This window comes from Micromonospora sp. IBSANI012 (assembly GCF_052814045.1).
The window spans coordinates 275854-723824 of record NZ_CP199933.1; the positions used below are offsets into that span (position 1 = coordinate 275854).

At 72.2% G+C, this 447971-nt stretch carries 424 protein-coding genes, 3 tRNA genes, 7 pseudogenes and 2 riboswitches (2 of these 436 only partly in view); of the genes and pseudogenes, 254 read left to right on the plus strand and 180 right to left on the minus strand.

Annotation, left to right across the window (positions count from 1 at the left end):
- The 3 genes from ACTWM8_RS01405 to ACTWM8_RS01415 all read right to left on the minus strand — a co-directional run.
- On the minus strand, positions 1-1178 hold the 5' portion of the coding sequence (locus ACTWM8_RS01405) for a protein kinase domain-containing protein (protein ID WP_446212195.1). The gene continues 640 nt to the left of window position 1, outside the view; only the first 1178 of its 1818 coding nucleotides appear in the window; its start codon is at positions 1176-1178; its stop codon lies off the left edge, out of view.
- Positions 1179-1283: 105 nt separating this feature from the next.
- Positions 1284-1709, minus strand: a complete 426-nt coding sequence (locus tag ACTWM8_RS01410) for a hypothetical protein (RefSeq protein ID WP_088959423.1) — start codon at positions 1707-1709, stop codon at positions 1284-1286.
- A gap of 114 nt (positions 1710-1823) precedes the next feature.
- Positions 1824-2252 (minus strand): hypothetical protein, encoded by a 429-nt coding sequence (locus ACTWM8_RS01415; protein ID WP_446212196.1) that lies wholly within the window; start codon positions 2250-2252, stop codon positions 1824-1826.
- A gap of 216 nt (positions 2253-2468) precedes the next feature.
- Here ACTWM8_RS01415 and ACTWM8_RS01420 point away from each other — a divergent pair, with 216 nt between their 5' ends.
- From ACTWM8_RS01420 to ACTWM8_RS01430, 3 genes are all read left to right on the plus strand, one after another.
- Entirely contained in the window at positions 2469-3734 is a 1266-nt protein-coding gene (locus tag ACTWM8_RS01420; RefSeq protein WP_446212197.1) for a hypothetical protein, read from the plus strand.
- A gap of 87 nt (positions 3735-3821) precedes the next feature.
- The gene (locus ACTWM8_RS01425; RefSeq protein ID WP_446212198.1) at positions 3822-4073 is read left to right on the plus strand and encodes a hypothetical protein; all 252 of its coding nucleotides are present in this window, start codon (positions 3822-3824) and stop codon (positions 4071-4073) included.
- A 123-nt stretch (positions 4074-4196) separates the two neighbouring features.
- Complete coding sequence (locus ACTWM8_RS01430) at positions 4197-4376, plus strand: hypothetical protein (protein ID WP_446212199.1); 180 nt, start codon at positions 4197-4199, stop codon at positions 4374-4376.
- Between the two features lie 48 nt (positions 4377-4424).
- Here the strand turns inward: ACTWM8_RS01430 and ACTWM8_RS01435 are convergent, their stop codons facing one another.
- Together ACTWM8_RS01435 and ACTWM8_RS01440 are read right to left on the minus strand one after the other, a co-directional pair.
- Entirely contained in the window at positions 4425-4832 is a 408-nt protein-coding gene (locus tag ACTWM8_RS01435; RefSeq protein ID WP_446214438.1) for a hypothetical protein, read from the minus strand.
- A 42-nt stretch (positions 4833-4874) separates the two neighbouring features.
- On the minus strand, positions 4875-5408 hold the full coding sequence (locus ACTWM8_RS01440; protein WP_446212200.1) for a DoxX family protein: 534 nt from the start codon (positions 5406-5408) through the stop codon (positions 4875-4877).
- 81 nt (positions 5409-5489) lie between these two features.
- Between ACTWM8_RS01440 and ACTWM8_RS01445 the strand changes: the two genes are divergently transcribed.
- The 9 genes from ACTWM8_RS01445 to ACTWM8_RS01485 all read left to right on the plus strand — a co-directional run bounded on the left by ACTWM8_RS01445 (position 5490) and on the right by ACTWM8_RS01485 (position 23689).
- Positions 5490-6116 carry a MerR family transcriptional regulator gene (locus ACTWM8_RS01445; RefSeq protein WP_446212201.1) on the plus strand — a complete coding sequence of 209 codons (627 nt, stop codon included), beginning with the start codon at positions 5490-5492 and terminating at the stop codon, positions 6114-6116.
- A 79-nt stretch (positions 6117-6195) separates the two neighbouring features.
- Positions 6196-7161 (plus strand): phosphotransferase enzyme family protein, encoded by a 966-nt coding sequence (locus tag ACTWM8_RS01450; RefSeq protein ID WP_446212202.1) that lies wholly within the window; start codon positions 6196-6198, stop codon positions 7159-7161.
- Between the two features lie 356 nt (positions 7162-7517).
- On the plus strand, positions 7518-8684 hold the full coding sequence (locus ACTWM8_RS01455; RefSeq protein WP_446212203.1) for an MFS transporter: 1167 nt from the start codon (positions 7518-7520) through the stop codon (positions 8682-8684).
- A gap of 1252 nt (positions 8685-9936) precedes the next feature.
- Entirely contained in the window at positions 9937-14307 is a 4371-nt protein-coding gene (locus ACTWM8_RS01460; RefSeq protein ID WP_446212204.1) for a hypothetical protein, read from the plus strand.
- A gap of 304 nt (positions 14308-14611) precedes the next feature.
- On the plus strand, positions 14612-15439 hold the full coding sequence (locus ACTWM8_RS01465; protein ID WP_446212205.1) for a hypothetical protein: 828 nt from the start codon (positions 14612-14614) through the stop codon (positions 15437-15439).
- A gap of 640 nt (positions 15440-16079) precedes the next feature.
- Positions 16080-18482 (plus strand): N-6 DNA methylase, encoded by a 2403-nt coding sequence (locus ACTWM8_RS01470; protein WP_446212206.1) that lies wholly within the window; start codon positions 16080-16082, stop codon positions 18480-18482.
- Entirely contained in the window at positions 18475-19701 is a 1227-nt protein-coding gene (locus tag ACTWM8_RS01475) for a restriction endonuclease subunit S (RefSeq protein WP_446212207.1), read from the plus strand. Before ACTWM8_RS01470 ends, ACTWM8_RS01475 begins: the two co-directional genes overlap by 8 nt.
- Positions 19698-22970, plus strand: coding sequence for a type I restriction endonuclease subunit R (locus ACTWM8_RS01480; protein WP_446212208.1), 3273 nt, complete (start codon positions 19698-19700; stop codon positions 22968-22970). Before ACTWM8_RS01475 ends, ACTWM8_RS01480 begins: the two co-directional genes overlap by 4 nt.
- A gap of 26 nt (positions 22971-22996) precedes the next feature.
- Complete coding sequence (locus ACTWM8_RS01485; RefSeq protein ID WP_446212209.1) at positions 22997-23689, plus strand: M48 family metallopeptidase; 693 nt, start codon at positions 22997-22999, stop codon at positions 23687-23689.
- Positions 23690-24444: 755 nt separating this feature from the next.
- Here ACTWM8_RS01485 and ACTWM8_RS01490 read toward each other — a convergent pair.
- The 4 genes from ACTWM8_RS01490 to ACTWM8_RS01505 form a co-directional block, all read right to left on the minus strand.
- On the minus strand, positions 24445-24843 hold the full coding sequence (locus ACTWM8_RS01490; protein WP_446212210.1) for a CPCC family cysteine-rich protein: 399 nt from the start codon (positions 24841-24843) through the stop codon (positions 24445-24447).
- 387 nt (positions 24844-25230) lie between these two features.
- Positions 25231-25506 (minus strand): hypothetical protein, encoded by a 276-nt coding sequence (locus ACTWM8_RS01495; protein ID WP_446212211.1) that lies wholly within the window; start codon positions 25504-25506, stop codon positions 25231-25233.
- On the minus strand, positions 25445-25633 hold the full coding sequence (locus ACTWM8_RS01500) for an adenylyltransferase/cytidyltransferase family protein (protein WP_446214439.1): 189 nt from the start codon (positions 25631-25633) through the stop codon (positions 25445-25447). Before ACTWM8_RS01500 ends, ACTWM8_RS01495 begins: the two co-directional genes overlap by 62 nt.
- 210 nt (positions 25634-25843) lie before the next feature.
- A complete protein-coding gene (locus ACTWM8_RS01505) occupies positions 25844-26491 on the minus strand; it encodes a hypothetical protein (RefSeq protein ID WP_446212212.1) in 648 nt (215 codons plus the stop codon).
- Positions 26492-27062: 571 nt separating this feature from the next.
- Between ACTWM8_RS01505 and ACTWM8_RS01510 the strand changes: the two genes are divergently transcribed.
- Entirely contained in the window at positions 27063-27332 is a 270-nt protein-coding gene (locus tag ACTWM8_RS01510) for a hypothetical protein (RefSeq protein WP_446212213.1), read from the plus strand.
- A 217-nt stretch (positions 27333-27549) separates the two neighbouring features.
- Here the strand turns inward: ACTWM8_RS01510 and ACTWM8_RS01515 are convergent, their stop codons facing one another.
- On the minus strand, positions 27550-28353 hold the full coding sequence (locus ACTWM8_RS01515; RefSeq protein ID WP_446212214.1) for a protein phosphatase 2C domain-containing protein: 804 nt from the start codon (positions 28351-28353) through the stop codon (positions 27550-27552).
- Positions 28353-29192, minus strand: a complete 840-nt coding sequence (locus ACTWM8_RS01520; RefSeq protein ID WP_446212215.1) for a sigma-70 family RNA polymerase sigma factor — start codon at positions 29190-29192, stop codon at positions 28353-28355. The genes ACTWM8_RS01515 and ACTWM8_RS01520 overlap by 1 nt, the downstream gene beginning before the upstream one ends.
- 226 nt (positions 29193-29418) lie before the next feature.
- Here ACTWM8_RS01520 and ACTWM8_RS01525 point away from each other — a divergent pair, with 226 nt between their 5' ends.
- The 13 genes from ACTWM8_RS01525 to ACTWM8_RS01585 all read left to right on the plus strand — a co-directional run bounded on the left by ACTWM8_RS01525 (position 29419) and on the right by ACTWM8_RS01585 (position 37739).
- Positions 29419-29739: a hypothetical protein gene (locus ACTWM8_RS01525; protein WP_238447608.1), complete on the plus strand. Its 321-nt coding sequence runs from the start codon at positions 29419-29421 to the stop codon at positions 29737-29739.
- A 279-nt stretch (positions 29740-30018) separates the two neighbouring features.
- Positions 30019-30891 carry a hypothetical protein gene (locus ACTWM8_RS01530; protein ID WP_446212216.1) on the plus strand — a complete coding sequence of 291 codons (873 nt, stop codon included), beginning with the start codon at positions 30019-30021 and terminating at the stop codon, positions 30889-30891.
- 86 nt (positions 30892-30977) lie between these two features.
- Positions 30978-31847 (plus strand): FtsK/SpoIIIE domain-containing protein, encoded by an 870-nt coding sequence (locus tag ACTWM8_RS01535; protein ID WP_446212217.1) that lies wholly within the window; start codon positions 30978-30980, stop codon positions 31845-31847.
- Positions 31844-32053: a hypothetical protein gene (locus ACTWM8_RS01540; RefSeq protein WP_446212218.1), complete on the plus strand. Its 210-nt coding sequence runs from the start codon at positions 31844-31846 to the stop codon at positions 32051-32053. The genes ACTWM8_RS01535 and ACTWM8_RS01540 overlap by 4 nt, the downstream gene beginning before the upstream one ends.
- Positions 32054-32140: 87 nt before the next feature.
- Positions 32141-32587 (plus strand): DUF6197 family protein, encoded by a 447-nt coding sequence (locus ACTWM8_RS01545; RefSeq protein WP_446212219.1) that lies wholly within the window; start codon positions 32141-32143, stop codon positions 32585-32587.
- A complete protein-coding gene (locus tag ACTWM8_RS01550) occupies positions 32584-32883 on the plus strand; it encodes a hypothetical protein (protein ID WP_446212220.1) in 300 nt (99 codons plus the stop codon). Before ACTWM8_RS01545 ends, ACTWM8_RS01550 begins: the two co-directional genes overlap by 4 nt.
- On the plus strand, positions 32880-33230 hold the full coding sequence (locus ACTWM8_RS01555) for an RRQRL motif-containing zinc-binding protein (protein WP_446212221.1): 351 nt from the start codon (positions 32880-32882) through the stop codon (positions 33228-33230). Before ACTWM8_RS01550 ends, ACTWM8_RS01555 begins: the two co-directional genes overlap by 4 nt.
- A complete protein-coding gene (locus tag ACTWM8_RS01560; RefSeq protein WP_446212222.1) occupies positions 33227-33523 on the plus strand; it encodes a hypothetical protein in 297 nt (98 codons plus the stop codon). Before ACTWM8_RS01555 ends, ACTWM8_RS01560 begins: the two co-directional genes overlap by 4 nt.
- A complete protein-coding gene (locus ACTWM8_RS01565) occupies positions 33510-34235 on the plus strand; it encodes a hypothetical protein (protein WP_446212223.1) in 726 nt (241 codons plus the stop codon). The genes ACTWM8_RS01560 and ACTWM8_RS01565 overlap by 14 nt, the downstream gene beginning before the upstream one ends.
- Entirely contained in the window at positions 34232-34501 is a 270-nt protein-coding gene (locus tag ACTWM8_RS01570; protein WP_446212224.1) for a hypothetical protein, read from the plus strand. Before ACTWM8_RS01565 ends, ACTWM8_RS01570 begins: the two co-directional genes overlap by 4 nt.
- The gene (locus tag ACTWM8_RS01575) at positions 34501-36288 is read left to right on the plus strand and encodes a replication initiator (protein ID WP_446212225.1); all 1788 of its coding nucleotides are present in this window, start codon (positions 34501-34503) and stop codon (positions 36286-36288) included. Before ACTWM8_RS01570 ends, ACTWM8_RS01575 begins: the two co-directional genes overlap by 1 nt.
- An 18-nt stretch (positions 36289-36306) precedes the next feature.
- Complete coding sequence (locus tag ACTWM8_RS01580) at positions 36307-36513, plus strand: excisionase family DNA-binding protein (RefSeq protein WP_446212226.1); 207 nt, start codon at positions 36307-36309, stop codon at positions 36511-36513.
- Positions 36513-37739, plus strand: coding sequence for a tyrosine-type recombinase/integrase (locus tag ACTWM8_RS01585; protein WP_446212227.1), 1227 nt, complete (start codon positions 36513-36515; stop codon positions 37737-37739). Before ACTWM8_RS01580 ends, ACTWM8_RS01585 begins: the two co-directional genes overlap by 1 nt.
- 85 nt (positions 37740-37824) lie before the next feature.
- Here the strand turns inward: ACTWM8_RS01585 and ACTWM8_RS01590 are convergent.
- Positions 37825-37896, minus strand: a tRNA-Lys gene (locus ACTWM8_RS01590).
- 145 nt (positions 37897-38041) lie between these two features.
- Between ACTWM8_RS01590 and ACTWM8_RS01595 the strand changes: the two genes are divergently transcribed.
- The 3 genes from ACTWM8_RS01595 to ACTWM8_RS01605 all read left to right on the plus strand — a co-directional run bounded on the left by ACTWM8_RS01595 (position 38042) and on the right by ACTWM8_RS01605 (position 40069).
- Positions 38042-38524, plus strand: a complete 483-nt coding sequence (locus ACTWM8_RS01595; RefSeq protein WP_446212228.1) for an anthrone oxygenase family protein — start codon at positions 38042-38044, stop codon at positions 38522-38524.
- A gap of 123 nt (positions 38525-38647) precedes the next feature.
- Positions 38648-38941: a hypothetical protein gene (locus ACTWM8_RS01600; RefSeq protein ID WP_446212229.1), complete on the plus strand. Its 294-nt coding sequence runs from the start codon at positions 38648-38650 to the stop codon at positions 38939-38941.
- A 45-nt stretch (positions 38942-38986) separates the two neighbouring features.
- The gene (locus tag ACTWM8_RS01605) at positions 38987-40069 is read left to right on the plus strand and encodes an NAD-dependent epimerase/dehydratase family protein (RefSeq protein ID WP_446212230.1); all 1083 of its coding nucleotides are present in this window, start codon (positions 38987-38989) and stop codon (positions 40067-40069) included.
- 82 nt (positions 40070-40151) lie between these two features.
- Here ACTWM8_RS01605 and ACTWM8_RS01610 read toward each other — a convergent pair whose 3' ends face one another.
- The 5 genes from ACTWM8_RS01610 to ACTWM8_RS01630 all read right to left on the minus strand — a co-directional run bounded on the left by ACTWM8_RS01610 (position 40152) and on the right by ACTWM8_RS01630 (position 45668).
- Positions 40152-41255, minus strand: coding sequence for an IS30 family transposase (locus ACTWM8_RS01610; RefSeq protein WP_446210420.1), 1104 nt, complete (start codon positions 41253-41255; stop codon positions 40152-40154).
- A 57-nt stretch (positions 41256-41312) separates the two neighbouring features.
- Positions 41313-42509 (minus strand): hypothetical protein, encoded by a 1197-nt coding sequence (locus ACTWM8_RS01615; RefSeq protein ID WP_446212231.1) that lies wholly within the window; start codon positions 42507-42509, stop codon positions 41313-41315.
- A gap of 252 nt (positions 42510-42761) precedes the next feature.
- Complete coding sequence (locus ACTWM8_RS01620; protein WP_446212232.1) at positions 42762-43511, minus strand: ZIP family metal transporter; 750 nt, start codon at positions 43509-43511, stop codon at positions 42762-42764.
- 202 nt (positions 43512-43713) lie between these two features.
- Entirely contained in the window at positions 43714-44898 is a 1185-nt protein-coding gene (locus ACTWM8_RS01625) for a GNAT family N-acetyltransferase (protein WP_446212233.1), read from the minus strand.
- Positions 44899-44948: 50 nt separating this feature from the next.
- Positions 44949-45668 carry a PP2C family protein-serine/threonine phosphatase gene (locus ACTWM8_RS01630; protein WP_446212234.1) on the minus strand — a complete coding sequence of 240 codons (720 nt, stop codon included), beginning with the start codon at positions 45666-45668 and terminating at the stop codon, positions 44949-44951.
- A gap of 63 nt (positions 45669-45731) precedes the next feature.
- Between ACTWM8_RS01630 and ACTWM8_RS01635 the strand changes: the two genes are divergently transcribed.
- Together ACTWM8_RS01635 and ACTWM8_RS01640 are read left to right on the plus strand one after the other, a co-directional pair.
- Complete coding sequence (locus ACTWM8_RS01635; protein ID WP_446212235.1) at positions 45732-46760, plus strand: AAA family ATPase; 1029 nt, start codon at positions 45732-45734, stop codon at positions 46758-46760.
- 310 nt (positions 46761-47070) lie between these two features.
- Positions 47071-48405 carry a benzoate/H(+) symporter BenE family transporter gene (locus ACTWM8_RS01640; RefSeq protein WP_446212236.1) on the plus strand — a complete coding sequence of 445 codons (1335 nt, stop codon included), beginning with the start codon at positions 47071-47073 and terminating at the stop codon, positions 48403-48405.
- On the opposite strand, the gene ACTWM8_RS01645 is transcribed toward ACTWM8_RS01640, so the two are convergent.
- From ACTWM8_RS01645 to ACTWM8_RS01665, 5 genes are all read right to left on the minus strand, one after another.
- On the minus strand, positions 48392-48664 hold the full coding sequence (locus tag ACTWM8_RS01645; protein ID WP_446212237.1) for a hypothetical protein: 273 nt from the start codon (positions 48662-48664) through the stop codon (positions 48392-48394). The two genes, ACTWM8_RS01640 and ACTWM8_RS01645, sit on opposite strands and share 14 nt — an antisense overlap.
- A 282-nt stretch (positions 48665-48946) precedes the next feature.
- A complete protein-coding gene (locus ACTWM8_RS01650) occupies positions 48947-49321 on the minus strand; it encodes a hypothetical protein (RefSeq protein WP_179802673.1) in 375 nt (124 codons plus the stop codon).
- A 29-nt stretch (positions 49322-49350) separates the two neighbouring features.
- Complete coding sequence (locus tag ACTWM8_RS01655) at positions 49351-49608, minus strand: hypothetical protein (RefSeq protein ID WP_088959360.1); 258 nt, start codon at positions 49606-49608, stop codon at positions 49351-49353.
- An 81-nt stretch (positions 49609-49689) separates the two neighbouring features.
- Positions 49690-50163, minus strand: coding sequence for a large conductance mechanosensitive channel protein MscL (gene mscL / locus ACTWM8_RS01660; RefSeq protein WP_446212238.1), 474 nt, complete (start codon positions 50161-50163; stop codon positions 49690-49692).
- 39 nt (positions 50164-50202) lie between these two features.
- Entirely contained in the window at positions 50203-50886 is a 684-nt protein-coding gene (locus ACTWM8_RS01665) for a FadR/GntR family transcriptional regulator (RefSeq protein WP_446212239.1), read from the minus strand.
- A gap of 49 nt (positions 50887-50935) precedes the next feature.
- Between ACTWM8_RS01665 and ACTWM8_RS01670 the strand changes: the two genes are divergently transcribed.
- Entirely contained in the window at positions 50936-52261 is a 1326-nt protein-coding gene (locus ACTWM8_RS01670; protein WP_446212240.1) for an MFS transporter, read from the plus strand.
- Between the two features lie 10 nt (positions 52262-52271).
- Here ACTWM8_RS01670 and ACTWM8_RS01675 read toward each other — a convergent pair whose 3' ends face one another.
- Positions 52272-52628 carry an STAS domain-containing protein gene (locus tag ACTWM8_RS01675; protein ID WP_088976933.1) on the minus strand — a complete coding sequence of 119 codons (357 nt, stop codon included), beginning with the start codon at positions 52626-52628 and terminating at the stop codon, positions 52272-52274.
- A gap of 159 nt (positions 52629-52787) precedes the next feature.
- Here ACTWM8_RS01675 and ACTWM8_RS01680 point away from each other — a divergent pair, with 159 nt between their 5' ends.
- From ACTWM8_RS01680 to ACTWM8_RS01705, 6 genes are read left to right on the plus strand one after another with little or no spacing between them, the layout of a single operon-like run.
- Entirely contained in the window at positions 52788-53648 is an 861-nt protein-coding gene (locus ACTWM8_RS01680) for an STAS domain-containing protein (RefSeq protein WP_446212241.1), read from the plus strand.
- Positions 53648-54070 (plus strand): STAS domain-containing protein, encoded by a 423-nt coding sequence (locus ACTWM8_RS01685; protein ID WP_446212242.1) that lies wholly within the window; start codon positions 53648-53650, stop codon positions 54068-54070. Before ACTWM8_RS01680 ends, ACTWM8_RS01685 begins: the two co-directional genes overlap by 1 nt.
- Entirely contained in the window at positions 54067-54483 is a 417-nt protein-coding gene (locus ACTWM8_RS01690) for an ATP-binding protein (RefSeq protein WP_088959353.1), read from the plus strand. Before ACTWM8_RS01685 ends, ACTWM8_RS01690 begins: the two co-directional genes overlap by 4 nt.
- Complete coding sequence (locus tag ACTWM8_RS01695) at positions 54480-55496, plus strand: SpoIIE family protein phosphatase (RefSeq protein WP_446212243.1); 1017 nt, start codon at positions 54480-54482, stop codon at positions 55494-55496. Before ACTWM8_RS01690 ends, ACTWM8_RS01695 begins: the two co-directional genes overlap by 4 nt.
- A complete protein-coding gene (locus ACTWM8_RS01700) occupies positions 55493-56845 on the plus strand; it encodes a sensor histidine kinase (RefSeq protein ID WP_446212244.1) in 1353 nt (450 codons plus the stop codon). Before ACTWM8_RS01695 ends, ACTWM8_RS01700 begins: the two co-directional genes overlap by 4 nt.
- Before the next feature lie 2 nt (positions 56846-56847).
- Entirely contained in the window at positions 56848-58389 is a 1542-nt protein-coding gene (locus ACTWM8_RS01705) for a SpoIIE family protein phosphatase (protein WP_446212245.1), read from the plus strand.
- 306 nt (positions 58390-58695) lie between these two features.
- Here the strand turns inward: ACTWM8_RS01705 and ACTWM8_RS01710 are convergent, their stop codons facing one another.
- Positions 58696-59511, minus strand: coding sequence for an AraC family transcriptional regulator (locus ACTWM8_RS01710; protein WP_446212246.1), 816 nt, complete (start codon positions 59509-59511; stop codon positions 58696-58698).
- Positions 59512-59542: 31 nt separating this feature from the next.
- Between ACTWM8_RS01710 and ACTWM8_RS01715 the strand changes: the two genes are divergently transcribed.
- From ACTWM8_RS01715 to ACTWM8_RS01740, 6 genes and pseudogenes are all read left to right on the plus strand, one after another.
- Positions 59543-60109, plus strand: coding sequence for a TIGR03086 family metal-binding protein (locus tag ACTWM8_RS01715; protein ID WP_446212247.1), 567 nt, complete (start codon positions 59543-59545; stop codon positions 60107-60109).
- A gap of 52 nt (positions 60110-60161) precedes the next feature.
- A complete protein-coding gene (locus tag ACTWM8_RS01720) occupies positions 60162-60698 on the plus strand; it encodes a PadR family transcriptional regulator (RefSeq protein ID WP_446212248.1) in 537 nt (178 codons plus the stop codon).
- Positions 60695-61363: pseudogene (locus ACTWM8_RS01725) on the plus strand (ABC transporter ATP-binding protein); the annotation flags it as partial. The gene ACTWM8_RS01720 and the pseudogene ACTWM8_RS01725, both read left to right, overlap by 4 nt.
- Before the next feature lie 28 nt (positions 61364-61391).
- Complete coding sequence (locus ACTWM8_RS01730) at positions 61392-62915, plus strand: FtsX-like permease family protein (protein ID WP_446212249.1); 1524 nt, start codon at positions 61392-61394, stop codon at positions 62913-62915.
- A 92-nt stretch (positions 62916-63007) separates the two neighbouring features.
- Positions 63008-63430, plus strand: coding sequence for a hypothetical protein (locus tag ACTWM8_RS01735; RefSeq protein ID WP_446212250.1), 423 nt, complete (start codon positions 63008-63010; stop codon positions 63428-63430).
- Between the two features lie 2 nt (positions 63431-63432).
- The gene (locus ACTWM8_RS01740) at positions 63433-65559 is read left to right on the plus strand and encodes a bifunctional polysaccharide deacetylase/glycosyltransferase family 2 protein (protein WP_446212251.1); all 2127 of its coding nucleotides are present in this window, start codon (positions 63433-63435) and stop codon (positions 65557-65559) included.
- Between the two features lie 25 nt (positions 65560-65584).
- Here ACTWM8_RS01740 and ACTWM8_RS01745 read toward each other — a convergent pair whose 3' ends face one another.
- Complete coding sequence (locus ACTWM8_RS01745; protein ID WP_446212252.1) at positions 65585-65854, minus strand: hypothetical protein; 270 nt, start codon at positions 65852-65854, stop codon at positions 65585-65587.
- Positions 65855-65864: 10 nt separating this feature from the next.
- A complete protein-coding gene (locus tag ACTWM8_RS01750; protein WP_446212253.1) occupies positions 65865-67961 on the minus strand; it encodes a S9 family peptidase in 2097 nt (698 codons plus the stop codon).
- Between the two features lie 92 nt (positions 67962-68053).
- Here ACTWM8_RS01750 and ACTWM8_RS01755 point away from each other — a divergent pair, with 92 nt between their 5' ends.
- A complete protein-coding gene (locus ACTWM8_RS01755) occupies positions 68054-69430 on the plus strand; it encodes an FAD-binding oxidoreductase (RefSeq protein ID WP_446212254.1) in 1377 nt (458 codons plus the stop codon).
- 10 nt (positions 69431-69440) lie between these two features.
- Here ACTWM8_RS01755 and ACTWM8_RS01760 read toward each other — a convergent pair whose 3' ends face one another.
- Positions 69441-69872: a hypothetical protein gene (locus ACTWM8_RS01760; RefSeq protein ID WP_446212255.1), complete on the minus strand. Its 432-nt coding sequence runs from the start codon at positions 69870-69872 to the stop codon at positions 69441-69443.
- A 51-nt stretch (positions 69873-69923) separates the two neighbouring features.
- Positions 69924-71996 (minus strand): SpoIIE family protein phosphatase, encoded by a 2073-nt coding sequence (locus ACTWM8_RS01765; RefSeq protein WP_446212256.1) that lies wholly within the window; start codon positions 71994-71996, stop codon positions 69924-69926.
- Between the two features lie 170 nt (positions 71997-72166).
- Between ACTWM8_RS01765 and ACTWM8_RS01770 the strand changes: the two genes are divergently transcribed.
- Entirely contained in the window at positions 72167-76537 is a 4371-nt protein-coding gene (locus ACTWM8_RS01770; protein WP_446212257.1) for a HAMP domain-containing protein, read from the plus strand.
- Complete coding sequence (locus ACTWM8_RS01775) at positions 76534-77091, plus strand: response regulator (protein WP_446212258.1); 558 nt, start codon at positions 76534-76536, stop codon at positions 77089-77091. Before ACTWM8_RS01770 ends, ACTWM8_RS01775 begins: the two co-directional genes overlap by 4 nt.
- 115 nt (positions 77092-77206) lie before the next feature.
- Here the strand turns inward: ACTWM8_RS01775 and ACTWM8_RS01780 are convergent, their stop codons facing one another.
- The 3 genes from ACTWM8_RS01780 to ACTWM8_RS01790 form a co-directional block, all read right to left on the minus strand.
- Positions 77207-78403, minus strand: coding sequence for an NAD(P)/FAD-dependent oxidoreductase (locus tag ACTWM8_RS01780; protein WP_446212259.1), 1197 nt, complete (start codon positions 78401-78403; stop codon positions 77207-77209).
- Positions 78404-78496: 93 nt separating this feature from the next.
- Complete coding sequence (sigJ, locus tag ACTWM8_RS01785) at positions 78497-79441, minus strand: RNA polymerase sigma factor SigJ (RefSeq protein ID WP_446212260.1); 945 nt, start codon at positions 79439-79441, stop codon at positions 78497-78499.
- Between the two features lie 115 nt (positions 79442-79556).
- Positions 79557-80078, minus strand: a complete 522-nt coding sequence (locus ACTWM8_RS01790) for a GbsR/MarR family transcriptional regulator (protein ID WP_446212261.1) — start codon at positions 80076-80078, stop codon at positions 79557-79559.
- A 92-nt stretch (positions 80079-80170) separates the two neighbouring features.
- Between ACTWM8_RS01790 and ACTWM8_RS01795 the strand changes: the two genes are divergently transcribed.
- Both ACTWM8_RS01795 and ACTWM8_RS01800 read left to right on the plus strand, forming a co-directional pair.
- Positions 80171-81082: an ABC transporter ATP-binding protein gene (locus ACTWM8_RS01795; protein ID WP_446212262.1), complete on the plus strand. Its 912-nt coding sequence runs from the start codon at positions 80171-80173 to the stop codon at positions 81080-81082.
- Positions 81079-82671 carry an ABC transporter permease gene (locus ACTWM8_RS01800; protein WP_446212263.1) on the plus strand — a complete coding sequence of 531 codons (1593 nt, stop codon included), beginning with the start codon at positions 81079-81081 and terminating at the stop codon, positions 82669-82671. Before ACTWM8_RS01795 ends, ACTWM8_RS01800 begins: the two co-directional genes overlap by 4 nt.
- A 55-nt stretch (positions 82672-82726) precedes the next feature.
- On the opposite strand, the gene ACTWM8_RS01805 is transcribed toward ACTWM8_RS01800, so the two are convergent.
- On the minus strand, positions 82727-83059 hold the full coding sequence (locus ACTWM8_RS01805; protein ID WP_154940461.1) for an STAS domain-containing protein: 333 nt from the start codon (positions 83057-83059) through the stop codon (positions 82727-82729).
- A 142-nt stretch (positions 83060-83201) separates the two neighbouring features.
- On the opposite strand from ACTWM8_RS01805, the gene hemL reads away from it, so the two are divergent.
- From hemL to ccsB, 6 genes are read left to right on the plus strand one after another with little or no spacing between them, the layout of a single operon-like run.
- A complete protein-coding gene (hemL, locus tag ACTWM8_RS01810) occupies positions 83202-84539 on the plus strand; it encodes a glutamate-1-semialdehyde 2,1-aminomutase (protein ID WP_446212264.1) in 1338 nt (445 codons plus the stop codon).
- Between the two features lie 5 nt (positions 84540-84544).
- A complete protein-coding gene (locus ACTWM8_RS01815) occupies positions 84545-85192 on the plus strand; it encodes a histidine phosphatase family protein (protein WP_446212265.1) in 648 nt (215 codons plus the stop codon).
- The gene (locus tag ACTWM8_RS01820; RefSeq protein ID WP_446212266.1) at positions 85192-85764 is read left to right on the plus strand and encodes a TlpA family protein disulfide reductase; all 573 of its coding nucleotides are present in this window, start codon (positions 85192-85194) and stop codon (positions 85762-85764) included. The genes ACTWM8_RS01815 and ACTWM8_RS01820 overlap by 1 nt, the downstream gene beginning before the upstream one ends.
- Positions 85764-86621, plus strand: a complete 858-nt coding sequence (locus tag ACTWM8_RS01825; RefSeq protein WP_446212267.1) for a cytochrome c biogenesis CcdA family protein — start codon at positions 85764-85766, stop codon at positions 86619-86621. Before ACTWM8_RS01820 ends, ACTWM8_RS01825 begins: the two co-directional genes overlap by 1 nt.
- Entirely contained in the window at positions 86621-88246 is a 1626-nt protein-coding gene (resB, locus tag ACTWM8_RS01830; protein ID WP_446212268.1) for a cytochrome c biogenesis protein ResB, read from the plus strand. The genes ACTWM8_RS01825 and resB overlap by 1 nt, the downstream gene beginning before the upstream one ends.
- Positions 88246-89223 (plus strand): c-type cytochrome biogenesis protein CcsB, encoded by a 978-nt coding sequence (ccsB, locus tag ACTWM8_RS01835; protein ID WP_446212269.1) that lies wholly within the window; start codon positions 88246-88248, stop codon positions 89221-89223. Before resB ends, ccsB begins: the two co-directional genes overlap by 1 nt.
- A gap of 22 nt (positions 89224-89245) precedes the next feature.
- Here the strand turns inward: ccsB and ACTWM8_RS01840 are convergent, their stop codons facing one another.
- From ACTWM8_RS01840 to ACTWM8_RS01850, 3 genes are read right to left on the minus strand one after another with little or no spacing between them, the layout of a single operon-like run.
- Positions 89246-89803 (minus strand): hypothetical protein, encoded by a 558-nt coding sequence (locus ACTWM8_RS01840; RefSeq protein WP_446212270.1) that lies wholly within the window; start codon positions 89801-89803, stop codon positions 89246-89248.
- Complete coding sequence (locus ACTWM8_RS01845; RefSeq protein WP_446212271.1) at positions 89800-90642, minus strand: ABC transporter permease; 843 nt, start codon at positions 90640-90642, stop codon at positions 89800-89802. The genes ACTWM8_RS01840 and ACTWM8_RS01845 overlap by 4 nt, the downstream gene beginning before the upstream one ends.
- On the minus strand, positions 90639-91784 hold the full coding sequence (locus ACTWM8_RS01850; RefSeq protein WP_446212272.1) for an ABC transporter ATP-binding protein: 1146 nt from the start codon (positions 91782-91784) through the stop codon (positions 90639-90641). Before ACTWM8_RS01850 ends, ACTWM8_RS01845 begins: the two co-directional genes overlap by 4 nt.
- 9 nt (positions 91785-91793) lie before the next feature.
- Here ACTWM8_RS01850 and ACTWM8_RS01855 point away from each other — a divergent pair, with 9 nt between their 5' ends.
- The 3 genes from ACTWM8_RS01855 (at position 91794) to ACTWM8_RS01865 (ending at position 94918) form a co-directional block, all read left to right on the plus strand.
- The gene (locus tag ACTWM8_RS01855; protein ID WP_446212273.1) at positions 91794-92471 is read left to right on the plus strand and encodes a response regulator transcription factor; all 678 of its coding nucleotides are present in this window, start codon (positions 91794-91796) and stop codon (positions 92469-92471) included.
- The gene (locus ACTWM8_RS01860; RefSeq protein ID WP_446212274.1) at positions 92371-93837 is read left to right on the plus strand and encodes an ATP-binding protein; all 1467 of its coding nucleotides are present in this window, start codon (positions 92371-92373) and stop codon (positions 93835-93837) included. The genes ACTWM8_RS01855 and ACTWM8_RS01860 overlap by 101 nt, the downstream gene beginning before the upstream one ends.
- A 304-nt stretch (positions 93838-94141) precedes the next feature.
- Entirely contained in the window at positions 94142-94918 is a 777-nt protein-coding gene (locus tag ACTWM8_RS01865; protein ID WP_446212275.1) for an AfsR/SARP family transcriptional regulator, read from the plus strand.
- A 55-nt stretch (positions 94919-94973) separates the two neighbouring features.
- On the opposite strand, the gene ACTWM8_RS01870 is transcribed toward ACTWM8_RS01865, so the two are convergent.
- The 3 genes from ACTWM8_RS01870 to ACTWM8_RS01880 all read right to left on the minus strand — a co-directional run bounded on the left by ACTWM8_RS01870 (position 94974) and on the right by ACTWM8_RS01880 (position 101928).
- Positions 94974-98171, minus strand: coding sequence for an efflux RND transporter permease subunit (locus ACTWM8_RS01870; protein WP_446212276.1), 3198 nt, complete (start codon positions 98169-98171; stop codon positions 94974-94976).
- A 36-nt stretch (positions 98172-98207) separates the two neighbouring features.
- Positions 98208-98687, minus strand: a complete 480-nt coding sequence (locus ACTWM8_RS01875) for a hypothetical protein (protein ID WP_446212277.1) — start codon at positions 98685-98687, stop codon at positions 98208-98210.
- Between the two features lie 64 nt (positions 98688-98751).
- Positions 98752-101928: an efflux RND transporter permease subunit gene (locus ACTWM8_RS01880; protein WP_446212278.1), complete on the minus strand. Its 3177-nt coding sequence runs from the start codon at positions 101926-101928 to the stop codon at positions 98752-98754.
- Positions 101929-102265: 337 nt separating this feature from the next.
- Here ACTWM8_RS01880 and ACTWM8_RS01885 point away from each other — a divergent pair, with 337 nt between their 5' ends.
- Positions 102266-103753 carry an AAA family ATPase gene (locus tag ACTWM8_RS01885; RefSeq protein WP_446212279.1) on the plus strand — a complete coding sequence of 496 codons (1488 nt, stop codon included), beginning with the start codon at positions 102266-102268 and terminating at the stop codon, positions 103751-103753.
- A 59-nt stretch (positions 103754-103812) separates the two neighbouring features.
- On the opposite strand, the gene ACTWM8_RS01890 is transcribed toward ACTWM8_RS01885, so the two are convergent.
- On the minus strand, positions 103813-104289 hold the full coding sequence (locus ACTWM8_RS01890) for a MarR family winged helix-turn-helix transcriptional regulator (protein ID WP_446212280.1): 477 nt from the start codon (positions 104287-104289) through the stop codon (positions 103813-103815).
- 63 nt (positions 104290-104352) lie between these two features.
- On the opposite strand from ACTWM8_RS01890, the gene ACTWM8_RS01895 reads away from it, so the two are divergent.
- Complete coding sequence (locus tag ACTWM8_RS01895) at positions 104353-104907, plus strand: carboxymuconolactone decarboxylase family protein (protein ID WP_446212281.1); 555 nt, start codon at positions 104353-104355, stop codon at positions 104905-104907.
- 8 nt (positions 104908-104915) lie between these two features.
- Here ACTWM8_RS01895 and ACTWM8_RS01900 read toward each other — a convergent pair whose 3' ends face one another.
- Positions 104916-105788, minus strand: a complete 873-nt coding sequence (locus ACTWM8_RS01900) for an alpha/beta fold hydrolase (protein WP_446212282.1) — start codon at positions 105786-105788, stop codon at positions 104916-104918.
- Between the two features lie 166 nt (positions 105789-105954).
- Here ACTWM8_RS01900 and ACTWM8_RS01905 point away from each other — a divergent pair, with 166 nt between their 5' ends.
- Both ACTWM8_RS01905 and mqnP read left to right on the plus strand, forming a co-directional pair.
- The gene (locus ACTWM8_RS01905; RefSeq protein ID WP_210778277.1) at positions 105955-107415 is read left to right on the plus strand and encodes a menaquinone biosynthesis decarboxylase; all 1461 of its coding nucleotides are present in this window, start codon (positions 105955-105957) and stop codon (positions 107413-107415) included.
- On the plus strand, positions 107415-108326 hold the full coding sequence (mqnP, locus tag ACTWM8_RS01910) for a menaquinone biosynthesis prenyltransferase MqnP (RefSeq protein WP_446212283.1): 912 nt from the start codon (positions 107415-107417) through the stop codon (positions 108324-108326). Before ACTWM8_RS01905 ends, mqnP begins: the two co-directional genes overlap by 1 nt.
- 93 nt (positions 108327-108419) lie before the next feature.
- On the opposite strand, the gene ACTWM8_RS01915 is transcribed toward mqnP, so the two are convergent.
- Positions 108420-109376 (minus strand): terpene synthase family protein, encoded by a 957-nt coding sequence (locus ACTWM8_RS01915; RefSeq protein ID WP_446212284.1) that lies wholly within the window; start codon positions 109374-109376, stop codon positions 108420-108422.
- 162 nt (positions 109377-109538) lie between these two features.
- Between ACTWM8_RS01915 and ACTWM8_RS01920 the strand changes: the two genes are divergently transcribed.
- Positions 109539-110168, plus strand: a complete 630-nt coding sequence (locus ACTWM8_RS01920) for a UbiX family flavin prenyltransferase (protein ID WP_446212285.1) — start codon at positions 109539-109541, stop codon at positions 110166-110168.
- 71 nt (positions 110169-110239) lie between these two features.
- Here the strand turns inward: ACTWM8_RS01920 and ACTWM8_RS01925 are convergent, their stop codons facing one another.
- Entirely contained in the window at positions 110240-110506 is a 267-nt protein-coding gene (locus ACTWM8_RS01925; protein WP_204925734.1) for a BldC family transcriptional regulator, read from the minus strand.
- Positions 110507-110774: 268 nt separating this feature from the next.
- On the opposite strand from ACTWM8_RS01925, the gene ACTWM8_RS01930 reads away from it, so the two are divergent.
- From ACTWM8_RS01930 to ACTWM8_RS01940, 3 genes are read left to right on the plus strand one after another with little or no spacing between them, the layout of a single operon-like run.
- On the plus strand, positions 110775-111233 hold the full coding sequence (locus tag ACTWM8_RS01930) for an Lrp/AsnC family transcriptional regulator (protein ID WP_357606926.1): 459 nt from the start codon (positions 110775-110777) through the stop codon (positions 111231-111233).
- Between the two features lie 46 nt (positions 111234-111279).
- Complete coding sequence (locus tag ACTWM8_RS01935) at positions 111280-112113, plus strand: SDR family NAD(P)-dependent oxidoreductase (RefSeq protein WP_446212286.1); 834 nt, start codon at positions 111280-111282, stop codon at positions 112111-112113.
- Between the two features lie 22 nt (positions 112114-112135).
- Positions 112136-113227 carry a PLP-dependent cysteine synthase family protein gene (locus ACTWM8_RS01940; RefSeq protein ID WP_446212287.1) on the plus strand — a complete coding sequence of 364 codons (1092 nt, stop codon included), beginning with the start codon at positions 112136-112138 and terminating at the stop codon, positions 113225-113227.
- A gap of 10 nt (positions 113228-113237) precedes the next feature.
- Here the strand turns inward: ACTWM8_RS01940 and ACTWM8_RS01945 are convergent, their stop codons facing one another.
- The 4 genes from ACTWM8_RS01945 to ACTWM8_RS01960 form a co-directional block, all read right to left on the minus strand.
- Complete coding sequence (locus ACTWM8_RS01945; RefSeq protein ID WP_441143126.1) at positions 113238-113858, minus strand: putative glycolipid-binding domain-containing protein; 621 nt, start codon at positions 113856-113858, stop codon at positions 113238-113240.
- A 99-nt stretch (positions 113859-113957) separates the two neighbouring features.
- Entirely contained in the window at positions 113958-116006 is a 2049-nt protein-coding gene (locus ACTWM8_RS01950) for a DEAD/DEAH box helicase (RefSeq protein WP_446212288.1), read from the minus strand.
- A 232-nt stretch (positions 116007-116238) separates the two neighbouring features.
- Positions 116239-117708 (minus strand): hypothetical protein, encoded by a 1470-nt coding sequence (locus ACTWM8_RS01955; protein WP_446212289.1) that lies wholly within the window; start codon positions 117706-117708, stop codon positions 116239-116241.
- A gap of 137 nt (positions 117709-117845) precedes the next feature.
- Positions 117846-119411 (minus strand): NlpC/P60 family protein, encoded by a 1566-nt coding sequence (locus ACTWM8_RS01960; protein ID WP_446212290.1) that lies wholly within the window; start codon positions 119409-119411, stop codon positions 117846-117848.
- 240 nt (positions 119412-119651) lie between these two features.
- Here ACTWM8_RS01960 and mqnE point away from each other — a divergent pair, with 240 nt between their 5' ends.
- The 4 genes from mqnE to ACTWM8_RS01980 are packed head-to-tail and all read left to right on the plus strand — an operon-like array spanning position 119652 to position 122124.
- On the plus strand, positions 119652-120821 hold the full coding sequence (gene mqnE / locus ACTWM8_RS01965) for an aminofutalosine synthase MqnE (RefSeq protein WP_446212291.1): 1170 nt from the start codon (positions 119652-119654) through the stop codon (positions 120819-120821).
- Between the two features lie 23 nt (positions 120822-120844).
- Entirely contained in the window at positions 120845-121267 is a 423-nt protein-coding gene (locus tag ACTWM8_RS01970; RefSeq protein WP_238450234.1) for a hypothetical protein, read from the plus strand.
- 43 nt (positions 121268-121310) lie between these two features.
- The gene (locus ACTWM8_RS01975; RefSeq protein WP_446212292.1) at positions 121311-121607 is read left to right on the plus strand and encodes a DUF4229 domain-containing protein; all 297 of its coding nucleotides are present in this window, start codon (positions 121311-121313) and stop codon (positions 121605-121607) included.
- A gap of 49 nt (positions 121608-121656) precedes the next feature.
- Complete coding sequence (locus ACTWM8_RS01980; RefSeq protein WP_446212293.1) at positions 121657-122124, plus strand: hypothetical protein; 468 nt, start codon at positions 121657-121659, stop codon at positions 122122-122124.
- Positions 122125-122200: 76 nt separating this feature from the next.
- On the opposite strand, the gene ACTWM8_RS01985 is transcribed toward ACTWM8_RS01980, so the two are convergent.
- Positions 122201-123541, minus strand: a complete 1341-nt coding sequence (locus tag ACTWM8_RS01985) for a peptidase C39 family protein (protein WP_446212294.1) — start codon at positions 123539-123541, stop codon at positions 122201-122203.
- 204 nt (positions 123542-123745) lie between these two features.
- Here ACTWM8_RS01985 and ACTWM8_RS01990 point away from each other — a divergent pair.
- The 4 genes and pseudogenes from ACTWM8_RS01990 to ACTWM8_RS02005 all read left to right on the plus strand — a co-directional run bounded on the left by ACTWM8_RS01990 (position 123746) and on the right by ACTWM8_RS02005 (position 128831).
- A pseudogene (locus ACTWM8_RS01990) lies at positions 123746-125603 on the plus strand (M14 family metallopeptidase).
- Positions 125604-125711: 108 nt separating this feature from the next.
- A riboswitch (cobalamin riboswitch) is annotated at positions 125712-125775 on the plus strand.
- 110 nt (positions 125776-125885) lie between these two features.
- Positions 125886-126824 (plus strand): ABC transporter substrate-binding protein, encoded by a 939-nt coding sequence (locus tag ACTWM8_RS01995; RefSeq protein WP_446212295.1) that lies wholly within the window; start codon positions 125886-125888, stop codon positions 126822-126824.
- Positions 126825-127029: 205 nt separating this feature from the next.
- Positions 127030-128058, plus strand: a complete 1029-nt coding sequence (locus ACTWM8_RS02000; protein ID WP_211364517.1) for a FecCD family ABC transporter permease — start codon at positions 127030-127032, stop codon at positions 128056-128058.
- Positions 128055-128831, plus strand: a complete 777-nt coding sequence (locus ACTWM8_RS02005) for an ABC transporter ATP-binding protein (protein WP_446212296.1) — start codon at positions 128055-128057, stop codon at positions 128829-128831. Before ACTWM8_RS02000 ends, ACTWM8_RS02005 begins: the two co-directional genes overlap by 4 nt.
- 65 nt (positions 128832-128896) lie before the next feature.
- Here the strand turns inward: ACTWM8_RS02005 and ACTWM8_RS02010 are convergent, their stop codons facing one another.
- The 4 genes from ACTWM8_RS02010 to ACTWM8_RS02025 form a co-directional block, all read right to left on the minus strand.
- Entirely contained in the window at positions 128897-129658 is a 762-nt protein-coding gene (locus ACTWM8_RS02010) for a VOC family protein (protein ID WP_446212297.1), read from the minus strand.
- 96 nt (positions 129659-129754) lie between these two features.
- The gene (locus tag ACTWM8_RS02015) at positions 129755-130492 is read right to left on the minus strand and encodes an ABC transporter permease (RefSeq protein WP_446212298.1); all 738 of its coding nucleotides are present in this window, start codon (positions 130490-130492) and stop codon (positions 129755-129757) included.
- Positions 130493-130503: 11 nt separating this feature from the next.
- Complete coding sequence (locus ACTWM8_RS02020; protein ID WP_446212299.1) at positions 130504-131400, minus strand: ABC transporter ATP-binding protein; 897 nt, start codon at positions 131398-131400, stop codon at positions 130504-130506.
- 98 nt (positions 131401-131498) lie between these two features.
- A complete protein-coding gene (locus tag ACTWM8_RS02025; protein ID WP_446212300.1) occupies positions 131499-133619 on the minus strand; it encodes a HelD family protein in 2121 nt (706 codons plus the stop codon).
- A 447-nt stretch (positions 133620-134066) separates the two neighbouring features.
- On the opposite strand from ACTWM8_RS02025, the gene ACTWM8_RS02030 reads away from it, so the two are divergent.
- From ACTWM8_RS02030 to ACTWM8_RS02040, 3 genes are read left to right on the plus strand one after another with little or no spacing between them, the layout of a single operon-like run.
- Complete coding sequence (locus ACTWM8_RS02030) at positions 134067-134660, plus strand: ArsR/SmtB family transcription factor (protein WP_446212301.1); 594 nt, start codon at positions 134067-134069, stop codon at positions 134658-134660.
- A gap of 32 nt (positions 134661-134692) precedes the next feature.
- Entirely contained in the window at positions 134693-135994 is a 1302-nt protein-coding gene (locus tag ACTWM8_RS02035; protein ID WP_446212302.1) for an MFS transporter, read from the plus strand.
- 33 nt (positions 135995-136027) lie between these two features.
- Positions 136028-136879, plus strand: coding sequence for a menaquinone biosynthetic enzyme MqnA/MqnD family protein (locus tag ACTWM8_RS02040; RefSeq protein WP_446212303.1), 852 nt, complete (start codon positions 136028-136030; stop codon positions 136877-136879).
- 94 nt (positions 136880-136973) lie between these two features.
- Here ACTWM8_RS02040 and ACTWM8_RS02045 read toward each other — a convergent pair whose 3' ends face one another.
- Together ACTWM8_RS02045 and ACTWM8_RS02050 are read right to left on the minus strand one after the other, a co-directional pair.
- The gene (locus ACTWM8_RS02045; protein WP_446212304.1) at positions 136974-137912 is read right to left on the minus strand and encodes a hypothetical protein; all 939 of its coding nucleotides are present in this window, start codon (positions 137910-137912) and stop codon (positions 136974-136976) included.
- Positions 137912-138901 (minus strand): hypothetical protein, encoded by a 990-nt coding sequence (locus ACTWM8_RS02050; protein ID WP_446212305.1) that lies wholly within the window; start codon positions 138899-138901, stop codon positions 137912-137914. Before ACTWM8_RS02050 ends, ACTWM8_RS02045 begins: the two co-directional genes overlap by 1 nt.
- A gap of 369 nt (positions 138902-139270) precedes the next feature.
- Between ACTWM8_RS02050 and paaA the strand changes: the two genes are divergently transcribed.
- From paaA to ACTWM8_RS02185, 27 genes are all read left to right on the plus strand, one after another.
- Positions 139271-140338 (plus strand): 1,2-phenylacetyl-CoA epoxidase subunit PaaA, encoded by a 1068-nt coding sequence (gene paaA / locus ACTWM8_RS02055; protein ID WP_446212306.1) that lies wholly within the window; start codon positions 139271-139273, stop codon positions 140336-140338.
- Positions 140335-140622 carry a 1,2-phenylacetyl-CoA epoxidase subunit PaaB gene (gene paaB / locus ACTWM8_RS02060; RefSeq protein ID WP_088959289.1) on the plus strand — a complete coding sequence of 96 codons (288 nt, stop codon included), beginning with the start codon at positions 140335-140337 and terminating at the stop codon, positions 140620-140622. Before paaA ends, paaB begins: the two co-directional genes overlap by 4 nt.
- Positions 140619-141344 carry a 1,2-phenylacetyl-CoA epoxidase subunit PaaC gene (gene paaC / locus ACTWM8_RS02065; protein ID WP_446212307.1) on the plus strand — a complete coding sequence of 242 codons (726 nt, stop codon included), beginning with the start codon at positions 140619-140621 and terminating at the stop codon, positions 141342-141344. The genes paaB and paaC overlap by 4 nt, the downstream gene beginning before the upstream one ends.
- Positions 141341-141817 (plus strand): 1,2-phenylacetyl-CoA epoxidase subunit PaaD, encoded by a 477-nt coding sequence (gene paaD / locus ACTWM8_RS02070; protein ID WP_238447717.1) that lies wholly within the window; start codon positions 141341-141343, stop codon positions 141815-141817. The genes paaC and paaD overlap by 4 nt, the downstream gene beginning before the upstream one ends.
- Positions 141814-142923, plus strand: a complete 1110-nt coding sequence (gene paaE, locus ACTWM8_RS02075) for a 1,2-phenylacetyl-CoA epoxidase subunit PaaE (RefSeq protein WP_446212308.1) — start codon at positions 141814-141816, stop codon at positions 142921-142923. The genes paaD and paaE overlap by 4 nt, the downstream gene beginning before the upstream one ends.
- 76 nt (positions 142924-142999) lie before the next feature.
- On the plus strand, positions 143000-143926 hold the full coding sequence (locus ACTWM8_RS02080) for a hypothetical protein (protein ID WP_446212309.1): 927 nt from the start codon (positions 143000-143002) through the stop codon (positions 143924-143926).
- 96 nt (positions 143927-144022) lie between these two features.
- Complete coding sequence (mqnC, locus tag ACTWM8_RS02085; protein ID WP_377609752.1) at positions 144023-145213, plus strand: cyclic dehypoxanthinyl futalosine synthase; 1191 nt, start codon at positions 144023-144025, stop codon at positions 145211-145213.
- Positions 145214-145356: 143 nt separating this feature from the next.
- The gene (locus tag ACTWM8_RS02090) at positions 145357-146550 is read left to right on the plus strand and encodes an LPXTG cell wall anchor domain-containing protein (RefSeq protein WP_446212310.1); all 1194 of its coding nucleotides are present in this window, start codon (positions 145357-145359) and stop codon (positions 146548-146550) included.
- Positions 146551-147101: 551 nt separating this feature from the next.
- Positions 147102-148337, plus strand: coding sequence for an LPXTG cell wall anchor domain-containing protein (locus ACTWM8_RS02095; protein ID WP_446212311.1), 1236 nt, complete (start codon positions 147102-147104; stop codon positions 148335-148337).
- A 174-nt stretch (positions 148338-148511) separates the two neighbouring features.
- Positions 148512-149159, plus strand: a complete 648-nt coding sequence (locus ACTWM8_RS02100; protein WP_446214440.1) for a demethylmenaquinone methyltransferase — start codon at positions 148512-148514, stop codon at positions 149157-149159.
- 86 nt (positions 149160-149245) lie between these two features.
- On the plus strand, positions 149246-149470 hold the full coding sequence (locus ACTWM8_RS02105; RefSeq protein ID WP_238447722.1) for a hypothetical protein: 225 nt from the start codon (positions 149246-149248) through the stop codon (positions 149468-149470).
- A gap of 134 nt (positions 149471-149604) precedes the next feature.
- Positions 149605-150882 carry a geranylgeranyl reductase family protein gene (locus ACTWM8_RS02110; protein WP_280840671.1) on the plus strand — a complete coding sequence of 426 codons (1278 nt, stop codon included), beginning with the start codon at positions 149605-149607 and terminating at the stop codon, positions 150880-150882.
- Positions 150883-151015: 133 nt separating this feature from the next.
- Positions 151016-151381 carry an NADH-quinone oxidoreductase subunit A gene (locus ACTWM8_RS02115; RefSeq protein ID WP_088959279.1) on the plus strand — a complete coding sequence of 122 codons (366 nt, stop codon included), beginning with the start codon at positions 151016-151018 and terminating at the stop codon, positions 151379-151381.
- A 14-nt stretch (positions 151382-151395) separates the two neighbouring features.
- The gene (locus ACTWM8_RS02120; RefSeq protein WP_088959278.1) at positions 151396-152073 is read left to right on the plus strand and encodes a NuoB/complex I 20 kDa subunit family protein; all 678 of its coding nucleotides are present in this window, start codon (positions 151396-151398) and stop codon (positions 152071-152073) included.
- On the plus strand, positions 152070-152807 hold the full coding sequence (locus tag ACTWM8_RS02125; RefSeq protein WP_446212312.1) for an NADH-quinone oxidoreductase subunit C: 738 nt from the start codon (positions 152070-152072) through the stop codon (positions 152805-152807). Before ACTWM8_RS02120 ends, ACTWM8_RS02125 begins: the two co-directional genes overlap by 4 nt.
- Positions 152804-154129 carry an NADH-quinone oxidoreductase subunit D gene (locus tag ACTWM8_RS02130; RefSeq protein ID WP_446212313.1) on the plus strand — a complete coding sequence of 442 codons (1326 nt, stop codon included), beginning with the start codon at positions 152804-152806 and terminating at the stop codon, positions 154127-154129. Before ACTWM8_RS02125 ends, ACTWM8_RS02130 begins: the two co-directional genes overlap by 4 nt.
- On the plus strand, positions 154126-155268 hold the full coding sequence (gene nuoE, locus ACTWM8_RS02135) for an NADH-quinone oxidoreductase subunit NuoE (RefSeq protein ID WP_446212314.1): 1143 nt from the start codon (positions 154126-154128) through the stop codon (positions 155266-155268). The genes ACTWM8_RS02130 and nuoE overlap by 4 nt, the downstream gene beginning before the upstream one ends.
- Positions 155265-156581, plus strand: a complete 1317-nt coding sequence (gene nuoF, locus ACTWM8_RS02140; protein WP_446212315.1) for an NADH-quinone oxidoreductase subunit NuoF — start codon at positions 155265-155267, stop codon at positions 156579-156581. Before nuoE ends, nuoF begins: the two co-directional genes overlap by 4 nt.
- On the plus strand, positions 156581-159094 hold the full coding sequence (locus ACTWM8_RS02145) for an NADH-quinone oxidoreductase subunit G (protein WP_446212316.1): 2514 nt from the start codon (positions 156581-156583) through the stop codon (positions 159092-159094). Before nuoF ends, ACTWM8_RS02145 begins: the two co-directional genes overlap by 1 nt.
- Positions 159091-160443, plus strand: a complete 1353-nt coding sequence (nuoH, locus tag ACTWM8_RS02150; protein WP_446212317.1) for an NADH-quinone oxidoreductase subunit NuoH — start codon at positions 159091-159093, stop codon at positions 160441-160443. Before ACTWM8_RS02145 ends, nuoH begins: the two co-directional genes overlap by 4 nt.
- Before the next feature lies 1 nt (position 160444).
- A complete protein-coding gene (gene nuoI / locus ACTWM8_RS02155) occupies positions 160445-161101 on the plus strand; it encodes an NADH-quinone oxidoreductase subunit NuoI (protein WP_446212318.1) in 657 nt (218 codons plus the stop codon).
- A complete protein-coding gene (locus ACTWM8_RS02160; RefSeq protein WP_446212319.1) occupies positions 161098-161868 on the plus strand; it encodes an NADH-quinone oxidoreductase subunit J in 771 nt (256 codons plus the stop codon). Before nuoI ends, ACTWM8_RS02160 begins: the two co-directional genes overlap by 4 nt.
- Positions 161865-162164 (plus strand): NADH-quinone oxidoreductase subunit NuoK, encoded by a 300-nt coding sequence (nuoK, locus tag ACTWM8_RS02165; RefSeq protein ID WP_088959269.1) that lies wholly within the window; start codon positions 161865-161867, stop codon positions 162162-162164. Before ACTWM8_RS02160 ends, nuoK begins: the two co-directional genes overlap by 4 nt.
- A gap of 11 nt (positions 162165-162175) precedes the next feature.
- Entirely contained in the window at positions 162176-164101 is a 1926-nt protein-coding gene (gene nuoL / locus ACTWM8_RS02170) for an NADH-quinone oxidoreductase subunit L (protein WP_446212320.1), read from the plus strand.
- Positions 164102-164165: 64 nt separating this feature from the next.
- Positions 164166-165698: an NADH-quinone oxidoreductase subunit M gene (locus ACTWM8_RS02175; protein ID WP_154940345.1), complete on the plus strand. Its 1533-nt coding sequence runs from the start codon at positions 164166-164168 to the stop codon at positions 165696-165698.
- Complete coding sequence (gene nuoN, locus ACTWM8_RS02180) at positions 165695-167248, plus strand: NADH-quinone oxidoreductase subunit NuoN (RefSeq protein ID WP_446212321.1); 1554 nt, start codon at positions 165695-165697, stop codon at positions 167246-167248. The genes ACTWM8_RS02175 and nuoN overlap by 4 nt, the downstream gene beginning before the upstream one ends.
- A 90-nt stretch (positions 167249-167338) precedes the next feature.
- Positions 167339-168424: a polyprenyl synthetase family protein gene (locus tag ACTWM8_RS02185; RefSeq protein WP_446212322.1), complete on the plus strand. Its 1086-nt coding sequence runs from the start codon at positions 167339-167341 to the stop codon at positions 168422-168424.
- Between the two features lie 51 nt (positions 168425-168475).
- Here ACTWM8_RS02185 and ACTWM8_RS02190 read toward each other — a convergent pair whose 3' ends face one another.
- The gene (locus ACTWM8_RS02190; protein WP_446212323.1) at positions 168476-169660 is read right to left on the minus strand and encodes an MFS transporter; all 1185 of its coding nucleotides are present in this window, start codon (positions 169658-169660) and stop codon (positions 168476-168478) included.
- Between the two features lie 156 nt (positions 169661-169816).
- On the opposite strand from ACTWM8_RS02190, the gene ACTWM8_RS02195 reads away from it, so the two are divergent.
- Positions 169817-170599, plus strand: coding sequence for an IclR family transcriptional regulator (locus tag ACTWM8_RS02195; protein WP_446212324.1), 783 nt, complete (start codon positions 169817-169819; stop codon positions 170597-170599).
- A gap of 212 nt (positions 170600-170811) precedes the next feature.
- On the opposite strand, the gene ACTWM8_RS02200 is transcribed toward ACTWM8_RS02195, so the two are convergent.
- Complete coding sequence (locus tag ACTWM8_RS02200) at positions 170812-172932, minus strand: PhoX family protein (protein WP_446212325.1); 2121 nt, start codon at positions 172930-172932, stop codon at positions 170812-170814.
- A 234-nt stretch (positions 172933-173166) separates the two neighbouring features.
- On the opposite strand from ACTWM8_RS02200, the gene ACTWM8_RS02205 reads away from it, so the two are divergent.
- Together ACTWM8_RS02205 and ACTWM8_RS02210 are read left to right on the plus strand one after the other, a co-directional pair.
- Complete coding sequence (locus tag ACTWM8_RS02205) at positions 173167-173661, plus strand: sigma-70 family RNA polymerase sigma factor (protein WP_088959261.1); 495 nt, start codon at positions 173167-173169, stop codon at positions 173659-173661.
- Positions 173658-174356, plus strand: a complete 699-nt coding sequence (locus ACTWM8_RS02210) for an anti-sigma factor family protein (RefSeq protein WP_446212326.1) — start codon at positions 173658-173660, stop codon at positions 174354-174356. The genes ACTWM8_RS02205 and ACTWM8_RS02210 overlap by 4 nt, the downstream gene beginning before the upstream one ends.
- A gap of 7 nt (positions 174357-174363) precedes the next feature.
- Here the strand turns inward: ACTWM8_RS02210 and rarD are convergent, their stop codons facing one another.
- The 4 genes from rarD to eccE form a co-directional block, all read right to left on the minus strand.
- Positions 174364-175284, minus strand: a complete 921-nt coding sequence (gene rarD / locus ACTWM8_RS02215) for an EamA family transporter RarD (protein ID WP_446212327.1) — start codon at positions 175282-175284, stop codon at positions 174364-174366.
- Complete coding sequence (locus ACTWM8_RS02220; RefSeq protein WP_446212328.1) at positions 175281-175766, minus strand: GNAT family N-acetyltransferase; 486 nt, start codon at positions 175764-175766, stop codon at positions 175281-175283. Before ACTWM8_RS02220 ends, rarD begins: the two co-directional genes overlap by 4 nt.
- Before the next feature lie 112 nt (positions 175767-175878).
- Complete coding sequence (locus ACTWM8_RS02225) at positions 175879-176265, minus strand: phage holin family protein (protein WP_446212329.1); 387 nt, start codon at positions 176263-176265, stop codon at positions 175879-175881.
- Between the two features lie 55 nt (positions 176266-176320).
- Positions 176321-178138 (minus strand): type VII secretion protein EccE, encoded by a 1818-nt coding sequence (gene eccE / locus ACTWM8_RS02230; RefSeq protein ID WP_446212330.1) that lies wholly within the window; start codon positions 178136-178138, stop codon positions 176321-176323.
- Positions 178139-178403: 265 nt separating this feature from the next.
- Here eccE and ACTWM8_RS02235 point away from each other — a divergent pair, with 265 nt between their 5' ends.
- Entirely contained in the window at positions 178404-178721 is a 318-nt protein-coding gene (locus ACTWM8_RS02235) for a WXG100 family type VII secretion target (protein WP_088959256.1), read from the plus strand.
- A 26-nt stretch (positions 178722-178747) separates the two neighbouring features.
- A complete protein-coding gene (locus ACTWM8_RS02240) occupies positions 178748-179041 on the plus strand; it encodes a WXG100 family type VII secretion target (protein ID WP_088959255.1) in 294 nt (97 codons plus the stop codon).
- 67 nt (positions 179042-179108) lie between these two features.
- On the opposite strand, the gene mycP (ACTWM8_RS02245) is transcribed toward ACTWM8_RS02240, so the two are convergent.
- Positions 179109-180332, minus strand: a complete 1224-nt coding sequence (gene mycP, locus ACTWM8_RS02245; RefSeq protein ID WP_446212331.1) for a type VII secretion-associated serine protease mycosin — start codon at positions 180330-180332, stop codon at positions 179109-179111.
- Positions 180333-180473: 141 nt separating this feature from the next.
- Here mycP (ACTWM8_RS02245) and ACTWM8_RS02250 point away from each other — a divergent pair, with 141 nt between their 5' ends.
- Positions 180474-183800, plus strand: a complete 3327-nt coding sequence (locus tag ACTWM8_RS02250) for an SseB family protein (protein ID WP_446212332.1) — start codon at positions 180474-180476, stop codon at positions 183798-183800.
- On the plus strand, positions 183797-184162 hold the full coding sequence (locus ACTWM8_RS02255; protein WP_446212333.1) for a hypothetical protein: 366 nt from the start codon (positions 183797-183799) through the stop codon (positions 184160-184162). The genes ACTWM8_RS02250 and ACTWM8_RS02255 overlap by 4 nt, the downstream gene beginning before the upstream one ends.
- 16 nt (positions 184163-184178) lie before the next feature.
- On the opposite strand, the gene ACTWM8_RS02260 is transcribed toward ACTWM8_RS02255, so the two are convergent.
- From ACTWM8_RS02260 to acs, 6 genes are all read right to left on the minus strand, one after another.
- The gene (locus ACTWM8_RS02260; RefSeq protein WP_446212334.1) at positions 184179-185111 is read right to left on the minus strand and encodes an alpha/beta fold hydrolase; all 933 of its coding nucleotides are present in this window, start codon (positions 185109-185111) and stop codon (positions 184179-184181) included.
- 74 nt (positions 185112-185185) lie between these two features.
- Positions 185186-185599: a hypothetical protein gene (locus ACTWM8_RS02265; protein WP_446212335.1), complete on the minus strand. Its 414-nt coding sequence runs from the start codon at positions 185597-185599 to the stop codon at positions 185186-185188.
- A gap of 217 nt (positions 185600-185816) precedes the next feature.
- Entirely contained in the window at positions 185817-188204 is a 2388-nt protein-coding gene (locus tag ACTWM8_RS02270; RefSeq protein ID WP_446214441.1) for an immune inhibitor A domain-containing protein, read from the minus strand.
- Between the two features lie 320 nt (positions 188205-188524).
- Positions 188525-190828 (minus strand): immune inhibitor A domain-containing protein, encoded by a 2304-nt coding sequence (locus tag ACTWM8_RS02275; protein WP_446212336.1) that lies wholly within the window; start codon positions 190826-190828, stop codon positions 188525-188527.
- 371 nt (positions 190829-191199) lie between these two features.
- Positions 191200-193992 (minus strand): immune inhibitor A domain-containing protein, encoded by a 2793-nt coding sequence (locus ACTWM8_RS02280; protein ID WP_446212337.1) that lies wholly within the window; start codon positions 193990-193992, stop codon positions 191200-191202.
- Between the two features lie 270 nt (positions 193993-194262).
- A complete protein-coding gene (gene acs, locus ACTWM8_RS02285; RefSeq protein ID WP_446212338.1) occupies positions 194263-196227 on the minus strand; it encodes an acetate--CoA ligase in 1965 nt (654 codons plus the stop codon).
- Positions 196228-196674: 447 nt separating this feature from the next.
- Between acs and ACTWM8_RS02290 the strand changes: the two genes are divergently transcribed.
- Positions 196675-197421 (plus strand): oxidoreductase, encoded by a 747-nt coding sequence (locus ACTWM8_RS02290; protein WP_446212339.1) that lies wholly within the window; start codon positions 196675-196677, stop codon positions 197419-197421.
- 130 nt (positions 197422-197551) lie between these two features.
- Here the strand turns inward: ACTWM8_RS02290 and ACTWM8_RS02295 are convergent, their stop codons facing one another.
- The 3 genes from ACTWM8_RS02295 to ACTWM8_RS02305 all read right to left on the minus strand — a co-directional run bounded on the left by ACTWM8_RS02295 (position 197552) and on the right by ACTWM8_RS02305 (position 201176).
- On the minus strand, positions 197552-198355 hold the full coding sequence (locus ACTWM8_RS02295) for an HAD family hydrolase (protein WP_446212340.1): 804 nt from the start codon (positions 198353-198355) through the stop codon (positions 197552-197554).
- Between the two features lie 618 nt (positions 198356-198973).
- The gene (locus ACTWM8_RS02300; RefSeq protein ID WP_446212341.1) at positions 198974-199549 is read right to left on the minus strand and encodes a DinB family protein; all 576 of its coding nucleotides are present in this window, start codon (positions 199547-199549) and stop codon (positions 198974-198976) included.
- 445 nt (positions 199550-199994) lie between these two features.
- A complete protein-coding gene (locus ACTWM8_RS02305; protein ID WP_446212342.1) occupies positions 199995-201176 on the minus strand; it encodes a low temperature requirement protein A in 1182 nt (393 codons plus the stop codon).
- A gap of 201 nt (positions 201177-201377) precedes the next feature.
- Here ACTWM8_RS02305 and ACTWM8_RS02310 point away from each other — a divergent pair, with 201 nt between their 5' ends.
- Entirely contained in the window at positions 201378-201869 is a 492-nt protein-coding gene (locus ACTWM8_RS02310; protein WP_446212343.1) for a hypothetical protein, read from the plus strand.
- 167 nt (positions 201870-202036) lie between these two features.
- On the opposite strand, the gene ACTWM8_RS02315 is transcribed toward ACTWM8_RS02310, so the two are convergent.
- Complete coding sequence (locus tag ACTWM8_RS02315; protein ID WP_446212344.1) at positions 202037-202777, minus strand: SAM-dependent methyltransferase; 741 nt, start codon at positions 202775-202777, stop codon at positions 202037-202039.
- Positions 202778-202889: 112 nt separating this feature from the next.
- Here ACTWM8_RS02315 and ACTWM8_RS02320 point away from each other — a divergent pair, with 112 nt between their 5' ends.
- Positions 202890-203189, plus strand: a complete 300-nt coding sequence (locus ACTWM8_RS02320; protein WP_446212345.1) for a DUF1330 domain-containing protein — start codon at positions 202890-202892, stop codon at positions 203187-203189.
- Between the two features lie 33 nt (positions 203190-203222).
- Here ACTWM8_RS02320 and ACTWM8_RS02325 read toward each other — a convergent pair whose 3' ends face one another.
- On the minus strand, positions 203223-204035 hold the full coding sequence (locus tag ACTWM8_RS02325; protein WP_446212346.1) for a VHL beta domain-containing protein: 813 nt from the start codon (positions 204033-204035) through the stop codon (positions 203223-203225).
- A gap of 451 nt (positions 204036-204486) precedes the next feature.
- Here ACTWM8_RS02325 and ssd point away from each other — a divergent pair, with 451 nt between their 5' ends.
- The 7 genes from ssd (at position 204487) to ACTWM8_RS02360 (ending at position 209672) form a co-directional block, all read left to right on the plus strand.
- A complete protein-coding gene (ssd, locus tag ACTWM8_RS02330; RefSeq protein WP_446214442.1) occupies positions 204487-205542 on the plus strand; it encodes a septum site-determining protein Ssd in 1056 nt (351 codons plus the stop codon).
- Complete coding sequence (locus tag ACTWM8_RS02335) at positions 205539-206744, plus strand: TadA family conjugal transfer-associated ATPase (RefSeq protein WP_446212347.1); 1206 nt, start codon at positions 205539-205541, stop codon at positions 206742-206744. Before ssd ends, ACTWM8_RS02335 begins: the two co-directional genes overlap by 4 nt.
- A complete protein-coding gene (locus tag ACTWM8_RS02340; protein WP_446212348.1) occupies positions 206741-208015 on the plus strand; it encodes a hypothetical protein in 1275 nt (424 codons plus the stop codon). The genes ACTWM8_RS02335 and ACTWM8_RS02340 overlap by 4 nt, the downstream gene beginning before the upstream one ends.
- Positions 208012-208752, plus strand: a complete 741-nt coding sequence (locus tag ACTWM8_RS02345; protein WP_446212349.1) for a type II secretion system F family protein — start codon at positions 208012-208014, stop codon at positions 208750-208752. Before ACTWM8_RS02340 ends, ACTWM8_RS02345 begins: the two co-directional genes overlap by 4 nt.
- A 64-nt stretch (positions 208753-208816) precedes the next feature.
- The gene (locus tag ACTWM8_RS02350) at positions 208817-208945 is read left to right on the plus strand and encodes a DUF4244 domain-containing protein (protein ID WP_208418639.1); all 129 of its coding nucleotides are present in this window, start codon (positions 208817-208819) and stop codon (positions 208943-208945) included.
- The gene (locus ACTWM8_RS02355) at positions 208942-209310 is read left to right on the plus strand and encodes a TadE family type IV pilus minor pilin (RefSeq protein WP_446212350.1); all 369 of its coding nucleotides are present in this window, start codon (positions 208942-208944) and stop codon (positions 209308-209310) included. The genes ACTWM8_RS02350 and ACTWM8_RS02355 overlap by 4 nt, the downstream gene beginning before the upstream one ends.
- A 17-nt stretch (positions 209311-209327) precedes the next feature.
- Positions 209328-209672, plus strand: coding sequence for an Rv3654c family TadE-like protein (locus ACTWM8_RS02360; protein ID WP_446212351.1), 345 nt, complete (start codon positions 209328-209330; stop codon positions 209670-209672).
- A 134-nt stretch (positions 209673-209806) separates the two neighbouring features.
- Here the strand turns inward: ACTWM8_RS02360 and ACTWM8_RS02365 are convergent, their stop codons facing one another.
- From ACTWM8_RS02365 to ACTWM8_RS02375, 3 genes are read right to left on the minus strand one after another with little or no spacing between them, the layout of a single operon-like run.
- Entirely contained in the window at positions 209807-210385 is a 579-nt protein-coding gene (locus tag ACTWM8_RS02365) for a hypothetical protein (protein WP_446212352.1), read from the minus strand.
- 47 nt (positions 210386-210432) lie between these two features.
- On the minus strand, positions 210433-210564 hold the full coding sequence (locus ACTWM8_RS02370) for a hypothetical protein (protein WP_446212353.1): 132 nt from the start codon (positions 210562-210564) through the stop codon (positions 210433-210435).
- A gap of 25 nt (positions 210565-210589) precedes the next feature.
- On the minus strand, positions 210590-213130 hold the full coding sequence (locus tag ACTWM8_RS02375; RefSeq protein ID WP_446212354.1) for a DEAD/DEAH box helicase: 2541 nt from the start codon (positions 213128-213130) through the stop codon (positions 210590-210592).
- A gap of 140 nt (positions 213131-213270) precedes the next feature.
- Here ACTWM8_RS02375 and ACTWM8_RS02380 point away from each other — a divergent pair, with 140 nt between their 5' ends.
- From ACTWM8_RS02380 to topA, 6 genes are all read left to right on the plus strand, one after another.
- On the plus strand, positions 213271-213627 hold the full coding sequence (locus ACTWM8_RS02380; protein ID WP_346537014.1) for an STAS domain-containing protein: 357 nt from the start codon (positions 213271-213273) through the stop codon (positions 213625-213627).
- The gene (locus ACTWM8_RS02385) at positions 213624-214061 is read left to right on the plus strand and encodes an ATP-binding protein (protein WP_088959228.1); all 438 of its coding nucleotides are present in this window, start codon (positions 213624-213626) and stop codon (positions 214059-214061) included. Before ACTWM8_RS02380 ends, ACTWM8_RS02385 begins: the two co-directional genes overlap by 4 nt.
- A gap of 319 nt (positions 214062-214380) precedes the next feature.
- Positions 214381-216732, plus strand: a complete 2352-nt coding sequence (locus ACTWM8_RS02390; RefSeq protein WP_446212355.1) for a sodium-translocating pyrophosphatase — start codon at positions 214381-214383, stop codon at positions 216730-216732.
- 114 nt (positions 216733-216846) lie between these two features.
- Positions 216847-217389: a hypothetical protein gene (locus tag ACTWM8_RS02395; RefSeq protein ID WP_377609847.1), complete on the plus strand. Its 543-nt coding sequence runs from the start codon at positions 216847-216849 to the stop codon at positions 217387-217389.
- The gene (locus ACTWM8_RS02400; protein WP_446212356.1) at positions 217380-217997 is read left to right on the plus strand and encodes a hypothetical protein; all 618 of its coding nucleotides are present in this window, start codon (positions 217380-217382) and stop codon (positions 217995-217997) included. Before ACTWM8_RS02395 ends, ACTWM8_RS02400 begins: the two co-directional genes overlap by 10 nt.
- Positions 217998-218434: 437 nt before the next feature.
- Entirely contained in the window at positions 218435-221260 is a 2826-nt protein-coding gene (gene topA / locus ACTWM8_RS02405) for a type I DNA topoisomerase (protein WP_446212357.1), read from the plus strand.
- Between the two features lie 32 nt (positions 221261-221292).
- On the opposite strand, the gene ACTWM8_RS02410 is transcribed toward topA, so the two are convergent.
- Positions 221293-222597 (minus strand): D-arabinono-1,4-lactone oxidase, encoded by a 1305-nt coding sequence (locus ACTWM8_RS02410; protein ID WP_446212358.1) that lies wholly within the window; start codon positions 222595-222597, stop codon positions 221293-221295.
- Between the two features lie 227 nt (positions 222598-222824).
- Here ACTWM8_RS02410 and ACTWM8_RS02415 point away from each other — a divergent pair, with 227 nt between their 5' ends.
- Positions 222825-223397, plus strand: coding sequence for a TetR family transcriptional regulator (locus tag ACTWM8_RS02415; RefSeq protein WP_088959222.1), 573 nt, complete (start codon positions 222825-222827; stop codon positions 223395-223397).
- A gap of 23 nt (positions 223398-223420) precedes the next feature.
- Here the strand turns inward: ACTWM8_RS02415 and ACTWM8_RS02420 are convergent, their stop codons facing one another.
- Positions 223421-224629 (minus strand): alanine racemase, encoded by a 1209-nt coding sequence (locus ACTWM8_RS02420; RefSeq protein ID WP_446212359.1) that lies wholly within the window; start codon positions 224627-224629, stop codon positions 223421-223423.
- A 324-nt stretch (positions 224630-224953) separates the two neighbouring features.
- Between ACTWM8_RS02420 and tmk the strand changes: the two genes are divergently transcribed.
- From tmk to ACTWM8_RS02450, 6 genes are all read left to right on the plus strand, one after another.
- Positions 224954-227017 (plus strand): dTMP kinase, encoded by a 2064-nt coding sequence (gene tmk, locus ACTWM8_RS02425; RefSeq protein WP_446214443.1) that lies wholly within the window; start codon positions 224954-224956, stop codon positions 227015-227017.
- Positions 227017-228258: a DNA polymerase III subunit delta' gene (locus ACTWM8_RS02430; protein WP_446212360.1), complete on the plus strand. Its 1242-nt coding sequence runs from the start codon at positions 227017-227019 to the stop codon at positions 228256-228258. The genes tmk and ACTWM8_RS02430 overlap by 1 nt, the downstream gene beginning before the upstream one ends.
- A gap of 109 nt (positions 228259-228367) precedes the next feature.
- Positions 228368-228694, plus strand: coding sequence for a YbaB/EbfC family nucleoid-associated protein (locus tag ACTWM8_RS02435; protein WP_446212361.1), 327 nt, complete (start codon positions 228368-228370; stop codon positions 228692-228694).
- A gap of 1 nt (position 228695) precedes the next feature.
- Positions 228696-229001, plus strand: coding sequence for a hypothetical protein (locus ACTWM8_RS02440; RefSeq protein ID WP_446212362.1), 306 nt, complete (start codon positions 228696-228698; stop codon positions 228999-229001).
- A complete protein-coding gene (locus ACTWM8_RS02445; protein WP_446212363.1) occupies positions 229001-229666 on the plus strand; it encodes a hypothetical protein in 666 nt (221 codons plus the stop codon). Before ACTWM8_RS02440 ends, ACTWM8_RS02445 begins: the two co-directional genes overlap by 1 nt.
- Before the next feature lie 258 nt (positions 229667-229924).
- The gene (locus ACTWM8_RS02450) at positions 229925-230764 is read left to right on the plus strand and encodes a PSP1 domain-containing protein (protein WP_446212364.1); all 840 of its coding nucleotides are present in this window, start codon (positions 229925-229927) and stop codon (positions 230762-230764) included.
- Between the two features lie 66 nt (positions 230765-230830).
- Here the strand turns inward: ACTWM8_RS02450 and ACTWM8_RS02455 are convergent, their stop codons facing one another.
- The gene (locus ACTWM8_RS02455; protein WP_446212365.1) at positions 230831-232609 is read right to left on the minus strand and encodes a metallophosphoesterase family protein; all 1779 of its coding nucleotides are present in this window, start codon (positions 232607-232609) and stop codon (positions 230831-230833) included.
- A 132-nt stretch (positions 232610-232741) separates the two neighbouring features.
- On the opposite strand from ACTWM8_RS02455, the gene ACTWM8_RS02460 reads away from it, so the two are divergent.
- Positions 232742-232815, plus strand: a tRNA-Thr gene (locus ACTWM8_RS02460).
- 17 nt (positions 232816-232832) lie between these two features.
- Here ACTWM8_RS02460 and ACTWM8_RS02465 read toward each other — a convergent pair.
- From ACTWM8_RS02465 to ACTWM8_RS02475, 3 genes are all read right to left on the minus strand, one after another.
- Complete coding sequence (locus tag ACTWM8_RS02465; protein WP_446212366.1) at positions 232833-233258, minus strand: tyrosine-type recombinase/integrase; 426 nt, start codon at positions 233256-233258, stop codon at positions 232833-232835.
- Positions 233259-233271: 13 nt separating this feature from the next.
- On the minus strand, positions 233272-234003 hold the full coding sequence (locus ACTWM8_RS02470; RefSeq protein WP_446212367.1) for a class I SAM-dependent methyltransferase: 732 nt from the start codon (positions 234001-234003) through the stop codon (positions 233272-233274).
- Between the two features lie 872 nt (positions 234004-234875).
- Entirely contained in the window at positions 234876-235571 is a 696-nt protein-coding gene (locus tag ACTWM8_RS02475) for a hypothetical protein (RefSeq protein ID WP_446212368.1), read from the minus strand.
- Positions 235572-236381: 810 nt separating this feature from the next.
- Between ACTWM8_RS02475 and ACTWM8_RS02480 the strand changes: the two genes are divergently transcribed.
- Positions 236382-236576 (plus strand): hypothetical protein, encoded by a 195-nt coding sequence (locus ACTWM8_RS02480; RefSeq protein WP_446212369.1) that lies wholly within the window; start codon positions 236382-236384, stop codon positions 236574-236576.
- 23 nt (positions 236577-236599) lie between these two features.
- On the opposite strand, the gene ACTWM8_RS02485 is transcribed toward ACTWM8_RS02480, so the two are convergent.
- On the minus strand, positions 236600-237232 hold the full coding sequence (locus ACTWM8_RS02485; RefSeq protein ID WP_446212370.1) for a hypothetical protein: 633 nt from the start codon (positions 237230-237232) through the stop codon (positions 236600-236602).
- A gap of 559 nt (positions 237233-237791) precedes the next feature.
- Between ACTWM8_RS02485 and ACTWM8_RS02490 the strand changes: the two genes are divergently transcribed.
- On the plus strand, positions 237792-238454 hold the full coding sequence (locus ACTWM8_RS02490) for an HAD family hydrolase (protein WP_446212371.1): 663 nt from the start codon (positions 237792-237794) through the stop codon (positions 238452-238454).
- A 403-nt stretch (positions 238455-238857) separates the two neighbouring features.
- Here ACTWM8_RS02490 and ACTWM8_RS02495 read toward each other — a convergent pair whose 3' ends face one another.
- The 6 genes and pseudogenes from ACTWM8_RS02495 to ACTWM8_RS02520 all read right to left on the minus strand — a co-directional run bounded on the left by ACTWM8_RS02495 (position 238858) and on the right by ACTWM8_RS02520 (position 242871).
- Positions 238858-239187 carry a hypothetical protein gene (locus ACTWM8_RS02495; protein ID WP_446212372.1) on the minus strand — a complete coding sequence of 110 codons (330 nt, stop codon included), beginning with the start codon at positions 239185-239187 and terminating at the stop codon, positions 238858-238860.
- A 287-nt stretch (positions 239188-239474) separates the two neighbouring features.
- A complete protein-coding gene (locus ACTWM8_RS02500; protein ID WP_446212373.1) occupies positions 239475-239708 on the minus strand; it encodes a hypothetical protein in 234 nt (77 codons plus the stop codon).
- Between the two features lie 910 nt (positions 239709-240618).
- On the minus strand, positions 240619-241368 hold the full coding sequence (locus tag ACTWM8_RS02505; RefSeq protein WP_446212374.1) for a DUF6069 family protein: 750 nt from the start codon (positions 241366-241368) through the stop codon (positions 240619-240621).
- A gap of 5 nt (positions 241369-241373) precedes the next feature.
- The gene (locus tag ACTWM8_RS02510; RefSeq protein ID WP_446212375.1) at positions 241374-242387 is read right to left on the minus strand and encodes an RNA polymerase subunit sigma-70; all 1014 of its coding nucleotides are present in this window, start codon (positions 242385-242387) and stop codon (positions 241374-241376) included.
- Positions 242388-242482: 95 nt separating this feature from the next.
- Positions 242483-242692 (minus strand): annotated as a pseudogene (locus tag ACTWM8_RS02515) (transposase family protein); the annotation flags it as partial.
- A gap of 11 nt (positions 242693-242703) precedes the next feature.
- Complete coding sequence (locus ACTWM8_RS02520; RefSeq protein WP_446212376.1) at positions 242704-242871, minus strand: hypothetical protein; 168 nt, start codon at positions 242869-242871, stop codon at positions 242704-242706.
- 330 nt (positions 242872-243201) lie between these two features.
- Between ACTWM8_RS02520 and ACTWM8_RS02525 the strand changes: the two genes are divergently transcribed.
- The 4 genes from ACTWM8_RS02525 to ACTWM8_RS02540 all read left to right on the plus strand — a co-directional run bounded on the left by ACTWM8_RS02525 (position 243202) and on the right by ACTWM8_RS02540 (position 247809).
- A complete protein-coding gene (locus tag ACTWM8_RS02525) occupies positions 243202-243783 on the plus strand; it encodes a helix-turn-helix transcriptional regulator (RefSeq protein ID WP_446212377.1) in 582 nt (193 codons plus the stop codon).
- On the plus strand, positions 243780-244505 hold the full coding sequence (locus tag ACTWM8_RS02530; protein WP_446212378.1) for an ABC transporter ATP-binding protein: 726 nt from the start codon (positions 243780-243782) through the stop codon (positions 244503-244505). Before ACTWM8_RS02525 ends, ACTWM8_RS02530 begins: the two co-directional genes overlap by 4 nt.
- Positions 244502-246958: an ABC transporter permease gene (locus tag ACTWM8_RS02535; RefSeq protein WP_446212379.1), complete on the plus strand. Its 2457-nt coding sequence runs from the start codon at positions 244502-244504 to the stop codon at positions 246956-246958. The genes ACTWM8_RS02530 and ACTWM8_RS02535 overlap by 4 nt, the downstream gene beginning before the upstream one ends.
- Positions 246959-247368: 410 nt before the next feature.
- The gene (locus tag ACTWM8_RS02540) at positions 247369-247809 is read left to right on the plus strand and encodes a VOC family protein (protein ID WP_446214444.1); all 441 of its coding nucleotides are present in this window, start codon (positions 247369-247371) and stop codon (positions 247807-247809) included.
- Positions 247810-247945: 136 nt separating this feature from the next.
- On the opposite strand, the gene ACTWM8_RS02545 is transcribed toward ACTWM8_RS02540, so the two are convergent.
- Entirely contained in the window at positions 247946-249112 is a 1167-nt protein-coding gene (locus ACTWM8_RS02545) for a YCF48-related protein (RefSeq protein WP_446212380.1), read from the minus strand.
- Positions 249113-249355: 243 nt separating this feature from the next.
- On the opposite strand from ACTWM8_RS02545, the gene ACTWM8_RS02550 reads away from it, so the two are divergent.
- On the plus strand, positions 249356-249721 hold the full coding sequence (locus ACTWM8_RS02550) for a phosphotransferase (RefSeq protein ID WP_446212381.1): 366 nt from the start codon (positions 249356-249358) through the stop codon (positions 249719-249721).
- A 132-nt stretch (positions 249722-249853) separates the two neighbouring features.
- Here the strand turns inward: ACTWM8_RS02550 and ACTWM8_RS02555 are convergent, their stop codons facing one another.
- On the minus strand, positions 249854-250402 hold the full coding sequence (locus ACTWM8_RS02555) for a GNAT family N-acetyltransferase (RefSeq protein ID WP_446212382.1): 549 nt from the start codon (positions 250400-250402) through the stop codon (positions 249854-249856).
- Between the two features lie 101 nt (positions 250403-250503).
- Here ACTWM8_RS02555 and ACTWM8_RS02560 point away from each other — a divergent pair, with 101 nt between their 5' ends.
- Positions 250504-251568 (plus strand): suppressor of fused domain protein, encoded by a 1065-nt coding sequence (locus ACTWM8_RS02560; protein WP_446212383.1) that lies wholly within the window; start codon positions 250504-250506, stop codon positions 251566-251568.
- 61 nt (positions 251569-251629) lie between these two features.
- Positions 251630-252190, plus strand: a complete 561-nt coding sequence (locus ACTWM8_RS02565; protein ID WP_446212384.1) for a hypothetical protein — start codon at positions 251630-251632, stop codon at positions 252188-252190.
- A gap of 22 nt (positions 252191-252212) precedes the next feature.
- On the opposite strand, the gene ACTWM8_RS02570 is transcribed toward ACTWM8_RS02565, so the two are convergent.
- Entirely contained in the window at positions 252213-252833 is a 621-nt protein-coding gene (locus tag ACTWM8_RS02570; RefSeq protein WP_446214445.1) for a pyridoxamine 5'-phosphate oxidase family protein, read from the minus strand.
- Positions 252834-252990: 157 nt separating this feature from the next.
- Here ACTWM8_RS02570 and ACTWM8_RS02575 point away from each other — a divergent pair, with 157 nt between their 5' ends.
- The 3 genes from ACTWM8_RS02575 to ACTWM8_RS02585 are packed head-to-tail and all read left to right on the plus strand — an operon-like array spanning position 252991 to position 255174.
- On the plus strand, positions 252991-253497 hold the full coding sequence (locus ACTWM8_RS02575; RefSeq protein WP_088959199.1) for a DUF2231 domain-containing protein: 507 nt from the start codon (positions 252991-252993) through the stop codon (positions 253495-253497).
- Positions 253494-254042, plus strand: a complete 549-nt coding sequence (locus ACTWM8_RS02580; RefSeq protein ID WP_446212385.1) for an Hsp20/alpha crystallin family protein — start codon at positions 253494-253496, stop codon at positions 254040-254042. Before ACTWM8_RS02575 ends, ACTWM8_RS02580 begins: the two co-directional genes overlap by 4 nt.
- 7 nt (positions 254043-254049) lie before the next feature.
- Positions 254050-255174 (plus strand): glycosyltransferase family 9 protein, encoded by a 1125-nt coding sequence (locus ACTWM8_RS02585; protein ID WP_446212386.1) that lies wholly within the window; start codon positions 254050-254052, stop codon positions 255172-255174.
- Positions 255175-255193: 19 nt separating this feature from the next.
- Here ACTWM8_RS02585 and ACTWM8_RS02590 read toward each other — a convergent pair whose 3' ends face one another.
- From ACTWM8_RS02590 to ACTWM8_RS02600, 3 genes are all read right to left on the minus strand, one after another.
- Positions 255194-256072, minus strand: a complete 879-nt coding sequence (locus ACTWM8_RS02590) for a glycosyltransferase (RefSeq protein WP_446212387.1) — start codon at positions 256070-256072, stop codon at positions 255194-255196.
- Positions 256069-257973, minus strand: a complete 1905-nt coding sequence (gene rfaE2 / locus ACTWM8_RS02595; protein WP_446212388.1) for a D-glycero-beta-D-manno-heptose 1-phosphate adenylyltransferase — start codon at positions 257971-257973, stop codon at positions 256069-256071. Before rfaE2 ends, ACTWM8_RS02590 begins: the two co-directional genes overlap by 4 nt.
- Before the next feature lie 142 nt (positions 257974-258115).
- Positions 258116-259432 carry an MFS transporter gene (locus ACTWM8_RS02600; protein WP_446212389.1) on the minus strand — a complete coding sequence of 439 codons (1317 nt, stop codon included), beginning with the start codon at positions 259430-259432 and terminating at the stop codon, positions 258116-258118.
- Positions 259433-259513: 81 nt separating this feature from the next.
- Here ACTWM8_RS02600 and ACTWM8_RS02605 point away from each other — a divergent pair, with 81 nt between their 5' ends.
- Positions 259514-261190 (plus strand): MDR family MFS transporter, encoded by a 1677-nt coding sequence (locus tag ACTWM8_RS02605; protein WP_446212390.1) that lies wholly within the window; start codon positions 259514-259516, stop codon positions 261188-261190.
- Between the two features lie 9 nt (positions 261191-261199).
- On the opposite strand, the gene ACTWM8_RS02610 is transcribed toward ACTWM8_RS02605, so the two are convergent.
- Entirely contained in the window at positions 261200-262090 is an 891-nt protein-coding gene (locus tag ACTWM8_RS02610; protein ID WP_446212391.1) for a LysR family transcriptional regulator, read from the minus strand.
- 84 nt (positions 262091-262174) lie between these two features.
- Between ACTWM8_RS02610 and ACTWM8_RS02615 the strand changes: the two genes are divergently transcribed.
- Positions 262175-263056, plus strand: coding sequence for an EamA family transporter (locus ACTWM8_RS02615; RefSeq protein ID WP_446212392.1), 882 nt, complete (start codon positions 262175-262177; stop codon positions 263054-263056).
- Here the strand turns inward: ACTWM8_RS02615 and ACTWM8_RS02620 are convergent.
- On the minus strand, positions 263049-263540 hold the full coding sequence (locus ACTWM8_RS02620) for an NUDIX domain-containing protein (RefSeq protein WP_446212393.1): 492 nt from the start codon (positions 263538-263540) through the stop codon (positions 263049-263051). The two genes, ACTWM8_RS02615 and ACTWM8_RS02620, sit on opposite strands and share 8 nt — an antisense overlap.
- A gap of 85 nt (positions 263541-263625) precedes the next feature.
- Here ACTWM8_RS02620 and ACTWM8_RS02625 point away from each other — a divergent pair, with 85 nt between their 5' ends.
- Together ACTWM8_RS02625 and ACTWM8_RS02630 are read left to right on the plus strand one after the other, a co-directional pair.
- Entirely contained in the window at positions 263626-265275 is a 1650-nt protein-coding gene (locus ACTWM8_RS02625) for a fatty acid--CoA ligase (protein WP_446212394.1), read from the plus strand.
- Between the two features lie 264 nt (positions 265276-265539).
- Positions 265540-265950 (plus strand): DUF1801 domain-containing protein, encoded by a 411-nt coding sequence (locus ACTWM8_RS02630; protein WP_446212395.1) that lies wholly within the window; start codon positions 265540-265542, stop codon positions 265948-265950.
- A gap of 3 nt (positions 265951-265953) precedes the next feature.
- On the opposite strand, the gene ACTWM8_RS02635 is transcribed toward ACTWM8_RS02630, so the two are convergent.
- Complete coding sequence (locus tag ACTWM8_RS02635) at positions 265954-266967, minus strand: NADPH:quinone reductase (protein WP_446212396.1); 1014 nt, start codon at positions 266965-266967, stop codon at positions 265954-265956.
- 201 nt (positions 266968-267168) lie between these two features.
- On the opposite strand from ACTWM8_RS02635, the gene ACTWM8_RS02640 reads away from it, so the two are divergent.
- From ACTWM8_RS02640 to ACTWM8_RS02660, 5 genes are all read left to right on the plus strand, one after another.
- Entirely contained in the window at positions 267169-270255 is a 3087-nt protein-coding gene (locus ACTWM8_RS02640; protein WP_446212397.1) for an AfsR/SARP family transcriptional regulator, read from the plus strand.
- A gap of 129 nt (positions 270256-270384) precedes the next feature.
- Entirely contained in the window at positions 270385-271764 is a 1380-nt protein-coding gene (locus ACTWM8_RS02645; RefSeq protein WP_446212398.1) for an FG-GAP-like repeat-containing protein, read from the plus strand.
- Positions 271765-271842: 78 nt separating this feature from the next.
- Entirely contained in the window at positions 271843-273255 is a 1413-nt protein-coding gene (locus ACTWM8_RS02650) for an FG-GAP-like repeat-containing protein (RefSeq protein ID WP_446212399.1), read from the plus strand.
- A gap of 71 nt (positions 273256-273326) precedes the next feature.
- Entirely contained in the window at positions 273327-273989 is a 663-nt protein-coding gene (locus ACTWM8_RS02655) for a M15 family metallopeptidase (RefSeq protein ID WP_446212400.1), read from the plus strand.
- Positions 273990-274006: 17 nt separating this feature from the next.
- On the plus strand, positions 274007-274180 hold the full coding sequence (locus ACTWM8_RS02660; protein WP_446212401.1) for a hypothetical protein: 174 nt from the start codon (positions 274007-274009) through the stop codon (positions 274178-274180).
- Positions 274181-274198: 18 nt separating this feature from the next.
- On the opposite strand, the gene ACTWM8_RS02665 is transcribed toward ACTWM8_RS02660, so the two are convergent.
- The 3 genes from ACTWM8_RS02665 to ACTWM8_RS02675 all read right to left on the minus strand — a co-directional run bounded on the left by ACTWM8_RS02665 (position 274199) and on the right by ACTWM8_RS02675 (position 276498).
- Positions 274199-274855, minus strand: a complete 657-nt coding sequence (locus ACTWM8_RS02665; RefSeq protein WP_446212402.1) for an HAD family hydrolase — start codon at positions 274853-274855, stop codon at positions 274199-274201.
- A 36-nt stretch (positions 274856-274891) separates the two neighbouring features.
- On the minus strand, positions 274892-275716 hold the full coding sequence (locus ACTWM8_RS02670) for an SCO6745 family protein (protein ID WP_446214446.1): 825 nt from the start codon (positions 275714-275716) through the stop codon (positions 274892-274894).
- A 143-nt stretch (positions 275717-275859) separates the two neighbouring features.
- Complete coding sequence (locus tag ACTWM8_RS02675; RefSeq protein WP_446212403.1) at positions 275860-276498, minus strand: FKBP-type peptidyl-prolyl cis-trans isomerase; 639 nt, start codon at positions 276496-276498, stop codon at positions 275860-275862.
- 183 nt (positions 276499-276681) lie between these two features.
- On the opposite strand from ACTWM8_RS02675, the gene ACTWM8_RS02680 reads away from it, so the two are divergent.
- Complete coding sequence (locus ACTWM8_RS02680) at positions 276682-277074, plus strand: PPOX class F420-dependent oxidoreductase (RefSeq protein ID WP_446212404.1); 393 nt, start codon at positions 276682-276684, stop codon at positions 277072-277074.
- Between the two features lie 76 nt (positions 277075-277150).
- Here ACTWM8_RS02680 and ACTWM8_RS02685 read toward each other — a convergent pair whose 3' ends face one another.
- Both ACTWM8_RS02685 and ku read right to left on the minus strand, forming a co-directional pair.
- The gene (locus tag ACTWM8_RS02685) at positions 277151-277723 is read right to left on the minus strand and encodes a PASTA domain-containing protein (protein WP_446212405.1); all 573 of its coding nucleotides are present in this window, start codon (positions 277721-277723) and stop codon (positions 277151-277153) included.
- A gap of 111 nt (positions 277724-277834) precedes the next feature.
- Positions 277835-278857: a non-homologous end joining protein Ku gene (ku, locus tag ACTWM8_RS02690; RefSeq protein WP_446212406.1), complete on the minus strand. Its 1023-nt coding sequence runs from the start codon at positions 278855-278857 to the stop codon at positions 277835-277837.
- Between the two features lie 86 nt (positions 278858-278943).
- Between ku and ligD (ACTWM8_RS02695) the strand changes: the two genes are divergently transcribed.
- The 4 genes from ligD (ACTWM8_RS02695) to ACTWM8_RS02710 all read left to right on the plus strand — a co-directional run bounded on the left by ligD (ACTWM8_RS02695) (position 278944) and on the right by ACTWM8_RS02710 (position 282867).
- Positions 278944-279885 carry a non-homologous end-joining DNA ligase gene (gene ligD / locus ACTWM8_RS02695; protein WP_446212407.1) on the plus strand — a complete coding sequence of 314 codons (942 nt, stop codon included), beginning with the start codon at positions 278944-278946 and terminating at the stop codon, positions 279883-279885.
- A complete protein-coding gene (gene ligD / locus ACTWM8_RS02700; RefSeq protein ID WP_446212408.1) occupies positions 279875-280786 on the plus strand; it encodes a non-homologous end-joining DNA ligase in 912 nt (303 codons plus the stop codon). Before ligD (ACTWM8_RS02695) ends, ligD (ACTWM8_RS02700) begins: the two co-directional genes overlap by 11 nt.
- A gap of 143 nt (positions 280787-280929) precedes the next feature.
- Positions 280930-282048: a hypothetical protein gene (locus ACTWM8_RS02705; RefSeq protein ID WP_446212409.1), complete on the plus strand. Its 1119-nt coding sequence runs from the start codon at positions 280930-280932 to the stop codon at positions 282046-282048.
- A gap of 75 nt (positions 282049-282123) precedes the next feature.
- Positions 282124-282867: a TIGR03089 family protein gene (locus tag ACTWM8_RS02710; protein ID WP_446212410.1), complete on the plus strand. Its 744-nt coding sequence runs from the start codon at positions 282124-282126 to the stop codon at positions 282865-282867.
- 28 nt (positions 282868-282895) lie between these two features.
- Here ACTWM8_RS02710 and ACTWM8_RS02715 read toward each other — a convergent pair whose 3' ends face one another.
- Positions 282896-283360, minus strand: a complete 465-nt coding sequence (locus tag ACTWM8_RS02715; RefSeq protein WP_446212411.1) for a hypothetical protein — start codon at positions 283358-283360, stop codon at positions 282896-282898.
- A 385-nt stretch (positions 283361-283745) separates the two neighbouring features.
- Between ACTWM8_RS02715 and ACTWM8_RS02720 the strand changes: the two genes are divergently transcribed.
- On the plus strand, positions 283746-284543 hold the full coding sequence (locus ACTWM8_RS02720; protein ID WP_446212412.1) for a zinc metalloprotease: 798 nt from the start codon (positions 283746-283748) through the stop codon (positions 284541-284543).
- A gap of 99 nt (positions 284544-284642) precedes the next feature.
- On the opposite strand, the gene ACTWM8_RS02725 is transcribed toward ACTWM8_RS02720, so the two are convergent.
- Positions 284643-284909 carry a hypothetical protein gene (locus tag ACTWM8_RS02725; protein WP_446212413.1) on the minus strand — a complete coding sequence of 89 codons (267 nt, stop codon included), beginning with the start codon at positions 284907-284909 and terminating at the stop codon, positions 284643-284645.
- A complete protein-coding gene (locus ACTWM8_RS02730; RefSeq protein WP_377605044.1) occupies positions 284906-285142 on the minus strand; it encodes a DivIVA domain-containing protein in 237 nt (78 codons plus the stop codon). Before ACTWM8_RS02730 ends, ACTWM8_RS02725 begins: the two co-directional genes overlap by 4 nt.
- 418 nt (positions 285143-285560) lie before the next feature.
- Here ACTWM8_RS02730 and ACTWM8_RS02735 point away from each other — a divergent pair, with 418 nt between their 5' ends.
- The 3 genes from ACTWM8_RS02735 to ACTWM8_RS02745 all read left to right on the plus strand — a co-directional run bounded on the left by ACTWM8_RS02735 (position 285561) and on the right by ACTWM8_RS02745 (position 289744).
- Positions 285561-285794: a winged helix-turn-helix domain-containing protein gene (locus tag ACTWM8_RS02735; protein WP_446212414.1), complete on the plus strand. Its 234-nt coding sequence runs from the start codon at positions 285561-285563 to the stop codon at positions 285792-285794.
- Between the two features lie 1581 nt (positions 285795-287375).
- Positions 287376-288392 (plus strand): UPF0158 family protein, encoded by a 1017-nt coding sequence (locus ACTWM8_RS02740; protein WP_446212415.1) that lies wholly within the window; start codon positions 287376-287378, stop codon positions 288390-288392.
- A 5-nt stretch (positions 288393-288397) separates the two neighbouring features.
- Complete coding sequence (locus tag ACTWM8_RS02745) at positions 288398-289744, plus strand: hypothetical protein (RefSeq protein WP_446212416.1); 1347 nt, start codon at positions 288398-288400, stop codon at positions 289742-289744.
- A 228-nt stretch (positions 289745-289972) separates the two neighbouring features.
- On the opposite strand, the pseudogene ACTWM8_RS02750 reads toward ACTWM8_RS02745, so the two are convergent.
- A pseudogene (locus tag ACTWM8_RS02750) lies at positions 289973-290677 on the minus strand (helicase-related protein); the annotation flags it as partial.
- Between the two features lie 103 nt (positions 290678-290780).
- On the opposite strand from ACTWM8_RS02750, the gene ACTWM8_RS02755 reads away from it, so the two are divergent.
- Positions 290781-291752 (plus strand): IS481 family transposase, encoded by a 972-nt coding sequence (locus ACTWM8_RS02755; protein WP_446212417.1) that lies wholly within the window; start codon positions 290781-290783, stop codon positions 291750-291752.
- A gap of 59 nt (positions 291753-291811) precedes the next feature.
- Here the strand turns inward: ACTWM8_RS02755 and ACTWM8_RS02760 are convergent, their stop codons facing one another.
- Complete coding sequence (locus ACTWM8_RS02760; protein ID WP_446212418.1) at positions 291812-292810, minus strand: mechanosensitive ion channel family protein; 999 nt, start codon at positions 292808-292810, stop codon at positions 291812-291814.
- Positions 292811-292934: 124 nt separating this feature from the next.
- Complete coding sequence (locus ACTWM8_RS02765) at positions 292935-294614, minus strand: DNA repair helicase XPB (RefSeq protein ID WP_446212419.1); 1680 nt, start codon at positions 294612-294614, stop codon at positions 292935-292937.
- A gap of 180 nt (positions 294615-294794) precedes the next feature.
- On the opposite strand from ACTWM8_RS02765, the gene ACTWM8_RS02770 reads away from it, so the two are divergent.
- Both ACTWM8_RS02770 and ACTWM8_RS02775 read left to right on the plus strand, forming a co-directional pair.
- Complete coding sequence (locus ACTWM8_RS02770; RefSeq protein ID WP_446212420.1) at positions 294795-295685, plus strand: L,D-transpeptidase family protein; 891 nt, start codon at positions 294795-294797, stop codon at positions 295683-295685.
- Between the two features lie 138 nt (positions 295686-295823).
- Positions 295824-296060 carry a hypothetical protein gene (locus tag ACTWM8_RS02775; RefSeq protein WP_446212421.1) on the plus strand — a complete coding sequence of 79 codons (237 nt, stop codon included), beginning with the start codon at positions 295824-295826 and terminating at the stop codon, positions 296058-296060.
- A gap of 8 nt (positions 296061-296068) precedes the next feature.
- Here ACTWM8_RS02775 and ACTWM8_RS02780 read toward each other — a convergent pair whose 3' ends face one another.
- Positions 296069-298534: a helicase-associated domain-containing protein gene (locus ACTWM8_RS02780; RefSeq protein ID WP_446212422.1), complete on the minus strand. Its 2466-nt coding sequence runs from the start codon at positions 298532-298534 to the stop codon at positions 296069-296071.
- 84 nt (positions 298535-298618) lie between these two features.
- Between ACTWM8_RS02780 and ACTWM8_RS02785 the strand changes: the two genes are divergently transcribed.
- Both ACTWM8_RS02785 and ACTWM8_RS02790 read left to right on the plus strand, forming a co-directional pair.
- A complete protein-coding gene (locus ACTWM8_RS02785) occupies positions 298619-299245 on the plus strand; it encodes an HAD family hydrolase (RefSeq protein ID WP_446212423.1) in 627 nt (208 codons plus the stop codon).
- A gap of 28 nt (positions 299246-299273) precedes the next feature.
- On the plus strand, positions 299274-299660 hold the full coding sequence (locus tag ACTWM8_RS02790) for a cold-shock protein (RefSeq protein WP_088959176.1): 387 nt from the start codon (positions 299274-299276) through the stop codon (positions 299658-299660).
- Here the strand turns inward: ACTWM8_RS02790 and ACTWM8_RS02795 are convergent.
- Positions 299621-300532, minus strand: a complete 912-nt coding sequence (locus ACTWM8_RS02795) for a 1,4-dihydroxy-6-naphthoate synthase (protein ID WP_446212424.1) — start codon at positions 300530-300532, stop codon at positions 299621-299623. The two genes, ACTWM8_RS02790 and ACTWM8_RS02795, sit on opposite strands and share 40 nt — an antisense overlap.
- An 821-nt stretch (positions 300533-301353) precedes the next feature.
- Here ACTWM8_RS02795 and ACTWM8_RS02800 point away from each other — a divergent pair.
- The gene (locus ACTWM8_RS02800) at positions 301354-302298 is read left to right on the plus strand and encodes a GNAT family N-acetyltransferase (protein ID WP_446212425.1); all 945 of its coding nucleotides are present in this window, start codon (positions 301354-301356) and stop codon (positions 302296-302298) included.
- On the opposite strand, the gene ACTWM8_RS02805 is transcribed toward ACTWM8_RS02800, so the two are convergent.
- Together ACTWM8_RS02805 and ACTWM8_RS02810 are read right to left on the minus strand one after the other, a co-directional pair.
- Positions 302270-302920: a futalosine hydrolase gene (locus ACTWM8_RS02805; protein ID WP_446212426.1), complete on the minus strand. Its 651-nt coding sequence runs from the start codon at positions 302918-302920 to the stop codon at positions 302270-302272. The two genes, ACTWM8_RS02800 and ACTWM8_RS02805, sit on opposite strands and share 29 nt — an antisense overlap.
- A gap of 347 nt (positions 302921-303267) precedes the next feature.
- Positions 303268-304731: pseudogene (locus ACTWM8_RS02810) on the minus strand (MFS transporter); the annotation flags it as partial.
- 87 nt (positions 304732-304818) lie between these two features.
- Between ACTWM8_RS02810 and ACTWM8_RS02815 the strand changes: the two are divergent.
- On the plus strand, positions 304819-305658 hold the full coding sequence (locus tag ACTWM8_RS02815; RefSeq protein ID WP_446212427.1) for a DUF3027 domain-containing protein: 840 nt from the start codon (positions 304819-304821) through the stop codon (positions 305656-305658).
- A gap of 3 nt (positions 305659-305661) precedes the next feature.
- Here ACTWM8_RS02815 and ACTWM8_RS02820 read toward each other — a convergent pair whose 3' ends face one another.
- Positions 305662-305874: a DUF2530 domain-containing protein gene (locus ACTWM8_RS02820; protein ID WP_218896793.1), complete on the minus strand. Its 213-nt coding sequence runs from the start codon at positions 305872-305874 to the stop codon at positions 305662-305664.
- Positions 305875-306008: 134 nt separating this feature from the next.
- Between ACTWM8_RS02820 and ACTWM8_RS02825 the strand changes: the two genes are divergently transcribed.
- The 5 genes from ACTWM8_RS02825 (at position 306009) to thpR (ending at position 310613) form a co-directional block, all read left to right on the plus strand.
- Positions 306009-307487, plus strand: a complete 1479-nt coding sequence (locus ACTWM8_RS02825) for an NCS2 family permease (protein WP_446212428.1) — start codon at positions 306009-306011, stop codon at positions 307485-307487.
- A 118-nt stretch (positions 307488-307605) separates the two neighbouring features.
- On the plus strand, positions 307606-308055 hold the full coding sequence (locus tag ACTWM8_RS02830) for a MarR family winged helix-turn-helix transcriptional regulator (protein WP_446212429.1): 450 nt from the start codon (positions 307606-307608) through the stop codon (positions 308053-308055).
- A gap of 70 nt (positions 308056-308125) precedes the next feature.
- A complete protein-coding gene (locus ACTWM8_RS02835; protein WP_446212430.1) occupies positions 308126-309412 on the plus strand; it encodes an MFS transporter in 1287 nt (428 codons plus the stop codon).
- Positions 309413-309522: 110 nt separating this feature from the next.
- Entirely contained in the window at positions 309523-310038 is a 516-nt protein-coding gene (locus tag ACTWM8_RS02840; protein ID WP_446212431.1) for a hypothetical protein, read from the plus strand.
- On the plus strand, positions 310035-310613 hold the full coding sequence (thpR, locus tag ACTWM8_RS02845; protein ID WP_446212432.1) for an RNA 2',3'-cyclic phosphodiesterase: 579 nt from the start codon (positions 310035-310037) through the stop codon (positions 310611-310613). Before ACTWM8_RS02840 ends, thpR begins: the two co-directional genes overlap by 4 nt.
- A 125-nt stretch (positions 310614-310738) precedes the next feature.
- Here thpR and ACTWM8_RS02850 read toward each other — a convergent pair whose 3' ends face one another.
- The 4 genes from ACTWM8_RS02850 to ACTWM8_RS02865 form a co-directional block, all read right to left on the minus strand.
- Positions 310739-311725: an aldo/keto reductase gene (locus tag ACTWM8_RS02850; RefSeq protein ID WP_446212433.1), complete on the minus strand. Its 987-nt coding sequence runs from the start codon at positions 311723-311725 to the stop codon at positions 310739-310741.
- Between the two features lie 57 nt (positions 311726-311782).
- Complete coding sequence (gene sepH, locus ACTWM8_RS02855; protein ID WP_446212434.1) at positions 311783-312862, minus strand: septation protein SepH; 1080 nt, start codon at positions 312860-312862, stop codon at positions 311783-311785.
- 184 nt (positions 312863-313046) lie between these two features.
- Positions 313047-314177, minus strand: coding sequence for a phosphoserine transaminase (gene serC / locus ACTWM8_RS02860; protein ID WP_446212435.1), 1131 nt, complete (start codon positions 314175-314177; stop codon positions 313047-313049).
- Between the two features lie 407 nt (positions 314178-314584).
- Complete coding sequence (locus ACTWM8_RS02865) at positions 314585-315691, minus strand: citrate synthase 2 (protein WP_446212436.1); 1107 nt, start codon at positions 315689-315691, stop codon at positions 314585-314587.
- Between the two features lie 272 nt (positions 315692-315963).
- Here ACTWM8_RS02865 and pdxH point away from each other — a divergent pair, with 272 nt between their 5' ends.
- The 7 genes from pdxH (at position 315964) to ACTWM8_RS02900 (ending at position 322125) form a co-directional block, all read left to right on the plus strand.
- Positions 315964-316593, plus strand: a complete 630-nt coding sequence (gene pdxH, locus ACTWM8_RS02870) for a pyridoxamine 5'-phosphate oxidase (RefSeq protein WP_446214447.1) — start codon at positions 315964-315966, stop codon at positions 316591-316593.
- Positions 316590-317885 (plus strand): MFS transporter, encoded by a 1296-nt coding sequence (locus ACTWM8_RS02875; RefSeq protein ID WP_446212437.1) that lies wholly within the window; start codon positions 316590-316592, stop codon positions 317883-317885. Before pdxH ends, ACTWM8_RS02875 begins: the two co-directional genes overlap by 4 nt.
- A gap of 153 nt (positions 317886-318038) precedes the next feature.
- Complete coding sequence (locus ACTWM8_RS02880; RefSeq protein ID WP_446212438.1) at positions 318039-318968, plus strand: aldose 1-epimerase family protein; 930 nt, start codon at positions 318039-318041, stop codon at positions 318966-318968.
- A gap of 11 nt (positions 318969-318979) precedes the next feature.
- On the plus strand, positions 318980-319582 hold the full coding sequence (locus tag ACTWM8_RS02885) for a nitroreductase family protein (protein WP_334572712.1): 603 nt from the start codon (positions 318980-318982) through the stop codon (positions 319580-319582).
- A gap of 179 nt (positions 319583-319761) precedes the next feature.
- Positions 319762-320067 carry a type II toxin-antitoxin system VapB family antitoxin gene (locus ACTWM8_RS02890; RefSeq protein WP_154940070.1) on the plus strand — a complete coding sequence of 102 codons (306 nt, stop codon included), beginning with the start codon at positions 319762-319764 and terminating at the stop codon, positions 320065-320067.
- Positions 320068-320098: 31 nt separating this feature from the next.
- Complete coding sequence (locus tag ACTWM8_RS02895; RefSeq protein WP_377604989.1) at positions 320099-321262, plus strand: acyl-CoA dehydrogenase family protein; 1164 nt, start codon at positions 320099-320101, stop codon at positions 321260-321262.
- A 98-nt stretch (positions 321263-321360) separates the two neighbouring features.
- Positions 321361-322125 carry a DUF4230 domain-containing protein gene (locus tag ACTWM8_RS02900; RefSeq protein WP_446212439.1) on the plus strand — a complete coding sequence of 255 codons (765 nt, stop codon included), beginning with the start codon at positions 321361-321363 and terminating at the stop codon, positions 322123-322125.
- Positions 322126-322183: 58 nt separating this feature from the next.
- Here ACTWM8_RS02900 and ACTWM8_RS02905 read toward each other — a convergent pair whose 3' ends face one another.
- Positions 322184-322387, minus strand: coding sequence for a PspC domain-containing protein (locus tag ACTWM8_RS02905; RefSeq protein ID WP_154940064.1), 204 nt, complete (start codon positions 322385-322387; stop codon positions 322184-322186).
- A 317-nt stretch (positions 322388-322704) separates the two neighbouring features.
- On the opposite strand from ACTWM8_RS02905, the gene ACTWM8_RS02910 reads away from it, so the two are divergent.
- The 10 genes from ACTWM8_RS02910 (at position 322705) to ACTWM8_RS02955 (ending at position 336292) form a co-directional block, all read left to right on the plus strand.
- Positions 322705-324075, plus strand: a complete 1371-nt coding sequence (locus ACTWM8_RS02910; protein WP_446212440.1) for an L-serine ammonia-lyase — start codon at positions 322705-322707, stop codon at positions 324073-324075.
- A gap of 58 nt (positions 324076-324133) precedes the next feature.
- Positions 324134-324961, plus strand: coding sequence for an ABC transporter permease (locus ACTWM8_RS02915; protein WP_446212441.1), 828 nt, complete (start codon positions 324134-324136; stop codon positions 324959-324961).
- Position 324962: 1 nt separating this feature from the next.
- Complete coding sequence (locus tag ACTWM8_RS02920; RefSeq protein WP_446212442.1) at positions 324963-325706, plus strand: ABC transporter ATP-binding protein; 744 nt, start codon at positions 324963-324965, stop codon at positions 325704-325706.
- Positions 325703-327655 (plus strand): DUF5941 domain-containing protein, encoded by a 1953-nt coding sequence (locus ACTWM8_RS02925; RefSeq protein WP_446212443.1) that lies wholly within the window; start codon positions 325703-325705, stop codon positions 327653-327655. Before ACTWM8_RS02920 ends, ACTWM8_RS02925 begins: the two co-directional genes overlap by 4 nt.
- 18 nt (positions 327656-327673) lie before the next feature.
- Positions 327674-329851: a bifunctional glycosyltransferase/CDP-glycerol:glycerophosphate glycerophosphotransferase gene (locus tag ACTWM8_RS02930; protein WP_446212444.1), complete on the plus strand. Its 2178-nt coding sequence runs from the start codon at positions 327674-327676 to the stop codon at positions 329849-329851.
- An 87-nt stretch (positions 329852-329938) separates the two neighbouring features.
- Entirely contained in the window at positions 329939-331297 is a 1359-nt protein-coding gene (locus ACTWM8_RS02935) for an ABC transporter ATP-binding protein (RefSeq protein WP_446212445.1), read from the plus strand.
- Positions 331298-331394: 97 nt separating this feature from the next.
- Positions 331395-332420, plus strand: a complete 1026-nt coding sequence (locus ACTWM8_RS02940) for a hypothetical protein (RefSeq protein ID WP_446212446.1) — start codon at positions 331395-331397, stop codon at positions 332418-332420.
- A gap of 226 nt (positions 332421-332646) precedes the next feature.
- Positions 332647-333114 (plus strand): DUF4442 domain-containing protein, encoded by a 468-nt coding sequence (locus ACTWM8_RS02945; RefSeq protein WP_446212447.1) that lies wholly within the window; start codon positions 332647-332649, stop codon positions 333112-333114.
- Positions 333115-333173: 59 nt separating this feature from the next.
- A complete protein-coding gene (locus tag ACTWM8_RS02950) occupies positions 333174-333923 on the plus strand; it encodes a beta-phosphoglucomutase family hydrolase (RefSeq protein WP_446212448.1) in 750 nt (249 codons plus the stop codon).
- Positions 333920-336292: a glycoside hydrolase family 65 protein gene (locus ACTWM8_RS02955; protein ID WP_446212449.1), complete on the plus strand. Its 2373-nt coding sequence runs from the start codon at positions 333920-333922 to the stop codon at positions 336290-336292. The genes ACTWM8_RS02950 and ACTWM8_RS02955 overlap by 4 nt, the downstream gene beginning before the upstream one ends.
- Before the next feature lie 96 nt (positions 336293-336388).
- On the opposite strand, the gene ACTWM8_RS02960 is transcribed toward ACTWM8_RS02955, so the two are convergent.
- Positions 336389-336568 carry a hypothetical protein gene (locus ACTWM8_RS02960; RefSeq protein WP_154940044.1) on the minus strand — a complete coding sequence of 60 codons (180 nt, stop codon included), beginning with the start codon at positions 336566-336568 and terminating at the stop codon, positions 336389-336391.
- A 191-nt stretch (positions 336569-336759) separates the two neighbouring features.
- On the opposite strand from ACTWM8_RS02960, the gene ACTWM8_RS02965 reads away from it, so the two are divergent.
- Positions 336760-337419, plus strand: coding sequence for a dienelactone hydrolase family protein (locus ACTWM8_RS02965; protein ID WP_446212450.1), 660 nt, complete (start codon positions 336760-336762; stop codon positions 337417-337419).
- Positions 337420-337628: 209 nt separating this feature from the next.
- On the opposite strand, the gene ACTWM8_RS02970 is transcribed toward ACTWM8_RS02965, so the two are convergent.
- The gene (locus tag ACTWM8_RS02970; protein WP_446212451.1) at positions 337629-338765 is read right to left on the minus strand and encodes an AI-2E family transporter; all 1137 of its coding nucleotides are present in this window, start codon (positions 338763-338765) and stop codon (positions 337629-337631) included.
- Between the two features lie 279 nt (positions 338766-339044).
- On the opposite strand from ACTWM8_RS02970, the gene ACTWM8_RS02975 reads away from it, so the two are divergent.
- The 3 genes from ACTWM8_RS02975 (at position 339045) to ACTWM8_RS02985 (ending at position 340906) form a co-directional block, all read left to right on the plus strand.
- Entirely contained in the window at positions 339045-339215 is a 171-nt protein-coding gene (locus tag ACTWM8_RS02975; RefSeq protein WP_446214448.1) for an antitoxin, read from the plus strand.
- A gap of 190 nt (positions 339216-339405) precedes the next feature.
- The gene (locus ACTWM8_RS02980; protein WP_446212452.1) at positions 339406-340614 is read left to right on the plus strand and encodes a cytochrome P450; all 1209 of its coding nucleotides are present in this window, start codon (positions 339406-339408) and stop codon (positions 340612-340614) included.
- A gap of 43 nt (positions 340615-340657) precedes the next feature.
- Complete coding sequence (locus ACTWM8_RS02985) at positions 340658-340906, plus strand: ferredoxin (protein ID WP_446212453.1); 249 nt, start codon at positions 340658-340660, stop codon at positions 340904-340906.
- 52 nt (positions 340907-340958) lie between these two features.
- Here ACTWM8_RS02985 and ACTWM8_RS02990 read toward each other — a convergent pair whose 3' ends face one another.
- Positions 340959-341861 (minus strand): SMP-30/gluconolactonase/LRE family protein, encoded by a 903-nt coding sequence (locus ACTWM8_RS02990; RefSeq protein ID WP_446212454.1) that lies wholly within the window; start codon positions 341859-341861, stop codon positions 340959-340961.
- A 100-nt stretch (positions 341862-341961) separates the two neighbouring features.
- Here ACTWM8_RS02990 and ACTWM8_RS02995 point away from each other — a divergent pair, with 100 nt between their 5' ends.
- Positions 341962-342423, plus strand: coding sequence for an Lrp/AsnC family transcriptional regulator (locus ACTWM8_RS02995; RefSeq protein ID WP_446212455.1), 462 nt, complete (start codon positions 341962-341964; stop codon positions 342421-342423).
- A gap of 53 nt (positions 342424-342476) precedes the next feature.
- On the opposite strand, the gene ACTWM8_RS03000 is transcribed toward ACTWM8_RS02995, so the two are convergent.
- The 10 genes from ACTWM8_RS03000 to eccB all read right to left on the minus strand — a co-directional run bounded on the left by ACTWM8_RS03000 (position 342477) and on the right by eccB (position 349870).
- A complete protein-coding gene (locus tag ACTWM8_RS03000) occupies positions 342477-342758 on the minus strand; it encodes a hypothetical protein (RefSeq protein WP_446212456.1) in 282 nt (93 codons plus the stop codon).
- A 42-nt stretch (positions 342759-342800) separates the two neighbouring features.
- Complete coding sequence (locus ACTWM8_RS03005) at positions 342801-343073, minus strand: hemerythrin domain-containing protein (protein ID WP_446212457.1); 273 nt, start codon at positions 343071-343073, stop codon at positions 342801-342803.
- 188 nt (positions 343074-343261) lie between these two features.
- Positions 343262-343909: a C39 family peptidase gene (locus ACTWM8_RS03010; protein WP_446212458.1), complete on the minus strand. Its 648-nt coding sequence runs from the start codon at positions 343907-343909 to the stop codon at positions 343262-343264.
- 362 nt (positions 343910-344271) lie between these two features.
- Positions 344272-344691 carry a pyridoxamine 5'-phosphate oxidase family protein gene (locus tag ACTWM8_RS03015; protein ID WP_446212459.1) on the minus strand — a complete coding sequence of 140 codons (420 nt, stop codon included), beginning with the start codon at positions 344689-344691 and terminating at the stop codon, positions 344272-344274.
- A gap of 41 nt (positions 344692-344732) precedes the next feature.
- Positions 344733-345074: a hypothetical protein gene (locus tag ACTWM8_RS03020; protein WP_446212460.1), complete on the minus strand. Its 342-nt coding sequence runs from the start codon at positions 345072-345074 to the stop codon at positions 344733-344735.
- Positions 345075-345161: 87 nt separating this feature from the next.
- Entirely contained in the window at positions 345162-345959 is a 798-nt protein-coding gene (locus tag ACTWM8_RS03025; protein ID WP_446212461.1) for a hypothetical protein, read from the minus strand.
- A gap of 134 nt (positions 345960-346093) precedes the next feature.
- Complete coding sequence (locus ACTWM8_RS03030; RefSeq protein WP_446212462.1) at positions 346094-346441, minus strand: hypothetical protein; 348 nt, start codon at positions 346439-346441, stop codon at positions 346094-346096.
- A 222-nt stretch (positions 346442-346663) separates the two neighbouring features.
- Positions 346664-347938, minus strand: coding sequence for a WXG100 family type VII secretion target (locus tag ACTWM8_RS03035; RefSeq protein ID WP_446212463.1), 1275 nt, complete (start codon positions 347936-347938; stop codon positions 346664-346666).
- Complete coding sequence (locus ACTWM8_RS03040; RefSeq protein WP_446212464.1) at positions 347931-348266, minus strand: hypothetical protein; 336 nt, start codon at positions 348264-348266, stop codon at positions 347931-347933. Before ACTWM8_RS03040 ends, ACTWM8_RS03035 begins: the two co-directional genes overlap by 8 nt.
- A 131-nt stretch (positions 348267-348397) precedes the next feature.
- The gene (gene eccB, locus ACTWM8_RS03045) at positions 348398-349870 is read right to left on the minus strand and encodes a type VII secretion protein EccB (protein WP_446212465.1); all 1473 of its coding nucleotides are present in this window, start codon (positions 349868-349870) and stop codon (positions 348398-348400) included.
- A gap of 163 nt (positions 349871-350033) precedes the next feature.
- On the opposite strand from eccB, the gene ACTWM8_RS03050 reads away from it, so the two are divergent.
- The gene (locus ACTWM8_RS03050) at positions 350034-351215 is read left to right on the plus strand and encodes a type VII secretion protein EccE (RefSeq protein ID WP_446212466.1); all 1182 of its coding nucleotides are present in this window, start codon (positions 350034-350036) and stop codon (positions 351213-351215) included.
- Here ACTWM8_RS03050 and eccD read toward each other — a convergent pair.
- A complete protein-coding gene (gene eccD, locus ACTWM8_RS03055; RefSeq protein WP_446212467.1) occupies positions 351199-352596 on the minus strand; it encodes a type VII secretion integral membrane protein EccD in 1398 nt (465 codons plus the stop codon). The genes ACTWM8_RS03050 and eccD overlap by 17 nt on opposite strands.
- A gap of 169 nt (positions 352597-352765) precedes the next feature.
- Between eccD and eccCa the strand changes: the two genes are divergently transcribed.
- The 6 genes from eccCa to ACTWM8_RS03085 all read left to right on the plus strand — a co-directional run bounded on the left by eccCa (position 352766) and on the right by ACTWM8_RS03085 (position 361060).
- A complete protein-coding gene (gene eccCa, locus ACTWM8_RS03060) occupies positions 352766-356728 on the plus strand; it encodes a type VII secretion protein EccCa (protein ID WP_446212468.1) in 3963 nt (1320 codons plus the stop codon).
- Positions 356729-356985: 257 nt separating this feature from the next.
- Complete coding sequence (locus tag ACTWM8_RS03065; RefSeq protein ID WP_088964212.1) at positions 356986-357294, plus strand: WXG100 family type VII secretion target; 309 nt, start codon at positions 356986-356988, stop codon at positions 357292-357294.
- 28 nt (positions 357295-357322) lie between these two features.
- Positions 357323-357601 (plus strand): WXG100 family type VII secretion target, encoded by a 279-nt coding sequence (locus ACTWM8_RS03070; RefSeq protein WP_088964211.1) that lies wholly within the window; start codon positions 357323-357325, stop codon positions 357599-357601.
- Between the two features lie 111 nt (positions 357602-357712).
- Positions 357713-359158, plus strand: a complete 1446-nt coding sequence (mycP, locus tag ACTWM8_RS03075; RefSeq protein ID WP_446212469.1) for a type VII secretion-associated serine protease mycosin — start codon at positions 357713-357715, stop codon at positions 359156-359158.
- Between the two features lie 34 nt (positions 359159-359192).
- A complete protein-coding gene (locus tag ACTWM8_RS03080) occupies positions 359193-359753 on the plus strand; it encodes a hypothetical protein (protein WP_446212470.1) in 561 nt (186 codons plus the stop codon).
- A 17-nt stretch (positions 359754-359770) separates the two neighbouring features.
- Positions 359771-361060, plus strand: coding sequence for a WXG100 family type VII secretion target (locus ACTWM8_RS03085; protein ID WP_446212471.1), 1290 nt, complete (start codon positions 359771-359773; stop codon positions 361058-361060).
- 74 nt (positions 361061-361134) lie between these two features.
- Here the strand turns inward: ACTWM8_RS03085 and mycP (ACTWM8_RS03090) are convergent, their stop codons facing one another.
- Together mycP (ACTWM8_RS03090) and ACTWM8_RS03095 are read right to left on the minus strand one after the other, a co-directional pair.
- Positions 361135-362373: a type VII secretion-associated serine protease mycosin gene (gene mycP / locus ACTWM8_RS03090; protein WP_446212472.1), complete on the minus strand. Its 1239-nt coding sequence runs from the start codon at positions 362371-362373 to the stop codon at positions 361135-361137.
- Positions 362374-362659: 286 nt separating this feature from the next.
- Positions 362660-362989 (minus strand): helix-turn-helix transcriptional regulator, encoded by a 330-nt coding sequence (locus tag ACTWM8_RS03095; RefSeq protein WP_088964207.1) that lies wholly within the window; start codon positions 362987-362989, stop codon positions 362660-362662.
- 232 nt (positions 362990-363221) lie between these two features.
- Between ACTWM8_RS03095 and ACTWM8_RS03100 the strand changes: the two genes are divergently transcribed.
- Entirely contained in the window at positions 363222-363875 is a 654-nt protein-coding gene (locus tag ACTWM8_RS03100; RefSeq protein ID WP_446212473.1) for a carbonic anhydrase, read from the plus strand.
- A 65-nt stretch (positions 363876-363940) separates the two neighbouring features.
- Here ACTWM8_RS03100 and ACTWM8_RS03105 read toward each other — a convergent pair whose 3' ends face one another.
- Positions 363941-364960 (minus strand): coiled-coil domain-containing protein, encoded by a 1020-nt coding sequence (locus ACTWM8_RS03105; protein WP_446212474.1) that lies wholly within the window; start codon positions 364958-364960, stop codon positions 363941-363943.
- A gap of 4 nt (positions 364961-364964) precedes the next feature.
- Positions 364965-365095, minus strand: a riboswitch (cyclic di-AMP (ydaO/yuaA leader).
- A 166-nt stretch (positions 365096-365261) separates the two neighbouring features.
- Positions 365262-366599, minus strand: coding sequence for a YibE/F family protein (locus ACTWM8_RS03110; protein ID WP_446212475.1), 1338 nt, complete (start codon positions 366597-366599; stop codon positions 365262-365264).
- 318 nt (positions 366600-366917) lie between these two features.
- Between ACTWM8_RS03110 and ACTWM8_RS03115 the strand changes: the two genes are divergently transcribed.
- The 3 genes from ACTWM8_RS03115 to ACTWM8_RS03125 all read left to right on the plus strand — a co-directional run bounded on the left by ACTWM8_RS03115 (position 366918) and on the right by ACTWM8_RS03125 (position 370181).
- Entirely contained in the window at positions 366918-368951 is a 2034-nt protein-coding gene (locus ACTWM8_RS03115) for a heavy metal translocating P-type ATPase (protein ID WP_446212476.1), read from the plus strand.
- 30 nt (positions 368952-368981) lie between these two features.
- A complete protein-coding gene (locus ACTWM8_RS03120) occupies positions 368982-369482 on the plus strand; it encodes a hypothetical protein (protein WP_446212477.1) in 501 nt (166 codons plus the stop codon).
- 69 nt (positions 369483-369551) lie between these two features.
- Complete coding sequence (locus tag ACTWM8_RS03125) at positions 369552-370181, plus strand: DUF305 domain-containing protein (protein WP_446212478.1); 630 nt, start codon at positions 369552-369554, stop codon at positions 370179-370181.
- 69 nt (positions 370182-370250) lie between these two features.
- Here the strand turns inward: ACTWM8_RS03125 and ACTWM8_RS03130 are convergent, their stop codons facing one another.
- Complete coding sequence (locus ACTWM8_RS03130; RefSeq protein ID WP_446212479.1) at positions 370251-370472, minus strand: SHOCT domain-containing protein; 222 nt, start codon at positions 370470-370472, stop codon at positions 370251-370253.
- 152 nt (positions 370473-370624) lie between these two features.
- Positions 370625-370924: a metal-sensitive transcriptional regulator gene (locus ACTWM8_RS03135; RefSeq protein WP_154939970.1), complete on the minus strand. Its 300-nt coding sequence runs from the start codon at positions 370922-370924 to the stop codon at positions 370625-370627.
- A 94-nt stretch (positions 370925-371018) separates the two neighbouring features.
- Here ACTWM8_RS03135 and ACTWM8_RS03140 point away from each other — a divergent pair, with 94 nt between their 5' ends.
- The 5 genes from ACTWM8_RS03140 to ACTWM8_RS03160 all read left to right on the plus strand — a co-directional run bounded on the left by ACTWM8_RS03140 (position 371019) and on the right by ACTWM8_RS03160 (position 375679).
- Positions 371019-371228 carry a heavy-metal-associated domain-containing protein gene (locus tag ACTWM8_RS03140; protein ID WP_377604890.1) on the plus strand — a complete coding sequence of 70 codons (210 nt, stop codon included), beginning with the start codon at positions 371019-371021 and terminating at the stop codon, positions 371226-371228.
- 31 nt (positions 371229-371259) lie between these two features.
- A complete protein-coding gene (locus tag ACTWM8_RS03145; protein ID WP_446212480.1) occupies positions 371260-372258 on the plus strand; it encodes a hypothetical protein in 999 nt (332 codons plus the stop codon).
- Positions 372259-372272: 14 nt separating this feature from the next.
- Entirely contained in the window at positions 372273-374531 is a 2259-nt protein-coding gene (locus ACTWM8_RS03150) for a heavy metal translocating P-type ATPase (protein ID WP_446212481.1), read from the plus strand.
- Between the two features lie 188 nt (positions 374532-374719).
- Positions 374720-374893, plus strand: coding sequence for a CsbD family protein (locus ACTWM8_RS03155; RefSeq protein WP_334572632.1), 174 nt, complete (start codon positions 374720-374722; stop codon positions 374891-374893).
- Positions 374894-375175: 282 nt separating this feature from the next.
- A complete protein-coding gene (locus tag ACTWM8_RS03160) occupies positions 375176-375679 on the plus strand; it encodes a hypothetical protein (RefSeq protein WP_446212482.1) in 504 nt (167 codons plus the stop codon).
- A 75-nt stretch (positions 375680-375754) separates the two neighbouring features.
- Here ACTWM8_RS03160 and ACTWM8_RS03165 read toward each other — a convergent pair whose 3' ends face one another.
- The 4 genes from ACTWM8_RS03165 to ACTWM8_RS03180 all read right to left on the minus strand — a co-directional run bounded on the left by ACTWM8_RS03165 (position 375755) and on the right by ACTWM8_RS03180 (position 379380).
- Positions 375755-376390: a dihydrofolate reductase family protein gene (locus ACTWM8_RS03165; protein WP_446212483.1), complete on the minus strand. Its 636-nt coding sequence runs from the start codon at positions 376388-376390 to the stop codon at positions 375755-375757.
- A 29-nt stretch (positions 376391-376419) separates the two neighbouring features.
- On the minus strand, positions 376420-377664 hold the full coding sequence (locus ACTWM8_RS03170; RefSeq protein WP_446212484.1) for an RNA polymerase sigma factor: 1245 nt from the start codon (positions 377662-377664) through the stop codon (positions 376420-376422).
- On the minus strand, positions 377661-378020 hold the full coding sequence (locus ACTWM8_RS03175) for a YciI family protein (protein ID WP_357998718.1): 360 nt from the start codon (positions 378018-378020) through the stop codon (positions 377661-377663). The genes ACTWM8_RS03170 and ACTWM8_RS03175 overlap by 4 nt, the downstream gene beginning before the upstream one ends.
- Before the next feature lie 118 nt (positions 378021-378138).
- Complete coding sequence (locus ACTWM8_RS03180; protein ID WP_446212485.1) at positions 378139-379380, minus strand: DUF2786 domain-containing protein; 1242 nt, start codon at positions 379378-379380, stop codon at positions 378139-378141.
- A gap of 153 nt (positions 379381-379533) precedes the next feature.
- Between ACTWM8_RS03180 and ACTWM8_RS03185 the strand changes: the two genes are divergently transcribed.
- Both ACTWM8_RS03185 and ACTWM8_RS03190 read left to right on the plus strand, forming a co-directional pair.
- Entirely contained in the window at positions 379534-380403 is an 870-nt protein-coding gene (locus ACTWM8_RS03185) for a DUF3152 domain-containing protein (protein ID WP_446212486.1), read from the plus strand.
- A gap of 212 nt (positions 380404-380615) precedes the next feature.
- Complete coding sequence (locus ACTWM8_RS03190) at positions 380616-380894, plus strand: STAS domain-containing protein (RefSeq protein WP_446212487.1); 279 nt, start codon at positions 380616-380618, stop codon at positions 380892-380894.
- Here ACTWM8_RS03190 and ACTWM8_RS03195 read toward each other — a convergent pair.
- From ACTWM8_RS03195 to ACTWM8_RS03205, 3 genes are all read right to left on the minus strand, one after another.
- A complete protein-coding gene (locus ACTWM8_RS03195; RefSeq protein WP_446212488.1) occupies positions 380848-381603 on the minus strand; it encodes an ANTAR domain-containing protein in 756 nt (251 codons plus the stop codon). The genes ACTWM8_RS03190 and ACTWM8_RS03195 overlap by 47 nt on opposite strands.
- A gap of 145 nt (positions 381604-381748) precedes the next feature.
- Positions 381749-382945 (minus strand): PP2C family protein-serine/threonine phosphatase, encoded by a 1197-nt coding sequence (locus tag ACTWM8_RS03200; RefSeq protein ID WP_446212489.1) that lies wholly within the window; start codon positions 382943-382945, stop codon positions 381749-381751.
- Between the two features lie 71 nt (positions 382946-383016).
- Positions 383017-383445, minus strand: a complete 429-nt coding sequence (locus ACTWM8_RS03205; protein WP_446212490.1) for an ATP-binding protein — start codon at positions 383443-383445, stop codon at positions 383017-383019.
- A 171-nt stretch (positions 383446-383616) separates the two neighbouring features.
- Between ACTWM8_RS03205 and ACTWM8_RS03210 the strand changes: the two genes are divergently transcribed.
- Complete coding sequence (locus ACTWM8_RS03210) at positions 383617-384285, plus strand: DUF1707 SHOCT-like domain-containing protein (RefSeq protein WP_446212491.1); 669 nt, start codon at positions 383617-383619, stop codon at positions 384283-384285.
- Between the two features lie 148 nt (positions 384286-384433).
- Entirely contained in the window at positions 384434-384652 is a 219-nt protein-coding gene (locus tag ACTWM8_RS03215; protein ID WP_088964186.1) for a hypothetical protein, read from the plus strand.
- Between the two features lie 147 nt (positions 384653-384799).
- Here ACTWM8_RS03215 and ACTWM8_RS03220 read toward each other — a convergent pair whose 3' ends face one another.
- From ACTWM8_RS03220 to ACTWM8_RS03235, 4 genes are all read right to left on the minus strand, one after another.
- Positions 384800-385072 (minus strand): hypothetical protein, encoded by a 273-nt coding sequence (locus tag ACTWM8_RS03220; RefSeq protein ID WP_446212492.1) that lies wholly within the window; start codon positions 385070-385072, stop codon positions 384800-384802.
- 129 nt (positions 385073-385201) lie between these two features.
- Positions 385202-386383, minus strand: a complete 1182-nt coding sequence (locus ACTWM8_RS03225) for a low temperature requirement protein A (RefSeq protein ID WP_446212493.1) — start codon at positions 386381-386383, stop codon at positions 385202-385204.
- A 197-nt stretch (positions 386384-386580) separates the two neighbouring features.
- On the minus strand, positions 386581-387129 hold the full coding sequence (locus tag ACTWM8_RS03230) for a DUF5994 family protein (RefSeq protein WP_446212494.1): 549 nt from the start codon (positions 387127-387129) through the stop codon (positions 386581-386583).
- 9 nt (positions 387130-387138) lie between these two features.
- Positions 387139-387564, minus strand: coding sequence for a LapA family protein (locus tag ACTWM8_RS03235; protein ID WP_446212495.1), 426 nt, complete (start codon positions 387562-387564; stop codon positions 387139-387141).
- A gap of 614 nt (positions 387565-388178) precedes the next feature.
- On the opposite strand from ACTWM8_RS03235, the gene ACTWM8_RS03240 reads away from it, so the two are divergent.
- From ACTWM8_RS03240 to ACTWM8_RS03260, 5 genes are all read left to right on the plus strand, one after another.
- Positions 388179-388352, plus strand: a complete 174-nt coding sequence (locus tag ACTWM8_RS03240) for a hypothetical protein (RefSeq protein ID WP_446212496.1) — start codon at positions 388179-388181, stop codon at positions 388350-388352.
- Complete coding sequence (locus ACTWM8_RS03245) at positions 388349-389380, plus strand: glycosyltransferase family 4 protein (protein ID WP_446212497.1); 1032 nt, start codon at positions 388349-388351, stop codon at positions 389378-389380. The genes ACTWM8_RS03240 and ACTWM8_RS03245 overlap by 4 nt, the downstream gene beginning before the upstream one ends.
- A gap of 110 nt (positions 389381-389490) precedes the next feature.
- Positions 389491-390627, plus strand: a complete 1137-nt coding sequence (locus ACTWM8_RS03250; RefSeq protein ID WP_446212498.1) for a glycosyltransferase — start codon at positions 389491-389493, stop codon at positions 390625-390627.
- Positions 390624-391676, plus strand: a complete 1053-nt coding sequence (locus ACTWM8_RS03255; protein ID WP_446212499.1) for a glycosyltransferase — start codon at positions 390624-390626, stop codon at positions 391674-391676. The genes ACTWM8_RS03250 and ACTWM8_RS03255 overlap by 4 nt, the downstream gene beginning before the upstream one ends.
- Positions 391673-393163, plus strand: a complete 1491-nt coding sequence (locus ACTWM8_RS03260) for a glycoside hydrolase family 130 protein (protein ID WP_446212500.1) — start codon at positions 391673-391675, stop codon at positions 393161-393163. The genes ACTWM8_RS03255 and ACTWM8_RS03260 overlap by 4 nt, the downstream gene beginning before the upstream one ends.
- 33 nt (positions 393164-393196) lie before the next feature.
- Here ACTWM8_RS03260 and ACTWM8_RS03265 read toward each other — a convergent pair whose 3' ends face one another.
- Positions 393197-394009 carry a SigB/SigF/SigG family RNA polymerase sigma factor gene (locus ACTWM8_RS03265; RefSeq protein ID WP_446212501.1) on the minus strand — a complete coding sequence of 271 codons (813 nt, stop codon included), beginning with the start codon at positions 394007-394009 and terminating at the stop codon, positions 393197-393199.
- Positions 394010-394346: 337 nt separating this feature from the next.
- Between ACTWM8_RS03265 and ACTWM8_RS03270 the strand changes: the two genes are divergently transcribed.
- Positions 394347-394511, plus strand: a complete 165-nt coding sequence (locus ACTWM8_RS03270) for a hypothetical protein (RefSeq protein ID WP_377604848.1) — start codon at positions 394347-394349, stop codon at positions 394509-394511.
- Positions 394512-394543: 32 nt separating this feature from the next.
- A complete protein-coding gene (locus ACTWM8_RS03275; RefSeq protein ID WP_446214449.1) occupies positions 394544-395590 on the plus strand; it encodes a fatty acid desaturase family protein in 1047 nt (348 codons plus the stop codon).
- Positions 395591-395672: 82 nt separating this feature from the next.
- Here ACTWM8_RS03275 and ACTWM8_RS03280 read toward each other — a convergent pair whose 3' ends face one another.
- From ACTWM8_RS03280 to ACTWM8_RS03295, 4 genes and pseudogenes are all read right to left on the minus strand, one after another.
- Positions 395673-395870: a hypothetical protein gene (locus ACTWM8_RS03280; protein WP_210774918.1), complete on the minus strand. Its 198-nt coding sequence runs from the start codon at positions 395868-395870 to the stop codon at positions 395673-395675.
- 438 nt (positions 395871-396308) lie between these two features.
- A complete protein-coding gene (locus tag ACTWM8_RS03285) occupies positions 396309-396719 on the minus strand; it encodes a hypothetical protein (protein WP_446212502.1) in 411 nt (136 codons plus the stop codon).
- 454 nt (positions 396720-397173) lie between these two features.
- Positions 397174-397650, minus strand: coding sequence for a hypothetical protein (locus tag ACTWM8_RS03290; RefSeq protein ID WP_446212503.1), 477 nt, complete (start codon positions 397648-397650; stop codon positions 397174-397176).
- 408 nt (positions 397651-398058) lie between these two features.
- Positions 398059-398222, minus strand: a pseudogene (locus tag ACTWM8_RS03295) (IS110 family transposase); the annotation flags it as partial.
- A gap of 265 nt (positions 398223-398487) precedes the next feature.
- Here ACTWM8_RS03295 and ACTWM8_RS03300 point away from each other — a divergent pair.
- Together ACTWM8_RS03300 and ACTWM8_RS03305 are read left to right on the plus strand one after the other, a co-directional pair.
- Complete coding sequence (locus ACTWM8_RS03300) at positions 398488-398865, plus strand: SCP2 sterol-binding domain-containing protein (protein ID WP_446212504.1); 378 nt, start codon at positions 398488-398490, stop codon at positions 398863-398865.
- Positions 398862-400895 carry an amylo-alpha-1,6-glucosidase gene (locus ACTWM8_RS03305; RefSeq protein WP_446212505.1) on the plus strand — a complete coding sequence of 678 codons (2034 nt, stop codon included), beginning with the start codon at positions 398862-398864 and terminating at the stop codon, positions 400893-400895. Before ACTWM8_RS03300 ends, ACTWM8_RS03305 begins: the two co-directional genes overlap by 4 nt.
- Positions 400896-401034: 139 nt before the next feature.
- On the opposite strand, the gene ACTWM8_RS03310 is transcribed toward ACTWM8_RS03305, so the two are convergent.
- Positions 401035-401382 (minus strand): nuclear transport factor 2 family protein, encoded by a 348-nt coding sequence (locus tag ACTWM8_RS03310; protein ID WP_446212506.1) that lies wholly within the window; start codon positions 401380-401382, stop codon positions 401035-401037.
- A gap of 490 nt (positions 401383-401872) precedes the next feature.
- Here ACTWM8_RS03310 and ACTWM8_RS03315 point away from each other — a divergent pair, with 490 nt between their 5' ends.
- The 3 genes and pseudogenes from ACTWM8_RS03315 to ACTWM8_RS03325 all read left to right on the plus strand — a co-directional run bounded on the left by ACTWM8_RS03315 (position 401873) and on the right by ACTWM8_RS03325 (position 403401).
- Positions 401873-402676: an L-dopachrome tautomerase-related protein gene (locus tag ACTWM8_RS03315; RefSeq protein ID WP_446212507.1), complete on the plus strand. Its 804-nt coding sequence runs from the start codon at positions 401873-401875 to the stop codon at positions 402674-402676.
- Between the two features lie 58 nt (positions 402677-402734).
- Positions 402735-402932 (plus strand): annotated as a pseudogene (locus tag ACTWM8_RS03320) (hypothetical protein); the annotation flags it as partial.
- Positions 402933-403325: 393 nt separating this feature from the next.
- Positions 403326-403401: transfer RNA gene (locus ACTWM8_RS03325), tRNA-Arg, on the plus strand.
- 345 nt (positions 403402-403746) lie between these two features.
- Here the strand turns inward: ACTWM8_RS03325 and ACTWM8_RS03330 are convergent.
- Positions 403747-404214 carry an SRPBCC family protein gene (locus tag ACTWM8_RS03330; protein ID WP_446212508.1) on the minus strand — a complete coding sequence of 156 codons (468 nt, stop codon included), beginning with the start codon at positions 404212-404214 and terminating at the stop codon, positions 403747-403749.
- Positions 404211-404510: an ArsR/SmtB family transcription factor gene (locus ACTWM8_RS03335; RefSeq protein ID WP_446212509.1), complete on the minus strand. Its 300-nt coding sequence runs from the start codon at positions 404508-404510 to the stop codon at positions 404211-404213. The genes ACTWM8_RS03330 and ACTWM8_RS03335 overlap by 4 nt, the downstream gene beginning before the upstream one ends.
- 196 nt (positions 404511-404706) lie before the next feature.
- On the opposite strand from ACTWM8_RS03335, the gene ACTWM8_RS03340 reads away from it, so the two are divergent.
- On the plus strand, positions 404707-406485 hold the full coding sequence (locus ACTWM8_RS03340; RefSeq protein ID WP_446212510.1) for an adenylyl cyclase: 1779 nt from the start codon (positions 404707-404709) through the stop codon (positions 406483-406485).
- 261 nt (positions 406486-406746) lie between these two features.
- Here the strand turns inward: ACTWM8_RS03340 and ACTWM8_RS03345 are convergent, their stop codons facing one another.
- Positions 406747-407343 (minus strand): ATP-dependent Clp protease proteolytic subunit, encoded by a 597-nt coding sequence (locus ACTWM8_RS03345; protein ID WP_088964893.1) that lies wholly within the window; start codon positions 407341-407343, stop codon positions 406747-406749.
- A 139-nt stretch (positions 407344-407482) separates the two neighbouring features.
- A complete protein-coding gene (locus ACTWM8_RS03350; protein WP_446212511.1) occupies positions 407483-408070 on the minus strand; it encodes a helix-turn-helix domain-containing protein in 588 nt (195 codons plus the stop codon).
- A 154-nt stretch (positions 408071-408224) separates the two neighbouring features.
- On the opposite strand from ACTWM8_RS03350, the gene ACTWM8_RS03355 reads away from it, so the two are divergent.
- Positions 408225-409241 carry a potassium channel family protein gene (locus ACTWM8_RS03355; protein ID WP_446212512.1) on the plus strand — a complete coding sequence of 339 codons (1017 nt, stop codon included), beginning with the start codon at positions 408225-408227 and terminating at the stop codon, positions 409239-409241.
- Positions 409242-409333: 92 nt separating this feature from the next.
- Here the strand turns inward: ACTWM8_RS03355 and ACTWM8_RS03360 are convergent, their stop codons facing one another.
- From ACTWM8_RS03360 to ACTWM8_RS03370, 3 genes are all read right to left on the minus strand, one after another.
- Positions 409334-410368, minus strand: coding sequence for a 2-oxoacid:ferredoxin oxidoreductase subunit beta (locus tag ACTWM8_RS03360; RefSeq protein ID WP_357918402.1), 1035 nt, complete (start codon positions 410366-410368; stop codon positions 409334-409336).
- Positions 410361-412208 (minus strand): 2-oxoacid:acceptor oxidoreductase subunit alpha, encoded by a 1848-nt coding sequence (locus ACTWM8_RS03365; protein WP_154939890.1) that lies wholly within the window; start codon positions 412206-412208, stop codon positions 410361-410363. Before ACTWM8_RS03365 ends, ACTWM8_RS03360 begins: the two co-directional genes overlap by 8 nt.
- A 290-nt stretch (positions 412209-412498) precedes the next feature.
- Complete coding sequence (locus ACTWM8_RS03370) at positions 412499-413941, minus strand: hypothetical protein (protein ID WP_446212513.1); 1443 nt, start codon at positions 413939-413941, stop codon at positions 412499-412501.
- 146 nt (positions 413942-414087) lie between these two features.
- On the opposite strand from ACTWM8_RS03370, the gene ndhC reads away from it, so the two are divergent.
- A complete protein-coding gene (ndhC, locus tag ACTWM8_RS03375) occupies positions 414088-414465 on the plus strand; it encodes an NADH-quinone oxidoreductase subunit A (protein WP_088964137.1) in 378 nt (125 codons plus the stop codon).
- Between the two features lie 12 nt (positions 414466-414477).
- Here ndhC and folP read toward each other — a convergent pair whose 3' ends face one another.
- Positions 414478-415347, minus strand: coding sequence for a dihydropteroate synthase (gene folP / locus ACTWM8_RS03380; RefSeq protein WP_446212514.1), 870 nt, complete (start codon positions 415345-415347; stop codon positions 414478-414480).
- Positions 415348-415502: 155 nt separating this feature from the next.
- On the opposite strand from folP, the gene ACTWM8_RS03385 reads away from it, so the two are divergent.
- From ACTWM8_RS03385 to ACTWM8_RS03400, 4 genes are read left to right on the plus strand one after another with little or no spacing between them, the layout of a single operon-like run.
- On the plus strand, positions 415503-416222 hold the full coding sequence (locus ACTWM8_RS03385; RefSeq protein WP_446212515.1) for a DivIVA domain-containing protein: 720 nt from the start codon (positions 415503-415505) through the stop codon (positions 416220-416222).
- On the plus strand, positions 416219-416716 hold the full coding sequence (locus tag ACTWM8_RS03390; protein WP_446212516.1) for an SRPBCC family protein: 498 nt from the start codon (positions 416219-416221) through the stop codon (positions 416714-416716). Before ACTWM8_RS03385 ends, ACTWM8_RS03390 begins: the two co-directional genes overlap by 4 nt.
- A 42-nt stretch (positions 416717-416758) precedes the next feature.
- Entirely contained in the window at positions 416759-417358 is a 600-nt protein-coding gene (locus ACTWM8_RS03395; protein ID WP_446212517.1) for a DNA-3-methyladenine glycosylase I, read from the plus strand.
- On the plus strand, positions 417355-417936 hold the full coding sequence (locus ACTWM8_RS03400; RefSeq protein WP_446212518.1) for a hypothetical protein: 582 nt from the start codon (positions 417355-417357) through the stop codon (positions 417934-417936). The genes ACTWM8_RS03395 and ACTWM8_RS03400 overlap by 4 nt, the downstream gene beginning before the upstream one ends.
- A gap of 53 nt (positions 417937-417989) precedes the next feature.
- Here the strand turns inward: ACTWM8_RS03400 and ACTWM8_RS03405 are convergent, their stop codons facing one another.
- Together ACTWM8_RS03405 and ACTWM8_RS03410 are read right to left on the minus strand one after the other, a co-directional pair.
- Positions 417990-418781 (minus strand): enoyl-CoA hydratase/isomerase family protein, encoded by a 792-nt coding sequence (locus ACTWM8_RS03405; RefSeq protein ID WP_446212519.1) that lies wholly within the window; start codon positions 418779-418781, stop codon positions 417990-417992.
- 4 nt (positions 418782-418785) lie between these two features.
- Positions 418786-419604, minus strand: coding sequence for a PaaX family transcriptional regulator (locus ACTWM8_RS03410; RefSeq protein ID WP_446212520.1), 819 nt, complete (start codon positions 419602-419604; stop codon positions 418786-418788).
- A 190-nt stretch (positions 419605-419794) separates the two neighbouring features.
- On the opposite strand from ACTWM8_RS03410, the gene ACTWM8_RS03415 reads away from it, so the two are divergent.
- The gene (locus ACTWM8_RS03415) at positions 419795-419962 is read left to right on the plus strand and encodes a DUF3117 domain-containing protein (protein WP_007455245.1); all 168 of its coding nucleotides are present in this window, start codon (positions 419795-419797) and stop codon (positions 419960-419962) included.
- Between the two features lie 144 nt (positions 419963-420106).
- The gene (locus tag ACTWM8_RS03420; protein WP_446212521.1) at positions 420107-421582 is read left to right on the plus strand and encodes a leucyl aminopeptidase family protein; all 1476 of its coding nucleotides are present in this window, start codon (positions 420107-420109) and stop codon (positions 421580-421582) included.
- Between the two features lie 55 nt (positions 421583-421637).
- On the opposite strand, the gene ACTWM8_RS03425 is transcribed toward ACTWM8_RS03420, so the two are convergent.
- The gene (locus tag ACTWM8_RS03425) at positions 421638-422246 is read right to left on the minus strand and encodes an O-methyltransferase (protein ID WP_446214450.1); all 609 of its coding nucleotides are present in this window, start codon (positions 422244-422246) and stop codon (positions 421638-421640) included.
- A gap of 255 nt (positions 422247-422501) precedes the next feature.
- On the opposite strand from ACTWM8_RS03425, the gene ACTWM8_RS03430 reads away from it, so the two are divergent.
- Positions 422502-423839 (plus strand): S1C family serine protease, encoded by a 1338-nt coding sequence (locus ACTWM8_RS03430; protein ID WP_446214451.1) that lies wholly within the window; start codon positions 422502-422504, stop codon positions 423837-423839.
- A 75-nt stretch (positions 423840-423914) separates the two neighbouring features.
- A complete protein-coding gene (locus ACTWM8_RS03435; RefSeq protein ID WP_446212522.1) occupies positions 423915-424337 on the plus strand; it encodes a preprotein translocase subunit TatB in 423 nt (140 codons plus the stop codon).
- A 195-nt stretch (positions 424338-424532) separates the two neighbouring features.
- Here the strand turns inward: ACTWM8_RS03435 and ACTWM8_RS03440 are convergent, their stop codons facing one another.
- The 3 genes from ACTWM8_RS03440 to ACTWM8_RS03450 form a co-directional block, all read right to left on the minus strand.
- Complete coding sequence (locus ACTWM8_RS03440; protein WP_088964126.1) at positions 424533-425681, minus strand: Mrp/NBP35 family ATP-binding protein; 1149 nt, start codon at positions 425679-425681, stop codon at positions 424533-424535.
- A gap of 99 nt (positions 425682-425780) precedes the next feature.
- Entirely contained in the window at positions 425781-426383 is a 603-nt protein-coding gene (locus ACTWM8_RS03445; protein ID WP_154939861.1) for a DUF1003 domain-containing protein, read from the minus strand.
- Positions 426376-427659, minus strand: a complete 1284-nt coding sequence (locus ACTWM8_RS03450; RefSeq protein WP_377604792.1) for a magnesium transporter MgtE N-terminal domain-containing protein — start codon at positions 427657-427659, stop codon at positions 426376-426378. Before ACTWM8_RS03450 ends, ACTWM8_RS03445 begins: the two co-directional genes overlap by 8 nt.
- A gap of 33 nt (positions 427660-427692) precedes the next feature.
- Between ACTWM8_RS03450 and ACTWM8_RS03455 the strand changes: the two genes are divergently transcribed.
- Positions 427693-428562: a PhzF family phenazine biosynthesis protein gene (locus ACTWM8_RS03455; protein ID WP_446212523.1), complete on the plus strand. Its 870-nt coding sequence runs from the start codon at positions 427693-427695 to the stop codon at positions 428560-428562.
- Between the two features lie 89 nt (positions 428563-428651).
- Entirely contained in the window at positions 428652-429116 is a 465-nt protein-coding gene (locus ACTWM8_RS03460) for a hypothetical protein (RefSeq protein WP_446214452.1), read from the plus strand.
- Between the two features lie 16 nt (positions 429117-429132).
- Here the strand turns inward: ACTWM8_RS03460 and ACTWM8_RS03465 are convergent, their stop codons facing one another.
- Complete coding sequence (locus ACTWM8_RS03465; RefSeq protein ID WP_446212524.1) at positions 429133-429831, minus strand: HAD family hydrolase; 699 nt, start codon at positions 429829-429831, stop codon at positions 429133-429135.
- A gap of 97 nt (positions 429832-429928) precedes the next feature.
- Here ACTWM8_RS03465 and ACTWM8_RS03470 point away from each other — a divergent pair, with 97 nt between their 5' ends.
- Both ACTWM8_RS03470 and ACTWM8_RS03475 read left to right on the plus strand, forming a co-directional pair.
- A complete protein-coding gene (locus tag ACTWM8_RS03470; RefSeq protein WP_446212525.1) occupies positions 429929-430894 on the plus strand; it encodes a DMT family transporter in 966 nt (321 codons plus the stop codon).
- Positions 430895-430979: 85 nt separating this feature from the next.
- A complete protein-coding gene (locus ACTWM8_RS03475) occupies positions 430980-433130 on the plus strand; it encodes an APC family permease (RefSeq protein ID WP_446212526.1) in 2151 nt (716 codons plus the stop codon).
- Between the two features lie 21 nt (positions 433131-433151).
- Here the strand turns inward: ACTWM8_RS03475 and ACTWM8_RS03480 are convergent, their stop codons facing one another.
- Complete coding sequence (locus tag ACTWM8_RS03480; RefSeq protein ID WP_446212527.1) at positions 433152-433445, minus strand: hypothetical protein; 294 nt, start codon at positions 433443-433445, stop codon at positions 433152-433154.
- Positions 433442-434266, minus strand: a complete 825-nt coding sequence (locus tag ACTWM8_RS03485) for an SDR family NAD(P)-dependent oxidoreductase (protein WP_446212528.1) — start codon at positions 434264-434266, stop codon at positions 433442-433444. Before ACTWM8_RS03485 ends, ACTWM8_RS03480 begins: the two co-directional genes overlap by 4 nt.
- 131 nt (positions 434267-434397) lie before the next feature.
- Here ACTWM8_RS03485 and ACTWM8_RS03490 point away from each other — a divergent pair, with 131 nt between their 5' ends.
- Complete coding sequence (locus ACTWM8_RS03490; RefSeq protein ID WP_446212529.1) at positions 434398-435354, plus strand: HpcH/HpaI aldolase/citrate lyase family protein; 957 nt, start codon at positions 434398-434400, stop codon at positions 435352-435354.
- A 41-nt stretch (positions 435355-435395) separates the two neighbouring features.
- On the opposite strand, the gene ACTWM8_RS03495 is transcribed toward ACTWM8_RS03490, so the two are convergent.
- Positions 435396-435872: a DUF4190 domain-containing protein gene (locus ACTWM8_RS03495; protein WP_446212530.1), complete on the minus strand. Its 477-nt coding sequence runs from the start codon at positions 435870-435872 to the stop codon at positions 435396-435398.
- A 112-nt stretch (positions 435873-435984) separates the two neighbouring features.
- On the opposite strand from ACTWM8_RS03495, the gene ACTWM8_RS03500 reads away from it, so the two are divergent.
- Complete coding sequence (locus ACTWM8_RS03500; RefSeq protein WP_446212531.1) at positions 435985-436890, plus strand: SDR family NAD(P)-dependent oxidoreductase; 906 nt, start codon at positions 435985-435987, stop codon at positions 436888-436890.
- A gap of 12 nt (positions 436891-436902) precedes the next feature.
- On the opposite strand, the gene ACTWM8_RS03505 is transcribed toward ACTWM8_RS03500, so the two are convergent.
- Positions 436903-437484 carry a DUF4190 domain-containing protein gene (locus tag ACTWM8_RS03505; protein ID WP_446212532.1) on the minus strand — a complete coding sequence of 194 codons (582 nt, stop codon included), beginning with the start codon at positions 437482-437484 and terminating at the stop codon, positions 436903-436905.
- Between the two features lie 180 nt (positions 437485-437664).
- Between ACTWM8_RS03505 and ACTWM8_RS03510 the strand changes: the two genes are divergently transcribed.
- Positions 437665-438861, plus strand: a complete 1197-nt coding sequence (locus tag ACTWM8_RS03510; RefSeq protein WP_088964115.1) for an acyl-CoA dehydrogenase family protein — start codon at positions 437665-437667, stop codon at positions 438859-438861.
- Between the two features lie 12 nt (positions 438862-438873).
- Here the strand turns inward: ACTWM8_RS03510 and ACTWM8_RS03515 are convergent, their stop codons facing one another.
- Positions 438874-439629, minus strand: coding sequence for a hypothetical protein (locus ACTWM8_RS03515; protein WP_446212533.1), 756 nt, complete (start codon positions 439627-439629; stop codon positions 438874-438876).
- 49 nt (positions 439630-439678) lie between these two features.
- Positions 439679-440341 (minus strand): PH domain-containing protein, encoded by a 663-nt coding sequence (locus tag ACTWM8_RS03520; RefSeq protein ID WP_446212534.1) that lies wholly within the window; start codon positions 440339-440341, stop codon positions 439679-439681.
- A gap of 94 nt (positions 440342-440435) precedes the next feature.
- Between ACTWM8_RS03520 and ACTWM8_RS03525 the strand changes: the two genes are divergently transcribed.
- Positions 440436-441050, plus strand: a complete 615-nt coding sequence (locus tag ACTWM8_RS03525) for a TetR/AcrR family transcriptional regulator (protein ID WP_446212535.1) — start codon at positions 440436-440438, stop codon at positions 441048-441050.
- A gap of 10 nt (positions 441051-441060) precedes the next feature.
- On the opposite strand, the gene ACTWM8_RS03530 is transcribed toward ACTWM8_RS03525, so the two are convergent.
- Complete coding sequence (locus tag ACTWM8_RS03530) at positions 441061-441468, minus strand: CoA-binding protein (protein WP_446212536.1); 408 nt, start codon at positions 441466-441468, stop codon at positions 441061-441063.
- A gap of 38 nt (positions 441469-441506) precedes the next feature.
- Positions 441507-443573 carry an intein-containing Rv2578c family radical SAM protein gene (locus tag ACTWM8_RS03535; protein ID WP_446214453.1) on the minus strand — a complete coding sequence of 689 codons (2067 nt, stop codon included), beginning with the start codon at positions 443571-443573 and terminating at the stop codon, positions 441507-441509.
- Between the two features lie 91 nt (positions 443574-443664).
- On the opposite strand from ACTWM8_RS03535, the gene ACTWM8_RS03540 reads away from it, so the two are divergent.
- Positions 443665-444084 (plus strand): thiol-disulfide oxidoreductase DCC family protein, encoded by a 420-nt coding sequence (locus ACTWM8_RS03540; RefSeq protein WP_446212537.1) that lies wholly within the window; start codon positions 443665-443667, stop codon positions 444082-444084.
- Between the two features lie 21 nt (positions 444085-444105).
- Here ACTWM8_RS03540 and ACTWM8_RS03545 read toward each other — a convergent pair whose 3' ends face one another.
- The 3 genes from ACTWM8_RS03545 to trxA form a co-directional block, all read right to left on the minus strand.
- The gene (locus ACTWM8_RS03545; protein WP_446212538.1) at positions 444106-445068 is read right to left on the minus strand and encodes an MFS transporter permease; all 963 of its coding nucleotides are present in this window, start codon (positions 445066-445068) and stop codon (positions 444106-444108) included.
- Positions 445065-445505: a hypothetical protein gene (locus ACTWM8_RS03550; RefSeq protein WP_446212539.1), complete on the minus strand. Its 441-nt coding sequence runs from the start codon at positions 445503-445505 to the stop codon at positions 445065-445067. The genes ACTWM8_RS03545 and ACTWM8_RS03550 overlap by 4 nt, the downstream gene beginning before the upstream one ends.
- 131 nt (positions 445506-445636) lie before the next feature.
- Positions 445637-445999 carry a thioredoxin gene (gene trxA, locus ACTWM8_RS03555; RefSeq protein WP_446212540.1) on the minus strand — a complete coding sequence of 121 codons (363 nt, stop codon included), beginning with the start codon at positions 445997-445999 and terminating at the stop codon, positions 445637-445639.
- A 555-nt stretch (positions 446000-446554) separates the two neighbouring features.
- On the opposite strand from trxA, the gene ACTWM8_RS03560 reads away from it, so the two are divergent.
- The 3 genes from ACTWM8_RS03560 to ACTWM8_RS03570 form a co-directional block, all read left to right on the plus strand.
- A complete protein-coding gene (locus ACTWM8_RS03560; RefSeq protein ID WP_179802973.1) occupies positions 446555-447070 on the plus strand; it encodes a MaoC family dehydratase in 516 nt (171 codons plus the stop codon).
- A 71-nt stretch (positions 447071-447141) separates the two neighbouring features.
- Positions 447142-447651, plus strand: a complete 510-nt coding sequence (locus tag ACTWM8_RS03565; protein ID WP_446212541.1) for a hypothetical protein — start codon at positions 447142-447144, stop codon at positions 447649-447651.
- Between the two features lie 49 nt (positions 447652-447700).
- A protein-coding gene (locus ACTWM8_RS03570; protein ID WP_280839222.1) for a TrmH family RNA methyltransferase crosses the window boundary here: on the plus strand, positions 447701-447971 show its beginning. 353 nt of this gene lie beyond the right edge of the window; 271 of the gene's 624 nt are visible here — the first part of the coding sequence; its start codon is at positions 447701-447703; the stop codon falls past the right edge of the window.

Genomic DNA, 447971 nt, shown 5'->3' on the forward strand with positions numbered 1-447971 from the left:
TGCTCGGGGGACTCGGCGTTGAGTTCCAGCTCGCCGAAGGGCACCTGGGCCGGCAGCTCCACCGGGGCGGGCGTGGGCAGCGCCCGCGACCCGCCGGCGGCCAGCACCGTCGCCAGGGCGACGAGCAGCCCGAGCGAGCGGGTCAGCGCGTGCCGGCGTACCCGCAACGGCCGGCGCGTGACGGTGGCCGACAGCGCGAGGGCGGCCCGGCGGCGGTCGGACAGCGACAGGGGCGTGGCCTCGCCGGCGGGAGGCGGCGGCCACGGCCCGGCGGGGTCGTCACCGCCCGGGCCGCCGAGGACGAACGGGCTCACCGGCAGGCCCGCCGCCACCTGCGCCGCCCGCAGCTCCTCGGCGAACGCGGCGGCCGTGGCGGGTCGCCGCGCCGGATCCTTGGCCAGCGCGCGCTCCAACGCCGCGCACACCCCGTCGGGTACGCCGAACGGGCGCAGGTCCGGCACCGGGTCGACGGCGATCCGGCACAGCAGCGAGTCCACCGACTCCCCGTCGGCGGGCGCGAAGGGCGGGGCGCCGCGGATCCAGTGCAGCACGGTCGAGGCGAGCGCGTAGACGTCGGCGGCCACCGACGGAGGCTCGCCGCGCAGCACCTCCGGCGCGGCGTGCAGCACGCTCGCGGTCACCCGCCCGTCCGCGCCGGTCGGGCGGGCCGAGCGGGGCCGGGCCTGCCCGAAGTCGGCCAGCTTCGGCTCGCCGTACCCGGAGATCAGGATGTTCTCGGGTTTGACGTCGCGGTGCAGCACGCCCGCGCGGTGCGCGGTCTCCAGCGCGCCGGCCACCGCGATGCCGCCGGCGACCGCCTCGCGCCAGTCGCCGGCCGCGCCGTCGCGCAGCCGGTCACCCAGCGAGCCGCCCTCCTCGTACGCCATCAGCAGGTACGGGTTGCCGGCGGCGGTGCGGCCGGCCTGGTGCAGCGTGACGATGTGCGGGTGGTCGGAGAGCCGGCCCAGCATCCGCAGCTCCCGCTCGAAGCGGGCGCGGGACGGGCCGTGCCAGTCGGCGGCGAGCACCTTGACCGCCACCCAGCGGGCGAAGTCGGGCTGCCAGGCCCGGTAGACGACGCCGAAGCCGCCCCGCCCCACCTCGACGGCGTCGGTGCAGCCGTCGACCCCGAGGGCGGTGCCCGGGCCGTGCGTCACCGACTGCTCGCTGTGGACCATCGCCGTTGAATGCTACCGATGGGTCGCCAGCGCGGTGTCGGCCGTTCGCACTGCAGGACACTTCCCGTGGTGGGGCGCCCCGGCGACCGGGACGCCCCGGCCCGGTCAGTAGTCGTTGTAGAACCGGAAGGCCCGGCACTCGCTGTCGTGGCCGTCCTTCCACCGGCAGAACAGGAAGCCGATGTAACGGTTCTCCGGCAGGTTGTAGGCACCACCCTCGCTGGCCTGGTGGGTGGCGCAGTTGCCCTCCCCGCCCCGGCTGAACTCGTACAGCGGCGCCCCGTACGCGTCGTCGAGGCTGACGAACATCTTCACCGCGTACCCGTCGGCGTCCGTGTCGCAGATCTTGAGGATGTCGCCGTGCTCGGTGAAGTACGCCTCACCGCTGTAGTCGAAGATGCCGCCGCCGAACGCGTCGCCGGTGTTCATGACGTGGTACGAGTCGGACGCCATGGCCGGGCTGGGCAGCGCGACGGTGAGCGCGGTGACCGCCGCGGCCACGCCGAGCGCCTTCCGCATGGTGAACTTCATGCCGGTGGTGTTCCTTTCGGGGTCGGTCTCTCGGTGGTTGGCGTCCCGGCTGCGGTCGGAACGCCCGGACGGGCCCGCCGGCTGTCTCCGGCGGGCCGCGTCGTGGATCAGCGGTCAGCAGACGGTGCTGGTCGAACCACCCGTGCTGTTGAGGTAGCCCGTCACGTGGGTGCAGTACGACGCCGTGTTGGCGGGCGCGCCCCACAGCTCGGCGCGGGTGGTGTTGCTCAGCTGGCCCACGCCGTAGTCGCTGCCGCTGTCCGACTCGTTGATCACGTGGACGTAGAGGTCCCAGTTCGAGTGGGTGGCGCGGTACTGCTCCCAGACGTAGATGTAGGCGTAGTTGTAGCCGCAGCCGTAGTACTGCTTGACCGAGGCCGCCTGGACGCCACCGACGGTGAGCACCCGGGTGGTGCCGATCTGGCGGACGCTGGAGCAGCTCGACGGCGTGCTGGCCAGCGCCGGCGACGCGTCGACCAGCGCGACGGCGCCGGCGGCGAGGATCGCGCCCGTGACGGCGAGGGAACGGCGGAGGATCGACATGTCAGCCCTGCTCTCTCTGGTGATCTTTCACCGCTGAGAAAACCAGGGGCCGGGCGCCGCCGACAGGTGACGAAGCGGCGACCATTTCCTCCCCCACGGCGTGTAACGCCCGGACCGTCCACATCGCCTGTTGCTCGGAAGCATCGGTGATCTTGCCTGATTTCGGGCCCCTGCCCGGTGTACGCAGATCACCGTCCCCTTCGGACAGGGAGTTGCATGAACCTCCTCCAACGACGCTCCGGTGCCGCGTTCGCGCTGGTCGCCCTCGCCACCACCGTCGGGTCGGTGGCCGCTGCGAGCCCCGCGTCGGCTGCCGTGGACCGCGCCGACCTCACGGTCGGCCTCAACACCGATCGCTCGCGGATCCCAGTACAGGGCGAGATCGTCATGACAGACGTCACAGTCGCGAACGCGGGGGTCGCGACCGCGAACGGAATCACCGTGACCGTCCAACTGCCCGCCAACGCGTACGTCGGCGGCGAGGGCCCCTTGTCGGACTCGTGGCAGTGCGTGCTCAGCCCCACGATGGTGTGCACCCATCCCGCACTGGCACCTGGCCAGACTGCCGCCCCGATGACCTTCGGAGTCCAGTTCCGGCCGGGCGCCGACGGCCAGGCGGGCGAGATCGTTGCCACCGTCACGTCCACCAGCCGCGAGTCGAGCACCAAGAACAACTCGGCCAAGCAGACGGTCACCTACGACGCGAGCGTGACCTATCCCGACCTCTACGTGTCGAGTGTCGCCCCCCTCAGCTACGAGGTGATCGAGGGGGACTGGGTCAAGTACCCGATGCGGTTCGGCAACCGCGGCACCGCTACCGCCCAGGACGTCCGCGTCCGGGTGGCCGCCCCAGCCGGGCCCTTGGGAGGCGTCGGAAACCAGTCCGACCCGTCCTGGCAGTGCACCACCATCGTCACCGACCAGGAGTGGGAGTGCGTGAACGGACCGCTGGCACCGGGCGAGCAGACCCCGTTGCTCTCGTTCAGCGGCCCGGTGCCGGCGGGCGGGCAGCCGGGTGACCAACTGCCGGTGACCATCGCCGTCTCCACCAGCACCCCCGGGGAGAACCCCCGCGGCAACACGTACGAGGCGGCCTTCGTCTACGCCACGCCGGCGTACCTCACCGGGCGGGTCTGGCTGGACGTGGACGCGGACGGACAGCGCGACCCTGAGGAGGGTGTGGCGCCGACGGGCGAGCTCGGCCTGTCGGTGCAGCCGTACGAGGGCACCACGCGCAGCGTCACGGTGAACGCCGACGGCACGTACCGGCTGGCGCTGCACGAAGGGCAGCACCAGCTGCTGGCGAGCTTGGTTTCGACCACCCACCGGTTCACCACCTCGGACGTGGGTGACGACGCCACCGACTCCGATGTGGTCGTCACCTACGACAGCATCGAGCAGCAGGAGGCCCAGTCCGACCAGGTCTTCCTGGTGCAGGGCGCTGAGACTGTCCTCGACATCGGACTGGTCAGCGTCGGCTGATCCGCGTTCCATCCGAGGCCCTGGCCGGCGCGCTCCGCGCCCGGTCAGGGCCCCGCTCTGCTTGACAACCGAGCCGACACTCGGCCCATGAACGACCGCTACCGGCAGTTGCCGCCCCGGATCGAGCCGCGCTACGAGACCCAGCCGGTGTCGGAGCCACCGCCGCTGCCGGAGGTGGAGGAGACGGTCGGGCTGACGGCGGCGGGGCAGGTCCAGGACATCTCGCGGTTCGCCGAGGGGATGACCCGGTCCGGACCGACGCGAGGCAACGGGGCGCTCCTCGCGGTCCTGATCGTGCTGGCCGTGCTCGTCATCGTTTCGGCTCTCTGGCTCGGCTGAGCGGTGCCGTCGTCCCGGCCGCGGGGCCTGCGCGACACCTCGGTATCAGGATCTGCGACACCAGCTCTACGCACCTCTGACTGCCTCGGCGGGGACAATGGGACTCGACGAGGGAGGTCGGCGATGAGTGAGGACCGAGAAGGCAATGACCGGGCAGCGGACGAGGAGTTCGAGGTCCGGCGACACGACAGGTTCGGCAAGCTGCCGCCCCGGGTCGGGCGCGAGGAGCTGGTCGAGACGACAGACACGGAGCCTTCGCACGAGGAGCCGGAGGAGCCTCCGGTGCGCCGGGAGTGGGGGTAGGAGTGGTAGCCGGAATCCGACTACCCGAACTCTGACACTGGATTCTTGTCAGGCGGTCAGCAGCCCGACGCCGAGGCTGATCACACCCGCAGCCAGGGAGAGCGCGCCGATCCACAGCACCCAGACGAGTCTGTTGGGTCCGGTGGCGTTCTTGCCGGCGGAAGAGGCGAAGAATCCGGCGGGCATCAGGATCGCGGCGACGGGCAATCCCAATCGGGCGATCCACAGCAAGGCGCCGGTGAGGCTCGTGGCGTCCACATAGAGCAGGCCGACCAGGCTGAGGATCACCAGTACGCCGGCATGGCCGTGCCCGGCGCGCGCGAAGGACCTCTGGAAGTCGGTCATCGGCACAGCGCCCCGGGCGATTCGGGTCATGAACCAGCCGCCGACCTGGATGGTGACGATGGTGAGTAGAACCACCCCGGCGATCATGCGGGACTCGGTACTGAGAGCCATGGTCTGCACGGCGAATTCCTTTCCGATCAGCTTGACGAGGGGCTATCGGGCGACGGTCGCTGATCTTGCGACGCCAGAGCGCGGCAGGTGCAGGACGCGTCGGGCCACCGTGCTGTCGGCCGATCGGGCCACCCAGACAGCGATGGCGACGTAGAGGACCTGCTGTGGGATGCGCAGCCACAGCGGAGTCGGCTCATCCCCGTTGAACGGCACGTCGTTGACGGCAGCGTAGACGTTCGCCGGAAGCAGGAGCACGTAGAGCGCGGCAAGGCTGATCCCGGCCGCCCAGCGGGTTGCGGTCAACACCAGGCCCACCGCGCCCAGCAGCTCCAGCACGCCGGTCAGGTAGACCATTGCATCGGCGAACGGCACGACCGGCGGCACCATCCGGACCAGGTCGGCGTGGTTCGGCATCACGGTGACGCTCGGCGGAACGAAATGCGCGGACGCGGTGACGACGAGCATGACCGCCATCGCGTGTGCCGCGCTGGCCGCCCAGGTGGCGAACCGACGCACACCGAGCGCACCCAGTAGGCGGAAGCCCAGCAGGGCCATCACCAGAATCACTTCGAGCATGATCTTCCCTTTGAATGGATAGCGCGGCTATCTGCTTATGGATAGTGCTACTGTCCATCAGTGGAGAGAGGAAGTCAAGGGATGCGCATCGCGGAGCTGAGTCGGCGGTCAGGGGTTGCGGTACCGACGATCAAGTACTACCTACGGGAGGGCCTGCTGCCGCCCGGCGAGCTGACCAGCCCCAACCAGGCCAGCTACGACGAGCACCACCTGAATCGACTTCGCCTGATCCGAGCCATGATCGACCTGGCCCAGGTTCCCGTAGCCCGAGTCAGAGCCGTGCTGGAAGCGCTCGATTCCGACACCCTGTCCCTGCACGAACGGATCGGGGCGGTGCACCGGGCCATCACCCCGAGTCGGCGACTGACCGCAGGCGACAGCGCACGCGCGGCCGCCGCTGTGCAGGTGCAGGAGCTCATCCAACGGCGGGGTTGGGCCGTCGAGCCGGACTCACCTGCGATCGCCACCCTGGTAGAAACCATCAGCGTCCTGCGGTCGCTCGGCCAGGATCACCTGGTCGACCTCCTGGACCCCTACGCGGAGGCGGTTGAACGGTTCACCGAACTGGAGGTCGCTGCGGTCGCCTCCCGGACCGATCCCGATCAGGTCGCCGAGAGCGTGGTGATCGGAACCATCCTCGGCGAGAACCTCGTCGCGTCGCTGCGACTGTTGGCCCAGGAGAACATCTCGTCCCGGCGCCTGAAGTAGGCAGCTGGTCGGACCACGACACGAGGATGGGGGCTGAAACCGCCTTGCCGGCCGGACTGCCGGCTGCAACGCTTCGGCCGTGATCGACAAGCCTGCGGTTGACGAGCGGTTGCTGGCGGCTGAGGTGGCCGCCGCCTGGGCCGTGGACATCGTCAATCTCGTGTTCATGCCGGTCGGGCTCGACGGGCACGCATGGGCGTACCGGGTAGACACGTCCGACGGCGAGCGCTACTTCCTGAAGATGCGCCGCGGCGAGTTCACCCGGGCGGCCGTCCTGCTGCCCGGCTTTCTCCGAGCGCACGGCGTCAGGCAGGTCGTAGCGCCGATCGACCTGCCAGACGGCGGAGCCGAGCGCAGGTTCGGCGACTACCGGCTGCTGCTCTACCCGTTCCATGACGGCGGCAGTCTGTGGGGCCGCGGCCTCACCGACCGCCAGTGGATTGAGTACGGCGAGTTCCTGGGGCAGCTGCATGCGGTCACGCCGAGCGCCGACATCACCGCGGTCCTGCCGGTCGAGACCTACCGGTCGAGCGCGGGCGAGCGGCTGCAAACCCTCGGCGAGCAGGCCGCGGCGAGCGACGCCCCGGGCGCTTTGTGGGACCGGTACGGTGCCGCGCTGCATCGGTTGTCGGAAACGGTCGATGACCTCGCCTCCCGCGTGACGCACGGTCAACACGTCATCTGCCACGCCGACATCCACCCCGGCAACCTGATTGCCGACGGCGACGGTCCACTGCACGTCGTCGACTGGGATGCGCCGATCCTCGCGCCGCGCGAGCGGGACCTGATGTTCGTCTACAGCCAGGACTTCGGCGACCACCCGGTCAACGCGCACCGCGCCGAACTCTTCCGTCGGGGCTATGGGCCGCTGGAACCGGACCAGACCATGCTGAGCTACTACCGCAGCGAACGGCACCTAGACGACGTCGCCGTATTTCTGGGCAGCATCCTCAACTCCGAGGCCAGTCCAGAATCTCGGGCCAACGACCTGCACTGGCTGACCCGCATCGCCGAGACCGTCGCGGACCCCAGCTACGCGGCCTGAGTCGCGCCATGGCGAAAGCTCCGCCGAGAGTGGACGTGCCAGTCCTCTGACCTGACTCGCGGTCCTCGGTCTCTCGCGAGGGGCGGCACCCACACGGCCTCCTACCAACGTAAACAAAGCTAGCACGCGTTGATCATTCTCGGTATCGGGCGAACTTGTGATTACAAGTTCAGGGCAGTCTCGCTAGATTCGCCGAGCTCATCAAAGGGAAGGATGCCAACCCTGTGCAGGCTCTGCAGAATCAACGGACTGGTCAATCTTTCGGACGAGACGCGGTCGACGATGACGGGCGGGAACGGTCGAGGCTGATCCGACGCGGACTGATTCCTGAAACGCGTTCTCAGCAGATTCTCGCGTTGGCAACGTTCGTCAACATGATTGGCAGCGGCGTCTTCATGGTCAGCGCCGCGCTCTTCTTCACTCGCGTCGTCGGGCTCCCGTTGGCTCAGGTTGGCCTGGGACTGGGCATCGCCGCCGGCGTTGGCCTCTTTGCCGGCGTGCCGGTAGGGCATCTGGCTGACCGACGAGGGCCGCGAGAGGTCTACCTGTGGATGCTCGTCATTCAGGGTGTGGCAATGGCGGTGCTGGTACTGGTTCAGTCGTTCTGGCTGGTCCTGGTGGCGCTGTGCATCGGGGAACTTGCCCGTTCAGCGGGCGGAGCGGCGCGTGGCCCGTTGGTTCGCGGAATCGGCGGTGCCCACCTCACCAGATACCGCGCCTACCTACGCTCGGTCGCCAATCTCGCGGGGAGTTGCGCCGCCGTGGTAGCCGGCTTCGCCGTGCAGTTGGACACGCGTCCGGCCTACCTGACCCTGGTGATGGCTAATGCGCTCAGCTTCGTGGCCAGTGCCGCGATCATCGCGACGCTGCCGTCGCTGGCGCCCGTGCCCGCGCCACCAAGGGCCAACCGCTGGGAGGTGCTGAAGGACCGGGGGTATGTCGCCATCGCCGTGCTCGACGGCATCATGTCGATTCACCACCAGGTCCTGCTCTTCGCCCTGCCACTTTGGATCATCGGACACACCACCGCACCCCGGTGGCTGGTTGGCGCAGCAGCACTGGTCAATACCGCTCTGGTGGTACTGCTCCAAGTCCGGGCCAGTCGAGGCGTCGATGACAGCGTCGCCGCCGGGAAAGCCATGCGCCGTTCCGGTGTGGCGTTCTTCGTCGGCATGGCCGCGATGGCCGCAGCGGCAGGACTTCCCTCGTGGCTTGCGCTCGCCGGCATCGTCGTTGGCATCTTCGTGCACACGATCGGTGAACTCTGGCACACGGCCGGCTCGCTGGAACTGCGATTCAGCCTCGCTCCCGCGCACGCCCAAGGTCAGTACATGGGGCTGTTCGGGTTCGGAGCCGGCTTGGCGAACATGGTGGCTCCCACCGTACTGGCACTGTTCTGCATCACCTGGGGAGTGCCTGGTTGGCTTGTGCTCGGCGGGGTGTTCATCCTGGCGGGCCTCGTGACGCCGTACGTGGTGCGGTGGGCCGAGCGGACCCGTCCGAACGCGGAGCAACCCGCCTAGCTGGCCCGGCCATCCCGGCGCGGCGGTGCGAGGGCCGCCGCGCTCGGGACGGCTGCCGGCGTGCTGGACTTCGCTGCCGTACCGGGCCCCCGATCACGGCGAAGGCGACCCGGTCGGGGCCGCTGACCTGCGGGAAAGTGGGCCGCCAGGGACTCGAACCCTGAACCTATGGATTGCCGGCGAGGTGGTCGCCTGCGGCACCGTGCGCAGCTCCCGAGCCCCTACCGCCTGCTCTGAGCCTCCAGCGGTCGGGTCGGTTGCTGTACTTCCTTGCTGTACGCCGCCCCTCCGGTGAGGGCTGACCTCTTCGTCCCGAACGCGGGGGCGCAGCGCCATCAGGTGCCGTCCGTTGCTGTCTAGTGCTGCCGACCACGGCCGCCGCGCTTGCTCCCTGCCAGACGTTGTCGGCCCTTGACGATGCTCTCGCTGCCTCCTCGCTGCCTTCGTTGAGCGTGGGGGGCTGAACCCCATAGACCCGAGGCTTGCAGCGATCGCTTCCAACCGGACCGATCGCCCCGCTGAGCTGCGGGAAGGCTTCCATCGCCCGACATCAGTCGCCGACACTGTTCGATATTGGTTGTGCCGGGTCTTTGCCCGTTGACCTTCACGGTGCTTCTGCCTTACCACCATCACGACCCTTAAGCCGGTGATCGTTCCTCCAGTCTGCGTCTACCAAGATCCGACCGGTACCTGGACTGCTGACGTCCAAGGTGCGGGCTAAGTCCGTCGGCAACAGAGAAATCTTCGTCGTCTTACAGAGTCCGGGCGCGTTAGCCGACCGTACCGGCTCGTTTTGGGCATGCGCGCTTCCGATCAACATGCGGCCGGGGGCCTGTTCCGTCGCTCAGCCGTGTCTGGCTTCGGCACCGCATTTCGTCCGTTTGGAGGTGTGCTGGGTTGTTCAGGCTCGCGACGATAGGCAAATGAGCCGGTCGCTCAAGACTAAGTTCTCGGCAGGGTTGCTCCTAGCCGCGGTGGCCCTTGCTGGGTTTGCACTTTTTCTGCAAGATCAGGGTCTGGAGCGGGCAGACCAGTGGGCTGCTGTGCTCGGGTTTTTCGTGTCGACGCCGCTGGGTTTGGCTGGCGCGGTGCTGGGTTGGTTGGCGTGGAGGCATCCGTCCGGCGGCACCTCGGCGTCGGCTGCCGGTGTGGGCCGTAGTGGCCGAGTGTCTCAACGCAACAGTGACGGGACGAATGTGGCGAACTCTGGTGTGATGCGTGACGTAAACCTGCGTGATGGGGGTCGCTAACGGTGGGAGGTCTGCGCCGATCGGGAGGGATCGAACAGCAGAACACCGGCGGTATCAACTTTGCCAACACCGGGGTAATCGAATCGCTGACGATCGGTGCAGGGTCCATGCCGCTGAATGTGGCCCGGATCGACCCCGCACAGGTGTTCGCCGATGCCGAGGTCTCAGAGTTTGTGGGGCGGGAGTGGCTGACCGCCCAGCTTGATCAGTTTCTGGACAGCCGTCCATGTGGATACGTGTGGGTGGAGGCCGATGCCGGGTTGGGCAAGACCGCATTCGCGGCGTGGCTGGTTCGTACCCGCAACTATGTAGGGCATTTCAGCCGGCAGAGCACCGGTGGTGTAGTAGCGGCGTGGCAAAACCTAGCCGCGCAGTTGATCCTGGCGCAGGGGCTGGAATCGGTGGCACCGGGTGGGATGCTGCCGGGCTGGGCCTTGACAGGGGCTGGGTTCGCCGCGTTGTTGGCCAAGGCCGCACCGGGTGCAGGTGGGCGGCTGGTCGTGGTAGTGGATGGGCTGGATGAAATCGGAGATCCTCTGCCTGGCGGGTTGCCGTTGGAGTTACCGGCGACGCTGCCCCCTGGCGTGTTCGTGGTCGCCACGTACCGGACCGGCTACTCGCGGGGGGAGCCAGCCTGCTCCTCGGCGACGCTACGGATCGCCGCCGATGACCGGCGCAACCGCGACGATCTGGACCAGTATCTAACCCAAGTGGCCACCGATGATGTGTTGATGGCTCGGTTGGCCGAGTCGGGCCTGACCGAAGATGAGTTCTGTGCGGTGTTGGCGGACCGGTGCAGTGGGGTATGGGTCTATCTGAGGTACCTGCTCGCAGAGATCCGCTATGGGCTGCGCCGCCCGAACGAGGTCGACGAGCTGCCTGGGGACCTCTGGGGCTTCTACCGCCGGCAGGTCCACCGCTGGCAGCACCACCAGGAATGGCCGGTGTTGCGGGCCGCGTTGGCGGTCTGGGCTGCGGCGGGTGAGCCGGTGGACACAGCGATGCTCGCCCGGTTCGCTGGCATCGACAATGAGCTAATGGCCCGCCGGTGCGCTGACTTTTGGGTGCGGCCGTTCCTGACGGTTAGCGGGGGTGAGGCGCGGCAGTACTCGATATATCACGCTAGTTTCCGGCAGTTCCTGTCTGGACAGCTAGCCGCACCCCGGGCCGGCGAGCACCCGGACGATTGGCAGGTCATGGCCAGGGAGCTGTCCGCGGCGGTAGTGAGCGCGCACAGCGCGATAGCCGATGCATACCTGGGGCGGTTCGGCGGGCTGGACCGTGGACTAGACAAGCTGGTCGCCGAGCCGGAGCTGGCCGGATGCGACGGCGGGTACGCGTTGCGGCAGTTGGCGCGACACCTGGCGCGCGCGGGTCGCGCTGATGATCTGCATCAGTTGTTGGCATGTGACCGTTCGGCAGGACAGGGCCAGCGGGTCAACCTTTGGTTCGAGGGGCACGACCGGGCCGCTACCGTTGACGGCTACTTGAGGGACGTAGACCAGGCGCGGCTGATGGCAGAGGCGGTCACCGATGGGCAGCAGCGGGTTGGTCAGCGGCTGACCGGTTTCGCGCTGGAGCTGCGGTATGCGCTGGTGACCTCAACTGTTCACACAATGACCAACAACATCAGCCCTGCCTTGCTCTGTGCTCTGGTGGAGAACCAGGTGTGGGATGTCGGCCGAGCACTCGGTCACGCCCGGCGATTCGCCGATGCTGAGATCCGCCAGCAAGCGCTGGCCGCTCTCTCACTTCACCTACCCGCTGACCAGCGACCGGCCGCACTCGCCGAAGCGCTGCGCGCCGTCACCGCCATCGCCGACGAGTACCGACGCGCCAGAGCGTTGGCCGGCCTCGCACCTCACCTGCCCTCCGACCAACTCGCCAAAGCGTTGGGTGCTGCCACCGCCATCGCTGTCGAGTACCAACGCGCCAGAGCGTTGGCCGGCCTCGCACCTCACCTGCCCTCCGACCAACTCGCCAAAGCGTTGGACGCCGCTACTGCCATCACCCGGGAGAACGCTCGTACCAGGGCGTTGGCTGGCCTCGCACCTCACCTGCCCGCCGACCAGCGACCAGCCGTACTCACCGAAGCGCTGCGCGCAGCCACCGCGATCAGTGACGAGCACCAACGGGCCGAGACGCTGACAGCTCTCGCGCCTCACCTGCCCGCCGACCAGCGATCAGCCGTACTTACCGAAGCGCTGCGGGCAGCTACTGCCATCGCCTGGGAAGGTTCCCGTGCCGAGGTGTTGGCTGGCCTCGCGCCTCACCTGCCCGCCGACCAGCGATCAGCCGTACTTACCGAAGCGCTGCGCGCAGCTACTGCCATCACCCGGGAAGGTTCCCGTGCCGAGGTGTTGGCCCGCCTCGCCCCCCACCTGCCCGCGGAAGTGTTGGGTCTGGCCATGGCCATCGCCGACGAGTACTACCGCGCGCGACTGTTGATCGCTCTTGCGCCTCACCTGCCCGCCGACCAGCGACCGGCCGTACTAGCCGAAGCGCTGCGCGCGGCCACCGCCATTGCCGAGGAGACACCGGTAGAGCAACGGCCCGGTGGCCGCACTTGGACGTTGATCCGTCTCGCACCTCATCTGCCCGCCGACCAGCGACCGGCCGTATTCACCGAAGCGCTGCGCGCGGCCACCACCATCACCGACGAACGCTCCCGAGGCTGGGCGCTGACCGGTCTCGCCCCCCACCTGCCCATCGGCCAACTCACCGAGGCGCTGCGCTGTGCGACCGCCATCGGCAACAAGTACTACCGGGCTGAGGCGTTGACTGGTCTCGCTCCCCACCTGCCCGCCGGCCAGCGACCGGCCGTACTAGCCGAAGCGTTGCGCATGAGCACCGCCATCGCCGACGAAAACCCTCGTGTTTGGGCGCTGGTCCGTCTCGCCCCTCACCTGGCCGCCGAGCAGCGATCGGCCGTACTCACCGAAGCGCTGCGCACGGCCACCGCGATCACCGACGAGGGCTCCCGAGCCAAGGCATTGGCCGATCTAGCGCCTTACCTAACCGCCGACCAACTCGCCGAGGCGCTGCACCTTTCCACCGCCATCGCCGACGAGCATGCTCGCGCTTGGGCGCTGGTCCGTCTCGCCCCTCATCTGTCCGTCGGCCGACACGCCGAGGCGCTGCGCGCTGCCATCGCCATCATCGATGAGCGCCTTCGGGCCGAGGCGTTGACCGGTCTCGCCCCTCATCTGTCCGCCGGCCAACTCGCCGAAGCGCTGCTGGCTGCCACCGCCATCACCGGCCAGCGCCCTCGGGCCGAGGCGTTGACCGGTCTCATCCCCCACTTGCCCGCCGACCAGCGACAGGCCGTACTCGCCGAAGCGCTGCGCGCGGCCACCACCATCGCCGGCGAGGCCAACCGCGTGCGGGCGTTGACCGGTCTCGCCCCTCATCTGTCCGCTGACCAACTCACCGAAACGCTGCGGGCCGCTCCCACCATCGCCCACGACTACGGATGCGTCCAGGCGTTGACCGGTCTCGTCCCCCACCTGCCCGCCGAGCAGCGACCGGCCGTACTCACCGAAGCGCTGAGCGCGGCCACCGCGATCGACATCGAGGTGGGCCGCGCCTGGGCGTTGACCGGTCTCGCCCCTCATCTGTCCGCTGACCAGCTCGCCGAAGCGTTGGGCGCCGCCGTCGCCATCACCGACGAGCCCTCTCGGGCCGACGCGTTGACCGGTCTCGCCCCTCATCTGTCCGCCGACCAGCTCGCCGAAGCGTTGGGCGCCGCCATCGCCATCACCGACGAGCGCCCTCGGGCCGACGCGTTGACCGGTCTCGCCCCTCATCTGTCCGCCGACCAGCTCGCCGAAGCGTTGGGCGCTGCCATCGCCATCACCGACGAGCGTCCTCGGGCCGAGGCGTTGACCGGTCTCGCCCCCCACTTGCCCGCCGACCAGCGACCGGCCGTACTGACGCAAGCATTGGACGCGGCCATTGCCATCACCGACGAGGAGCACGGCATGCGGGCGTTGGCCAAGCTCGCCCCCCACCTGCCCGCCGACCAACTCGCCGAAGCGCTGCGCGCGGCCACGACCATTACCGACGAGGACCGCCGCATCCGGGCGTTGACCGAGCTCGCCCCCCACCTGCCCGCCGACCAACTCGCCAACTTGATGCACATCGAACAAGGCCGCGATCCGGCGGTGGCTCTTGCCGTTGTTGCACGAATGCATGCGCTGGCCATACCACTTGCCACTCCATATGGCCTGGCCATCGCTCGGCTGGGAGTCCGACAGCTGCGCCGGTACGGCTGCGTTCAGGTAGCGGCTGACATCGCTTGCCATTCCGCCGATGGACTACTTGCGCGGCAACTCATGGAAGCACAAAACGACATCTGCGCATGGTGGCCATGAGCGGTACGTTTGCCAGCCCTTCATGTCACTAGCCGCCCCGCGATCCGATGCTCCTGTGGACGTCAAGCTCCGCCGGGCAGCCGTCTCGCAGACCCCTCACACGCTTTCGAGGTCTGCGCCGCTCCATCCAGCACCGACCGGTGACGTTCACGTCGCAGGCTGCACCGTGTAGGTGCCTGGCCCTGAACTGCAACGGACGACAGGGAACGAGACCACGACTGAGACCGCCATTCCGGCTGGGATTCCGCCAGCCGGAGCAGTAACCGGGGTGCAAGATCACATCAGGGTTGCGAGGATTGATGGCATGAGCGGCCGCTACGTGAGGATTGGCGACATCCTCAAGTGCCGGGACCAGGTGGACGACCTGGACGTCATCGAACGTGCGGCCTCGTCGCCGGCGCTCCAGGCTGCCCTGGAATGGTCTCGGCCGCCGAACCTGTGGGGCGCCGGAGTTGATCCGCATCTGCTGTTTCGTCTCGCCCGCGACGCGGGCATTCCGTTGGCCTGGGTGCCCCGTCGGGAGATCGTTCGAATGCTCGTGGCCGTACCAACTAGGTCGGCCCTGTCGGAGGTACTCGCCGAGCAGTGCCCGCTTGTGGTCGAGGACTGCGCCGAGGCGGTGAGCGAGTGCGTCGACGAACGTATGCAGGACCAAGTCCCGCTGGCAGAGGCGGCAATTGCGGCATATCGCACGGGACATGTCGAGGCTGCGATGGCACTGGCGGTTAGCCTCGGCGAGCCGCTCGCGGCCTGGGCCTCTACGCCCCGGGTCCGCGTCTATGACTCTCGAGACGAGCGTGACGCGTGGGAACGGCGTCGAGGGAGGAACAAGTACCTCTGGGCGAAGCTGGAGCTTGAGGCCAACCCACTGGACCCCTCGTTCGGGTTCACGGCGCAGTTGGTCATGGCACCAATCCCGCGATTCTTTACGCCCTGGTTCCCCAGGAGTGGCGACTCGCCACCTGACGCTCTCTCGCGGCACGTGGTAGCCCACCAGCCGACTGTTAAGCACTTCACTCCCGAGAACTCTCTTCTCGCGATCATGCTGATGGCGTCACTCCTGCGGCAGCAGCAAGCCTGGTGCGAGGAGCTAGGACCGAGCGACGCAGAGGAAGGGCACTGCTTGCCCTGACAGCCGCATTCCAGTTCCTCTGGCTAGACGAGCAGAGGAGAGTTCTCGCTTACAAGGCGTTCTCGGCACGGTTCGCAACGTCCGCAGACGTCCACCGGGTTCGGCCCCGAGGCGACCCCGTCCGCACTCGTCCGGTCCCGGCCGTGACCGTTGATGTCAAAGACTGATGTCAGGTCGCCAGTGCTTGAGCAACAGGGGGCTGACCGGCCCCGTAGCGTCCACTGCCGTGCACGGGTCCCGTATGAACCCCGTCGGGGAGCCTGGTCATAGTCGCCAGACAGCTGATCGGGTGCAGCCCTCTGCGCTCGCGCACTAGTGACTGCCAGCCCCGACCGCCCGTCTGCCGCCGTCCGTGTTCTTAGCCAGCCTTGTCCAAGACATCTTCACCAGGGGACAGCAGGAGCCGACGGGTACACGGAACCACACAGCCAATTTTGATCCGTCAGCTCATGGCAGAGGTGCTGCTCGGGGTTGCACGGTCGGGAGCGCGGCCAGCCGCTGGCCTATCCTCCAGGGTTGAAGGACGAGCCGGGCCACAGCAATGTGCCCGAGAAGCCACCGGCTCGAAGGATGTGCTGCTCATCAACTTGCAGGAAGATGACGACTTCGACGCGGGGTACCGGCATGAAGAAGGAAGTACGTGGCTAAGTTGACACTGCCGCAGCTAGAGCGGCACCTGTTCGCGGCGGCGGACATCCTCCGGGGAAAGATGGATGCCTCGGAGTTCAAGGAGTACATCTTCGGGATGCTGTTCCTGAAGCGCGCCTCGGACGAGTTCGAGGTGGCGCGGGAGCGGGTCGTCGCCGCTGAGATCGCCGCCGGGCGGACCAGGAGTCAGGCCGAGCTGAGGGCCAACTCGCCGACGTACTACGACGGCGCCTTCTTCGTGCCGCCGTCCGCCCGTTGGGAGCATCTGCGCGACGAGCTGCACCACAACGTCGGCGATGGGCTGAATAAGGCGTTGGGTGCGCTGGAGGAGCACAACCAGGCGCTTGAGGGCGTTGTCCAGCACATCAACTTCACCCGGCAGGTGGGCCAGTCTCGTATACCTGACAAGAAGCTGCGCGATCTCATCGCTCACTTCTCCAAGTACCGGCTATGCAACGAGGACTTCGAGTTCCCAGACCTGCTGGGCGCCGCGTACGAGTACCTCATCCGCGAGTTCGCCGACTCTGCCGGCAAAAAGGGCGGCGAGTTCTACACGCCCCGGATCGTGGTCCGCATGATGGTCCAAATCGTCGAGCCTTGCGAGGGCATGTCGGTCTACGACCCATGCTCGGGTTCGGGCGGCATGCTCATCCTGTCCAAGGACTACGTGGAGGAGCACGGCGGCAACCCGCGCAACCTGCGGCTGGCCGGGCAGGAGAACAACGGCGGCGTGTGGTCCATTTCCAAAATGAACCTGCTGCTGCACGGCATCCCGGACGGGGACATACAGAACGACGACACACTGATCGCACCGATGCATGTCCACGGTGGCCAGCTCGAACGCTTCGACCGGGTGCTGTCCAATCCGCCTTTCTCTCTAAACTATGACAAAGGCAGCATCCAGCGGCCCGAGCGGTTCCGCTGGGGTTGGGCACCGGAGGGCGGCAAGAAGGCTGACCTGATGTTCGTCCAGCACATGGTGTCGGTACTCAAGGCCAATGGCTTGGCAGCCACCGTCATGCCGCACGGCGTGCTGTTTCGAGGCGGCGCGGAGCGCCACATCCGCAGCAAGATGCTCGATGACGACATCATCGAGGCGGTCATCGGGTTACCGCCGAACTTGTTCTACGGCACCGGCATCCCAGCGTGCATCCTTGTGCTTCGAGCGCCCGAGTCCAAGCCGGCAGACCGGCGGGGCAAGGTGCTGTTCATCAACGCCGACGCTGAATTCTCCGTCGGCCGGGCGCAAAACTACCTGCTGCCCGAACACGTCGAGAAGATCGTCTCCGCGTACCGCGAGTTCGCCGACATCCCCGGCTACGCCGCTGTCGTCACCCGCGAGGAATTGGCGGCCAACGACGACAACCTGAACATCCGCCGGTACGCCGACAACACGCCGCCCCTCGAGCGGCAGGACGTGCGCGCGCATCTGCACGGCGGTGTCCCCCGGGCTGAAGTTGAGGCGAAGAAGGGTCTGTTTGCCTCGCACGGCTTCGCTCCCGAGCACGTCTTCATCGACCAGCACACGGCGTACCTGGACTTTGCGGATGGCCTGACCAAGGCGGGCTTAAAGGACCTCGTGGTCGATGATGCGGGAGTACGAACCAGGGAAGCCGAATTGCGTGAAGCTTTGGACGTGTGGTGGGGCGAGCACGTCAAACTGCTGGTGCAGATGCCGGCCACGCGTTCGCTGATGCTGGCGCGTCGAGAGCTGCTGGAGAGCTTCATCACCGCGCTATTGCCAGTGGGATTGCTCGACCGGTTCCAGCTCGCCGGCGTGATCGTTCGGTGGTGGAACACGATCCAGTACGACCTGCGTACGCTCGCTACCCACGGCTTCGGTGGTGTAGTCGATGGGTGGGTCACCACCATCCTCTCCGCGCTAGAGGACAAGGACTCGAAAGCCGACCCGTTCAACCACCGGTTGGTGCCGGCGCTACTGCCGTCCTACGTGGATGACCTGGCTGCCGTCGAGGCCAAGCGCGCCGAGTTGGACGTGCGCGTGAAGGCGGCGACGAGCAGTGGCGAGGATGAAGACGATGCGGAGGACGAAGCCGAGGAGGCCCTGTCGCCGGCCGAGTTGGTAGCGCTGAAGCGCCAATTGGCTGCCGTTAAGCGCGAGCAGAGAAATCTGCTGGGGAGGTTCGCCGCCGAACTCGGTCTAGCGAGGGAAAAGCTAACGGGCGCGAAAGAGCAAAACCTCGTCCTAATGTTGGCGCGCGACGACCTGGCGACACATCTCAACAGCTACGTTATGGCGCGCCGCCAGCAGATCATTGCGGCGTTGGAGAATTGGTGGGACAAGTACTCTGCTCCGGTCCACCAGATTGAACAGCAACATGACGCTGCTTCCGCCAGACTCGCCGCTATGCTCAAGGAACTTGGCTATGACTAACGGCATCGAGGTTCCGCTGCTTCCTCTGGCGGACTTAGCAGACATCGAACGTGGCATTAGCTGGGATGCATCGCAGGAGCGGCGGGTAGCGGAACAAGGAACCCTGCCGGTCCTGCGAATCCCAAATATCAAACGCGACTTGGACACCGAGAACCTTCTCTACCTCCGAGTCGCATCGCGAAGCGCCGTCGAGAGGTTCCTGGTGCCGGCGGGCTCTATTGCGATGGTTGGGTCAAACGGCAACGCTGAGCGAGTTGGAAACGTATCCTTCGTTACAAGCAACCACCAATTCCTACTCGCCAGCTTCCTAATCGGAGTTCGCCCTCGACGTGAGATGGATCCCCGATACCTTTACCACATCCTTGCATCCTCCACGATCCAGGATCGCATTACGCGCAGCGTTCAGGGAAGCACGGGCCTCAAGAATCTGAGCAAGTCCTACCTCCGCAATCTGGCGATGCCCGTCCCACCGCCGAAGGAGCAGCGGAAAATTGCGGATATCCTTGATACGGCGGATGAGGTGATCCGGTCGGCGGAGCGGCTAATCGCCAAGCTTGAGCAGGCAAGGCAGGGTCTACTCTACGACCTTCTCACCTGCGGAATTGGCGAGCATGGACGGGTCCTAGATCCACAAGCCAGTCCCGCGCAGTTCAAGGACTCCATTCTGGGGCCGGTACCGATCGCGTGGTCAGTTGGGCCCTTGGGCTCATTCCTTACCCTCCAGCGAGGATACGACATAACTGTTGCACAGCAACGACCGGGGCAAATCCCGGTAGTGTCATCGTCCGGGATATCCAGCTTCCACGATCGGCCAATGGTCAAGGGTCCCGGTGTCGTTATAGGCAGAAAGGGTAAGTTGGGAGGTTCTTACTACCTTCCCGGCGACTATTGGCCGCATGACACGTCATTATGGGTTAAGGATTTTAAGGGCAATTACCCCAAGTTTATCCACCTATTGCTAAAGTTTATGCGGCTCGAACGGTTTGACGCTGCAACGTCCGTGCCAACTCTCAACCGCAACTTCGTCCACCCCATTACGGTTGCCGTGCCACCGATTTCCGAGCAGCGAGCCATCGTCCGAGCATTGCAGCCTTGGGATGAGCGAGTTCGCCGAGAGATCGCTCGCTTGCGGAAGTCTGAGCTGCTCAAGCACGGCTTGGTGGATGACCTGATGACCGGGCGCGTACGGGTGAATGTCGCGGAGGAGGCTGCGGTGTGAGTGGAGGTCCCGAGTACGCCCAGGTTGAGCTGCCGCTCCTCACGCAGCTCACGGCAATGGGCTGGTCGCATATCGAGGGCTCCAAGTCGGATCCGGGCGCGACGGGCCGCTCGTCCTTCCGCGAGACCATCCTGCAGAGCCGCCTACGGGCGGCGCTTCGGACCATCAACCTGAACCAAAACGGCGAACCATGGCTGGACGACCATCGGCTTTCCCAGGCTGTAGCCAGCCTCACCCGACCCAAGGCATCCAAGCTCATCGAGATCAACGAGGAGCTGACTGAACGACTGCTTCTCGGTAGCACTGTTGATGGTGTGGAGGGCTGGGATCGCGGCCGCGATCGTACCGTCCAGTTCATCGACTGGGAGCGCCCGGAGCGCAACGAGTTCCTGGTCATCAACCAGTTCCGGGTTGATGAACCGGGCGGGCAGCAGCACAAGTACATCGCCCCGGATCTGGTCTTGTTTGTCAATGGCATCCCGCTGGTCGTGGTGGAGGCGAAGGCGCCCGGCATCGTCGAGCCGATGGTCAAGGCGATCGAGCAGTTGCGCCGGTACGCCAACCAGCGCGGCGCGGCCAGTCCCGAGGGCAACGAGCGGCTGTTCCACCTCAACCAGTTCGTTGTCGCGAGCTGCTTCGAACGTGCGATGGTCGGCACCTTCACCTCAGAAGCCGAGCACTTCGCCGAGTGGAAGACCACTGAGCCGACGCCGGAGGCAGACGTCGCGGCAGCGCTGCACGTACCGTCGCTATCCAGCCAACAGCGCTTGGCAGCCGGGATGCTGCACCCGGAGCGGCTGCTCGACCTTGTGCGGCATTTCACGCTGTTCATGCCGGTCGGCTCCCGCACCGTCAAAATTGCCGCACGATATCAGCAATACCGAGCGGTCCGTCGCGCCATCGACCGGCTTTGCATGGGCAAGACCCGCGCGGAAGACGGCGAGCAGGACCGGCGCGGCGGGATCGTCTGGCATACGCAGGGATCGGGCAAGAGCCTCACCATGGTGTTTCTGGTACGCGCTATGCGGACCCACCGGGACTTGGTGCGCTTTAAGGTAGTAGTGGTCACCGACCGCACCGACCTTCAACGGCAACTCAGCGAGACCGCGAACTTGACCGGCGAGACAGTCTACGTCGGAAAGAGTGTGGCTGGCGTCCGGCAGCTGCTCGTAAGGCCGGGCAAGGCGTTAGTTTTCGCGATGATCCAGAAGTACCGCAACCCGCAAGCGCGCAAGCAGGACGCCGAGGCCCTCCAGTCGCTTGGTGTCCTGGACAGGTCCCAAGACATAGTGGTGCTCGTCGACGAGGCGCACCGGTCGCACGGCAGCGCGCTACACGCACACCTGTTGGAGGCGCTGCCCAACTGCGCCAGGATCGGATTCACCGGCACCCCCATCATCATGGGCAAGAAGAAGTTCACCCACGCAATCTTCGGTGACTATCTCGACCAGTACACGATCCTAGAGTCGCAGGAGGATGGGGCAACGGTGCCCATCCTTTACGAGGGCCGTACCGTCCAGGCTGCGGTACGTGATGCCCGTGACCTGGACGAAGTGTTCGACGACATGTTCGTCGAGCGTTCCGCGGATGAGTTGGAGGCTATTAAGAGGCGGTGGGCCACCAAGGGCAACGTGCTGGAGGCGCCGAAGCTGATCCAGGCGAAGGCTCGGAACATGCTGCGCCACTATGTGGATGTCGTGCTGCCTAATGGGTTCAAGGCCCAAGTCGTGGCGAGCACCAGGCGCGCGACCGTCCGGTTTCGCGAAGCGCTGCTGGTCGCCCGTGAGCAGCTGGTCGCCGAATTGGACGACCTCCCCGCACATCTTCGTACCGCAGACGCCGCAGATCGAGCCGACCAGTTCAAGGCCCGGACGGCGCGACTCGTGCGCGCGTGGCCCTACCGGGACCTCATCGCCCGACTGGAGTTCATACCGGTCATCTCCGGTGCCCAGAACGACAAGGAGGAGCTGGCGCGCTGGACCGATAAGGACCGTCAGGAAGCGGTGATCGATCAATTCAAGCTACCTCTATCTACCAAGGAAGCTGACCCCGGACGAGGCAGCCCAGTGGCGTTCCTGATCGTCAAGTCCATGCTGCTAACCGGCTTCGACGCCCCGGTGGAACAGGTGCTCTACCTCGACCGGCACATCAAAGAGGCGGAGCTCCTCCAGGCCATCGCCCGGGTTAATCGCACGGCCGCACGTAAACGGGCCGGGTACGTCGTGGATTACTTCGGCGTAGCCGACAACCTCAAATCCGCCCTCGCCGCATACGCGGAGAAGGACATCGAGGGCGCGCTGAGCAGCGTTGTGGATGAGGTACCGCTGCTGGCCGAGCGGCACCAGCGGGTGCGCAACCTGTTCCTGGAGCGCGGAATCGACCGCTTCGACGCTGAGGCCGACCAGGAGGCGTGTGTGCAGGCACTGGCCGATGAGCGGCTGCGGGCGGCGTTCGAGGCGGCACTCAAGCAATTCACCACAAGCCTGGAGACCGTGCTGCCTCGCCCCGAGGCGCTGCCGCACGTACCGGGCGCCAAGACGTTCGGCGCCATCGCGCTAACTGCACGGCGCCGGTATCGCGACGACCTCGGCTTCGACCCGTCGCTATACGGCGAGAAGGTACGGCGTCTGATCGACGACCACATCGAGGCACTGGGCATCGACCAGAAGATACCGCCGATCTCCATCACTGCGACCGACTTCGACGAGAAGGTCGCGGGCCTTCGTACTGACCGGGCCAAGGCGTCTGAGATGGAGCATGCGATCCGCCACCATCTGCGTGGGCACCTCGAAGAGGATCCCGAGTATTACGGCCAGCTTTCTGAACGGCTCGAAGAGATCATCCAGGAGTTGGGCGACCAGTGGGATCAGCTCGTGCTTGCCCTCGGTGAGCTGCTTCCGCAGGTACGTGCTGGCCGGCAGTCCGAGGAGTCCGGGCTGGATCCGCAGACTGAGGCACCCTTCTACGACATCCTCAAGCGCGAGGCCAGCGACGAGGGCAGGGCACTGACCCCGCCGACCGAGGCTGTTCTCCGCCAAGTGACGATCGACCTGGTGCAACACATCAAGCTGGAGATTCGCCTCGTGGGCTTCTGGCACAACCCCCACGCGCAGAACACGCTGCGCAATCAGATCATCCGTATGCTGGACGATCAACGGATCGACGGCGGCGACCTGTTCGACTTCGATCGGCTACCGCCGCTTGCCGACCGGCTGGTCGAGCTTGCCAAGGCGAATCGGGCGAGACTTGTAACGGCGGGGCCGGTATGACTAGCGCGCTACCCGAACGGATGACTGTGGGCGACCTGGACTTCGCGGTACGAAAGTCGGTATCGCGCCGAACCGTCGGTATCACCGTCGACCGCGACGGCTCGCTGAACCTTCACGCACCGGCCGGTTGCTCGCCAGGCCATCTCGCCTCGTGGGCGAACTCCAAACGGTTTTGGATTTACCGCAAGCTTGCCGAGAAGGACCTGCTGTTGTCGGCCCGCCCCGACAAGGAGTTCGTGACCGGCGAAGGATTCGAGTATCTCGGCCGCCGGTACCGGCTCCTGCTCACTCGCGATTTGGGCGAGGATCATCCGGTCAAGCTGGAGCGGGGGCGGCTGCGCATGGCGCGAGCACTCGCCCAGACTGGTGACCCCGCAGCCGCAATGATCCGCTGGTACCGACACCGCGCCCTTGCCTGGCTGCCATTCCGCATCGAGCCTTGGGCTCGCCGGATGGGCCTCCGGCATGACGAACTCGAAGTGCGCGACCTTGGCTATCGGTGGGGGTCACTTGGCAAGAACAACCGGCTAAATCTGCACTGGGCCGCTCTCCAACTTCCGCCCAGCCTCATCGATTACGTGATCGTCCACGAACTGGCACACATTGATCATCCGCAGCATGTGCCGGCGTTCTGGGCTGTCGTGGAGCGCGCGATGCCTGACTTCGAGCCCCGCAAAACGCAGCTCGCCAAGGCAGGAGCGGCCCTCTGGCTGGGCTAACGGTCTAGCTCGCCGCCAGACATCATGCGAGCTGATCTGTCGAATCATTCTCATGGGCGTTGGCGCGCATGAGTTGACGACCTGGATTCCAACCAGGTCCTGGCCTTCTGCAGAGCAGAGTGATTGCTTGCCATCCCGTATGCCGTCGACCCGTCCTCCTGGAGAGCGGGCCGCCGCCCGGCCCGCCACGTCAAGCGCACCTTGACGGCTGGTTCGGGCGCTGGCGGGTCGGGCGGTGGTCTGCTCGGCTCGCCCGGGTCGATGGCAGGCGGGATGGCCTACCGCAATCACCCACGGACCCGGCACCCGCCGACGACCTTCCGGCCATCCTGGAGCTGTTGCGCCCCCGCCGGAGGCGCAGTAGCCGCAACCCCTCACGCTGCGCCAGCTCGCCGACGCGGCCGGCTTGCGCTCCCCTACGCCGCGCGGGTCCTGCCGCGCGGCCCGGCCGGCTGCCGGCCACCACACCACGTCAACGGTCTACTGTTCTGCGGCGGCCCTCCGGGCTCCCCGCCTTCCGCGCCAGCCGCCGGGCGTCTTGCGTGGCCGGAGCGGAGCGGTAGCGGAGTGCAGGCCGCGCGCCCTGGCGGCGGCGCGTGCGGCCCGTTGCGGGCCGCCTTGAAGACGTACAGAAACTTTGAACAACATCGCCGGCGGCCGGTGTCGGGTCTCAGGACCTCAGTGACAGATCGGTATCAGGACCTGGGTGACACTCCGCGAGAGCGCGGAAGCGACCGGCGTGCGGCCCAATCACGTCAAGTCGTCTCGGGCGCCGATCGGCGGCGTCTGCGCTCTTCCCAACGGGCTTGTCGCTCGGCATAGGCACGCCGCGCATCCGCCAGGCTGACCGGCCGTTCGGCGTAGGCACGCCGGGCATCCGTCAGACTGAGCGAACCGTTGGGGCCGCCTCGCACCGTGTCAGCGTCTTCGTCATCCTGCCCGTCGTCCTCCCAGCCGCAGGCGAAGCAAATCTCGAACTGACCTCGCCCCTCGAGCGTCGGGTGCCGACAGCAGGGACACGCGTACGGTCCGCCAGCCGCTTCAGCCACTACAGATCGCTGGTTCAACGCCTCGACGTACTGCTCAAACCACCTGGTGCAGCTCGCGAGTTCTTCTCCGGACGGCCCCTCCTGCTTACCGGCATGCTCGTCCATCCTCTGCACCTCTCGTTGTCGATCCAGTTCAAGTATCGAGCTCAGCACAGAAAGGCACTACCGCAGGGAGGTGGTACTACCGCGTTCTGTGACACGTACCGTCCGCAACTCTGTCGACACGAACTGCCCGAGGCAGACAAGATCGTCTAGCTGGAGGTGTCACGCACGTCCTGAGACTGATCTGTCACGGAGGTCCTGAGACCGGACATCGCCGGCGGCCGGCTGTCGGGCTCCACTTGATCCGTTACACATCAGCTTCACTTGATGGGTGACAGCCAGCCGGATCTCTCCTGTTCTGCTGTCACAGTGCGTAACCGGCGTGCCGTCCTATCGCCGGGGTAGCGATCCTCGATGCCGGTCAAGACGCGCGGTCAGCGGCAGATCCGGTCATTCATTTCGCGAGGCGGCCGCGTCGAGCACCCGCTGGATCAACTGGGTGGTTGAGATTCCTCCCGTGCGCCGAACGTAAGTGAGTTTCCCGGCTGCTGCGGCGGGCCCGTATACGAACTCGGCTCCCTCGGGCGACAAGTCGTCGCCGTGCACCACGGTGGTGATCCCGTGCTCGGCAAGAAACTCTTCGGTCACTTGGAGCGGGGCGTCCTCAATCACCTCGTCGACGTACCTGCACGACTCGATCACGGCGACACGCTCGGCGAGGGTCATGATGGGACGACGCTTGTAGGAGGCTGCGGGTGTTGTCGGACAGCACGCCGACGACCAGCCAGTCACCATGGCGGCGCGCCTCCCGGAGGAGCGACACGTGGCCCGCGTGGAACAGGTCTCCAACCATGTCGACGTAAACCCGCGATATGGCAGCCGCACCCACGTCTGGGTTCTCCACAACAACTCACCTGCTTCTTCGCCCACACCAGTCGCGGTCGCTCACCGTTCTACCGGACGAGACCGCCGAGGCGCGGACATCGGCATGACCGAGCGCATCGCGGCAGATCCGGTAGCTTGATATCAGCCATTGGCGCCGCTATGTAGCCGTCGGCCTCGGTCACTTTTGGGTGTCACCGGGTTCAAGGGGCGGCTGTTCTGCGGAGATCTCTGGGCGAATTCCATCGCCGTCGAAAACGCCCAGCTTGATGTCCGAGGCCCGATACTCACGGGACGAATAGTATCGGCGGGACCCGCTCCACTCGTCGTAACATAACACCTCAATCCTCAGATAAGCGTCGTCCCCGAGGGCGAAGAGCGTCTCAAGAGCGGTCGATCCGCCGTTCACGACCACTGCTTTTTGCTCCGCAGTGAAGGGAAAGTTGCCGAAGTTCATTCTGTGCAAATCCAACCAGATCACGCGGCGAGCTCCCGGCGCCAACCGGAACAGATGTTTATTGTCAAGTGGAACGTCAAGCATGGTGCGGTTGCTCTTGACGTTCAAGCCCTTGTCGGATCTCGGAATCAGACTGACTCCGAGATAGTGCACGCGTGCCTGTATCGAAACATCAATCACACCTCGCTTGCGTCGTGGGTTGTTAATGCGAAACCTGTATACCGTCTTCCCTGACCCTCGGTGATCCCGCTTGCTAATAAAATCGTGAAATTGAACCGACGGCACTATGATGTGCGACGTAAAGTACCAGAATGCGACGGACAGCAGGAGGCCCCCTGCGAGACCGACCACGGTAGTAACCCACGTTTCCACACACCAGACGGTACAGATCAGCGTCAAGACCTGCTTCAAGCCTCGTATGCAGCGGTTGTCGCACCGGGCTCGTCGAGTGCCATTAGGGTGCAGTCGTCCAGGTGGCACACTCCGCGCGGACGCATGTCCTGGGGAACCGTGTGACCGGATCTGAACCTGGCCGCGTTGGCAGGCTGCACCCACTACCTGACGGCCGCCCAAACCCACGGGGTACCCGTTACTAAGGACGAGCGGCCTACGTCCCCTTTTCGGCAGATCCGTAAAGTAGCCATGTAGGTCACTTCTGCTTGGCTGCGGCGGGTTGGCTCCGGCTGGCGGCCGTTGATAATAGCCGGGCTATGCCGGTGAGGCAGGGGCGGCGTAGTGGCACGGCCCTCCCTGATCACCGCCTACGGATTGTGCTCCCAGACTTTGCGCCCTCCGGGCATCTCGCCGGTGTTGCGCGGGGAGCAGTGCTAGGAGCGGTCAGTGAGCTCTTCCCTGCACGTCGGTAGGCAACTGCGGTGTCCGGTCCCCAGGTGGAGTTTAACTCTGATAGAGCACTTCTGGTGCTTGTTGCTAAGGTGCGGGCATGACCGAAGATCAGAGTGATCCGACCCTTCCCGCTGATGCCGCAAGAATGATGGGACTTGCCAGCCAGATCTTGCTTGCCTACTGGGACGAAGATGGCATGGAAGAAGTCGGTAGGCTGGTCAACTCGCAGCCACACGACGCCATCGAGGCACTCATTCGCTTCGCATCTCTTGCGCACTTCCAGCTTCTCGGCGGGCAGAACGAGGGAATCGCCAAACTAAAGGAGTTTGCGATCCGTGCCGAAATCGAGCTCGGCAACAGTTTTTAAAAAGTCACCGCTCGGCGGCTCACGCTGCGACGATTCCGTCCTTTAACTTGGCGAGATCGAGCACTCAACTCGGCAGAAGCGGATGCCTGGGACACCAGCGTGGTGGACGGCCGGCGTCACGGGCCGTGTCCGGCATGCCAAGGCCGGTGTAACCCGTCAACTGGAGTCACCGTGTAACGGATCAAGCGGAGTGCGACATCGCCGGCGGCCGGCCGCCTCAGTTGGCGTAGACCGCCGTGGCGTCGTCGCTGCCTTTGTTCCGGGGCCACTTGGTGCCGTTCGGGTCGGCTGCCTCGATCGCTCGGACCCGTCGGATCAGCTCGGTCGGGCCGTGCTCGTCCAGGACGTCGAGCACCCCTTGCCAGTCGAGTAGGTCGAACATCGTGACCAGGCGTGCGGCGCCATCGGTCAGCACGGCCAGCCGCCGGACAGCCGTAAGCGGAATCTGTCCGGTGATCGCGTGGGTGACGACGGTGGGTTCTGCTGCGGCTACCCAGAAGCCTCCTGGCTGGTTCCGCAACGCCAGCTCGGCGTGTTTCATCCGCAGGAGTGCTGCCTGCTTCTGGGCGGAGCCGAACGGGTAGCGGTTGGCCTCGGCTCGTTCGGCCTGGGCCGTAGTGTCGACCCGGTCGTCGTTGAAGACCTGGATCCCGTCGGTGGTGTCGACCACCACCGTCGTGTCGCCGAGTACGAGGTACTGCAACGCGTCTTCGGTCAGCCGGATCAGTGCGGTGGTCGCCGACGGCGTAGCGGGATGGTGGAGGTCGCACTCGGGGTGCATCCTCGCCGTGATCCCGATGGCATCGGTCAGCACGTCACCCAGCTTGCGGTCACCCTCGACGGCAAGGCCGGTGATGGTCGATCCCAGCTTCGCCGCGTACCAGGCCACGCCGTGCGCACAGCCGGTATCCGTGCGGGCGGTCGCACCGTCCAGGACGACGATCAGCCCCTGGGCGGCGGCAACCCAGTCCTCGTTGGGCCGTAGCGGGTGACCCGGGTCAGTCGCGGTCGCTACCCGCATCAGGCACCGTCGGGGCGGTACAGCGGTGTCAGCCGCTCGGTCGACAGGATCTTCCGCCGGTCCTTCGGGTCATAGACGCACTTGATGAGCGTCGAGAACCGGCGGTTCTTCAGCTCCTTGTACAGCTCTGCCAGGTTGGTGGCGACGAAATGGGCAGCACCGAGGGTGCCCTGCGCGTGGGTACCCGCCAGGTAGAGGAAGGTGCCCTTGCCGTCGGGTCGGGGAAGCCGTCCCACGTATCCGTAGTCCGCGGTCTCGCCCCGGTCTCGCGGCGACCGGTAGTCCTGGCCCGTCGTCACGTCGTGGATGTACCAGCCATCGTCATCGACGAGGTACCGCAGGTGTGGATCAGCCTCCATGACCTGTGCCAGGAACGGCAGCAGCCGTGGGTTCGTCAGCACGATCAGGTTCGACCGGTTCAGGTGCACATGCCCCGGCGGCGGCACCACCTCGTAACCCGACTCCAAGCCGACAGTGCGGGCCAGCTCGGCCAGCATCTCGTAGGCGGTGAACGACTCGACCGACACCACCTCGCCGGGGTCGTGCCGGTTCGCTTCCTGCTTGCCGCCGATCGCAACGGTCAACTTGCCTGCGCCGAGGAACGAGCGTTCTGGCCGGACGCCTGTTGAGAGCAGTTGCGAGACGCGGGAGCGAGACATGCCGAGCAGCTCGGCGATCCGGCCCTGCGTCATACCTCCGGCAAGCAGCTCTTCGATGGTTTCGCGCCGCACCCGGGACAGTTCAGTGATGGCCACCTGGTACTCGTCGATCAGAGCGCTGACCGTCCGGGCGCGTTCGGCCGGGTCTTGGATGCTCGCCGCGCTGGCGGGGTCAAGCACTGCGGTGTCCTCTCTGTCCAGGGGGCTAACTACAACCTAGTTTGTCGCTTGCCCTTACACCCTCAACTGCTCGGACAGACTCCCTCAACAATCCTGTTTAGGGGGCTTTACAGCCCTGGTTGAGCCTGCTTGACTGTTTTCAAGCCCGCAAACGACCGATGTTGATGGGGCTTAACAGGCGAGCAGTCGTCCACCTGGGACACGCTCACGACACAGGAGGTCAGTTGTGAAGCTGTACATCGCCACGGAGGGCAAGCAGGTCACGGTGTCCAAGGACCCCGAGCCGAAGAACGACCAGAACGGCAACCAGCGGTCGGAGAAGAACACCGGCCGGCCCATGTGGTCCACCCAGGTCTTCGTTCTCGACGAGACCGGCGGTGAGGTCATCACCATCACGACGGCTGGCGAGAAGCCGGGCGTGAAGGTGGGACAGCTCATCGCTGTCGAGCAGTTGGAGGCCATCCCGTGGGCGACCAACGGGCGCAACGGCACCGCGTTCCGCGCCATCTCGCTGAAGCCGCTGGCTGGTAACTCGGCCGCTAAGTAGTCCTTCGCAAGCGTGCTGTGTGAGCCTCTGTGGTGTCTGCGAAGCGGCCTGACGGTCCGCTGACCTGAGATCCAAGGTCCGGGAGTGGTTCCGACTCCTACATTCCCGGCCCGTCACCACCAGCGGTGGTGGCATCCCCGCAAGAGCTGGCGCGGGGTCGGTCCGACTCCTACATCTGCCGACCCCGTGCCCTCCACTCATCCGACCCAACTCGCATTGGGAGGACTCGTTGTGTCCAAGTCTAGCCCTCGCCGCCCCTTCGGGAAGTCCACCGGAACGGTGACGGTCATCGAGGCCAAGGTCCACCGTTCCTCGGCCCGCAACGCCCGGCTGGCGTTCATCCTCACGGCGGTCATCGTCGGCCTCCTGGCGGCCGTGGTGGCCGCTTCCTACATGCACCCCATCCTGGCCCTGTTCCTGGGCGCGGCCATCGGTGTCCCGTCCGGCGGGCTCGCCTGGGTCCTGGTCCGCATCTGGCCGGTCCTTCGGCTGCTGTGGTGGTGGTCCGTCGAGATCGTGCTCACCACCGCCGTCATCACCTTCTGGGTCCAGTTGGCCGACCACACCTCCACGCCCGTCACGCTGGCGGTCGTCGCCCTGGTCGTCGGCGTCCCCGCCGCTGTCCCGGTCTCCCGCCGGGCCGTGGTCGCCTGGACCTGGTGCCTGGTGGTGCGGCATCGGCTGCGCGTGTGCTTCGCGCAGTTCATCATCGCCAACCAGTCCGGCAGCCTCCCGCTGATCCTGTGGGCCAAGCCCACGCCTGTCGGTGAGCGGGTCTGGGTCTACCTCCGACCTGGCCTGTCCCTCGCGGACCTGGAAGGCCGTCTCGACCGCATCGCGGTCGCCTGTCACGCCGCCACCGCCCTGGTGGAGCGGGCCTCGGACGGCAACGCCGCTTATCTGCGGTTCGACATCAAGCGCCGGGAAGTCCTCACCGCGACGGTGGGCTCTCCGCTGGTCGACGTCATCAACCCGGACACGCCCACGGCCGACCGGCCTGCGCCGGTGATCCCGACGGCGCTGGACCTGCCTGACGTCGACGCACCCGTTATCACCCTGCCGGTGCAGAAGAAGCCGGCCACTACCGCCAACGGCACCAAGCCCGCGGCTTCGTCTCCGGCCGCTCAGGACGACGTCTCCGACTGGATCTAACCCACCAATTCACCAGGACGCGGGGAGCCATGGCGGGCTCGTTCGTGTGGCTCTCCGCGCCCACCTGCCGCCCAAGGAGGGCACCCATGACCACCACGGCACCCGCCCCCTCGTCGGGGGTTCCGGTGGGGCCTGGCCTGTCGATGTTCGACCCCATCTTCGTCGGCATCGACGAGTTCGGTCAGGCCGTCTACATCACCCTCGCCTACCGCAACCTCCTCGCCGGCGGCGAACCCGGCGGAGGCAAATCCGGCCTCCTCAACGCCATTGCCGCCCACGCCGCCCTCAGCGTGGACTCCCGGCTCGTCCTGCTCGACGGCAAGCTCGTCGAACTCGGCCAGTGGGAAGACGTGGCTGACGCGTTCATCGGCCCCGACATCGCCGAAGCCCTGACCGTCCTGCGACGGCTCCAGGTCGTGATGAACAACCGCTACGCCTGGCTGCGCGCCCACGGGTGCCGCAAACTCACCGCCCTCGACGGACTCTCGGTCATCACCGTCCTGGTCGACGAAATCGCCTTCTACTCCGCGACGGTTGGCAGCAAGCAGGAGCAGGAAGAGTTCGTCGCTCTCCTGCGCGACCTGGTCGCACGCGGGCGTGCCGCCGGAATCCCCGTGGTCGCCGCAACCCAGCGGCCGTCCTTCGACATCATCCCCACGTCGCTGCGGGACCTGTTCGGCTACCGCGCCGCGTTCCGCTGCACCACACCCAACAGCTCGAACATCGTGCTCGGTCACGGCTGGGCCGAGCAGGGCTACACCGCCACCGACATCCAGCCCACCAACCAGGGCGCGGCCTACCTCATCGCCGAAGGCGGCACCCCCCGCCGCATCAAGGTCGCCTACCTGTCGGACGCCCAAATCGCCGGCATCGCCGACTACGCCGCCTGGATCCGCCGCCCCACCCGCTTATCGGCCCCCGACGCCTCGCGTCTCGACCTGGGGCTGGCGGCATGACCACCCGGGAGCGCACCTACGCCCGCGCCAACCAGCAGCGGGCGGCCCAGTTCATCGAGCTGTGGATCGTCGCCCAGCCGCACGAGATAGCGGCCATGGTCCAGGTCGCCTCGGCCAGCGGCCGACTCGTCTTCGTCTCCCCGCCGACCCCGATGGGTGGCGACGACACCCGCCACCGCCGCTACCTGCGGCTACGCACCACCTGAAACGGCCGACAGGACCAGTCAACGCCTGCCAGCAACCGCTGGTCCTGCCGACCCTCCGCCAACAGCCCTCGAAAGGACGTGGCTGCCATGAAGGCTACCCAAAACCCACCCACCGGAGTCCAGGTCACACCCGCTGACCTGCTGCGGATGGCTGCCCTCTACCTGCGCCGGCACGGCTGGCACCAGGGCACCTACTACTGCACCGACGTCCCCGCCGAGCACCCCACGCCGCCGGCCTGCGCCGTCGGCGCTATCGGCATCGCCTGCGCCGGCCACCGGGTCAACCACTTCTCCGACCTCAACCCCGACGACCGGCACACCTACCTCGACGCCATCGCCGTCCTGGTCGACTACCTCGACGACCACTACCCCATCCACCTGTTCGACGACGACGGCAACTACATCGACGAACACACCTCGCCCTACTCCTGGAACGACGACCCGCTCTGCACCGCCGAGCACGTCATCACCGCCCTGGAAGGCGCGGCAAAGGAATGGGACCGCCTCCACACCCAGGGAGGCGAGAACCGATGAGCAGCGTCAAGCACCCCTTGACGGCATTCGTGCCCCGACAGAAGCGCCGCGACGTCGTCGAGAACGACGAGTTCGCCGCCTTCGCCCGGCGCATCATCCGCGCCCACGGCCGCCGCGTCGCCACCGGCGACGTCGAAGCCCTCCGCGACCTCACCGCCCTCTCGACGGTCATCGACCAAGCCATCACCGACGCCGTCATCGGCCTGCGGGCCTTCGGCTACTCCTGGGCCGAAATCGGCTCCCGCCTCGGCATCACCCGCCAAGCCGCCCAGCAGCGCTGGGGAGACCGGCCATGACCGCCACCTTCTACGACCCGACCGGCACCCGATACGGGATGCCCACCTACCCCTACCGGATGGCCCCCGAGGGCCTGGCCACCCGCCGGCAACTGCGCGCCGCCGGCCTGCGCCCCGCAGGCCACGAACCCGTCGCGCAACTCCTCTGGCGGCGGGGCAAGCGGGTCGCCTACCTCTACCGGGTTTCCCTCGCCGCACCCAAACGGGCCGCCACCCCCGCCCAGCGCGACGCCATCGCCAAGGCCCTTCGCGCCCGCCGCACCTGCCGCGTCTGCGGCCTCGTGCAGCCCTACTACATCCCCCGCCGCTACGGCTGCTGCCTCGACTGCCACGGAGGTGCCCAATGACCACCGCCCTCACGAACCTCGCCGCTCAGGAGCGGATGACCCCGGACGGCTACGTCGTGACCGCCATCGCCGGTGACTTCGCCGGCCGGGGCGCACTGTCCTTCGAACGGTTCCTGTCCGGCTACTACGCCGAATCGCTGCGCATCATCCACGAAGCCCACCTCACCGACTGCACCGCCGCCGACGGCGAGCACTGCGCCACCTGCAACGGCATCCGCGTCGGACTCGCCGGCCTCACCGCCGAAGAACGCATCGTCACCGCCGGGGAGGTGCACACCGATGCCCCGCACTGACCGCACCACCGGCACCCGCATCGAGGGCCTGGTCCTGGTCCTCATCCTCCTGCTCGTCGCCGGCTTCGCCGGAGCCGCTTCGTTCACCCACGTCAAGGACTGGACCCTCGCCAACTCCCCGGCCGGCACGGGAGAGTGGTTCGGCTGGGCCAACGCGGTCATCTCCGAACTCGTCCCCATCGCCTGCCTACTGACCATCCGCCGACGCCGCCGCACCGGCGCACCCATCGGCTACCCGCTGTTCCTGCTCATCGCCGCCGCCGGCCTCTCCCTGGCCGCGCAACTCGCGGTCGCCAAGCCCGGAATCTCCGGCTGGCTGCTCTCGGCCGTGCCGGCCCTGGCGTTCATGGCCCTGGTCAAACTCGTCCTCGCCCCCGCCCCCACCGCGCGGGAGGACACTCCGGCCGCCGAGCCGGCCAAACCGATCCGCGTCCAGGTGGCCGAGCAGGTCACCGCAGAGCCGGCGCCGCCAGCCGCCATCACCCCGGCCCCCGAGCCGACTCCGGCCGCCCAGCCGACTCCCGCCCCGGCTGTGGAGCCGGAGCCCGTCACCGTCCCGACTCACCTGCTGCCCACCGCACGCTTCGCCGCTGTGCAGCACGAACAGGCCACCGGCCAGCCCATCACCGCTGATGAGCTCTCCCACCGGCTGAGCATCGCCCCGGCCGTCGCCGGGCAGCTCCTGACCACCATCGCCGGTGGTGCCCGATGACCATCCACCTCGTCGACATCGAGCAGGTCACCCACACCTGCCCGGCCTTCGCCGACCCGCACCCGTTCGACATCCGCCGCACGCCGGTGCACGTCATTCCCGGCGGGCCCTGCCGGGCACCGGTCACCGTCCGCTGCGGCGCACAGACCGCCCAGATTCCCTGCCATCGGCACGAGCCGACCAAGCGCCAGTGCGGCGCCTGTCGGGTCATCGTCACCGAACGCACCATCACCACCCGCACCCTGACTGAAGAGGTAGCGGCTTGATGGCCTCGACGCTGGACCTCACACCCCGGACTTCGGCCCGGGGTGTGGGCTCGAACGCCGACACCATCCCCCCGGTCTACGCCTACACCGCCGCCGGGTCCGCGTTCGAACGCGCCACCCGCCCCGACTACTTCGGCTGGCTGGAGCACGTTCGCGCCGCCGCCGGCTGCACCCGCCCGATCCGCCTTGCCGGGCAGCTCCTCACCGTCGAGCAGGGCACCGGCCGCGTGCTGGATCAGCGGGACACCGACGCCATGCCCGATGCCACGATCTATACCGCCTGCGGCAACCGCCGTGCCACCGTCTGCCCGTCCTGCGCGCAGACCTACCAACGCGACGCCTACCAGCTCTTGCGCGCTGGCCTCGTCGGCGGCAAGGGTGTGCCCGGGACGGTGGCCCAGCACCCGGCGGTGTTCCCGACCTTCACGGCCCCGTCCTTCGGTCCCGTTCACGTGCGGGTGGTCAAGCGGCACAGCTGCGGCAACCGCAAGCGCTGTGATTGCCGGTCGGAGCCGTGTCACGCCCGCCGCAACGTCGGCGTCTGCGAGCACGGTCGCCCCGCCGTCTGCTGGGCGCGACACGAGCCCGGCGACGTCGTGCTGGGGCAGCCGTTGTGCCTGGACTGCTACGACCACGACCACCAGGTCGTCTGGAACCTCTACTCCGGTGAGCTGTGGCATCGCACCAAGCAAGCCGCGGAACGCCATCTGGCGAAGCTGGCCCGCCGCTGCGGCATTCCCCGCGTCGAGGTGGTCACCGCCTCGGGCAACATCCGCAGGGTTCCGCCGGTCCGGTTGTCGCACGGCAAGGTGGCCGAGTTTCAGGCTCGGGGAGCTGTCCACTTCCACGCCCTGGTGCGCCTCGACGGCGTCGACCCGGACGACCCCGCCTCCGTGGTGCCCCCGCCGGCCGGGTTTACGGTCGGCGACCTGGAAGACGCCCTGCGGCACGCCGCCGAGCAGGTCGCCTTCGCCACCCCTTCCCACCCCGACCGGCCCGAGGGCTGGCCAATCGCCTGGGGCGAGCAGGTCGACATCCGACCCATCAGCCTCACCGGAGACGGGGAGGTCACCGACAGCATGGTCGCCGGATACCTTGCCAAGTACGCCACCAAGAGCACCGAGGTAACCGGGCACCGCTCCGTCAGGCTCGACGCCGACACCATCGGCGACTACGCCGACCCCGACGGCGACCACACCGCCCGCCTCATCGACGCTTGCTGGCGCATCGGCCGACCCACCGGCACACCCGTCCCACTGTCCCAACGACCTCGGGACCACCGGCCCCGGCCCGGCTTCGTCGACCGCTGGGAGTGCCCCGACTGCGGCACCCACACCCGCTACCCCGCCTGCCCGGTCTGCATCGCCGCCCGTCAAGCCACCCTTGACGCCCAACCGACCAGCAGAGCACAGGCCACCAACCCGTACGCCCGGCTACGGCGGTGGGCGCACATGCTCGGCTTCGGCGGCCACTTCCTCACCAAAGCCCGCCGCTACTCGGTCACCTTCCAACTCCTGCGGGACAACCGGGTCGCCTTCCGCCGCCACGAGCACCACGACCAGGCCGCCGAGCACACCGACACCCTCCGGGCCGTCGACCACCTCGACGACGACACCACCCTCATCGTCGGCACCCTCACCTTCGCCGGCGTCGGCTGGCACACCACCGGAGACGCCCTCCTCGCCAACACCGCCGCCGCCCTCGCCCGCGAACGACGAACCACCGGCCGCGAAGAACTAGCCCACGAACTCGGCACCGCCCAGTCAGCCCTTACGCCCGCCGCATGATTCCTGGAGGTCATCACCATGAGCCGCCCCGCCGGCCCGCTCGCCCCGAAGTGGTATTCGCCCGCCGAGGTCGCCGTCTTGCTCGGCTTTGGCCTGTCGAAGGTCAAGATGAAGATTGCCACCGGAGAACTCCGGTCGATCAAGGACGGCAAGTACCGGCGCATCCTGCCCGAGTGGGTCGATGAGTACATCCGCGACCAGGTCGACCGGCAGGAGGTTGCCTGATGCCCGCCCGCGCCCGCGCCCGCGCCAATGGGGAAGGCTCAATCTTCGCCTACCGCAACGGCTTCGCCGCCTACGTCTGGGTCGAGAAGCCGGACGGCAAGCGGGGCCGGAAATGGGTCTATGGCAAGACCCGCGACGAGGTCCACGACAAGTGGATCAAATTGCACGGCCAGGCCAAGGCTGGACCGGTGGCCACCAGGTCGCCGACGGTGGGGGAGTACGCCGTGTACTGGCTGCGGGAGATCGTCAAGCCCAACCTGGCGCCGGGCAGCTACGTTACGTACGAGGTGGCGGTACGGCTGTACCTGGGGCCCGGCCTCGGGAAGAAACGGCTCGACAAGCTGCGGGTCAGCGATGTGCAGACCTGGATCAATGCCGTCGGCCGGACCTGCCAGTGCTGCGCGCAGGGCAAGGACGGCCGGCGCAAGCCGACGCAGCGTCGCTGCTGTGCTCTCGGCCGGTGCTGCCAGGATCTCCCGTCGTCGACCAGCATTGCCCACCTGCGGACCGTGCTGCGAACGATCCTGTCCCAGGCCATCACCGAGGGCCTGATCTCCCGCAACGTCGCCTCGCTGGTGAAGCTGCCCCCGGTCCGGTCCCGCAAGCGGAAGGCGTGGTCGAGTGACGAGGCTCGCCGGTTCCTGGAGTCGGCCCGCGCCGAAGATGACCCGCTCTATGCGGCCTACGTCCTGGTCCTGGTGCTCGGTCTCCGCAAGGGCGAGATGCTGGGGCTGTCGTGGGCTGATGTCGACCTCGACGCCGGTGAGCTGACCATCGACCGGCAGCTCCAGCGGGTCGGCGACCAGCTGCTACACCGAGAGACGAAAACGGTCACCTCGGACGCCACGCTGCCGCTGCCGGACATCTGCACCGTGGCACTCGACCGCCGCCGCGACGCCCAGGCCGCCGCCGCCGAGGCTGCCGGCCCAGCCTGGCAGCCGTCCGACCTCATCTTCACCACCCGCTATGGCCGCCCTGTCGAGCCCCGGAACTTCAACCGGTTCTGGAACCGCCGCTGCGACTCGGCCGGAGTCCGGCGCATCACCGTCCGGGACGCCCGCCGCACCTGTGCCTCACTGCTCGCCGACCTGGACGTGCACCCTCGGGTGGCCATGCAGATCCTTCGGCACGCGCAGTTCGCCATCACGATGGAGATCTACACGGTGGTGTCTTCGGCGGCCACCCGCGACGCGCTCAAGCGACTCGGCAAGGCGCTCGACCGATGAACGGCCTACTGCTGTACTTCGCTGCTGTACTCGCCCTGCTGCTGGCCTCGGCGTCGCCCGTAGGAGCCGCTGACCTGCTGATTTGTGGGCCGCCAGGGACTCGAACCCTGAACCTATGGATTAAAAGTCCACAGCTCTGCCATTGAGCTAGCGGCCCGAGCCCTCAGGCTACCGGACCTTGGCCGGCGAGGCCTTCCGGCTTCCGGCCGCACGCCGGTGCCCCGCGGACCCCAGACGCCCACGCATGTCCCCGAGCCTCTCGACCATGGTCAACACGGCCGCGCCGGGTGAGCCTGGTAAGCATGAGAACGATCTCCCTCGCCGCCGCCACCGGAGTCACCGGGCTCATGGCCGGGCTCTTCTTCGCGTACTCGTGTTCGGTCATGCCGGGCCTGGCCGCGGTCGACGACCGGACCTTCGTCGGGACCATGCAGTCGATCAACCGGCGGATCCTCAACGGGTGGTTCCTGGCGGCCTTCCTCGGCGCGGTGCTGCTGATCGCCCTGGCGGTGGCGCTGCACCTCACCGCCGGCGGCCGGGCGCTGGCCTGGACGGTCGCCGCGCTGGTGCTCTACGGCGCGACGCTGCTGATCACCATGCGGTGCAACGTGCCGCTCAACGACCGGCTGGACGCCGCCGGGCCGGTGGACCGGATCGCCGACCTGGCGGCGGTGCGGGAGAGCTTCGAGGCGACCTGGGTGCGCTGGAACCTGGTCCGCACGGTGGCCAGCGTCGCCGCCTTCGCCTGCCTGGTGGCCGCGCTGGTGTCCCGGCCCGCCGGTTGATCGACTCCGGGTCGGCGAAGTGGCGGTCTCCAAGTGGGTGGGACGGCGCGATGTCGGCGACACGGAGTCGATCAACCGGCCGGGTCTGAAGCGGCGGGAGCGGGGAATCGGGACGGGATGAGGATGAGCAGCACCCCGGCCGTGGCGGCGTCGAGCGAGGAGACCGGGCCGGACGGGGTACGGGTGCCGGGCGGTGAGGTGCACGCCTGGCAGCCCGGCCAGAACTCCACCGCCTGCGGGCTCCAGCTCAGCCGCACCCGGCTGCGCCGCTTCCCGCACGTGCCGTTCGACTACACCTCGACCGACGTGCTCACCGAGGCCGACCCGGTCGGCTTCATCTGCCCGCGCTGCCTGGCCGCCACCCAGGGCCGCCGCAAGCAGGAGAAGAGCTGGGTACGCCAGTCGCCCCGCCCCTGACCGTTGCGGGGGTTGGAGTCCGGTTCAACGGGTACGGCAGCCGGCATGCGGATCGTCATCGTGGGTGCCAGCGGCAACGTGGGGACGGCGCTGCTGCGCCGGCTGCGCCCGGAGCCGGGGCTGGAACTGGTCGGCGTGGCCCGGCGGCTGCCCGGCCCGGACGCCGGTGAGCCGTACGACCGGGTGGAGTGGCACTCCTGCGACATCGGGGCGCCGGGCGCGGACGGGAAGCTCACCGCGCTCTTCGCCGGGGCCGGCGCCGTCGTGCACCTGGCCTGGCAGATCCAGCCCAGCCATGACCAGCGCACGCTCTACCGGACCAACGTCGGCGGCAGCCGCGCGGTGATCGACGGCATCGTCCGGGCCGGCGTTCCCAGCCTGGTGTACGCCTCGTCGGTCGGCACATACGCGCCCGGCCCGAAGGACCACCCGATCAGCGAGCGCTGGCCGGCGACCGGGGTGCCCGGATCGTCGTACAGCCGGGACAAGGCCGAGGTGGAGGCGATGCTCGACCGCCTCGAATCCGAGCACCCGACCGTGCGGGTGGTGCGGCTGCGGCCCGGGCTGATCTTCCAGCGCGACGCGGGCACCGAGATCACCCGGTACTTCCTCGGGCCGCTCGCCCCGGTCCGGCTGCTGCGCTTCGGGCGCATCCCCGTCGTACCCGCGAACCGCCGGCTGCGGATGCAGGCGGTGCACGCGGACGACGTCGCCGACGCGTACGCCAGGGCGGTTCTGGGTGAGGCGCGCGGCGCCTTCAACGTCGCCGCGGACCCGGTGCTGACTCCGGAGCTGGTGGCCCGGCACTTCAAGGGCTGGACGATCCCGGTGGCCGCGCCGGTGCTGCGCGCCGCCGCCGCGCTGAGCTGGCGGTTTCGGCTGCAACCGGTCGACGTCGGCTGGGTGGAGCTGGGCCTGAACGCGCCGCTGATGTCCAGCGAGCGCGCCGAGAGCGAACTCGGCTGGCACCCGAAGGTGGACGCCGTCACCGCCCTGAAGGACCTCTTCGCCGGCATGGCCGCCCGAGCGGGCACCACCGCCCCGCCCATGTCCACCGCCCCCGACCTGCCCGGCCGCCCCGCCGGCCTCCTCAAGGCCCGCACCCCCGGCCACGGCAACCCCTACTGACCGAGTCCTCCCACTCCGCCGCCGTTGATCATGAAGTTGTTGTCCCGACACGCCGGGCGATGTCAAGTGGTGAGTGCAATCGTCAGGGCGTGATGAGTTGAGCGAGACGCTGGGTTGGGGTTGCCCAGCTCAGTGTCTGGCGGGGGCGGGTGTTCAGTTCGTGGGCGACCTCGTCGAGGCCGGCCTGGTCGATGGTGCGGAAGTCGTAGCTGCTTTTGGGGAAGTACTGGCGTAGTAGTCCGTTGGTGTTCTCGTTGGTGCCGCGTTGCCAGGGGCTGTGGGGGTCGCAGAAGTAGACCGGGCAGCCGGTGACGACGGTGAACTGCGGGTGGGTGGCCATTTCCACGCCCTGGTCCCAGGCCAGTGAGCGGCGCAGGTGCGTCGGCATCCTCGTGGTCAGGTCGGTGAGTACGCCGATGACGGCTTCGCTGTCGCGGCCGTTGGGTAGGGCGCCGAGCATCACGTAACGGGTGCTGCGTTCCACCAGGGTCACGATCGCTGAGGCGCCGGCCTTGCCGATGACCAGATCACCTTCCCAGTGCCCGGGCACCGCCCGGTCGGTGGCCTCGGCGGGGCGGGCGCTGATGTGCAGGTCGCCGATCCAGGGCCGCCGGCTACGGGCGGCACCCGCGGTACGTGACTGCGGGCGCCGCGCAGTGCGCCCCGACCGCAGGGCCACCTGCCGGGTCAACTCGGCCCGAAGGTTCCCCCGTGACTGCACGTAGATCGCCTGGTAGATCGTCTCGTGGGACACCTGCAACTCCGGCCGGTCGGCGAACGTGGCCCGCAACCACGCGGCGATCTGCTTCGGAGACCACCTACGAGCCAGTTTCCCCGCCACCACCTGCCGCAGCCGCGTACCCACCGCCAGCTTCGACGTTGTCGCCCGGCGTCGCGCCGCGTCAGTCCGCCGCTGCGCCCACTGCGCCTGATACCCCCACCGATACGGGCGACGAGCCCGCCCGGGCGGCAACGACCGCCCGAGCGGATTCTTCGTTCCATGCCGAGCACTGTTGTTCCGCGCCACCTCCCGCGACACCGTGCACACCGGCACCCCGAGAAGCCCAGCGATCTGCGAGATCGTCCGACCCGAGGCCCACAAATGCTCCAACACCTGCCGATGCCCGAACGTCAACACACCCGGCCTCGCCACCAGCACCTCCAGCCCAACCAAGATCAGTTGCACTGAAGCCTAGAAACCGCCCCGGTGCGGCGGGCAACAACCTCATGATCGACGCGCGGGTCAGCTCAGGCGGGAGGAGGTGATGGTGGGTGGGCGGGCGCCTAGGAAGAAGATGCCGGGGAGGCCCTGGGTCTCGAAGCCGTCGCTGGGGTTGCGGCGCAGGGTCGAGTGCTCAATCCGCATGGTGCCGGTGCGGTTGTTGCTGACGAAGAAGATCGCGCCGCCGCCCTCGTTGGCGTGGTTGTTCTCGATGCGGGTGCCGGCGATGCGCACGGTGAACTCGTTGCCGTCGCAGTAGATGGCACCGCCGCTGCCGCCGCCGGGGGTGCCCGAGCGGGCCGGGTTGGCGCCGCTGCCGACCGCCTTGTTGCCGGTGAAGACGCTGTTCAGCACCGTCCAGGAGACGCCGATGCTGCTCAGCGCCGCCCCGTTGGCGCAGACCCCGCCGGTGAAGGTGCTGTTCACCACGTACACCGGCTTGTTGTCGTACTGGCTGAGCACCCGCAGCGCCGCGCCGCCCAGGTCGGGGCCGGTCCGGTCGCAACGGTTGCCGGTGAAGCGGGAGTTGACCACCTTGACCCGGCCGCCGCGTACGAAGATCGCGCCACCCCCGCCGCCCTCGGCCCGCTCGCCGGTGGAGTTGCCGTCGGCCAAGGTCAGGTTCTGCACGGTGAGCTGCGGGTGGTCCTGGTTCTGGCAGTGCGAGGTGGTCCAGCCCTGTGCGCCGTCGCAGGTGTTCATGTAGAGGATGCGCCGCTCACCACCCCCGGAAAGGGTGACCTTGCCGCCGCCGTCCAGCACGATCCGCGCCCCGACCTTGTTACGGACCTTCGCGGTGGCCTTCATCCGGATCGTCACCGGGTCGGGGCCGCAGTCGAAGGTGATGATCCCGCCCGCCGCGACCGCCCGCACCACCGCGTCCGAGGTGCAGCTCGCCGGGGTGCCCGTGCCCACTGTCCTGGTCGGACGGGAGGTGTCCACCGCCCGCGCCTCGGCCGGGACCGTGGCACCCCCGTTCGGGTTGCCCGCCCGCAGCGGCGAGCCGGCGGTCTTCGACGGCTTCGGGGACGCGCTCTTTCCCGGCCCGCCCAGGCCGCTGCGGTCCGTCGGTCCGCCAGACGGGCTCGCCGTCGGGGCGGTCGCCTCCACGGTGGACCGCGCGACCGGGGCCGCGCCGCCCCCGCTTCCGCCGCAGGCGGGCAGGGTGGCGGTGGCGACACCGAGGGCGAGCAGGCAGACAAGGGATCTCACGCGCACCCGCCGATGCTAGAGGCGCGCGCAGTCCGCGGCGGTTTCTCCGCCGAGGCTTAACCCACCGCTAAACCGCGCTCCGCCGGTTGATCCACGCGCTTTGGCGGGCGGTGAGGCGGCAGGGCGCGGCGGGGTCGTGTGCCGCGTTGCTTCCGGGTTGATCCACGCGCTTTGCGGCGTGTCGCGGTGTCCCCGTCTCGGGAGAGCGCGACACGCCGCAAAAGGACTGGATCAAGCGTGCGAGCGGCCGGCGGGTGGTCAGGCGTGGGAGAGGGCGAAGGCGGTCAGGAAGCCGAGGACCGTGATCAGGCCGACCAGCAGATGGGCGTCCTCGAACGCCTCCGGCACCATGGTGTCGGTGATCATCGCGAGGATGGCGCCGGCGGCGAGCGCGGAGATGGTAGCCAGCACCTCCGGCGGCGCCCCGCCCAGCAGCGCGTAGCCGGCGAGCGCCGCCGCGCCGCTGACCAGCGCGATCGTCGTCCAGAGCAGGAAGACGTACCGCCGGGAGCGGCCGGCCTGGCGCATGCCGGCGGCGCTGGACAGCCCCTCCGGCACGTTGCTCAGGAAGACCGCCACCACCGTGACCAGGCTGACCGGGCCGCCGGCGAGCAGGCTCGCGCCGATCACCACCGACTCGGGTACGCCGTCCAGCAGCGCGCCCACCGCGATCGCCGACCCGGAGCCGGGCTGTTCCTGCTCCGTGGGCTGCTCGTCGCCGGAGCGCTTGCGGTGCCGGGCGCCGCGCCGGGCCAGCAGCAGGTTCGCCCCGGTGTACGCCAGCGCCCCGCCGGCCGCCCCGATCGCGGTCGGCAGCAGCCCGCCCTGTGCGTGCGACTCGGCGATCAGCTCGAAGGAGACGGCGGAGAGCAGCACGCCCGCGCCGAACGCCATGACCGAGGCGATCACCTTGCGGGGCACCCGGGCGAAGAACCCGATGACCGCCCCGATCAGCAGTGCCGAACCGGCCAGCAGACCCCAGGCACCCGCTTGCAACCACTCCGGCATCTGGCGGACGGTACCCGACCCCCCGAACCCGAAAACCGCTTCGCACGAATGTCACCGGCCCCACGAGACGCACCGGACCGACCGACCAGCACGCCCAGACGCGCGCACTTTCTCTGAAAGAGTGGCCTCCGGCCGCGCAATAGGCCCGCTTTCTCTGAATCTGCGCGGATCTTGACGCCCGGCGCGGGCGCGGAGCGGGGGGTTAGAAGTCGGCGAATAGGTAGGGGAGGTGGCGGGGGAAGAGGCGGCGCAGTTCGGCGGCTGCGTCCGGGCCGATCGAACCGAGCCCTCGGACGTCCACCTCGGCCGGGTCCAGGACCCCGTACGCGAGGGCGGAGAGCCCGGCGGCGGTGAGCGTCGCCGACGGCGCGGGGCCGCCGGTGGTCAGCTCCAGGTGGCCGGTGGTGCCGTCGAGCAGGTGGGTGCCGGCCAGCCAGCGGTCGCCGACCAGCTCGACCCGGACCCGGCCCGGGCCGGCGGGGAGGCCGGCGAGCGCGTCCAGCGACAGCAGCCGGGCCATCGGGGCGGGTGAGCCCGGGCGGGAGACCCGCGCCTCGACGTGTACGGCCAGGTCGGTCAGCCAGAGTTCGGGCAGCTCGTCGGCGGGGATGTGGAGGGTGATCCGGTCGACCTGGTCGACGTGCCGGGCGAGGAACTGCAACAGCAGCGCCCGGGCGTACGGGTCGGTGACAAGCAGGTCGTCGCCCTGCAACTCGCCGCCGTGGTCGTCGATACGGTAGGTGAGCGCGCCCATCGTCGTACCGTCGATCCGGGCGGTGACCAGCCAGCGGTCGTCGCGGTCGCGCAGCCCGACGGCGCGGAACTCCGGGAAGATCGCGAAGCCGTGCCGCTCCCGTACGCAGCGTTCGGTGAACGCCCGGTAGCCGGCGTAGCCGGCGCCGATCCGCTCCCAGGTCACCTCGCCGGGCAGTTCGGCCCGGAGCAGCGGATCCAGGTCGGCGGGGGAGAACCGGGCCGTACGCGCGCGGGGCAGCCCGACGTAGCCGAAGCGCTCGTAGAAGCCGGCCCGGAACGGGTACAGCGCGGTCAGCGGGTGCCCCTCGTCGCGCATCTCGTCGAGGAGCTGGTGCAGCAGCGCTCGGACGTGACCCCGCCGACGGGCCAGCGGGTGGGTGGCCACCCCGGCCACGCCGGCCATCGGCAGCACCCGCCCGCGCAGGTTCTGCCGCATGGGGATGGCGCTCGCCGCCGCCTGCGTCTCCCCGCCCTCGTCGACGACGAGCGTCCGGTTGCCCTTGTTGTACGGCAGGTACCGGTGGAACGCCTCCACCCGTTCGCTGCTCAGCGGGGACGCCTCGAAGGCGTACGCCTGGAGCGGGAAGCTGGTGGTCAGGCGTTCCTCGGCGGCCAGGCGACGGATGAGCATCCGTCCATCCCAACCCGGCCGGCGGTCCGCCGCAACCCGATTGGTCCGGTTCAGCCCTCCGTCAGGTCGGAGACGACCACGGTGACGTTGTCCGGCGCGCCGGCCTGGTGGGCGAGCTTGACCAGCTGTTCGCCGCAGAGCTGGCGGTCGCCGTACGTGGTCAGCGCGGCGTGGATCGCGCCGTCCTCCACGTAGTCGGAGAGGCCGTCGCTGCACAGCAGCAGCCGGTCGCCGACGAACATGGTCAGCACCCCGATCGCCGGTGGGGCGTCCGCGCCCTGCACGGCGCGGGTCACCAGGGACCGCTGCGGGTGGTGCCGCGCCTGGTCGGGGGAGAGCGCGCCCTGGTCGACGAGCGCCTGTACGAAGGTGTCGTCCCGGGTGAGCTGGGTCAGTTCGCCGTCGCGCAGCAGGTAGCAGCGGGAGTCGCCGACCTGGGCGAGGACCAGCGTGTCCCCGGCGAGCAGGCCGGCGGTCAGCGTCGTACCCATGCCGTCGCGCGTCGGATCGGCGGAGATGGCGGCGCGGATGCGTTGGTTGGCGGTGGCGACCACGGCGCGCAGCGCCTCGGTGGCCTCGTCGGCGACGGTCGGCGGGACCAGCTCGTCCAGGATGCGGATGACGATCTCGCTCGCCACCTCACCGGCGGGGAGCCCACCCATGCCGTCCGCGACCGCCACCAGGCGGTCACCGGCGAGGGCGGAGTCCTCGTTGTTGGTGCGGACCAGGCCGACGTCGTTGAGGATGGCCGAGCGGAGGATCAGCGTCATGCCACAAGCTTGCCAAGAACACCCTTGATCCGTCTCTACGCACTAGTGCGTAGGGTGGCAGAAATGATGCCGGTGTCCATGGTCGGACGCGCCGGCGAGCGTGCCGAGCTCGACCGGGCGTGGTCCACCGTGGTCGACGCGGGCCGTCCGTCGCCCGCCGTCACGGTGATCACCGGGGCGGCCGGGGTGGGCAAGAGTCTGCTGGTCGCGGCGGCCGTGGAGGGCTTCTCGCCCCGCCCGGCGCTGGTCCTGTCCGGCGCCGCGCGGCTGCACGACCCGGCCCCGTACGACTGGCTGGCGGCGGTGCTCAGCGGCCGCGACACCAGCGGTCTCGATCTGCCGCCGGACGCGCTGGCCTGGCTCGCCCAGCAGCCCACCGCGCCGCGCGAGCGCTACGCCCCCGGCACCCTGCTGCGGCTGGCCGTGCGGACCGTCCGGCGACTGGTCGGCACCGGCCCGGCCGTGCTGGTGGTGGAGGACCTGCACGCCCTCGACCCGGCCAGCCTCAACCTGGTCGGCGAGCTGGCCACCGCCGGTGACCTGCCGGCCCTGCTGGTGGTGGCGAGCCGACCGCCGGCCGACGCGGTCGCGCCGGACCTCGCCGTCCGCGTCCTGTCCCGGCTCTGCGGGGTACGCGGCGCCGTGCGCCAGCACCTCGGCCCGCTCGGGGTGGCCGAGGTGGCCGAGGTGCTGACCCAGGTGTACGACGGCACCCGCCCCACCGATCGGATCGCCACCGCCGTCTGGCGGCGCACCGGCGGCAACCCGTACGCGCTCACCGAGCTGCTCGCCGCGCATGCCGGCCGGGGCCTGGAGGCGTTGGCCGACTGGCCGCTGCCGGAGCACCTGCGGCCGCCGGCGCCCCGCCCGACCGCCCCGCCCGACGCCGAGCTGACCGGCCGGGAGGTGGAGGTGCTCGGCTGCCTGGTCGCCGGGATGTCCAACAAGCAGGCGGCCCGCGCGCTCGGCATCTCGGTGCGCACGGTCACCGTGCACGTGTCGAATCTGCTGCGCAAGACGGGCTCGGCGTCGCGCACGGAGGCGGCGCTGTGGGCGGTGCGGCACCGCGTCCCGTCCCGCCCGCTGGGCTGAGCGGCCCGGTCGCCTGCCCCGCCTTGGTCGGCGTGCCCAGCTCTCCGGCCGTGCGGCTCGCTGGTGGCAGCCGACGCGCTCCCGGCTCGTGCGCGGGCCGGTGGGAGAGGGCGGGCCGGTCGCCGCCGCTACGGTGGCCGCGACGCCGACCGACCAGCCCGGCTCCCCGCTCCCGCCTCGTGGGCGGGCAGCCGCGACGCCGACCGACCAGCCGGGCACCCTGCTCCCGCCTCTTGGGCGGGCCGGGTGGACGGGCGCGGCGTGCTGGTGGGCCGCCGCTAGGGTGGCCGCGACGACGGGGGGTGCGGTGATGGCGGGACGGCTGCAACCGGTGCTGGCCGGCGTGGTGACCGCCCTGGTCGGCTTCGCCAGTTCGTTCACGGTGGTGCTGGCGGGGCTGCGGGCGGTCGGCGCCGACGAGGCCCAGGCCGCCTCCGGGCTGCTCGCGGTCAGCGTCGCGTCCGGGCTCTGCGCCCTCTGGCTGGGGCTGCGGCACCGGATGCCGATCGCGATCGCCTGGTCCACCCCGGGCGCGGCGCTGCTGGTCGCCACCGGCCCGGTCCCCGGCGGCTGGCCCGCGGCGGTCGGCGCGTTCCTGCTCTGCGGGGTGCTCATCGTGGCCGCGGGTCTCTTTCCCGTGCTGGGTCGGGCGGTCGCCGCGATCCCGGGCCCGGTGGCGGCGGCGATGCTGGCCGGGGTGCTGCTGCCGCTCTGCACCGCCCCGGTGCGGGCGCTGGTCGAGGTGCCCCGGCTGGCCGTACCGGTGATCGTCACCTGGCTGGTGCTGCACCGGTTCGCCCGGCGTTGGGCCGTGCCGGCGGCGCTGGTGGTGGCCGCGGTGACGATCGCGCTCACCTCGCCGGCCGGCGGCGTCGGCGGGTTCCGGCCGGTGGTCGAGCTGACCGCGCCGGAGTTCACCGTGCCCGCGCTGGTCGGGCTGGCGCTGCCGCTCTTCCTGGTCACCATGGCCGCCCAGAACGTCCCCGGTACGGCGGTACTGCGCGGCTACGGCTACCAGCCGCCGCTGAACGCGGCGCTGCGGGTGACCGGGTTGGCCAGCGCGCTCGGCGCGCCCCTCGGCGGACACGCGGTGAACCTCGCGGCGATCAGCGCCGCCCTGGCGGCCGGGCCGGACGCCCACCCGGACCCGGAGCGGCGCTGGATCGCCTCGGTCACCGCCGGCCTGGGGCTGGCGCTGCTCGGGCTGGGAGCGGGGGTGGCGACCGCGCTGGTGCTGCTCTCCCCGCCGGTGCTGATCGAGGCGGTGGCCGGGCTGGCGCTGCTCGGCGCGCTGGCCACGGCGGTTGCCGCGGCGGTCGCCGAGCCGGAGAGCCGGGAGGCGGCGGTGGTGACCTTCGTGGTCACCGCCTCCGGGGTGAGCCTGCTCGGGGTGGCCGGCGCGTTCTGGGGCCTGCTCGCCGGCTGGCTGATGCTGCTGCTCTTCCGCCGGCGTGCCGCGTCGCCGCCGGCCGGCCCGGCGGCCCCGGCCACGGTGCCGGCACCCTCCCGCGCGGCAGAGAACGGATCGGGTCAGGTCAGCCGGGCCGGCTCGGCCGACACCGGATCGGGTCAGGTCGGCTCGGCCGAGAGCGGGTCGGATCCGGCCGCGCCGGCCGAGGCTGGCGGCGAGGTCACGAGGCGCTGACCGTCACGTCCACCGCCATCACCCGCAACCGCACGCCGGAGACGTAGCGCTCGACGGTCGTCGCGAACTCCGTCGCCCGGTCCAGGGTGTCGAACAGGACCAGCGCGTGTCCGGTCTCCGCGTCCGCCTGGTCCGGCCCCCACCAGCCCCGGACGAAACCCGGGCTCTGCCGGACCACCTCCGCCATGTGCGCGAACTGTGCCTGCCGCTCATCCGGCCCGCCGCCGGGCATCCGCTGTTCCCCGATGACCATGTACATCGGTCCACACTAGGGCGGCGTGTCCGCGCCCGCGGGCCGCGCATGTCCGGAGCGTGGCGTCCGGGGTCTGCTGGCGTGTCGGGGCGGGCCGCCTCGGGCGCCGAGTGCCTACTGAATTGGCTACCGATCTGATGACGTGGACGACTCACGGGGTGTCGGACGCCGGAGGCCAGCCTTGAGTCGTCCACGTCATCAGGTCTGTAGCGTGTCGACCACACCTGGTCGCGTCAGCCCGAGGAAGCCCGGTCGGTCGTCACGTCCCCACGTCACCGCGAGTGGGCGTCACTCCTCCGGGGGGAGGTCGCCGACGCCGACGCCGAGGCGTACCTGGCCGTCGGTGACGGCGGCGATCTGGTCGGCCAGCACGTAGACCGCGCCGGTGCGGGCCAGCTCGGTGGAGACCTTGAGGTAGCCGGTACGCAGCAGCCGGGCGGCGAGGTCGGCGGGCACGTCCGGCTCCTCCACCGCGGCCGACTCGATCAGCTCGTCGAGGCTGCCGCCCGGGTCGGCGGTCGGCGCCTGCACGGTCACCGCGTTCGGGTCACCCCGCTGCACGAGGTCGACGGTGCCGACCTCGACGCCGGCCGTGTCGATGACCCGCATGCCGGTGGTGACCCGGGAGATGGCCGCCTGCTGCTCGGTGCCCTGCTGCTTCATTCCCGGGCGGTTCCCGGGCCGGCGCGCCGCTAAACGCCGGTGCTCGGCGGGGCCCAGGCGCTCGGCGGGCGCGGGGAGAGCTCCCGCCAGCCGTCGGTCCCCTCCAGCAGGGCCCGGACGGTCTCCTCGGCCTCCTCCGCGCTGCCGTACTCGTAGAACTGGGAGACGCCCTCCGCACCGCCGGCCCGCTGCTCGACGTGCCAGCGGTCGGCGTCCACCCGGAGGAAGACGTCCCGCCGGGCCAGCCGCCCCCATTTGCCGTTCCACCAGTGCTTGCGCTGTTCCATGGCCGGACTCTATCGAACATGTGTACGACACGGGACGGCCCCTGTGGGATTCCCACAGGGGCCGATGTGCATGCCGTCGCGTCAGCGCGGCGCGGGCGGCTCCGTACGCCGACCGAGCACGTCGTCGAGCGCGCCCCGCTGCTGCGCCGGGGTGGTGTGCCCGCCGGCGACCAGGGCGTCCCGGATCTCGGTCAGCAGCTTGATCTCCTCGCTGGGCGCCTTCGGCGGCGGCTCCTCGCCCCGCCGACGCCGCTCGGCGAGCCGGTTCATCGGGAAGACGACCAGGAAGTAGAGCGCCGCCGCGGTGAGCAGGAAGGTGATCAGGGCGTTGACGAAGGCCACCCAGTCGAACGGGATCTCCCGGAAGGTCGGGGTGGACCCGGTGAGGCCGTTCTTGCTGCCCGTGAGCAGCGCGATGAACACCCGGACCAGTGGTTCCAGGAACGACTTGGTCAGCTGCGTGACCACGCCCGTGAACGCGGCACCGATGACGACACCGACCGCCAGGTCGACGACGTTGCCGCGCATGATGAAGTCTTTGAAGCCCTTGAGCATCCGTACTCCTGTGCTGTCCGATTCTGCGTCCGGGACAACCTATGCCCCGGAGGGCGGCTCCAGAAAAGCACCGGCCTCGATCGCCGCGCGGGCCGGATCGCCGTCCCGGATGGCGGCGACGAGTCGACCGTGGTCGACGTACCGCTCGGGCTCCAGCGCGTCCCCCATGGCGTGCGCGACCGTGCTGCGCAGCGCCGTGCCGACCGAGGCGTAGAGCTCGGCGAGCATGCCGTTGTGGGCGGCGGCCACCACCGCCGTGTGTAGCGCCGCGTCGGCCTCCACGAACTCCGCCACCCGGCCCGAGCGCCAGGCGGCCTCGCGGGTGGCGAGCGCCCCGTCGAGCGCCGCCAGGTCTGCCGGGGTACGTCGCAGCGCGGCCAGCCGGGCGGCCTCCACCTCGAAGGCGCGCCGGACCTCGACCACCTCGGCCATCCGGTCGTCGGTGAGCCGGCGGGCCACCACCGGGGCCAGTTCGTCGGTGGAGACCACGTACGTCCCGGAGCCCTGCCGGCACTCCAGCACCCCGGCGTGCACCAGCGCGCGGACCGCCTCGCGAACGGTGTTCCGCCCCACCCCGAGCGCGGCGACCAACTGCGGTTCGGTCGGGATCCGCCCGCCGACCGGCCACTCGCCGCCGAGGATCCGCTCCCGGAGCTGCTCGATCGTCTGGCGTACCCGGTGGCCGCGCGGGGGCACGGCGACGGAATCGACGGTGGGTGTCACCGGTTACACCTGCTGCCGAAATTCATCCCATGATTGTAGGTTAGAGGTCATGACCCCGCCACCCACCCGCACCGAGGCCGAGGCCCCCGCCGCCGACCGGTCCGTCGCCGACCCGGCCGCGCCCACCGCCGACGTGCCGACCGGGCCCGCGCCGGCCGCCGTCGCGCCCCCGGCCGGCCGGCCCTCGGCGGCCCGCGGCGGTGCGCTGGTGCTGGTCGGGATGCTGCTGGTCGCGCTCAACCTCCGCGCTGCGGTGACCAGCCTGGGCGCCCTCCTCGACGAGGTACGCACCGGACTGGCGCTCTCCGGCACGATGGCCGGTTTTGTCACCACCCTGCCGACGATCGCCTTCGCCGGCCTCGGCGCGCTCACCCCGTGGCTGGTCCGCCGATACCCGCCGGCCCGGGTGCTGGTGGTGGCGATGCTCGCCCTCACCGTGGGGCAGGTGCTCCGGGTGGCCACCGACTCCGCGCTGGTCTTCGTGCTCACCAGCGCGCTCGCGCTGGCCGGCATCGCGGTGGCGAACATCCTGCTGCCGATGCTGGTCAAACAGCACTTCCCGCACCGCACCGGGCTGGTCACCGGGGCGTACACGATGGCTCTGACGGTGGGCACGACGGTGGCCGCCGCCTCCGCGGTGCCCGTCGCGCACGCCTTCGGCTCCTGGCGGGCCGGGCTCGGCGTCTGGGCCGGGCTGGCCGCGGTGGCCGTACTCCCGTGGGTGCCGCTGGCGCTGCGGGCCCGCGCCGCCCGGCGGGCCGCGGCCCCGACGGCGGCCCCCGCCCCGCGGGTGCGGATCCGGCCGGAACGCACCCGGCTCGGCTGGGCCATGGCGGTCTACTTCGGCGCGCAGTCGCTCAGCGGGTACGCGATCATGGGCTGGCTGGCCCAGCTCTTCCGCGACGCCGGCTACCGCCCCGAGGCGGCCGGGCTGCTGCTGGCCGGGGTGACCGCGCTCGGGGTACCGGTCGCGCTGGGAATGCCGACCCTGGCCGGCCGGCTGCGGACGCTACGACCGCTGGTGCTGGCGCTGACCGCCTTCTCCACGGCCGCGTACCTCGGTCTGGCCCTGGCGCCGCACGGCCTCGCGCCGCTCTGGGTCCTGCTGCTCGCCCTGGGTCAGGGCGCGTTCCCGCTGATCCTGACCACCATCGGCCTGCGCGCCCGGACCGCCGAGGGCACGGTGGCGCTGTCCGCCTTCGCGCAGAGCACCGGGTACGTGATCGCGGCCCTCGGGCCGCTGCTGGTCGGCATCCTCTACGAGGCGACCGGGGGCTGGACCGCCCCGCTCGGGTTCCTGATCGCCGCGCTGGCCGTGCAGACGACCGCGGGCATGGTGATCGCTCGTCCCCGCTTCATCGAGGACGAGCGCTGAGGGGAACCGGTCAGGAGGAGGCCGGTGTCGGGTCGCCCGCCACGGCCTGCTCGACCGTCGGGTACGTGTGCAGCACCTCCACCAGACCGCTGACCTCGAGGATGCGCAGCACGCCGCGCTGCGGGGCGGCCAGCCGGACCACGCCGCCGGCCTCGTCGCAGCTGTTCTTCGCGCGCACGAAGACCGACAGGCCGGTCGAGTCGCAGAACGACACGTTGGCCAGGTCGAACACGAGACGGCTGCGGCCCTTGTCGAGCAGGTCGGTGATCTGGTCCTGCAGCTGCGGTGCGGTCGCCATGTCGAGCTCGCCCGCGACCGACACGACGACCACGTCGCCGCGCTGTTCCGTGTGCACCGTCAAGGACATTCGGACCTCCTGTTATCGGTGGAACGGTATCCCACGAAGGCCGGAACACGCAGAACGGGAGCGGGATCCGGTGTGCCTGATCATTTCTTTGCCTCGTGGCAAGTACCGCGCCAGCCAGCGGTGATAGAGTCCGGCCGGCCCAGCTCAGAGGAGGTAACCATGGCGATGACCACGGAAGAGGGTGACCGGCTCGCCGGCCTGCTCACGGAGCATGCCGAGCGGATCGTCCAGCGCTGGACGGAGCTGGTCGCGGCCTCGTTGCGTGGCCGGCTCAGCCAGGCGGAACTGCGCCTTCAGGTGCAGGAGCTGCACCGTAGCATGATCAATGCGGGTGCCCAAGGGCTCGCGGACATTTCCTCCGAGCCGGCCGCCGAGCTGCGGGCGGTGCTCGGTGAGCTGTCGCGCAACCGGGCCCGGCAGGGCTTCTCCGCCACCGAGACCGCGGTCAGCATCTACGCGCTCAAGGAGGTGCTGACCGAGCTGGCCGACGCCGCCGACGTCGGGCTGTCGCCGCGCGACGTCCTCGCGTTCAACGGCGTGGTCGACCAGATGGGCCTGTCCACCTTCGAGACGTACGTGCAGGCCCGCGAGGGCCTGATCGCCGACCAGGCCGAGCAGCTGCTCGAACTCTCCACCCCGGTGGTCAAGATCTGGGACGGCGTGGTCGCCGTGCCGCTGGTCGGCACGCTCGACTCGGCCCGCGCCCAGGTGGTGATGGAGCGGCTGCTCCAGACCCTGGTCGACACCGGCTCGCCGTACGCGATCATCGACATCACCGGTGTGCCGGCCGTCGACACGCAGGTCGCCCAGCACATCCTCAAGACGGTGGTGGCCGCCCGGCTGATGGGCGCCGACTGCATCATCTCCGGCATCCGGCCGCAGATCGCCCAGACCATCGTCGCGCTCGGCATCGAGTTCGGGGACATCGCCACCAAGGCCAGCCTCGCCGACGCGCTGCGGCACGTGCTGCGCCTCAGCGGCGTCGAGACGGCTCGCCGCCACCCGCGCCGGGAGGCGTGATGGAGCGGGTGCCGATCCTGAAGATCGGCGACATCCTGCTGGTCTCCATCCAGATCGACATGTCCGACCAGACGGCCGTCGCTCTCCAGGAGGACCTGGCCGAGCGGATCGTGGCCACCGGCTCGCACGGCGTGATCATCGACATCACGGCGCTGGACATCGTCGACTCCTTCGTCGGGCGGATGCTCTCCACCATCGCCTCGATCTCCAAGGTGCTCGACGCCGAGACGGTGGTCGTCGGGATGCGTCCCGCGGTCGCCATCACGCTGGTCGAGCTGGGCCTGTCGTTGCACGGCATCCGGACCGCGCTGAACGTCGAGCGCGGCATGGAGCTGATCGCGGCGAGCCGGACGGACGACGACTTCGGGTTCGACGAGGATCCGGAGGACGTGGAGTCAGGAACGGTGGCGACATCACCATGACCGCGGGCGTCGACCTGGGTCCGAAAGCACAGGCGATCGGCAGCGACGAGGACGTCGTCCGCGTCCGGCAGCTGGTGCGTACTGTCGCGGTGGCCGCCAAGCTTTCCCTGGTCGACCAGACGAAGCTCGTCACCGCGGCCAGCGAGCTGGCCCGCAACACGCTGATCTACGGCGGGGGCGGCGGTGCCGAGGTGACGGTGGTCGAGGACGGCCGGCGCCGGGGCGTACGGGTGGTCTTCGCCGACACCGGCCCCGGCATCCCCGACCTCGACCTGGCGCTGACCGACGGCTACACCACCGGGGGCGGCCTCGGGCTGGGCCTCAGCGGGGCCCGACGCCTGGTCGACGACTTCGACATCCAGACCGTCGTCGGCGAGGGCACCCGGATCACCGTGACCAAGTGGTCCCGGTGAACATCCACGCTGTTCCCGACCCCGGCAGCTGGTTCCGGGTCGAGAACAGCAGCGCCGCCAGCTCGGTGCGGCGGGCCGCCGAACGCCTCGGCGAGCAGCTCGGCCTCGCCCCCAACCGGATCGCCGAACTCGCCATTGTCGCCGCCGAGCTGACCAGCAACCTGGTCAAGCACGCCGAGGAAGGACTGCTGCTGCTGCGGCCGGTCCGCGACGGTGACCACGCCGGCGTGGAGCTGGTCGCGATCGACTCCGGCCCCGGCATGGCGGACCTGACCGTCTCCTCCCGGGACGGCCACTCCACCACCGGCACCCTCGGCATCGGCCTGGGCGCGATCAGCCGCCAGGCCAGCTGGTACGACGCCTGGTCCCGGCCGGGCAAGGGCACCGTCCTCGCCGTGCAGGTGTGGCCGAAGGCCGCGCCGGTGCGCCCCGCCTGGGCGGCCGGGCTGACCCGGCCGATCAGCGGCGAGCAGGTCAGCGGCGACGGGCACGCCGCACGGGTGGCCGAGGGTCGGCACCAGGTGCTGGTCTGCGACGGCCTCGGGCACGGGGCACTGGCGGGCGCGGCCGCCGGCGCCGCACTGGCCGCCTTCCGTACCGCGCCGGCCGCCCCGCCCGCCACCGTGGTGCAGCACCTGCACCGCGCGATGACGCACACCCGGGGCGCGGCCCTGGCCGTGGCCGAGCTGGACCCGTCGGCCGGCGTGCTCCGGTACGCCGGGCTCGGCAACATCAGCGGCGTCGTGCTCGGGGCCGCCGACGAGCGGCGGGGGCTGGTCTCGCTGCCCGGCATCGCCGGTCACCAGCGACCGTCCGTCCGGGAGTACGACTACGCCTTCCCGCCGGAGGCGACCCTGGTCATGCACAGCGACGGCGTGGTCGACCGGTGGCGGATCGGCGACTACCCCGGGCTGACCGGGCGATCCCCGCTGGTGGTCGCCGCGACCCTGCTGCGGGACGCCGGCATCCGCCGCGACGACGCCTGCGTCCTGGCGGCGAGGACACCGTCATGAGCGCCGGCGACCCGCTGCTGCAGATGTCGCTGCGGGTGGAGCAGGACATCTTCCTCGTCCGGCAACGCGGCCGGGAGGTCGCCGCCGCCGTCGGTCTGGAGCACCAGGACCAGGTCCGGCTCGCCACCGCGCTCAGTGAGGTCGCCCGTGACCTGCTGCGTACCGTCGGCGGTGCGGACGTCGCCTTCCACGTGGTGCACGGCCGGGACGGCCGCCGCGCGCTGCGCGTCGACCTCAGCCCGGCCAGCCCCTTGCCCGGCGGCCGGTACGAGCCACAGTCGGGCGCGGTGGCGCGTTTGGTGGACACACTGGGGGTGACCAGCGAGGAGGGGGATACGGTCGTGAGGATGTCCCGACGTGTCCCGGCCGCCGCCCAGGCGCTGACCGAGGCGCGGCTGGCCGAGCTGCGCGCCGAGCTCGGGCACAGCGCGCCCGGCAGTGCCCTGGACGAGCTCGCCACCCAGAACGAGCAGCTCATCGCGGCGCTGGACGAGGTCCGCAGCCAGCGCGATGAGCTGGCGGTGCTCAACGCCGAGCTGGAGGAGACCAACCGGGGCGTGATGGCGCTCTACACCCAGCTCTCCGAGGAGCTGGAGGAGACCAACCGCGGCGTGGTGGCGCTCTACGCCGAGCTGGACGAGAAGTCGGCGCAGCTGCGGGCGGCGAGCGAGTCGAAGAGCCGCTTCCTGGCCAACGTCAGCCACGAGCTGCGCGCCCCGGTGACCGCGATCATCGGGTTGGGACGGCTGCTCACCGACTCCGCCTCCGACCCGCTCACCGCCGAGCAGTCCGAGCAGGTGGAGCTGATCCGAGCCTCGGCGGCCGACCTGCTCTCCCTGGTCAACGCCCTGCTGGATCTGGCCAAGGCGGAGTCCGGGCGGATCGAGCCCGAGTGGGCCGACGTCGACCTGCGGGCGGTATTCGGCCAGCTGCGCGGCACCCTGCGGGCGCTGACCAACCGGTCGGCCGTCGAGCTGGTGGTGGAGGAGCCGCCGGCGCCGGCCGTGCTCCGCTCGGACGAGGTGCTGCTCTCCCAGGTGCTGCGCAACCTGCTGCACAACGCGCTCAAGTTCACCGAGCGCGGCGAGGTACGGATGACCGCGGAGCGGGGCGACGAGCGGTGGCGCCTGTCGGTCTCCGACACCGGCGTCGGCATCCACCCGGGGCTGCACGAACGGATCTTCGAGGAGTTCTACCAGGTGCCGGGGGCCAGCCGGGTCGGCGGCACCGGCCTCGGCCTGCCGTACGCGCGGCGGTTGGTGACCTTGCTCGGTGGCACGCTGGAGCTGACCAGCGAGCCCGGCCGGGGCAGCACCTTCACCGTCGTCCTACCGGCGAGCGGGGCCTGACGATGGTCGGCGACCAGGCGACGGTGCTGGTGGTCGACGACAGTCGCACCAAGCGTTACCTGCTGGTCAGCTGGCTGACCCGGGCCGGCTTCGCGGTCCGTGAGGCGGAGACCGGCACCGAGGCGCTGGAGCGGGTCGGGACGGACCCGATCGACCTGGTGGTGCTCGACGTACGGCTGCCCGACATGAGCGGCTTCGACGTCTGCGAGCGGATCAAGGCGGACCACCCGGCGATGCCGGTGATCCACGTGTCCGCGCACGCGGTCGACGTGGTGGACCGGACGCAGGGGCTGACCCGGGGCGCGGACGCCTACCTGGCCGAGCCGATCGAGCCGGAGGAACTGGTCGCCACCGCCCACGCGGTCCTGCGCTACTACCAGGCGCGGCAGCGCGCGGAGTTCCTCGCCGAGCGACTCACCGGGCTGGCCGACACCACCGTCGCGGTGCACGCCGCCCCGAACTTCGCCCGCCTGCTGGAAACGGCGGCGGCGGGCGCGGCCGACATCTTCAAGAGCCCGGCGGCGGTGATCGCCGAGACCTTCGACGGCGACTGCCTGGCCGGGATCGCCGCCGGGCCGGGCGCGAAGCCGACGATCGTGCCCTGGGTGGTGGACGACACCGGCGTACCGACCGGGGCCACCGTCCGGGTGAACGACCCGGCCGAGTGGGGCCTGGTCTCCTGGCCGGCCGGGGACACGGTGACCGTGGCCGCCGCCCGGCTGCGCGAGGACCGCGCCCCGCTCTACGTGGTGGTGCCGTCCGCGACCCAGACCGCGCGCACGCCGGTGCTGGTGCAGCTCGCCCAGGCGGTCGCGTCGGCGGTGGAGGCGCAGCGGTCGTTCGACGAGGAGCACCGGATCGCCGTCACCCTGCAACGGAGCCTGCTGCCCCGGCGGCTGCCCGAGGTCGCCGGACTGGACCTGGCCGTCCGGTACGAGCCGGCCAGCGCGCAGACCGAGGTGGGCGGCGACTTCTACGAGCTGGTGATGCTCGACGGCCACCTGTTGGTGGCGATCGGTGACGTGGCCGGCCACTCGCTGCACGCCGCCACGGTGATGGCCGAGCTGCGGCACGCCATGCGGGCGTACGCGGTGGAGGGGCACCAGCCCGGGGTGATCCTGGACCGGCTCAACGAGCTGATGCGCACGCTGCTCCGCAACGAGCTGGCCACCCTCTGCATCCTGCTGCTGCACCCGCCCAGCGGTCGGATCCGGCTGGCCAGCGCCGGGCACCTGCCGGCGTTGGTGAGCGTCGACGGCCGGGTGGACTTCGTCCAGCACTCGGCGCCCCTGCTGGGGGTGCGGGCCGAGCGCCCCGACGACCTGGAGTTCGTCCTGCCGGCCGGCGCGACGCTGGTGCTGTACACCGACGGCCTGATCGAGCGTCGGGACGCCACCATCGACGAGGGCCTGGCCGCGCTGGCCGCGTGTGCCGCCCGGGTGGACGACGATCTCGACCGGTTCTGTCACCGCCTGCTGGTCGAGCTGGCCCCGCCGGAGATCCAGGACGACGTCGCCGTGGTGGCCGTCCGTCGCCGCCGCTGACCGCACGGCTCTTTTCCGTCACGCAGGTGTGGCACGCAGAGTGACCTTCGACGGTCCTCACGCAGAGTCACGCAGCTGGATCCGTCCCACCATCCCTTCGCATCCTTTGCTCTGCTGCCTCATCCGCAACACCGCCCCGAGCAGTGAATTTGGGAACCCCCGTCGGTGGTGGGCCTCCTCGAAATGGTGACTCTCCGCTTGTGTTGCGTGGGCGACAGCAGAGCAAAGGATGCGGAGTGGGCCTATGGGGGTGCGGGCCCAGTGACGGTGGGTGAGGTGCGGGTGCCGGGTGGGGGTGCGGTCGGGTCAGCGCAGGGAGCGGACGTAGGCCGTGGGGGAGACGCCGGTGACGGCGGTGAAGTCGCGGACCAGATGGGCCTGGTCGCTGTAACCGAGGTCGGCGGCGAGCGCGGACCAGTCGGGCGGCCCCTCGGCGGCCCGCTCGATCGCCTCCTGGAGCCGGTAGCGGCGGATCACCCACTTCGGACCGACCCCGACGTGGTCCAGGAAGAGGCGCTGCAACCGTCGGGTGGAGATGCCGTGCCGGCGCGCGAGGTCGTCCACCCGTAGCACGCCGCGGTCGGTGCGGATCGCCTCGGCCAGCGCCATCGCCTCGGTCGCCGCCGGGTCCGGCTCCGGCGCCCAGGCGGTCAGGAAGGCGTCCAGCGCGCGGCGGCGCTCGGTGTCCGTACCCGCGCAGTGGCCCTTCTCTGCCCCGGAGCCGGCGGCGGCCCGGGCGGCGTCGGGGACCTCGGCGAGCGGCCGGCGCACGCCGGTCAGCTCGGCCATCGGGCGTCGCCAGAACGGCCGGAAGCCGCCCGGGCGGAACTGGATCCCGCTGACCCGGCCGGTGCCGGTCAGGGTGATCGAGAAGAGCCGTTGCCCGACGCCGGCGATCTCGGCGGTCTCCGGGCCGCCCTCGGACTGCTGAAAGACGACGTTGACCGCCGGGTGCGGCACCAGTTGCTGCGCGAACGGCGCGCTCAGCGCCCAGTCGATCAGCCAGTAGTGCTCGACCCAGGGGCGCAGCACGGGGGCCGGCAGGTGGCGGCGGAACCGCACCTCCCGGCGCAGCCGTTCCGGGTCGAGGATGCCCCGGTTGTCCCCGCGTGGCTGTCGCATTCGTTCAAGACCGCCTTCGTACGCTGGCCCTATGGGAACGAAGACTAGCGATCTGCTGGCCGCCGCCGCACCGCGAACCGTGGCGGTGGTCCGGGCGATCACGGACGATCAGCTGGACCTGCCCACGCCGTGCCCGGACTACACCGTCCGGGACCTGGCCAACCACCTGTACGAGGTGGTGGTCAACTTCCAGACGCTCGCCCGGCGGCGCGAGGTGGACTGGTCGGCGAAGACGGACCACCTGACCGAGGGGTGGCGGGACCGGTTCGCCGACGAGACCGCCCGGCTGGTCGAGGCGTGGGCCGACCCGGCCGCCGAGGAGGGCGCCTCGCCCGGCATGGGGCTGCCCCAGGAGACGGTCGGCCTGATGGGGGTCATCGACCTGGCCGTGCACGGTTGGGACCTGGCCACGGCCACCGGTCAGCCGTATCAGCCGGCGCCCGAGGTCACCGCCGCCGGGCACCGGTTCCTGGACGAGATGGGCCCGATGGGCCGCCAGATGGGCGCCTTCGGTCCGGAGGTGACGACCGGCCCGGACTGCACCGAGCTGGACCGCCTGCTCGGCCGCGCCGGCCGCGACCCGGCCTGGAGCCGCTGAACCGCATCGACGACGCTTGACACCGGCTATTCACTGAGTGAATAGTGACCCGGTGTCCACGTCGCACGTCCTGCTGGGGCTGCTCGCCGCCGGGAACCGGCACGGGTACGAGCTGAAGCGTGCCCACGACGCCCGGCTCCCCCGGGCCAAGCCGCTGGCGTTCGGGCAGGTGTACGCGACCCTTGGCCGGTTGGCGCGCGACGGTCTGGTGGTCGCCACCGGGCAGGAGCGCGAGGCCGGCCCGGACCGGACGTCCTACCAGCTCACCGGCCAGGGCCGCGAGGCGCTGGACCGGTGGCTCGGCACCGTCGAGCCCCCCGCGCCGTACGTCACCAGCACGCTCTTCGCCAAGGTGGTGGTGGCGCTGCTGGTCGCCGACGTGAGCGCCGCCCGCTCGTACCTGGTCGCCCAGGGCCGGGCGCACACCGACCGGCTGCGCGAACTCACCGCCGTGAAGACGGCACCCTCGGCCACCCTCGACGACGTGGTCTCGGCCGACTACGCCATCGCCCACCTCGACGCCGACCTGAGGTGGCTGCGGACCACCCTGGACCGGGTCGCCGACTGGCACCGGGAGGTGCACTCGTGACGCAACTCCAGGCTCGCGGCGTGGTGAAGGCGTACGGGCCGACACCCGCGCTGCGCGGCGTCACCCTCGACGTCGCCGAGGGCGAGATCGTCGCCGTCACCGGCCCCAGCGGCTGCGGCAAGTCGACCCTGCTGCACTGCCTGGCCGGGATCCTCCGCCCGGACGCGGGCCAGGTCATCTGGCGCGGCGAGCGGATCGACACCTGGTCGGAGGCGGACCGGTCCCGGCTGCGGCGCACCGAGTTCGGGGTGCTCTTCCAGTTCGGCCAGCTCGTCGCCGAGCTGACCGCGGCGGAGAACGTCGCCCTCCCGCTGCTTCTCGCCGGCACGGGGCGGCGAGAAGCGCGGGTGGCGGCCCTCGGCTGGCTGGACCGGCTCGGCGTGGCCGAGGTGGCCGACGTCCGGCCCGGCGAGATGTCCGGCGGGCAGCAGCAGCGGTGCGCCACCGCCAGGGCCCTGGTCACCGAGCCCCGGGTGCTCTTCGCCGACGAGCCGACCGGCGCGCTGGACACGCTCAGCGGCGAGCAGGTGCTCACCCAGCTGGTCCGGCTCGCCCGGCAGCAGCGCACCAGCGTCGTGCTGGTCACCCACGAGCCGCGGATCGCCGCGTACGCCGACCGGGAGGTGATGCTCCGCGACGGGGCGGTCGACGCCAGCGGCTCGGGCTCGACCTGCCGTTCGCCGGCGGCGCCCGGTGAGGCCCGCCGTCCTGCTCCGGCTCGCCCTGGCCGGCAACCGCACCGACACCGCCCGGGTGGTGCTGACCGCGCTCAGCGCCGCCCTGGCCACCCTCGCCGGCCTGGCCGCGCTCACCGTGCTAGCCATCCCCACCCCGCACTGCTGCGACGGCCGCAACATCTCCGAGCAGTACGGCAACGCCCTGCTCCGCGAGCCCGGCCTGCGCGGCGGCACCGCGATCGCGCTGCTCCTGCTCACCGTCCCGGTGCTGGCGCTGGCCGGGCAGTGCGCCCGGCTCGGCGCCCCCGCCCGGGACCGGCGGCTCGCCGCCCTGCGCCTGGCCGGCGCCACGCCCGGCCAGGTGACCCGGCTCGCGGTGCTGGAGACCGGCCTGGCCAGCCTCCTCGGGACCCTCCTCGGGCTGGCCGTCCTCCTCGTCGGCCGGCGGCTGCTCGACGAGCCGGACGGGCGGGGGCGGCTCGCACTTCCCACCGACGTGCTCCCGGCCACCGGAGTGATCGTGGCGGTGGTGCTCGGGCTGCCGCTGGCGGCGGCGCTGGTCGGCGCGGTACTGCTGCGCCGGGTCACCGCCACCCCGTTCGGCGTGGTGCGCAAGGTCCGCCGGGAACGCGCGCCCGGGCCGTGGGCCGGCCTGCTGATCGTCGCCGGCCTCGCCGCCTTCGCCGCCCTGGACCCGGTGCTCGACTGGTATCAGGACCACCACCGGGAACCGCCGCTGCTGCTACCGCCGCTGCTGCTGCTCGGGGGTGGGCTCGCCGCGCTGACCGGGGTGGTGGTCGGCACCGGCTGGTTGTCGTACACCTCGGGTCGGCTGCTGCACCGGTACGCCCGGCGACCGGCCGCGCTGCTGGCGTCCCGGCGGTTGACCAGCGACCCGTGGGCCGGCAGCCGTACCTTCGCCGCCCTGCTGGCCGCCGTGATCGTGGGTGCCGGCGCCGCCGGGATGCGGGCCTCGTTCGAGGCCCACGCCGAGATCGAACGGCTCACCGGCCAGGGCCTCGGCGGCAGCGACGGCTTCTACCTGCGCACGGTGGACCTGGTCGACCTGGCGGTGGGCGTGGCCATGGCGATCGCCGCCGGCGGGCTGATCGTCGCCCTGGTCGAGGGGATCGTCGCCCGACGCCGGGCGTACGCGGCGCTGGTCGCCACCGGGGTGCCCCGGGGGACGCTCGCCCGGTCGATCGCCTGGCAGGCGCTGGCGCCGGCGGTGCCGGCGGTGGGGCTCGCGCTCACCGTGGGCCTGCTGCTCAGCCGGGGCGTCGCCGGTCAACCGGTGACCGGTGGCGGCTACTCCACCGAGTTCTGCGACGGCGCCGAGTCGCTCTGCGCGGACCCGGCGACCCGGGCGCAGTACCTGCGGACCGGGTGGGTGCCCGAGGTGACGGTGACGCCCGGCGTACCGCTGGGGCACCTGGCCCTGGTCGGCGCCGGCGCCCTGGTCGCGGTGCTGGTGACGGTCGCGGTCGGCGTGCTCCTGCTCCGGGCCAGCACCGCGGTCGAGGAGCTGCGCACGGCCTGACGGTGTAACACCGGGTACGGCCCCGGCGCTTGTGACTCCGGAAGCCCGCCAGCGGGGTGGAACCGCGGGCGGCGGGGCAGGGAGATCACCAGATGCACAACCAGCCGGGCGGTGCGCCGCCGGTGTTCGTCGACCGGACCGGGAAGCGGCGCCGGCTCATGACGATCGCCGGCACCGCGATGGGGCTCGGCCTGCTCACCAGCATCGGGCTGATCCTGGCCGGGCTCTTCGGCGACAGCACCGTCCCGCTGCCGGGCTGGACCGACCCCCGGGCGCGGCCACCGATCGAAGCGGGCGTGGACACCCCGGAGGAACTGGGTCAGCCGGGCAGCCCGGCGGCCTCCTCGCGACCGTCGCCGGTGACCAGCACCGCCGCGCCGACGCCCACCCGGACGGCCGGCCCGCCCGTCGCCACGACCGCACGCCCAGGGCCCCAGCCGTCCGCCAGCGTGCCCGGCCAGGGCGACGTGCGGCGTACCGGCAAGCCCAGCCGCTCGCCCGGCAAGCCCCACTGACCGTGGCCCGCCACGTAGCCCGCCGCGACCCGCGGGCCCACTGGGTGCTGCTCCTGCTCGGCCTGTTCCTGCTGCTCGCCGCGCTGACCGTCAACGGGCTGGTCACCGGGCTCGCCGGCGGCTCCGGGCCGTCCGCCGCCCCGGACGTGCCCGGGCCGCGGGCGGTCACCGACGGCGGGCCGGTGCTGCGGCTGGACCAGCCCGAACCGGTCAGCCGGCGGATGCCGGACCGCACGGTCGCGCTCACCTTCGACGACGGGCCGGACCCGCGGTGGACGCCCGAGCTGCTCGACGTGCTGCGTCGGCACGGGGCGCACGCCACCTTCTTCGTGGTCGGCTCCCGGGTCAACGCGCACCCCGAGCTGGCCCAGCGGATCCTCGACGAGGGGCACGAGCTCGGCTCGCACACCTACACCCACGCCGACCTCGCCACGGTCTCCGGGTGGCGGGCCGACCTGGAGCTGTCGCTGACCCGCAAGGCGGTCGCCGCGGCCACCGGCCGGGAGGTCACCCTGCTCCGGCCCCCCTTCTCGTCCACCACCCCGTCGCTGACCGCCGCCGGGTACGACGCGCTGCGCGCCGCCGCCGGCAGCGGGCACGTGGCCGTGCTCGCCGACCTGGACGCCAAGGACTGGCAGCGCCCCGGCGTACCGGCGATCGTCCGGGCGGCGACCCCGCAGCCCGGGCGGGGCGCGGTGGTGCTCATGCACGACGGCGGCGGTGACCGCGGCCAGACCGTGGCGGCCGTGGACCAGCTGCTCACCCGGCTGTCGAAGCAGGGCTACCGGTTCACCACCGTCTCCGAGGGCGTCGACGCGCCGCCGTCGACCGTCCCGGCCGGCGTCGGCACCCGGCTGAGCGGCCACGCGCTGCGCTGGACCCAGACCGGGGCTGAGTGGACGGCCACCGCGATGAACGTCCTGCTCGCCGTCGCGCTGGTGCTCGGCGTCGCCCGGCTCGCCGTGCAGGTGACCTGCGCGCAGCTACACGTCCGCCGGGTACGCCGCCCCCGGCACCCACGGCCGCCGGTCACCGCGCCGGTCTCGGTGATCGTGCCCGCGTACAACGAGGCGGCGAACATCGCGGCGACGGTGCGATCGCTGGTGGCCAGCGCGTACCCGGCGCTGGAGGTGATCGTGGTGGACGACGGCTCCAGCGACGGCACCGCCGACATCGTCGAGCGGATGGGCCTGCGCGGGGTGCGGGTCATCCGGCAAGCCAACGGCGGCAAGCCGGCCGCGCTGAACACCGGCATCCGGGCCGCCCGGGCCGACCTGCTGGTGCTGGTCGACGGGGACACCGTCTTCCAGCCGGACACCGTGCACCGGCTGGTGCAGGGCTTCGCCGATCGCACCGTCGGGGCGATCTCCGGCAACACCAAGGTCGCCAACCGGCGTCGGCTGCTGGGCCGCTGGCAGCACCTGGAGTACGTGATCGGCTTCAACCTCGACCGCCGGATGTACGACGTGCTGGAGTGCATGCCGACCATCCCCGGCGCGATCGGCGCGTTCCGCCGCGAGGTGCTGCTCGCCGTCGGCGGCGTCCCCTCGGACACCCTCGCCGAGGACACCGACCTGACCATGCAGGTGCTCCGGGCCGGCTGGCGGGTGGTGTACGAGGAGGCGGCGATCGCCTGGACCGAGGCGCCCTCCTCGCTGCGCCAGCTCTGGCGGCAGCGGTACCGCTGGTGCTACGGCACGATGCAGGCGATGTGGAAGCACCGGCACGCGCTGCGCGAGCCGGGGGCCGGGGGCAAGCTGGGCCGGCGGGGCCTGCCGTACCTGACGGTGTTCCAGATCGTGCTGCCGCTGGCCGCCCCGGCGGTCGACGTGTTCGCCGTCTACGGCCTGCTCTTCCTGCCCTGGTCGACGCTCGTGCTGGCCTGGCTGGGGCTGCTCCTGCTCCAGGGGCTGACCGCCGCGTACGCGCTGCGCCTGGACCGGGAGGGCTTCGGCCCACTGTGGACGTTGCCGTTGCAGCAACTGGTCTACCGGCAGGTGATGTACCTGGTGGTGGTGCAGTCGGCCGTCACCGCGGTGATCGGCAACCGGCTGCGCTGGCAGCGGATGGTCCGTACCGGCGAGGCGGCGGCGCTGGTCGGCGCGGCCCCGCCCGGCCGCTCCCGCTGACCCCACCGCCCGGGGGGCGGTGGGGTCAGCGGGAGTCGAGGAGGCCGGCGGACCAGGAGAGGGCCAGGCCGACCACCGCCGAGCAGCAGCAGATCAGCAGGGTGGCGGCGACCACGCCGACGATCAGCCAGGCCGGCCCGCGCCGGGCCGCGCCCGGTTCCGCCCCCGCTTCCGCCCCCGCTTCCGCCCCCGCTTCCGCTGCCGCGTCCGGTTCCGGTTCCGGTTCCGGTTCCGGCGCCGGTACGTCCGGGCCGGGCGGCTCCTCGTCCGCCCGACCCTCGTCGTGACTGGTCAAGCCGGCGGCCTCAGGCGCGGCCGAGCTTGTCGAGGATCCAGGCGTTGATGAACGCCTCCTCGCGCCAGGAGTCGTACCGGCCGCTCGGGCCGCCGTGCCCGGCACCCATCTCGGTCTTGAGCAGGTAGTCGCCCTGCGGGGCGATCGCCCGCAGCCGGGCGATCCACTTCGCCGGCTCGTGGTAGAGCACCCGGGTGTCGTTGAGGCTGGTCACCGCGAGGATGGCCGGGTAGTCCACGGCCGCCACGTTCTCGTACGGGGTGTACGACTTCATGTACGCGTACACCTCCGGGTCGGCGAGCGGGTTGCCCCACTCCTCCCACTCGGTGACGGTCAGCGGCAGCGACGGGTCGAGGATCGAGGTGAGCGCGTCGACGAAGGGCACCTGCGCCACGATCCCGGCGAACGCGTCGGGGGCCAGGTTGGCGACCGCGCCCATCAGCAGCCCGCCGGCCGAGGCGCCCCGGGCGACCAGCCGGTCGCCGGCCGTCCAGCCGGCCTTGACCAGGTGGCGGGCGCAGGCCACGAAGTCGGTGAAGGTGTTCTTCTTGGCCAGCAGCTTGCCCTCGTCGTACCAGCGCCGGCCCAGTTCACCGCCGCCGCGGATGTGCGCCACGGCGAAGACGACGCCCCGGTCGAGCAGGGAGAGCCGGGCGATCGAGAACCACGGGTCCATGCTGGCCTCGTACGAGCCGTACCCGTAGATCACGCAGGGGGCCGAGCCGTCCTTGGGCGTGCCGGCGCGGCAGACCAGCGAGATCGGCACCCGGGTGCCGTCGTCGGCGAGCGCCCAGTCGCGGTGCTGCTCGTAGTCGGCCGGGTCGTACGCCCGCCCGTCCGGCCCCGGCCGCACCGGCTTGCGCCGGCGCAGCACCATCTGCCGGGTGACGAGGTCGTAGTCGTACACCGAGTCCGGGGTGACCAGGGAGGTGTAGCGCAGCCGGATCTCCCGGGTGCGGTACTCCGGGTTGGCGTCCAGGCCGACGCTGTAGATCGGCTCCGGGAAGTCGATGTCGTGGGCGTCGCCGTCGCCGACCGGGATGACCCGCAGGCCGGTGAGGCCGTTGCTGCGCAGCGAGACGACCAGGTGGTCGGAGAAGGCGTCGACCGACTCCAGCCGGGTGCCGGGGGAGTGCTCGATCAGCGGCACCCAGTCGCCCGGCGTGTCCGCCGAGGTGTACGCCAGCGCGAAGTCCTCCGCGCCGTCGTTGTGCAGGATCAGGAACCGGTGGCCGTGGTGCTCGACCGTGTACTCGATCCCCTGCCGGCGCGGGGCGATCACGGCCGGCTCGCCGGTGGGGTTGGCCGCCGGGACGACCCGGACCTCGCTGGTCACCTTGCTGTGGATGTCGATGAGCACGAAGCGCTCGGAGCGGGTCAGGTCGACGCCGACCCAGAACCGCTCGTCGTCCTCCTGGTGGACCACCACGTCCTCGGCCGACGGGGTGCCGACGGCGTGTCGCCACACCCGGTTGGGCCGCCACGCCTCGTCCACGGTGACGTAGAAGAGCACCGAGGCGTCCGCCGACCAGGCGCTGCCGTAGAAGGTGCCGGGCACCTCGTCGGCGAGCAGTTCGCCGGTGGTCAGGTCCTTGATCCGCAGGGTGAACCGTTCGTCCCCGGCGAAGTCCGTCGAGTACGCCAGCCAGCGCCCGTCGGGGCTGACGTCGAACGCGCCGAGGGCGAAGAAGTCGTGCCCCTCGGCGAGCAGGTTGCCGTCGAGCAGCACCTCCTCGCCGTCGAGCGGGGCGCCGTCCGCGCTGACCGGCGGCACCGTCTCGCCGTCGCGGACCGCCCGGCGGCAGTGCACGCCGTACTGCTGGCCCTCGACGGTGCGGGTGTAGTACCAGTAGCCGTCCTTGCGGCTGGGCACCGACAGGTCGGTCTCCTGGGTGCGCCGGCGGGTCTCCTCGAACAGCTCCGCGCGCAGCCCTTCCAGGTGCGCCGTGCGGGCCTCGGTGTACGCGTTCTCGGCGGTCAGGTGGGCGATCGTCGCCGGATCGTCCTTGGCGGCGAGCCAGGCGTACTCGTCGATGACGATGTCGCCGTGGTGGGTGCGCTCGGCGGGTACCCGGTTCGCGACGGGCGCGGAGGTCTTCTTGGTCACGGGCGTCACGTTACCGGCCGGGCAACGCCCGCGACCCGGCCTCTTCGCCCGACCCGCCGCCAGGTCTTTCGAACATGTGTACGATGACCGGCATGGCGGCAGCAGCACGTTCCACCGGCGCAATGGCGATCACCCGACGGCTCACCGCGATCTGCGGTCCCTCCTTCGCCCGCTTCGCCGGGGCGGCCGACGAGGTCGCCGGGCGGGCCGCCCGCTGGGTGGCGGTGCCCGGCGGCGCCGAGGCCGCCGCCGAGGTGCTGCGGCTGGCCGCCCGGCACGACCTGAGCGTGGTGCCCCGGGGCGCCGGCACGAAGATCGACTGGGGTGCGGCACCGGCGCGGGTCGACGTCATGCTCGACACCGGCCGGCTCGCCGGCCTCGGCCACCAGCCGGTCGGCTCGCCGGTGGCCGAGATCGGCGCCGGCACCCCGCTGCGCGCGGTGCAGTCCATCCTGGAGCGCACCGGCCGGCGGCTGCCGCTGGATCCGTCCTCGCCCGGTGCCACCCTCGGCGGGGTGCTCGCCGCCGACGAGGCCGGCCCGCTGCGCCACCGGTACGGCACCGCCTGCGAGCAACTGGTCGGCCTGCGCTGGCTGGACGCCGACGGCGAGCTGGTCAGCGCGGGCGCGGCCGAGCCGCCGGCCGGGCCGGCGCCGGTCGGGCTCGACGTGGGCCGGCTGCTCTGCGGCTCGCAGGGCGGGCTCGGGGTGCTGGTCTCGGCCACGCTGCGGGTGCAGGCCGTGCCGGCCAGCCGGGTCTGGGTGACCCGGCCGGTGTGGACGCCGCTGGAGGTGCACGACCTGGTGTGCGCGGTGCTCGCCGCCCGCCTCGACCCGGCCGCCGTCGAGCTCGACCTGCCCGCTGCCGGGTCCCGGTCGCACCGGCCGGTGCACCCGTCGCTGGCGGCGGCCCGCGCCAACCACCCCTCGATGGCCGGGCGGCGGGGCGAGCAGTCGGCGGCGCGCGGCGGCGCCGGGACCCTGGCGGTGCTGCTGGAGGGGGGTCCGGCCGACGTCACCGAGCGGGCCGAGCGGCTGGTCGCACTCTTCGAGGGCCAGGCGAGCGTGCTCGACGCGGCTCCGCCGTGGTGGCGGCGCTACCCGTTCGGGCCGGGCGACACCGCGTTGCGCATCGAGGTGCCGATCACCGACCTGCACGCCGCGGTCTACGCGCTGCGGGACGCGGCCGGCGCTCCGGTCCCGGTGCGCGGCTCCGCCGGCCTGGGCGTGGTGCACGCGGCCCTGCCCGGGGGGCTGTCCGGCGACCGGGTCGCCTCGATCCTCGCCGCCGTACGCGGGGTGCTGCTCGCCCGGCGGGGGCGGTGCGTGGTGGTCAACGCGCCCGAGCCCGTCCGGCAGGCCGTCGACGTGTGGGGTGAGGCGGCGGTGATTCCCCGGCTCCGGGCGGCGAAGGACCATCTCGACCCGCACCGGCGGCTCGCCCCGGGCCGCCTGCCCGGCGGGCTCTGAGCGCCGGCGGTCAGTCCAGCCACCAGCGCTGCATGTCGTGCAGCGCCGGGGTGAAGCGCAGCACCGTCAGCGCGAGCGTGGTGAGGGTGGCGGCGAGCAGCAGGGCGCGGGCGCGCGGCGACAGCCGGTCCCGCTCCCGGGCCAGCACCGCTGCGGTGTAGAGGGCCAGCGCCGGCCCGAGCACGACTCCCGTGAGATACAGCAGGGACACGGCCAGGTAGAGCCAGGCGAACGGGTTCGCCCCGCTCATCCCGAACGGCACCATGTCCTTCGGGTCGTACTGGCCGGTGACCATGTCCGCCGGGCCCACCCCGGCACTGGCCATCCGACCCAGGTAGGCCGCCGCCAGCACGACGAGCGCCCCGGCGAGCAGGAGGTGCCCGGCGAGGATGACGCCGACCCGGGGGCGGCGTTCCTCGCTGACACCCACGACATCCGACATGCGGTCACGGTACTCGCATCGACGTACGTGCGATGTCCCTGGCGTTCGGGCTCAGAGGGCGTCGTTGCGGAGCACCAGGATGGCGATGTCGTCCCGGGGCGCCTCCACCGAGAAGTTGATCGCGGTGGCGCGCAGCCGGGCGGCGACCACGTCGGCCGAGTACCCGGCCAGCGGGGCGGCCGCGTCCCGGAGCCGGTCGACGCCGAACAGCTCCCGGCCGCGCCGGCGCTCGGTCACCCCGTCGGTGTAGAAGACCAGCGAGTCGCCAGCTGCGAGGGGGATCTCCGCCGTCGGCGAGGTGATCGTGTCGATCAGCCCCAGCGCGGTGCCGCCGGTGCCGACGAAGGCGGCGCCCCCGGTGCCGCGCAGCAGCACCGGGCGGTCGTGGCCGGCCAGGTGCAGCGAGACGTCGAGCTGCCCGTACCGGCCCGGCCCGACGGCGGCGAGCGCCAGGGTGCAGTAGCGCCCGCCGCCGCGCTCCACCAACGTCTCGTTCAGCCGGGCCAGCACCTCGGGCAGCGGCTTGCCGTCGCCGACCAGCACCCGGATCACGTCCCGCACCAGCCCGGTGACCGCCGCCGCCTGCACGCCCTTGCCGGAGACGTCGCCGATCACCACCAGCCAGCGCCCGTCGGGCAGCGGCAGCACGTCGTAGAAGTCGCCGCCGACCTCGGCGTCGTCGCCGGTCGGGACGTACTCGGCGGCGAAGCCGATCCCCTCGACCACCGGCAGCACCGGCGGGAGCAGCGACTGCTGCAGGGTCTGGGCCACCCGGCGCCGCTCGGCGTGGATCCGGGCGTTCTCGATGGCGAGGGCGGCCCGGCGGGCCACGTCCTCCAGCACGGCGATCTCGTCCGGGTCGTGCCGGTGCCGCAGGTGCCGGCCCACCGCCAGGGTGCCCAGCCGCTGGCCGCGGGCGATCAACGGCACGGCGAAGCCCTCCATCGGGGGGCCCAGCGGCACCTGCGCGGCGCTGCGGGACGCCTCCCGCAGCCGGGCCTGGACCGAGTCCGGGCCGACCTCCTGGAGCACCTTGTGCAGCTGGGGCAGCATCGACTCGTCGGCGTGGCTGGAGGCGGCCAGCCGCAGCCGGCCCCACTCGTCGGTGGTGTGCACGGCGCACCACTGGCCGAGCCGGGGCACCACCAGCTGCGGGATCAGCGCCATGGTCAGCTCGACGTCCAGCGACTGGGCGAGCAGCTCGCTCGCCTCGGCGAGGAAGGTCAGCCACGCCTGCCGGCGGACGTCCGCCCGGCGCAGCCGGTCGTTCTCCAGGTGCAGCGACAGCCGTTCGGCGGCGAGCACGGCGAGCGGTCGCGCGTACGCCGAGGGGGCCGCGTCCAGCTCCAGCTCCCCGGCGTACGGGCGGTGCACCGCTAACGGCACCTGGAGCAGCTCGTTGCCCGGGCGGGGTTGGCGGCCGTACCGGGCCAGCGGCTGGGCGCCCTGCCCGTCGCCCCGGTCCAGCCGGATCACGCCGCCGGCCGCGCCCACCATCTCGGCGACCCGGGTGAGCAGGTCGGCGGCGAAGTCGGGCAGCGGATCGTCGGCGTTCGGGTCGGGGCTGGTCTGGGTCAGTTCGCTCATCGCGGCGGCGCTCGGCGCGGAACTCGCCGCCACGGTGCCCTCCCCGCCGTTCGCGGGGACGTGCTCCAGCGCCACCGGGCCGTCCGGCACGGTGCCGCCGGGGCGGTCCAGCCGGAACCAGACCCCCTTGCCGGTGGGCAGGTACGTCGTCCCCCAGCGGCTGGCGAAGTGGTCGACGAGCAGCAGCCCCCGGCCCCGCTCGGAGACCTCGTCGATGTTCTCGGTGTCGCTGCGGATGCCGACCACCAGCTCGTCCACCGGGCCGGTGGCGAAGTCGGAGACGGTTACGGTGAGCCCGACCGGGTCGGCGACGACCTCGATGTCCAGTTCGGTGCGGGCGTGCTCCACCGCGTTGGTGGAGAGTTCGGTGGTCAGCAGCAGCGCCTCGTTGAGCAGGTCGTCGAGGTCGGCCTCGGCCAGCACCGAGCGGACCAGCGCCCGGGCGGCGGCGGGCGTACGCCGGTCGGCGGGCAGCCGGACGCGCCGGACGTGCTCGTCCTGGCCCCCGTCCGACGCGGGCCCCGTCTCCGCTGACACCCTCGTATCCTCCATCGCTGCCGGCCGGGTGCCAAGCCGGACGGCGCGACACGGACGGCGCCACACCGGGCGCGCGGCGCACTTCGCGTCCGTGGATCGACACCCGCGCGGGCACAATGATGGGATGGCGGCGTGTCGGCAAGCGCCGGTGGCCCCGAGCTGAGCGAGGAATGATGAGCGCGAAACAGTCGGTGACCGCGGATCCGTCCGCGTCCGAGCACGCGGCGCTTCTCGTCGAGCTGGCGGAGGCGCTGCGCCGGGTGCGGGGCGGCGACTTCAAGGTCCGGCTGCCCCGGCGGGCGGGTGCGGCCGGTGAGGTGGCGGACGCCTTCAACGACGTGGTGTCGATCCAGGAGCGGCAGCACCTGGATCTGCGCCGGATCAGCCGGGTCGTCGGACGGGACGGCCGGCTCACCGAACGCCTCGACGAGGAGGGGTTCGACGGTTCCTGGGCGGAGGGGCAGCGGGCGATCAACTCGCTGATCGACGACCTGGGGCGGCCGACCACCGAGATCGCCCGGGTGATCGTGGCGGTGGCCGACGGCGACCTCTCCCAGCACATGGCGCTGGAGATCGACGGTCGCCCGCTGCGCGGTGAGTACCTGCGCATCGGCCGCACGGTCAACACGATGGTCGACCAGCTGTCGTCCTTCTCCAACGAGGTGACCCGGGTGGCCCGCGAGGTGGGCACCGAGGGCAAGCTCGGCGGCCAGGCCGACGTCCGGGGCGTCGCCGGCACCTGGAAGGACCTCACCGACTCGGTGAACACCATGGCGTCGAACCTGACCGGCCAGGTGCGGTCGATCTCGCAGGTGGCGACGGCGGTGGCCAAGGGCGACCTGTCCCAGAAGATCACCGTCGGGGCGCGCGGCGAGGTGGCCGAGCTGGCCGACACGATGAACTCCCTCACCGACACCCTGCGGCTCTTCGCCGAGCAGGTGACCCGGGTGGCCCGCGAGGTGGGCACCGAGGGCAAGCTCGGCGGTCAGGCGGAGGTGCCGAACGTCGCCGGCACCTGGAAGGACCTGACCGACAGCGTCAACTCGATGGCGTCGAACCTGACCTCGCAGGTGCGCAACATCGCCCAGGTCTCCACGGCGGTGGCCCGGGGCGACCTGTCGCAGAAGATCACCGTGGCGGCGCAGGGCGAGATCCTGGAGCTGAAGGACACCGTCAACACGATGGTGGACCAGCTCTCGTCGTTCGCCGACGAGGTGACCCGGGTGGCCCGCGAGGTGGGCATCGAGGGCAAGCTGGGTGGCCAGGCCCAGGTGCGCGGGGTCTCCGGCACCTGGCGCGACCTCACCGAGAACGTCAACCAGCTCGCCGGCAACCTGACCAGCCAGGTCCGCAACATCTCGCAGGTCTCCACCGCGGTCGCCAAGGGCGACCTGTCGCAGAAGATCACCGTCGACGCGCAGGGCGAGATCCTGGAGCTGAAGAACACCGTCAACACGATGGTGGACCAGCTCTCGTCGTTCGCCGACGAGGTGACCCGGGTGGCCCGCGAGGTGGGTACCGAGGGCAAGCTGGGTGGTCAGGCGCAGGTCAAGGGCGTCTCGGGTACGTGGCGGGACCTGACCGACAACGTGAACTCGATGGCGTCGAACCTGACGTCGCAGGTGCGCAACATCGCCTCGGTCACCACGGCGGTGGCGAAGGGTGACCTGTCGCAGAAGATCACGGTGGACGCCCGGGGCGAGATCCTGGAGCTGAAGTCGACGGTGAACACGATGGTGGATCAGCTGTCGTCGTTCGCGGACGAGGTGACCCGGGTGGCCCGCGAGGTGGGCACCGAGGGCAAGCTCGGCGGCCAGGCCCAGGTGCGCGGCGTGGCCGGCACCTGGCGGGACCTGACCGACAACGTGAACTCGATGGCGTCGAACCTGACCGCCCAGGTGCGCAACATCGCCCAGGTCTCCACCGCCGTCGCCAAGGGCGACCTGTCGCAGAAGATCACGGTGGACGCGCAGGGCGAGATCCTGGAGCTGAAGTCGACGGTGAACACGATGGTGGATCAGCTGTCGTCGTTCGCGGACGAGGTGACCCGGGTGGCCCGCGAGGTGGGCACCGAGGGCAAGCTGGGTGGTCAGGCGCAGGTCAAGGGCGTCTCGGGTACGTGGCGGGACCTGACCGACAACGTGAACTCGATGGCGTCGAACCTGACGTCGCAGGTGCGCAACATCGCCTCGGTCACCACGGCGGTGGCGAAGGGTGACCTGTCGCAGAAGATCACGGTGGACGCGCAGGGCGAGATCCTGGAGCTGAAGTCGACGGTGAACACGATGGTGGACCAGCTGTCGTCGTTCGCCGACGAGGTGACCCGGGTGGCCCGCGAGGTCGGCATCGAGGGCAAGCTCGGCGGTCAGGCCCAGGTGAAGGGCGTCTCCGGCACCTGGCGCGACCTGACCGAGAACGTCAACCAGCTCGCCTCGACGCTCACCACCCAGCTGCGGGCGATCTCCCAGGTGTCCACCTCGGTGACCCGGGGCGACCTGACCCAACGGATCGCGGTCAAGGCGCAGGGCGAGGTCGCCGAGCTGAAGGACAACATCAACCAGATGATCGTCACCCTCCGGGAGACGACCAAGAAGAACGCCGAGCAGGGCTGGCTCGACTCCAACCTGGCCCGGATCGGCGGCCTGCTCCAGGGCCAGCGGGACCTCGGCGAGGTCTGCCGCATGATCATGATGGAGGTGACCCCGCTGGTCGACGCGCAACTGGGCGCGTTCTTCCTGGCGGACACCTCCGAGGGCGTGATGCGGCTGCGGCTGACCGCCTCGTACGGCTACGTGGCGCGCGGCCACGACGTGACCTTCGGGCCCGGGGAGGGGCTGGTCGGTCAGGCGGCGCTGTCCCGCCGCACGATCCGGGTCAACGCGCTGCCCGACGGGCGGCTCACCCTGCGCTCCGGGTTGGCCGAGACGCCCCCGGCCGACCTGGTCGTGCTCCCGGTCCTCTTCGAGGGCGAGCTGCTGGGCGTGATCGAGTTCGCCAGCGTGGCCCGCTTCTCCGAGCTGCACCTGGCGTTCCTGGAGCGGCTGGTGCTCACCACCGGCATCGCGGTCAACACCATCCAGGCCAACCGGCGTACCGAGGAGCTGCTGGCGCAGTCGCAGCGGCTGGCTCTGGAGCTGCAGGACCAGTCGGCGGAGTTGCAGCGCACCAACGCCGAGCTGGAGGACAAGGCCAAGCTGCTCTCCGAGCAGAAGGGCAACATCGAGACCAAGAACCGCGAGATCGAGCTGGCCCGGCTCGGCCTGGAGGAGAAGGCGCAGCAGCTCACCCGGGCCTCGGCGTACAAGTCGGAGTTCCTGGCCAACATGAGCCACGAACTGCGGACGCCGCTGAACTCACTCCTGCTGCTGGCCCGGCTGCTGGCCGAGAACTCGGAGCAGAACCTCAGCCGCAAGCAGATCGAGTTCGCCCGCACCATCCACAGCGCCGGCTCGGACCTGCTCTCCCTGATCGACGACATCCTGGACCTGTCCAAGATCGAGGCCGGCCGGATGGACGTCCAGCCGACCGAGATCCGGTTCGACGAGATCCGCGGGTACGTCGAGCAGGCGTTCGCCCCGCAGGCCGAGGAGAAGGGCCTGGACTTCCAGGTACGGGTGGCCAAGGAGCTGCCGCCGGCACTGGTCACCGACGCCCAGCGGTTGCAGCAGATCCTGCGCAACCTGCTCTCCAACGCGGTCAAGTTCACCGACAACGGCGCGGTGACGTTGCGGATCGCGCCGGCGCCGGAGAACGCGGTCTTCGACGTGCCGGCGCTGACCAACGCCCGGCAGGTGATCGCGTTCACCGTGATCGACACCGGCATCGGGGTCTCGGACGACAAGCTGTCGCTGATCTTCGAGGCGTTCCAGCAGGCCGACGGCACCACCAGCCGCCGCTACGGCGGCACGGGGCTGGGGCTGTCGATCAGCCGGGACCTGGCCCGCCTGCTGGGCGGCACGATCACCGTCACGTCGGCGCCCGGTCAGGGCTCGACGTTCACCCTCTTCGTACCCGACGTGCTGGCGCCGGACGCGGTGGTGGCGCCGCAGGCCCCGTCGCCGCAGCGCGCGGGCCTGCCCTCGTCGTTGCTGATGCCGCCGATGGAGCTGCTGCCCCAGCCGCCGGAGGCCCCGGCCACCCGGCAGCTCGACGGCGCCACGGTGCTGATCGTCGACGACGACGTACGGAACGTGTTCGCGCTGACCTCCGCGTTGGAGTTGCACGGCATGGCCGTGTTGTACTCGGACAACGGGGCGGACGGGGTCCGCCTGCTGGCCGAGCATCCGGAGGTGGACATCGTGTTGATGGACGCGATGATGCCGGACCAGGACGGGTACGAGACGACCCGGCAGATCCGGCGCAACCACCGCTTCGCGGACCTGCCGATCGTCTTCCTGACCGCGAAGGCGATGCCGGGTGACCGCGAGTCGGCGCTCGCGGCCGGCGGTAGCGACTACATCACCAAGCCGGTCGACCTGGACGAGCTGATCGAGTTGATGGCTTCCTGGATCAGCGGCAGCCGAGGCGAGGAGACTTCGTGACACAGACGGCCAAGGCGTTGCTGGTGGACGACCGTCGGGAGAACCTGATGGCCCTGGAGGCGATCCTGCAGGGGCTCCCGGTGCAGTCGGTGGCCGTGGAGAGCGGTGAGGCGGCGCTCAAGCAACTGCTGGTGGACGACTTCGCGGTGATCCTGCTGGACGCGCAGATGCCGGACATGGACGGGTTCGAGACCGCCAGCCACATCAAGCGGCGGGAGCGGACCCGGCACGTGCCGATCATCTTCCTCACCGCCGCCGACAAGGACGCGCAGCTCGCCCTGCGCGGCTACGCGGTGGGCGCGGTCGACTACCTCACCAAGCCCTTCGACCCGTGGGTGCTGCGGGCCAAGGTGTCGGTCTTCGTGGAGCTCTGGGTGAAGACCCGGCAGCTCGCCGCGCAGTCCGACCTGGTGCGGGAGCGGGACGCCCAGTGGCGGGTGCTCACCGACGCGGTGGACGAGGCGTCGTCGCTGCTGCGCGGCAACGACGACCTGGACACCCGCGACCGGGCGGTGGAGATCCTGGAACAGGCCCGCTGGGGCAACACCGCCTGATCCGCGTTACGCGTCCCGGGTCCTCTCGTCGGCCCTCCGCCCGGCGATCGTCGCCGCTTGGACCGACAGCGAAGCGGACGGCCTCGCATCGAGGGCGCCCGCTTCGCCCCGTGCACTAGGCCAGCGTCTTGACGGCCGAGCCCGCCGTGGCCCGCTCCCGCGCGACGCGGCGGCGCCGGGTTGGCATCCCGAGCGTCGGGTTCGCGACGCCCCAGGCGGCGCCTTTGCAGATCAGTTCCTTGTAGACGGCGGCCAGCTGACCGGTCAGTGCCGCCCGCACGGCGCGGTCGTCGGCGGTCACGTACTGGATCACGCCTTCCCTGCGGCCCAGGGAGATGCACTGTTGGAAGTAGCGGATCGGCATGTTCGGGAGCTTCCCGCCGGTCAGGCGCGCGGCGATCGCGTCGGCGGCCTGCCACGCGGCCGGAGTGCCCGAGGCGCACGACATCCGCAGCGGCTTGTCGCCCGGTCCCATCGCGTAGGCCGCGTCGCCGACGGCGTACACGTCGGGGTGCGAGACCGAGCGCATGGTCCCGTCGACCACGATCTGACCGGGTCCGGTGACCTCCAGGGCGGTCGCCTTCGCGATCGGGTGGACCGCGAAGCCGGTGGTCCACACGGTGACCGCAGCCGGGATGGCCTTGCGGTCGGCGGTCGTGACCCGGTCGGCTTCGACGCCGGTGACGTCTGCGTGCTCGTGCACGGTGATGCCGAGCTTGTCGAAGACCTTCCGCAGGTGCCCGCGGCCCTTGGGTGAAAGCCAGTCGCCGAGGTCGCCGCGGGCGGCGAGGGCGACGTCGAGGTCCGGGCGGGCTTCAGCGATTTCGGCCGCGGCCTCCAGACCGGTGAGGCCGCCGCCGACGACGGTCACGGTCTGCCCGGCCTCCAGGCGACCCAGGCGCTCGCGCAGCCGGAGCGCTCCGGGGCGGCTGGCGATCTCATGGGCGTACTTGGCGGTGCCGGGGACCCCTTGGGCGTTCCAGCCGCTGCCGAGGGCGTACACGAGGGTGTCGTACTCCAACTCCTCGGCGCCGTTCCCGTCGATGACGGCGACGGTCCTGCGGTCGACGTCGACGCCGGTGACCTCTGCGAGCTTCAGCTCGACGCCGGTGCCCGCGAACATCTCGCTGAAGGGCCGGGGCTTGAGGTCCTGGCCGACCGCCAGTTGGTGCATCCGGACCCGCTCCACGAAGTCGGGTTCGGCGTTGACGAGGGTGATGGCGACGTCCTCGCGGTGCAGCCGCTTGGCGAGGCGGCCGGCAGCGATGGCTCCGGTGTATCCGGCTCCGAGGACGATGACGCGGTGCTGCATCTCGGTGCTCCTGTCTGCTGCGGGTTCGCCACTTGAACCGGGCAACCCGCCGTTTCCTGACAGGACCGCGATGTGAAGCACCTCACACGAGGGTCAGAAGGCCTTGAACAGCGGTTCCCCGTGGTCGGCGGCCGCGAACCGCTCGGTCGCGCGCGCCAGCTTGTCGGGGTTGACCTGGTTACGGAACGCGGCGATGCCCTCGCCGGTGACCTCCAGGCACATGACGCCGACGACCCGGCCGTCGACGACCGCCACGACGGCGGGGTCGCCGTTGGCGGTCCAGGCGTAGACCTCCGGCGCGCCGCCGACGATGGCGCGCTTGGCCTCGCCGGGTTTGAACAGGCCCCGCAGGAACGTGGCGACCGCGAGGGCGCCCTGGAACGCCTTGGCGCGGGCCGGGACCTTCCCGCCGCCGTCGCCGATCGAGATCGCGTCCTCGGTGAGCAGCCGGACGAGCGGCTCGGTCCGGCCGCTGGTGGCGGCCGCGAGGAACTCCTCGACTATCCGCCGGGCAGCGGTCTCGTCGATCTCGGTGCGGGCCTTGCCGTTCGCCACATGCTTCTTGGCGCGATGGAAGATCTGCTGGCTGGCGGCCTCGGTGATGTCGAGGATCTCGGCGATCTCCCGGTGCGGGTAGTCGAAGGCCTCCCGTAGCACGTACACCGCCCGCTCGCTGGGGGTAAGGCGCTCCATGAGGGTGAGCACCGCGTACGAGACCGATTCGCGCTGCTCGGCGGTGTCGGCCGGGCCGAGCATCGGATCCCCGGCGAGCAGCGGCTCGGGAAGCCATTGGCCCACGTAGGTCTCGCGCCGTGCCCGCGCGGAGGTGAGCTGGTTGAGGCACAGATTGGTGAGCACCTTCGTCAGCCAGGCCTCGGGGACCTCGATGCGGTCGACCTCGGCGGCCTGCCAGCGCAGGAACGTCTCCTGCACAGCGTCCTCGGCCTCGCCGGCGGAGCCGAGGAGGCGGTAGGCGATGGTCTCCAGGCGGTGCCTGGCGGCCTCGAACCGGTCGACGTCGCTCGCGGTCAAGGGCATGGCCCCGATCCTAGGCGGGGTGGGGTGGCGAACGGGCGCAAGATTTTCCGGTCATGGGAAGCCCGTACACCCGTGGCTGGCCCGGGCGACCCACCACCCGACGCCTCGAGTGAACCTACTGACGGTCGCCCTCAGCCGGGTGGCCCGGGTGGCCGGTGGCGGCCCGCCGGGCCCGCCAGCGCTCGCCGAGCGAGTCGATTTCCTCCTGAACGAAGACGAAGAAGTCCCGCATCTCGGCCACCCGCTCGCCGGCAGGGGTGTCCCGCCCGCGCAGCGCGTCCACGCCTCCGCCGGCGATGTCGATGAAGGTCTTGTAGAGCCCGGTCTTGGTGATGGTCGCCTCGTACCAGGGGTTGTCCGGCATCCGGTAGCGGTCGCGACGGGAGCCCTTGACCGGCTCGCGGACCAGCATGCCGAACTGGGTGAGATAGCGGACAGCGCCGGAGACGGCCGCGGCGCTGACCCCGAGCCGCTCGCCGATCTCGGCGGCGGTCAGCGGCTCGTCCGCGCTCATCACCGTGAAGAGCACCCGGGCGGCCATCCGGGGAAATCCCACGTCGGCGAAGGCCATCGCCATCCGCTCGACGAAGAGGTGGATCTCCTCCTCGTTCCGGCTGGACGGGCTCTCGGCAGACATCGGCGCGGCTCCTCGGTGCTCATCGGGATTCTGATCGTGCCTCAGATCTCACAGACTTCACAAGTTTGTGAAACAAGTGTAGCTTCCGAATCATGGAAACTCCCATTGAGGTGTCCGGCCTGGTCAAGACCTACGGCCGGATCCGGGCGCTCGACGGCCTCGACCTCAGCGTCCGCGCCGGAGAGGTGCACGGCTTCCTCGGGCCCAACGGCTCCGGCAAGTCCACCACCATCCGGGTGCTGCTCGGCCTGCTGCGGACGGACGCGGGGGCCGTCCGACTGCTCGGCGGCGACCCGTGGCGCGACGCGGTCGCGCTGCACCGCCGGCTGGCGTACGTCCCCGGCGACGTGACCCTCTGGCCCAACCTCTCCGGCGGCGAGGTGATCGACCTGCTCGGCCGGATGCGCGGTGGGCTCGACCCGAAGCGCCGCGCCGAGCTGCTGGAGTCCTTCGAGCTGGACCCGCGCAAGAAGGGCCGGGCCTACTCCAAGGGCAACCGGCAGAAGGTCGGCCTGGTCGCCGCGCTCGCCTCCGACGTCGAGCTGCTCATCCTCGACGAGCCGACCTCAGGGCTGGACCCGCTGATGGAGGAGGTCTTCCAGCAGTGGGTGCGCCGGGCCAAGCAGGACGGCCGGACGGTGCTGCTCTCCAGCCACATCCTCGCCGAGGTGGAGGCGCTCTGCGACCGGGTCACCATCATCCGCAACGGGCGGAACGTGGAGACCGGGACGCTGACCGAGCTGCGCCACCTGCACCGCACCGCCATCGACGCCGAGATCTCCGCCCCGCTGGACGGCCTGGCCGACCTCCCCGGCGTGCACGACCTGCGGGTGGAGGGCAGCCGGGTGCGCTTCGACGTGGACAACCCGGCGCTGGACGCCGCGCTGCGCCGGCTGGCCGAGCTGGGCGTACGGAGCCTGGTCAGCCAGCCGCCGACGCTGGAGGAGCTGTTCCTGCGGCACTACGGGACGACGGCCGATGAGTCGGCCGGGGCGAACCGATGAGCACCCTCACCGGCACCCGGCACCTCATCCGACTGATCCTGCGCCGGGACCGCGTCCTGCTGCCGCTCTGGGTGCTGGTGCTGGCCGTGCTGCCGATGACGTACGCGACGAGCTTCTTCGAGCTCTTCCCGACCGCCGCCGACCGGGCCGCGTACGCCACCGGCACCGCGACGAACCCTTCGATCATCGCCCTGCTCGGCCCGGTGTACGGCGACAGCGTCGGCGCGCTCACCGCCCAGCGGGGCGGCTTCCTCACCCTGATCGTCGGGCTGGTCAGCCTGCTCAGCGTCATCCGGCACACCCGCACCGAGGAGGAGGCCGGCCGCCGCGAGCTGCTCGGCGCCACCGTGCTCGGCCGGTACGCCGGCCTGACCGCCGCGCTGACCGTCACCTATGCGGCGAACCTGCTGCTCGGCCTGCTCACCGCGGCCGGCCTGGCCGCCACCGGCCTGCCGGCGGCCGGCTCGCTCGGGTACGGGCTGTCGACCGCGCTGGTCGGGGTCGTCTTCGCCACCGTGGGTGGGCTCGCCGCCCAGCTCACCGAGACGGCCGGCGGCGCGCGGGGGATCGCCGTCGGGGTGCTCGGCCTGGCCTTCGCGCTCCGGCTCGCCGGTGACACCGCGGAGCGGGACTGGCCGAGCTGGCTCTCGCCGTTGGGCTGGGCCCCGCGCATCCGGGCGTACGAGGGTGAGCGCTGGTGGGTGCTGGCGCTGCCCGTCGCGCTGACCGTGCTGCTCGGCGCGCTGGCGTACCCGCTGTCGGTGCGCCGCGACCTGGGCGCCGGGCTGCTGCCGCCCCGGCTCGGGCCGGCGCACGCCGGACGCGGGTTGTCCGGGCCGTTCGGGCTGGCCTGGCGACTGCACCGGGGCGCGCTGCTCGGCTGGTCGGTCGGCTTCGGGCTGCTCGGGCTGATCCTCGGCGGCGCGGCCGAGGCGGCCGGCAGGTCGGTCGAGGGCAACGCCCAGCTCGAGGAGATCATGGCCCGCTTGGGCGGTTCGTCCGCGCTCGCCGAGGCGTACCTGGGCAGCACGCTCGCCTTCGTCGGCCTGGCCACCGCCGGCTACGGCATCGCGGCCGCGCTGCGGATGCGTACGGAGGAGGCGGCCGGCCGGGCGGAGCCGCTGCTGGCCACCGGGGTGCACCGGTCCCGCTGGCTCGCCTCGCACCTGCTCTTCGCCCTGGTCGGGCCGGTGGTGGTGCTGGCCGTCTCCGGGCTCGCCACCGGGCTCACCTACGGGCTGAGCGTGGGTGACGTGCCGGGCCAGCTGCCGCGGATGCTCGGCGCGGGGCTGGCGCAGGTGCCGGCGGCCTGGGTGCTGGCCGGCCTGGCGGTGCTGCTCTACGGGCTACTGCCCCGGTTCGCGCCGGTGGCCTGGGGGGTGCTCGTGGTCTGCGTGCTGCTCGGTCAGCTCGGCGCGGTGCTGGAGCTGAGCCAGTGGCTGCTGGACGTCTCCCCGTTCACCCACACCCCGCAGGTGCTCGGCGGCTCGTGGACCGCCACCCCGCTGCTGGCCCTCACCGCCCTGGCCGTCCTGCTGGCCGTGACCGGCCTGACCGGCTTCCGCCGCCGGGACGTCCCCACCACCTGATCCGGTCGTGAGGTGGGCGGCGGCTGAGCCGTCCACCGCACGGTCGCGGCGACGGTCAGGGGGCGGTCTCGTTGCGGATCATCAGGGCGGAGCGCAGCCCGGTGATGTCCAGGACGCGGAGCAGGAAGTCGCCGACGTTGCTGAGCACCAGCAGGGTCCGCGCGTGGCTGGCCTTGCGGCTGAGCACGACCAGGGTGCCGAGCCCCTGGGAGTCGCAGAACGTGACGCCGCCCAGGTCGAGCACGATCCGCGGCGGGGGGTCGGCGAGCACCTCGTTGACGACGGTCGACAGTTGGCCGGCCGTGAGCATGTCGATCTCACCGGCCAGGCGAAGCACCACTTCATCGCCCGTCCGGTGTACCGTGATGGACAGTTCGGCACGATCCACCCGGTCAGCCTATCGCTATCTCGACGCCCCGGCCCGGTGAGCCTCTTCGGGCCGACGGGCACGCGCACCGGGGGTGAGTCTGGTAACCCCGCCCCGGGGTGGCTGCCGATTGGCCGTTCGGCGCTGACACAATGGCGACATCGTGACCGACATATTCTCCGCCGGATCCGGCCGCTACCCGGCCGACGCGCCGGCCTCCGAGGCCCTGTTCGACCGCGCCAAGGCCATCGTGCCGGGCGGGGTGAACTCCCCCGTGCGCGCCTTCCGGGCCGTCGGTGGCACCCCGCGCTTCATGGTCCGGGGGGAGGGCCCCTGGCTCTACGACGCCGACGGCCGGCGCTACGTCGACCTGGTCTGCTCCTGGGGGCCGCTGATCCTCGGTCACGCCCACCCCGAGGTGGTCGAGGCCATCCGGGAGGCCGCCGGCAAGGGCACCAGCTTCGGCACGCCGACGCCGGGCGAGGTCGAGCTGGCCGCGGAGATCGTCGACCGCACCCCGGTCGAGCAGGTCCGGCTGGTCAACTCCGGCACCGAGGCCACCATGTCGGCGATCCGACTGGCCCGCGGCTTCACCGGTCGTTCAAAGATCATCAAGTTCTCCGGCTGCTACCACGGCCACTCCGACGGGCTGCTCGCCGCCGCCGGCTCCGGCGTGGCCACCCTCGGCCTGCCCGACTCGCCCGGCGTCACCGGCGCGGCGGCGGGCGACACCATCGTGCTGCCGTACAACGACATCACGGCGGTGGAGAAGGTCTTCGCCGACGAGGGCCGGCACATCGCCGCGGTGATCACCGAGGCCGCCGCCGGCAACATGGGCGTGGTCGCCCCGCGCGACGGCTTCAACCAGCGGCTCGCCGCGATCGCCCACGCCGAGGGCGCGCTGCTCATCGTCGACGAGGTGATGACCGGTTTCCGGGTCTCCCGCGCCGGCTGGCACGGGCTCGACCCGTCCGACGCCGACCTGTGGACGTACGGGAAGGTCATGGGCGGCGGCCTGCCCGCCGCCGCGTTCGGCGGGCGCACCGAGATCATGGCTCGACTGGCCCCCGCCGGCCCGGTCTACCAAGCCGGCACGCTCTCCGGTAACCCGCTGGCCTGCGCCGCCGGCCTGGCCACCCTGCGGCTCGCCGACGACGCGCTCTACCGCCGGCTCGACGAGACGGCCGCCACCGTGGGCCGGCTCGCCGCCGACGCGCTGGCCGCCGCCGGGGTCCCGCACCGCCTGTCGTACGCGGGCAACATGTTCTCGATCTTCTTCACCGACGCCGAGGTGCGCGACTACGACAGCGCCCGCACCCAGCAGGTGCCCGCCTTCAAGGCGTTCTTCCACGCGATGCTCGCAGCCGGCGTCTACCTGCCGCCGAGCGCGTTCGAGTCGTGGTTCGTCTCGGCGGCGATAGACGACGCCGCACTGGAGCAGATCGCGGCCGCGCTGCCGACGGCGGCGAACGCGGCGGCAGCGGCGGGCCACGGGGGGTAGGGAACGTGAGCGCAACGGTTGTCCACGTGCTGCGGCACGGCGAGGTGCACAACCCGGACCAGATCCTGTACGGGCGGCTGCCCGGCTTCCGCCTGTCGGAGCTGGGCATCCAGATGGCGAAGGCGGCGGCGCAGGCGCTCGCCGAGCGGGAGATCGTGCACGTGGTGGCGAGCCCGCTGGAGCGCGCCCAGCAGACCGCCGAGCCGATCGCCGCCCAGTTCGGGCTCCCCGTCGGGGTGGACGAGCGGCTGATCGAGAGCGCCAACTGGTTCGAGGGCAAGAAGGTCTCGCCGGGCGACGGCTCGTTCCGCGACCCGCGCAACTGGTGGGTGCTGCGCGACCCGGTCACCCCCTCCTGGGGCGAGGCCTACCAGGCGATCGCGGAGCGGATGTTCGCCGCGCTGCACGCCGCCCGGGTCGCCGCCGAGGGGCGCGAGGCCGTCCTGGTCTCCCACCAGCTGCCGATCTGGACGCTGCGCCGCCACGTCGAGCGCAAGCGGCTCTGGCACGACCCGCGCCGCCGGCAGTGCGGCTTGGCCAGCCTCACCTCGTTCCATTTCGACGGCGCGAAGGTCAGCGGAATCGGCTACAGCGAGCCCGCCGCGCACCTGATCGCGATGTCGACGACAGCCCGGACGGCCAAGGGGGCCTGATGCGTTCCCGGAGGCCGATCGCCGTCCTGCTCGCCGCCGTCACCGCCGGGACGGCGCTGGTCGGCTGCTCCGCCGAGAACGGGGAGAGCCGCTGCGCCAACGACGGCGGCATCGTCGCCTGTGCGCCGGACCAGCGCTCGGCCGCCCCGAAGATCGCCGGTGAGCTGCTCACCGGCGGCCGGTACGACGTCGCCGAGGCTCGTGGGCAGGTGGTCGTGCTCAACTTCTGGGGCTCGTGGTGCGCGCCCTGTCGGGCCGAGGCCGACGACCTGGAGGCCACCTACCAGGCCACCAAGGCGACCGGGGTGACCTTCCTCGGCATCAACGTGCAGGACAGCCGGGACAAGGCGGTCGCCTTCGAGGAGGGCCGGGTCACCTACCCGAGCCTGTTCGACCCGGCGAGCCGGCTGGCGCTCGCCCTGGAGATCCCGCCGAACACCGTCCCGGCCACCGTCGTGCTCGACCGCGGCGGCCGGGTCGCCACCGTGATCCGGGCGGCCGTCAAGCAGGACGGACTGCAACCGATCGTCGAGCGGATCGCGGCCGAGCAGCCGGCCGCCGGTTCCCGCTGATGGGCGAGACGTTCCGCCAGGTCGCCGAGTCGGGTCCGCTGCTGCTGGCGATCGGAGCGGCGGCGCTCGCCGGGCTGGTCAGCTTCCTCTCCCCGTGCGTGCTGCCGCTGATGCCCGGCTACCTGTCGTACGTGACCGGGCTCGCCGGCGCGGACCTGGAGGGGCGGGCGCGGGCCGAGGGGCCCCCGGCCGGTGGCGCGGCCCCGCCCGGTGACGCGGGTGCGGCCGGCGGCGGGGTGGCCGTCGCGACGCCCGTGGCCGCCCGGCCGGCGGCCGCGGTCAAGGGGCGGGTGCTCGCCGGGACGCTGCTCTTCATCGCCGGTTTCACCGTCGTCTTCACCGCCACCGCGATCCTCTTCGCCAGCTTCGGCCGGGTCTTCTTCGACCACGAGCGGACGCTGGAGATCGTCATCGGCGCGCTGGTCGTGGTGCTCGGGCTGAACTACCTGGGCGTGGTGCCCGGCATGCAGCGCGAGTTCCGCATCCAGCGGCTGCCCGCCGCCGGGCTGCTCGGGGCGCCGGTCCTCGGCGCGGTCTTCGCGCTGAGCTGGCTGCCCTGCACCGGCCCGACGTTGGGCGCGGTGCTCGGCATGGCCACCGCGGCCGGCAAGACCGACCGGGCCGTGGTGCTGGCCGTGGCCTACTGCCTCGGCCTGGGGGTCCCGTTCGTCGTCTTCGGGCTGGGCTTCCACCGCCTGCTCGGGGTCTTCCGCGCCGTGCGGCGCAACAGCCGCTGGGTCACCCGCATCGGCGGCGCCCTGTTGATCCTGATCGGCCTGGCGCTGGTCACCGGCGGGTGGCAGAACTTCGTGATCTGGCTGCAGACGACCGTGGGCGTGGGCGAGGTGAGCATCTGATGACGACCGTGGACGACCGGCCGGCCACCCCGCCGGCCGAGGCGCCCCGGCGGCGGCCCAACCCGGTGCTGGCCCTGCTGCGCAACTCGTGGCGGCAGCTCACCAGCATGCGTACCGCCCTGGTGCTGCTCTTCCTGCTCGCGGTCGCCGCCATCCCCGGCTCGGTGCTGCCGCAGCGCGGGGTCAACCCGGAGAAGGTGAACGAGTACTTCCGGGCGCACCCGGAGCTGGCCCCGCAACTCGACCGGATCGGCGCCTTCGAGGTCTTCGGCTCGGTCTGGTTCTCCGCGATCTACCTGCTGCTGTTCGCCTCGCTGGTCGGCTGCATCCTGCCCCGGATGCGCGACCACCTGCGCGCGCTGCGCTCCCGGCCGCCGGCCGCGCCGAAGCGGCTGGAGCGGCTGCCGCAGCACGCCGTGCTGCCGGCGCACGCGCCCACCGACCCGGCGGCGATCGCCGCCGTGCTGCGCCGGCGCCGCTGGCGGGTCGAGGTGCGCGGCAACGAGGTCTCCGCCGAGAAGGGCTACCTCAAGGAGACCGGCAACCTGCTCTTCCACACCTCGCTGGTCGCCCTGCTGATCGGGGTCGCGCTCGGCTCCTGGTACGGCTGGCACGGCAACCGGCTGCTGGTCGCCGGCGAGGAGAACGCCTTCTGCAACACCCGCCAGCAGTACAGCGAGGCCTCCCTCGGCCCGCGGGTGGACAGCGCCGACCTGCCCGGGTTCTGCCTGACCCTGGACAACTTCGACGCCCGGTTCCTCCCCTCCGGCCAGCCGGAGAGCTACCGGGCCTCGGTGACCGTGGACGAGCCGGACGGGTCGAAGCGGGCGGCCGGCTTCTCGGTCAACTCGCCGCTGCGGCTCGGCTCCGCCAACGTCTACCTGCTCGGCCACGGGTACGCCCCAATGCTGAAGTACACCGACCGGTACGGGCGCAGCCAGACCAGCACCGTGCCGTTCCTGACCTCCGGGGACGCCAACCTCACGAGTGAGGGTGTGGCCGCCTTCCCGGACGCCAACGTCGACCCGAACACCGGCAGGCGCGCCGCCGACCAGCAGGTCGCCTTCGACGGGCTCTACCTGCCGACCGCGCCGGACACCGCGCCCTTCGTCGAGTCGAAGTACCCGACCGAGCGGAACCCGGCGGTGGTGCTGCGGGCGTACCGGGGGAACCTCGGGCTGGACGCCGGCATCCCCGGCTCGGTCTACCAGCTCGACCAGCGCCAGGTGACCACCGGCAAGCTCAAGCAGGTCGGTGAGAAGAAGCTGGGCGTCGGCGAGAAGTGGACCCTGGACGACGGCAGCAGCCTGGAGTTCCTCGGCACCAAGCCGTACATCACGCTCTCGGTGCGGCACGCCCCCGGCCAGACGCTGATGCTCGGCGCCTGCGTGGTGCTGCTGGGCGGGCTGATGGGCTCGCTCTTCGCCCGCCGCCGGCGGGTCTGGTTCCGGGTGGCCCCCGTCGACCCCGACAGTGGATCTCCGACGAACGGTAGTAGTTTGGTGGAGGCCGGTGGGCTGCCGCGCACCGAGCATCCAGGGTTCGCCGACGAGTTCGCGCAGCTGGTGGCCGCGGTCAGCGGCGACGAGCGGCCCGACGGGCGGGCGCGAGAGGGAGTCGAGTGATGTCCGCAGTCTCCGACCAGCTGGTGTCGTTCGCGATCCTGGCGTACCTGGTCGCGATGATCAGCCACGCCGTCGAGTACGCGCTGGGCAACGTCCGCGCGGTGTCGGCCGCCCCCGCCCGTGAGTTGGTCGGCGCCGGGGTGGGCGCCACCGGCGGCCCGGTCGACGCCCCCGCCGCGCCGGTGGCCGCCGAGACCCGGCGGAGCCGGTCGGCGCAGCGGGCTCGGCTGGCCGGGCGGATCGCCGCCGGGATCACCGTGCTGGCCGCCGCGCTGCACCTCGGGGCGCTGGTCACCCGGGGCATCGCCGCTGAGCGGATGCCCTGGGGCAACATGTACGAGTTCGTGCTGACGGTCACCTGGATCGGCACGGCGGCCTGGCTGGCGGTGCTCGTCAAGCGCCCCGCGCTGCGCCGGCTGGGGCTCTTCCTCACCCTGGTGATGGTGCTGCTGCTCGCCTTCGCCGAGCTGAAGCTCTACGTCCAGGTGGTGCCGCTGATGCCGGCGCTGCAGTCCTACTGGTTCATCGTCCACGTGTCGACGATCGTGTTCAGCTCGGGCATCTTCCTGCTGGGCGTGGTGCCGGCAATGGCGTTCCTGATCCGCAACGGGTACGAGCAGGGCAAGCGGAGCTTCCCGTACACGCTGGCCCGGCGGCTGCCCGCGGCGGCCGGCCTGGAGCGGCTGACCTTCGCGCTGCACGCCTTCGCGTTCCCGATCTTCACCTTCGCGGTGATCGCCGGCGCGATCTGGGCCGAGGCGGCCTGGGGTCGGGCCTGGGGCTGGGACCCGAAGGAGACCTGGGCGTTCATCTCCTGGGTGGTCTACGCCGGCTACCTGCACGCCCGGGCGACCCCGAGCGTGAAGCGCAACGTGGCCACCTGGATCGCCGTGCTCGGCTTCCTGACCATGCTGATGAACCTGTTCGGGGTGAACTTCTTCTTCACCGGCCTGCACTCCTACGCCGGCGTGAACTGACCAGCGTGTGGTGGCCCCGTCGTCAGGCCGTACCCCGGAGGCGGTACCGGGTGGCTGCGGCCACCAGGCCGAGCAGGACCGGGACGACGATGGCGACCGGCAGCGAGCCCGCTGCGGTCAAGGTCCGCTTTCCGGCCACCGTCACGTGTACCGGCTGGCTCACCACGAGCGGACCGGTGCCCGCGGTGGAGGTGCCGTTGGGCATGAGCACGACGTAGATGTCGAAACTGCCGGTGTTGACGGCCTGGAACTGCCAGGACAGTGACGTGCTACCGCCCGCCGGCACCGGTGCCACCTCCCGGGTCACGTCGGCCGACCAGTCCTCGAGGTCGACGTAGACGCCGTCCAGACTCGCGACGTTGAGGTGCGCCACCAGTCGGTCGGTCGGTGCGCCGCCCGAGTTGACCATGCGGGACTCCACCGTCAACCTCTCGCCCACGACGGTGCTGAGCCGGTTCTGGTCCAACACGATCTCGACGGCGCCGGGCAGTGGCGGTGGAGCAGCCGCCGCCGATGCGGCCAGGCCGAGGGGAGCCGTCAGCGCCAGCAGCACCCCGGCGAACGCGAGCCTCGTCTTCATTCGCCGCTCACCCCTCCATGCAGGCGGACGATCCGGGTGCCGGCGGCAACCAGAACGCCCCCGGCCAGGACAGCCGTGAACAGCGGGGACAGCAGGTAGGACAGATCCCGCGTCCAGTGGTGCCCGGTGACCAGCACCGCCGTCAGGTAGTGCAGCGCCGCGTCGACCGGGTTGAGCCGGACGAGAAGCTCCCCGAACCAGCCCTTCGGCGCCCCGCCGGGCAACTGGGTCGGCGCGAAGAGCGCCAGCAGCAGGAACAGGCTCATCGCGAGGCTGACCTTGTTGGTGCTGGCCACGGCGCTGATCAGCAGACCGAGCGCGGCGAGCGCGACCGCCAGCAGTGTGCCGACGAGCAGGCCGAGCAGTAGCGCCAGCCCCACGACGGACACCCCGCGACCGAGCACCCACAGATAGGGCACGCTCACGATGAAGGTCGCGAGCCAGAGCGACAGCGCGGCCGCCATCTTCCCGAGGACGATGGCACGACGGGAAACCGGGGTGAGCAGCAGACTCTCGAGCGTTCCCCGCTCCCGCTCCCCGGCGATCGCGTCGGCGCTGACGACGAGCGTGACGAGGACGCCGACCGCCACCGCAACCTGCAGGGTGAGGTTCACGGCCTCCCGCTGCTCGAGGAAGTTGAGCACCTGACTGGTTCCGGCAAGGTAGGTCATGACGCTCAGGACGACGCTGAACGCGAACAGCAGTCCGCAGCCGCGCCCGCTCAACCACAGATCGCGGCACTCCTGTTCGGCGACGACGCGCCACCCGGGGCTGTCGCGGCGGACGGTGTCCGCGCTGGCTCCGGCACTCCGGATGCGCCCACTGAGACTCGCCGTCATCGGGCACCTTCCTCGGTCATGGCGAGGAACGCGTCGCTGAGCCGCGCGCCTTCGACCTCGAAGGAAAGGACCGGCACGTCGGCGCTCAGCACCGCCCGGAGGGGTCCGTTCATCCCCGTGTCCGTGCCACCCGGTCGAGCCGCCGCCCCGTCGTCGAGGGAGATCCGGAGGATGTCGGGACGTTCGTCGGCGGGTTCTATCGTCAGACCGGCGAGGTACGCGAGCGCTTCGCGGGCCCGGCCGACCAACTCGACCGGCACCCGCAACTGCGCGTACCGCTGTGCGGCGACAGCGCGCGTGACGTCGCCGACGCTGCCGGAGGTGACGACCCTTCCCTTGTGCAGGATCAGCACGCTCGTACAGACCTCCTCGACCTCGGGAAGCGTATGGGTACTGAGGATGACGGTGGCTCCTCGGCGCACCGCGATGTCCCGGACGATCGCCAGCACCTGGCGCTGCCCGGCGGGGTCGAGCCCGAGCGTCGGTTCGTCGAGAAACACGACGGCGGGATCGTTGACCAGAGCCCGTGCGATACCCAGCCGCTGCCGCATGCCCCGGCTGTACGTCGAGATCCGCGACGAGGCCCGCTCGGCCAGGCCCACCTCCGCCAGCAGCCGTTCGGCGACCCGCGCGGCGTCCGGGCGGGACAGGCCGAACAGCCGCGCGTGATAGCGCAGGTACTCCCTCCCGGTCTGGTGTCCGGGATAACCGGTGCTCTCGGGCAGCACCCCGACCCGCCGCCGAATCTCGTCCGGCCGGGTGCAGGGCACGCCAGCCACCGAGAACTCCCCGCTCGTCGGGGCGAGCACCGTGGTGAGCAGTCGGATCGTCGTCGTCTTACCCGCCCCGTTCCGGCCGAGCAGTCCCACGACCTCGCCTTGTCGTGCCGCGAAGCTCAACCCCTCGACGGCGGTACGGTCCCCGAACCGCTTGGTGAGCCGCACAGCCTCGAGTTGCACGCTGGCCATCGGCGTCTCCCTCTTCCCACTGAGCGTGAGGTGGCGACGTGCCACCCCGCGGTCCGTCCGATCCCGACGGTAGGTCGAATGTACGGCGGGCCGGCTGAAGGCCGGCTGAACGTGGCCACAGCCTGTTGTCCGCGCCGGCCGGCCTTCAGCGGGCAGTAAGCCGGTGGGTGGCACACTCGGAGAGTGCGCATCCTCGTAATCGAGGACGACAAGCACCTCGCCCGGTCGATCAAGCGGGGGTTGGAGGCCGAGGGGTTTGCGGTTGACGTCGCCCTCGACGGCGTCGACGGCCTCTGGCGGGCCAAGGAGGGCGACTACGACGTCGTCGTCCTCGACATCATGCTTCCCGGCAAGAGCGGCTACCAGGTGTGCGCCGAACTGCGCGAGGTCGGGAACTGGACACCGATAATCATGCTCACGGCGAAGGATGGCGAACTCGACGAGGCTGAAGCTCTCGACACGGGAGCCGATGACTACCTGTCCAAGCCGTTCTCCTACCTGGTCCTGCTCGCCCGGATACGGGCGCTGCTGCGCCGGGGCTCGCGGGAGCGCCCGGCCACGCTGAACGTTGGCGACCTGCGGCTCGACCCGGCCGCCCACCGTGCCTGGCGGGGGGAGACGGAGCTGTCACTCACTCCTCGCCAGTTCGCCCTCCTCGAGTTCCTCATGCGGCGCGCGGGCGAGGTGCTGTCCAAGAGCACCATCCTCGACCACGTGTGGGACTTCGCGTTCGACGGCGACCCCAACATCGTCGAGGTCTATGTCCGGCATCTGCGCAAGAAGATCGACGAGCCCTTCGGCCGTACTGCCATCCAGACCATCCGTCTCGTCGGCTACCGGCTGGACCCCGATGGCGGCTGATCGCAACCGGTCCCGGGTACGCCTCACCTCGGTGCGCGCCCGCACCACCATGGCCGCCACCCTCGTCGTCGGTGTCGCTCTCCTGGTCACCGCCGTCAGCCTTGTCGTGTTCCTACGGCGCTCGCTCGTCGAACGCGTCGATGACATCGCGATGGTGCGTGCACACGACGTCGCGACCCTGGCGCGGCAGGGCACGCTGCCCGCGGAACTGGCCGTCGAGGGCAACGACGACGGCAGCATCACTCAGGTCGTGGACGGCACCCGCCGGGTCGTGGCGGCCACTGCCGGGCTGCGCCGGGACCAGTCTCTCGCCCGGTTCCACCCGTCCGGGCCGGGGTCGGAGGTCCGCACAGTCGACGGCCTTCCCTTCGGCGAGGGCGGCAGCTACCGGGTGATGGCGGTGCGGAGCGCGACGCCGGACGGGCCGGTGACCGTCTACGTGGCGGCGAGCCTCTCCCCGGTCGATGACGCGGTGGACGTTCTCCAGGGCGCCCTCGCCACCGGCGCTCCGCTGCTGCTGGCACTCGTCGCGTTCACCACCTGGACGGTTGCGGGTCGCACCCTGCGACCGGTGGACGCCATCCGGGCCGAGGTCGCCGACATCTCCGAACGGTCACTCGGCAGGCACGTTTCCGTGCCACCGACGGACGACGAGATCAGTCGCCTCGCGGACACCATGAACATGATGCTCGACCGGTTGGACGCCGCCGCCGAGCGTCAACGTCGCTTCGTCGCGGACGCCTCGCACGAGCTGCAGACCCCGCTCGCGGCGGCGCGCACCGATCTGGAGGTCGCGCTCGCCCACCCCGACAGCACCAGTTGGAACGACATCGCAGCTGACCTGCTCACAGCGAACCGTCGGATGGAACGACTGGTCCGGGACCTGCTGTTCCTCGCCAGGGCGGACGTCGGCGCCCCTCGCCCCGCAGCCCGTCCGGTCGACCTCGACGACATCGTGCTGTCCGAAGCGGCCCGGATCCGTGGCGGCGGCGCGCTGCGCGTCGACACTGGCGCGGTCTCGGCGGCTGCCGTCGACGGCCGTCCCGACGACCTGACCCGGGCGGTACGCAACGTGTTCGACAACGCCGAGCAGTACGCCTCGTCCCTGGTCAGCGTCGAGCTCTCCAGCGACGACCGCCGCATCACGCTGGTCGTCCACGACGACGGGCCGGGAATACCGCCGGAAGACCGCGAGCGCATCTTCGCGCGATTCACGCGACTCGACGACGACCGGAGCCGGCGAACCGGCGGCACCGGACTGGGTCTGGCCATCGCGCGGGAAATCATCGAGGCGCACCAGGGGTCGATAGTCGTGGAGGACACGCCCAGCGGGGCACGGTTCGTCATCCGCCTGCCCACGCGCTGATCCGTGCTGGAGAAATGTCCGACGCCTGGTGAAATAGCCCTGATTGACCAGCCAATCAGCCTTTCAGCGCCCACCGACGGCCTCAGCATTGACAGTCGAGCTTGGACTCTGTTAATGCTCGTTAAGGTGGTTTACGTCGCATTGACTCCAGCTTGCCAAATTTCCGACGGAGTCTAGTGGAATACGGAGAACATGAATAATCGTCCATTAATCGATTCGGCACAGGAATCGACGGCGTGATCTGAGAACCTGCGCGGCGCGGCGGAGGAGGTGCAGACAGCCTGACGCAGCTGAGGGGGAAGCTGTGGAATTCCGGCTCTTGGGCGAAGTGCAGGCATGGGCGGGGGATCGGCAGCTCGATCTCGGACCACGCCAACAGCGACTTGTGCTGGCGGTGCTCGCGTTGCAGGTGAACCGGCTCGTTTCGGTGGACCTCCTGGTTGACCTGACGTGGCCCGAATCGCCGCCGCACACGGCTCGCCATGCGATCCATGTTCGCGTCTCACAACTGCGCAACATATTGGCGATGGCCGGGGCACATCAGGACGGCGTGAAGATCGCGACCCGGGGGCCCGCGTACGTCCTGCGGGCCGACTCCATGTCGGTGGACGCCCACCGCTTCCGCGCTCTCCTCACCGCCGCTCGTGCCGAGACGGACGACCAGGAGCTCCAGGCTTCACTGTTGCGGCGTGCTCTCGACCTGTGGCAGGGACCCCCGTTGGCCGACGTGATGACGCCCCGGGTGGAAGAGCTGTGCCGGGGGCTGAAGGAAGCGCGGTTGACGGCCGTGGAGGAGTGGCTGAGCGCGGAACTGCGGCTCGGGCGGCACGAGGAGGTCATTGACGATCTCGCGGATCTCGTCGTGCAGCATCCGCACCGACAGCGACTGCTCGCACATCTCATGCTCGCCCTGCACCGCGCCGGCCGCGCCCCCGAAGCGCTGGCGGCTTACCGGCTTGCGCGGAGCCGGCTCGTTGACGAATTCGGACTCGAACCAGGACCGGAGTTGCAGCGGCTGGAACGAGCGATACTTCGCGGCGATCCCGCGCTCGACCTTCCGCCGGAGCGGCCCGCGACGTGACGTCGCCTCCGGCGTGAAGGGCGAATTTGTGATGGCAGGGAGGAGAGTCCGTCCATCAGGCGTGGGACCGACCGAGCCGCCAGGCGGCGAGCCACCGGCGCGTTGCAAGAGCAGGTCCCCGGCGGGAGGACGGATCGATGTGCCGGCCGAAGCGCAGGTAGAGGGAGGGCAGGACGAACAGGTTCAGCAGCGTCGAGGTGACCAGGCCACCCAGAATCACGACCGCCATCGGGTGTTCTATCTCGTGACCAGGCAGGCTGCCCTCGATGGCCAGGGGAACGAGGGCGAGCCCGGTCGCCAACGAGGTCATGAGGATCGGCGAGAGACGCTCCTTCGCGCCACGGAGGACGAGGTTACGACCGAGGCTTTCCCCTTCCTCCCGCTCCAGATACTGGAAATGGTTGATCATGAGAATGCCGTTGCGCGCGGCGATGCCCAGCACGGTGAAGAATCCCACGAGCGAGCCGAGCGAGAGGATGCCGCCACCGACGTATGCCGCGAGGATCCCGCCCACCATGGCCATGGGCAGCGTGAGGAGGACGAGGAACGACAGCCGCCAGCTGTTGAAGGCGGTGGTCAGCAGGAAGAGGATCCCGATCACCGCGACGCCGGCGAAGAGCCGCAGCCGGTCCTGGGCGCTCGTCGCCTCCTGGTACTCACCGAGCAGTTGTGGGTGGTAGCCGGGCGGGAAGTCCACCGTTGCCAAGCGGCGCTCAACCTCGGCCGCGACGTCGCCCAAGGCCTTCCCCGCGGCCACGTTGGCGCCCACATTGATGTACCGAGATCCGTTTTCCCGCAGGATCTGGTTGGGCGTGGGCACCATCTTGACCTCGGCCAGCTCACCCACGGGGACCTTGCTCCCGTCCGCCGCGTCCATCAGGAGGTTGCCGACGCTCTCGATGCTGTACCGCGCACTCGGCACGCTCCACACGTGCACCTCGGTGTTCTTGCCGTTCCGCCAGATGTCGCCCGCCTCCTCGCTGGCGATGAACGTGGCCGCCGTTCGGCGTACGTCACCGGGCTTGATCCCGTACCGTGCCGCCTTGGCCAGGTCGACCTGGACATCCACCTGAGGAACCTGGGTCTGCAGCGTCACGTGTTCGTCGATGATGCCGTCGATCCCGGCGATGAGATCCTTGACCTCGTCGGCCTTGGCGCGAAGCACGTCGAGGTCGTCGCCGACGATGCGGACGATGATGGCGTCGCTGGAGCCGGTGAGCACCTCCTTCGTGCGCTCCTTCAGGTAGGTCTGCACATCGCGCTGCAGGCCGGGATAGCCGTCGACCACCCGCTGCACGGCGTCATGGGTCTTGTCGTAGTCGACCTTCGGGTCGATGCTGATCCAGTTTTCGGTGAAGTTCAGGCCGACGACCTCGTCGGCCAACGTGCCCTGTCCGATGTGGGCGCCGAAGTTCCGGACCCCGGGGATCGCCCTCAGTTCCCTGCTGACCTGTTCCGTGATGCGGACACTCTCCTCACGCGAGGTGCCGGGCTGGGTCACCCAGTGCATCAGGAAGTCCCGCTCCTTGAACGCGGGGAACAGGTTCTGCCCCAGCATCGGTACCACCATGACGCCGCCCGCCAGGACGACCACGACGGTTGCGTAGGCGACGGCGGGACGCGGGATGATGCGGGCCAGCATCGCGGTGTAGCCGCGCTGGAGCCAGCGCACCAGCGGCGATTCCCGCCGCTCGATCGGTGACCGGGCCAGCAGCATCAGGGCGAGTGCCGGGATCACCGTCAGGGCCACCAGCAGCGAGGCCAGGATGGCCAGCCCGTAGGCGAACGCCATGGGCCGGAAGAACGAGCCGGTGAGCCCGGTGAGCAGGAAGATCGGGACCGTGCTGACCAGGATGATCATCGTGGCCTGGACGATGGGACCACGGACCTCCACCGACGCGTCGAGGATGATGGCGGCGGACGACTTCGCGCTGCCCGCTCGTCGATGTTGGCGGATGCGGCGGACGATGTTCTCGACATCGATGATGGCGTCGTCGACGAGCACGCCGAGGGCGATCACCAGCCCGGCCAGGATCATCGTATTTATGGTGGCCCCGGTCCAGTGCAGGACGAGTCCCGCCGCGACGAGGGAGAGCGGGATCGAGATGGCGCTGATCAGCGCGACCCGCCACTCGAAGAGGAAGAGCACCAGGATCAGGACCACCAGGATGAATCCGATGACCATCGCCCGACCGAGGTTCTCGACCGAGGTCTCGATGAAGGTGGCCGGCCGGAATATCTCGGTATCGACGTCGAGGCCCTGCATGCCCGGCGCCATCTCCTTCAGCGCGGCCTCGACCCCGCGGGTCACCTCGAGGGTGTTGCCCCAGGGCAGCTTCTCGACGATGAGCATGAGGCCGGGGCCGTCATTGATGACCGCGTCCCCCGTGAGCAGGGACGGCGGCATGATGTCGTCGGTGATGTAGGCGATGTCCTTCAGGTAGACCGGCTTGGCGCCCTTCGGCACCTCGATGGGGATCTCGGCCAGTTGCTGCCCGGTCAGGGCGGGCAGTTGGTGCTGCACCTGGAGCCGCTGGTTGGCGGTGTCGACCCACCCGCCGGTGCCGATCTCGAACCCGCCGTTGAACTTCAACTGGCCCACGTCCACCGCGTCTCCGGCGGCCTCCATGACCTGGGCCAGCGTGACGTTGTGCTGCTTCATGAGCTCGGGATCGACGAGGGCCTGCTTGACGTGCCACCGATCGCCCCAGATGGCCACGTTCGCCACCCCGGGTACGCGCATCAGGCGGGGCCGGACCGTCCAGTAGGCCTGCAGCGCCATGTCGACGTGGGCGGCGTCGGACTTGTCCGCCTGGGATATCCCGATCTTCATGACCCGGCTGGTCGACGACAGCGGTTGGATCATGAAGGGGGAGTTGGCCCAGCGCGGCAGTCTGGGAGTGATGGCGGTGAGGCGCTCCTGGATCAGCAGGCGGGCCGCCATCAGGTCGGTCCCGGGCTTGAAGATCAGGACAATCGAGGAGAGCTGGGAGACCGACTTGGAGCGCATCACGTCCAGGCCCTCGATCCCGGTGAGCCCCTGCTCCAGCGGGACGGAGACAAGCTCCTCGACGTCCTGCGCGGACAGTCCGATGCAGATTGTCTGTATCTCCACCCGGGGCGGCGCGAACTCGGGGAACGCGTCGACGGGCATGTCGCGAATCTGCAGGACGCCGAAGAACATCAACATCGAGGCCCCGACAACCACGAGGAACCGGAGCTTCAGACTCGTTCCAATGATCCAACGCATCATGGTGTGGGGTCCCTACCCTCGTAGCGACTGGATGGACTACTTGCCGACCCCGAGCTCGGCGCCCCAGAGTTCGATCACGCCTGTCGTCACGATCGAGGTCCCCGCCGGCGGTGCCTGCGCAAGGAACGCGTCGGTCCCGCGTGCCCCGCCCACGGTCGCCACCACGACCTTCTCCCGGACGTAGGTCAACGGCTGAGGAACCGTGTAGACCCAGGCCACGCCGTTCGGGTCGTAGAGCACTGCCGAGTACGGCACGACGGTCGCCGGCGTGCCTGCCGACGGGCTCGGCCCGACCGGCGACGGGGTCGGCCCGACCGGCGGTGCGGTCTGCACCGCGCCGATCGTGACCGTCGCGATGCCCACCCGGCGCGCCGCCTGCTCGGTCAGCGTCACCTTCTTGACGTCCTTGCCCGGGATCGCCTCGACCCTGGCCGGGCTCTCCTTGTGGCCACCGGAGGTGTTCGAGGCGGGCGTCGTGCAGGCCGCCAAGCCCAGCGTGATCAGGATCGCTGCCATCCACCGACCACCGTGTCGCATGTGGTCGCCTCCTTGTCTGTGCATGGGACTCTCCTGGTTCCGATCAGGCCGGAGCCGGGCTTGAAGGGGTTTCCCTGCCCGCCGCTCCGGGTTCTGGCCTGGGTGCGGGTATCGATCCGGCCCGAGGCCCCGACCCGGCCGCCGATGGAGACCGGACGGCGAACCGCAGATACAGCACGGGCAGGACGAGCAGGTTCAGCAGCGCGGTCGTGACCAGGCCACCAAGGATGATCAGGGCGAGCGGGCTCACGATCTCGAGGCCGGAGACGCTGCCGTAGATCGCCATGGGAAGCAGAGCCAGCCCCGCCGCCAGGAGGCCCGTCACGGCCGGGATGAACTGCTGCCGTGACCCGCGCTCGACCAGCTCGGCACCGGGCGGGTGGCCTTCCTCTTCCAGCCGCTGGTACCGCATGATCTGCAGCGTGCCGCCCCGAACGGCCATGGCCAGCACGGTGAGCAGCCCCAGCAGCGCGACCACCGAGACGGCCGACCGGTCGATGGCCGCCAGCAGCAGCCCGCCCGCCAGTGCGGTCGGCAGGAGCAGGAAGTACAGCAACGCCACCCGCCAGCTACCGAAGCCGGCCTGCAGCAGGAAGAAGATCAGGATCACGGCGCCGATCACGAAGGTCCACACCCGGAGGTCTCTGCTGGCCCGTGCCTGCCCCTCGCCGAGCACCTCCAGATGGTGCTCACGGGGGAAGGTCACCTGCGCGAGCCGGTCCTTGACCTCGCTCGTGACGGCACCCAGACCACGCCCGCGCACGTTCGCGACGACGTCCATGCTGCGGGAGACCTGGTCGTGTGTGATGACCTCCGGCTTCGCCACGATCCTCACGTCGGCGACATCAGCCAGGCGCACCTGGGTCGGGCCGCCGCCCGGGCCGCCGCCCGGCGCGTCGATCAGAAGGTTCTGGATGGTGGACATGTTCTGGCGCACCGCGGGGACGCCCCACACGACGACCTCGAACACCTTCTGGTCGTCGAAGAGGTTGCCCGCGACCGTGGACGAAACGAGGGTGGCGGCCGCCCGGCGCACGTCGCCCGGCTTGAGGCCGTACTTCGCGGCCTTGGCGACGGAGACCTCGATCTCCACCGTCGGCGCGACCTCTGCGGTCCGTAGCCGTGGCTCGGTGACGCCGTCGACGGCGGCGATGATGCCGAGGACCTCCTGGGCCTTCTCATTGAGAACCGCATAGTCGTTCCCGTAGATGCGCACGATGAGGTCCTCCGTCGCGCCGCGGGTCACCACCTCCCGGATCCGCTTGTCCGAGTAGGTGATCACGTCGCTCTGCACCCCGGGATAGCCGTCCACCACCTGCTGCACGGCGGCCAGGGTCCGGCCGTAGTCGGCCCCCGGATCGACGCTGAGCCACACCTCGCCCGAGTTCATGTTGACGACCTGGTCCGACGCCAGCGCCCGCCCGGTGTGGGCGCCGACGTTGCGTACGCCCTGGACGGCCCGCAGTTCGGCACTGAGCGCACCCGTGATCCGGTTCATCTCCGGTCGGGACGTGCCGGGCGGCGCCTCCCAGGTGATCAGCAGGTCCCGCTCCTGAAGCGTCGGCGACAGCGGCCGCGCACCGAGGAACGGCAGCGCGGCCAGGCCCGCCACCACGAGGAGGCCGACCAGGGCATAGGACCAGACGGGCCGGCGGAGCAGCCGGGGCAGCAGCCCACCGTACGCCCGCTCCAACGCTCGGGCGAGCGGCGACGGACCGTGCTGCAGTGACGACCGGGAGAGCAGGAGCGTGGCCAGCACGGGGGCGACCGTCAGCGCGACCACCAGCGAGACCACCGTGGCGGCCAGGAAGCCCTGGGCGACCGGGGTGAGGAACGCGCCGCGCACCCCGTCGAGGATGAAGAGGGGCACGACCGAGATCGCGGCGATCAGGGCGGCGACCAGGAGCGGGCCGCGTACGTCGAGGATGGCTCCCCGGATGGTGTCGGAGAGGGGCTCGTCGGAGCCATCGTCGCGGCGCTGCCGCAGCCGTTGCCGGACGTTGTCGACGGCGATCACCGCGTCGTCCACGACGATGGCGAGGGCCATCACCAGCCCCGCCAGGGACAACATGTTGAGGGGTACGTCGAACCAGGACAGCACGAGCACGGTAACCGCCACGGAGGCTGCGATGGTCACGAGACTGACCAGCGCGGTGCGCCAGCTGAACAGGAAGGCACCGAGCACCAGCAGCAGGAGGATGGCGCCGAGGATCAGCGTCGTGGTCAGGTTCTCGACCATCTTCTCGATGAAGGTGGCCGGCCGATACACCGTCGTGTCGATCTGGACGTTCGGCATGGCGGGTCGCAGCTCGTCGAGTGCCGCCTCCACGTCCCGGGTCACGTCCGCGACCTTGGCGCCCGGGAACCTCTCCACCACGAGCATGAGGCTCGGGGCGTCCTTGACGACCGCGTCGCCGATGAGGAGCTGGTGGTCCTCCACGATCTGGGTGACGTCACCCAGCAGCACCCCGCGGTCCTCGGCGCCCTGAATGGTGACCTTGCCGAGATCCGCGGCGGTCTTGATCGGCTGGTTGTGCTGGATCTCGATCCGCTGGTTGGCCGTGTCGATGAAACCGCCCAGCCCGGGCGTCGAGGCCTCCACGAAGGTCAGCGGCGAAACCCAGAGCGCGTTGGCCGACGTGCGCAGAACCTGGTCCAGCGTGACGCCGTTCTGCATCAGCTTGGCGGGATCGACCTGCACCTGCAGCTGCCGGTCGCGGAACCCCCAGATGGCCACGTTCGCCACACCGGGGACGCTCAGCAGGCGGGGCGCGATCGTCCAGCGGGACAGCAGCGACATGTCGATCAGTGAGCGATCCTGGGACGACAGACCGATCATCATGAGGCGACCGGTCGACGAGAGGGGCTGCACCACCAGCGGCGGCCTCGACGCGGCGGCCGGCAGCATGGCGACCATGGTCAGCCGCTCCTGCACGACCTGCCTGGCCCGGATCGGGTCGGTGCCCGGCTCGAACGTCATCTCCATCGACGACAGGCCCGGTAGCGTGCGGGACTCGAGCTTGGCCAGCCACGGGATCCCGTTGAAGAACTCGTTCTCCATCGGGTTGGTGATCAGATTCTCCACCTCCTCGGCGGAGAGCCCGAGTGCCTCGACCTGCACGTCCACCCGCACCGGCCCGAACTCCGGCAGGGCCTCGACCGAGGTGTTGCGAATCTGAACGAAGCCGACGGCCATCAGGGCGACGGCGATGGCGAGCACCAGCCGTTGATATGTGACGCTTGACCCGACGATCCACCGCATCATGGCCCGGGACCTCCCAGTTGGAGATTCGTCAGTTGCCAACCAGATCCCAAGAATCGCGCCGGTCGCTCACGGTCCGCTCATACCGCGCTCACATACGCTGCTGTTCGGGCAGCTCGCGGCGAGCCGCTCCGGGCCGATGGCCGCCCACCGCTCCCGTAGCCGGTCGAAAGACGGCCGCCGTAAGGAGACCTGGGCGTTCATCTCCTGGGTGCGCTACGCCGGCCACCTGCCCGCCGCGCAAAATGTAGGACTACACTTCTAAGAACTGTAGTTCTACGAAATGCGGTGCCCGATGACCGAGCTGCCGAAGCCCGCAGAGATCTTCGACCGGGATGTCGAATGGGCCGAACTGGCGCGCTTCGCTGCCGACGAGCGCCCCGGCGCGACCCTCGGTGTGGTCAGTGGCCGACGCCGGCAGGGCAAGACTCTGCTGCTGTACGAGCTTGCCCGGGCCGGCGCAGGCTTCTACTTCGGTGCCACCGAGGCCACCGGGACGGAGTCGCTCCGACGCCTCGGTGAGGCGCTCGGGGCTTACGCGGGCGCACCTGGTCCGGTCGCTCTGGCGGACTGGCCCGCCGCCGTCGATGCCCTGCTCGCCCTGGGGCGCGACCGCCCGGTGACGGTGGTCATCGACGAGTTCCCGTACCTGGTGCGGGCTTCGCGGGACCTGCCGTCGATCATCCAGCACGCGCTCACTCCGGGACGGCCTGAGCGTACGGGGTCGCGGACCCGCCTGCTGCTCTGTGGGTCCGCCCTGTCCTTCATGGGCGGGCTGCTCGCCGGCTCGGCGCCGTTGCGCGGGCGCGCCGGGCTGGAGTTGCCGGTACAGCCGCTGGACTACCGGGCCGCCGCCACCTTCTGGGGGATAAGTGACCCGCTGCTGGCGGCCAGGGTGTTCTCGATCGTCGGTGGCACACCCGCCTATCGACGGGAGTACGTCCAGGACGACGCCCCGACGGGGCTCGACGACTTCGACGACTGGGTCGTCAGGGCGGTCCTCAACCCGGCGCGGCCGCTGTTCCGCGAGGCCCGGTACCTGCTCGCGGAGGACCCCGACCTGCGGGATGTCGCGCTCTACCACTCCGTGCTCGCGGCGGTGGCCGAGGGAAACGCCAGTCGGGGCGGAATCGCCGGCTACATCGGGCGGAAGGCCAACGATCTGCAACATCCGCTCACTGTGCTCGAGGACGCGGGTCTGCTGGTGCGGGAGCCGGATCCGCTGCGGAGCGGGCGCAGCAGTTACCGGATCACGGAACCGCTCATCACCTTCTACCAGGCCGTCATGCGACCCACCTGGACGGCGCTGGAGCAGCGCCGCGGGGCGGACGTCTGGCGCAGGTCGCAGCGCCGGTACGCGAGCGCGGTGCTGGGCCCCCGGTTCGAGGAGATCGTCCGGCAGTGGTCCGTGCGGTTCGCCGACCCGGACCTCCTCGGTGGTGTGGTCGCCGAGGCCAGCGCCGCCACCGTCACCGACCCGTCCAGCCGTACCAGTCATCAGCTCGATCTCGTCGCACTCGGCGAGCCACCGCCGGGGGACGGGCCGCGGCCGCTGCTTGCCATCGGTGAGGTGAAGTGGGGTCGACGGTTGGGCGTTCCAGACCTGGATCGACTTGCGCGACTGCGGGAACTGATGCTCCGGCGGCCGGGCTTCGACGCGACCGGTTCGCGGCTTCTGCTCGCCAGTGCTGAGGGCTTCACCGACGACCTGGCCCGGGCGGCGTCCGCCCGTCCGGATGTCGTCCTGGTGGACCCCGGCGTTCTCTACGCCGCTGACCACTGAGGTTGCCGGCCTGCGGCATCGGATGATCGTCCACGGCTCACGGCGAGGTGGTGGGTGGGTCAGCCGCCGAACCAGCCGGGGACGTCGAGGCGGAAGAAGTTCGGCTGGGCCACCCGGTGCAGGTCGTCCTCCATCGTGGCGACCCGCTCCTCGCCGAGGGTGGCCGCCCAGCGCTCGCGCAGCGCGTCGAAGACGACCGCCGACCGGCGCAGCCCGTCAATCCCCCGCTCGGTCATCCGCACCAGCTTGCGCCGGGCGTCGGCGGGGTCGTCGGCGCGTTCCAGGTAGCCGAGCGCGACCAGCCGGTCGACGGTCTTGCCGGCCGCCTGCTTGGAGACGCCGAGGCGCTGGCCCAGCTCGCCGGCGGTGGTGCCGTCGACGCCGACGGCCTGGAGGACGAAGCCGTGCAGCGGCCGCAGGTCCGGATGCCCCTGTCGGGCCAGCTCGGCGTGCAGGTCGTCGATGAGGGTACGGAAGCCGGCCAGCAGCAGCAGGGGCAGCACGAAGCCGGGACGGTCCGATTCAGGCGTTGTCATGTTCGACAACCCCGTTTACTATTTGGTCAACCACGTTGACGATCGTACCCGAGGGGTTCCGCCATGTCCGTCTTCACCGCCCACACTCCCGAGACCGGGCCCGCCACCGCCCGGCCCACCATGGCCGGCGTGCAGCGCCGGCTCGGTCACCTCCCCGAGGCCGTCGCCCGGATGGCCGAGTCACCCGAGCTCCTCAAGGGCTTCCTCACCGCCAACGCCACCTTCGAGTCCACCGATCTCGACCCGGTCGAGCGGGAGGTCGTCGTGCTGACCGTCGCCACCCGCAACGAGTGCCACGTCTGCGTGGCGATGCACACCGCCACCCTCACCCGGCACGGCGTCGACCCGGCGCTGACCGCCGCGCTGCGGGCCGGCGCGCCGCTGGCCGACCCGAGGCTGGAGGCGCTGCGCCGGTTCACCGTCGCCGTCCTCGACCACCGGGGCGCGGTGCCGCAGGGCGAGCTGGACGCGTTCCTCGCCGCCGGCTGGCGCCCCCGGCACGCCCTGGACGTGGTGCTCGGCGTCGGCACGTACACGATCTCCACCTTCGCCAACCGGCTCACCGGCGCGCCGCTCGACCCGCCGCTGGCCGCGTACGCCTGGGAGCCGGCCGCCTGACCGTGGGCTCAGCCGCGCAGGAACGGCAGTACCAGGGCGGCCATCTCCGCCGGCCGCTCCTCGAAGAGCCAGTGGCCGCAGTCCTCGACCACCTCGGCGGTGACCGCGTCGGCGTAGCGGCGTGCCTGGTCGCCAACCTGCTCGCCGAGGCTGGCCCGGGCACCGACGGCGAGCACCGGCATGGGCAGCTTCGTCGCCCGGTACGCCGCGTTGTCCGCGATGTCCTGCCCGAACGCACGGAAGTACGCGAAGCTGGCCCGCAGGTGGGCCGGTTCGCGCAGGTGCCCGGCGTACTCCTCGATGTCCTCCGGCCCGAGGCTGCCCTTGTTCACCATGATCGAGTCGGTGAAGCGGTCCACCCAGAGCGCCTCGCGGCCGGCGGCCAGCTGCTCCGGCAGCCCATTGGTGACGTTGAAGAAGCCGAAGTTCCACACCGCCGGCCCGGCGGTGCTGAGCGCGGGGAACGCGTAGATGCTCTCGTCCGGGATCGGCGCCTCGGTCAGCACCAGCCGGGACACCTCGTCGGGATGGGCCGCGGCGTAGGCGTAGGCGACCATGGTGCCCAGGTCGTGGCCGACCAGCCGGACGTCGCCGGTCAGGCCGAGTCCCGTCAGCAACCCGTGCAGGTCGGCGGCGAGGGTCTTCTTGTCGTACCCGTCGAGCGGGGCGTCACTGTCGCCGAAGCCGCGCAGGTCGGGCGCCACCACCTCGTACGAGCGCTCCAGCTCGGGCAGCAGGTGACGCCACATGCGCCAGCACTGCGGATAGCCGTGCAGCAGCACCAGGGTGGGTCCGCTGCCGCCGCGCACGTAGTTCACCGTCACGTCGCCGACCTGCGCCCGCTGCTCGGTGAATCCCGCCGGAACCCGTCCGTCGCCCATCCTCGCTCCCCGTCTCGACCAGCGGCTCGACTACCCGGCCGACCGCCGACCATGCCGGCGGGACGCCTCGGCGTGGGCGCTCCGCCAGCGCAGCCGTGGGGAGACGCACACCGGCCGGGCCGACCCGGCGTGGGCGGGGCGTCCCGGGGTGCGGGAGACTGGCGGCATGGCGGCTCGTGGCTTCCCGTACACCGATCTCAAGGACTTCCTCGCGGCGCTGGAGCGCGCGGGTGAGCTGCGGCGGGTGAGCGTCCCGGTCGACCCGACGCTGGAGATCAGCGAGGTGGTCACCCGGACCGTCCGGGCGGGCGGCCCGGCGCTGCTCTTCGAGCGGCCCACCCGGGGCGAGATGCCGGTGGCGATCAACCTCTTCGGCACCGAGAAGCGGATGGCGATGGCGCTCGGCGTCGAGTCGCTGGACGAGATCGGCGACCGGATCGGCGCGCTGGTCAAGCCGGAGCTGCCGGTCGGCTGGTCCGGCATCCGCGAGGGCCTGGGCAAGGTCATGCAGCTCAAGTCGGTGCCGCCGCGCAAGGTGAAGACCGCGCCCTGCCAGCAGGTGGTCTACCGCGGCGACGACGTGGACCTGAACCGGCTGCCCGGTCTCCAGGTCTGGCCCGGCGACGGCGGGATCTTCCACAACTACGGGCTGACCCACACCAAGCACCCGGAGACCGGCAAGCGCAACCTCGGGCTCTACCGTCTCCAGCAGCACAGCCGCAACACGCTGGGCATGCACTGGCAGATCCACAAGGACTCCACCGCGCACCACGCCGTCGCCGAGCGGCTCGGGCAGCGGCTGCCGGTGGCCGTCGCCATCGGCTGCGACCCGGTGGTCAGCTACGCGGCGAGCGCCCCGCTCCCCGGCGACATCGACGAGTACCTGTTCGCCGGCTTCCTGCGCGGCGAGCGGGTCGAGATGGTCGACTGCCTCACCGTGCCGTTGCAGGTGCCCGCGCACGCCCAGATCGTGCTGGAGGGCTACCTGGAGCCCGGCGAGCGGCTGCCCGAGGGGCCGTTCGGCGACCACACCGGCTTCTACACCCCGGTCGAGCCGTTCCCGGTGCTGCACATCGAGGCGATGACCATGCAGCGCGACCCGGTCTACCACTCGATCGTCACCTCCAAGCCGCCGCAGGAGGACCACGGCCTGGGCAAGGCCACCGAGCGGATCTTCCAGCCGCTGCTCAAGCTGCTGATCCCGGACATCGTCGACTACGACCTGCCGGCCGCCGGGGTGTTCCACAACTGCGCGATCGTGTCGATCCGTAAGCGCTACCCGAAGCACGCGCAGAAGGTGATGAACGCGATCTGGGGCGCGCACCTGATGTCGCTGACCAAGCTGATCGTGATCGTCGACGAGGACTGCGACGTGCACGACTACAACGAGGTCGCCTTCCGCGCCTTCGGCAACGTCGACTACGCCCGCGACCTGCTGCTCACCGAGGGCCCGGTGGACCACCTCGACCACTCGTCGTACCAGCAGTTCTGGGGCGGCAAGGCCGGCGTCGACGCGACCCGCAAGCTGCCCGCCGAGGGCTACACCCGGGGCTGGCCGGAGGAGATGACCATGTCGCCGGAGGTCGCCTCCCTGGTCGACAAGCGCTGGAAGGAATACGGGATCTGATGGCGGTGCTCGACGCGCCGGCCGAGAAGCCGGGCCGGATCAAGTCGTTCCTCAAGCTCGTCGCGATCGAGCACTCGGTCTTCGCGCTGCCCTTCGCGTACCTGTCGGCGCTGACCGCGATGCGGGTCGACGGCGGCCGGGTGCGCTGGCTCGACCTGCTGCTGATCACCGTGGCGATGGTCGGGGCGCGGACGTTCGCGATGGCCGCCAACCGCATCCTCGACCGGCGGATCGACGCCCGGAACCCGCGTACCGCGAACCGGGAACTGGTCACCGGGGCGGTGAGCGTGCGCACGGCCTGGACCGGCGCGGCCGTCGCGCTGGTGGTCTTCCTGGCCGCCGCGTCGCTGCTCAACCCGCTCTGCCTGGTGCTCGCGCCGCTCGCGGTGATCCCGCTGGTCGTCTACCCCTACGGCAAGCGGTTCACCAACTGGCCGCACGCCATCCTGGCGATCGCCCAGGCGGTCGGCCCGGTCGGCGCCTGGCTCGCGGTCACCGGCACCCTGGACGGCTCCTGGCCGGCCTGGCTGCTCGGCGCGGCGGTGGGGCTCTGGATCGGCGGCTTCGACCTGATCTACGCCTGCCAGGACGCCGACGTCGACCGGGAGATCGGCGTGCACAGCGTCCCGGCCCGGTACGGCCTGCGCTTCGCGCTGCACGCCTCCACCGTCGCGCACGTGGTCACCTTCGCGCTGTTCATCTGGTTCGGCGCGCTGGTCGGCTTCGGCTGGCTGTGGTGGATCGGCCTGGCGTTCACCGCCCTCGCCTTCGGCTACCAGCACGTGGTGGTCAGCCCCACCGACCTGAGCAAGGTCAATCGGGCGTTCTTCACCGCGAACGGCTTCGTCGGCATCGCCCTCTTCCTCTTCGCCCTGCTCGACCTCACCATCCGCCTCCACCTCCACCCCTGACCGACCCCACCCCGCCCAAGGTCTGCGCACTTTCCCGGAAAGAGTGGCCATTTCCCGCGCGGAGGCCACTCTTTCCGGGAAAGTGCGGCCGGGTCAGGGGGTGGGGTAGCGGGCGCTGTCCAGGGTCCAGTCGACGGTGCCGCGGACGGCGTTGGCGACGCCGGCGAGGTGGGTGGTGACGGCCGGGTCGAGGGCGGGGCCGAACGACGGCACGTCGGCGCGGAGCGCGACGAAGTGGTCCATCGCCGCCCGCCAGCGCTCGGCGATCAGGTCCACGGCGGTGTCCAGCGGCACCCCCCGCTCGCCGGCCACCGCCAGCACCAGGTTGTGCCCGCCCGAGGTGGCCCGGTCCCGCTCCAGCGAGGCGAGGTCGTTGTACCAGGAGAGCAGGTCGTTGCCGAGCTCGCCGATCCGGCGCAGCGCCGGGTGGTGGTAGACCGGGTCGGGCAACGGCCGCCCGGTGGCGAACTCGATCAGCGGGTACGAGACGTACGCCGCCGACGTCGCCCGGCGCAGCTCCACGTACTCGGCCACCGAGGGGCGCCGCCCGAGGTCCTTGGCGACCGACTCCCGCCACGTGCCGTCCAGGTGGTCGGCGACCGCGTCGGCGAAGCGCAGCCGCCAGCGGGCCGGCATCCGGCGCCGGGGCACCCGCCAGGCGTCGACCAGCAGCCGGCGCAGCGGCCCGCCGAACCCGGGATGCCGCCGGCGTGGGCCGTCCCGCAGCAGGCTCAACGCCCCGGCCCGCAGCGCCCTGATCTGCTCCGGCGCGAGCCGGTCCGGCCCGTCGCAGGCGTCGTCGACCAGGAAGAACCAGGTGAACAGGGCGGCCAGGGTACGCAGGTCCGGCTCGGTGGCGTCCGGGTAGAGCCGGCCCGCGTACCGGGCGAAGCCGGCCCGGTCCAGCCGCTCCCGGGCGGTCCCGTCCAGCGGTACGCCCAGCCGGGGCAGCCGGTCGAGCAGCCACTCCTGCACCGGGTCCGCGTACGGCGAGAGCCGGGGCGGGATCGGGCACCCGGCCCGCAGCGACCGGAGCACCTCCTCGACCATGGCTCGATCCCTTCCCGTGCGGCGTGGGCCGCCGACGGCAGCATGGCAGGTCCGCCGCGCCCCCGCCGTCCCGGCGCACAGCGGGGTACCCCGGCGACACGCAGCGCAGCGGTCGGGGGGTCGCCGGGCGGGGTGCGGCGTCGACCAGGCAGGCTGGACGACATGCGCGAACCATGGGTGGTCGGGGTCTCCGGCGCGTCCGGCACCCCGTACGCGGCGGCGGTCGTCAACGGGCTGCTCGACGCCGGCGAGCCGGTGGACCTGATCGTCTCCCGGGCCGCCCGGCTGACCGTGCTCGACGAGACCGGCCGCCCGTTCCGGGACGGCCACTGGGCCGAGGACCTGGCCGCCTGGCTGGGCCGGGACCTCGCCGACGCCGACGTGCGGCACTGGCCGGCCGGCGACATCGCCGCCGGCCCCAGCAGCGGCTCCTACCGGGTACGCGGGATGGCGGTGGTGCCGGCGAGCACGGCCGCCTGCGCCGGCATCGCCATCGGGCTCTCCAAGGACCTGTTGCAGCGCGCGGCCGAGGTCAACCTCAAGGAGCGCCGGCCGGTGGTGGTGGTGCCCCGGGAGACGCCGGTGACCCGCAGCCACCTGGAACACCTGATCGCGCTGCACGACGGCGGGGCGGTGGTGCTGCCGGCCAGTCCGGGCTTCTACGGCTCCGGCGCCTCGGCCACCGCACAGCAGCTGGTCGACTTCGTGGCCGGCAAGGTGCTGGACGCGCTGGGCGTGCCGCACACGTTGTTCCGGCGGTGGTCGGGGCAGTTGGCCGCCGACCGGTCGTAGCGAAGCGGAAGCTCACCTCAGACGGGCGCGGACCGGACCTGTCGGCCGGCCCGCGATCCGTCTCGCACCATTCAGTACATCCCGGCGTTGGCCGGCCCCGGTCCGGTCGAGGCGGCGGGGCCGACATTGCGCGGCTTGCCGATGTCCTCCGCCTCGTCCAGCATGCCCTCCCCTTCCAGCAGGGCCCGCACCTCGGATTCCCGAAACCGGCGATGCCCGCCTGGAGTCCGGATGCTGCCGATCCGGCCGGCCGCCGCCCAACGCGTCACTGTCTTCGGGTCAACCCGAAACAACGCGGCAACCTCACCCGGTGTCAGCAGGCGATCTCCAGTGTCCACAGCCCCCTCCTCGCGTCGACGAAGCCCCCGGCTGAACACACTGCCCCCGGCCGGTGCGAGCCCAGAGCCGTCATGAGGGACGTATGGCAATTACAGCACCAGCGACCTGGCCTGTCCGCCAAACGCGAAAAACGCACTGAGTGGGAAGTTAGGAAATATTACCCGGGTCCGCCCTCCATCACACTGAGTCCGTAAATAGTTACGTGTTGTCATGTTCAACGGATGCCGGGCATCGGGCGTTACGCCCGGGAAGCTAAGGTCACCCTTCGTGGACGCCATCGACCTGAGCCTCGTCGACCTGCTGCGCGGCAACGCCCGACTGTCGTACGCCGAACTCGCCCGGCAGGTCGGCCTGTCCGCCCCGGCCGTGCACGAGCGGGTCGGCAAGCTGGAGTCCGGCGGCGTGATCCGGGCGTACCGGGCGGAGGTGGAGCCGGAGGCGGTCGGGCTCGGCGTGACCGCGCTGATCGGCATCGTCGAGGACTCCGGCGGGGACACCGACGACGTGCTGGAGGCGTTCCGCCAGATGCCCGAGATCGAGTCCTGCTACTTCATGGCCGGCGTCGAGTCCTTCCTGCTGAAGGCGCGGGTCGGCACGATCGCCGAGCTGGAGGCGCTGATCGTGCGGCTCAACCGCACCCCGGGCGTGGCGTCCACCCGCACCGGCATCGCCCTGTCGACCAAGTGGGAGAACCGCCCGCAGCCGCTCGGGACGCCCGGAAGCTGACCGTCCGGCTCTGGCGTCGCCCGCCCGGCGGCGATACCTTGCGCCGATGACGACCCCCGTACGCGGCGCCGCCGTGGTCACCGGTGCGGCCGGTGGGCTGGGCCGGGCCATCGCCGCCGCGCTGCACGCCGACGGCTGGGCGGTACTCCTGACCGACCTGGACGCCGGCGCGGTCGCCACCGCCGCCGCGCCGCTCGGTGGCTGGTCCCGGGCGCTGGACGTGCGCGACGAGGCGGCCTGCGCCGAGGTCGCCGCCGAGGCGGCCGGCGGGACGGCCGGCGGGCTCGGGCTCTGGGTCAACAACGCCGGCATCCTGGTCACCGGGCCGTCCTGGGAGCACGACGCGGCGACCCGGCGACGGGTGGTCGAGGTGAACGCGCTCGGCGCGATGACCGGCACCCTGGCCGCGCTGGCCGTGATGCGCGCGCAGGGGCACGGGCACGTGCTCAACGTCGTCTCCCTCGCCGGGCTGATCGCCGCGCCCGGCGAGACCGTCTACGCGGCCAGCAAGCACGCGCTGCTGGCGTTCAGCCTCGGCACCCTGGCCGACCTGCGGATGGCCGGCCTGACCGACGTACACGTGTCGTGCCTGTGCCCGGACGGGATCTGGACGCCGATGCTGCACGACCGGCTCGACGACCCGGGGGCGCTGGCCTCCTTCACCGGGACGATGCTGACCCCGCAGCGGGTCGCGGCGCGGGCCGCCCGGCTGGCCCGCCACCCCCGCCCGGTGGTCAGCCTGCCGCGCTGGCGCGGCGCGCAGGTACGGCTGCTGGACGCGCTGCCGCGGCTGGCGCTCGCGCTGACCCCGGTGGTCCGGGCCGTCGGGCGGGCCGGGCAGCGCCGGCAGCGGCACCGGGTCGGGCCGGACGGGAGCTGAGCTCACTTGTAACGTTGCCGGCGTGACTCATCTCGACCGGTGCGACGAGGCCAGCCGGACGTGGGTGACCGAGGCGATCGCCGCGGTCGAGGCGGACGCCAACCGTTCCGCCGACACCCACCTGCTGCCCTTTCCGCTGCCCCGGGCCTGGGGGATCGACCTCTATCTCAAGGACGAGTCGGTCCACCCCACCGGCTCGCTCAAGCACCGGCTGGCCCGCTCGCTCTTCCTCTACGGGCTCTGCAACGGCTGGATCGGCCCGGAGACCACCATCATCGAGGCGTCCTCCGGCTCCACGGCGGTCTCCGAGGCGTACTTCGCCCGGATGCTGGAGCTGCCGTTCGTGGCGGTGATGCCCGCCTCCACCTCGCCCGAGAAGATCGCCCAGATCGAGTTCCACGGCGGGCGTTGCCACCTGGTCGAGGACCCGGCCAAGGTGGTGATCGAGGCGCGCTGGCTGGCCGAGGACAGTGGCGGGCACTTCATGGACCAGTTCACCTACGCCGAGCGGGCCACCGACTGGCGGGGCAACAACAACATCGCCGAGTCGATCTACGCGCAGCTCTCGCTGGAGCGGCACCCGATCCCGGCCTGGGTCGTGGTGGGCGCCGGCACCGGCGGCACCAGCGCCACCATCGGCCGGTACGCCCGCTACCGGCGGCTGCCCACCAAGCTCTGCGTGGTCGACCCGGAGAACTCGGCGTTCTACCCGGCCTGGCAGGCCGCCGACTGGTCGGTACGCACCGGTCGCGGCTCGCGGATCGAGGGGATCGGACGGCCGACCGTCGAGGCGTCCTTCCTGCCCTCGGTGGTGGACCGGATGACCCAGGTCCAGGACGCCGCCTCGCTGGCCGCCATGCGCGCCGGCTCGGCCGTGCTCGGCCGCCGGGTCGGCGGCTCCACCGGCACCAACCTGTGGGGTGCCTTCGGACTGATCGCCGAGATGCTCGCCGCCGGGCGGACCGGCTCGGTGGTCACCCTGATCTGCGACGCCGGCGACCGGTACGCCCGCACCTACTACGACGACGACTGGGTGGCCGCGCAGGGGCTGGACCTGGCCCCGCACCTGGCCACGATCGAACGGTTCCTCGACAGCGGCGCCTGGCCGGCCTGAACCGGCCGGCTCAGCGGGCGTCGACCCGCTCGGCCAGCCCGGGATAGTGCAGCACCAGGCCGTCGGCGTCGAGGGTCAGCTCGGCCCGGAAGCCGTCGCTGGCGAACCGGACCCGCCCCGGCCCGAGCGGGGTGTAGACCTGCTCGGCGGGGACCACCTCCAGGCTCGGCGCCAGCACCCACGCCACGGTGACCGTGTGCGGGAGGTCCGGCGTCGCCCCGGTCAGGCCGAGCCGCCGGACCGGCAGGGCGTTGAAGAGCGGCGACCCGCTCAGGTCGACGTCGAGGGCGTCGTACAGCCGGTCCGGGTCGTCGGCGCCCGGCAGCCCGGCCGGTGGCTGCCCGGCGGCCCGCAGCGCCGCGTCGAGGTCGCCCTGCTCGGCGGTGGTCACCCGCCAGCCGTCCGCGCCGCGCTCCAGCTTCACCCGCCGCGACCAGCCCGCCCCCTCGGCCGTCACCTCCAGCGACCTGGTGGCCCCGTCCGCGCCGGCGGTCAGCTGGTAGCGGCACGTCCAGGGGATGGGGTCCACGGCGACCTGGGTGCCGTGCGCGACGAACCCGGGGCCGTCGTCCAGGACGGCGTGCTCGGCACCGGCGATGTCCGTCCGGCTCCAGAAGAGTGACCTCGGCATGATTCGGACGTTACGCCAGCCGGCCGACACCGGCAGCGCATGCGGAAACGCCGCCGCGGAGCGCGAGCTCCGCGACGGCGTTCCGGATGGTCGGACGGATCAGTGGGTACGCGCCGGCGGCCGGCCGCCGAAGCCACGCCGGTCGTCGCGCGGCCGGTCGTCGCCTCGCACCTCGGGGCGGAACCCGCCCCGGCGCTCGGTGCCGCGCTGCTCGCCGCCGAAGCGCCGCTCGCCCTGCGGCCGGTCGCCGAAGCGCTCGCCGCGGTCGGCGTAGCGGTGCTCGCCGGCCGGCCGGTCGGTGCGCTCGCCGAAGCCGCGCTGGCCCCGGTCGCCGAACGAGCGGTCGCCGGCCGGCCGGTCGCTCCGGCCGTCGAAGCGTCGCTCGCCCCGGTCACCGAAGGAACGCTCGCCCGCCGGGCGGTCGCTCCGGCCGTCGAAGCGGCGCTCACCGAAGCGCTCGCCGCGCCCGTCGCGGTCGCCGTAGCGCCGCTCGCCCTGGGGGCGGTCGGTGTAACCCCGGTCGCCCCGGTCGCCGAAGGAACGCTCGCCGGCCGGACGGTCGGTGCGGTCGCCGAAGCCGCGCTGGCCACGGTCGCCGAAGGAACGCTCGCCGGCCGGACGGTCGGTGCGGCCGTCGAAGCCGCGCTGGCCACGGTCGCCGAAGGAACGCTCGCCGGCCGGGCGGTCGCTCCGGCCGTCGAAGCCGCGCTGGCCACGGTCGCCGAAGGAACGCTCGCCCGCTGGGCGGTCGAAGCGGCGCTCGCCGAAGCGCTCGCCGCGCCCGTCCCGGTCACCGAACCGGCGCTCGCCGGTCGGCCGGTCGCCGTAGCGCCGCTCGCCCCGGTCCGGGCGGTCGCCGTAGCGGCGCTGCCCGGCGGCGCGGCGCGGCTCCGGCTCCTCGCGGACCGGGACGCCGCTGGGCTCGCGGGCACCGGTCAGCTCGGCCAGGGCCGGGTCGCCGACGCGGACCCGGGTCTCGGCCGGCGCGACGCCGGCCTTCTCCATCATCGCCAGCGTGGTGCGGCGCTGCTTGGGCAGCACCAGGGTCGCTACCGCGCCGGACTCGCCGGCCCGGGCGGTACGGCCCGCGCGGTGCAGGTAGTCCTTCGGGTCCTTCGGCGGGTCGATGTGCAGCACCAGGGAGACCCCGTCGACGTGGATGCCCCGGGCGGCCACGTCCGTGGCGACCAGGACGTTCATCCGGCCCTCGCGGAACTCGGCCAGCGTCTTGGTACGCATCCGCTGGGTCTTGCCACCGTGCAGGCCACCGGCCCGTACGCCCACCGCGGCGAGCTGCTCGACCAGCCGGTCCACCCCGAGCTGGGTACGCGCGAAGAGCATGGTCCGGCCGTCGCGGGCCGCGATGGACGCCGCCACCGCGAACTTGTCGTGCGGCGGGATCAGCAGCATGTGGTGGTCCATGGTGGACACCGACGCGGTCGACGGGGCGGTCGAGTGGGTCACCGGGTCGGTCATGAACCGCTTGACCAGCGAGTCCACGTCACCGTCCAGAGTGGCCGAGAAGAGCAGCCGCTGGCCGCCCGCCGGCGTCTTCGCCAGCAGCTGGGTCACCTCGGGCAGGAAGCCCATGTCGGCCATCTGGTCGGCCTCGTCGAGGACGGTCACCTCGACGTCGTCCAGCTGGCACACGCCCCGGTTGATCAGGTCGCCGAGCCGGCCCGGGGTGGCCACGACGATCTCGACGCCACGGCGCAGCGCGTCGATCTGCCGGTCGTACGGCACGCCGCCGACGGCGGTCTTGAGGAAGATGCCGACGGCCTTGCCGAGCGGCATCAGGGCGTCGTTGACCTGCATGGCGAGTTCCCGGGTGGGGACCAGCACCAGGGCCCGGGGGTGCAGCGCACGGGCCCGGTTGCGGTCGGCGAGCCGGGCGATCAGCGGCAGCCCGAAGGCGAGGGTCTTGCCGGAGCCGGTCTGGCCCCGGCCGAGCACGTCCCGGCCGGCGAGCGCGTCGGGCATCGTGGCCCGCTGGATCTCGAACGGGGTGGTGATGCCCTGTCGGGCGAGCGCCTCGACCAGCGGCCGGGGCAGGCCGAGGTCGGCGAAGTCGACGTCGGCGGCGGGGGTGTCCCCGACGGTCGGGTCGAGGACGGACGGAGTGGTGCCGGGGTCAGCGAAGGTGGTCAAGAAATGCCTTTCGAGCGGGGCGCATCTTCGCGATGGCCCGCTGCGGCTGCACGCCGCCGAATCGCCCGCAAGATCGCCCATGGGCGCGCACCACGCGCGCCGGGTCAGTGATCTCCACAAGTGTACGGCGGCCCGGCGACGCCGCCAGTCGATCGCGAGGGGGTAGTGGGCGGGCTCACCCTCGCCCCGCGTACGCCCGCAACCCGGACGGCGTGGCCCGGACCGCCCACGTTCACTTGTTCAGGATGTTGCCCACCAGGCCGTCCATGGCGTCGTTGGCGAGCAGGACGACCAGCACGCTGATCGCCACCAGCAGCCCCAGCGAGGCGGCCAGGACGACCACCACGCGGGTGGTGCGGGACCGTTCGGCGGGCGTGTCGGCCCAGCCCTGGGCCAGGATGTGCCCGGTCAGCGAGCCGGAGTTCTCCAGCGGGTTGCCGGCCGGGAAGGAGACCGTGGCGAAGCCGGGCCCCTCGGTGCCGCCGTAGACGGTGCTGGCCAGGTCCGGGCCGCCCCGGTAGGGCGTACCGGGCCGGCCGAGGCCGCCGGCGGCCGGCGTACCCCAGGCGGGGCGCTCGACGGCCGGCGGGGCCGACGCCGGCCGGACCGGCGCCGCCGGCGGGGCCGCGACGGGCGCGGCGGCCCGGGCGGGTGGCGCGGAGACCTGGGCGGCGGCCCGGAACTGCGGCGCGGCGGCGGGCGGGGCGGAGACCGGCGTGCCCGCACCCGGCATGGCCGGCGGCGGCGGGAACGGCGGGGCCGGCATCGGGCCCGGCGGGGGCGGCGGCGGGGGCACCGCCGGCCCGGGCGGGGGTACCGGCGGGCCGGGCACGGGCGGAACCGGTCCGGGCGGGGTCGGGCGCGGACCGGGCGGGGTCGGGCGCGGCAGCGGGGGCACCGGCGGGGGGAACGGCCCGGGCGCCGGCGGCTCCGGGGTCGGCGTCGGTGCGGGCGGGGCGGGCGTGGGCGCGGGCTCCGGCCTGGGCGGCGGCTCCGGGGCCGGTGCGGGCTCCGGCTCGGGCGTCGGCGGGGTGGGCGGCTGGGCCGGCTCCGGGGGCTGGGCGGGCTCGGGCGGTTCCGGGTTGACCGGCGTCGACCGGTAGACCGTGGCGGCTCCGCCACCGGCCCGGGCGATCGCGTCGGCCGCACCGGCGGTGGCCTCCTCGGCCGAGATTCGGCTCAGCCCCGGGACGGAGGCGCTGGCCCGGGTGCCCGGCGTCGAGCCACTGCCGCGCTGCCCGGGTACCGGCGCGGCGCCCACCACGGGCGCGGAGCCGGTCGGGACGCGTGCCCAGCCGGAACCCTCGGCCCGGTCGACGGCGCTCTCCCCGCCGGCCGGGGCGCTCTCCGGCGCGCCGGCCCGGTAGGTGGTGCCGGCGGCGGGCGGCCCCGGCAGGTGGCCGTCCTGCGGTGGCGCGGTCACGGTGGCGACGCTGGCCCGGGCGCGGGCGGGCACGGCGGACGGCGACGGCTGGGACACGGCCGGCGGCGCGTCCGCGCTTCCTCCCGAGCGGTCCGCTGCCGACCCGGCGTCGGACGCGGCCGGCGGGGCATCCGGGGCGGCGTCGGGCGCGGTCGACGCGACGTCCGCCTGCGGCCCGTCTACCTCGGAGCGTCCGGTCGGGGCGGGGCCGGTCGGGGCGGCCGGTTCGGGCACGGATCCGCGGTCGACGGTCTCCGCCGGAATCTGTCGCTCGCCCATGCTCGCCCTCCGCGCCGCGCTCGCACCCGCACCCGTGACACCGGGTGCGGATGTGCCTGGATGTCACGGTGCCACATTCCTCCCCGCCGGCACAGCCGGAGCGCCTACCGGGCGGGTGTCGGCGGGATCGCGCCGGGTCAGGCGCCGGTGCTCGCCGAGGCCGAGGCCGAGGTCGACGCCGGGGCGCTGCTCTCCGGGGCCAGGCTGCTCGGCGCGGTGCTCGGCTCCGCGCTGCTGGTCGTCGGGCTCGGCGCGCCCGAGTCCGCGTCCGACGGGGTTGGCGACGGCGACGGGCTCTGCGACGGCGACGGCGACGCCGGCGGCGTGGTGGGCGTGGTCGGCGGCCGGGTGGGCACCTTCGTGGAGGTGGGCTTCGGCGCCGGGGTGGTCGGCTTCGGCGACGTCGACCCTGTCGGCCGGGGGGCCGGCGTGGTGGGCGTGACGGGCGGCGGCGCCGGGGTGGCCGGCGCGGGTACCGCCCCGACGACCCGGGTGGCGGCGTACAGGCCGGACCACCGGACCGTGGAGATCTTGACGACGTCGCCGGTGGACGGTGCCTGCACCATCTTGCCGCCGCCGATGTACATGCCGACGTGGTGGATGGTCGTCCAGCTGCTGCCCGAGGCGAAGAAGAGCAGGTCGCCGGGGAGCAGGGCACTGCGGTCCACCGAGCGGGCCCGGGTGGCGTAGTACTGGTCCCGGGAGACGCGGGGCAGGTCGTAGTAGCCGGCCGAGCGGTACGCCGCCCACATCAGACCGGAGCAGTCGAACCGGTCCGGCCCCTCGGCCGACCAGAGGTACGGGTCGCCGAGCTGCGCCAGCGCGTACCGGACGGCGGCGAGGGCCTGCGGGCTGGCGATCAGGCCGGTGGTGCTCTGCCCCTCGACGTACGCGGCACCGAGCTTCTGCTCGGCGGCCTCCTGCTGCCGTTCCAGCTCGATCAGCTGGGCCTGGTTGTCCGCGCGGAGCTTGACCAGCTTCCGCTCGTTCTCCCGCAGCGCCTTCTCCACCGCGGTGAACTGCTCCTCCGCCCGGCGGACCCGGTCCTGCGCGGAGGCGACCGCCTGGGTGGCGACCTGCTCGCCGGTGCGGGTGCGGGACAGCTCGCCGGCGGCGGCGGTGGTGGTGCCCTCGGACTGCTCGCCGCGGGAGATCCGCGACAGGCGGCTCAGCCCCTCGAGGTCCTCGGCGATCCCGCCGGGCGGCAGGGCGGCGGCGGCCTTGAAGGCGTCGGCGGCCACGGAGTCGGCGCGCTGCTGGGCGGCGGCCAGGGCGTCGCGGGCCCGGGCCAGCTCACTCTCGGCGGCGGTGAGCTGCGTGCGGGCGTCGTCGCGCTGCTGGCGGAGCCCGAGCAGCTGGTCGCCGAGCTGGCCGTTCTGCGTCTCGAGGGCGGTGATCTGGGCCAGCAGCGGGCTGGCGACGAGCCCGCCGACCGGCAGGGTCGGCCCACCGGTGGGCAGGCCGGTCACGCCGCCGGACAGGCCCGGGGCGGCACCGGGCAGGCGCAGGCCGCCGGTGGCCACCGGGCGGGAGCCGGTGTCGGGGACGGCGTTGGGCAGCGCCGGCTCGGCGTACGCGGGGGTGGCCAGGGCCATCGCGGCGACCGCGCCGAGCAGGGCCGACCAGAGCGCGGGACGCAGCACCGGCGAGATCACCGGGCTCCTGCGTCGTCGCTGCCGTCGCCCGTGCCCGCTGTCGACCATTCCGCTCCCCGTCCGGCGCGCTCGTGCCGCGCACGGTGGGCGCGGCGACCGGGACGCTACCAGTGTGTGTCGCGCCCCACCCTGTCTTACCGCACCGAGGCAGGTATGTCGATGCGTCACCCGGTCACGGGTACCTGAGAGTCCGGTGAAGTACGTCGCTGGCGGTGCCCGTGCTGCCGGCCCGTCGGGGGCCCGACGTAGGCTCGACCGGGACCACAGGTGGAAGGGACGTGGCTTTCGATGGACGCCGGACTCAAGCGCGAGCTCGAAGCGAAGGTGTACGCCGGTGAGCGGCTGACCCGGGAGGACGGGATCGCGCTCTACGACAGCGACGACCTGGCCTGGCTGGGGCGGTTGGCCCACCACCGCCGTACCGAGCTCAACGGCGACCGGGTGATGTTCAACGTCAACCGGCACCTCAACCTGACCAACGTCTGCTCCGCCTCCTGCGCGTACTGCTCGTTCCAGCGCAAGCCGGGCGAGAAGGACGCGTACACGATGCGCATCGACGAGGCCGTACGCAAGGCCAAGGAGATGGAGGACGAGCAGCTCACCGAGCTGCACATCGTCAACGGCCTGCACCCCACCCTGCCGTGGCGCTACTACCCGAAGGTGCTGCGCGAGCTGAAGGCGGCGCTGCCGAACGTCAAGCTCAAGTGCTTCACCGCCACCGAGGTGCAGTGGTTCGAGAAGATCAGCGGGCTGAGCGCCGACGAGATCCTCGACGAGCTGATGGACGCCGGCCTGGAGTCGCTGACCGGCGGCGGCGCCGAGATCTTCGACTGGGAGGTCCGGCAGCACATCGTCGACCACGAGTGCCACTGGGAGGACTGGTCGCGGATCCACCGACTGGCCCACTCGAAGGGCATGAAGACCCCGTCGACGATGCTCTACGGCCACATCGAGGAGCCCCGGCACCGGGTCGACCACGTGCTGCGGCTGCGCGAGCTGCAGGACGAGACGGGCGGCTTCGCGGTCTTCATCCCGCTGCGCTACCAGCACGACTTCGTCGACTCCGCGGACGGCAAGATCCGTAACCGGATCCAGGCGCAGACCACGATGGCGTCGCCGGCCGAGTCGCTGAAGACCTTCGCGGTCTCCCGGCTGCTCTTCGACAACATCCCGCACCTCAAGAACTTCTGGGTGATGCACGGTCTCTCGGTCGCGCAGCTCTCGCTGAACTTCGGGGTGGACGACCTGGACGGCTCGGTCGTGGAATACAAGATCACGCACGACGCCGACTCGTACGGCACCCCGAACACGATGCACCGGGACGACCTGCTGCACCTGATCTGGGACGCCGGCTTCCAGCCCGTCGAGCGGGACACCCGCTACAACGTGGTCCGGGAGTACGACAAGGCCCCGTCGCTGGCCGAGCGGCGTTCCGAGCCCCAGCAGGTCTGGGCCTGATCCGGCCGTATCCTCGTAGCACCATGACCGAGCAGCGGAGCGGATTCCCCCGGCGGGACGCCGAGGGGCGCGTCCTCACCCTGGGCGACCTGCTCGGGGTCAGCCTCGCCGGGTGGGTCATCGGGATGCTGGCGCTGGTGCTGTTCGACTGGGCCTTCGCGTCGATCGGGGCGGGGGAGTTCGGGCGCACCAACGGCTGGCTGGCGGTGATCCTGCCGGCGTGGCTGTACTGGGACGACTTCCGGGCCTGGGAGTTCGGCGCGGCCCGGGTGGTGGCGGCGCTGGTCGCCGCCGTGGTCGCGGTGGTCGGCGGGCTGCTGGTCGCCGGGGTGGCGGCCGGCCTGGCGCCGCTGCTCACCGGCGGCCTGGCCGCCCTCGCGTTCACCCTGGTGTACGCGGTGCTCTGGTTCCATGGCGTGCACTGGCTGGCCCGACGCACGGGCTGAACCCGGCCCGGGTCACCCCGGCGGCGGAGAACGGAGTGGGAACGTGAGCGCGGCCGTCAAGTACACGCTGGGCCGGATCGGGCTGTTCGTGGTGATCGTGCTGGCCCTCTGGCCGGTCGACATGAACATCTTCCTCAAGCTGATGCTGGCGCTGGCGTTCTCCGCCGCCGCCTCGTTCTTCCTGCTGCGCGGCTGGCGGGACGAGATGGCCGAGGAGATGGCCGTCGCGGCCGAGCGGCGGCGCGCCGAGAAGGAGCGGCTCCGGTCGGCGCTGGCCGGCGACGACCAGCCCGACCAGCCCGACCAGCCCGACCAGCCCGACCAGCACCGCGAGGGTTAGGTAGCGCCGGGGCAGCGGAATCGGAAGCGCCCCGCTAGGGTCTGCCGCCATGGAAAAGATCAACGGGTGGCGGACGAAGGTTTTCGTCTGGATCGGGCTGCCGGTCATCGCCGGCATCGGGCTGATGCTGGGCGCCAGCGACCTCGTGCCGGCCTGGCAGGCCAAGGGCGGCAGCGGTACGGCGGGAACCTTCACGGCCGTGAACGAGGAATGCGGACGGCGTAACTGCGAGTGGCACGGGGACTTCGTGGCCACGGACGGCGGTGCCCGGCGCACCGACGTCATCCTCTACGACGCGCCCGACGGGCTGGCCCAGGGCGACCCGGCCCCGGCGCGCGACACGGGTGCCCGCAAGGGCGTCTTCTCCACCACGGGCGGGTCCACCTGGCTGCTGGTCACCGGGTTGACCCTGGCCGGTGTGGTCGCCGCGGTGGCCTGGGTGATCATCATCGTCCGCACGGTCCGTCGGCGGAAGCAGGCGGCCGAGACGCCCGCGCCGTTCGCCCCGTCCCACTGAGGACAGACGACCCGACCCGCGAATTCGACCGAAGGGCCCGGCACGGAACTCCGTGCCGGGCCCGTCGCGTCGGTCCCTACCAGTTGGTGGAGCCCGGCACCGTCGGCCAGGGCCGGTGGGCCGGCTTGATCAGGTACGCGATGCCGCCGGAGCCGCCGGCCACCGTGCCGTTGGCCCGGTACCGCTTGGTGCGCAGCCAGATCTGCTCGAACTGCTCGCGCTTGTAGACGTTGCGCACCTCGGCGTTGGACGAGGAGGCCGGGTCGTTGACGATCACGTCACCGTCGGCGGTGAAGCCGACGACCACGAACAGGTGGCCGGAGGTGCCGTAGTTGGAACCGTCCAGTTCGGTGCCGAGGAAGGACTGCGAGGTGATGACGGGGATGCCCGCGGCGATGAAGCGCTCCACCTCGTCCAGCGAGTGCAGCCGGGTCACCCGGGCGTCGATGCCGGGGAAGCTGGCCGCGTACGCGGTGTTGAACGGCCAGTTGCCGGCGCCTTCGTACTCGTAGTCCCAGGTCATCCGGGCGGCGTGGGCGACCTGCGGGTCGGTGTAGCCGGGGGTGACCCAGGACAGGTCCTCGGCCGACGGGCCGCGGCCGTAGTACTCCAGCACCATGGTGGTCGAGGTGGGGCTGCACCAGACCTGCCCGCCGCCGCCCCACTCGGGGTAGTTGCCCCGGTGGATCATCTGCGACCGGGCCGGCACGGGGAGCTCGGTGCCCCAGGCGATGCCGCCCTTGCTGGGGGCGACGGTGAACCGGTCCGGCACGTTCGAACTCATCGCGCCGAGCATCCGGACCCGGGGGGAGGCCGCCTGGCCGGGCGCGCGGTAGAGGTTGAGCCGCAGCTGGTACGACCGCAGCAGCACCCCCGCCTTCGCGTCGTCGATGGAGAACGTGTCGGTCCAGATGGTCGACCAGGGGTCGCCCTGACCGTCCAGGGTGGCCCGCTTGATGTCCTGGTCGCCGGAGGCCCAGCGGCCCATCACGTACCAGGGGGTCGCGGCGCCGGTGTTGTAGGTGCCCTGGAGTTCGACCTGGATCCAGGTGCCCGCCGGGGTCTCCGCGTTCCAGGAGGCCACCAGTTCGGTGGCGTCGAAGCCGATCTGGGTCTGCGGTGAGGTCCAGGTGGCGTACTCCCAGGTGCGGGTGGCGCCACCGTGCGGGTCGGTGAAGGTGGTGGTCCCGGCGGGACGGTCGATGGTGATCCCGGTGCGGTGGCCCGGGATGGCGTACGTGCCCTGGTGGCTGCCGGAGCGCCAGTCGGGGTGGCTGGACCATTCCTGGAAGGTGATCTGCTCGTCGTGCGCGACGACGGGCAGGTTGTTGTCGGCCTGGGCCGGAACGGCGGTGCCGAGGAGGGTGAGCGCGGCGACGCCGGCGAGGGCGACGGCGCGCAGGGATGTGCTGGCCATGGCAACTCCGCGAGGTGAGGAACCTTTGCCGTTCACTGTCCCGCTCGGAGGGAAGTTCCGCCAGATGTCGAGGCATGGAAAATTATTGCCAGCAGGAGGATCTGGCTGAGATGGACCATGAAAGTGATGAATGTTGATATGACCATGTGACTCCTGGTGAAGTGTGCGGACAACGGGATCTCCCGTACCCCGAGGAGGTTGTCCATGGCCCTCCGCACGTCCCCACTCCGCCGCCGGCTGGCGCTGGCCGTCGCCGTCGGGCTCGGCCTCGTCACCGTCGCCGCCGGGCCGGTCTCCGCCCGTCCCGCCCCGGACCCGGAACCGGCCGCCGCCGGCTACCGGGTGCTCGGACCACGCACCCTGGCCGACCGGAACGCCGTCGCCCGCACCGGCGCGGCGATCGACTACTCCGAGCACGGCATCCTGCAACGTCTCCGCCACCCGGGCCGAGGCGGCGGCGATCACCCGGCTCGGCTTCCGGCTGGAGTCCGAGCCCGCGCCGGCCCCCGCCGACGAGGCCGGCACCCTCGCCTTCCCGCCGGCCGACTCCAACTACCACGACTACGCGGAGCTGACCGCCGTCGTGAACCAGGCGGTCGCGGACCACCCGGCCATCGCCCGCAAGATCAGCATCGGTACGTCGTACGAGGGCCGCGACCTGATGGCGGTGAAGATCTCCGACAACGTCGGCACCGACGAGAACGAACCGGAGATCCTCTTCAACGCCCAGCAGCACGCCCGGGAGCACCTGACCGTCGAGATGGCGATCTACCTGCTCAACCTCTTCACCGACAGCTACGGCAGCGACTCCCGGATCACCAACATCGTCAACTCCCGGGAGATCTGGATCGTCCCGACGGTCAACCCCGACGGCAGCGAGTACGACATCGCCACCGGCTCGTACCGCTCCTGGCGGAAGAACCGGCAGCCCAACAGCGGCTCCACCGCCGTCGGCACCGACCTGAACCGGAACTGGTCGTACCAGTGGGGCTGCTGCGGCGGCTCGTCCGGCACCACCTCGTCGGAGACGTACCGCGGCCCGTCCGCCTTCTCCGCCCCGGAGACCCAGGCGCTGCGCAACTTCGTCAACAGCCGGGTGGTCGGCGGGACGCAGCAGATCAAGGCCAACATCGACTTCCACACCTACTCGCAGCTGGTGCTCTGGCCGTTCGGCTACACCACCGCGAACACCCCCACCGGGATGAGCGCCGACCAGTACAGCACCTTCGCCACCATCGGCCAGCAGATGGCGAACACCAACGGCTACACCCCGGAGCAGTCCAGCGACCTCTACATCGCCGACGGCACCAGCATCGACTGGATGTGGGCCGCCCACGGCATCTGGGCGTACACCTTCGAGATGTACCCGGGCTCGGCCACCGGCGGCGGCTTCTACCCGCCGGACGAGGTGATCCCCGCGCAGACCTCCCGCAACCGGGAGGCGGTGCTGCTGCTCTCCGAGTACGCCGACTGCCCGTACCGGGCGATCGGCAAGCAGTCCCAGTACTGCGGCGGCGGTGGCAGCACCACGGTCTGGTCGGACACCTTCGAGACGGCCACCGGCTGGACCACCAACCCGGCCGGCACGGACACCGCCACCACCGGGGCCTGGGAGCGGGGCGCCGCTCAGGCGACCAACTCCTCCGGGGCCAAGCAGCTCGTCCCGTACGCCGGCGCCAACGACCTGGTCACCGGCCGGCTCGCCGGCACCGCGGCGGGTGACCACGACGTCGACGGCGGGGTGACCAGCGCCCGTTCCCCGGCGGTGACCCTGCCGGCCACCGGCACGCTCACCCTCTCGCTGGCCTGGTACCTGGCGCACGGGTCGAACGCCTCGTCGGCGGACTACCTGCGGGTCAGCGTGGTCCACAACGGCGGCACCACCACCCTGCTCAACCAGGCGGGCGGGGCCACCGACCGGGACGCCGCCTGGGCGGTGGCGAACCTCAACCTGACGCCGTACGCCGGGCAGTCGGTGCGGATCGTGGTGGAGGCGGCGGACGCCTCCGGCGCGAGCCTGGTCGAGGCGGCTGTGGACAACGTCACCATCACCAGCTCCTGATAGCCGGGTGGGGTCCCGTTCCACCCCCGACGGGGCCCCACCCGCCCCTCCCGTCCGGACGGTCTCCGCTGGTCGTGCGCTACCGTGGCTCCGACCAACCGCAGCGAAGCCGGTGCGAAACCGGCGCTGTCCCGCAACTGTGATGCCCCGCCCCGCGCGGGGACGAGCCAGGTCGCCTGCGTCGGTGGTCGCGACACGCGCCTTCGAGGAAGGGCGCCTCGCGGACGGGTACGCAGGTTCCTGTCGGCGAAGCACCACGCTCCTCGACCGACAGGAGGACAGATGTCCGGACGTACCCCCCGGCTGCTCGCCGCGACCCTCGCGGTGGCCGCACTGACCCTCGGCGCCTGCGCCGAGAAGACCTCGAACGACACCCCCGCCGCCGGCAGCAGCAGCGCGGCGGCCACCTTTCCCGTCACGGTCGGCAAGCTGACGCTGGAGAAGCGCCCCGAGAAGATCGTCTCGCTGTCGCCGAGCGTGACCGAGATGCTCTTCGCCATCGGCGCCGGCAAGCAGGTCACCGCCGTCGACGACAACTCGAACTACCCGCCGGAGGCGCCGAAGAGCGACCTGTCCGGCTTCCAGCCCAACGCCGAGGCGATCGCGGCCAAGACGCCCGACCTGGTGGTGCTCTCCAACGACACCAACAAGATCGTCGACCAGCTCACCACGCTGAAGATCCCGGTGCTGCTCACCCCGGCGGCGGCCACCCTGGACGACTCCTACCGGCAGATCACCGACCTGGGCGCGCTGACCGGTCACCCGGCCGAGGCCGCCGACGTCACCAAGCGGATGAAGGACGACATCGCCAAGCTGGTCAAGGACCTGCCGCAGCGGTCGGAGAAGCTGACCTACTACCACGAGCTGGGCCCGGAGCTCTACACCGCGACCAGCAAGACCTTCATCGGCTCGATCTACGCCCTCGCCGGCCTGGAGAACATCGCCGACGCCTCGGACGCCGACGGGAAGAACGGCGGCTACCCGCAGCTCTCCCAGGAAGTGATCGTCAAGGCCGACCCGGACTTCGTCTTCCTGGCCGACACCAAGTGCTGCCAGCAGACCCCGGAGACGGTCAAGGCCCGCAGCGGCTGGGCCGGCATCGCTGCCGTCAAGAACAGCCAGGTGGTCGTCCTCGACGACGACATCGCCTCGCGCTGGGGTCCGCGGGTGGTCGACCAGCTCCGTACGGTCGTCGACGCGGTCGCCAAGGTGCCGGCGTGACCGTTCCCCGCCGGTGACCGTGCGACCCACGCGATCCCGATCGGCCGGGACGCCCGACGCGTCCCGGCCGACCGGCGTGCCCGCCTCCCGCGAACCCGCCGGCCCCGCGTCGGACGGCCCGGCCTCGGCGTCGGATCCCGGCCGTCCGTCGGTCGCGCCGCCGGTCCCCGGACCGGCGACCTCCGGTACGGCCAGGCCGGCCGGGCTGCGCCGGCGCTGGCTGGCTGCCGGGCTGGTCGCGGTGCTGGTCGCCGTGGTCGCCGGGGTGTCGCTCGGCCCGGTCAGCCTGCCGCCCGGCAGCGTCGCCGCCGAACTGCTCAACCTGCTGCCCGGGGTGCACCTGGACAGCGGCCTGACCGCCGGTGAGATCGCCATCGTCACCGAGCTGCGGCTGCCCCGGGTGGTGCTCGGCCTGCTGGTCGGCGCGCTGCTCGCGCTGGCCGGCGGCGCGTACCAGGGGGTGTTCCGCAACCCGCTGGCGGATCCGTACCTGCTGGGCGTGGCGGCCGGCGCCGGGCTGGCGGTCACCGCGGTGATCTCCCTCGGCGCGGCTGGTGCGGCGCTGACCGGGCTGTCGCTGACCGTGCCGCTGGCCGCGTTCGTCGGCTCGCTCGGCGCGGTGGCGATGACGTACGTGCTCGGGGTGGCCGGCGCGCGCGGCCGGTCCCCGGCGACGCTGATCCTGGCCGGGGTGGCGGTCTCGGCGTTCCTCTCGGCGGGGCAGACGTACCTGCTGCAACGGCACTCGGACAGCATCCAGCTGGTCTACTCCTGGCTGCTCGGCCGGCTCGCCACCGCCGGCTGGCACGACGTGCTGCTGGTCCTGCCGTACTTCGCGCTCACCGCGGTCGTGGTACTGCTGCACCGCCGCGAGCTGGACGTGCTGTCGCTCGGCGACGACGAGGCGGCCAGTCTCGGGCTGCACCCGCAGCGCTCCCGCTACCTGCTGATCGCCGCCGCCTCGCTCGGCACCGCGGCGGCGGTCTCCGCCTCCGGGCTGATCGGCTTCGTCGGGATCATCGTCCCGCACACCGTGCGGCTGCTCGCCGGGTCCAGCTACCGCGTCATCCTGCCGCTGTCGATGCTCTTCGGCGGCGCGTTCCTGGCGCTGACCGACGTGGTGGCCCGCACCGTCGCCGCCCCGGCCGAGATCCCGATCGGCGTGGTCACCGCGCTGCTCGGCGGCCCGTTCTTCGTCCTGGTGCTGCGCACCTCCCGGCGGGTGCTGTCATGACGCCCGCCGTCGAGGTGCGCGACCTGCACGTGCGGCTGGGCGGTGCGCCCATCCTCGCCGGGGTCGACCTGACCGTCGCGGCCGGCGAGTGGGTCACCGTGATCGGCCCGAACGGCGCCGGCAAGTCGACCCTGCTGCGCGCCGTCGGCGGCCTGCTGCCCGCGCCGCACGCCGTCTCCCTCTTCGGTACGCCGCTGCGCGCGCTGCGCCCCCGGGAACGGGCCCGGGTGGTGGCCACCGTCGCCCAGTCCCCGGCGGTGCCGGCCGGGATGTCGGTGCTCGACTACGTCCTGCTCGGCCGCACCCCGTACATCCCGCCGCTGGGGCGGGAGTCCGCCGCCGACCTGGCCGCCGTGTGGGAGGTGCTGGACCGGCTGGACCTGGCCGCGTTCCACGGCCGGGAGCTGGCCACCCTCTCCGGTGGCGAGCGGCAGCGGGTCTTCCTGGCCCGGGCGCTCGCCCAGGGCGCCACCCTGCTGCTGCTGGACGAGCCGACCAGCGCACTGGACATCGGCCACCAGCAGGAGGTGCTGGAGCTGGTCGACCAGTTGCGGCGGGCGCACGGGCTGACCGTGTTCGCCACCATGCACGACCTCTCCGTCGCCGGCGAGTACGCCGACCGGCTGGTGCTGCTCGCCGACGGTCGGGTGGTCGCCGCCGGCCCGCCCCGCGAGGTGCTCACCCAGGAACTCCTCGCCACGTACTACCGCGCCCACGTGCGCGTCATCGACGGCGACCACGGCCCGCTGGTGGTGCCGATCCGCCCCCACTGACCCCGCGCCGCCGCGGGACGGTCTCGGGACCGCCGACCGGGCGCGCCGGATCGCCGACGACGGGGTCAGGGGAGGGTGATGACGGAGAAGAGGGCGCCCTGCGGGTCGCGGAGGGCGGCCAGGCGGCCCTGGGGGATGTCCCGGGGCGGGACGAGGATGGTGCCGCCGATCGCGGCGGCCCGGGCGGCGGTCGCGTCGGTGTCCGCCACCGCGAAGTAGACCGACCAGTAGGCCGGCAGGTCGGCGGGGAAGTCGTCGCCGAGTGGCGGCATCATGCCGGCCACGATCCGCGCCCCGCACCGCCAGCCGGTGTAGGGGACCGGGTCCATCGGCTCGTCCTCCGGGTGCCAGCCGAAGACCAGCTCGTAGAAGGCCTTCGCACCCTCCGGGTCCGGGGTGACCAGCTCGTTCCAGCACATCGCGCCGGGGACGTTGAAGAGTTCCGCACCCCTCATCGCCATCGGCTGCCAGACGCTGAACACCGCGCCGGCCGGGTCCGCGAAGACTCCCATCCGGCCCTGGTCGAAGACGTCGAACGGGGCGACCAGCACCTGCCCGCCCGCCGACTCGACGCGGGTTGCGGCCAGGTCGGCGTCGTCGGTGGCCACGTACGTGGACCAGATCGGCACCTGGTCGGGGGTGGCCGGCGGTCCCGCGCCCGCCACCGCCCGGCCGTCCTTGAGGAAAACCGTGTAGCCGCCCGCCTCCGGCTGCGGCGAGACCCGGCCGGTCCAGCCGAACAGCTCGGGGTAGAAGCGCTTCGCGTCCGCCAGGTCGGGGGTGGCCAGGTCGGCCCAGCAGGGCGTGCCGGGCTCGACGCCGCTCACGATGGCCCCTTTCCGCCGGTGGCGGCCGTCGACGGCACGCCCTGCCGGCATCCTGGCACCGTCCCGCCGTCGGGTGCGGGGGAAACGGACGAAAGGTCAGCCGTACCGGCGACCCTCGTCCCGCCGGTACGCCCAACCGGCGAGCGCCGCCAGCGCCACCACCCAGACGCCCAGCGAGACCAGCGCCCGTGGGTCCGGCGACCAGTCGGTGACCGCCGCCCACATCAGCTCCACCGCACCCCGGGTGGGCAGGTACGGGGCGATCGCCCGGATGAAGCCGGGCGCGGTGTCGGGGCCGGAGAGCAGCCCGCCGCCGAAGGCCAGCGGGAAGAAGACCACCTGCGCGACCACGATCGCCGCCTTGCTCGGCAGCGCGTACCCGATGGCCAGGCCCATCAGCGTGAACGGCACCGAGATCACGGCCACCGTGGCGGCGCCGAGCAGGAACTCCACCGCACCGACCCGGGCCGAGGTGGCCACCGCCGCGATCACCACCACCGGCAGCATGGACAGGTACGTCAGCACCAGGCCGGCCAGCACCCGCCCGGCGAAGCGCGCCGCCGGACCGGTCGGCAGCGTCCGGGTGTACGGGTTCCACGGCAGCGCGCGGTCCTCGGAGACCCCGACGCCGTACTGGAAGATGTTGGCGGTGAGCACCGAGAAGGTGACCATCGCGGTGGTGGCGTAGGTGGCGGCGGTCGGGTCGTCCCCGGTGAACGGCACCACGAAGAAGAGCATCGAGGCGGCGGGGAAGAACGCGCTGCCCACCACCGCGACCGGGATCCGCATGATCTCCAGCAGTTGGTAGCGGGCGTGGACCAGGGCGAGCTGCACGGGTGCCCCTCTCAGACCGTGGTGGGTTGGGCGGGGGTCGACCCGTCGTCGGCGGTGATGGCCAGGAACGCCTCCTCCAGCGAGGTGGGGCGCACCTCCAGGTCGCGGAAGGCCACCCCGGCGGTGACCAGGTCGCGCACCAGCTGGTCGGCGTCCGTGGTGAGCAGGTGGGTACGCCCGTCGGTGTGGGTGGTGCCGACCACGCCGGGCAGCGCGGGCAACGCGTCGGCGACCAGGCTGACCCGCCGTACGCCGACGATGCCGCGGACCGCCGCCACCGTGTCGTCGGCGAGCACCCGACCCCGGCCCATCACCACCACCCGGTGTGCCAGCGCCTCCACCTCCTCCAGGTAGTGGCTGCTCAGCAGCACCGTCCCGCCGTCGGCGTGGAAGGCGCGGATCGCCTCCCAGAGGGTGTGCCGCGCCTCGACGTCCAGCCCGGTGGTCGGCTCGTCGAGCACCACCAGCCGGGGCCGGCCGAGGAAGGCCAGCGCGACGGCGAGCCGCCGGCGCTGGCCGCCGGAGAGGCCGCCGGTCTGCCGTTTCACCTGCGCGGTGAGGCCGAAGCGGTCGAGCAGTTCGGCCTTGGGCACCGGGTCGGGGAAGTGCGCGGCGACGAAGTCGACCACCTCGCCGACGCGCAGCGTGCCGGGCAGGCCCGTCTCCTGCGGGGTGACCCCGAGGTGCCGGCGGGACGCCGGGTCGCGGGGATCGCCGCCGAAGAGTTCCACCCGGCCGGCGGTGGGACGGCGCAGCCCGACCAGCAGGTTGATCAGGGTGCTCTTGCCGGCGCCGTTCGGCCCGAGCAGGCCGACCAGTTCGCCGGCGCGTACCTCCAGGTCGAGCCGGTCGAGGGCGAGCACGTCGCCGTACCGGCGGGTGGCCTGCTCGGCGCGGGCCAGGATCATCGGGGCTCCTCGGGGTTGCGGAACCGAATGGACCTACCGACTCCGGTTGTACCCCTCGGGCGCCAGCCCCGCCGCCCCGTGCGCCCGCGCCGGCCCGCTCAGCCGGCCGGGTCCGTCAGCGGGGCGGGCAGCGGCGCGGTGTGCAGCACGGCCAACCGGGACACCGCCCGGGTCAGCACCACGTAGAGGAGGTGCAGGCCACGCGGTTCGGCGGCGACGATCGCGGCCGGCTCGACGACCACGACGTGGTCGTACTCCAGGCCCTTGACCAGCGTCGCGGGGACGACGGTGACCCGCTCCGCGGTCTCGACGTCGTCGGCGGTGGCGGTCGGGACACCGGCGGCGGCCAGCGCCGCGCGGAGCCGGTCCACCGCGTCGTCGGCGGCGATCACGCCGACGGAACCGTCGTGCGCGAGCGCCGCCCGCACCTCGGCCACGGTCGCCGCGTCCAGGTCGGTCACGGTACGCACGTCCAGCGCGCCGTCGCGGCGCAGCGACCGCGCCGGGGGTACGTCGACGGCGAGCGCGGGCAGCAGCCGGTTGGCGAACGCGACCACCGCCGCCGGTACCCGGAACCCGACGCTCAGCGGCACCACGACCGCGTCCGGCTTGCCCAGGTGGGTCAGGGACTCCCGCCAGTCGGTGGCCGCCCACGGGGCGGTGCCCTGGGCCAGGTCGCCGAGAAGGGTGATCGAGCCGTGCTCGCTGCGCCGGGCGATGGCCCGGCACTGCATGGGGGAGAGGTCCTGCGCCTCGTCGACCACCACGTGCCCGAAGCCGCCGGGCCGTTCGATCAGCCCGGCGGCCTCGTCGATCAGCACCGCGTCGGCGGCGGTCCACTTCGTCGTCCTCGGGGTGCGCCCGAGCTTCGTCCCGGTCCGCGCGGCGTTGCCGGTGCCGCCGAGCAGCGCCTGCTCCTCCGCCGTGAGCAGCCCGTCGGCGGCGGCGGCGAGCACCTGCGGGTCGCCGAGCAGCGTGTGCACCAGCCCCTCCGGGGTGAGCGCCGGCCAGACCGCGCCCAGGAAGGCGGTGACCGGCCGGGCCTTGGCCATCCGGCGCAGCCAGGCGTCGCTGGGTGACTCGGCCCGGCGCGCCTCGGCCTGGCGTTGCAGCAGCCCCACCACCCGGGCCCGGACGCGATCGCGGCCGGTGGCGTACGGCAGGCCCTCCCGGCGGGTCTCCTCGACCACGCGGTGCAGCGGGTCGAGGCCGATCCGCCAGCGGAACGAGCCGTCGGACACCATGATCGGCTCGGTCGGCGCGCCGATGTGGGCGTCGACGGCCCGGCGCAGCACCTCGGCCATCCGGACGTCGTGTTTCAGCGTGGCCACGGCGGGGTGGTCGATCGCGCCCACCGGCACCCGAGTGACCAGGTCCTCGACCGTGGCCTGCTCGACCTCGACCTCGCCGAGCGCCGGCAGCACCGCCGCGATGTACGACAGGAACGCCCGGTTCGGCCCGACGATCAGCACTCCCGAGCGGCGCAGCCGTTCCCGGTGCAGGTAGAGCAGGTACGCGGCCCGGTGCAGCCCGACGGCCGTCTTGCCGGTGCCCGGCGCGCCCTGCACGCAGATCGAGTCGGCCAGGTCGGCCCGGACCAGTTCGTCCTGCTCGGGCTGGATGGTGGCGACGATGTCGCGCATCGGGCCGACGCGCGGGCGCTCGATCTCGGCGGTGAGGATCCGACTGGCCGTGCCCAGTTCCTCGCCCCGGTCGAGGCGTTCGTCCTCGAAGCTGGTCAGCGCGCCGCCGCTGAACCCGAACCGCCGCCGCACGGCGACGCCCTGCGGGTCCCGGGCGCTGGCCCGGTAGAACGACCGGGAGACCGGGGCCCGCCAGTCCAGCACCAGCGGCTCGCCCCGGTCGTCGGTGACGTGCCGCCGGCCGACGTGGTAATCGCGGCCGGCATGGTCAGGATCCGTGTGGCCGAAGTCGAGCCGGCCGAAGAAGAGCGGGGTGGTCGGGTCGTCGGCCAGCTCCTTGACCCGCCGGGCCATGTGCCGGCCGAGCTGCTCGGCGGTGTAGGCGTCCCCGGCGACCTTGTCGCCGGTGGCGAAGAGGGCCTCGGCGCGTTCGCGCATCCGGCGCAGCGCGGCGCGGGAGGTGTCCAGGTGGGCCCGCTCGGCGGCGAGCTGGGCGTCCAGGGTGTCGGCCGGGTCGGTGTCGGCGGCTGTGGTGGGCCGGACGGGGTCGGTGGTGGGCGTGGCGGCACGGGTCATCCGAGGCGACCTTCCGGTGGCGTTCGTGTGATCGGTTGACCTGGGCCGCCCGGCGCTCCGTCAGACGCGGTACCGGCTGTGCCCGGTGAGGAAGAGGCGCGCGGTTCGCGCGCGGCGCTCCACGTTACGCCTCACCGTCGGCGGCGGCCACGCATTTACGCCGCCCGGCCTACTGACCCCACCTGGCCGGCCTCGGGACGACACCGCCCGGCGTGGGCCGGGGACGGTGCCGTGGGTGCCTGCGCGGTGCTACGAATCTGATGTCGCAGACGATTCACCAGCGCGGCGCGGGTGCGGGCGGTGGTCACGCGGGGCCCGGTTGAGTCGTTCGCGTCATCAGATTCGTAGCGTGCCGCCCGGGTGACGGCAGGCCCGGCTTTGGACGGCCGGCCATGCCGGACGGACCGGCGCTGGTCCCGCCGGGCGGTGGGGCGGGATCATGGGGGGATGACGGAGGCGCGGCCCGAGCAGCGCCGGATGACGATCAGCGACCCGCAGGTGATGCGGGCGCTGGCCCATCCGGCCCGAATCGCGATCATGGAACACCTGAACAGCCGGGAGGGCGGCGCGACCGCCACCGAGTGCGCCGAGGTCGTCGGCATGTCGCCGAGCGCGACCAGCTACCACCTGCGGGCGCTGGCGAAGTCCGGCCTGGTGGAGCAGGCGCCCAGCCGGGGCGACGCGCGGGAGCGGGTCTGGCGCACCTTCAGCCACAACTGGATGGTCGACGCGGGTCAGGGCGCCGGCCCGGAGGCCCGCGCCGCCGAGCAGGCACTGGTGGAGGCGCACGCCGCCCGGGACGCCGAGCGCACCCGGGACTGGTTGCGGCGCGCCGGGGACGAGCCCCCCGAGTGGTACGGCGTCGCGCTGTTCAGCGATTCGCTGCTGCTGCTCACCGCCGCCGAGCTGGCCGAGCTGAACGAGGCCGTGCTCGCCCTGTTCGCGCCGTACCGGCAGGTGAAGCGGCGGGCCGACCCGCCGGCCGGGGCGCGCTCGGTGGCGATTCAGTACAAGGCGGTGCCGCTGGCGAAAGGGGGTTGAGTCGATCAGGTGTGAAGGATTATTTTCGAAGTATGTCCTTCGCATCTGACGGTTCCCGGTGGTCCGACGTCTGGCTGGCCGCCACCGCGCGCGGCACCACCATCTGCGGCGACTTCCTCGCCGCCACCGCGCTCGCGCTCGCCCTCCAGGCCGCCGGCGCCAGCGGGCTCGCCGTCTCCGGGCTGCTGCTGGCCGCCACGCTGCCGCTGGTGGTGCTCGCCCCGCTCGCCGGGCGGCTCGCCGACCGGGTGGACAGCCGCCGGCTGCTGGTCAGCGTCGGGCTGGTGCAGGCCGGGCTCTGCGCCCTGCTCGCCTTCGCCGAGCAGCCGATCCTGGTCATCGGGCTGGTCGCGCTGCTCGCCTGCGGGCTCGCGGTCACCCAGCCCTGCCTGGCCGCGCTGCTGCCGGCGATGGTGCATCCCGACGACCTGCCCCGGGCCAGCGCGGTCAACCAGACCGCCGTCTCCCTCGGCGCGCTCGCCGGCCCGGTGCTCGCCGGGCTGCTGGTCGGGCAGTTCGGCACCCGCGTACCGCTGCTGCTGGACGCCGCCAGCTACCTCGCGCTGGTGGTCGCCGGCCTGCTGCTGCGTACCCGCCGGGGTGGCCGGCGGACCGCGACCGCCACGGCCGCGACCACCACCGGACCGGCGCCGGCCTGGCGGCTGCGCCGGGACCCGCTGCTGCTGGCCATGGTCGTCACCACGGCCGCGGTGATCGCCGCGATCGGCGGCATCAACGTGATCGAGGTGTTCTTCATCCGCGACACGCTGGACAGCTCGGCCACCATCTACGGGCTGGTCGGCGCGGCCTGGATGGCCGGCATGCTGCCGGGCAGCTGGCTCGCCGCGCGGCTGGCCCGCCGGCTCACCGACGACGGCGCCCTGGTGTACGGGGTGCTGGCCACCCTCGGCGGCTGCAGCCTGATGGTGGTCCTCGCCTCGGCCGTGCCGGCGGCCGGACTGCTGGTCCCGCTCTGGCTGGTGGGCGGCGCGGCGAACGGCGGGGAGAACGTCTTCGCCACCGTGCTGACCGCCCGGCGGGCCCCCGAGGCGCTGCGCGCCCGGGCCTACGCCACCTACGGCGCGGCCGTCCAGGGCGGTTCGATGGCCGGGTACCTGGCCGGCGGCGCGCTGCTGGCGGTGCTGCCGCCGCGCCCGTTGATCGCGGTGGCCGGGGCCGCCGGCCTGCTGGTCGTGCTCGCGTTCGTGCCCGTGGTCGTCCGCGCGGTCCGGCGGGCGGGATCGGCCGTCGGCCCGGTCGCGCCGGCAGCGGCGGCCGAGCCCGGTGGACGGGCGGTGGATGCGGAGTTGGCCACTCCGGTGCCGGGCCGCTGAGCAGGCCGAGGAGCACGGGGCTACGGTCGGGTCATGGTTGAACGCGTGGCACGCCCCCGGGTCGGGCACATCCAGTTCCTGAACTGCCTGCCCATCTACTGGGGGCTGATGCGCTCCGGCGCGCTGCTCGACGTCGACCTGCACAAGGACTCGCCGGACCGGCTGAGCGCCGCGCTGGTCGCCGGTGACCTGGACATCGGGCCGATCTCGCAGGTGGAGTACCTGCGGCACGCCGACGAGTTGCTGCTCCTGCCCGACCTCGCGGTCGGCAGCGACGGGCCGGTGCTCTCGGTCAACGTGGTCTCCACGAAGCCGCTCACCGAGCTGGACGGCGGCCGGGTCGCGCTCGGCTCCACCTCGCGTACCGGGGTGCTCCTCGCCCAGCTCCTGCTCGGCGAGCGGTACGGCGTCCGCCCCGAATACTTCCGCTGCCCGCCGGACCTGACCCAGATGCTGCTGGAGGCCGACGCGGGCGTGCTCATCGGCGACGTGGCGCTGCGCGCGCTCTACGAGGCCCCGCGCCGGGGGCTGGAGGTCACCGACCTCGGGCAGGCCTGGCGGGAGTGGACCGGACTGCCGATGGTCTTCGCCGTCTGGGCGGTACGCCGCGACTTCGCCGCCGCCCACCCGGGCATGGTCAAGGAGGTGCACGAGGCGTTCCTGCGCTCCCGTGACCTGTGCCTGGCCGAGCTGGACCAGGTGGCCGAGGCGGCCGCCCGCTGGGAGCCCTTCGACGCGGCGACCCTCGCCACGTACTTCCGTACCCTCGACTTCTCCCTCGGTGAGCGGCAGGTGGCCGGGCTGCGCGAGTTCGCCCGGCGGGCCGCGGCGATCGGCGAGGCTCCGGCGCTGCCGGACGGCGGTCCCGAATTCTTCGCCGGCTGACCGCGCCGACGGGCTGATCGACACCAGAACGACGATGTGGCGGTGCCCCGGGTGAGGGGACACCGCCACATCGGCGAGACGGCGGGCAACGGGCTCAGGTGCCCGACCGGAGCACCGCCTCAGTGATCTTCTGGCAGTTCTTCATGCCGTACTCGTAGCCCATGCCGATCGGGTAGCGGACCATCACGCCCATCGTCCAGTTGTCGCCGATGGCCAGGCAGTTGATGTGGATCTCCTGCTCGCGGGTCCGGTCGACCCAGCCGTTCTTGATGGCGATGGTCTTCTGCTCGGCGGCCGGGAACGCCTTGCGGATGCCGAAGTCGCCCGCGCCACGGACCTGGCGCATCTCGTTGAGCAGCCAGTTGGTCCACTTCGGGCCCGCCGCCCGACCGTCCTTGATGCACGCTCCCAGCCGGGCGGTGTCCCGGGGGGAGAGGTTCGTCCGACTCCAGCCGCCGTCGGCGGCCGGGCTGCTGTCGGTGGTCTTGCAGATGGAGACCATCCGCTTGATCGAGGGGGACCGCCCGACGCTGTTGTAGAACTTCTCGGCGAGGGTGTTGTCACTGTCCCGGATGATCCGGGTGGCCTCGGCGAGCTTGGCCCCGCTCGGCTGCTGGCCGGCGTCGTCGGCCCGGCGCAGGTAGTCGGCGACGATCCAGGACTTGATCAGCGACGCGGTGGTGCTGGTCTCGTCCATGTTCTCCGAGCCGATGATCTTCCCGGTCCGGGTGTCCAGCACGCTCCAGGCGTACCAGCCCTTGAGGTCGAGGTCGATCTGCTCGTCCGCGAACGGCAGCGGCTCCAGCGACGGCGTCGGGGACGGGGTCGGCTTCGGGCGGTTGCTGCGGTCGGTGGGCTCGCCGGTGGAGCGGTCCGGGGTCGCCTCGCCCCAGTGCGAGGCGGCGGCCGACTGCAGCGGTGAGCCGGGCAGCAGCCGCAGCGACACCAGTACCAGGCCGATCAGGATGGCGGCGACGGCGGCCAGTGTCAGCGGCGTGGCGTTCCGCCGGCCCCCACGGCGGCTGCCGGCCATCAGAGCTTCCCGACCGGCTGCTGCGGCACCTTCAGCGCCGCACCGGGCTGCGGCGTGACCAGCTGGGTCGCGACGCTGGCGCAGACCTTCGCGCCGTACTCCGGATTCTTCGGATTGTTGCCCTGCGGGTAGCGCAGCATCACCGCGAGGCTCCACTTGTCGGTGACCGCGAGGCAGCTGACGTGCCAGTTGCCGTCGTAGTTGAGGGGGGTCCAGCCGTTCTTGATGGCGACCGGGCCCTGCTCCTTGATCTCGGCGGGCAGGCCGTCGACGATGCCCCACTTGCCGCCGCCGGACCTGGCCTGCTGCACCTTGACGCTGCCGCGGACCTGGGCCATCTCGTTGAGCACCCACTTGGTCCACTTGCGGCCGGCCGCCTTGCCGTCGGCGATGCAGTCGCCGAGCTTGACGGCGTCGCGGGGGGACATCCGGGTGAAGCTCCACCAGCCCTCGTAACCGGGCACGTTGCCGCGTCTGGTGTCGGTGAGGCCGCAGATGCTGATCGCCCGCTTGACCACCGGGCCGGGCTGCCCGCCCGCCGGCACCTTGTACGAGCCGCCGGCGGCCTTGTAGACCCGGTTCGCCGCGTCGTCGTTGCTGTCCCGGATCGCGAGGCTCGCGTCCTTCTTCAGCGCGGCCGAGGGCTCCTTGTCGCCGAGCTGGCGCAGGTAGTCGGAGACGATCCAGGCCTTGAGCATCGACTCGGTCGAGCTGGTCGAGGCCATGTTCTTGGAACCGGCGACCGTGCCGGTCTGCCGGTCCATCAGGGCCCAGCCGAAGAACTCGCCCTTGAAGTTCACCGAGACCGGGCCGGCGGCCAGCGTCGGCGGCGGGGGCGGGGTGGGCGTCGGGGCGGGGACCTGCTCCGCCGCGCCGCCACCGATGCCGCCGGCGTCGCCGGCCAGCTTCGCGTACGCGGTGGGCACCAGCAGGCCGGCGCCGAGCAGGACCGCCAGGACGGCGAGCACCATGGTCACGCGGGATCGCATGAGTGGGTGAGCTCCAGATGTCAGGGCCGGGGGGACCGGCTGTTTCCGCATGGGTCGGCTCGACCGCTGAGGCCGGGGGACGGCCGTCGTCGTGGGGGCGATCGTCAGCAGCCGATCGGTGGTGACCGGGGGAAGTCTACGTCCGGACCGGCGACTCGCCAGAACTCGACGCACGGCAACTTGCCGTGAACCCGGGATAAACAGCAGGTATGCCGCCCTTGGGGGGATTCATCTTCGGCAAGTGATGCATGTCACAGCGTAGAGCCGGTGCAGGTGTCCACCCAGAGCGGCTGTCCGGTGACGCAAAGGCTTCTCGCAATCCTGTTACACCCTCTGGTGTCATCGGGGATGAGCTGTAACACTTGGACCATGTATGGCAACGACTTCGCCGCCGAGGGGGACGCTCCCGGTGGTGACCTGCTCGGTCAGGTCGAGGCGGCCGAGGCGGCGCTGCGCGAGGCGGCGGCGCGCGGTCGGCGCGGCGCCCCGGAGCCCGGTGCGGACCTGGCGGCCTACTTCGCCGAGGTCATCGACGCGGACCAGAAGATCGAGCCGCGCGACTGGATGCCCGAGGCGTACCGCCGGACGCTGATCCGGCAGATCGCCCAGCACGCGCACTCCGAGATCATCGGCATGCAGCCCGAGGGGAACTGGATCAGCCGGGCCCCCTCGCTCAAGCGCAAGGCGATCCTGCTGGCCAAGGTGCAGGACGAGGCCGGCCACGGGCTCTACCTCTACGCGGCGGCCGAGACCCTCGGCATCAGTCGGGACGAACTGGTCGAGATGCTGCTCAACGGGCGGCAGAAGTACAGCTCGATCTTCAACTACCCGACGTTGAACTGGGCCGACGTCGGCGCCATCGGCTGGCTGGTGGACGGCGCCGCGATCGTCAACCAGGTGCCGCTGTGCCGCTGCTCGTACGGCCCGTACGCCCGGGCGATGATCCGGGTCTGCAAGGAGGAGTCGTTCCACCAGCGGCAGGGCTACGAGATCCTGCACACGCTGGCGCACGGCACCCCCGCGCAGAAGGCGATGGCCCAGGACGCCGTCGACCGCTGGTGGTACCCGTCACTGGCGATGTTCGGCCCGCCGGACGGCGACTCGACCCACTCCGCGCAGTCGATGGCCTGGAAGATCAAGCGCTTCTCCAACGACGAGCTGCGCCAGCGCTTCGTCGACATGTGCGTGCAGCAGGCCGAGATCCTCGGCCTCACCCTGCCCGACCCCGACCTGCGCTGGAACGACGAGCGCCAGGCCTACGACTACACCCAGCCGGACTACGACGAGCTGATGCGGGTGATCAAGGGCGAGGGCCCGTGCAACCGGCAGCGGATGGAACACCGCCGCCGCGCCCACACCGAGGGCGCCTGGGTACGTGAGGCCGCAACGGCGTACGCCGCCAAGCGGGCGCAGCAGAGGGAGAAGGTGGCCGCATGAGCAAGGAATCCTCGCCGCTGTGGGAGGTGTTCGTCCGGGCCCGGCGCGGGCTGTCGCACACCCACGTCGGCAGCCTGCACGCCCCCGACGCCGAGCTGGCCCTGCGCAACGCCCGCGACCTCTACACCCGCCGCCAGGAGGGGGTGTCGATCTGGGTGGTGCCGGCGAGCGCCATCACCGCGTCCAGCCCGGACGAGAAGGACGCCTTCTTCGACCCGGCGGCCGACAAGGTCTACCGCCACCCCACCTTCTACGAGGTGCCGGACGGGGTGGCGCACCTGTGAACGGCCCCTTCGACTTCACCCTCGCGCTCGCCGACGACGCGCTGGTCGCGGCGCAGCGGCTCGGCGAGTGGGCCACCCGCGCGCCGGAGATGGAGGAGGACATCGCGCTGGCCAACATCGCCCTCGACCAGCTCGGCGCGGCCCGCCTGCTGCTGTCGTACGCGGGCGAGCTGGAGGGCGCCGGCCGGGACGAGGACGCGCTGGCGTACCTGCGCGACGACCGCGAGTTCCGCAACTGTCTGCTGGTGGAGCTGCCCAACGGCGACTTCGCGGTGACCATGGTGAAGCTGCTGCTGCTCTCGGCGTACCAGCTGCCGCTCTACACCGCGCTGGCCGGGTGCGCCGACGAGCGGCTGGCCGCGATCGGCGCCAAGGCGCGCAAGGAGTCCGCCTACCACCTGGACCACAGCTCGCTGTGGGTGAAGCGGCTCGGCGACGGCACCGAGGAGTCGCACCGCCGGGCCCAGGCCGCGCTGGACCAGGTCTGGCCGTACCACCACGAGCTGTTCACGGCGGATCCGGCGGCGCCGGTCGACCCGGCCACCCTGCGGGCCGACTTCGACGCCACCGTGTCCGCCGTGCTCGACGAGGCGACGCTGACCCGCCCGGAGACCGGCTGGGCGCCGGCCGGCGGGCGCGCCGGCGTACACACCGAGCACCTGTCGTACCTGCTCGCCGAGATGCAGGTGCTGCACCGCGCGCACCCCGGAGCCCGGTGGTGACTGACCCCAGGGCGGCCGTGGCGGCGGTGGTGGACCCGGAGATCCGGGTCATCACCATCGACGAGCTCGGCATCCTGCGGGCGGTCGACGAGGACCCGGCCACCGGCCGGGTCGTCGTGACCATCACCCCCACCTACACCGGCTGCCCGGCGATGGACGTGATCCGCGCGGACATCCGCCGGGCGCTGGCCGCCACCGGTCACCCGGACGCCGAGGTGCGCACGGTCTACAGCCCGGCCTGGAGCACCGACTGGATCTCCGACAGCGGGCGGGCCAAGCTGGCCGCCGCCGGCATCGCCCCGCCCGCCCCGGCCCGGACCGCGACCGTGGTGCCGCTGACCCTGGCCGTCCGCTGCCCGCGCTGCGGCTCCCCGGAGACCGAGCAGGTCAGCCGCTTCGGCTCCACCGCGTGCAAGGCACTCTGGCGCTGCCGCTCCTGCTCCGAACCCTTCGACCACCTGAAGGCGCTGTGACTGTCACCATCACCCGACCCGTCCGCCGCCGGCCGGCCTTCCACCCGCTGGCCGTCGCCGCCATCGACCGGCTCACCGACGACGCCGTGGCGATCACCTTCGCCGTGCCCGAGGAGCTGCGGGAGACCTTCGCGTTCTCCGCCGGCCAGCACCTCACCGTGCGCCGCGAGGGCGCGGACGGCGCGGACGTGCGGCGGTCGTACTCGATCTGCTCGACCCCGGACGAGCTGGCCCGGCACGGCCGATTGCGGATCGGCGTGCGGGAGATCCCCGGCGGCGCGTTCTCCGCGTTCGCCTGCGGGGCGCTGCGCGGCGGCGACACCATCGAGGTGCTGCCCCCGCTGGGGCACTTCACCACGGCGTTCGCGCCGGAGCGGGTCCGGCACTACGGCGCGGTCGTCGCCGGTTCCGGCATCACCCCGGTGCTCTCGCTGGTCGCGACCGCCCTGGCCGTCGAGCCGGCCAGCACGTTCACCCTGGTGTACGGCAACCGCACGGCCAACACGGTGATGTTCGCCGAGGAGCTGGCCGACCTGAAGGACCGCTACCCGACCCGGCTGCACCTGGTGCACGTGCTCTCCCGCGAGCAGGGCGAGTCGCCGCTGCTGTCGGGGCGGATCGACGCCGAGCGGCTGGGCCGGCTGCTGGAGACCATCGTGCCGGGCGACGCCATCGAGGAGTGGTTCCTCTGCGGCCCGTTCGGCATGGTGGTGGCCGCCCGGGAGCTGCTGACCGGGCGCGGCCTGCCCGAGTCGGCGGTGCACACCGAGCTGTTCCACGTCGACGCCCCGCCGGAGCCGGTGCGCCGCCCCGGCGACGAACCCGGCGCCGGGGCGGAGGTGACGATCCTGCTCGACGGCCGGTCGTCGAGCTTCACGATGGGACGCGACGAGCGGGTGCTGGACGCGGCGCTCAAGGTCCGCGGCGAGCTGCCGTACGCCTGCAAGGGCGGCGTCTGCTCCACCTGCAAGGCGAAGGTCGTCGACGGGGCGGTGACGATGGCCCGCAACTACGCCCTGGAGCCCGACGAGGTGGCCGCCGGGTACGTCCTGACCTGCCAGTCCAGCCCGACCACCGACCGGCTCACGGTCGACTACGACGCCTGACGCCTGCCGGTTGCCGCCGGATAAACAATCGATGACGGTAACTGGGTTGGGCCGGCCTCGCGTGCCATGATGGGCCATGGCCCGCCCGCCCGGATCGACCGTCGCCGCGGTGGCCCTGATCGCCGGCTCGGCCGCGCTGGTGGCCTTCCTGCTCCGGCAGGGCCTGGACCGGGCGAACCTCTGGGCCGGGGTGCTCGCGCTGCTGCTGACGATCGCCGGCGCGCAGGCGCGGGCCTGGAGCGGCTGGATGTCCCCTCGGCCGCCGGATGGTGGCCGGCGGCTGCCGACCGTGACCGGTGGGCCGGCCGGCGGCCCGGACGGGCCGGCGGGCGGCCCGGACGGGCCGGCGGGCGGCCCGGACGGGCCGGCTCGCGACCCGGACGGGCCGGCGGGCGATAGTGACCGGTCCGACGGTGGGCCGTCCCGGGACATCGCAGGTCGGGTCGCGAGGCTTTTCGGTGCCGGCCCGTGGTCGTACCGCACCGTGGCGGCGGTGGTGGTCGCCACCGTGCTGGCCGTGCTCGTCGTGGTCAACCTGCCGACCGGTACCGGGCCGCCCGAGGCCCGTCCGACGGGTGCCGGGCCGCCCGAGGCCCCTCCGACGGGTACCGGGCCGGTCGCGCCCACCGGCTGGGTCCAGGTGGGTGGCGGCGAGCGGCTCGCCCTCGCCGACGGGCAGAGCTTCGACCTGGCTCGCGGGGTCGCGGGCGGCGAGCTCGCGCCCGGCGCCGACCTTCTGCTCACCCAGCGGGCCGACCGGCTGGGCGTCCGCGAGCCCGGCGAGCTGGCCGTCGTGGGCCCCGGCGCCGACCACGAGGTGCGGCGGTGCCTGGAGGCCGACAGCTGGGACGGGACGATCGACGGCGTGCACGAGCTGACGGCCGGGACGGACCTCTGCGTACGGACCGCGGACGGCCGCTGCGCGATGCTCACCGTCGAGAGCCCGCCGGACGTCGTGACGCGCGTCCTCACCTTCCGTTACACGCTGTGGGAACGCCGGTGAGCCCAGCGTGCCGGCCCGGTCCCCGCTCGTGGGGCGCGGGTCACCGGTGGCGGTGCCCGGTGCGGTGCCGCCGGGGGCCGACGTAGGCTCGGAGGCGTGACGGTGAGCCGGGAGATCGACGACATCCTGCAGCGCGGTGCGGACGGCGGGCGGATCACGCCCGAGGAGGCCCTGCTGCTCTACACCGAGGCGCCCTTCCACGCGCTGGGCGAGGCGGCGGACGCGGTACGCCGCCGGCGCTACCCGGACAACATCGTCACCTACCTGATCGACCGCAACATCAACTACACCAACGTCTGCGTGACGGCGTGCAAGTTCTGCGCGTTCTACCGGGCCCCCAAGCACAAGGAGGGCTGGACCCACCCGACCGAGGAGATCCTGCGCCGGTGCGGCGAGGCGGTCGAGCTGGGCGCCACCCAGGTGATGCTCCAGGGCGGCCACCACCCGGACTACGGCGTCGAGTACTACGAGGAGCTCTTCTCCTCGGTCAAGAAGGCGTACCCGCAGCTCGCCATCCACTCGATCGGGCCGAGCGAGATCCTGCACATGGCCAAGGTCTCCGGCGTGAGCCTGGACGAGGCCATCGCCCGGATCAAGGCGGCCGGGCTGGACTCGATCGCCGGCGCCGGCGCCGAGATGCTGCCCGACCGGCCGCGCAAGGCCATCGCCCCGCTCAAGGAGTCCGGCGCGCGCTGGCTGGAGGTCATGGAGCTGGCCCACCGCCAGGGCATCGAGTCGACCGCGACGATGATGATGGGCACCGGCGAGACCAACGCCGAGCGGATCGAGCACCTGCGGATGATCCGCGACGTGCAGGACCGCACCCAGGGCTTCCGGGCGTTCATCCCGTGGACGTACCAGCCGGAGAACAACCACCTCAAGGGCCGCACCCAGGCGACCACGCTGGAGTACCTGCGGCTGGTCGCGGTGGCCCGGCTCTTCTTCGAGACCGTGCCGCACCTGCAGGCGTCCTGGCTGACCACCGGCAAGGACGTCGGCCAGCTCTCGCTGCACATGGGCGTGGACGACCTGGGCTCGATCATGCTGGAGGAGAACGTCATCTCCTCGGCCGGCGCGCGGCACCGCTCCAACCTGCACGAGCTGATCGCCATGATCCGCTCGGCCGGCCGGATCCCCGCGCAGCGGGACACCCTCTACCACCGCCTCGCGGTGCACCACACCCCGGCCGACGACCCGACCGACGAGCGGGTGGTCTCGCACTTCTCCTCGATCGCCATGCCCGGCGGCGGCGCCGGTAAGTCGCTGCCGCTGGTCGACGCCCGCTGACGGGCGGCGACCGGAGCCGACACCACGGGGACGGATCGGCGGCGGTCGGAATGATGACCGGACGGCGCACGGGACAGCGCGGCGGATGATGCGCCGCTAGCCTGCGGCGTACCTGTCGTCTTTCCCACGGGGGGAAGCCTTCCATGATCTTCCGTAACCGCCCGTTGGCGCGGCTGGGCGCCGTCGCGCTGCTCGCCTCCGGCGCGTTCACCGTCCTCGGCACCCCGGCGTACGCCGACAATTCGGCCACCGACCTGTCGCTGGACGTCGCGGGCACCCGCGTCGCGGCGGACACCCAGGGCAAGGCCGCCTTCGTCAAGCTCTCCAACAAGGGTGAGAACACTCCGACCGACGTCGTGCTCGCCGTCGACGTGTCCAAGCTGGACTCCGCCAAGGTGGACGTCGTACCCCTGCTCGAACAGTGCGAGGAGGCCACGATCGACGGGCGGCGCACGTGGCTGTGCGCGCTGACCGAGCGGGAGATCCCGATTCCGGGTGCGACCGTCGAGCTGCCGGCGCTCGTGTTCAAGGACACCGACGCGATGACGGGCGACTACTCGGCGCCAGTCACGTTCCAGATCCAGTCGGAGAACGACACCGACCCCGCGAACAACTCCCGGACCACCCAGGTGGAGTTCACCACCGAGAACGGCGTCGACCTGCTGGTGCTGGCGCCGGACGTCCGTACCCAGGTCTTCTGGCGGGCCAACGGCGAGCCGGACGTGAAGAAGCCGACCCTGAACCCCGGCGACGAGACCACCGTCTTCGCGTACATCGTCAACCAGGGCGACATGATCGCCGACGGGGTCGACCTGAAGATGTCCCTGCCCAAGGGCGTCACCTTCAGCAAGGACCTGAAGGAGTGCGAGTACACCGCCGACCGGCGTACCGCCGACTGCGAGAGTGGCGTCACCCGGCTCAAGCCGGGCGGCGACCTGTACGGCTACTTCCCGGTGAAGGTGGCGGCCGACGTCGCCGCTCCGGTCAGCCTGACCGACGGCTCCGTCGAGGTCAGCTCGCGGGGCGCCCTGCCGGCCACCGAGCGGAGCCTGACCAACACCCCCAGCCAGCTGCCCTCGTTCCTCACCACGACCGCACCGGTCGGGCTGGCGGAGGACGTGGACCCGAGCGACAACAGCGACAACTTCGCCGTGATCGTGGTCGCTCCGGCCGGCGGTGAGGGTGGCGGCGGTGGCCTGCCGGTGACCGGTCCGCAGGCCGGCCTGATCGGTGGCGTCGGTGCGGTGGTGCTGGCCGCCGGTGGCGCGATGTTCGTGCTGGCGCGGCGTCGGCGGGTGGTCCTGGTGACCCCGGGCGACGAGAAGCCGACCGTCTGACCGGCGGGAGTGGATCGACCGGCCGCGACGAGGCCGGTGGACGCGGGGTGGGACGGGTCGCCGTCCCACCCCGCGCCGCGTCCCGGGTCCTTCCACCGCGACCGACCGGAAGTCGGGCCCGCGGGGGTCGGACGGGCATTCCTGGCGGCCGTTCGGACGACGGTTGGCGGATGAGATCCGGTGCAAGGCCGGTGATCCGGACAATCGCCTGGTGGCGGCTGGGGCACAGCTCGGAAACGATCGGCGCGCTGGGATGGCGGGGCCCCGCCGGCGACGGCTAACGTGCGGCCGACGCACCTGCTCTTCCTCGGGATTCCGGGCGGCGGGAAGCGGGCAGCCCGGGGGCACGTCCTCCATCGGCCCATGAGGGCCGTTCACATATAACGCACGGCAGTGGGGGCGGGATGGGCGACCATCCCGCCCCCACTGTCTGGTCCGGACGGGCACCGATGGCCGCGAATCGCGCGGCGGCGCTGGCGTACGCCCATCGATCTCCGATACGGTCCGCTCGGTCCGCAACCCATTCCACTGTCCCTAACCCCGGGGGATCGATGACACTGTTCCACCGCTCGGCCCTGGCGCGCGCCGGTGCCGTCGCCCTGCTCGCCGCCGGTGGTCTCGCCACCGTCGCCGCCCCGGCGCACGCCGCCGACCAGGCGGACCTCGAGCTGATCCCGATCAGCAAGGAGTTGGCCAAGGGCGTCAAGGAGGCCAAGGCCAAGCCGTTCAAGTTCCAGGTCGACAACACGCGCGGCGCCGTCGACGCCAAGGACGTCGCGGTCACCGTCGAGACCAAGGGCCTCAAGGCCGGCAAGGTCGGCGTGGTCGTCCCGGACGGCTGCGAGGTCGAGGACACCCGCTTCACCTGCCTGCTCGGCGACCTGACCGCCGGCACCACTGAGGACTTCGGCATCCCGCTCTTCTCCACGGGCGGCCGCGGTGACGCCGGCACGCTGACGGTCACCATCAGCGCGGCCACCGCCGACCCCGACCTGGAGAACAACACCGTCGAGCACGACATCACCGTCGCCCGACCCGGCTACGACCTCACCACCTGGGTGCAGGACGTGTACGCCGACGTGACGGTCGACGGCGACGAGGCCGGCGAGTCCGGCCTCAAGCCGGTCAAGCCCGGCGACACCGCCCCGCTGGACTGGGCGATCTACAACGACGGCAGCCGGAAGGCGACCGGCGTCGCGTACGGCATCACGCTGCCGGCCGGGGTCACCTTCGCCGAGGTGCCCGAGGGCTGTGTCGAGCAGGAGCTGGGCGGGCTCGCCCAGGCGTACTGCGAGGACGCCGGCGCGGTGCTGCGGCCGGGCCAGTTCTACACCTCCGACGTACGGGTGAAGGTCGGCGCGGACGTCACCGAGAAGGTGCTCCGGCCGGGCTTCGTCTTCGCCGCCGGTCTCGACGCCGCCCAGGGGCAGCCCGAGGAGGAGCCGCAGGTCGCCAGCCTCGGCCAGCGCCGGGCGTTCACCGACACCGACGACCTGGACAACACCGCCCAGTTCGACGTCTTCGTCGACCTGAGCACCGGGCCGTCGCCGAGCCCGAGCCCGACCGGCCAGCCCACCGCCACGCCGAGCGGCCAGCCGACCGCGACCCCGACCTCGGGCGGCGGCAACGGTGGCGGTGACGGCGGCCTGCCGGTGACCGGCGTGCAGGTCGGCCTGATCGGTGGCATCGGCGGCGCCGTGCTGCTCGCGGGCGGGGCACTGCTGGTGCTCTCCCGCCGGCGCAAGGTGGTGCTGGTGACCCCGGGCGACGAGAAGTCCGAGGACTGATCCGAGGAGACGACGCGAGGGCGGGATGGGCGACCATCCCGCCCTTTCGCGTACCCGCCGGCCGGCCGACCCAGCGGCCGCCGGGCGGAGCCGGGCTGGCAGAGTGGAGGGGTGAGCCGTACCCCGCAGGGCCAGCGCGCCAGCCTGGACAAGCAGCCGCACGAGGTCGCCGCGATGTTCGACGGCGTGGCGGCCCGCTACGACCTGACCAACACCGTCCTCTCCTTCGGGCAGGACCGGTCCTGGCGGCGGGCCACCCGGGCCGCGCTCGACCTGCGGCCGGGGGAGCGGGTGCTGGACGTGGGCGCGGGCACCGGGGTCTCGACCGAGGAGCTGGCCCAGTCCGGGGCGTACGCGATCGGCGCCGACCTGTCGCTGGGGATGCTGCACGCCGGCAAGCGGACCCGACCGCAGGTGCCGCTGCTGGCCGGCGACGCGCTGAAGCTGCCCTTCACCGACGCCAGCTTCGACGCGGTGACCATCTCCTTCGCGCTGCGCAACGTCAACGACACCGACGCGGCGCTGCGCGAGCTGGCCCGGGTGACGAAGCCGGGTGGCCGCCTGGTGGTCTGCGAGTTCAGCACCCCGGTCAACCCCGCCTTCCGCACGGTCTACCTGTCGTACCTGATGCGGTCGCTGCCGGCGGTGGCGCGCGCGGTGTCCAGCAATCCCGACGCGTACGTCTACCTGGCGGAGTCGATCCGGGCCTGGCCGGACCAGGCGGCGCTGGCCGCCCGGGTCGGCGCGGCCGGCTGGGGGCGGGTGGCCTGGCGCAACCTGACCGGCGGCGTGGTGGCGCTGCACCGGGCGATTCGCGACTGACGGCGCCGGGCCGGGGCGATCCGGTCAGACCGCTTTCTTTCGTGAATATCCGTCTTTGGTCTACTTTGCCCCGTAGGCTCGCCCCCATGACGGGACCAGAGCAGGTGGGTGAGGCCACCGACGACGACGCCGCCGAACTCATCGCCCAGCTCAAGGAGCTGGCCGGCGCGGATCCCGCGGACGTCCGTCAGGTCGTCGCCGAGGTGCTCGCCGCGCTGGACCGCGCCGCCGGCGGGGCGCTGCGCGAGCACCTGCCCGAGACGATCCGGGTCGACGCCGGCCTGGACACCGCCGCGCCGGCCCGCCCCTGACCTCGGCATGGACGCCGAACGGCGGATTTCCGGCGAGTTAGGTACCCCTCATCCGGCGGTGGTGTAACGCCGGTCATAGACTCCAACCCGATCGGCTTGTGAAGCATTTCACGAGCATGCGGGAGGAGGCGCAGATGACCGCGGTGGAGAACGACGCCGACGTGATCGTCGTGGGCGCCGGTCCCGGAGGATCGGCGACCGCGTACCACCTGGCGCGGCACGGCGTGCGTGTGCTGCTGCTGGAGAAGACCGAGTTCCCTCGGGAGAAGGTCTGCGGCGACGGGCTCACCCCGCGCGCCGTACGGCAGCTCGTCCGGATGGGTGTGGACACCTCACCCGAGGCGGGTTGGCTGCACAACAAGGGCCTGCGGGTGATCGGCGGCGGGGTACGCCTCGAACTGGACTGGCCCGACCTGGCCAGCTTCCCCAACTACGGGCTGGTCCGCACCCGGCTGGACTTCGACGACCTGCTCGCCCAGCGCGCGGTCGCCGCCGGCGCCAAGCTGCGCACCAGCGTGAACGTGGTCGGTCCGGTGCTCGGCGCCGACGACCGGGTGATCGGCGTGCAGGCCGAGGTCGGCCCGGAGAAGGAGCCGGCCACCTTCCACGCGCCGCTGGTGGTCGCCGCCGACGGCGTCTCCGGCCGCTTCCCGCTCGCCCTCGGGCTGGCCAAGCGCGAGGACCGGCCGATCGGCGTGGCCGTCCGGCGCTACTACCGCTCGCCGGCCAAGCACGACGACAACTACCTGGAGTCCTGGCTGGAGCTGCGCAGCAAGGACAGCGGCGACAACCTGCTGCCCGGCTACGGCTGGATCTTCGGCCTCGGCGACGGCCGGGTCAACGTCGGCCTGGGCGTGCTCAACTCCTCCTCGGCCTTCGGCAAGACCAACTACCGCCGGCTGCTCACCGACTGGCTGGCCAACACCCCCGAGGACTGGGGGATGACCGACGAGACGAACGCCGAGGGCCCGATCCTCGGCGCGGCGCTGCCGATGGGCTTCAACCGGGTTCCGCACTACACCCGGGGCGTGCTGCTGGTCGGCGACTCCGGCGGCATGGTCAACCCGTTCAACGGCGAGGGCATCGCGTACGCGATGGAGTCCGGCGAACTGGCCGCCGAGGTGATGGTGCAGGCGCTGGCCCGGCCCGCCGGCCCGGAGCGGGAGCGCGCGCTGGCGGCGTACCCGACGGAGCTGAAGGCGCGGTTCGGCGGCTACTACCGGCTCGGCGGGATCTTCGTGAAGCTGATCGGCCGTCCGGAGATCATGCGCATGGCCACCAAACACGGCATGCCGCACCCGACGCTGATGCGCTTCGTGCTGAAGCTGCTGGCCAACCTGACCGACCCCCGTGGCGGGGACGCGATGGACCGGGTCATCAACGCGATGACGAAGGCGGCGCCAGCAGTCTGAACGACCACGTCCGGGCCGGTGTCGGCCCGGGCGGGGACAGAGATCGACCCCCGCCGGAGGACCCGGCGAGGGACGTGAATAGTGTGATTTTCGTCAAGCACCAGGGGCAGGGGAAGGACGAGCAGGAGAAAAGATGTCGCTCTCGCCTTACGCACCGATCATCGGGCTGTTCGCCCTCGCCGCGGGGTTCTCGCTGTTCTCCGTGGCCGCCGCCCGCTTCGCCGGTCCCCGGCGCTTCAACAAGGCCAAGCTCGAGGCGTACGAGTGCGGCATCGAGCCGAGCCCGCAGCCGGTCGGCGGCGGTCGGTTCCCGATCAAGTTCTACCTGACGGCGATGCTCTTCATCGTCTTCGACATCGAGATCATCTTCCTCTACCCCTGGGCGGTCTCGTTCGACGCCCTGCCGATCTTCGGCTTCGTGGAGATGGTCATGTTCATCGTCGCGGTCTTCGTCGCATACGCCTACGTGTGGCGGCGCGGCGGCCTGGACTGGGACTGAGGGAGGTACGTCAGATGGGCATCGAGGAGAAGCTCCCCGCCGGCGTCCTGCTCACCTCCGTGGAGAAGCTGGTCAACTGGTCGCGGAAGTCGTCCGTCTGGGGCGCCACCTTCGGCCTGGCCTGCTGCGCCATCGAGATGATGGCCGCCGGTGGCCCGCACTACGACATGGGCCGCTGGGGCATGGAGGTCTTCCGGGCCTCGCCGCGTCAGGCCGACCTGATGATCGTGGCCGGCCGGGTGAGCCAGAAGATGGCTCCGGTCCTGCGCCAGATCTACGACCAGATGGCGGAGCCCCGCTGGGTGCTCTCCATGGGCGTCTGCGCCAGCAGCGGCGGCATGTTCAACAACTACGCGATCGTCCAGGGCGTCGACCACGTGGTGCCGGTGGACATGTACCTCCCCGGCTGCCCGCCTCGGCCCGAGATGCTCATCGACGCGATCCTCAAGCTCCGCGAGAAGATCATGTACGAGCCGCTGGGCGCGAACGGCCGCAAGATGCTCCAGGCCCGCCAGGAGCGCGGCGACGTCCCGGTCGTGCCGTACGGCTCGATGCCGTCCTCGTACCGCAACGACAAGGCCCGGCGTGCCGAGTGGACGAAGGCCGTCCGCGAGGGGCGCGAGGAGCAGCTGCGGATCGAGAACTGGATGAACGCCCAGAACCACCTCCACGCGCACGGGGGCCCGAAGTGACCGCACCGAACGACAGGACCAACGACGGCGGGGTGCCGGTACCGGTCACCCCGGCGGGGGCCAGCAGCGGCGCCCCTGCCGAGCACCCGCCGTCCAGCCCGGCCGGCCGAGGCATGTTCGGCAACCAGGGCAGCGGTGACGTCTCCGGCTACGGCGGCCTGGTCCGCCAGCGCCGGCCGATCGAGGAGACCCCCCGGCCGTACGGCGGGTACTTCGACGAGGTCCGCGACGCGCTGGAGGAGGCGTACCCCGCCTTCGGCGACGCGATCGAGAAGGTCGTCGTCGACCGCGGCGAGCTGACCCTGCACGTCCGCCCGGAGCGGATCGCCGAGGTCTGCCAGGTGATGCGGGACGACCTGGCGCTGCGCTTCGAGCTCTGCTCCTCGGTCTCCGGTGTGGACTACCTCGGCGCCGACGACCGGCGGCTGCACGTCGTCTACCAGCTCACCTCGATGACCTACCGGCGTCGGGTCCGGCTGGAGGCCGCGGTCTCCGCCGAGCAGCCGCACCTGCCGAGCGTCACCGCCGTCTACCCGACCGCCGACTGGCAGGAGCGGGAGGCGTACGACATGTTCGGCATCGTCTTCGACTGCCACCCCAACCTCACCCGGATCCTGATGCCGGACGACTGGGAGGGGCACCCGCAGCGCAAGGACTACCCGCTCGGCGGCGTGCCCGTCGAGTACAAGGGCGCGGAAATTCCACCGCCGGACCGTAGGAGGTCCTACCAGTGACCACGTCCAACTACGCGACCGAGCGCGAGACCACCGAGGGCAGGGTCTTCACCGTCACCGGTGGGGACTGGGACCAGGTCGTCGCCGGCACCGACCCGATCAACGACGAGCGGATCGTCGTCAACATGGGTCCGCAGCACCCGTCGACGCACGGCGTGCTCCGGCTGATCCTGGAGCTGGAGGGCGAGACGGTCCGCGAGGCCCGCTCGGTCGTCGGCTACCTGCACACCGGCATCGAGAAGAACCTCGAATACCGCAACTGGGTCCAGGGCTCGACCTTCGTGACCCGGATGGACTACCTCGCCCCGCTGTTCAACGAGACGGCGTACGCGCTGGCGGTGGAGAAGCTGCTCGGCATCACCGACGAGGTGACCGAGCGGGCCACCACCATCCGGGTCCTGATGATGGAGCTCAACCGGATCTCCTCGCACCTGGTCTGGCTGGCGACCACCGGCATGGAGCTGGGCGCGATCTCGATCATGCTGTACGGCTTCCGCGAGCGGGAGTACATCCTCGACATCTTCGAGACCATCACCGGCCTGCGGATGAACCACGCGTACGTCCGGCCGGGCGGGGTGGCGCAGGACGTGCCGGACGCCGCGATCGTCAAGATCCGCGACTTCCTCAAGATGATGCCGAAGAAGCTCAAGGAGTACGAGGACCTCCTCTCCGGCCAGCCGATCTGGGTCGAGCGGACGAAGAACGTCGCGGTGCTGGACGTGACCGGCTGCGTCGCGCTCGGCGTGACCGGCCCGGTGCTCCGCTCCGCCGGCCTGGCCTGGGACCTGCGCAAGACCATGCCGTACTGCGGGTACGAGACGTACGAGTTCGACGTCCCGACCCACCCCGACGGCGACGTCTGGGGCCGCTACCAGGTCCGGCTCGCCGAGATCCGCGAGTCGCTGAAGCTGGTCGAGCAGGCGCTGGACCGGTTGAAGCCGGGCCCGGTGATGGTCGCCGACCGCAAGATCGCCTGGCCGGCGCAGCTGGCCATCGGCGTGGACGGCATGGGCAACTCGCTGGAGCACGTCGCCAAGATCATGGGTCAGTCGATGGAGTCGCTGATCCACCACTTCAAGCTGGTCACCGAGGGCTTCCGGGTTCCTCCGGGCCAGGTGTACGTCGGCATCGAGTCGCCCCGCGGCGAGCTGGGCGTGCACGCGGTCTCCGACGGTGGCACCCGGCCCTACCGGGTGCACTACCGGGAGCCGAGCTTCGTCAACCTGCAGGCCCTCCCGGCGATGGCCGAGGGCGGCCTGATCGCCGACGTGATCGCCGGTGGCGCCTCGCTGGACCCCGTGATGGGTGGATGTGACCGATGACGACTTTCACTGAGCAGACCCGGGAGCGGGCGCGCGAGATCATCGCCCGGTACCCGGCCGACCGGTCCCGGTCGGCGCTGCTGCCGCTGCTGCACCTGGTGCAGTCCGAGGAGGGCTACGTCTCCCCGGCCGGCGTCGAGTTCTGCGCCGAGGTGCTCGGGCTGAACAAGGCCCAGGTCGGCGCCGTGGCGACCTTCTACACCATGTACAAGCGCAAGCCGACCGGCGACTTCCTGGTCAGCGTCTGCACCAACACCATGTGCAACGTGCTCGGCGGCCAGGAGGTCTACGACACCCTCGCCGAGCACCTGGGCGTCGGGCACGACGAGACCACCGCCGACGGCAAGATCACCCTGGAGCACGCCGAGTGCCTCGCGGCCTGCGACTACGGCCCGGTGATGACCGTCAACTACGACTTCTTCGACGGCGTCGACCCGCAGGGCGCGCTCGGGGTGGTCGAGGAGCTGCGCGCCGGTGGCCGGCCGATGCCGACCCGGGGCGCCCGGCTCTGCACGCTCAAGGAGATGGCGGTGCAGCTCGCCGGTTTCGCCGACGAGCGCGAGGGCGCGGTCGCCGACGGCGGGCCGGGCGAGCCGACCCTGCGCGGCCTGCGCCTGGCCGAGCAGCACGGGATCTCGGTGCCCGGCTTCGACCCGAACACTCCGATCCGGAGCAAGGCCGAGGCCGACAAGGCCGCCGCGCAGGCGAAGGCCGCGGAAGCCGCCAAGGCCGAGCCCGCCGCCGCGCCCGCGAGCGGCAACGGCGCCAAGCCGGGTACGCCCGGCAACGCCGGCGTCGGCGAGCCGGCTCCCGCCGCCGCGGCCAGCGGCAGCACCGCCCCGGACGTGAAGGCGCCGGACGACAAGTCGCCGCAGGTGCGTACCGCCGAGACCCGGCAGCCCGACGCGCAGACCGCCGTGCCGGACGCCCCGGGCACCAAGGTCCCGACGGACAACACCGCGCCGGCGCCGCGCGACGCGCAGAAGGCGGAGGCCGCCGGCGTGGCGACCAACCCGCCGGCCGGCGACGGCAAGCCCGCCGGCGACGAGGCCGGTGCGCAGCAGCGCAACCTCAAGGAAGCGGAGGCGGGAGCCAACGCCAGCCCCGCCGTCGCGAGCGAAACAGGGGGCCAGAAGTGACCACGCCTCGGCCGGAGACGCTGGCCAAGCTCACGCCGGTGCTCACCAAGCGCTGGCTGTCGCCGGACGCCTGGCAGCTCGGCACCTACGAGAAGCTCGACGGCTACGCTGCGCTGCGCAAGGCGCTCAGGGCGCACCCGGACGACCTGATCCAGCTGATCAAGGACTCCGGCCTGCGCGGCCGTGGCGGCGCCGGCTTCCCCACCGGTCTCAAGTGGGGGTTCATCCCGCAGGGCGACGGCAAGCCGCACTACCTGGTGGTCAACGCCGACGAGGGCGAGCCGGGCACCTGCAAGGACCTGCCGCTGATGACGCACGACCCGCACTCGCTGGTCGAAGGCGTGATCATCGCGTCGTACGCGATCCGGGCCAACCGGGCCTACATCTACATCCGGGGCGAGGCGGTGCACGCCGCGCGCCGGCTGCGCAACGCCGTGCAGGAGGCGTACGCCAAGGGCTACCTCGGGCGCGACATCCAGGGCAGCGGCTTCGACCTCGACCTGGTGGTGCACTCCGGCGCCGGGGCGTACATCTGCGGTGAGGAGACCGCGCTGCTGGACTCGCTGGAGGGCTTCCGGGGCCAGCCCCGGCTGCGCCCGCCGTTCCCGGCGACCCACGGCCTGTACGCCAGCCCGACCGTGGTCAACAACGTCGGCACCATCGCCAGCGTGCCGTACATCGTGTTGGGCGGCGCGGACTGGTGGAAGACCATGGGCACGGAGAAGTCCTCCGGCCCGATGATCTACTCGCTCTCCGGCCGGATCGCCAACCCGGGCCAGTTCGAGTGCTCGATGGGGATCACCCTGCGGGAGCTGATCGAGCTGGCCGGCGGCATGCAGCCCGGGCACAACCTGCGGTTCTGGACGCCGGGCGGCTCGTCGACGCCGCTGCTGACCGCCGAGCACCTGGACCTGCCGCTGGACTTCGAGGGGGTGGCGGCGGCCGGCTCGATCCTGGGCACCACGGCCACCCAGATCTTCTCCGACCAGGACTGCCCGGTCTACGCGACCTACCGGTGGCTGGAGTTCTACCACCACGAGTCGTGCGGCAAGTGCACCCCGTGCCGCGAGGGCAACTACTGGATGGTCCGGGTCTACCGGCGGATCCTCGCCGGTCAGGGCACCCACGAGGACCTGGACACCCTGCTCGACACCTGCGACAACATCCTGGGCCGTTCGTTCTGCGGCCTGGGTGACGGTGCGACCAGCTCGGTGACCTCGTCGCTGAAGTACTTCAAGCAGGACTACCTCGACTACATCGAGGGACGTACCGCGCCGAAGCTGTCGGACAAGCAGTTGGTGGGAGCGCACTGATGACTGACGTCGTAAAGGCCCCCGACACCGTCACGCTCACCATCGACGGCGTCGAGGTCACCGCCCCCAAGGGGGCGCTGCTGATCCGGGTCGCCGAGCAGTTGGGCACCGAGATCCCGCGCTTCTGCGACCACCCGCTGCTGGCCCCGGCCGGCGCCTGCCGGCAGTGCCTGGTCGAGGTGGAGGGGCAGCGCAAGCCGGTCGCCTCCTGCACCCAGACCGTCGCCGACGGCATGGTGGTACGCACCCAGCTCACCTCACCGGTCGCCAAGAAGGCGCAGGAGGGGGTCATGGAGCTGCTGCTGCTCAACCACCCCCTCGACTGCCCGATGTGCGACAAGGGCGGCGAGTGCCCGCTGCAGAACCAGGCCATGTCCACCGGCCGCACCGACTCCCGGTTCCACGAGCACAAGCGGGAGTACGAGAAGCCGATGCCGATCAGCACCCAGGTGCTGCTCGACCGCGAGCGCTGCGTGCTCTGCCAGCGCTGCACCCGGTTCTCCGAGGAGATCGCCGGCGACAAGTTCATCGACCTGATGGGCCGGTCGTCCGCCGAGGAGATCAACATCTACCGGGACGACGCGTACGGCGCGGAGTCCGGGGACGACAGCGGCGACGTGCCGTTCAACTCCTACTTCTCCGGCAACACCGTGCAGATCTGCCCGGTGGGCGCGCTGACCGGCGCGCAGTACCGATTCCGGGCCCGCCCGTTCGACCTGGTCTCCAGCCCGAGCGTCTGCGAGCACTGCTCGGCCGGTTGCGCCCAGCGCACCGACTGGCGGCGGGGCAAGGTGCTGCGCCGGCTGGCCGGCGACGACCCGGCGGTGAACGAGGAGTGGAACTGCGACAAGGGCCGGTGGGGCTTCCAGTACACCCGCGCCTTCGACCGGCTCAGCACCCCGCTGGTCCGCGACGAGCGCACCGGTGAGCTGCGCGAGGCGTCCTGGAGCGAGGCGCTGACCCGGGCCGCCGAGGGGCTGCGCGACGCCCGGGACTCCGGCCGGGGCACCGCGGTGCTGACCGGTGGCCGGCTGACCGTCGAGGACGCCTACGCGTACGCGAAGTTCGCCCGGGTCGCGCTGCACACCAACGACATCGACTTCCGGGCCCGGCCGGTCTCCCGCGAGGAGGCCGACTTCCTGGCCAGCACCGTCGCCGGGGCCACCGAGGTGACCTACGCCGACGTGGAGAAGGCGCCCGCGGTGGTGCTGGTCGGCCTGGAGCCGGAGGAGGAGTGCCCGATCCTCTTCCTGCGGCTGCGCAAGGCGTACCTGAAGAAGAAGCTGACGGTCTACGCGATCGCCCCGTTCGCCACCCGTGGCCTGGAGAAGCTCGGGGCCAAGCTGGCCCGGGTGGTGCCGGGCGAGGAGGCGAGCGTGCTCGCCGAGCACGACACGGTGGCCGAGGCGCTCAGCGCCGAGGGCGCCATCCTCTTCGTCGGCGAGCGGCTGGCCACCGTGCCGGGCGCGCTCTCCGCCGCGGCGGACGTGGCCCGGCGTACCGGGGCGAAGCTGGCCTGGGTGCCGCGGCGCGCGGGTGACCGCGGCGCGGTCGACGCGGGCTGCCTGCCCAACCTGCTGCCCGGTGGGCGTCCGGTCACCGAGCCGGCCGCCCGCGCCGAGCTCGGCGAGACCTGGGACATCCCGGCCGGGGTGATCCCCAGCCAGGCCGGGCGGGACACCGACCAGATCGTCGCGGCGGCCGCCAACGGCCAGCTCGGCGCCCTGGTGGTGGCCGGGGTGGACCCGGCCGACCTGGCCGACCCGCGCCTGGCCGAGCAGGCCCTGGACGCGGTGCCGTTCCTGGTCAGCCTGGAGCTGCGCAACTCGGCGGTGGCTCGCCGGGCGGACGTGGTCTTCCCGGTCGCCCCGGTGGTCGAGAAGGCCGGCAGCTTCCTGGACTGGGAGGGCCGGCTGCGCACCTTCGAGGCGGTGCTGAACACCGCCGCGATGACCGACGGCCGGGTGCTGGACGCCCTCGCCGCGCAGCTCGACGTCCGGCTGGGCACCGGTGACGTGCCGAGCGTCCGCCGCGAGCTGGGTGGCCTGCCGCCGACCCGGGTCGAGCGTCCGGCCGCGCCGTCCGTCGCGCCGGCCACGGTGCCGCAGCCCGGCGCCGGCGAGGCCGTGCTGGCCACCTGGCACCAGCTGATCGACCTGGGCAGCCTGACCGACGGCGACGAGCACCTCGCCGGCACCGCCCGCCCGCCGGTGGTCCGGCTGGGCAAGGGCACCGCCGAGACGCTCGGCGTCGCCGACGGCGACCCGGTGACGGTGGGCACCGACCGGGGGGCGCTGACCCTGCCGGCGGAGATCACCGAGATGCCGGACGGCGTCGTCTGGCTGCCGACCAACTCACCCGGTTCGACCGTCCGGCGCAGCCTCGGGGCGACGTCCGGCGCGGTCGTACGGATCTCCGTTCCCGCCACCGGCACGGCCATCCCGGCCGGGCGGGTCGCGGCGGACGAGACCGACCGTCCGGGTCCGCTCCTCAACGCTGGGGGTAACCAGTGAGCGCGCTCTACCTCGCGCAGGACCCGACGCTGGCCGACTTCGGCAAGGACCCGTGGTGGCTGGTCCTTGGCAAGATCGTCTTCGCCTTCGCCTTCGGCCTGCTGGCCACGCTGCTCGGCGTCTGGTTCGAGCGGCGGGTCGTCGGCTACATGCAGGTCCGGCCCGGCCCCAACCAGGTCGGCCCGTTCGGCCTGCTGCAGACGCTCGCCGACGGCCTGAAGATGGCCTTCAAGGAGGACATCCTCCCGCGGGCCGCGGACAAGGTCGTCTACTTCTTCGCGCCGACCATCTCGGTGATCTGCGCGGTCACCGCGCTGTCGGTGGTGCCGTTCGGCCCGATGGTGAGCATCTTCGGCCACTGGACGCCGTTGCAGGTCACCGACGTGCCGGTGGCGGTGCTGGTGCTGCTGGCCTGCTCCTCGATGGGCATCTACGGCATCGTGCTCGGCGGCTGGGCCTCCGGCTCGACGTACCCGCTGCTGGGCGGCCTGCGCTCCAGCGCCCAGATGATCTCGTACGAGGTCGCGATGGGGCTGAGCATCGTGGCGGTGTTCATGACCGCCGGCACGATGTCGACCAGCGGGATCGTCGCCGCCCAGGCGAACGGCACCCAGCTCAGCATCGGCGGCCTCGACCTCCCGGCCCCCGGCTGGTACGCGATCCTGCTGCTGCCCAGCTTCATCATCTTCTTCATCTCCACCGTCGGTGAGACCAACCGGGCGCCGTTCGACCTGCCCGAGGCGGAGTCCGAGCTGGTCGCGGGCTTCATGACCGAGTACAGCTCGCTGAAGTTCGCGCTCTTCATGCTCTCCGAGTACGTCTCGATGGTGACCATGTCCGCGGTCACCACGACGCTCTTCCTCGGCGGCTGGCGGGCACCCGCGCCGATCACCACCTTCTGGGCCGGGGCCAACTCCGGTTGGTGGCCGATGCTCTGGTTCTTCGGCAAGGTGCTGATCCTGGTCTTCGTCTTCGTCTGGCTCCGGGGCACGCTGCCCCGGCTCCGCTACGACCAGTTCATGCGCTTCGGCTGGAAGGTCCTGCTCCCGATCAATCTGGTCTGGATCCTGGTCCTGTCCGGGCTGCGCTCGATCGAGGACTGGCAGTCCCGGGACCGGCTGCTCGCCACCGCCATCGGCGCGGGCGTGCTGCTGCTGGTGACGCTCTTCTGGCCGAGCCGCCGGCAGGAGCGGAAGCCGACCGTGCAGGAACAGGTCAACAGTCGGCCGCACGGCAGCTTCCCGCTGCCCCCGATGGACCTTCAGGTACCACCGAGCCCGCGCACCAAGCGCGTGGTCGCCGAGCGGGAGCCGGCCAACATCGCCGGCTCGGACTCCAGGGAGGTGTGACGTGGGCGCGATCACCGGAACGTTCAAGGGCTTCGGTGTCACCTTCTCGCACATGTTCAGGAAGGTCGTCACCACCGACTACCCGTTCAAGCCGCCGGTGTCGGCGCCGCGCTACCACGGGCGGCACATCCTCAACCGGCACCCGGACGGCCTGGAGAAGTGCATCGGCTGCGAGCTGTGCGCCTGGGCCTGCCCGGCGGACGCGATCTACGTCGAGGGTGGCGACAACACCGACGAGCAGCGCTTCTCGCCGGGTGAGCGGTACGCCAGCGTCTACCAGATCAACTACGCCCGGTGCATCTTCTGCGGGCTCTGCATCGAGGCCTGCCCGACCCGTTCGCTCACCATGAGCAACGAGTACGAGCTGGCCCGGGACAACCGGCAGGATCTGATCTTCACCAAGGAGCAGCTGCTCGCGCCGCTGCTCGAGGGCATGGAGCAGCCGCCGCACCCGATGCGGCTGGGCGACAGCGAGAAGGACTACTACGTCGGCGCGCTGACGAACCCGGGCACCTCGGCCGGTGCCGAGCACGCGGCCAACAGCCCGGGCCGGTACCAGGTGGAGGAGCACCCCGGGGTGACCTTCCCCGGCGCCGAGCAGCACGCCCAGCGGGCCGCCGCCAACGGGTCCGCGGCAGGCAAGGGAGCGGGAGCATGACCACGCAGACGGTGCTCGCCGCGGCGGGCCAGGTGTCCGGCGGCGAGGAGGTCACCTTCTGGATCCTCGCCCCGCTCGCGCTGATCGGCGCGATCGGCATGGTCTGGGCCCGCAACGCCGTGCACTCGGCGCTCTGGCTGGTGCTGACCATGCTCTGCCTGGGCGTGTTCTACGTGCTCCAGGCGGGTCCGTTCATCGGCATGGTGCAGATCATCGTCTACACCGGCGCGATCATGATGCTCTTCCTCTTCGTGCTGATGCTGGTCGGCCGGGACGCCTCCGACTCGCTGATCGAGACGCTGCGCGGCCAGCGGGTCGCCGCGGTGCTGCTCGGCCTCGGCTTCGCCGGCCTGGTCGGCACCGGCCTCTACCGGGCGCTCGACGGGGTCACCGCGGTCGGCCTGGAGCAGGCCAACGCCGAGGGGAACGTCCAGGGCATCGCCCGGCTGCTCTTCACCAAGTACGTCTTCGCCTTCGAGCTGACCTCCGCGCTGCTGATCACGGCGGCCGTGGGCGCGATGGTGCTGGCGCACATCGAGCGGCGCCGGGAGGACAAGATGGACCAGATCGCCACCATGCGGTCCCGGTTCCGCCCCGGCAACTACCCCGGTCCGAAGCCCGGGCCCGGCGTCTTCGCCACCTCATCCTCGGTGGCCACCCCGGCCCGCCTGCCCGACGGCCGGCTGTCCGACCGCAGCACCCCGGCGATCCTTCCGCAGCGGGAGCTGACCGCCGAGGAGACCACGCTGAAGGGGACGGACAAATGACGCCGGACTACTACCTGATCCTCGCCGCCGTGCTCTTCACCATCGGCGCCGTCGGCGTGCTCGTGCGGCGCAACGCGATCGTGCTGTTCATGTGCGTCGAGCTGATGCTCAACGCGGCCAACCTGACGCTGGTCACCTTCAGCCGGATCAACGGTGACCTCAACGGCCAGATCATGGCGTTCTTCGTGATGGTGGTGGCCGCGGCCGAGGTCGTGGTCGGGCTCGCGATCATCATGTCGATCTTCCGGACCCGGCGCTCCGCGAGCGTCGACGACGCCAACCTGCTGAAGTACTGAGGGGCCCTGCGGTGGAAGAGACTGTGGAATACGCCCACGCCACGGGCCTGCTGAGCAGCGTCTGGCTGCTGGTGGCGATCCCGCTGGTCAGCGCGGCGATCCTGCTGCTGCTCGGCCGGCGGGCCGACCGCTGGGGGCACTGGCTCGGCGTGGCCGCCATCGGCGCCGCGTTCGTGCTGGGGCTCAGCTACTTCTTCCAGCTCCGCGGCCTGGACAACAAGTCCGTCGAGCTGAGCCTGTGGGACTTCATCACGGTCGGCAACCTGAAGGTGGACTTCGGTCTGCTCTTCGACCCGCTGGCCGCGGTCTTCGTCCTGCTGATCACCGGGGTGGGTTTCCTGATCCACCTCTACGCGGTCGAGTACATGGCGCACGACGAGGGCCGGCGACGGTTCTTCGGGTACTTCAACCTCTTCGTCGCCGCGATGCTGCTGCTGGTGCTCGGCAACAACTACGTGATGCTCTACTTCGGCTGGGAGGGCGTCGGTCTGGCGTCGTACCTGCTGATCTCCTTCTGGTATGGGCGGCCGAGCGCGGCCACCGCCGGCAAGAAGGCGTTCCTGATGAACCGGGTCGGCGACGCCGGCCTGGCGATCGGCATCTTCATCATGTTCGCCACCCTCGGCACCACCCAGTACGACGAGGTCTTCAACGGCGTCGGCGCCCTGGCCAGCGGCACCGTGCTGGCACTGGGCCTGCTGCTGCTGCTCGGCGCGGCCGGCAAGTCCGGCCAGTTCCCGCTCCAGGCCTGGCTGCCGGACGCGATGGAGGGCCCGACCCCGGTGTCGGCGCTCATCCACGCCGCCACCATGGTCACCGCCGGCGTCTACCTGATCGCCCGGTCCAACCCGATCTTCACCGCCAACGCCACGCTCCAGCTCGTGGTGGTGAGCGTCGGCGCGCTGACCCTGCTGATGGGCTGCGTCATCGGCGCCGCCAAGGACGACATCAAGCGGGTGCTGGCCTGGTCGACGGTGAGCCAGATCGGCTACATGTTCCTCGGCGTCGGGCTGGGTGGCGCGGCGTACGCGCTGGCCATCGTGCACCTGCTGGCGCACGGCTTCTTCAAGGCCAACATGTTCCTCGGCGCCGGGTCGGTCATGCACGGCATGAACGACCAGGTGGACATCCGTCGCTTCGGCGGCCTGTCGAAGTACATGAAGGTCACCTGGATCACCTTCATGATGGGCTGGCTCGCCATCATCGGCATGTTCCCGTTCTCCGGCTTCTTCTCCAAGGAGCCGATCATCGTGGCGGCCTTCGAGCGGGAGGGCTGGACGGCCTGGCTCTTCGGTGGCGCCGCGCTGCTCGGCGCCGGGCTGACCGCGTTCTACATGACGCGGCTGTTCGTGCTCACCTTCCACGGGCCGAAGCGGTGGACCGAGGACATCGAGCACCCGCACGAGTCGCCGAAGCTGATGACGATCCCGCTGATCCTGCTGGCGATCGGCTCGGTCGGCGCCGGCTTTTTGCTGGCCACCTCCGTACCGGACTGGCTCACCGCCACCGCCGGGCTGGGCGGCCAGGAGGAGGGGCACGAGGCGGTCCTCGCGCACTGGGTGATCACCGCGCTCTCGCTGCTGGTCACGGTCCTCGGCGCCGGGCTCGCCTGGATGCTGTTCCGCAACGGCACGGCCACCGCGCCGCAGCCGGCCGGCGTGCTGGTCACCGCGGCCCGACGCAACCTCTACACCGACGCCTTCAACGAGGCGGTCTTCGAGAAGCCGGGCATCTTCCTCACCCGGGCGCTGGTCTTCCTCGACAACCGGGGCGTCGACGGGCTGGTCAACGGCCTCGCCGCGGCGGTCGGCGGTGGCTCGGGCCGGCTCCGGCGGCTGCAGACCGGCTTCGTCCGGTCGTACGCGACGTCCATCCTCGCCGGCGCGCTGCTCGTGATGGCGGCGTTCCTGGCCGTGCAGGCGGGGTGGCTGGCGTGATCGACCTCTTCCCGGCCGCCCCCGCCGGCGGACCACGCAGTGACGACGGAGGTAAGGCCGAATAATGTCCAACTTCCCGTTCCTCTCGGTGCTGACCGTGGCACCGCTGGTCGGCGCCCTGGTGGTGGCCTTCCTGCCGCGCCGCCGGCCGGAGCTGGCCAAGCAGGTGGCGTTCGGCTGGTCGCTGCTGGTGCTGGTGCTCTCCGTGGTCATGTGGGTCTCGTTCCAGGCCGACGGCGACCGGCTCCAGTTCCGCGAGTCGTACGCCTGGATCCCGACCTGGGGCGTCAACTTCACCTTCGCCGCCGATGGCATCGCGCTGGTCATGCTGATGCTGATCGCGGTGCTGGTGCCGCTGGTGATCCTGGCCTCCTGGCACGACGCCGAGTCGTCGAAGCGGTCGGTGCCGGTCTACTTCGCCCTGCTGCTGGTCCTCGAGTGCACGATGATCGGCGTCTTCGCCGCCGCCGACGTCTTCCTGTTCTACGTGTTCTTCGAGGTCATGCTGGTGCCGATGTACTTCCTGATCGGCAGCTACGGCGGCCACCAGCGGCAGTACGCGGCGGTGAAGTTCTTCCTCTACTCGCTCGTCGGCGGGCTGTTCATGCTCGCCGCGGTGATCGGCCTCTGGGTGGTCGGCGGGAAGACCTTCGACTGGCAGGCGCTGACCCAGGTGGACATCTCCACCGGCACCGAGCGCTGGCTCTTCCTCGGCTTCTTCCTCGCCTTCGCGATCAAGGCGCCGTTCTTCCCGTTCCACACCTGGCTGCCGGACGCCGGTGGCGCCGCCCCGGCCGGGGCCGCCGCCCTGCTGGTCGGCGTGCTCGACAAGGTCGGCACCTTCGGCATCCTGCGCTACTGCCTGCCGCTGTTCCCCGAGGCGTCGAAGTGGTTCGCCCCGTGGGCGCTGGCGCTGGGCCTGATCGGCATCATCTACGCGGCGCTGCTCGCGGTCGGCCAGTCCGACCTGAAGCGGCTGGTGTCGTACACGTCGATCGCGCACTTCGGCTTCATCGGCGTCGGCATCTTCGCCTTCACCACCCAGGCCGGCACCGGTGCGGTGCTCTACATGCTCAACCACGGCCTCGCCACCGGCCTGCTCTTCCTGGTGGTGGGCATGCTGATCGCCCGCCGCGGCTCGGCCCTGATCAAGGACTTCGGCGGGGCGGGCAAGCTGGTGCCGCTGCTGGCCGGGGTGCTCTTCTTCGCCGGTCTGGCCTCCCTGGCCCTGCCCGGTACCGCGCCGTTCGTCTCCGAGTTCCTGGTGCTGATCGGCACCTTCACGGTGAACAAGCCGGTCGCGGTGATCGCCACGCTCGGCATCATCCTGGCCGCCGCGTACGTGCTCTGGATGGTGCAGCGCACCACGCAGGGCACGCTCAACCCGGAGCTGACCGAGGTCGAGGCCATGCGCCGTGACCTCAGCCTGCGCGAGAAGGTCGTGGTCGCACCGCTGATCGCCCTGATCGTGCTGCTCGGCTTCTACCCCAAGCCGGTCACCGACGTCATCAACCCCGCCGTCCAGGCGACCATGAACGACGTCGGCCGGACCGATCCCGCCCCGACGGTCGGCAGCGTCCAGGAGGCCGCAAAATGACCGAGCTGAAGTTGCCGTCGATCGACTACGCGGCGCTCGCTCCGATCCTGATCATGCTGGGCGTCGCCCTGCTCGGCGTGCTGGTGGAGGCCTTCGTGCCGCGCCGCCGGCGGCACGTCGTGCAGCTCTCGCTCGCCCTGCTGGCGGTGCTCGCCGCGCTGGTGATGACGGTGCTGAACGCCGACGACCGGCTGCTCACCGCCGGTGGGGCGATCGCGGTGGACGGCCCCACGCTGTTCCTCCAGGGCGCCATTCTGGTGCTCGCCGCGATGGCGCTGCTGCTGATCGGTGACCGCACGGTGGAGCGGGGCGGGGCGTTCGTCGCCCAGGCCGCGGTCACCGCCGAGTCGGCCGACGACCGGCGGCAGGCCGAGGGGAGCAACGGCGCCACCGAGGTCTACCCGCTGACCACCTTCGCGATCGGCGGCATGCTGATCTTCGTGGCGGCGAACGACCTGCTGACCATGTTCATCGCGCTGGAGGTCTTCTCGCTCCCGCTCTACCTGCTCTGCGCGCTGGCCCGTCGCCGGCGGCTGCTGAGCCAGGAGGCGGCGATGAAGTACTTCCTGCTCGGGGCGTACGCGTCGGCGTTCTTCCTGTTCGGCGTGGCGCTGATCTACGGCTTCACCGCCGGCATGCCGGGCCGGTCGGCCGGCGTCGACTTCGCCACCGTGCACGCCGCGGTGAAGGAGTCGCCCGCCAGCCAGGTGCTGCTCTTCGCCGGGATGGCGCTGCTCGCCATCGGCCTGCTCTTCAAGGCCGCCGCCGCGCCGTTCCACGTCTGGACCCCGGACGTCTACCAGGGCGCCCCGACGCCGGTCACCGGCTTCATGGCGGCCTGCACCAAGGTGGCCGCCTTCGGTGCCCTGCTGCGGGTGTTCCACGTGGCGTTCGCCGACGCGGCCTGGGACTTCACCCCGGTCCTCGGGGCGGTCGCGGTGCTCACCATGCTGGTCGGCGCGGTGCTGGCGGTCACCCAGACCGACATCAAGCGGCTGCTGGCGTACTCCTCGATCGCCAACGCCGGCTACCTGCTGGTCGGTGTGCTTGCGCCGACCGGCGAGGGCGTCTCCGGCACGATGTTCTACCTGGCCGCGTACGGCTTCTCGGTGCTCGCCGCGTTCGCCGTGGTGACCCTGGTCCGGGACGCGGACGGCGAAGCCACCCACCTGTCCCGCTGGGCCGGGCTGGGCCGCCGGTCGCCGTTCTACGCCGGGATCTTCACCTTCATCCTGCTGGCCTTCGCCGGTATCCCGCTGACCAGCGGCTTCACCAGCAAGTTCGCGGTCTTCGGCCCGGCGCTGGAGGCCGGTCACGCCTGGCTGGTGGTGGCCGGCGTGCTGACCAGCATGGTGCTGGCCTTCCCGTACCTGCGCGTCGTGGTGATGATGTGGCTCTCCGAGCCGGGCGAGAGCACCCCGACCGTCACCGTGCCGGGCGGGTTGACCGCGACCGCGCTCATGATCGGCGTGGTGGCCACCCTGGTCCTGGGCGTGGCCCCGGCTCCGCTGCTCGACCTGGCCACGGACGCCGCAGCGTTCGTACGGTGAGACGTCTGCTTGAGGGCGCGGGGCCGGTGCGCGTGGCGCGCCGGCCCCGCGCCTGTATCCCCGCTCCGGAGCAGGTCGAACGGGTGTGGCATGGTTGAAGGCGTGGTGATTCCGGCTGGCGAGCGTTCAGGCGCCGTCGGCTCCGGCGGTCGTCGGAGCCGGGCGGGCACGAGTCAGGTCGGCGCGCTCGGGGTGCATCTCACCGATCCGCGCGTCGAGGCCTCCGTGCTGGACGTGCTCGACGGCGTCGAGGCCGAGCTGCGGGCCAGTGTGGCCAGCGCCGACCCGTTCGTCACCGAGGCCGCCCGGCACCTGGTGGAGGCCGGCGGCAAGCGGTTCCGGCCGCTGCTGGTGGCGTTGGGGGCGCAGTTCGGCGACCCGACGGACGCGCAGGTCGTCCCGGCCGCCGTGGTGGTGGAGCTCACCCACCTGGCGACGCTGTACCACGACGACGTGATGGACGAGGCCGCCGTGCGGCGGGGGGCCCCGAGCGCCAACTCCCGCTGGACCAACTCGGTGGCGATCCTGGTCGGCGACTACCTCTTCGCCCGCGCCGCGGACCTCGCTGCCGACCTGGGCACCGAGGCCGTCCGCCTCCAGGCGCGCACCTTCGCCCGCCTGGTGCACGGCCAGATCGCCGAGACCGTCGGCCCCCGGGCCGGCGAGGACCCGGTGGCGCACTATCTGCACGTGATCGCCGAGAAGACCGGCTCGCTGATCGCCACCTCGGCCCGCTTCGGCGGCCTGTTCGGCGGGGCGTCGGCGGAGCACACCGAGGCCCTCGCGGGCTACGGCGAGACCATCGGGGTCGCCTTCCAGCTCTCCGACGACCTGCTCGACATCGCCAGCGAGTCGGTGCAGTCGGGCAAGACGCCCGGCACCGACCTGCGCGAGGGCGTGCCGACGCTGCCGGTGCTCTACGCCCGGGCGGCCGACGACTCCGACGCCGCCTCGGTGCGGCTGCGGGAGATCCTGGCCACCGGCCCGCTGGTCGACGACGCCCTGCACGCCGAGGCGCTCGGCCTGCTCCGCGAGTCCCCGGCGCTCAAGCGGGCCCGGGAGACCGTCCGCAGCTACGCCGAGGGCGCCCGCGCCCAGCTCGCCCCGCTGCCGCAGGGCCCCGCCCGCGGTGCCCTCGAATCCCTCTGCGACTACATCGCCGACCGCACCAGCTGACCGCTCCCGCCCGAGAGCCGCTCCACAGACCGATCCCGCACGGGTCGCAGGTCAGGGGGTGCGGGTCAGCATCCGGCTGCCGAGCAGCATGAACGCGGCGGCGGCCAGCATTGCGACGGCGGCGGTGAGCCACATCGTCGGATAGCCGGCAGCACTGGCGGTGGCGCCCAGGGCGAGCGGGCCGAGACAGCCGCCGGCGTACACCCCGGTCTGGGTGATCGAGGTGGCGGCGGCCGGGGCCTGCGGGTGCAGCCTGACCACCGCGAAGTTCATCAGCCCCGGCCACGCCCAGCCCAGGCCGAAGCCGAGCACCACGCCGACCACCAGCGGCACCGCGCCGCTCAGGGCGAGCAGCCCCAGCCCGACCGCGCCCACCACCAGCATCCCGGCGATCACCGCCACGTGCCCGTCGGCCCGCCGGTCGGCGAGCCAGCCGGCCCCGATGCGGGCGGTGACGCAGACCGCGCTGCCCAGGGTGAGGGTCAGTCCCGCCAGCCCCGGCGCGAGGCCGCGCGCCACCGACGAGTCCACCACGAAGGTGCCCAGCGCGTTGGCGGCCGCCGCGGCGAGGGTCGCCGCCACGCCGACCACCACCAGGGCCGCGGTGGCCCGCCCGCCGCGCGCCCCGGCGGCCTTCCCGGCCGGTCCGGCCTGCCCCGGGGGTACGGCGGGCAGGGCGGCCAGTGCGGCCCCGGCGGCCGCCACGAACGCCCAGCGCCAGCCGGCGGTGAGCGCGATGGTGGGCACCGCCGCGCCGGCCAGCAGGGTGGAGACCGGAATGGCCGCCTGCTTCACCCCGAAGGAGAGGCCCTGCCGCCGGGCCGGCACGTGCCGGGCCAGCGCCGCGTTGCTGGCGAGCTGCCCGAGCGCGTTCGCCGCGGCGCTCAGCCCGAGCAGGGCCACCAGCACCGGGTACGACCGGGCCAGCACCGCGATGGCGAACAGGGAACCGGCGGCCAGCAGGATGCCGGCCCGGGCCACCACCGCCGGGCCGTACCGCTCGACCAGCCGGCCGGACGGCACCGAGGCCAGCGCGCTGATGCCGAAGTAGACCGAGACGGCCAGACCCAGACCGGCGGGGGAGAAGCCGAGATCGTCACCCATCTGTACGGCCAGGCCGCCGACGAGGAACACCGGCAGGACCGAGGCGACGGTGGTGGCGATGGCGCCGGCGCCGGCCCGCAGCGGGGGTACGGCCGGCGGGCGGGGCGAGGGAGTGAGTGCGGTGTCGGTCATGGTCTGGCCAACCTACGTGAGCCCAGCTCACGGGGGCCCGGCGTGTCGCAGCGATACACGCCACGTGCGGTCTGATCTGGAATCCTCGACCCGAACGGGCGTTCCGTCCCCGGGAGGTTTTTCATATGGTGTAAGTCCCCGGCTGCGGAGGTGGTTGTGCGCGACCCCCTGGCGGAGCCTTCGGATCTCATCCGGAGCGTCTCCCGCGCGCTACGCGTGCTCGAGTCGGTCGGTCGCGCCCCCAAGGGGCTGACCGTCAAACAGATCGCCCGGCGGTGCGAGCTGACCGTCGCGACGACCTACCACCTGGTCCGCACCCTCGCCTACGAGGGCTACGTGATCCGGCGGGAGGACGGCACCTACATCGTGGGGCTGGAGGTCGCCGACCGGTACCGGGAGCTGGTGACCGCGTTCCGGGGGCCGCCGGCGGTCGGGGAGACGCTGCGCCGGGCCGCCGCCGACACCGGCTGGAGCCACTACCTGGGCCGCTTCGTCGGCGGGCAGGTGGCGGTCACGGCGGTCGCCGAGGGGCCGCGCTCGCCGTACCTGGAGGACCTGGTCCCCGGCTTCGACGAGGGGGCGCACGCCACCGCGCTCGGCAAGTGCCTGCTGGCCACCCTCACCGCCGAGCAGCGCTTCCGCTACCTGCGCGAGTACGGCATGCGCCCGTTCACCACGGCCACCCTGACCAGCGTCGAGGCGTTCGAGGCGGACCTGGCCGCCGGGGACCGGCGCGGCATGCAGTTGGAGCTGGGGCAGTTCCGGCAGGGGGTGGCCTGCGCGGCGGTGCTGGTCACCCCGGACAAGGACATGGAACGCCGGATCGCGCTGGCCTGCGCGCTGCCGGCCAGCGAGATGATGACCTCGGCCCGGGTGGTCCGGGCCAAGTTGCTCACCGTCGCCCGCGCCGTCGCCGACGGCATCGCCGCCGACACCTGACCGCCCCGGCCGCTCCGCCCCGCCCCGCGCCTGCCCGGCCCGCGTTGATCGACTCCATGTCGCCGAACTGGCGGCATCCCACTGCACCCGATGCCGCCATGTCGCCGACCTGGAGTCGATCAACCCCCGCCCGGACGTCGGAAGGGCCCCGTCCCTGGCGGGGAGCGGGGCCCTTCGACCGGTGGCCCAGCGCCGGGCCACCGAGGGGAACGTCAGCTGCCGATCGGGCCGCCGTCCAGCCGCCAGGTGACGACCACGCCCGGCTTGGCGTAGTCGCCGTCCGGCCAGGTGGACGCCGGCTTCTCCACGGAGGCGCCGGTGATCTCACCGGGGTGCTGCACGGCCACGAAGACCGAGCGGTTGTCGCCGGTGATGAACGGGCCGCAGGTCTCCGCGCCGACCGGCACGGTGAGGAACTGCTTGAGGTGCCCCCGCTCCGGACCCTCGACCGCGGTGGCGAAGAGGCCGTCGTTGCTGCCCAGCGCGTTGCCGTCGGTGGAGATCCAGAGGTTGCCGGCGGCGTCGAAGGCGACGTTGTCCGGGCAGGAGATCGGCGAGACCTTGGTCTTGTCGTACCCGGCGAAGTAGGTCGACGGGTCGGTCGGGTCGCCGGCGACGATCGGCAGCGACCAGGCGAAGCTCTCCGCCGTGTTGTCGCCCCGGTCCTCGACCAGCTCCAGGATCTGGCCGTGCTTGTTGAGGTTGCGCGGGTTGACCTCGTCGGCCGGCGCCTTGCCCGGCTTGCCCCGGTCGGGGTTGTTGGTCAGCGCCACGTACACCTTGCCGGTGAGCAGGCTCGGCTCGACGTCCTCCGGCCGGTCCATCTTGGTCGCGCCGACCTTGTCCCCGGCGAGCCGGGTGAAGGTGAGCACGTCCGCGGCGGTCATCCCGTCGACGTACGAGCGGTTGCCGCTGACCAGCTTGATCCACCGGCCCTGGCCGTTGAACGCGCCGTCGGCCGGGAGCTTGCCCGAGCCGTCGATCTCGGCGGCGCTGGTCTGCTCGAACTGCGCCACGTAGAGCGTGCCGGACTCCAGCAGGGTCAGGTTGTGCTTGCGGGCCACCCACGAGTCGCCCGGCAGGAACTTCTTGTCCGAGACGAACTTGTAGAGGTAGTCGAAGCGCTCGTCGTCGCCCATGTACGCGACCACGTGCCCGCTCTTCGCCACGATGACGTTGGCGCCCTCGTGCTTGAACCGGCCCAGCGCGGTGTGCTTGCGCGGGCGGCTCTCCGGGTCGAACGGGTCGATCTCCACGATCCACCCGAAGCGGTGCGCCTCGTTCGGGTGCTTCGACAGGTCGAAGCGCTCGTCGGCCCGCTCCCACTTGCGGCTGCCGCTGGGGTAGCGGGCGGTGGTGGTGATGCCGTAGCGGGCCAGCTTCGGCTTCAGCTCCTCCGGGGCGGCGTCCGCCCCGACGAAGTACTGGTTGAAGTTCTCCTCGCCGGAGAGCACCGTGCCCCACGGGGTGACGCCGCCGGCGCAGTTGTTCAGCGTGCCGACGACCGTACGACCCTTCGGGTCGGCGGCAGTGCGCAGCCAGGCCGAGCCGGCGGCCGGGCCGGTCAGCTCGAACTTGGTGCCCAGCGCGGTGACCCGCCGGTTGTACGGCCGGCGGCCACCCGCGACCGGACGCCACTGCCCGGTGCCGTCGACCCGCTCCAGCTCCACCACGGACATGCCGTGCGCGGCCATCGCGGTGCGCAGCTGCTCCACGGTCAGCGCGTCCAGGCCGGTGAAGCCGGGGAACATCAGGTCCTCGTTGGTGTACTCGTGGTTGACCACGAGCAGCGCCCGCCGGCCCCGCCGGTCCAGCGGCAGCACCCCGACGAAGTCGTTGTTGTAGCCGAACTGCTTCGACTGCGCGGCGGCGTTCTGCCCGTGCAGGTCGAACTCGGGGGCGCCGGGGACCACCGGGTCGCCCCAGCGGATGACCACCGCGTGGTCGTACCCGTTGGGGACGACCAGGGTGTCGAGCTGGTTCGGCGGGATCGGCTTGAAGGTCAGCGCGCCGGTGGACGGCTGCGGGCTGCCGAAGTCGGTCACCTCGGGCACGACCGGCGTGCCGGGGGCGGCGGCGGCCGGGGCGGCACCGGCGAGCGCGCCGGCGGCCGCGCCGCCGAAGCCGAGCACCAGCGCGCCGACCGCGCCGGCCCGGACCACGCCGCGCCGGGACACCTCGGCCTCCACCAGGTCCCCGAAGTACGCGTTGTCGGAAGAATTGGGCACCGGGTGGTCGCAGGCGTTGCCGCACCGGTACAGACAGGTCATCGCATCGCGGCTGCCGTGGCGGGTGGCGCCCAGCAACGGGAGCAGCCGGGGACGGTCGCTCATTTCAGGAGCCTCCTGGAAGCAAGGTCGGTGGCACGCCGGATCCCCCGATCGACGTGCGTACGGGCCGGAGGCTGCCAGGGCGCGGTGAGCGGTCGCCGGACTCGGCGTGAACCGGATGTGAACAGCGGTCGCAGGTGAACCGATCGGCGTGACGGCGCGTATCCACGGGCGAACGCATTCGCCGCACTCGCCGCGGAGAGCGAGGGGATCACCATCAGCGACCACGACGCCCAACTGCTGCGCGCGCTGCACGACGAGCACGCGGAGGCGCTGTACGCGCACGCGCTCCGACTGGTCAACGGCGACCGCACCCGGGCCGAGGACCTGGTGCAGGAGACCCTGCTGCGGGCCTGGCGCCACCCCGAGTCGCTCGACCCGCGGCGCGGCTCCGTCCGTGCCTGGCTCTTCACCACGGCGCGGAACCTGGCGATCGACGCCTGGCGGCGCCGGTCCACCCGGGTCGGTGAGGTGTTCACCGACGACCTGCCCGAGCCGCCGGAGGCGGTCGACGAAGCGGAGCGCGCGGTGGAGGCGTGGACCGTCGCCGAGGCCCTGAACCGGCTCAGCCCCACCCACCGGGAGGTGCTGGTCGAGTGCTTCTACCAGGGCCGTTCGGTGGCCGAGGCCGCCGCCCGGCTGGGGGTGCCACCGGGGACGGTCAAGTCCCGCACGCACTACGCGCTGCGCTCACTACGGTTGGTCCTGGCCGAGATGGGGGTGACCGGATGACCCGCTGCGAGTTCGCGCACGACGACGGCGCGTACGTGCTGGGCGCCCTCGCTCCCGCCGACCGCGCCGCCTACGAGCGGCACCTGGCCGGCTGCGCGGCGTGCCGGGAGGCGGTCGCCGAGATCGCCGTGCTGCCCGGGCTGCTCGGCCGGCTCGACCCGGCCGCGCTGGACGAGTTCCTGCCCCCGCCGCAGGAGCCGAACCGGGTGCCTGCGCTGCTCTCCGCCGCGCGGGAGCGCCGGCGCCGGGAGCGGTCCGGCGCGCGCCGACGGTACGCGCTGACCGCCCTGGCCGCCGCCGCGCTCGCCCTGGTCGTGGGCGTCGGGGGCGCGGCCGTGCTGCGGCCTCCCACGCCGCCCGGGCCGACCGTCCAGGCGGTGCGGATGGTCGCCATGCAGCCGGTGGCGGCGAAGGCCCCGGTGCACGCGGAGATCGGGTTGACCGGCACCGACTGGGGCACCGAGGTCACCATGCGCTGCGGGTACGACGCGACCGCCGGCTACCACAAGGCGTACACGTTCCGGCTGGTGGCGCACGGCCCGGACGGCGCGACGGAGCAGATCGGCTCCTGGCTGGCCGCGCCCGGCGACGAGGTGCGCCTCAGCGGCGCGACCCGCTTCACCGACGCGGAGCTGGTCCGGTTGGAGCTGGTCCGCGCCGACGGCACCGCCGTGCTGGGCTACGACGTGCGCTGAGTTCCGGTCACCGCGTGGCGGTGACCGGGATCGGGGTGCGGGCGGCGGCCCGGGCGCGGCGGGTGTGCCGCACCGCGTCGACGGTGAAGACGATCAGCGCCACCCAGACCAGCGCGAAGCCGGCCAGCCGGGCCGGCGGCATCGGCTCGTGGAAGATCAGCACCCCGCAGCCGAGCTGGAGGATCGGCGCGAGGTACTGCAACATGCCCAGGCCCGACAGGGGAAGCCGGTTGGCCGCGCCGGCGAAGAGCAGCAGCGGGATGGCGGTGGCCGCGCCGGCGAGCACCAGCAGCAGGGTGTGCCCGAGCGAGACGTGCCCGAAGGTCGACTCGCCGCTTCGCGCCAGCCACCCCAGGTACGCCAGGGCGGGCAGCGCCAGCACCGCGGACTCGACGAAGAGCCCCTCCGCGGCGGGCAGCCCGAGCCGCTTCTTGACCAGGCCGTAGCCGGCGAAGCTGAACGCCAGCGTCAACGCCAGGTACGGCAGCCGGCCGTAGTCGACGGCCAGCACCACCACGGCCGCCGCGCCGACGCCGAGCGCCGCCCACTGCGCCGGGCGCAGCCGCTCGCGCAGCACGAAGACGCCGAGCAGCACCACGACCAGCGGGTTGATGAAGTACCCGAGAGCCGTCTCCACCACCCGGTCGGAGTTGACCCCGTAGATGTAGGTGCCCCAGTTCACCGCGATCAGCGCGGCCGCGACGACGATGGCGGCCAGCGTCCGGGGCCGGCGGGCCAGCGCGCGCAGGAAGCCGATGTTGCGCATCGCGGCCAGCAGCAGCGCGACGAAGACCACCGACCAGACGATCCGGTGGGCGAGGATCTCCACCGGTCCGGCCGGTCGCAGCAACTTCAGGTAGATCGGGAAGAAGCCCCAGAGCAGGTACGCGCCGAAGCCGTACAGGTAGCCGAGCCGGACTGCGTTCACCCCTCCACCGTAAGGGGCGCAGCGGGTGGGTGTTCCTTTCCGGTGACCGGCTTCACCGGACGGTGGTCCAACTCCATCCAGCGGTCCGGCGCGACCGGGCCGAAGCCGACCTTCGCGTACACCCCGTGGGCGTCGTGGGTGGCCAGCAGGATCCGGCGCACCCCCAGCCCGGCCAGGTGGTCCCGGACGGCGGTGGCCAGCCAGGTGCCCAGCCCGCGACCGCGCTCCGGCGGCGCGACGTAGACGTCGCAGAGCCAGGCGAAGGTGGCCCGGTCCGTGATCACCCGGGCCACCGCCACCTGCTCGCCCCCGGCGTAGACGCCGTACGGGATCGAGCCGGCGAAGGAGGCCGCCACCGTCTCCCGGCTCCGGCCGAGCGCCCAGTACGCGTCGGTGGAGAGCCAGCGGTGCACCCGGTCGAGGTCGAGCCGGTCGGGATCGGTGCTGAGCAGGTAGCCGTCGTCGCGGTTCAGGGTGAACACCCCGGCCACGCTAGCCGGGACGCCCCCGGCCCGCGCGAGCCAATTCCCGACCACTGGCCGCCGTTCCCGCCCGGGCGTCGCGCCTGCGCGTCCCGCCCGGGCGTCGCCGGGGTCAGTCGCGGTCGAGGATGGCGCCGAGGATCCAGGTCACGATGCTGACGAAGAGCGCGCCGAGCAGCGCCTCGGGCCAGAAGCTGTCGACGTGAAAGGGCAGCCCGGCCTCGCCGGCGATCCAGCTCGTCAGCAGGAAGAGCAGGCCGTTGACCACCAGCGCGATCAGGCCGAGGGTGAGCAGGTAGAAGCCGCAGCCGACGGACTTGATGATCGGCTGGAGCACCGCGTTGACCACGCCGAAGATCACCGCCACCAGCAGCAGCGTGGTGACCGTCTCGACGGCCGAGTCGGAGTCCAGGGTGATGCCCGGGATGAGCAGCGTCGCCAGCCAGAAGGCGACCGCCGTGGAGCCCAGCCGGATGAGGAGGCCCTTCAGAAAACCCATGGCGGGGATCGTGCCACGCACGGTCCACGCGGGGAACCCTCCGCGTCCCCCGGCTTCAACGGCGGGCCGGCCGGCCGATCAGCTGCGACTCGATCGGGGTGGGCGAGAGCAGCGCCCAGCGCAGCGCCCGGCGGTTGACCACCGCCACCATGTCGTCCCGGATCCGGGTCAGCCACTCTGCCGACCCGCCGAGCCCGAGCGCCGCGCCGGCCAGCACCGCCTCCCGCTGGTCCAGCGGTTGCAGCACCGCCAGGTCGGCCCGGCCCAGGGTGTCCGCGTCGGCCGCGGTCAGCTCGTCCCGGACCACCAGGGTCGCCTGCCAGGCGGGCCCCGGCCCGGGGTCGTCGGCCGTCGCGCCCGCGTCGACCACCAGCAGCAGGGGACACAGCGGTGAACCCGGCGCCCCGCCCAGCGGGCGGCCCGGCGGGAGGACCGCGATGCCACCCCCGGTGCCGCCGACGCCGCGCACGAAGGGTTCCCAGGCCCGGGGCCGGCCGGTGCGTACCGCCACCCGGGCGCCGAGCGCCATCGCCCGCAGCACCAGCAACTGCGCCGCGCGGACCCCGCCGACGAGCACCAGCCGGGTGCCCTCGGCGCGGAACAGTCGGACGGTCACCGCGCCGCCGTGCCGGTTGGCGCCGACCATCAGCCCGGCGTCGCCGAGGGACAGCTCCAGCGGCTCCGGGTCCGGGCCGGGCGCCGCCGGGCCGGCGGCCACCGCCAGCGGCAGCGTGGCGGCCAGGGCGGCGAGCTGCGCACCGTCGAGCCGGCGTACCTCGCCCCCGGCGTCGGCGACGAGCCGGTGCAGCGCCTGGCCGGCCAGGGCCAGCTCGGCGGGCGTCCGGGCGGTGAGGCGTACCGTCAGCTCGGCCGGCACCGGCGCGGCGTCGGCGGCGGTGCGCGGACCGGCGCAGAGCGACACGCTGGTCGCCGTGGCGGGCAACGCCAGCAGCCGGGGCACCAGCCGCCGGCCCAGCTCGGTGCCCGGGTCGGGCCAGCGGGCCAGCCGGAAGCCGGCCTGGAGCAGGTCGGCGGAGCGCACCGCGGGCCAGGTCTCCCGGGTCGGCCGGCCACCGTCGTGGTGGGCCAGTTCCCCGAGTACGCGCAGCGCCGCGTGCTCGCCGAGCGGTCGGGCGCCGACCGGTGCGAGCCGGCGGACCAGCCGGCGTACGGTGCCGGAGAGGGCCCGGCGCAGCTCCTCGTCCGACCAACCGTCCACCCGCAGCGCCCGGACGGCGAGCAGCGCCCGCTCCTGGCCCGGCAGCCGCCCCTCGGTCAACTGCCGGTACGACGTCCCCGCCGTCCCGCCCGCCGCGCCGGGTGCCGGGGCCGGTGCGGCGTGCAGCAGGAGTTGCACCCGCAGCGGCGGGTGCTCGGTCGTGGCGGGCGGCAGCAGCGCGGCCGGGCCGGGCAGCGCGCGTGGGCCGTCGCCGAGCAGGTCGCCGGGATCGCCCAGCTCGATCAGGGCGGTCAGCCCGGCGGCGTCGTCGACCACGGCGGCGGGCCCGCCGGCCAGCTCCACCGACCGCACCACGGCGCCGGGGAGCACCAGGTCCAGCAGTCCAGCCGGACCGGCGGCCGGGGCGAGCAGCCGCCGGCGGGTGGCGTACCCGACGCCGGTGCCGAGCCACTCGAACAGCCACCGGCCGCGCCAGCGCACCCAGGCCGTGGCGAGCAGCAGCCCGGCGGCGAGCAGGGCGAGCGCGAGCACCGCCACGCCCCGACCGAGGGCCGCGACCGGCAGCGCCAGCGCGACCTGCGCGGCCACCACCTGACCGGCGCGGACGGCGGTCGACCGCCGGGCGGGGACCGCGTTCCACTGTGGCGGGAGGGGCTGGCGGTGGGCCGGCCGTGCCGTCGTGCTCGCCGTCACCGCGTCTCCTCCGCTCGACGTGTCGGACCGCCAGGCCGCCGCCGGACCACCGGTGCGCACCGTACCGCGACGGCGACGTGACCCATGGTAAGGGGAGTCGCCGGCGGCGGTTGTCCACAGGGGAGGGCGAGGGGGTAGCACAACGGCGATCGGGCCGCTACCGTCAGCGACGAGTTCGGCTGACCGTCGCCGCCGTGGCCCCCGCCCCGAGGCGTCCATGGATCGTCCGACGGCAGCCACGATGGAGAGACGAGGTGACGTCCGGGTGGCCCAGACCCAGGCAGAAGCCGCGGTGATGCAGCAGACCGCCGCGAAGTTCGAGCAGGTGGACCAGTCGCTGCAGAGCATGCTCAGCGGCCTGATGGCCGAGCTGGAGGTGTTGCAGCAGGCCTGGCGCGGCGCCGGTGGCCGCTCGTTCGAGCAGGTCAAGCAGCAGTGGTCGCAGGACCAGGCGGCGTTGCAGCGCGCCCTGCGGGAGACCGCGTCGGCGATCCGCACCGCCGGCCGGCAGTACGACGTCTCCGACGACGAGGCGGCCAGCCGGGTCTCCGGCACCAACCGCGGCATCCAGCTGCCGCTGTAACCACACCCCAGGGGGAGGAGCATCCGATGGACCACGGTGTCCTGGTCGTCAACTTCGCCGCGCTGCAACAGGCCAGCGCGGACATCCAGAAGGCGTTGAACACGCTCGACTCGCAGCTCGGCCAGCTGGAGCGCGACGCCGCCCCGCTGGTGGCGAGCTGGGCCGGCGAGGCGCAGCAGGCGTACGAGCAGCGGCAGGCGCGGTGGCGGTCCGCCTCGCAGGACCTGCAGGCCATGCTGCGCGACATCAAGCTCGCGGTGGACGACTCCGCCACCGACTACCTCGACACGGAGAAGAAGAACGTCGGCCTGTTCCAGTGAGCCCGGCCGCACGGCGGCGCCCGACGACCCCGTGGGCGCCGCCGTCGACGTGCCGGCGACCGGTGGGTCAGGCCGGTCCGGCCGGGCGCCAGCCCCGCCCGGAGCCGCGCGGCAGCACCAGGGTCAGCAGCACGGCCGCCGCCACGGCCGCGCCGGTGACCCCGGCGACCAGCAGGGCCCGGTCCCGCGCCGCCGCGCGTCGCACCCGCTGGGCCAGCAGCGCCGGATCGGGCCGGTCCGCCGGCAGGGCCGCCGCCCCGCGTGCCCCCGCCGTCGCGGCCGCCCCGGTCTCGGTGACCGCCCGGTACGGGTTCAGCACGCCCGCGCCGTACCCGCCCCGACCGTCGCCCGGCGCCGGGTCGGCGCTGCCGACGATCCGCCGCGCCACCTCCGTCGCGCTCAGCTCGGGCCGGTACTGCCGGACCAGCGCCGCGGTGGCGGCCACGAAGGGCGTGGCGTAGCTGGTGCCCTCGGCCCGGTGGTGCCCCTGCTCCGGCGCGGCCATCAGCACGTCGCTGCCGGGCGCCACCAGGTCGACGTAGGAGCCCGCCTGGGAGAAGGCGGCGCGGGTGCCGTCCGGGGAGATGGCACCCACCCCGAGCACCCCCTCGTACGAGGCCGGGTACGGGCGGGGGTCGCCGCTGTCGTGCAGGTTGCCGGCGGCGGCCACCACCACCACGTCCCGGCGCACCGCGTAGCTCACCGCCTCCCGGACGGCCGGGTTGTCGGCGTACAGCACGACGGAGAGGTTCAGCACGTCGGCGTCGTGGTCCACCGCCCACCGGATGGCCCGGGCGAAGTCCGCCGCGCCGACCGTGCGCCCCGACTCCCGCCCCTCCACCACCTGCTGCTCGCTCACCCGTACCGGCAGGATCCGGGCGCGCGGTGCCAGCCCGTGGAAGGCGACACCGTCGACGGACGCGGCCGCGATGATGCTGGCCACCCCGGTGCCGTGACCGGCGCAGTCACGGGTGCCGTCGCCGCCCGGGTCGAGGAAGTCCGCGCCGTCGAGCACCCGGCCGCGCAGTTGCGGGTGCCGCCGGTCGACCCCCGAGTCGATCACCGCGACGGTCACTCCCGCGCCGGTGGCCAGCGGGATCAGCCGTTCCGGGGCGTACCGGCGCTGGGCCCACGGGACGCCGGTGACCGAGCGGGCCGGGGCGAGCGGGGCGGAGCAGGCCGGCGCGGCGGCCCGGGCGGGGGTGGCCGACGACACGGCGAGCGCCGGCAGGCCGGTCAGCAGGACCGCCGCCAGGCCGGCGAAGGTCGGCCGCGCGCTGGGCCGGTACATCGACCGCCTCCGTATCGTGTCGACTCCGGAACGCGATGTTATCGCCTCGCGACCGCACGCGGTCAGCCCATTGTGATCTTGTTCGTACCTTGTAGGTTGTACGCGATGCCTATGGCCTGTTAGCGGGAGGGAGAGGTGGCCGTGACCGACTGGGAGCCGGCTACCGAGGCCGAGACGGCGATGCGCGACGCGCTGCAGGCCAACAACCAGGAACTTTACTTCCGCATCCTGGCCGGCACCGAGCTGCTCCTGCCGGTCTCCGCGCAGGCCCTCGCCGGCGAGGCGCCGCTGGGCTGGGGCACCTGGACCACGGGTGGCCGCACGCACGTGCTGGCCTTCACCTCCACCGCCGCGCTGCGCGCCTGCCTCGGTGCCACGGCCGGTCCCAGCCGCCGTGCCTCGTACGCCGACCTCGCCGCGACCTGGCCCAATCACGAGTGGTGGCTGGCCGTCAACCCGGGGCTGCCGATCGAGGGCTACCTGCCGGCGTGGTTCGTCTCCCAGCTCTCCCGTGGCGACGTCCGCCTGCCCGGTCGCACCATGGGCGCCCGTGCCCGCCTGGAGCGCGTGGAGTCGGTGACCCGCGGGCAACTCGACACCACCGGCCCCGCCCCGGCGACCGAGGCGCGGGACCCCGCCCCGGACGCGCGGTCGCAGCCGCGCCCGGTGGCGCCACCGGCCCCCACGCCCGCCATCGGCGCGGGTCCGGACGCCTCGGCCACCCGCCCCGGCGGGCCGGCCCCGGCGCGGGTGCCGCACCCCGCCCGCCCCTCGGCCGCGCCGTACCGCCCGGAACCGGACCGGCCGCGCCCGTCGGGTACGGACCCGGTGGTGCCGGCCGCCGCGTCGTACCCGGAGGTGCCGGCGGCCGCGTCGTACCCGGACGTCGTGCCGGCCGCCGGGGGGACGCGCCCGGGCGGCGAGCCTCGACCACCGGCGGACCCGGCCAACGGCCGGCCGGCCGCAGCGTCACCGTCCGATCCCGACGGGGTGCCTCGGCCGCCCGTCGCGCCTTGGACCTCGCCCCGGCGTCGGCTCCTCGGGGAGGGGCTGGGCGCCCGTCTCGCCGGGGACGGCGGGCCGCCCAACGGCCGCAGCTCGTTCTTCGAGCCGGCCTCCGAACGCGGTGCCTCGACCCGCGCGTCGCGGGACCCGCTGCGTACCGGTGAGCGGGCCGCGCCGCCGCCGCGGCCCGGGCTCGGTGGCCAGGCCTTCCCCCGACGCCGCCCGGCGACCGCGCGGCCGGGGGAGGAACCGACCAGGGCGTTCCAGTTCGACCGGCCCGACGGACAGGCGCCGCCGCCCGCGCCGGCGGACCGACGGCCGGACCCGCTGGCGGAGGAGTCCACCCGGGCGTTCCGGGTGCCGGCGCCGGACGCCGAGGCGACCCAGGCGCTGCCGCGACGGCACCCCGCGCCCGCGGCGCCCGCCGAGGAGCAGACCCAGCGCCTTCCCGACCCGTCCGCGCGGCCCACGCCCCCGCCGGTCGAGGAGCTGCCGGTGTCGATCGCCGAGCCGGTCTCCGGGCCGCCGGCGCCGCGTCGCGGCTTCTCGCCCATCGTCATCGAGGGCACCGTCATCGAGTCCCGGGACCTGCCCGTCGCCCCGGCGCCGGACCGGATCCCGCCGGCCACCGCCGGCCTGGACAACAGCGCCAGCATGAACGGCTCCGCCGGCGGCGGGCAGTTCGCCGCCTCCGGCGCGGCGGGAACGACCTTCCCCCGCCCGGCCTTCGCCGCCCCGTCCGCCGACGACCTCACCGAGCCGATCTCCCCCGCCCCCGGGCAGCGCACCGAACCGGTCTTCCCGGCTGCCGAGCAGCGCACCTCGCCGCTCTTCCCGGCTCCCGAGCAGCGGACGGAACCGGCTGCCGAGCAGCGCACCGGGCCGGTCTTCCCGGCTCCTGAGCAGCGGACGGAGCCGATCGCTCCGGTGCCGGACGGCGGGTCCGCGGCGCAGGCCGCTCCGGACGACGAGGAACCCACCGAGCCGCTCGCCCTGGTTTCCGACGACCGCACGGAGTCGCTCTTCGCGGCCCCGACCGCGCCCGTTTCGCCGGCTTTCGATGGCCGGCCCGAGGGCACGCCGCCCGCCACCGCGCCCGTATCGCCGGCCTTTGGTGGCCGGCCCGAGGGTGCGCCGTTCGCCACCGCACCCGTATCGCCGGCCGCTGGTGGCCGGGCCGAGGCGACAGCGCCGTCTCCCGCCGCCTCCGTCTCGCCGGCCTTCGGCGGGCGGCCCGAGGCGACGGTGCCCTCTCCCGCCGCGCCCGTCTCGCCGGCGTTCGGCGGCCAGCCGGCGGCGACCGTGCCCGTACCCACCCCGCCCGTCGCCCCGGCCTTCGGCGGCGCGCCGCAGGGGACTCCGGTGGCCGAGGCCGAGGCCGCGCCCGCCGGGCCGATCCTGGCCGGCCCTTCCGTCACCGAGCCCACCGCGCCGGGCGAGGCGGCTCCATCGTCCGGCGGTGCCGGCAGCGTCACTCCGGCTCAGGCGGCCGAGGCGTTCCAGCCCGCCAACTCGGTCGAGGAGGACCTGCTGGACGCGGCAGGCTCCGGCAGCACCGACACCTTCCTCTCCACGCTGCTCCTGGCCCGGGTGCTCCTGCCGGTGGCACCGGACTCGGCGCCCGGCAGCCGTCCGGGTGATCCCGGTTTCGTGTGGCGTACGGAGGAACTCGACGGCGAGACGTACGTGGTGGTGCACACCTCGCCGGAGCGGCTGGCCGACCACCGCCCGGAGCCGGTGGAGACCGTCGAGGTCCGGTTCGTGCAGCTGATCCGGCGCTGGCCGGACGAGGTGTGGTCCTTCGCGGTCAACCCCGGCAGCCCGATCGGGGCGAAACTGCCCGGCGAGCAGATCGTCGGGCTGGCCAACTGGGCAGCCGAGGTGGGGCTCGGTGACGAGGCCGAGACCGAGCCGGAGGCGGTCACGGTCGAGGAACCGGCCGAGCGGCCCCGGTACGCCCCGCAGGTCGCCGACCCGACCCGGCCGGTGACCATGCAGAAGGCGGTGGCCCCGAGCCAGCTCGCCTACTACCTGGAGCGCGGGTACGACCGGGTCTCCGGTTTCGTGCACCGGGCCAACGAGCTGGCGCACCTCAACACCCCGGCGCAGTTGCACGACGCGCTCGGTCTCGGCTACCCGGGCTCGCCGTTCGCGCGCGACGCCGATCGGATCTACGTGCTGCGCTGGCCCGCGTACCGGCCGAGCCTCTACCGGATCCCGTACGGCGGGCAGAACGAGGCCGCCATGCGGGCGATGGAGGGCTGGGTCATCGAGCGCCCGCCGTTCCGGGGCAACGGCTTCGCCCCGGGCGACAGCACCGAGGTGGTGGCCGAGTTCAAGGTGGACAGCGCCCGGCTGCCGCACGGCGCGCAGCTGTGGCGGATCGGCGCGGACGGCACCGAGCGGGTGGTCGCCCTGCTCGACACCGACGCGCTGCTCTGGCGACAGGTGGGTGAGCCGTGATGCGCGATGGTTACGTGGCCCGGTGGCGCGGGCGGGAGTACCAGGCCAGCCCGGACGGCGACGACGTCCGCATCTACCAGCCCGAACCGGGGGACGGCTTCGAGGAGGTACGCCCCGGCCGGCACGTCCGGGTGGTCCCGGCGGGTGAGGTCGAGGACCTGGCGTACGTGCGCACCACCTGCACCTGGCAGGGGCAGCCGTTCGTGGTGCTCGGCGAGCACGACGGCTGGCTGCGGGTGGAGTACACCGGCGGGCGCTGGCCGGTGGCGCAGGCGATGAGCCTGGAGGTCTTCGACTTCGGGGTCTACCAGGGCTGGGCACCCGCCAGCGAGGTGGCCGACCTGCGCGAGCAGCGGGTCTGACCCGCCGCCCGCCCGGTCACGACTTCGACCAGCGGAGGATCTCGCCGAGCACCGTCTCCGGGGCCTCGACGTGCGGGAAGTGCCCGACCCCGTCGAGCAGCCGCCACTCGTATTCGGCGGTGACGTACCGGCCGGAGCCCTGGGCGGTACGCGGCAACGAGGCGGTGTCCAGCGCCCCGTGCAGTTGCAGGGTCGGGGTCACCAGCGGCTTCTGCATGAGCCGGACGAACCGGTAGCCGTGCAGCCGCAGCACCGACCGGAACGCCCAGCGGTAGCCCTCCAGCGCGCAGAACGCGGCCTGCGGGATCTGGATCGCCTCCCGGCAGCACTGCGCGTACGTGTCGAACTCCGGCCCCCGGGTCCACTGCGGGCCGCCCCAGCGGCGCAGCATCTCCTCGACGGCGGCTCCGCCGTCCCGGGTCAGCAGGTGCTCGTAGCGGGGCAGCTGGAACTTCAGGGTGGGCGTGGAGGCGGCGAACTGGCCGCGCGGGTCGGCGAAGATGGCAGCTCGCAGGCGCAGCGGGTGCGGCGCGCCGAGCACCACCAGCCGGCGGACCAGGGTGGGGTGGAACGAGGCCGCCGTCCAGGCGATCAGGCCGCCCGCGCCGGTGCCGACCACGGTCGCGGAGCGCTCGCCCAGCGCCCGGATCAGCCCGGCGACGTCGGCGGCGAGGGTGTAGCCGTCGTACCCCCGGGGTGGCTTGTCGCTGGCGCCGTAGCCGCGCAGGTCGACGGCGACCGCCCGGAAGCCGGCGTCGGCGACCGCCGGCAGCACCTGGTGCCAGGCCCACCAGTACTCGGGAAAGCCGTGCAGGAACAGCACCATCGGGCCGGCGCCGGCCTCGACGACGTGGAACCGGCTGCCGTTCGCGCCGACGAACCGGTGCGTCCACGGCCCCTCGGTCAGGACGCAGGACTCGTCGACGGGTCCGCCACGCTGCTCGGTCATGTGCCACAGCCTATGACCCCGCTGCCGATCGACCGTCCCGCCGACCCCGGAGGTGGCCGGGACCTCGGATCCGGTCAGCCGACCGGGCTGATTCTCACGATGCTCGCGGCGTCGCCCGGCCCGCAGTCGTGCGCCGGATCGGCCGGCCCGATGGTGACCAGCACGGTGGTGCCGACGACGAAGCTGCCCATTCCGGGGCCGTGCAGCGCGTACTGCCGGCCGTCGTCGGTAACCAGCCCGTAGCAGGGGCCGGAGCCGCCCCGGTTGATCCGGCCGGCGACCACGTTGGTCGGCCGGTCGTCGGTGGGCTTCTTCGGCAGGCCGGTCGCTGGTCCCAGGGTCGGCAGGTCGGTGGCGGAGAGCGGGGTGGGCCGGTCGGCCGGCGGTACCGGGGTGCCGGACGGCGCGACGGCGGGCCGGGTCGGCGGCGGGGACGCGGCCGCGCCCGAGGCGGGCGGGGTGTCGGGCGTGGTCGGGTCGTCGGACACGGGGCCTCCGTTCCCGGCACAGCCGGCGAGTGGGCCGAGCAGCGCGAGCGCGAGGGCGGCCGGCAGGACGGCGGTACGTGGTGTCACGTCACTGGGACGTGCCGGGCGCCACTCCGGTTCCCTCTGGTGGTCGCCGCGCTCGCCCCACCAGCGCTCGGAAAGGGCGATGCCCGGGCAGGTGACCTGCCCGGGCATCGGTGGAGCGCTGATCAGTGGATCAGGAGAAGCGGACCTTCAGCGAGGTGCCGTCCTGCTCCAGGACCCGGATCTTGGTGCCGGTGGCCGGAAGCTTGACGCCGTGGTTCGGCAGCTCCGCGTACCAGTACTTCTGGGTGTCGTCGAACAGCGGCTGCGCGTCCTGACCCCGGATGTAGGAGGGCTGGCTGTTGATGTGCAGCGTGAACGAGTCGGCCTTCTTCAGGCTGAACGGCGCGTCGTAGACCTGGACGCGGGCCCGCCAGGCGTTACCGGTCAGGTTGTAGATCGGTCGCGGGTGCGCGTCGATGATCATGTTACGACCCTCGCCCGGGTGGACGAAGGTGTCGTTGTCCGCCCACCGGAGGTTCCAGTAGGAGATCAGCAGACCCGTCTGGTACGCGTAGTGGTCCACGTAGTCCGGGCGGGTGTTCGCGTAGCCGAAGAAGTACGGGCCGGTCTTGAGGTACTGGTCGTACGAGACGTACGACCGGTTGCCGGCGATGTAGTAGTTGTCGAACTTGCGCTTGTAGGTCTCCTCCACCACGCTGAACCCGTTCAGGGTCCAGCCGGCGGCGCCCGCCTCCGCACCGTCGCTGAGCACGGTCTGCCCGTCGGCGGTGACGGTGATCGCGTCACCGTAGAAGCCACCCGAGGAGACACCACCGTCGGTCTGGTAGCGCAGCCGGAACTGCACGACCTTGCCCGCCAGGGCGTTCATCGGGATGTTGACGTCGACCCACTTGTCGTCGCTGGAGCCGTCCAGGGCGAAGCGCCCGGGCGAGATCTCCTTGAGGGCCTTGCCGTTGGCAGTACCCGGCAGCGTCGCCCAGGTCTGGCCGTTGTCGGTGGACGCCTCGAAGAAGAGGTAGTCGAAGTCCTCTTCGATGTTGTAGCGACCCTTCATCGACAGCGCGGCGCTGGTCTTCCCGGTGAGGTCGATGGTCCGCGTCATCGTGGTGTTCAGGTCGTCGTCGTTGCCCGAGAAGAACTGCTTGGTGCCCTCGAACGGCTTGCCGTTCTGGAAGGTGTACTCCCGCTGCGGCAGCACCACCACGGCGCCCTGGGCCTTCGCGGAGTTGTACTCCTGCGGCCCGAGTTCCAGGGTGCGCTTCTGGCCGGCCACGATCACCTCGTAGTCGAGCCAGCCGAGCTGGAGCTTGTTCCAGGCGCCGAGGTCGCCGCCCCGCTCGCCGATGCCACCGTCGTTCTTGGCGCTGAGCCGGCTCTGGGCCATCAGGGTCCAGTGCTCGTTGTTGTTGTCCCCACCACTGGTGACGTTGTAGTCGTCCGGCAGGCCGAGGTCGTGGCCGTACTCGTGGTAGAAGACGCTGCGGCCGCCGTTCTCCGGCTGGATCGTGTAGTCACCGATCCACACCCCGGTGTTGCCGATCTGGGTACCGCCGGCCGGGAAGTTATCCGGGCCGGTGTTGCCCTGGTCGGACGTGTAGGCGTACCAGCGGTGGCTCCAGATGGCGTCCTCACCCTGGTGCGGGTCACCGTCGGCCTGGTCGCCGCCGGAGTGGACGATCTGGAAGTGGTCGATGTAGCCGTCCGACTCGTTGAAGTCGCCGTCCTGGTCGAAGTCGTAGCGGTCCCACTGGTCCATCGCCTTGACGTCGGCGGCGATCTCCGCGTCGGAGCGCCCCTGCGCCTTCTGGTCGGCGACCCACTGGTTCGCGGCGTCCCGGACGAGGGCCCAGGTGTTGGTGCAGACGTTCGAGGCGCACGGGTAGCCGTCGGAACGGCCGTACCGGGCCTCGTTGTACCTGACCTTGACCCAGTTGGTGACCTCGCCCTCGACGCTGTAGCGACCCGAGGACTGGGCCTCGTAGTACTGCTTCAGCGACTCGTCGCCCTGACCCGTTCCGAAATAGAGCTTGCGGAAGTGGTCAGCGCTGTAGTCGGCCTGCCAGACGGTGGAGTTGTCCACCGCCCGGTTGGGGGCCGGGATCTGGTTGTGCAGCGGCCCGTCGAACCGGGTCGGGCCCGCGGTGTCCGGGTCGGTGTCCTGGTCCGGGTAGTTCGGGTGCCGCTCGTCGCCGAACTCCGCCAGGATCACGAAGATCTTGTCGGTCCGCTCCCTGGAGAGCTCGACATACTGGTCCTGCGTCAGGCTGGCAGCCGTGGCCGTGCGGGCGGTCGGCCCCTCGGCCTGGGTCTTGCCGACCTTGACGACCGTGCTGCCGTTGATCTTCTGCGCCTTGGCCTTGCCGGAAAGGACCTCGCTCAGGCCCTCCTGGCGCAGCGCCCGCCGCTTGTTCTCCAGCGGGTTGGGCAGATCGTGGTCGACCTGGGCAGGCTCGGCGACCGACGGGGCGGCCGCCGGCAGTTTCGGCGTCGGCGCGGCGCTGGCGGACGTGCCCGCCACCAGTCCTGTCGCCGTCAGCGAAAGCCCGAGCAGACCCACTGCGACTTTGCGCACGTGGTACCTCCGGTGTGAGGGAACCGGCCCAACGGGGGTACGGGCCGGTGAAGTCGTCCCACTAGTGGGACTGATGGTGAAGATAGACACTCCTGCGACGCGTGGGAAGACAGACGCGTCGATTTGTTGCAAGTTTTTGTTGGGAATGCTTTTCACCGTCACACCCGTGCGGTTCATCAATGCGTTGAGCAGGGTGGATCCGCGAGCGGTGGATCATAGTGACATATTTCGATCAGATTGCGGCGGGTGCAAAAGCAGTGGGGCCGGTGGCGTCACCGCCACCGGCCCCACTGTTAACACATTGGTCAGTTGCTGACCTTCACGACCATGTCGTCGGTCGGGTTGGTGCCCTGCTTCAGGATCTCAATCTTGGTGCCGGAGCCGGCGACCTTGACCGAGTTCCACGGGTTGCTGCTGTTCCAGTACTTGTTCGCCCCGCTGTCGGTGAAGAGCGGGTTCGGGTCGAGCGCCGGGACCGTGACCGCCACCCCGTTGCGGTGGAAGGTCTGGGCCGGCTTGGCGTACAGGCTGAACGTGGCGTCGTACCCGTTGCGCCGGTTGCTGAGCGTGCCCTGGCCGCCGACCTTGATCTGACCCGGGCGGACGTCCACCGGGAGGTTCAGGCCGTAGCCCGGGTGCTCCGAGGTGTTGTTGTCGCCGTACGCGTAGTTCACGTACCAGACCAGCATGCCCTGGTGGTTGGAGTAGCGCTCCACCCAGTTCGGGCGGTCGGCGAAGCCGTAGTTGTACCCACCGGTCCGCAGCGTGTCGTCGTACCCGAAGTAGGTGCGGTTCTCCGCGATGTAGAAGCGGGGGTACGTGTCGGTCACCGAGCCGGTCATCCGGGTGAAGCCCTTGGCCGTCCACGCGGCGTCCAGCGTCTCCGCGTCGTCGGTCCAGGCGGCGGAGCCGTTCTTGACCAGCGACACGTTGTCCAGGAACGCGCCGGCGAGGTGCACGCCGCCGTCGGTCTGGTAGCGGTAGCGGAACTGCACGGTCTGCCCGGCGTACGCGGACAGGTCGTAGGTCAGGTCGACCCAGTTGCCGCTGGTGGAGCCGTCGACGCCGGTCTCACCGGAGTCGATGAGCGAGTTGCTCAGCGAGGTCCAGCTGGCGCCACCGTTGGTGGACACCTCGGCGTAGAGGTAGTCGTAGTCCTCTTCGATGTCGTACCAGGCCTTCGCGGTGATCGACGCGGAGTTCGCACCGGTCAGGTCCAGCTGACGGGTCAGCGTGGTGTTCAGGTCGTCCGCGCTGCCGCCCCACCACTCGTTCGCACCCGCGAACGGGGTGTTGTACGAGGTGGTCTGGGTCTGCGCCGGCAGGTTGACCACGACCGCCTGGGCCTTCGGCCCGTCGCTGTCGCCGGCCGGCCCGAGCGTCACCTGGGTGCTGCCCTTGCCGTACTCGACGGTGGTGTGGTTCAGCCAGCCGAGGAACAGCTTCGACCACGGGTCCATGTACCCCGGGGTCGACCCGATGTCGTCGGTGCCGTGGCTCAGCCACGAACCGGAGGACATCAGGCTCCAGAAGCCGACGCCGTTGTCGCCGCCGGCGGTGTCGTACAGGTCCGGCAGACCGAGGTCGTGGCCGTACTCGTGGGCGAACACGCCCAGACCGCCGTTCTCCGGCTCCGTGGTGTAGTCCCGGATCCACAGCCCGGTGTCACCGATCTGCACGCCACCGGAGAGGTTGCCCGCCGGACCCGCGGAACCCGCGAGGTTCGGGAAGGCGGCCCACCGGTGCGACCAGATGGCGTCCTCGCCCTCGGCGCCGCCGCCGGCCTCTTCGCCCTCACCGGCGTGCACCGCCTGGAAGTGGTCGATGTAGCCGTCGGCCTCGTTGAAGTTGCCGTCGCCGTCGAAGTCGTACCGGTCCCAGATGTCGAACTGGGCCAGGTACTCCTTGATCTGGGCCTGGGTCTTGCCCGCCGCCACCTGGGCGTTGTACCAGGAGGTGGCGGAGTCCCTGACGAAGTTCCAGTACCCGTCGGCCTCGGAGATGGCGTTGCTGCCGTACCGGGCCTCGTTGTAGGGAACGGTGACCCAGTCGCTCACGTCGCCGTTGACCGTGTAGCGGCCCCCGGACTGCTTGAGGTAGAAGTCCCGGAACGACTCGCCCTCACCGTAGAACATGTCCATGTAGTGGGCCCGGTTGAAGTCGGACCGCCACATGGTGCTGTTGTCGTCGGTGGAGCTGCCGTCCCAGTTCCGGTCCGGCTCGGGGATCTGGTTGACCTTGGGGCCGGCGGCTCCGCCGGTCCGCGGGTCGGTCTTGTCGCCGAAGTTGACCAGCATCGTGAAGATGGGGTCGGTCTTCGGGGCCTGCTGGTACTCGACGAACAGGTCGTCCTTGACCTGGATGACCTTGGAGCCGTTGCGCGTCTGCAGCTTGGCCTTGCCCTGGAGCAGATCGGCGATGGCCTGCTTGCGCACCTCCCGCTGCTGATCCGCCTTCGGATCCGGGAGGCTGTCCTTGCCGTGCTTCGCCTTGTCGGCACCCGGGGCGGGCTCCGCCGCCGGGGCGGCGGAGGCCGGGGCCGTGACGACGCCGGCCGCCAGCAGCGCGGCCGCGGCCGAAGCCAGGCCCGCCGTGACTCGTCTCCTCAAAGGTCCTCCTCCTTTGTGGAACTGTTACATGACGGGGACAACCAAAGCCGTCTCTGTCATGTCATGCGTCACTCACCATGACAGAGGTTTGAACAGTTGTCACGGGGCAATTACGCCGAGGAGCCCCCATCATTCCGGCCCAAATCGGCACCAATCGGCCCGCAAATCAACTGTCAACTTACGTTACGGTTCGGCCACGATCACTTAGAGTGATGGCGATTATGGAGGCCCCAACGTGGAGCGCTGGTGCTCGCGAAAATGTCACACCGATTGCCGAGAAATGTGTGCGGGCGTAAGAGGGCGGGGCCCGTCCGGAGCAGTGTGCTCCGAACGGGCCCCGCCGTGTGTCCGATACGACGAATCGGGACGGATCAGTTCGTTGCCGGCGTCACGTAGACGGTGGCGTACGAGTTGTCCTTCGCGGTCCGCTTGATGGTGATCGTGACGCCGTAGCTGACGCCCTGGTCACCCGGGTTGCCGGTGCCCAGCACGATCGCTCCGCCGCCCAGGGTGGCGCCGTAGTACGCCGGCGCCGGGGTGCCGTCCGGGTTCGTCACCCGGGTGGTGTACTTCGCGTTGTCCTTCGACGGAATGACCACCGAGGCGTCGTTGTCCCGGGCGAATGCCGCGCCGTTGCGGATCTCGATGCCCGGGTACCAGCCCTTGGCGTCGGTGAAGGCCGACACCGGGGCCTGGGCCCCGAAGCTGGTGCAGTACTCGCTGTAGAACTCGTCGGTCGCCTCCAGGCACTCCGTGAAGGGGTACGTCGGCGTCAGCGAGAAGGCCGCGTTGGCCGACTGCGGCCGGCTGGGCAGGTTGTCCAGCGCCGACGGGTCCTTGACGGCGGCCTCGCCCTGCCGGCGGTGCGGGTCGAAGTGCGAGTCCACGATCAGCAGGCCGCCCTTGGCGCCGTAGCTCGGCAGCGCGGTCAGCTGCGCGGTGACGTGGTTGACGTCGCCCAGCACCGTGTCCCGGTACCAGACCAGCATGCCCGGCGCGTTGTACGCGATCCGGTCGACCTTCCACGCCTCGTGCGAGTACACGGTGTCGTAGGCGTACTTCAGGCCCTTGTCGAAGCCGTCGAAGTTGCGCCACTCGGCCAGGTAGTAGTGCGCCTTGGTCTGGCTGCCGGCGTCGATGCGCCAGCCCGGGCCGGTGGTGTCGGTGAAGGTGCCGCCGGTCTGGGTCCAGCCGTTGGCGCCGCTCTCGACGTCGTCGCTCCACGTCGTCGCGCCGCCGCCGGTGACCGAAAAGTCGTCGGCGAACCAGCCCCGCTCGACGAAGGCCTCGTCGGTGGCCTGCCGCAACCGCAGCTGGACGGTCTGCCCGGCGTACGCCGACAGGTCGACGTAGTCGTGCCGCCAGCCGTGGCTGTCACCGGTCAGGCCGTACTTCTTGTTGCCGAAGTCGACCATGCGGCCGTTCGGGTCGGCGTAGCCGTCCGGGGTGGTCACCACCTTGCCGGTGGCGTCGTAGACCTTCTGCTCCGACCAGGTGGCCCCACCGTCGGTGGAGACCTCGACGAAGCCGAAGTCCCAGTCCGCCTCGATGACGTAGTTGTTCCACATCCAGAACTTGGCGTCGGCGGCCGCCGGCACGCTCACCTGGCGGGTGAGCTTGATGTCCGCCCAGTCCTGGTCGGCGCCGGTGTACCACATGTTGGCGCCGCTGTGCGGCTGCGCCAGCGTGATCACCTTGTTCGGCAGGTTGATCTTGATGCCGTCCTTGGTGCCGACCGGCGTCCGCGAGGTCTGGCCGAGCTGCACGTCCTTCGGGTCCGAGCCGGGCGTGAAGTTCAGCGGGTCGGCCCAGCCGAGCACCCACTTGTCCCACAGGCCCATGTGGCTCGGCAGCGCCTGGAAGATCTCGCCGTTGTGCGAGCCCGAGGCCATCAGGTCCCAGAAGTCGATGTCCGAGTCGGCGTTGCCCGACGTGTCGTAGAGGTCCGGCAGACCGAGGTCGTGACCGAACTCGTGGGCGAAGACGCCGACGCCGGCGTCCTCCGGCTGCACGATGTAGTTCGACACCTTGAGCTGGGTGCCGGGGATGGTGTAGCCGCCCGCCACCGACGAGGAGTGCGCCCAGACGGCGTACACGCCCTGGTCGCCGCCGCCGCGGGACTTGCCCTGGCCGGCGTGCACCAGCGTCAGGTGGTCGATCACGCCGTCCGGCTCGAAGACGTTGCCGTCACCGTCCCGGTCGGCCTGGTCCTCGATGTCGTAGTCGGCCCACGGGAAGCTCGGGTCCTTCGCCGCCAGCGCGTCGATCGCGTCGGTGGCGAGCCGGCCCGCGCCCTGCGGGTTGTCCGGGTGGCCGTTCATCGACTGCTGGCGCCCGGCGACCCAGTTGCCGTTCTCGTCCTGGAAGCAGCGCGAGGCCGCGTACCAGCCCTCGGAGTGCGGCACGGTGATCCACGGGCTGGCCTGCCCGTCCACCGTGTACGCACCCTTGGACATCTCCAGGTACATGTTGCGCATGGTGCGCCCGGCGATGTCGATGCCCGGCTTGCCGTCCGGCCCGGTCAGATCCTTGCGGACCCGCTCGGTGATGCCCTCCTTGGTGTAGAGCATCTTGTCGAAGTGCTCCGGCGAGAAGTCCGGCACCCACATCGAGTTGTTGTCCTCGTGCGGCAGGGTCCCCGGGTCCGGGATGCCGTTGTGCTTCGGTCCGTTCTGCGTGGTGCCGAGGACGCAGCTCCGGTCCTCGAAGACCGTCTTGGGGACCATCACGTCGGTGAAGTCGTCGTTGGCCTGGTCGTTGAATTCGACCAGCAGGGTCAGCAGCTTGGCGGTCTGGGTGCCCTTGGCCTGCTTGATCTGACGCGGGTTCTGCCCGGTCTTGATCGCCTTGGCCTCGAGCTTGGCCAGCTGCCGCGCGGTGACCGGGTTGCCCCCGGCGTACTTGCGGTCGTAGGTCCGGGCCTCGTCCGCGGCCGGGGTGTAGATCCCGTCCTTGCCCTTGACCTCCTTGCCGCTGCTGTCCGGCTGGACCTCCGGCTCGGCGTAGTTGATGTAGAACTCGTCCGCCCCGATGGTGGCCCTGGCGGGACCGGACGTCTGAGCCGCCGCAGTCCCCGTCACGGTCAGTGACGTGGCCGCGAGGGCGATGGCGGGCAGCGCGACGAGTAGGCGTCGACGCGACCCGGATTGCGGGGATGTGTTCATGCCGCTCCAATTCTCGGGCATGGGGAGGGAGGAGTCGGCCGGCGCACTGCATCGATGTGATGCTCATCGAACCGACCTGACCTGCGTGAAACTAAATCAGAAAGACAATGAACGACAGTGGTGGGCGTCTCCTGTGGCCGTTCAGCTTCTCTTGCCTCATCCGACCGACCGATGTGACGCCGGCGGCACGCCCCGTGCCGTACCCGTCAGAAAACGACGGTGGGTGACGGCCCGCGCGGACCGTCACCCACCGATTTGGTACGCCTGCCGTCAGTCCTCGTCGGACTTGCCGCCGCTCATCCCCGAGGAGATCAACTCCATCACCGAGGAGTCCTGGAGCGTGGTGACGTCGCCCAGCGAACGGTGCTCCGCCACGTCCCGCAGCAGCCGGCGCATGATCTTGCCGGAGCGGGTCTTCGGCAGCTCCGGCACCAGCATGATCTGCCGGGGCTTGGCGATCGGCCCGAGCGTCTTCGCCACGTGGTTGCGCAGCTCCGTGATGAGCTTCTCGCCCGCCTCGCCCGCGGTGTCCGTCGAGCCGCGCGGGATGGCGAACGCGACGATCGCCTGGCCGGTGGTCGGGTCGGTGGCGCCGACGACCGCCGCCTCGGCGACCGAGGGGTGCGACACCAGTGCCGACTCCACCTCCGTGGTGGAGATGTTGTGCCCGGACACCAGCATCACGTCGTCGACCCGGCCGAGCAGCCAGATGTGCCCGTCGTCGTCCTTCTTCGCCCCGTCACCGGCGAAGTACATGCCCTCGAACCGGCTCCAGTACGTCTCGATGAACCGGTTGTCGTCGCCCCAGATGGTGCGCAGCATCGACGGCCACGGCTCGCGCAGCACCAGGTAACCGCCGCCGCCGTTCGGCACCGATTTGCCCTGGTCGTCCACCACGTCGGCGCTGATGCCCGGCAGCGGGGTCATCGCGGAGCCCGGCTTGGCCGCGGTCACGCCGGGCAGCGGCGAGATCATGATCGAGCCGGTCTCGGTCTGCCACCAGGTGTCCACGATGGGCAGCTCACCCCGGCCGACGTGCTGCCTGTACCACATCCAGGCCTCGGGGTTGATCGGCTCGCCGACGCTGCCGAGCAGGCGCAGCGAGGACAGCTCGAAGCCGGCCGGGATGTCCTCGCCCCACTTCATCATGGTGCGGATCAGCGTCGGCGCGGTGTAGAGGATGGTGACCCGGTACTTGTCGACGATCTCCCAGAACCGGCCCTTGTGCGGGGTGTCCGGGGTGCCCTCGTACATCACCTGGGTGGCGCCGTTGGCCAGCGGGCCGTACACGATGTAGGAGTGCCCGGTGACCCAGCCGATGTCGGCGGTGCACCAGTAGACGTCCGCCTCCGGCTTCAGGTCGAACACCGCGTGCGCCGTCCAGGCCGTCTGGGTCAGGTAGCCGCCGGTGGTGTGCAGGATGCCCTTCGGCCGGGCGGTGGTGCCGCTGGTGTAGAGGATGAACAGCGGGTGCTCGGCGTCGAACGCCTCCGCCGTGTGCTCGGCCGGCGCGGTCTCCACCGTCTCGTGCCACCAGTGATCCTTCGCGGACCAGGCGACGTCCTCGCCGGTGCGGCGGACCACCAGCACGTGCTCGATCGACGGGCAGTTCGCCACCGCCTCGTCCACCGTCGGCTTCAGCGCCGAGGGCTTGCCCCGCCGGTAGCCGCCGTCGGCGGTGATCACCACCTTGGCACTGGCGTCCTGGATCCGGTTGGTCAGCGCGTCGGCCGAGAAGCCGCCGAAGACCACGCTGTGCGTCGCGCCGATCCGGGCGCAGGCCAGCATCGCGACCGCGGCCTCCGGGATCATCGGCAGGTAGATCGCCACCCGGTCGCCGGCGGTCACGCCCAGCTCGGTCAGCGCGTTCGCCGCCTGGCAGGTCAGCTTGTGCAGGTCCGCGTAGGTGAGGGTGCGGGTGTCACCCGGCTCGCCCTCCCAGTGGATCGCCACCTTGTCGCCGCGACCGGCCTCGACGTGCCGGTCCAGGCAGTTGTACGCCACGTTGAGCCGGCCGCCGACGAACCACTTCGCGAAGGGCGGGTTCGACCAGTCGAGCACCTGGTCCCACTGCTTCGCCCAGGCCAGCCGCCCGGCCTGGCGCTCCCAGAAGGCCAGCCGATCCTCGGCGGCCTCCGCGTACGCGTCGGCGGTGACGTTGGCCTCCGCGGCGAGTGCGGCCGGCGGCGGGAACTGGCGCGTCTCGTTCAGCAGGTTGGCCAATGCCTCGCTCATGCGGTGACTCCTTCGTCGGGTGACCTGCGTCTCCTACCCGGCTGAGGGTAGTCGTGGGCCCGGAAGGCCGCGACAACTCGTCCGGCCGGTACGCGCCGAGCGGCCCGCATCGCGCGCCCGGCGGCTTCCGCCGCCCGGAGCGCACGCGTCCCCGTCCTCGCCGGCCAGCCCCGCCGCCGCGCCGGTTGCGGCGTGTCGCGGTGTCCGGAGCGCTTGTCGCCGCGACATGCCGCCAACCCGTGTGGCTCACCTCGGGTCGGCCGGTGCCTGCCTGGTGCGGCGCGTTTGCGGCGTGTCGCGGTGTTGCGGGCGCTTGTCAGCGCGACATGCCGCCAAGCCGCGTCGACCGGGGGTGCAGTCGCAGTCGCCCGGCGCGGGGCGGTGGCGCGGGTCGCGTTCCCGGCGGGTGGCGGCCGGCGGAGGCGGCCGGGTCGCTAGCGTGGCGGGGTGACCACGGACCCGCTCGCCCCGCTGCTCGCGCTCGCCGACATCGCCCCCGCCGTCGAGCGGGCCCGCGAGCGGGTCGACGAGGCGATGCGGCACCGCGCGCTGCGCCGGCACGGCGGTCAGGTCGCGGCCGAGGTCAGCCTTCGGTCCGCGGTGGCCAGCGCCGCCCTGGAGGGGTACGTCCACGAGCGCGAGACGGTCCGCGCCGGCACGGTCACCGAGCCGGTGCTCCAGGGGGCGCTGCGGGTGGCCGGGGCGCTGCCCGGACTGACCGAGCTCTGGCCCAAGGCCCCCCGGCAGGCGCTCGCCAAGCTGCACGTGCTCGCCGCCCGCAACGTGGTGACCGAGGACGAACTGGGCCGTCCGGTGGCCGACCCGGTGGTCGGCGCGCGGCTGGACGGCCTCGCCGGGCTGGTCGCCGGGGGCACCAAGGTCCCCCCGCTGGTGCTGGCCGCCGTCGTGCACGGCGAGCTGCTGAACCTGCGCCCGTTCGCCGGCCCGTCCGGCGTGGTGGCCCGCGCCGCCGCCCGGCTGGTGCTGATGTCCCGCGGCGTCGACCCACGCGGGCTGGTCGCCGTCGACGTCGGGCACCGGGAGCGGGAGCCGGAGTACGTCGGCGCGGCCGGCGCCTTCGCCACCGGCACCCCGGACGGGTTGCGCTCCTGGCTGCGGCACTACATGTCCGCGGTCGAGGTGGGCGCCGACCAGCTCACCGTCATCGGCGACGAGATCCTCGCCGCCGCCTGATCCGTTCCGGACTGGGTGACCGCGTGCGGGCGGAGATTCTGTCGCCCCGGCAGGCGTCCTCGCCGCCTGTCTGCCCGCTCCGATCGGCGGTCCCTGCCGCCTCCCTGGCCGCTCGGGCCGGCGGGTGTGCTCAGGCGACCGGGGTGACCTTGGCGCGGCGGTGCCGGCCGTACCAGGCGATGCCGATGGCCACTCCCACGCCGACGCCGAGCGCCGCCGCGGCCACCGGCACGGCCGGGCGCTCGCGCAGTCGCCGGCCCAGCGGGATCGGGTGCCGGAACTCCAGCACCGGCCAGGCGTTCTCCACCGCGAGCTTGCGCAACGCCCGGTCGGGGTTGACCACGGTGGGGTGGCCGACGCACTCCAGCAACGGCCGGTCGCTGTACGAGTCGGAGTAGGCGTACGAGTCGGCCAGGTCGTAGCCCCGGGCGATGGCCAGCTCGCTGACCGCGTCGACCTTGCTCGGGCCGGCGGCGTAGAACTCCACCTCGCCGCTGTAGCGGCCGCCCTCGACCGTCATCCGGGTGGCGATCACGTCGGTCACGCCCAGCAGCTCACCGATGGGGCGGACCATCTCCTCGCCGGAGGCGGAGACCAGCACGACGTCCCGGCCGGCGGCCTGGTGCTCCTCGATGAGGGCGGCGGCCTCGGCGTACACGTAGGGGTTGATCAGCTCGTGCAGCGTCTCCGCGACGATCTGACGGACCTGTTCCACCTGCCAGCCCTTACAGAGCGTGGCGAGATAGTCCCTGGTCCGGGCCATGGTCTGCTCGTCGGTGCCGCCCAGCCGGAACATCAGCTGCGCGTACGCCGACTTGACGACGTCACGCCGAGTGATCAGCCCGTCCCGGTAGAACGGCCGACCGAACGCCAGGGCGCTCGACTTGGCGATGACGGTCTTGTCCAGATCGAAGAAAGCGGCACTTCGGCCCACGGCGCGAAAGTCTAGCCCGATGGTCTAAGGTCGGCGGGTGCCCGGGGTCACCAGCCCCTCCGACCTGCGGGCTAGCCGTTGCAACCCCTGCTCTACGTGACGGCAATCACACGCTGTGGTCACATTTTCGCCCTGAGTGGGGTCAACACCACTCGACGTGAACACTCTGCTCGGGCATGCTTGTCCTCACGACGAGTATTCATATCTCGGACAACTCGCAGGCCCTCGGCGGTTGCACCCCCCGTGACCGCTGAGTGGTTCGGCTCAACCCCCCCGGAGCCGAACCTCCCGACGACCCCCGTCTCCCCCCGACGGGGGTCGTCCCTATTCCGGGATAGTGCTCCGGAGCACGTCACAGGGGTCTCCCTCGTCGTCCAAGGCGCTCTCGGGCGGCGTTTCACGGGCCAGAGGCAGCAGAGAGGCAGCAGAGCTGTCCCGCTGCACCAGGTTGATCGGGTCGCCGTCGGTGACCAGCCAGGTGGCGTAGGCGTGGACAGCTCACCCGTGGCGGTTCGAGACTCGGCGAGACGCCGGCGGCTGGCGGGTGTGGGCAGCCGAGCTGCCACCGTGGTGCGGTGTGCACGTCCGGGCAGACGCCTGCCGTTGACCGCTACCGGCCTAGTGGCTGCGTTTGCTGGCGTCGAGGGCGGCCTGCTCCACTCGCTGGCGGTAGTCCAGCCACCATGACTCGTCGGCGGGGGGCAGGTTGTCGTTCCTGGGCAGCAGCCCGGCCGCGCCGTCGATGAGTTCCCGCACGATGTCAGCGTGGCCGGCGTGCCGTTGCGTGTCCGCGATGACGTGGACCAGGATGTGGTGCAACGTGACCGCTGCACCGCCCCACCACGGCACGCGGCCGACATCATCCAGTGCAAGGGCTTCAATGGTGGTGTCGGCGTGGGCGATCGCGCGATGGTACAAGTCGACAATCTCCTCGCGGGTCTCATCCGCGGTCGCCCACATGTCGGCATTGGGCTCCGCCACCTCGCCGACGTACGGCAGCTCCTGCTCGAACGGCCGGCCGAACACGACGCCGAAGTAGAGGATGTGCCCGACCGCCGAGTGTTTCACCAGACCGAGCAAGTTGGTGCCGGTCCGGGTCAGCGGGCGCCGAATATCGTATTCGCTGAGCCCGTCGAGCTTCCACAGCAGTGCGTCGCGGCCGCCCTTCAAGTAGCTGTGCAGGTCTGCCTTCATGGCGGCACTATGGCATCCGGTTCGGCGTCGGCGCTGCCCCGGATGATTGCAGAGCTCATGATCGCCAGGACGCGCCCCAACTACTGAGTCTGCCGACGGTTGGACTCCTGCCGGATCGCCTCCGTGAGATCCCGCCAGGTGCCAGCCGAGGTCTTCATCATCCGGGAGACCATCGAGCGGGCAGCGGGTTCGTCCGGCAAGTCGTACGAGCCTTCCTGCCCGTCGTCACCGCCCAGGCGGCCACGCACTCGCCACAGCCGACCATCGGAGAGCAGCCAAATATCCCGCCGGGCCATGCGACCCCACGACCCGTTCCACCAGCGTCCCCGTACCTCCACGGCGACAATCTAGTCGAACAGACGTACGAGCCGGCCGGCTGCCGGCGATGTCGGGTCTCGGGGCATCCGTGACAGAACAGTCTCGGGACGTGGGTGACACTTTCCGGCTAGCCGGGTGGTGAGGGCGGCTCGGGTGGGCGTCCGCGGGCGCGGGCTGCGTCGGATATGGCGATCCCGGTCAGGACGAGAGCAGCGGCGGCGGCGACCACGACTGGCGGCAGGGGGAGCATCGCCGGTGTCAGGGCGGCCAGCGCAAGGACGCCGATCGGTCGGGACCGGGACACGCGGCCGAATACCGCGTGCTCGAAGCGGGCGCGCCCGGCCAGGTACAGCGCGGGTCCGCCGAGGATGACGGCGATCCAGGCCGGGGGGGTGTGTCCGAGTGGATGGGCGATGACGAGTTCGTCGCCGACGGCGGCAACGACCACGCCGGCCACCATCACCAGGTGGGCGTATGACGCCGATCGGGCGAGGCGGAGCGGGTCGGCAGACGCGGCAATCGCTCCCGCCAGGACTTCCCCAGCGCGGTATATGTAGATCCGCCACAGCAGCACGGTGGCCGCGATCGACACTCCGAACGCGGCGGCCCGGTCAGGCGCGAAGCCGTTCCTGCTCAACCCCAGTCCCGTCACCAGGATCAGCTCGCCCAGCGCGATGATGAAGAACTGCCGGTAGCGCTCGGACAGGTGCTCGCCCGAGATCACAAGGTCTTGGCTGGGCGTACGACCCGCCCCCGGGGTGGGGAAGCCGATTCTGCCTGCCGTGTGGTCAAGGACCACCGCGAGTGCCCACAACGCGCCACGCGCCGTACTGTGCACGAGCGCCCCCGCGATCCACGGCAGCGCCGACAGGCCGTACCAGAACAGCCCCCGGAGGACGTGGCGCTGCAGCTCGTAGCCACGCAGCACGACCATGAGGACGAGCCCGCGGCCGAGCTGGACGGCGACGTACGCACCCGCGAAGATCAGGCCCGTGTCGCCAAATGCCTCGGGCACCGCGGCCGCCATCACCAGGCTGCCGACCATGGTCGCGATGACCAGCGCCTGGATTGCCGGTCGTTGCGGGTCCATCCGGTCGGTTAGCCACGCGGTGCTGGACCAGACCCACCACATGGCCCCCAACAGCACCAGGGTCCGGAAGGCACCGCTCCACCCGAGATCCTCGGCCAGGCCGCGCGAGAGCTGAGCGAGCGCGAGGACAAACACCAGGTCGAAGAAGAGTTCCAGGAACGTAGCCCGCTGTGGATTCCCGGGTCTCCGCAGCAGCTCGGCCGCCCTGCTCGTCGTCATCGGCTCGCCCGTTCTGCCAGCTTTGCCCCAGGCTTGAAGCATTCTGCCACTGCCACAGCGGTCGTGGCTGCGGACGTGCTGCCGTGGCCTGGATCGAGCGTGTAGCGGGGGGCAGTGACCCGATCGTGGGGGCGCCAGGGTGACCGGTCCCACGGCACACTGTCCGACGTGGGGACGCCAGCGCCGGTCACGGCTCACGACATGACGGTCGCACTGGACTACGGGCAGTTCACACTCTCCGGCACGTCGGAGGGCGACTCGGACCTGAGCATGCTCGGACGGGAGGCGCAGGTGGGCCCGCACATCGCCAGCGACGATCACACGGTGCTCGTTCTCGTGCCGCACCAGAACAACTTCGACATGGCGCTGCGGGTCGAGGTGTGGGCCGAACCGCCGCCCCGGGACTTCGGGCAGTGGGAAGAGATCTTCGAGTGCGCGCTGGAGGTCGACGGCGGAGAGCTGTCGTACGGCTCGCCGACGCTGGAGTGCCGGCGGTGCGAGGTGCCCGACGGGCGGTACGGGGTCCGCATCTGCGGGCGGGGCTTCGTGAACCGGGGCTGGCCCGGATCCACGAGACCCGGCGACGTCTGGCGGGTGCAGCTCTGGCCGACCAGGCGAAACCTGCCGGACCGGAGGATCCGGGCCTGGCGTCCGCCGGAGCCGGGGACCGGGCCTGTCCTGCCGATCGCGTAGGCCTGATGGCGCGAGCGCATCGGCAAGGCGGCTACGCAGCCGCCGAGGTGATTGCCCACGCCTCAGCACGAGCGGCCGATGTGCACGCCGTCCTTGATGCCTCCGTCGGGGCATGAGCCATTTCGGTGCCCCGATCGGCGGATACGAGCACGGTGAGCTGGCGCAGTTCAGCGACCGAGGACGAAGTACGCAAGACCCAGGACGCCGCGGTAGATGCCGACGTACTCGCGCAGCCGGTCATCGAGTTCCTCGCGTACCTCCGTCGCGCGAGGGTCTTCCGGGTGTTGCAGCAGCCACTCCTGCTGTCCCGCGCGCCAGGTTGACTCGAAGTCGTCCCATTCTCGCTGGTCGGCGGTGCTGAAGTGCAGGACTCTCCAGCCGAGTCCACGGGCGAGCTCGATGAGATCCGCGAGCGGCACCGTCTCTTCTCCGAAGATCTCTACCGCCTCGGTCGTTGGCGGCCGCTCCCAGTACGCGTCGCCGAACAGGAGGCGGCCACCAGGCCGTACAGACTCGGCGAGTGCCTTGAGGGCATCGGCCGTCCCACCGAAGGCATGCGAGGAGCCAACGCACAGGACACGATCGCCGGTCTCCCGCGAGGAGGCCGCTTCCCCCTTCACGAAGGTGACGTGCCTGTCCAGTGAGCGGTCAGCCGCCAGTGCCCGTCCCCTCGCGAGAGCAGCATCATCCGTATCGACACCGACGCCTGTCGTCACAGATGCGCCGCTCACTCCGGCGGCAACCGCCCTCAGCAGCAACTCGCCCCACCCGCAACCGAGATCAAGTACTCGCGTCCCGGGCCGGATGTCAAGCCGCTGCAAGAGCAGAGCGGCATGCTCGTCCGACAGTGGCGTGTTCCAGCGCATCCGCGCATAGCGCAAAGCGGCAAGGTCCTCAGTCGTCTGCATCCGCCGAGGGTGGCAACTCCTGGCCGGCGGCGCATCCCGTTTCGCGACCACCACGGCAACAGGCCGGGTTCCGTCGGAGCCGGGCGATGCTACTCGTGAGTAACATGAGCCCATGACCGTGTACGCGCTCGCGCAGATCTCCATCCACGACCGGCAGCGGTACGACCGGTACGTCGCCGCCTTCATGCCGGTCCTCGCCAAGTACGACGGACGCCTCCTCGCTGCCGACGAGCGCCCGCAGGTCGTCGAGGGCACCTGGCCCTACGACAAGGTCATCCTCATGTCGTTCGACAGTCGCGAGAGCTTCGAGCGCTGGGCCAACTCCCCCGAATACCGGGAGATCTCCCGGGACCGCGTGGCGGCGACGGACGGCGTCGTCCTGGTGGCCGACGGCGTCTCCGGCAGCCGGTGATCCAGGCCAGGCACGAATCCCGGGCGCCCGTCCCTATCGGATCACCGCCCTGCTGACGTCGGGCGCGGGCAGGAAGCAGACCAGCCCGCGCCCGCCGGCGTCGGTGACCACCCACGGGTGGCCCAGGTAGGTCTGCTGCCGGTACGACCGGCCCGGATCCAGGACGGCGTACCGGCGCCGCTGACCGTCGTAGTCGAGCCAGTGCACCACGACCTCGGAGTCCCGCCGGTTGACGAAGTCGACGAACGTCTCCGCGCCGCCGCCGCTGGAGCGCAGCGACGGTTCGCGCGACGGGGGCAGCGGCGGGAGTTCGTCCGATCGGGGCTGCCCGGGCGGGGTGGTCGACGGACGAGGACGGGTGGTCGTACCCCCGGCAGGGTGGGGCGGCCGGTCGGTGGGTGACGCGGCGGGGCTGGGCGACCGCACCGAGGCCCGGGTGGAGAGGGACACCGGCGCGGGGGAGAAGCTGACGGTGGGTTGGCCGCTCGCCGGCTCGGGCACGACCGCCTGGTCGAGCCGGGTGGCTGGCGCGGCGACCGGCGGGCCTTCCTCGGGGCGCGGCGGAGCCGTCCAGATCGGCCACGACGCGACGGCGAGGGTGGCGAGCGCGCCGACCACGGCGCAGCCCAGCACCAGCGCCCGCCCCGGACCGCCGGCGCGGGGTGACGGCCCGTGGGCGACCGGCCGCGCCGGTCCCGGCGCGGGATCGCCGCCGCGGCGCCGTGCGTCTCCAGGTGCGATCGACGGGTACGGCGGGAGTCCGCCCACACGGCGGGGCTCGGGCAGCCAGCCCCCGATGCGCAGGGACGCGTCGGGGCGGTGGGTCTCGTCGGACGGATCGGCCATGGCCCCGTTCCCGGGCAGCGCAGCCACCTCGGTCGGTGGCATGGGGACACCGATTATCGGCGGGCCGTGTCCCCGGCCGTCAATGGGTCACGGGTGGAGAACGGGGCGATGATTGTCCGCCCTCTGGGGCCGCTGAGCTGCGACCCCGGCAATTCTCCGCGGTTGATCGGGCAGTTCTCCGCCGGGCCGGTGCGGCGACGTGACGCGTCGTCTCCCAACGGCGCTGCGTCGGTCTTCGGCAACATCGTGGGAAGCGGATCGCCTTAGCAGATCCACCGGCTGGGCGCGGGCTGTCCACAGAGGCGGGTGTTGTCCACAGGCGACCGGTTGAGGCCGGTGAACCGGAGGGTAATCGGAGCAGGGTCTGGGTCAGCACCCCCGAGCCGGACCGCTGGAGGCCGCGATGCCACCCCGTACCTCACTTCCGCCGCACCGGCGGCTGCCGCTCCTGGTGACCTCGGACGGTGACCTCCTCGACGAGCTGCTCCGGCTCGCCGCCGCAGGCGGTACGGAGGTCGAGCTGGCCGCCGATCCCGCCGCCGCCCGCGCCCGGTGGCTGCCGGCGCCGCTGGTGCTGGTCGGCCGGGACCAGGCGCAGGCGTGCCTGCGGGCGCGGCTGCCCCGGCGGCCTCGCACGGTCCTGGTCGGCCGCACCGGGGAGCTGGACCCGGCATGGGAGGTCGCCGACCTGATCGGCGCGGAACACGTGGCCACCCTCCCGGCAGCCGAGCCCTGGCTGGTCGACCGGTTCACCGAGTGCGGGTCCGACCGCCCGTTCGGCGGGCCGGCGCGGACCGTCGCGGTGCTCGGCGGGCGGGGCGGCGCGGGGGCCAGCGTGTTCGCCGGCGCTCTCGCGGTCACCGCCGCCCGGGCCCGCCTGCGCACCCTGCTGGTCGACGCCGATCCGCTCGGCGGCGGCCTCGACCTCGTTCTCGGCTGGGAGGAGCTGGACGGCCTGCGCTGGCCGGCGCTCACCGACGCCGACGGCCGGGTGGACGCGCCGGCGTTGGTCCGTGCGCTGCCCAGCCGGGGTGACCTGGTGGTGCTCTCCTGGGACCGGGGAGACCTGCTGGCCCTGCCCGCGCAGGCGATGGCCGCCACGGTTGACGCCGCCCGGCGTGGCCGAGACTTCGTGGTGGTCGACGTGCCCCGCCAGCTCGACGACGCGGCGGTGGTCGCGTTGCAGTCGGCCGACCAGGCGTACCTGGTGGTACCGGCTGAGCTGCGGGCGGTCGCGGCGGCGGCCCGGGTGGTCGCCGCAGCCGCCCCGCACTGTGCTGCGCTCGGCGTGATCGTTCGCGGGCCGGCGCCCGGCCGGTTGAAGGCGACCGAGGTGGCGCGCGCTCTCGGTCTCCCGCTCGTCGGCACGCTACGGCCCGAGCCGGCGTTGTGCCGAGGGCTGGAACGGGGCGAGGCGCCGGCCGGGGCCGGGCGGGGCCCGCTCGCCGCGCTCTGCCGGCGGATCGTCACCGAGCTGACCGGCCTGCCGGTCCCCGGTGCGGCATGACCGGCCAGCCCGACGACCTGCCCGCCCGGGTCCGGCAGCGGATGGCCGGCACCGGCACCCCGGTCACCCCGGCCGCGATCGTCTCCGCCGTCCGGGCCGAGCCCACCGCCGCCGTCCTCGGTGACACCGCCGTGCTGCGGATGGCCGACCAGGTGCGCGACGCCCTGGTCGGTGCCGGGCCGCTCGCCCCGCTGTTGGCCGATCCACAGGTCACCGACGTGCTGGTCAACGGCACCCGGGTCTGGGTCGACCGGGGCGAGGGCCTGCGGCAGGTGGCGGTGCCGCTCGGCTCCCTCGACGACGTACGGCGGTTGGCGCAGCGGCTCACCGCGGCCGCCGGCCGCCGGCTCGACGACGGCTCCCCGTACGCGGACGCGCGGCTGCGCGACGGCACCCGGCTGCACGCCGTACTGCCCCCGGTGGCGACCGACGGCCCCTACCTGTCCCTGCGTACCTTCCGGCAGCGGCCGTTCACCCTCGACGACCTGGTACGCCAGGGCACCGTCCCACGACCGGTCGCCCCGGTGCTGGCGGCGGTGGTGGCCGCCCGGCTGGCGTACCTGGTCACCGGCGGCACCGGCTCAGGCAAGACCACCCTGCTCAACACGCTGCTCGGGCTGGTGCCCTCGACCGAGCGGATCGTGCTGGTCGAGGACGCCGCCGAGCTGCACCCGGTGCATCCGCACGTGGTGGGGCTCCAGGCCCGTACGGCCAATGTGGAGGGCACCGGCGCGGTCGGGCTCAGCGAGCTGGTCCGGCAGGCGCTGCGGATGCGCCCCGACCGGCTGGTGGTCGGGGAGTGCCGGGGCGGGGAGGTGGTCGACCTGCTCGGCGCCCTCAACACCGGCCACGACGGCGGTGCCGGGACGCTGCACGCGAACACCCCGGCCGACGTGCCCGCCCGGTTGGAGGCGCTCGGACTGCTCGGCGGGCTGCCCAGGGCCGCGCTGCACGCCCAGGTGACCGCCGCGCTCCAGGTGGTGCTCCAGGTACGCCGCGGCCCGCGCGGCCGGGTGCTGGAGTCGATCTGCCTCCTGCTGCCGGAGGGGCCCGACCGCCTGGTCACCGTCGTGCCTGCCTGGGTGCGTGGACGGGGGCTGGGGCTGGCCGGTCGGGCCCTCGGCACGCTGTTGCGGGACCGGGGCGTGGCGGTGCCGCCGATCCTCTGCGAGCCGTGGCCGGGGTCGGCGGGCCCGGCATGAGTCTCCCGATCTGGCTGGTGGCGGCGCTGCTGGTGGGCGCGGCGGCGGTGGTGGCCTGGCCGGCCCGCAGCAGCCGCCGGCGACGCCGCGCCCTGCTCGGTGCCGGCGCACCCGGCCAACCCGCACCCACGCCGCACGACGCCGAGTCGTTCCGCACCGCCCCGACCGCCTTCCTCCCGTCCGAGCCCTCCACCGAAGTGCCGCGGACACCACCATCGGTTGTCGCCGCCCCGGCCGCCCTTATCGCGTCCGGGTCCGCCACCGAAGTGCCGCGGACGGCGCCACCGGTTGTCGCCGCTCCGGCCGCGGTCGTACCGTCCGGCCCGCGCCGGTCGGGCGGGACGAGATCGAGCAGACTTGCCCCTCACACCGACGGCCCGTGCACCGTGGCGGTGGCCGTCGGAGGCCCGACGCCTGCTCCCATGGCCGGCGGCCGGCTTGCCGGTCCGGCGGGAGCGCTGACCAGGCCACCGTCGTTCCGGCCGCCCGGTCGGCGCGACTCCCGCCGACCGCTGGAGCCGTTGCGGCTCGGCGTGGGCGAGATCCGCCGCCTCCATCGAGCCGCCGGTTCGGACGGCGGCCGGACCGCCGACACCGCCGCGCGGTGGTCGGGCGCGTTGACCACTGGCTGGCCGCCGGTGCAGGCCGTGGAGAGGTTCAGGGGGCTCCTCGCGGCGCTGGTGGCTCGCCCACGCCGGACGTTGCTCCTGGTCGGGCTCGTGGCGGCGGCCCTCGGCGCCCTCGCCGCCGGACCGGTCGCCGGGGTCCTCCTCGGCGGGTACGGCTCGCTCGGCGCCCGGGCCGTGCTCCGGCGGCGGGCGGCGCGGCACGCGGTCGGGGAGCGCCGCCGCAGGTTGGACCAGCTCTGTGGTCTCGCCGCCGACCTGCGGGCCGGACTGCCCGTTCCCACGCCGGACGACGACGGGGACCGCCTCGGGAGCCTGACCCGGGCCGCGGTGCGGCTCGCCGACCGGACCGGTGCCCCGTTGGCCGAACTCCTCGAACGCGTCGAAGCCGACGCCCGTGCGCTGGACCGGGGGTTGGCCGCCGCCTCCGCCCAGGCCGCCGGCGCCCGGGCCACCGCGCTGCTGCTCGCCGCCCTGCCGCTCGGCGGGATCGGCCTCGGCTACGGCATCGGCGCCGATCCGGTCGCGGTGCTGCTGCACACCCCGGTCGGGGCGGTCAGTGCGCTGACCGCCATGGGGTTGCAGATCGGTGGTCTGCTCTGGGCGGAGCGGTTGGGCGGCACGCCGGACGCGAGCGCCCGATGAACCGGCAGGAGTTGGCAGCCGGCGCTCTCGTCGCCGCGGCGGCCCTGGTGGTGGCGCTCCGCGCGCCGGGCGTCCGCCCCTCCCGACGGTTGCGGGGACTGGGCCCCCAGGTCCGGCCGGCGGCAGACCGGCGCCCGACGTGGTGGCCGGACCGCGTACGGCTCGGTGCCGGGCTGGCCGGAGTGGCGGTGGCGGTCCTGCTCGGCGGGATGTCGGGTTGCCTCGTCGGGGCGGTGACCGCGCTGGTGGCGGATCGACTGCTCCGGCGGATCGAGCCCCCGGCCGCCCGGAACCGCCGGCTGCGCGAGGCCGCCGACCTTCCGCTGGCCGCCGACCTGCTGGCGGCGACGTTACGTGCCGGCGCGCCGGTCGACCGCTCGGTACTCGAGGTCGCCGACGCCCTCGGCGGGCCGCTGGCCGAGCGGCTCCACCGGATCGGCCGGACGCTGCTGCTGGGCGGCGCACCCGACGAGGCCTGGGCGCACCTCGGCGCGGTACCGGGGGCCGACCGGCTGGTCGCCGCCGCGTTGCGCACCTCGCGCAGTGGAGCCGCGCTCGCCGGGGCGCTGACCCGGGTCGCCGATGACCTGCGGGCGGACCGGTCCATCGCCGCCGAGGCGTCGGCCCGCCGGGCGGGCGTGCTCATCGTGCTGCCGCTGGGGCTCTGCTTCCTGCCGGCCTTCATTCTCGCCGGCTTGGTGCCGGTGATCGTCGCCGTTCTCGGCGACGTGCTGTGAGAAACCATCGAGAAGGGACACGCCAGTGCGCAGACTCCTCGCCCGGCTCCGGGGGGACGCCGGGATGAACACCGCCGAGTACGCCGTCGGCACGCTCGCCGCGGTCGCCTTCGCGGGCATCCTGCTCAAGGTGCTCACGTCCGGCAACGTGCAGTCCGCCCTGACCGCCGTCATCGACCGGGCGTTGAAGTGAGCCGGCGCCGGCCGGCCGGTCGTGACCGCGGTTCGTTCACGGCCGAGCTGGCGGCCGGCCTGCCGGCGCTGCTCCTGCTCCTGCTCGCCGGCCTCACCGCGGTCGACGCGGTCACCACGAAGGCCGCCTGCCTGGACGCGGCCCGGGAGGCGGCACTCGCCGCCTCCCGAGGTGAGAGCGGCACGGCGGCCGGGATGCGGATCGCACCCCCGGGCGCGGTCGTCTCGGTGTCGGTGAACGGCGAGCGGGTCACCGCCACCGTTCGGGCGCCCGTCCGGGCGCTCGGTGCGCGACTACCCCGGATCACCGTGGCCGCGACCACGGTCACCGCCGTCGAGCCGGGCTCGCCCGGGGCGCAGCCGTGACGCCGGGGCGACCCGGTGTGTCCGACCGAGGCGGGGCGACGGTGTGCCTGCTCGTCGTCGGCCTGGTGTTCGTCCTGGTCGGGGTCATCGGTGCGGCGATCGGCACCGCCCGGACGGCCCGGCACCAGGCCCGGGTCGGCGCCGACTTCGCGGCGCTCGCCGGGGCGGGCCGGGCGCTGGACGGGGACGGCGTGGCCTGCGCCGCGGCCGCCGAGATCGCCCGGGCCAACGGCGCCCGGCTGGCCGGCTGCCGCCTGGACGGCCTGGACGTGCTGGTGACCGTGGAGGTGCCGGTGACCCCGCTGCCGGGCTTCCGGCGGACCGCCACGGCCACCTCCCGCGCCGGCCCGATCCGCGACTGACTGTTCGGCCCGGGTCGCCTGAGAGGAACCGGCGATGAGAACCGGTTCCGCCTCGTGCGGCGACATACGCCGTGGAGCAGCGACAAAGCGGCCGGGTGCGCGCCTGCAGCACGCGCCCCCGGCCGGTCGGCGGGTCAGCGGCTCTGCAGCGCGTCCAGCCCGATCGCCATGGCGATCACCAGGCGGCGGTCCACCTGCGGGTTCTGCACCTCGACGACGTACTTGTCGCGCAGGCCCCACTTCTTGACGACCGAGAAGACCGGCTGGCCCCCGGCGACGAAGTCGAAGTGGTACGGCAGCCAGGAGAGCGAGTCCACGAACCGGCGCAGCAGCGCCACCGGCATGCTCCGCTCCTGACCGGTGATCTGCGGCAGGCCGGGCTGCTCGACGTGCCAGGTCGAGCGCAGCAGCGACTGGGCGAAGTCCTTGCGGAACAGCCCGATCGAGTTGCCGGCCGCGTCGGTGACGTCGTACGTGGCGCCGAGGTCGAGCCGCTGCCGGGCCTTGAAGCCGAGCAGGGGCTGCTGCTTGGAGTCGTCGGTGTAGATCGTGACCTGCTCCTTGAAGGCGAGCCGCTTCTGCTGCGCGAACGCCAGCAGCTCTCCCTCGGTGCCGTCCGGGGCCACGGCGCGGACCTCGTACTGGTTGACCATCATCCGGATCCGCTGCCGGACGTGGAACTGGTGCTGCGTCTGCAAGTTGTCGAGCTGCATGTATATCTCCTCCGAAGTTTGCGCCGGAGTCTCGCACAACCAGCGGCTCAGCGTCCGCCCTCGACCGTTGCCTTCAGCGCCCAGGCGTTGAGCACCTGGTGAATTCCGCGCAGTCGCTCGTTGATCTGCCATCCATGGAAGCGCTCCCATGCATCAATGCCCACCGCCGTGCAGGTCATGCACGCATCCGGGAAAGCGGAAGGTTCAGCCCGGGGGAGCGACGTCGGCGCCAGCGCCCGCCCGCCCGTCCTGACGCGGTAGGACCGGTGCTGCGGACGAGGGGTCGACCGGCGAACCGGCGGTCGCGGCCGAGGGGGCCGGCTGGTCGGCCGCCGCCGGTGCAGCGTCCCCCGACCAGGCCGGAACGTCGCCCTCCGGCAGCGCCGACGCCGGGTCGGTGTCGCGGGGCAGGTTGGCGAGCACCACGTCGAGGACCCGGACGGCGTCCGGCTTGGAGAGCGGGTTGTTGCCGTTGCCGCACTTCGGCGACTGCACGCAGGACGGGCAGCCCGCCTCGCAGCCGCACTCGGCGATCGCGTCCCGGGTGGCGCGCAGCCAGGCCGCGGCCGTCCCGTACGCCCGCTCGGCGAAGCCCGCCCCGCCGGGGTGACCGTCGTAGACGAAGACGGTCGGGGCCTCGGTGTCCGGGTGCACGGCGGTGGAGAGCCCGCCGATGTCCCAGCGGTCGCAGGTGGCCATCAGCGGCAGCAGCCCGATCGCGGCGTGCTCGGCGGCGTGCAGCGCCCCCGGGACGTCGGCCGCCGCCACCCCGGCGAGAGCCAGCGACTGCGGGGAGAGGGTGAACCAGACCGCGACGGTGCGCAGCTCCCGGGCCGGCAGGTCCAGCGGTCGGGTGTCGATCACCTCGCCGGAGGCGATCCGCCGCCGCTGGTACGACACCACCTGGCTGGTCACGTCCACCTCGCCGAGGAAGAGCCCGACCGGCCCGGCGTCCACGTAGGAGCGGACCGACACCACCGAGAGCGAGGTGACGTCGCGGGCGTGGGTGGACCAGTCCGGCTCCTCGGCGTGCACCAGCGCGCACCCGTCGGCCAGGTCCAGCGAGTCGACCACGTACGAGACGCCCTGGTGCAGGTAGACCGCGCCGGAGTGGATGAGGAAGTGCGACGAGCCGCCGTCGACGGTGCCGAGCAGCCGCCCGGTCGAGGCTTCCACCACGCAGACCGGCGCGCCGCCCTCGCCGCGCAGGTCCACCTCGGGCCGCTCCCGGTGCCGCCAGTACCAGCCGGTCGGCCGCTGCCGCAGTGCCCCCGCCGTGACCAGTTCCTCGACGGCCTCCTTCGCCCCGTCGCCGAAGAGGTCCAGGTCGGCCGGGGTGAGCGGGGCCTCCGCCGCCGCGCAGGCGAGCTGCGGGGCGAGCACGTACGGGTTGGCCGGGTCGAGCACGGTGGCCTCGACCGGCCGCCCGAACAGCGCCTCCGGGTGGTGCACCAGATAGGTGTCGAGCGGATCGTCCCGGGCCACCAGCACCGCCAGCGCCTCGTCGCCGGAGCGGCCGGCCCGCCCGGCCTGCTGCCAGAGCGACGCCCGGGTGCCCGGCCAGCCGCAGATCAGCACGGCGTCCAGCCCGACCAGGTCGACGCCGAGTTCCAGCGCGTTGGTGGAGGCGAGGCCGAGCAGGTCGCCGTGGAGCAGGGCGCGTTCCAGCTCGCGCCGCTCCTCGCGCAGGTAGCCGGCCCGGTAGGCGGCCACCCGGTCGCCGAGCCCGGGCACCGCCTCGTCGAGCGCCCGCCGCGCGTTCGCGGCCACCACCTCGGCGCCCTTGCGGGAGCGGACGAAGGCCAGCGTGCGTACCCCCTCGGCGACGGTGTCGGCGAGCAGGTCCGCGGTCTCCCGCAGCGCCGACCGGCGCACCGGCGCGAGGTCCGCGACCTCCCCCGAGGAATCGGGGAGCAGCGGCGGCTCCCAGAGCGCGAAGGTCACCCCGCCGCGCGGCGAGGTGTCCTCGGTGACGGCCGCCACCGGCAGGCCGGTGAGCCGCCCGGCCGCCGCCGCCGGGTCGCCGGAGGTCGCCGAGGCCAGCACGAAGACGGGGGTACGGCCGTACTTCGCGCACTGCCGGCGCAGGCGGCGCAGCACGTGCGCGACGTGCGAGCCGAACACGCCCCGGTAGGTGTGGCACTCGTCGATCACCACGTACGCCAGCCGGCGCAGGAAGCCGGACCAGTTCGCGTGCCCGGGGAGGATGCCGTGGTGCAGCATGTCCGGGTTGGTCAGCACGAACCGGGAGTGCCGGCGGATCCACTCCCGCTCGGCGCGCGGGGTGTCCCCGTCGTAGGTGGCGGGGCGTACCCCGTCGAGTTCCAGGCCGGCGACGGCGCGGAGCTGGTCGGCGGCGAGCGCCTTGGTCGGGGCCAGGTAGAGCACGGCGGCCCTGGGGTCGGCGAGCAGGGTGGCCAGCGCGGGCAGCTGGTAGGCCAGCGACTTGCCGGACGCCGTGCCGGTGGCCACCACCACGTGCTGCCCCGCGTACGCCAGCTCGGCGGCCTCGGCCTGGTGCCGCCAGGGCGCGACCACGCCGCGCCGGGCGAACGCCGCCCGCAGGTCCTCGGGAGCCCACCGCGGCCAGGGGGCCGGCTCGCCGGGTCGGGCCGGGACCCGCTCGACGTGGGTGACCGGATCGTCGCCGTGCCGGGCGCGCAGCCGGCGCAGCAGGTCGCCCGGCGCCGCCGTCGGCGGTCGACCGGGGCCGGGACCTGCGGATACGGTGGCTGCGGGATTCACGTCCTGCACTCTCGCACTGGTGTTCGGAGGTGAACAACTCCGGGCGTGGGTAAGGAGAAGCCTCCGCCGGTGACCAGAAGCCGTCGTGGCGGGGATGGTTAGATGCCCAGGAGAGTTTACGGCTCTCGGAGGAGGGACTGATGGAGCTGTCGCTGGCGACCCGCACCGTGGGGGAGCACACGGTGCTCGAGGTCGGCGGTGAGGTGGACGTCTACACCGCCCCCCGCCTGCGCGAACGGCTCCTCGAGCTGATCGACGGTGGCTCCCGGCGGGTGATCGTCGACCTCGGCCGGGTGGACTTCCTCGACTCGACCGGCCTCGGCGTGCTGGTCGGCGCCCTTAAGCGGCTCCGCTCGGCCGGTGGCTCCTTCGCCCTGGTCTGCGACAAGGAGCCGCTGCTCAAGATCTTCCGGATCACCGCGCTGGACCAGGTGTTCCCGCTGCACCCCACGGTCGAGGCGGCGATCGCGGCGGACCCCACCGGCGCCGGCGCGTGATGGCGACGGTCCGACTCTCCTTCTCGCCGGCTCCGGTGCACGTGCGCACCGCCCGCCTGGTCGGCGTCGCGGTGGCCCGCCGGGCCGGGGTGCGCGAGAACCTGCTCGACGAGGTGCGGCTGGCCATCGGCGAGGCGTGCACCCGGGCGGTCGCGCTGCACCGGCAGTACGGGCTGCCCGACCCGGTGCTGGTGGAGATGTCCGACGCCGGGGCGTACTCGGTGCGGGTGGTGGACCGGGCGCCGATCGAGGCCGGCATCGGGCTGGCCGCGTTGAACGCCGACGACCTGGCCAACGAGTCGCTGACCGACGAGGCGCTGACCACCGGTGTCGGCTTCGCCCTGCTCGCCGGTTTCGTGGAGGATCTCCAGGTCCGTCCGGTCGACGAGGGTGTCGGCACCGAGGTCCGGATGGTGTGGCCGGTCGGCCGCTGACCTGCGCACTCTGCGTCATCGAGGCCGCGACCCTTCGGGGTCGCGGCCTCGACGTGCTGATGGGCTCCTATATCAGATTTTTCCTCATAACACAGTTACAAAGATCATCCGGACACGGCGTCCCCCGGATGTGACCTCCAACACTGCACGGGGCTACAGTACCGGGGTTGTCAGCAAGTGATCCTTCCCGCAACCAGCGGGTATGTGCGTTCATCGCTGGTCCGGTGGGGTGGGTTGGTGCGCTTGCGCAACCGCATCCAGGCGTCGGGTCAGTGCGTCCGCTGGCCGGCGCGACAGTGTTCGGTACAGGAGGACATAGATGTCCGGGACTTTGGCCGCCGATGGCGGCGCGCTGTCCCTTTCCGGAGGAAACCTGACGTACGTCGTCATCGCCGCGGTGATCGCGCTGGTGGCACTCGTCTTCGCCGCCGCCTTGACCAAGGCCGTGCTGGCAGCCGGTAAGGGCACCACCAACATGCAGGAGATCTCCGGAGCGGTACAGGAGGGCGCCTCCGCGTACCTGCTCCGGCAGTTCAGGACGCTGGCGATCTTCGTCGTCGTCGCCGTCGTGCTCCTCTTCCTGCTCCCGGTGCACGACACCGACGGCAGCGAGCTGGCGGTGAAGCTCGGCCGGTCGGCCTTCTTCGTGGTCGGTGCCCTGTTCAGCGCGTCCATCGGTGGCGCCGGCATGTGGCTGGCCACCCGCGCCAACCTGCGGGTCGCCGCGGCGGCCCGCGAGGCGCAGGGCGGGCGCGAGGCCGCCATGAAGATCGCCTTCCGCACCGGCGGCGTGGTCGGCTTCCTCACCGTCGGGCTCGGCCTCTTCGGCGCCGCGATGGTCGTCCTGCTCTTCAAGGGGGACGCGCCGACGGTGCTGGAGGGCTTCGGCTTCGGCGCCGCCCTGCTGGCCATGTTCATGCGGGTCGGCGGCGGCATCTTCACCAAGGCCGCCGACGTCGGCGCCGACCTGGTCGGCAAGGTCGAGCAGGGCATCCCCGAGGACGACCCGCGCAACGCGGCCACCATCGCGGACAACGTGGGCGACAACGTCGGCGACTGCGCCGGCATGGCCGCCGACCTGTTCGAGTCGTACGCGGTGACCCTGGTCGCGGCCCTGATCCTGGGTCGCGCCGCGTTCGGCGAGGACGGCCTGGTCTTCCCGCTGATCATCTCCACCATCGGTGTCCTCGTCGCGATCGTCGGCGTCTTCATCACTCGGCTGCGCGTCTCGGACCGCAACGGCCTGACCGCGATCAACCGGGCCTTCTACCTCTCCGCGGTGATCTCGGCGGTGCTGGTGGCGATCGCCGCCTTCGCCTACCTGCCGGCGACCTTCGCCGAGCTGGAGGGCGGGCTGACCGACGTCGACCAGAACCCGCGGATCGTCGCCATCGGCGCGGTCGTCATCGGCATCGTGCTGGCCGCCGCCATCCAGGCGCTGACCGGCTACTTCACCGAGACCAACCGGCGCCCGGTGCAGGACATCGGCAAGAGCTCGCAGACCGGCGCGGCCACCGTCATCCTCGCCGGCATCAGCGTCGGCCTGGAGTCGGCCGTCTACTCGGCGCTGCTGATCGCCGCCGGCGTCTTCGGGGCGTTCCTGCTCGGCGGCAGCTCCATCACGCTCTCGCTCTTCGCGGTCGCGCTGGCCGGCACCGGCCTGCTCACCACCGTCGGCGTGATCGTCGCGATGGACACCTTCGGCCCGATCTCCGACAACGCGCAGGGCGTGGCGGAGATGTCCGGCGACATCGACGAGAACGGCGCCCGGATCCTCACCGAGCTGGACGCGGTCGGCAACACCACCAAGGCGATCACCAAGGGCATCGCGATCGCCACGGCGGTGCTCGCCGCGACCGCCCTGTTCGGCTCGTACACCGACACCCTGCGCACCGCGTACGCCGACGCCGGGGTCGGGGACGTCGGCACCGAGATCCTCAACTCGCTGAACGTGTCCAACCCGCGCAACCTGGTCGGCCTGATCATCGGCGCGGCGGTGGTCTTCCTCTTCTCCGGGCTCGCCATCAACGCGGTGTCCCGCTCGGCGGGGGCCGTGGTGATGGAGGTCCGCCGGCAGTTCCGCGAGCTGCCCGGGATCATGGACCGCACCCAGCGCCCCGAGTACGGCAAGGTCGTCGACATCTGCACCCGGGACGCGCAGCGCGAGCTGATGACCCCCGGTCTGCTGGCCATCCTCGCGCCGATCGCGGTCGGCTTCGGCCTCGGGCCCGGCGCGCTGGCGGCGTACCTGGCCGGGGCGATCGGTGCCGGCACGCTGATGGCGGTCTTCCTGGCCAACTCCGGTGGCGCCTGGGACAACGCCAAGAAGCTGGTCGAGGACGGCGCGTACGGCGGCAAGGGCTCCGAGTCGCATGCCGCGACGGTCATCGGCGACACCGTCGGTGACCCGTTCAAGGACACCGCCGGCCCGGCGATCAACCCGCTGATCAAGGTGATGAACCTGGTCTCGCTGCTGATCGCGCCGGCCGTGGTGGCGTGGAGCGTCGGCGCCGACCGCAACACCCCGCTGCGGTTGACGATCGCGCTGGTCGCGACCCTGATCGTGGTGGCCGCGGTGGTGTTCAGCAAGCGCAAGGGCGTGGCGATGGACTCCTCCGACGGCGGCTCCGGCGCGGGCAGCCCGGAGCGGGCGGAGACGGTCAACGCCTGAGGCGACGGTGGGTTCCCGGTCGGCCGACCGCCGGCCGGGAACCCGTCCGCCGCGCCCCGAGGGCGGCAAACCTGAGCGGTGGCGCATCGGCGCGGAGGCCGTACGCTGCAACGCATGCGTACGTGCCGGGCGACAGCCGCCGGAAAGCTCACGGTGGTCCTGGCCACGCTCGTGCTCGCCGTCGCCGCCTGCGGCGGAGGGCCCACCCCGCGGGCCTGGGCCGCCTCGGTCTGCGAGGCGCTCACCCCCTGGCGGGCCGAGATCAGCAAGCTCACCAGCAGCACCGACCAGCAGATGACCGCGCAGACCACCCCGGCGCAGGCCAAGGAGAACCTGGTCCGGCTCTTCGCCGGCGCGGCGGACGCCAGCGAGACCGCCCGGCGCAGGGTCGCCGACGCCGGTGTCCCCGAGACCGAGCACGGCGAGGAGATCTCCAAGGGGTTCCAGACCACCCTGGAGAAGGTCCGGGACGCGTACGGCCGGGCCCGCGACACCATCGACGGGCTCGGCACCGGCGAGGCCACCACCTTCTACGACGGCGTCAAGGCCACGGTCGAGACGCTCACCAAGGAGTACGACGCGAGCGCGCTGGACACCAGCCGGCTCAACGATCAAGAGCTCAAACAGGCTTTTCACGAGGTTCCGGAGTGTCGCTGACCCCTCCCGACTCACCCCCCGAACCGGTGCGCCAGCTCTCGCTGTTCGGCACCGAGGCGGCGGACCCGTCCGTCGCCGACCTGGCCGGCCTGCTCGCCGGCCCCGGCGAGGTGGGCCGGATGGGGCGTACCGCCCGACTGTCGATCGTGGTCGACGCCGCCTGGCGGGTGCACGTGCTCGTCGCCGAGCTGGGGTTACGGGGGCTGGCCGCGAGCTGGGAGGCGACCGAGGACCAGCGCTACGCCGTGCGCACCTCGTACGCGCGGACCCTCGCGCCGCTGGCGACGGCCTGGCTGACCGACGCGGGCCGCAAGCGCCCGCCCGCGCATTTCCATCTCAACGGTCGGCGGTTGCGGCTCTGGCTGGCCGCCGCCGGCCGGCCCGACCCCGCGGGGTTCCTGCTCGGGCTCGGCCCGGGTGACCAGGAGTGGTGGCCGACGGTGCGGGCGGCGCTCGCCGCCGTTGGCCTGCCGACGGCGGTGTCGGAGCCGGACGACGGCGGGCCGGCCTTCCGGATCGCCGGGCGTCGGCGGTTGACCCGGCTGGCCGAGCTGGTCGGCGAGCGGCCGTCGGCCACCCCGCCGGACGCCTGGCCGACCCCGACCTGACCACCGGCTCAGGGACGGGGACGGGTTTGCAAGATCGACTCCATGGCGCCGAGGTGGCGGGATCAGGGCCACCGGGACACCGCCGCCTCGCCGTAACGGAGTCGATCAGGCCGGGTCAGGCGGGCGCGGCGACGAGGTGTCCGATCGAGGACAGCCGGGCGGCGTCTCGGCCGGTAAAACGGCTTGGTGACCCTCGGCTGAGGGTCCGCCATCGTCACAGTGGCCCGCCTCCGGCCCTACCCACGGTGTACGGTGGCGCCGTCCGGCCCGTGAAGCCCGCGCGGCGCCGTGGCGCCCGCCGCGCGGAGGCTGTTTGTCGCCCGCGAAACCCGAAACCCCGGCGGCGCGTTACGTTGGACATCCGGACCGCCGGTGGTCCGGTGGGGTGCAACACGGCCCGAATCGGGCATGGAGCAGGAGTGAGGTCGGGGAGAGACGTGCCGAGCAACGCTGGAACCACCCGTCTGGTCATCGTCGAGTCACCGGCGAAGGCCAAGACGATCTCGGGCTACCTCGGCCCGGGATACGTCGTGGAGGCCAGCTTCGGCCACGTCCGGGACCTGCCGCGCAACGCCGCCGACGTGCCCGCCAAGTACAAGGGCGAGGCGTGGGCCCGGCTCGGGGTGGACGTCGACAACGGCTTCCACGCCCTCTACGTCGTCTCCGCGGACCGTAAGCAGCAGATCAGCAAGCTGGTGAAGCTGGCCAAGGAGGTCGACGAGATCTTCCTGGCGACGGATGAGGACCGCGAGGGCGAGGCCATCGCCTGGCACCTGGTGGAGACGCTCAAGCCCAAGGTGCCGGTCCGGCGGATGGTCTTCCACGAGATCACCAAGCCGGCGATCCAGGCCGCGGTGGCCAACCCCCGGGAGATCGACCGCGACCTGGTCGACGCCCAGGAGGCGCGCCGCATCCTCGACCGGCTCTACGGCTACGAGGTCTCGCCGGTGCTGTGGAAGAAGGTCATGCCGAAGCTCTCGGCGGGCCGGGTGCAGTCCGTGGCGACCCGGATCGTGGTCGAGCGGGAGCGCCAGCGGATGGCCTTCCGCACCGCCGAGTACTGGGACATCCTGGCCACCCTGGCCGTGGCGAACGCCGGCGAGGGCCCGCGGACCTTCAACGCCACCCTGGTCGCGCTGAACGGCGACCGGATCGCCACCGGCAAGGACTTCGAGCCCACCACGGGTCGGGTCCGGGCCGGCGCCGGCGTGGTGCACCTGGACGAGGGCGGCGCCCGGGGCCTGGCGGCCCGCCTCGACGGGCGGCCGTTCACCGTCACCCGGGTCGAGGAGAAGCCCTACCGCCGCCGCCCCTACGCGCCGTTCATCACCTCCACCCTCCAGCAGGAGGCGGCCCGCAAGCTGCGCCTCTCCTCGCAGCAGACGATGCGCACCGCGCAGCGCCTCTACGAGAACGGCTACATCACCTATATGCGTACCGACTCGGTGAACCTGTCGGAGACCGCCATCTCGGCGGCCCGCCGCCAGATCGTCGAGCTGTACGGCGAGCGCAGCGTGCCGCCGGAGCCGCGCCGCTACACCGGCAAGGTGAAGAACGCGCAGGAGGCGCACGAGGCGATCCGCCCGGCGGGGGACAACTTCCGCACCCCGGGCGAGGTGGCCAAGGAGTTGTCGGCCGAGGAGTTCAAGCTCTACGAGCTGATCTGGCGGCGCACCATCGCCTCGCAGATGACCGACGCGGTCGGCTCCAGCGTCTCGGTGCGCATCCGCGCCGTCTCCTCCGCGCAGGAGGAGGCCGACTTCGGCGCGACCGGCAAGACCATCACCGACCCGGGCTTCCTGCGGGCGTACGTCGAGTCGAGCGACGACGAGAACGCCGAGGCCGAGGACGCCGAGCGCCGGCTGCCCACCCTGGTCAAGGACCAGCCGCTGACCGCCGACGAGCTGGCCGCGCAGGGCCACCACACCCAGCCGCCGTCGCGCTACACCGAGGCGTCGCTGGTCAAGGCGCTGGAAGAGCTGGGCATCGGCCGCCCGTCGACGTACGCGTCGATCATGCAGACCATCCAGGACCGCGGGTACGTCTCCAAGCGCGGCCAGGCGATGATCCCGTCCTTCCTGGCGTTCGCGGTGATCGGGCTGCTGGAGCGGCACTACCCGCGCCTGATCGACTACGACTTCACCGCCAGCATGGAGAACGAGCTGGACGAGATCGCCGGCGGTGAGCACGCCGCGGTCGACTTCCTCACCTCCTTCTACTTCGGCAGCGCCAACGGCACCGGCGACCAGGCCATCGCCCACGCCGGCGGGCTGAAGAAGCTGGTCACCGAGAACATCACCGACATCGACGCGCGCAGCGTCAACTCGATCCCGCTCTTCACCGACGACGAGGGCCGCGAGGTCGTCGTCCGGGTGGGCCGGTTCGGGCCGTACCTGCAGCGGGCGGTGCCGGGCGAGCAGCCCGCGCCGAAGGCGGAGGGCGAGGAGGGCGGCGCCCCGGGCGACCGGGCACCGATCCCCGAGGGGCTGGCGCCCGACGAGCTGACCCCGGAGAAGGTGCACGAGCTGTTCCTCGGCGGCGGGGGCGAGCGCAAGCTCGGCGACGACCCGGCCACCGGCGAGCCGATCCTGCTCAAGTCCGGCCGGTTCGGCCCGTACGTGGCCAGCGGCGAGCGCAAGTCCTCGCTGCTGCGCTCGCAGACGCCGGACTCGCTCACCCTCGACGAGGCGTTGAAGCTGCTCAGCCTGCCCCGGCTGATCGGCGTGGCCCCCGACGGGGTCGAGGTCTTCGCCAACAACGGCCGCTACGGCCCGTACGTCAAGCGCGGTGACGAGTTCCGTTCGCTGGACTCGGAAGACAAGATGTTCACCGTCACGCTGGACGAGGCGCTGGCGCTGCTGGCCGCCCCGAAGGCCCGCCAGCGCCGCGCCGCCGCGCCGCCGCTGCGGGAGATGGGCGTCGACCCGCTGAGCGAGAAGCCGCTGGTCATCAAGGACGGCCGATTCGGGCCGTACGTGACCGACGGCGAGTTCAACGCGTCGCTGCGCCGGGGCCAGACCCCGGAGGAGCTGACCATCGAGCAGGCCTCCGAGATGCTGGCCGAGAAGCGGGCGAAGGGGCCGGCTCCGAAGAAGAAGGCGGCCGCCAAGAAGGCCCCGGCCAAGAAGGCGACGGCGGCGAAGAAGACCGCCGCGGCCAAGTCGACCGCGGCCAAGAAGACCACCACCGCCAAGGCGACGGCGGCCAAGAAGGCTCCGGCGAAGAAGGCCGCCCCGAAGAAGGCGGCCAGCTCCGCCGAGTGACGGACCCCGGGCCCTCGGTGCCCGGGGAGCACTCAGCCGAGGATCCGGTCCAGGTGCGGGTTGGTGAAGAGCCGGTCCGGGTCCAGGCGGTCGCGGACCGCCAGGAAGTCGGCGAAGCGGGGGTACGCCGTGGCGAGTGACGCCGCGTCCCGGTAGTGCAGCTTGCCCCAGTGCGGCCGGCCGCCGAGGTCGGTCGCCACCTGCTCGAAGGCCCGGAAGTACGGCTCGTACGGCATGCCGACGTACTGGTGGATCGCCACGTACGCGGACTCCCGGCCGTAGCCGTGCGACAGCCAGATGTCGTCGGCGGCGGTGAACCGCACCTCGACCGGGAAGAGCACCTTGAACGGCAGCCCGTCGACGATCCGCCGGAGCGCGTCGAGCGCGGTCGGCAGGGCGGCGCGCGGCAGGGCGTACTCCATCTCCACGAAGCGGACCCGGCGCGGGGTGCAGAAGACCGTGTCCGAGCGGCCGGTGTAGGTGCGTTCGGTGAGCGCCCGGGCGGAGACCGCGCTGATGGTCGGGGCCAGCGCCGGCACGGCGCGGCCCAGCCGGCAGGCCCCGGCGAAGACGGTGTTGGCGAGGAAGTCGTCGTCCAGCCAGCCGCGCCACCGGGGCAGCGGCCGGTCGTCGGCGGGCACCCGGTCGTTGGTCTTGACCTGCACCCGCGCGGTGTACGGGAACCAGTAGAACTCGACGTGGTCGTGCGCGTCGATCAGTGTCGGCAGCTCGGCGAGCACCGAGTCCAGCGGCGCGGGGCGCTCGTGGGCGCGCAGCACGAAGGCGTCGACGCAGCGCAGGGTCACCTCGACCAGCACGCCGAGCGCGCCCAGCCCGACGCGGGCGGCGGCGAAGACGTCCGGCTGCTCGTCGGCGGAGCAGCGCAGCACCTCGCCGGTGCCGGTGACCAGGGTCAGCGCCGTGACGAAGGTGGACAGGCAGCCGTATCCTGCTCCGGTGCCGTGGGTGCCGGTGGAGATCGCGCCGGCGACGGTCTGGGCGTCGATGTCGCCGAGGTTGGGCAGCGCGAGCCCGTGCCGGGCGAGCAGCGCGTTGAGCGTGTGCAGGGTCATCCCGGCGGGCACGGTGACCAGGCGTCGGTCCCGGTCGACCCGGACGTCGGTCGCCAGGCTGGTCAACTCGATCCGCCGACCGTCGGCCACGGCGATCGGGGTGAACGAGTGGCCGCTGCCGACCACCCGGATGCGTTCACCGGCGGCGGCGGCGTCCCGGACGGCCTCGGTGACGGCGTCCAGCGTGGCGGGGCGCAGGATGGCGGTGGCGATGCTGTGCTGGTTGCCGGCCCAGTTGGACCATGCGGTGGCGGTACCGGCCATCGGCGCGCTCCTCGACATGAATATGAACTGACTTCATATCAGGAACGTTGTTCCTGGTAAATACCGCAATCGAGGTCCGCTCGTTGTACCGGTAGTCACGGACTCGTGACAACCAGATATGTTCTTCCGTCGAAGGGGGGTGGCGCCGAGTGTCCACACCAGCCGCCACGACCGGGCCGCTGCGCCGCGTTCCGGTGCAGGGTCGAAGTGTCGCGCGGGTCCAGCGGATGTTGGACGCCTGTGCCGAACTCGTCGACGAAGTGGGGTACGAGGGACTGACCACCACGCTGCTCGCCGAACGTGCCGAGGTGGCGATCGGGTCGGTCTACCAGTTCTTTCCGGACAAACGGGCGATCGTGCAGGCGCTGACCCTGCGCACGATGGAGTCCTACCTGCAGCGGCTCGACGAGCGGTTCGCCTCGGACGACCTGACCCACTGGTGGGACGGTGTCGACGCGGGGATCGACGAGTACATCACGATGCACCGGACGGTCCCGGGGTTCCGTACCCTGCACTTCGGCGACGTGGTCGACCTGCACCTGCTCGATGAGCAGCGGGACAACAACGGCGTGATCGCCGACCAGTTGGCCCGGGTGCTGACCGAGCGGTTCGGCATGACCGACGAACCGCGGCTGCGGTTCTGCCTGGAGATCGCCGTCGAGGCCGCGGACGCCCTGATCAAGCTGGCGTTCCGCCGCAAGCCCGAGGGCGACGAGCGGGTCCTCGCCGAGGCCAAGGCGCTGATCCGCGAGTACCTGCACCGCCACGTGGACGCCACCGAGGCCGTCCAACCCGGCTGACGGCCCCGGCCGGGCGGCCCCGGTCAGAGGAAGGCGTGCCCCTCGCCGCGGTAGGTGGGCACGGTGGCGACCACCTCGTCACCGGAGACCAGGTGCAACACGTTGACGTGCTCGCAGAGTTCGCCCGCCTTGGCGTGCCGGAACCACACCCGGTCGCCGACCCGCAGCCCGGCCGCCGCGGCGCCGGCCAGCGGGGTCTGCACCTCACCGGCTCCCTCGGTGCCGACCAGCGTCAGCCCGGCCGGCAGCCAGGGCCGGGGCAGCCGGCTCCGCTCGGCCGGGCCGGAGGCGATCCAGCCGCCGCCGAGCACCGTCGCCAGCTGCGGCGTCGGTCGGCGGACCACGGCGCAGGCGAAGAACGCCGCCGGCGTCGGCTGCCAGGCGCGGTACGCGTCGAACAGCGTCGGCCCGTACAGCCCCGATCCCGAGGTCACCTCGGTGACCGCGGGATCGGCGCTGGTGGCGGCCACGCTGCCGGTGCCGCCGCCGTTGACGAACTCCAGGTCGGCGTGTTCGCGTACCGCCGCGACCGCCGCGCCCCGGCGGGCCAGCAGCTCCCGGTACGACCCGCGCTGCGCCAGCCGGATCGCGGCGCCCATGACGGCCCGCCCCGGCGGCGCGTCACCGAGGCCGGCGATCTGCGCCTCGTACGCCATCAGCCCGACCAGCCGGAAGCCCGGCCGGGCGGCGACGGCGGCGGCGAGCGCGCCGGCGGCCCGGGCGCTGTGCACGGGTGAGCGGCGCACCCCGACGTGGACCCGCCCGCCCAGCGGTCGCCAGGAGGCGTCCAGCTCGAGGCAGACCCGCAGCTCCGGCCGCTGGCCGGGGGCGCGGACCGCGTCGATCAGGTCGAGCTGTTCGGTGCCGTCGATCATCAGGGTGACCGCCGCGGCGAGCGCCGGGTCGGCGGCCAGCTCGGCGAGCGTCGCCCGCTCCGCTGTCGGATATGCGACCAGCGCGTCGTCGGTCACCCCGGAGCGGACCAGCCAGATCGCCTCGGACAGGGTGAACGCCATCACGCCGGCCCAGCCCGGCCGGGCCAGCACCCGGGTGGTCAGTTCCCGGGAGCGGATCGACTTGCTGGCGGCGCGGACCGGCTTGCCGCCCGCCCGGTCGGCCAGCGCGGCGGCGTTGGCGTCGAAGGCCGTGAGGTCGACCACGGCGTACGGCGGGTCGAGGTGGGCGGTCGCCGAGTCGAGGCGCTCGCGCAGGGTGTCGCTGTCGATGGCCACGGGTGCACGCTAACTGTCCGGGATAGTAATGCGAAATACCCTCATGTAACGCCGGGCTGCGGTCGCTGGTCCCGGCGGCCTAGGCTCGGCGAGCAGGAGAATGTCGCCGGTGGGGAGGTCCCCCACCGGGACTAGAGTGTTCCACCGGGACTGCCCAGCGTTGGGCCGGCACGTGGAGGTACGGCCATCGAAAGCCAGAAGAACGGCGAGTCGCCCGGCGTGTCGACGCCCGGGGCGCAGTCCGGCGCAGCCCAGGCCGACCGGTCCGGCGCCGCCGCGATCCGTTCGGTGCTGCGCATCCGGCCGTTCCGTCGGCTCTGGATCGTGCTCGGCGCGGCCGCCTTCGGCGACTGGCTCGGCCTGCTCGCCACCTCCGTCTTCGCCGCCGCCCAGGTCTCCGGCAGCACCGCCAAGGGTGCCGCCTTCGGCACGCTGATCGCGGTCCGGCTGCTGCCGGCGCTGATCCTCGGGCCGGTGGCCGGCGTGCTCGCCGACCGCTTCGACCGGCGCTGGACGATGGTCATCTGCGACCTGCTGCGCTTCGTTCTCTTCGCCTCGATCCCGCTGCTCGCCCTCACCGGGGCCAGCGGTGGCGTGGTGGTCAGCTGGGCGGCGGTCGCCACCTTCCTGATCGAGACCATCACCCTGCTCTGGATCCCGGCCAAGGAGGCCGCGGTCCCCAACCTGATCCCGCGCGCCCGGCTGGAGACCGCCAACCAGCTCACGCTGATCACCACGTACGGGCTGACCCCGGTGGCCGCCGCGATCGGCCTGGCGGTGCTCGACCGCAGCGTCCGCGCGGCGACCGGTGGCGAGATGCCGGGCTGGGCCGAGCCCGCCCAGCTCGCCCTCTGGTTCAACTCCTTCTCCCGGCTGGCCACCGCGCTGGTGGTGGCCTTCGGCATCAAGGAGATCAGCCAGGCGCAGGCCAGCGAGCGGGAACGCACCGAGCAGAGCATGATGCGCCAGTTCACCGAGGGCTGGAAGTTCATCAAGCAGACCCCGCTGGTACGCGGCCTGGTGCTGGGCATCTTCGGCGCGTTCGCCGGCGGCGGCATCGTGATCGGCACCGCCAAGTTCTTCGCCGCCTCGCTCGGCGCCGGCGACGCCGCCTTCTACATGCTCTTCGGGGCGATCTTCATCGGCCTGGCCCTCGGCATCGGGCTCGGCCCGATGATCGTCCGGGACATGTCCCGCCGCCGCTGGTTCGGCATGAGCATCGTGCTGGCCAGCGCGTCCGTGCTGGTGCTCGCCTTCGCCATCCACCTGTCGATGGCCATGCTCGGCGCGATCCTGGTGGGCGCCGGGGCCGGGATGGCCTTCCTCGCCGGCACCACGCTGCTCGGCGGCGAGGTCGCCGACGAGGTGCGCGGCCGGGTCTTCGCGGTGGTGCAGATCGGCACCCGGCTGGTGCTGATCCTGGCCATCGCGCTGAGCAGCCTCCTGGTCGGCGTCGGCGGCTCCCGCAAGCTCACCATCGCCGACCTCGGCGTCTCCGTCTCCTCCACCCGGCTGCTGCTGCTCGCTGCCGGTGCCGCCGGCATCTTCGCCGGGATCAGCGCGTTCGGGCAGATGGACGACAAGAAGGGCGTGCCGGTCCTCGCCGACCTCTGGGGCTCGATCCGGGGCCGCCCGCTGATGCCGGCCGAGCCCTTCGTCTCCACCGGCCTCTTCGTGGTCTTCGAGGGCGGCGAGGGCGCCGGCAAGTCCACCCAGCTCGACACGCTCGCCGAGCGGCTGCGCGGACAGGGCCGGGACGTGGTGGTCACCCGCGAGCCGGGCGCCACCGGGGTGGGCAAGCGGATCCGGTCCCTGGTGCTCGACAACGCCGGCGCCGAGGCACCCTCGCCGCGCGCCGAGGCGCTGCTCTACGCCGCCGACCGGGCGCACCACGTCGCCACCGTGGTCCGCCCGGCGCTGGTCCGGGGCGCGGTGGTGATCAGCGACCGGTACGTCGACTCCTCCCTGGCCTACCAGGGTGCCGGCCGTACGCTGCCGGTCGAGGAGGTCTCCTGGCTCTCCTCGTGGGCCACCGGCGGGCTCAAGCCCGACCTGGTGGTGCTGCTGGACGTCGACCCGCGCACCGGCCTGTCCCGGGTGGAGTCCCGCAACCAGGGCGCCGACCGGCTGGAGGCCGAGTCCCTCGCCTTCCACGAGCGGGTCCGGTACGCCTTCCTCGACCTCGCCGCCAACGACCCGAAGCGCTACCTGGTGCTGGACGCCTCCCGCCCGGCCGAGGAGATCGCCGCCCTGGTCGCCCGCCGGGTCCAGGAGTTCCTGGTGGACCCGGCCGGCATCGTGCACCCGCGCCCCGCCCACGGGCCGGACACCTCGGTGCAGCCCGAGTTATCCGACGCGGAGCTGGTGACGATGGAGCACCCGACCTGATGCCGGACGTCTTCGCCGACCTGGTCGGCCAGGACGAGGCGGTCGCCACGCTGCGCCACGCGGCCGCGGCGGCCGCCGCCGTGCTGCGCGCCGCCCACCCGATCGCCGTCGGATCTGGACAGGCCGGGGTCGAGGGACAGTCGGGGGTTGACCCGGGGGCGGGGATGACCCACGCCTGGATCTTCACCGGCCCGCCCGGCTCCGGCCGGTCGGTGGCCGCCCGCGCCTTCGCCGCCGCGCTGCAGTGCGCGTACGGCACGGGCTGCGGCGAGTGCCCCGGCTGCCACACCACGATGACCGGCACCCACGCCGACGTGCGCCTGGTGGTGCCCGAGGGGCTCTCCATCGGGGTCGGCGAGATGCGCGCGCTGGTGCTCCGGGCGGCCAGCACCCCGTCCGGCGGGCGCTGGCAGATCGTGATCATCGAGGACGCCGACCGGCTCACCGAGGCCGCCGGCAACGCCCTGCTCAAGGCGATCGAGGAGCCGCCGCCGCGGACCGTCTTCCTGCTCTGCGCCCCGTCCACCCACCCGGACGACGTGTCGGTGACCATCCGGTCGCGCTGTCGGGTCGTACCGCTGCGGCAGCCGCCGGCCGCCGCGGTGGCCGAGGTGCTGGTGCGCCGGGACGGCATCGCGCCCGACGTGGCGCAGTGGGCGGCGGCGGCCGCGCAGGGGCACGTCGGGCGGGCCCGGCGGCTGGCCCGCGACCCCGAGGCGCGACAGCGCCGGGACGCGGTGCTGGCGGTGCCCCGCCGGCTGACCGGCGTCGGCGCGGCGCTCGACGCGGCGTCGGCCCTGATCGAGGCGGCCGAGGCGGAGGCCGAGGCGTCCGTGGCCGAGGCCGACGCGGCCGAACGGGCGGCGTTGCAGACCGCGCTCGGCGCGGGCGGCACCGGGCGCGGCGCGGCCGGCGCCATGCGCGGCGCCGCCGGGCAGCTCAAGGACCTGGAGAAGCGGCAGAAGTCACGGGCCACCCGCGCCCAGCGGGACGCGCTGGACCGGGCCCTGGTCGACCTGGCCGGCTTCTACCGGGACGCGCTCACCATGGCGCTGCGCGCCCCGGTGGCCCCGGTGCACACCGACACCGCCGCGATGGCCGAGGCCGGCGCGCAGAAGTGGGACGCCGAGGGCGCGCTGCGGCGGTTGGAGGCCGTGCTGGAGTGCCGGGCGGCGATCGAGGCGAACGTCAAGCCCCGGATCGCGGTCGAGGCGATGATGCTCACCCTCTGGAAGGGATAGTTTCCGCTGTCCACAGGCATCGACAGGTGTCACGGGCGTGCGGTACGGTCCGGTGTGCCGTGGTGACGGTGAGGGCACACAGGGTGATGGTCGGCCGGGGGGAGAACCGATGCCGCGCGAGATCGACGAGGCGTGGATCGAGGAGGCGGTGCGGCGCTACCGCCGGATCGAGTCCCTCCAGGCCGAGTTCGACCAGGCGGTCAACACCGTCGAGGTCACCGTCCGGTCGCCGGACGGGCTGGTCGAGGTGGTGGTGACCGCCGGCGGCCGGATCACCGACGTCCGCTTCCTCGGGCCGCTGCACTCCCGCCACCCGCGCGACGTCGCCGGCTCGGTGCAGGCCGCCGTCGCCGCCGCGGCGGACGCCGCGCGGTGGGCCCGGGAGAAGCTGCACAACGAGACCTTCGCGGCGTACCGGCCGCTGGCGGGGGCCTGAGATGGACGCGCTGCGCGCCCTCGCCGCCCGCCTGGAGGAGGCGAGCGACACGCTGTCCGTGCTCGCCCGCACGGTGACCGCCACCGACCCGGCCCACCCGGCCTTCGGCGCGGACGCCCCGGGCCGCCCCGGCGAGGTCGGCCGGGCGCTGCACCGGCAGTGGACCGCCGCCACCGGCGACCGGGCCCGGGAGGCGGGGGCGGCCGCCGCCCGGCTCGCCGCCGCGGCCGCCGCCGTCCGCAGCGCCGCCGACCGCTACGCCGGCACCGACGACACCGCCCGCCGACGGCTGTTCGAGGAGCCCTGATGGACGCCCTGGACCGGCTCGCCGAGCCCGGCCTGGAGCTGCTGCGCCGGGTCGACCACCTGCTCGCCGCCGGCGCTCCCGAGGGCCACCGGCTCTGGCCGCTGCTGCGCCGGATGCAGGTGCTGCCCGGCGACGCGCTGCGCGCCTTCCTCGACCTGCACCCGGCGCCGCTGACGACCGCCGGGCACGCCGTGCGCCGGCTCGTCCGGGGGTACGACGACGCGTGCGCCGCCCTCGCCGATCCGGGCTTGTGGTCCGGCCCGGCCGCCGCCGCGTACGACGAGGCCCGCTCGGCGCTGCTGCGCCACCTCGACGAGGGGCCGGAGAGCCTGGTCGGGCGGATCGAGTCGACCGCCGGGTACGCCGACGCGCTCGCCCACTGGGTGGAGGGCAGCCGGCTGGCGGTGGCCCGGGTCCTCGCCGAGGTGCTCGGCTCCACCGAGGCGGTACGCGTCCTCGCCGCGACCGCGCCGGGGGGCGACTCCGCCACCGGCACCGGCGCGGCGGCGGAGATCGCCACGCGGGTGCTCGCGGTGCTCGGGGTGGCGTACGACGGCGCGGAGACGCTACTGCGCCAGTGGTCGCCGAGCCTGGCCGAGTCGACCTGGCGGGCGTCGACCGGCGGCCCGGTCCGCTACGACAGCACCACCCGGGTGGGTCACTGACCGGGTGGTCCACGGCGCCGCGCGGCGCCCGGCCTGGACCGGGGCCCGGCGGCGGCGCCGTGGCCATTCCCTGCACCCCCCGCAGGTCTGCCTCCACTCAACGCCTCCACCGGGGCGTTTGTCCCGCCCGGGGGCCCGATTCAGCCGTCCGGGCGAGGCCCAAGGGAACGAGTCGACGATCGTGGATGACTGCACGGGGTAACCGCCTGGCGACGGGTGGCCGGGCCGGCGCCGGTCGTCCGTCGTAGGGTGGACCGCATGGGCATGCTCTGCGCGGTCAGCTTCAACCGGTACGGGCGCCTCTACTACCTCGACCCGGGTGAGCTGCAGCCGCAGGTCGGCGACCGGGTGCTGGTCCCGACCGACGACGGGCCCGAGGTGGCCGAGTGCGTCTGGGCGGCTCAGTGGGTGTCGGAGGAGACCGACGGCTTCCCGAAGCTGGCCGGACTGGCCGAGGAGGAGGACCTGCGTCGCGACGAGGTGTTGCGCCGGCGCAAGGCCGAGGCGAAGGTGGCCGCCAAGCGGCTGATCCGGGAGCACGGGCTCCCGATGAAGGTCGTCGCCGTGGACCACGTCCTGGGCGAGGGGGAGGTCGGCGGCGACCGGACCACCGTCTACTTCACCGCTCCGCACCGGGTGGACTTCCGCTCCCTGGTCCGCGACCTCGGCGCGACCCTGCGCTGCCGGGTCGAGCTGCGCCAGCTCTCCGCCCGGGACTCGGCGCGGGTTCAGGGTGGCATCGGCTCCTGCGGTCGCGACCTGTGCTGCGCCACCTTCCTCAACGACTTCGAGCCGGTGACCATCCGGATGGCGAAGGACCAGGACCTGCCGCTCAACCCGCTGCGGATCTCCGGCGCCTGCGGCCGGCTGATGTGCTGCCTGAAGTACGAGCACCCGCTCTACCAGCGCTTCCAGGAGTCCGCCCCGCCGGTCGGCAGCCGGGTCTCCACGCCCGCGGGCGACGGCAAGGTGGTCGGGCACAGCGTCCCCCGGGACGCGGTCACGGTACGGCTGGACGCCGACGGCTCCCGCTGCTCCTGCTCCCGCGCCTCGGTCTGCGCCCCCCGCCAGGCCCACGACCAGCACTACTCGGCCTGATCCCCCGCCCTCCTCTCTCCGTCTCCGTCTCCGTTGATCATGAAGTTAGCGGCGGAGTCGTTCTCTTCAACCGCGGCCAGCTTCATGATCAACGCGGGTTGAGGGGCCGTCGAGGGTGACCGGGGGTTCGGCCAGGCGGGGGGTGAGGGTGGTCTTCGGGGTGAGCCAGGAGGTGGTGGGGGACTGGTCGGGGTTCAACTGCCAGTCCCGGGACACCCGGTCGACCGCGATCGGGTAGATGGTCAGCGAGCCGTCCGGGTCGATCCGCATCCGCAGGAACGACTTGGAGTCCTCGATGCCCTGGCCGGCGAAGAGCTCGTTGACGTTCACCCCGAACGCCCCCGCCACCAGCAGGTACGCCGCCACCACCTGGCTGGACACCAGGCCGATCACCGGGCCGTAGACGACCGCCGCGGCGACCGCCGGCAGCGGCCAGGGCCAGTCGTAGAAGGGCAGCGCCAGCCAGGCCCAGGTGCCGGCGGCGGCCAGCGCCACCTGCGCCAGCCCGTGGCTCACCCCGAGGATCCAGTGCCGGACGTGCCGTTTCCCGCCGGCGCTCGGTGGCTTGGCGAAGAAGGCCGCCCCGAGCAGCGTCACCCCCAACATGATCACCAACGGGACGCTGAACAGCCGCTGCTCGGTGCTGCCCGTCCGGTTCGCCGTCACCCCGGCCATGGCCAGCATGAGCAGCGTGTGCAGGGCCCCGAGGAGGGTGGTGAAACCCGGGTTGCGGAACGGCAGCCGGGGGAAGATCCCCCAGCCGTACCGCCGGGACCGGGCCGCGTCCGGGTAGCGGGCGACCAGGTCGTACGGGCGGGTGGCGCTGGCCCGGCGGGACAGGGTGTCCTTCGGCGGCACCTCGATCCGCTCCGGCAGCTTGTGCGTCGGGTACAGGTACGCCCCGCCGCCCCCGCAGGTGATGAGCTGCCGCTCCGGGCCGGCGTACCGGGCGTAGTGGTGCAGGTCGCCGGAGATGAGCAGCCGCACGTGCGCGCCGGTGGGGGCGAGGATCGTCCGGATGAAGTAGTCGATCGAGTCGTACGCGGTGGGATGGTCGACGGACTTGACCCACGTCGGCGCCGGCACCGCCAGGATGATCATGCTCTGCGGGCCCAGTCGGCGGGCCACCTCGTCGAAGTAGGCCAGCTGCGGGTCGTCCAGGTACGACCCGGACTGGTCGTCGAGGCCGAGCAGCCACCAGTCGGCCGGCAGCTCCACCGCGAAGTACGAGCGGGACTGCCCGGTGCCCCAACCGCCGAAGTGCCGGTCCCGGGACCGGACGAACAGGCGCAGGAAGGCGGTCAGGCCGTCGTACCAGTCGTGGTTGCCGGGCACGGCGAAAAGCGTCGGTCGCTCGGGCGGCGCCACCGGCAGCGCGGCCTGGTACGGCCCCTTGCACCGGTCCTCGTACGCCTCGTACGCCGCCGACGGGTAGACCTGGTCGCCCCCCATCACCAGGGTCTGCGCCCGGGGCAGCCGGTGCCCGTCCACCTCCAGCTCCCGCTGCGCGAGCAGGTACGCCACCGAGTAGGTGGCGTTGAAGCCGTCGCCCAGGTCGGCCACGTAGTCCAGCCAGAGCCCGCCGTCCGGTCCGACCTGCCGGGCGATCTTGGAATCCAGCGCGTTCTGCAGCTCCCGCTTGTCCAGGTACGCCCCGAACAGCATCGCCAGCAGCGTCCGGATGCCGGTGCTGATCAGCAGGAACGGCGCCAGCCAGGGCACCGGCTTACGCGGGGTGAAGCCCAGCTCCACCGGGTCGAGGCTGAGCGGCCGGCGGGCCGCCCGCTCGCCGGGGGCGTGCTCGGCGGGAACGTCGGACCCGGACGTGGGGTGATCGTCGGTCACCCGCCGGAGCGTAGCGCCGACGAGCCGCTACCGCTGTCCGGCGAACGACCGATCGCGTCCGATGTCCGGGTTCCCGGGTGGGGGAACCCCCTCGGCTGGTGGGCGGGCCGTGCCGTACACTTGACGATCGTTGCCGCCTTAGCTCAGTCGGCTAGAGCGACGCACTCGTAATGCGTAGGTCGACGGTTCGATTCCGTCAGGCGGCTCGGTACAGAAGCCCAGGTCAACGGCCTGGGCTTCGCCGTTTTCCAAGGTCGACAACCCCGCCGCCGGCCGTGCCAGTCCGCAAATAGTCCGCATCCCGTGCGGCGACCGCCTCGTCCAGCCGGTTGGCGACGGCGTCCAGGTCGTCACCGAACAGGCCCGCGTACACGTCCAGGGTCATCGACGCCGAGGCGTGCCCGAGCATCCGCTGCACCGCTTTGACGTTGGCGCCTGCCGCCACGGCCAGGCTGGCGGCCGTGTGCCGAAGGTCGTGCGGAGTCAGCCCGGCCAGCCCGACCGATGCCGCTGCTGGTGCGAAGACTCGCGACCGGAAGTTGGTGTTGCGCAGCGGCCCACCGTTCGGAGCGGTGAACACCAGCTCGTCGCGGCGCTTGCCGGCCACGTGCGCGGCCAGCTCGTCGACGAGAAAGCGAGGGATCGGCACCTTGGATAAGCGGTCACCGCAGCACGAGCAGGTCGAGACCGTCGATTACCGGTCCGGTCGCGGTCTCCGCGGCCTCGCGCATGCGGCGCAGACCCGCCGCGTACGCCTCATCGGTGATCAGCTGCAACGGTGTGTGCGCCTCGCGCCGCAGGCTCGCGACGGCGTCCCGCAGGGACGGCGCGGTCGTCTGCGGAACCTGCACGAAGCCTGCGGTGGTGAACCCGGTGATCGCGAACGCCGCCTCGACGTCCGCCACCCTCGGATAGCGGTCGAGCACAGCGATCGCCTCGGGGAAGTAGCGGAACAGCGTGATCGCCTCGTGCCGGCCGGCGAACGCGGACCGGATCAGGACCGGCCCGTCCGGCTTCAGCACCCGGCGCACCTCGCGGGCGGCCGCGGTCAGGTCGGGGATGTGGTGGACGACGGTGGACAGCCACACCGCGTCGACGGTCGCGTCGTCCAGCGGGATGTCCCCGGCCTCGCCGGCAAGAACCGGCCGATGCTCGGCACGGTCCCGCATCGCCGCGGACGGCTCCACCCCGATCACCTCGGCCTCCGGCCACCAGATCCGGAACGCGCGCGACCAACTGCCGGTGCCGCACCCAAGGTCAAGCAGGCGGGTCCCTGAGCGCGGATCGAGGTGCCGGGTGATCGCGTCCCGCCAAACGCCGAGAGCGTCTTCCGACAGGTGCCGGGTCGCCTCGAAGGCTGCGGCGTCCACATTGTCGTACGCGATGAGGGCCATCCGATGACCCAACCCGGCACGACGCCGTCAAGACAAGATCGGAGCGAGAAACTGTGACGAACCAAGCACGGTCAGAGAGAACGCGTCCTGAGCGTCCTGAGCGTAGGGGCATGCACGTGACGTTCAACAGCGCTCGTACATTCCTGCCTGACCATGGCACAGACTCCATCGGGCACCTTCGAAGCTTTTGACGACCGCTTGAGTTGTCGCCGGCAGGTGCAGCAGACAATTTCAGTAGGCCCATATGATCTGCCCGGCAGGCGAAGATCAGACGCACTCTTCTAGCCGCGATGCGCGCCCCTGTCGCGGACCGTGAGGGCCTCCGCGACTCCTCTTGAGGATCATGTCGGGCATCAGGTGGGACGCGAGCGTCAAGCATCTCCCGTGACGGGACACTGACCTAGCCGAAGCGTTTGCCGAATTGCGCTCTATGAGATCAAGGCGGCCCGCAGAGCGGGCCGCGCCGGCCCGGCCCCGGCCTGCTGGCGACCTCCGGCCGGCATCGGCCGGGCCGGCCGGCCACGCTGCGGAGCATCAAGAGCATGAGAGGCTGAGCCGGGACGATCGCCATCGGGGTTGCTCGCCGTCGATGGTGGGGCGATCGCTGCCGCGCAGCAGAGCTGCTTGCCTCCGAGTCACGCGGGCACTCTCCGCGGTTCGATGACGCCGAGGACCAGGGCGTGACCCATCCCCCGAGTGCCTGATCCTTTACACCACCCGGCCGGCGTCAAGGGCGCTGCACGTCGGCGCGCCGATGGCCTACGGCCACCCTTGACCCCGACCGGGCGCCGCAGTCCTTGGCACCTATCCGGGGGACGGGGGCAGAGTGGCGGCCACCTTTCGCAGGCAGGCCGGACGGGTCTACGACTGCCTCAGATCGGGCTCGTGACGAGGAGGCCCCTGTGGTGGCTCCAAAGCCACTGTAGGTACTGCTGCACTTCCTCCGGCTTGGCGACCCATCCGTTGTCCATGTAGTTGAGGATGCGTTTGATCTCGCCGGGTACGAGGTCGTAGGCGGTCGCTCCGGTTTCCGGGACGGGTGTGTCAGGGGGCACGGTCACGGGGAGCGGGATCATGGGGAGGCGAAATCCACTCCTGGTGAATGCTTTGAGGACCGTGAGGTAGGCGCGGGCCAGGTGGTAGGGGGAGACAGCGAGCGCGAGGCTGGTGATGCCGCGGGCTTGGACCTGGTTGACGATCCATGCGGCCTGCAAGCCGGTGTTGGGGGCCGGCTCGGTCTGGATGTAGACCCCATTGACGCGACGAAGGCCGAGGCTCCGTAGGTAGTCGAGCGTGACCTCGACGTAGGTCTCTTCATCCGGGTTCCCGTTTGCCACTAGAAGGTGGCGGTGCGCTGGGTTCGCCTCCCAGTTGCGGATCGCATGAGTGAGACGCCATTCTTCGCCCTGACCGGTGGCTACCACGAGCGCGTCGACGTGGTCGGCGGCTGACTGGGGCAGCGTCAGGATCACCGTGAGGGCTTTCATGACCTCCAGGAACTGGCCGGGTGTGAAGTCGGCTAGATCCTCTTCCGCCACAATCCGAGGCGTCGCCTTGTTGGGATTCACCGACCCGCCCTGGCCGCGTCGTCGTGAAGACCGGTGCGCAAGTCCAGGGAAGCCAGGTCGTCGGGTTGAGGTAGGGAGATCATGCACGCGATCTTTCCAGCCCTCATTGAAGCCATGAGCCCGACCACTTCCCAGTGAGGCGGCGGGATCGCCTTGACGTGCAAGGCAGGGTCGAGCATGTCTGCCTCCTGACCGCGAGCGGTCCGCATCTAGTCCGCAAGAGGTCGGCGGACGGCGGGGGAGTGGTGTGAGATGTCGAGAGGCATTTCCGCTGCTAGACCCCCATGCGCCCAGGTCGTCGGCGCTGAAAATCTGATCTCGTAATGCGTAGGTCGACGGTTCGATTCCGTCAAGCGGCTCGGTACAGAAGCCCAGGTCATCGGCCTGGGCTTCGCCATTTCCCGAGGTCGATCACGTCGCCGCTGGCGCGTCGAGTCCTTGAATAGTCCTTGTCCTTTCGGTGGCCGGTCCCGGTGGAACGGGCGAGGGTTGCGCCTCGGGAAGGTGCGGCGACCGCCTCGTCTAGCCGGTTAGCGACTGCGTCCAGGTCGTCACCGAACAGCCCCGCGTACATGTCCAGCGTCATCGACGCCGACGCGTGCCCGAGCATCCGCTGCACCGCCTTGACGTTGGCACCCGCGCGGAGACGACCATCGGAGCCTTGACGTCGTCCGCGCATGCCTCGCCACCGGGCGAGCCCTCGCCATCGTCAGCAACAACTCCACCGCAGCCATCAGCGCCTACCTCGCACGCCGTAACCGCGCCCGGCACTTTGCCGCCGTCATCGGACGGGGTGAGTGCCCGGACCTGATGAAACCCACGACCAGCGGATCAGCGCGGTTGTTCGACTCGACGCTGGCCGGCGACGAGCTGGAGCACGAACACCACCACCTCAAGGTCGACGTAGCTCCTGGCACCTACCTGATCCGCACTGCCTACGTTGAGCCCGAGGAGGGGACAGCGCTGGTGCTGGTTCAACTGGCCGAGCACCCGCTGACAGCTTGAGCGCCGCGTGGCCTAGCTAACCGTCACTGTCCGAGCTGCACGTGGTTGCTTGCGGTCTTGACCAGCCGCGCGATCTTGAGCAGGTTCCAGGCCTGGTAGTAGGCGCCCTGGTCGTGGTGCCAGAGATCGGATCTGACGCGTCGTTGGAGCTCGGTCACGGTGGCGTCTACGAGTTGTCGCTGCTGTGGTGCCAAGTCACCGTCCGCCGACAGGACAGCGGTTACGAGGGTGCCGAGCGTGGTGGCGATCTCGTCAGATGTCGCCGTCAACGCGGGAAGGCCGTTACGGCTCCAATACCTCAGGGCGTATAGGGCGGCGGGCCTGGCTGCGCCGTACCAGATCCGCGGAAAACCGGTCGGGTTGACCTCGTTGATGGGAGGGATCCGTTGGCCGCGCTGCTTGGCCTGACGGCGCTTCCGGGCGTAGTCCCGCATGTCGGCATGCCATCCGGAACGGCTTGTGATCAGGACGTCGAGCGCCTTCAGGAGGGCAGCCTCATCGCGCTGGTAGGGGCCGGCGATCTCTTCAAGGAAACCCAGCGTCGCGTGGAAACCGATCGGACGGTAGAGCTGAACGCAGGACCGCAGCGCCGACACTCGCCGGCCATAGGGGAGTGACCTGTCGCGAACCTTCCGGGCGTAGTTGCCGAAACTCACCGAGCGAGACTAGCCGCAGGCGTGAAGCATGTAGTGGTCGCGAGTGTCATGCACGCCCGTGACGGGACACGCGGTGGCGGCGCGTGTGGCCGGGTGCAACTGCCGAATTGCGCTCTATCAGATCAAGGCGGCCCGCAAGCGGGCCGCGCCGGCCCGGCCCCGGCCTGCTGGCGGCCTCCGGCCGGCATCGGCCGGGCCGGCCGGCCACGCTTGGAAGTCGCAGGATCAGAAGACCTCGGGGCTCCGCCCCGAACCCCGGCCCTCCTCAGAGATCAGTCTCGGATCTCCTCGTCGGGCACCCCAAGGGCTACCAGCCTCCCCGGATGGGGTCCAGGTCGTTCGTCCGGTAGGGCGCTCCACCTGGACCCCGTCCGGGGAGGCTGGACGGTCTGCAACTGCCCGACGAGGAGATCCTCAGCATCCGGACGCCCAGGTCACTGGCAGTTTCACGAACGTTCACCCGGAGTCCGGCCGACAGAGTCCGCGCTATCCCACCAGGCATCCACAACCATGCACGAAGTCGTACGCTGGGCTCGTGATTCGGGCTGTAATCGTGGACGTGGACGACACTCTGTGCCTTACGCAGGCCGCCTCGTTTGTACTGGAGAACGAAGTTCTGGCGGAGATGGGCCGGCCTCCTATGCCACGGGAGTTGCATCTGGCCACCTGGGGTGCACCGCTGCTAGACGCCATGCCCAAGCGGTCGCCGGGTATCGACATGGTCCGGTTTTCGGCGCTCTATCAGAGCGCGCTGGAACAGTGCATCGCTGATGGCCGTCTGGACGTGATCCCGCCGGAGAACCTGGTCGCCCTGGACGAGTTCGTGTTGACCGGTCGGGCGGTGTTCCTGTTGACGTCGCGCACCGAGGTCGAGGTTCGGCACATGTTGGAGCCGGATCACGTCCTGGCCGAGCGGATCAGTGGCATCTACCACGCCGGTAACACGCGTTTCCGTAAGCCCGATCCGCGTGCCTTTGACGAGTTGCTGGCGGCGACCGGATTACCGCCGGGCCAGTGCGTGTACGTGGGGGACTCACCGGGGGACGCCTTGGCCGCGGGGGGCGCGGGTATGCACTTCGTCGGCTGCCTGCAAAGCGGGATCCGGGAGCCGGCGGATTTCGACCACCGTCATGTCGACGCTTTCATCGATGCCTTTCCCGAGATCGTTGATGTGGTTCAGCGACTCGAGCAGGATTCAGTGTCGACGACGTCCAGCCGGTAGCCGGCGACGAGGCGGTGGTGCATCCACCTGTGTGTATTAATCGGTACCCATCATGCGTCGCGGTGTTACTCGCTGGTCGCCGGTACAGCCATTGATACAGCCAAGCCGGTCGACGCGCGGCGGGGGGAGAGCGACGTCGGCCGACGATCTGTGCAGGTCAGCGACGCTAGCCGACATCGACCGACAGTGGTCTTGATCTTTGCAAGGCAGGGGTCGGCGATCGCGCCCGGCCGGCGGTCGCGGCGAGCACCCAGCGTGCCATTGGCGTGCCATTGGGCGAGGACAACAGGGGCCAGCCGAGGCCACGAGGGACTGCCGAGACCAAGCCGCCAAACCGATGGCCTCCCGGAGATCGACAATTCCCAAGCTGACAGTCCGTGCAGACGGGCTAGCCCGTCGCCGGCTACGAGAGTTGGTCCTCATCACCGAGGTTCAGCATGAACGGCGATCCGGGATGATCCGGCTGCCACCCAAGGTCAAGCGCTTGCCGTATGGCACTGGCGACCGCCGAAGGCAGCACCGGAGACGCCGGAGCGTTCATCCAGTTGCCCGGATGAGGGGACGCCAGCCAGACGACGAGGGTGGCACAGCCAGGCGGGTCCGTCCGCTCAACAGCAAAGCTCAGCGGCGACCAGGTTAAGCCCTGGCTGTACGTCGGCTTCCGGCGGACGAACCAGCGATAACCCTTGCCATCGACAACGATCGGCCTACTGCCTCGCTTGTTGAGCGCCACCGATCTTCCCGCCATGTCATGGCAGCATTTCGCAGCCGTACAGCCATTCGTACAGCCAACACGGTCAGCCAAGGCCGACGTGATCCGACAGCGGCACACGCCTTGAGCAGGGGCAGGGTACCGCGACCAGTCATCCGCGATCTTCTTCTAATCCCCAGGCCGCTCCGGGCAGCCAGCGCTTGACAACCGCCATTGAGACTCGTCCGGTGGGCGCTCCACCTTGTCGCCCTGACCCTGGCCCGCTCAACGGTGTGCGGGGCGGCGGGCAGGCGAGTTGCTGGCCGAACTCAGTAGACGTAACAACTACCGAAGTCGGGTTTTTTTTGAGGCTCGGCCAGGGTGGCGTAGGTCAAGAGGCCCACGAGAGCGGCGGTTGTCGCCGTCAGCGCAAGCTGGCCCTTCGTTGGGTCACTCGTGAAGCCAGCGGCGATTTTGATGACCTCGACCAGTGGATGCGCAAGCACCATCAGGCCGACTCCGAGGCGAGTCGGCCGGACCTTAACCCGTGGTGGGCGCATCACGGTGTGTAGCGTACGACGGTGCTTGCACCACGCAGTCGGCGGGGTGCCTGACAGCAGGCAGCAGTCCTCATAGTCCCCTCGGTCGTCGTGCCCGTTGCGTGCCCGTTGGGAGGGGCGACCGGGGTCAACGGCGGTTAGCTCTTGGACGTGGGGGACAGCGTGGCAAAGCAGGTCAAGCCAGGTCACTGCCGAGCGCCTTCCGGCCGTGTCCACACTTCCTAAACCGTGTGCCGGCTCGGACACGATGGCCGCCGGCAGATGAGCGGTCCGCATCTGGTCCGCAAGAGGCCCACGGACGGCAGGGGAGTGGTGAGAGATGCCGAGAGACGTTTCCGCTGCTAGGAGCCCATCCGTGCAGCTCGCCGGGTCCGCCATTTTGATCTCGTAAGGCGTAGGTCGACGGTTCGATTCCGTCAGGCGGCTCGGTGCAGAAGCCACGACTGCCCGGCGAGGAGATCCACTAATACTCCAGCCGTAGATTGAGCCTTTTTCAACCTCCCACGTCACAAACAGCGCTCCCTGCCTTGCCGGCTACGGCGTGGCCGCCTCCGCAGGCGTAGGTGTCAGGGCTCGGCTGCGAGCGCGTCCCGGCGCGGCTTGAGCCTGACGTCGACCCGAGAGAGGGTCAGATCCCCGGCTCAAGCCGCCGCGCAGGAGCCGAATCCACATGGGAGGCGCGCGACGGCGGGGTCGGCCAGGGTGAACGCGACCGGGGTACCCGGTGCGCCCGAACCGAAGCGGATGGCGTTTGGTCTTCATCCCGCAAGGTGCCCTGTGCTTCTTCGCACACGCGACTCAGCTTTCGAATTGACCAAGAAAAGGAACCTGGAATGGAGGGCGGCAGCACCGGGGGCCACGTTAGTGCGCTCGCGCACGCCCTTGCGCCGCGCGTTGTCCCGTTGCGGGATCGTCAATCGGTCCGGGTGCGGAGGCTCCGCGCCAGGGTGGGGATCATCACCGTCGCAGGGACGAGGTGTAGCCCGAGGAGGGCGGTGGTGGTGGCGGTGTTTGCCCCGGAGAGGAGGGGCGGGATCAACGAGATCGCGGTCAGCGACACCGCCGTCCACACGAATCGCTCGGCGGGGCGGGCGCTCCAACGAAGAAGAGCGACGGCAATGACGATGCCCACGACCGAGAAGAAGCCGGTCACCACGGCGAACCCGGACAACGGGATGGTCTCGCCACCGTCGGGGACCTCGAAGTCGACGCCAACGGCCTGGGCAAGCGCAGCGGCGAGAGTGGTGGCCACCATCGCTGCGAGCGTGGCAATGAAGCCGGTGCCGGCGAGCCCGCGGAGCCGGCGGGTGTGGCTGGTCCGGCCAGATGCCGGGCCTGCGGCGACCCCGGTGTCGTTCGTGCTGTTCATGTCGTTCCTCCATCGTTCGGTGACTGGCGTACGGGGGTGTGTCGACTGGCATGTGACGGTCCCGGCCCCGGGGGTGACGATGCGCACCCTCGCCGTGCGACGGCCGGGGTTGCGCAGAGCGCGGACGCCGGTGCCGCGAAGCCAGAACCCGGCGTCGCGTCCGAGGACCGGCCCGGGTTCGCCGTCGCGCAGCTCCAGCTGCACCCGCCCGCGGGTGACGACGCCGAACGCGTCGTTCCACTGGGCCGCGACCACCGCGACACGCGCGCCGCCGCGCAGCGCGAGCGTCCACACCGGGACTACTCCGTGCCGTCCGCCGGCAGGCGCTCGGGCAGCCCGAGCCGCGGGAACTGGTCGTCGTGGAAGATGACGATCTCGGTGATCGCCCCGCCGGTGACGCGCAGGACGTCGATCGTCAGCGGCAGGTACGCGCCCTCCCCCTTCCGCCAGAGGTAGAAGGCGACGGCCGGCTGCCGGTTCACGGCGGTGAGGACGGCGCGCAGGCGCCCCATGCCCTCGTAGCCGTCCTCGATCCAGCTGTTCACGACCGCGTCGCGGCCGACGTACAGGCCCGGCGTGGGCGGCATCGAGCAGCGGACGTCGTCCCGCAGCAGTGCGGCGAGCCCGACGACGTCCGTGGCCACGCTGGCGTCGGTGAAGCGGCGCACCAGCTCGCGCGTCCCGGCGTCCTCCTCGCCGCCGGTCCAGTCCTGCCGCTCGGCGGGCAAGTGCTCCCGCATGCCGGCGCGGGCCCGCTGCAGCGCGCTGTTCACGGAGTTGACGGAGTCCCCGAGGAGCTCCGCGACGTCCTTCGCCGGCCAGCCGAGCACGTCCCGCAGGATCAGCACGGCCCGCGGGCGCGGCGCGAGGTGCTGGACTGCGACCAGGTACGCCAGCTCGATCGTCTCCCGCGCGACGGCGACGGTCTCCGGCTCGTCCGCGTCGCTCGCGGGCAGCTCGTCGAGCAGCCGGTCCGGGTAGGGCTGCAGCCACAGCACCTCGCCGCCGGTCGCGGGCTCCGGGCGGCGCTTGGCGAGCAGGTCCAGGCAGGCGTTGGTGGCGATCCGGTACAGCCAGGCCCGGAACGTCGACCGCCCCTCGAAGGTCTCCCGCCGCCGCCAGGCACGGAGGAACGTCTCCTGCACGGTGTCCTCGGCGTCCTCGAACGACCCGAGCATCCGGTAGCAGTGCACGTGCAGCTCCCGCCGGTGCCGCTCCGTCAGCCCCGAGAACGCCGGCTCGTCGACCTCGCCCAGCCCGCTCTCGCCCAGTCCGCTCCCGCCCAGCTCCTCAAGCCGCGTGTCCGCACTCATCACGTCATCCTTCCGTCTCGTCGTGTCCCGTCGTAGGTGTGACGGGTGCGGGCGCGACAACTCATCACTAGGGTCGGCATGGCTGAGCGCTTTCCTCCTTGGTAGGTCGGGTTTTCGACGTGGTGGAGAACGAGGATGGCCTGCACCATTGCGGTCGTCCGGGAGGGGCTGCAGCGCAGCTTGGTCAGGATTTTCCAGGTCTTGAGGGTGGCGACGGCGCGTTCGCCGCGGCAGCGGATCCGGGCGTGGCCCTTGTTCACGGCCTTCTGCCAGCGCGATAGCTACGGCCGGTAGCGGTGCCGTTTTCCGAGGCCGATCACGCCACCGTCCGGGGTGCCGGTCGCAAGTAGTCCGCATCCCGCGCCGCGAACGCCTCGTACAGCCGGTTGGCAACCGCGTCCAGGTCGTCACCGAACAGGCCCCCGTACACGTCCAGCGTCATCGACGCCGAGGCGTGCCCGAGCAGCCGCTGCACCGCCTTCACGTTGGCGTCCGCCCGTCACGGCGAGACTCGCCGCCGCGTGCCGAAGATCGTGCGAAGTTAGCCCGGCCAGCCCGACCGATGCCGCCGCCGGTGCGAAGACCCGAGCGGAAGTCGGTATTACGCAGCGGCGCGCCGTTGGGCGCCGTGAACACCAGGCCGCCCCGACCCTTGCCGGCGACGTGCGCGGCCAACTCGTTGACGAGGAAGCGGGGCATCGGCACCGACCGGCGCTGGTGATTCTTCGGCGCCGCTGGCATCGTATCGAAAGCCGTGGACGGGCCTCATTATACTCAGTATGCTACGCAGCATGATATCGAGTGTCGTGACGTCATGAGCATCCGGCATGCGCTGCTGGCGCTGCTGAGCGAGGGCCCGAAATACGGCCTGCAGCTGCGCGAGGAGTTCGAGGCGCGCACAGGCGAGGTGTGGCCGCTCAACGTCGGCCAGGTGTACACGACCCTTCAGCGGCTGGAGCGCGACGGCCTCGTCGAGTCCGACGACGACGCCGACCCCGGCCCGCAGAAGGGTTTCCGGATCACGGCCGACGGTGCCGAGGAGCTGGCCGGCTGGCTGCGCACGCCGCCCGATCTGGCGTCGCCGCCGCGCGACGAGCTGGTGATCAAGATCCTGATCGCGGTGCGGCTGCCCGGTGTCGACGTGCACGAGGTCATCCAGTCGCACCGGCGTCACCTGGTCGAGCTCATGCAGCAGTGGACCCGGCTCAAGGAGGAAGAGGGCGACCTCGACCTCGGCCTGGCGCTGGTGGTGGACGCCGAGCTGTACCGGCTGGACTCGGTCGTGCAGTGGCTGGACACCGCCGACGGCCGGCTCAAGCGGGCCGCGCTCGAACCGCCGGCCCCGGCGCGGGCTCCGGTACCGCATATCCGGCGCAGGGCGGGGGTGCGCCGATGAGCGGGGTGCTGGAACTGCGCGGGGTGTCAAAGACCTACCTGGACGGTGCCGACGAGGTACACGCGTTGCGCGAGGTGGACCTGACCGTCGAGCCGGGCAAGATGGTCGCGGTCATGGGCCCCAGCGGCTCGGGCAAGAGCACCCTGCTCACCATCGCCGGGGCACTGGAGACGCCGACCGCCGGTGAGGTGCTGGTCGCAGGGCAGCCGCTCTCGGCGATGTCGCGCGATGACCGGGCCCGGCTGCGGCGGCGCGCCATCGGCTACGTCTTCCAGGACTTCAACCTGCTGCCCGGGCTCACCGCCGCCGAGAACGTGGCGCTGCCGCTGGAGCTCGACGGGCTGTCGGCCGGAAAGGCCCGCGCGGCCGGACTGCGCGCGCTGGAGGAACTGGACCTGGCCGACCGCGCGTCCCGGTTCCCGGACCAGCTTTCCGGCGGCGAGCGGCAGCGGGTGGCGATCGCCCGGGCCGTCGTCGGGGGCCGCCGGCTAGTGCTGGCCGACGAGCCGACCGGCGCGCTCGACTCGGCCAACGGTGAGGCAGTGATGCGACTGATCCTGACCGCCTGCAAGGGCGGGGTGGGCGCGGTGGTGGTGACGCACGACGCGCAGCTCGCCTCCTGGGCCGACCGGGTCGTGTTCATTCGCGACGGCCGCATTGTCGACCGCACGGCCCCTCGTCCGGACCCGGGCTCCCTGCTAGCCGAAAAGGCAACCCGATGAGCGTCACCATCGAGGATCCGCCGTTGGTGCTCGGCACCGGCCACGGCGGGATGCCCGCGCGGCGCGCCGTAGGGCGCTGGGCCTGGCGCCTGTTCCGGCGCGAGTGGCGTCAGCAAGTGATCGTGCTGGCCCTGCTGGTGGTCGCCGTGGCGGCCACCACCGTCGGCCTCGGCATCGGCGCCAGCGCCCCGTCGGAGGCATCCGTCTTCGGCACCGCCGACCACCTGGTGACGCTGCCCAGCACCGGCACGCAGGTCGAGGCCGACCTCGCCAAGCTACGCAGCTCGTTCGGCACCGTCGACGTGATCGAGCACGAGAAGAAGATCCCGGTGCCCGGATCGGCGAACGGCATCGACCTGCGCGCCCAGGACCCCACCGGGGTGTACGGCCATACGATGCTGCGGCTCGACTCCGGCCGGTGGCCGCAGGGCCCGGACCAGATCGCCGTCACCGATCGCGTGGCGACGGTCTTCCGACTGCACGTCGGCGGCACCTGGGACCAGGGCGGCAAGCGGCGGACCGTGGTCGGTCTGGTGGAAAACCCACTCAACCTGCACGACGCGTTCGCCCTCGTGGCGCCCGGCCAGGCCACCGCGCCGGATCACGTCGACGTGCTCATCCGGGCGTCCCACGCCGACTTCGTCACGAGGCCGCGGCCGGACGGTGCGGGGGTCCAGGTCCGCTCCAACGAGGCGGACACGTCCAGCGTGCTGGTGCTCGTGCTCGCCACGATCGGGCTGGTGTTCGTCGGCCTGCTGGCGGTGGCCGGATTTACCGTGATGGCCCAGCGGCGGCTCCGCGCGCTCGGCATGCTCGGCGCGATCGGCGCGAGCCACCGGCACATCCGGCTGGTCCTGCTGGCCAACGGCGTGGTTACCGGCGGGGTCGGTGCGCTCGCGGGCGCGATCGTGGGGGTCGCCGGTTGGATCGTGCTGAGTCCTCAGCTGGAGTCGCTGCTCGGCCACCGCATCGACCGGTTCAACCTGCCCTGGACGCCATTACTGATCGCCGTCCTGCTGGCTACCGTGACCGCCGTCGTCGCCGCCTGGTGGCCGGCCCGCGCCGCCGCGCGCATTCCGGTCGTCGCCGCCCTGTCCGCGCGACCGGCACCACCTCGGCCGGCACGCCGGTTCGCGGCGCTCGGCGCCGTACTCCTGGTTCTCGGCCTGGTCTCGCTGTTCCTGGCGCAGCAGAAAAAGGTGCCGTTCATCCTCGGCGGCGTGCTGGCCACCGCGGTCGCGTTGCTCCTGCTCGCCCCGGTCGGCGTCGCCACCATCGGACGGCTCGCGCGGCACGCCCCCCTGGCGGCCCGGCTGGCGATGCGCGACCTGGCGCGCTACCGAGCGCGGTCCAGCGCGGCGTTGGCCGCGATCGCGCTGGCCCTCGGTATCGCCGCTGCGGTCGCCCTGAGCACCGCCGTCACGGCGGCGAAGGCGGCGGCCCCGACCGGTGGCAACCTGCCCGCCGACCAGATCGTCGTCTGGCTGTCGCAGGAATCCATGAACGGGCCGGTGCCGATCCTCTCGTCCACGCAGGCGGACGCCATGCGGAAACAGGTCGACACGATCGCCGCCGACCTGCACGCCACCTCGGTGGTGCCGCTAACCGGCGCCGTCGACCCGAACGGGCCGCTCGAACGCGGCGGCCGGCCGCCGGTCGTGCTGGCCAAGCCGCGCGCCACCGGCAACGGAGTCGAGTACAGCAGCAACGATGCCATGCCGGTGTTCGTCGCCACGCCTGAACTGCTCGCGTACTACGGCATCGACCCGGCGAGCATCAACGCCGGCACCGACCTGCTCACCCCGCGGGCGAGCATCGCCGGGTACGACCTGATTCCCCTCCGGCTCCGCGAATGGCATCCGGCCCTGCAGCACGTCACGCTGCCCAGCTACAGCTCGCTGCCCAACGTGCTCCTCACCACGCACGGCATGACGCCGCTGCGACTGACCCAGATTCCGGTCGGCTGGCTGGTCAAGGCACCGCATGCGCTGACGCCGGCACAGATCGACAAGGCGCAGCAGACGGCGGTCGCCGCCGGGCTCAATGTCGAGTCCCGCCCGACCGGTGTGGATCAGGCGCGGCTGGCCGACGACTTCACCGCGGCCGGCATCACGATGGCCCTCGGGGTGCTCGCCATGACCGTCGGGCTGATCCGCAGCGAGACAGCCCGGGATCTGCGCACGCTGACCGCGGCCGGCGCAGGGCGGAGGACCCGGCGGGCGCTCACCGCCGCGACCGCCGGGGCGCTGGCGCTGTGCGGGGCCATCATCGGCACTGCCTGCGCGTACCTGGCGCTGCTGGCCTGGTACCACCAGGAGGTGCACTGGCTGGCCCACCCGCCGGTGCTGAACCTGGCCGCGATCCTGGTCGGTCTGCCGATCGTTGCGTACCTCGGAGGATGGCTGCTGGCCGGGAGGGAGGCGCGAGTGATCGCCCGCCAGCCGCAGGACTGACGGGTAGAGAACTGTCCGGCGGCCGTGAGTCCCCGCACCGCGGCCTGGATGAAACGCCTCCTCAGCCGCGTCTCCGCGGTCGCGGCCAGGAATCTCGTAATGCGTAGGTCGACTTCCGTCCGGTGGCTCCATTGAAAAGCCAAGTCACCGGCCTGATCGACGATCAGCTCCCCGCATCCACCTCGTGGACCAGCCCGTGACCGCGGCTTCGCCTGCCCGAAGACGCCATCGGGGCGGTCACATCCATGAGGGATTCGAGGGTTTTGTAGTTTTCTGGGCATTTTGGGCGAGGGCTGGTTGAGGATGGACGCAGGGCCAGCCAAGGGCACAGGAAGCCCAGCCAAGGGCACAGGAAGCAAGGCGTTGACACGTCGACGGCCATTGCAGGAAGAGGAGCCGACAGCGTGGACATGAAGCTGGAATTCATCGCGCTGCCCGTCGCCGATGTGGAGCGGGCCAAGAACTTCTACCAGGGGCTGGGTTGGCGGGAGGATGCCGACGTCGGCGAGGGGGATGGTCGGGTGGTGCAGTTGACCCCGCCCAGGTCGAATTGCTCGATCATGTTGGGCCCCAGCCTCACCACAGCCGCGCCCGGCTCCATCCAGGGCCTGTGCCTGGTGGTGGACGACATCGAGGCGGCCCGGGCCGAGCTGGTCGGCCACGGCGTCGACGCGAGCGAGGTGTTCCATGACGCAGCCGGCGGCTTGCCTCGCGCGAACGCTCAGGGACGGGCCTCCGGGCTGGCTCCGGACCGGAAGAGTTACTTCTCGTTTGTCTCGTTCAACGACCCGGACGGCAATGGCTGGTTCCTCCAGGAGGTCACCACGCGCTTCCCGGGCCGGCTGTGGTGAGCGCCGGACGCTACGAGGAACAGGCCGGGCGCTCTGCCCCGGGACTGGTGGACGTGTCGACGGCAGCGAGCACGAAGCGATCGTGCGGGGGCCGTGCGGTCCGGGGGCCGAAGCGGCCCCCGGACCGCCCCTGACGTCAGAGCGTGAGCTGGCTCCACGTGTGACCGCCGTCGGTGGTGCGGTACACCGCGGCTCCCGACCATGCGGGTCCACCCCAGACCACCACGCCGTGCGTGGCGTCCTGGAAGTCCAGGTCGAGCAGCGGGAGCTGCACGTCGGGGATCGCCAGGGGCGTCTCCCACGTCGCGCCGTTGTCGAAGCTGGCGTGCAGCCAGCTCGCGCCCGCACCGACGCCGGCCACGACCGCGGTACCGGCCGAGTTCGTCGCGAACCCGGTGGTGATCCCCGTGCTGGGCGCGTACCCCAGCACGACGGGGGCCGCGCCGCCTGCCGACTCGACCAGCTGCTTCCCCATGTAGCCGCGCTCCGGTCCGAAGCTGCACATGCCTTCGACGTCATCGGGCTCAGTGCTGCTCAGCCGTACCGAGTCGTGCACCGAGCAGACCGGCTGGACCTCGGTCCAGCCACTACCGTCGGCTGCCGACCACATTCGGAGCGACGTGTGGATCACGCCGAGGGCGACGTAGGCGGCCGAACCGTGGGTGGCGATGTCCCACCCGCCGCCGCCCGGCACCGCGACGCCGGCCACCGGCTGCCAGCTGTCCTCGCCGAGGGGCGACGAGTAGAGCTGGGTGGTCTTGGTGCCTCCGACCCCGTAGGTGACGATCGCATAGGCGTACCGGTCGGTCGAAGCCAGCTTGGAAATGCTGACCGAGCCGGCAGCGCCGGACAGCCGCACGCGCCGCCACGTGCCGGCACCGTCGTGGGTGGCCATGAGAGTCTGGCCGTCGGTGGTCCACCCGTCGAGCTTGTTGGCGAAGTGAATCTTCGTCTGGTCGGGGGTGGACGACACCCGTGGGGCGGTGCGCTGCTGCCAGGTCTGCGCGCCGTCCGACGTGCTGACCAGGGTCGGGCATGAACCGGCCCGGCACGGCGCGAAGCCCAGCACCCAGCCGTCGGTCGGGCTGGTCCACGAGGTGGACGTGGGAGCGAAGCCGGCGGGTACGCCGACGGTCGCCACCGTGGTCGGGGTCGCCGCCGGTGCCCTGTCGGTCGTGCTCGCCGAGGCGACGGACGGAGCCACCAGCATGGCGAGGGTCGTCGCCGTGCCGACGGACGCGGACAACCGGGAGTACCACGATCTGCTGGCCAGCGGTGTGCCAGCGATGGCGGTGCGTTTCACGCTATCTCCAACCTTGTTGATCAAAGCGGTGCGGGACGCGGTCGTGAGTGAAGGGAACTGGTCAGCTTCGAGGTGAGCAATGGTTGGCGCCCGGCACGTTGGTGCCATGGCGCAAACCGGCCACGATCCAGCCGTGCCACCCGAGATGGACGCCCTCGAACGGGCGCGCGCGACACTTGGCCTCGTCGAAAAGAGATGCAAAGTCGGTCGCCGGTCGCGGCCTTCGCTGCTTGACTGCACCGGGTGATCGCCGAGCAGAGGCTGCGTTGGTGTCTGGCCGATGCATGGGGCCTTGCCGACCCGAAGGTGCAGCCGCACCACGGTGGCATGAACTCCGCAACGTGGTTCGTCTCCGTCGGAGACGAGCGATGGGTCGCCAAGGCGGTAGCTCCCGGCTCCCGTCAGTCCCTGGTGGCCGGACTGACGGTCGCCAGCCACGTCGCGGCGGCAGGGGTTCCGGCGGGCGCTCCGGTGACGACCATGCAGGGGGAGACCGTCGCGGATGTAGACGGCATTCCTCTCGCGCTGCTGCGGTGGGTCGACGGGAAGGAACTCTCCGGCCGTCGGTCGCGGCTGCTGTGGTGGCGTACGAAGCTCTTGATCCTTTGACTCCCACCTGGGGCCTGTTGCACACCGACCCCGCTCCCGAGGCGATTCGACTGGATCGGCTGTCCGGGACCGCTGGGCGGCTCAGCCGATCACGTCGACTGAGCGCACCGGCGAGAAAAAGGAGGGGTCTGACTAACCCTGCCACTGCTCGGCGAGCAGGCCGTAGATCAGGGTGTCCGTCCACTCGCCTTTCGTCCAGTGGTCCCGGCGCAGGTGTGCCTCCCGGACCATGCCCACCCGCTCACACAACCGCGCCGACGCCTCGTTCCGCGCGTCGACGTGAGCGATGACCCGGTGCATCCCACACTGCGCGAAGGCCACGTCGATCACCGCACGAACCGCCTCCGTGGCGAACCCGCGACCGGAGATCGCCGGGTGGAAGGCCCACCCCATCTCGCCGCGGGACAGCGTCTCGTCGGCCGGCCACAGGATCACGTCGCCGACCACCTCGCCCTCGTGCTCCGCCACCACCGCGAGACGGGACTCCGGCCCGGTGATCCCGGTGCTGCTGAGCCGCTTGGTGACCACCGTGGTGGCGAACTCCCGCGACCACGGCTGCCACGGGATGTAGCGGGCGACGAGCGGGTCGCTGTAGTACGCGAGCAGGGCATCCACGTCGTCGATCCGGTACCGGCGGAGGAGCAGTCGCTCGGTACGGATCGGCAGTGCCAGCTCAGACATGCCGCCCAGTATCAGCTCGCCGGACTGACGGTGCGGGCCCGGGGCGCGGACCGCCCGAGCGGCCGTCGCGCCAGCCTCTGCTCGGCGTACAGTCTCCGCTCATGGTCGACACCGATGATGCCGCTCCCGGCTGGGCCGCTATCGACGCCGCGCTCGACCAGCTCTATCCGGGCGTCGAGCCGAAGCACTACGGCACCCTCATCAAGTGGGCGCTCGGCGGGCCCGATCCGCTGGACGGCCTGAGCGTCTACCCGCGCGCCGACCACTGGCACTTCGTCAGCTACGGAATGTCGGAGCTGTACGTCAAGGAATCCGACAACGCCGACGAGTCGGGCTGGGGGTTCGAGTTCACCTTCCGGGTCGCCCGGACGGCCGCCGAGAGCGATCCGCCGATGTGGGCGGCGAACTTCCTGCAGAACCTCGCCCGCTACGTCTTCCACTCCGGCAACCCGTTCGGGCCCGGTCACCATCTCGACCTCAACGGCCCGATCTCGCTGGCGGAGCCCGACACCGCCATCCGGGCGATAGCGTTCGCCGACGACCCCGAGCTCGGTGTGATCGACACTCCGCACGGCCGGCTCCGGTTCCTGCAGATCGTCGGGCTGACTCTCGACGAGTACTCGGCGATCGAACGCTGGGACGCCGAGGGCCTGCTCGCGGCCATGGCGCCGAGCCTGCCCCTGCTCGTCACCGACCTCCGTCGCGGCAACCTCACCGACGAGCCCGGCGTCGCCGCCGCCGTCGAGGAGGGCGTCCGGCGGGACGGATCCTCCACCGGCTCGCTGTTCGTCCAGGAGGCCGGCTGGCGTACGGAGAAGAGCGGTTGGGCGCGCCGGAAGCTGACGACCACGGTGACCATCGGGGCGAACGCGGCCGAGCGCATCGGCCGGGTGCTGCGAGCGCGCCTGCCGTTCGGTCGCGGCCTGCTCATCGAGGCGCAGAACGGCAGCGTCGGATTCCGGCCCGGCGAGCAGGTGGCTGTCACCGACGCCGGCGACGGTCTCCTCGAGATCGCGCTCCCGCCGGCGGTGCTCCCGGAACTGATCCAGGTCCTGCGGCCGGTGGCCGGGACGTACCACCTGGCGAGCGCACCGGAACTGGTCGTCGAGATCGTCCGGTCGCAGATCCGCGACCAGGAGGGTGCCGTCGTCGCCGAGGTCGGCTAGGGGCAGCGCGCGTGACGCCGCAGGGTCGCCGGGGGTACGCGAAGCGGCCTAGGCTTCCATCGTGGACTGGTCGGCTCTGGGCGCAACGATCCTCACCCTCGCCGTCGGCGCGCTGATCGGCCTCGTCCCGTCCCTGCTGGTCGAGCGGCGCAAGGAGAAGCGCGAGCTGGCGACCCGCTGGGACGCCCCGCTCTACGAGCTGAGCGTCGAGTTCGCGTCCACGGTCCGGGTCTTCCGCCACCTGGTCGCCCGGATGGCGGGCGCGCCGGATCCTGCCGCCCAGCACGACCGTACGGAGGAGGAGCGGCAGCGGTTGCTGGCCCTGCTGGAGCAGATCCGCCTGGTCGGCGACGAGCGGGTCCAGCGTGCCGCCCGGATGGTGGTACGCCATTCCTGGGCGGTGCTCCGCGTCGCCGAGGGCCACGCGGACACCCGGGCGGCGGAGTTCGGCGGGGTGCCGCCGGAGACCAGGCTCAGCACCTCGCTGCACGAGTTCATCCGCGCGGTGCGGGTGCAGCTGCGGGTGCCCGACCCGGAATGCATCGCCTCGGACGAGCCCGACGACTGGCCGGAGCTGACCGACGGTCAGCGACGGTTCCGCATCGGTCTGCCGCCCCGCTGACGGCCGGGTGGGGCGGCCGCCCCTATCCCGCGTACAACGAGTTGAGGTATTCCGGGCCGTAGCGGCGTTCCAGGTCGGCGAGGCTCTCCGCGGTGTTCTCGACCTCCTTGATCAGCCTGGCCCGGGTCGGCAGCACGTCCGGCTGCCAGGTCTCCGGCTTCCACAGCTCGGAGCGGAGGAAGGCCTTGGAACAGTGGTAGAAGATCTGCTCGACCTCGACCTCGATCGCGAGGATCGGCCGGTGCCCCTTGACCACCATGTCGTCGAAGTACGGCGCGTCCCGCAGCAGCCGCGCCCGGCCGTTGATCCGCAGGGTGTCGGTCCGGCCCGGGATCAGGAAGATCAGGCCGACGTGCGGGTTGTCCAGGATATTGCGGTAGCCGTCGGCGCGCCGGTTGCCCGGCCGTTCCGGGATGGCCAGGGTCGTCTCGTCCAGCACCTTCACGAAGCCGGCCGGGTCGCCCTTGGGCGAGACGTCGCAGCTGCCGTCCGCCCCCGCCGTCGCGATCAGGCAGAACGGCGAGGCGGCCAGCCACTGCCGGTCCCGTTCGTGCAGCACGACGCGTTCCTTGGCGACCGCCCGGGGCATCGCCGCCCCCAGCAGGTCGCGCAGCTCCTCGTGCGAGGTGATCTCCACCGTCACGTCCGCCTCCCCCATGCGTTGACCCCGGTGGCGGCCCGGCCGGACGCCGACCGCCGTCCGTCAGCCTAGGCGGGCGTGGCGAGCGCGAGGTTTGCCCACCGGAGCGGTGGGTACGGGCTCACACAGCGCCCCCCGAGCCGAGCAGTGGAGGCCCACCATGGAAAGCCGTCTGAAGGTGCTCGGGCACCCCGTGCACCCGATGCTGGTGATGTTCCCGGTGGCGCTCCTGGTCGTCGGCACGCTCTTCGACATCGTCGACACCGTCGGCGGCCCCGACTTCCTCGGCGAGGTGGCGTACTGGAACATCACGGTCGGCCTGGTCGGCGGCCTGCTGGCCGCCGCGGCCGGGACGTTCGACCTGCTCGCCATCCCGGCCGGCACCCGCGCGAAGCGGGTGGCGCTCACCCACGCCGCCGCGAACGTGGCGGTCATCCTGCTCTTCGCCGCCGTCTGGGCGGTCCGGCTCAACGCCGACTCCCGGGCGGCCGGCGGCGCGCTGATCGCCATCGAGGTGGTCGGTGTGGCCATCCTTGGCGTCAGCGCCTGGCTCGGTGGCGAGCTGGTCGACCGGCTCGGCGTCGGAGTCGACCGGGAGGCCGGCCTCGACGCCCCCAGCTCACTGCGGCCCCCGGCGGCCACCCAGCGGATCGGAGACGTGCGATGACGGAACAGCCCGGCGGTTTCGGCCGCGGATGGCGGGGTCGGCAGCAGGGCTGGGACCCGATGGGGGAGCTCCAGTCGCTGCGGTCGGAGCTGAGCCGGCTGGTCGGTGGCCGGGGTGGCACGTCGGACGTCGAGCTGACCGAGACCGCCGACGGCTGGGAGGTGGTCGTCCGGCTGCCCGGCGTGGCGCCCGAGGAGGTCGCCGTCGAGCTGGACGAGCGGGAGTTGTGCGTGCGCGCCCGCTCCGAGGCGGAGGTCAACGCCGACCACGGCATCCCGGGCGGCTTCGAGACCCGCGGCTTCGAGTACCGGATCGACCTGCCGTCCCGGGTGGACCCGGACGCCATCGACGCGGTGATGGACCACGGCCTGCTGCGGGTCCGCCTGCCCCGGGCGAAGCGGCTCGCGCCGCGCACCATCACCGTCGGCCGCGCCGGCCACCGCGGCGGTCCGGCCGCCGGCGCTACGGGCAGGCTCGCCGATCCGGCGGCGGACCGGGAGATGCACCACCCGGACACCACCATTGACGAGATCGACCGGCCGTAGCGTTCGGGTGGCCACCGCGTCCCTGCTCGGCCCGGTCGGCGAGCGCGTGCCCGACGTGCGGCGCATCGCCGTGCTGCGCGCCAACGCGCTCGGCGACTTCATCTTCACGCTGCCCGCGCTGGAGTCGCTGCGGGCCGCGTACCCGGCGGCGGAGATCGTGCTGCTCGGCGCGCCATGGCACGCGAAGCTCTGGCGCGACCGGCCCGGCCCGGTGGACCGGGTGCTGGTCGTGCCGCCGGCCCCCGGCATCCGCGACCCCGGCCCGGACGAGCCGCCCGCCTCCGTGGACGACTTCCTGGAGCGAACCGCCAAGGAGGGCATCGACCTGGCGTTGCAGGTGCACGGCGGTGGGGCGAACTCGAACCCGCTGATGAGCCGGCTCGGCGCCCGGGTCACCGCCGGGCTGCGCGCCGAGGACGCGCCGCCGCTGGACCGGTGGATCCGGTACGTCTACTACCAGCACGAGGTGATCCGCTACCTGGAGGTGGTCGCCCTGGTCGGCGCGCCGGCCACCACCGTCATCCCGGCGCTGGCCGTCACCGACGCGGACCGGGCCGAGGCGCTGACGGTGCTCGGCGAGCCGGACCGGCCCCGGGTGGCGCTGCACCCCGGGGCCACCGACACCCGCCGGCGCTGGCCCGCCGGGCGCTTCGGCGAGGTCGCCCGGTCGCTGCACGGCGACGGGTACGAGGTGCTGGTCACCGGTACCCCCGCCGAGCGGGAACTGGTCGACGCGGTGGTGGTGGCGGCCGGCGTGCCGGTACGCCCGCAGGTCGGCACGCTCAGCCTCGGCGGGTTGGCCGCCGCGTACGCCGGTTGTGAGCTGGTCGTCTCCAACGACACCGGCCCGCTGCACCTGGCCGGCGCGGTCGGCACCTCGACGGTCGGCATCTACTGGCTGGGCAACCTGATCAACGGGGCGACGCCGCTGCGCGCCCGGCACCGGCCGATCGCCTCCTGGACCACCCACTGCCCGGTCTGCGGCGTGGACTGCACCCCGGGGATCTACCCGCACCGGCCCGGCGACGGCGAGTGCCCGCACCGGGACTCGTTCGTCACCGACGTGCCGGTGGTGGAGGTGCTGGAGGCGGCCGCCGAGCTGCTCCGCCCGGAACCGGGCGCACCGCGCTGACCTGCCCCGACGGCCCGGCTCAGGCCGGTTGCGGGGTGTCGGAGTCGGCGAGCACGACCTCCCAGGCCTCCACCTCCCGCTCGGTGACCGTGGTCGGCGACTCCAGGTGGTACGCCCCGCTGGGCAGCACGCCGGCGCCGCCGTGGCGCGCCATCACGGCGAGCTGAGCGGCGACGTCCTCGCCCTGGTGGCGCTCGTGCACCCGCCGCCAGAAGTCGAAGCCCCCGGACTCGACCAGCGCCGCCCGGTCGTAGAGCACGCAACCGCCGATCCAGGAGACCTTGTACGCCCGCCACGCGCCCGGCTGCAGGTCCAGCTTGCGGGTCACGTGCAGCAGGTTCGCCGCCGGGTGGATCGACGCCCGCTGCCACTGCGGGGTGTCCGGTCGGATCCGCTCGGGCACGACGGGGCCGTCCCACTCCTCGTAGTGGGCGTGGGTCTCCGGGCGCATGTCGTCGGCGTACGACAGGCCGTGCACCGCGTTGCCGACGAAGCCGCAGCCCAGCTCGCCGATCGCGGTGACCAGCCGGTGCAGGGTGCCCGGCTCCAGCCACACGTCGTCGTCGAGGCAGAGCACGTATCGCGCCGCCGACCGGCCCAGCAGGTACGCGCGGTGTTCGGCCAGCCCGCGCCGGGGCAGCCGGCGGGTCAGCAGCACCGGGTGCCCCCGGTGGCGCAGTGCCCGGGCCATGGTGGCCGCCGCCGGGTGGGTGTACGCCGGCTCGCCGTCGGACTGGTCGCTGACCACCACCCCGAACCCGGGTACGCCCTCCTGGGCGGCCAGCCCGGAGAGGGTGACCGCCAGTTCGGCGGGACGGTTGCGGGTCGGGATCAGCACGTCGAGCTGCCGGGGCCGGCGGAACTCCTCGGCGCTGCCGAGGTCGAGCGGTCGGTTCACGCCGACCTGCCCATCCGCTGCGGGGCTCCGGACTGCGTCGACCGGGTGGACTGCGTCGACCGGGTGGACTGCGTCGACCGGGTCGACTGCGGGGGCTGCGGCGACGGGGTCGCCTGGGCGCGGATCCGTTCGATGATCGCCGAGGTGGAGCGGTCCGGCACGTACCCGAGGGTGCGGACCTGACCGCCGAGCCGGCGGACCAGCGGCGCCTCGGGCACCATCTCCGGCGGGTAGTCGCCGCCCTTGACGTACACGTCGGGCCGGACGGTCTCGATCAGCGCGGCCGGCGAGTCCTCCTCGAAGACCACCACGTGGTCCACACAGGACAGCGCGGCGAGCAGGGCGATCCGGTCCTCGACCGGGTTGACCGGCCGGTCCGGGCCCTTGAGCCGGCGGACGCTGCCGTCGGAGTTGACCGCCACCACCAGCAGGTCGCCCAGCGCGCGGGCCTGCTCCAGGTAGCGCACGTGCCCGGGGTGCAGCACGTCGAAGCAGCCATTGGTGAAGACGATCGAGCGGCCGGCGCGCCGGTGGTCGCCGACGATCGCGGCCAGCTCGGCCGTGCCGACCAGTGTCGGGTGGGCCGTACCGTCCGCAGTGGTGCCGAGCGCGGCGAGCAGGTCCTCCCGCCGGCAGACGCAGGTGCCGGTGTCCGACACGGTGATGGTCGCGGCGAGCTGGGCCAGCTGGGCCGCGGTCGGCAGCGGCGCGTCGGCCGCCAGGGCCAGCGTCATCGCCGCCAGGTACGCGTCTCCGGCGCCGACCGCGTGGCTGGCCGGTACGGGTGTGCTGTGGCTGCGCCGGGGCTCCCCGTCGGCCCCGCCGACCACCGCCCCCTCGGTGTCCAGGGTCACCGCCACCACGTCCGCGCCGGTGTGCTCGCGCAGTTCCTCCAGCCGCGACTCGGCCAGCACGGCCCGGTCGACGCCGTCGCCGGCGGCGGTGTTCAGGGTGACACCGGTGCCGGTGACGCTCAGCCCGTCGCCGGTCATCGCCACCCGGTCCTCGCCGGGCGTGGGCTCCCCGGTCGGCCCGGTGCCGACCACACCGGACCGGTCGCCGGTGGCGGAGAGGCGTTCACCGGCGCCGCCCGGGGCCGCGCCGACGCTCAGCTCGGACGGGCCGTCGGCCGGGTCGACCGGCGGATGGTCCAGGTGCAGGTCCGGGCCGGCGGCGGTCCGCCCGGCGGGACGCGGCGCGGCGCCGAAGCCGGCGGCGGCGCGGGCCAGCAGCCGGGTCGCCTCGGCGAAGCTCGGGGTCACCACCGTCGGGGCGAGGCCCCGCCAGTCGGCCAGGTCATGCGCGTCCAGGGCGACGGTGGTGTAGCGCTCGCGGTTGGCGACCAGCCAGGCGCGCAGCGGCGCGGGCAGTGCGCCCAGGCCGTAGTCGCAGACCACCAGGGTGGGCGTGGCGCCACCGGCGGCCGCCTTCAACTCCTCGGTCGCGCAGTCGAGCGCGGTGAGCAGGTCCCGCACCCCGTCGTCGTCGAGCGCGTCCTCCGGGTCGCCGGAGTCCTCCCGGAGCAGGATCTGGTTGCCGGCGAGCATCCGCCGCTTCACCGGCGTCGGCCGGTGCGGCTGGCTGACCGTACGGTCCCAGACCCCGGCCCGGTCCAGGCAGTCGTGCAGTTCGTCGCCGGCCACGTCGGCGCCGACCGGGGCGACCAGCAGTGCCCGGCCGCCGAGGGTGGCGATGTTGACCGCCGTGTTGGCGGCGCCGCCGGCGGCGGAGATGCGCCGGCGCAGGGTGAGGACGGGGGCGGGCGCCTCGCGGCAGAGCCGGTCGGACTCGGCGAACCGCCACTCGTCCAGCATGGCGTCCCCGACGACCAGGACCGGGCGCCCGAGCCAGCTCTCCACGACGGTGGCGAGCCGGCGCTGTTCCGCTGCTGCTCCTGCCATGCCTTCCCGACTCCCCCGAGGACCCCCGACCAAACATCCCCCTCCGGCGGCGCACCACGTTCTGGGCATTCGGGCCCCACCGCTCACGTTGATCATGAAGTTGTTGTCGCCGGCCCGGCGTGTCGGGACGACAACTTCATGATCAACGGGCTGGGTCGGGGGTGACGCGGGTGGGGGCGGTGGTGGTCCAGGCGGCGTCTTCCGCTTGTTTGCGCGCTAGGCCGTCGCGGCCGTCGTAGCGGAGGAAGGCGGGGAGGGCGGCGGCCAGGGCGATGGTGCCGAGGACGCAGAGGACGCCGCCGGAGACGATCGAGCCGGTCACGCCCAGCGGCGTGCGGGCGACCAGGCCGGAGCGGAGCTGACCGAGCAGCGGGCCGGTCGAGTACGACAGCATCTCGATGCCGGCGAGCCGACCGCGCAGGTGGTCGGGGATGGTCTGGTTCCAGATGGTCATCCGGAACAGGCCGGAGACCATGTCGGCCGCGCCGGCCAGCACCAGGAACAGCAGCGCCAGCCAGAGCCAGCCGGACAATCCGAAGCCGACCACGGCAAGTCCCCAGGCTCCGGCCGCCAGCACCACCATCAGCCCGTGCCGGTGCACGTGCTTCACCCAGCCGGAGCTGACCGTGGCGAGCAGCGAGCCGGCCGCCGGGGCGGCGTAGAGCAGCCCGAGCACCGCCGGGCCGCCCAGCTTCTCGGCCATGAACGGGTAGAGCGCCTGCGGCATGCCGAAGAACATCGCGTTGATGTCGACCAGGTAGGTGCCGAGCAGTTCGGGGCGGCTGCGGGCGTACCGCAGGCCGGTGACCACCGAGCGCAGCGACGGCCGGTCGGCGGCCGGCGGGGGCGGCACCGCCCGGACCAGTGCCAGGCAGGCCAGCGAGAACGCGAAGGTGGCCAGGTCGATGGCGTACACCCAGGCCAGGTCCACGGAGGCGATCAGCACGCCGGCGACGGCCGGGCCGCCGAGCTGGGCCACGTCCATCCGCAGCGAGTTCAGCGCGCCCGCCGCCGGGATCTCGTCGGGCGCGACGATCCGGGGGGTGAGCCCCTCCATGGCCGGGCGTTGCACCCCGTCCAGCGCCGCGGTCGCGGCCGCCACCACGTAGAGCAGCCACAGGTGCGGCGCCGCCGACAGCGAGTTGACCAGCAGCACCCCGCAGAGCAGCGTGAAGCCGATCTCGCCGCCGAGCACCAGCCGCCGCCGGTCCAGGTAGTCGGCGAGCGCGCCGCCGACGAAGGCCATCAGGAGCAGGGGTACGAGCTCGCAGACGCCGAGCAGGCCGACCAGCAGCGGATCGCCGGTGAGCTGGTACACCTGGTACGGCAGCGTCACGTAGGTGATGAACGACCCGAAGCCGGACACCCCCGTCGCGGCGAAGACCAGCCGGAAGTCCCGCGAGGTACGCAGCGGCGTGAGGTCCAGGGCCAGCCGGCGGAGCAGTCTCACGGGCGGCATGGTCGCCGAGCGTCACCCGGCCTGTCGACGGGTTTTCCCGCCCGGGGCGCATGTTCCGCACGGTCCTGGATAGAAGGCGGGATGACCACGGAAGCCCAGGGCCGCCCGCTGCTCAACGCCCGCCAGATCCGCCTGCTGATGTTCGGCCTGATGACCGGGATGCTGCTGGCCGCGCTCGACCAGACCATCGTCGGTACGGCGCTGCCCACCATCGTCGGGGAGCTGGGCGGCATCAACCACTACTCGTGGGTGGTGACCGCGTACCTGCTCGCCTCCACCGCCTCTACCCCGCTGTACGGCAAGATGGCCGACCTGTACGGCCGCCGACCGGTCTTCCTCTTCTCGATCGGCACGTTCCTGCTCGGCTCGCTGCTGGCCGGCCTGTCGCAGGACATGACCCAGCTGATCGTCACCCGGGGCATCCAGGGCATCGGCGCGGGCGGCCTGATGACGCTGGCGTTCACCATCATCTCGGACGTCGTCTCGCCCCGGGAGCGGGGCCGCTACCAGGGACTCTTCGGCGCGGTCTTCGGCCTGTCGTCGGTGGCCGGGCCGCTGGTCGGTGGGTACTTCGCCGAGACGAACTGGCGGTGGATCTTCTACATCAACGTGCCGCTGGCGATCCTGGCGATCGTGGTCTGCTACCACGTCATGCGGCTGATCCCGTTCCAGCGGCGGGAGCACGCGATCGACTGGCTCGGCGCCGGGCTGCTGGTGGCCGGGGTGAGCGCCCTGCTGCTCGCGCTGAGCTGGGGCGGCAACGAGTACGCCTGGGACTCCGGGGTGATCATCGGGCTCTTCGTCGCCGGGGCGGTCCTCGGGGTGCTCTTCGTGGTGCAGGAGGCCCGGGTCGCCGAGCCGATCCTGCCGCTGCGGCTGTTCCGCAGCGCCACCTTCGCGCTTGCCAACTCGGCGGGCTTCGTGCTCGGTCTGGTGATGTTCGGGTCGATCATCTTCATCCCGCTCTACCTCCAGATCGTCAAGGGCGCCTCGCCGACCCGCAGCGGTCTGCTGATGCTGCCGATGATGGCCGGCATCATCGTCACCTCGGTCCTCACCGGCCGGGCGATGAGCCGGATCGGCCGGTACAAGTGGTTCCCGGTGGTCGGCTCGGTGGTGCTGCTGGCCGGCATGCTGCTCTTCACCCGGCTGGAGGTGGAGACCTCGCTCTGGGTGGCGTTCGGTTTCATGGTGGTGATCGGAGTCGGGCTGGGCCTGTGCATGCAGTCGCTGATCCTCGCCGTGCAGAACGCGGTCGACGTCCGTGACCTGGGCGCGGGCACCTCGTCGGCGACGTTCTTCCGGTCGCTGGGCGGCTCGTTCGGGGTGGCGATCCTCGGCGCGGTGCTCTCCTCCCGGCTGACCACGCAGCTCGCCGACCGGCTGCCGGCCGCGATCGCCCAGCTCCCCCCGGAGCAGCGGGCCGCCGTCGTGGCCAGCGGTGGGGCCGACATCTCGATCAACGACCCGGCCACCATTCTGGCCCTGCCCGGGCCGGTGCGGGCCGCCATCCAGGCCGCCTTCGTCGAGTCGCTGGACATGGTCTTCCTGACCGCCGGCCTGATCGCCATCCTGGCGGTGCTGGTCACCCTGGCCCTGCCGGACGACCAGCTGCGCGGGGCCGGCCCGCAGGGTGCGACCGGCGGCGCCGACCCGCTCGGCGGCAAGGCGCCCGCCCCCGGCGGGAAGCCGATCACGAAGGAGTCGAAGGAGGAGGCCGCCGCCGACATGGAGGCGAAGTCGCAGACCATGCTCTGACGCCGGCGGCTATGCAGGTACGGCCGCGAGCAGGTCGAGGATCAGGGCCAGCGGGGGCCAGGCGGCCCGGCCCCGGCGGGTGACCGCGTACGAGCGCAGCCGGGCCTCCGGGCTGGTGAGCGGGAGCAGGCGGACGCCGGGAACGGTCGGCTGGTCGGCGGGGAGCAGCCCGACGCCGAGGCCGGCGACGATCAGGTCCTGGACGAGTTCCAGGCTGTCCGCGCGGTGTTCGATCCGGGGTTCGAAGTCCGCCATCGAGGCGATGGTCCGGACGACCACCTCGTCGGCGGTGTAGCGGGAGTTGACGATCCAGCTGCGGTCCCGGAAGCGGTCGAAGACGGCGGCGGCGTTGTCCGGGACGTCCGGGACGGCGTCGGCCGGCACACCGAGGCTCCACGGCGCCGACCAGAGCGGGATCGCCTCCAGCGTGCGGTCGACGGGCGCCGGCGCGAGGTTGTAGTCGTACGTCAGGGCGAGGTCGACGTCGTCGGTCGCCAGCAGCGCGAACGCCTCGGCCGGTTCGTGCTCGTGGATGCGCAGCCGGACCTGCGGGTGGCGCGCCGCGAGATCGGCGGTGACCGGCAGCAGCGACCGGCGGACGGCGGTCGCGAAGCCGGCGACCCGGACGGTGCCGGCCGGCTCGGCGCGCGGGTCGAGATCGAGCCGGGCCACCTCGACGGCGTCGAGGATGGTCACCGCGTGCTCGGCCAGCCGCCGCCCGGCGGGGGTGAGTCGCACCCGGCGGCCCTGCGGCTCGATCAGCGTCGCGCCGACCTCGCGGGAGAGCGCGGCGAGCTGCTGCGACACCGTGGACGTGGTGACGCCCAGCTCGTCGGCGACCTCGCGCATCGAGCCGAGCCGGGCCAGCTCACGCAGCAGTCGCAGTCGGCGCAGGTCCACGCCACGATTGTTCATCATTGCCGAACGGTTCGTCCAGCAAAGACACGTGGACATGAACGGTAGGTAGCGGCTCTACTTGGGGGCATGGCTCCCACCCGTACCGGCGCGGCGATGGCCGTCGCGTCGATGTTCTTCGTCCAGCTCGGCCTGGCCGCCTCGGTCTCCCTCTTCGACGAGGTGGGCCCCGACGGGGCGGCCTGGCTGCGGCTGGCCTGGGCCGGCCTGCTGCTGGTGGTCCTGGTCCGCCCCCGCCCGTCCGGCTTCACCCGGCGCGCCCTGCTGGCCTGTGTCGCGCTCGGCGTGGTGACCGCCGGGGTGACCATCCTGTTCATGGCCGCGGTGGCCCGCCTGCCGCTGGGTACGGCGAGCGCGCTGGAGTTCCTCGGCCCGCTCGGGGTGGCGGTGGCCCGGGGCCGGGGCGGGACGAAGCTCTGGCCGGCGCTCGCCGCCGTGGGGGTGCTGCTGCTCACCGAGCCGTGGCGCGGCGGGGCGGATCTGGTGGGCGTCGGCTTCGCGCTGGCGGCGGGCGCCTGCTGGGCGGCGTACATCCTGCTCACCCAGCGGGTCGGCGACGAGGTCTCCGGCATCCGCGGCCTGGCGGTGTCGATGCCGGTGGCCGCGGTGGTCGCCACCGTGGTGGTCGGGCCGGGCGTCCTCGGCGACCTCACCTGGCCGGTGCTGCTGGCCGGGCTGGGGCTGGCGGTGCTGCTGCCGGTGGTGCCGTTCGTGCTGGAACTGCTCGCCCTGCGCCGGCTCACCACCGCCGCCTTCGGCACGCTGATGAGCCTGGAACCGGCGATCGCGCTGGTCATCGGCCTGGTCGCGCTGCACCAGGTGCCGGGCCTCGGGGCGGTGGTCGGGATCGCCTTCGTGGTGGCCGCCGGCATCGGCGCCGAACGCACCGGCGCGCGGGCCGAGGCGGTCGCGCCGACCCGACCCGAGCCGGCCGTGGTCGGGACTACTTGAGGATGAGCCGGTTGGTCTGCTCGAAGACGTCGAGGTCGGCGAGGGTCTCCGGCACCGAGGCCGACAGCGGCGAGGGAAACGCGTCGCGGGGGAAGAAGCCGGCGTCGGTCGTCTCGTCGGTGACCCGGGCCAGGTCGCCGTCCCAGTCCTCGACCCGGAACGCGGTGGTGAAGATCTGGTAGGTGTGGCCGTACATGTTGGTGTGGGTGCGGTCCGGCCCGGTGTAGAGGGCGAACGCGCTGACCCGCAGCGCGCGCAGCCCGGTCTCTTCGCGGACCTCGCGTACCGCGCAGTCGGCGACCGACTCGCCCAGCTCCATCGCGCCCGCCGGCAGGGCCCAATGGCCGTTGTCGGAGCGCTGGATCAGCAGCACCCGGCTCGCGTTGTCGCGGACCACGGCACGGGCCCCGACGAACATCAGCGTCCGGTCACCGGCCAGGGCGCGCAGCTGCCCCACGTACGAGTCGGCCCACGAGATGCTCACCCGGCCAATTTACGCAGCTTCCCGGGCGTGCCTCCGGCGTTCCGGGGGTTCCCAACCTGTGACCGGCGACACTAGCTTGTTACCCATGCGTAGCACGATGATGGACGCCCCCCTCCAGGTCGCCAGGATCCTCGAACACGGCTCCACCGTGCACGGCACGGCCGAGGTCGTCACGTGGACCGGCGCCGAGCCCCGCCGGATGTCGTACGCCGAGGTCGGCCGCGCCGCCGCCCGGCTGGCCCATGCCCTGCGCGACGAGTGCGGGGTGACCGGCGACGAACGGGTCGCCACCTTCATGTGGAACAACAACGAGCACCTGGTGGCGTACTTCGCCGTCCCCAGCATGGGCGCGGTGCTGCACACCCTGAACATCCGGCTCTTCCCGGACCAGGTCGCCTACATCGCCAACCACGCCGAGGACCGGGTGGTGCTGGTCGACTCGACGCTGATCCCGCTCCTGGCCCGGGTGCTCGGCGAGATGACCACGGTGCGGCACGTGGTGGTGGTCGGCGGCGGCGACCCCGCCCCGCTGGTCGCGGCGGCCGGCGACCGGATCACCGTGCACCACTGGGACGAGCTGCTGGCCGGCCGCCCCGACAGCTACCAGTGGCCCGAGGTGGACGAGCGGGACGCCGCCGCCCTCTGCTACACCTCCGGCACCACCGGCAACCCCAAGGGCGTGGCCTACTCGCACCGCTCGATCTACCTGCACTCGTTGCAGGTCTGCATGCCGGAGGGCTTCGGCCTCGGTCCGGTCGACCGGGAGCTGGCCATCGTGCCGATGTTCCACGCGATGTCGTGGGGCCTGCCGTACGCGGCCTTCCTCTCCGGCGCGTCGTTGATCATGCCGGACCGGTTCCTGCAGGCCGCGCCGATCGCCGAGATGATCGTCGCCGAGCGGCCCACCCTGGCCGGCGCGGTGCCGACCATCTGGAACGACCTGCTGTCCTACCTGGACACCCACGACGTGGACACCTCCTCGCTGACAGAGGTCATCGTCGGCGGTTCGGCCTGCCCGCCCGCGCTGATGCACGCGTTCGCCGAGCGGCACGGCATCGAGGTCATCCACGCCTGGGGGATGACCGAGATGTCCCCGCTGGGCTCGGTGTCCCGGCCGCCGGCCGGCGCCACCGGCGACGACGCCTGGCGCTACCGCTACACCCAGGGCCGGGTGCCGGCCGGGGTGGCCGCCCGGATCGTCGGCCCGCTGGGCGAGCCGCTGCCCGCCGACGGGACGTCCGTCGGCGAGCTGGAGGTCCGGGGCCCGTGGGTGACCGCCCGGTACGTCGGCGACGACACCCCGGACGAGGAGAAGTTCCGCGACGGCTGGCTGCGCACCGGTGACGTGGGCAACCTCTCGCCGGACGGCTACATCACCCTCACCGACCGGGCCAAGGACGTGATCAAGTCGGGCGGGGAGTGGATCTCCTCGGTGGAGCTGGAGAACGCGCTGATGGCTCACCCCGACGTGCAGGAGGCCTGCGTGGTGGGGGTGCCCGATCAGCGGTGGGACGAGCGTCCGCTGGCCACGGTGGTGATCCGCGAAGGCGCCTCGGCGACCGCGGAGGAGCTGCGCGCGTTCCTGGCGAAGTCGGTGGCGCACTGGCAGCTGCCGGAGCGGTGGGCGTTCATCGACGCGGTGCCGAAGACGAGCGTCGGCAAGTTCGACAAGAAGGTGGTCCGGTCCCGCTACGCCGACGGCGGGCTGGAGGTGCGGGAACTGACCGGGCCGTAACGTTTTCCGGCGGCTCGTCGCCGTAAGGGGCAGGGACGTACTCCTGAGAAGCATCCCTCCCCAGGGGCGGCCCCGGCGTTCGCACCGCGCCGGGGCCGCCCGCCTTTTTTGCGGGGCGACCCGCAACAGTCATTCTTGCGAAACATGTTCGCTTCTGTCCCGCTGACGGGGAAATCCACCCAGCTCCACGGTGTCGGTGCCGGCTCGTACGATCGGCTTGAACCGGCCGCCCCAGGGCGGCCCGCCGTCGAGTTCGGAGGCGTCATGGCAACCCTGAAGACCGCCCCGACCACCGCCAGCGTGGAGGACTTCCTCGCCGCCGTGCCGGACGAGACTCGCCGCCGCGACGCCATCGCCGTCCGCGACCTGATGCGGCAGGTCACCGGCGAGCCACCGACCATGTGGGGGGACGCCATCATCGGCTTCGGGCAGCGGCACCTCCGCTACGCCAGCGGTCGCGAGCTGGACTGGTTCCTGGTCGGCTTCTCGCCGCGCAAGGCGGCCACCACCCTCTACCTGGGCGAGGGATTCCCCGAGAAGGAGCAGTTGACGGCCCGGCTGGGCCGGCACACCGCCGGCAAGGGCTGCCTCTACGTCAAGCGGCTCGCCGACGTCGATCTCGACGTGCTGACCGAGCTGGTTCGGGCCTCCGTCGCCCAGGCCCGCGCCGAGTGACCGTCACTGCGCGCTGGTGGTGATCAGCACCTTGCCGACCACCGAATCCTCCACCGCCTGGTGCGCGGCAGCCGTGTCGGCCAGCGAATAGTGGTGCAGGGGCAGGCCGACCTCCCCACCCACCCGTACGCCGCCCTGGGCCACCGCCGCCGACACGTCCCTGATCGCCTGCGCCTTGGCCGCCTTGGGCTCGGTGTAGACCAGCACGAACTGCCAGCGGGCGTTGGGCACCATGAGCGGCCGGATCGGCAGGGTCACCTCGGCGCCCCCGTCGTCGGCGTACACGCAAACGGCGCCGCCGGGGCGGAGCAGCTGGACGTCGGTGGCGGCGTTGCGGGCGGCGGAGACCTCGACGATCGTGTGCACCCCCTCGGGGACGATCTTGCGGACCTCCTCGACCACGTCCTGTTCCCGGTAGTTGATCACGTGGGACGCGCCGGCCGCCGCCGCGAACTGCGCCTTCTCCGGGCTGCTCACCGTGGTGATCACGCAGGCGTCCGCCCAGCGCGCGAGCTGGATCGCCGCGTTGCCCACCGCGCCCGCGCCGCCCTGCACCAGCACCACGTGGTCGCTGAGCGCGCCGACGTGCAGCCCGTCCGGCATGTACTCCCCGGCGGTCAGGCAGCGGTGCGCGGTGAGGAACGGGATGCCGAGGCAGGCGCCCAGGTCGAAGTCGGCGGAGCCGAGGCTTACCGCGTGGCGGACCGGGACCACGGTGTACTCGGCGGCGGTGCCCCAGGGGCGCTGCCAGGCGGCCTCCCAGAGCCACACCCGCTGGCCGATCAGGATCTGGTCGACGCCCTCGCCGACCGCCTCGATGACCCCGGCGCCGTCCTGGCCGGGGATCTGCCAGCCGGCCGGCAGCGGCCACTGCCGGCGCGCCTTCCAGTCGGTCGGGTTCACCCCGGAGACGGCCAACCGGACCAGCACCTCGCCGCGCCCGGGTTCCGGCACCGGCCGGTCCACCAGCTTCAGCACCGAGGGGTCGCCGGTCTCCTCGTAGACGATCGCCTTCATCCCCGTCTCCCTCCGACAGTCGCGTCCCCATCTTCGCCGATCCCGCGCGCGTCGGGGTGACCTCGGCGGTCGCCGACCGCGATCACCTCAGGTGGCGACCCGCGCACCCGGGGTCAACCGAACGGCCGATTCGCCGCGATCGATGAGCCCCCTAAGATCGTCGATCAGGCGTCACCAACTGTCACGGGGGACGGTGTGGTAATGGAATTCCGCCTGCTCGGGCCCGTCGAGGCCACCATCGCCGATCATCCGGTCCAGCTCGGCGGCGTCAAGCCGCGTACCCTGCTCGCCGCCCTGCTGGTCGAGCACGGGCACGTGGTGCCGGCGGAGCGGCTGGTCGACGTCATCTGGGGCGACGGGCCGCCGGGCACCGCCCGCGCCGTGCTCCAGACGTACGTCTCCACCCTGCGCCGGTCGCTGGGCAGCGGCGGCGTCGGCACCGCGATCGTCACCCGGTCGCCCGGCTACCTGATCCGCATCGGCGCGGCCACTCTCGACCGTGACCTCTTCGAGGAGATGCTCGCCCAGGGGCGCCGGGCCGCCGCCGCCGGCCGCCGCGAGGAGGCCGTCGAGCTGATCCGCCGCGCCGGCGGGCAGTGGCGGGGCGCGGCCCTCGGCGGGGTGGAGAGCGAGCTGCTCGCCGGCGAGGCCGCCCGCCTGGAGGAGCTGCGACTGACCGCGGTGGAGGAGCGCACCGGGATCGAGCTGCTGCTGGGGCGGACCGACCAGGTGGCCGCGGAGCTGACCGACCTGGTCCGCCGCCACCCGTTCCGGGAGCGGATGCGGGGGCAGCTGATGCGGGCGTTGAGCGCGCTGGGGCGGCGCCCGGAGGCGCTCGCCGTCTACCGCGACGGCCGCGAGTCGATGATCGACGAGCTGGGGATCGAGCCCGGTCCGGAGATCCAGGCGATCCACGAGGCGATCCTCCGCGACGAGCCCGACCGGTTGCGGCCGCCTCCACCCGCCGCTCCGGCCCGCCCGGGGACGCCGGCTCTCCCGGCGGCCCCGGTGTCACCCGCCCCCGCCGCCCGGCCGGCCAGGGCGGTGCCGGCGCAGCTCCCGCCGGTGCCGGCCGACTTCACCGGCCGCCGGGCCGAGCGGACCCGCCTGGCGCAGGCGCTCACCGCCGCCACCTCCGACCGGCCCGCCCCGATCCAGGTGGTCGTCGGGCCGGGCGGCGTCGGCAAGTCCACGCTGGCCGCCCGGGCGGCGCACGACGTCACCGCCAGCTTTCCCGACGGTCAGCTCTATGCGGAGCTGCGCGGGATGAGCGGTACCCCGGTCGAGCCGCGGGAGGTGCTCGGGCGGTTCCTCCTGGCGCTCGGTACGGCGGTCGACCGGCTCCCCGACGGCATCGAGGAACGGGTGGAGCTCTACCGCACCCGGATGGCCGGGCAGCGCACCCTGATCCTGCTGGACGACGCCGCCACCGAGCAGCAGATCCGGCCGCTGCTGCCCGGCACGGTCGGCTGCGTCGTCGTGGTCACCTCGCGCAGCCCGCTCGGCGGGCTGGCCGGCACGGTCCTCACCGAGCTGGCGGTGCTGCCCGAGGAGGAGTCCGTCGAGCTGCTCGCCCGGCTGGTCGGCGGGCACCGGGCCGCCGCCGAGGACGTCTCCACCAGCCGCATCGTCCGGCAGTGCGGCGGCCTGCCGCTGGCCATCCGGGTGGCCGGGGCGAGGCTGGCCAGTCGTCAGCGGTGGCCGCTCAAGCTGCTGGCCGACCGGCTCGCCGACGAGCGGCGCCGGCTGGACGAGCTGGCGATCGGCGACCAGGAGGTACGCGCCAGCATCGGGCTGAGCTACCGCGGCCTGGCGGCCGGGGACGCCGCCGTGCTGCGGGTGCTGGGTCTGCTGGGCCTGCCCGACTTCCCCGCCTGGGTGGCCGCGATCGCCCTCGACCTGGGCGAGGAGGACGCCGAGCAGGCCATCGAGCGGTTGATGGACGCCCAGCTGGCCGACTTCGTCCAGGTCGACGGCACCGGTCACCTGCGCTACCGGCTGCACGACCTGGTCCGGCTCTACGCCCGCGAGCGCGCCGAGGCCGAGCACCCCGAAGCCGAGCTGCGGCAGCTGGTGAGCCGGGTGACCACCACCTGGCTCTGGCTGATCGACGCGGTGCGGCGGGGCGCGCCGACCGGCCCGCCGCCCGCCGGAGCCGGCCGGGCGCTGGGCGACCTCGTCGAGCGGGTGCTCGACCAGCCGCGCAGCTGGTTCACCACCGAACACGACTCGCTGGTCCGGGCGGTGGAGGTGGCCGCCGAGCGGGGACTGGACCAGCAGGCCTGCGACCTGGCCTCGCTGCTGTCCACCTTCCCGTACGCGAGCGCGAGCCGGTTCGAGAGCTGGACGCGTACCCACGACGTGGCGCTGGCCGCGGCCCGCCGCAACGGCAACCGGTACGGCGAGGCCGTCCTGCTGTCCGGCTTCGGCCAGCTCCGCTGCGCCCAGGACCGGTACGCCGAGTCGGCGCAGTACCTGACCCAGGCGCTGGAGGCGTTCCGGGAGGGCGGGCACCGGCACGAGGAGGCGCTCACTCTGACCGCGCTCGGGGCGACGTGCCGGGAGCAGTGCCGCTTCGCCGAGGCGCTGTACTTCCTCGGCTGCGCCGAGCCGATCGCCCGGGACCTCGGGGACGACGCGGTGCTGGCGGACGTCCGGCGGCTGGCCGGGGCGGTCCGGCTGGAACAGGGCGACCTGACCGGCGCCCGGGCCGACCTGGACGTGGCGCTGGGCGTTTACGAAGGGCTCGGCGACCGGCGGGGCATGGCGCTGACCTGGCGGATGCTGTCGCTGCACCACCGGGCCCGCGATGAGCTGCGGGAGGCGCTGGCGCTGGCGGTGCGCGCCCGGGACACGTTCCGGGAGCTGGACGAGAGCCTGCTGGAGGCGTACGGCGACCGGGCGGTCGGCAAGGCCCTGGTCCGGCTGGGTCGCAGCACCGAGGCGGCGGGTCTGTTGCAGCGGTCGCTCGCCGCCAGCCGGCGCGCCGGTGACCGCTGGGGGGAGGCGGCCACCCTGCGGGTCATCGGGGAGTTGCACCTGGCCCGGCGGGAACTGGCCGACGCCGAGCGGTTCCTGCGGGCCTCGCTGCGGCTCTGGGACGAGTTGGAGCTGGCGCTGCCCCGGGCCCGGGTGCTGCGTGACCTGGCCCGGCTGGCCGCGCTCCGCGGCCACGACGACGCCGGCCGGCTGGCCCGGGAGGCGCTGCGGGTCTTCGAGGACCACGGCGCCCGGGAGCGCACGGAGCTGGCGGCGGAGCTGGCCGGGGGCCGTTCACCCGTCCGGTAGTCCCGTCTGTAATCCGCGCTGAAATCCGCTGTAGACCGCGTTGCAGCGGCCCTGTCGGGATCCTCCAGCTCGCCCGCCGAACCTCCTTCCATCAGCGGCGACCACCGCCGCACGGAGGAGGAGATCACGATGCGGAAGCTGAGGATGCGCGACCGGCTGCTGCGGATGATGGCCGCCGGCCTGGTGCTGGCGGCGACCACCATGGGCACGGTCGCCGTCGGCCTCACCACCACGGCGGCGCCGGCGCAGGCGTCCGTGGTGGCCGGCTCGATCACGCGGACGGAGGTGCTGGCCCGGGCGCAGTGGTGGATGAACACCTACGGCGTCATCTACAGCCAGAGCCAGTCCAACCAGAAATCGGACGGCGACGGGCACTACTACCGGCCGGACTGCTCCGGCTTCGTCTCGATGGCCTGGCACCTGCCGAAGAAGAGCGACGGCTGGGACCGGAACACCGGCGACCTGGCGGACTTCGGTGACACCACGAGGATCAGCCTCGGCTCGCTGCGGCCCGGCGACGCCATCCTCGGGGAGGGCTACGGGCATGTCGCGCTCTTCGACAGATGGGCGAACGCCGACCGGACCCAGATGTGGATCTACGAGGAGTACGGCACCAGCAAGGAGGGCCGGCACGTCATCCAGGACCGCTCCTGGTACGCGGCCAACGGCTTCGTCGGGCTGCACTACAACCGCATCCGCGACGGCGCGGTGGTGAACAACGACTTCGACGGTGACGGGGATGCCGACGTGCTGGCCCGCAACGCGTCAACCAAGGACCTGCACCTGTACAAGGGCAACGGTTCCGGCGGCTTCAGCTCCGGCACCGGCGCGGCGTTCAGCAACAACTGGTCGGCGTTCGACATCGTGTTCAACGCGGGTGACTTCGACAGTGACGGGGACGCCGACGTGCTGGCCCGCAACGCGTCGACCAAGGACCTGCACCTGTACAAGGGCAACGGTTCCGGCGGCTTCAGCTCGGGTACCGGCGCGATGATCAGCAACAACTGGTCCGCGTTCGACATGATCTTCCCGGCCGGTGACTTCGACGGCGACGGTGACCCGGATGTGCTGGCCCGCAACGCCTCGACCAAGGATCTGCACCTCTACAAGGGCAACGGCTCGGGCGGCTTCACCTCGGGCACCGGCGCGGCGTTCAGCAACAACTGGTCCGCTTTCGACCGGATCTTCTCCCCGGGTGACTTCGACGGCGACGGCGACTCCGACATCCTGGCCCGCAACGCGTCGACCAAGGATCTGCACCTGTACAAGGGCAACGGTTCGGGCGGCTTCAGCTCGGGCACCGGTGCAGCGATCAGCAACAACTGGTCGGCGTTCGACATGATCTTCTCGGTCGGCGACTTCGACCGCGACGGGGACGGCGACGTGCTGGCCCGCAACGCGTCGACCAAGGACCTGCACCTGTACCGGGGCAACGGCTCGGGCGGCTTCAGCTCGGGCACCGGTGCGGCGTTCAGCAACAACTGGTCCGCCTTCGACCGCATCTTCTGATCCACCCCGGGGCCGGGTCAGCGGATCCGGCCCCGGCGTCCACCCCCCGAATCCTTCCCGCGAAAGGGACACCCCATCATGCAGCAGAACCGCTTCCTGGCCGCCCTCGGGCTCAGCGTGGCCCTGGCCGGATCGGCGCTCGCCGCCGCTACGCCCGCGACCGCCGCCGCCCGCCCCGATGTTCCCGCCCTGGTCGCCGACGCCGGCTACACCACCCTCGCCTACAGCACCGCGCCCTGCTCGTCCTCCGGCACCACCGCCGGCGACGCCACCCTCGCCGCCACGTTGAACACCAAGCTCAGCGCCAAGATGGACGGCTACATGGACGCGTACCGCGTCTCCTGCGCCCGGAAGGTGGTCCAGGCCGTGCAGGCCCGAGGGCTGCACCCCCGGGCCGCGACGATCGCGATCACCACCACCATCGTGGAGACCGGCATCCGCAACATCGACGAGATGGTGGACCACGACAGCCTGGGCCTGTTCCAGCAGCGGGCCTCCTGGGGTACGGCCAGCCAGCGGCTCGACCCGACCTGGGCGACCAACGCCTTCCTCAACAGCATGCTGAACAAGTTCCCGAACAACTCCTGGATGACCACCCAGATCGGCGTGGTCTGCCAGACGGTCCAGGTCTCCGCCTATCCGGACCGGTACCAGCCGGAGGCGGGCGACGCGCAGATCATCGTGGACGCGCTGTGGGGCTCGAACGACTTCGACGGTGACGGCGACGCCGACCTGCTGGCCCGCAACGCCACGACGAAGGATCTGCACCTGTACAAGGGCAACGGCTCCGGTGGCTTCACCTCGGGCACCGGCGCGGCGATCAGCAACAACTGGTCCGCGTTCGACATCATCTTCAACGCCGGCGACTTCGACGGCGACGGGGACGCGGACATCCTGGCCCGCAACGCGTCGACGAAGGATCTGCACCTGTACAAGGGCAACGGTTCGGGCGGCTTCAGCTCGGGCACCGGCGCGGCGATCAGCAACAACTGGTCGGCGTTCGACATGATCTTCCCGGCCGGTGACTTCGACGGCGACGGTGACCCGGATGTGCTGGCGCGCAACGCCTCGACCAAGGACCTGTGGCTGTACAAGGGCAGTGGCAGCGGCGGCTTCTCCTCCGGCGCGGGTGCGATCAGCAACAACTGGTCCGCGTTCGACCGGATCTTCTCGGTCGGTGACTTCGACGGCGACGGTGACCCGGATGTGCTGGCGCGCAACGCCTCGACCAAGGACCTGCACCTCTACAAGGGCAACGGCAGCGGTGGCTTCAGCTCCGGCACCGGCGCGGCGATCAGCAACAACTGGTCCGCGTTCGACATGATCTTCTCGGTCGGCGACTTCGACGGTGACGGGGACGGCGACGTGCTGGCCCGCAACGCCTCGACGAAGGACCTGCACCTGTACAAGGGCAACGGCTCGGGCGGCTTCAGCTCGGGCACCGGCGCGGCGATCAGCAACAACTGGTCCGCCTTCGACCGCATCTTCTGACCCGCAGCTCAGGACGGGCCGCCCGGCGACAGCCGGTCGGCCCGTCCGCCGTACCCGAGTGGAGGACCGCCATGCCACTGTTCCTGCCGGACCCCGTTGGCGGTGCCCTGCCCGTCCGCCTCGTCGAGTGCGGCGACCCCCTGGTCGACGTCGGCGCGGTTGGCACCCTCGCCCGGCCGGCCGGTTACGGCCCCGGACCGTTCCTGCGCAGCGCCCTCGTCGACCGGCTGGTCGCCGCGCAGACCCTGCTGCCGCCGGGCCTGCGGCTGACCGTGGTCGGCGGCTGGCGCCCGGCCGGTGCCGGCCCGTGCCGCGTCGGGCGGGATTCCGGGCCGGTCCGCCGGGCCGGACTGCTCGACCGGATCATCCGGCGGGCACCTGCCCAGGCCGACCCGCACCTCACTGGGGCGACCGTCGACCTCACCCTCTGTGATGTCGCTGGGATGGAGTTCGGGCTCGGCAGCGCCCTGTACGCCCGGCCTGAGGAGTGCGACGGCTCCTGCCACACCGCCTCGCCGAGGGTGCCGCCCGAGCCCAGGGCGCGCCGGTTGCTGCTGGTCCACGCGCTGACGACGATGAACCTTGTCAACTACCCGTCCGCCTGGTGGCACTGGTCCTACGGCGATCTGCACTGGGCGACGATGACCGGTTCGGCGGTCGCCCGCTTCGGGCCGGTGCCGGGGCCGCTGCCGCCGCCCGATCCCGCCGGGCCCGCCGTCCGTATCACCGGGTAGCCGGTGAAGGAGGGGTCATGCGGGACGTACCAGAGGCGACGCCACCCGTGACGCTCGGTGTCGGGGATGGCCGGACCGACGCCGGGCGGCCCGCTCGGGCGGAGGCTGCCGACGATCTGGGCCCGACGCCGGCCGGTGCTCGCCGGGACGCCCCGTTCCTGCCCCGCTCCAGCCGCAGCCGCCGGATCTGACGCCGATCCAAAGGCGGGTCAGCCGAGCCCGGCCACCAGGTCCGCAGTCAGGTCGTGCACCGACGACAGCACCACGGCGGCGAGGGCTTCCGCGTCCGGGTCCAGCGGATACGACCCGTGCGGGATCGCCACCACCCGCATGCCGGCGGCGGCCGCGGAGCGTACCCCGTTGGAGGAGTCCTCCACCGCGACGCAGCGGGCCGGGTCGACGCCGAGCCGGTCGGCGACGGCCAGGTAGACGTCCGGCGCGGGCTTGCCCCGCGCGGTCTCCTCGGTGGAGAGCGTCACCCGGAACGCGTCGGTCAGGTCCATGGCGGTCAGCGCCGCGGCGATCAGCCGGGTCGGCGACGAGCTGGCCAGCCCCAGCGGCCACCGCGCGGCCACCCCGCGCACGACCCGGTCGGCGTCGTCGATCAGGGGTACGTGCCGCACGTACCGCCGGGTCATCTCCTCCACCACCTCGGTGGCGACCTGCCCGGCGTCGCGGTCGACGCCCAGCTCGCCGCTGAGGTGGTCGGCCCACTCGCCGGTGCTCATCCCCATCAGCCGGCGCTGGGTGTCCGGCTGCCAGGTGCCACCGTGCGCGGCCACGTACGCCCGCCGGACCTCCTCCCAGACCGGCTCGGAGTCCACGATCACGCCGTCGAGGTCGAACACCACCGCATCCACCGTCACCCGCCCATCCTCCCCGACCGGGGCCGGGGCGGGGCGTCAGCTCTGCAGGGTGGGCAGGCCGATGGGGCTGTTCTCCGGGATCACCGTGTGGCAGGCGCGGGCCATCGGTTCGAGCAGTTCGCGCAGGCGGTCGGTGCGGTCCGCCCCGAGGGTGCGCCAGGGTCGGGCGGCGGCGAGGTCGGTGGCGTCCTCGACGGCCTGGAACCGGGCCCGCCCGACGTCGGTCGGCTCGCCGTCCGGGCCGAGCCAGCCGCGCTCGGCCAGCCGGCCCCGTGCCGCCTGCCACTGCTCCTCGGACCAGCCCCGGCCGAGCAGGTTCTGCAGAGGTTGGTCCACCGCGACCCGCCAGGCGAGCGTCTCCACCGGATCGAGGTCGGCGGCGACCAGGGCGGCGATGTGCCCGTCGCCCCGGTGCTCGCGCAGCGTGGTGGCCGCCTGCCAGAGCCGGGCCAGCGGGTATTCACCGCGCGGCAGGGCGGCGTTGGCCGCGCCGAGCACCCGGCCGGCGGGCTCCACCGCCGCGGCCGCCTCCTCCAGCAGGTCGGCGGCCTCGACCAGGTGCGCCTCGGGCAGCTCGTAGGTCAGCTCGGCGAGGGCCTGCACGGCGCCGGTGAGCCGGGCCCGCAGCGCCTCCTGCGGGGTGGCCAGCCGCCAGACCGCCGGCAGCGCCCGGCTCACCATCGGCGGGGCGAAGGTGAAGAACGCCGCGATCACCGGCGCCGCCTCGGTGGGCCCGAGCGGGGCGGCCCGGCCGGCGAAGTAGCCCCGCCAGTAGCCGCGCAGCCCGACCGCCTCGTACGCGGCGCGGGCGCGCGGGTGGAAGTAGGTGACCGCGTGGACGGGTTCGACGTGCGTCCACATGAGTCGGGCGGTCCGCCCGGGATCGTCCAGCGCCGGCACGCGCACCTCCACGATGGTGAGGGGTCACCGTGGCGCGGTGCGGACCGCCCACGGTGACCCCGAACCTACTGCGCGTAGGTGACGGCCGGGAAGACCTCTGTGGGCTACTGCACCGCCAGCACGTCGACGACGAAGCGCAGCGGGCCGGACGGCGCGCCCGGGCGCTGCGGCTTGTCGCCGTACGCGAGGTCGGCCGGGATGTCGAGCTGCACCCGGCTGCCCACGGTCTGCCCCTGCAGGCCCTGGTCCCAGCCCGGGATCACGTTGCCCTGGCCGAGCATGAAGGAGAACGGCTCCGAGCGCTTCCAGGAGGCGTCGAACTCCTCGCCGGTCCGGTACGACACCCCGACGTAGTTCACGGTGATCTGCTGGCCGCTCTGGGCGGCGGCGCCGGTGCCCCGGATCAGCGGGGTGGCCTTCAGGCCGCTGAGCTCGCCCTCGCCCTTGCCGGCCGGCGGCTTGGTGCAGAGCGCCCGGTCGGCGCCGTCGGGCAGGGTCGGGAAGCCGCCCGGGCAGCCGGCGGGCGACGCGGCCGGCTTCGGGTCGTCGTCACCGCCCCGGGTCACCACGAAGACCCCGATGATCACCGCGATCACCGCGAGGCCGGCGAGCGCCCCCAGCCAGGCCTGCCGGCGCTTCTTCGCCTCGGCGGCCTTCTGCGCCGCGAGCTGGGCGGCCAGCCGCCGCTGCGCCTTCGTCTCCGGGCCCTGGCCCGCCGACCGGTTCTGCGTACGCTCGCTCACGTCCTCGACTCCCTGCTGGTGTGGGTGACCGGCCCGACGACCCGCGGTCAGCGCACACGGTACCTGGATCGATGCCGCCGGTGTCCCGTCGCCCGCCCGCTCTCCCACCCGCCGTCCCGCGCCTCCCCCGTCATCCCGGTTTCGTCCGGGTGCCGGAGTGCTTCCGGCGGTAGGTTGTTGACCATGGCGATCCTCACCGACGAAGACCTGGCCCTGCTCTCCGAGCCCCAGCTGGCCCACGTGGCCACCGTCGAGGCCGACGGCACCCCGCACGTCACCCCGGTATGGGTGGACACCGACGGCGAGCACATCGTGTTCAACACCGCCCGGGGGCGGCAGAAGTACACCAACATCGAGCGCAACCCGATGGTGGCGGTCTCGGTGGTGGACAAGGCCGACGACTTCCGCACCCTCTGGGTGAAGGGCACCGCCGAGCTGATCACCGAGGGCGCCGACGAGCACATCGATCGGATGGCGAAGAAGTACCTCGGGCAGGACACCTACCCGTTCCGGCAGCCGGGCGAGGAGCGGGTGATCGTCCGGATCACGCCCACCCAGAAGCTCGGCCGCGGCTGACCGCCGGCCACCACGGCTGACCGCCGGCCACCACGGCTGACCGCCGGCCATCGGGCCGGCGGTCAGGTGGCCGTCGTCAGCGCTGCTTGGTGCAGGTCAGCACGACCAGTTCGTCGAGGGCGACCTTGGTGCCCTTGCGGTGGGACTGCTTGGTCACCGTCCAGTTCGCCGCCAGCAGCACGAACGTGTCGTTCTCGTCCTGGCTGCCGAGCTGGATCTTCGTCAGGCCGAGCTGCTGGAGCTTGTCCTGAGCGACGGCGGCGTTCATCCCGACGAGATTCGGCATGACGACCGTGGTGGGAGCGGGCGGTGGGGCCGGCGCCGTGGTGACGACCGCGCTGGGGGACGGGGCGGCCGTGGTCGGCGCGGCCGTCGTCGGGACGATCGAGGGAACGACACGTTCGGCCACCGCTTGAGCGGAGGGGCTGGCCTGCGCGGCGGGCTTGTCGTCGTCGCCGAAGACGGCGTTGATGCCGCCCAGGCCGCAGCAGCACAACACGAGGGCGCCGACGACGATGCCCACGATCGCTCCCTTGCCGAGCTTGCGCTTGGCCGGAGGGGGCGGGGCCGCCAGGAACGCCGGGCCCGGGGGCGCGGCGGGCGGTGGTTGGTCGGCGGGCCAGGGGGTGGTGGGTGGTTCGTTTGTCACGAGGCGAATTCTGCTGCCTCAAGCAACTATCTGCACCGGCCACTCGGCTAATCAAGATCAGCTAGGGCGGCAGGTCGCGGCTCACACGACCGGCCAGGATCTCATCGCAGCTCAGGCGGTCTTACGGGGCGCGGCCTTCTTCGCGGCCGCCTTGTTCGCCGGCGCCTTGGCCGCCTTCTTCTCCGCGGTCTTCTTCGCGGCGGCCTTCTTCGCCGGCTCCGCCTTCTTCGCGGCGGCCTTCTTCTCCGCCGTCTTCTTCGCCGGGGCCGCCTTCTTCGCCGCCTTCGCCGCCTGCTGCGCGGAACGGGCCGACGAGATCGGCGTCGGCTCACCCGCGCCAGCGGCTGGCTGCTCGCCCCGGGCGGACCGGGCCCGCTCGACGGAGGCCTTCAGCGCGGCCATCAGGTCCACCGCGGCAGCGGGCGCGGCCTCTTCCTCCTCCGGCTGCACCACCTCCCGCCCCTCGACCTTGGCGTCGATGACCTCCTGCAACGCCGCCCGGTAGTCGTCGGTGAAGGCGTCCGGCTCGAACGTGCCGGCCATCGAGTCGATCAGTGAGCTGGCCATCGCCAGCTCCGGGGGACGGACCTTGAGGTCCTCGTCCAGGAAGCCGAAGTCGGGGGTACGCACCTCGTCGGGCCAGAGCATCGTGTTGAGCAGCAGCACGCCCTCGCGGACCCGCAGGGTGGCCAGCTGTTCGCGCTGGCGCAGCGCCACCTTGACGATCGCCACCCGCTCCGAGTCGGCGAGCGCGTCCCGCAGCAGCACGTACGGCTTGGTCGCCGAGCCCTCCGGCTCCAGGAAGTACGCCTTGTTGTAGAGGATCGGGTCGACCTGCTCGGCGGGGACGAACTCCAGCACGTCGATCGCGCGCGAGCTGGTCAGCGGCAGTTCCGCGAAGTCCTCGTCGGTCAGGATCACCATCTCGCCGCCGCCGAGGTCGTAGCCCTTGGCGATGTCGTCGTAGGTGACCTCCTCGCCGCAGACCTGGCAGGTGCGCTTGTAGCGGATCCGGCCGCCGTCGGCCCGGTGCACCTGGTGGAAGCGGATGTCCTTCTCCTCGGTGGCCGAGTAGAGCTTCACGCCGATCGACACCAGCCCGAAGGACACGGCCCCCTTCCAGATCGCCCGCATGCCGCGCTCCTCTCCCCGGTTCTGCCCAAGGATCCCAAACGATCGAACGGGGCGCACGCTCTTCGCTGTGCAACTACAGTCGAAAGGTGCCCGGCGCGCCGCTGAAGCCGATGCTCGCGATGACCGGGCCGCTCCCGGTGAATGACGGCTGGGCGTACGAGTTCAAGTGGGACGGGGTTCGGGCGCTGGCCGACACCACTGGCGGCCGGCAGCACATGTACGCCCGCAGCGGCGTGGAGATCACCGCCGCGTACCCCGAGTTGATCACGCTGGCCGAGCAGGTCGACGACGCGCTGCTCGACGGCGAGGTGGTGCTGCTCAACCAGACCGGGCAGCCCTCGTTCACCGCGCTGGCCGAGCGGATGCACGTCCGGGACCCGGCGAAGGCGGCCCGGCTCGCGGCGGCGGCCCCGGTGACGTACATGATCTTCGACCTGCTCCGGCTGCGCGGCGAGGACCTGACCGGACGCTCCTACCGGGAGCGGCGGGCGGCCCTGGAGGCGCTCGGGCTCGGCGCGGCCCGGTGGGCGGTGCCCCCGTTCTTCGCCGACGGCGCGGCCACCTACGAGGCGGCCGGCGAGCACGGGCTCGAGGGGGTGATGGCCAAGCGGGTCGACTCGGTCTACCGGGCCGGCGTGCGCTCGCCCGACTGGGTGAAGGTCAAGCTGGAGGTGACCGGCGACTTCGTGGTCGGCGGCTGGCGGCCCGGCGCGCGGAAGATCGGCGGGCTGCTGGTGGGGGTGCCCCGGCCGGACGGGCGGCTCACCTACCGGGGCCGGGTCGGCGGCGGGATCGGCGCGGCGCTGGAGCGGGAGCTGCTGCGCGAGCTGGAGCCGCTGCGCGGGGCGGAGTCGCCGTTCGCCGGCGACGTGCCGCGTGAGGATGTCCGGGGCGCGATCTGGGTAACACCCCGGGTCGTGGTGGAGGTCAAGTACGGCCAGCGCACGCCCGACGGGCGGCTGCGGTTCCCCCGGGTGCTGCGGCTGCGGCCGGACAAGCCACCGGAGGAGGTCGAGGATGCCGGCTGAGCGGTTCCGGGTGGAGGTCGAGGGGCGGACGCTGGAGCTGTCCAACCTGGACAAGGTGCTCTATCCCGAGGCCGGGTTCACCAAGGGTGAGGTGATCGACTACTACACCCGGATCGCCCCGGTGCTGCTGCCGCACCTGGCCGACCGCGCGCTGACCCGGATCCGCTTCCCCAACGGGGTCACCGGCGGCTCGTTCTTCGAGAAGAACGCCCCGGCCGCGACCCCCGACTGGGTACGCACCGAGACGCTGCCCGCCCCGGGGTCGAGCAAGGGCCGGGAGACCATCGACTACGTGGTCGCCGACGACCTGCCCACCCTGGTCTGGCTGGCCAACCTCGCCGCGCTGGAGCTGCACACGCCGCAGTGGAAGGTCGGCGAGCACCCGGACATGATGGTCGTCGACCTGGACCCGGGTGCGCCGGCGGCGCTACGGCAGTGCTGCCAGGTGGCGCTGCTGATGCGGGACCGGCTGGCCGACGACGGCATCGAGTCGTACCCGAAGACGTCGGGGAAGAAGGGCATGCAGCTCTGCTGCCCGATCGCCGGTACGCAGGACGCCGACGAGGTGTCGGCGTACGCCCGGCGGATCGCGCAGGAGTTGGAGCGGGCGCATCCCAAGCTGATCGTGTCGAAGATGGCGAAGAACCTGCGGCCGGGGAAGGTCTTCATCGACTGGAGCCAGAACAACGCGGCGAAGACGACGGTGGCGCCGTACTCGCTGCGGGCCCAGTCGGTGCCGTCGGCGTCGACGCCGCTGACCTGGGACGAGGTCGAGGCCGGGGCGGCCGGGAAGCGGCCGGCGACGAAGCCGTACACGGCGACCGAGGTGCTCAAGCGGGTGGAGAAGTCCGGGGACCTGCTCGCCCCGCTGCTCGACGGCGGTCCAGAGCTGCCGGTCTGAGCTCAACGCCGTCGCGGAATTCCCCGCTCCTGCTCACCGGCTTTTCGGTAGCGTCGGGCCTGACCTGGGGTTTGTCGTTCAGATCGGTCCGTGTCCGACCCGTGTCGGGGTCGCGCGCCCTCATCAGCCAAAGGATCCAGGGCATGAATCCAGCACCGCCCGGCGCCCCGGTGGCCGTCGCCTTTCAGGGCGTGCACTCCGGGGGAACCCAGCTTGATGTCTTCTTCATCGGAAACGACGGGGGGCTGTACGTGGGCTGGATAGTGGACCCGGGAGCCTGGAACGCCCCGGTTCGGATCACCCCGCCGCACATGGCGCCGGCAGGGGCTGCGGTGGCGGCCGCCGGACGTGGGTTGATTCCCCTGGGCGTGTACCCCGACGGTGATGCGGGCACCGACGCGGTCGGGTACACCGCCCGACTGGACGTCTTCTTCATCGGACATGACGGCGCGCTCTACGTCACGTCGGCAATCGGCCTGGAAGCGTGGATGCACCCTGAGCGGATCGGCGACTTCAGCCTCGCTCCACCGGGCGCGAACGTGGCCGCGGCCCGCCAACGGTCCAACCAGCTGGACGTGTTCTTCATCGGTAGGGACGGCGGACTCTATGTCGCCTGGGTGATCGACGGGGAGGAGGCGTGGCAGGGACCCCTTCGGGTTTCCCCGGAGGGAGTAGCGCCGCCGGGAGCGGGTCTGATCGCCACGCAGCAGGCGCCGAATCTGTTGAGCGTGCTCTTCGTCGGTCACGACGGCGGGCTGCACGTGTCGTGGGTGGTGGGTACGGGTGCCTGGGAGGGTCCGGTCGGGATCAGCCCGGCCGGCATAGCGCCTCCCGGCGCGAGGCTCGCCTTCGGCAAGCAGACGAGAGAACAGCTGGATGTGTTCTTCATCGGCAACGACGGCAAGTTGTACGTGTCGTGGGTGGTGGGTGGGGGCAACTGGGCCGGTCCGGTCGGGATCAGCCCGCCGAATGTCGCGCCCCCCGGCGCCGGTCTGGTCGCCAGCTGGCAGACGGCGGACCAACTGGACGTGTTCTTCGTCGGCAACGACGGCGCGCTCAACGTGTCGTGGGTTGTCGGCACGGGCGTCTGGGCCGGTCCCGTCGCCATCACCCGCCCGGGACACGCGCCGCCCGGAACCCAACCTGCCGCCGCGTTCCAGACCACCACGCAGCTCGACGTCTTCGTGAACGGCCCGGAGCGGTGGGTTTCGTGGGCGGAGGGCGGCGCGGCCTGGGACGGCCCGTACGCGATGCCGAACTGACCAGCCATGGCGCGGCGGGACGCCGGCGCCGGTCGATAGGGTGGGGTGGTCCGAGCCAGGCCGAGGGGGTGTCCGATGGGCGCGACGGGTGCGGTCTCCAGGCTGGGTGGTGAGGTCAACGACGTTGACCAGCCGCTGTTGACCTACCACGACGACGCGACCGGGGAGCGCACCCAGCTGACCGCCGCGCAGCTCGGCGGCTGGGCGGCCCGCTGCGCCGGGCTGCTGCGCGACGGCTGCGGGCTGGACCCGGGCAGCCGGGTGGCGGTGCTGCTGCCGCCGCACTGGCGTACCGCGGCGGTGCTGCTCGGCGCCTGGTCGGTCGGGCTGGCGGTGTCGTTCCGGCCGCGGGCCACCGCCGGGCTGCCGGTGCTCGAGCCGGGCGGTGACCTGCCGTACGACGCGGTGTTCGTGACCCCGGAACGGCTGGACGACTGGCTGGAGGACGTGCCCGAGGGGACGCACCGCTACCTGGTCGGCACCGGGCCGGGGCCGCTGACCGACGTGCCGGTGGGCTGGCTGGACTGGTCGGCCGAGGTGCTCCAGCACCCGGCCATTCCGCCCGACCACCGCGCCATCCATCCCGCCGACCCGGCCACCCCGGACGGCACCAGCTACGGCGCGTGGGGCGCGCTGGCGCACGAGGTCGCCGCCCAGCTCGGCCTGCGGGCCGGTGACACCCTTCTGGTCGACGCGGGCGAGCACGAGCAACCGCTGAAGTGGCTGCTCGCCCCGCTGTCGGTCGGCGCGTCCGTGGTCATCCACAGCAACCTGGACGCCGACCGGCTCGCCGCCCAACGGGTCACTCACGTGCTCTGAGCCCGTCACCTCGCTCGGTCGAGCCTGGTCAGGCGCGGCGTACGTCCATGACCATCACCGGGTACGGCCCGGCGGGCGTTCCGGCCGTGGCCTGGTCGGCGGGAATCACGTTGTCCATCCGCATCCGCAGGGTCGCGGTGTCGGCGGCGTCGAACACGATCCGCCAGCCCCAACCGCCGCCGTAGTCGCCCTCGAACTCGAATGTCCCGCCCGCTCCTGATCCTCCGGGCAGTGACATCGGCACCGGCTTCTGATGCCAGGAGTCGCCCCATACAGCCACGAGCGAGCCATCCTCGCCGGCTGAGCCGATGACGAGCAGGCCGTCCTGCGGTCCGTCGTCCGGGTGCTCCCAGGAGTAGGCAACCGAGGTCAGGTGTCCGGCGGCGGCCGTCGTCACGGTCACCGTGGCGGGAAACTTGGCGAGCGGATGATCGGGCATCAGCCGGAAGCCGTTGGTGCCGGCCCAGGACCCCGCGAAGTCGGAGAGGATCATTCGTCGACCGTAGGCCGCCGCGGGCGAGCCGGGGACCCACCGACCGCGGCGGGAGTGTCGCCGGCTTTCCTTGCGATCCGGCAATCGTCCTGCTCCTGCTCTGTTGTTAACACCGCTGACGTGTTGTTATGTCGGAACGACGATGTCGGTCCCGTATCCCGGTGACCCTCGTCCCTGCCGCTGACGTGGCTCATCCCCCGTATGTGAAAGGGCAACGATGCGCAGAAGAAGATCGGCTTTCCAACTGGCGGTCCTGACCGCCACCGCCGCCACCTTCCTGGGGGCCGGCGGGGCTTCCGGGGCGGTTGCCTCGGCAGCGCCCGCGACCACCTCCCCAGGTGCCGCGGCCTGTGCGCCCGGAGCTGAGGCGCACAGCGTGGCCCGGGTGGCGGAGGGCGCCACCGCCAAGGAGCCGGAGCTGTACTCGAAGAACGAGGCGAACGCCTACGGCGTGATCAAGGATTCGCCGCGGCTGGCCAACGGCAGCGTCACCGTGCCCACGGTCTTCCACATGGTCTCCGACCACTCGCTCAGCGCGGCCGAGACGACCAGGTGGAACACCCTGATCGCCAACCAGATGAAGGTGCTCAACGACTCGTTTGCCGGCAGCACTGCCGCGAACGCCGCCGACACGCCGTTCCGGTTCGACCTCGTCGACACGACCTGGACCGTGAACAGCGACTGGTACACGGTCGTGCCGGGCAAGAACGAGCGCGACATGAAGAAGGCGCTGTACACCGGCGACTCCCGCACCCTGAACGTGTACGCGGCCGACATCGGCGGCGGGCTGCTCGGCTGGGCGTACTTCCCGAAGGGCTACAACAACGGCCGCGACTACATCGACGGCGTGGTGATGCTCGACGAGTCGATGCCCGGCGGCACGGCGGGCAAGTACGCCCTCGGTGACACGCTGACGCACGAGGTGGGGCACTGGCTGATGCTGGAGCACACCTTCGCGCACGGGTGCTCCGCTTCCGGCGACTACGTCGCGGACACCCCGCGTGAAGCGCACCCGCAGTTCAACTGCCCGGTGGGCGCGGACACCTGCACCGCACCCGGCCTGGACCCGATCCACAACTTCATGGACTACACGCAGGACTCCTGCATGGACATGTTCACCGCCGGACAGGCGGACCGGATGAGCGACGCTTGGGTCGCGTTCCGGGCCGGCGGCCTCGGGTAATTTAGCCTTGCCACGGGTTGGCGGGCCGCACTCAGCGGCCCGCCAACCCTTTTCCTGTTGCGGGCCGGGCCGCGCCCACCTGCCCGTTCCCGGCCGTCTTCACCGCCGGTTGAGCCAGGGCGCGCGCCGCGAGCAGGGCGCGGTGTGATCGACCGGCAGCACACACCGCCCGCCGCCGGGCAGCCGTCGGTCGCAGAAGACCCAATGGCGTACGCCCTGCTGGTCCTCGGCCGAGACGGTCACCCCGCCCGGCTCGACGCGGGCGCTGAGCCGGGCCAGCACCCGGGCGGCGGTCCGGGCGAAGATCCGGGCCCGGAGCAGGTCAGGTGCGGTGACCGGCAGGTGGATCACCCAGCGGTCGCTCATCGGTAGCGGTGGTTCGCCGACTGGGCGCTCTGCCAGGCGCGCAGCGCGTTCTTGATCCGTACGTTCTCCTCCTGCACCGCGACCAGAGCGGTCTGCGCGGCGGTGAGTTCGTCCGCCACCCGGTGCAGGAAGGTGCGGATCTCGACCGGATCGAGGCCGCGCCTGCGGACGTTGAAGCACCGCTCACGGATCTGCCAGGGCCGGAGGGGCTGTCTCTGGTTGGCTGCTGCCATCGGTGGTCTTTCCTCGCGTCGGCTCACCAGCCGACGGATCAGGTCGCGCACGGGGGACCGCCCTTCGTCGGGTCGCGTCGAAGTGGAGGGGGCGGCCTCCGCCGGTTGCGGTCGGCGGAGACCGCCCCGCCCTGCCACCGCAGCCTCGATCGGCGGTACGGCAGCAGGGCCGCTTGTCGGTTGCTGGACTCATCGCTGAGGGTGCTGGCACGACTGACGAGGGAAGCCAGCCGTGCCAGCGGTGGTGGATGCCCAACCGGGAGGCCGGCTGCCTACCAGGCGATCCAATGCCGGGCATCTGCGAGAGAACATACAATGCAAAGCATGCAAAGAGCAAGAACCGAGCATGCTAAGCAGGCGAAGTCTTGGCCGACTGAGTGTTGGCGTGGGAGGATCTTGGGGCCTACCAGGAGTTGCGATGCCCCGAATCTCAGACCGTCAGCGCATAGCCCAAGACATCCGCGACAAGATCGCGTCTGGGGAGTACGGCCCCGGCGCGAAGCTGCCTTCGCTGCGTGAGATGTCCGCGCACTACAAAGTCTCCGCCGAGCCGGTCCGATCCGCTCTGCTGATCCTGCAGGCCGAGGGGTTGGTCGAAGGGCGCCAAGGCAAGGGAGTGTATGTGACCGGGAGTAGACCAGCGGCTGACTAGCCGGCGCTCAACTGCCGGCTGGATAGCAAGGGCTGCTTTCAGTTCGGCTTGATCGACCTCGGCGGTGAAGGCATCCGGCAGGTAATGCCCCTCGAACACGGTGATGAGGTCATGCTGAGTAACCAGGACGGTCTTGATCCGCGAGGTTCGGGCTGTGTTACGGGCACCCCGGCCTTCGCCCTCGGGCTTCCCTGGCCGCTCGTTCTCGGATCCCGGAGGCCCAGGGACTTGAACCCTGAACCCCTCTGGGAGTGCGTTGATCTTACGCAATCGGGCGGATCGGCCTGCTGACCTGGGCAAGGTCTTGCGTTGCCTTACAGCGGTTGACAGCCCTTGTCGGTGTCAGTTGTGCCCGCCGTGTGCCCGATGATCTCGGTAGCCCATCGCTCGCCGTCCATGTCCTGTTCTGATCCGAGCCGCACGTCTGTGGCACTTCCGCCGCGCGCTTCGTCCCGAACGCCGGCACGGCGCATCGTCTTTTGTCAGCGAATGTCGTCCTCTTCGCTTGGCGGTGACGGCCATGCTAGGTGCCGTCGTGCGTTGCCGACTGCTGATAGCCGGCTTGCTGCCTTCTCGCTGCCTCGCCGAGCCCTCACCCTCTCGATGCGAACTGCCGGCGAGGCAGTCAGATTCGGAGCATTCCGAGGTCACGAGGAGTGTCCAGGTCCGCCTTGTAATGGTGAAGCTGCCACGGTTGCTGCACTTCGCTGCTGTACTACGTCCCCGGCCCACTGCAGTGCGCTGGCCGGCGTCCGGACCATTTACTTCGACGGCTTGATGAGGTAGCAGACAGAAGGAGGGCTAGGGACACCGAGGCGTTGGTCTACTCTGCCCCGGAACTCACCCCGCGGCACGGCCACATGATCGAAGCCAGCGCGGACTGAGCAATGTGGTCGTGGAACCACCGGGTGGCGCCTTCGTCCGCACCAGTTGAGCCGACCGAGGCAGTGACCCTTACTCAGAGACGACATCGCCTCTGCCCGGATGCCTACCCCGGCTGACCTGCGTGAGCTGGAGATCGGCGAAGGCGTGCCGGTCCTCGTGGTCTTGCGCCCGAGGCTCCCGCGAGATTGCCCGCCGACGCGGGCGAAGGGGCCAAAGGCGTCAGCCGACGACCTAAGGGTGGAACTTGACATTTCAGATACGCTTGTAGCGACTCGGCAGTAGTGCGCCCCCTTGGGCAGCCACCTCAGCGCGTAGGCGCTAGCAGACGTCGGCCACCTGACGCTAGGTGCGGCTGCGCTGACGAAACGTCGCGCAAGGCAAACGTGCGCTATGAGCAAAATCACCTGTCAGACGCCTGGGATCGCTTGACGGGTGAGCCATCTAGCGCCATCCTTCGTCTAGGAGAGTGCTAAGGCTCTGTTTCCTGGATATGGGGAAGAACCAGGCGACGGAGCGTGGGTGGTGGATCAGCCTGTGGCCGCAGGCTCGCTGACGCACAGTAGGCGAGCTGGATGCGAGATCAGGCCCCTGCGGGGAAGCGGTGTCCTCCACCAGCTGTCGCTGGCGCTACTTCCGAAGAGGCCGTAGGCCGGGATCCATACTTGGGTCCCGGCCTATCTCACCACGGGAGTAGTAGTGACAGAGGACGTTAGCGCAAACGACAATCAGTCCAATGCCCCAGCAGCAAAGCTGCGAGCCGAGGCATTCGCCGTGTTGGTCGATGCTGTTGGAAGCCTCGCAACGGATGGCTTCCGTCCCCCAACCGCGAGCGAAGTTCGCCTTGAGATGAAGCGTCGCACCTACGGCGGATTCGATCCGAAATTGGTCGGCTTCAAGCGGTTTCGTGACTTCCTGATGGCTGCGGCCACGGAAGGCCATGTTCACTTGGACCTTAGTCGCCCCGGCGACGTTGCGGTGCTCCGCGTTGCTGACGCGGACCTGCCTAGAGAATCAAGCCATTTTATCCGTCCAGACCTATGGCGCGCCTTTGTGGACTGGGACCTGCGGATGCTGAGGTTCTACGACAAGACAGCAGGCAAGGCGCAGATGATTCCCAGAGAACCTGCGCCCTTCGAGCCGGAGCGGTACCTGCATCTCCGCCGGCGGTTGCAGCAGGAGCCCGAAGCGTTTATCGAGATCCATCCGGTCGAGATGCCAAAGCAGTTGGCCTGGATGCGTGAGCACGCGGAACAGGTCTCGGACCCAGAACTTCGGCCGTTGTTGCTGACGGCGCTTGACAGCGAGAAACCGCTGAAGCTCTTCGTCGATATTCTCCGAACGAATCCTCCACAGCTTGCAAGGTGGCACCGCGACCTTGGGGAAAAGGTGCGGCAGGAGGTTGAAAAGTGGCGCGACTCGGTCGCACCCCACGAGTCGATCGAGATAGAGCGGCGGGAGCCGCCCACCAAGGACGGCCAACCCGTCGCGCCGCCGCACACTCCCGCCCGCATCGAGGAACGTCCTTCGGCCATAAATGTCCTAAAGCTCCTGAAAGCGAGGCGTGGCCCCAGCGCTACCCACGGATCTAGCCATGATCAATCAGTTAGGGATGGCGCAGAGCTTCGCGCGAGGTTACACTTGGCAATCGATCAAATGCCGCTGTCGGAGCTCAAAACGCTCCGGATTCCGGTAGGGTATCTCTTTGAGGATTAGTGCCGGTGAAAACCCTGTCGGACGTGATCAGCGGAGTGCGCGACATACCCGTACAGCGAGCCGCTGAAGGGTGGCCACCTGGCTACAGGCCGAAGGCGAAGATCCAAGTCCCTGGTGAGAGCAAGCTAGTCCTACCAGGTGATCCTGCGGGCATATCTGCCGTCGGCGATTTCGGGGAATCCATCTTCGGGCGAGGCGCGGAAGAGTCTGCCAGTGCGCGGGGATTGCTTATTGCCGATCCGGTGATGGTCATCCCGCTGCGAAAGCCCAGCCAGGAGACACTCGAGCCTTTTTCGCTCGAAGGTTCGTCGCGCCGCGTCAACCCTCGAGAAGTCGGTCTTGCGGCGTGCCTGCGTACTTCGGGTTCCACCCTGGTTTACGGTGTTTCTCGGCTGCTTGTCGCTGAGAACGCACTTGGCTTTGGAAGCACACTCATACTTAGATTCGTGCAGTCCTGGACGGAGGATGTGCACGAATTTGCCGTCGACGTCCTCGGTCTTTGTAGCGATTCAGCGCCCCACTACGAACCAAAGCCCGACCCAAAGTCAAAACCGTGGAAGACGGTAACGGCACTCCTAGGCGGAGCCAAGTCGGGAAAGCTGCTACCCGAAGGCTGGCAGAGAGATTTCAAGTTCGCGGCTGGACTTTATAGCATCAATCTAGACCTTCGGCCAAATCCAGAATCGGCACGTGCCATTGTCGTTAATGATCTACAGTCGAATCCGCCCGACGCTCTTTTGGTCTGGGCGAACTTCGTTGCCAGCCCTGATTCTTTCATCCAGCCGTTTCTTTCGGCTCGGCCAGGCGGCTATGCTTCCATGTTAGGGTCGGCTGCCCACCAGTACTCCCACGACGAACACTCGGCAGAGCTTCTCATGCATCTCGGCGAGATCGCGCGATCGCCGCAGCCAGAGGATGCGTTGCCGAACTTGGCGAACTGGAAGGAAGCTAAGGTTGCAATACTTGCCCTAGAGGGCAAACACTTCGTCCTGTCCGACCGCGCTCGTGCGATGCTCGAAAACAACCCGTATCCGAGACCCGCCAGAATGTATGAGCACATACGTAAGCTCTCGCTCGTGGCTAAGGAATACCACAATCGCGACGGGAATCTCGGGATCAGCCTCGCCGGCTTTTCCATGGCAGAGCATGGAATTGAGATCGCCCTAACTGATAAAGGGTTGAGCCCGCCAGCCATCGAGATCGAACGTGTCACTCAAACCCTGTCAGCGATACCTCATGTGAAGGTGGATGACGCAAAAAGCCCAGACCAGTGCGGCCGGATCTATTTCGCGATCGATCAAGAACTCAGACGCTTGGTCGTAGATCACATCGGTCTGCACGACTACGGCTAGACATGAAATCTGATTCTGCCCCGTGGGCCCAGGGGTGACGCGGGGGGCGGGGCGTGGGCTCCGGGCTGGCTGACTTTCCGCCCCGGCGCTGTGGCGCGAGGGCGGCGGCTCCGCAGAAGCCGGTTGCCGCGCCCCGGCCCGCGCCGCTTGGAGCGCCTTGATCTAGTTCAGGTCAATTCGATACAAGATCACAGGCAGCGTCTGTCCCGTGACCGGGTTCGAAGTCCCTTAGTCGACGCTGGGGAGCTTCGGGCCGAGGACGTCATCCGCGTCGATGATGGTGTACGCGTACCCCTGCTCCGCCAGGAACCGCTGCCGGTGCGCCGCGTACTCCGTGTCGATCGTGTCCCGGGACACCACCGTGTAGAAGTGCGCCTGCCGTCCGTCGGCCTTCGGCCGTAGCACCCGCCCCAGCCGCTGCGCCTCCTCTTGCCGCGACCCGAACGTCCCGGACACCTGGATCGCTACCGCCGCCTCGGGCAGGTCGATGGAGAAGTTCCCGACCTTGGAGATCACCAGGGTGCGCAGCTCGCCGGAGCGGAACGCGTCGAAGAGGCGTTCCCGCTCCTTGTTGGTGGTCGAGCCTTGAATGATGGGCGCGTCGAGGTACTCCCCGAGCTGGTGCAGCTGGTCGATGTACGCGCCGATCACCAGGGTCTGCTCGTCCGGGTGCCGGTCGACCAGCGCCTTGACCACCGGCAGCTTCGTCCGGGCGGTCGCCGCCATCCGGTAGCGCTCCTCGGCCTCCGCCGTCGCGTAGGACATCCGCTCGGCGTCGGTCAGCGTCACCCGTACCTCGGTGCACTGGGCCGGGGCGATCCAGCCCTGCGACTCGATGTCCTTCCACGGCGCGTCGTACCGCTTGGGGCCGATCAGGCTGAACACGTCGCCCTCCCGGCCGTCCTCGCGGACCAGCGTGGCCGTCAGCCCTAGCTGTAGTGCCCATGAGGGTTGTTGACGGCGTGGCGGCTTGAGACCAGGCGAGACCTCCGGCGAGGTGTGAGGTGCTGACGCCCACACCGAACCCGGAGGTCTCATGGCCCACCGTAATGCCCGGCTGACCATCCACGGCCGGCGGCTGCTCATCACGCGTGTCGTCGACCAAGGCCGCCCGGTGGCCCACGTCGTGAAGGAACTGGGCTGCTCCCGAGCCACCGGCTACAAGTGGCTGCAGCGGTGGCGGGCCGAGGGCGACGCCGGTCTGACCGACCGGTCCAGCCGGGCTCACCGCCAGCCCCACAAGACATCCCCAAAGATTGAGGCGCGGGTCTGCCAGCTGCGCCAGGAACGCAAACTCGGGGCTCGCCGGCTCGGACCGTTGCTCGGGATGCCCGCCTCGACCGTGCACGCCGTCCTGACGCGGCACGGTGTACACCGCCTGGCCTGGCTCGACCGGCCCACCGGTCAGCTCATCCGCCGCTACGAGCGCGACCGGCCCGGCGAGCTGATCCACGTCGACGTCAAGAAACTTGGCCGGGTTCGCGACGGCGGCGGCTGGAGAGTCTTGGGTCGCGACAGCCTGGAGCACCGGCGTGCCCGCAACGCCAGCCGTGTCGGCTTCGACTACGTGCACTGCGCCATCGACGACCACACCCGTCTCGCCTACGCCGAGATCCACCCCGACGAGAAGACCGACACCTGCGCCGGCTTCCTCCGCCGCGCCGCCGACCACTTCGCCACCCACGGCATCACCCGCGTCGAACGCGTCATGACCGACAACGCCCTGGCCTACCGCCGCGGCCGAGCCTGGCACCAAGCCCTCACCGACCTCGGCGCCCAGGCCCGCTTCACCCGCCGCTACCGACCACAGACCAACGGCAAAGCCGAACGCTTCAACCGCACCCTGTGCGACGAATGGGCCTACGCCCAACCCTTCACCAGCAACCAGCAACGCGCTGACGCCCTACCAGCCTGGCTGCACACCTACAACTACCATCGCAACCACACCTCACTCGGCGGCAAACCACCCATCAGCCGCGTCAACAACGCTGCTGGGCATTACACCTAGCCGGCGGCGGGCTCGGCGCTGCTGCCGCATCCGGCCTGCGGCCGTCCCGGGCGGGCGCATTACGGGTGGTACTCGCCTCGGGTGCGTGGGAGCCACTGCGGGTGTCGGTCCCGGACGTACGTGGTGAGGGCCTCCCGCATTTCGCAGGCGAGGTTCCAGGCGCCGGGTGAGTCTGCGGCCCAAGCGCGTAGCTGGACGGCGACTGTTTGCGGTGTTACGTCGACCATCTGTAGTTGCCATTTGTTGTCGCGTTCCCACAGGGGGTTCGCCTCCAAGAGGCGTTGCGCCTCGCTGCGCAGCTCGTTCAAATCGGCGGTGAAGTCCAACTGCAGGGTGACTTCGCTGATCACCCGGGCGTCGTGTCGGGTCAGGTTTTGGAAAGGGCGTTCGGTGAAGTAGGTGGTGGGCAGGGTCAGCCGCCGTTCATCCCACATCCGTATGACGACGTGGGTGAGGTTTACCTCCTCGATGCGGCCCCACTCGTTGTTCACCACGACGACGTCGTCTTCCTGCATAGCGTGGGCGACAACCACCTGGAGTCCGGCGAGGACGTTGCCGAGCGTGTTCCGGGCGGCGAGGCCGACGATGACACCGAGGACTGCGGCGGACGTCAGCAGGGATATGCCGAAGGCCCGCAGGGCGTCGAAGGTTGTCAGGGCCCACCCGATCGCCAGCACTGCAACGGTGGCCCCGGCCAGCTTGCGGAGCAGCCGGACCTCGTTGCGGGTGCGTCGGATGGACGGATCCTTGCTGTGCAGGGGGAGGTGTAGCAGGGTTCCCGCCTCGGTGACGCGCAGCGCCTTGGCCACCAGCCAGGCGAGTGCAAGGACCAAGAACAGGCGCAGCGCGTTGCGGCCGTGGGGCAACCAATCATTGGGCAGGCCGGTGTATTGCAGTGTGAAGTACAGCGCAATGAGTACCAGGACGAGAATTGTCAGCAGGCGGCAGGCGCGATAGGTCGGCATCAACAACGACCGGTAGGGCTCCCTCGCCACCTTCTTGATGGCTACGCCAATGAGCCAGCCGACGAGCCAACCCGCGGCGACGGCAGCCGCCACGACCAGCGCCCCGGACAGTCCTGGGATGCCCACAGAAGGGAATACCCAGGGCGACAACGACTAACCGACGTGGATGCAAGGGTGCGCGCGTCACCGGATCGCCGGTTCGGCGGCATACTGCCCCTCAGTCCACGCTGGGGAGCTTCGGACCGAGGACGTCGTCGGCGTCCACAATCGTGTACGCGTACCCCTGCTCCGCCAGGAAGCGCTGCCGGTGCGCCGCGTACTCGGTATCGATCGTGTCCCGGGACACCACGGTGTAGAAGTGCGCCTGCCGTCCGTCGGCCTTCGGCCGTAGCACCCGCCCCAGCCGCTGCGCCTCCTCCTGCCGCGACCCGAACGTCCCCGACACCTGGATCGCCACCGCCGCCTCCGGCAGGTCGATGGAGAAGTTCCCCACCTTCGAAATCACCAGCGTGCGCAGCTCACCCGAGCGGAACGCGTCGAAGAGCCGCTCCCGCTCCTTGTTGGTGGTCGAGCCTTGAATGATGGGCGCGTCGAGGTACTCCCCGAGCTGGTGCAGCTGGTCGATGTACGCACCGATCACCAGGGTCTGCTCGTCCGGGTGCCGGTCGACCAGCGCCTTCACCACCGGCAGCTTCGTCCGGGCGGTCGCCGCCATCCGGTAGCGCTCCTCGGCCTCCGCCGTCGCGTAGGACATCCGCTCGGCGTCGGTCAGCGTCACCCGTACCTCGGTGCACTGGGCCGGGGCGATCCAGCCCTGCGACTCGATGTCCTTCCACGGCGCGTCGTACCGCTTGGGGCCGATCAGGCTGAACACGTCGCCCTCCCGGCCGTCCTCGCGGACCAGGGTGGCGGTCAGGCCCAGCCGGCGGCGGGCCTGGAGGTCCGCGGTGAACCGGAAGATCGGCGCGGGCAGCAGGTGGACCTCGTCGTAGACGACCAGGCCCCAGTCGCGGGCGCCGAACAGGTCCAGGTGGGTGAACGCGCCGCCGCGCCGCGAGGTGAGCACCTGGTACGTCGCGATGGTGACCGGGCGGATCTCCTTGCGCTCGCCGGAGTACTCGCCGATCTCCTCCTCGGTCAGCGAGGTGCGGGCGATCAGCTCCCGCTTCCACTGCCGGCCGGCGACGGTGTTGGTGACCAGGATCAGCGTGGTCGCCTTCGCCTCGGCCATCGCCGCCGCCCCGACCAGCGTCTTGCCCGCGCCGCAGGGGAGCACGACGACGCCCGACCCGCCGGCCCAGAACGCCTCCACCGCCTCCCGCTGGTACGACCGCAGCGTCCACGGCTTGCGGCCGTCCTTGCCCTCTTCGGCCAGCTCGATCGGGTGCGCCTCGCCGTCGACGTACCCGGCCAGGTCCTCCGCCGGCCAGCCCAGCTTGAGCAGCGCCTGCTTGAGCCGGCCGCGCTCGGAGGGGTGCACCTGGATGGTGTCGTCGTCGACCTTGTTGCCGAGCATGCCGGCGAGCTTCTTGCTCTTGGCGACCTCGATCAGCACCAGCCGGTCCAGCGCCCGCAGCACCAGGCCGTGCGCCGGGTCGTTGGCGAGCTGGAGCCGGCCGTACCGGTCCATGGTCTCGGCCACGTCCACCAGCAGCGCGTGCGGCACCGGGTAGCGGGAGTACTTGATCAGCGCGTCGACCACGGCCTCGGCGTCGTGGCCGGCGGCCCGGGCGTTCCAGAGCCCCAGCGGGGTGAGCCGGTAGGTGTGCACGTGCTCCGGGGAGCGCTCCAGCTCGGCGAACGGCGCGATCGCCATCCGGCAGGCCTGCGCGTCGGGGTGGTCGATCTCCAGCAGTAGGGTCTTGTCCGACTGCACGATCAGTGGTCCACCGCTCACGCCAGCGTCCTCTCCTCGGCCGGGCTTGTCGGCTACCCGTCACCGGCAGGGACACCCCACCGCAGGCCGACCATCCAGTGTTGCACGAGGTCGGGGGTGCCCAGAAAAATGCCCAAACGACGCAACCATTCCCAACGGCCGAACGTCAACTCAATGGGACGGCAGATTCGGGAGGGCTGAATGAGGCATAGAGGTTTCACCATCCGGATCGCCGCCCTGGCGGTGGTCACGCTGGTCGGCGCCGGTGGGTGCGCGCTCGACCCGCAGGCCGATCCGGGTGGCACTGGAGGAGGGCTCGCCCCGGTCGGCAATGCGGAACAGGTAACGGGGGCGAGCGGCGTCGTGCCGTCCGACCAGCGGACCCAGCCCACCACGCCGGCCCCGAAGCTGAAGGCCGCGGCGACGACGCCGCGCGTCACCACCGCGCCGAAGCCGGAGAGCGGCCGCCGGATCGCCAACCCGACGCCGCAGAACATGACCCGCTGCGAGCAGGGGGAGTACCAGCGCGAGGTGGAGGGCTACCTCGCCCGGCTGGGTGGGTTCGGGACGGTCAGCGTCGACGGCCGGCAGTCCGACGCCGACTGCGCCGCGATCAAGAAGTTCCAGCAGCGGTACGACCTCCGCCCGGCCGCCGGCCGGGCCGGCCCGCTCACGTACGACGTGGCGAAGCGGCTGGCGAACACCGACACCAGCCGGTGCAACGCCGGCTCCGGCACCACCTTCTGCGTGGACCTGACCAAGCAGACCACCTGGGTGATGCGCGACGGCAAGGTGGTGGCCAAGCCGACGGTGACCCGCACCGGCATGTCCGGCTACGCCACCCCCGCGGGCACCTACAAGGTCAACCTTCGGAAGCTGAAGGAGTGGTCGGACCCGTACGACGTCTGGCTGCCCTACTGGCAGCGCTTCAACGGCGGGATCGGCTTCCACGAGACCACCACCTACCTGCACAACTCCTCGATCGGCTCGCACGGCTGCGTCAACCTGCTGCACACCGACGCGGTCCGCTGGTGGGAGCTCGGCGCGGTCGGTTCCCGCGTGACGCTGGTCGGCCGCCGCCCCGGCACCTGAGGCGCGAACCGCACCTGAATCGCCGCCCATGGCAGTCCACCTGCCGGGGCGGCGATTCAGGGTTTTGTCCCCTGTGCGGGTTACCGTCCGGATGCCACCCTGGAGGGCGGGAGCCGGACGGGGCGGGGAGGGCTGGCAATGAGCGTCGACCAGGAAACGGCCACCGACGACGAGCCGTCGCCGGCCGACGAGGTCTCCACGGCGACGCTGGTCGGCTACGCCGCCGCCGCGCTCGCCCTCGTCGGCTGGTTCCTCTTCGGCTGGCTGGTGCAGCGGCAGGGCTTCGTCGCCTCGGTCGGTGAGACCGCCGGGGCCGCGTTCGCCCTGCTGCTCGCCGTCTCCGTGATCGGCACCGTGCGCCGCAGCCGGCGCTGACTGACCGCTCAGTCCTCCCGCACCGCCGCGGTGATCCGGTGCAGCGCGAAGGTGTGCAGCATCTCCGTCCGGTCGTCCTCGGCGCGCAGGTAACCGGCGCCGATCGAGACCGGCCGGAGCAGTCGGGACGCGGTCGCCCCGTGCGCGTCGACGTAGCCGACCCAGACCAGCGCCTTGTCCCGTACCGCCTGTTGCAGCACCGCCAGGGCCTCGCTGTGGCTGTGCGCCGGCATCGGGCCGGCGGCCACCCGGGCCGCGCTGCCCCGCACCACTGCCGGGGCCCGCCGGGCCGCCCGCGCCGCCGCGTCGCCCCGCCGGATCTGCTCCACCACGCCGAGCAGCCGGGGCATCGCCAGCTTCGGCGCGGCCAGCGGATCCAGCGCGCGGGTGCTCACCGACGCCCGGGCGGGAGCCCGCCGGGTCTTCGGCCGGGACAGCACCGTCGCGCCGCTGGTGTCCTCCGGCACCGGCGCGTACCCGGCGTCGCGCAGCGCGATCAGCATCCGCCCCACCTGGTACGGGGTGACCAGCACCGTCGGCGCCAGCCGGCGGAACGCCATCGACTCCAGCCGCCGGTCGGCCAGCACCTCGGCGAGCAGCGCCTCGTCGTCGCTGCGCACGTACCCGCCGGCGGAGCCGAGGCGCAGCCCGCCGTGCTTGCGGGCCACGTCGTCCACCAGGTACGTCAACCCCTGCGGGATCGGGGTGCGCGACCGGCGGCGGAACAGGGCGTGCAGGTCGTCGGCGGTGTACCCGGCGTCCAGGGCGCGGCGCACGCTCGCCGTCGTAATCCGGTGCACGCTGGCCCCGCCGGCCGACTCGTGCTCGGCCACCACGTCCAGTTCGGCGGCGAGCGCCGGGTCGGGCGGGCCGGGTACCACCACGCTCAGGTCGGCCTGCACCAGGAAGTGGTCGACCGGGGCGGGTAGCAGCGCGTCCAGCGCCCGCACGGCGCTCGACGGGTCGCCGCTCTCGGCGTCCGAGCGCAGGCCGAGCGGGTCGTCGCCGCGCTCGTCCGCCTCGGTGACGTCGGCCAGCAGCAGCCGACCGTACGAGGTGAGCGCGCCGAGCCCGGTGACGCCCAACTGGGCCGCCTCGGCCAGCACCTCCCGGTGCGCGGCCTCCCGGCCCCGGCTGCGCCGGGGGGCCCGCCAGTCCAGCAGCTCCAGCACCTCGTCCGGGGTGGGTGCGGTGGCCGGCTCCAGGTCGGCCAGCACCGCGAGCACCGCCAGCCGGGCGGCCGGCGCGCCGGCCCGTTCCGCCTCGGCGGAGAGCGCGCTGATCGGCCGGTCCCGGTCGTCGCGCTGGCCGACCAGCCCGACCTGCCGGGTCATCGTGAGCCAGGCCCGGGCGAGCTGCTCCCAGCGGTGGGCCAGGGACATCGCCCGCCACACCTCGTACCCGCCGGTGGGCAGCACCTGCTGGTCGGCGCCGTAGCGGCTGGTGGTGGCTCCCGGCAGGTCCAGCTCGCCGACCAGCCCGGCCGCGTACGCCACCTCGAAGACCAGCGCGGTGGCCGGCTCGTCCAGCCCGACGGCACGGGCCAGCCGGCGCAGGTCGCGGACGCCGACACCGCCGGAGCGCAGCACCGGGGCCGGCTCGGCGGCGAGGCTCTCCAGCAGCGCCTCGGTGTGGCGTACCAGCTCCATGGTCTGCCCGGCCCCGGCGGAGTCGACGGCCTTCGGTTCGCGCGGCGGCGCGGTGACCGACGGCGGGCTGGTGCGCAGCGGGCCCAGCGGGCCGCTGTCCCGGCGCAGCAGCAGCCCCACCTCGCGGGGCAGCTCCACGGTGCCGGCGGAGACCGGCACGAGCAGCCGGGCGTCGACCAGCCAGCGGATGGGCGAGCCGGTGGGCGCGCCGCCGTTGGTGGCGTCCGGCGGCAGGTCGTCCTCCGCGCCGACCGGGGGCGCCTGGAGGGCGCCCGGCGGCACGCTGCCCACCGGCGGCCCGGCGGCGAGCCGGTCCAGGATCGCCCGGGCCGAGGGCGGAGCGGCCAGCAGCGTCCGCCGTAGCTTCGCCGGGTCCGCGCAGAGCGCCGCCGTCCGCGCGTCCAGCTCCGCCGCCGGTCGCCCCAGCCCCGCCGGGTACGCGGAGACCTCGTCGACGCTGCCCGCGACGCGCAGGGCGTGCTCCGGGCCGTACAGCAGGAAGCGCGCGCGCAGCCGGTCCACCGCGCCCCGGACGGTGGTCGGGGCGGGCGGGTGCGGCCCGGCGGTGGCCATCGCGAGGACGGCGTCGGTGGAGGTGGTGCCCTCCTCGGGGTGCCGGGTGAGTCGGGCGGCGTCGAGGATCTGCAGGGTGAACTGGTCCAGCCCGTCCAGCGCGCGGGCCACGGAGACCCGCGACTCGGCCCGGATGGCGAGGGCGGAGACGTCGGCGGGCACCGGCACCACGAGGTCGGGCCGCAGCTGGAGCAGGGCGGCCAGCGACTCGTCCGGCAGGGCGCGCAGGTGGTCGGCGAGTGAGGTGGTCATCGTCGTTCCACGCTAGCCCGCTGCGGGGCCGTCCCGCCCCTCGGACGTCCGGCTCGGTCCGGGTTGGGCGGGTACGTTCTCGGGGTGCTTCCACTGATGGTCGGTTTTGACCTCGACATGACCCTGGTCGACTCCCGCCCCGGCATCGCCGCCTGCTTCCGGGCGCTGACCGCGCAGACCGGCGTACCCGTCGACGCGGACCTCGCGGTTACCCGGCTCGGGCCGCCGTTGCGCACCGAGATCGCGCACTGGTTCCCGCCCGAGCGGGTGGAGGAGGCGGTGACGATCTACCGCGAGCTGTACCCGGCGTACGCGATCACCCCGACCGTCCCGATGCCGGGCGCGCGCGAGGCGGTCGAGGCGGTGCACGCGCGCGGCGGCCGGGTAATGGTGGTGACCGCCAAACTCGGCCGGCTGGCCGGACTGCACCTGGAGCACCTCGGGCTGAGCGTCGACGAGGTGGCCGGGGACCTCTTCGCCGAGGAGAAGGCGACCGCGCTGCGCGCGCACGGCGCGACCCTCTACGTCGGCGACCACATGGCGGACATGGTGGCGGCGGATGCGGCCGGGGTGCCCGGCGTCGGGGTGGCCACCGGGCCGTGCAGCACCGACGAGCTGCGGGCCGCCGGGGCGTACCAGGTGTTGGATGATCTCACCGGATTCCCGGCGGCGCTGGACCGGATCATCGGGCTAGCCTTGGAGCAGCAGTAGACGTCTCAAGCGAAGCAGGGGTTCTCAGGTGCCGACGGGTCGAGTGAAGTGGTATGACGCGGCCAAGGGATACGGGTTCGTCACCAGTGACGAGGGTGGCGACGTGTTTCTGCCCAAGGGCGCGCTACCCGCGGGTGTCACCGACCTGAAGGGTGGGCAGCGGGTCGACTTCAGCGTGGTGGACAGCCGCCGGGGCGCCCAGGCGATGGGGGTCAAGCTGCTGGACGCGCCGCCGTCGATGGCGGAGCTGCGCCGGCGTCCGGCCGAGGAGCTGCACGGCCTGGTCGAAGACATGATCAAGGTGCTGGAGGCGAAGGTCCAGCCGGACCTGCGCCGGGGCCGGTTCCCGGACAAGAAGACCGCGCAGAAGGTCGCTCAGCTGGTCCACGCGGTGGCGCGCGAGCTGGAGGTCTGAGGGCCGGAGGTCTGAGGGCCGGAGGTCTGAGGGATCAGCCCGGCGTCGGCGGCCCGGCCCAGCAGCGCCTCCACGGCGGCGAAGCCCGCGTCCCCCAGGTCCGCGGTGAACTCGTTGACGTAGAGGCCGATGTGCCGGTCCACCACGTCGGGCTCCATCTCCTGCGCGTGCGAGAGCACGTAGTCCCGGCTGGCGGCCGGATCGGCCCAGGCCTGCCGGACGGACTCCCGGATCCAGCCGGCCGCCGCCACCGGGTCGACGGCGCCCTTGCGGGCCAGGATCGCGCCGAGCGGGATCGGCAGGCCGGTGTCGCCCTCCCACCACTCGCCCAGGTCCACCAGCGCGGTCAGCCCGTGCCGGTGGTACGTGAACCGCGCCTCGTGGATGACCAGCCCCGCGTCGTACTTCCCGGCGGCCACCGCCGGCATAATCTCGTGGAACGGCACCACCTCGATCCGCGCCGGCGGCCGCTCCGCCGACCAGAGCCGGAAGAGCAGGTACGCGGTGGTCCGGTCACCGGGCACCGCCACCGTGGCCCCGGTCAGGTCGGCCCGGTCCGGCCGGTCGGCCCCGGCCGCTCCGTCGCCGGCTGCTTCGTCGCCGGCTGCGCTGCGGGTGAGCACCAGCGGGCCGCAGCCGCGGCCGAGCGCCCCGCCGCAGGGCAGCAGGTGGTAGTCGTCCAGCAGCCAGGGCAGCGCCGCGTAGCTCACCTTGACCAGGTCGAACGCGCCCCGCTCGGCGGCCGTGTTGGTGACGTCCACGTCCGCGTAGGTCACCTCGACCGGCGGCGCCTCGGGCACCCGGCCGTGCACCAGCGCGTGGAAGACGAACGTGTCGTTGGGGCAGGGCGAGATCGCCAGGGAGAGCGCCACGCTCCCACGGTAGCCCCGCCCCCGCGCCCCCACTCCACCCCGCCCGCCCCCTGTGACCCCACCCGCTCTCCGCCGCCGGTTGCCCGCCGCTTCCTGCTCGCCGCCGCGCTGCTTCCCACCGCCCGCCGCTTCCTGCTTCCCATCGCGGCAGTTCCTGCTCCCCACGGCGCCGCTTCCTGCTGCCCATAGCGCCAGTTCCTGCTCCCACGGCGCCGCTTCCCGCCGTCCGCCGCTTGCCTCTCTCCATCGCGCCGCCTCCTGCTCCCTACCGCGTCGCTTCCCGCTTCGCGCCGTCTGCCGCCTCCTGCTCCCTACGGCGTCGCTTCCCGCCGCCGTTACCTGCCGCCCGTGGCTGCCGCCACGTCACCCGCCCGGCGTCGCGACCCGCCCGGCCTCCCCGCGGCCCTCCCCGACGGGGGACGTGAGGTGTGCGTGTATCGCTACCAATCTGATGACGTGGACGAATCACCGGCACGACGGTCCGGGAACACCGCGTAGCGCCGGCACCTCCCAGCCGAGTCCGCGCCGCCAGGGCGACGTCGCGGCGGGCGGTGATCGACGCCCTGGCTGCCAGTGCGGGAGTGGACAGCTGCCGGCTTGCCAGCCCGGGTGAGAGAAGCGCACTTGGCCGTGTCGGTGCCGGGTGCCCCGGGGCCGCCGTCGGCCGCAAAAACGCGACGGAAGGGTGAGTCATCCACGTCATCAGGTTGGTAGCGACTCTCCGGGGCCCTTGTCCCCAGCTCCGAGCGTTGTCCACAGGGTTTTCCACAGGTTCCGGTGGGCTGTTGAAAACGGGAGGCCGCGCGGTCGAGCATGGTGCGGTGACGGAGCGGACACCCTCGGTCGACCTAGGCGCGGCGCTGCGGGCGCTGCGCCGGCAGGCCGATCTGAGCCAGCGGGAGCTGGCCGAGCAGTCGGGGGTGCCGCAGGCCACCATCGCGCGGATCGAGTCGGGGCGGACGACCGACCCGAGGTTCCGCACGGTCGAGCAACTCGTCCGAGCGGCGTCCGGCCGGCTCGGCATCTCGTTGGCGGCCGATGGTGCACCCGTGGGCGGCCCGGGCCGCTCCGCAGGTGGCGCGAATGGCGGCGAGGTGAGGGAGGGCGCGTTGTCGGCCGTGCCGCACGAGGAGCTACGGGACGGCGCGTTGCCGGCCGTGCCGCACGAGGAGCTACGCGATGGCGCGGGGCGGCACTGCCCCGCGCACCTGGACGCCCGTGAGGTGCGGGAGCCGAAGGACTGGCCGGGCGCCTGGTGGGCGCGGTTTTACGACCTGCCGCCCGAGCGATGGCCGGCGCCGTTGCCCGCCGTCACCTACGAGCGGAACCGGGAACGCCGGGACAGGAGCCGTCGCCGGGAACGGGTCCGGCGCGAGGTCCAGGTACGGCGCGTCGGCCGGGACGAGCTGCCGGCGACGTCCTGGCGACTGGTCGCGGAGCTGCCCGACGGCGAGTTGGTCGGCGAACTTCGGGCGCACGAGCGCAGCGTGGACCTGCTGCTGGGCTACGACCTCGGCGATCGGCGGGAGCTGCTGCTCGACGGCGTGCTGGTCGCCGCCGAACACCGTGGGCTCGGGATCGGCCGTTGGCTGCTCGACATGCTTGTCACGGAGATGGACCGGGTCGGCGTCACCACGGTCCACGCGATCGCCGAGTGCGGCGGGATCGCCTTTCTGCTCGCCTGCGGCTACCGCCTGCAGGCCGGCCGGCCCGAAGCGCTCCGGCTGGACCGGCCCGTCAGCTCAGGGCCCGGGCCGCTGCCGTGAGGGCGGTGAACGCCTCCCGCATCCGCCACGACCCCCGGTCGCGGGGGCCGATCGGGTTGGAGACGGTGCGCAGCTCGGCGAAGGGCAGGCCGGCGTGCGCGGCGGCCACCGCCACGCCGTACCCCTCCATGGCCTCGGCCACGGCGTCTGGGTGACGGTCGGCGAGGGCGCGGGTGCTCGCGGCCGTGCCGGTCACCGTGCTGACGGTCAGCACCGCGCCGACGACCGCCTCGGGAAGCGCCGCGCACAGGGCGGCCAGCAGCTCGGGGTCGGCATCGACGGTCGGACCGCCACCCAGCAGCTCCGGCGGCATGCCCAGCTCGTCGACCGGGATGAACCCCTCCGGTGACTCCGCGCCCAGGTCCGCCGCCACGCTGCGGGTGCCGAGGACCGTCGCGCCGACCGCCACCCGGCCGGCGAAGCCACCGCCGATCCCGGCGCTCACCACCGCCCGGTACGGGCGACCCGCCGCCTCGGCCAGCGTCAGCAGCCGCGCGGTGGCGGCACCGGCCACCGCCGGCCCCACCCCGACCGGCCGTACGGTCACCGTCGGATCGGTGAGGCCGGCCCGGACCGCCTCCGCCTCGGCCGGCACGGCGGTCAGCACCAGCAGACCCGTCACGACACCGACCCCGGCGACTGCCGCCGCTGGTCGTCGTCCGCCCCGCCGGGACGCGCCACGGCGGAGGACGGCCGGTAGATGTGGTACCCGGGCGGCGCCAGCCCGGCGTCGTCGCCGTTGGTGTCGGGGGAGCGGTGGCCGGTCGGTGCCGGTGAGGTCGGCGCGGCCTGGGCGGCGGCCGCCGTGGCGGCGTCCGCCGCCGCGTCGTGATCGGGCCGACCGGCGGTGTACGGCTCATGGCTCGGCCCGGGCCGAGCCCGACCGGCGGTGTGCGGCTCATGGGTCGGTCCGGGTCGGTCGCGACCGGCGTCGCGCGGCTCGTGGGCCGGCCCGGTCCGGCCGCGGTCCGGGCTGTCCGGCCGCTCTGAGTCCGGCGCGCTGCCCGCCGCGTCCTCCGGCACGTCGTGGTCGGCGAGTTCCTCGTCGGTGAGCGGGCGGCCGATCAGCCGTTCGCCCCGCAGTCGACCGGCGACCACGATGCCCCGGACGGCGGCGAGCACGCCCACCCCGGCGGCGACCGCGATGCCGACCTGCCCCTCGAAGGGGACCAGGCCGAGACCGCCGCCGGCCACGAAGGCCAGCATCAACGCGGTCTCCGAGTGGGCGAAGGAACTGGCCCGCAGCCGTTCCGGGATCCGCTCCTGGATCGAGGCGTCCACGGCCAGTTTGGAGATTCCGCTGGTCAGCGCGGCGACCAGGCAGAGCACCGCCACCATCGGCAGGGAGAACTTCACCGTGGCCAGGACGGCCACGCCGGCCACGATGACCATGCTGCTCGACTGGATCGCGGCGGGCCGGTGGATGCGCAGGCGGGTGCCGAGCGCGGTGGCCAGGAAGCCACCCACCGCCAGCGCCCCGCCGACCAGGCCCAGCGCCGCCTGGCTGTTGAGTTCGCGCCCGAAGAAGTCGGTGTCCAGGTCGCCCTTCTTGAGCGCGAACGCGAGGAAGAGCAGCAGGAAGCCGTAGAGCGCGCGCGGTGCCGCCGCGCCGATCAGGGTGGCGATCACCAGGCGGCCGGCCGGGCGGCCCCGGCCGAGGGGCCGGTCCCGGTCGGGGTCCAGCCCGCGCCACGGTCGGGGCACCCGCTCCGGCGGCTCGGAGTCCGCCTTCGGTGGCAACCGCAGCGCGATCACCATGCCGACCAGGAAGATCACCGAGGCCACCCGCAGCGGCCACTGCGGCCCGAACCAGAACGCGGCCAGCCCGATCGGCGCCACCAGCGCGCCGGCCACCGTGCCGTAGACGCTGGCCCGGGCACCCACCTGGGAGAGGCCGAGCCCCTCGGGCAGCAACCGGGGCACGGCCGCCGAGCGGGCCACCCCGTACGCCCGGGAGAGCGCGAGCACGCCGAACGCGGCCGGGTAGAGCCCGAGGCCGCCGATGTAGTCCGAGATCAACCAGGCCAGGAACGCCCGGCCGAGCATGGTGGTGGCCAGGGCGTACCGGCGGCCGTGCCGGAAGTGGTCGAGCAACGGGCCGACCACCGGCGCCAGCATGGCGAACGGCACCATCGTGACCAGCAGGTAGAGCGCGACCTTGCTGCGCGCCTCGCCGAGCGGGACGTCGAAGAAGATCGTCCCGGCCAGGCCGATCGCGATCAGCGTGTCACCGGCGCAGGAGACCGCGTGCAGGTCGAAGAGGCGGACCATGCCGACCTCACCGCCGGCTCCCCGGGCCCGCGCCGATCCCGCACGGCGGGTCATCCAGCGTCCGCCGCGCAGTGATCCGCGGAACAGCAGACGTACGGAGCGGATGCCCGTGCCGACGGTCCGGCCGAGGACGGACCGCCCGGAGCGGGAGGAGAGCGGCATGTGCACCATCCTCGCCCATCTGATCCACGCCCGTCGCGCCACCTGGGGAAGACGTCATCGGGGAGTCCCTGTCAGGCGGCGACGCGCATGGGGAACAATGGACGGGTGACCAGGCCCGCCTCCACCCGCGCCGCCCGCCTCGACCAGGTCTGCGCCGCCGCCGTCGACGTGGCGCGCGACGCCATCACCGAGGTGGAGCCCTCCGACGTCGGTGATCACCTGCGCGCCGTCGCCGAGGGCGACCGGGTCGTCACGCACTACTTCGAGTGCCGGCTCGCCGGCTATCGCGGCTGGCGGTGGGCGGTCACCGTGACCCGGGTGCCGCGCAGCAAGCACGTCACGGTCTGCGAGACCGTGCTGCTGCCGGGCTCCGACGCCCTGCTCGCCCCGGGCTGGCTGCCCTGGCAGGAGCGGCTCAAGCCGGGCGACCTCGGCCCGGGCGACCTGCTGCCCACCGCGCCGGACGACGAGCGACTCGCCCCGGGCTACCTGCTCTCCGACGACCCGGCGGTCGAGGAGGTCTCCTGGGAGCTCGGCCTCGGCCGGCCCCGGGTGCTGTCCCGCGAGGGGCGTTCCGAGGCCGCCGAGCGCTGGTACGAGGGCGACCACGGCCCGTCCGCGCCGATCTCGGTGGCGGCGCCCGCCGCCGCCCGCTGCGGCACCTGCGGCTTCTACCTGCCGCTGGCCGGCGCGATGCGGCAGGCCTTCGGCGCCTGCGGCAACTTCTACGCCCCGGACGACGGCCGGGTGGTCAGCGCCGACCACGGCTGTGGCGCGCACTCCGAGGCGCTGGTCGAGGCGGCGGAGTCCCCGGTCGACGAGATGCCCACGGTCTACGACGACAGCGCGGTGGAGGCCATGTCGGTCAGTCGCGCGCCCGGGTCGGTGGAGACGGCCGAGCCGGCGGAGCCGTACGGCCACTCCTGACGGTCAGTCCCGCGGGGACGATTCGCGACGGCGGCGCCGGTTGGCGTCGTGCCGCATCATCACGGCCAGACCGGGAAAGCCCCACAGGAAACCGGCCAGGCAGGTCCAGAGCCAGTTCTGGTGCCCGTGCTCGGTGAGCCAGCCCCGGAAGAAGACCAGCAGGACGAGGCCGACGACCGCCCAGGCGATCAGCCCGGCGACCGCGAACGGGACCATCGGCGGGTCGAGCGGCTCGGGCCGCGGCGCTTGCTCCTGTGGCACGGGGGAAAGCGTACGCGATCAACTTTTCCTGCCGGCCCGTGATCTGGGACGATGCGCGCGACAACGGAAGATCACCTGCGAGGGACCTGATGGCCATTGCGCCGCCGGACAACGGCACTCCACCCGATCCCGCCCACCCCCGCACCGGTTTCGACCGGTTCTTCGAGATCTCCGCCCGTGGTTCGACGATGAGCCGCGAGGTACGGGGTGGTCTGGCGACCTTCTTCACGATGGCGTACATCGTGGTCTTGAACCCGCTGATCCTGGGCGGCGCCGTCGATGGTGACGGCAAGAAGCTCTCGATCCCCGCACTGGCCGCCGCGACCGCCCTGGTCGCCGGCCTGATGACGATGCTGATGGGCGTCGTCGGACGATTCCCGATGGCGCTGGCCGCCGGTCTGGGCGTGAACGCGCTGGTCGCGTACGAGATCGCTCCGGAGATGACCTGGGCGGACGCGATGGGCCTGGTGGTGATCGAGGGTGTGATCATCGCGGTGCTGGTCCTCACCGGCCTGCGTACCGCGGTCTTCCGCTCGGTCCCCACCCAGCTGAAGACGGCCATCGGCGTCGGCATCGGCCTCTTCCTCACCATCATCGGCCTGGTCGACGCCGGCTTCGTCCGGCGGATCCCGGACGTGGCCAACACCACCGTGCCGGTGGGCCTGGGCATCAACGGCAAGATCGTCAGCTGGCCGATGCTGGTCTTCGTGGTCGGCCTGCTGCTGACCCTGGTGCTGGTGGTACGCCGGGTGCGCGGCGCGATCCTGATCGGCATCCTGGCCTCGACCGTGCTGGCGATCATCGTGGAGGCGGTCGCCAACGTCGGGCCGTCCTTCGTCAACGGCAAGCCCAACCCCAAGGGCTGGTCGCTGAACGTGCCGGAGCTGCCCAAGCAGATCGTGGACGTGCCGGACCTGTCGCTGCTCGGCAACTTCAACGTGCTGGACTCGTGGAGCCGCGCCGGCTGGCTGGTGCCGCTGATGTTCGTCTTCACCCTGCTGATCACCGACTTCTTCGACACCATGGGCACGATGGTGGCGATCGGCCAGGAGGGGGACATGCTCGACGAGCGGGGCACCCCGCCGCGAGCCAAGGAGATCCTGCTGGTCGACTCGATCGCCGCGGCGGCCGGTGGCGCGGCGAGCGTCTCCAGCAACACGTCGTACATCGAGAGCGCCGCCGGTGTGGGGGAGGGCGCCCGGACCGGCGTGGCCAACCTGGTCACCGGCGCCCTGTTCCTGCTGGCGATGTTCCTGGCGCCGCTGTCGGTGGTGGTGCCCTTCGAGGCGGCCTCGACGGCGCTGGTGGTGGTCGGCTTCCTGATGATGACCGCGGTGCGCACCATCGACTGGACCGACTACGAGATCGCCATCCCGGCGTTCCTCACCATCACCTTCATGCCGTTCACGTACTCGATCTCCAACGGCATCGGCGCCGGCATCATCAGCTACGTGGTGCTGAAGCTGGCCAAGGGGAAGGCGCGGGACATCCACCCACTCCTCTACGGGGTGGCCGCGCTGTTCGTGCTCTACTTCCTGCGCGGGCCGATCGAGGCCGCAGTGCTGTAGCTCGACGCGCTCCGGGCCGGGGCCGAAACCGGATACCCGGCCCGGAGCAGCACAAACCCCTCGTGAGCATGGTCATATCGCGTGTCGTTAGCCAGGCTCATTAGTTATGCTAACTACTGTGACGGAGCGGACGGTGACGGCGAAACGCGTGCCACCGGCGCAGCTGGCCCCTCAGCTGCGTGATGCGATCACCCGACTCAACCGGCGGGTCCGACAGGCCCGGCCGGTCGGCGACCTGACGGTCACCCAGCTCTCCGCGCTCACCAGCCTCAAGCTGGCGGGCGCGCTGACGCCCCGGGAACTGGCCGACGTCGAACGGGTGCAGCCACCGACCATGACCAAGATCGTCGCGAAGTTGGAGGAGCGCGGCCTCGTGCAGCGCACCCCCCACCCGACCGACGGTCGTCAGGTCATCCTGGCGGCGACCGAAGGGGGCCGGGCCGTGCTCGAACAGTTCGAGCGGGCCCGCAACGAGTGGCTGGCCAGCCGGCTCGCCGCGCTCACGGAGGACGAACGCGACACGCTGCGGCGGGCCGCGGAGATCCTCCAGCAGCTCGCCAGAGCCTGACCGCACCCGTACCTCGGGGTCCGCACCGTCCGTCGTGGATGAGGCGTACCACCGAGGAGGCGCACCAAGAGTGCAGGCGAAGCTGACGACGATGTTCCAGTCCCTACAGGTCCGTAACTACCGGCTATTCGCATCCGGGCAGCTGATCAAGCTGATCGGCGTCTGGATGATGTTCATCGCCCAGGACTGGCTCGTCCTCGAGCTCTCCGACGACTCCGCCACCGCGCTCGGCGTGGTGACGGCACTCCAGTTCACCCCGGTGCTGCTGCTCACCCTGCTCTCCGGCCGCCTCGCCGACCGGTACGACAAGCGACTGCTGCTCTTCGTCGCCAACGCCTTCTGGACGGTCCTCGCGCTCGGGATGAGCGTGCTGGTTCTCACCGACCTGGTCCAGCTCTGGCACGTCTTCGCCTTCGCCGCCCTGCTCGGCGTCGCGAACGCCGTCGAGACCCCGGTCCGGCAGGCGTTCGTCTCCGAACTGGTCGGGATGTCCCTGCTGCCCAACGCGCTCTCGCTCAACGCGGCGGTGTTCAACTCGGCGCGGATCGTGGGCCCGGCCGTGGCCGGCCTGGCCATCGCCGCCTTCGACGTCGGCCCGGTGTTCCTCTTCACCGCGGTCAGCTCGATCGCCCCGCTGGCCACCGTGGTACGGATGCGCCCCGCCGAACTGCACCGCAAGGATCTCCCGCCGGTCGGCGAGCGCGACTCGGCCAAGGTCGTCGACGGGCTGCGGTACGTCTTCCGCCGCCCCGACCTGCTGCTGCCGATGGCGGTGATGTCGGTGGTCGGGATGACCCTGTTCAACTTCCAGCTCACCCTGGCCGCGCTGGCCAAGACGGTGTTCCGTACCGGTGCCGCCTCGTTCGGCCTGTTCAGCACCGCGCTGGCGATCGGGGCCCTGGTCGGGGCGCTGGCCGGCACCGGGCGGCGCAGCCGCCCCTCGGTCTGGGTGGTGCTCGGCGCGGCGGTCGGCTGTGCCGTCTTCGGCACCCTGGTCGGGCTGGCGCCGGCGTACTGGCTGGTGGTGGCGCTGCTGCTGCCCACCGGCTTCTTCATGGTCTTCTTCGCCCAGGCCGCCAACCAGCGGGTCCAGCTCGGCGTCGACGCCGCCTTCCGGGGCCGGGTCATGGCGCTCTGGGTGCTGGTCTTCCTCGGCACCAACCCGGTCGGCGCCCCGCTGATCGGCTGGGTCGCCGAGACCTACGGCGCCGGGGCGAGCATCTGGATCGGCGGCCTGATCTCGCTGGCCACCGCCCTGCTCGCGCTCACCTGGCAGCTGCGCCGCTCCGGCGCCCGACTGCGCTTCCGGGTGCTGCCCATGCCCCGCTTCTACGTGGTCTCGTCGCCCGACTGCTGACCGACGCGCCGCCGGCCCGCCCCCGCCACCCGGGAAAAGGCGGGCCGGTTTCGCGTCCGGATACCGGCAATCCGGTGGCGGGAGCCGGGCATCGGCCTTAGCGTCGATATGTGGCAGGCGGTGGCGCACTGACGCTGGTACTGGCGATCCTCGCCGTGGCATGTCTGCCGGCGGCGTTCGCCCTGCTCTTCTGCCTCGACGAGATCTTCGACCGGGTGGCCTGCGGCTGGGCCGAGTGGCGCGACGGGCGACGCGAGCGTCGCACCATCGCCCGGCTGGACCGGGCGATCGAGGCGGACGCCCTCACCCGCGACATCGACCTGACCCAGCTCGACCGGGTCGACCGACAACCCCTGGAACGCATCGCCGCCGACCTGCGCCGCCTCGGCGGGCACCGGCTCGCCGCCCGCGGCCGCTCGGTGGTCTGGCACGCCTCGGTCATCGACGCGTACGACGACCGGCTCCGGGCCGCCTGCCGGGCGCTGGCGATCACCGAGCACCTCACCGAGCTGGAGGGCGTGGACCGGGAGATCGAGCGGGTCCGGGTCGAAGGACTGCTCGCCCAGGCGGGGCTGGGGCTGCCGGCCGCCGCCGCCGGCCGCCGACCCCGTCACCGGCGGGCGTGAGACTCTTCGTCGCGGTGTACCCGCCGCCCGCCGCGGTCGCTCACCTGACCGACCGGCTCGCCGAGCTGCGGATCGGGGCCGCCTCCGCCGCCGGCATCAACGTACGCCTCGCCGACCCGGCGAACCTGCACGTCACGCTCGCTTTCCTCGGCGACGTGGAAGCGGACCGCCTGGTGGACGTGGAGAGCACCCTCGGGCTCGCCGCCGAGACGTCCCGCGCGTCGCGCGTCGGCGCACCCCGGCTCCGACTCGGCGGGGGCGGCCGGTTCGGCCGGGGCCGCTTCACCGTGCTCTGGGTTGACCTGCTCGGCGACGTCGAGGCGCTGCACGTGCTGGGCCGGTTGATCCGGATGGGGCTGCGCCGCAACCGCCTCCCGCACGACGAGAAGCCGTTCCGTCCGCACCTCACGATCGCCCGCCCGGGCGACCGGATCGACGATGCCGACGTGGAGGCCGACCGGGCCGCGCTCGGTGGCTACGAGGGGCCGGAGTGGCCGGCGACCGAGCTGGTGCTGGTCCGCAGCCACCCCGGCCCCCAGCCGACGTACGACCGGCTCGCCGCCTGGCCGCTCTGACCGGGCCCCGGCCCTCGGGCAGGCCCGACATGCGGCGTGTCGCGGTGTCCGGTCCCCGGATGACCGCGACACGCCGCAACCGGTGCGGAGCTCGCGCCTCACGCAGCCGGCGCGTCAGGGGTGGGTCACCAGGCCCAGGCCTCCGGGCCGGGGCCGCCGTTGCCGACCGGCGGGAACAGCTCGTCGAGGCGCTTCTCCGTCGCATCGTCGATGTCGACGGTCAACGCGCCCAGGCTCCGGTCGAGCTGGTCCACGGTGCGCGGGCCGATGATCGGGGCGGTCACCCCGGGCCGGGAGAGCAGCCAGCCCAGCGCCACGTCGGCCGGGTCGTGCCCGAGGTCCGCGCAGAGCTTCTCGTACGCCTCGATGGTCGTCCGGTGCTCGGCCAGCGCGTCGGCGGAGCGCCCGCTGGCACCCCGCGCGGCACCACCCTCGGCCATCTTGCGCAGGACCCCGCTGAGCAGGCCGCCGTGCAGCGGCGACCAGGGAATGACGCCCAGCCCGTAGTGCTGCGCGGCGGGGATCACCTCCAGCTCGACGTGCCGGGTGAGCAGGTTGTAGATGGACTGCTCGGCGACCAGACCGAGGAAGTTGCGCCGACCCGCCGCGGCCTGCGCCTGGGCGATGTGCCAACCGGCGAAGTTGGACGATCCGACGTAGATCACCTTGCCCTGGGCGACCAGGGTCTCCATCGCCTGCCAGATCTCCTCCCACGGCGTGCTCCGGGAGACGTGGTGCATCTGGTACAGGTCGATCACGTCGGTCTGGAGCCGGCGCAGCGAGTCCTCGCAGGCCCGGATGATGTGCCGGGCGCTCAGGCCCTGCTCGTTGGGCCAGTCGCCCATCTTGCCGTAGACCTTGGTGGCGAGGACCACCTTGTCGCGCCGGCCGCCGCCCTGGGCGAACCAGCGGCCGATGATCTGCTCGGTGATGCCCTCACCGGTCTGCCAGCCGTACACGTTGGCGGTGTCGAAGAAGTTGATGCCGTGTTCCAGCGCCCGGTCCATGATGGCGAAGCTGTCCGGCTCGGTGGTCTGCGGCCCGAAGTTCATCGTGCCGAGGCAGAGCCGGCTCACCGACAGACCGGTGCGTCCCAGATTCGTGTACTCCATGGGTCCACCCTGGCACGCGGGCACTTAGAGTGCCTCGCTACCAGGGTGGCCGATGGATCAGGAGGACTCGCGGGCCGCCGGGCCGGTGCCGAAGAGGACGTCGTCCCAGCTCGGCAGCCGCTTGCGCGGCTTGCCGGAGGCGTCGGTCGACTCGCCGCCGGCGGCCGCCGCCGAACCCGTGCGGCGGGGCCGGAGCACCGCCAGCGACGGTACGGCCGGGACCTCCTTCGGCGCGTCCGAGTCGTCGTCGAACGCCGAACCCTGACCGCCGCCGAGCAGTGCCGCCGCGCCCCCGCCGACGGCCCGCTGCCGGGGTGCGTCGGCGCCGGCCAGCGCGGCCGGGGAACGCGGGTCGAGCCCGCGACCCGAGGTGCCGCCGAGCGGCCGGTCGAGGGAGGCGAGCAGGGCGTCCCGCCCGGCCCGGATCGGGTCCCGCCCCGGACGGCTGTGCTCGCCGGCCGCCGGCAGGCCGTGCCCGCCCCGGCTCGGCTCGCCGCGCGACGGGCCGGGCAGCGCGTGCCCACCCCGCTCCGGCGCCGGCTCCTGGCCGAGGATCGGCGTCGGACGCTCGGCGCACAGATACTGCGCCATGTCGTCGTGCGGGGTGACGTTCTGTCGCAGCTTGTCGAGGTCCCAGACCGCCTGCGCGGTGGCCTTGCCCGACGGCCAGGTGGCGATGATCCGCCAGGTGCCGTCGTCGCGCCGGTACGCGTCCCAGGAGATCTTCTCGGTGTCTATCCCGTGCTGGGCCAGCCGGCCGTTGACCACCTCGGCCAGCGGGGTCGGCTTCTCCGCGCCCTTGAGCCGGGTGCGCCGGGCGTGCTGGGCGAGCATGGCCCGCTCCTGGAGCACCGGGCCGGCGTAGCGCAGCACCCGGTCGACCGGGACACCCGCGATGCGGGCGACGTCCTCGGCGGACTCGCCGGAGCGAATCCGGGCCTGGATGTCCCGCGGGGAGAGTGACGGCGTCGGGTCGGCCGCGGTGGGCACCACCGCGAGCGGCGCCGCGCCGGGCTCGGCGTGCAGCACCGTGGCGATGCGTTCGTCGATGGGGAGGGCGAGCAGGCGCCCGACCTCGTCGGCGAGCACCAGAGCCTGGCCGTCCTCGGAGAGGGCGACGAAGCGTACTGGGCGCATGGCGTTGCCTCCGTCCCGCTTCGCTGGCCGTCACGCCACGAGCCGGCCACCCGGGCGTCCTCGGACCACCGTACGCTCCTCTACCCGAAGGTGGGGGATGCGACACCCGCATGTCGCGACTGAGCTGCGACGATGATCACGGTGGGTGGTCAATGGAGCCTCGTCGACCACCCACCGTGACTGTCTACTGGAGCCGATCCACCACGTAGTCGATGGAGGCGGTCAGCGCCTCCACGTCGGCCGGCTCGACCGCCGGGAAGAGCGCGACGCGGAGCTGGTTGCGGCCCAGCTTCCGGTACGGCTCGGTGTCCACGATGCCGTTGGCGCGCAGCACCTTGGCGATCGCCGAGGCGTCCACCCCGTCGGCGAAGTCGATCGTGGCGACCACGTTGGAGCGCAGCGCCGGGTCGGCGACGAACGGCGTGGCCACGTCGGAGCGCTCGGCCCAGCCGTACACGATGCCCGCGCTCTCGGCGGTGCGCTTGGCCGCCCAGGCCAGCCCGCCCTGCGAGTTCATCCAGTCGGTCTGCTCGGCCGCCAGGAAGATGGTGGCCAGCGCCGGCGTGTTGTACGTCTGCTCCAGCCGCGAGTTGTCGATCGCGGTGACCAGGTCGAGGAAGGCCGGGATGTAGCGGCCGGACGCCTTGATCTCGGTGGCCCGCTCCAGCGCGGCCGGCGACATCAGGGCCAGCCAGAGGCCACCGTCGGAGCCGAAGCACTTCTGCGGCGCGAAGTAGTAGACGTCGGTCTCGCCGACGTTGACCTCCAGGCCGCCCGCGCCCGAGGTGGCGTCGACCAGCAGCAGCGAGCCGGGGTCGGCGCCGGGCACCCGGCTGATCGGCACCGCGACGCCGGTGGAGGTCTCGTTGTGCGGGGTGGCGTAGACGTCCACGCCCGCCTCGGCGACCAGCGTCGGCGCGGTACCCGCCGCGGACTTGCGGACCGTCGGCTCGCCGAGGAACGGCGCGTCCGCGACCGACTTGGCGAACTTCGCGCCGAACTCGCCGAAGCTGGCGAACTGGGCGCGGTCGCGGACCAGGCCGAAGGTGGCGACCTCCCAGAAGGCGGTGGTGCCACCGTTGCCGATGATCACCTCGTAGCCCTCGGGGAGGGAGAAGAACTCGGCGATCCCCCGGCGCAGGCGGGCCACCTCGTCGCGGACGGTCTTCTGCCGGTGCGAGGTGCCCAGGTAGCTGGTGGCCACGTCCGCGAGAGCGGAGACGGCTGCCGGACGGACCTTGGACGGCCCGCAGCCGAACCGTCCGTCGGCGGGCTTGATGTCGTCGGGAATCCGGATGGTCGGTGCGTCAGCCACGGTTGTCGAGATCCTTCCGCATGGGCGAGGGCGGGCCCTTCACCGGGCGGGGACCTGCGGCGGACGCGTGCGCGGACGCACGGGCGGCCGGGATCTCCAGCCCGGTCCGGCGGCACTGCCGAGCCTTCATCCTCGCACTTCGCCCCGGCGCCATCGCCGTCGGTCCCACGCCGGCTCCTGAGGCGTACGCCACAGAGCGGCGGGTGCGGCCGGGCGGACGTACCGGCCGGTCGGCCGACCGCTAGATCGACTCCGTGTCGGCGATGTGGCGGTGTCGCGGCGGCTCGGATACCGCCATGTCGCCGACATGGCGAGCCGACGCCAACGTCAGTGCCGAGGCCGGCCGGGGCGCGGAAACGGCGGAACCCCCGCCCGGCGGGTGGGCGGGGGTTCCGGGGGTACGCGGGTCAGACGCCGTGCGGGATGGCGTCCCAGCCCTCGACCTCCTGCGGCTTGCGGGGGCGGGGGCCGACGTAGCGGGCGGACGGCCGGACCAGCCGCTGGAGCTTCTTCTGCTCCAGGATGTGCGCGCTCCAGCCGCCCATCCGGGCGCAGGTGAACATCGAGGTGAACATGTGCGCGGGCACCTCGGCGAAGTCCAGCACCACGGCCGACCAGAACTCGACGTTGGTGGCGAGCACCCGGTCCGGGCGGCGGGCCTGGAGCTCGGCCAGCGCGGCCTTCTCCAGCGCCTCGGCGATCTCGAAGCGCGGCGCGCCCAGCTCCTTGGCGGTCCGGCGCAGCACGCGGGCGCGCGGGTCCTCGGCCCGGTAGACCCGGTGGCCGAAGCCCATCAACCGCTCGCCACGGTCGAGGACGCCTTTGACGTACCCCTCGGCGTCGCCGCTGCGCTCGACGGCCTCCAGCATGCTCAGCACCCGGCTCGGGGCGCCGCCGTGCAGCGGGCCGGAGAGGGCGCCGATGCCGGAGGAGATGCAGGCCGCGGCGTCGGCGCCGGTGGAGGCGACGATCCGGGTGGTGAAGGTGGAGGCGTTCAGGCCGTGCTCGGCGGCCGAGATGAAGTACGCGTCGACGGCCTTGACGTGCCTCGGGTCGGGCTCGCCGCGCCAGCGCTTCATGAAGCGCTCGACGATCGTCTCGGCCTTGTCGATCTCCTTCTGCGGCACGGCGGGCAGGCCGAGGCCGCGGGCCGACTGGGCGACGAAGGACAGCGCGGTCACCGAGACCCGGGCCAGGTCCTCGCGGGCCTGCTCGTCGGAGATGTCCAGCAGCTGGTCGAGCCCCCAGTACGGGGCCAGCATGGCGACCGCGGACTGCACGTCGACGCGGATGTCGCCGGAGTGCACCGGCACCGGGAACGGCTCCGCCGGCGGCAGGCCCGGGCCGAACCGCCCGTCGACCAGCAGCGCCCAGACGTTGCCGAAGGAGACCTGGCCGATCAGATCCTCGATGTCGACGCCGCGGTAGCGCAGCGCGCCACCCTCGCGGTCCGGTTCGGCGATCTCGGTCTCGAAGGCTACGACGCCCTCCAGGCCCGGTTTGAAGTCAGACATGTCGTCTCCTGGCTTCCGGCTCGGTGCGCCCGCGCGGGCTCAGTCCGGCCCAGACCTTAGGCGACCCTCAGGGATGGTTTCGTGACATCTTGCCTGCTCGGTAACCAAGTGCGCGACCCGCTGCGACTGTGCCGCACATGACATCCCCGCCGGTGGAGGCCGTCACGCCCTCGGTGACACTCTTTCGTGGGGGCTGGCCAGCGTCGGGGGACGCGGGCGCCGCCACGAAATGGAGAAGCGACGTGACGGGCGACACACCACCGCCGGCGGCCATGCGTAACGAGTACGCCGCCGACCTGGGCCTTTCCGAGGCCGATCTGGCCGCGGACTGGTACACCCAGTTCGACCGCTGGTTCGCCGACGCGGTCGCCGCCGGGCTGCCCGAGCCGAACGCGATGGTCGTCGGCACCGCCGACGCCGCCGGCCGCCCCAGCGGCCGCACCGTGCTGCTCAAGGGCTACGACCCGGAGGGCTTCGTCTTCTACACCAACTACACCTCCCGCAAGGGCGGCGAGGCGACCGCCAACCCGCACGCCAGCCTGGTCTTCCCCTGGTTCCCGATGCAGCGGCAGGTGGTCATCGCCGGTTCGGTGGAGCGGGTCGACCGGGCGGAGACCGAGGCGTACTTCGCCAGCCGGCCGCGCGGGTCGCAGCTCGGGGCCTGGGCCAGCGCCCAGTCCCGGGTGATCCCCGACCGGGCGGCGCTGGACGAGGCGTACGAGGCGGTGGTGGCGCGCTTCGCCGACGTGGCGCAGATCCCCGCGCCGCCGCACTGGGGCGGCTTCCGGGTCCGGCCCGAGTCGGTGGAGTTCTGGCAGGGCCGGGTGAGCCGGCTGCACGACCGGCTGCGGTTCCGCCGTGCCGACGGCGGCGACTGGGTCGTGGAGCGGTTGGCTCCGTGACCGCGACCAAGGAGACCCGGCCGCGCGGGGCGCGCCGCTGGGCGATCGACCTGCGTCCGCTGGCGGTGCCGGAGTTCCGGCGGATCTGGCTCGGCGGCGGCATCGCCATGCTCGGATTCCAGTTCACGGCGGTGGCCGTGCCGGTGGAGATGTACGCGCTGACCCGGGACTCGTTCTGGGTCGGCCTGCTCGGCGTGGCCGCGTTCCTGCCGCTGCTGGTCTTCGGGCTCTGGGGCGGGGCGGTCGCCGACGCCCGGGACCGGCGGGGCGTGCTGCTGGTCAGTCAGGCGCTGCTCTGGGCGTCGATGCTGGCGCTGCTGCTCCAGGCGGTGCTCCGGGTGGGCAGCCCGGTGCTGCTGCTGGCCCTGGTGGCGCTCCAGTCGGTCGGCTTCGCGGTCAGCGGGGCGGCCCGCACGGCGAGCCTTCCCCGGCTCGTCCCGGCCGAGCTGGTGCCCGCCGCCAGCACGCTGAACTTCACCACGTACACCGCCGCGTCGGTGGCCGGGCCGCTGCTGGCCGGGCTGATCCTCGCGAGCTGGCGGACGGACGTCGCGCTGCCGATCGCGTACGGCCTGGACATGGTCCTGTTCACCGCCGCCGTCTGGGCGACCGTACGGATGCCGGCGCTGCCGCCCGAGCCGGACCCGGACGGCGACGGCAGCCCCCGCAAGGCCGGCCTGGCCAGCATCGTCGACGGGCTCCGCTACCTGGCCACCACGCCGGTGCTGATGCTCTCGTTCGCCATCGACCTGATCGCGATGATCCTGGCCATGCCCCGGGCGCTCTTCCCCGAGGTGGCCCAGGAACGGTTCGGCGGCGGCGCGGCCGTCGGCTGGCTGTACGGCGCGATCTCGCTCGGCGCGATGCTCGGTGGGCTCACCTCCGGCTGGATCGGCCGGCTCCGCCGGCAGGGCCTGGTGCTGGTGGTGGCGGTGGTCGGCTGGGGCCTCGCGGTGGCCGCGGCCGGGCTGGCCCGCCAGCTCTGGCTGGTCGTGCTGCTGCTCGCCCTGGCCGGGGCGTCCGACCTGGTCAGCGCGGTGCTCCGGCAGTCGATGCTGCTGGTCTACGCGCCGGACCGGATGCGCGGGCGGCTCCAGGGCGTCAACACGGTGGTCATCGCCGGCGGGCCGCGCCTGGGCGACCTGCGCGCCGGTGCGGTGGCGGCCGGGTTCGGCACCGGCGTGGCCTGGGTGGGCGGGGGCCTGGTCTCCGCGGTGCTCGCCGTCGCGCTGGTGGTGGTCTTCCCGGCGCTGCTGCGCTACCGGGCCACCCCGGCCGCCGACCGGGACTGAACCGGCCTTCGCCGGCGGGCGGGTCGCGGCGGGTCGCCGACCGGGACTGAACCGTCCGCCGCTGGCGGGTCGCGGCGGGCCGGGCGACCGCTGGGCGGGAAGCGGCTCGGCAGGTCCGACGGGGGCGGGGGCGGACGACTAAGGTCGCCAGACATGGAGAAGGCCGGAACCCGCCCGCCGTCCGGGACACAGTGGACCATTGCCGCCGACGGCCACGAGGCGGTCATCGTCGAGGTCGGCGGTGGGCTGCGGTCGTACCGGCACGACGGCGTGGACTACGTCGACGGGTACGCCGTCGACGAGATCTGCCCCGGATCGGCCGGGCACGTGCTGGCGCCCTGGCCGAACCGGATCCGCGACGGGCAGTACACCTTCGGGGAGCGCGCGTTGCAGCTCGATCTGAGCGAGCCGGCCCGGCGGAACGCGATCCACGGCCTGGTCAGCTGGGTGTCGTGGCACCTGGTCGAGCAGTCCGCCGACGCGGTCACCGTCGGGTACGACCTGCCGCCGACCCCGGGCTACCCGTGGCCGCTGCGGCTGCGGAACCGGTGGAGCGTCGGCGCGGACGGCCTGCGGGTCGAGCACGAGGCGACGAACCTCGGCGCGGAGGAGGCGCCGTACGGCTACTCGATGCACCCCTACCTGCGGCTGCCCGGCGTACCGGTGGACGAGGTGTCGCTGCGCGTACCGGGGCGGATCCGGGTGCTGCTGGACGGCCGCCTGCTCCCCATCGCCGCCACGCCGGTGGCCGGCACCGAGTACGACTTCACCGAGCCCCGCCCGATCGGCGACGCGGTGCTCGACCTGGCCTTCGGTGACCTGGTGCGGGACGCCGACGGGGGCACGGCGGTGACCCTGGCCGCCCCCGACGGCTCCGCCACGGTGCAGATCTGGGCGGACCGGGAGTTCGGTTGGTGGCAGGTCTTCACCGGGGACACGCTGACCGGTCAGCGGCACCGGCGGTCGGTGGCGGTGGAGCCGATGACCTGCCCGGCGGACGCGTTCCGCTCCGGCAAGGACCTGATCACGCTGAAGCCCGGCGGCACCTGGCAGGGCGCCTGGGGCCTGCGGCCCGGCGTCTGAGCGGCGGGGACATGGAGTTCGGCGAGGTCGTCCGGCGACGGCGGATGGTGCGCAACTACGACCCGGACCGTCCCGTCCCGCCGGACGTGGTGGACCGGCTGCTCGACCACGCGGTGCGGGCGCCGTCGGCCGGGTTCGCGCAGGGCTGGGGCTTCCTGGTGCTGGAGACCCCGGAGGACCGGGAGCGGTTCTGGACGGCGGCCACCCCGGGCGGCGGCGGCCGGGAGCGCTGGCTGGCCGGGATGCGCCGAGCCCCGCTGATCGTGGTGCCGCACGCCAACCGCTCCGCCTACCTGGAGCGGTACGCCGAGCCGGACAAGGGCTGGGCGGACCGGGCGGCGGAACGCTGGCCGGTGCCCTACTGGTACGTCGACACCGGCTTCGCCGCGCTGCTCATGCTGCTCACCGCCGTCGACGAGGGGCTGGGAGCCTGCTTCTTCGGCATCCCGCCGCAGCGGCTGGACGCCTACCGGGAGGCGTTCGGGGTGCCCGAGGAGTACCAGCCGATCGGCGCGGTGACCGTGGGTTACCGAGCGCCCGACCATCGGTCACCGTCCCTGCGTCGGGGGCGTCGGCCGGTCGGCGAGGTGGTCCGGCGCGGCCGGTGGAGTTGAGCGTGGTTCATGCGGTCCCGGGAGGGTATCGGCGGTAGTGAAACCGACATGAGGGAGTAAAACGCAGTGTGGCGGAGGCGGTTAGGCTGGCACGGTCATCGGTGCCGCACCGCGCGGCACCACGGCGTGACCCGGCTCCGCGCCGTCGGTCGGCCCGGCCACGGGGAGGGGAGCGTGCCGTGATCTTCAGAGCGGTCCGGGACGGGCGTCCGTACCCGGAGCACAACTTCACGCTCAAGCAGTGGGCGGAGATCCCGCCGCGCCCGCTGCGGCTGGACCAGCTCATCACCACCAAGCGGGAGCTGGCGCTGGACAAGCTCCTCGCCGAGGACTCGACCTTCTACGGCGACCTCTTCCCGCACGTCGTGCAGTGGAACGGCGGGCTCTACCTGGAGGACGGGCTGCACCGCGCGCTGCGCGCGGCGTTGCAGCAGCGCAACCAGATCCACGCCCGGGTGCTGGTGCTGGGCGGCCAGGAGGGATGACGCCCTCCTGACGACTCGTTAAGGTGGCCCCATGACCGCACCCCTGGACCTGCTCGACGTGGATGCCTCGCTCAGCGAGGAGGAGCGGCAGATCCGCGCCGTCGTGCGCCAGCTCGTCGACGACCGGGTACGCCCGCACGTCGCCGACTGGTACGAGCAGGGCCAGGTGCCGGCCCGCGAGCTGGCCCGGGAGTTCGGCAAGCTCGGCCTGCTCGGCATGCACCTGACCGGGTACGGCTGCGCCGGCGCCTCGGCGGTCGCGTACGGGCTGGCCTGCCTGGAGTTGGAGGCCGGCGACTCCGGCATCCGCTCGCTGGTCTCGGTGCAGGGCTCGCTCGCCATGTACGCCATCTGGCGCTACGGCAGCGAGGAGCAGAAGCAGCGCTGGCTGCCGGCGATGGCTGCCGGCGAGGCGATCGGCTGCTTCGGCCTGACCGAGCCCGACCACGGCTCCGACCCGGCCTCGATGGCCACCCGGGCCCGCCGCGACGGCGACGACTGGGTGCTCAACGGCGCCAAGATGTGGATCACCAACGCGCCGATCGCCGAGGTCGGCGTGATCTGGGCGCGCACCGACGAGGGGGTACGCGGTTTCGCCGTACCGATGGACACGCCGGGGGTGACGGCGCGCGAGATCCGGCAGAAGATGTCGCTGCGCGCCTCGCTGACCGGCGAGATCGCCCTCGACGACGTCCGGCTGCCGGCGGACGCCCAGCTGCCCGGGGCGATCGGGCTGAAGGCCCCGCTGAGCTGCCTGACCGAGGCCCGCCACGGCATCGTCTGGGGCGCGCTCGGTGCGGCCCGCGACTGCCTGTCGACGGCGCTGGACTACGCGACCACCCGGACCCAGTTCGGCCGGCCGCTGGCCGGCTTCCAGCTCACCCAGGCCAAGCTCGCCGACATGGCCGTCGAGTGGAACAAGGGCTACCTGCTGGCGCTGCACCTGGGCCGGCTCGCCGACGCCGGGAAGCTGCGCCCGGAGCAGGTCAGCGTGGGCAAGCTGAACAACGTGCGGGAGGCGCTGGCGATCGCCCGCCAGTGCCGGACGATCCTCGGTGCGAACGGCGTCTCGGGCGAGTACCCGGTGATGCGGCACGCCAACAACCTGGAGAGCGTGCTGACCTACGAGGGCACCTCGGAGATCCATCAGCTGGTCATCGGGCAGAAGCTGACCGGGGTCTCCGCCTTCGCCTGAGCGGCGCTTCACCCGATCGGGTCGCTCGACGCGCGGGTGTCGTATCCGGCACGTACCGTCATCGCTAGACGACGTGTCTGACGAGGACGGTGAGGGCCATGGCCCGCGACGGTGACATCAACGAGCCCACCAGGGAGTTCCCCGGCTACCCGACCGCCGACACCCTTCCGGCCCGGTCGGACGACACCTCCCCGCCGCGGCCGGGCGGGTCGGCACCCTCCGGCGGGCCCACCCGGGGCCTGCTCATGGTGCTGGGCGCGGCGGCGCTGGCGGTGGTGGTGCTGCTCGGCGCCCAGGCGACCGGGATCTTCCCCGACTTCCGCAACCCCTTCGCCAAGGAGCAGACCGACCGCAGCCAGCCGCCGCTGCTCAAGTCGATCCAGGACCTCAGCCGCTACGTCGCCGCCGAGGGCAACTTCCAGGTCGTCGTCGACCTGCAGCACGACCGCAACAACGTGCCCGAGTTCCTGCTCAACCAGCGGACCCTCTTCGTCGGGGCGGGCAGCGTGGAGGCGTACGTCGACTTCACCAAGATCTCCGAGGGGGCGGTGGTCGAGTCCGCCGACGGCAAGTCGGTCGAGATCAAGCTGCCGGCGCCGCAGCTCGGCAAGACCAACCTCGACCTGCAGAAGAGCTACGTCTTCGCCGAGGAGCGCGGCCTGCTCAACCGGCTCGGCGAGCTGGTCAACGGTGACCCGAACCGGCAGCAGCAGGTCTACCAGCTCGCCGAGGAACGGATCACCGCGGCGGCGCGCGACAGCGGGCTGACCCAGCGCGCCGAGGAGAACACCCGCAAGATGCTGGAGGGCCTGCTCCGCTCGCTCGGCTACGAGAACGTCACCGTCACCTACGCCGCCCCCTGACCCGAGACCGGCAGCGCCCGCCCCGAGATGTCGGGGCGGGCGCTGCCGTGGGGGGAGGTCAGTAGCGGGTGGCGGCGCGGTCCTCGTTCGGCATCAGCACCCAGAGCACCAGGTAGACGATCACCTGGGTGCCGGGCAGCAGCAGCGACAGCAGGAACAGCAGCCGGATCATGAACGCCGAGGTGTTGAACCGGCGGGCCAGGCCGGCGCAGACGCCGGCGAGCATGCGCCCCTCGCGGGGCCGGACCAGTTTGCGACTCATCGTCGTACTCCCACTCTGCGGCGATCCGCCGCTCTGGAACCAACGGTAGGAAGGGGTGGCCACCGCGCCCTCCGTCGGAAGACGGATCCGGCGGCCCCGTACCCGTAGGTGGTTACCCGCGCCGCTCCCGCCCGACGCACCACCCGGGATGTGTCGTCACCTGCGGCGGAAGGGCGGGAGGTGCGGCGGGCGGGTAGGCTCGCCGGTCGGATGCCGCCCACCACCCCGGGCGGTGCCGACGGCCGCCGGAGACCTCGGCGGGCGGAACCCGGGTCGGACCCGGCACCACCGGGCGCGACGGCGAGGAAAGTGCAGCCATGATCAGTGTTTTCGACCTTTTCAGCGTCGGCATCGGGCCGTCCAGCTCGCACACCGTGGGCCCGATGCGGGCCGCGCGGACGTTCGTCGCCGGGTTGAAGGGCGACGGGCTGCTCGCCGACGTCGTCCGGGTCCAGGCCGAGCTGTTCGGGTCGCTCGGCGCCACCGGGCACGGCCACGGCAGCGACCGGGCCGTGCTGCTCGGGCTGGAGGGCGAGGCGCCGGAGACGGTCGACACCGACACCGTCGGCCCCCGGGTCGCCGCGATCCGCGCCGAGGGCCGGCTGCACCTGCTCGGCGTGCAGGAGATCGACTTCGACCCGGACCGCGACCTGGTGCTGCACCGCCGCCGGTCGCTGCCGTACCACCCGAACGGGATGACCTTCGCGGCCTACGACGCCGCCGGGGCGCAGGTCAGGGCCCGTACCTACTACTCGGTGGGCGGCGGGTTCGTGGTGGACGAGGCGGCCGCCGGGGCGGACCGGATCAAGCCCGACACGACCCGGGTGCGGTACCCCTTCTACACCGGTGCCGAGCTGCTCGACGTGACCGCCGCGACCGGGCTGTCGATCAGCGAGGTGATGCTGGCCAACGAGTGCTCCTGGCGCAGCGAGGCCGACGTGCGGGCCGGCCTGCTGGAGATCTGGCGGGTGATGCGGGAGTGCGTGGCGGCCGGCTGCGAGCACGACGGCGTCCTCCCCGGTGGGCTGAAGGTCCGCCGCCGCGCCGCCGAGCTGCGTCGGAGCCTGGAGGCGGAGACCGACTCCACCGACCCGCTGCGCGCGATGGACTGGGTGACGCTCTTCGCCCTCGCCGTCAACGAGGAGAACGCCGCCGGCGGTCGGGTGGTGACCGCCCCGACCAACGGCGCGGCCGGCATCATCCCGGCGGTGCTGCACTACTACACCCGGTTCACCCCGGGCGCCGACGAGGACGGGGTGGTCCGCTTCCTGCTGGCCGCCGGCGCGATCGGCGTGCTGTTCAAGGAGAACGCCTCGATCTCCGGCGCCGAGGTCGGCTGCCAGGGCGAGGTCGGCTCGGCCTGCTCGATGGCCGCCGGCGGGCTGGCCGAGGCCCTCGGTGGCACGCCGGCGCAGGTGGAGAACGCCGCGGAGATCGGCATGGAGCACAACCTCGGGCTGACCTGCGACCCCGTCGGTGGGCTGGTGCAGATCCCGTGCATCGAGCGGAACGCGGTGGCTAGCATCAAGGCGATCACCGCCGCCCGGTTGGCGCTGCGTGGGGACGGGGTGCACGCCGTCTCGCTGGACAAGGTCATCAAGACCATGCGGGAGACGGGCGCCGACATGAAGGTCAAGTACAAGGAGACGGCGCGCGGCGGCCTGGCCGTCAACGTGATCGAGTGCTGAGGGGCGTTCGTTCACCGACTGCTAACCTGTCGTCCGTCCTGGGAGGCGGGAGGCGACGGTGACCGCTGGCGTCGCGGCGTTGTGGTCGCACCGCAACTCGCTGCGGATCCTGGTCAAGCGGGACCTCGCGGTGAAGTACCAGCAGTCGGTGCTCGGTTACTTCTGGTCGCTGATCGAGCCGCTGGGCATGGGTGCGATCTACTTCTTCGTCTTCGGCGTGCTCTACTCCGGCGACACCGAGCGGCACCTCGGGCAGGCCGCCGAGTCGTACCCGCTCTTCCTGATCACCGGGATCTTCGCCTGGATGTGGACCAGTTCGGCGCTGAGCGAGGCGACCAACGCGCTGACCGGGCAGTCCCGCCTGATCACCACGATGAACGTGCCCCGGCAGGTCTTTCCGATCGGCCGGGTCACCGGCCGGTTCGCCGAGTACGTCGCCGGCCTGCCCATCCTCTTCGCCGTCGCCGCCGTCTACGCCGCGCACGGCAGGATCCACCCCGGCTGGTCGCTGCTCGCCCTGCCGCTGGCCGTGCTGGTGCAGGCCACCCTGCTGGTCGGGCTGTCGCTGCTGCTCTCGGCGGTCAACGTGCTGATGCGCGACGTCGAGCGCTTCATGCGGCTGATCATCCGGGTGCTCTTCTACGCCACGCCGATCATCTACCCGCTGAGCCTGGTCCGGGAGTCCGGGATGCCGGGCTGGGTGAAGGTCGTCTACGAGCTCAACCCGCTGGTCGGCATCTTCCAGCTCCAGCACGCGATCTGGTACCCGGACGAGTTCCCCGACGCCCGGCTGCTGGCCACCACGGTCGCCGGCAGCCTGCTGCTGCTGGTCGCCGGCTGGTGGGCGTTCCGCCGGCTCGAACCCGCCGTGCTCAAGGAGCTGTGAGGTGGCGCCGATCATCGAGGCCGAGGGCCTCGGTATCCGCTTCGTCCGCAACCGCCGGCGGCAGCTGCGGCTGCGCGAGCTGTTCATCCACCGGGGCGGGCGGGGTGCCGCGTCCGGACAGTTCTGGCCGCTGCGGGACGTCTCCTTCACCGTCGAGGCCGGCGAGACGATCGGCGTGATCGGGCGCAACGGCACCGGCAAGAGCACCCTGCTGCGGCTGATCGCCGGGGTGCTCATCCCCGACGAGGGGCGGATCCGGGTGCGCGGCGACGTCGCGCCGCTGCTGGAACTCTCCGCCGGCTTCTCCAACGACCTCACCGGGCGGGAGAACCTCTACCTCGTCGGCGGCCTGCACGGACTGTCGTCGGCGTACCTGAAGCGGCACTTCGACGACATCGTCTCGTTCGCCGGCGAGCAGGTGGAGCGGGCCATCGACACCTCGGTCCGGCACTACTCGTCCGGGATGAAGGTCCGGCTCGGGTTCGCCATCATCTCCCACCTGCCGCACCCGATCCTGCTGATGGACGAGGTGACCGCGGTGGGTGACGCGGAGTTCCGCAAGAAGTGCTATTCGACGATCGACCGACTGCTCGCGGAGGGGCGCACCTTGGTGCTGGTGTCACACAACGAGAAGGACCTGACCCGGTTCTGCCGTCGGGGGCTCTACCTCGACGGCGGGCGGCTGACCGTGGACGGCACGGTCGCCGAGGCGCTCGACGCGTACCACGCCGCGGTCCCGCGGTGACGCTCGCGATCGTGCTCGCCGCCGGTGCGCCGGCCGCGGGTCTGCCCACCGGCGCCGGGGAGACGCTCGCCGACCGGCTGGCCGCCCAGTGGCGCCGGGCCGGGGCGGACGAGGTGCGCGCCGCCGCCGACCTGGACGAGCTGGCCGCCCTGGTCGGCACCGCCACCGGCCCGGTGATCGTCAGCGGGGCCGACCTGGTCGCGCATACCGCCGTACTGAAGCACCTGGCGACCAGCCCGGTCGGCCCGACGGTGGCCCTGGTGCTCACCGACCCGCCGGCGGACGGCCGCACGGCCGTGCGCGAGGAGCGCGGCCAGGTGGTCGAGGCCGGGCCGGAGCTGCCGGACGCCACCGGCGTCTTCGGCGGCGCGCTGCGGGTCGGCGTGGAGGACCTGCCGGCCCTGGCGGCCGCCGCCCGGGCCGCCGCCGCCCGGCCCGCGGCCGGGCCCGCCGTGGACGGGCTCTTCGCCGCGCTCACCGCGCTCGGCACGCTGACCTTCGCCCACCGGGTACGCCTGCTCGTGGCGCACCGGGTCGGCGACCCCGCCGGGCTGCACGCCGCCGAGGCGGCGCTGGCGGGGGTGGACGAGGACAAGGCCGAGCTGCGGCTCTCGGTCAAGGAGCGGGACGACTTCTTCACCACCTACTTCGTCAGCACCTGGTCGCCGTACGTGACGAAGGCGGCGGCCCGGATCGGGCTCGGCCCGACCGCCGTGACCATGCTGTCGGTGCTCCTCGCGGTCGCCGCGGCGGTGTTGTTCGCGGTCGGCGGCCGGCCCGCGCTGGTCAGCGGGGCGGTGCTGCTCTACCTCGGCTTCGTGCTCGACTGCGTGGACGGTCAGCTGGCCCGCTACACCCGGCACTTCAGCGCCTGGGGCGGCTGGCTGGACACGATGGCCGACCGGGCGAAGGAGTACGTGGTCTACGCCGGCCTCGGCTACGGGGCGACGCACGCCGGCTTCCGGTACGGCTGGGCCCTCGCCATCGCCGCGATGACGCTGCAGACCGTGCGGCACATGACCGACACCTGGTACGGCGTGCTGCACGACGAGGCGGCCCGCCGGCCGAAGACGTCGGTGGGCGGGGGTGGCGGTGGGATCGGTGACCGGCTGAACGCCGCCTCGACCCGGGTGCAGGCCGACACCGGCTCGGTGTCGTACTGGCTGAAGCGGACGGTGGTCTTCCCGATCGGCGAGCGGTGGGCGCTGATCGCGCTGACCGTGGCGCTGTTCAACCCGCTGGTCAGTCTGGTCGCGGTGCTGATCTGGGGGACGCTGGCGTTCGCGTACACCGGGGCGCTGCGCACCTTGCGGGCCCGCTGGATGTGGGTGCCGGTGCTGGACACGGTCGACGCCACGCTGCACCGCGACGACGGTCCGCTGGCGGCGCGGCTGCCGGTGGTCCGTCCGATGGGCCCGTTGACGCTGGCGGTGCTGGCGGCGCTGGGTCCGGCGGCGCTGCTGGTCGCGGCGCTGCTGACCGACGACGGTGGGCTGCGCTGGTGGGTGCCGGTGGCGCTGCTGGTGCTGCTGGTCGGCGGGCTGGGGGCCGGTGCGGCGCACAACGGGCCGCTGGACTGGCTGGTCCCGGCCGCGCTGCGGGCCGGGGAGTACCTGTTCGCCATCGCCGTCGGGGTGGTCGGCGGCGCGTCGCCCTGGCTGATCTTCGGCTACGTCCTCGTGCTCACCCTGCACCACTACGACCTGACCGCCCGGCTGGAGAAGCGGCAGGCGGCCCCGCCGCTGCACCGCTGGACGCTGGGCTGGGAGGGGCGGTCGGTGCTGCTGGCGCTGGCGGCGATCGCCGGAAATGTGAGTATCGGTCTGGCTACACTCGGTACGTACCTTCTCGTGGGATTCGTGGCGAGTGTCGTCCTGGCCTGGGTCGTCCTGCCGGCCCGCGCCGCGCGGGTGACGGCCGTCCCGGTGGGAGGCGGTTCGCCGGGCTGACCAAGGGGGGCGGCCGGGATGACCCTGATCAGCTTCGTCGTACCGGCCTACCGGGTGCAGGGCTACCTGCGCGAGTGCCTGGACTCGATCCTCGGGCAGCCCTTCGACGACCTCGAGGTGATCGGCGTCGACGACGCCTCGCCGGACGCCGTCGGCGACATCCTCGACGAGTACGCCGCCCGCGACCCCCGGGTCCGGGCGCTCCGGCTGCCCCGCAACGTCGGGCTCGGTCCGGCCCGCAACGCCGGGCTGGACCGAGCCGTCGGGGAGTACGTCTGGTTCGTCGACGGCGACGACTGGCTCGCCCCGGACTGCCTGCCCGAGGTCGCCGACCGGCTGCGGGCCGGCCGCCCGGACGTCCTCGTGGTGGACCACGTCCGCGCGCACTGGAACGACACCGCCACCCGCAGCGCCATGGCCGAGGTGTTCCCGGAGCCGCCTGCCGAGGCCACCTTCCGGCTGCGGGACCGGCCGGAGACCATGCACCTGCTGCACACCGCCTGGAACCGGGTGGTCCGCCGGGAGTTCCTGGTCGACCTGGGGCTGCGCTTCGCCCCCGGCTGGTACGAGGACGTCTCCTTCACCTATCCGGTGCTGCTGGCCGCCGAGCGGATCGCCGTGCTCGACCGGGTCTGCGTCAACTACCGGCAGCGGCGGGCCGGGGCGATCACCCGGACCCGGGGGGACCGGCACTTCGAGGTCTTCGTGCAGTGGCACCGGGTGTTCGCGCTGATGGACCGCTGGGGTCCGGCGGTGACCGGGCTGCGGCCGGCGGTCTTCGAGCGGATGGTCTGGCACCACCTGACCGTGCTCGGCAACGGCGAACGGATCGCCCCCGCGCTGCGCCCGGCGTTCTTCGCCCAGATGGCCGCCGACCACCGGCGCTTCCGGCCGCCCGAGGGCTACCCCGCGCCGGACGGGCTGGCGGGGCTCAAGCACCGGTTGGTCGCGGCGGGGCGGTGGCGGACGTTCAGCGCGTTGCGCGCGGCGAACCAGGCCCGGGCGACGGCCCGCGGCACCGCCCGGCGGGCGCTGCCGGTGGCCCGGCGTACCGTGCGGCGGACCCGGGACGCGGTGCTGCGCGAGTACTACCGGGCCGAGCTGCGCCGGCCGATCGACCCGACGCTGGCCGTCTATGCCGCGTACTGGTACCGCGGGTACGCCTGCAACCCGGCCGCGATCCACGCCGCCGCCCGCCGGCTGGCCCCGCAGGTCCGGGGGGTGTGGATCGTCCGGCGGGACCGGGTGGACACGCTGCCGCCCGGCACCGAGTACGTGGTCGCCGGCACCCCCGGCTACTACCGGGCACTGGCCCGGGCCAGGTGGCTGGTGAACAACGTCAACTTCCCCGACTTCGTCCGCAAGCGACCCGGCTCGGTGCACGTGCAGACCCACCACGGCACGCCGGTGAAGGTGATGGGCCTGGACCAGCAGCGCTTCCCGCTCGGCGCGGGCGGGATGGACTTCGCCGGGCTGCTGCGCCGGGTGGACCGCTGGGACTACAGCATCACCTCGAACAGCTTCTCCACCCAGATGTGGGACCGGGCCTACCCGGCCTCGTACACCACGTTGGAGGTCGGCTACCCGCGCAACGACCGGCTGGTCGCCGCCACCGCCGGGGAGGTCCGGGAGATCCGGGGCCGGCTCGGTATCGGGCCGGACGAGCGGGTGGTGCTGTACGCGCCGACGCACCGCGAACACCTGCCCCGCTACCGCCCGCCCTTCGACCCGGAGCGGCTGCTCGACGTGCTCGGGCCGTCGGGGCGGCTGCTGATCCGCAGCCACTACTTCCACGACCGCGCCGGCCGGGCCCGCCGGCGTACCGGGGGCCGGGCGGTCGACGTCAGCGACCACCGCTGCGTGGAGGACCTCTATCTCGCGGCGGACGTGCTGGTCACCGACTACTCGTCGGCGATGTTCGACTACGCCGTCCTGGACCGCCCGATCGTCGTGTACGCGCCGGACCGCGACGCCTACGCGCTGGCCCGGGGTGTCTACTTCGACGTGACCGCCGAACCGCCCGGCGCCGTCGCGCTCACCTTCCCCGAGCTGCTGGAACTCTTCCGCTCCGGCGCGGTGACCGGGGTGGAGGCGCAGCGGGCCCGGCAGCGGTTCCGGGGCCGGTTCTGCACCTGGGACGACGGGCACGCCGCGGAGCGGGTGGTCCGTCGGGTCTTCCTCGACGATCCCGCCTGACGCTGTGGTCCCCGCCGACCGGGGGCACTGCCGGTAATCGAACCGTCATGACCGCAACATCGCACGTTTACCCGATGTGCTGATCCGATGATGCTCGTCACAGTCAAGCGGGGTTCGGCCGAGCTGGGGGAGGAGACGGTGACCACCGTCGCGCTCAAGGATGTCACCAAGGTGTTCCCGGACGGGACGCTCGCGGTCGACAGCGTCAATCTGGACGTCAACGACGGCGAGTTCATGGTGCTGCTCGGTCCGTCGGGCTGCGGCAAGTCCACCGTGCTGCGGATGGTCGCCGGCCTGGAGGACCCGAGTTCCGGCGCCGTGATGCTCGACGGCGAGGTCGCCAACGACCTGCAGCCACGGGAGCGCAGGATCGCCATGGTCTTCCAGGACTTCGCGCTCTACCCGCACATGACCGTCGGGGACAACATCGCCTTCCCGCTGCGACTGGCCGGTGTGGAGCCGACCCCGCGCGGGGAGCGGGTGCAGGACGTCGCGGGCGCGCTCGGTATCGGGGACGTCCTCGGCCGCAAGCCGAGCCAGCTCTCCGGCGGCCAGCGGCAGCGGGTGGCGATGGGGCGGGCGATAGTGCGCCGTCCGGGGCTCTTCCTGATGGACGAGCCACTCTCCAACCTGGACAGCGGCCTGCGTGCCGAGCTGCGCGCGGAGATCTCCGGGCTGACCCGGGAGCTGGGCGTCACCACCATCTACGTCACGCACGACCAGGCCGAGGCGCTGACCATGGCCGACCGGGTCGCCATCATGCGCAAGGGCGTCCTCCAGGACGTCGGCACGCCGACCCAGGTGTACGGCCGGCCGGCCACCCTCTACGTCGCGGCGTTCCTGGGCAGCCCCCGGATGAACCTGCTGGAGGCGTCGGTCTACGTCCACCTCGACCGGTACGTGACCCTCACCCTCGGCGAGCAGGCGCTCTACCTGCCGTGGGACGACATCCGCAGCCGGGCGGTGGCGCACTTCCACGGCGAGCGGATCGTGGTCGGTATGCGGGCCGAGGCGCTGACGCCGGTCGCCCCGGACACCCCCGGCGACGTGCTTCAGGGCCGGGTCCGCTACCTGGAGCACCACGGGCACGAGTCGCTGGCCTTCCTCGACATCGGCGCCACCGCGATCGTGGTGGACGAGATGGGCGCCACGGCCGACGACGCGCCGGCCGGGCAGCGCGGGCTGCGCCGGTTCGGGCAGGTCATGCAGCGGCTCACCGGCCGGGCCGGCGAGCTGGAGCCGATCTCCGCCCCGACCGGGGGCGGCAACCGGACCAGCGTGCTCCCCGACCTGGGGCGCCACCACCGCCGTCCCGCCGAGCTCGCGGTACGCCTCGCCCCGTACCCGGCGATCTCGGCGGGTCACCCGATGTCGGTCGCCGTACGGATGGACGCCCTGCACTTCTTCGACGAGCGCGGCGACCGGATCGACGTCGGCTGGCGCTGAGCCGTCAGGCTCGGGCGGGGCTGCGGGCGACCGTGCCCATGCCCTACGGTCAGCGCACCCAAGTCCACTGAGCATCGCCTGTAGAGAGGGGCCCGTCGTGTCGGGTGACCGTCCGAGCCCGCTCGTGATCGAGCGGATCCTGCGTGACCGGCAGGGCATCTGGCAGCAGATCGTCGCCGACGACGACCTGAACGCGCTGACCGGGCGGATGCTGGCCAGCTCCGCCGTCGCACTGGCCTGCTACGGGGCGGTGCTCGGCGCGTTCCACGGCGTGCTGATGGCGCTGACCTCGGCGGTCAAGCTGCCGCTGCTCTTCCTCATCACCCTGGCCATCTGCCTGCCCACGCTGTACCTGTTCAACCTGGTGTTCGGGGCCCGGCTGTCGGTACGCCAGTCGGTGGCCCTGGTGATGGTGGCGATCACGGTCACCTCGATGCTGGCGGTGGCGTTCGCCCCGATCAGCCTCTTCTTCCTGATCACGGCACCGGACTACGGCTTCTTCAAGCTGCTGAACGTGGCGATCCTGACGCTGTCGGCGCTGGTCGGGCTGCGCTTCCTCACCGGCGGGATGCAGGTGCTCAACGCGCACGGTCTGCTCGCCCCGTCGACCGCAGCCGCTGCCACTCAGGCCGCCGTCGCCGCCCCGGCCGCGCAGGCCGCCGTACCCGCCCAGCCGGCGGCCGGTGAGCCGGTCGCGGAGCCGGTGGCCGTGGCGGCGGGCGCGAACGGCGCTACAGGCGCGAACGGCACCACCACGCCGGCCGCCGAGGCGCAGCCGGTGTCCGTCGTCCCCGCGCAGCCGGCCGCCGGCGTCCCGGGGCAGCCGGTCGTGCTGGCCGGCCACCCGGTTGCGGCCTTCCCGCCCGGGATGGTGCCGCCGGGGTACGCCGGGGCGGGCCGGCCGTGGGTCACCCCGCCGGTACGGCGCGGCGAGTCGGAGCAGCGGCCGGCCAGCATGACCCTGCTGTACGTCTGGATCCTGCTCTTCGGCTTCGTGGGCACCCAGCTCGCCTGGACCCTGCGCCCGTTCGTCGGCAGCCCGGGCGAGGACTTCGCGCTGTTCCGCAGCATCGAGGGCAACTTCTACGCGGAGATCCTGCGCACCCTCGGCAACCTGTTCTGACAGGTCGCCGGGGCGGGGCCGCCCCGGCGCGACCGGGTGACGTCCGCACCACCGTCATGCCCGACCGGCGACCTCATGCCGGTCGGGCATGACGCTCTCCGGGGCGTCCTGCCCCGGTCCACCGCTGACCACGTGACCGTCCGACGCGCGAGCGCTGCCCCGCACCGCTGAAATTCCCGGTCCGCCGCGTCTTGCCGGAGAAGTTACCGACTAGTAACGTCGGGGCATGTCCATCGACTCGCGCCAGGTGGCGGCCGGAATGCTCCAGGCCGTGCCGTTCGCCCGTACCCTCGGCTTCGAGTTCGTCGAGGTCGCCCCGGAGGCCCAGGGCGGGGTTCGGGCCGTGGTCCGGCTGCCCGACACGCCGGCCACCCACAACCACGTCGGCGGCCCGCACGCCGGAGCCATGTTCACCCTCGGCGAGACCGCGTCCGGCACGGTGGTGATGGCCGCCTTCGGCCACCTGCTCGACCGTGCGGTGCCGCTCGCCGTCCGGGCCGACATCGCGTACCGGAAGCTGGCCATGGGGCCGGTGCTGGCCACCGCCCGGCTCGGTCGTACGCCGGCCGAGGTGGTCGCCGAGCTGGACGCCGGGCAGCGGCCCGAGTTCCCCGTGGAGGTCGAGATCGGCACCGAGGACGGCACCGTCACCGCCACGATGACCGTCATCTGGACGCTGCGCCCCAACCGCTGACGGCACCGACACCTGACGAAACGGGTTTGTTCGGGCGGTGCGCTGGATAGATTCGTACCGTGCTGGGCCTACCTGCTCATGTGTCCGCCTGTCTCTTCGATCTGGACGGTGTGCTGACGCAGACCGCCAAGGTGCACAACGCCGCCTGGAAGCAGACCTTCGATGCGTTCCTGGCGCGGCGTGCGGCGGCCACCGGTGAGCCGTTCAAGCCGTTCGACCCCGGGCCGGACTACAACCGGTACGTGGACGGCAGGCCCCGCGCCGACGGGGTCCGGTCCTTCCTCGCCTCCCGGGGCGTGGTGCTGCCGGAGGGCAGCCCCGACGACCCACCCGAGGCGGACACGGTCAACGGGGTCGGCAACCGCAAGAACGTCGTCCTGCTGGAGCGGATCCACCACGACGGTGTCGAGGTCTACCCGGGCTCGGTGACGTACCTGCGGGCGGCCGTCGCGGCCGGGCTGCGCCGCGCGGTGGTCTCGGCCAGCGCGAACTGCCGCGACGTGGTCGCCGCCGCCGGCCTGGAACCGCTGCTCGAGGCGCGGGTCGACGGTCTGGTGGCGCGGGCCGAGGGGCTGCGCGGCAAGCCGCACCCGGACACCTTCCTGGCCGGCGCGAAGCTGCTCGGGGTCGACCCGGCCAACGCCGCGGTCTTCGAGGACGCCCTCGCCGGGGTGGCCGCCGGGCGGGCCGGCGGCTTCGGCTACGTGGTCGGCGTCGACCGGGTCGGCCAGGCCGACGAGTTGCGCGCCCAGGGCGCCGACATCGTGGTCACCGACCTCTCCGACCTGCTGAAGGGGACGGCGGCATGATCCGCGAACGCGCTTATCCGGTCGAGCCCTGGCACATCCGGGAGACCCGGCTCGACATGGACGTGCTGGCCCAGTCCGAGTCGGTCTTCGCGCTCTCCAACGGGCACGTGGGGCTGCGCGGCAACCTCGACGAGGGGGAGCCGCACGGCCTGCCCGGCACCTACCTCAACTCCTTCTACGAGCTGCGCCCGCTGCCGTACGCGGAGGCCGGCTTCGGCTTCCCCGAGTCGGGCCAGACCATCGTCAACGTCACCAACGGCAAGCTGATCCGGCTGCTGGTCGACGACGAGCCGCTCGACGTCCGGTACGGCGAGCTGCTGAGCCACGAGCGGATCCTCGACCTGCGCGCCGGCACCCTGCACCGGGAGATGCACTGGCGCTCCCCGGCCGGGCGCCAGGTCAAGGTCCGCAGCACCCGCCTGGTCTCCTTCACCCAACGGGCGGTCGCCGCGATCAACTACGAGGTGGAGGCGGTGGACGGGCCGCTGCGGCTCATCCTCCAGTCCGAGCTGGTCGCCAACGAGACGCTGCCGGCGCAGAGCCGCGACCCGCGGGTGGCCGCCGTGCTGGAGTCGCCGTTGCTGGCCGAGGAGGAGCTGACCACCGACGACGGCGGGCTGCTCATCCACCGCACCAAGGTCAGCGGCCTGCGGGTGGCCGCCGAGATGGGCCACGACGTGTACGCCCCGGCGAAGGCCACCGTCGAGTCGGAGGGCTACGAGGACTGGGTGCGGACCACCGTCGGCTGCGTGCTCAAGCCCGGCGAGACGCTGCGGGTGGTCAAGTACCTCACGTACGGCTGGTCGAGCAAGCGGTCGCTGCCGGCGCTGCGCGACCAGGTCGGCGCTGCGCTGGCCGCGGCCCGGCTGGACGGCTGGGAGGGCCTGCGCCGGGAGCAGCGGGAGTACCTCGACGAGTTCTGGGACGCCGCCGACGTCCGGGTCGAGGGCGACCCGGAGGTGCAGCAGGCGGTCCGCTTCGGGCTGTTCCACGTCCTGCAGGCCGCCGTCCGGGCCGAGCGGCGACCCATCTCGGCCAAGGGCCTGACCGGCCCCGGGTACGACGGGCACGCCTTCTGGGACACCGAGATGTTCGTGCTGCCGGTGCTCACCTACACCCAGCCGTCCGCCGTCCGGGACGCCCTGTACTGGCGGCACTCGACGCTGGGGCAGGCCCAGGAACGGGCCCGGACGTTGAACCTCCAGGGCGCCGCCTTCCCCTGGCGGACCATCGAGGGCCCCGAGTCGTCGGCGTACTGGCCGGCCGGCACCGCCGCCTTCCACATCGCCGCCGACGTGGCCGACGCGCTGCGCCGCTACCTGCTGGTCACCGACGACGACCAGCTGGAGCAGGAGATCGGCCTGGAGCTGCTGGTGGAGACGGCCCGGCTCTGGCGCTCGCTCGGCCACCACGACCGCAGCGGTCGGTTCCACGTCGACGGGGTGACCGGGCCGGACGAGTACACCGCCGTCAAGGACGACAACATCTACACCAACCTGATGGCGCAGCGGAACCTGCTCACCGCCGCCGACTGCGCGATGCGCTTCCGCGACGAGGCGATCGACCTCGGAGTGACCGAGGAGGAGGCGGCGGAGTGGCGGGACGCCGCGAACGCCATGTACATCCCGTACGACAAGGCGCTGAAGGTCCACCAGCAGGTGGAGGGCTTCACCCGGTTGCAGGAGTGGGACTTCGAGCACACCCCGCCGGAGAAGTACCCGCTGCTGCTGCACTACCCGTACTTCGACCTGTACCGCAAGCAGGTGGTCAAGCAGGCCGACCTGGTGCTGGCCATGCACTGGCGGGGTGACGCCTTCACCGCCGACGAGAAGCTGCGCAACTTCCTCTACTACGAGCGGCGTACCGTCCGGGACTCCTCGCTGTCGGCCTGCACGCAGGCGGTGATGGCGGCCGAGGTCGGGCACCCGGAGCTGGCCCACCGCTACCTGCGCGAGGCCGCGCTGATGGACCTGCACGACCTCAACGAGAACACCCGCGACGGGGTGCACATGGCCTCGCTGGCCGGCGCGTGGATCGCGCTGGTCTCGGGCTTCGGCGGCCTGCGCGACCACGACGGGACGCTGTCGTTCTCGCCGCGCCTGTCCAGTCGGCTCAGCCGGCTGGAGTTCTCGTTGCAGTGGCGCTCGCTACGGCTGCGGGTGGACGTCCGGCCGCACCAGACCACGTACTCGCTGCGCAACGGCGGGACGGACACGGTGGTGGAGCTGCGCCACCACGGCGAGAAGATCACCGTGACCAGTGCCCTGCCGGTCACCGTCCCGGTGCCCACGCCGGACCCGCCCGGCCCGGCGCCCGAGCAACCCCCGGGTCGGGCCCCGCTGCTGCACCTGCCGGAGGACAACGCCTGACCAGCCCGACCGGCGACGAGGTCGGCTGGTCAGGGCTGGTCAGGCCGACCGCCCACGAGGTCGGCGGCTTCCACCGCACCTCGTGGTCGGGAAGGGTCAGAACTGGCGGCCGTTGGAGGGCCGGCCCCCCGCGTCGCGCGGAGCCATCGCGGCCGGGTCGTCCGCCGTGCGGGCCCGGGCCGCCTCGTCCGCCCAGTCCCGGCCGCGCTCGGCGTCCTGTTCGCGTTCTTCCTGCTCGGCCGTCCGGGTCTGCTGCCTGGACTTCTGCTTAGCCATGGCGATCCTCGCGATCCGTCGGGGCGCCGGGCACGCCGGCGCCGTCGTGCGGTCACCCTGCGGCTTCCCGAGGTCGTCGGCGACAAACGCCGGCGCGACCGCCGCAGCCCGTCGGGGCGCCCCCGCTTGGGTACCGGCGGCGCGGGTATGACCGCCGGGCCGGTACGGATCGACGGTACGGAGGGGTGCAGATGCGGACAGGAAGCAACGAGGTGACCATCCCGGTGGGCGACGTCGGGCTCCCGGCCGACGTGGTCGTCCCGGAGGGCGCGAACGGCGTGGTGCTCTTCGCCCACGGCAGCGGCAGCTCACGGCACAGTCCGCGTAACACGGCGGTGGCCGGGGTGCTGCGGAGTCGGGGCGCCGCCACCGTGCTGGTCGACCTGCTGACCCCGGAGGAGGACGCCGTCGACGCCGTCACCGCCGAGCTGCGCTTCGACATCGGCCTGCTCGCCGACCGGCTGGCCGGCATCGTCGACTGGCTGGGCACCGAGCCCACGCTGCGCCGGCTGCCGGTGGGCCTGTTCGGGGCGAGCACCGGTGCGGCGGCGGCGCTGGTCGCCGCGGCGGGGCGGCCGGACCGGGTGGCGGCGGTGGTCTCCCGGGGCGGACGGCCGGACCTGGCGGGCCCCGCGCTCGCCGGGGTACGCGCGCCGACGCTGATGCTGGTCGGCGGCCTGGACGAGCAGGTGATCACGCTCAACGAGCAGGCCGCCGCGGCGCTCACCGCGCCGCACGAGCTGCGGATCGTGCCCGGCGCCACCCACCTCTTCGAGGAGCCCGGCGCGCTGGAGCAGGTGGCGGCCGACGCGGCCGACTGGTTCGCCGCCCACCTCCGCGTCCCCGCCTGACCCTCCCCACCCACCCGGCTCCCGAGCGCGGCCCGCTCCGGAGAGCGCGGCCCGCTCCGGAGAGCGCGGCCCGCTCCACGAGCGCCCACTTTCCGCGCACTTTCACGGAAAGCGTGGCTATTCGGAGCGCGATAGCCACGCTTTCCGTGAAAGTGCGTGGCCGAGCGCGGGCCGGGGCGGGGTGGGGTGGGGCGGGGTGGGTGTGAGGGTCAGGCGTGGGTTGGGGGCGGAGTGGGGCGGGTGGTGGCGATCCGTTCGCGGTGGCGCTGGACGGTGTCGACGACCCGGTAGGCGACGGCGGCGATCGGCACCGAGACGAAGGCGCCCGCGACCCCGGCGATCAGCGTGCCGGCGGTGACCACCACCAGGATCACCGCCGGGTGCAGCTGCACCTGCCGCTTCATGATCAGCGGCTCCAGCAGGTTGCCCTCGATCTGCTGGACGGCGATCACCGCGAGCAGCACCAGCAGCGCCGTCGTCGGACCCTTGGCGGCCAGCGCCACCAGCACGGCGACCGTACCGGCGACCGTGGCGCCGATGATCGGCACGAAGCCGCCGAGGAAGGTGATCAGCGCCAGCGGCAGGGCGAGCGGCACCCGCAGCAGCACCAGGGACAGTCCGATGCCGATCGCGTCGATCCCCGCGATGATCATCGTCCCCCGGCTGTACGCGCCGAGGGTGTGCCAGCCGGCCCGGCCGGCCTCGGCGGTCAGCTCGCGGTTCGGGCCGGTCGTCCGGCGCAGCACCCACTGCCACATCGTCCGGCCGTCCTTGAGCAGGAAGAAGAGCAGCACCAGGGCGAGCAGGGCGGAACCGGCCACCTCGGCTGCCGTCCGGGCCTTGCCGACCGGGTCGAAGCCCCCGCCCATGCCGGAGCGCAGCTGCTGGAGGAGCCGGTCCAGCTGCGTGTCGCTGACCGGCAGGGTGGAGGTGACGAAGTCCCGGCTGCGCTGGACGCCCTCGCCGAGTTCCTCGCTCAGCTCGCTGAACTGGGCGGCGGTCAGGTTCCACACCAGCACGCCGACCCCGACCAGGATGCCCAGCAGCATCAGGAGCGACAGCAGCGCCGCCAGCGCGGGCGGTACCCGCAGCCGGCGCAGGCGCAGCAGCACCGGATCGAGCAGCGCGGTGAGGAAGAGCGTTACCGCCACGGCGATCGCCAGCGGCGCCAGCAGCACCGCCACCCGACCGAGCAGGTAGAGCGCGAACACCACGACCACCAGGCAGGCGCTCCACACCACCGCCGTGCGGACCAGCCAGGGCAGCGACGCCCAGGCCTGCCGTGGCCCCGGCCTGGCGCCCGCCGCCGTCACCTCGGGCGTACGCCCGGCACCGTCCTCGTCCACGTCGATCCTCCTCGGTCTCGGCGGGATCGATACCCGTACGGCCGCGCTCCGACACCCGTCGGTGGATCAACGCCGTCCCGGGCAGGTGGTTCCGCTCTGGACAGTCCCGGCCCTGAGACTCGACAACCGCCGCCGGGCATCGCCGGCGAGAAGCCCTGGCCCGCGCCGGCCACTGCGGCCGAGGTGACGGGGGCGTACGACAGGAGCCGGGGTGTTTGCGGCCGGGACCGGAGGGAACGCAGCAGGTACCGAGCGAGGAGGACCGTGGTGAGTGACTTCATGGACAAGGCCAAGGACATGGCCGACAAGCACGACAAGCAGGTCGACCAGGGCCTGGACAAGGCCGGCGAAGCCGCCGACCAGCGCACCGGCGGCAAGTACGACCAGCAGACCGACAAGGCCGTCGACATGGCGCAGGCGCGCACGGGTGAGGGCGACCAGGACCGCTGACCTCGCGTTTCCGCTGCCGGACCGCCCTCGGGTGGTCCGGCAGCGGCGCGTCCGGGGAGGGGCACGGTCTGGTCAGCATCGACCGGGCTCGCTACGATCCGCAGTCGTGGCATGACTCACCGTGGAGTCGTGCGGAGCGGACCGGCCCCGCCCGGCGCGGCGGGCCGCGGACCAGAGGGAGCCACCCCCGGTGACCGAGACTGCCCAGCCGACCATCCCGCAGCCCTACCCGTTCAGCGACCCCCACCGGCTCGACATCGACCCCCGCTACGCACGGCTGCGTCAGGAGCAGCCGTTGACCCGGATCCGGATGCCGTTCGGCGAGCCCGCCTGGCTGGCCACCCGGCACGCCGACGTCCGGACCGTGCTCGGTGACCCCCGGTTCAGCCGGGCCGCCTCGGTGGGCCGCGACGAGCCCCGCAACAGTCCACGACAGACCGACACGGGCATCCTCCAGATGGACCCGCCGGAACACACCCGGCTGCGCCGGCTGGTGGCGAAGGCGTTCACCGCCCGGCGGGTGGAGGAGCTGCGCCCGCGTACCCGCGCGGTCGCCGAGGAGCTGGTCGAGGCCATGGTCGCGGCCGGGCCGCCGGCCGACCTCGTCGCCCACCTGGCCACCCCGCTGCCGATCCGGGTGATCTGCGACCTGCTCGGGGTGCCGGTCACCGACCAGGGCCGCTTCCACACCTGGTCGGAGGCGATCGTGTCGACCACCTCGCTGCCGCCCGAGGTGGCCGAGAGCTACGTCGAGCAACTGCTGGGGTACATGGCCGGGCTGATCGCCCAGCGGCGGACCGCGCCGACCGACGACCTGATCGGCGCGATGGTCCGAGCCCGGGACGAGCACGCCGACCGGCTCAGCGAGGAGGAGGTCGTCCGGCTGGCCGCCGGCCTGCTCGCCGCCGGCCACGAGACCACCGTGACCCAGATCCCCAACATGGTGTACGTCCTGCTGACCGAGCCGGACGGCTGGGAGCGGCTACGGGCCGACCCGGCCCTGGTGCCGACGGCGGTCGAGGAGCTGATGCGGTTCATCCCGCTCGGCGCGACCGCCGCCTTCCCGCGGTACGCCCTCGAGGACGTCGAACTCGGCGGCGAGCTGGTCCGGGCCGGCGAGCCGGTGGTCGTGTCGATCCACTCGGCCAACCGGGACGAGCGGGTCTTCGCCGACCCCGACCGGCTGGACCTGGGCCGGGAGGTCAATCCGCACGTCGGGTTCGGCCACGGCGTGCACCACTGCGTCGGCGCGCAACTGGCCCGGATGGAACTCCAGGTGGTGCTGGAGACCCTGCTGCGGCGTACCCCCGGCCTGCGGCTCGCGGTGCCGGAGTCGGAGCTGACGTGGAAGAGCGGCCTGCTGGTCCGGGGGCTGACCGCGATGCCGGTGTCCTGGTGAGCCCGGAGCGGGGCCCGGCGGTGGCGGCCGGCCGGTGGCTCCGGTGAGCGCCGGGAGCGCGGCGGGCGACGCCGCCCGCTGGCGGGTCTTCGTCGACCCCACCCGGTGCATCGGGTCGGGGATCTGCGCGGGAGCCGCGCCCGCCCACTTCGTGCTGGTGGACGGGCTCTCCCGCCCGCTGGCCGAGCGGGTCGCCGCGGCGGACCAGGTGCTGGACGCCGCCGAGTCGTGCCCGATGGAGGCCATCATCGTGTCCGACGCCGAGGGGAGCCGGATCGCGCCCGAGCCGTGAGCCCGGGGCGCCCGGGTGGCCGGCGGCACCGGCCACCCGGACCCCCGACCGGTCACCAGCCCGGGTAGCGGACGCCGCTGATGTTGACCCGCAGCGTGTAGAGCGAACTGGAGGCGCAGAGGTAGAGGTGGTTGCGCTTCGGGCCGGCGAAGGTGAAGTTGGCGACCACCTCCGGCATGTGCAGCTTGCCGAGGAGGGTGCCGTCCGGGTCGAAACAGTGCAGGCCGTCGTGCGCGGCCACCCAGACCCGGCCGGCGTCGTCCAGGCGTACGCCGTCGAAGGAACCGGCGTCGCAGGTGGCGAAGACCTCGCCCCCGGCGAGCGTGCCGTCGTCGCGGACGGCGAAGCGGCGCAGGTGCTTGCGGCGGGTGTCGACCACGTACAGGGTGGACTCGTCGGCGCTGAAGGCCAGGCCGTTGGGTTGCCCGAAGTCGTCGGCGACCAGGTGCACCTCGCCGCTGGTCGGGTCGATGCGGTAGACGTGGTTGCCGCCGATCTCCGACTCGCCCCGGTTGCCCTCGTAGTCGCTGTCGATGCCGTAGCTCGGGTCGGTGAACCAGATCGATCCGTCGGAGTGCTCGACCACGTCGTTCGGGCTGTTCAACCGCTTGCCGCGCCACCGGTCGGCCAGCACGGTGTCGGAGCCGTCCGGCTCGGTGCGGGTGACCCGGCGGTTGCCCTGCTCGCAGCTGAGCAGCCGGCCGCGCCGGTCGACGGTGTGCCCGTTGGCGTACCCGGCGCTGTGCCGGAACACGCCCACCGCGCCGGTGGTCTCGTCCCAGCGCAGCACCCGGTCGTTCGGGATGTCGCTGAAGAGCAGGTACCGCCCGGCGGGGAACCAGGCCGGCCCCTCCAGCCACCGCCCACCGGTCCACAGGCACTCCACCCACTCGTCGCCGTTGACCCGTCGGAACCGCTCGTCGCACACCTCGAACCGGGTCCTGAACCTGTCCACCGTCTGCCACCCCCTGTGATCGTGTTCGGCGTGACGCTAACATGGCCGAACCACAGTCGGTCAGCTCATAATTCGACCGGATTGCATTCGAGGAGGCTCGGTGGACGACATCGACCGCGAGTTGCTGGCGGCCCTGCAACGGGACGCCACCCAGTCGTACGCCGCGCTCGCCGCGACGGTCGGGCTCTCCACCGGGGCGGCGCACGAGCGGGTCCGCAAGCTGCGGGAGCAGGGGGTCATCCGGCGTACGACGGTGGACGTCGAGCCGGCGGCGGTGGGTCGGGGGGTGCTGGCCTTCGTGATGGTCGAGGCGAACGCCTGGATGGGGGACCGGTCCACCCACGAGGCCCTGGCCGCCCTGCCCGAGGTGGAGGAGGCGCACGTGGTGGCCGGCCCCGCCTCGGTGCTCGTGAAGATCCGCGTGGGCACCCCGGAACAGCTCCAGGCCAGCCTCCGCCGGCTGTTCGCAGTCGAGGGGGTCACCGGCACCCGGACCATCGTCGTGCTGGAGACGTTCTTCGAACGTCCACTCGATCCCCGCCCGCCGACGGCCGCCCCCTGAACGACGCGACGGCCCCGCCCCGATGGGCGTGGCTGTCGCGAGGACGATCGGGGTCACCTCTGCTCGCGCAGCTCCGCCATCGAGGTCGGCCGGCCGCTGAGCGCGTCGCGCATCCGGTCCACCAGACCGGTGCCGGGGGCGAGCAGCTTGTTCGCCGGCGGGTGGTCCGGGGCGGCCGGATGGGGGCGCGTCGGCGCGGTCTTCTTCGCCGCCTGCACCTTGCCGGCCAGCTCGACCAGCTCCTCGCGCGCCATCGCGGCCCGCAGGCGGGGGAAGAGGTCGGTCTCCTCGTCCTCGACGTGGTGCCGGATCGTGCCGGTCAGGTGGGCGAGCAACGCGTCGAAGCGGGGGTCGGAGGGGTCGACCGACTCCAGTTCCTACATGGTCCGCTCGGCGTCGGCGTGCTCGGAGATCTCGTGCTCGGCGACCTGGCCGCCGTCCGGCAGCGCCTTGCGGGCGGCCGGGTAGACGTACGCCTCCTCGGCGACGGAGTGCCGGACCAGCTCGGCGATCACCACGTCGGCCAGCTGGCGGCGGTGCTCCGGCGTGCCCCGGCGGCTCTCCAGCTCGACGAAGATCGCCTCGACCTCGCGGTGGTCGGCCGTCAGCACGTCCACGACGTCCTGGTGGCTGTTCTCGTGATGGCTCATGTTCTCGTGCCCCTTAACCGGTGCGGACGGTCGGATGGGGGGCTGGTACCCGTCGGCCGCCGACCGAATCCCCTCCGGCGCGATCCGACGCGGCCGGGTCGCCGCCGCCGGCCGGACGGGCCGCTGAACAGCGACGAGGGCCGGCCTCCCCTGTCGGGGAGACCGGCCCTCGGTCGATCAGGTCGGGATCAGGAGCTGTAACCGCGGCCCGCGATCCAGTTGGCCAGCTCGGCCACGTCCATCCAGTACTCCTGGACGTCCGGCGCGGCCGGGTCGGCGATCTTGACGGTGTTGCCGTCGTCCTTGTACTCCACCACGGTCAGGTAGTGACCGGGGTAGTAGTGCTCGACGCCGTCGACGTCGACCGCACCGCCGAGGATGTTGGCGACCACCGGGTCACCGGCGTCCACCGCGGCCTTGACGTCGGCCCGGAGCCGCTCGATCTGCTCCTTGGACGCGACCTCGTCGCTGATCTCGGTGGTCTTGTACCTGCCGCCGGTGTACTCGTTGAGCACCCGGGTGACGTCGATGGCCGAGTCCGTGCCGTTCTCGGTGGTGCCGAGCTTCTCGGCCAGCTCGTCCTGGCTGACCGCCTTGCCGCCGGCCGACAGCGCCATCCGGGTCGACGCCGGGCCACAGTAGAAGAAGTTCGGCTGCGCCTGGTACTCGTAGCCGGCGCGGCGCTCGCCCTTCCCCTTGCCCTTCTCGGACACGACGGACGCGGACGCCTTCCCGGCCGGCGCGGCCTGCGCGGCCACGGCGGGGCCGACGATGGCGCCACCGGTCATGACCAGACCGGCGATGGAAAGCATGCCGTTACGGAAAATCGTCTTCATGGTCGAAGCTCCATTCGGGGGGTTGCCGCCCGGTCGTGCAGACCCGGACGCAAGCACCGGGAAAGGCGCTCGGATCATCAGCGGACGCGGGCCCACTCGGCCCGCGCTGACCAGCAACGCAACGACCGACGGCCCGGACCCATTCCGGCGCGGTCGTACGGAGAATCCAACGACCCGCCCCACCGCCCTGATTCCGCCGCCCCCGTGGCCCCCCTCACCCCCGCCCACCCCGAACCCGACACCCCGGCCGAGACCTCACACCGCCCAAGATCCGCGCACTTTCACGGAATGAGTGGCAATTCGGCGCCGAATAGGCACGCATTCCGTGAAAGTGCGGGGCCGTGAAGGGCGGGAGGTGGGGGTCAGGTGGGTGGGGGGAGGCTGCCGAGGAGGCGGGTCACGGCGATCTCGATGACGACCCGCTCGGGGTTGGGGCGGGGCTGGCGGTAGCGCTCGGCGTAACGGCGCTCGGCCTCGGCCACCGACGCCGGGTCGGTGCGGAGGGTCGCCCGGCCCTCGATGGTCAGCCACCACCGCCCGTCGAGGTGGCACACCGCGACGGGCGTGCCCTCGGGGCCGACGGCGGCGACGTGCCGGGCCTTGGCGGAGCCGCCGGAGGTGATCACCCGGGCCAGCCCGGAGTCCGGGTCGAACGTCACCCCCACCGGCACCACGTGCGGGGTGCCGTCGGCGCGCAGGGTGGTCAGCGTGGCGAGGTGCCGCTCCCGGCAGAACGCGACGACCCGCTCGTCGTGCGGGTCCAACCGATGGTCGCCGGCCATGTCCGTCCCCTTCCGGCCCGGTGCTCGGCCGGCCCGCACGATCATGGCACGCGACGGTGTACCCGGTCCTGACCAGGGGGAGTGTCCGGCTGGCCGGGCAACCGGCGGGCCTGCGCCCGGCGCTGGTGGGCGAGCCGGGTCAGGTAGATCAGCGCCCCGGCGAGGATCCCCATGTCGTCCAGGTAGATCGGGTCGGGCAGCACGTCCACCGGAAGGATCGTGTAGATCAGCGCGCCGTAGAAGGCCACCTTGCCCCCGACGCCGAGCGTGCCGAGCAGCCGGCGGGTGCGGACCACCCGGATCGCCAGCAGCACCGCGCCGACCAACGTCGCCAGCGCCAGGATGCTGCCGATGACGACGAGGACCAACGTCTCGCGGGACATGCCGTCACGCTAGCCGAACACCGCATCCACCGCCGACGAGCGCGGCGGTGAGACCCGGCGACTGACGGCCGCCGAGCCCGCTCGCGGTCAGTAGGCGGCGACGGCGGCCCGCCCCCGGGCCACGCCCGCCGACTCCCGCGCCGGCTCGGCCACCGGCCGCCGGGTCTCCGGCATCGGCACCACCGACTCGACCTCCTCCGGCCTGCGGTCCAGCGCGGCGAACGCCTCCTCGCGCAGGCTGCGCGCCGCCGCCACGGTCAGCTCGGCCGCCCGCCACGCCGCCCGCTCCCGCTCCGACGCGGCCCGGTGCCGGGCGGCCAGGTTGTCCCGGATGGCGCGGCGCAGCACCAGCTCCTGCTCCACCGGGTGCCGCCGCGGGTCCCAGCCGTTGCGGTGCGCGAAGACGTCGCTGAGCTGCTCCACCGAGAGCTCCTTGCGCCAGTACGCGTCCAGCGCGGCCCGGTGCAGGTACCGCTCCCGGTCGGCGTACTCGGCCGGGGTGCGGACCGTGCCGGGCAGTGGCATCGCGGCGGCGGCGGACAGCCGGCGGACGTCCGCCTCCGCCGCCTCGTACGCCGCCCAGGCCGCCTCGACCTCGTCCTGGGCGGCCAGCCACTCGGCGCGCCGCCGCCCGGCGGTGGCCGACGCGCGCTCGGCGGCGACCGACACCTCGCCGGCGTACCGGGTGCGTTCCCGCTTCTCCTCGGCCCGCTCCATGGTGCTGGGCATCGCGGCCTGCCGGATCCGGCCGGCGACGGCGGAGCGCAGCCAACCCGGACGGGCGACCAGCGCGCCGAAGGCGACGGCCGTGACGGCGAGCAGAACCAGCCAGATCACGGCGGCGGCGGGGACGTCGGGCAGGACGGAGGAGAAGACGGTCTGCATCACCAGCACCTCACGGCGGGGATCGATGTGAACGGGCGGGCCGGGCGAGCGGAGCGGCGGGCGTATCCGGGGCGGACCGCGTGGCGCGACGGGTCGCGCGGCGGTGGTCCGGCGCCGGGCGGGCGCCGCGTGGCTCAGCGCCGGGGCGGGCCGCGCCGGCCGGTGGCGTCCCGAACCGGGTCCGTCGTCGCCGCCGGCACCGCGAGCGGCCGGTCGGTCGAGGCGGCGTCACGCCGGGCCGGGATCGGCCCGGCGGGGAAGTCGGCGGGCTGCTCGTCGGTCGGCTGGGCGGTGGCCGGCACCGCCTCGCCCACCCGGGCGGCCGACACGGCGGGCCGGGTCGGCGTTGCGGCGGCCGGGCCGGTCGTCGGGGCGAAGACGCCGCCGAGACCGACCGCGAGCACCAGGGCGGTCAGCGCCAGCCGGGTCAGGTCGCGCAGCGTCGCCCGCCGAAAGGGGCGGGTGGACGCTACGGGCAGCACTTCCCCAACCTAGCGCCACCCAAGGGCCGGTGCAGCGGACCGAGGGCGTCCACGGGCGTGACCCGGACCACTCGTCCTACGTGGACATACCTGACGGGGACGGCGGGGCCGCGTTGGCCGGTGGCCTCCGCTGAGCACGGCGGTGCCGGGCGGGCCAGATGCCCCGGAACGCGAAGCGGCCCACCCGGTCCCTCCCGGGTGGGCCGTTCGTCGTGCGTCAGGTCAGCGGTCGCCGCCGAGCACCGGCGGGGCGGTGTCTGCGCCGTCGTGCCACACCATCTCGTCCTCGGTGAGCCAGGTCAGCCGCTCGTCGCTCTCGTCCTCGCCGTGCTGGCCACGCCCGCCGATCACGCCGTTACGCCCGGCGCCGGCCGTGGCCGCCCGGTTGGCCGGCGCCCCGCCCGTGCCCGGCCGGCCGCCGCCGTTGGCGCTGCCCAGCTGTCCCGAGGCCAGCCGTCCGGTGCCGGCGGCGGACCGGTTCTCCATGCCGGTGGCACCGGTGGCCGGCCGGACCGGCGTCGAGGCGGACGCCCGGCCCGAGGAGGCCAGCGCGCCGGTGCCGAGCACCCCGCCGGCCGCGATGCCGGCGGCCGCGCCGAACGCCATGCCCGAGCCGCCGCCCGAGGCACCGCCCCCCGCGCCGGCCAGGCCGGCGCCCCCCGGGAGCGCGCCGCCGGTGAGCGGTTCGGCGCCCGCGAGCGAGGTGCCGCTGCCGACCAGCCCACCGCCGGTGACCGGCGTGGTCGTCGTACCCGTGCCGGTGCCGCCCGTGCCGCTGCCGGTGTCGCCGGAACCGGTCGTCGGACCGTGCGCCGGGCTGCTGGGGTTGGACACCGTGGCGCCGCCACCCGGACCGGCGATCCCGGTGCCGGGCGCGGACGCCGGGCTGCCCACCGACGGGCCGGCCTTGGCCGTGGCGCCGTTGCGGTCGGCCTCACCCGGCAGTCGCGGCGGCGGGGCCGGCGGGTCGACGACCCGGCCGTACGAGGCGACCTCGTAGCCCGCAGCCAGGTCGGCCACCACCTGCACCATCCGCTGGTGGGCCTTCTCCTGCTCGGCCTTGTCCTGCTGGTGGCCCAGGATGCCGCCGACGATCATGCCCGGCACGCCGAGGACCAGGCCCTTGGTCGCCCCGTCCACCGCCTTGTCGTGGTCGTCGGTGGCCTCCGGGCTCTCCGCCGCGCGCTGGGCGGTGCGCAGTTGGCCGGCCATCAGCGAGAGCGCCTGCCGCACGTCGGCCGTGCCCTCGGCCAGGTCCGACGAGTAGCGCACGACCAGGGAAAGCCGGTCGTGGAATTCCCGCGCGGCGTCGCCCGTCCAGGCCGGGGCCAACTTGTCCAGGTCGGCGCCGAGATCCCGGGCGAGGTTGTCGAGCGTGTCCCGCAGCGAGCTCCACTGGCTGGCCAGGTTGTCGATCTGCTGCGGGTCGCCGGCGTGCACCGCGTCGTACAGCTCGCGGTGGCTGACATGCTGATAGCGCTGGGTGTACTCAGACACGACCGTCCCCCCGCTCGTTGAGCGCCTTGTCCACCCCGTTGAGCGCGGCCTCGATGTCGGCGGCGTTCGCCGCGTTGCGCGCCTCGGTGGTGCGGTAGTTCGTCATGATCGTGTGGGTCGCCGTTTGGGACGCCTCGACGGCGCGGCGCAGCCGGGCGACCTGCTCGGCGTAGCTCGCCTGCATCTCGCTGTAGCGGCGGGCGTTGCTGCTGGCGTCGGTGAAGGAGCCGAGCGCGGGCGGGCGGCACTGGAGCTCGGTGTTGAGCTTCTTCAGCGCCGCCTCCGCCTGGGCGAGCCGGTCCGCCAAACGCTGGTGAAAGTCCTCCAAGGACAGAACGTCGACTGTCGTACGCCCGGTCATGGCAGCATCCCCGTTGTCCATAGTCGATACGTCGGCCACGCCCAGGTTAGTCGACCGGCGCCAGCCGGGGCGACCCGTGGATCGGCCGTCGGCACCCCTCAACCGCCCTGCGCCGGCGCTCCGGTGGCCGCCTTCGGCTGTGGCGACGGGGTGCCGGGGCCGTCGCCGGGGGCGAAGTAGGACAACGCGTCCTGCCGCTCCAGGGTCGGGCCGGTCGGGATCAGCGAGAGCAGCGCCGCCGGCACGACCAGGGGCTTCACGCCGCCGTACCCAAGCGCGGTGACCGCGTCACCGGAGCGCTTCCCCAGCGGGTACCGCACCCCCTGCGGGCTGATCAGGTAGACCGTGGCGCCGGCCGCCGCCTCGGTGCCCTCGCCGGCGCCCGGGGCGGCCTGGACCAGCACGCCCTTGCCGCCCGGCAGCAGCACCTCCTCGGCCGTCTCGACGGCGTCGCGGGAGCCCTGCCGCACCGCCGTCGCGCCGTCGGCGCCGGCCAGCTCGGGCGGCGTCCGGTCGAAGACCTCCAGGGTGGTGGTCGGCGCACCGCCGGTCGGACCGGACCGGTAGCTGGCGCAGACCACCGTCTGCCCCGGGCGCACCGGGTGCAGCGCGGGCAGCGCCTGCGGCATGCCGTCGGGCTCCACCCGCCGGTCGGACAGCTCGCCCACCTGGTCCGGGCTGATGTCGGTGACCTGACCGCCGTCGCTCTGCAGCAGCAGGGCGCTCACCTCGCCGATGGAGACCAGGCCGTCCCGGGTCAGCACGTAGTGCTCGCCGGCGGCCCGGAACACCTGGCCGATCCGGGCCGGGCGGCCCCCGACCGACCGGCTGCTCGGCGTGCCGTCGCCGTCGATGCCGAGCTCCCGCAGCGCCGGCCCGGCCGGCACCGCGTTGAGCAGTTGCGCGCCGACGTCGAGCGCGGTGGCGTTGGCCATCCGCAGCGCGGCCAGCGCCGGGTCCCCGCCGACGATCTGGAGCCGGGAGCCGCCGGTGAGCAGGAAGCGCTGCCCGTCGCCCCGGACCAGCACCGCCCGGTCCGCCAGCGGCGTGCCGCCGGTCAGCGGCCGGTCGATCACCACCCGGGTGGTCGACCGGCGGGAGTCGCCCGGGTCGGGCACGTCGCAGACCGACCAGGGGAGACCGACCAGCGACTTGCGGTCCGGCAGGGCGTCGGGGGCGCCGACGATGCCCACGGTACGACCCCGGGGCCGGTCCTCGATCGACGCGCGCGACATCGTCCGGGTCGGCGGGTCGGCCTCGTTGAGGATCAGCCGCGCCGAGGCGTAGTTCAACGTCGGGTGCAGCACCCCGTCGGCGAAGACGTAGGTGGCGCCGGTCTCCCGCTCGATGACCAGCGTGTTCGCCTCCAGCGGCGCGGTGTTCCCGGTGAACTGGCCGTACGCGCCGGCCCCGCCGAGCACGATCGCGGCGGTGAGCACGCTGCCGATCACGGCCATGCCCAGTCGCCGCATCGGCAGGTTGGTGGTCTCGGGGTCGCCGGAGAGCAGCGCGGAGACGATGCGGCGGGTGACGAAGCGGTACGCCTGCACCTGATCGCGGCGGGTCCGCATGATTGACCTCCGGCGGGGGTGGGTCCGCGACGATCAGGTCCGAACTCCGCCGCGGGCTTCCCTACGATAAGGGGCCACGGGCGGGTCATCGGGACCCCCGCCCGTCCTCCGGCACCGCCCCGCCCCGCCGGATGCCCATGATGTCCAGAAGGGACGCTCACCGATGACGCAGCTCCAGGCGCCACCCGGTCGTACCCCCGCCGCCCCCGACGCCGCGGCCGACCGGCCGGTGGTGCCCGCCGACCGGCGCGGACGCGGTCGGATCGGGTCGGTCGCCGTCGGTCAGCTCGTCGTGCTGGAACTCTGCGCGCTCGCCGTCTGGGCCGCGCTGGGCGGGCCCGGCTGGGTGGTCGGTGTGGTCGGTGGCCTGGCCCTGTTCGCGACGGCGGCGTCGTTCGGCCGGCGCGGCGGCCGCTGGTGGTACGAGGATCTGCTGCTGCGCCGCCGGTTGGGGCGCCGCCGCGAGCAGGCCCGGGCGGCGGTCGCCCAGGGTGCCGTGGTCGACCCCCGGCTGGCGGCGCTCACCCCCGAGCTCAACGTGATCGAACTCACCGAGCGGGGTACCCGGCTCGGCATCGGCCAGGACGGGCGCGGCTGGTTCGCCGCCGTGGCGCTGACCGGGCGGCCCGGCGCGCCGGCCGGTTCGATCGAGGCGTCCGTGGTGGACCGTGCCCTCCAGGTGCTCACCGACTTCGCCGGCCCGGTCACCCTCACCCAGGTCGTCTCACACACCCTGGTCTGGTACCCGGCGCCGGGCGCGCCACCGGCCGCCCACCGGACGGTCTGGGTGGCGCTGCGGCTGTCCGTGCCGGACGCCCGCACCGAGACGGTTACCCGGGGCGGCGGGATGCGCGGCGTGCACCGCACGGTCGCGGCCGGCGTCGGGCGGCTGGGCAAGGCACTGAACGCGGCCGGGTTGAGCCACCGCGTGCTGGGCCGGGACGAGCTACGGGCCGCGGTGGTCTCCGCGGCGGGCCTCGACCTCGCCCCGGCGGCGCCCGCGGAGACCTGGACGGGGCTGCGCGGCGGCGGCTGGACGCAGCTCTGCCTGACCCTGCGCAAGCGGCCCGGGGCGTCGCTGGGCACCCTGGTGGACGCGATCACCTCCACCTCGGCCCCGTCGCACACGGTGGCGGCGGTGGTGGTGCCGGGCGGGCGGCCGGTGCCGCCCCTGCTGCGCGTCGCCGCCATGGACGGCCACGTCGAGGCCCTGGTCAAGGTGGTCCGCGACATGGCCCGCCGGTGCGGCATCCCGGCCCGGCCACTGGACGGCCAGCACGGGCCCGGGGTCTACGCCACCACCCCGGTCGCCACGGCGGCCGGCACGTTCAGGGTCGGAGATTGACGATCCAGCCGTAGAGCCCGCACACCCAGAACGCCAACGGCACCAGCGAGACGATCAGCAGGATCTCGACGATGTCCAGGGTCCGGCCCCAGACCGGCGAGATCCGCTTGCCCGCCACGCTCAGGCCGTAGATCAGGCTGACCACGGCGGTCAGCAGCAGGCCGCCGAGGACCAGCCCGAGCCGGGTCACCAGCGAGCCGCCGGCGAAGGTGGCCGCCGCGGTCAGCGCCAGCCCGGCGGTGCCGGTGACGAGCACCGGGGTGCGCTGGGCGCGCCCGATGAACGGCCGGGCCCGCAGCAGCGACAGCAGCGCCAGCACCAGGCAGAGCAGCACCGCCGGCAGCCGGCCGTTGCCAGCGAGCACCACCTGGCTGCCCAGCACCAGCAGCGACACCGTCCACAGCAGTCCGGTGAGGAACGCGTCGGCGCGCTCGCTGAGCCGCAGCACCCGGCGGCCGTCGACCGTTTCGGTGTCGGTCTTCAGGTCGTCCGGGCCGGTCGGGATGGACGGCACGGGCAGCCGGGCCAGCCGGTAGGCGGCCATCGGCAGCGCCGGCAGGGTCGCGAACGCGACGGTGGCGACGATCGCGGCGGCGGCCGCCGCGCCGAGGCCGAAGGCCAGCGAGAGCAGCGCACCGAGGGCCACCGCCGCGCCGACCGCGACGGCCCCGAAGAACAGCGGCATCCGGTCGCCGACCGCCAGCGCGGCGACCGCGGCGAAGAGCACCAAGGCGGTACCGGCCAGCAGCACGTGCGGACTCGCCAGCTCGGTCAGCGTCCGGTCGCCGGCCAGCACCAGCAGGCCACCCACGGCGGCGTAGCCGAGGCCGGCCATGGCGAGCACCGAGCCGGTCCGGCTGTCACCGGCCGCCCGGGACAGCACCGCCGCGCCCACCACCAGCACGACCGCCATCAGCAGGGCGGCCACCGCGCCGGGCAGCTGCGGCGGGCCGGCGAGCAGCGTGACGACCGCGCCGACCCCCAGCGTCACCGCCGCCAGCAGCACCGAGAACGTGCGGGTGGTGCCGACCTGCCAGGTGCCCGGGCGCTGGTTGGTCGCCGTCGCGACCGCGTCCACCACGTCGTCGAAGACGATCTCCGGGGCCGCCGCCGCGCGCGGGTTGAAGTAGAGCACCTCGCCGTCGCGGACCCCGAGCTGCGCGGCGGTACGGCCACCGTCGAGCGGCTGGCCGCCGAGCCGGGCCAGGCTCCAGCCACCGTGCCGTACGCCCTCGTCGGCGAGGTCCTCGCCGGCGTACCGCAGCAGGGTGGGGAGCAGGTCCGCCAGGGGCACGTCGGACGGCAGTGCCAGATCCATCCTCGTCCGGGGTGCCACGATGGTGATCCGGCTCAACCCGCCGGTCGCCGACTTCGTCGCCACTGTGGCCTCCTCGTGCTCTCTCAGATCCACCTCGGCCGGCGGCCTCGCCCCCGTGGGTCCACGACGCCCACGGGAGATTACCTACGATGGCGGGCACGTACGATGCCCACCCGACGACTCAGGTCGGTCGCGAAACCGCATCAGGGCCGCTTCTGGGGAGGAGACAGCCGTGAGCACGGTGGTGTTCCGCCGGCTTCCGCGTCAACCGGGGCCCGCGCTGCCGCGCGGCGAGGTGCTGCTGGAGTCCCCTCCGGAGCTGCCCGAACAGACGCCCCGAGGCATGGGCCAGCTGTTGATGATCCTGCCGATGGTGTGTGGGGTCGGCGCGATGGCGTTCCTCTACGCCGGTCGGGGCGGCGGCATGATGACGTACGTCGCCGGTGGTCTTTTCGGCGTGTCCATGTTGGGCATGGCGATCGGCTCGCTGGGCAACGGCGGCAACGACAAGGCCGAGCTGAACGCCGAGCGGCGCGACTACATGCGCTACCTGGCCCAGATGCGCAAGCGCACCCGGCGCGCCGCCGAGCAGCAGCGGGCCGCGATGACCTGGCGGCACCCGGAGCCGGACGCGCTCTGGTCGATCGCCGCGTCCCGGCGGATGTGGGAGCGGCGGATCACCGAGGACGACTTCGGCGAGGCCCGGATCGCCACCGGCCCGCAGCGCCTCGCCGTGGAGATCGTCCCGCCGGAGACCAAGCCGGTGGAGGACCTGGAGCCGATGAGCGCGATCGCGCTGCGCCGGTTCGTCCGGGCCCACTCCAGCGTGCCCGAGCTGCCCACCGCGCTCTCCCTGCGGGCGTTCAGCCGGATCGTGCTGCGCGGCGACCGCGAGCCGGTGCTGGACCTGACCCGGGCCGCGCTGGCCCAGTTGGCCACCTTCCACGCCCCTGACGACCTGATCCTCGCGGTGGTCGCCGCGCCCGACCGGCAGCAGGTGTGGGACTGGGTCAAGTGGCTGCCGCACGTCCACCACAGCGCGCGGACCGACGCCGCGGGCGCCCGCCGGCTGGTCTTCGCCAGCCTGGCCGAGGCCGAGGAGTCGCTCGCCGCCGAGCTGGCCGGGCGGCCCCGCTTCGCCCCGGAGGCCAAGCCGCTGACCAGCGCCCCGCACGTGGTCGTGGTGATCGACGGCGGTGAGGTGTCGGCGACCTGCCAACTGATGGGGCCGGGCCTGCTCGGCGCCACCACCATCGACCTCTCCGGCACCATCCCGCGCGACGCCGGCCGCTGGCTGCTCTGCCTGGACGCCGGCGACGGCAGCTCGCTGGAGCTGGTCCGGGGCGCCTCCAGCTCGCGGCTCGGCACGCCGGACCGGCTCAGCGCCGAGGCCGCCGAGGGGCTGGCCCGGCAGATCGCGCCGTACCGGCTCTCCCAGCAGCAGACCACCTCGGACGAGCCGCTGGCCCGCAGCATGGAGCTGCCCGACCTGCTCGGCGTCGGCGACGCGGCGGCGGTCGACGTGCAGCAGACCTGGCGGCCGCGCAGCCACCGCGACCGGCTGCGCATCCCGCTCGGCGTGGGGCCGGACGGCAACGTCGTCGAGCTGGACTTCAAGGAGTCCGCGCACGAGGGCATGGGCCCGCACGGCCTGGTGATCGGCGCGACCGGCTCCGGCAAGAGCGAGCTGCTGCGGACGATCGTCGGCGCGCTGGCGGTGACCCACTCGTCGGAGGAGCTCAACTTCGTCCTGGTCGACTTCAAGGGTGGCGCGACGTTCGCGTCGCTGGAGGCGTTGCCGCACACCAGCGCCGTGATCACCAACCTGGCCGACGAGCTGCCGCTGGTCGACCGGATGCGCGACGCGCTCGCCGGTGAGATGACCCGCCGGCAGGAGGTGCTGCGGGCCGCCGGGAACTACGTCTCCCGGTTCGACTACGAGAAGGCCCGTGCCGCCGGTGAGCCGCTCGCCCCGATGCCGAGCCTGCTCATCATCTGCGACGAGTTCAGCGAGCTGCTCGCCGCCAAGCCGGACTTCATCGACCTCTTCGTGATGATCGGCCGGCTGGGCCGGTCGCTCGGCGTGCACCTGCTGCTGGCCTCCCAGCGGTTGGAGGAGGGCAAGCTGCGCGGGCTCGACACCCACCTGTCGTACCGGATCGGTCTGCGGACCTTCTCGGCGGTGGAGAGCCGGATCGTGCTCGGCGTGCCCGACGCGTACGAGCTGCCGAACGCGCCCGGCCACGGCTACCTGAAGACCGACACCAGCACCATGCTGCGGTTCCGGGCGGCCTACGTGTCCGGGCCGTACCGGGCGCCGGGGGAGGGCCAGCGCTCGTCCCGGGCGCTGGTGCAGCGCCGGATCGTGCCGTACGGGGTGAACTTCGTGCCGGTGCAGGTCCCGCAGGCGCCGGTCGAGGCGGCCCCGGCCGAGGAGAAGCCGGCCGACGGCAAGGCCGTGGCGATGCTGGACGTGCTCATCGAGCGGCTCAAGGGTCGGGGCACTCCGGCCCACCAGGTGTGGCTGCCGCCGCTGTCCGAGCCGCCGAGCCTGTCCGAGCTGCTGCCACCGCTGGCCGTCCACTCGACCTTCGGGCTCTGCACCGCGACCTGGCCGGGCCGGGGGCAGCTCACCGTCCCGGTCGGGGTGGTCGACCGCCCGTACGAGCAGCGGCGCGACCCGATGATGGTGGAGCTGGCCGGCGCGGGCGGCAACGTGGTCATCGTGGGCGCCTCGCTCAGCGGCAAGAGCACCCTGCTCCGCTCGATGATCGCCTCGATCGCGCTCACCCACACCCCCCGCGAGGCGCAGTTCTTCTGCCTCGACTTCGGCGGTGGTTCGCTGCGCAGCCTGGCCGGGCTGCCGCACGTCGCCGGGGTGGCCGGCCGCCGGGACACCGAGGCGGTACGCCGCACGGTGGCCGAGGTGGTGGCGATCCTGGACGACCGGGAGACCCGCTTCGCCCAGCACGGCATCGACTCGGTCGCCAGCTACCGCCGGCGTCGGGCGGCCGGCGAGTTCGCCGACGACCCGTTCGGCGACGTCTTCCTGGTGGTGGACGGCTGGAACACGCTGCGCCAGGAGTACGAGGAGCTGGAGCAGACGATCACCAACCTGGCCAACCGCGGCCTGGGCTTCGGCGTGCACGTGGTGCTGACCGCGGTCCGCTGGGCGGAGATCCGGATCAACATGCGGGACCTGCTCGGCACCAAGCTGGAGCTGCGCCTGGGCGACGCCAACGAGTCGGAGATCGACCGGCGGGCCGCGGCCAACGTGCCGACCGGCGCGCCGGGACGCGGTCTCACCCGAGACAAGCTGCACTTCCTCACCGCGGTCTCGCGGATCGACAACCGCCGCGACATCGAAGACCTGACCGAGGCGTCGGCCAAGCTGGCCCGGCACGTCGCGGACGCCTGGCCGGGCTCGCCCGCGCCGAAGGTGCGGCTGCTGCCCCGCAAGCTGCCCTTCGACGAGCTGGTCCGGGTGGCGGACCGCTCCGCGCCCGGCCTGCCGATCGGCGTCAACGAGGCGGCGCTCGCGCCGGTCCACCTGGACCTGGCGAACGAGCCGCACCTCACGGTCTTCGGCGACGCGGAGTGCGGCAAGACCAACGTGCTGCGGGTGATCGCCCGGGGCATCACCGAGCGGTACACCCCGGCGCAGGCGCGGATCGTGATCGCCGACTACCGGCGCGGCCTGCTCGGCGCGGTCGAGGGCGACCACCTGCTCGACTACGCGCCGTCCAACCAGGTGTTCAGCCAGGGCCTCGGGTCGATCCGCAGCGCCCTGCAGAACCGGCTGCCCGGGCCGGACGTCACCACCGCGCAGCTGCGCGACCGCAGCTGGTGGAAGGGTCCGGATCTCTACATCCTGGTCGACGACTACGACCTGGTCGCCTCGGGCGGCAGTAACCCGCTCAGCGCGCTGCACGAGCTGCTGCCGCAGGCCCGCGACATCGGCCTGCACCTGATCGTCACCCGCCGGGTCGGCGGCATCGCTCGGGCCCTCTACGAGCCGGTGCTGCAACGCCTGCGCGAGCTGGACTCGCCGGGCCTGCTGATGTCCGGTAACCGCGAGGAGGGGGCGGTCTTCGGCACGCTGCGGCCGAGCCCGCAGCCGCCGGGCCGGGGCACCCTGGTCCGCCGCCGCGACGGTCAGCAGCTGATCCAGACCGCCTGGGTCGAGCCGGTGTGAGCGGGATGACCGGCCTCGATCCGGTCACCCGGCAGCGCAAACACGTCGGTCGATAGGTGGGAAAGGCTCGACGTGCCGCTACCGGTCCGTCCACAATGAGTCAAGGTGTGTGCGGTCTCCCGCCCGGGCAGGGCTGCGCGCGCTGGACACGGTGGGCTACCGTCTCCTACGGAGTGTCCGTCGGTGGGGTGTTGGCCTTGCCGCGGGGGAGGGCGCGGCAGATTCCGCCGCCACAACATGACGGAAGGGTGTGAAGCATGGCGTTCGAGGTCGAAGCAGCGACTCTGCATACCGCCGCGAGTGACGTGCGGTCCACGCGCAGCGAGGTCGACGGCGAGCTGAAGAAGCTGTGGAACGTGGTCGACGACCTGGCCATCGCCTGGAAGGGACAGGCGTCCACGGGCTTCCAGTCGCTGATGAACCGCTGGAACGAGGACACGGTCAAGCTGCTGACGGCGATGGACAACATCGCCGACCTGCTCGACAAGTCGGGTACGACGCACCAGGTCAACGACGAAGAGCAGCAGCAGATGCTGGACAAGTTCCACTCTGCTCTCAACCCGTGATCCGCCGAGAAGAGCAGGGGAGGAAATCATGAGCATCAAGGTTGACTACGCAGTCCTCGAGAGCGCCAACCAGCAGATGCAGTCCATCTCGAAGACCATCGACGAGAAGCTGGACACGCTGCGGTCGATGCTGTCGAAGCTCCAGTGGGACGGCCAGGACCGGGCCGCCTACGAGCAGCACCAGGCGCAGTGGGACACGGCTGTGCGCGACATCAACCGCGTCCTGAACGAGATCGGCGGCGCGGTCGGCGTGGCGCGCGAGAACTACGTCTCCACCGAGATGAGCAACTCCAAGGTGTGGGGCTGAGATAATCAGCCGTCGCGGCTCCGGTCCGGCTCGACCGGACCGGAGCCGCACTGCGTTGCGAGTCGTCGAGGTCCTGGGAGTGTCATGCGTACGCGGAAGAGTTTCCGGCCGGTGCTGAGGTCCATTGTGGCCGCGCTCGCCATGGCGGTCGCCGCCGGCACGGTTCCACTGGCGGCGCCGGCGCCGGCCCGCGCCGCTGACACCGTGCGCGGCCTCCAGTGGTACCTCGACGCGCTGAAGATCCCGCAGGCCCACAAGATCACCAAGGGGCGCGGCGTGGTCGTCGCCGTCCTCGACACCGGGGTCGAACCCGAGGTCCCCGACCTGCGCGGCCAGGTTCTCCCCGGCTACGCCACCGGCGCGGACGGGTCCGCCAAGGGCTGGGGCACCGACGACAAGATCGCGCACGGCACGGCCATGGCGGGCATCATCGCCGGGCGGGGTGGCGGCGACATGCGAGAGCTCGGCATCGCCCCCGAGGCCAAGATCCTGCCCGTCTCGATCGGTAGCCGGCTGGACGCCGGTGACCTGGCGAAGGGCATCCGCTGGGCGACCGACAACGGCGCCGACGTGCTCAACATCTCGATGGGCGTCAAGGAGGGCGCGACCCCGGACGAGGTGGCGGCCGTCCGCTACGCCCTCGAAAAGAACGTCGTGGTCGTCGCCTCCGCCGGCAACGTCCACCAGGACTACGCCGGCGTCGCCTCGCCGGCGGACATCCCCGGAGTGATCGCGGTGACCGGGCTGGGCAGGAACGGCTCGTTCTTCGGCGACAGCGTGCGGGGCCCGGAAGCCGTGCTGGCCGCGCCGATGGAGGAAATCATCTCACCGTTGCCCACCTCGGTGTCCGACAACGGCTACGGCGTCAGCAGCGGCACCAGCGAGTCGGCGGCGATCGTGTCCGGCCTGGCGGCGCTGGTCCGGGCGAAGTACCCGGACCTGGACGCGGCCAACGTGGTGAACCGGCTGGTCCGCACCGCGCAGGACCGGGGCACCAAGGGTCGCGACGACGAGTACGGGTTCGGGGCGGTGGACCCGGTGGCGGCGCTGACCCGCTCGGTGCCGAACGTGTCGAGCAACCCGCTGCTGGCCGGCGCGCCCGCCGGAGGTGACGGGGCGAAGCAGGCGCAACCCCTGCCGGAGCGGTCGAAGGACGACGGCCCGATTGTCTCGTTCGGCGTGAAGAACGGCACTGGTGCGCTGATCCAGGGCGCGCTCTGCCTGCTGGTGCCGATCGCGGTGGCGATCCTGGTGATCGTGCTGGTGCGCCGTTCCCGTCGCCGCCCGACCGCCCCGCCGGCCGGTCCCGGCTTCCCGCCGCCCGGCCACGCCGTGCCAGCCGGCCACGCCGTGCCGCCGGGCAACGTCCCGGGCGCCCGTGGCCCGTACCCGCCCGCAGGGCCGGCGCCGCACGGCGTGCCCGGGGGCGTGCCGCCGCAGGCGCCGGGTGCCTACGGCCCGCCCGGCGTGGCACCCCACGGTGCCCCCTGGCCGTACCCGGGGGCGACGCCCCCACCGCCGCCGGCCCCGCCGGGCTCCGGCGTGCACCACCAGTAAGCCACAAGGTCTGATCGGCGACGGGGAGGAACCGATGACGGACGACAGGACGCAGCAGTCGGACAGGGTCGAGATCGACACGCCCAACGTCCCGGTGGCACCGACCATCACGCCGTTCGTCTACTACGACGGCGTCTCGCTGGACAACGTCAACAAGGCCCACCGACCGACGCACCTGACGCCCGCCCCGGGCGGCGCGGGCGCCAAGACCGAGTGGGACGCCTCGACCCTCGACAAGGCCATCACGTGGCTCGACGACCACGCCGAGTTCCTCAACCAGCAGTCCTACAAGATGGAAGAGGACATCCGGAAGTGGATGCGCAACGCCAGCGGCGCGGCGGCGGTGGGCGGCGGCGGTGAGAAGAGCCCGCTCGGCAGCTTCGAGCGGGCCAACGCCCTCGCCACCAAGCACGCCGGTCTCTACGACAGCACCCAGACCAGGCTGCGGGAGCTCGCCCGTGAGCTCTGGAAGGCCGCCAACGCGCTCCGGAAGGTCAAGGAGAACTACGACACGGCCGATGAGCGCAACCGGATGAACGCCAACCAGATGCAGAACGCCATCAACAGCGCGTCCAGCCGCGCCGGGAAGAACTGAGTCGGGGGAGGCGGCAGATGCCGAGTTGGGAAGAGATGTGCCAGCAGATCGTCATCGACGGCAGGCCCGGTGACGTCACCAGCGCCGCCTTCGGCTGGGAGCAGTTGCTGAAGAACCTGAACACGGTCAAGCAGAACCTCGAAACCAACGTCAAGGACCTCGGCGAGACCTGGAAGGGGCCGGCGTACGAGGCGTTCAAGACCCACATCGAGGGGCTCGCGAAGACCACCGGCGAGGTGGTCGCGGACGCCGAGAGCCGGGGCGGCATCGTGCACTCGCTGAAGGACGCGGCGGACAAGCTGAGCGCCGCGCAGGCCGAGTTCCCGGTCCCGGCGAGCTGCGTCAACGACGTGCTGGAGGCCCGCAACGCCCGGGTCACGATCAGCGCCGGGTTCTTCGAGATGAAGGTCAAGCCGGACTTCCTCGGCCTGGCCGACCCGATCAGCTCGATGGTCGACTGGTTCAACGACAAGACCGACGACGCCAACCGGGTCTACGGGCAGGTCAGCGGCCACTACCTGGCGATCGACGAGAACCTGGACGCGCCGACCAGCACCGCTCCGCCGACGGTCCACGACGGCTTCAAGAAGCCGGAGCTGGGCGGGGGCGGCGGCGGTGGCGGTGGGGGCGGCGTGCCGGACATCGGCGGCGCGCCCTCCACCGGCGGCCTCGGCGGCAGCCCCTCCATGGGCGGCGTCGGCTCGCCCCCGGGCATCGGCACCGGCGGACCGGGCATCGGCACCGGCACCCACCCCGACCTCTCCTCCGGCACCGGCGGCTACCCGGGCGGCGGCGGCACCGGCAGCCTCGGCGACGAGTACGGCAGCGGTCTGGCCGGTGCCGGCGGCGGCGTCGGCACCCTGCCCGGCGCGGGTGGCGGTGGCCTGCCCAGCACCACCGGCCTCGGCTCCGGTGGCGGTCTCGGCGGTGGCGCCGGTCTCGGCGGCGCCGGCGGCATGATTCCCGGCGGCGGCTCCCTCGGCAAGGCGGTGAGCACCGGCATGCCCGGGATGATGGGTGGCGCGGGCGGTGCGGGTGCCGGCCGGGGTGCGGGCCGCGGTGCGGGCCGGCTCGGCGGCGGCGGAATGGCCGGCGGCATGGGCGGTGCGACCGGTCGTGGCGGCGCCGGCAAGGGCGCGGCCGGCGGCGTCCGGGGCGGTGCCGGGGCCAAGGGCGGCATGGCCGGCATGGGCGGCGGCCACGGCGCCGGCTACGGCGAGGAGGAGGCTCCCCGCAACACCTGGCTGGAGGAGGACGACGACGTCTGGGGCGCGGACGGCGGTGCCGCGCCCGGCATCCTGCGCTGAGCCTCGACAGGGAGCGCCGTCCACGGTCACGTGGGCGGCGCTCCGCCGTTCATGGGGCGCGCGTCGGCGGGCGGTCAGGCGTCGACGGTCTCGGCGCGCCGGCCGGGTCGCCACTTGCGCCGGCGGCCCAGGGCCACGATCGGTCGGGCCGCCAGCAGGGCCAGGGCGAGCACTCCCGCGGCGCCGGCGACCCAGAGCGCCACGGTGCGCTGCCAGCCCAGCGGGTCCTCCGCCGCGCCGGGTGGCGGCATGGCCCCGACCGGGGGGTCCGTCCGGGTGCCGAGCAGGCTGGTCAGCGCCCGGTACGGGTTCACCACCCCGTACCCGAGCTCGGGGTTGTGCCCCTCGGGTGGGTTGTCGGCGGTGCGGGTGAGCCGGTAGGCGACCTGTTCCGGGGTGAGGTCGGGCCGGGTGGCGCGGATCAGCGCCGCCGCGCCCGAGACGTACGCGGCGGCGAAGCTGGTGCCGCCCTGCGGCTCGGCGAGGTAGCCCTGGCCGCCGGGGGCGGGGCCGACGATGTCCAGCCCGGGCGCGGCGATGTCCACGTAGTTGCCGCTGACCGAGCTGCCGACGTGACCGCCCTCCCGGTCGACCCCGGCGACCGCGATCACCCCCGGATACGCGGCCGGGTACGCCGGTAGGTCCTGCTGCTCCTGCTGCCGGTTGCCGGCGGCGGCCACCACCACGACGCCCTTGCCGAGCGCGTAGTCGACGGCCCGGGCGAGCTCCGGGTGGTCCACCGTGACCAGCGACAGGTTGATCACCTGGACGTCCTGGTCGGCCGACCAGCGGATCGCGTTGGCGATCTGCAGGGGCAGGCCGGGGTCGCTGGTGCGCTGGGTGTCGGGCAGGACCCGGACCGGCAGGATCCGGGCCGCGGGCGCGATGCCGCTGTACGGAGCGCCGGTGTCGGCCCGCCCGGCGATGATCCCGGCCACGATGGTGCCGTGGCCGGCCAGGTCGCACCGGCCCTGCATCGACGGCAGGCCGTTGAAGTCGCGGCCCTCGCGCACCTGCCCCTTGAGCAGCGAATGGGTGGGGGAGACGCCGGAGTCGATGACCGCCACGGTGACCCGCTCGCCCCGGGTGATCCGCCAGGCCGACGCCGGGTCGAGCCGGCGCAGCGCCCACGGTGTCTCGGCGGGGGCGACCCCGCCGGCCGGGCCGGAGCAGTTCGGCGCCGCCACGGCCGGTGCCGGCGGCACCACGAGCGAGGCGAGCAGGACCGCCATCACTCCACCGAGGACCGTCCGGGATGGACGCCCGGAGGTCTCGGTCAGCGCCGTCCCAGTCGGCCGGAAGCTCTCGCGCACGCGCTGAGATTACCGCCGCCGCGCCCGGGACGGGGCGACGGGCGGTCCGGACCTCCAGGCGCCCTGCGCCGGATGCTGCGCGAGGACGGCAGCCGGACGGGGCCGGCGGTCGCGCCGTGGTCGACCGGACCGACGTCCGGGCAGCCGACGCCCGGCTCCCGCCACCGGATTGCCGGTAAAGCGGGTGGTCGGTCGGGCCCAGGATCGCGGCGTGGTTCGACCGGACCGACGCCCGGGGCGGGCCGGCGAGCGCCGCCCGGTCGGCGCGGAGCGACGATGGCGGTCGTCAGGAGCTCGACTCGGCACGCTCGCCGGTGAAGAGGGCGAGCAGGTCACCCACCTGGCGGTCGGACTCGGCCGGGTGCCGGAAGTGGCCGCGCGGGTTGACCGTGTACTCGTTGCGCCGGCCCACCCGCGTGCGGTGGAGGTAGCCGCCGGCCTCCAGGTCGGCGACGATCGCCTGCGCGGCGCGCTCGGTCACCCCGACCTCGTCGGCGACGTCCCGCAGCCGGGCGGTGGGGTTGCGGGCGATGGCGAGCAGCACATGCGCGTGGTTGGTGAGGAACGTCCAGTTCCGGGTGCTCCCGTTCTGCGCAGTCGTCGCCATGCCCGTCATCGTATGGCCAGTCCATCGGCTTTTCCGCCCTGGCTCCCCCGGCTCCGCCTCCCGTCGGCCGGCCCGCAGGACGCCGCGACGAAACATCACGGCAACGCCGGGGCAACGTATGAAATCTGTATCACGTAAACCTTGACGTATCTTCTGCTGCGTGTGACGGTGGGCGGCGAGGCCGCCTCCGTCGCCGGCCCTGTGTGACCAGGCCGATCTCGCGAGGGACCGAGGTGAGGCAATGACCCTGACCGATCCGACGCAGGCGCTCGCCGAGCTGCACGCCGGCAACCGGCGCTTCGTGACGGGCGCGCAGCGCCACCCCAACCAGGACTCGCTGCACCGGGCGGCGGTCGCCGACGGCCAGCACCCGTTCGCGGTGATCGTCGGCTGCTCCGACTCCCGCCTCGCCGCCGAGATCATCTTCGACCGGGGCCTGGGTGACCTCTTCGTGGTGCGTACCGCCGGGCACACCGCCGGCCCCGAGGTGCTCGGCAGCGTCGAGTACGCGGTGAGCGTCCTGAACACCCCGCTGGTGGTGGTGCTCGGCCACGACTCCTGTGGGGCGGTGCAGGCCGCCCGGGACGCCGCGCGGACCGGCACGCCGCCGGTCGGGCACCTGCGGGCGGTGGTGGACGCGGTGGAGCCCAGCCTCCGGCGGGCCGCCGAGCAGGGCGTCGACGACGTCAACGGGATCGTCGACATCCACATCGCGCACACCGTCGAGGCGCTGCTGGGCAACTCCGCCGTACTGGCCGCCGCGATCGCCGAGGGGCGGTGCGCGGTGGTCGGCATGTCGTACCGGCTCGCCGCCGGTGAGGTGCAAACGGTGGCCGCGGTGCCGAGCGTCGTGCCGACCCAGGCCGGCGATCGGGCGACCGCCGTCGCTGGCTGAAACCCCCCGCACGCGACGAGGGCCGCCCCCACCGGGGACGGCCCTCGTTCGGTACGCGTCGCGCGCTACAGCATCGACATATGCACGTGGTCGGTGTGGTTCGACGGTCCGCTGTACGACTTCCACCCGGTCGCAGGGAACCAGATCTGCCGGTTCCAGATCACGTAGTAGATGCCGAGCCGGTCGGCGTTGCGGATCAGGAACGCGGCGAGGTTGTTGCCGTACATCCGGGTGTCGTTGTTGTGCCAGGGCGCGAAGCCGCTCCGCTGCAACGACCAGTCGCAGGCCTTGCCCTTCGGGTGCTCCCACGGCCCGCCGGGCCGGTAGCAGCCCGCGAACCGGTTGAAGCCGGCCCGCCGGACCTCCTTGTACGCGTGCAGGGTGCGCGGCGTGATGGTGCCGGAGGTGGTCGGGTCGTCCTCGGTGCGCGACTCGGGACGCCAGCCGCCGTCGGCCGTCCGGCCGGGGCCGATCCGAGCGACCGGCGAGGTCGCGTCGACCAGGCCGCCGGTGAAGCCCCGGCCACCGACCAGCTGAAGGGCCTTCTCGGCCTCCCGGCTCTCCCGGGCCATGTCGTTGGTGAGCTTCTGCTGCTCGCGCACCTCGGCGTCGAGCGCCAGCTTGGCCTGCTCCGCGCGGTTCTTGGCGGCGGTGACCTTGGCCAGCTTCTGCGCGTTGACCATGTTCAGCTCGTCCAGGGCGGCGGCGCGCCTGACGAACGAGTCGGGGGCGTCGCTCTCCAGCAGCATCGCCACCGCGCCGATCCGGCCGGTCCGGTACGACTGCGCCGCGATCTGCGAGACCGTCGGCTGCAACGCCGCCAGCTCGTCCTGCGCGCGCCGCACCTCCAGTGCGAGCTGCTGCTGGCGCTTCTTGGACTTCTCCAGCTGCGTCTTGGCCTTCGAGTACTCGCGGTTGCGCAGCTCGATGACGTCGGTGAGCAGCTTGGGCTCGTCGTCCTCCTCGTGCCCGGAGGGGGTGGGGGTCGCGGGCGCGGCGATCGCGGCTGTCGGCCCGCCCAGGATGGCCAGGGCGGCGAACACGGCCACCACCGGAGTCAACCAGCGGCGCAGGGGTGCCGTCACAGTGTTCCCTTCCGTCGACCGCCGACCGGGTTAGCTGACGGGTTCGGGACGGAAGTGGCCCCTACCGCTCGCGCGGATTCACCCCATGTACCTGGTTCCCCGGTTCGCCTCGCGGCGATTGGGCGGCGGCACCGCAGGCGCCGCTGCGCGCCTTCGGCGGTGACCGGCAGCGAGGTTACCCGAGAGTCGTACCGGGGATCTACGTCCAGAACCCGACTAAAAGCGTTATTTCGCCGTAGCGATGCGTGACGAGTGACGCGTTCGTCAGGTTCCGCGTCGGCGTCGGTCACGCAGCGGAGTCTCACCATGCGGTGTCCGTGCTCCTTTCCGGGTCGGGCCACCGTGCGGGGGCCGGGGTGGACGGTCCGCCGGGACGCGACGCGCTCAGCGCCTGGAGCGCCGCGTCCCGGTCGGCGGAGGGGCGGGGCGTGGGTGCCGGTCCGGTGTCCCGGGCCGGATCGTCGGCCGGGCCACGACCGGCGGTGGCGACCAGCGCGGCCAGCGCGGTGGTCAGCGGTACGGCGGCGACCAGGCCGAGCGTCGCCACCGCGCTGCGGACGATCTCCTGGGCCAGGAACTCGCTGGTGAGGATCTGGCTCACCGGCCGGCTGTCGGCGGTGAGCAGGAGCAGCAGCGGCAGCGAGGCGCCCGCGTACGCGAGCACGATGGTGTTCACCGTGGAGGCGATGTGCGCCCGGCCGACCCGGGTGGCGGCCCGGTAGAGCTGCGTCCGGGACAGTCCGGGGTTGGCGTGCGCCAGCTCGGTGACGGTGGCGGCCTGGGTGACGGTGACGTCGTCGAGCACGCCGAGCGAGCCGATGATGATGCCGGCCAGCAGCAGCCCGTGCAGGTCGACGTCGCGCTGGTACATCGACAGCGTGGTGGCCTCCTCGCTGCCGAACCCGGTCAGGTGGGTGGCGGCGGTGGCCAGGCTGCCGAGCACTCCGGTCAGCACCAGGCTGCCGAGCGTGCCGAGGACCGCCACCGAGGTCTGCGCGGTGATCCCGTGGGTCAGGTACAGCACCACGAACATGATCAGCGCGGAGCCGGTGATCGCGATCAGCAGCGGGGAGCCGCCCGCCGCGATGCCGGGCACGACGAAGGCCAGCAGGATGGCGAAGCTGGCGCCCAGCCCGGCCAGCGCGGCCAGCCCGCGCAGCCGGCCGAACGCCACGATCGCCGCCGCGAAGAGCGCCACCAGCCACACCAGGGGCTTGCCCCGCTGGTGTTCGGCGATCTGATAGCTGGTGGCGGTGGGGTCGGCCGGGTCGGTGAGCTGGACCAGCACCACCTCGTCGCCCACCGCCACGGCGGGTGCGCCCGGGCCGGCGGGCACCGGCGTCTCCACCTGCCGGCCGCTGTCCGGCCCCTGCTGGACCCGGACCGTCACGGTCCCGCACGGGCCCTCGGCCGCGCCGGGCGCCTCCGGCGTCGGTGGGCAGGGTTCGGTCACCACCCGGGTCACCGTGCCGTGGTGGCGCGCCGGCTCGGCGCCGCCGTCGGCCTGCCGCGAGTCGCGCGGCCACAGCACCAGGGCGGCGATCACCGTGACGACGAACAGCGGGACCACCGTCGCGACGAGGATCCGCCGCACCCCCGGTGGGGCGGACGGAGCGGGACGGGTGTGGTCGGCGCCCATTGCGAGTCTCCCAACGATCCAGGGCGGGGTACGTGTCAGCCGGCCGGTCGGTTCACCGGCGGAACGCGCGTGGCGGGTCGCGTACCCGGGTGTGGGCCCTGGGTGCCGGCGGGGTCACCCAGGGCGACCGGACGGCGCGGTCGCCCGGCGTGGCGACCCGCCCGGGCGGTCGCCCACGGCGGCCGAGCCCGGCGCGGTACGCGGGCCGGCGGCAGCTGCGGCGGATGGCGAGTCATGGCCGGAGAATCGTAGCCAGGTTCGGTGCGGGTCCGCCCGGTTCGTGCCGTCGGCAGCGCGCCCACCGGGCATCGTGAGGGCATGGACCAGCACGCCGGACCGGCCGGGCCCCCGGGGTCGGACCGGCACCGGGGGCACGACCGGCACGCCGGCCACGACCCGGAGATGTTCCGCCGCCGGTTCTGGCTCTGCCTGGCGTTGACCCTGCCCGTGGTCGCCACCAGCCACATGGTGATGGACTGGTTCGGTTACTCGCTGGAGTTCCCCGGCCGGTCCCTGGTCGGGCCGGTGCTCGGCTCGGTGGTCTTCTGGTGGGGCGGCTCGCCGTTCCTCGTCGGCGCGGTGCGTGAGGTGCGCGACCGGGCCCCGGGGATGATGCTGCTGATCGGGATGGCGATCACCGTCGCGTACGCCGCCTCGCTCGCCACCAGCCTCGGCGCCTTCGAGCTGGACTTCTGGTGGGAGCTGGCCGCCCTGGTCACCATCATGCTGCTCGGGCACTGGCAGGAGATGAAGTCCGTCGGGCAGGCGCGGGGCGCGCTCGCGGCGCTGGCCGCGCTGCTCCCCGACGACGCCGAGCGGGTCGGGCCGCAGGGCGGCACCGAACGGGTGCCGGTGAGCGGGCTGCGGGTGGCCGACGTGGTGCTGGTCCGCCCGGGTGGCCGGGTGCCGGCCGACGGGCGGATCGTCGACGGGGCCGCCGAGCTGGACGAGTCGATGGTCACCGGCGAGTCCCGCCCGGTCCCCCGGACGGTCGGGGACCGGGTGGTGGCCGGCACCGTCGCCACCGACTCGGCGATCCGGGTCCGGGTGGAGGCGGTCGGCGACCAGACCACCCTCGCCGGCATCCAGCGCCTGGTGGCGCAGGCGCAGCAGTCCGGCGGGCGGGCGCAGGCGCTGGCGGACCGCTTCGCCGCCTGGCTCTTCTACGTCGCCACCGCTACCGCCGTGCTGACCGTCGCGGTGTGGACCGCGCTGGGCGAGCGGGACGAGGCAGTGGTGCGGACCGTCACGGTGCTGGTGATCGCCTGCCCGCACGCGCTCGGCCTGGCCATCCCGCTGGTGATCGCGCTCTCCACCGCGTTGGCCGCCCGCTCCGGCGTGCTGGTCCGCGACCGGCTCGCGCTCGAACGGATGCGCACCGTGGACGTGGTGCTTTTCGACAAGACCGGCACCCTCACCAGGGGGGAGCACGCGGTCGTCGGGGTGGCCGCCGCGCCGGGGACCGGCGAGGACGAGGTGCTGCGGCTCGCCGCCGGGGTCGAGGCGGACAGCGAACACCCGCTGGCCCGGGCGATCGTCGCGGCCGCCGCCGAGCACGGCGGCCCGGCCCCGGCCGCCGGCTTCCGCTCGCTGCCGGGGCGCGGCGTCCGGGCCGACATCGACGGTACGCCGTACGCGGTCGGCGGCCCCGCGCTCCTGCGCGAGCAGCGACTGGAGCTGCCCGAGGCGCTGGAGCCGGCGGCCCGGCGCTGGGCCGAGCGCGGCGCGGCGGTGCTGCACCTGGTCCGCCTGCCGGACACCGTCCTCGGCCTGCTCGCGCTCGCCGACGAGGTACGTCCCGAGGCCCGGGAGGCGATCGCGGAGCTGCGTGCCGAGGGGGTCCGCAGCATCGCGATGATCACCGGGGACGCCCGGACGGTGGCCGAGGCGGTCGCCGCGGACCTCGGTTTCCGGCCCGGCGTCGACGAGGTCTTCGCCGAGGTGCTGCCCGCCGACAAGGACCGGAAGGTGACCGCGCTGCAACGCCGGGGGCTGCGGGTGGCGATGGTCGGTGACGGGGTCAACGACGCGCCGGCGCTGGCCCGGGCGGACGTGGGGATCGCGATCGGGGCGGGCACCGACGTGGCGATCGAGTCGGCCGGGGTGGTGCTGGCCTCCTCCGACCCGCGTGGGGTCGCCGGGGTGGTCCGGCTGAGCCGGGCGGCGTACCGGAAGATGCGGCAGAACCTCGCCTGGGCGGCCGGCTACAACGTGGTGGCGCTGCCGCTGGCGGCCGGCGTGCTGGCCTTCGCGGGGGTGGCGCTGAGCCCAGCGCTCGCCGCGGCGCTGATGTCCGCCTCGACGATCGTGGTGGCGCTCAACGCCCAGCTGCTGCGCCGGGTACGCCTCTGATCCCCGCCCGGATCGGGCTAGCGTGGTCGGGTGGGAACGGCGACGGCGCGGCCGGCCGGGTGGTGGGCCCGGCTGCTCCTGCTCGCCTGCACCCTGCTCGGGCTGGCCGCCATGCACACCATCGGCCACGGCACGCACTCCGTCGCGTCCCACCCGGACGGCCACGCCGCCGTGTCGCAGCGGGCGCCGGTCGCTCAGGCCGCCCTGCCCGAGGCGGTCCCGGTCGCTCACGGTGCCGTGCCCGAAGCGGTCCCGGTCGCCCATGTCGCCGGGCCGGCGTCGTTCGCCGACCAGGGCGGCGTGGTGGCGCTTCCCGCCGACCAGCCGGGCGGTGCCCCGAGTGGCTGGAGTGTCTGCCTGGCGGTGCTCGGCGCCTTCACGGTGGCTCTGCTGCTGGCGACGCTGCTGCTGCGCCGGGCCCGCCCTGCCGTCGCGACCCGCCACCCGTCGGGGCCGTCGCGCGGGCCGCGCGCCCCGCCACCCCACCCGGTCGGGCTTCGCCTCGCCTCGGTGTCGGTGCTGCGCAGATAGGACGCCCCGACGCGGCCACGCCGCGTCCGGAGTCCGCTGCGTACGTCCGCACACCGAAAGGTTTCGATCGTGTCCACTCGTACCATCGCGCGCCGTGCCGCCCTGGCCGGCGTCGCTCTCAGCGCCGCTCTCGCCCTGGCCGCCTGCGGCGGCGACGACCACCAGGCCGGCTCCGGCCACGACATGCCGGGCAAGGGCGCCACCGCCGGCCCCTCGGCGAGCGCGTCCGCCACGTTCGGCGACGCCGACGTGATGTTCGCCCAGATGATGATCCCGCACCACCAGCAGGCGGTGCGGATGTCGGAGCTGGCCGACAGCCGTGCCCAGGACCCGGAGGTCAAGCACCTCGCCGCGCAGATCAAGGCCGCCCAGGCACCGGAGATCGCCACCATGACCGGCTGGCTCACCGCCTGGGGCCGGCCCGTCCCGTCCGGCAGCCCGGGCAGCGGCCACCACGACCACGGCATGCCGGGCATGATGTCCGACGCCGACATGGCGAAGCTGGCGGCCGCCTCCGGCCGGGAGTTCGACCGGCAGTTCCTGACCATGATGATCGCCCACCACGAGGGCGCGATCACCATGGCGGAGGAGGAGCTCGCCAGCGGCGCCAACGCGGACGCCAAGGCCATGGCGCAGCAGATCGTCAACGCCCAGCAGGGCGAGATCGACGCGATGAAGAAGATCCTCGCCCGGCTCTGACCGCCGCCGGCCGGGGCGCCCGGAGCCGTCGTGGCTCCGGCGTCCCGGCCGGCGGGGTGACCGCGCCGGTCAGGCTCCGGTCCGCAGTGCCGACCGCCGCCGCTGATATTCCTCGTCGTCGATCTCACCGCGCGCATAGCGCTCGTCGAGGATCGTCCGCGCCGCAGAGGCCGCCGTCGACGGCGGCGGCTGCGCCAGCCGGTAGGTCAGGTAGCCCAGGGCCGCCAGGCCGGCCAGCGCCAGCACCGGCCAGATCCACATCAGGCCCGCCATCGGGCCGTACCCCATCATGGCCGCCCTCCGTCCGTGACTCGGGCGGCCGGTCCGGTGCCGGTGGCACCGGTCCCGGTCGTCACCTCCGACGCTAGTCGCGCCGGCGGCGGACGTCCGGGGGCGGCGGGCCCGGGTCGACCGGGCCGAACGTCCCGAAGCGGAAGGTGGGCTCAGCCGCGCTTCATCAGGCGGCCGACGGCGGCCATCATCTCGGCGGCCATCTCGTCGGCGCGGCCCTCGGCGGCCCCCTCGTGCATGCAGTGCCGGGCGTGGCCGTCGAGCAGGCCGAGGGCGACCTTGTCCAGGGCGGCCTGGATCGCCGAGATCTGGGTCAGCACGTCGATGCAGTACCGGTCGTCGTCGACCATCTTCTCCACGCCGCGGACCTGGCCCTCGACGCGGCGCAGCCGCGCGAGCAGCTGGTCCTTGCTGGCGGTGTAGCCCCGGGTCGGGGTGCTCGGTGTGGTCATGTCGACCAGGATAGCGTACCCCCTGGGGGTATGCTACGGTCCTCGGGAGAGCTACCCCTGGGGGGTATAGCATGGATGCGGGAGGAGAGTTGCCATGGTCACCACCACGTACCAGGTGCAGGGCATGACCTGCGGGCACTGCGTCAACTCGGTCAGCACCGAGGTGAGCGCGATCCAGGGCGTCAGCGACGTCCAGGTGGACCTGGCCTCCGGCCGGGTCACCGTCACCAGTGAGAGCCCGCTGGACACCGACTCCGTACGCGCCGCCGTCGACGAGGCCGGGTACGACCTCGTCGAGGCGTGACGGGGTCACCCGAGAGAACCGAGGTATTCCGATGAACACGGCGACGAAGCTGAGCGGTTTCGCCCTCGGCCTCGCGGCGATGTTCGGCACGGCCTACGGGGTCGGCCACCTGGCCGACCCCGTCACCCCGGCCGCCGACACCCGCCACGAGCCCGCCGGCGCCGACCACGGCTCCGACCCGCACGGCGGCTCCGACTCGCACGGTGGCGACCCCGCCGGTGCCGCGCACCTGCCCGGCGGGCTGCTCGTCTCCGACCGCGGCTACACCATGCAGCCGGTGGACGCCCCGACCGGGCAGTTCGCCTTCCGGATCACCGGCTCGGACGGCGCTCCGGTGACCGGCTACGAGGTCGCCCACGACAAGCGGATGCACCTGATCGTGGCGCGGCGCGACCTGTCCGGCTTCCGGCACGTCCACCCCGAGCTGGGCGCCGACGGCACCTGGCGGGTGGACTCCCCGCTGGGCGGGCCGGGCGTCTGGCGGGCCTTCGCCGACTTCACCCCGTCGGGCGGGGAGCCGCTCACCCTCGGGGTCGACGTGACCGTCCCCGGCCAGCTCCAGCCCCGACCGCTGCCGGCACCGGCCGCCAGCACCACGGTCGACGGCTACACGGTCACCCTCACCGGCACCCCGCAGCCGGGCCGCACCAGCCCGCTGACGCTGACCGTCAGCCGGGACGGGAAGCCGGTCACCGACCTGGAGCCCTACCTCGGCGCGTACGGGCACCTGGTGGCGTTGCGGCAGGGTGACCTCGCGTACCTGCACGTGCACCCGGAGGGCGTGCCCGGTGACGGGCGTACCCCGGCCGGGCCGGCGGTGAGCTTCGCCGCCGAGGTGCCCTCGGCCGGCAGCTACCGGCTCTACCTGGACTTCCGGCACGGCGGGGCGGTGCACACCGCCGAGTTCACCGTGCTGGCCGGCGACGCCTCGGCGGCCCCGGCCAGCACCCCCGGCACCCGGACCACCCCGACCGCTCCCACCCCGACCGCCGACGCCGGCCACGGCGCCCCCGGTCACGGGCACAACTGATCGGAGGTGCCGCGATGACCCCGACCGCGAACTCCCTGCCGGTCGCACCCCACCGGATCGAGCTGGCCATCGGCGGGATGACCTGCGCGTCCTGCGCGGCCCGGATCGAGAAGAAGCTCAACCGGATGGAGGGCGTGACCGCCACCGTCAACTACGCCACCGAGAAGGCCACCGTCCGGTACGCCGACGAGGTCACGCCGGAGGACCTCATCGCCACGGTGGAGAAGACCGGCTACACCGCCGTCCTGCCGCCCCCGCCCACCCCGGCCGGTACGACCGGACGGGCCGCCGAGCCGGCCGACGAGCTGCGCGGCCTGCGGACCCGGCTGTGGGTCTCGGTCGCGCTGACCGTGCCGGTCATCCTGCTGGCCATGGTGCCCGCCTGGCAGTTCACCTACTGGCAGTGGCTGTCGCTGACCCTGGCCGCCCCGGTGGTGGTCTACGGCGGGCTGCCGTTCCACCGGGCCGCCTGGATCAACCTGCGGCACGGCGCCGCCACCATGGACACCCTGGTCTCGCTCGGCACCCTGGCCGCGTTCGGCTGGTCGCTCTGGGCGCTCTTTTTCGGTGACGCCGGGATGCCCGGGATGACCCACCCGTTCCGGCTCGACATCACCCGCACCGACGGCGCCGGCAACATCTACCTGGAGGCGGCGGCCGGCGTCACCGTGTTCATCCTCGCCGGCCGGTACTTCGAGGCCCGCTCCAAGCGGACCGCCGGCGCCGCCCTGCGCGCTCTGCTGGAGCTGGGCGCCCGGGACGTCGCGGTGCTGCGCGGCGGCGTCGAGACCCGGATCCCGGTCGACCAGCTCGCGGTGGGGGACCGGTTCGTGGTCCGCCCCGGCGAGAAGGTCGCCACCGACGGGGTGGTGGACGAGGGCACGTCGGCCGTCGACGCCAGCATGCTCACCGGCGAGTCGGTGCCGGTCGAGGTCGGCCCGGGCGACACCGTGGTCGGCGCGACGGTGAACGCCGGCGGCCGGTTGGTGGTCACCGCCACCCGGGTCGGTGCGGACACCCAGCTCGCCCAGATGGCGAAGCTGGTGGAGCAGGCGCAGACCGGCAAGGCGGCCGTGCAGCGGCTGGCCGACCGGATCTCCGGCGTCTTCGTCCCGATCGTGATCGCCCTGGCCGCCGGCACGCTCGGCTGGTGGCTCGGCACCGGGGCGGGCCCGACGGCCGCGTTCACCGCCGCGGTCGCCGTGCTGATCATCGCCTGCCCGTGCGCGCTCGGCCTGGCCACGCCCACGGCGCTGCTGGTCGGGACCGGCCGGGGAGCCCAGCTCGGCATCCTGATCAAGGGGCCGGAGATGCTGGAGTCCACCCGCCAGGTGGACACCGTCGTGCTGGACAAGACCGGCACGGTCACCACCGGCCGGATGGCCCTGGTCGACGTGCTTCCCGCCGAGGGGGTCGACCGGGCGGAACTGCTCCGGCTCGCCGGGGCGCTGGAGGCCGGCTCGGAGCACCCGGTCGCCCGGGCGGTCGCGGCGGGCGCCGCCGAGGCGGGCGCGCTGCCGCCGGTCACCGCCTTCGCCAACGCCGAAGGGCTCGGCGTCACCGGCACGGTGGACGGCCACGAGGTGGTCGTCGGTCGGCTCCGGCTGCTGCGCGAGCGGGGCCTGGACGTACCCGAGGAGGTCGTGCGGGCGGCGGGCGACGCGGAGGCGGCCGGCCGGACGGCCGTGCTGGCCGGCTGGGACGGTCGGGCCCGTGGCGTCCTCGCCGTCGCCGACGCGGTCAAGCCGACCAGCCGGGCGGCGATCGACGGGCTGCGCGGCCTGGGACTGAAGCCGGTGCTGCTCACCGGCGACAACGCCACCGTCGCTCGGGCGGTGGCGGCCGAGGTCGGCATCGACGAGGTGATCGCCGAGGTGCTGCCGGCCGACAAGGTCGACGTGGTCAGCCGACTCCAGGGCGAGGGGCGGACGGTCGCGATGGTCGGCGACGGGGTCAACGACGCCGCCGCGCTGGCCCAGGCCGACCTGGGGCTGGCCATGGGCACCGGCACCGACGTGGCGATCGAGGCGGCCGACCTGACCCTGGTGCGCGGCGACCTCACCGCAGCGGTCGACGCCATCCGGCTCTCCCGGCGGACCCTGGCCATCATCAAGGGCAACCTCTTCTGGGCGTTCGCCTACAACCTGGCCGCGCTGCCGCTGGCCGCCGCCGGCCTGCTCAACCCGATGATCGCCGGGGCCGCGATGGCCTTCTCCTCGGTGTTCGTCGTCGCCAACAGCCTCCGGCTGCGCGGGTTCCGCCCGGTCGGCTGAGCCCGGGCGCGTCGCCGCCGGTCCCACCGTGGGGACCGGCGGCGACGTCGTTCCGCCCCGTCCCCAGCCCGCTGCGCCGACCACGGCACCGGTCACCGTGGGTGATCACGTATGGGTGATCGGTGTTTCCGGCGAAAAGGCCCGGGGTACATCCGGGACGTCGGAGGAACTGCAAACTGGAGGTTCGCATGGGTATCGACGACAAGATCGACAACGCTGGCGAGAACACCGCGGGCAAGATCAAGGAGGGCGTCGGTCGGGCGACCGACGACGAGCGCCTCGAGGCCGAGGGCCGCAACGACCAGGCGAAGTCCAACCTGAAGCAGGCCGGCGAGAAGATCAAGGACGCTTTCAAGAGCTGACCTACGCATTCCGCACGCCGGGCCGACGACTGTCGGCCCGGCGTGCGGCGCGCTGTGCCCGACGACGATCGCTGTCACCGCCGGGGAGCCGATTCGCGGCAGCGGAGCGTGAGTGCGGCCGGTACGACGACCGCGGCACGCCGACGTGACCTCGCAGCGATCCTGGTCGTTGCCAGAACGACATCCGCCGCGTTCCGACCTGGCGGCCGGGCGATGAGATCCGGCCGTGGGTCGACCCGCGCCGTCCCCTCCGGACGGCCGACACCCGAACGGGGAAGTCCAATGTTCCGAAGCTCCGCCGCCGCGCTCGCCCTGGTGGCCTGCGCCGCCCTCGCCACCGGCTGCCAGCAGGCCGGAAACGACGCCGCCGACCCGCAGGACGCTCCGGCCGCCGCGAGCGCCACCGCCACCGCGAGCGCCGCCTCGACGCCCAGCCCGAGCGCGTCGCCGACCGGCCCGAGCGCCGCCAACACCGCCGCCGTCTGCCGGCGCGCCGATGAGCTGATCATCGAGGCCAGCCGGAGGATCGCCGACGACTCGGCGGCGGCCACCCGCCGCGAACTCACCCCGGAGCAGCTCAACGGCCAGCTCAAGGGCACCCTCGCCGGGCTCGCCGACGACTTGCGCAAGCAGGCCGGCAACGCCGAGGACCCGCGGATCAGGGACCTGGTGACCGATGCCGCGAAGCAGATCGACACGGGAGCCGCGGCGAACAGCCCGGCGACCTGGATGGCGACCGGCTTCGTCCGCATCCCCGAGCGGCTCACCCGCGACTGCCACGTCTGACCGGCACGGCCCAGGGTGGACGACAGCGCCGCCTCAGTTCCGACCCCTACCGCGGTCGCTTCTCTGGGCCGGCGCTCAGCGCCGTACCCGGTAGGTGACGTGGGTGACCGTCGGGCCGGCGACCACCGATACCTGCTCCAGCCGCGGGTCGCCGACCCCCTCGAAGAGCCGTTCGCCGGCCCCGAGCACGATCGGCACGACATGCAGCTGGAGGGTGTCCAGCAGCCCCGCCGCCAGGCACTGGTTGACCGTGCTCGCGCCGCCCGCCACGGAGACCACCCGGTCGCCGGCCGCCGCCCGGGCCTGCCGCAGCGCGGCGGCGAGCCCCTCGGTGACGAACCGGAACTCCGTCCCGCCGCGCATCACCAGCGTCTCGCGCGGATGGTGGGTGAGCACGAAGACCGGCGTACGGAACGGCGGGTCCTCGCCCCACCAGCCGGTCCAGTCGAGGTCCCACGGCCCGTCGCCGCCGCCGAACATCCGGCGTCCCATCACGTACGCCCCGACGTCCCGGGTCATCTCGTCGACCACCTCGGCGTCGACGCCGCGCTCCCCGCCGGCCAGCCCGTGCCGCTCCCGCCAGGCGTCCAGCCCGAAGAACCACTCGTGCAGGCGCAGCCCGCCCCGACCCAGCGGGTCCTGCCGGCTCTGGTCCGGCCCCGCCACGTAACCGTCCAACGACATCGAGATCTGACAGCTCACTGTGGTCATGCGGGGTGGACTCCCGTCGTCGCCGGAACTCATCGGTCGCCCGCCAGCCGGGCCGCGCACACCTCCAGGTACCGCTGCTCCGGCAGGCTGGTGGTTCGCCGGGCCGCCAGCAGATACGCCTCCCGTGCCGCCTTCCGCTCCCCGGCCAGCTCCAGCAGGTGGGCCCGGACGGCCGCCAGCCGGTGGTGCCCGGCGATCCGCTCGTCGGCGTCGAGTGGGGCGAGCAGGGCGAGTCCGGCGCGCGGTCCGTCCACCATGGCCACCGCGGCGGCCCGGTTGAGGGTGACCATCGGGTTCGGCGACACGGCCGCCAGCACCCGGTAGAGCGCGACGATCTGCGGCCAGTCCGTCCGCTCCGCGGCGGGCGCCTCGGCGTGCACCGCCGCGATCGCCGCCTGGAGCTGGTACGGGCCCGGCGGCGACCAGGTCAGCGCCTCGGTCACCAGGGCCACCCCCTCGGCGATGGCGGCCCGGTCCCACCGGCTCCGGTCCTGCTCGGCGAGCGGGACCAGTTCCCCGCCCGGCCCGGTCCGCGCCGCCCGGTGCGCGTCGGTGAGCAGCATCAGTGCGAGCAGGCCGGCGACCTCACCGTCGTCGGGCAGCGCCCGGTGCAGCTGGCGGGTCAGCCGGATCGCCTCGCCGGTCAGCTCGGCCCGGTGCAGGTCCGCCCCGCTGGAGGCGGTGTAGCCCTCGTTGAAGATCAGGTACAGCACGTGCAGCACGGTCCGCAGGCGGTCGTCCCGCTCGGCCGGCGACGGCATGGCGAACCGCGCGCCGGCCGCCTCGACGCGCTGCTTGGCCCGGCGGATGCGCTGGCTCATGGTCGGCTCCGGCACCAGGAACGCCTGCGCGATCTGCGCCGTGCTCAGCCCACCCACCGCGCGCAGGGTCAGCGCCAGCTGCGCCGACCGGGGCAGCGCGGGATGGCAGCAGAGGAAGAACAGGGTGAGGCTGTCGTCCCCGGTGGACGGCGGCTCGTCAGCGGGCGGGGCGACCGCCGCGTACGCCGGCTCCCGGAGCGCGACGGCGACCTCGCGGTCGCGGCGGGCCCGCTCGCTGCGCCACTCGTCGGTCAGCCGGCGGCCGGCGACGGTGAGCAGCCAGGCACGGGGATTGTCCGGCACTCCCCGCTCCGGCCACTGCGTGGCGGCGGCCAGCAGCGCCTCCTGTACCGCGTCCTCGCAGGCGGAGAAGGCGCCGTGCCGGCGGACCAGGATGCCGAGGACCTGCGGCGCGAGGGCGCGCAGCAGGTCCTCCACCTCCCGCTGCGTCACATCTCGGTCCCGGCCTCGTCCATCACCGGGCGCACCTCCAGCACGCCGAAGCCCATCCGGACGTCGGGCCAGCGCGCGGCGATCTCGGCGGCCCGCTCCGGGCTGTCGCAGTCGACCATCAGGTAGCCGGCGAACTGCTCCTTGCTCTCCATGAACGGTCCGTCGGTCACCTCGGGGTGCTCGCCACGGAGCCGGACCGTCCGGGTCTGCGACGGGTCGGCCAGCGCCTGGCCACCGACCAGCTCGCCGGACTCGGTCAGCTCCTTCATGATCTCGTCGACCTCGCCGAAGAGCGTGGTGCGCTCCTGCTCGGAGAGGCCCTCGACGAAGCCGGGCCGGTTCCAGATCAGCAACATGTACTTCACGTGGTGCTCCTGACGTCGTGTGGCCACGCCGTCCGTGGCCCTCGATGACAGGTCGGAGCCCGCCCGGTGGATCCGACACCGTCGCCGGAAAAGAATTCTGCCCGAGCGGTCAACTCCGGCCGGGCAGCGGCCGGGCGGGTGGCGTGCCGGCGCTCAGTGACGCCCGGTCGGCGGCCGAGGTGCCGGAGTGCCAGCCGTCGGCGTCCCGGATGGTCAGCCGGGCCCGGGTGACGCCGGGGAAGAGGGTCTCCATCCGCTCGCGGACCGCGTCCGAGCGGGCGGCCAGCACGGGGAGCAGCCGTTCCGGGCCGGTCGCCTCGGCCGCCTGCCGGTCGGCCTCCTCCGTCGCGGCCCGCAGCCGCTCCCCGATCCGCAGCGCGAACGCGTGCAGGAACGACTCGTCGTACGCCTTGGTCCGCCGGCTGCTGCCCCGCTTGCGTTCGGTGCGCCCGCGCAGCATCGCGGCGGTGGCCTGCACCAGCAGCGACGTGTAGAGCAGCTCGACCCCTTCCAGGTCGCCCGCGAAGCCGAGCACGGTGGCGAAGCCCAGGTCGTCGTTCCAGACCGACTCGCACCGGTTCGCCGCCGCCACCTCCTGCACCAGCAGCGCCTTCGCCCCGGCGTACGGGGCGTCGGTGCCCAGGCGCATCCCGCCGGGCAGGTCGGGGCGTTCGGCGGTGGCCTCGACCAGCGCCCGGTCCAGACTGTGCCGGGCGATCAACTCCTGCGCCTTGCCGGTCAGCGCCTCCGCCTCGGCCGGGAAGGTGGTCGACTCGGCCTTGGCCAGCAGCGCCCGCACCCGGTCGAGCATCGGGGAACCGCTGCGCCCCGAGGCGGCGCGCCGGGCCACGGTCGGCCCGCCCCCGCCCGGCGGCGGGCGCAGCATCGCGATCGGCGGCAGGCCGTCCAGCAGCGCCAGCACCTCGACCGCGTCGCGTAGCGCGGTGATCCGGTCCTCGCCCTCGCGGGCGGCCCACCGGGCCAGCCAGCCGGCGTCGTCGTCCCACCACACCAGGGCCGCCAGATCGTCGAGCTGCTCGTCCCACCAGGGCGGGACGTCGCCGGCCTGCCCCCGCCGCTGGGCGGCGAGCGCGTCGCGTACCAGCCGGCCGGGTCGCGCGCCGAGGCGACGGGTCACCATCCGAGCCACGTCGACCGGCTGCCAGCCGCGCGACCAGAGCCGGGCGAGGGCGCCCGCCAGGCGGTCGAGGAGGGCGGCGTCCACCACCGCCGTGCCGTCCGGGGCGCCGGTGCCGACCACGAGCCGGTCCAGCTTCCGCTCCGCGTCGCGTACGTCGGTGCCGCGCACCGCCGCGACCGCGTCGGCGATGAGGGCGTGGGCGTCCGGCACGGGTGGTCCTTCCTGGGCAAGACGCCCGGGTGGTGTCCGGATCGTCGGGAGTGTCTGCCCGGCAACGGTACCGGGTGCGGATTCGACGGCCGGATCACTCATCCGCACGGGCCCCGTCCGCGTACTACTGCCCGAGCGGACGGAGGGTTGAGGGTGGGCAGCCTCACGGTGGGCGGGTCGGTCGACCGGGGCCGGCACCGTGGTCGTCGCGGGGCCGGGGCCCGGGCGACTGCGGTGGTGCTGGCGCTGGTGGTGGTCGCCGGCCTGGGCGGCGGCGCCTGGGCGGCCCGGCGCGGCGAGCTGGACCTCGGCGAGCTGATCGGTGACGTCCGCCGGGCGCCCGCGCCGGCCCGCGCGGCGGTGGCCGCCGCGCCGGCCGACGCCCCGCCCCCGGGCCGGCCGGCGGCGACGCCCACCGCCCGCGTCCTGGGCTACCCCGAGCGGGGTACGGGCACCTGGCGGACGGCGACCGCCCAGGGTGCGGTGGCCGGACGCGCGGGCGAGCTGCTGCGGTACCGGGTGGCGGTCGAGGGCGGCATCGACGAGGTGGACGTGGAACTCCTCGGCCGGGAGGTGGCCGTGGTGCTCGCCGACCGCCGGGGTTGGACGGGCGGGGGGCGGTGGCGGCTGCAACGGGTCGGTCCGGACGTCCCGGCCGACTTCACCGTGCTGCTGACCACCCCGGCGACCCGCGCCGACCTGTGCGGGGACGCCGCCGACCGCTACACCTCCTGCCGGAATGGGGACCGGGTGGTGGTCAACGTGGCCCGCTGGGCGCGCGGGGTGCCCGGGTTCGGCCGCGACCTGGCGACCTACCGGGCGTACGTGCTCAACCACGAGGTCGGCCACCGGCTCGGCATGGGACACGAGCTGTGCCCGGCCCGGGGCGCGCCGGCCCCGGTGATGCAGCAGCAGACGCTGGGCCTGCACGGCTGCGCGCCGAACGCCTGGCCGTACGTCGACGGCACCCTGCACACCGGCCGTCCCGGCGAGTACGACGACCCGGTGCCGGCCGGGGACTGACCCCGGCGTCGGCGTCCCGCCCACGGGACGGACCCTGTGCTTCCCCGCCGGCTGCGGCTAGGCTGGCGGCGCTGGTCTCTGCCTTCTGCTACGAGGGAACGAGCCCGGTGGGCGTAGGGAGCAGTGCAATGCACACCGAGCCTGGACAACTCTCATCAATATCGGCGGCCGATCTCCGGATCACTCTCACCAACATCGGCCACCTCCTGCGGGTGAGTGTCGCCGGCGAGGTGGATTTCGCCACCTCCGGCGAGCTGCGCGCGGCGCTGGACGCCGTGCTGGCCGACCTCACCGGCACCCCCGTCGAGGTGGACCTCGCCGAGGTGCCCTTCCTGGACTCCTCCGGCGTCCACGTCCTGCTCGACGCGTACGCCTGGGCCGCCGCCCGGGACTGCCCGCTGGTGGTGGCGAACGCGCGGCCCGTGGTCCGTCGGGTCCTGGAGATCACCGGGGTGCTCGCCCTGCTCGGGCTCGCTCCCGCTGGCCGGTGACGCTCAGCTCGCCGGTCTCCACCAGTTCGCGGGCCACGTCGATCAGCTTGACGTTGATCCGTTGGCTCGCCATCACCAGCAGCTCGAAGGCCTGGGCGCCGGTGAGCCGGTGCCGTTCCATCAGGATGCCCTTGGCCTGGCCGATCAGGTCCCGTACGTCCAGCGCCCGGCTGAGCTGGTCGAGTCGCCGCGCGTCGGCGATCGCCACGGCGGCGTGCGAGGCGAAGAGCAGCCCGACCCGTTCCGACTCGTCGGTGAAGGCGTGCGGCTCGCGGGCGTAGAGGTTGAGCGCGCCCAGATTGTCCCGGGCGACGTAGAGCTGGAACGACAGCATGCTGCCGACGCCCAGCTCCCGCGCCCGGGCGATGAACCTGGGCCAGCGCTCCTCGGTGTCCACGTCGGGCAGCCGGACGGTCCGCTCGGTGTACGCCGAGGTGAGGCAGGGGCCCTCGCCGGTCTCGTACTGCGCCCGGTCGACCCGCAGCACCACCTCACCGGTGCCGGCGGGGGTGCTCACCCGGCGCCGCCCCTCGATCTCGGTGATCCCGGCGTGCCAGGCGCCGGGCACGGTGTCCACGGCCGCGTGCACGATGGCCCGCAGGGTGTCCTCCACCGTCCGCTCGCCCTGGAACTCCCGGGCGAGCATGGCGAGCCGGGCGGCGAGGGCGTGACCGCTGGTCGCCCCGTCCCGGCCGGCGGAAGGGGGCACAGCAGGTCGGGAATGTGGTTGATCGTTGGCCGGCACGGTGCCTCCTCCCCACCGCATGCGGGGTTCCGGCACGCCACCGAGCCCGACGCGGTTTTTGACGAATCCGCCGATACCCCGGCGCGTCGCGCGTCAATCCGGTCGGTGATCAGGTCAACGGCTGCCCGGCGGGGCCGTGCCAGCGCACCAGCAGCACGGTCGCGTCGTCGCCGAGCTGGTCGTCCTGGTAGGCGAGGATCGCGTGCACCATGCGGCGGGCGGTCTCCGGCAGCGGCAGGTCGTCGGCGAGCGCCCGGACGGCGCAGTCGACCATCCGGTCGACGCCGAAGGCTTCCCCGTCGGCGGAGCGCGCCTCGGTGATCCCGTCGGTGTGGAAGAGCACGTCGTCGCCGGGCTCCAGGGCCTCCTCGATCACCACCGGGGCCCGGTGCTCGCCGAGGGTGACCGGCAGCGCGGTCGGGGTGGGCAGCACGGTCGCCACCCGTCCCCGGCGCAGCACCAGGCCGCTCGGATGCCCGGCGGAGATCACCCGCAGCCGACCATTGCGTTGGTCGAGTTCGGCCAGCACGCCGGTGATCAGGCCCCGCCGGTCGTGGTCGCGGACCACCGTGTCGATGTGGTGGTAGGTGGCGATCAGGTCGTGACCGGACCGCCGGGCGTTGCGGTACGCGGCCAGCGCCAGGCTGGCCAGCATCACCGCCCGCATCCCGCCGTACGAGCCGTGCCCCACCGCGTCGAAGAGCGCCAGGTGGGCGATGTCGCCGTTGACCGCGTAGTCGAAGGCGTCCCCGCCCACGTCGTAGCTGGGCTCCAGGATGCCGCTGATGGTCATGCTGCCCGTGGAGAAGGTCAGCGGCGGCAGTTGGGCGCGGAGCATCTCGGCGGCCATTCGCATCGGCGCGCGCCGGCGCACCAACTCCACGGTGTCGCTGTAGCTGGCCCGGGTGATCACCAGCTCCGCCAGGAGCGCGCAGGCCGCCTCGAACTCGGAGACCCGGTCGGCGGGGATCGGCTCGGCGGAGAGCACCTCCACCACGCCCAGCCGTTCCAGCCCGTCCAGCAGCGGCACCCACAGCCGCGGCGGCCCGGGCCCGCTGTCGGCGGCGTACGGGCGCATCATCGCGTACGCCCGCCCGGCCAGCGTGCCGTCGACGGCCAGCGAGCCCCGGTCGGCGCCCCCGTCGTCCATCGGCAGCAGCTCCCGCTGCTCGTGGTCGACCAGGTGGATCCGCATCGAGGTGGCGCCGAGTTCGGTGGCCATCCGTCCGGCCAGCGCCGGCAGGTCCTCCGGGCGCGCGTGGTGGGAGTGACGCAGCAGTCCGTGCAGCGCTGCCCGTTCGCTCACCGTCGCCGCCGTCCTGCCGCCCGCATGCCGGTACGGGTACCCCGCCGGTCGCCGCTCGGAACGCCGGCCGGTCAGCTCCGGGGGAAGGCGGCCCAGATGTTCTTGGTGCGGTCGGTGGCGTACCAGCCGACGTCCAGCGAGACGGCCTCGGCGATCTGCAGGCCCCGCCCGCCGGCCCCCATCGGACGGGTGTCGACCAGCTCCGGGATGGTGCTCAGGTCGTGGTCGGCGACCTCCAGGATGAACCGGTCCGCGGCGACCAGCAGGCGCACGATGGTGGGCGGGATGCCGTGCCGCAGGGCGTTGGTGGCCAGCTCCGTGGCGACCAGGACCATCAGCTCGGGCACCTCGTCCAGCTCCTTCCCGGCGACCAGTTCCTCGCCGGTCAGCGCCTGGTGCAGGGACGCCCGCAGGCCGCGCAGGTCGGCGGGGCTGCACAGCTGCCATCGCCGCAGCTCGGTAGCCTGCGGCGACGGGGGTGAGGTGCGCAGCTGTGCCATGATCCCGGTTTACCCTCCGTAGCCGTCTCCTAAGCCGTTTCCTCCGGTGTCGTGACTCGGACAGTGCCCCGCCGCAGGCCGCGGTTCCGGCCTGCGGCGACCCGCCGCGGACCGGAGTCGGGCGGGTGGCGCGGGCCCGGCCGGGTGCGTGGTTGTTCTACGCTCCTCTATGTGAGTGAGCTCATTCCGGAACCGGTGCACCCGGGACAGATCCGTACCTCCGACGCCGACCGGGAGCGGGTCGCGGCCGTGCTGCGGGAGGCGGCCGCCGAGGGCCGGCTCGACCTGGGCGAGCTGGACGAGCGGCTGGGCCGCGTCTACGCCGCCCGCACCTACGCCGAACTCGAACCCCTGACCCATGACCTCCCCGCCGTGGGGTCGTCGCTGTTCCCGCCCCCGCCGCCGGCGTACGTCGCCGGGGCGCCGGTGTCGCGCAGCGGCTACGCCCTGGCCGGCAAGTTCGAACGGTCCGGCCCGTGGAGCGTCGGCCCCGAGTTCACCTGCCTGGCGTTCTGGGGCGGCGGGCTGGTCGACCTGCGCGACGCGATCTTCACCGTGGGGGCGGTGCGGATCAATGCCTACGCCCTGATGGGGGGCCTGGAGATCTGGGTGCCCGAGCAGGCCACCGTGCATGTGACCGGGGTCGGGGTGATGGGTGGCTTCGACCACCGGGCCACCGGGCCGGGCGCGCCGGGTGCCCCGACGGTCACCGTCGGCGGGCTCGCCCTCTGGGGCGGGGTGGCGATCAAGCGCAAGCCCTCCGAGCGGGAGCTGCGGATGCGCAAGCAGGAGAAGAAGCGCAGGAAGCTGGAGAACTGGTCACCCGACTCCGACGACTGACGACCGGTCGGTCCGGTCGCCCGACTGCGACGGTGGGACCGAAAGCGGTTCCTTTCGCCGAGGTCCGGCCGCCCGGCCAGCCGATCGAGCTGCGGTAGTGGGCCACCGGGCAGTGCCGATCAGACGCCGGTTGAGATACCGTCGCGAGGTGATCGTCGAGGAGCATTGGTGGAACGGGGACGCGACGGCACGCGGCCGTCGCGACGTGTACATCCGCAGCGACGGGCTGCGCTGGGAGGTACAGGCACAGATCGGCGGCGCCTACGGCCGCTCGAAGGTGCAGGAGTGTCCGAGTCGTACCTCGGCGAGCATCCTCGCCGGGGCGTGGCGCGGAGGAAATCCCGCCTGGCGCGAGCTGCCCCGCTGAGCGCGGGCGCGTTCGCGCGCAACTGACGCCGACCCCCGCCGGCGCGGTGGTCCGCGCCGCCGGGGTTCCGCCGTCCACGTCGGGCCACCCACCGCCCACGTCGATCACGGTACGTCTGGCGGCCATGGTGGCCTGGGGCCGGTGCGTTCAGATGCCCGGCGCGATGCCGGCCTGCCGGTTCGCCTCCGCCATGTCGAGGCCGGACGCCTGGAGCGTCTCGCTCACCACGATGCCCAGCTGTGACACCACGATCGTGCCCGAGAAGCCCAGGCCCTCCGCGTACGCCCGGCGGGCCTCGCCCGCGGCCTGCACCGCGCGGGCCCGGGCGATGTCGGGGACGCGGCCGGCGAGGAAGTCCCGTTCCCACCTGGGCTGCGGTGGGCCGCAGTGCACCTGGCCGGCCGGTGCGGTGGCGATCACGTCCGCGGGCGCCTTCAGCGGTGCGACGATCCTCGGGTAGACCGTGATGCGTGGTGGTCGGGGCCGCGGGATCCGTACTGACCGTGGCGGTCGAACGGGGGCTGCGACCACCGCCTGTCCCCCGGTCGGTCACAGGGCGGGCGCCGGCGGCTCGGGTGGATTTCCGTAGGCGCGGATACCGTCCGAGACGGCGACCCCGGCCAGGACGAGGGTGGCGGTGAGGCCGGCCACCAGTGCGGGCGCGAGCATCAGGGCGGGGCTCGCGACGGCCAGTACGAGCAGTGCGACCAGCCGGGACGGTGACACGCGGCTGAACACCTCGTACTCGAATCGGGCGCGTCCGGCCAGGAACAACGCGGGTCCGCCGAGAACGACGCCGGCCAGCCAGGGCGTGGTCTGCTCGGTGGGATGGGCGATGACGATCTCGAAACCGGCGGCGGTGGCGACCACGCCGGCCACCATGAGCAGGTGGGTGTTGGGCGCGGACCGCACGAATCCGCCCGGATCCCGGGAGGCCTCGATGGCGGCTTGCAACAGGGCCCCGGCGCGGTGGACGTAGATCTGCCACAGCAGCACGGTGGCGGCGAACGCCACCAGCAGGGCCGCCGTGTGGCTGGCCGTCACGTGGTGGTCGGCGTAGGTGAGGGTGGTGACGAGGATGAGATCACCGAGGGCGAGCGTGAAGAACTGTTGATAACGCTCCGCCAGGTGGTCGGCTGCCACCCGGTACTGCGCCGTCGGTACCCGACCGAGTCGTGGAGTGGGGTAACGGAGCCAGGCCGCCCCGTAGTCGACGGCGAGCGCGGCGGCCCACAGCAGGCCCCGCGCCGGGCCCGTCACGAGAGCGCCGGCGAGCCACGGTACGGCGGACACGACGAACCAGAAGATGAACCGGCCGGCGTGCAGTTGCGCCTTGCGGCCGTGCAGTGCGGAGGCGAGAAAGATGCCACGTCCCACGTGGATCGCCACGTACGCGCCCGCGAAGACCAGGGCGTGGTCGGAGAAGGCTCCGGGCAGCGAGCCAGCCATCAGGATGGTCCCGAGCATGACCCAGAGCGTCATGACGAAGATGGGCGGCCGCTGCGCGTAATAGAGGTCGGTTGCCAACGCGGTGATGGACCAGACCCACCAGATCGCCATCAGCAGCACCACGGTCTGCAAGATCCCGACCCGGTCGAGACTCTCGGCCAAGGTTCGTGAGGTCAGGGCGAGCGCGGCGACGAAGACCAGATCGAGAAACAGCTCCAGCAGGGTCGCCCGCTGCGGCCCCTCGCCCTCGCGGGTGAGACCTACTGCTCGGTCGGTCGTCATCGGTCGCCCGTCTACTGACTCCGGGTCGTGAAGGCCTCGAGGAGCGGCTGGCGACAGGGAACCGGCCGAGTCGGATGCTTCGAGGAGCGCCGTACCGAACATTAGTCGAGCAATGGGCGTACTACGGGCAAAAGGTGTGATCCGCCCAGGGGGCGACGGTGGCGATCGAATCCCGTCTCCCTCCCGGCCGGCACTTCTCAGTCGCGCATCGCGTCGATCCGGGAATCCCGGCCGTACCTGGTGACTCCGTCGCCACCACCCTCGTTGTCCCACACCGCGTATGCATCGGGGCGGGTCGTGGCCGCCGGTGGTACCCGGACGGCGGCCAGGATGTCGGGCGCGCGCCTCAGGTCGTTCGGGTCGGCGGCGGTCGCCATCGCCCGCTCGGCTGCCGCCGGTGAGGTGGCGGGTGGCACCACGAGCAGGTCGACCTGGATGTCCCGGCCGGTGGTGGCGACCAGCAGGGCGGGGTCGAGGGTGTCGAACCAGCCGAGCCGGACCACGTCCGGTCCGACGGTCAACCGGCGGGGACGGCTGTCCCAGGCGTGGATGTTCAGCATGATGTGCCGGATCCGGCCATGACGTTCGGCCAGGGCGAGGACGAGGCCGGGGAGTTCGGCGGCCGGGTCCCAGGATCGCGGCCACCAGCCGCCGTCCAGTACCGCCCGTGCCCGGGCGGGGGCGAGGACGAGTCGAGGTGCGCGAGGCGTCGAAGCGGCGATCGGGGCGGCAGGTTCGCTGGTCACGGACATGGCTCAGCCTTCCCGGTGGGGCCGCGGGGCCCGGGCGACGCCGGTCGTCGACGGGGCGGTCGGACCGGGCGCGGGCCGCCCCGCCGATCGCGTCGCGGAACGGCGGGCGCGCATCCTCAGCTGTGCGATACGGGCGGTGCCGGGGAGGGCGACGAGCAGGACCCCGACGACCGCGGCCAGCAGCATTGCCACACCGAGCGGCAGGGCGATGTGTGCGCCGAGGAACGTCACCTCGGCCCGCTGTCCGTTCTGCAGTACGAAGATCAGGAGCAGCAGGAGCACGATCGCGAACACCACCGCGACGATCCACAGATCCCCGATCCGGGAGCGCTTCACGGCGGGGCGCAGGGGCGTCAGGCGAGTAGTGGCGGGGCCGTCGTGTCCGTTGACGACGGGAATTCGGACGTGGCTGTTTCGGGGTGCGGTCATCACGAACCGCCGCCTTCCGATGGGTGCCCGGCGTGCCTGGCTGCCGGCGTGGGCCAGCGCGGGCGTCGGGCGAGGGAGGGTCTGCGACGGAGTGTCGCGGCCCGGCGTACCGGTGCGGGGGAGGAGCCGGCCAGGGACACGACGGGAGGGTCCGCGACCTGGTCGATGGAGGTGCGGTGCCGCGGTGACCCCGATCGGTGGGGTGCGTCCGCCGGCGGCGGACCGTCAGTCACCGGGGTTCCCGAGCGACACCTCCAGCGTACGCCTGAACCGCCGGCACCATCGGCAGGCGATTTCCGGGCAGCGCTGCCTCCGGTGATTGTGCCGATCCAGTCCGTGAGGCGTACGGTGGGTATGTCGCCCGGGGTCCCCGGTGGCCGCCAGGTGCCCTCGCCGCCAGCCCGCGAGGGGCCTTTCACGATCGTCATCCCATCGGGGCAGCGAGCTCGTCGTGCTGGCTGATCGCCGACCACATCCCGACCGCACGATCCGCCGGTCACGCAAGGTTTCAGGTCCGCCCCGCGCCCCGATGGCCGGTGGCGGAGCCGACCGGCGCGAACACACCGCCGTCCGGGAGCGTGACCGCCCCGGACGGCTTCACAAGGGAGCACCCGATGAGGATCGCCAGGCACCGGATCGCCACCGTCCTTCGCGAACGAGGCCAGCACTTCAGGGCCGACTGGGTCGAGCGCGAGCTGCCGGAACGGGTGGACCCGGCCAAGCACGTCGGGCTGCTCGCCACCCTGCGTCTCGATCCGGCCGACCTCGCCGACGCGCCGTCCCCGTGAGGGTGGCGCTGCTCGGACCGGTCGCCTGGCGGACACCCCCGCACCACTACGGCCCCTGGGAGCAGGTGACCGGTCTGCTCGCCGAAGGGCTGGCCACCCGCGGCGTGGACGTGACACTCTTCGCGACGCTGGACTCGGTCACCTCCGCGCGGCTCGACGGGGTGTGCCCCCGGGGGTACGCCGACGACCCGGACCTGGACGGCCGGGTGTGGGAGGCGATGCACGTCTCGCACGCGTTGGCCCGCTCGGGGCAGTTCGACCTGGTGCACAACCACCTCGACTGGTTGCCGCTGGCCTTCGCCGAACAGTGCCGCGCTCCGCTGCTCACCACCGTGCACGGCTTCTCGGGCGCCGGGATCCTCCCGGCGTACGCCAGGGCCCGCTCGTCCTACGTGTCGATCTCCGACGCCGACCGGAGCGCCGAACTCGACTACGTCGCCACGGTGCACCACGGCGTCGACCTCGCCGCGCTGCCGTTCACCCGCGACGCCGGCCCCGGACTGGCCGCCTTCGGCCGGATCCATCCCGACAAGGGCACCCACACCGCCATCGAGATCGCCCGCCTCGCCGGTCGGCCCCTGACCATCTGCGGCATCGTGCAGGACGAGCGGTACTTCGCCGAGCAGGTGGCCCCGCACATCGACGGCGATCAGGTCGTCTTCCTCGGATCGGTGGGCCCCCGGCGGCGCGCCGAGGTGCTGGGCGCCAGCACCTCCCTGCTGCACCCGATCGCCTTCGACGAGCCGTTCGGACTGTCGGTGGTGGAGTCGATGGTCTGCGGCACACCGGTCGTCGCGTACGCGCGGGGGTCCATGCCGGAAGTCGTCGACGAAGGGGTGACGGGGTTCCTCGTACACACCGTCGAGCAGGCGGCCGACGCCGTCACCCGGGCTGCCGGCCTCGACCGGGCCGGCTGCCGGGCGCGGGCCCGGCAGCGCTTCAGCGCGGACCGGATGGTCACCGACTACCTGTCCGTCTACGACCACCTGACCAACCACGCCCGGCCAGGATCCCCCGCCCGCAGCTGACTTAGCCCCTCCGTTCCGCCGGCCACACACGCTGGCCGGCGTGCGCCGTCACCGCGTGAGGTTCGCCCCCGTGCTCCGGCGGCGGCCGACAATCGGAAGGCCCGACACCCATGCTCAGCTACGGATTCCTCAGCACCCACCCGCCGACCCGATGCGGACTGGCCACCTTCAACTCCGCCCTCGCCGCCCACCTGACCGGCGACGGCGCGCGCGGCGGCATCGTGCGGGTCACCGACCGCGGCGACGACCAGCGGCCCGGGCCCGGGGTGGTGCACACCTGGTCGACGCGCACCCCGGCCGGCTGGCGGGACGCCGCAGCCGCCTTGAACACCTACGACGTGGCCGTCGTGCAGCACGAGTACGGCATCTACCCCGGCGCGGACGGCGAGGACGTGCTGCCGCTGCTGCGCCGGCTCACCGTGCCGAGCATCGTCGTCCTGCACACCGTGCTCCGCCAGCCCTCCGCCCGGCAGAAGTCCCTGCTGGAGCAGATCGTCACCGCCGCCGGGGCGGTCGTCACGATGACCGACACGGCCCGCGACCGGCTGCTCGTCGGCTACACCGTGCCGCCGGGCAAGGTCACCGTCATCCCGCACGGTGCCGCCGAGCACGTCGGCGCACCCGTCGCCCGTCGTACCCGGCCGCACCTGCTGACCTGGGGGCTGCTCGGTCCGGGCAAGGGAGTCGAGTGGTCGTTACGGGCCCTCGCGCGGTTGCAGGACCTCGACCCGACACCCACCTACACCGTCGCCGGCCGGACCCATCCGAAGGTGATCGAGCACCAGGGGGAGGCGTACCGGTCGGGACTGCACCGACTCGGCGCGGAGCTGGGCGTCGCGCACGCCGTGGACTACCAGGACGTCTACCACGACCAGGTCGCGCTCGGCCGGTTGATCCGCTCCGCCGACGTGGTGGTGCTGCCCTACGACTCCCGGGAACAGGTCACCTCCGGCGTCCTCATCGAGGCGGTGGCCGCCGGAGTGCCCGTCGTCTCCACGGCGTTCCCGCACGCCGTCGAGCTGCTCACCGGCGGCCCCGGTCTGGTCGTACCCCATCAGGATCCGGCGGCGCTGGCCGCGGCGATCCGGCGGATCCTGGTCGAACCGGGCCTGGCCGCCCGGCTGGCCGGGCGCGTCCAGCCACTGGCCGCGCACCTGCGCTGGCCGGCCGTGGCGGCCCGCTACGGCACCCTGGCCGAGCGGCTCACCGCCGCCCGCCCGTCCGTGGTCAGCGCGGCGTCGGCGTGACCGCGACCACCGGCCGACCCACCACGTCGGTCGGTCGGCGCGCATCGGCGGCCCCCGCGCCGAGCTTCGCGCACCTCATCCGGTTGAGCGACGACACCGGCCTGTTCGAGCACGCCCGGCACGCCATCGTCCGCCGGGAGCACGGCTACTGCACCGACGACGTGGCCCGCGGCCTGGTCGTGACCAGCCGACAGCCGGAGCCGACCGAGGAGCTGCTCCGGCTCGCGGAGCGCTACCTCGCCTTCCTGACCCACGCGCAGGACGCCGGCGGCGCGTTCCACAACCGGCTCGGCCACGACCGGCGCTGGACCGACCAGCCCGCGCTCGGGGACTGGTGGGGCCGGGCGCTGTGGGGGCTGGGCACCGCCGCCGCCCGCAGTCCCGCCGCCTGGATCCGGGAGGAGGCGCTGGTCGCCTTCAGCAGGGGTGCCACGCGGCGTGCCCCGACTCCGCACGCGATGGCCTTCGCCGGGCTCGGCGCGGCCGAGGTACTGCGCCGCCACCCCGCCCACGCCGCCGCGGCCGCGCTGCTGGCCGACGCGGCCAGCGCGGTCGGCGGACCCGGGCCCGACCCGCGGTGGCCCTGGCCGCGGCAACAGCTGACGTACGCCAACGCGGCCCTCGCCGAGGTGGTCATCGCCGCCAGCCAGCTACGCCACGGCGGCCCACCCCTCGACGACGGGCTGCGGATGCTGGCCTGGCTGCGCGACGTCCAGGTCCGCGACGGGCGGCTGTCGGTCATACCCGCCGGCGGGTGGCGGTGCGGCGCGGTGCGGCTCCACCACGACCAGCAGCCGATCGAGGCCGCCGCCTTCGCCGACGCCTGCGCCACCGCCGCCACGGTCACCGGCGACCCCGGCTGGGAGACCGGGGTGCGGCAGGCGGTCGGGTGGTTCCTCGGCGACAACGACGTCGGCACGGTGATGTGGGATCCGGAGACCGGCGGGGGCTACGACGGGCTGACCGCGCACGGACCCAACCTCAACCAGGGTGCCGAATCCACCCTCGCGCTGATCTCCACCCTGCAGCACGCGGGACGGTGGGCGTGACCGGGACCCTGGCCGTCCGCCACGGCGTGACCCTCACCCCGGATCCACGCCGGGTCATCGCCAAGCTCTTCATTCCCGGCGAAGACGCCGCGGTGGTACGCACCCGCGCGGGAGCGCTCATCGACCGCGTCGCGCACCTCGACGACGAGGAGACCGGCAGGCTGCTGCGGGACACCTTCGACCGCTTCGGCGCCCGGCACCGCGACCTGGCCGGCACGTTCCACCACCACTACGACCTCGTGCGGCACCGCATCGCCCGGGCCCGTGACCTGTCCCCGACCACCCGACTCCTGGTCGGTGCCTACTTCAGCCACGAGTACGCGGTCGAGTCCGCCGCGCTGTGCAACCCGTCGATGGTCGCCCACCCCGACCAGACCAACCTGGACGCCGGGCAGTTGCGCGTCGCGATCAGCCTGCGCCAGATCGGCGAGGGCCACCTGTCGTCCATCGGGTTCGCCACGGCGATCGTCGGACCCGGGCGCCGGCTCACCGTCGCCGACCGGTCCGGCCCCCTGGTGGTCGGGCAGCGAACGGGCGTACGGCACCGTCGGGACCTGCTCGCTGCCGGCCTGGCCGAGGAGGACTGGGACAACGAGGTCACCGCCACCGTGCTGGACGCCCTGCCCGACCGGTACGACGAGGCTGCCTTCGAGCGGGTGCTCGGCAACCTGCCACCGGACCTGCTCTCGCGCAGCACCGGGCTGGACACCCTCGAACACCTGCGCCGCATCGACGCCGCGAGCTACGCCACGACCTTCCCCGCCGACACGGCCCTGCACGAACGGGTGCTCTGGCCGGCCACTCCGGCGGAGAGCAACGGCATGGAGGACGCCCGGTTCGTCAGGTTCACCGACGAGTCCGGACCGGTGTACCGGGCCACCTACACCGCCTACGACGGCCGGCGCATCGCGACCCGTGCGCTGGCCAGCACCGACCTGCGCCGCTTCGAGGTGACCCCGATGCGTGGGCCGGGCGCCCGCAACAAGGGCGTCGCGCTGTTCCCCCGTACCGTCGGCGGCCGTCACCTCGCGCTGTGCCGCGCGGACGGCGAGACCATCGGTCTGACCTGCCTGGACGGCGACAACCGGTGGCAGGAGCCGACGCCGCTGCACGCCCCCCGGGACAGCTGGGAGCTGATCCAGGTCGGCAACTGCGGATCCCCCATCGAGACCGACGCCGGCTGGCTCGTGCTCACCCACGGGGTCGGCCCGATGCGCCGGTACGCCGTCGGTGCGCTCCTGCTCGACCTGTATCGACCGGAGCGGGTGATCGCGCAGCTTCCCGGCGCGCTCCTGTCACCCGACACGGCCGACCGGGACGGTTACGTGCCCAACGTCGTCTACTCCTGCGGCGGGCTGGTCCACGCCGGGGAGCTGTGGCTGCCGTACGGCGCCAGCGACGCCCGGGTCGGGTTCGCCACCGTACCGGTGGCCGCCCTCGTCGCGGCGATGGTGGAATCCCCGCCGCCCGGCGGCCGGGACGGGTGAGCGCCGGGCCTGCGGGCCTGATGGACCGGTGGTTCAGGGGCGCTCGGCGGAGAAGTGGCCGCGCAGGGTGGCCAGCGCTCGGGTGATGAGCCGGGAGACGTGCATCTGCGAGATGCCGATCTGCTCGGCGATCTGACCCTGGGTGAGATTGCCGTGGAAGCGCATGCTCAGGATCCGGCGTTCGCGTTCCGGCAGGGTGGCGAGGGCCGGGCCGAGGGCGACGCGGAGCTCGACGAGGTCGAGGCCGTGGTCGTGGGCGCCGAGGGTGTCGCCGAGTTCCATGCTGCCGTCGGCGCCGGTCGGGGTGGACAGGGAGGTGGCGCGGTAGGCGCGGGACCCTTCCAGTCCTTCGAGGACCGTCTCCTCGGGCAGGTCGAGGTAGGTCGCGATGTCGGCCACGGTCGGTGAGCGCCCCAGGGTGTGGCTGAGGGTGCTGTTGGCCTCGGTGATCGACAGACGAAGCTCCTGCAGGCGGCGGGGCACCCGCACGGCCCAGGTGCGGTCGCGGAAGTACCGCTTGATCTCGCCGATGACGGTCGGGATGGCGTACCCGGTGAAGTCGACGCCCCGGGTGGGGTCGAAGTTGTCGACGGCCTTGATCAGCCCGACCACCGCGGTCTGGGCCAGATCCTCGTCGTGTACGCCGCGTCCCGAGTAGCGGCGCGCCAGGTGGCGGGCGAGCGGCAACCACGCCTCGATGGCGCGTTCCCGCAGCGCCGGGCGACGGGGATCGCCGGCCGGGGTCGCGGCCATCGTCGCCAGGAGGGCATCCGCGCTGTCGGCGCTCTGCGCGCTGCTGCGCTCGCCGAATCGGGTGCTGGTCGTCGGTTCGAAGGTGGTGACCATGAGTGTGGCCTTCCCGCACGTGCCCGCTGATCGAATCGACCGGAAGATCTCCGAACCGGCTGTCGCCGGGGCGCACGTACGGGCTGGTGCGCTGTCGCAAGGCCACGATCACGGGCCTCGCCACCGCGTCATGTCGTTCACTTGATGCCGCGAACGCTACCCGAAAGACGGATCAATTGCTAGCCGAAAGTATGAGGTGTCCCAGCGTGGCGGCCGGTGACTCGGCGACGGCGGGAGGATCACCCAATCCGCCCCGACACGGCTCGGCGATGGCTGACACTGAAGGTGAAAGGGCGCCGGGTCAGCCCGGTAGCCGGCCGTCAGGAGGGAGTGCATCGTGACGTCGGGATCGATGACTGCACGGATCAAGGGTCTGCTCAACAGCCCGAAGGGTCGTGACCTGATGCGGTTCGGCCGCACCCAGGCGGCCAAGCCCAGCACCCAGCAGAAGCTTCGACAGCTCATGGAGCGGGTGACGGGCGGATCGGGTCGACGCCGCTGATCAACTGGCGGACTGCGACGAGTGGACATGCGATCGTGAGTGACACCAGCATTGGCGCCGACCGCCAGCGGGGCAGTGACTACGCCGACCTCTCCCGGCAGGTCCGGGCCGCGGGTCTACTCGAGCGGCGGCGGGGGCACTACACCGTGCGGATCGGCCTCGTCGTCGCTTCCTTCGTCGGACTGTGGGGCCTGTTCGCCCGGTTGGGTGAATCGTGGTGGCAGCTGGGTGTCGCCGCGGCCCTCGCGGTGGTCTTCGCGCAGGCCGGATTCATCGGCCACGACGCCGGGCACCGGCAGATAGCCCGCACGCGGCGGGGGAACGACCTGATCGGCATGGTGCACGGCAACCTGCTGACCGGGCTCAGCTACGGCTGGTGGGTGGACAAGCACAACCGGCACCACGCCCACCCGAACACCGAGGGCAAGGACCCCGACATCACCGTGGCACCCCTGTCCTTCACCACCGGCCAGGCCCGGCGACGGCGTGGCCTCGGTGCGCTGGTCGTCCGCTTCCAGGCGTACCTGTTCTTCCCGCTGCTCCTGCTGGAAGGCCTGCACCTGCACGCCAACGGCGTGAAGGCCCTCCTCGGCCCACGCCGCATCGCGCGTCGGCCCGCCGAAGCCGGACTGCTCGCCCTGCACCTGGGTGGCTACCTCGCCGCCGTTCTCCTGGTGTTGAGCCCGGCGCAGGCCGTCGCGTTCATCGCGGTCAACCAGGGGGTGCTCGGCCTCTACCTCGGCTGCTCGTTCGCGCCCAACCACAAGGGCATGCCGATCCTCGACGCCGAGGACAACCTCGACTATCTGCGGAGGCAGGTCCTCACCTCGCGCAACGTCCGCGGTGGGCGGTTCGTCGACGCCCTGCTCGGTGGGCTGAACTATCAGATCGAACACCACTTGTTCCCGAGCATGCCGTGCCCCAACCTGCGCCACGCCCGGCCATTGATTCGCCGGTTCTGCGCCGAGCACGACATCGACTACCACGAGACCACCCTGGGCCGCTCCTGGGCCGAGGCACTGCGCCACCTGGACGACATCGGATCCGGCGAGCCGCGGACGGACGCCGCCCCGCGCTGAAGCCGGGTACCTCGTAGGTCTGGTCCGCAGGCGGTCCCGATGGCGGCGCGGCCTGCTCGGCCGGGTGCCCGGCGGCGTCGGGTCAGTCGCGCTGCTCCGGGTCGTCACCCCTGGTCGCCGTCGGCCGCTTCGAGGGGCGGGTCGGGGTCACCGTGAAGGGATGGCGCAGCTGCCGCATCGCCTCCTCGCTGCCGTCGAAGGTCACGCCCGGGTCGTCGAGCTCGTCGGTGGTCGGCGTGGCGAGAAACAACGCGGAGCGATCATTGTCGTTCGATGTCATGAAACAGTCCCATTTCGGCAGGTGAGGAGCGCACTGGTTCGCGGGCAGTTCTCGCCGCGCATTCGTGGTAATCGGCCGGCGCTCGCACTGGCGCTCGGTGGCGGTGTCTCGATCACGGGCGACCGCCCGGCGACACACCTCGAACCATACCCGGCGTTGCCATCCGTCGTGCACCCCCGCCGCAGCGGGCCGCCCGCCGGCCGCGACACGTTCTGATCCGTAGATTCTCAAGGGCACTTCGCGCAGCTGACGCTGCTCGCGCTTATCGTCGTGAACGGTGTGCTGACCGCGGAGTCGGGAGGCCGTCTTCCAGGCCGGGGTGCATGTGGTGCTGCTCGCGGCGTTCGCCTTCCTCGCCGTGAGTCCGTAGCGGCGGGCGTCAGGGGTCCGGGGGTGCGGTCCTCCGCCGGAGACGCCCGCCGGGCATGCCGGCTGGTTCTAAGCCGCCAGGACGGTGCCGGCCAGGACCACGTATGCCAAGCACACGCCCAGCGTCACGAGGATCATCAGGCCTGCCTTCGCCCCGGTCGATCGATCAGTGCGGGCGATCGAATGGTTGATAGCGAAGCCGACCCCGCCGAAGAGACCGCCGATGAGCCCGCCTGCGATCACGAGTAGAAACGGGAGAAAAATCAGGATCCGGAGCACGGCCGGCGTCTCCGGCCCGGTCCGGTGTTTCACCCCGTCGATCTCGATGACGGGGTACGGGTCGAGGAGGTTGTTCTTCAGCTTGGCGCGGACCGTCCCGCCGCCCACCGCGGGCAGTTCGAAGACGTTCCGGCGGCCGGTCTCCGGGATACCGCCCACCAGGACCCGCGGACTGCCCAGGGCCTTCACCTCGATCGCCACGGGCCCGTCGACTCTGTCTATCACCATCGGTTCGGTTTGCATGGGCGAGGACAGTAGACGGTGAGCGGACCCGCCGCTGCCCCGTGATGGCATCGCTGTCGGGGCGGGGGCTTACCTGCGGCGCATGGGCACGGTGGCGGAGTGTGTCCGGACGGCACCGGTGGAGCTGGCCCGGGCGCTGCGCGACCAACCGCCGGCAATGCGGCGCAGGGGCGTTCGCTGGGCGCTGTTGCGTTATCGGATCGGTGGACATGTTGAACCCCGTGTCGGGTCCGCGGTCAGATCACTTGGGCGAGTTCGGTGAACGCAGCGGCGACCCGCGTGGCCGGCGGGGTGTCGGTGGCGAACTCTCAGTGGGCCGCGTTTCATGTCGGCTCCGATCCCTTGTGGACACGGCGATGTCCCTGATTGCTCCCCGCGCCACCCGAGATGATCAAGGCCAAGATGCCGCTGGTCAGGAGCGAGCCGTCGAACCTTCCGTTCCCGTCGAATCCCGGTGTGAGCTGGCGATGGGTGGGGGCGGCGGGCTCGCCCTCTGCTCCCGTCGCTCCCTGGCTACCCGGATGACCTTCCAGGCAAGGCCGACCAGGAGCCCGCCGAGGCCACCCGCCAGGGCACTCCGAAGGGGCCCGTTCAGCGGCGACGAATCGTCTGAGTCGGTGTCGGTCGAGCCGTACGCCGCCGTGTCGCCGACGAGGGCCATGGGTGTGCCGCCAGGAGGGGCAGCGTTGCCGGGCGGTGGTCCGGTATCCACCGCCCGTGCCGCGGCGCCGATGCTGCCCGACACGGCCACGGCCGCTGTCGCAGGGTGGTGACCGGCTGGCGAGGCGTGTGCGGGGGTGGCCCCGAGGCTGGTCAGCAGCACCAACTGGCCGAGCAGCCCGAGGCGAATCAGCCACGGGCGTGCCGAGCGGTAGGAGAACACGCGCATGCCAACTCCCTGATCGACAAGCGTTGCAGCCTACTAAAATCCGGCCGTGGCCGTGGCCGTGGCCGTGGCCGTGGCCGTGGCCGTGGCCGTGGCCGTGGGGGGTCAGGCGCGATCAAATTGAAGCGGCTCCGGGCCGACCAGGCGGATGCCTTGCTGGCTTTCCAGCGAGAACCGGATATATCGCGCGGTCCATACTGGATCGTGGACAACGGGCACTTCGCCAAGTTCCCCGCCCGTCATCGTGCCCTGCGCGCCGAGCGGGACGGCCGGCCTGTGCCTCATCCATGTCGTCGTAAGCGATCACGGGCGACCTGATCGGCCGGGTCAATCTCGTGGACGTCGGGGACGGACTGCCGAGCTCGGCTACCGGAGCGGCGATCGCTCCACGGGGTGTCCCTATGGGTGTCGTCAAGCGGTGATGGGTGCCGCTGGGCGGGGTTGGTAGGGGATCTTGTCTCGGAGCATGGCGTAGAGGACGTCGCAGCATGGCGGGCGAGGCAGATGAGGGCTGCGTTGTGGCGTTTGCCTCGGCGCGTTTGCGGTCGTAGTAGGCGGCTGACGGGGTCGGCGAGGCGAACGACACCGAACGCGCCCACGTCCTGGCGGTGCTCGACAGCGACCGGTTTCGTCGACACCACCGTGACCGAGGCATTCGCGACGCTGCTCGATGAAGCCGCCTACCTGGCCTCGATCTCCACCTCTACCGCATCCTGCGCGCCGACAATCATCGGCGCTGGTCCCGCCCGAATCTCACCCGCTGCGAGTGATCCACGCTACCGTTGGTGAGGCGATTATGACTAACGGTTATCGGATCGAGGCGGGCGGAGGGGATGGCGAATGGCAGACCCGATTGCGGAGTTCTTCACCGCGCTCACCCTGCGGCATGACGCGGCAATTAGGAAGATCACGGGCACTATCCGCTGCGATCTGGTTGCGGACGGGCGGATTGAATATTGGTTCGTCGACATCAAAGCTGGCGACATGGACGTATCGCGGGAGAAGCGTGACGCCGACTGTCTCATCCGGGCTAACAGAAAATTGTTCTGCCGCTTTGTCACGGGCGAGGGGAATGCGATGGTGGCGTGGTTGGGATACCGGATTCACATCGCGGGAAGGACGGATCTGTTCCGCGCCTTCGAACGGCTCTTTCCAGGACCTGTTGGGGCACGTGACCCACGAAATCTGGCCGGCGGGCCCGGGAGGCTGGCACGATGAGCGACTTGATCAGTATTCTGGATGGCAATACTTTCGTGATCAGCGACGGCAGTGGCGACATTGATGCGTTGCCGTCGGTGCCCACCGGGTTGTTCTCGTTTGACACCAGATTCTTGTCGAGATGGCATCTAAGTATCAATGGCGAGCGACTGACGGCACTCGCTGTCAATGATCTTCAGTATTTCGAGACGCGGTTCTTTCTCGTTCCGGGCGCCCCAACCCACTACATCGACGCGAAGGTGACAGTGATCCGTCAGCGTTCGGTTGGCGCAGGTTTTGACGAGGAGCTGACGGTTCTCAACCACGAAAACAAGTTGGTCGACCTCACTGTCCGCTTGGAGGTGGGCAGCGATTTCGCCGATCTGTTCGAGATCAAGGACATGCGACAAAAGAAAGGCAGGTATTCCGCGCGGATCGACGACGGGTGCCTGCGGCTGGGCTACGACCGGGAAACGTTCCGCCGAGAGACGGTGATCTCGTCCAGTGCGTCAGCAGAGATCGATGAGAATGGGCTGACCTTTGCCATCCGACTCGAACCGCACGGGAAGTGGGTCACCCAACTGCGTGTGGCGACGCTAGGCCCGGATGGGCAGGAGGTTCGCCTGAGCCTGCGTGGCCAACCCATCAGCCGGGCAAAGCGGAAGCTGCGGGAGGATCTGCAGCTCTGGCTGGACCAGGCACCGCGTCTGGTGTGCGACTTCGAGCCACTGATGAGGACGTACCGAAGGAGCATCATCGATCTCGCCTCGCTGCGCTATACACCGCTGGTCTCCGGCGGGCGGATCCGGACCCTGATGGCGGCCGGCCTGCCGTGGTTCATGACGGTCTTCGGCCGGGACAGCATCCTCACCAGCCTGCAGGCACTGCCGTTCCTGCCGGAGCTCGCCGAGGCGACGCTGTTCGCGTTGGCAGTTCCACAGGGCAGCCGGCTGGACGATTTCCGCGAGGAGGAGCCGGGGAAAATCCTGCACGAGTTCCGCTACGGGGAGTCGGCCGTGTTCGAGGAGCAGCCGCACACGGCATACTTCGGCAGCGCCGACTCCACCCCGCTCTACGTGATATTGCTCGACGAGTACGAGCGGTGGACCGGTGACGACGCGGTGGTGCACGAGCTCGAATACGAGGCACGTGCCGCGCTCGCCTGGCTCGACACGTACGCCGACATCATGGGCAATGGCTACGTCTGGTATCAGCGCCGCAACGAGCAGAGCGGCCTGGTGAATCAGTGCTGGAAGGACTCCTGGGATTCGATCTCCTACAACGATGGCCGGCTGCCCGGATTCCCGCGAGCGACCTGCGAGTTGCAGGGTTACGCGTACGACGCCAAGCTCCGAGGTGCTCGGCTGGCCCGACGGTTCTGGGGTGACCCGGCGTACGCCGACCGGCTGGAGCGAGAGGCCGCCGACCTCAAGGAGCGGTTCAACCGGGACTTCTGGATTGAGGATCGGCAGTACTATGCCCTCGCCCTCGACGCCGAGGGCAGACCGGTCGACGCACTCGCGTCGAACATGGGCCATCTGCTCTGGAGCGGTATCGTGGATGAGTCCCGGGTCGGTAAGGTCGCCGAGCATTTGCTCGGCCCGAAGTTGTTCTCTGGTTGGGGCGTGCGGACCCTGGCCGTGGATGCGGAGCGGTACAATCCGGTCGGCCGTCACGTGGGTACGGTGTGGCCCTTCGACAACTCTTTCATCGCCTGGGGATTGCGCCGTTGTGGCCTTTCCGAAGAGGCGGGGCGGATCGCTGAGGCGATGATCGAGGCGGCCGAGTTTTTCGACGGGCGGCTACCGGAGGCGTTCGCCGGTTATGACCGAGCGCTGACGGAGTACCCGGTCGAGTATCCCGCCGCCTGTAGTCCTCGGGCGTTGTCATCAGGCGCCCCGCTGCTGCTGCTGCGCGTGATTCTCGGCCTTGAACCGCACGCTGATCATCTGATTATCCGGCCCGCGTTGCCGAAGCTGATTGGCCGGCTCGAACTGCTCGACATTCCTGGACGGTGGGGGCGGATAGACGCCCTCGGCCGCCACCGGTAGCAGCTACTCATCCTCAGACCGCCGCTGACCCGGCTGGGCGGACTGCTTCAATCGGCCCGCTACGAACGCAGAGCCGACGTCTACCAAGCCCTGCTCAGCCTGGCTGGCCTCTGGAGGGCGCCCCCGGACGCGGTGCCGGTCAGTCTCTCGGTAGGAGGGTGTAGCGCACGGTCTGCAGGCGGATCAGCCCATCCTGGAAGACGAACGTGTCGGTGCCGTCGACCGCCCGGTTCTTCCGTGAATCCGCGGCCCACTCGAGGAACAGTGTGTCGTTCTCGAATATCTGGGTCGGCAGCTCCCAGCGTGCCCCGGGCAAATCGGTCAGAAGTTCCTCGAACCCCTTTCGCACGCCCGCCTTGCCGCGCCGGACACCCGCTGGCGTGATGTAGACGGCGTCGTCGATGTAGTCGGCGACGATCTCGTCCAGATCCTCGGCCGCGAGGGCCTGTGTATGGTGGGCAAATACGTCTTTCGGATTACGAACCATGGCTACCCCGACGTGCGGATGTCAAGACTTGTCCCAACTGACGCTATCAGCTCCACCCATCTTGGCGGGCGGAACCCGGAGCGGGAGACGGCCAGGACCCGACAGGGCCGCTTGACGCCGTAGGCGGCACGGTGGGTGGAGATGAAACGGAAGCGGCTGGTCACCGATCCATCTCCTTTGCAAAATAGGCGGCTGCCTTCCGCGGGCTCTCCTTCTCCTACCGCAGTTCAGTGTCAATCCCCTGGAAGCGTGGAGGACTTCGTTATGCGGTTTGAGCCTTCAGCGCCCGGGGCGTTGATCGTTCGTAGTTGATCGGTGAGAGCCCGTCGCAGACCGAGTACTCACTGCCGCGGTCCGAATGGAAAATCACCCCGGCCACGTGGCCGCCGCGGGTGACCGCGGCCATGTTCAACGCCGCGACCCACGGTGGCCAGGTAGAGGCGGGCCCAAGCTGGTCCGGATCGACCTGGACACGGACACCGTCGCGCAGGTGATCACGTTCCCGACCGACGTGGCGCTGCCCTCGACGTACCTCAACGACGTCCGCTTCGACCTAGGCCGCAGCGACGCCGGCATCGCCTACATCAACGACTCCTCCGACTTCGGTCCGAACGGGATCATTGTCGTCGATCTCGCCAGCGGCGCCTCCTGGCGCCGGCTGCACGACCACCCGTCCACCAAGGCCGAATCAGTGCACTCCTTCCGGCCCGTGGTGGAGGGACGGCCCTTCCTGGAGCGGCCCGCCGACAGGCCGCCCAGGCCGGTGACCATTGGCTCCGACGGCATCGCCATCTCCGCCGACGGCTCCCGTCTCCACTACTGCCCGCTCGCCTCCCGCCGCTGGTACAGCGTCGCCACCGACGCCCTGGCCGACCGGACGCTCACCGACGCTGAAGTCGCCGCGACGGTGGTGGACGAGGGTGACAAGGGCGGCGGCTCCGACGGCCTGGAGACCGACGATGCCGGCCGGCTCTACCTGACCTCGTACGAGAACAACGCGGTGCTGCGGCGTCGGCCGGACGGCGAGTTCGAGACCGTGGTGCACGACGGTGCGGCTGCTTTGGCCCGACAACCTGTCCGTGGCTGCGGACGGCCACCTGTACGTCACCGCGAACCAGCTGCATCGGCAGCCGAAATACCAGCGCGGACAAGACCTGCGCCGCAAGCCGTACGCCCTGTTCCGCACCCCGATCCACGCCGGACCGGTGCTGCTGCGCTGAGCCGGCCGACGGCAGTTGGGGTGACCGCCGCCCGCCTGTCAGCCGACGCTCACCTACTCCGCGAACTTCCCTAGCCTCCGCCTTTCACGGCGGTCGTGATCTTCGAGGTCCCGCAGGTGGGGTCGACCCTTCCTGGTCCGTGGCTGCCTCCGCACTCGGCGTTCGCGGGGGTTCCGGTTCCCGCCCGAGGTCATCGTCGTCGCCGTGCTCTGGTATCTGCCCTTCAATCGGTCCTATCGGGACGTTGAGGAGTTGCTGGTCGAGCGTGGTGTGGAGGTCGATCACGTCACCGTCTACCGCTGGGTGCAGCGGTTCACGCCGCTGCTGGCGCCGGATCGGTGGTCTCGGCGAGCTGTTCGTGGAACCTGTGGGCCAGGGTGTCCCGCGTCTCCTGCAGCGTGTCATCGACCAGGGGGATGGACCAGCCGCCCGCCGCCGAGGTCCACCGCCGCCCAACTCCGGGCTCAGGGCCTCCTGCCCGACCCTGATACCCCGGATACATCACATCTTTGATCTTCGATGATGTGCGTGGTGTGTGCTCTCCAGCGGAAGCCGCCAGGGGCCAACCGGCGCCAACGCGGGTCAACGCCGGCCAGCAAGCAAGATCAGCAAGAGGGCCCGTGTGGTCGTCGCCCGGTCTGACCAGCACGGAGAACGCGGGTGAACAGCGGCCGCTCCCTGCCACCCCGGGTCGGCGCGCAGGTCGCTAGACTGGTCACTCGCGCCCTCGTAGCTCAGGGGATAGAGCATCGGTTTCCTAAACCGTGTGTCGCAGGTTCGAATCCTGCCGGGGGCACCAGGTCACACCCTTGATCACCGGTCATTCCCCCGCTTCGGGACCTCCCCGCCCCACTGGCCCTCCTGCAAGCGAGCCGGCGACGTGACGAGGGACATCGACGCAGCGAAGATCCTGATTGCCTCCCGCCCACAGGTACCTCTGCTTGTATCAACGGGGCAAGACGCCCACCCGACGGACGGCGCCCTTGGCCCGGCGGCTCAGAATTGCTGACGCTGCCGGGCCAAGGGCCACCTCGGCACCGGTCCGCTGGCGCTCGCCGAGTTCCGGTGCGACGCCGCCGGCTGAGGGCGGGCATCCGGAGGCAGCGGGGTCGGCCCGACGGACCGACCCCTCGCAGCGCACCGGTCAGACGGTCGCCGCGTACAGCCGCAACCCGGCCGGCCAACCGCCCTCACCGGCCACCGCGTCCCGGACGCCCTCCCAGCCGGCCCCGTGCGCGTCGAGCTGGTCGTGGACCAGGTCGACCCGGGTGCCGGTCTCGGTGGGGGTGAAGGTGACCGTGACCCGGCTGCCGGTCGCGTCCGGCGGCGGGACCTTCCAGTCGGGGCCGATCAGCCAGGCGAAGGCGAAGGTGCGCGGCGGATCCCAGGTGAGGACCGTGCCCCAGACGCAGACCTCGCCGGCGTCGTTCTCCTCCCAGAGTCGTCCGCCGACGTGCGGGTCGACGCCGACCTGCTTGAGTTCGCCGGAGAGCAGATGGTGCGAGCGTTCCCACCAGCGGTCCATGCCGGCGGTGAAGACGGTGAAGGCGTGCTCGGGCGGGGCGGCGACCTCGACGCTGGTGCGTACGACGGTGAGCTCGGTGGTTGTCACGGTGTCTCCTCGGGCGGTTGCTCCACGGCCTGCGCGAACGCGGCCAGGGCGTGATTCCAGAACTGGTCGAAGTAGCCGCGTACGGCGGCCAGACCCTGCGGGTCGAGCGCGTAGACGCGGCGGGTGCCCACAGCGGTGGACGAGACGAGTCGGGCTTCCTTGAGGACCTTGAGGTGTTGCGAGACCGCGGGACGGCTGACCGGCAGCTCGGCCGCGATCTCGGCGACGGAACGGGGGCCGGCGGCAAGCAGTTCGAGGACGGACCGCCGGGTCGCGTCGCCCAGGGCGTCCAACATCCGCCCTTGGTAAGTGGCCACGAACGGTAAGTCTAGGCTTTCCGATACCCCTGTCAAGGGCCGTTCCCTCTGGCGCAATCGGGCACGGCGGGGTAGAAACAAGCTCATTCCCACCCACGTCAGCCGGATGCCCGCCGTGCCGCTGAGAGAGCGCTCTCACCGCACCGGTCGGCAGCCCACACCGACAGGTAGGTCGATGACAGCCCACCTCCACCCGTCCCGCCGGCAGCTCTTCACCCTCGCTGCCGCGACCGCCGCCGCGGCGGGGCTCGCCCCCGCCCCCGCCGCCTCCGCCGCTCCCGCCCGCCACGAGGACGAGCCCGACTTCGGCCCGAACGTCTTCGTCTACGACCCGAGCACCCCGGCCGCCGAGATCCAGTCCACGGTGGACCGGCTCTTCGCCCGGCAGGAGCACAACGAGATGGGCACCGACCGGTACGCGGTGCTCTTCAAGCCCGGCCGCTACGAGGTGAACGCCCGGCTGGGCTACTACACGACCGTGGCCGGCCTGGGCGAGCACCCGGACGACGTGGAGATCCACGGCGCGGTACGCGTCGTCGGCCAGCCCGACCCGAACTCCCCGGCCGGCATCTCCGCGCTGACGAACTTCTGGCGTTCGGCGGAGAACCTCGCCATCACCCCCACCGACTGGTCGAACCAGTGGGCCGTCTCCCAGGCGTCGCCGATGCGTCGGGTGCACGTCAAGGGCATCCTCTGGCTGGAGCCCGGCAACGGCGGCTACTCCAGCGGCGGCTTCATCGCCGACTCCAAGGTGGACGGCATCACCATCAACGGCTCCCAGCAGCAGTGGCTCACCCGCGACAGCGAGCTGGGCGGCGACTGGACCAACGGGGTCTGGAACCAGGTCTTCTCCGGCGTGCTCGGCGCGCCCGCCCAGGGCTTCCCGAACCCGCCGTACACCACGCTGCCGACCAGCCCGGTGACCCGGGAGAAGCCGTACCTGTTCGTGGACTCCGTCGGCCGCTGGCGGGTCGCCGTGCCGGGGCTGCGTCGCGACACCGCCGGCACCAGTTGGGCGGCCGGCGGCGGCACGACCCGCTCGCTGCCGCTGCGGGACTTCTTCATCGCCCGTCCGAGCCACGACGCGCAGCGGATCAACCGGGAGTTGGCGCGTGGCCGGCACCTGCTGCTCACCCCGGGCGTCTACCGCCTGGACCGCGCGCTGCGGGTCATCCACCCGGGCACCGTGGTGCTCGGCCTCGGCATGCCGAGCCTCGCCCCGACCGGCGGCGACGCCGCGCTGCGGGTCGCCGACGTCGACGGCGTCCGCATCGCCGGCATCCTGGTCGACGCCGGCGAGGCGGAATCGGACGTGCTGGTCCAGATCGGCCACCGGCACTCCCGTCGCGATCACGCCGACGACCCGATCTCGGTGCAGGACGTCTTCTTCCGCATCGGCGGTCCCTGGGTCGGGCGCGCGCGGACCAGCCTGGTGGTGGAGAGCGACCACACGCTGATCGACAACGTCTGGGCCTGGCGCGGCGACCACGGCAACGGCATCGGCTGGACGGCCAACACCGCCGGCACCGGCGTGATCGTCAACGGCGACGACGTGACGGCCTACGGGCTCTTCGTGGAGCACTACCAGCGCTACCAGACCATCTGGAACGGCGAGCGCGGCCGGACGATCTTCTACCAGAGCGAGCTGCCCTACGACCCGCCGAGCCAGGCCGCCTGGACCAGCCCGACCGGCCGGGGCTGGGCGTCCTACAAGGTCGGCGACCGGGTACGCGAGCACGAGGCCTGGGGGCTGGGCGTCTACTCCCACTTCAACCAGGGCGTGGACATCCGCTGCGACCGGGCGATCGAGGCGCCGCGCCGGCCCGGGGTCCGCTTCCACGACATGGTGACCGTCTTCCTCGACGGCAGCGGCGGCATCGAGAAGACCGTCAACGAGGTCGGCACCCCGGTCGTCGGCAGCTACGGCACCAGCCCGGTGATCAGTTACCCGTGAGCACGGCGTGCGGGCGACCGCGCGGCGGTGACCGCCCGTCCCCATACCGGGGGCGGGCGGTCATGTAACACGATTCGCTCCGAAAGCGCTGCGCCTTCTTGCTGAGCGGCGCGGTGCGTGCCCGCATAGGCTCGAAATGCACTGAGGATCGCAGGTCACGGGCCGGGCGGACGCGATCGAGGGGGCGAGTCCGCTCCGGGCCGGGATCATCGGTGTCCACAATCCGCGTCAGCACGGGGGCCGCCGCTCGTCGCCCGCCGGTCAGCCGGCGAGCTGGTCCACCCGGGCGATCACCTGGTCGATCAGGCCGTAGTCGCGGGCCTGCTCGGCGGTGAACCAGCGGTCCCGGTCCCAGTCGCGCTGGATCTCCTCCAGCGTCCGACCACTGTGCTGGGCGATCAGCTCCTGCATGGTCCGCTTCACGTGCAGCATGTTCTCCGCCTGGATGGTGATGTCGGCGGCGGTGCCACCCATCCCGCCGGAGGGCTGGTGCATCATGATCCGCGAGTGCGGGAGCGCGAAGCGTTTGCCCGCCGCGCCGGCGCAGAGCAGGAACTGCCCCATCGACCCGGCGAAGCCGAGCGCCAGCGTGGCCACGTCGTTCTGCACGTAGCGCATGGTGTCGTAGACGGCCATCCCCGCGCTGACCGAGCCGCCCGGCGAGTTGATGTAGAGGAAGATGTCCCGCTCGCTGTCCTCGGCGGCGAGCAGCAGGATCTGCGCGCAGATCTGGTTCGCGGTGTCGTCGGTGACCTCGGTGCCGAGGAAGACGATCCGCTCCCGCAGCAGCCGCTCGAACACGTGGTCCCCGAAGGTCGGCTGACCGCCGTCCAGCATGCGCACGTCGTACCCGATCATCGCGACCGCCCTCCAGACTGGCGCCGGCGGGCGAGGAGCACCGCCCGGGAACCGGCGTCTCCAGCCTGCGCCCGGCACCGGTCGCGGCCCCAGGGTTTCTGCCGGCGGCAGATCCGCCGACGGCAGAACCGCGGCCGGCCTACACCGCGGTCAGCCGCCGCCGGCCCGTTCGGGCCCGGCGGCGGGCCAGCATCCTGGCGGTACGCGGGCCGGGGCGCCCGGCCGGCGCGGAGGCGATCAACCGGACCCGCAGCCCCGCCCCGCCGACGGTCGACCCGACGGGCGACGCCGGACCGCCGACGTGCAGGATCGGCCCGCCCAGCCGCAGCACCGGCCCGGCCGCGTGCCGGAAGGAGGTCGGGGCGGCCGACACCGGCGGCGTCGCCCCGGCGGGCTGGAAGCCGATCCGGACCGTCGGGCCGGTCTCGCTGCGGGCCGCCGGCACCCGGTCCAGCCGGGACAGGGCGGCCCGAGGCGCGGCGGGGATCCGCCGTTCGACCCGGCGCAGGTCGTCGCGGGCCTCTTCGAGCAGGTCGGAGAGGTTGATGCCGAGGGCGCGGCAGATCGCGGCGAGCACCTCGGAGGAGGCTTCCTTGCGCCCCCGCTCCACCTCGGAGAGATAGGGCAGCGACACCCCGGCCGCCTCGGCGACCTCGCGCAGCGTCCGACCCTGGCGCAGCCGTAGCCGGCGCAGGACCCCACCGATCACCCGGCGCAGCAACGACATGCGGGCCTCCTCATGGTCGGCGTCGGCGGAACTTCCCCCATCATGCCCGTCGTCGTGCCCGCCCACCCGCCCGGTCGGCCACCCCGGCGTGCGGATGCCGGCCGAACCGCTATGTTGTGGGCGTGCAGGCGATCCGGGGGAAGCAGGACCGACGGTGATCCATTTCCCGGCACAGCGGCGTGGCCCGCTGAGCGCGTTGAGCCTCCGGCTGGCCGCCGCCCTGGGTTTGGTGCTGCTGACCGTCGCGGTGGTCTTCCTCGACCGGGACGGCTACCGCGACGTCGACGAGAACGGGCTGACCCTGCTCGACTGCGCCTACTACGCGGTGGTCACCCTCTCCACGACCGGGTACGGCGACATCACCCCGTTCTCGCAGTCGGCCCGGCTGGTCAACGTCCTGTTCATCACCCCCGCCCGGGTGCTCTTCCTGATCATCCTGGTCGGCACCACCCTGGAAGTCCTGACCGAGCAGTACCGGACCGGCCGTCGGCTGGGGCGGTGGAGGAGAACCGTGAAGGACCACGTCATCATCTGCGGCTACGGCACCAAGGGCCGCAGCGCGGTCTCCGCCCTGCTGGAGAACGGCCTGGACAAGTCCCGGATCGTGGTGGTGGAGCGCAGCGGCACCGCGCTGCGGCAGGCGACCTCCGCCGGCCTGGTCGCCATCGAGGGCTCCGCCACCCGCTCGTCGGTGCTGGAGGAGGCGCACGTCCGCAACGCCAAGGCGGTGATCATCGCGACCGACAGCGACGACGCCTCGGTCCTGGTGGCGCTCACCGCGCGGCAGCTCACCGCCGGCCAGGTCCGGATCATCGCGGCGGTCCGGGAGGCGGAGAACGCCCCGCTGCTGCGGCAGAGCGGCGCGCACCACGTGATCGTCTCCTCGGCCACCGCCGGCCGGCTGCTGGGGCTCTCCACCTCGGCGCCGCCGCTGATCGACGTGGTGGAGGACCTGCTCACCCCCGGCCAGGGCATGGCGCTGGCGATGCGCTCGGCTGAGCGGCACGAGGTCGGCAAGTCGCCGCGCGAGCTGGAGTCCCTGGTCATCGCGCTGGTCCGCCGGGGCAAGGTGGTCACCCTCGCGGACAAGGCCGGCGCGGTGATCGAGACCGGCGACATGCTCGTCCACGTCCGCGACGACCGCCCCCAAACCACCGCCACCCACCCCTGACCCCCTAGGGCCCCGGACGCACTTACAGAGAAAGAGTGGCTATTCCCGACGGAATAGCCACTCTTTCTGTGCAAGCGGGTGGAGCGGGTGGGTCAGAGGATGGTCCAGGTGTCGCCGGTGGCGAGGAGACCGGCGAGCTGCTGCTCGGGGGTCTCGGTGACCTTCGCCTTGGCGGCGGCCACCTGCTCCTGCACCACGCTGTCGTACGACGGGCGCTCGACCGAGCGGAACACGCCGATCGGGGTGTTGCGCAGGTCGAGACCGGGCAGCCGGGACAGCGCGAAGGCGTACGCGGGGTCGTTGACTCCGGCGTCGTGCACCACGATCTCCTCGGCCGGGGTGGCCGCGGTCTCCCGGACCTCCAGCCCGAACCCGCCCGGCGGGTGGACGACGCAGAACTGCCCGTCCTTGCCGAACGTGATCGGCTGCCCGTGCTCCAGCCGGATCAGGTAGTCGTCCCGGGTGGCCGGCTCCTTGAGCTGGTCGAACGCGCCGTCGTTGAAGATGTTGCAGTTCTGGTAGATCTCCACGAACGCGGAACCCTGGTGCTGGGCGGCGGCCCGCAGCACCGACTGCAGGTGCTTGCGGTCCGAGTCGATGGTGCGGCCAACGAAGGTCGCCTCCGCGCCCAGTGCCAGCGACAGCGGGTTGAACGGGGCGTCCGCCGAGCCGACCGGGGTCGACTTGGTGATCTTGCCGACCTCGGAGGTCGGCGAGTACTGCCCCTTGGTCAGGCCGTAGATCCGGTTGTTGAACAGCAGGATCTTGAGGTTGACGTTGCGGCGCAGCGCGTGGATCAGGTGGTTGCCGCCGATCGACAGCGCGTCGCCGTCGCCGGTGACCACCCAGACCGACAGGTCCGGCCGGGACACCGACAGGCCGGTGGCGATCGCCGGGGCGCGGCCGTGGATCGAGTGCATCCCGTAGGTGTTCATGTAGTACGGGAAGCGCGACGAGCAGCCGATCCCGGAGACGAAGACGGTGTTCTCCCGGGCGATGTTCAGCTCCGGCATGAACTGCTGGACGGCCGCCAGGATCGCGTAGTCACCGCAACCGGGGCACCAGCGCACCTCCTGGTCGGACTTGAAGTCCTTGGCGGTGAGCTTCAGGGCGACGGGCTCAGACATTCTTCAGGACCTCTTCCAGCGTCGTCTCCAGCTCGGCGGCGGTGAACGGCAGGCCGCGGACCTGGTTGTAGCCGATCGCGTCGACCAGGTACTTGGCCCGGATCACGTGGGCGAGCTGGCCGAGGTTCATCTCGGGGATGACCACCCGGTCGTAGGAGCGCAGCACCTCGCCGAGGTTGGCGGGCATCGGTGCCAGGTGGCGCAGGTGCGCCTGCGCGATCGACAGGCCGCGCTGGCGCAGGCCCCGGCAGGCCGCGCCGATCGGCCCGTACGTCGAGCCCCAGCCGAGCACCAGCACCCGGGCGTCGCCGTCCGGGTCCTCCACCTCGACGTCCGGCACCGGGATCGTCTCGATCCGGGCCGCCCGGGTCCGCACCATGAAGTCGTGGTTCGCCGGGTCGTACGAGATGTCACCGGTCTTGTCGGCCTTCTCCAGGCCGCCGATGCGGTGCTCCAGCCCCGGCGTGCCCGGGATGGCCCACGGCCGGGCCAGGGTCTCCGGGTCGCGCAGGTACGGCAGGAACGTGGTGCCGTCCTCGCCGTTGGGCTCGGTGGCGAACTCGACCCGCAGGTCGGGCAGGGACTCCACGTCGGGCAGCAGCCACGGCTCGGAGCCGTTGGCGACGTAGTTGTCGGACAGCAGGATCACCGGGGTGCGGTAGGTCAGCGCGATCCGGGCCGCCTCCAGCGCCGCGTGGAAGCAGTCGGAGGGCGACTTCGGCGCGATCACCGCGACCGGGGCCTCACCGTGCCGGCCGTGCAGCGCCATGTTCAGGTCGGCCTGCTCGGTCTTGGTGGGCATGCCGGTGGACGGCCCGGCCCGCTGCACGTCGACGATGACCAGCGGCAGCTCCAGCGCCACCGCGAGGGAGATCGTCTCGCTCTTGAGCGCCACGCCCGGACCGCTGGTGGTAGTGACGCCGAGCGAGCCGCCGTACGAGGCGCCCAGCGCGGCGCCGACCGCGGCGATCTCGTCCTCGGCCTGCATGGTGACCACGCCGAACCGCTTGTGCTTGCTCAGCTCGTGCAGGATGTCCGACGCCGGGGTGATCGGGTACGCCCCGAGGAACACCGGCAGCCCGGAGCGGACGCCGGCGGCCACCAGGCCGAGCGAGAGCGCCGCGTTGCCGGTGATGTTCCGGTAGGTGCCCGGCAGCATCTTGGCCGGCTTCACCTCGTACCGGACCGAGAACGAGTCGGTGGTCTCGCCGAAGTTCCACCCGGCCCGGAAGGCGGCCACGTTCGCGGCGACTAGTTCCGGGCGGGCGGCGAACTTGCGCTCCAGGAAGCGCAGCGTCGACTCGTACGGCCGGGAGTACATCCAGGAGAGCAGGCCCAGCGCGAACATGTTCTTGGCCCGCTCGGCGTCCTTCTTGGACACCGCCTGGTCGGCGAGCGCGCCGACCGTCATCGAGGTCAGCGCCACCGGGTGCACCACGTAGCCGGCGAGCGAGTCGTCGTCCAGCGGGCTGGACTCGTAGCCCACCTTGGCCAGGTTGCGCCGGGTGAACTCGTCGGTGTTGACGATGATGTCCGCGCCGCGGGGCAGGTCGGCCAGGTTGGCCTTGAGCGCCGCCGGGTTCATCGCCACCAGCACGTTCGGCGCGTCGCCGGGGGTGAGGATGTCGTAGTCGGCGAAGTGCACCTGGAAGCTCGACACGCCGGGCAGCGTGCCGGCGGGCGCCCGGATCTCGGCCGGGAAGTTGGGCAACGTGGAGATGTCGTTGCCCAGCTGCGCCGTCTCGGAGGTGAACCGGTCGCCGGTCAACTGCATGCCGTCGCCGGAGTCACCGGCGAACCGGATGACCACCCGGTCCAGTTGACGGATCTGCTTGGTCACGCCTGCACCTCGCTTCGCTCAGCCCCGTCGCGCGGGCGGCTGAACCTGATGGTGACCCGGCCTTGCCCCGCCACGTGACCTCCTTGACGCGCCGCTGCGCCGATCCGCCCGTAGCTGGTCCGGCCCGCTGTCGTTTCTCACCCAGAGCCTACGTCGAGCCGTTAGGGCATCCTTGGTGGAGGTCCGACGAGTGGGAACGAATCCGAAGGTTGTTCGTCCGGTTGTGGGCCGTTTCGGGGTGACCGCCGTAATCGAGATCACGGCCGCCGACCCTTACCGGGCCGGCCGGTTCAGTCGGATGCCGGATTCGGCGAGGGGTCCGGCGCCGGCCCGCTCATCCGGCGCCGCAACGACGTGGTGGCCAGCGCGAGCGCCAGCACCACCAGCAGCCCGGAGATGACGATCAGGGTGACCGCGATCCGCTGCGCCGAGGTCATCGCGCCCCCGTCGGAGGTCTGACCGCCCACGGCGATCACGCCCTGCGAGCCGGTGGGGACCGGGGTCGCCGCCGGCGGGGTGGCCAGCGCCGCCACCGCGGTGATCCGGAAGCTCATCTGCAGCTGCCGGGTCCGCCCGGAGCGCGGGTCGAGTTGGGCGATCACCGCTCCGGCCAGCGGCGCCTCGCGCTGGGCCTGCGGGGTCGCGGCGACCGGCAGGCGCAGGGTGGCGGTACGGCCCGCCGCCACGGCCCCGGCGTCGCAGCGGGTACGCGTCGGCGAGACCACCTCGCAGCCGGGCGTGGAGAGCAGGCTGACCCCGTCGGGCAGCACCACCTCGACCCGTCCCGCGGCATCCACCCGGCCGGTGTTGCCCAGCCGGACGCCCAGTTCGGCCGGGCCGCCGCTGATGTCGAAGGCGACCTCGTCGGCGTCGAGGCTCATCCCGGGCACCGGCGGGCCGGGCGGGAAGAGGACCGCGAAGCCCTCGTTGTCCGCGGCGGTGGCCGTCCCCGCGCCGGACGCGGTGACCCGTACCGAGCCGCTGAGCGGCATCTTCCGCCACGCCTGGCCGTCGACCCGGACCCGGATCAGGCTGGTGAACTTCGCGCCCGGGGCGGCGGCCCACTCGCCGCACTGCCAGTTGCCGCCGCCCACCGCGGCGCAGCCCGGGGTGCCCGCGTCGGTCAGCCCGGCGGGCAGGGTGTAGGCGAGGTGGACCCGCCCGGCGAGCGCCCCGGTGTTGGCGACGGTCACCCGCAGCGTGGTGGTGGTGCTCCGGGCGTTCCAGTAGCCGGGGCCGAGCACGATGTCGCGGGTGGTGACCCGTACCCCGAGGCCGCCGGTGTCCTGCTGGCTCGGCGGCGGGTTGCCCGGGGGCACCGGCCGGTCGCCGCCACCCTGCGGGGGCGGCGGCGGGGCGGGCGCGGTGGTGGCCGGCGCGGTGGTGGCCGGGGCGGGGTCGCCGGGGGCGGGCGTCGCCGGGGTGGCCGTGGTCGGCTCGGGTGCCGGGGTGGTCGGCTCCGGGTCGGGGGGCAGCGTCGGCGGCGCGGTGGTCGGCAGCGGCTCGGTGGCGGTCGGCTCGACCGGCGGGGTGGTCCCGTCCGTCGGCTCACCACCCGGCGTCGTCGCGTCGGTCGCGGCGGTGACCACCCGCAGCACCGTCGCCGAGGCGGTGGCCAGGCCCGGCGCGGCCGCGAGCGCGACCGCCAGCCCGGTGGCCAGCGACGCCGCTACCAGCGAAGAGGTACGCCAGGCGAGCGCCCGCCGAACGGGGCGTACGTCCACGCGGGCCATCTGTCCTCCGTGACACGGGGTGAGCTTTCATTATTCGGTAACAGTTGCCGGAGGGCACTAGTCCCACCGGGAAACAAATTCGTAACGTGTTCGGTACGCCTCCCGGGCCGGTCGGGCAGGTCGGATGGCCGGTAGGCTGACCCACCGTGACCGGTTACCTGGGCTCGTACGCGACGCTCGGGCTCCTGCTGCTCGCCAGCGCCCTCTTCTTCGTTACGGCGTTCTCGGCCAACCGGGTGTTACGTCCTGGCCGTCCGGCCGATCCCTGGGGCAAGCGGACCAGCTATGAGTGCGGCCTCGACCCGGTCGGCGGCGACTGGGCGCAGATGCAGATCCGCTACTACGTGTACGCGTACCTCTACGTCCTGTTCGCGGTCGAGGCGGTCTTCCTCTTCCCCTGGGCGCTGGTCTTCGACCGCCCCGGCTTCGGCCTGGTCACCGTCGCCGAGATGGGCATCTTCGTGGCCGTGGTGGCGCTCGGCATCCTCTACGCCTGGCGCAAGAACATCCTCCGCTGGACCTGACGCCCGCGCGGGTCAGGCGAGGCCGCGGCGGGTGAGCGTCGGGGGCCGGTCGCCGCGGATCGAGGCGACCATGTCCAGCACCCGGCGGGTGGGGCGTACCTGGTGGGCGCGGAAGACCCGGGCACCGAGCCAGGCCGAGACGGCGGTCGCGGCGAGGGTGCCCTCCAGTCGTTCCGGCACCGGCAGGTCCAGCGTCTCGCCGATGAAGTCCTTGTTCGACAGGGCCACCAGCAGCGGCCAGCCGGTCCCGGTCAGCTCGTCGAGCCGGCGGGTGATCTCCAGCGAGTGCCGGGTGTTCTTGCCGAAGTCGTGCGCCGGGTCGATCAGGATGCCGTCGGGGCGTACCCCCAGGGCCACCGCGCGCTCGGCGAGCCCGGTCACCGTGGTGACCACGTCGGCGACCACGTCGTCGAAGGCGGCCCGGTGCGGCCGGGTACGCGGGGCGAGCCCGCCGGCGTGCGAGCAGACCAGCCCGGCCCCGGTCTGCGCGGCGACCCGGGCCAGCGCCGGGTCGGCGCCGGACCAGGTGTCGTTGAGCAGGTCCGCGCCGGCCGCCACCGCCTCCACCGCGACCTCGGCCCGCCAGGTGTCGATCGAGATCACCACGTCGGGGAAGGCGGCCCGGACGGCGGCGATGGTGTCCACCGTCCGTCGGATCTCCTCGGCGACGTCGACCTCGTCGCCCGGTCCGGCCTTGACCCCGCCGATGTCGATGATCTCCGCGCCCTCGGTCACCGCGGCCTCCACCGCGCGCAGCGCGCTGTCCTGGGCGAAGGTCGCGCCCCGATCGAAGAACGAGTCCGGCGTGCGGTTGACGATCGCCATCACCACCAGCTCGCCCGGTGCGAACGTCCGCCCACCGAGCCGCAGCGCCCCGGCCATCCCCGCCTCCCGCCCGTCGCCGGCCGGGTCGCCCGGCCGCTGACGACGCTATCCGGTCGACCGGCGCGCCGCCGGGCCGGGACGTCACCAGGGGATCCGGGGCGCTGCGGTGGTTGGGGTCGCTCGGGGGGCGGTCGCCGTGCCACGATCTGTCCATGGGTCAGGTTCTGCTCGTACTGGTCATCGCGTTGACCGTGGCGGCGGTGGTGTTCGGGGTGACGGTGCTGGTCTCCGGCCGGGACGCCGGCCTGGCGCCGGCCGAGCCGGACGGCCGGGCCGTGCCGCTGCCGGGCAGTCGCCCGCTGCGTGAGGCGGACGTCGGCGAGGTCCGCTTCGACACCGCGCTGCGCGGCTACCGGATGGCCCAGGTCGACCAGGCGATGCGCCGGGCCGCCTACGACATCGGCTACAAGGCCGAGCTGATCGGCGTGCTGGAGGCCGAGGTCGCGGCGCTGCGCGAGGGCCGGCTGGCCGACGCCGACGCGCTGCGCCGGGCCCGCGAGGAGGCGGCCGGCGAGCCCCCGGCCACCGACCCTGGTTACGCCGACCCCACCCTGGGGTACGCGGGTGCCACCGCGACACCGGCGCACGGGTCGGCGGACGCGCCGCGGGACGTCGAGCCGGGCGCGGCGGCCCCCGACGGCATCCGGCCGCTCGACGCCGACCGGCCGGCGGCCGACGACGCCGACCGGCCGCTCGACGCGCCGGCCCTGCGCACCGCCGCCGCCGACGCCGGGCCCGAGGCGTCCGTCGACACCGCGCCCGCCCTGCGCACGGCGGCCGTGGACACCGACCCCCGCTCCGACGGCACCGACTCCGATGCCGACCCGGCCGGCGGGCGGCCCGGCGACAGGGTCCGCTCGGAGTCGCTGTGACCGGCCCGGAGGGCGTGGACGGCCTGCGCGAGGCTGCCCAGCCCGGGGCCGGCGAGTTCACCGCCACGGTGATCGTGGACGCCCCCGCCCCCCGGGTCTTCGCCGCGCTCACCGACTGGGAGCGGCAGTCCGAGTGGATTCCGTTCACCAGGGTCCGCGTCGTCGAGGGCGACGGCGGGGAGGGCACCCTGGTCGAGGCGGTCACCACGCTCGGGCCGGCGGTGCTGCGCGACGAGATGCGGGTGGTCCGGGTCGACGCGCCGTACGAGGTCGGCGTCGTGCACTGCGGCAAGCTGCTCCGCGGTCCCGGCGTGCTGCGCTGCACCCCGCTGGCCCGGGACCGCACCCAGGTGGTCTGGCACGAGTGGTTCCACCTGCCCGGTGGGCCGGCCGGCCGGGTGGCGTGGCCGCTGCTCTGGCCGGGTTCCAAGGCGGGCCTGACCCTGGCGCTGAAGCGCTTCGCCCGGCTGGTCGAGCAGGGCCGGCTGCCCTGACCCCACCCGGCGCTGTCGGGGCCAGGCCCTACCGTGTACGCCGTGACTGACCTGGTGACCGGCCCCGACGGCCTGACCCGCTGCGCCTGGGGGTCGAGCACCCCGGACTACGCCCTCTACCACGACACGGAGTGGGGTCGGCCGCTGCGCGGGGACGACGCCCTCTACGAGCGGCTGACGCTGGAGGCGTTCCAGTCCGGCCTGTCCTGGCTGACCATCCTGCGCAAGCGGCCGGCGTTCCGGCTGGCCTTCGACGAGTTCCGGATCGAGCGGGTCGCCGGTTACGGCGAGGCCGACGCGGCCCGGCTGCTCGCCGACGCGGGGATCGTCCGCAACCGCGCCAAGATCGAGGCGGCGATCGCCAACGCGCGGGCCGCGCTGGAGCTGCCCGACGGGCTCTCCGCGCTGCTGTGGTCGTACGCGCCGCCGCCCCGGGCCACCCGGCCGGAGTCGTTCGCCGAGGTGCCCGCCCTGACGCCGGAGTCCACCGCGATGGCCAAGGCCCTCAAGAAGAGCGGCTTCCGCTTCGTCGGCCCCACCACCGCGTACGCGCTGATGCAGGCCACCGGCATGGTCGACGACCACCTGGCCGGCTGCCACGTGGCCGTCGCCCGGGTGGCCCGTGATGAGATGGGGGCATGACCGCGACCGACCACCGCGCCAGCGGGACGACCGACGTCGACGGGCCGGCTGAGGGCGCCTGGGCGGTGCTCCTGCCGGCCGGCCGGTACGACGCCGAACGCCTCGTCCACCACGACACCCTGGAGCTGCCCGCCCCGGTCGGGGAGTCCCGGCCGCGCCCCGGTGACCCGGTGGCGGTGCTGGTGCCGGAGCCGCCCCGGCTGGTGGCCCTGGGGCGGGTCGCCCGCGTGGGCGCGGACTCGCTGGCGGTGACGTACACCCGGCGGGCCTTCGACGAGCCGTCCCCGGCCGACCAGGTGCCGATCGCCGGCCCGGTCACCCCGCTGGACGCCGGGGTCTACCGCGAGCTGGCCGACCGGCTCGGCCCGCCGCCGCTGCGCCGCACCTGGCTGGTCAGCCTGGACCTCCCGATCGAGGCCGACTCCCGGGCCGAGGCGGTCCGGCTCTTCTGGTCGTACGTGCAGGAGCTGGGCCCGTCCGAGCTGCCCGCGTTCGTCTCGCCGTCCGGCGACGAGCTGGCCATGCAGGCGTTCGTGCTGGGCGCCGAGGCCAACCAGGACCCGGAGGAGGACGACTGACCCGGTCCGGGTGAGCGCCGGCCGGCCCGGCGGACCGGCCGGCGCTGGCACCGTCAGTGGCCCTCGAAGACCGGCTTGCGCTTCTCCACGAACGCCATCGTGGCGGCCTTGTGGTCGGCGGTGGCGCCGCAGATCGCCTGGGCCTGCGCCTCGGCGGCGAGGGCGTCGGCGAGGGTGCCCGCGTCGGCGATGGAGAGCTGGCGCTTGATCGCCGCGTACGCGACGGTCGGGCCGGCGGCGAGCCGGGCGGCCAGCTCCTGCGCGGTCGGCAGCACCTGCTCGTCGTCCTCGACCAGCTTGTTGAGCAGGCCCAGCCGGCAGGCCTCCTCGGCGCCGACCGGCTCGGCGAGCATCAGCAGCTCGACGGCCTTGGCGTGGCCGACCAGCCGGGGCAGCGTCCAGGAGGCCCCGGTGTCGGCGGCCAGCCCCACCCCGGCGAACGCCATCAGGAACTTCGTCTTCGGGCCGCCGACCCGGAAGTCGGCGAGGAAGGCCAGCGAGGCGCCCGCCCCGGCCGCCATCCCGCGCACCGCGGCCACCACCGGCTTGGGCAGGTTGGCCAGCCGGGCGGCGATCGGGTTGTAGTGCGCCCGCACGGTGTCCAGCGGGTTCGGGGTGGTCGACTGGAGGGTCTGCACGTGCTCGCGCAGGTCCTGGCCGGCACTGAACTGCCCGCCCGCGCCGGCCAGCACCACGGCCCGGCAGGAACGGTCGGCCTCCAGTTCGGCCAGGGTGTCCCGGAGCGCCTCCTTGAGCGCCACGTCGAGCGAGTTCATCGCCGTGGGGCGGTTCAGCGTCAGGGTGACCACGGCGTCGGTGCGGTCGACGAGCAGCGGCTCGGTCACGTTTCTAACGACCCTTCTGTCGGGCGATGCGGTTGCTGGCGTCGAGGCAGTGCTCGACGTACCGGTCGGCGGCCGGCCGCAGCCGGGCCGCGTGCCGGTCGAAGAAGCTGGCCGCGGCGGTGCCGGGCCAGCGCTCCGGGAGCAGCGCCGGGGGCAGCTGCGGGTCCCGGAACAGGAAGGTACGCCACGCGTGCACCAGCCGGAACCGGGCCGCGTACGCCTCCTCGTCGCCGCTGCGCACGGTCACCCCGGACAGCAGCGGTCGCTGCTCGGAGACGAACCGCTCGTACGCGTGCCCGATCTCGGTGAGGTCCCAGGCCCGGCGGACCACCCCCATCGCGCCCGGCGTGCCGGCGGCGTGCGCGGCGGTGAACCGCTCGTAGCGCACGCCCGCCTCCTCCAGCAGCAGGTCCACGTCCTCGCTCGCCCGGGTGGCCACCCAGGTGTGCTCGTCGAGGGTGCCGTAGCCCAGGAAGCTCAGGTTGGCGGCGAGGCGCTGCCGGTCCCGCCGGGCGGTCGGGGTCTGGAGCACCAGGAGGTCGAACCGGCCGTCCCAGGTGACCCGGCCGGTGCGGTAGATCCGGGCGCCCGCCTCGTCGAGTCGCCGGGCGGCCTTCGGTGTGATCGAATATCCCGGCCCGGTGACCAGCCGGAGCGGGTCCAACCAGCCCTGGCGGACCATCCGGGAGACCGCGGTGCGCACGGCCGGAGGAGCGATCCCGAGCGGCGACAGCAGCTTGACCAGGGCGGCGACCGGTGCACGGCCACCCCTCGGTCGGAGGTAGTCGCCGTACAGGTCGAAGAGTGCCGACCGTGCCTGCATGACCGCACATTGTGACAGGCCTTCTCAAGATAAGCTAGATGCTGTTACATCAATGCTGCTTCGGTTTGGGTCCGGCGGTGTTCATCAGGGAAAATCGGTGGTCGACACCTCCGCGCACGTTGCGGGTGGTCGTGACGAAGTGGCTGTGGGGCAACCCACCGACCCTGATACAGGTCTGAGGGGAGACAACATGGCGGCGATGAAGCCGCGGACGGGCGACGGTCCGCTGGAAGTCACCAAGGAGGGCCGGGGCATCGTCATGCGGGTCCCGCTGGAGGGCGGTGGCCGGCTCGTCGTCGAGATGACTCCCGACGAGGCCAATGCACTGGGTGACGCCCTGAAGGCGGCCGCCGGCTGATCGACCGACAGGCCGCGCGGCGACGCGCGGGCAGTTCGTCGTATCCCTGAGCCACCGGCCACGGCCGGTGGCTCAGGGTCTTCACCTGTGTCCGCGGGTGGCCAGGCCCCGCACCACGATCCATTCTCGGAGGTACGGTCCAGCGTGCTCGCCATCCGCCTGTCAGCCGGTCCGGACCGGCTCGACACCCTCGTCCTGCCCGTCCGCGCAGCGGCCGACACCGACGGGGGCGACACCCCGGCAACGCTGGCCCCGACCGGGCCGGCCCTGCCCGACGAGGTGCTGGCGGAGGCGACCGCCCTGCTGCCGGCCACCCGGCTGACCGGCCGGGCCGGCGAGACGTACGCGCACCTGCGCCCGGCCCGCACCCCCGCCCGGCTGCTGCTGCTCGGCATCGGCGACGGCGCCGACCGGGCCTGGCGGGCCGCCGGAGCGGCACTGACCCGCGCGGGCAGGGATGAGACGCACATCACGTTTTCGGTGCCGACCGGCACCGGCGCGGAGGCGGTCCGCGCCCTCGTCGAGGGGCTGCTGCTCGCCTCCTACCGGTTCCGGATGACCGAGGCCGGCGACTCGCCCGCGCTGACCGGGGTGGACCTGCTGGTCGACGACCCGGACGCGTACCGCGACGCGGTCGAGGTGGCCGAGACCACCGCCCGGATGACCCGGCTCGCCCGGGACCTCACCAACACCCCGTCCTCGGTGAAGAACCCGCAGTGGTTCGTCGCGCAGGTCGAGGCCGCCGCGGCCGACCAGCCCGACCTGCACCTGCGGGTACGCGGGCCCGAGGAACTGGCCGCCGAGGGCTTCGGCGGCATCCTCGCCGTCGGCGGCGGCTCGGCCAGCACCCCGCGCCTGGTGGAGCTGGACTGGCGGCCCGCCGACGCCCGCACCCACGTGGTGCTGGTCGGCAAGGGGATCACCTTCGACACCGGCGGCATCTCGATCAAGCCGGTGCCGGCGATGAAGCTGATGCGCAAGGACATGGCCGGCGCGGCCGCGGTGATCGCGGCGACGCTGGGCGCGGCCGCGCTGCGGCTGCCGGTGCGGATCACCACGCTGGCCCCGCTTGCGGAGAACATGGTCAGCGGGTCGGCGTTCCGCCCCGGCGACATCGTCCGCCACTACGGCGGCCTGACCAGCGAGACCACCAACTCCGACGCCGAGGGTCGGCTGGTCCTCGCCGACGCGCTGGCGTACGCGGTCCGGGAGCTCCAGCCGGACCTGCTGATCGACCTGGCCACCCTGACCGGTGCCAACGCGGTCGCGCTCGGCAAGCGCACCGGCGCCCTCTACAGCGAGAACGACCAGCTCGCCGCCGACCTGCTGGCCGCCGTCGACGCTGCCGGCGAGGCCGCCTGGCGGATGCCGCTGGCCGCCGACTACGTCGAGCACCTCGGCAGTGACCTGGCGGACCTGCACAGCTCGCCCGCCGTCGGCGCCGGCTCGGTGACCGCCGCGCTCTACCTGCGCGAGTTCACCGGCGACCTGCGCGACCGGTGGCTGCACATCGACATGTCCGCGCCGTCCTGGGCCGACGGCGACGACGCCGAACTGACCCGGGGCGCGACCGGCTGGGGCGTACGCGGGCTGCTGCGCTGGCTGGCGACGCTGGACTGAGCCGGCGGTCCCGGCCGGCGCGCGGCGGACGCCGGGCCGGGCGGTCGGCGGCGGGTCAGCACTTCACGGCGGCGAGCAGGCCGTGCCCCACCGGCAGTAGCGCCGGGATCCAGTGCTCGGACTCCCGGAGCGCCTTGATCGTCTCCCGGACGGTCACCGTCTCGGCGTCCCGCGCGGCCGGGTCGCCGATCCGCCCGCCGGCCAGGGTGCCGTTGAGGGCCAGCACCCCACCGGGTCGCAGCAGCCGCAGCGCGGCGTCGACGTACGCGGCGAAGCCGGTCGCCTCGGCGTCCACGAAGACCAGGTCGTACGCGCCGTCCGCGAGCCGGGGCAGCACGTCCAGCGCCCGCCCGGTGATGATCCGGGTACGCCCCGACGGGTAGCCGGCCTCGACGAAGATGCGCCGGGCGATCCGCTGGTGCTCGACCTCCAGGTCGATGGTGGTGAGCACGCCGTCGGCCCGCATCCCGCGCAGCAGCCAGACGCCGCTGACCCCGGTGCCGGTGCCGATCTCCACCACCGCCCGGGCGTTGCCGGCGGCGGCGAGCAGGCGCAGCGCCGCCCCGGCCCCGGGCGTCACCGCGTCGAGGCCCACCTCCCGGGCGAGGCTGCGGGCGGTCCGCAGCACGAGGTCCTCGCCGACGTACGACTCGGCGAACTGCAGCGCCTGCGCCGTCGGGGTGCCGGAATTGGCGACCGTGGCGATGGGACACCTCCGGGCGGCGGGAGTGGTGCGGGGGGCGGGTTGGCGGTATGAGCCTAGAGGCGAGCCTTTCGGCGCGCAGCCGCGCCGTCCGCCGTCGACGATCACGCCCGGCAAGAGCTGATGCCATCCGGCTCATCCGTGCAATCCTGGAAGCGGTATCCCTCGTTTCGCGACGGCCGCCGCACCACGCGGCACGGGGGGTCGGGGGACGGACTGGGAGGCACCGACGTGACCGACGGCTGGGACTGGCGCCAGCCCGGCGGGACTCCGGCACCGGCGGGACCGCCGGCCGGGGCGACGCCGGTGGGGCCGCCTGCGGCGCCGCACGGCGCCCCGGGCGGGACGACATCGCCCTGGTGGTCCGACGCGTTGGCCGACCCGTGGCGGGACCCGTACGCGCCGGCCGCCGTGGTCATCCCGGGCGCGCCCGACGCCGGGGCCGCGCCGGAACCGGTCAGCGACCCGGACGCCCCGGGCCGCCCGAGGCTGCGCCAGCTGCTGCTCGTCCCGCTGATCACCGCGCTGCTCGCCGGGTCCCTCGGCGGAGCCCTCGGGTACGCCTTCGCGGTCCGCGGCGGGGCCGGTGGCGGGGTGGCGCTCGGCGCCCGACCGGCCGAGGCGCCGGGCCTGGCCCAGCGTCGCCCCGAGTCGCTGGCCGGGGTCGCCGAGAAGGTCCTGCCCAGCGTGGTGACCGTCCGGGTGTCCAGCCTGGGCGGGGTGAGCGAGGGCTCGGGCTTCATCGTCAGCGCCGACGGGCACGTGATCACCAACGATCACGTGGTGTCCGGCGGCACCGGCCGGGCCTCGGTGGTCTTCAACGACGGCAGCACCGCGCCGGCCACCGTCGTCGGCCAGGACCCGGAGTCGGACATTGCGGTGATCAAGGTCAGCCGCACCGGGCTGCGCCCGGTGGAGTTCGGCGACTCCGACGCGCTGGCGGTCGGCGACCCAGTGCTCGCCATCGGTTCGCCGCTCTCGCTGGCCAACACCGTCACCGCCGGCATCGTCAGCGCCCTGGACCGCACCATGCAGGCCGGGGAGCCCGGCGGCCCGGTCCGCTACTACGCGGCGATCCAGACCGACGCGGCGGTCAACCACGGCAACTCCGGCGGCCCGCTGGTCGACTCCGCCGGCCGGGTGATCGGGGTCAACTCCACGATCAAGTCACTGGTCGCCGAGGGGCAGGAGGCGGGCAACATCGGCCTCGCCTTCGCCATCCCGATCAACCAGGCCAAGCGGATCACGCAGGACATCATCGGCACCGGCAAGGCCCGCCGTACGGTGATCGGCGCGCAGGTGGGCGGCGCCGGCACGATCACCGGCGGCGCCGGCGTACGGCTGGCGGCGGTGGAGCCATCCGGGCCGGCGGCCGGCGCGGGGCTGAAGGCCGGGGACGTGATCCTCAAGCTGAACGGCCGCCCGATGACCGAGCCGATCGACCTGATCGCCCTGGTACGCAAGTTCGCGCCGGGATCCGTGGTGACGGTGGAGTACCGGCGGGGGTCCGCCCGGCAGAACACCTCGGTGACGCTCGCCGCAGACGCCAAGTGAGGACCGGTCACCCCCTCCCGGCCGGGCACCCGACGTGCGTAGTCTTGCCTTGACGCCGACGAGGAGGCCCCAGCAGTGCTCGACAACCTGAACTGGTGGGAGATCGGTGCGCTGCTGCTCCTGGCGCTGCTGATCTTCGGTGACCGGCTGCCCAACGTCATCAACGACGGCCTGCGGATGGTCCGCAACCTGCGCGGCATGGCCCGCAACGCGACCGGCGACCTGAGTCGCGAGCTGGGCACCGACATCCAGCTGGAGGACCTGCACCCCAAGGCGTTCATCCGCAAGCACCTGCTCAGCGAAGAGGACGAGCAGGCGATCCGGAAGCCGTTGCAGGGCGTCTACGACAACCTGCGGGCGGACGTGACCGGCGTGCACAACGAGATCAAGGACGTCGCCGACGCCGCCGATCCGCGCGGCAGGGGCGGCCGCAAGGCCACCGCCACGGGCGGCGCGCCCGCCCCGGCCCCCCGCCCCAGCTACGACGACGCCACCTGACGCGTCCCGCACTCCCCACCCGACCGCACCCCGCACCACGCCCCCGTCCCGCGCGCTTCGCGCACGACCCGGGCAGGGCGCGCGGAGCGTGCACTTACAGAGAAAGAGTGGCCTCCCGAGCGCGGAAGGCCACTCTTTCTCTGTATTTGCGCGGATCTTGGGGCGCGCGGAGCGCGCGGGTGGGGTGGGGCGGGGTCAGCGGCCGGCGGGCTTGAGGCCGAGGGGCTTGCCGAGCAGGGACTCGCGGCGGACGGCGAGGCGGTCGGCGATCTGGGCCAGCGCCTTGGAGGCGGGGGCGTCCGGCTCGGCCAGCACGATCGGGTTGCCGGCGTCGCCGCCCTCGCGTACCCGGGTGTCGAGCGGGATCTGACCCAGCAGCGGCACCTGCGCGCCGATCGTCCGGCTCAGCGACTCGGCCACGGCCTGGCCGCCACCGGCGCCGAAGACCTCCATCCGCGAGCCGTCGGGCAGCTCCAGCCAGGCCATGTTCTCGATGACGCCGACCACCCGCTGGTGGGTCTGCAGGGCGATCGCGCCGGCCCGCTCGGCGACCTCGGCGGCCGCGGCCTGCGGCGTGGTCACCACCAGGATCTCGGCGTTCGGCAGCAGCTGAGCCACCGAGATGGCGATGTCGCCGGTGCCCGGGGGCAGGTCGAGCAGGAGCACGTCCAGGTCGCCCCAGTAGACGTCGCCGAGGAACTGCTGGAGCGCCCGGTGCAGCATCGGGCCGCGCCACACCACGGCGGCGTTGCCCGGGGTGAACATGCCGATCGAGATCACCTTCACGCCGTGCGCCTGCGGCGGCATGATCATGTCCTCGACCCGGGTCGGGCGGCCGTCCGCGCCGAGCATCCGGGGCACCGAGTGGCCGTAGATGTCCGCGTCGACCACGCCGACCGAGAGGCCCCGGGCGGCCAGCGCGGCGGCCAGGTTGACCGTCACGCTCGACTTGCCGACGCCACCCTTGCCGCTGGCCACCGCGTACACCCGGGTCCGGGAGCCGGGCTGGGCGAACGGGATCACCGGCTCCTCGGTGGCGTTGCCGCCGCGCAGCTTCGACTGGAGCTCCTGGCGCTGCTCGGGGCTCATCACGCCGAACTCGATCTCGACGCCCGTCACGCCGGGGACCGCCCCCACGGCGGCGGTGATGTCGGAGCGCAGCTTGTCCTTCAGCGGGCAGCCGGCGACGGTGAGCAGCAGCTCGACGCGTACGACGCCGTCGTCGCCGACCACGGCGGAGCGGACCATGCCGAGGTCCGTGATCGGGCGGCGGATCTCCGGGTCGTTGACGGTGGCCAGGGCGGCCTGGATCGCGTCGGAGATGGTGCTGACGGGTGCTGACATGCCCGCAATGCTACGTCGGCGGTGATCCGTCGCCGCCGGCAGCGGGGCCGGTGTGAGCGAATCGATGGCCCCTCCGGCGGGCCCGGGCCGCCCCGCCGGTCAGCCCTCCGGCCGGCCGTCGCGGGCGTAGTCGCCGTCCAGGTCGTCGCGGGGCTCGTCGAGACCCTCGCCGCCCCGCCGGACGGCCTTCTCCTGCTGCCGGCGTTCCAGCCGCTGCCGGCGCTGGGCCGCCTCGTCCAGCTCCTCGGCCAGCCGGGCCAGCTCGGAGCGGAGGAAGTCCCGGGTGGCCACCTCACCCATGGCGATCCGCAGCGCGGCGATCTCCCGGGTCAGGTACTCCGTGTCGGCCTTCTGCAGGGTGGCCCGCCGCCGGTCCTCCTCCAGCGCCACCCGGTCCCGGTCGGCCTGCCGGTTCTGCGCGAGCAGGATCAGCGGGGCCGCGTACGAGGCCTGCAACGACAGGATCAGGGTGAGGAAGGTGAAGGTGTACGGGTCGAAGCGCAGGTGCGCGGGGGCCAGGGTGTTCCAGCCGAACCAGAGCGCGATGACCACCGTCATGTAGACGATGAAGTTCGCCGTGCCCATGCCCCGGGCGATCCCCTCGGACCACCGGCCGAAGGCCTCCGGATCGAACCGGGGCAGCTTGACGCCCCGGGGCTCGCGCGGCTGGTCCAGTCGCTCGGCCCGTCGCTGGTCAGCCATCAGCGCCGTCCGTCCCCTCGGCGGGGCCCGGGGCCGGTACGGCGTCCCGGTCCCGCCAGTCGCGCGGCAGCGAGTGGTCGAGCACGTCGTCGACCGTGACCGCGCCGACCAGCCGGTTGTTGCGGTCCACCACCGGCATCGCGACCAGGTCGTAGGTGGCCATCCGGCGGGTGATCTCCGGCAGTGGGGTGGTCGGTCGCAGCGGGTCGATGTCGTTGACCACCACCCCGCCGAGCATCTCCGCCGGCGGCTCCCGGAGCAGCCGCTGGAAGTGCACCATGCCCAGGTAGCGGCCGGTGGGCGTGGTCATCGGGGCGCGGGCCACGAACACCTGGGCCGCGACGGCCGGGGAGAGCTGCTCCTCGCGGATCCGGGCGAGCGCCTCCGCGACGGTGGCGTCCGGCGGCAGGATCACCGGCTCGGAGGTCATCACGCTGCCCGCCGTACCGGAGGCGTAGCGCAGCAGCTGGCGGACCGGGTCGGCCTCGTTCGGCTCCATCAGGTCCAGCAGCACGTCCTGCTCCGGCGGCGGCAGCTCGTTGAGCAGGTCAGCGGCGTCGTCCGGGTCCATCTCCTCCAGCACGTCGGCGGCCCGTTCCCGGTCCAGCGCGGCGAGGATCTCCACCTGGTCGTGCTCCGGCAGCTCGCTGAGCACGTCGGCGAGGCGTTCGTCGTCGAGAGCCGCCGCGACCTCGTTGCGCCGCGCGTCGGGCAGGTCCTGCAGGGCGTTGGCCAGGTCGGCCGGACGCATGTCCTCCAGCACGGCGAGCAGGTTGGCCGTACCCCGGTTGGCGGCGATGCCACTCAGCCCGCGGACCCGGTCCCACTCGACCTGGTGCAGGTGGCCGCGGCGGGTGAGCCGGCCGGTCTGCTCGCGGACGGCGACCCGGGACAGCGACCACTCGCCACCCCGACTGCACTCCATCGCCACGTCGACCACCGCGCCCGGCTGGCCGCCCGGTTCGAGCTGGACCCGCCGGTCCAGCAGCTCCTGGAGCACCAGCAGCTCGTTGGGGCGCTTCTCGAAGCGGCGCAGGTTGAGGGTGCCGCTGCCGAGCACCACCGCGTCCGCGTCGATGGAGGTGATCCGGTTGATGGACAGGAAGATCCGCCGGCGCATCGGCATCTCGGCGACCAGGCCCACCACCTCGGGGGGACGCTGGGTCGGCCGGATCCGGGCCACCGCGTCACGCACCCGGCCCACCTGGTCGCCGTTCGGGTCGAAGACGGCGACTCCGGCGAGTCGGGCGATGTAGACCCGGTTCGGCGTGCTCACGGGCACCAGCCTAAGCGCCTAGTGTTTATCAACATGTCGACCTTGGCCTACGAGATCGTGGACGTCTTCACCGATCGCCCGTTCGCCGGCAACCCGCTGGCCGTGGTGTTCGGCGCCGAAGGGCTCGCCACCGAACAGATGCAGGCGCTCGCGCAGGAGTTCAACCTCTCGGAAACGGTGTTCGTGCTGCCGCCCACCCAGGTCGGGGCCACCTACCGGGCCCGGATCTTCACCCCGGCCGCGGAGTTGCCGTTCGCCGGGCACCCCAGCGTCGGCGCGGCGGTCACCGCCAGCCGGCGCGGCATGTTCGGTGTGGGCAGTATCACCCAGGAGTGCGGCGCCGGGGTGCTGCCGATCGAGGTCGGCGAGACCGGTGCCACCCTGACCGGCGGCACCCCCACCCTCGGGCCGGAGCTGGACCCGGAGCCGCTGCTGGAGATGGCCGGCCTCACCGCCGACGACCACGCCGGCCCGGCGCCCCGGGTGGCCGGCTGCGGGCTGGAGTTCCCCTACCTTCCGGTCCGCCCGGACGCGGTGGCCCGCGCCAAGGTCAACGCGGCGGCGGCGGAACGGTACGGGGTGGAGCATGTCAGCGTCTTCTCCTGGGACGCCGAGACGCAAACCGCGCACGCCCGCGTCTTCGTGCCCGGGCTCGGCGTGCCGGAGGACCCGGCCACCGGCTCGGCCGCCCTCGGGCTCGGCGTCTGGCTGGTCGCCAGCGGGCTGCTCCCCGGCGAGGGGCGCTCCGCGTACGCGGTCCGCCAGGGCATCGAGATCCACCGCCCGTCGGCGCTGGCCTGCACGGTGACCGCGGCCGACGGGGCGGCGGTCGGCGCCACCGTCTCCGGCCAGGTCATGGCGGTGGCCCGGGGCGAGATCCTGGTCCCGCCGTTCGTCGGTTGACCGGTGACCGCACGCCCCACGTACGAGAGGATGCCGGTGTGACGGACGAGGTGGACGCCCCGGTGTCGACGCCCCTGGTCGACGAGGCGATGAAGAAGGCGGCCGTGGCCTGGGTGAGCGTCGGCGACGGCCCGGCGCTGGCGCTGTGGTGCGTACCGCTGGAGGGATCGCTCTTCGTGGTCAGCGGGCCGGGCGAGCAGTCCGCGCCCGGGCTGGCCGACGCGGCGCAGGCGCGGGTGACCCTGCGCGGCGACCACGGCGGGCGGATCGTCACCTGGCCGGCCCAGGTGACCCGGCTGGCGCCGGGCACCGAGGCGTGGGAGACCGCCGCCCCGCTGGTGGCGGCCAAACGGCTGAACGCCTCCGGGCCCACCGCCGACCTGGTGGCCCGCTGGGCGGCCGACGGCTGCGCGCTGACCCGGCTCGCCCCGGCCGGCGCGCCGGACGCCGGCCCGGACCTGCCGGCCGGCTCGCTGGCCGAGGTGCCGCGCGAGACTCCCGCCGTGCGCGCCACCCGTAAACCGTTCCGCCTGCACAAGGTCCGCCGCCGCTGAGCCGGCGGCCCGGCGCTCAGCAACCCACCGGCACCGCGTCGACCAGCTCGACCACCTCGCTCAGCGAACCGACGACCGGGCCGTGCCAGTCCGGCTCGGCGTCGAAGACCAGGTGCCCGGCCAGGTCGGGGGCGGCCAGCCGCACGGCGGTCATCCCCGCCCGCTGCGCGCCGGTCAGCTCCCGGCTGCCGCCGTCACCGACGTAGAGGCAGTCCTCGGGCCGCACGGCGAGCCGACGGCAGGCGGCCAGGTAGAGCGCCGGGTCCGGCTTGCACCGGCCGACGTGGACGGAGAAGACCCGCGCGTCGAGCAGCGGGGCGACGGCCAGCTGCGGCAGGAACGCCGGCAGCTCGTGGGTGCAGTCGCTGACCACGCCGGTGCTGACACCCCGCTCCCGGAGCGCGGCGAGCGCGGGAACCGCGTCGTCGCGCAGCCGGGTGTCGGCGCGTACCGCCCGGTGCCGGGAGGCCACCGCCGCCCGGACGGCGTCGTCGGAGGGGTGGACGCCGGCCTGGGCGCAGACCCAGCGCAGCGTCGCCTCGGCGTTGCCGTGCCGGCCGCTGGCCCGCTGGTAGAAGGTGCGGTCGAGGACCGCGGCGAGCGTGTCGACGGGACAGCCGAGCAGCTCGGCGGTGGTTTCGTGGGCCGCGCCGCGCTGGACGCAGCGGGTCAGGGTGCCGAAGAAGTCGAACAGCACCGCGGGGTACCTGGGCATGGGAAAGCGCCTCCGGACGTCGAGGGGATCGCCGGTGCGGACGCGCATGATCGTAACGGAGCGTTGACGCTAAGTGGTGTCCGAAGTTGTGTGAGTATTGCTCTCCGTGTCTCCCACCCCGCACCGTCCGACGGTGGATCCGCTGACCGTCGGCGTCCTCGCGCTCGCCGTCGCCGCCGTCTCCTCCTCCGCCCCGCTGATCGCCTTCGCCGCGGCCCCGGCGCTGGCCGTCGCGTTCTGGCGCAACCTGCTCTCGGTCGCGGTGCTCGGCCCGTTCTCGCTGGCCCGCCGCCGGGCCGAGTTCCGGGCGCTGACCGTGGGGGCGGGCCGGCGGGAGGGCTGGTACTGCGCGCTCTCCGGCGTGGCGCTGGCCGCCCACTTCGCCACCTGGATGCCGAGCGCCCAGCTCACCTCGGTCGCCGCGGCCACCGCGCTCGGCGCCACCCAGCCGGTCTGGCAGGGGCTGATCGCCCGCTGGCAGGGCCGCCACCTGCCGTACGCCGTCTGGGTCGGCATCGCGGTGGCCGTGACGGGCGCGGTGCTCGCCACCGGCGCGGACGTCGCCGTCTCCGGGCGGGCCTTCGCCGGGGACCTGCTGGCGATCACCGGCGGCATGTTCGCCGCGGTCTACACCGCGTTCGGCGAGCGCGCCCGGGCCACCATCAGCACCACCACCTACACCACCATCTGCTACGGGGTGTGCGCGCTGATCCTGCTGGTGGTGTGCCTGGTCGGCGGCGTGCGACTGCGCGGGTACGACTCCGCCACCTGGCTGGCCATCCTCGGCCTGGTCGCCGGCGCCCAGCTGCTCGGGCACTCGATGTTCAACTACGCACTGCGCCGCGTCTCGGCCACCACGGTCAGCGTGCTGATCCTGCTGGAGGCGCCCGGCGCCGCCCTGATCGGCTGGGTCTGGCTCGGCCAGCTGCCCCGCCCGCTCGCGCTGCCCGGGCTGGCCCTGCTGCTGGTCGGGGTGGCCGTGGTGGTGCTCGGTGGCGCCCGCGCCGGCCGCCGCCCCGCACCGGCCCCGGTCCCCGCCGACGCCGCGCCACCCACCGGCTGACCGGTCCGCGCTTCTCGGGAGAACGCCGATTCCGCCGCCACGACCGCCGCTCGCGCGTGAGAGTGCGGAGGGAGGTGTGGCGGAGATGGCGCGGCGACAGGGCGACGGGGACGAGGCCGACATCGGCACCGTCGTCACCCCGTCGGCCGAGTTCCCGCCGCTCGCCCCGGAGGAGCTGGGCACCCTGCGTCGGATCGGTGACCGCTGGCGCGCCGACCACCCCGGCGAGCTGCCGATCGACCCGACCCTCGGTCGGCACGGCGGGCGCCCCACCCCGACCCGCTTCGGCCGGCTGGCCCCGATCGCCATGTTCCGCCGGGAGCAGCCGGACGAACTGGTCGCCACCGAACCGGCCAACCTGCCCGGCACCCGGTTCGGCCGGGCGCTGACCCGGCTGCGCCGGGCCGTCCTCGGTCCGCCGCTGTCCAGCGCGGCGGTGATCTACGAGCGGATGCGCAAGCTGGTGGCGCTGCCGGTGCTCTCCTCCGACCTGCTCAGTTCGGTGGCGTACGGCCCGGAGGCGATGCTGACCGTGCTGGTGCTGGCCGGCAGCGCGGCGTTGGGGCTCTCCCTGCCGCTGGCCGCCGGGCTGGTGCTGCTCATGGTGGCGGTCGGCATCTCCTACCGGCAGACCATCCCCGCCTACCCGCACGGCGCCGGGTCGTACATCGTCGCCGGGGACAACCTGGGCGCCGGGGCGGGGCTGACCGCCGCCGCCGGGCTGATGCTCGACTACGTGCTGACCGTGGCGGTCTCGGTGGCCGCCGGGGTGCACGCGATCACCTCGGCGCTGCCCGGGCTGGCGCCGTTCGCCGTGCCGCTCGGCGTGCTGGTGATCGCCGTGCTGCTCGCCGGCAACCTGCGCGGGGTCCGGACCGCCGGCAACATCTTCGTGCTCCCCACGTACGTCTTCGTGGTCGCGCTGCTGGCGTTGCTGGTGGTCGGCTACCTGCGGGCGGCCGGGCGCGGCTTCACGCCGGTGCCGCCGCCGGCGGTGCCGGCGGCCGAGGGGCTCGGCCTGCTGCTGGTGCTGCGGGCCTTCGCCTCGGGCGCGGTCTCGATGACCGGCATCGAGGCGGTGTCCAACGCGGTCCCGGCGTTCCGCCCGCCGGAGTGGCGCAACGCCCGCACCACGCTGGGCTGGATGGTGGCGATGCTGGTGCTGCTCTTCGCCGCGCTCACCCTGCTGATCCACCTGGCCGGCCTGGTGCCGAGGCCGGACCAGACCCTGCTGTCCCAGCTGGCCCGGGCCACCTTCCCGACCGGCCCCTGGTACGGCCTGATCCAGGCCGCCACCGCGCTGATCCTGCTGCTGGCCGCGAACACCGCCTTCAACGACTTCCCCCGGCTACTGTTCTTCATGGCCCGGGCCGGCCACGCGCCGCGCCGCTTCCTGCACATGGGGGACCGGCTGGCGTTCAGCGACGGCCTGGTCGCGCTCGCCGCGACCGCCGCGTTGGTCTTCGTCGCCTTCGGCGGGTACACCGAGCGGCTGATCCCGCTCTACGCGGTCGGGGTGTTCCTCGCCTTCACCCTCTCCCAGGCCGGGATGGTGGTGCACTGGCGCCGCCGGCGCGGGGCCGGCTGGCCGCGCCGGCTGGTGCTCAACGCGGTCGGCGCCACGCTCTCCGGGCTGGTGCTCGTCACCGCGGCGGTCGCCAAGTTCACCGAGGGCGCCTGGGTGGTGGTGATCGCCGTACCGCTGCTGGTGCTGCTCTTCCACCGGGTGCACCGGCACTACCGGAACCTGCACGCCGCGCTGGCCCTGCACCCGCCGCCGGTCGCGCCCGTCGCCGCCGGGCCCGCCGAGGGCGAGGAACTGCCCCAACAGGTACGCCACCTGGTGGTGGTCCCGATGGCCCGGCTCAACCGGGCTTCGCTGCGGGCGCTGGCGTACGCGGTGTCGCTGGGCCAGCCGACCCTGGCGGTGCACATCGCGCCTGAGGAGGCGGAGGCGGACCGGTTCCGCGAGCAGTGGCGGGCCTGGGGGGACCACGTGCGGCTGGAGACCATCGTGTCGCCGTACCGGGCGGTGATCGGGCCGCTGGCGCACTACCTGGAGGCGCTGCACGACACCGGGCCGGAGCTGGTGCTGACCGTGATCGTGCCGGAGGTGGTGCTGCGCCGGAGCTGGCACCGCCCGCTGCACAGCCGGACCGAGCAGCGGCTGCGCCGGGCGTTGCGGCCGCTGCCGGGGGTGGTGGTCACCAGCGTCCCGGTGCACCTCACCGAGTGAGCGCCGGGGGCCGGTGGGCGGTCAGCGGTCGTGGACCTCGATCACCCGGGTGGTCGGCGCCGCGTCGCCGATCGCCGCCCGCTGGGCCAGCCGGTCCGGGTCGGCCAGGAACCCCGCCAGCCCGGCCCGCGAGGCGAACCGGATGAGGTGCACCTCGGTGCGTTCGTCGGTGCTGTGCAACCGCCGTTCCAGCCGTCCGCCGTGCCGCCCGAGCAGACCGAGCACGGCGTCCTCGTACCGGTGGCCGGCGTCGACGGCGTCGGGTGCCAGGTCGACCACCGCCACCAGGAAGAGTTCCTCGCCCGGCGCGCTCATCCGTCGATGCCGACGGCCTCGGCGCTGGCCGTCCAGAGCCGGGCGGCGAGCTGCGGGTCGGCCGCCTTGCGCAGCGGCCGGCGCAGCTTCCGGTCGGCGTAGTAGGCGCCGTCGACCAGCCGGGACGGGTCCTGGTTGGCCAGCCAGACCAGTGTCTCCGCGCCCCGCTCCGGGCTGCGGAACGGCAGCAGCCGCATGCCGAGGGCGACCAGCCGGCTGTCCGCCCCGAACCGGGTCCGCACCACCCCGGGGTGGAAGCAGTACGACCGGACGTCCGGCCAGCGTCGGGCCGCCTCCGCGGTGAACAGGATGTTCGCCTGCTTGCTGGTGCCGTACGCGCGGATCGGCCGGTACGGGCGCAGCGTGGCGTTCAGGTCGTCCGGGTCGAGCGCACCGCTGCGGTGCGCGCCGGAGGCCGTCACCACCATCCGGCCGATCCGGTCGGCCAGCAGGTTGCTCAGCAGGAACGGGGCCAGGTGGTTGGCCTGCATGGAGAGTTCGAAGCCGTCCACGGTCGTGAGCGGTTCCAGCACGATCGCCCCGGCGTTGTTGACCAGCACGTCGATCCGGTCGTACGCGGCCCGCAACCGCTCGGCGAGCCCGCGTACGTCGTCGAGCACCGCGAAGTCGGCGCGGAACAGCTCGGGGCGCTCGCCGCAGGCCTCCCGTACCCGGTCCCCGGCGGCCTGGAGTCGGGCCGGGTCCCGCCCGACCAGCACGACCCGGTCGCCCCGGCGGGCCAGGGCCGTCGCGGCGGCCAGGCCGATGCCGGAGCTGGCCCCGGTCACCACCACGGTCCGACGGTCAGTGAGATCTTCCACAGGTCCATTCACCCCGGTCACGGCACGAGGTTACCGTGGCGTCACAACGCCCTTTGGGATCGTTAAGTTCTCGTTTCTCGTCATCCAGGTGGCGTCGGCGTGCCCGCCGGACGCTGGAAGGAGCGCATCCTATGGCCGCAGTCGGTCGCCCCCGCCGGTCCTGCCTCGCCGTGCCGGGTTCCAGCGTCAAGATGCTCGGCAAGGCCCAGGGCCTCCCCGCCGACCAGGTCTTCCTCGACCTGGAGGACGCGGTCGCCCCGCTGGCCAAGCCGGACGCCCGCAAGAACATCGTCGCGGCGCTCAACGAGGGCGACTGGGCCGGCAAGACCCGGGTGGTCCGGGTCAACGACCTGACCACCCCGTGGACCTACCGGGACGTCATCGAGGTGGTCGAGGGCGCCGGCGCGAACCTCGACTGCATCATGCTGCCGAAGGTGCAGAACGCCGCCCAGGTGCAGTGGCTGGACCTGACGCTGACCCAGATCGAGAAGACCCTGGGCCTGGAGGTCGGCCGGATCGGCATCGAGGCGCAGATCGAGAACGCGGCCGGCCTGGTCAACGTCGACGCCATCGCCGCCGCCTCGCCCCGGGTCGAGACCATCATCTTCGGCCCGGCCGACTTCATGGCCTCGATCAACATGAAGTCGCTGGTGGTCGGCGCGCTGATCCCGGACTACCCGGGCGACCCCTACCACTACATCCTGATGCGGATCCTGATGGCCGCCCGGATGCACGACAAGCAGGCCATCGACGGCCCGTTCCTGCAGATCCGCGACGTCGACGCGTTCCGCGAGGTGGCCAAGCGCTCCGCGGCGCTGGGCTTCGACGGCAAGTGGGTGCTGCACCCCGGCCAGATCGACGCCGCCAACGAGGTCTACCAGCCGGCCCAGGCCGACTACGACCACGCCGAGCTGATCCTCGACGCGTACGAGCACTACACCTCGGAGGCCGGCGGCAAGCTCGGCGCGGTGATGCTCGGCGACGAGATGATCGACGAGGCGTCCCGCAAGATGGCCCTGGTGATCTCCGCCAAGGGGCGCGCCGCCGGGATGACCCGCACCTCCAGTTTCACCCCGCCCTCCGAGTGAACCGGTCGGGCCGCCCCGGGCGACCGGGGCGGCCCCGGCGGTCAGGAGGTGCTGGAGGCGTCCATCACCGCGAGCACGATGACCACGACGTAGAACGCGAGCAGCAGCATCAGCAGGCCGGTCAGGATCCAGCCGACGATGATGGCCGCCTTGGCCATGCCCTCGCCGCCCTCACCGGTCTGGCGGATCTGCTTCATGGCGACGTGGCCGAGGATCGCGCCGACCGGCGCGGTGATGCAGGAGGCGAAGCCGACCAGCGAGAGCACCAGCGCGGCGATCGCCATGCTGTTGGTCTTCGCCACCGGCTGGCCGTACGCCGGGTAGGCGGCCGCCGGGTAGCCGGCCATCGCGTACGGGTCGACCGGGCCGGCCTGGGCCGGAACGGCGCCGGCGTACGGGTCGGCCGGGGCGTACGGGTCCCTGCCGGTCGGCTGGGCGGGAATGGGCTGGCCACTGACGGGCAGGGTCGGATCGGCCGACGGGTCGTGCCAGCCGCCGGGCGGTGGGGGATAGGTCATCAAGTCTCTCCGTCGCGTGTGGGTGCGCCGTCAGGGTAGTCATGACCGGACAAACCCGAGGTCCCCGTGGTGCCGCGTTGCCCGGGACGTCCCGAGCGGGCAGGATCTCGGCATGGCTATCGACGCGCGTGGTGCGGACCGTTCCGGCAGCCGATCGAGGCGGGACGTGAGCCGTCCCGGGCTGGCCCGGCGCACCCGCGCCGTCGCCACCGCCGGGCCGGACGACCAGGACGAGCCGGTGCCGGTGGCCGAGCCGGTCACCATGCGGCTGGACGGGCGGGTCGCCCTGGTCACCGGCGCGGGCAGCCCCGACGGCATCGGGTACGCGACCGCCCGCCGGCTGGCCGACCTGGGCGCCCGGGTGGCGATCGTCTCCACCACCCGGCGGATCCACGAACGGGCCGGCGAGCTGGGCGTCACCGGCTTCGTCGCCGACCTCACCGACGAGTCCGAGGTCGGCGCACTCGCCGACGCGGTGGCCGAGCAGCTCGGCGACGTCGAGGTGCTGGTCAACAACGCGGGCCTGGCCAGCCGGGCCAGTCCCGAGGTGCTGCGCCCGGTGGCCCAGCTCAGCTACGACGAGTGGCGGGGCGAGATCGACCGGAACCTGACCACCGCGTTCCTGTGCAGCCGCGCCTTCATCGGTGGGATGGCCGAGCGCGGCTGGGGGCGGATCGTGAACCTGGCGGCGACCGCCGGGCCGGTGAACGCGCTGCCCACCGAGGCGGCGTACGCGGCGGCCAAGGCCGGCGTGGTCGGGCTGACCCGTGCCCTGGCGATGGAGATGATCGCCGACGGGGTGACCGTGAACGCGGTGGCCCCGGGCACCATCTACACGGCGGCCTCGACGGTGGCCGAGATCAAGCAGGGGATGGGGACCCCGGTCGGGCGCCCCGGCACCCCCGACGAGGTGGCTGCCGCCATCACCTTCCTCTGCTCGCCGGCCGCCTCGTACATCACCGGCCAGATGCTGGTGGTGGACGGCGGCAACAGCGTCCGCGAGGCGCAGTTCCGCTGACCCTCGCCGGGGTCAGTTGTAGGTGCCGCCGCCGTCGGAGTTGGCCCAGATGGCGAGGCCGATCCAGCCGCAGCAGACGAGCAGGCCGATCGCGGTGAAGACGTAGCTGAGGATCAGCCCCCAGGTGGCGAGCTGGTCACCGTCCTCGCCGGTGCGCCGGATCTGCCGCTTCGCCAGGTGGCCGAGGACGATCCCGGCCGGGGCGAAGACGAAGGCGAAGACCAGCGACAGGATCGCCATGGTGTTCGGTCCGCCGCCGCCTCCCGGTGGCGGGCCGTACTGGCCGTACGGGCCCTGCGGCGGGTACGCCGGCTGCTGCGCCCACTGCTGGTGCTCCTGCGGCTGCCCCCACTGCGGCTGGCCCGACTGCTGGCCCCACTGCTGCTGCTCGGGCTGTTGCCCCCACTGCGGCTGCTCCTGCGGCTGCCCCCACTGCGGCTGCTCCTGCGGCTGCCCCCGCTGCGGCTGGTCGGGCTGCTGGCCCCACTGCTGCTGCTCCGGCTGCTGGCCCCACTGGGGCAGCCCGGAGGGCTGGCCCGGCTGCTCGTACGGCGACGGCGGCTGCTCCGGCTCGCCGGGTGGTGGATGACTCACGTCCGTTCGCCTCCTCCGCCGCAGGTCACAGCGCCTCTCTCTTGCGGACGCTACCCGCAGCGGTGAACCTTTTCACAGCGGTTGTGTGGACTGGTCACCTTGGCCTCGACGGTCCCGGGGCCGATACTGACCGAGCGTTCAGTTACCCATGAGTAATGCGCCGATCCCCCGGAGGCTGAGATGGCCAGACTCGCCCAGACGCCCGGCCTGACCGACGTGCAGCGGTCGATCCTGGAAACCGTCCGGGAGTTCGCCGACAAGGAGATCATCCCGCACGCGCAGCGGCTGGAGCACGCCGACGAGTACCCGACCGACATCCTCGACGGGATGCGGGAGATGGGCCTGTTCGGTCTCACCATCGACGAGGAGTACGGCGGCCTGGGCGAGTCCCTGCTGACCTACGCCCTGGTGGTCGAGCAGCTGTCGCGGGGCTGGATGTCGATCTCCGGCATCGTCAACACCCACTTCATCGTGGCGTACCTGATCTCCCAGCACGGCTCCGCCGAGCAGAAGGCCCGGCTGCTGCCGAAGATGGCCACCGGCGAGGTGCGCGGCGCGTTCTCGATGTCAGAGCCGGAGACCGGCTCCGACGTCTCGGCGATCAAGTCGAAGGCCGTCCGCGACGGCGACAACTACGTCCTCAACGGCCAGAAGATGTGGCTGACCAACGGGGCGTACTCGTCGGTGGTGGCCACCCTGGTCAAGACCGACACCGGCGCGGAGTCGGTCTACGGCAACATGAGCACCTTCCTGCTGGAGAAGGAGCCCGGCTTCGGCGAGACCGCGCCCGGCCTGACCATCCCCGGCAAGATCGACAAGATGGGCTACAAGGGCGTCGAGACCACCGAGATGGTGCTCGACGGCGTCACCGTCCCCGCGTCCGCCGTCCTCGGCGGCGCGGACAAGGTCGGTCGCGGCTTCTACCAGATGATGGACGGCATCGAGGTCGGCCGGGTCAACGTGGCCGCCCGGGCCTGCGGCATCTCCATCCGCGCCTTCGAGCTGGCCGTCCAGTACGCCCAGCAGCGCCGCACCTTCGGCCAGCCGCTCGCGAAGCACCAGGCCATCGCCTTCAAGCTCGCCGAGATGGGCACCAAGATCGAGGCCGCCCACGCGCTCATGGTCAACGCCGCCCGGCTCAAGGACGCCGGCCAGCGCAACGACGTCGAGGCCGGCATGGCCAAGCTGCTCGCCTCGGAGTACTGCGCCGAGGTCGTCCAGGAGGCGTTCCGCATCCACGGCGGCTACGGCTACTCCAAGGAGTACGAGATCGAGCGGCTGATGCGGGAGGCGCCCTTCCTGCTCATCGGCGAGGGCACCTCGGAGATCCAGAAGACCATCATCTCCCGGGGCCTGCTCAAGGAGTACAAGCTCTGACCGGTGCGCCGGTCACCGACCGGCCGGCTCGACAGCCGGCTCCGGCGCGGTGACCGGCCCGCCCGCCAGCACGTACGGGCGCGACCGGTACTCCTCGATCGCGGCGGCCAGCCGCTGCTCGGGCACGGCGGTGTCCCGACCACCCACCACCGGCGCCGGTTCCAGCGACGGCCACCTGACCGGTCGCAGCCGTACCCCGTTCAGCCGGCCGTCCCGCTTGTGCAGGCTGACCCGGTCGATGTTGGACCAGTCGTAGGACTGGCTGCCGTAGCGGATCCCGCCGGCGGTCAGCGCCAACCGGCCGGTGAACCGCGCCTCCTGGTAGGCGATCCGTCCCACCGCCGCCGCCGCGCCGAGGACCAGCAGCGTCCGGACGATCCGGCCCCACTCCCGGTCGGCCGGGAACCACGAGGTGATCACCACCGCCGTCCCGGCCACCAGGGTCAGGTCCGCCAGGACATCCACCCAGCCGGCCAGCGACCGCCGGGCCACCAGCCCCGGCTCGACCGCGTCCCGGCCGGCCACCCGGGCCGTCCAGGCCAGCCGGCCGTTCCGCCGCGGCCACCAGCGCCGTCCCAGGTGGTTCACGCCGAACACCAGCCAGACGCAGGCGAAGCCGTCGAAGGTGGTGGACCGGGACAGCGCCAGCAGCGGCGCGGCCACCGCCACCGTGACCACCGCGGCGACCGCCAGGGAGAGCAGCCGACGCGACCAGAGCCCGTCCCGGGCCGGGGGCAGGCGCAGGCGCGGCGTCCGCAGCAGAGGCATGGGCGCAGGGTACGGTCCGGCCGCCAGCAGTCCGGGCTGTCGAGCCCGGCTAGCGCTCGGCGCCGGGGACGCCGACCCCGAGGTGGCGACGGGCCGAGGCGACCAGCGCGTCCGGGTCGTCGGCGTAGAGGCGGACCTCGGTGACCGGCGCGCTCGGGCCCTTCGGCAGCGCGAGTGAGAGCGGCTCGCGGAGGACGACGTCGACGCTGGTCTGGCTGCCGGTGGAAAGGTTCAGGATCGGCCCGGCGTCGCCCTGCTCGACCTGGACGCCGCGGCTGGACGGCAGCGAACGGTAGCTCTTCGCGACGGTGGCGACGGCAGTCCAGGGCAGCGTGACGTCGAGCGAGATGCCGTTGCGGATGCGCAGCCCGTCGCGGTCGAGGACGTGCGGGTGGACCCGCAGGCTGGCGAAGAGCCCGATCATCCAGAGCAGACCCCAGATCCCGAGCCCGAGCGCGAGCTGCCGTACCCACGGCCACGGCACGGTCCGGCTGATGATCAGGTCGAAGATCGGGATCTCGATCGCGGAGAGGCCGATGAAGACACCCAGGATCGGCTTCACCACCCCCAGGTAGCTGAACGTCTCCGCGCCGGGCTCCACCGTCAGGGGCCGCCGCGCCAGCCAGCGGTAGAGGCTGCGCCACATGCCGATCTCGTACGTGACCGCGCGGCGCAGCAGCACCAGTACGAACCGCCAGCCGTGCTCCCGCATGATCGCCCACCCTCCACCGTTTTACGTTGCAGTCGCACTGTAAACGGCGGCTTCCGCAGGTGTCAATTCAGTCGCATTGTGAAACCATGGGCGCATGCCGAAGCGGGTGGACCACCGGGAACGCCGCACGCAGATCGCCGACGCCCTGATGCGGGTGGCCGCGGAGCACGGGCTGGAAGCGGTCAGCCTGCGGCACGTGGCGGCCGAGGCCGGTGTCTCCGCCGGGATGGTGCAGCACTACTTCCGCACCAAGGACGAGATGATGGCCTTCGCGCTGTCGGTCGTCCGCGAGCACAACGAGGCCCGGGTGACGGCGGCCGTCACCGCGCTGGGCGCGACCCCGTCTCCGCGTACCCTCCTGCGGACCATGCTCGGCGAGGTGCTGCCCCTCGACGCCCCCCGGCAGGCCGACGGCCGGGTCGCCCTGGCCTTCCTCGCCTACACCGCCGTACGCCCCGACGTCGCAGCCGGCCTGCACCAGGACACCGCCGGCCTGCTGGCCTTCATCGCCGGCCAGCTCCGAGCCGCCCAGGCGGCCGGCGCGGCCCGCCCCGAGGTCGACCCGGACGATGCGGCGGTGGGCCTGCTGGCGCTCATGGAAGGGCTCGGCGTCTACCTGCTCGGCGGGCACTTCCCGCCGGAGACCGCGCTCGCCGCGCTCGACGCCCAGCTCGACCTGATCTTCGGGCCGGACGGGCCGGCCGACTGAAACCGGCCGCTCAGCCCAGCCGGGTCAGCCCGGCGGCGGCGCGCTCCACGATCAGGCAGCGGTCCTCGACGTAGTCCATGCCCGCCTCCTCGGCGATCCGCCGCGCCTGCGCCGAGACGATGCCCAGTTGTAGCCACACCGCCGGCGCGCCGATCGCCGCGGCGTCCCGGACCACCTGCACGGCGTCCGCCGCCGGCCGGAACACGTCCACCAGATCGACCGGGTGCGGGATGTCGGCCAGTGACGCGTACGCCCGCTCGCCGAAGAGCTCGTCGACCGTCGGGTTGACCGGGATGATCCGCCAGCCGTACCGCTGCATCTGCAACGGCACGCTGTGCGCGGCCTTACGGGGGTCGCGGGACGCGCCCACGACGGCGATCACGGCCGAGTCGGCGAGGATCTGCTCAGCGGTACGCACCCGCCGACTCTAACCCCACCGGTGCAGTGGTCCGCCGGCTACAGGAGCGACAGTTGCTCGGCCGCGGGCGGCGCCTCGGGGGTCGGCAGCCGCCGGTTGTCGCCCCGCTCGCCCCGGTGCAGCCCGTGCCGGCGGGCCGCGATCCGCACCCGCGCGGTCAACTCCCGCTGGTACGCCTGCGGCGCGTACGCACCCGCCCGGTACAGCTCGCGGTAACGCGGCACCAGGTGCGGGAACTCCCGGGCCAGCCAGTGCGCGTACCACTCGCGGGCGCCGGGGCGCAGGTGCAGCGCCATCGGCGTCACGCTGGCCGCCCCGGCCGCGGCCACCGCCGACACCGTCGCGTCGATCGACTCGTCGCTGTCGCTGAGCCCGGGCAGGATCGGCGCCATCAGCACGCCCACCTCGAAGCCCGCGTCGGCGAGCGCGCGTACCGCGTCGAGTCGCCGGCGCGGGCTCGGGGTGCCCGGCTCGACCGCCCGCCACAGCGCCTCGTCGACGAACCCCACCGAGTACGAGACGCCGACCCGGGTCACCTCGGCGGCCTGGCGCAGCAGCGGCAGGTCCCGCAGGATCAGCGTGCCCTTGGTCAGGATGGAGAACGGATTGGCGAAGTCACGCAGCGCCTCGATGATCGGCGGCATCAACCGGTACCGTCCCTCGGCCCGCTGGTAGCAGTCCACGTTGGTGCCCATCGCGATGTGCGCGCCGCGCCAACGCGGGGCCGCCAGCTCCCGCCGGACCAGCTCGCCGGCGTTGACCTTGACGATCACCTTGCGGTCGAAGTCCGCGCCCGCGTCGAGGTCCAGGTAGGTGTGGGTGTTGCGCGCAAAGCAGTTGTGACTCACCACACCGTTGGCGATGAAGTCGCCGGTGCCGGTGGTGATGTCCCAGAGCGGAAGCTCCAGCCCGAGCGCCTCGATGCTGGTCACCCTGAGCCGGGCCTGACACTTCAGCGCGGCTCCCTCGATCGACCGCTTGCGCGTGATGGCGGGATCGGTCAGATGGAAGAAGCGGAGCCGCTCCGGCAGTCCGCCGGTCAGGCGCAGTTGTCTGACGCGGTTCGGTCGCCCCGGATCCTCGAGCACGGCCGTGAAGCCGAACCGGCTCAGGGCCGCCGCCGTCTGGTCGAGGATCGCGTCGTCGCCGTTGCTGATCCTGAGCGCGCCCCGGCTGCAGCTTCCCTCCGCGTCGAAGATGCCGGCGAGGAAGCCGAGTCGCCAGTCGTCGGTCGGGTCCGCGGGCCACTGAATCAGTTGGCTGATCATTTCGATGTGCCGCTGCTTCGACGTCCGGATGGCGGCCACTGCCTGCCGGGTGCGACTGGCCGCGGAGAAGGAAAACCGCTGTGTCTCGACACCGGCCTCGCTGAGGTAGCGCTCCGACCTCTGCAACGCTTCGTCATCGACCAGCGCCAACCGGAACCGGTGCACCGTCCCGTAGGAATAGGTGTGGGTGCCGAGGTGGGCGTCTCCCCGAACCATTCCGCAGAGGTAGCCACGGCGGTAGTCGGCGGACTCCTTGGGGCCGGTTGCGAAGCGGCCGGTGCCGATCAGGCGGTTGTTGGTGGTCAGGTAAGGGCGCTGCCCTGGGCCGTTCATCGCTCCCGTGACGTACTTCCAACCCCGCTCCGACAGGAAGCGGTGGTCACCGCTGGCGATCAGTGAAGTGCCGTCCTCCAGAGTGACGCGGTAGGCGGGCTTCGTTGTCGACCACTTGTCGAGGACGGTGGTCACGACGTAACGGCGGTAAGCCCCCTGTTGCGCGGTGCCATAGATCCGGTCGCCCGGCTCCAACTCACTGATCGGCTTCGTGCGTCCGTCCGCCATCAGCACGGGAGTGTCACCCGAGACGCAGTACACACACGCATGACTGCACCCCCGGTACGGGTTGATCGTCCATTCGAACGGGACGCGGGACGCCCCGGGCACCTTGTTGATGATCGACTTGGCCTGCACCTCGTAGAAGGTCATCCCGGCGAAGCCGGGGGTGTCGAAGGTGCGGGCGATCGCGCCGGGCAGCGCCAGCGGCAGGGGTGGAGTCGCTGGCGCTGACCCGTCGGGATGCCCCTCGTCCGGGGGAGCGGAGAGGTTCTCCCAGCGCATGACACCCATTCGAACATGTGTACGAGAACAGCGCAAGTGACCCGCCGGACACCGGCTCCCGCCCGTCGGGCGGCGGGTGGAGGATGGAGCCATGGAGAGGTCGACCTTCGTCTACGACGGGGACTGCGCGTTCTGCACCCGGTGCGCCGAGTTCATCGAGCGGCGCATCCCGACCGGTGCCCGGGTGGTGCCGTGGCAGTTCGCCGACCTCGACGCCCTCGGGCTGACCGAGGCCGAGTGCGAGGAGGCGGTGCAGTGGGTCGGCGCCGACGGCTCCCGCGCCGCCGGACCCGACGCCATCGCCCGGCTGCTCGGCGACAGCGGTCCGCTCTGGCGGGTGGCCGGCGCGGGGTTGCGCGTCCCGCCGGTCCGCTTCGCCGCCTGGCCCGCGTACCGCTGGGTGGCCCGCAACCGGCACCGGCTTCCCGGCGGGACCGCCGCCTGCGCCCTGCCCCAGGAGGCGCGGGAGCGCCTGTACGGCCCGAGCGGCCGCCCCACCACCGACGCCTGACCCGCCGCCGGCGTCGTCGGGCTACGGCGTCGCCGGCCCGACCGCCGGTGCCGGGCCGACCACCGGTGGCGCCGCAGCGGGTACGTCGTCCGATGCCGGCCCCTGGTCCTCCGGTGCCGGCGAGTCCGGCGCCGGGCCGGTCCGCGCGGCGCCGTCACGGCGACGGGTGATCAGTTGGCGGGCCCACACCACCGGCCTGATCCGCTCCAGCGGCAGGAAGCTCGTCATCGCCGCCAGGTGCGGCGCGAACGAGATGGTGATCGTCGCGATGGTCACCAGGTGGAACGAGTAGAAGAAGCCGACCGTGGCCACCCGCCAGCGTTCGGGCAGCAGGAACACCACGGGGCTGAGGAGCTCGAAGGCGAGGATGCCGAACTGGGCGACGATCAGCAGGTACGGCACCTGCGCGATCAGGTCGGCGAATTCGGTGCCGCGCCGGATGATGGCCCGGGCGAGCACCGAGCCGGTCGCCCAGTCCAGCCCGCCGAAGCGCAGCTTGGCCCAGGCGGCGAGGAAGTACGTGCAGATCACGGCGATCTGGGTGACCCGCAGCGCCCAGCCGCCGGCCTCGGTGCGGGTCGGGTCGCCGTGCCGGGCGCGGCCGGCGGTGGGCAGGGCGGCCAGCGCGACGAGGAGCCCGATCCGGTCGTGGTCGACCTTCCCGTAGCTCATCGCGATGATCATCCACTCGAAGTAGAGCGCGAAGACCGACCAGCCCAGCAGTCGGGGCGCGCGGCCGGTCGCGGCGAGCAGGGCCAGTGGCAGCAGCGTCCAGAAGATGGCCGCGACCACGGTGGGCGTCGGGGTGGGCAGCGGGAGCAGCCGGCCGATCAGCAACGGCTGGTAGAGGTCGCCCGGGACGTCGACCCGGGTGCGTACCCACGGGGTGAAGACGACCAGGTCGGCGGCGACGAAGAGGTAGATCAGGGTGCGGAAGGCGGCCACCCGGCCGCGGGGGACCGCCTCGGTCAGCCAGCGGGTCACCGGGCCTCCTGCCAGCGCACCGTGGTCTCGTCGGTCCACCGTCCGGTGGGCCGGCCCTGGTGGATGCCGTACCAGCGGATGACGATGCGGACCTCGACCAGTTCCGGCGCGCCGGGGTGGCGTTCGGCGTACGCGTCGGCGACCTGCCGCAGCAGCGTCGGGTCGGCCGCGTAGCGGTCCTGCTGGCCCTCGATCTCGGCGCGGCGGATGCCGGTGGCGTCCTGGCCCAGTGCGATCACCGCGCCGGTGCGGTCGACGCCCTCCACGCGGGTGTCGGGGGCGGGTGCGTTCGGTGGCTCCGACGTGGAGTACATCCGGAACGGCCCGAACGGAAACTGGTCGTCGACTCCCCAGAGAGTGCCGGCGAGCAGCAGGGCCAGGCCGAGCGCGGTCGCGCCCAGCCGGACCGCGCGGCCGCGGGGGGTCAACGTCTCCATCGGGTCGTGACGATACGGGATCGGGATGTCGCGACGGTGTCCCCTGCGCGGTCCGCCGCCGGCCCTGCGTGTCGGCGGATACGCCGATGGCCGGACCCCCTGTGTGGGGGCCCGGCCGTCGTGGGTGGTGCTCAGTGCTTGTGTTCGGCCAGCTGCTTGCGCACGTCGTCCATGTCGAGGGCCTCGACCTGCTCGATCAGGTTCTCCAGCGCCGACTCGGGCAGCGCGCCCGGCTGAGCGAAGACGATCACGCCGTCCCGGATCGCCATGATCGTCGGGATGGAGCGGATGTCGAACTTCGCGCCGAGCTCCTGCTGCGCCTCGGTGTCGACCTTGCCGAAGACGATGTTCGGGTGCTTCTCCGAGGAGCGCTCGTAGACCGGGGCGAACCGCTTGCACGGGCCGCACCACTCGGCCCAGAAGTCGACCAGCACGATGCCGTCGCTCCCGGTCACCTCGTCGAAGTTGGCCGTGGTCAGCTCAACCGTTGCCATTGCACTCTCCGATCAGCGGATTGCTTTTTCGTCCCGTAGAACCAGGGCAGCCCCGATTGAATTCCCGGCCCGGGCGGGCCGAAACCGGCGCGGCCCGGGCGGGGCCGGCGGCAGACCGGCCACCTCATCGAACCGCATCTGTCGATCCCGCGCTGCGGAACGCAAATGCACTGCGCACTTGCGTCACCTCCCGTGATGGGAGCGCTTCCAAGGAGATCCACGCCACTCGCCGGTACGAATCGGTAACTTCAGCCTTGACAAGGGGTGACTGTGCGGCTAGAGATCGCATAGCACAGCGTCATCGATTACTCAGAGTGATGTCACAAAAGGGTAAATGTGACGTCCGTCTCTGTCGATGTGTCCACCCCGTACGGCAGAATCTGTGGCATCAGAGCGTGGGCGGCGGGTGCCGGGGAGGGCCCCGCCGCTCATTGCGTCTCCCCCCGGATGCGCCCGGTGTGACATTTCCACTCGGCCTCCGCCCCCGTCATCGCCTTAACCACCGGTAAGGCATGCTGTGCCGAACTCCATCGCCGCCCGTCGAAGGGGACAAGGATGCAGTTCGGCCGTTACTTCGAGGAGTTCGAGGTCGGCGCGGTCTACCGGCACTGGCCCGGCAAGACCGTGACCGAGTACGACGACCACCTCTTCTGCCTGCTCACCATGAACCACCACCCGCTGCACATGGACGCGCACTACGCCGAGTCGGCGAGCCAGTTCAAGCGCAACGTGGTGGTCGGCAACTACATCTACTCGCTGCTCCTCGGCATGTCCGTGCCGGACGTCAGCGGCAAGGCGATCGCCAACCTCGAGGTCGAGTCGCTGCGGCACGTCGCGCCGACCTTCCACGGCGACACCATCTACGGCGAGACCACCGTGCTGGACAAGCGCGAGTCCGGGTCGAAGCCGGACCGGGGCGTCGTCGCGGTGGAGACCCGCGGCTACAACCAGGACGGCACCCTGGTCTGCGTCTTCCGGCGCAAGGTCATGGTCCCGAAGAAGGAGTACGCCGCCGCGGCGGTGCCGGACGGCGTCGACCCGGAGCGGCCGAGCTTCCCCGAGCCCCGCTGACCGCAGCCCCGACGGGGCCCCTTCCCACCGTGTTCTGGCTGGGAAGGGGCCCTTTTCGCGATCCGGGGCATATGCTGGCGCCGGAGGTCCTGATGAGCCACTCCCTCGCCGGAGAGCCGCCCTCTGCCGGACGCCGTGCCGCACCGCTGACCACCGCCGTCTACTCCGCCGCCGAGTGGGACCTGCTCACCACCCTGCCCGGCCGGGTACTCGTGGCCGCCGCCTCCCCCACGCCCGGCCGCCCGCCCCGCGGCGTCGCCGCCGGGCTCGCCGGGCTCGACGCCGTGGCCGCCGGCCGGGCCTCCGACAGCGACCTGGTACGCGCCGTCGTCACCGCCATCTACGCCCGTCACGACGGGGCACCGGCCCAGGCCGACCGGCTCACCGATTTGGTCGACCTCCTCGCCGCCTGCCGGGCCGCGGAACGCGTACTCGGCCGGCGGGCCGACCCGGCCGACTCGGCTGCGTACCGGCAGTGGGTGGAGTCGGTGGCCGCCCGGGTCTGCCGGGCCGGCGATCCGCCCGGTCCCGCCGACCGACGGTTGCTGGACCGGCTCGGTGGTGCCCTGGGGCTGCGGTGACCGGGGCGGCGTCCGGCGGTGCCCCGGCCGGCCGTACCCTCTTGTGACCGTGACCGAGGACCAGCTCGACGTGGGTGTCGGACCGTGGCCCGGCGACCCGCCGGACGACCCGCGCTACGACCCGGAGCTGCTCGCCGCCGGCGACCGGCGCAACGTCGTCGACCGCTACCGGTACTGGCGGCGCGAGGCCGTCGTCGCCGACCTGGACGAGCGCCGGCACGACTTCCACGTGGCGATCGAGAACTGGCAGCACGACTTCAACATCGGCACGGTGGTCCGCAACGCCAACGCCTTCCTCGCCGCCGAGGTGCACATCGTCG

Coding starts and splice junctions, on each gene's coding strand:
- ACTWM8_RS03155 (WP_334572632.1), top strand. CDS start 374,720: ATGGGTATCGACGACAAGATCGACAACGCTGGCGAGAACACCGCGGGC.
- paaB (WP_088959289.1), top strand. CDS start 140,335: ATGAGCAAGGAATCCTCGCCGCTGTGGGAGGTGTTCGTCCGGGCCCGG.
- ACTWM8_RS01890 (WP_446212280.1), bottom strand. CDS start 104,289: ATGACAACGCCTGAATCGGACCGTCCCGGCTTCGTGCTGCCCCTGCTG.
- ACTWM8_RS01710 (WP_446212246.1), bottom strand. CDS start 59,511: ATGCGACAGCCACGCGGGGACAACCGGGGCATCCTCGACCCGGAACGG.
- ACTWM8_RS01495 (WP_446212211.1), bottom strand. CDS start 25,506: ATGACCCTCGCCGAGCGTGTCGCCGTGATCGAGTCGTGCAGGTACGTC.
- ACTWM8_RS01885 (WP_446212279.1), top strand. CDS start 102,266: ATGACCGAGCTGCCGAAGCCCGCAGAGATCTTCGACCGGGATGTCGAA.
- ACTWM8_RS02865 (WP_446212436.1), bottom strand. CDS start 315,691: ATGTCTGACTTCAAACCGGGCCTGGAGGGCGTCGTAGCCTTCGAGACC.
- ACTWM8_RS02025 (WP_446212300.1), bottom strand. CDS start 133,619: ATGACCCGTGCCGCCACGCCCACCACCGACCCCGTCCGGCCCACCACA.
- ACTWM8_RS02510 (WP_446212375.1), bottom strand. CDS start 242,387: ATGAGTGCGGACACGCGGCTTGAGGAGCTGGGCGGGAGCGGACTGGGC.
- ACTWM8_RS02365 (WP_446212352.1), bottom strand. CDS start 210,385: ATGCAGCTCGACAACTTGCAGACGCAGCACCAGTTCCACGTCCGGCAG.
- ACTWM8_RS01425 (WP_446212198.1), top strand. CDS start 3,822: ATGAACGACCGCTACCGGCAGTTGCCGCCCCGGATCGAGCCGCGCTAC.
- ACTWM8_RS02030 (WP_446212301.1), top strand. CDS start 134,067: ATGACGGAGGCGCGGCCCGAGCAGCGCCGGATGACGATCAGCGACCCG.
- ACTWM8_RS03535 (WP_446214453.1), bottom strand. CDS start 443,573: ATGCGCTGGGAGAACCTCTCCGCTCCCCCGGACGAGGGGCATCCCGAC.
- ACTWM8_RS03415 (WP_007455245.1), top strand. CDS start 419,795: ATGGCGGCGATGAAGCCGCGGACGGGCGACGGTCCGCTGGAAGTCACC.
- ACTWM8_RS02305 (WP_446212342.1), bottom strand. CDS start 201,176: ATGACGACGAGCAGGGCGGCCGAGCTGCTGCGGAGACCCGGGAATCCA.
- ACTWM8_RS03240 (WP_446212496.1), top strand. CDS start 388,179: ATGAGGATCGCCAGGCACCGGATCGCCACCGTCCTTCGCGAACGAGGC.
- ACTWM8_RS02440 (WP_446212362.1), top strand. CDS start 228,696: ATGGACGCGCTGCGCGCCCTCGCCGCCCGCCTGGAGGAGGCGAGCGAC.
- ACTWM8_RS03235 (WP_446212495.1), bottom strand. CDS start 387,564: ATGACCGCACCCCGAAACAGCCACGTCCGAATTCCCGTCGTCAACGGA.
- ACTWM8_RS03175 (WP_357998718.1), bottom strand. CDS start 378,020: ATGTTGCTGATCTGGAACCGGCCCGGCTTCGTCGAGGGCCTCTCCGAG.
- ACTWM8_RS01435 (WP_446214438.1), bottom strand. CDS start 4,832: ATGGCTCTCAGTACCGAGTCCCGCATGATCGCCGGGGTGGTTCTACTC.
- ACTWM8_RS02960 (WP_154940044.1), bottom strand. CDS start 336,568: ATGGCTAAGCAGAAGTCCAGGCAGCAGACCCGGACGGCCGAGCAGGAA.
- ACTWM8_RS03500 (WP_446212531.1), top strand. CDS start 435,985: ATGGCTATCGACGCGCGTGGTGCGGACCGTTCCGGCAGCCGATCGAGG.
- acs (WP_446212338.1), bottom strand. CDS start 196,227: ATGAGCGAGGCATTGGCCAACCTGCTGAACGAGACGCGCCAGTTCCCG.
- ACTWM8_RS02815 (WP_446212427.1), top strand. CDS start 304,819: ATGGGGAACAATGGACGGGTGACCAGGCCCGCCTCCACCCGCGCCGCC.
- ACTWM8_RS03080 (WP_446212470.1), top strand. CDS start 359,193: ATGACGGACGACAGGACGCAGCAGTCGGACAGGGTCGAGATCGACACG.
- ACTWM8_RS02635 (WP_446212396.1), bottom strand. CDS start 266,967: ATGAAGGCGATCGTCTACGAGGAGACCGGCGACCCCTCGGTGCTGAAG.
- folP (WP_446212514.1), bottom strand. CDS start 415,347: ATGGCCGGGGCGCTGCGGCTCGGTGGGCGGACGTTCGCACCGGGCGAG.
- ACTWM8_RS01445 (WP_446212201.1), top strand. CDS start 5,490: ATGCGCATCGCGGAGCTGAGTCGGCGGTCAGGGGTTGCGGTACCGACG.
- ACTWM8_RS03135 (WP_154939970.1), bottom strand. CDS start 370,924: ATGACCACACCGAGCACCCCGACCCGGGGCTACACCGCCAGCAAGGAC.
- ACTWM8_RS01465 (WP_446212205.1), top strand. CDS start 14,612: ATGAGCGGCCGCTACGTGAGGATTGGCGACATCCTCAAGTGCCGGGAC.
- ACTWM8_RS02755 (WP_446212417.1), top strand. CDS start 290,781: ATGGCCCACCGTAATGCCCGGCTGACCATCCACGGCCGGCGGCTGCTC.
- ACTWM8_RS02645 (WP_446212398.1), top strand. CDS start 270,385: ATGCGGAAGCTGAGGATGCGCGACCGGCTGCTGCGGATGATGGCCGCC.
- ACTWM8_RS02935 (WP_446212445.1), top strand. CDS start 329,939: ATGATGCTCGTCACAGTCAAGCGGGGTTCGGCCGAGCTGGGGGAGGAG.
- ACTWM8_RS01760 (WP_446212255.1), bottom strand. CDS start 69,872: ATGTCGGATGTCGTGGGTGTCAGCGAGGAACGCCGCCCCCGGGTCGGC.
- ACTWM8_RS03065 (WP_088964212.1), top strand. CDS start 356,986: ATGGCGTTCGAGGTCGAAGCAGCGACTCTGCATACCGCCGCGAGTGAC.
- ACTWM8_RS02115 (WP_088959279.1), top strand. CDS start 151,016: ATGTCGCTCTCGCCTTACGCACCGATCATCGGGCTGTTCGCCCTCGCC.
- ACTWM8_RS01680 (WP_446212241.1), top strand. CDS start 52,788: ATGGCGATGACCACGGAAGAGGGTGACCGGCTCGCCGGCCTGCTCACG.
- ACTWM8_RS03305 (WP_446212505.1), top strand. CDS start 398,862: ATGAGCGACTTGATCAGTATTCTGGATGGCAATACTTTCGTGATCAGC.
- ACTWM8_RS02670 (WP_446214446.1), bottom strand. CDS start 275,716: ATGTGGACGCACGTCGAACCCGTCCACGCGGTCACCTACTTCCACCCG.
- ACTWM8_RS01715 (WP_446212247.1), top strand. CDS start 59,543: ATGGGAACGAAGACTAGCGATCTGCTGGCCGCCGCCGCACCGCGAACC.
- ACTWM8_RS03495 (WP_446212530.1), bottom strand. CDS start 435,872: ATGACCTATCCCCCACCGCCCGGCGGCTGGCACGACCCGTCGGCCGAT.
- ACTWM8_RS03095 (WP_088964207.1), bottom strand. CDS start 362,989: ATGACGGGCATGGCGACGACTGCGCAGAACGGGAGCACCCGGAACTGG.
- ACTWM8_RS01995 (WP_446212295.1), top strand. CDS start 125,886: ATGTCCGGACGTACCCCCCGGCTGCTCGCCGCGACCCTCGCGGTGGCC.
- paaA (WP_446212306.1), top strand. CDS start 139,271: ATGTATGGCAACGACTTCGCCGCCGAGGGGGACGCTCCCGGTGGTGAC.
- ACTWM8_RS02730 (WP_377605044.1), bottom strand. CDS start 285,142: ATGGCAGCAGCCAACCAGAGACAGCCCCTCCGGCCCTGGCAGATCCGT.
- ACTWM8_RS03290 (WP_446212503.1), bottom strand. CDS start 397,650: ATGCGCGTGTTCTCCTACCGCTCGGCACGCCCGTGGCTGATTCGCCTC.
- ACTWM8_RS01670 (WP_446212240.1), top strand. CDS start 50,936: ATGACCCCGCCACCCACCCGCACCGAGGCCGAGGCCCCCGCCGCCGAC.
- ACTWM8_RS03050 (WP_446212466.1), top strand. CDS start 350,034: ATGACGCAGCTCCAGGCGCCACCCGGTCGTACCCCCGCCGCCCCCGAC.
- ACTWM8_RS01625 (WP_446212233.1), bottom strand. CDS start 44,898: ATGCTCATCCGTCGCCTGGCCGCCGAGGAACGCCTGACCACCAGCTTC.
- ACTWM8_RS03025 (WP_446212461.1), bottom strand. CDS start 345,959: ATGCAGACCGTCTTCTCCTCCGTCCTGCCCGACGTCCCCGCCGCCGCC.
- ACTWM8_RS03385 (WP_446212515.1), top strand. CDS start 415,503: ATGGGTCAGGTTCTGCTCGTACTGGTCATCGCGTTGACCGTGGCGGCG.
- ACTWM8_RS02965 (WP_446212450.1), top strand. CDS start 336,760: ATGCGGACAGGAAGCAACGAGGTGACCATCCCGGTGGGCGACGTCGGG.
- ACTWM8_RS02145 (WP_446212316.1), top strand. CDS start 156,581: ATGACTGACGTCGTAAAGGCCCCCGACACCGTCACGCTCACCATCGAC.
- ACTWM8_RS02910 (WP_446212440.1), top strand. CDS start 322,705: ATGATCAGTGTTTTCGACCTTTTCAGCGTCGGCATCGGGCCGTCCAGC.
- ACTWM8_RS01800 (WP_446212263.1), top strand. CDS start 81,079: ATGAGCACCCTCACCGGCACCCGGCACCTCATCCGACTGATCCTGCGC.
- ACTWM8_RS03335 (WP_446212509.1), bottom strand. CDS start 404,510: ATGTTGGACGCCCTGGGCGACGCGACCCGGCGGTCCGTCCTCGAACTG.
- ACTWM8_RS02885 (WP_334572712.1), top strand. CDS start 318,980: ATGGAGTTCGGCGAGGTCGTCCGGCGACGGCGGATGGTGCGCAACTAC.
- ACTWM8_RS01430 (WP_446212199.1), top strand. CDS start 4,197: ATGAGTGAGGACCGAGAAGGCAATGACCGGGCAGCGGACGAGGAGTTC.
- ACTWM8_RS01895 (WP_446212281.1), top strand. CDS start 104,353: ATGTCCGTCTTCACCGCCCACACTCCCGAGACCGGGCCCGCCACCGCC.
- ACTWM8_RS01870 (WP_446212276.1), bottom strand. CDS start 98,171: ATGATGCGTTGGATCATTGGAACGAGTCTGAAGCTCCGGTTCCTCGTG.
- ACTWM8_RS01545 (WP_446212219.1), top strand. CDS start 32,141: ATGAAGGCTACCCAAAACCCACCCACCGGAGTCCAGGTCACACCCGCT.
- ACTWM8_RS03225 (WP_446212493.1), bottom strand. CDS start 386,383: ATGACGACCGACCGAGCAGTAGGTCTCACCCGCGAGGGCGAGGGGCCG.
- ACTWM8_RS03205 (WP_446212490.1), bottom strand. CDS start 383,445: ATGGCACAGCTGCGCACCTCACCCCCGTCGCCGCAGGCTACCGAGCTG.
- ACTWM8_RS03520 (WP_446212534.1), bottom strand. CDS start 440,341: ATGCGGGAGCACGGCTGGCGGTTCGTACTGGTGCTGCTGCGCCGCGCG.
- ACTWM8_RS02100 (WP_446214440.1), top strand. CDS start 148,512: ATGTTCGACGGCGTGGCGGCCCGCTACGACCTGACCAACACCGTCCTC.
- ACTWM8_RS01845 (WP_446212271.1), bottom strand. CDS start 90,642: ATGACGGCGAGTCTCAGTGGGCGCATCCGGAGTGCCGGAGCCAGCGCG.
- ACTWM8_RS01415 (WP_446212196.1), bottom strand. CDS start 2,252: ATGTCGATCCTCCGCCGTTCCCTCGCCGTCACGGGCGCGATCCTCGCC.
- nuoK (WP_088959269.1), top strand. CDS start 161,865: ATGACGCCGGACTACTACCTGATCCTCGCCGCCGTGCTCTTCACCATC.
- ACTWM8_RS02555 (WP_446212382.1), bottom strand. CDS start 250,402: ATGTCTGAGCTGGCACTGCCGATCCGTACCGAGCGACTGCTCCTCCGC.
- mqnE (WP_446212291.1), top strand. CDS start 119,652: ATGGACGCCGGACTCAAGCGCGAGCTCGAAGCGAAGGTGTACGCCGGT.
- ACTWM8_RS02390 (WP_446212355.1), top strand. CDS start 214,381: ATGTCCGGGACTTTGGCCGCCGATGGCGGCGCGCTGTCCCTTTCCGGA.
- ACTWM8_RS02705 (WP_446212409.1), top strand. CDS start 280,930: ATGAATCCAGCACCGCCCGGCGCCCCGGTGGCCGTCGCCTTTCAGGGC.
- mycP (WP_446212331.1), bottom strand. CDS start 180,332: ATGTACCGGCCCAGCGCGCGGCCGACCTTCGCCGGCCTGGCGGCGGTC.
- ACTWM8_RS01685 (WP_446212242.1), top strand. CDS start 53,648: ATGGAGCGGGTGCCGATCCTGAAGATCGGCGACATCCTGCTGGTCTCC.
- ACTWM8_RS02770 (WP_446212420.1), top strand. CDS start 294,795: ATGAGGCATAGAGGTTTCACCATCCGGATCGCCGCCCTGGCGGTGGTC.
- ACTWM8_RS02615 (WP_446212392.1), top strand. CDS start 262,175: ATGGCTCCCACCCGTACCGGCGCGGCGATGGCCGTCGCGTCGATGTTC.
- ACTWM8_RS02540 (WP_446214444.1), top strand. CDS start 247,369: ATGAAGCTGGAATTCATCGCGCTGCCCGTCGCCGATGTGGAGCGGGCC.
- ACTWM8_RS01515 (WP_446212214.1), bottom strand. CDS start 28,353: ATGCGGGTAGCGACCGCGACTGACCCGGGTCACCCGCTACGGCCCAAC.
- ACTWM8_RS03490 (WP_446212529.1), top strand. CDS start 434,398: ATGGCCGCAGTCGGTCGCCCCCGCCGGTCCTGCCTCGCCGTGCCGGGT.
- ACTWM8_RS02370 (WP_446212353.1), bottom strand. CDS start 210,564: ATGACCTGCACGGCGGTGGGCATTGATGCATGGGAGCGCTTCCATGGA.
- ACTWM8_RS02020 (WP_446212299.1), bottom strand. CDS start 131,400: ATGATCCTGGCCCGCGCCGAGCAGGCCACCCGCCGGTACGGCGACGTG.
- ACTWM8_RS01620 (WP_446212232.1), bottom strand. CDS start 43,511: ATGCCGGAGTGGTTGCAAGCGGGTGCCTGGGGTCTGCTGGCCGGTTCG.
- ACTWM8_RS01690 (WP_088959353.1), top strand. CDS start 54,067: ATGACCGCGGGCGTCGACCTGGGTCCGAAAGCACAGGCGATCGGCAGC.
- ACTWM8_RS01650 (WP_179802673.1), bottom strand. CDS start 49,321: ATGAAGCAGCAGGGCACCGAGCAGCAGGCGGCCATCTCCCGGGTCACC.
- ACTWM8_RS02005 (WP_446212296.1), top strand. CDS start 128,055: ATGACGCCCGCCGTCGAGGTGCGCGACCTGCACGTGCGGCTGGGCGGT.
- ACTWM8_RS02955 (WP_446212449.1), top strand. CDS start 333,920: ATGATCCGCGAACGCGCTTATCCGGTCGAGCCCTGGCACATCCGGGAG.
- ACTWM8_RS02190 (WP_446212323.1), bottom strand. CDS start 169,660: ATGACCGACACCGCACTCACTCCCTCGCCCCGCCCGCCGGCCGTACCC.
- ACTWM8_RS01440 (WP_446212200.1), bottom strand. CDS start 5,408: ATGCTCGAAGTGATTCTGGTGATGGCCCTGCTGGGCTTCCGCCTACTG.
- ACTWM8_RS02710 (WP_446212410.1), top strand. CDS start 282,124: ATGGGCGCGACGGGTGCGGTCTCCAGGCTGGGTGGTGAGGTCAACGAC.
- ACTWM8_RS02660 (WP_446212401.1), top strand. CDS start 274,007: ATGCGGGACGTACCAGAGGCGACGCCACCCGTGACGCTCGGTGTCGGG.
- ACTWM8_RS02045 (WP_446212304.1), bottom strand. CDS start 137,912: ATGGCCGGCAGCCGCCGTGGGGGCCGGCGGAACGCCACGCCGCTGACA.
- ligD (WP_446212408.1), top strand. CDS start 279,875: ATGCCGGCTGAGCGGTTCCGGGTGGAGGTCGAGGGGCGGACGCTGGAG.
- ACTWM8_RS02975 (WP_446214448.1), top strand. CDS start 339,045: ATGGACAAGGCCAAGGACATGGCCGACAAGCACGACAAGCAGGTCGAC.
- ACTWM8_RS02605 (WP_446212390.1), top strand. CDS start 259,514: ATGACCACGGAAGCCCAGGGCCGCCCGCTGCTCAACGCCCGCCAGATC.
- ACTWM8_RS02640 (WP_446212397.1), top strand. CDS start 267,169: ATGGAATTCCGCCTGCTCGGGCCCGTCGAGGCCACCATCGCCGATCAT.
- ACTWM8_RS01500 (WP_446214439.1), bottom strand. CDS start 25,633: ATGGTTGGAGACCTGTTCCACGCGGGCCACGTGTCGCTCCTCCGGGAG.
- ACTWM8_RS01600 (WP_446212229.1), top strand. CDS start 38,648: ATGAGCAGCACCCCGGCCGTGGCGGCGTCGAGCGAGGAGACCGGGCCG.
- ACTWM8_RS01570 (WP_446212224.1), top strand. CDS start 34,232: ATGACCATCCACCTCGTCGACATCGAGCAGGTCACCCACACCTGCCCG.
- ACTWM8_RS03250 (WP_446212498.1), top strand. CDS start 389,491: ATGCTCAGCTACGGATTCCTCAGCACCCACCCGCCGACCCGATGCGGA.
- ACTWM8_RS01945 (WP_441143126.1), bottom strand. CDS start 113,858: ATGCCGAGGTCACTCTTCTGGAGCCGGACGGACATCGCCGGTGCCGAG.
- ACTWM8_RS02735 (WP_446212414.1), top strand. CDS start 285,561: ATGCCCCGAATCTCAGACCGTCAGCGCATAGCCCAAGACATCCGCGAC.
- ACTWM8_RS02900 (WP_446212439.1), top strand. CDS start 321,361: ATGGCCCGCGACGGTGACATCAACGAGCCCACCAGGGAGTTCCCCGGC.
- ACTWM8_RS03310 (WP_446212506.1), bottom strand. CDS start 401,382: ATGGTTCGTAATCCGAAAGACGTATTTGCCCACCATACACAGGCCCTC.
- ACTWM8_RS01675 (WP_088976933.1), bottom strand. CDS start 52,628: ATGTCCTTGACGGTGCACACGGAACAGCGCGGCGACGTGGTCGTCGTG.
- ACTWM8_RS01585 (WP_446212227.1), top strand. CDS start 36,513: ATGCCCGCCCGCGCCCGCGCCCGCGCCAATGGGGAAGGCTCAATCTTC.
- ACTWM8_RS03350 (WP_446212511.1), bottom strand. CDS start 408,070: ATGTCGTTGCTGCGCCGGGTGATCGGTGGGGTCCTGCGCCGGCTACGG.
- ACTWM8_RS03130 (WP_446212479.1), bottom strand. CDS start 370,472: ATGATGGGGTACGGCCCGATGGCGGGCCTGATGTGGATCTGGCCGGTG.
- ACTWM8_RS03145 (WP_446212480.1), top strand. CDS start 371,260: ATGAACACGGCGACGAAGCTGAGCGGTTTCGCCCTCGGCCTCGCGGCG.
- ACTWM8_RS02160 (WP_446212319.1), top strand. CDS start 161,098: ATGACCACGCAGACGGTGCTCGCCGCGGCGGGCCAGGTGTCCGGCGGC.
- ACTWM8_RS03100 (WP_446212473.1), top strand. CDS start 363,222: ATGACCCTGACCGATCCGACGCAGGCGCTCGCCGAGCTGCACGCCGGC.
- ACTWM8_RS01905 (WP_210778277.1), top strand. CDS start 105,955: ATGGCGGCTCGTGGCTTCCCGTACACCGATCTCAAGGACTTCCTCGCG.
- ACTWM8_RS03150 (WP_446212481.1), top strand. CDS start 372,273: ATGACCCCGACCGCGAACTCCCTGCCGGTCGCACCCCACCGGATCGAG.
- ACTWM8_RS01655 (WP_088959360.1), bottom strand. CDS start 49,608: ATGGAACAGCGCAAGCACTGGTGGAACGGCAAATGGGGGCGGCTGGCC.
- ACTWM8_RS01645 (WP_446212237.1), bottom strand. CDS start 48,664: ATGTACATGGTCATCGGGGAACAGCGGATGCCCGGCGGCGGGCCGGAT.
- ACTWM8_RS02105 (WP_238447722.1), top strand. CDS start 149,246: ATGACGGGACCAGAGCAGGTGGGTGAGGCCACCGACGACGACGCCGCC.
- ACTWM8_RS02430 (WP_446212360.1), top strand. CDS start 227,017: ATGCCGGACGTCTTCGCCGACCTGGTCGGCCAGGACGAGGCGGTCGCC.
- ACTWM8_RS02280 (WP_446212337.1), bottom strand. CDS start 193,992: ATGAACACATCCCCGCAATCCGGGTCGCGTCGACGCCTACTCGTCGCG.
- ACTWM8_RS03400 (WP_446212518.1), top strand. CDS start 417,355: ATGACCGCGACCGACCACCGCGCCAGCGGGACGACCGACGTCGACGGG.
- ACTWM8_RS03515 (WP_446212533.1), bottom strand. CDS start 439,629: ATGCCTCTGCTGCGGACGCCGCGCCTGCGCCTGCCCCCGGCCCGGGAC.
- ACTWM8_RS03360 (WP_357918402.1), bottom strand. CDS start 410,368: ATGTCTGAGCCCGTCGCCCTGAAGCTCACCGCCAAGGACTTCAAGTCC.
- ACTWM8_RS02630 (WP_446212395.1), top strand. CDS start 265,540: ATGGCAACCCTGAAGACCGCCCCGACCACCGCCAGCGTGGAGGACTTC.
- nuoN (WP_446212321.1), top strand. CDS start 165,695: ATGACCGAGCTGAAGTTGCCGTCGATCGACTACGCGGCGCTCGCTCCG.
- ACTWM8_RS01960 (WP_446212290.1), bottom strand. CDS start 119,411: ATGGTCGACAGCGGGCACGGGCGACGGCAGCGACGACGCAGGAGCCCG.
- ACTWM8_RS02310 (WP_446212343.1), top strand. CDS start 201,378: ATGACGGTCGCACTGGACTACGGGCAGTTCACACTCTCCGGCACGTCG.
- ACTWM8_RS03340 (WP_446212510.1), top strand. CDS start 404,707: ATGACAGCCCACCTCCACCCGTCCCGCCGGCAGCTCTTCACCCTCGCT.
- ACTWM8_RS02185 (WP_446212322.1), top strand. CDS start 167,339: ATGGTTGAAGGCGTGGTGATTCCGGCTGGCGAGCGTTCAGGCGCCGTC.
- ACTWM8_RS02945 (WP_446212447.1), top strand. CDS start 332,647: ATGTCCATCGACTCGCGCCAGGTGGCGGCCGGAATGCTCCAGGCCGTG.
- ACTWM8_RS02110 (WP_280840671.1), top strand. CDS start 149,605: ATGACCGCGGTGGAGAACGACGCCGACGTGATCGTCGTGGGCGCCGGT.
- ACTWM8_RS01535 (WP_446212217.1), top strand. CDS start 30,978: ATGACCACCACGGCACCCGCCCCCTCGTCGGGGGTTCCGGTGGGGCCT.
- ACTWM8_RS02560 (WP_446212383.1), top strand. CDS start 250,504: ATGGTCGACACCGATGATGCCGCTCCCGGCTGGGCCGCTATCGACGCC.
- ACTWM8_RS01790 (WP_446212261.1), bottom strand. CDS start 80,078: ATGTCTGCCGAGAGCCCGTCCAGCCGGAACGAGGAGGAGATCCACCTC.
- ACTWM8_RS02445 (WP_446212363.1), top strand. CDS start 229,001: ATGGACGCCCTGGACCGGCTCGCCGAGCCCGGCCTGGAGCTGCTGCGC.
- ACTWM8_RS02450 (WP_446212364.1), top strand. CDS start 229,925: ATGGGCATGCTCTGCGCGGTCAGCTTCAACCGGTACGGGCGCCTCTAC.
- sepH (WP_446212434.1), bottom strand. CDS start 312,862: ATGCGCCCAGTACGCTTCGTCGCCCTCTCCGAGGACGGCCAGGCTCTG.
- ACTWM8_RS01770 (WP_446212257.1), top strand. CDS start 72,167: ATGATGAGCGCGAAACAGTCGGTGACCGCGGATCCGTCCGCGTCCGAG.
- pdxH (WP_446214447.1), top strand. CDS start 315,964: ATGCGTAACGAGTACGCCGCCGACCTGGGCCTTTCCGAGGCCGATCTG.
- ACTWM8_RS03370 (WP_446212513.1), bottom strand. CDS start 413,941: ATGGCCCGCGTGGACGTACGCCCCGTTCGGCGGGCGCTCGCCTGGCGT.
- ACTWM8_RS01630 (WP_446212234.1), bottom strand. CDS start 45,668: ATGACGCTGATCCTCCGCTCGGCCATCCTCAACGACGTCGGCCTGGTC.
- ACTWM8_RS03510 (WP_088964115.1), top strand. CDS start 437,665: ATGGCCAGACTCGCCCAGACGCCCGGCCTGACCGACGTGCAGCGGTCG.
- ACTWM8_RS01510 (WP_446212213.1), top strand. CDS start 27,063: ATGACCGAAGATCAGAGTGATCCGACCCTTCCCGCTGATGCCGCAAGA.
- ACTWM8_RS02300 (WP_446212341.1), bottom strand. CDS start 199,549: ATGAAGGCAGACCTGCACAGCTACTTGAAGGGCGGCCGCGACGCACTG.
- ACTWM8_RS01555 (WP_446212221.1), top strand. CDS start 32,880: ATGACCGCCACCTTCTACGACCCGACCGGCACCCGATACGGGATGCCC.
- ACTWM8_RS02880 (WP_446212438.1), top strand. CDS start 318,039: ATGGAGAAGGCCGGAACCCGCCCGCCGTCCGGGACACAGTGGACCATT.
- ACTWM8_RS01985 (WP_446212294.1), bottom strand. CDS start 123,541: ATGGCCAGCACATCCCTGCGCGCCGTCGCCCTCGCCGGCGTCGCCGCG.
- sigJ (WP_446212260.1), bottom strand. CDS start 79,441: ATGCCCTTGACCGCGAGCGACGTCGACCGGTTCGAGGCCGCCAGGCAC.
- ACTWM8_RS03160 (WP_446212482.1), top strand. CDS start 375,176: ATGTTCCGAAGCTCCGCCGCCGCGCTCGCCCTGGTGGCCTGCGCCGCC.
- ACTWM8_RS02240 (WP_088959255.1), top strand. CDS start 178,748: ATGGACCACGGTGTCCTGGTCGTCAACTTCGCCGCGCTGCAACAGGCC.
- ACTWM8_RS02350 (WP_208418639.1), top strand. CDS start 208,817: ATGAACACCGCCGAGTACGCCGTCGGCACGCTCGCCGCGGTCGCCTTC.
- ACTWM8_RS02535 (WP_446212379.1), top strand. CDS start 244,502: ATGAGCGTCACCATCGAGGATCCGCCGTTGGTGCTCGGCACCGGCCAC.
- ACTWM8_RS03460 (WP_446214452.1), top strand. CDS start 428,652: ATGAAGAAGGCGGCCGTGGCCTGGGTGAGCGTCGGCGACGGCCCGGCG.
- ACTWM8_RS01420 (WP_446212197.1), top strand. CDS start 2,469: ATGAACCTCCTCCAACGACGCTCCGGTGCCGCGTTCGCGCTGGTCGCC.
- ACTWM8_RS01840 (WP_446212270.1), bottom strand. CDS start 89,803: ATGAAGACGAGGCTCGCGTTCGCCGGGGTGCTGCTGGCGCTGACGGCT.
- ACTWM8_RS03010 (WP_446212458.1), bottom strand. CDS start 343,909: ATGAAGACGATTTTCCGTAACGGCATGCTTTCCATCGCCGGTCTGGTC.
- ACTWM8_RS01780 (WP_446212259.1), bottom strand. CDS start 78,403: ATGCAGCACCGCGTCATCGTCCTCGGAGCCGGATACACCGGAGCCATC.
- ACTWM8_RS02725 (WP_446212413.1), bottom strand. CDS start 284,909: ATGAGCGACCGCTGGGTGATCCACCTGCCGGTCACCGCACCTGACCTG.
- ACTWM8_RS03440 (WP_088964126.1), bottom strand. CDS start 425,681: ATGTCAGCACCCGTCAGCACCATCTCCGACGCGATCCAGGCCGCCCTG.
- ACTWM8_RS02035 (WP_446212302.1), top strand. CDS start 134,693: ATGTCCTTCGCATCTGACGGTTCCCGGTGGTCCGACGTCTGGCTGGCC.
- ACTWM8_RS01935 (WP_446212286.1), top strand. CDS start 111,280: ATGACGACCCCCGTACGCGGCGCCGCCGTGGTCACCGGTGCGGCCGGT.
- ACTWM8_RS03550 (WP_446212539.1), bottom strand. CDS start 445,505: ATGGAGACGTTGACCCCCCGCGGCCGCGCGGTCCGGCTGGGCGCGACC.
- ACTWM8_RS02340 (WP_446212348.1), top strand. CDS start 206,741: ATGAGTCTCCCGATCTGGCTGGTGGCGGCGCTGCTGGTGGGCGCGGCG.
- ACTWM8_RS01820 (WP_446212266.1), top strand. CDS start 85,192: ATGCGTTCCCGGAGGCCGATCGCCGTCCTGCTCGCCGCCGTCACCGCC.
- ACTWM8_RS02780 (WP_446212422.1), bottom strand. CDS start 298,534: ATGACCACCTCACTCGCCGACCACCTGCGCGCCCTGCCGGACGAGTCG.
- resB (WP_446212268.1), top strand. CDS start 86,621: ATGACGACCGTGGACGACCGGCCGGCCACCCCGCCGGCCGAGGCGCCC.
- rfaE2 (WP_446212388.1), bottom strand. CDS start 257,973: ATGGCAGGAGCAGCAGCGGAACAGCGCCGGCTCGCCACCGTCGTGGAG.
- ACTWM8_RS01410 (WP_088959423.1), bottom strand. CDS start 1,709: ATGAAGTTCACCATGCGGAAGGCGCTCGGCGTGGCCGCGGCGGTCACC.
- ACTWM8_RS03345 (WP_088964893.1), bottom strand. CDS start 407,343: ATGATCGGGTACGACGTGCGCATGCTGGACGGCGGTCAGCCGACCTTC.
- ACTWM8_RS02480 (WP_446212369.1), top strand. CDS start 236,382: ATGAAACCCACGACCAGCGGATCAGCGCGGTTGTTCGACTCGACGCTG.
- ACTWM8_RS03165 (WP_446212483.1), bottom strand. CDS start 376,390: ATGACCACAGTGAGCTGTCAGATCTCGATGTCGTTGGACGGTTACGTG.
- ACTWM8_RS02260 (WP_446212334.1), bottom strand. CDS start 185,111: ATGACCGAGCAGCGTGGCGGACCCGTCGACGAGTCCTGCGTCCTGACC.
- ACTWM8_RS01640 (WP_446212236.1), top strand. CDS start 47,071: ATGGCGGGACGGCTGCAACCGGTGCTGGCCGGCGTGGTGACCGCCCTG.
- ACTWM8_RS02080 (WP_446212309.1), top strand. CDS start 143,000: ATGGCCCGCCCGCCCGGATCGACCGTCGCCGCGGTGGCCCTGATCGCC.
- ACTWM8_RS01560 (WP_446212222.1), top strand. CDS start 33,227: ATGACCACCGCCCTCACGAACCTCGCCGCTCAGGAGCGGATGACCCCG.
- ACTWM8_RS03475 (WP_446212526.1), top strand. CDS start 430,980: ATGGCGCGGCGACAGGGCGACGGGGACGAGGCCGACATCGGCACCGTC.
- ACTWM8_RS03140 (WP_377604890.1), top strand. CDS start 371,019: ATGGTCACCACCACGTACCAGGTGCAGGGCATGACCTGCGGGCACTGC.
- ACTWM8_RS02410 (WP_446212358.1), bottom strand. CDS start 222,597: ATGGCCGGTACCGCCACCGCATGGTCCAACTGGGCCGGCAACCAGCAC.
- ACTWM8_RS02715 (WP_446212411.1), bottom strand. CDS start 283,360: ATGATCCTCTCCGACTTCGCGGGGTCCTGGGCCGGCACCAACGGCTTC.
- ACTWM8_RS03115 (WP_446212476.1), top strand. CDS start 366,918: ATGGACCAGCACGCCGGACCGGCCGGGCCCCCGGGGTCGGACCGGCAC.
- ACTWM8_RS01825 (WP_446212267.1), top strand. CDS start 85,764: ATGGGCGAGACGTTCCGCCAGGTCGCCGAGTCGGGTCCGCTGCTGCTG.
- ACTWM8_RS03110 (WP_446212475.1), bottom strand. CDS start 366,599: ATGGGCGCCGACCACACCCGTCCCGCTCCGTCCGCCCCACCGGGGGTG.
- ACTWM8_RS03410 (WP_446212520.1), bottom strand. CDS start 419,604: ATGCAGGCACGGTCGGCACTCTTCGACCTGTACGGCGACTACCTCCGA.
- ACTWM8_RS03020 (WP_446212460.1), bottom strand. CDS start 345,074: ATGTCCCGCGAGACGTTGGTCCTCGTCGTCATCGGCAGCATCCTGGCG.
- ACTWM8_RS01580 (WP_446212226.1), top strand. CDS start 36,307: ATGAGCCGCCCCGCCGGCCCGCTCGCCCCGAAGTGGTATTCGCCCGCC.
- ACTWM8_RS03480 (WP_446212527.1), bottom strand. CDS start 433,445: ATGAGCGCGCCGGGCGAGGAACTCTTCCTGGTGGCGGTGGTCGACCTG.
- ACTWM8_RS02575 (WP_088959199.1), top strand. CDS start 252,991: ATGGAAAGCCGTCTGAAGGTGCTCGGGCACCCCGTGCACCCGATGCTG.
- ACTWM8_RS01970 (WP_238450234.1), top strand. CDS start 120,845: ATGACCGAGCAGCGGAGCGGATTCCCCCGGCGGGACGCCGAGGGGCGC.
- ACTWM8_RS02525 (WP_446212377.1), top strand. CDS start 243,202: ATGAGCATCCGGCATGCGCTGCTGGCGCTGCTGAGCGAGGGCCCGAAA.
- ACTWM8_RS02315 (WP_446212344.1), bottom strand. CDS start 202,777: ATGCAGACGACTGAGGACCTTGCCGCTTTGCGCTATGCGCGGATGCGC.
- nuoE (WP_446212314.1), top strand. CDS start 154,126: ATGACGACTTTCACTGAGCAGACCCGGGAGCGGGCGCGCGAGATCATC.
- ACTWM8_RS01755 (WP_446212254.1), top strand. CDS start 68,054: ATGGCGGCAGCAGCACGTTCCACCGGCGCAATGGCGATCACCCGACGG.
- ACTWM8_RS01550 (WP_446212220.1), top strand. CDS start 32,584: ATGAGCAGCGTCAAGCACCCCTTGACGGCATTCGTGCCCCGACAGAAG.
- ACTWM8_RS02120 (WP_088959278.1), top strand. CDS start 151,396: ATGGGCATCGAGGAGAAGCTCCCCGCCGGCGTCCTGCTCACCTCCGTG.
- ACTWM8_RS02050 (WP_446212305.1), bottom strand. CDS start 138,901: ATGCGATCCCGCGTGACCATGGTGCTCGCCGTCCTGGCGGTCCTGCTC.
- ACTWM8_RS02625 (WP_446212394.1), top strand. CDS start 263,626: ATGCGTAGCACGATGATGGACGCCCCCCTCCAGGTCGCCAGGATCCTC.
- ACTWM8_RS02600 (WP_446212389.1), bottom strand. CDS start 259,432: ATGCCGCCCGTGAGACTGCTCCGCCGGCTGGCCCTGGACCTCACGCCG.
- mqnP (WP_446212283.1), top strand. CDS start 107,415: ATGGCGGTGCTCGACGCGCCGGCCGAGAAGCCGGGCCGGATCAAGTCG.
- ACTWM8_RS03455 (WP_446212523.1), top strand. CDS start 427,693: ATGTCGACCTTGGCCTACGAGATCGTGGACGTCTTCACCGATCGCCCG.
- ACTWM8_RS02580 (WP_446212385.1), top strand. CDS start 253,494: ATGACGGAACAGCCCGGCGGTTTCGGCCGCGGATGGCGGGGTCGGCAG.
- ACTWM8_RS02825 (WP_446212428.1), top strand. CDS start 306,009: ATGGCCATTGCGCCGCCGGACAACGGCACTCCACCCGATCCCGCCCAC.
- ACTWM8_RS03070 (WP_088964211.1), top strand. CDS start 357,323: ATGAGCATCAAGGTTGACTACGCAGTCCTCGAGAGCGCCAACCAGCAG.
- ACTWM8_RS02090 (WP_446212310.1), top strand. CDS start 145,357: ATGATCTTCCGTAACCGCCCGTTGGCGCGGCTGGGCGCCGTCGCGCTG.
- ACTWM8_RS01605 (WP_446212230.1), top strand. CDS start 38,987: ATGCGGATCGTCATCGTGGGTGCCAGCGGCAACGTGGGGACGGCGCTG.
- ACTWM8_RS01795 (WP_446212262.1), top strand. CDS start 80,171: ATGGAAACTCCCATTGAGGTGTCCGGCCTGGTCAAGACCTACGGCCGG.
- ACTWM8_RS03445 (WP_154939861.1), bottom strand. CDS start 426,383: ATGGCTGACCAGCGACGGGCCGAGCGACTGGACCAGCCGCGCGAGCCC.
- ACTWM8_RS02395 (WP_377609847.1), top strand. CDS start 216,847: ATGCGTACGTGCCGGGCGACAGCCGCCGGAAAGCTCACGGTGGTCCTG.
- ACTWM8_RS01575 (WP_446212225.1), top strand. CDS start 34,501: ATGGCCTCGACGCTGGACCTCACACCCCGGACTTCGGCCCGGGGTGTG.
- ACTWM8_RS02225 (WP_446212329.1), bottom strand. CDS start 176,265: ATGGGTTTTCTGAAGGGCCTCCTCATCCGGCTGGGCTCCACGGCGGTC.
- ACTWM8_RS01860 (WP_446212274.1), top strand. CDS start 92,371: ATGTCCGGCATCTGCGCAAGAAGATCGACGAGCCCTTCGGCCGTACTG.
- ACTWM8_RS01875 (WP_446212277.1), bottom strand. CDS start 98,687: ATGGCAGCGATCCTGATCACGCTGGGCTTGGCGGCCTGCACGACGCCC.
- ccsB (WP_446212269.1), top strand. CDS start 88,246: ATGTCCGCAGTCTCCGACCAGCTGGTGTCGTTCGCGATCCTGGCGTAC.
- ACTWM8_RS02470 (WP_446212367.1), bottom strand. CDS start 234,003: ATGGCCCTCATCGCGTACGACAATGTGGACGCCGCAGCCTTCGAGGCG.
- ACTWM8_RS03560 (WP_179802973.1), top strand. CDS start 446,555: ATGCAGTTCGGCCGTTACTTCGAGGAGTTCGAGGTCGGCGCGGTCTAC.
- ACTWM8_RS02380 (WP_346537014.1), top strand. CDS start 213,271: ATGGAGCTGTCGCTGGCGACCCGCACCGTGGGGGAGCACACGGTGCTC.
- ACTWM8_RS02895 (WP_377604989.1), top strand. CDS start 320,099: ATGACCGCACCCCTGGACCTGCTCGACGTGGATGCCTCGCTCAGCGAG.
- ACTWM8_RS01490 (WP_446212210.1), bottom strand. CDS start 24,843: ATGGACGAGCATGCCGGTAAGCAGGAGGGGCCGTCCGGAGAAGAACTC.
- ACTWM8_RS02435 (WP_446212361.1), top strand. CDS start 228,368: ATGCCGCGCGAGATCGACGAGGCGTGGATCGAGGAGGCGGTGCGGCGC.
- trxA (WP_446212540.1), bottom strand. CDS start 445,999: ATGGCAACGGTTGAGCTGACCACGGCCAACTTCGACGAGGTGACCGGG.
- ACTWM8_RS03565 (WP_446212541.1), top strand. CDS start 447,142: ATGCTGGCGCCGGAGGTCCTGATGAGCCACTCCCTCGCCGGAGAGCCG.
- ACTWM8_RS03085 (WP_446212471.1), top strand. CDS start 359,771: ATGCCGAGTTGGGAAGAGATGTGCCAGCAGATCGTCATCGACGGCAGG.
- ACTWM8_RS03265 (WP_446212501.1), bottom strand. CDS start 394,009: ATGGTCACCACCTTCGAACCGACGACCAGCACCCGATTCGGCGAGCGC.
- ACTWM8_RS02655 (WP_446212400.1), top strand. CDS start 273,327: ATGCCACTGTTCCTGCCGGACCCCGTTGGCGGTGCCCTGCCCGTCCGC.
- ACTWM8_RS02335 (WP_446212347.1), top strand. CDS start 205,539: ATGACCGGCCAGCCCGACGACCTGCCCGCCCGGGTCCGGCAGCGGATG.
- mscL (WP_446212238.1), bottom strand. CDS start 50,163: ATGCTCAAGGGCTTCAAAGACTTCATCATGCGCGGCAACGTCGTCGAC.
- ACTWM8_RS03465 (WP_446212524.1), bottom strand. CDS start 429,831: ATGCCCAGGTACCCCGCGGTGCTGTTCGACTTCTTCGGCACCCTGACC.
- ACTWM8_RS01980 (WP_446212293.1), top strand. CDS start 121,657: ATGGAAAAGATCAACGGGTGGCGGACGAAGGTTTTCGTCTGGATCGGG.
- ACTWM8_RS03015 (WP_446212459.1), bottom strand. CDS start 344,691: ATGGCCGGCGACCATCGGTTGGACCCGCACGACGAGCGGGTCGTCGCG.
- ACTWM8_RS02680 (WP_446212404.1), top strand. CDS start 276,682: ATGGCGATCCTCACCGACGAAGACCTGGCCCTGCTCTCCGAGCCCCAG.
- ACTWM8_RS01475 (WP_446212207.1), top strand. CDS start 18,475: ATGACTAACGGCATCGAGGTTCCGCTGCTTCCTCTGGCGGACTTAGCA.
- ACTWM8_RS01595 (WP_446212228.1), top strand. CDS start 38,042: ATGAGAACGATCTCCCTCGCCGCCGCCACCGGAGTCACCGGGCTCATG.
- ACTWM8_RS02930 (WP_446212444.1), top strand. CDS start 327,674: ATGACCCTGATCAGCTTCGTCGTACCGGCCTACCGGGTGCAGGGCTAC.
- ACTWM8_RS01705 (WP_446212245.1), top strand. CDS start 56,848: ATGGTCGGCGACCAGGCGACGGTGCTGGTGGTCGACGACAGTCGCACC.
- ACTWM8_RS01915 (WP_446212284.1), bottom strand. CDS start 109,376: ATGGTCGAGGAGGTGCTCCGGTCGCTGCGGGCCGGGTGCCCGATCCCG.
- ACTWM8_RS02095 (WP_446212311.1), top strand. CDS start 147,102: ATGACACTGTTCCACCGCTCGGCCCTGGCGCGCGCCGGTGCCGTCGCC.
- ACTWM8_RS02040 (WP_446212303.1), top strand. CDS start 136,028: ATGGTTGAACGCGTGGCACGCCCCCGGGTCGGGCACATCCAGTTCCTG.
- ACTWM8_RS03540 (WP_446212537.1), top strand. CDS start 443,665: ATGGAGAGGTCGACCTTCGTCTACGACGGGGACTGCGCGTTCTGCACC.
- ACTWM8_RS02415 (WP_088959222.1), top strand. CDS start 222,825: ATGTTGGACGCCTGTGCCGAACTCGTCGACGAAGTGGGGTACGAGGGA.
- ACTWM8_RS01900 (WP_446212282.1), bottom strand. CDS start 105,788: ATGGGCGACGGACGGGTTCCGGCGGGATTCACCGAGCAGCGGGCGCAG.
- ACTWM8_RS03005 (WP_446212457.1), bottom strand. CDS start 343,073: ATGAGCCATCACGAGAACAGCCACCAGGACGTCGTGGACGTGCTGACG.
- ACTWM8_RS01735 (WP_446212250.1), top strand. CDS start 63,008: ATGCACAACCAGCCGGGCGGTGCGCCGCCGGTGTTCGTCGACCGGACC.
- ACTWM8_RS01565 (WP_446212223.1), top strand. CDS start 33,510: ATGCCCCGCACTGACCGCACCACCGGCACCCGCATCGAGGGCCTGGTC.
- ACTWM8_RS02905 (WP_154940064.1), bottom strand. CDS start 322,387: ATGAGTCGCAAACTGGTCCGGCCCCGCGAGGGGCGCATGCTCGCCGGC.
- ACTWM8_RS01920 (WP_446212285.1), top strand. CDS start 109,539: ATGCGCGAACCATGGGTGGTCGGGGTCTCCGGCGCGTCCGGCACCCCG.
- ACTWM8_RS02820 (WP_218896793.1), bottom strand. CDS start 305,874: ATGGTCCCGTTCGCGGTCGCCGGGCTGATCGCCTGGGCGGTCGTCGGC.
- ACTWM8_RS02200 (WP_446212325.1), bottom strand. CDS start 172,932: ATGAGCGACCGTCCCCGGCTGCTCCCGTTGCTGGGCGCCACCCGCCAC.
- ACTWM8_RS02775 (WP_446212421.1), top strand. CDS start 295,824: ATGAGCGTCGACCAGGAAACGGCCACCGACGACGAGCCGTCGCCGGCC.
- ACTWM8_RS01955 (WP_446212289.1), bottom strand. CDS start 117,708: ATGGGCGAGCGACAGATTCCGGCGGAGACCGTCGACCGCGGATCCGTG.
- ACTWM8_RS02650 (WP_446212399.1), top strand. CDS start 271,843: ATGCAGCAGAACCGCTTCCTGGCCGCCCTCGGGCTCAGCGTGGCCCTG.
- ACTWM8_RS02850 (WP_446212433.1), bottom strand. CDS start 311,725: ATGGAGTACACGAATCTGGGACGCACCGGTCTGTCGGTGAGCCGGCTC.
- ACTWM8_RS03525 (WP_446212535.1), top strand. CDS start 440,436: ATGCCGAAGCGGGTGGACCACCGGGAACGCCGCACGCAGATCGCCGAC.
- eccB (WP_446212465.1), bottom strand. CDS start 349,870: ATGCGGACCCGCCGCGATCAGGTGCAGGCGTACCGCTTCGTCACCCGC.
- ACTWM8_RS02530 (WP_446212378.1), top strand. CDS start 243,780: ATGAGCGGGGTGCTGGAACTGCGCGGGGTGTCAAAGACCTACCTGGAC.
- ACTWM8_RS02325 (WP_446212346.1), bottom strand. CDS start 204,035: ATGGCCGATCCGTCCGACGAGACCCACCGCCCCGACGCGTCCCTGCGC.
- ACTWM8_RS02210 (WP_446212326.1), top strand. CDS start 173,658: ATGACCCGCTGCGAGTTCGCGCACGACGACGGCGCGTACGTGCTGGGC.
- ACTWM8_RS03280 (WP_210774918.1), bottom strand. CDS start 395,870: ATGACATCGAACGACAATGATCGCTCCGCGTTGTTTCTCGCCACGCCG.
- ACTWM8_RS01540 (WP_446212218.1), top strand. CDS start 31,844: ATGACCACCCGGGAGCGCACCTACGCCCGCGCCAACCAGCAGCGGGCG.
- ACTWM8_RS03300 (WP_446212504.1), top strand. CDS start 398,488: ATGGCAGACCCGATTGCGGAGTTCTTCACCGCGCTCACCCTGCGGCAT.
- ku (WP_446212406.1), bottom strand. CDS start 278,857: ATGCGGGCGATCTGGAAGGGGGCCGTGTCCTTCGGGCTGGTGTCGATC.
- ACTWM8_RS01700 (WP_446212244.1), top strand. CDS start 55,493: ATGAGCGCCGGCGACCCGCTGCTGCAGATGTCGCTGCGGGTGGAGCAG.
- ACTWM8_RS01635 (WP_446212235.1), top strand. CDS start 45,732: ATGATGCCGGTGTCCATGGTCGGACGCGCCGGCGAGCGTGCCGAGCTC.
- ACTWM8_RS02320 (WP_446212345.1), top strand. CDS start 202,890: ATGACCGTGTACGCGCTCGCGCAGATCTCCATCCACGACCGGCAGCGG.
- ACTWM8_RS02345 (WP_446212349.1), top strand. CDS start 208,012: ATGAACCGGCAGGAGTTGGCAGCCGGCGCTCTCGTCGCCGCGGCGGCC.
- ACTWM8_RS02175 (WP_154940345.1), top strand. CDS start 164,166: ATGTCCAACTTCCCGTTCCTCTCGGTGCTGACCGTGGCACCGCTGGTC.